This is a genomic window from Pseudomonas sp. Pseusp16, assembly GCF_047324915.1.
Taxonomy (GTDB): domain Bacteria; phylum Pseudomonadota; class Gammaproteobacteria; order Pseudomonadales; family Pseudomonadaceae; genus Aquipseudomonas; species Aquipseudomonas fluorescens_CD.
This window is the reverse complement of sequence record NZ_CP168522.1, coordinates 6,468,538-6,927,483: the sequence shown is the minus strand read 5'-3', so window position 1 is coordinate 6,927,483 and position 458,946 is coordinate 6,468,538. Positions and strand designations below refer to the sequence as shown.

413 protein-coding genes, 8 tRNA genes, 7 pseudogenes and 1 riboswitch (2 of these 429 cut by a window edge) are annotated in these 458,946 nt (G+C 58.8%); of the genes and pseudogenes, 143 read left to right on the top strand and 285 right to left on the bottom strand.

Annotated elements, in window-relative coordinates; genetic code table 11:
- Positions 1-412, top strand: partial view of an organic hydroperoxide resistance protein gene (locus ACEN8Q_RS31520; protein ID WP_413427928.1) — the 3' portion only. 8 nt of this gene lie to the left of the window's left edge; 412 of the gene's 420 nt are visible here — the last part of the coding sequence; the start codon falls outside the window, past its left edge; it ends in the stop codon at positions 410-412.
- A 34-nt stretch (positions 413-446) separates the two neighbouring features.
- The gene (locus ACEN8Q_RS31515) at positions 447-1,463 is read left to right on the top strand and encodes an alpha/beta hydrolase (protein ID WP_413427927.1); all 1,017 of its coding nucleotides are present in this window, start codon (positions 447-449) and stop codon (positions 1,461-1,463) included.
- 183 nt (positions 1,464-1,646) lie between these two features.
- Here the strand turns inward: ACEN8Q_RS31515 and ACEN8Q_RS31510 are convergent, their stop codons facing one another.
- Together ACEN8Q_RS31510 and earP are read right to left on the bottom strand one after the other, a co-directional pair.
- Entirely contained in the window at positions 1,647-2,216 is a 570-nt protein-coding gene (locus tag ACEN8Q_RS31510) for an elongation factor P (protein ID WP_007983530.1), read from the bottom strand.
- A gap of 48 nt (positions 2,217-2,264) precedes the next feature.
- Positions 2,265-3,407 (bottom strand): elongation factor P maturation arginine rhamnosyltransferase EarP, encoded by a 1,143-nt coding sequence (earP, locus tag ACEN8Q_RS31505; protein WP_413427926.1) that lies wholly within the window; start codon positions 3,405-3,407, stop codon positions 2,265-2,267.
- Positions 3,408-3,531: 124 nt separating this feature from the next.
- Between earP and ACEN8Q_RS31500 the strand changes: the two genes are divergently transcribed.
- On the top strand, positions 3,532-3,942 hold the full coding sequence (locus ACEN8Q_RS31500) for a hypothetical protein (RefSeq protein WP_413704226.1): 411 nt from the start codon (positions 3,532-3,534) through the stop codon (positions 3,940-3,942).
- Between the two features lie 2 nt (positions 3,943-3,944).
- Complete coding sequence (locus tag ACEN8Q_RS31495) at positions 3,945-4,427, top strand: transcription elongation factor GreAB (RefSeq protein ID WP_413704225.1); 483 nt, start codon at positions 3,945-3,947, stop codon at positions 4,425-4,427.
- 9 nt (positions 4,428-4,436) lie between these two features.
- On the opposite strand, the gene cysB is transcribed toward ACEN8Q_RS31495, so the two are convergent.
- The 5 genes from cysB to ACEN8Q_RS31470 all read right to left on the bottom strand — a co-directional run bounded on the left by cysB (position 4,437) and on the right by ACEN8Q_RS31470 (position 8,391).
- A complete protein-coding gene (cysB, locus tag ACEN8Q_RS31490; protein ID WP_008023282.1) occupies positions 4,437-5,411 on the bottom strand; it encodes an HTH-type transcriptional regulator CysB in 975 nt (324 codons plus the stop codon).
- Positions 5,412-5,524: 113 nt separating this feature from the next.
- A complete protein-coding gene (locus ACEN8Q_RS31485) occupies positions 5,525-6,028 on the bottom strand; it encodes a universal stress protein (protein WP_008023285.1) in 504 nt (167 codons plus the stop codon).
- Positions 6,029-6,123: 95 nt separating this feature from the next.
- Positions 6,124-7,029, bottom strand: coding sequence for a 5'-nucleotidase (locus ACEN8Q_RS31480; protein ID WP_008023286.1), 906 nt, complete (start codon positions 7,027-7,029; stop codon positions 6,124-6,126).
- A 25-nt stretch (positions 7,030-7,054) separates the two neighbouring features.
- Positions 7,055-8,008 carry a putative 2-dehydropantoate 2-reductase gene (locus tag ACEN8Q_RS31475; RefSeq protein WP_413704224.1) on the bottom strand — a complete coding sequence of 318 codons (954 nt, stop codon included), beginning with the start codon at positions 8,006-8,008 and terminating at the stop codon, positions 7,055-7,057.
- On the bottom strand, positions 8,005-8,391 hold the full coding sequence (locus ACEN8Q_RS31470; protein WP_413427922.1) for a thioredoxin family protein: 387 nt from the start codon (positions 8,389-8,391) through the stop codon (positions 8,005-8,007). Before ACEN8Q_RS31470 ends, ACEN8Q_RS31475 begins: the two co-directional genes overlap by 4 nt.
- On the opposite strand from ACEN8Q_RS31470, the gene ACEN8Q_RS31465 reads away from it, so the two are divergent.
- Together ACEN8Q_RS31465 and ACEN8Q_RS31460 are read left to right on the top strand one after the other, a co-directional pair.
- Positions 8,390-8,833, top strand: coding sequence for a PilZ domain-containing protein (locus ACEN8Q_RS31465; RefSeq protein ID WP_413427921.1), 444 nt, complete (start codon positions 8,390-8,392; stop codon positions 8,831-8,833). The two genes, ACEN8Q_RS31470 and ACEN8Q_RS31465, sit on opposite strands and share 2 nt — an antisense overlap.
- A gap of 186 nt (positions 8,834-9,019) precedes the next feature.
- Complete coding sequence (locus ACEN8Q_RS31460; protein ID WP_413427920.1) at positions 9,020-10,096, top strand: 3-deoxy-7-phosphoheptulonate synthase; 1,077 nt, start codon at positions 9,020-9,022, stop codon at positions 10,094-10,096.
- Positions 10,097-10,181: 85 nt separating this feature from the next.
- Here the strand turns inward: ACEN8Q_RS31460 and ACEN8Q_RS31455 are convergent, their stop codons facing one another.
- Positions 10,182-10,469, bottom strand: coding sequence for a GNAT family N-acetyltransferase (locus tag ACEN8Q_RS31455; protein ID WP_057397257.1), 288 nt, complete (start codon positions 10,467-10,469; stop codon positions 10,182-10,184).
- 639 nt (positions 10,470-11,108) lie between these two features.
- Here ACEN8Q_RS31455 and oprI point away from each other — a divergent pair.
- Complete coding sequence (gene oprI, locus ACEN8Q_RS31450) at positions 11,109-11,360, top strand: outer membrane lipoprotei OprI (protein ID WP_003199355.1); 252 nt, start codon at positions 11,109-11,111, stop codon at positions 11,358-11,360.
- A gap of 123 nt (positions 11,361-11,483) precedes the next feature.
- On the opposite strand, the gene ACEN8Q_RS31445 is transcribed toward oprI, so the two are convergent.
- The 3 genes from ACEN8Q_RS31445 to ACEN8Q_RS31435 form a co-directional block, all read right to left on the bottom strand.
- Positions 11,484-12,458: a L,D-transpeptidase family protein gene (locus tag ACEN8Q_RS31445; RefSeq protein ID WP_413427919.1), complete on the bottom strand. Its 975-nt coding sequence runs from the start codon at positions 12,456-12,458 to the stop codon at positions 11,484-11,486.
- 1,026 nt (positions 12,459-13,484) lie between these two features.
- On the bottom strand, positions 13,485-13,778 hold the full coding sequence (locus tag ACEN8Q_RS31440) for a hypothetical protein (protein ID WP_003226812.1): 294 nt from the start codon (positions 13,776-13,778) through the stop codon (positions 13,485-13,487).
- 56 nt (positions 13,779-13,834) lie between these two features.
- Positions 13,835-14,440 carry an arylesterase gene (locus ACEN8Q_RS31435; RefSeq protein ID WP_413428253.1) on the bottom strand — a complete coding sequence of 202 codons (606 nt, stop codon included), beginning with the start codon at positions 14,438-14,440 and terminating at the stop codon, positions 13,835-13,837.
- 10 nt (positions 14,441-14,450) lie between these two features.
- Here ACEN8Q_RS31435 and ACEN8Q_RS31430 point away from each other — a divergent pair, with 10 nt between their 5' ends.
- Genes ACEN8Q_RS31430 through greB form a run of 3 tightly spaced genes read left to right on the top strand, consistent with a single transcriptional unit; the run spans position 14,451 to position 18,170 of the window.
- Entirely contained in the window at positions 14,451-15,134 is a 684-nt protein-coding gene (locus ACEN8Q_RS31430; RefSeq protein ID WP_413428254.1) for an ABC transporter ATP-binding protein, read from the top strand.
- Positions 15,134-17,638, top strand: a complete 2,505-nt coding sequence (locus ACEN8Q_RS31425) for an ABC transporter permease (protein ID WP_413704223.1) — start codon at positions 15,134-15,136, stop codon at positions 17,636-17,638. The genes ACEN8Q_RS31430 and ACEN8Q_RS31425 overlap by 1 nt, the downstream gene beginning before the upstream one ends.
- A 34-nt stretch (positions 17,639-17,672) precedes the next feature.
- Positions 17,673-18,170, top strand: coding sequence for a transcription elongation factor GreB (gene greB / locus ACEN8Q_RS31420; protein ID WP_007973570.1), 498 nt, complete (start codon positions 17,673-17,675; stop codon positions 18,168-18,170).
- 3 nt (positions 18,171-18,173) lie between these two features.
- Here the strand turns inward: greB and ACEN8Q_RS31415 are convergent, their stop codons facing one another.
- The 3 genes from ACEN8Q_RS31415 to ACEN8Q_RS31405 all read right to left on the bottom strand — a co-directional run bounded on the left by ACEN8Q_RS31415 (position 18,174) and on the right by ACEN8Q_RS31405 (position 20,689).
- Positions 18,174-18,482, bottom strand: a complete 309-nt coding sequence (locus ACEN8Q_RS31415) for a hypothetical protein (protein ID WP_008001428.1) — start codon at positions 18,480-18,482, stop codon at positions 18,174-18,176.
- Between the two features lie 247 nt (positions 18,483-18,729).
- Entirely contained in the window at positions 18,730-19,164 is a 435-nt protein-coding gene (locus ACEN8Q_RS31410) for a DoxX family protein (RefSeq protein ID WP_413428256.1), read from the bottom strand.
- Positions 19,165-19,267: 103 nt separating this feature from the next.
- Complete coding sequence (locus ACEN8Q_RS31405) at positions 19,268-20,689, bottom strand: transglycosylase SLT domain-containing protein (RefSeq protein ID WP_413428257.1); 1,422 nt, start codon at positions 20,687-20,689, stop codon at positions 19,268-19,270.
- Positions 20,690-20,925: 236 nt separating this feature from the next.
- On the opposite strand from ACEN8Q_RS31405, the gene ACEN8Q_RS31400 reads away from it, so the two are divergent.
- From ACEN8Q_RS31400 to ACEN8Q_RS31390, 3 genes are all read left to right on the top strand, one after another.
- Positions 20,926-21,735, top strand: a complete 810-nt coding sequence (locus tag ACEN8Q_RS31400; RefSeq protein ID WP_413704222.1) for a TatD family hydrolase — start codon at positions 20,926-20,928, stop codon at positions 21,733-21,735.
- A 188-nt stretch (positions 21,736-21,923) separates the two neighbouring features.
- Positions 21,924-23,405, top strand: a complete 1,482-nt coding sequence (locus tag ACEN8Q_RS31395) for a methyl-accepting chemotaxis protein (RefSeq protein ID WP_413704221.1) — start codon at positions 21,924-21,926, stop codon at positions 23,403-23,405.
- Between the two features lie 221 nt (positions 23,406-23,626).
- On the top strand, positions 23,627-23,992 hold the full coding sequence (locus ACEN8Q_RS31390; RefSeq protein WP_413428260.1) for a terminase: 366 nt from the start codon (positions 23,627-23,629) through the stop codon (positions 23,990-23,992).
- Here the strand turns inward: ACEN8Q_RS31390 and ACEN8Q_RS31385 are convergent, their stop codons facing one another.
- From ACEN8Q_RS31385 to ACEN8Q_RS31375, 3 genes are all read right to left on the bottom strand, one after another.
- Positions 23,993-24,790 carry an acyl-CoA thioesterase gene (locus ACEN8Q_RS31385; RefSeq protein WP_413428261.1) on the bottom strand — a complete coding sequence of 266 codons (798 nt, stop codon included), beginning with the start codon at positions 24,788-24,790 and terminating at the stop codon, positions 23,993-23,995.
- Positions 24,791-24,923: 133 nt separating this feature from the next.
- Positions 24,924-25,682 (bottom strand): CHAD domain-containing protein, encoded by a 759-nt coding sequence (locus ACEN8Q_RS31380; RefSeq protein WP_413428262.1) that lies wholly within the window; start codon positions 25,680-25,682, stop codon positions 24,924-24,926.
- A 100-nt stretch (positions 25,683-25,782) separates the two neighbouring features.
- Positions 25,783-26,061 carry a hypothetical protein gene (locus ACEN8Q_RS31375; protein ID WP_008017838.1) on the bottom strand — a complete coding sequence of 93 codons (279 nt, stop codon included), beginning with the start codon at positions 26,059-26,061 and terminating at the stop codon, positions 25,783-25,785.
- A 221-nt stretch (positions 26,062-26,282) separates the two neighbouring features.
- Between ACEN8Q_RS31375 and ACEN8Q_RS31370 the strand changes: the two genes are divergently transcribed.
- Positions 26,283-27,320 carry a patatin-like phospholipase family protein gene (locus tag ACEN8Q_RS31370; RefSeq protein ID WP_413428263.1) on the top strand — a complete coding sequence of 346 codons (1,038 nt, stop codon included), beginning with the start codon at positions 26,283-26,285 and terminating at the stop codon, positions 27,318-27,320.
- A 169-nt stretch (positions 27,321-27,489) separates the two neighbouring features.
- Here the strand turns inward: ACEN8Q_RS31370 and ACEN8Q_RS31365 are convergent, their stop codons facing one another.
- The 6 genes from ACEN8Q_RS31365 to kdpF all read right to left on the bottom strand — a co-directional run bounded on the left by ACEN8Q_RS31365 (position 27,490) and on the right by kdpF (position 35,567).
- The gene (locus tag ACEN8Q_RS31365) at positions 27,490-28,185 is read right to left on the bottom strand and encodes a response regulator (RefSeq protein WP_413704220.1); all 696 of its coding nucleotides are present in this window, start codon (positions 28,183-28,185) and stop codon (positions 27,490-27,492) included.
- Between the two features lie 48 nt (positions 28,186-28,233).
- Positions 28,234-30,885 carry a DUF4118 domain-containing protein gene (locus tag ACEN8Q_RS31360; protein ID WP_413704219.1) on the bottom strand — a complete coding sequence of 884 codons (2,652 nt, stop codon included), beginning with the start codon at positions 30,883-30,885 and terminating at the stop codon, positions 28,234-28,236.
- Positions 30,886-31,015: 130 nt separating this feature from the next.
- Positions 31,016-31,561: a potassium-transporting ATPase subunit KdpC gene (gene kdpC, locus ACEN8Q_RS31355; RefSeq protein WP_159390292.1), complete on the bottom strand. Its 546-nt coding sequence runs from the start codon at positions 31,559-31,561 to the stop codon at positions 31,016-31,018.
- A gap of 142 nt (positions 31,562-31,703) precedes the next feature.
- Positions 31,704-33,764 carry a potassium-transporting ATPase subunit KdpB gene (kdpB, locus tag ACEN8Q_RS31350; protein ID WP_413425589.1) on the bottom strand — a complete coding sequence of 687 codons (2,061 nt, stop codon included), beginning with the start codon at positions 33,762-33,764 and terminating at the stop codon, positions 31,704-31,706.
- 10 nt (positions 33,765-33,774) lie between these two features.
- Positions 33,775-35,469 carry a potassium-transporting ATPase subunit KdpA gene (kdpA, locus tag ACEN8Q_RS31345; RefSeq protein ID WP_413425587.1) on the bottom strand — a complete coding sequence of 565 codons (1,695 nt, stop codon included), beginning with the start codon at positions 35,467-35,469 and terminating at the stop codon, positions 33,775-33,777.
- Between the two features lie 8 nt (positions 35,470-35,477).
- The gene (kdpF, locus tag ACEN8Q_RS31340; RefSeq protein ID WP_007899818.1) at positions 35,478-35,567 is read right to left on the bottom strand and encodes a K(+)-transporting ATPase subunit F; all 90 of its coding nucleotides are present in this window, start codon (positions 35,565-35,567) and stop codon (positions 35,478-35,480) included.
- 344 nt (positions 35,568-35,911) lie between these two features.
- Between kdpF and rfbB the strand changes: the two genes are divergently transcribed.
- The 6 genes from rfbB (at position 35,912) to ACEN8Q_RS31310 (ending at position 41,415) form a co-directional block, all read left to right on the top strand.
- Positions 35,912-36,994, top strand: coding sequence for a dTDP-glucose 4,6-dehydratase (gene rfbB / locus ACEN8Q_RS31335; RefSeq protein WP_413425585.1), 1,083 nt, complete (start codon positions 35,912-35,914; stop codon positions 36,992-36,994).
- Complete coding sequence (gene rfbA / locus ACEN8Q_RS31330) at positions 36,991-37,866, top strand: glucose-1-phosphate thymidylyltransferase RfbA (RefSeq protein ID WP_413425583.1); 876 nt, start codon at positions 36,991-36,993, stop codon at positions 37,864-37,866. Before rfbB ends, rfbA begins: the two co-directional genes overlap by 4 nt.
- A gap of 46 nt (positions 37,867-37,912) precedes the next feature.
- Positions 37,913-38,782 (top strand): dTDP-4-dehydrorhamnose reductase, encoded by an 870-nt coding sequence (gene rfbD, locus ACEN8Q_RS31325; protein WP_413704218.1) that lies wholly within the window; start codon positions 37,913-37,915, stop codon positions 38,780-38,782.
- A gap of 239 nt (positions 38,783-39,021) precedes the next feature.
- Positions 39,022-40,386 (top strand): ethanolamine permease, encoded by a 1,365-nt coding sequence (eat, locus tag ACEN8Q_RS31320; RefSeq protein WP_413704217.1) that lies wholly within the window; start codon positions 39,022-39,024, stop codon positions 40,384-40,386.
- Between the two features lie 136 nt (positions 40,387-40,522).
- Positions 40,523-40,690, top strand: coding sequence for a DUF2897 family protein (locus ACEN8Q_RS31315; protein WP_079246726.1), 168 nt, complete (start codon positions 40,523-40,525; stop codon positions 40,688-40,690).
- 167 nt (positions 40,691-40,857) lie between these two features.
- Positions 40,858-41,415, top strand: a complete 558-nt coding sequence (locus tag ACEN8Q_RS31310) for a TetR/AcrR family transcriptional regulator (RefSeq protein ID WP_111281854.1) — start codon at positions 40,858-40,860, stop codon at positions 41,413-41,415.
- Here the strand turns inward: ACEN8Q_RS31310 and fabF (ACEN8Q_RS31305) are convergent.
- Both fabF (ACEN8Q_RS31305) and ACEN8Q_RS31300 read right to left on the bottom strand, forming a co-directional pair.
- Positions 41,412-42,686: a beta-ketoacyl-ACP synthase II gene (fabF, locus tag ACEN8Q_RS31305; protein WP_413425576.1), complete on the bottom strand. Its 1,275-nt coding sequence runs from the start codon at positions 42,684-42,686 to the stop codon at positions 41,412-41,414. The two genes, ACEN8Q_RS31310 and fabF (ACEN8Q_RS31305), sit on opposite strands and share 4 nt — an antisense overlap.
- A 31-nt stretch (positions 42,687-42,717) precedes the next feature.
- The gene (locus ACEN8Q_RS31300; protein WP_057713784.1) at positions 42,718-43,512 is read right to left on the bottom strand and encodes an SDR family NAD(P)-dependent oxidoreductase; all 795 of its coding nucleotides are present in this window, start codon (positions 43,510-43,512) and stop codon (positions 42,718-42,720) included.
- Between the two features lie 395 nt (positions 43,513-43,907).
- Between ACEN8Q_RS31300 and ACEN8Q_RS31295 the strand changes: the two genes are divergently transcribed.
- Positions 43,908-45,188, top strand: a complete 1,281-nt coding sequence (locus tag ACEN8Q_RS31295) for a Wzz/FepE/Etk N-terminal domain-containing protein (RefSeq protein ID WP_413425574.1) — start codon at positions 43,908-43,910, stop codon at positions 45,186-45,188.
- Positions 45,189-45,258: 70 nt separating this feature from the next.
- On the opposite strand, the gene ACEN8Q_RS31290 is transcribed toward ACEN8Q_RS31295, so the two are convergent.
- From ACEN8Q_RS31290 to mtnA, 23 genes are all read right to left on the bottom strand, one after another.
- A complete protein-coding gene (locus tag ACEN8Q_RS31290; protein ID WP_413425572.1) occupies positions 45,259-45,588 on the bottom strand; it encodes a ComEA family DNA-binding protein in 330 nt (109 codons plus the stop codon).
- A 112-nt stretch (positions 45,589-45,700) separates the two neighbouring features.
- Complete coding sequence (locus ACEN8Q_RS31285; protein ID WP_413425569.1) at positions 45,701-47,695, bottom strand: polysaccharide biosynthesis protein; 1,995 nt, start codon at positions 47,693-47,695, stop codon at positions 45,701-45,703.
- 83 nt (positions 47,696-47,778) lie between these two features.
- Positions 47,779-48,810 carry an MraY family glycosyltransferase gene (locus ACEN8Q_RS31280; protein ID WP_413704216.1) on the bottom strand — a complete coding sequence of 344 codons (1,032 nt, stop codon included), beginning with the start codon at positions 48,808-48,810 and terminating at the stop codon, positions 47,779-47,781.
- On the bottom strand, positions 48,807-49,772 hold the full coding sequence (locus ACEN8Q_RS31275; RefSeq protein ID WP_407514871.1) for a UDP-glucose 4-epimerase family protein: 966 nt from the start codon (positions 49,770-49,772) through the stop codon (positions 48,807-48,809). The genes ACEN8Q_RS31280 and ACEN8Q_RS31275 overlap by 4 nt, the downstream gene beginning before the upstream one ends.
- Before the next feature lie 3 nt (positions 49,773-49,775).
- On the bottom strand, positions 49,776-51,029 hold the full coding sequence (locus tag ACEN8Q_RS31270) for a glycosyltransferase family 4 protein (protein WP_057713779.1): 1,254 nt from the start codon (positions 51,027-51,029) through the stop codon (positions 49,776-49,778).
- Positions 51,030-51,043: 14 nt separating this feature from the next.
- Entirely contained in the window at positions 51,044-52,174 is a 1,131-nt protein-coding gene (gene wecB, locus ACEN8Q_RS31265; protein ID WP_057713778.1) for a non-hydrolyzing UDP-N-acetylglucosamine 2-epimerase, read from the bottom strand.
- A 438-nt stretch (positions 52,175-52,612) separates the two neighbouring features.
- Complete coding sequence (wbjC, locus tag ACEN8Q_RS31260; RefSeq protein WP_413425562.1) at positions 52,613-53,731, bottom strand: UDP-2-acetamido-2,6-beta-L-arabino-hexul-4-ose reductase; 1,119 nt, start codon at positions 53,729-53,731, stop codon at positions 52,613-52,615.
- A 3-nt stretch (positions 53,732-53,734) separates the two neighbouring features.
- On the bottom strand, positions 53,735-54,772 hold the full coding sequence (locus tag ACEN8Q_RS31255; protein WP_057713776.1) for a polysaccharide biosynthesis protein: 1,038 nt from the start codon (positions 54,770-54,772) through the stop codon (positions 53,735-53,737).
- Between the two features lie 13 nt (positions 54,773-54,785).
- On the bottom strand, positions 54,786-55,988 hold the full coding sequence (locus ACEN8Q_RS31250) for a glycosyltransferase family 4 protein (RefSeq protein ID WP_413704215.1): 1,203 nt from the start codon (positions 55,986-55,988) through the stop codon (positions 54,786-54,788).
- Positions 55,988-57,160, bottom strand: a complete 1,173-nt coding sequence (locus ACEN8Q_RS31245) for an EpsG family protein (RefSeq protein ID WP_057713775.1) — start codon at positions 57,158-57,160, stop codon at positions 55,988-55,990. Before ACEN8Q_RS31245 ends, ACEN8Q_RS31250 begins: the two co-directional genes overlap by 1 nt.
- Positions 57,147-58,406 carry an oligosaccharide flippase family protein gene (locus ACEN8Q_RS31240; RefSeq protein ID WP_407514865.1) on the bottom strand — a complete coding sequence of 420 codons (1,260 nt, stop codon included), beginning with the start codon at positions 58,404-58,406 and terminating at the stop codon, positions 57,147-57,149. Before ACEN8Q_RS31240 ends, ACEN8Q_RS31245 begins: the two co-directional genes overlap by 14 nt.
- A 449-nt stretch (positions 58,407-58,855) precedes the next feature.
- Positions 58,856-59,926 carry an LPS O-antigen chain length determinant protein WzzB gene (locus tag ACEN8Q_RS31235; protein WP_057713773.1) on the bottom strand — a complete coding sequence of 357 codons (1,071 nt, stop codon included), beginning with the start codon at positions 59,924-59,926 and terminating at the stop codon, positions 58,856-58,858.
- Between the two features lie 121 nt (positions 59,927-60,047).
- Positions 60,048-60,236, bottom strand: coding sequence for a LapA family protein (locus ACEN8Q_RS31230; RefSeq protein ID WP_057716573.1), 189 nt, complete (start codon positions 60,234-60,236; stop codon positions 60,048-60,050).
- A gap of 50 nt (positions 60,237-60,286) precedes the next feature.
- A complete protein-coding gene (gene ihfB, locus ACEN8Q_RS31225; RefSeq protein WP_046042607.1) occupies positions 60,287-60,583 on the bottom strand; it encodes an integration host factor subunit beta in 297 nt (98 codons plus the stop codon).
- Positions 60,584-60,734: 151 nt separating this feature from the next.
- A complete protein-coding gene (locus ACEN8Q_RS31220) occupies positions 60,735-61,016 on the bottom strand; it encodes a hypothetical protein (RefSeq protein WP_413425557.1) in 282 nt (93 codons plus the stop codon).
- Between the two features lie 209 nt (positions 61,017-61,225).
- Positions 61,226-62,917 (bottom strand): 30S ribosomal protein S1, encoded by a 1,692-nt coding sequence (rpsA, locus tag ACEN8Q_RS31215; RefSeq protein ID WP_007973639.1) that lies wholly within the window; start codon positions 62,915-62,917, stop codon positions 61,226-61,228.
- A 120-nt stretch (positions 62,918-63,037) separates the two neighbouring features.
- Positions 63,038-63,727 carry a (d)CMP kinase gene (cmk, locus tag ACEN8Q_RS31210; protein ID WP_007973641.1) on the bottom strand — a complete coding sequence of 230 codons (690 nt, stop codon included), beginning with the start codon at positions 63,725-63,727 and terminating at the stop codon, positions 63,038-63,040.
- Positions 63,724-65,931 (bottom strand): bifunctional prephenate dehydrogenase/3-phosphoshikimate 1-carboxyvinyltransferase, encoded by a 2,208-nt coding sequence (locus ACEN8Q_RS31205; protein ID WP_413705528.1) that lies wholly within the window; start codon positions 65,929-65,931, stop codon positions 63,724-63,726. Before ACEN8Q_RS31205 ends, cmk begins: the two co-directional genes overlap by 4 nt.
- Positions 65,932-65,959: 28 nt before the next feature.
- Positions 65,960-67,072: a histidinol-phosphate transaminase gene (hisC, locus tag ACEN8Q_RS31200; RefSeq protein ID WP_413425555.1), complete on the bottom strand. Its 1,113-nt coding sequence runs from the start codon at positions 67,070-67,072 to the stop codon at positions 65,960-65,962.
- A 13-nt stretch (positions 67,073-67,085) separates the two neighbouring features.
- Complete coding sequence (pheA, locus tag ACEN8Q_RS31195; protein ID WP_007939916.1) at positions 67,086-68,180, bottom strand: prephenate dehydratase; 1,095 nt, start codon at positions 68,178-68,180, stop codon at positions 67,086-67,088.
- Positions 68,180-69,265, bottom strand: a complete 1,086-nt coding sequence (serC, locus tag ACEN8Q_RS31190; protein WP_413704214.1) for a 3-phosphoserine/phosphohydroxythreonine transaminase — start codon at positions 69,263-69,265, stop codon at positions 68,180-68,182. The genes pheA and serC overlap by 1 nt, the downstream gene beginning before the upstream one ends.
- A gap of 237 nt (positions 69,266-69,502) precedes the next feature.
- Entirely contained in the window at positions 69,503-72,157 is a 2,655-nt protein-coding gene (gene gyrA / locus ACEN8Q_RS31185; RefSeq protein ID WP_413425553.1) for a DNA gyrase subunit A, read from the bottom strand.
- A gap of 446 nt (positions 72,158-72,603) precedes the next feature.
- Positions 72,604-73,680, bottom strand: a complete 1,077-nt coding sequence (gene mtnA, locus ACEN8Q_RS31180) for an S-methyl-5-thioribose-1-phosphate isomerase (protein WP_413425551.1) — start codon at positions 73,678-73,680, stop codon at positions 72,604-72,606.
- A 108-nt stretch (positions 73,681-73,788) separates the two neighbouring features.
- Here mtnA and ACEN8Q_RS31175 point away from each other — a divergent pair, with 108 nt between their 5' ends.
- From ACEN8Q_RS31175 to ACEN8Q_RS31155, 5 genes are all read left to right on the top strand, one after another.
- Positions 73,789-75,123: a TRZ/ATZ family hydrolase gene (locus ACEN8Q_RS31175; RefSeq protein ID WP_413425549.1), complete on the top strand. Its 1,335-nt coding sequence runs from the start codon at positions 73,789-73,791 to the stop codon at positions 75,121-75,123.
- Positions 75,124-75,181: 58 nt separating this feature from the next.
- Positions 75,182-75,880, top strand: a complete 699-nt coding sequence (gene ubiG / locus ACEN8Q_RS31170) for a bifunctional 2-polyprenyl-6-hydroxyphenol methylase/3-demethylubiquinol 3-O-methyltransferase UbiG (RefSeq protein WP_008017781.1) — start codon at positions 75,182-75,184, stop codon at positions 75,878-75,880.
- A 4-nt stretch (positions 75,881-75,884) separates the two neighbouring features.
- A complete protein-coding gene (gene mupP, locus ACEN8Q_RS31165) occupies positions 75,885-76,556 on the top strand; it encodes an N-acetylmuramic acid 6-phosphate phosphatase MupP (RefSeq protein ID WP_413704213.1) in 672 nt (223 codons plus the stop codon).
- A gap of 153 nt (positions 76,557-76,709) precedes the next feature.
- Positions 76,710-77,450: a YciK family oxidoreductase gene (locus ACEN8Q_RS31160; protein WP_160385982.1), complete on the top strand. Its 741-nt coding sequence runs from the start codon at positions 76,710-76,712 to the stop codon at positions 77,448-77,450.
- Positions 77,451-77,830: 380 nt separating this feature from the next.
- On the top strand, positions 77,831-78,757 hold the full coding sequence (locus ACEN8Q_RS31155; protein ID WP_413704212.1) for a GGDEF domain-containing protein: 927 nt from the start codon (positions 77,831-77,833) through the stop codon (positions 78,755-78,757).
- 133 nt (positions 78,758-78,890) lie between these two features.
- On the opposite strand, the gene ACEN8Q_RS31150 is transcribed toward ACEN8Q_RS31155, so the two are convergent.
- The 7 genes from ACEN8Q_RS31150 to ACEN8Q_RS31120 all read right to left on the bottom strand — a co-directional run bounded on the left by ACEN8Q_RS31150 (position 78,891) and on the right by ACEN8Q_RS31120 (position 86,704).
- The gene (locus ACEN8Q_RS31150) at positions 78,891-79,652 is read right to left on the bottom strand and encodes a TenA family transcriptional regulator (RefSeq protein ID WP_413704211.1); all 762 of its coding nucleotides are present in this window, start codon (positions 79,650-79,652) and stop codon (positions 78,891-78,893) included.
- A gap of 76 nt (positions 79,653-79,728) precedes the next feature.
- A complete protein-coding gene (locus ACEN8Q_RS31145) occupies positions 79,729-82,188 on the bottom strand; it encodes an EAL domain-containing protein (protein ID WP_413425540.1) in 2,460 nt (819 codons plus the stop codon).
- Positions 82,189-82,374: 186 nt separating this feature from the next.
- A complete protein-coding gene (locus ACEN8Q_RS31140; RefSeq protein ID WP_413704210.1) occupies positions 82,375-84,192 on the bottom strand; it encodes an ABC transporter ATP-binding protein in 1,818 nt (605 codons plus the stop codon).
- Positions 84,185-84,787, bottom strand: a complete 603-nt coding sequence (locus ACEN8Q_RS31135) for a DsbA family protein (RefSeq protein WP_413425593.1) — start codon at positions 84,785-84,787, stop codon at positions 84,185-84,187. The genes ACEN8Q_RS31140 and ACEN8Q_RS31135 overlap by 8 nt, the downstream gene beginning before the upstream one ends.
- A 36-nt stretch (positions 84,788-84,823) precedes the next feature.
- A complete protein-coding gene (locus tag ACEN8Q_RS31130) occupies positions 84,824-85,765 on the bottom strand; it encodes a rhodanese-related sulfurtransferase (RefSeq protein ID WP_057400305.1) in 942 nt (313 codons plus the stop codon).
- A gap of 102 nt (positions 85,766-85,867) precedes the next feature.
- The gene (locus ACEN8Q_RS31125) at positions 85,868-86,167 is read right to left on the bottom strand and encodes a BolA family protein (RefSeq protein WP_413425535.1); all 300 of its coding nucleotides are present in this window, start codon (positions 86,165-86,167) and stop codon (positions 85,868-85,870) included.
- Between the two features lie 12 nt (positions 86,168-86,179).
- The gene (locus ACEN8Q_RS31120; RefSeq protein ID WP_057400307.1) at positions 86,180-86,704 is read right to left on the bottom strand and encodes a DUF2059 domain-containing protein; all 525 of its coding nucleotides are present in this window, start codon (positions 86,702-86,704) and stop codon (positions 86,180-86,182) included.
- A gap of 191 nt (positions 86,705-86,895) precedes the next feature.
- On the opposite strand from ACEN8Q_RS31120, the gene ACEN8Q_RS31115 reads away from it, so the two are divergent.
- Positions 86,896-88,290 (top strand): class II fumarate hydratase, encoded by a 1,395-nt coding sequence (locus tag ACEN8Q_RS31115; RefSeq protein ID WP_413425533.1) that lies wholly within the window; start codon positions 86,896-86,898, stop codon positions 88,288-88,290.
- Positions 88,291-88,407: 117 nt separating this feature from the next.
- Here the strand turns inward: ACEN8Q_RS31115 and ACEN8Q_RS31110 are convergent, their stop codons facing one another.
- From ACEN8Q_RS31110 to pap, 3 genes are all read right to left on the bottom strand, one after another.
- A complete protein-coding gene (locus ACEN8Q_RS31110) occupies positions 88,408-89,367 on the bottom strand; it encodes a DMT family transporter (protein ID WP_413425531.1) in 960 nt (319 codons plus the stop codon).
- Positions 89,368-89,618: 251 nt separating this feature from the next.
- A complete protein-coding gene (locus ACEN8Q_RS31105; protein ID WP_413704209.1) occupies positions 89,619-90,803 on the bottom strand; it encodes a thiolase family protein in 1,185 nt (394 codons plus the stop codon).
- 102 nt (positions 90,804-90,905) lie between these two features.
- On the bottom strand, positions 90,906-92,429 hold the full coding sequence (gene pap / locus ACEN8Q_RS31100; RefSeq protein WP_413422736.1) for a polyphosphate:AMP phosphotransferase: 1,524 nt from the start codon (positions 92,427-92,429) through the stop codon (positions 90,906-90,908).
- Between the two features lie 145 nt (positions 92,430-92,574).
- Here pap and mnmC point away from each other — a divergent pair, with 145 nt between their 5' ends.
- From mnmC to ACEN8Q_RS31075, 5 genes are all read left to right on the top strand, one after another.
- Positions 92,575-94,554 (top strand): bifunctional tRNA (5-methylaminomethyl-2-thiouridine)(34)-methyltransferase MnmD/FAD-dependent 5-carboxymethylaminomethyl-2-thiouridine(34) oxidoreductase MnmC, encoded by a 1,980-nt coding sequence (gene mnmC / locus ACEN8Q_RS31095; protein WP_413422734.1) that lies wholly within the window; start codon positions 92,575-92,577, stop codon positions 94,552-94,554.
- A gap of 170 nt (positions 94,555-94,724) precedes the next feature.
- Positions 94,725-96,497 carry an N-acetylglutaminylglutamine amidotransferase gene (locus ACEN8Q_RS31090; RefSeq protein ID WP_413422732.1) on the top strand — a complete coding sequence of 591 codons (1,773 nt, stop codon included), beginning with the start codon at positions 94,725-94,727 and terminating at the stop codon, positions 96,495-96,497.
- A 3-nt stretch (positions 96,498-96,500) separates the two neighbouring features.
- Positions 96,501-98,249 (top strand): N-acetylglutaminylglutamine synthetase, encoded by a 1,749-nt coding sequence (gene ngg / locus ACEN8Q_RS31085; protein WP_413422730.1) that lies wholly within the window; start codon positions 96,501-96,503, stop codon positions 98,247-98,249.
- Positions 98,250-98,407: 158 nt separating this feature from the next.
- A complete protein-coding gene (locus ACEN8Q_RS31080; protein WP_413422728.1) occupies positions 98,408-99,592 on the top strand; it encodes an osmoprotectant NAGGN system M42 family peptidase in 1,185 nt (394 codons plus the stop codon).
- 229 nt (positions 99,593-99,821) lie between these two features.
- Positions 99,822-100,049, top strand: coding sequence for a YheU family protein (locus ACEN8Q_RS31075; RefSeq protein WP_008017754.1), 228 nt, complete (start codon positions 99,822-99,824; stop codon positions 100,047-100,049).
- A 5-nt stretch (positions 100,050-100,054) separates the two neighbouring features.
- Here the strand turns inward: ACEN8Q_RS31075 and csrA (ACEN8Q_RS31070) are convergent, their stop codons facing one another.
- The 3 genes from csrA (ACEN8Q_RS31070) to ACEN8Q_RS31060 all read right to left on the bottom strand — a co-directional run bounded on the left by csrA (ACEN8Q_RS31070) (position 100,055) and on the right by ACEN8Q_RS31060 (position 101,606).
- Positions 100,055-100,240 carry a carbon storage regulator CsrA gene (gene csrA / locus ACEN8Q_RS31070; RefSeq protein ID WP_413422726.1) on the bottom strand — a complete coding sequence of 62 codons (186 nt, stop codon included), beginning with the start codon at positions 100,238-100,240 and terminating at the stop codon, positions 100,055-100,057.
- A gap of 153 nt (positions 100,241-100,393) precedes the next feature.
- Positions 100,394-100,726 carry a YnfA family protein gene (locus ACEN8Q_RS31065; RefSeq protein WP_413422724.1) on the bottom strand — a complete coding sequence of 111 codons (333 nt, stop codon included), beginning with the start codon at positions 100,724-100,726 and terminating at the stop codon, positions 100,394-100,396.
- A gap of 64 nt (positions 100,727-100,790) precedes the next feature.
- Positions 100,791-101,606 carry an SDR family oxidoreductase gene (locus ACEN8Q_RS31060; protein WP_413422722.1) on the bottom strand — a complete coding sequence of 272 codons (816 nt, stop codon included), beginning with the start codon at positions 101,604-101,606 and terminating at the stop codon, positions 100,791-100,793.
- 285 nt (positions 101,607-101,891) lie between these two features.
- Here ACEN8Q_RS31060 and ACEN8Q_RS31055 point away from each other — a divergent pair, with 285 nt between their 5' ends.
- Positions 101,892-102,044, top strand: a complete 153-nt coding sequence (locus tag ACEN8Q_RS31055; RefSeq protein ID WP_413422720.1) for a DUF3309 family protein — start codon at positions 101,892-101,894, stop codon at positions 102,042-102,044.
- 59 nt (positions 102,045-102,103) lie between these two features.
- Here ACEN8Q_RS31055 and ACEN8Q_RS31050 read toward each other — a convergent pair whose 3' ends face one another.
- The 10 genes from ACEN8Q_RS31050 to ACEN8Q_RS31005 all read right to left on the bottom strand — a co-directional run bounded on the left by ACEN8Q_RS31050 (position 102,104) and on the right by ACEN8Q_RS31005 (position 111,699).
- A complete protein-coding gene (locus ACEN8Q_RS31050; RefSeq protein WP_413422718.1) occupies positions 102,104-104,197 on the bottom strand; it encodes an LTA synthase family protein in 2,094 nt (697 codons plus the stop codon).
- Between the two features lie 340 nt (positions 104,198-104,537).
- On the bottom strand, positions 104,538-105,143 hold the full coding sequence (locus ACEN8Q_RS31045) for an START domain-containing protein (RefSeq protein WP_413704208.1): 606 nt from the start codon (positions 105,141-105,143) through the stop codon (positions 104,538-104,540).
- A 41-nt stretch (positions 105,144-105,184) separates the two neighbouring features.
- A complete protein-coding gene (locus ACEN8Q_RS31040) occupies positions 105,185-105,439 on the bottom strand; it encodes a YkgJ family cysteine cluster protein (protein WP_008017747.1) in 255 nt (84 codons plus the stop codon).
- A 165-nt stretch (positions 105,440-105,604) separates the two neighbouring features.
- Positions 105,605-106,084, bottom strand: a complete 480-nt coding sequence (locus tag ACEN8Q_RS31035) for a translation initiation factor 2 (protein ID WP_413422714.1) — start codon at positions 106,082-106,084, stop codon at positions 105,605-105,607.
- Between the two features lie 80 nt (positions 106,085-106,164).
- A complete protein-coding gene (locus tag ACEN8Q_RS31030; protein ID WP_007973699.1) occupies positions 106,165-107,604 on the bottom strand; it encodes a PLP-dependent aminotransferase family protein in 1,440 nt (479 codons plus the stop codon).
- A gap of 201 nt (positions 107,605-107,805) precedes the next feature.
- Positions 107,806-108,618, bottom strand: coding sequence for an OmpA family protein (locus ACEN8Q_RS31025; RefSeq protein ID WP_413422712.1), 813 nt, complete (start codon positions 108,616-108,618; stop codon positions 107,806-107,808).
- Positions 108,615-108,971, bottom strand: coding sequence for a DUF4398 domain-containing protein (locus ACEN8Q_RS31020; RefSeq protein WP_413704207.1), 357 nt, complete (start codon positions 108,969-108,971; stop codon positions 108,615-108,617). Before ACEN8Q_RS31020 ends, ACEN8Q_RS31025 begins: the two co-directional genes overlap by 4 nt.
- Positions 108,972-108,980: 9 nt before the next feature.
- On the bottom strand, positions 108,981-109,817 hold the full coding sequence (locus ACEN8Q_RS31015) for a substrate-binding periplasmic protein (protein ID WP_413704206.1): 837 nt from the start codon (positions 109,815-109,817) through the stop codon (positions 108,981-108,983).
- 202 nt (positions 109,818-110,019) lie between these two features.
- Entirely contained in the window at positions 110,020-110,949 is a 930-nt protein-coding gene (locus ACEN8Q_RS31010) for an electron transfer flavoprotein subunit alpha/FixB family protein (RefSeq protein WP_339555659.1), read from the bottom strand.
- Positions 110,950-111,699: an electron transfer flavoprotein subunit beta/FixA family protein gene (locus ACEN8Q_RS31005; protein ID WP_110749773.1), complete on the bottom strand. Its 750-nt coding sequence runs from the start codon at positions 111,697-111,699 to the stop codon at positions 110,950-110,952.
- A 548-nt stretch (positions 111,700-112,247) separates the two neighbouring features.
- Here ACEN8Q_RS31005 and ACEN8Q_RS31000 point away from each other — a divergent pair.
- Positions 112,248-113,912, top strand: a complete 1,665-nt coding sequence (locus ACEN8Q_RS31000; protein ID WP_413704205.1) for an electron transfer flavoprotein-ubiquinone oxidoreductase — start codon at positions 112,248-112,250, stop codon at positions 113,910-113,912.
- A 143-nt stretch (positions 113,913-114,055) separates the two neighbouring features.
- On the opposite strand, the gene ACEN8Q_RS30995 is transcribed toward ACEN8Q_RS31000, so the two are convergent.
- The 6 genes from ACEN8Q_RS30995 to ACEN8Q_RS30970 form a co-directional block, all read right to left on the bottom strand.
- Positions 114,056-114,880, bottom strand: coding sequence for an IclR family transcriptional regulator (locus tag ACEN8Q_RS30995; RefSeq protein ID WP_413422703.1), 825 nt, complete (start codon positions 114,878-114,880; stop codon positions 114,056-114,058).
- Positions 114,881-114,940: 60 nt separating this feature from the next.
- On the bottom strand, positions 114,941-116,251 hold the full coding sequence (locus ACEN8Q_RS30990; RefSeq protein WP_413422701.1) for an MFS transporter: 1,311 nt from the start codon (positions 116,249-116,251) through the stop codon (positions 114,941-114,943).
- Between the two features lie 166 nt (positions 116,252-116,417).
- Positions 116,418-117,566 carry a galactonate dehydratase gene (gene dgoD, locus ACEN8Q_RS30985; protein ID WP_085715455.1) on the bottom strand — a complete coding sequence of 383 codons (1,149 nt, stop codon included), beginning with the start codon at positions 117,564-117,566 and terminating at the stop codon, positions 116,418-116,420.
- A gap of 62 nt (positions 117,567-117,628) precedes the next feature.
- The gene (locus ACEN8Q_RS30980) at positions 117,629-118,249 is read right to left on the bottom strand and encodes a 2-dehydro-3-deoxy-6-phosphogalactonate aldolase (RefSeq protein WP_413704204.1); all 621 of its coding nucleotides are present in this window, start codon (positions 118,247-118,249) and stop codon (positions 117,629-117,631) included.
- Positions 118,250-118,268: 19 nt separating this feature from the next.
- On the bottom strand, positions 118,269-119,261 hold the full coding sequence (locus tag ACEN8Q_RS30975; protein ID WP_413422695.1) for a 2-dehydro-3-deoxygalactonokinase: 993 nt from the start codon (positions 119,259-119,261) through the stop codon (positions 118,269-118,271).
- Positions 119,262-119,431: 170 nt separating this feature from the next.
- On the bottom strand, positions 119,432-119,914 hold the full coding sequence (locus ACEN8Q_RS30970; RefSeq protein ID WP_413422693.1) for an N-acetyltransferase family protein: 483 nt from the start codon (positions 119,912-119,914) through the stop codon (positions 119,432-119,434).
- A gap of 293 nt (positions 119,915-120,207) precedes the next feature.
- Here ACEN8Q_RS30970 and ACEN8Q_RS30965 point away from each other — a divergent pair, with 293 nt between their 5' ends.
- Complete coding sequence (locus ACEN8Q_RS30965) at positions 120,208-121,413, top strand: MFS transporter (RefSeq protein ID WP_413704203.1); 1,206 nt, start codon at positions 120,208-120,210, stop codon at positions 121,411-121,413.
- 81 nt (positions 121,414-121,494) lie between these two features.
- Positions 121,495-121,824, top strand: coding sequence for a hypothetical protein (locus ACEN8Q_RS30960; protein WP_413422689.1), 330 nt, complete (start codon positions 121,495-121,497; stop codon positions 121,822-121,824).
- A gap of 142 nt (positions 121,825-121,966) precedes the next feature.
- Here ACEN8Q_RS30960 and araH read toward each other — a convergent pair whose 3' ends face one another.
- The 22 genes from araH to ACEN8Q_RS30850 all read right to left on the bottom strand — a co-directional run bounded on the left by araH (position 121,967) and on the right by ACEN8Q_RS30850 (position 142,028).
- The gene (gene araH, locus ACEN8Q_RS30955) at positions 121,967-122,935 is read right to left on the bottom strand and encodes an L-arabinose ABC transporter permease AraH (RefSeq protein WP_413704202.1); all 969 of its coding nucleotides are present in this window, start codon (positions 122,933-122,935) and stop codon (positions 121,967-121,969) included.
- A gap of 12 nt (positions 122,936-122,947) precedes the next feature.
- A complete protein-coding gene (gene araG / locus ACEN8Q_RS30950; protein ID WP_413422685.1) occupies positions 122,948-124,486 on the bottom strand; it encodes an L-arabinose ABC transporter ATP-binding protein AraG in 1,539 nt (512 codons plus the stop codon).
- 65 nt (positions 124,487-124,551) lie between these two features.
- Positions 124,552-125,556: a substrate-binding domain-containing protein gene (locus tag ACEN8Q_RS30945; RefSeq protein WP_413704201.1), complete on the bottom strand. Its 1,005-nt coding sequence runs from the start codon at positions 125,554-125,556 to the stop codon at positions 124,552-124,554.
- 129 nt (positions 125,557-125,685) lie between these two features.
- Positions 125,686-126,504, bottom strand: a complete 819-nt coding sequence (locus ACEN8Q_RS30940; protein ID WP_413704200.1) for an SDR family oxidoreductase — start codon at positions 126,502-126,504, stop codon at positions 125,686-125,688.
- Positions 126,505-126,777: 273 nt separating this feature from the next.
- Entirely contained in the window at positions 126,778-127,653 is an 876-nt protein-coding gene (locus ACEN8Q_RS30935) for an SMP-30/gluconolactonase/LRE family protein (protein WP_413422679.1), read from the bottom strand.
- 128 nt (positions 127,654-127,781) lie between these two features.
- Positions 127,782-128,498 carry a FadR/GntR family transcriptional regulator gene (locus ACEN8Q_RS30930; protein WP_413422677.1) on the bottom strand — a complete coding sequence of 239 codons (717 nt, stop codon included), beginning with the start codon at positions 128,496-128,498 and terminating at the stop codon, positions 127,782-127,784.
- Between the two features lie 222 nt (positions 128,499-128,720).
- Positions 128,721-129,281 carry a DUF1285 domain-containing protein gene (locus ACEN8Q_RS30925; RefSeq protein ID WP_413704199.1) on the bottom strand — a complete coding sequence of 187 codons (561 nt, stop codon included), beginning with the start codon at positions 129,279-129,281 and terminating at the stop codon, positions 128,721-128,723.
- A gap of 16 nt (positions 129,282-129,297) precedes the next feature.
- Complete coding sequence (locus ACEN8Q_RS30920) at positions 129,298-129,906, bottom strand: DUF4823 domain-containing protein (RefSeq protein ID WP_413422673.1); 609 nt, start codon at positions 129,904-129,906, stop codon at positions 129,298-129,300.
- Positions 129,907-130,056: 150 nt separating this feature from the next.
- On the bottom strand, positions 130,057-131,025 hold the full coding sequence (locus ACEN8Q_RS30915) for a GTP 3',8-cyclase MoaA (protein ID WP_413422671.1): 969 nt from the start codon (positions 131,023-131,025) through the stop codon (positions 130,057-130,059).
- Positions 131,026-131,162: 137 nt separating this feature from the next.
- Positions 131,163-131,801 (bottom strand): TetR/AcrR family transcriptional regulator, encoded by a 639-nt coding sequence (locus ACEN8Q_RS30910; RefSeq protein WP_034149949.1) that lies wholly within the window; start codon positions 131,799-131,801, stop codon positions 131,163-131,165.
- 341 nt (positions 131,802-132,142) lie between these two features.
- Positions 132,143-132,928, bottom strand: coding sequence for a TatD family hydrolase (locus ACEN8Q_RS30905; protein ID WP_413704198.1), 786 nt, complete (start codon positions 132,926-132,928; stop codon positions 132,143-132,145).
- A gap of 72 nt (positions 132,929-133,000) precedes the next feature.
- Positions 133,001-133,987 (bottom strand): DNA polymerase III subunit delta', encoded by a 987-nt coding sequence (locus tag ACEN8Q_RS30900; protein WP_413704197.1) that lies wholly within the window; start codon positions 133,985-133,987, stop codon positions 133,001-133,003.
- On the bottom strand, positions 133,980-134,612 hold the full coding sequence (gene tmk / locus ACEN8Q_RS30895) for a dTMP kinase (protein ID WP_413704196.1): 633 nt from the start codon (positions 134,610-134,612) through the stop codon (positions 133,980-133,982). The genes ACEN8Q_RS30900 and tmk overlap by 8 nt, the downstream gene beginning before the upstream one ends.
- 19 nt (positions 134,613-134,631) lie before the next feature.
- Positions 134,632-135,864, bottom strand: coding sequence for an endolytic transglycosylase MltG (mltG, locus tag ACEN8Q_RS30890; protein WP_413422662.1), 1,233 nt, complete (start codon positions 135,862-135,864; stop codon positions 134,632-134,634).
- A gap of 3 nt (positions 135,865-135,867) precedes the next feature.
- Positions 135,868-136,683 carry an aminodeoxychorismate lyase gene (gene pabC / locus ACEN8Q_RS30885; RefSeq protein ID WP_413422660.1) on the bottom strand — a complete coding sequence of 272 codons (816 nt, stop codon included), beginning with the start codon at positions 136,681-136,683 and terminating at the stop codon, positions 135,868-135,870.
- On the bottom strand, positions 136,683-137,927 hold the full coding sequence (gene fabF, locus ACEN8Q_RS30880; RefSeq protein WP_413422658.1) for a beta-ketoacyl-ACP synthase II: 1,245 nt from the start codon (positions 137,925-137,927) through the stop codon (positions 136,683-136,685). The genes pabC and fabF (ACEN8Q_RS30880) overlap by 1 nt, the downstream gene beginning before the upstream one ends.
- A 108-nt stretch (positions 137,928-138,035) precedes the next feature.
- Positions 138,036-138,272 (bottom strand): acyl carrier protein, encoded by a 237-nt coding sequence (gene acpP / locus ACEN8Q_RS30875; RefSeq protein WP_003175607.1) that lies wholly within the window; start codon positions 138,270-138,272, stop codon positions 138,036-138,038.
- A 197-nt stretch (positions 138,273-138,469) separates the two neighbouring features.
- Positions 138,470-139,210 carry a 3-oxoacyl-ACP reductase FabG gene (gene fabG / locus ACEN8Q_RS30870; protein ID WP_008016438.1) on the bottom strand — a complete coding sequence of 247 codons (741 nt, stop codon included), beginning with the start codon at positions 139,208-139,210 and terminating at the stop codon, positions 138,470-138,472.
- Between the two features lie 17 nt (positions 139,211-139,227).
- The gene (fabD, locus tag ACEN8Q_RS30865) at positions 139,228-140,166 is read right to left on the bottom strand and encodes an ACP S-malonyltransferase (protein ID WP_413422655.1); all 939 of its coding nucleotides are present in this window, start codon (positions 140,164-140,166) and stop codon (positions 139,228-139,230) included.
- Positions 140,167-140,289: 123 nt separating this feature from the next.
- Positions 140,290-141,300: a phosphate acyltransferase PlsX gene (plsX, locus tag ACEN8Q_RS30860; protein WP_413422653.1), complete on the bottom strand. Its 1,011-nt coding sequence runs from the start codon at positions 141,298-141,300 to the stop codon at positions 140,290-140,292.
- Positions 141,301-141,304: 4 nt separating this feature from the next.
- Positions 141,305-141,487: a 50S ribosomal protein L32 gene (rpmF, locus tag ACEN8Q_RS30855; protein ID WP_003179396.1), complete on the bottom strand. Its 183-nt coding sequence runs from the start codon at positions 141,485-141,487 to the stop codon at positions 141,305-141,307.
- A gap of 13 nt (positions 141,488-141,500) precedes the next feature.
- Complete coding sequence (locus ACEN8Q_RS30850; protein WP_007942001.1) at positions 141,501-142,028, bottom strand: YceD family protein; 528 nt, start codon at positions 142,026-142,028, stop codon at positions 141,501-141,503.
- Between the two features lie 105 nt (positions 142,029-142,133).
- Here ACEN8Q_RS30850 and ACEN8Q_RS30845 point away from each other — a divergent pair, with 105 nt between their 5' ends.
- Positions 142,134-142,712, top strand: coding sequence for a Maf family protein (locus tag ACEN8Q_RS30845; RefSeq protein ID WP_413704195.1), 579 nt, complete (start codon positions 142,134-142,136; stop codon positions 142,710-142,712).
- A gap of 54 nt (positions 142,713-142,766) precedes the next feature.
- On the opposite strand, the gene ACEN8Q_RS30840 is transcribed toward ACEN8Q_RS30845, so the two are convergent.
- The 3 genes from ACEN8Q_RS30840 to rluC are packed head-to-tail and all read right to left on the bottom strand — an operon-like array spanning position 142,767 to position 145,392.
- The gene (locus ACEN8Q_RS30840; RefSeq protein ID WP_413422649.1) at positions 142,767-143,756 is read right to left on the bottom strand and encodes a S49 family peptidase; all 990 of its coding nucleotides are present in this window, start codon (positions 143,754-143,756) and stop codon (positions 142,767-142,769) included.
- A 24-nt stretch (positions 143,757-143,780) separates the two neighbouring features.
- On the bottom strand, positions 143,781-144,443 hold the full coding sequence (locus tag ACEN8Q_RS30835) for an HAD-IA family hydrolase (RefSeq protein ID WP_413704194.1): 663 nt from the start codon (positions 144,441-144,443) through the stop codon (positions 143,781-143,783).
- The gene (rluC, locus tag ACEN8Q_RS30830; RefSeq protein WP_007977058.1) at positions 144,430-145,392 is read right to left on the bottom strand and encodes a 23S rRNA pseudouridine(955/2504/2580) synthase RluC; all 963 of its coding nucleotides are present in this window, start codon (positions 145,390-145,392) and stop codon (positions 144,430-144,432) included. The genes ACEN8Q_RS30835 and rluC overlap by 14 nt, the downstream gene beginning before the upstream one ends.
- Positions 145,393-146,094: 702 nt before the next feature.
- On the opposite strand from rluC, the gene rne reads away from it, so the two are divergent.
- Entirely contained in the window at positions 146,095-149,301 is a 3,207-nt protein-coding gene (rne, locus tag ACEN8Q_RS30825) for a ribonuclease E (protein WP_413704193.1), read from the top strand.
- 68 nt (positions 149,302-149,369) lie between these two features.
- Here the strand turns inward: rne and ACEN8Q_RS30820 are convergent, their stop codons facing one another.
- From ACEN8Q_RS30820 to ACEN8Q_RS30765, 12 genes are all read right to left on the bottom strand, one after another.
- On the bottom strand, positions 149,370-149,984 hold the full coding sequence (locus tag ACEN8Q_RS30820) for a nucleotidyltransferase family protein (protein WP_413422641.1): 615 nt from the start codon (positions 149,982-149,984) through the stop codon (positions 149,370-149,372).
- Positions 149,981-150,964 carry an XdhC family protein gene (locus tag ACEN8Q_RS30815; protein WP_413704192.1) on the bottom strand — a complete coding sequence of 328 codons (984 nt, stop codon included), beginning with the start codon at positions 150,962-150,964 and terminating at the stop codon, positions 149,981-149,983. The genes ACEN8Q_RS30820 and ACEN8Q_RS30815 overlap by 4 nt, the downstream gene beginning before the upstream one ends.
- The gene (locus ACEN8Q_RS30810) at positions 150,964-153,294 is read right to left on the bottom strand and encodes a molybdopterin cofactor-binding domain-containing protein (RefSeq protein ID WP_413704191.1); all 2,331 of its coding nucleotides are present in this window, start codon (positions 153,292-153,294) and stop codon (positions 150,964-150,966) included. The genes ACEN8Q_RS30815 and ACEN8Q_RS30810 overlap by 1 nt, the downstream gene beginning before the upstream one ends.
- Complete coding sequence (locus ACEN8Q_RS30805; protein ID WP_413422635.1) at positions 153,291-153,761, bottom strand: (2Fe-2S)-binding protein; 471 nt, start codon at positions 153,759-153,761, stop codon at positions 153,291-153,293. Before ACEN8Q_RS30805 ends, ACEN8Q_RS30810 begins: the two co-directional genes overlap by 4 nt.
- 244 nt (positions 153,762-154,005) lie before the next feature.
- Positions 154,006-155,025 (bottom strand): UDP-N-acetylmuramate dehydrogenase, encoded by a 1,020-nt coding sequence (gene murB, locus ACEN8Q_RS30800; protein ID WP_413704190.1) that lies wholly within the window; start codon positions 155,023-155,025, stop codon positions 154,006-154,008.
- On the bottom strand, positions 155,022-155,486 hold the full coding sequence (locus ACEN8Q_RS30795; protein ID WP_413422631.1) for a low molecular weight protein-tyrosine-phosphatase: 465 nt from the start codon (positions 155,484-155,486) through the stop codon (positions 155,022-155,024). Before ACEN8Q_RS30795 ends, murB begins: the two co-directional genes overlap by 4 nt.
- On the bottom strand, positions 155,486-156,250 hold the full coding sequence (gene kdsB, locus ACEN8Q_RS30790; RefSeq protein ID WP_413422629.1) for a 3-deoxy-manno-octulosonate cytidylyltransferase: 765 nt from the start codon (positions 156,248-156,250) through the stop codon (positions 155,486-155,488). Before kdsB ends, ACEN8Q_RS30795 begins: the two co-directional genes overlap by 1 nt.
- Positions 156,247-156,432: a Trm112 family protein gene (locus ACEN8Q_RS30785; RefSeq protein ID WP_003179363.1), complete on the bottom strand. Its 186-nt coding sequence runs from the start codon at positions 156,430-156,432 to the stop codon at positions 156,247-156,249. Before ACEN8Q_RS30785 ends, kdsB begins: the two co-directional genes overlap by 4 nt.
- A gap of 24 nt (positions 156,433-156,456) precedes the next feature.
- Positions 156,457-157,467, bottom strand: a complete 1,011-nt coding sequence (gene lpxK, locus ACEN8Q_RS30780; RefSeq protein WP_413704189.1) for a tetraacyldisaccharide 4'-kinase — start codon at positions 157,465-157,467, stop codon at positions 156,457-156,459.
- Positions 157,467-157,895 (bottom strand): ExbD/TolR family protein, encoded by a 429-nt coding sequence (locus ACEN8Q_RS30775; RefSeq protein ID WP_085715487.1) that lies wholly within the window; start codon positions 157,893-157,895, stop codon positions 157,467-157,469. Before ACEN8Q_RS30775 ends, lpxK begins: the two co-directional genes overlap by 1 nt.
- Positions 157,892-158,527, bottom strand: a complete 636-nt coding sequence (locus ACEN8Q_RS30770) for a MotA/TolQ/ExbB proton channel family protein (protein ID WP_057400367.1) — start codon at positions 158,525-158,527, stop codon at positions 157,892-157,894. The genes ACEN8Q_RS30775 and ACEN8Q_RS30770 overlap by 4 nt, the downstream gene beginning before the upstream one ends.
- A gap of 98 nt (positions 158,528-158,625) precedes the next feature.
- Positions 158,626-160,860, bottom strand: a complete 2,235-nt coding sequence (locus ACEN8Q_RS30765; protein WP_413704188.1) for a DNA internalization-related competence protein ComEC/Rec2 — start codon at positions 160,858-160,860, stop codon at positions 158,626-158,628.
- A gap of 135 nt (positions 160,861-160,995) precedes the next feature.
- On the opposite strand from ACEN8Q_RS30765, the gene ACEN8Q_RS30760 reads away from it, so the two are divergent.
- Positions 160,996-161,511 (top strand): DUF2062 domain-containing protein, encoded by a 516-nt coding sequence (locus ACEN8Q_RS30760; RefSeq protein WP_413422621.1) that lies wholly within the window; start codon positions 160,996-160,998, stop codon positions 161,509-161,511.
- A gap of 153 nt (positions 161,512-161,664) precedes the next feature.
- On the opposite strand, the gene ACEN8Q_RS30755 is transcribed toward ACEN8Q_RS30760, so the two are convergent.
- From ACEN8Q_RS30755 to ACEN8Q_RS30740, 4 genes are all read right to left on the bottom strand, one after another.
- On the bottom strand, positions 161,665-162,444 hold the full coding sequence (locus ACEN8Q_RS30755) for an ABC transporter permease (protein WP_007996641.1): 780 nt from the start codon (positions 162,442-162,444) through the stop codon (positions 161,665-161,667).
- Positions 162,441-163,373 (bottom strand): ABC transporter ATP-binding protein, encoded by a 933-nt coding sequence (locus tag ACEN8Q_RS30750; protein WP_007991636.1) that lies wholly within the window; start codon positions 163,371-163,373, stop codon positions 162,441-162,443. The genes ACEN8Q_RS30755 and ACEN8Q_RS30750 overlap by 4 nt, the downstream gene beginning before the upstream one ends.
- Positions 163,374-163,506: 133 nt before the next feature.
- Positions 163,507-164,130: a glutathione S-transferase family protein gene (locus ACEN8Q_RS30745; protein ID WP_413422618.1), complete on the bottom strand. Its 624-nt coding sequence runs from the start codon at positions 164,128-164,130 to the stop codon at positions 163,507-163,509.
- A 43-nt stretch (positions 164,131-164,173) separates the two neighbouring features.
- Positions 164,174-164,833 (bottom strand): transglutaminase-like domain-containing protein, encoded by a 660-nt coding sequence (locus ACEN8Q_RS30740; protein ID WP_413422616.1) that lies wholly within the window; start codon positions 164,831-164,833, stop codon positions 164,174-164,176.
- Positions 164,834-165,084: 251 nt separating this feature from the next.
- Between ACEN8Q_RS30740 and ACEN8Q_RS30735 the strand changes: the two genes are divergently transcribed.
- Positions 165,085-167,532, top strand: a complete 2,448-nt coding sequence (locus ACEN8Q_RS30735) for an acyl-CoA dehydrogenase (RefSeq protein ID WP_413422614.1) — start codon at positions 165,085-165,087, stop codon at positions 167,530-167,532.
- A gap of 74 nt (positions 167,533-167,606) precedes the next feature.
- A complete protein-coding gene (locus tag ACEN8Q_RS30730) occupies positions 167,607-168,014 on the top strand; it encodes a PA2817 family protein (RefSeq protein WP_007991629.1) in 408 nt (135 codons plus the stop codon).
- Between the two features lie 59 nt (positions 168,015-168,073).
- Here the strand turns inward: ACEN8Q_RS30730 and ACEN8Q_RS30725 are convergent, their stop codons facing one another.
- Positions 168,074-169,072 (bottom strand): LysR substrate-binding domain-containing protein, encoded by a 999-nt coding sequence (locus ACEN8Q_RS30725; protein WP_413422612.1) that lies wholly within the window; start codon positions 169,070-169,072, stop codon positions 168,074-168,076.
- A gap of 89 nt (positions 169,073-169,161) precedes the next feature.
- Between ACEN8Q_RS30725 and ACEN8Q_RS30720 the strand changes: the two genes are divergently transcribed.
- The 4 genes from ACEN8Q_RS30720 (at position 169,162) to ACEN8Q_RS30705 (ending at position 172,769) form a co-directional block, all read left to right on the top strand.
- Positions 169,162-169,788 carry an alanyl-tRNA editing protein gene (locus tag ACEN8Q_RS30720; RefSeq protein ID WP_413704187.1) on the top strand — a complete coding sequence of 209 codons (627 nt, stop codon included), beginning with the start codon at positions 169,162-169,164 and terminating at the stop codon, positions 169,786-169,788.
- Positions 169,789-170,424: 636 nt separating this feature from the next.
- Entirely contained in the window at positions 170,425-171,648 is a 1,224-nt protein-coding gene (locus ACEN8Q_RS30715; protein ID WP_413422608.1) for a type II and III secretion system protein family protein, read from the top strand.
- A gap of 119 nt (positions 171,649-171,767) precedes the next feature.
- Positions 171,768-172,481, top strand: a complete 714-nt coding sequence (locus ACEN8Q_RS30710; RefSeq protein WP_413422606.1) for a tetratricopeptide repeat protein — start codon at positions 171,768-171,770, stop codon at positions 172,479-172,481.
- A gap of 18 nt (positions 172,482-172,499) precedes the next feature.
- Positions 172,500-172,769: a DUF3613 domain-containing protein gene (locus tag ACEN8Q_RS30705; RefSeq protein ID WP_413422604.1), complete on the top strand. Its 270-nt coding sequence runs from the start codon at positions 172,500-172,502 to the stop codon at positions 172,767-172,769.
- Positions 172,770-172,968: 199 nt separating this feature from the next.
- Here ACEN8Q_RS30705 and ACEN8Q_RS30700 read toward each other — a convergent pair whose 3' ends face one another.
- The 11 genes from ACEN8Q_RS30700 to ACEN8Q_RS30650 all read right to left on the bottom strand — a co-directional run bounded on the left by ACEN8Q_RS30700 (position 172,969) and on the right by ACEN8Q_RS30650 (position 183,093).
- Complete coding sequence (locus tag ACEN8Q_RS30700) at positions 172,969-173,934, bottom strand: type II secretion system F family protein (RefSeq protein WP_413422602.1); 966 nt, start codon at positions 173,932-173,934, stop codon at positions 172,969-172,971.
- 29 nt (positions 173,935-173,963) lie between these two features.
- Positions 173,964-174,950 (bottom strand): type II secretion system F family protein, encoded by a 987-nt coding sequence (locus tag ACEN8Q_RS30695; protein ID WP_413422600.1) that lies wholly within the window; start codon positions 174,948-174,950, stop codon positions 173,964-173,966.
- The gene (locus tag ACEN8Q_RS30690) at positions 174,947-176,389 is read right to left on the bottom strand and encodes a CpaF family protein (RefSeq protein WP_413422598.1); all 1,443 of its coding nucleotides are present in this window, start codon (positions 176,387-176,389) and stop codon (positions 174,947-174,949) included. The genes ACEN8Q_RS30695 and ACEN8Q_RS30690 overlap by 4 nt, the downstream gene beginning before the upstream one ends.
- Positions 176,390-176,392: 3 nt before the next feature.
- Positions 176,393-177,613, bottom strand: coding sequence for an AAA family ATPase (locus ACEN8Q_RS30685; RefSeq protein ID WP_413422596.1), 1,221 nt, complete (start codon positions 177,611-177,613; stop codon positions 176,393-176,395).
- Complete coding sequence (locus tag ACEN8Q_RS30680) at positions 177,607-178,101, bottom strand: TadE/TadG family type IV pilus assembly protein (RefSeq protein WP_413422594.1); 495 nt, start codon at positions 178,099-178,101, stop codon at positions 177,607-177,609. Before ACEN8Q_RS30680 ends, ACEN8Q_RS30685 begins: the two co-directional genes overlap by 7 nt.
- On the bottom strand, positions 178,101-178,580 hold the full coding sequence (locus tag ACEN8Q_RS30675) for a TadE/TadG family type IV pilus assembly protein (RefSeq protein WP_413422592.1): 480 nt from the start codon (positions 178,578-178,580) through the stop codon (positions 178,101-178,103). The genes ACEN8Q_RS30680 and ACEN8Q_RS30675 overlap by 1 nt, the downstream gene beginning before the upstream one ends.
- 8 nt (positions 178,581-178,588) lie before the next feature.
- Positions 178,589-179,932: a TadE/TadG family type IV pilus assembly protein gene (locus tag ACEN8Q_RS30670; RefSeq protein ID WP_413422590.1), complete on the bottom strand. Its 1,344-nt coding sequence runs from the start codon at positions 179,930-179,932 to the stop codon at positions 178,589-178,591.
- A 75-nt stretch (positions 179,933-180,007) separates the two neighbouring features.
- Positions 180,008-180,826, bottom strand: coding sequence for a Flp pilus assembly protein CpaB (gene cpaB, locus ACEN8Q_RS30665; RefSeq protein WP_413422588.1), 819 nt, complete (start codon positions 180,824-180,826; stop codon positions 180,008-180,010).
- A gap of 15 nt (positions 180,827-180,841) precedes the next feature.
- Positions 180,842-182,170 carry an AAA family ATPase gene (locus ACEN8Q_RS30660; protein ID WP_413422586.1) on the bottom strand — a complete coding sequence of 443 codons (1,329 nt, stop codon included), beginning with the start codon at positions 182,168-182,170 and terminating at the stop codon, positions 180,842-180,844.
- A gap of 2 nt (positions 182,171-182,172) precedes the next feature.
- Entirely contained in the window at positions 182,173-182,697 is a 525-nt protein-coding gene (locus tag ACEN8Q_RS30655) for a prepilin peptidase (RefSeq protein WP_413422584.1), read from the bottom strand.
- A 192-nt stretch (positions 182,698-182,889) separates the two neighbouring features.
- On the bottom strand, positions 182,890-183,093 hold the full coding sequence (locus ACEN8Q_RS30650) for a Flp family type IVb pilin (RefSeq protein WP_008003669.1): 204 nt from the start codon (positions 183,091-183,093) through the stop codon (positions 182,890-182,892).
- Positions 183,094-183,500: 407 nt separating this feature from the next.
- Here ACEN8Q_RS30650 and ACEN8Q_RS30645 point away from each other — a divergent pair, with 407 nt between their 5' ends.
- Positions 183,501-184,370: a helix-turn-helix domain-containing protein gene (locus ACEN8Q_RS30645; RefSeq protein ID WP_413422582.1), complete on the top strand. Its 870-nt coding sequence runs from the start codon at positions 183,501-183,503 to the stop codon at positions 184,368-184,370.
- Between the two features lie 58 nt (positions 184,371-184,428).
- Here the strand turns inward: ACEN8Q_RS30645 and ACEN8Q_RS30640 are convergent.
- The 4 genes from ACEN8Q_RS30640 to ACEN8Q_RS30625 all read right to left on the bottom strand — a co-directional run bounded on the left by ACEN8Q_RS30640 (position 184,429) and on the right by ACEN8Q_RS30625 (position 184,841).
- Positions 184,429-184,504 (bottom strand) — tRNA-Gly (locus ACEN8Q_RS30640).
- A gap of 3 nt (positions 184,505-184,507) precedes the next feature.
- A tRNA-Glu gene (locus ACEN8Q_RS30635) sits at positions 184,508-184,583 on the bottom strand.
- A gap of 104 nt (positions 184,584-184,687) precedes the next feature.
- Positions 184,688-184,763: transfer RNA gene (locus ACEN8Q_RS30630), tRNA-Gly, on the bottom strand.
- Positions 184,764-184,765: 2 nt separating this feature from the next.
- Positions 184,766-184,841, bottom strand: a tRNA-Glu gene (locus tag ACEN8Q_RS30625).
- Positions 184,842-185,223: 382 nt separating this feature from the next.
- Here ACEN8Q_RS30625 and ACEN8Q_RS30620 point away from each other — a divergent pair.
- Positions 185,224-185,982, top strand: coding sequence for a hypothetical protein (locus ACEN8Q_RS30620; protein ID WP_413428237.1), 759 nt, complete (start codon positions 185,224-185,226; stop codon positions 185,980-185,982).
- Between the two features lie 176 nt (positions 185,983-186,158).
- Here the strand turns inward: ACEN8Q_RS30620 and ACEN8Q_RS30615 are convergent, their stop codons facing one another.
- The 4 genes and pseudogenes from ACEN8Q_RS30615 to ACEN8Q_RS30600 form a co-directional block, all read right to left on the bottom strand.
- Complete coding sequence (locus ACEN8Q_RS30615) at positions 186,159-187,022, bottom strand: methyl-accepting chemotaxis protein (protein WP_413428238.1); 864 nt, start codon at positions 187,020-187,022, stop codon at positions 186,159-186,161.
- A pseudogene (locus ACEN8Q_RS30610) lies at positions 187,020-187,244 on the bottom strand (HAMP domain-containing protein); the annotation flags it as partial. The pseudogene ACEN8Q_RS30610 and the gene ACEN8Q_RS30615, both read right to left, overlap by 3 nt.
- A gap of 987 nt (positions 187,245-188,231) precedes the next feature.
- On the bottom strand, positions 188,232-189,617 hold the full coding sequence (locus tag ACEN8Q_RS30605; RefSeq protein ID WP_413428236.1) for a PLP-dependent aminotransferase family protein: 1,386 nt from the start codon (positions 189,615-189,617) through the stop codon (positions 188,232-188,234).
- 263 nt (positions 189,618-189,880) lie between these two features.
- On the bottom strand, positions 189,881-190,642 hold the full coding sequence (locus ACEN8Q_RS30600) for an SDR family oxidoreductase (protein WP_413428235.1): 762 nt from the start codon (positions 190,640-190,642) through the stop codon (positions 189,881-189,883).
- A 236-nt stretch (positions 190,643-190,878) separates the two neighbouring features.
- Here ACEN8Q_RS30600 and ACEN8Q_RS30595 point away from each other — a divergent pair, with 236 nt between their 5' ends.
- Positions 190,879-191,883: an NADP-dependent oxidoreductase gene (locus tag ACEN8Q_RS30595; protein WP_413428234.1), complete on the top strand. Its 1,005-nt coding sequence runs from the start codon at positions 190,879-190,881 to the stop codon at positions 191,881-191,883.
- A 139-nt stretch (positions 191,884-192,022) separates the two neighbouring features.
- On the opposite strand, the gene pyrF is transcribed toward ACEN8Q_RS30595, so the two are convergent.
- On the bottom strand, positions 192,023-192,721 hold the full coding sequence (gene pyrF, locus ACEN8Q_RS30590) for an orotidine-5'-phosphate decarboxylase (RefSeq protein WP_173677935.1): 699 nt from the start codon (positions 192,719-192,721) through the stop codon (positions 192,023-192,025).
- A gap of 296 nt (positions 192,722-193,017) precedes the next feature.
- Here pyrF and ACEN8Q_RS30585 point away from each other — a divergent pair, with 296 nt between their 5' ends.
- Together ACEN8Q_RS30585 and ACEN8Q_RS30580 are read left to right on the top strand one after the other, a co-directional pair.
- Entirely contained in the window at positions 193,018-193,776 is a 759-nt protein-coding gene (locus ACEN8Q_RS30585; RefSeq protein WP_413428233.1) for a response regulator, read from the top strand.
- Positions 193,776-194,825 (top strand): sensor histidine kinase, encoded by a 1,050-nt coding sequence (locus tag ACEN8Q_RS30580; RefSeq protein WP_413428232.1) that lies wholly within the window; start codon positions 193,776-193,778, stop codon positions 194,823-194,825. The genes ACEN8Q_RS30585 and ACEN8Q_RS30580 overlap by 1 nt, the downstream gene beginning before the upstream one ends.
- A gap of 188 nt (positions 194,826-195,013) precedes the next feature.
- Here the strand turns inward: ACEN8Q_RS30580 and ACEN8Q_RS30575 are convergent, their stop codons facing one another.
- The 10 genes from ACEN8Q_RS30575 to ACEN8Q_RS30530 all read right to left on the bottom strand — a co-directional run bounded on the left by ACEN8Q_RS30575 (position 195,014) and on the right by ACEN8Q_RS30530 (position 203,631).
- A complete protein-coding gene (locus ACEN8Q_RS30575; RefSeq protein ID WP_413428231.1) occupies positions 195,014-196,069 on the bottom strand; it encodes an AI-2E family transporter in 1,056 nt (351 codons plus the stop codon).
- Between the two features lie 69 nt (positions 196,070-196,138).
- Complete coding sequence (locus ACEN8Q_RS30570; protein WP_413704186.1) at positions 196,139-196,945, bottom strand: DUF4892 domain-containing protein; 807 nt, start codon at positions 196,943-196,945, stop codon at positions 196,139-196,141.
- 8 nt (positions 196,946-196,953) lie between these two features.
- A complete protein-coding gene (locus tag ACEN8Q_RS30565; RefSeq protein WP_413428229.1) occupies positions 196,954-197,613 on the bottom strand; it encodes a glutathione S-transferase family protein in 660 nt (219 codons plus the stop codon).
- Positions 197,614-197,663: 50 nt separating this feature from the next.
- A complete protein-coding gene (locus tag ACEN8Q_RS30560) occupies positions 197,664-198,518 on the bottom strand; it encodes an alpha/beta hydrolase (RefSeq protein WP_413428228.1) in 855 nt (284 codons plus the stop codon).
- The gene (locus ACEN8Q_RS30555; RefSeq protein ID WP_413428227.1) at positions 198,515-199,321 is read right to left on the bottom strand and encodes an alpha/beta fold hydrolase; all 807 of its coding nucleotides are present in this window, start codon (positions 199,319-199,321) and stop codon (positions 198,515-198,517) included. Before ACEN8Q_RS30555 ends, ACEN8Q_RS30560 begins: the two co-directional genes overlap by 4 nt.
- A 113-nt stretch (positions 199,322-199,434) precedes the next feature.
- A complete protein-coding gene (locus ACEN8Q_RS30550) occupies positions 199,435-199,878 on the bottom strand; it encodes a hotdog fold thioesterase (RefSeq protein WP_413428226.1) in 444 nt (147 codons plus the stop codon).
- Between the two features lie 32 nt (positions 199,879-199,910).
- On the bottom strand, positions 199,911-201,578 hold the full coding sequence (locus ACEN8Q_RS30545; RefSeq protein ID WP_413428225.1) for an AMP-binding protein: 1,668 nt from the start codon (positions 201,576-201,578) through the stop codon (positions 199,911-199,913).
- Between the two features lie 196 nt (positions 201,579-201,774).
- A complete protein-coding gene (gene sixA, locus ACEN8Q_RS30540) occupies positions 201,775-202,230 on the bottom strand; it encodes a phosphohistidine phosphatase SixA (protein WP_111281595.1) in 456 nt (151 codons plus the stop codon).
- Positions 202,227-202,574 carry a DUF4389 domain-containing protein gene (locus ACEN8Q_RS30535; protein WP_413427754.1) on the bottom strand — a complete coding sequence of 116 codons (348 nt, stop codon included), beginning with the start codon at positions 202,572-202,574 and terminating at the stop codon, positions 202,227-202,229. The genes sixA and ACEN8Q_RS30535 overlap by 4 nt, the downstream gene beginning before the upstream one ends.
- 31 nt (positions 202,575-202,605) lie before the next feature.
- Positions 202,606-203,631: an NAD(P)H-dependent glycerol-3-phosphate dehydrogenase gene (locus ACEN8Q_RS30530; protein ID WP_413427753.1), complete on the bottom strand. Its 1,026-nt coding sequence runs from the start codon at positions 203,629-203,631 to the stop codon at positions 202,606-202,608.
- 195 nt (positions 203,632-203,826) lie between these two features.
- Here ACEN8Q_RS30530 and ACEN8Q_RS30525 point away from each other — a divergent pair, with 195 nt between their 5' ends.
- The 6 genes from ACEN8Q_RS30525 to ACEN8Q_RS30500 all read left to right on the top strand — a co-directional run bounded on the left by ACEN8Q_RS30525 (position 203,827) and on the right by ACEN8Q_RS30500 (position 211,370).
- Entirely contained in the window at positions 203,827-205,950 is a 2,124-nt protein-coding gene (locus ACEN8Q_RS30525; protein ID WP_413427752.1) for a TonB-dependent receptor plug domain-containing protein, read from the top strand.
- A 1-nt stretch (position 205,951) separates the two neighbouring features.
- Positions 205,952-206,884 (top strand): ABC transporter substrate-binding protein, encoded by a 933-nt coding sequence (locus ACEN8Q_RS30520; protein ID WP_413427751.1) that lies wholly within the window; start codon positions 205,952-205,954, stop codon positions 206,882-206,884.
- A complete protein-coding gene (locus ACEN8Q_RS30515) occupies positions 206,881-208,782 on the top strand; it encodes an ATP-binding protein (protein WP_413427750.1) in 1,902 nt (633 codons plus the stop codon). The genes ACEN8Q_RS30520 and ACEN8Q_RS30515 overlap by 4 nt, the downstream gene beginning before the upstream one ends.
- Positions 208,783-209,029: 247 nt before the next feature.
- Positions 209,030-209,545 carry a 3-hydroxyacyl-[acyl-carrier-protein] dehydratase FabA gene (gene fabA, locus ACEN8Q_RS30510; protein WP_003179264.1) on the top strand — a complete coding sequence of 172 codons (516 nt, stop codon included), beginning with the start codon at positions 209,030-209,032 and terminating at the stop codon, positions 209,543-209,545.
- Between the two features lie 11 nt (positions 209,546-209,556).
- On the top strand, positions 209,557-210,777 hold the full coding sequence (gene fabB / locus ACEN8Q_RS30505) for a beta-ketoacyl-ACP synthase I (protein WP_008016529.1): 1,221 nt from the start codon (positions 209,557-209,559) through the stop codon (positions 210,775-210,777).
- A 404-nt stretch (positions 210,778-211,181) separates the two neighbouring features.
- Positions 211,182-211,370: a hypothetical protein gene (locus tag ACEN8Q_RS30500; protein WP_413704185.1), complete on the top strand. Its 189-nt coding sequence runs from the start codon at positions 211,182-211,184 to the stop codon at positions 211,368-211,370.
- Between the two features lie 71 nt (positions 211,371-211,441).
- Here the strand turns inward: ACEN8Q_RS30500 and ACEN8Q_RS30495 are convergent, their stop codons facing one another.
- The 7 genes from ACEN8Q_RS30495 to ACEN8Q_RS30465 form a co-directional block, all read right to left on the bottom strand.
- On the bottom strand, positions 211,442-211,984 hold the full coding sequence (locus ACEN8Q_RS30495) for a DUF2058 domain-containing protein (RefSeq protein WP_137805339.1): 543 nt from the start codon (positions 211,982-211,984) through the stop codon (positions 211,442-211,444).
- 28 nt (positions 211,985-212,012) lie between these two features.
- A complete protein-coding gene (gene mazG / locus ACEN8Q_RS30490) occupies positions 212,013-212,846 on the bottom strand; it encodes a nucleoside triphosphate pyrophosphohydrolase (RefSeq protein ID WP_413427749.1) in 834 nt (277 codons plus the stop codon).
- 126 nt (positions 212,847-212,972) lie between these two features.
- On the bottom strand, positions 212,973-215,216 hold the full coding sequence (gene relA / locus ACEN8Q_RS30485) for a GTP diphosphokinase (RefSeq protein ID WP_008016525.1): 2,244 nt from the start codon (positions 215,214-215,216) through the stop codon (positions 212,973-212,975).
- A gap of 120 nt (positions 215,217-215,336) precedes the next feature.
- The gene (gene rlmD, locus ACEN8Q_RS30480) at positions 215,337-216,689 is read right to left on the bottom strand and encodes a 23S rRNA (uracil(1939)-C(5))-methyltransferase RlmD (protein ID WP_413704184.1); all 1,353 of its coding nucleotides are present in this window, start codon (positions 216,687-216,689) and stop codon (positions 215,337-215,339) included.
- Positions 216,689-217,591, bottom strand: a complete 903-nt coding sequence (cysM, locus tag ACEN8Q_RS30475) for a cysteine synthase CysM (RefSeq protein ID WP_413427747.1) — start codon at positions 217,589-217,591, stop codon at positions 216,689-216,691. The genes rlmD and cysM overlap by 1 nt, the downstream gene beginning before the upstream one ends.
- Before the next feature lie 223 nt (positions 217,592-217,814).
- Positions 217,815-219,236 carry a histidine kinase sensor domain-containing protein gene (locus ACEN8Q_RS30470; RefSeq protein ID WP_413427746.1) on the bottom strand — a complete coding sequence of 474 codons (1,422 nt, stop codon included), beginning with the start codon at positions 219,234-219,236 and terminating at the stop codon, positions 217,815-217,817.
- Positions 219,226-219,951 carry a response regulator transcription factor gene (locus tag ACEN8Q_RS30465; protein WP_413427745.1) on the bottom strand — a complete coding sequence of 242 codons (726 nt, stop codon included), beginning with the start codon at positions 219,949-219,951 and terminating at the stop codon, positions 219,226-219,228. Before ACEN8Q_RS30465 ends, ACEN8Q_RS30470 begins: the two co-directional genes overlap by 11 nt.
- Positions 219,952-220,167: 216 nt before the next feature.
- Between ACEN8Q_RS30465 and ACEN8Q_RS30460 the strand changes: the two genes are divergently transcribed.
- The 4 genes from ACEN8Q_RS30460 (at position 220,168) to ACEN8Q_RS30445 (ending at position 224,925) form a co-directional block, all read left to right on the top strand.
- Positions 220,168-222,921: a response regulator gene (locus tag ACEN8Q_RS30460; RefSeq protein ID WP_413427744.1), complete on the top strand. Its 2,754-nt coding sequence runs from the start codon at positions 220,168-220,170 to the stop codon at positions 222,919-222,921.
- 95 nt (positions 222,922-223,016) lie between these two features.
- Positions 223,017-224,009: a 2-hydroxyacid dehydrogenase gene (locus ACEN8Q_RS30455; protein WP_413427743.1), complete on the top strand. Its 993-nt coding sequence runs from the start codon at positions 223,017-223,019 to the stop codon at positions 224,007-224,009.
- 77 nt (positions 224,010-224,086) lie between these two features.
- A complete protein-coding gene (locus ACEN8Q_RS30450; RefSeq protein WP_007988765.1) occupies positions 224,087-224,521 on the top strand; it encodes a hypothetical protein in 435 nt (144 codons plus the stop codon).
- On the top strand, positions 224,521-224,925 hold the full coding sequence (locus ACEN8Q_RS30445; protein ID WP_413427742.1) for an META domain-containing protein: 405 nt from the start codon (positions 224,521-224,523) through the stop codon (positions 224,923-224,925). The genes ACEN8Q_RS30450 and ACEN8Q_RS30445 overlap by 1 nt, the downstream gene beginning before the upstream one ends.
- A 40-nt stretch (positions 224,926-224,965) precedes the next feature.
- On the opposite strand, the gene ACEN8Q_RS30440 is transcribed toward ACEN8Q_RS30445, so the two are convergent.
- Positions 224,966-225,433, bottom strand: a complete 468-nt coding sequence (locus ACEN8Q_RS30440) for a TlpA disulfide reductase family protein (protein WP_413427741.1) — start codon at positions 225,431-225,433, stop codon at positions 224,966-224,968.
- Positions 225,434-225,547: 114 nt separating this feature from the next.
- Between ACEN8Q_RS30440 and arsC the strand changes: the two genes are divergently transcribed.
- From arsC to ACEN8Q_RS30425, 3 genes are read left to right on the top strand one after another with little or no spacing between them, the layout of a single operon-like run.
- Positions 225,548-225,901, top strand: a complete 354-nt coding sequence (arsC, locus tag ACEN8Q_RS30435; RefSeq protein WP_413427740.1) for an arsenate reductase (glutaredoxin) — start codon at positions 225,548-225,550, stop codon at positions 225,899-225,901.
- Positions 225,898-226,494, top strand: coding sequence for an NAD(P)H:quinone oxidoreductase (gene wrbA, locus ACEN8Q_RS30430; protein WP_008016513.1), 597 nt, complete (start codon positions 225,898-225,900; stop codon positions 226,492-226,494). Before arsC ends, wrbA begins: the two co-directional genes overlap by 4 nt.
- A gap of 2 nt (positions 226,495-226,496) precedes the next feature.
- A complete protein-coding gene (locus tag ACEN8Q_RS30425) occupies positions 226,497-226,922 on the top strand; it encodes a DUF2069 domain-containing protein (RefSeq protein ID WP_413427739.1) in 426 nt (141 codons plus the stop codon).
- An 89-nt stretch (positions 226,923-227,011) separates the two neighbouring features.
- On the opposite strand, the gene ACEN8Q_RS30420 is transcribed toward ACEN8Q_RS30425, so the two are convergent.
- From ACEN8Q_RS30420 to ttcA (ACEN8Q_RS30410), 3 genes and pseudogenes are all read right to left on the bottom strand, one after another.
- Positions 227,012-227,686 carry a DNA-3-methyladenine glycosylase I gene (locus tag ACEN8Q_RS30420; protein ID WP_413704183.1) on the bottom strand — a complete coding sequence of 225 codons (675 nt, stop codon included), beginning with the start codon at positions 227,684-227,686 and terminating at the stop codon, positions 227,012-227,014.
- A 129-nt stretch (positions 227,687-227,815) separates the two neighbouring features.
- Positions 227,816-228,517: pseudogene (gene ttcA / locus ACEN8Q_RS30415) on the bottom strand (tRNA 2-thiocytidine(32) synthetase TtcA); the annotation flags it as partial.
- A 167-nt stretch (positions 228,518-228,684) separates the two neighbouring features.
- Positions 228,685-229,578, bottom strand: a complete 894-nt coding sequence (ttcA, locus tag ACEN8Q_RS30410) for a tRNA 2-thiocytidine(32) synthetase TtcA (RefSeq protein ID WP_413705527.1) — start codon at positions 229,576-229,578, stop codon at positions 228,685-228,687.
- Between the two features lie 652 nt (positions 229,579-230,230).
- Here ttcA (ACEN8Q_RS30410) and ACEN8Q_RS30405 point away from each other — a divergent pair.
- Positions 230,231-231,046: an inositol monophosphatase family protein gene (locus tag ACEN8Q_RS30405; RefSeq protein ID WP_236530453.1), complete on the top strand. Its 816-nt coding sequence runs from the start codon at positions 230,231-230,233 to the stop codon at positions 231,044-231,046.
- A 21-nt stretch (positions 231,047-231,067) separates the two neighbouring features.
- Here the strand turns inward: ACEN8Q_RS30405 and ACEN8Q_RS30400 are convergent, their stop codons facing one another.
- The 12 genes and pseudogenes from ACEN8Q_RS30400 to ACEN8Q_RS30345 all read right to left on the bottom strand — a co-directional run bounded on the left by ACEN8Q_RS30400 (position 231,068) and on the right by ACEN8Q_RS30345 (position 244,704).
- Positions 231,068-231,781, bottom strand: coding sequence for a methyl-accepting chemotaxis protein (locus ACEN8Q_RS30400; RefSeq protein WP_413705526.1), 714 nt, complete (start codon positions 231,779-231,781; stop codon positions 231,068-231,070).
- A gap of 144 nt (positions 231,782-231,925) precedes the next feature.
- Positions 231,926-232,948, bottom strand: a pseudogene (locus ACEN8Q_RS30395) (methyl-accepting chemotaxis protein); the annotation flags it as partial.
- 129 nt (positions 232,949-233,077) lie between these two features.
- Positions 233,078-234,151, bottom strand: a complete 1,074-nt coding sequence (locus ACEN8Q_RS30390) for an NAD/NADP octopine/nopaline dehydrogenase family protein (protein WP_413704182.1) — start codon at positions 234,149-234,151, stop codon at positions 233,078-233,080.
- A 247-nt stretch (positions 234,152-234,398) separates the two neighbouring features.
- Positions 234,399-235,385 carry an ABC transporter ATP-binding protein gene (locus ACEN8Q_RS30385; protein ID WP_413704181.1) on the bottom strand — a complete coding sequence of 329 codons (987 nt, stop codon included), beginning with the start codon at positions 235,383-235,385 and terminating at the stop codon, positions 234,399-234,401.
- Positions 235,382-236,377 carry an ABC transporter ATP-binding protein gene (locus ACEN8Q_RS30380; RefSeq protein WP_413704180.1) on the bottom strand — a complete coding sequence of 332 codons (996 nt, stop codon included), beginning with the start codon at positions 236,375-236,377 and terminating at the stop codon, positions 235,382-235,384. Before ACEN8Q_RS30380 ends, ACEN8Q_RS30385 begins: the two co-directional genes overlap by 4 nt.
- Positions 236,374-237,246 (bottom strand): ABC transporter permease, encoded by an 873-nt coding sequence (locus ACEN8Q_RS30375; RefSeq protein ID WP_236530459.1) that lies wholly within the window; start codon positions 237,244-237,246, stop codon positions 236,374-236,376. The genes ACEN8Q_RS30380 and ACEN8Q_RS30375 overlap by 4 nt, the downstream gene beginning before the upstream one ends.
- On the bottom strand, positions 237,243-238,184 hold the full coding sequence (locus ACEN8Q_RS30370; protein ID WP_413704179.1) for an ABC transporter permease: 942 nt from the start codon (positions 238,182-238,184) through the stop codon (positions 237,243-237,245). Before ACEN8Q_RS30370 ends, ACEN8Q_RS30375 begins: the two co-directional genes overlap by 4 nt.
- Before the next feature lie 88 nt (positions 238,185-238,272).
- The gene (locus ACEN8Q_RS30365) at positions 238,273-239,673 is read right to left on the bottom strand and encodes an FAD-dependent oxidoreductase (RefSeq protein ID WP_413704178.1); all 1,401 of its coding nucleotides are present in this window, start codon (positions 239,671-239,673) and stop codon (positions 238,273-238,275) included.
- Positions 239,670-239,966 carry a (2Fe-2S)-binding protein gene (locus ACEN8Q_RS30360; RefSeq protein ID WP_413704177.1) on the bottom strand — a complete coding sequence of 99 codons (297 nt, stop codon included), beginning with the start codon at positions 239,964-239,966 and terminating at the stop codon, positions 239,670-239,672. The genes ACEN8Q_RS30365 and ACEN8Q_RS30360 overlap by 4 nt, the downstream gene beginning before the upstream one ends.
- Complete coding sequence (locus ACEN8Q_RS30355) at positions 239,947-241,074, bottom strand: NAD(P)/FAD-dependent oxidoreductase (protein ID WP_413704176.1); 1,128 nt, start codon at positions 241,072-241,074, stop codon at positions 239,947-239,949. Before ACEN8Q_RS30355 ends, ACEN8Q_RS30360 begins: the two co-directional genes overlap by 20 nt.
- Positions 241,074-242,654, bottom strand: coding sequence for an ABC transporter substrate-binding protein (locus tag ACEN8Q_RS30350; RefSeq protein ID WP_413704175.1), 1,581 nt, complete (start codon positions 242,652-242,654; stop codon positions 241,074-241,076). Before ACEN8Q_RS30350 ends, ACEN8Q_RS30355 begins: the two co-directional genes overlap by 1 nt.
- A gap of 706 nt (positions 242,655-243,360) precedes the next feature.
- Positions 243,361-244,704, bottom strand: a complete 1,344-nt coding sequence (locus tag ACEN8Q_RS30345) for an OprD family outer membrane porin (RefSeq protein WP_413704174.1) — start codon at positions 244,702-244,704, stop codon at positions 243,361-243,363.
- 220 nt (positions 244,705-244,924) lie between these two features.
- Between ACEN8Q_RS30345 and ACEN8Q_RS30340 the strand changes: the two genes are divergently transcribed.
- A complete protein-coding gene (locus ACEN8Q_RS30340; RefSeq protein WP_413704173.1) occupies positions 244,925-245,851 on the top strand; it encodes a LysR substrate-binding domain-containing protein in 927 nt (308 codons plus the stop codon).
- A 516-nt stretch (positions 245,852-246,367) separates the two neighbouring features.
- Here ACEN8Q_RS30340 and ACEN8Q_RS30335 read toward each other — a convergent pair.
- From ACEN8Q_RS30335 to ACEN8Q_RS30275, 13 genes are all read right to left on the bottom strand, one after another.
- Complete coding sequence (locus tag ACEN8Q_RS30335; RefSeq protein WP_413704172.1) at positions 246,368-248,233, bottom strand: hypothetical protein; 1,866 nt, start codon at positions 248,231-248,233, stop codon at positions 246,368-246,370.
- Positions 248,230-248,745 (bottom strand): ABC-three component system middle component 2, encoded by a 516-nt coding sequence (locus ACEN8Q_RS30330; protein ID WP_413704171.1) that lies wholly within the window; start codon positions 248,743-248,745, stop codon positions 248,230-248,232. The genes ACEN8Q_RS30335 and ACEN8Q_RS30330 overlap by 4 nt, the downstream gene beginning before the upstream one ends.
- Positions 248,733-249,734, bottom strand: coding sequence for an ABC-three component system protein (locus ACEN8Q_RS30325; RefSeq protein WP_413704170.1), 1,002 nt, complete (start codon positions 249,732-249,734; stop codon positions 248,733-248,735). The genes ACEN8Q_RS30330 and ACEN8Q_RS30325 overlap by 13 nt, the downstream gene beginning before the upstream one ends.
- A gap of 497 nt (positions 249,735-250,231) precedes the next feature.
- Complete coding sequence (locus ACEN8Q_RS30320; RefSeq protein ID WP_413705525.1) at positions 250,232-251,011, bottom strand: transporter substrate-binding domain-containing protein; 780 nt, start codon at positions 251,009-251,011, stop codon at positions 250,232-250,234.
- A gap of 134 nt (positions 251,012-251,145) precedes the next feature.
- On the bottom strand, positions 251,146-251,424 hold the full coding sequence (locus ACEN8Q_RS30315; RefSeq protein ID WP_413704169.1) for a hypothetical protein: 279 nt from the start codon (positions 251,422-251,424) through the stop codon (positions 251,146-251,148).
- Between the two features lie 123 nt (positions 251,425-251,547).
- Complete coding sequence (locus ACEN8Q_RS30310) at positions 251,548-252,381, bottom strand: ABC transporter ATP-binding protein (RefSeq protein ID WP_413704168.1); 834 nt, start codon at positions 252,379-252,381, stop codon at positions 251,548-251,550.
- Positions 252,382-252,491: 110 nt separating this feature from the next.
- Positions 252,492-252,863 carry a RidA family protein gene (locus ACEN8Q_RS30305; protein ID WP_413704167.1) on the bottom strand — a complete coding sequence of 124 codons (372 nt, stop codon included), beginning with the start codon at positions 252,861-252,863 and terminating at the stop codon, positions 252,492-252,494.
- A gap of 2 nt (positions 252,864-252,865) precedes the next feature.
- A complete protein-coding gene (locus ACEN8Q_RS30300) occupies positions 252,866-254,242 on the bottom strand; it encodes an NAD(P)/FAD-dependent oxidoreductase (protein ID WP_413704166.1) in 1,377 nt (458 codons plus the stop codon).
- Entirely contained in the window at positions 254,235-254,549 is a 315-nt protein-coding gene (locus ACEN8Q_RS30295) for a (2Fe-2S)-binding protein (protein ID WP_413704165.1), read from the bottom strand. The genes ACEN8Q_RS30300 and ACEN8Q_RS30295 overlap by 8 nt, the downstream gene beginning before the upstream one ends.
- The gene (locus tag ACEN8Q_RS30290) at positions 254,539-255,666 is read right to left on the bottom strand and encodes an NAD(P)/FAD-dependent oxidoreductase (RefSeq protein ID WP_413704164.1); all 1,128 of its coding nucleotides are present in this window, start codon (positions 255,664-255,666) and stop codon (positions 254,539-254,541) included. Before ACEN8Q_RS30290 ends, ACEN8Q_RS30295 begins: the two co-directional genes overlap by 11 nt.
- A 35-nt stretch (positions 255,667-255,701) precedes the next feature.
- A complete protein-coding gene (locus ACEN8Q_RS30285) occupies positions 255,702-256,550 on the bottom strand; it encodes a lysine/arginine/ornithine ABC transporter substrate-binding protein (RefSeq protein WP_413704163.1) in 849 nt (282 codons plus the stop codon).
- Positions 256,551-256,598: 48 nt separating this feature from the next.
- On the bottom strand, positions 256,599-257,285 hold the full coding sequence (locus tag ACEN8Q_RS30280; RefSeq protein ID WP_413704162.1) for an ABC transporter permease: 687 nt from the start codon (positions 257,283-257,285) through the stop codon (positions 256,599-256,601).
- Entirely contained in the window at positions 257,282-257,992 is a 711-nt protein-coding gene (locus tag ACEN8Q_RS30275; RefSeq protein ID WP_413704161.1) for an ABC transporter permease, read from the bottom strand. The genes ACEN8Q_RS30280 and ACEN8Q_RS30275 overlap by 4 nt, the downstream gene beginning before the upstream one ends.
- A 189-nt stretch (positions 257,993-258,181) precedes the next feature.
- Here ACEN8Q_RS30275 and ACEN8Q_RS30270 point away from each other — a divergent pair, with 189 nt between their 5' ends.
- The gene (locus tag ACEN8Q_RS30270; RefSeq protein WP_413704160.1) at positions 258,182-259,084 is read left to right on the top strand and encodes a LysR substrate-binding domain-containing protein; all 903 of its coding nucleotides are present in this window, start codon (positions 258,182-258,184) and stop codon (positions 259,082-259,084) included.
- A 405-nt stretch (positions 259,085-259,489) separates the two neighbouring features.
- On the opposite strand, the gene ACEN8Q_RS30265 is transcribed toward ACEN8Q_RS30270, so the two are convergent.
- Positions 259,490-261,394 (bottom strand): UvrD-helicase domain-containing protein, encoded by a 1,905-nt coding sequence (locus ACEN8Q_RS30265; protein ID WP_413704159.1) that lies wholly within the window; start codon positions 261,392-261,394, stop codon positions 259,490-259,492.
- Between the two features lie 2 nt (positions 261,395-261,396).
- Positions 261,397-263,379, bottom strand: coding sequence for an ATP-dependent nuclease (locus ACEN8Q_RS30260; RefSeq protein ID WP_413704158.1), 1,983 nt, complete (start codon positions 263,377-263,379; stop codon positions 261,397-261,399).
- A 484-nt stretch (positions 263,380-263,863) separates the two neighbouring features.
- Between ACEN8Q_RS30260 and ACEN8Q_RS30255 the strand changes: the two genes are divergently transcribed.
- Positions 263,864-264,976, top strand: coding sequence for a hypothetical protein (locus ACEN8Q_RS30255; RefSeq protein WP_413704157.1), 1,113 nt, complete (start codon positions 263,864-263,866; stop codon positions 264,974-264,976).
- A gap of 1,121 nt (positions 264,977-266,097) precedes the next feature.
- Here ACEN8Q_RS30255 and ehuA read toward each other — a convergent pair.
- The 4 genes from ehuA to ehuB all read right to left on the bottom strand — a co-directional run bounded on the left by ehuA (position 266,098) and on the right by ehuB (position 269,212).
- Complete coding sequence (ehuA, locus tag ACEN8Q_RS30250; RefSeq protein WP_413705524.1) at positions 266,098-266,892, bottom strand: ectoine/hydroxyectoine ABC transporter ATP-binding protein EhuA; 795 nt, start codon at positions 266,890-266,892, stop codon at positions 266,098-266,100.
- Between the two features lie 80 nt (positions 266,893-266,972).
- On the bottom strand, positions 266,973-267,629 hold the full coding sequence (gene ehuD, locus ACEN8Q_RS30245; RefSeq protein WP_413704156.1) for an ectoine/hydroxyectoine ABC transporter permease subunit EhuD: 657 nt from the start codon (positions 267,627-267,629) through the stop codon (positions 266,973-266,975).
- Complete coding sequence (ehuC, locus tag ACEN8Q_RS30240) at positions 267,626-268,285, bottom strand: ectoine/hydroxyectoine ABC transporter permease subunit EhuC (RefSeq protein WP_413704155.1); 660 nt, start codon at positions 268,283-268,285, stop codon at positions 267,626-267,628. Before ehuC ends, ehuD begins: the two co-directional genes overlap by 4 nt.
- 69 nt (positions 268,286-268,354) lie before the next feature.
- Complete coding sequence (ehuB, locus tag ACEN8Q_RS30235) at positions 268,355-269,212, bottom strand: ectoine/hydroxyectoine ABC transporter substrate-binding protein EhuB (RefSeq protein WP_413704154.1); 858 nt, start codon at positions 269,210-269,212, stop codon at positions 268,355-268,357.
- A gap of 280 nt (positions 269,213-269,492) precedes the next feature.
- Between ehuB and ACEN8Q_RS30230 the strand changes: the two genes are divergently transcribed.
- The 8 genes from ACEN8Q_RS30230 to ACEN8Q_RS30195 all read left to right on the top strand — a co-directional run bounded on the left by ACEN8Q_RS30230 (position 269,493) and on the right by ACEN8Q_RS30195 (position 278,863).
- Positions 269,493-270,887: a PLP-dependent aminotransferase family protein gene (locus tag ACEN8Q_RS30230; protein ID WP_413704153.1), complete on the top strand. Its 1,395-nt coding sequence runs from the start codon at positions 269,493-269,495 to the stop codon at positions 270,885-270,887.
- A gap of 108 nt (positions 270,888-270,995) precedes the next feature.
- A complete protein-coding gene (gene eutB, locus ACEN8Q_RS30225) occupies positions 270,996-271,967 on the top strand; it encodes a hydroxyectoine utilization dehydratase EutB (protein WP_413704152.1) in 972 nt (323 codons plus the stop codon).
- 36 nt (positions 271,968-272,003) lie between these two features.
- Positions 272,004-272,996, top strand: a complete 993-nt coding sequence (eutC, locus tag ACEN8Q_RS30220; RefSeq protein WP_413704151.1) for an ectoine utilization protein EutC — start codon at positions 272,004-272,006, stop codon at positions 272,994-272,996.
- 43 nt (positions 272,997-273,039) lie between these two features.
- Positions 273,040-274,230 (top strand): ectoine hydrolase DoeA, encoded by a 1,191-nt coding sequence (gene doeA / locus ACEN8Q_RS30215; protein WP_060764070.1) that lies wholly within the window; start codon positions 273,040-273,042, stop codon positions 274,228-274,230.
- Positions 274,231-274,233: 3 nt separating this feature from the next.
- On the top strand, positions 274,234-275,235 hold the full coding sequence (gene doeB / locus ACEN8Q_RS30210; RefSeq protein ID WP_413704150.1) for a N(2)-acetyl-L-2,4-diaminobutanoate deacetylase DoeB: 1,002 nt from the start codon (positions 274,234-274,236) through the stop codon (positions 275,233-275,235).
- A gap of 133 nt (positions 275,236-275,368) precedes the next feature.
- Positions 275,369-275,848 carry an Lrp/AsnC family transcriptional regulator gene (locus ACEN8Q_RS30205; protein WP_413704149.1) on the top strand — a complete coding sequence of 160 codons (480 nt, stop codon included), beginning with the start codon at positions 275,369-275,371 and terminating at the stop codon, positions 275,846-275,848.
- Positions 275,849-275,993: 145 nt separating this feature from the next.
- On the top strand, positions 275,994-277,466 hold the full coding sequence (locus ACEN8Q_RS30200) for an NAD-dependent succinate-semialdehyde dehydrogenase (RefSeq protein ID WP_413704148.1): 1,473 nt from the start codon (positions 275,994-275,996) through the stop codon (positions 277,464-277,466).
- A gap of 11 nt (positions 277,467-277,477) precedes the next feature.
- The gene (locus tag ACEN8Q_RS30195) at positions 277,478-278,863 is read left to right on the top strand and encodes an aspartate aminotransferase family protein (protein ID WP_413704147.1); all 1,386 of its coding nucleotides are present in this window, start codon (positions 277,478-277,480) and stop codon (positions 278,861-278,863) included.
- 890 nt (positions 278,864-279,753) lie between these two features.
- Here ACEN8Q_RS30195 and ACEN8Q_RS30190 read toward each other — a convergent pair.
- From ACEN8Q_RS30190 to ACEN8Q_RS30180, 3 genes are all read right to left on the bottom strand, one after another.
- On the bottom strand, positions 279,754-281,958 hold the full coding sequence (locus ACEN8Q_RS30190; RefSeq protein ID WP_413704146.1) for a hypothetical protein: 2,205 nt from the start codon (positions 281,956-281,958) through the stop codon (positions 279,754-279,756).
- A 498-nt stretch (positions 281,959-282,456) separates the two neighbouring features.
- On the bottom strand, positions 282,457-283,857 hold the full coding sequence (locus tag ACEN8Q_RS30185; RefSeq protein ID WP_413704145.1) for a DEAD/DEAH box helicase: 1,401 nt from the start codon (positions 283,855-283,857) through the stop codon (positions 282,457-282,459).
- Positions 283,854-284,441, bottom strand: a complete 588-nt coding sequence (locus ACEN8Q_RS30180; protein ID WP_413704144.1) for a hypothetical protein — start codon at positions 284,439-284,441, stop codon at positions 283,854-283,856. Before ACEN8Q_RS30180 ends, ACEN8Q_RS30185 begins: the two co-directional genes overlap by 4 nt.
- A gap of 102 nt (positions 284,442-284,543) precedes the next feature.
- On the opposite strand from ACEN8Q_RS30180, the gene ACEN8Q_RS30175 reads away from it, so the two are divergent.
- Positions 284,544-284,759 carry a helix-turn-helix domain-containing protein gene (locus ACEN8Q_RS30175; RefSeq protein ID WP_413704143.1) on the top strand — a complete coding sequence of 72 codons (216 nt, stop codon included), beginning with the start codon at positions 284,544-284,546 and terminating at the stop codon, positions 284,757-284,759.
- Between the two features lie 111 nt (positions 284,760-284,870).
- Here the strand turns inward: ACEN8Q_RS30175 and ACEN8Q_RS30170 are convergent, their stop codons facing one another.
- The 5 genes and pseudogenes from ACEN8Q_RS30170 to ACEN8Q_RS30150 form a co-directional block, all read right to left on the bottom strand.
- Positions 284,871-285,281, bottom strand: a complete 411-nt coding sequence (locus tag ACEN8Q_RS30170) for a hypothetical protein (RefSeq protein WP_413704142.1) — start codon at positions 285,279-285,281, stop codon at positions 284,871-284,873.
- Position 285,282: 1 nt separating this feature from the next.
- Positions 285,283-287,604 carry a hypothetical protein gene (locus ACEN8Q_RS30165; RefSeq protein WP_413704141.1) on the bottom strand — a complete coding sequence of 774 codons (2,322 nt, stop codon included), beginning with the start codon at positions 287,602-287,604 and terminating at the stop codon, positions 285,283-285,285.
- On the bottom strand, positions 287,567-289,219 hold the full coding sequence (locus ACEN8Q_RS30160; protein WP_413704140.1) for a hypothetical protein: 1,653 nt from the start codon (positions 289,217-289,219) through the stop codon (positions 287,567-287,569). The genes ACEN8Q_RS30165 and ACEN8Q_RS30160 overlap by 38 nt, the downstream gene beginning before the upstream one ends.
- Positions 289,216-290,304: a site-specific integrase gene (locus tag ACEN8Q_RS30155; RefSeq protein WP_413704139.1), complete on the bottom strand. Its 1,089-nt coding sequence runs from the start codon at positions 290,302-290,304 to the stop codon at positions 289,216-289,218. The genes ACEN8Q_RS30160 and ACEN8Q_RS30155 overlap by 4 nt, the downstream gene beginning before the upstream one ends.
- A gap of 314 nt (positions 290,305-290,618) precedes the next feature.
- Positions 290,619-290,747 (bottom strand): annotated as a pseudogene (locus tag ACEN8Q_RS30150) (tRNA 2-thiocytidine(32) synthetase TtcA); the annotation flags it as partial.
- Between the two features lie 281 nt (positions 290,748-291,028).
- On the opposite strand from ACEN8Q_RS30150, the gene ACEN8Q_RS30145 reads away from it, so the two are divergent.
- Together ACEN8Q_RS30145 and ACEN8Q_RS30140 are read left to right on the top strand one after the other, a co-directional pair.
- Positions 291,029-291,631 carry a Yip1 family protein gene (locus ACEN8Q_RS30145; RefSeq protein WP_008016508.1) on the top strand — a complete coding sequence of 201 codons (603 nt, stop codon included), beginning with the start codon at positions 291,029-291,031 and terminating at the stop codon, positions 291,629-291,631.
- A gap of 158 nt (positions 291,632-291,789) precedes the next feature.
- Positions 291,790-292,284 (top strand): SprT family zinc-dependent metalloprotease, encoded by a 495-nt coding sequence (locus ACEN8Q_RS30140; protein ID WP_413704138.1) that lies wholly within the window; start codon positions 291,790-291,792, stop codon positions 292,282-292,284.
- 120 nt (positions 292,285-292,404) lie between these two features.
- On the opposite strand, the gene ACEN8Q_RS30135 is transcribed toward ACEN8Q_RS30140, so the two are convergent.
- The gene (locus tag ACEN8Q_RS30135) at positions 292,405-293,586 is read right to left on the bottom strand and encodes a CaiB/BaiF CoA transferase family protein (RefSeq protein ID WP_413428127.1); all 1,182 of its coding nucleotides are present in this window, start codon (positions 293,584-293,586) and stop codon (positions 292,405-292,407) included.
- A gap of 144 nt (positions 293,587-293,730) precedes the next feature.
- The gene (locus ACEN8Q_RS30130; protein WP_413704137.1) at positions 293,731-295,065 is read right to left on the bottom strand and encodes a dicarboxylate/amino acid:cation symporter; all 1,335 of its coding nucleotides are present in this window, start codon (positions 295,063-295,065) and stop codon (positions 293,731-293,733) included.
- A gap of 338 nt (positions 295,066-295,403) precedes the next feature.
- On the opposite strand from ACEN8Q_RS30130, the gene ACEN8Q_RS30125 reads away from it, so the two are divergent.
- Entirely contained in the window at positions 295,404-296,402 is a 999-nt protein-coding gene (locus ACEN8Q_RS30125; RefSeq protein ID WP_413428125.1) for an AraC family transcriptional regulator, read from the top strand.
- A 161-nt stretch (positions 296,403-296,563) separates the two neighbouring features.
- Here the strand turns inward: ACEN8Q_RS30125 and ACEN8Q_RS30120 are convergent, their stop codons facing one another.
- The 3 genes from ACEN8Q_RS30120 to ACEN8Q_RS30110 all read right to left on the bottom strand — a co-directional run bounded on the left by ACEN8Q_RS30120 (position 296,564) and on the right by ACEN8Q_RS30110 (position 299,307).
- On the bottom strand, positions 296,564-297,910 hold the full coding sequence (locus ACEN8Q_RS30120) for an ATP-binding protein (RefSeq protein WP_413428124.1): 1,347 nt from the start codon (positions 297,908-297,910) through the stop codon (positions 296,564-296,566).
- Positions 297,907-298,584 carry a response regulator transcription factor gene (locus tag ACEN8Q_RS30115; protein WP_111281548.1) on the bottom strand — a complete coding sequence of 226 codons (678 nt, stop codon included), beginning with the start codon at positions 298,582-298,584 and terminating at the stop codon, positions 297,907-297,909. The genes ACEN8Q_RS30120 and ACEN8Q_RS30115 overlap by 4 nt, the downstream gene beginning before the upstream one ends.
- Positions 298,585-298,704: 120 nt before the next feature.
- Positions 298,705-299,307 carry a hypothetical protein gene (locus ACEN8Q_RS30110; RefSeq protein WP_413428123.1) on the bottom strand — a complete coding sequence of 201 codons (603 nt, stop codon included), beginning with the start codon at positions 299,305-299,307 and terminating at the stop codon, positions 298,705-298,707.
- 145 nt (positions 299,308-299,452) lie between these two features.
- Between ACEN8Q_RS30110 and ACEN8Q_RS30105 the strand changes: the two genes are divergently transcribed.
- A complete protein-coding gene (locus tag ACEN8Q_RS30105; RefSeq protein ID WP_413428122.1) occupies positions 299,453-300,244 on the top strand; it encodes a dienelactone hydrolase family protein in 792 nt (263 codons plus the stop codon).
- A 91-nt stretch (positions 300,245-300,335) separates the two neighbouring features.
- The gene (locus tag ACEN8Q_RS30100) at positions 300,336-301,061 is read left to right on the top strand and encodes a 4'-phosphopantetheinyl transferase family protein (protein WP_413704136.1); all 726 of its coding nucleotides are present in this window, start codon (positions 300,336-300,338) and stop codon (positions 301,059-301,061) included.
- A 126-nt stretch (positions 301,062-301,187) separates the two neighbouring features.
- On the opposite strand, the gene ACEN8Q_RS30095 is transcribed toward ACEN8Q_RS30100, so the two are convergent.
- Positions 301,188-302,798: an ATP-binding protein gene (locus tag ACEN8Q_RS30095; RefSeq protein WP_413428120.1), complete on the bottom strand. Its 1,611-nt coding sequence runs from the start codon at positions 302,796-302,798 to the stop codon at positions 301,188-301,190.
- Complete coding sequence (locus tag ACEN8Q_RS30090; RefSeq protein ID WP_413428119.1) at positions 302,795-303,517, bottom strand: response regulator; 723 nt, start codon at positions 303,515-303,517, stop codon at positions 302,795-302,797. The genes ACEN8Q_RS30095 and ACEN8Q_RS30090 overlap by 4 nt, the downstream gene beginning before the upstream one ends.
- A gap of 740 nt (positions 303,518-304,257) precedes the next feature.
- Between ACEN8Q_RS30090 and ACEN8Q_RS30085 the strand changes: the two genes are divergently transcribed.
- The gene (locus ACEN8Q_RS30085; RefSeq protein ID WP_413428118.1) at positions 304,258-307,152 is read left to right on the top strand and encodes a ribonucleoside-diphosphate reductase subunit alpha; all 2,895 of its coding nucleotides are present in this window, start codon (positions 304,258-304,260) and stop codon (positions 307,150-307,152) included.
- 924 nt (positions 307,153-308,076) lie between these two features.
- Here ACEN8Q_RS30085 and flgE read toward each other — a convergent pair.
- The 6 genes from flgE to ACEN8Q_RS30055 form a co-directional block, all read right to left on the bottom strand.
- Positions 308,077-309,420 carry a flagellar hook protein FlgE gene (flgE, locus tag ACEN8Q_RS30080; protein WP_413427710.1) on the bottom strand — a complete coding sequence of 448 codons (1,344 nt, stop codon included), beginning with the start codon at positions 309,418-309,420 and terminating at the stop codon, positions 308,077-308,079.
- A gap of 30 nt (positions 309,421-309,450) precedes the next feature.
- Positions 309,451-310,173 carry a flagellar hook assembly protein FlgD gene (gene flgD, locus ACEN8Q_RS30075; RefSeq protein WP_413704135.1) on the bottom strand — a complete coding sequence of 241 codons (723 nt, stop codon included), beginning with the start codon at positions 310,171-310,173 and terminating at the stop codon, positions 309,451-309,453.
- Between the two features lie 15 nt (positions 310,174-310,188).
- Entirely contained in the window at positions 310,189-310,632 is a 444-nt protein-coding gene (gene flgC, locus ACEN8Q_RS30070; protein WP_007980123.1) for a flagellar basal body rod protein FlgC, read from the bottom strand.
- Positions 310,633-310,635: 3 nt separating this feature from the next.
- A complete protein-coding gene (gene flgB, locus ACEN8Q_RS30065; RefSeq protein ID WP_007988729.1) occupies positions 310,636-311,043 on the bottom strand; it encodes a flagellar basal body rod protein FlgB in 408 nt (135 codons plus the stop codon).
- A gap of 359 nt (positions 311,044-311,402) precedes the next feature.
- Positions 311,403-312,230 (bottom strand): protein-glutamate O-methyltransferase CheR, encoded by an 828-nt coding sequence (cheR, locus tag ACEN8Q_RS30060; RefSeq protein WP_057399089.1) that lies wholly within the window; start codon positions 312,228-312,230, stop codon positions 311,403-311,405.
- Positions 312,231-312,275: 45 nt separating this feature from the next.
- On the bottom strand, positions 312,276-313,208 hold the full coding sequence (locus ACEN8Q_RS30055; protein WP_015096472.1) for a chemotaxis protein CheV: 933 nt from the start codon (positions 313,206-313,208) through the stop codon (positions 312,276-312,278).
- Between the two features lie 83 nt (positions 313,209-313,291).
- Here ACEN8Q_RS30055 and flgA point away from each other — a divergent pair, with 83 nt between their 5' ends.
- From flgA to ACEN8Q_RS30035, 4 genes are all read left to right on the top strand, one after another.
- Positions 313,292-314,050, top strand: coding sequence for a flagellar basal body P-ring formation chaperone FlgA (gene flgA, locus ACEN8Q_RS30050; protein ID WP_413427708.1), 759 nt, complete (start codon positions 313,292-313,294; stop codon positions 314,048-314,050).
- Between the two features lie 167 nt (positions 314,051-314,217).
- Positions 314,218-314,544, top strand: coding sequence for a flagellar biosynthesis anti-sigma factor FlgM (gene flgM, locus ACEN8Q_RS30045; RefSeq protein ID WP_413427707.1), 327 nt, complete (start codon positions 314,218-314,220; stop codon positions 314,542-314,544).
- A gap of 48 nt (positions 314,545-314,592) precedes the next feature.
- Positions 314,593-315,060, top strand: coding sequence for a flagella synthesis protein FlgN (locus tag ACEN8Q_RS30040; protein WP_413704134.1), 468 nt, complete (start codon positions 314,593-314,595; stop codon positions 315,058-315,060).
- Positions 315,061-315,153: 93 nt separating this feature from the next.
- Entirely contained in the window at positions 315,154-315,900 is a 747-nt protein-coding gene (locus tag ACEN8Q_RS30035; protein ID WP_413427705.1) for a flagellar brake protein, read from the top strand.
- Positions 315,901-315,961: 61 nt separating this feature from the next.
- Here ACEN8Q_RS30035 and ACEN8Q_RS30030 read toward each other — a convergent pair whose 3' ends face one another.
- The 4 genes from ACEN8Q_RS30030 to ACEN8Q_RS30015 form a co-directional block, all read right to left on the bottom strand.
- The gene (locus ACEN8Q_RS30030; RefSeq protein WP_413427704.1) at positions 315,962-317,344 is read right to left on the bottom strand and encodes an MFS transporter; all 1,383 of its coding nucleotides are present in this window, start codon (positions 317,342-317,344) and stop codon (positions 315,962-315,964) included.
- A 70-nt stretch (positions 317,345-317,414) separates the two neighbouring features.
- A complete protein-coding gene (locus tag ACEN8Q_RS30025; protein WP_413705523.1) occupies positions 317,415-318,659 on the bottom strand; it encodes a glutamine synthetase family protein in 1,245 nt (414 codons plus the stop codon).
- Between the two features lie 201 nt (positions 318,660-318,860).
- Entirely contained in the window at positions 318,861-319,553 is a 693-nt protein-coding gene (locus ACEN8Q_RS30020) for a sensor histidine kinase (RefSeq protein WP_413704133.1), read from the bottom strand.
- On the bottom strand, positions 319,550-321,154 hold the full coding sequence (locus tag ACEN8Q_RS30015) for a tetratricopeptide repeat-containing response regulator (RefSeq protein ID WP_057399081.1): 1,605 nt from the start codon (positions 321,152-321,154) through the stop codon (positions 319,550-319,552). Before ACEN8Q_RS30015 ends, ACEN8Q_RS30020 begins: the two co-directional genes overlap by 4 nt.
- 692 nt (positions 321,155-321,846) lie before the next feature.
- Here ACEN8Q_RS30015 and ACEN8Q_RS30010 point away from each other — a divergent pair.
- Together ACEN8Q_RS30010 and ACEN8Q_RS30005 are read left to right on the top strand one after the other, a co-directional pair.
- Entirely contained in the window at positions 321,847-322,110 is a 264-nt protein-coding gene (locus tag ACEN8Q_RS30010) for a hypothetical protein (protein WP_413427702.1), read from the top strand.
- Complete coding sequence (locus ACEN8Q_RS30005) at positions 322,107-322,826, top strand: response regulator transcription factor (protein ID WP_413427701.1); 720 nt, start codon at positions 322,107-322,109, stop codon at positions 322,824-322,826. Before ACEN8Q_RS30010 ends, ACEN8Q_RS30005 begins: the two co-directional genes overlap by 4 nt.
- 286 nt (positions 322,827-323,112) lie before the next feature.
- Here the strand turns inward: ACEN8Q_RS30005 and ACEN8Q_RS30000 are convergent, their stop codons facing one another.
- On the bottom strand, positions 323,113-329,577 hold the full coding sequence (locus ACEN8Q_RS30000) for a DUF5801 repeats-in-toxin domain-containing protein (RefSeq protein WP_413704132.1): 6,465 nt from the start codon (positions 329,575-329,577) through the stop codon (positions 323,113-323,115).
- A 268-nt stretch (positions 329,578-329,845) separates the two neighbouring features.
- Positions 329,846-329,922: transfer RNA gene (locus tag ACEN8Q_RS29995), tRNA-Arg, on the bottom strand.
- Between the two features lie 292 nt (positions 329,923-330,214).
- Between ACEN8Q_RS29995 and ACEN8Q_RS29990 the strand changes: the two genes are divergently transcribed.
- Together ACEN8Q_RS29990 and ACEN8Q_RS29985 are read left to right on the top strand one after the other, a co-directional pair.
- On the top strand, positions 330,215-330,448 hold the full coding sequence (locus ACEN8Q_RS29990; protein ID WP_413704131.1) for a hypothetical protein: 234 nt from the start codon (positions 330,215-330,217) through the stop codon (positions 330,446-330,448).
- A 21-nt stretch (positions 330,449-330,469) separates the two neighbouring features.
- Positions 330,470-330,649, top strand: a complete 180-nt coding sequence (locus tag ACEN8Q_RS29985) for a PA3371 family protein (RefSeq protein ID WP_085717172.1) — start codon at positions 330,470-330,472, stop codon at positions 330,647-330,649.
- A gap of 70 nt (positions 330,650-330,719) precedes the next feature.
- Here ACEN8Q_RS29985 and ACEN8Q_RS29980 read toward each other — a convergent pair whose 3' ends face one another.
- Positions 330,720-330,950, bottom strand: a complete 231-nt coding sequence (locus ACEN8Q_RS29980) for a hypothetical protein (RefSeq protein WP_413705532.1) — start codon at positions 330,948-330,950, stop codon at positions 330,720-330,722.
- Positions 330,951-331,060: 110 nt separating this feature from the next.
- Between ACEN8Q_RS29980 and ACEN8Q_RS29975 the strand changes: the two genes are divergently transcribed.
- Positions 331,061-331,387 carry an Arc family DNA-binding protein gene (locus ACEN8Q_RS29975; protein WP_003178899.1) on the top strand — a complete coding sequence of 109 codons (327 nt, stop codon included), beginning with the start codon at positions 331,061-331,063 and terminating at the stop codon, positions 331,385-331,387.
- A 224-nt stretch (positions 331,388-331,611) separates the two neighbouring features.
- On the opposite strand, the gene mgtE is transcribed toward ACEN8Q_RS29975, so the two are convergent.
- The gene (mgtE, locus tag ACEN8Q_RS29970) at positions 331,612-333,054 is read right to left on the bottom strand and encodes a magnesium transporter (RefSeq protein ID WP_413704130.1); all 1,443 of its coding nucleotides are present in this window, start codon (positions 333,052-333,054) and stop codon (positions 331,612-331,614) included.
- A gap of 320 nt (positions 333,055-333,374) precedes the next feature.
- Here mgtE and ACEN8Q_RS29965 point away from each other — a divergent pair, with 320 nt between their 5' ends.
- On the top strand, positions 333,375-333,893 hold the full coding sequence (locus tag ACEN8Q_RS29965; RefSeq protein ID WP_413704129.1) for a cell envelope protein SmpA: 519 nt from the start codon (positions 333,375-333,377) through the stop codon (positions 333,891-333,893).
- A 20-nt stretch (positions 333,894-333,913) separates the two neighbouring features.
- Here the strand turns inward: ACEN8Q_RS29965 and ACEN8Q_RS29960 are convergent.
- The 7 genes from ACEN8Q_RS29960 to ltaE all read right to left on the bottom strand — a co-directional run bounded on the left by ACEN8Q_RS29960 (position 333,914) and on the right by ltaE (position 339,883).
- A tRNA-Arg gene (locus tag ACEN8Q_RS29960) sits at positions 333,914-333,990 on the bottom strand.
- Positions 333,991-334,062: 72 nt separating this feature from the next.
- Positions 334,063-334,139 (bottom strand) — tRNA-Arg (locus ACEN8Q_RS29955).
- A 107-nt stretch (positions 334,140-334,246) separates the two neighbouring features.
- A tRNA-Ser gene (locus ACEN8Q_RS29950) sits at positions 334,247-334,337 on the bottom strand.
- Between the two features lie 62 nt (positions 334,338-334,399).
- A complete protein-coding gene (csrA, locus tag ACEN8Q_RS29945) occupies positions 334,400-334,588 on the bottom strand; it encodes a carbon storage regulator CsrA (protein ID WP_002554426.1) in 189 nt (62 codons plus the stop codon).
- A gap of 189 nt (positions 334,589-334,777) precedes the next feature.
- Positions 334,778-336,019 carry an aspartate kinase gene (locus tag ACEN8Q_RS29940; RefSeq protein ID WP_057399075.1) on the bottom strand — a complete coding sequence of 414 codons (1,242 nt, stop codon included), beginning with the start codon at positions 336,017-336,019 and terminating at the stop codon, positions 334,778-334,780.
- 91 nt (positions 336,020-336,110) lie between these two features.
- Positions 336,111-338,732 (bottom strand): alanine--tRNA ligase, encoded by a 2,622-nt coding sequence (alaS, locus tag ACEN8Q_RS29935; protein ID WP_413704128.1) that lies wholly within the window; start codon positions 338,730-338,732, stop codon positions 336,111-336,113.
- 146 nt (positions 338,733-338,878) lie between these two features.
- Positions 338,879-339,883 (bottom strand): low-specificity L-threonine aldolase, encoded by a 1,005-nt coding sequence (gene ltaE / locus ACEN8Q_RS29930; protein WP_413428478.1) that lies wholly within the window; start codon positions 339,881-339,883, stop codon positions 338,879-338,881.
- A gap of 196 nt (positions 339,884-340,079) precedes the next feature.
- Positions 340,080-340,250, top strand: a riboswitch (FMN riboswitch).
- 103 nt (positions 340,251-340,353) lie between these two features.
- Here ltaE and ACEN8Q_RS29925 point away from each other — a divergent pair.
- Positions 340,354-340,863 (top strand): 6,7-dimethyl-8-ribityllumazine synthase, encoded by a 510-nt coding sequence (locus tag ACEN8Q_RS29925; protein WP_413428477.1) that lies wholly within the window; start codon positions 340,354-340,356, stop codon positions 340,861-340,863.
- Between the two features lie 134 nt (positions 340,864-340,997).
- Here the strand turns inward: ACEN8Q_RS29925 and astE are convergent, their stop codons facing one another.
- The 14 genes from astE to acs form a co-directional block, all read right to left on the bottom strand.
- On the bottom strand, positions 340,998-342,008 hold the full coding sequence (gene astE, locus ACEN8Q_RS29920; RefSeq protein WP_413428476.1) for a succinylglutamate desuccinylase: 1,011 nt from the start codon (positions 342,006-342,008) through the stop codon (positions 340,998-341,000).
- A 12-nt stretch (positions 342,009-342,020) separates the two neighbouring features.
- Positions 342,021-342,308, bottom strand: a complete 288-nt coding sequence (locus ACEN8Q_RS29915) for a hypothetical protein (protein ID WP_057399070.1) — start codon at positions 342,306-342,308, stop codon at positions 342,021-342,023.
- A 61-nt stretch (positions 342,309-342,369) separates the two neighbouring features.
- Entirely contained in the window at positions 342,370-343,716 is a 1,347-nt protein-coding gene (gene astB, locus ACEN8Q_RS29910; protein ID WP_413428475.1) for an N-succinylarginine dihydrolase, read from the bottom strand.
- A gap of 164 nt (positions 343,717-343,880) precedes the next feature.
- Positions 343,881-345,350, bottom strand: a complete 1,470-nt coding sequence (astD, locus tag ACEN8Q_RS29905) for a succinylglutamate-semialdehyde dehydrogenase (RefSeq protein WP_413428479.1) — start codon at positions 345,348-345,350, stop codon at positions 343,881-343,883.
- Positions 345,347-346,372 carry an arginine N-succinyltransferase gene (gene astA, locus ACEN8Q_RS29900; RefSeq protein WP_008004226.1) on the bottom strand — a complete coding sequence of 342 codons (1,026 nt, stop codon included), beginning with the start codon at positions 346,370-346,372 and terminating at the stop codon, positions 345,347-345,349. Before astA ends, astD begins: the two co-directional genes overlap by 4 nt.
- A gap of 84 nt (positions 346,373-346,456) precedes the next feature.
- Positions 346,457-347,476 (bottom strand): arginine/ornithine succinyltransferase subunit alpha, encoded by a 1,020-nt coding sequence (gene aruF, locus ACEN8Q_RS29895; RefSeq protein ID WP_008022780.1) that lies wholly within the window; start codon positions 347,474-347,476, stop codon positions 346,457-346,459.
- A gap of 225 nt (positions 347,477-347,701) precedes the next feature.
- Positions 347,702-348,922, bottom strand: a complete 1,221-nt coding sequence (locus tag ACEN8Q_RS29890; protein WP_413428736.1) for an aspartate aminotransferase family protein — start codon at positions 348,920-348,922, stop codon at positions 347,702-347,704.
- A gap of 387 nt (positions 348,923-349,309) precedes the next feature.
- Positions 349,310-350,290, bottom strand: coding sequence for a transcriptional regulator ArgR (gene argR, locus ACEN8Q_RS29885; RefSeq protein WP_413428735.1), 981 nt, complete (start codon positions 350,288-350,290; stop codon positions 349,310-349,312).
- 248 nt (positions 350,291-350,538) lie between these two features.
- Positions 350,539-351,303, bottom strand: a complete 765-nt coding sequence (locus tag ACEN8Q_RS29880; protein WP_007971015.1) for an ABC transporter ATP-binding protein — start codon at positions 351,301-351,303, stop codon at positions 350,539-350,541.
- 27 nt (positions 351,304-351,330) lie between these two features.
- Entirely contained in the window at positions 351,331-352,443 is a 1,113-nt protein-coding gene (locus ACEN8Q_RS29875; protein WP_413704127.1) for a M14 family metallopeptidase, read from the bottom strand.
- Between the two features lies 1 nt (position 352,444).
- Positions 352,445-353,143: an ABC transporter permease gene (locus ACEN8Q_RS29870; protein ID WP_413704126.1), complete on the bottom strand. Its 699-nt coding sequence runs from the start codon at positions 353,141-353,143 to the stop codon at positions 352,445-352,447.
- Positions 353,140-353,829, bottom strand: coding sequence for an ABC transporter permease (locus tag ACEN8Q_RS29865; protein WP_008022791.1), 690 nt, complete (start codon positions 353,827-353,829; stop codon positions 353,140-353,142). The genes ACEN8Q_RS29870 and ACEN8Q_RS29865 overlap by 4 nt, the downstream gene beginning before the upstream one ends.
- A 91-nt stretch (positions 353,830-353,920) precedes the next feature.
- Positions 353,921-354,697: an ABC transporter substrate-binding protein gene (locus ACEN8Q_RS29860; RefSeq protein ID WP_008022793.1), complete on the bottom strand. Its 777-nt coding sequence runs from the start codon at positions 354,695-354,697 to the stop codon at positions 353,921-353,923.
- Between the two features lie 670 nt (positions 354,698-355,367).
- Entirely contained in the window at positions 355,368-357,323 is a 1,956-nt protein-coding gene (acs, locus tag ACEN8Q_RS29855) for an acetate--CoA ligase (protein ID WP_111279962.1), read from the bottom strand.
- A 471-nt stretch (positions 357,324-357,794) separates the two neighbouring features.
- On the opposite strand from acs, the gene ACEN8Q_RS29850 reads away from it, so the two are divergent.
- The 4 genes from ACEN8Q_RS29850 (at position 357,795) to ACEN8Q_RS29835 (ending at position 361,222) form a co-directional block, all read left to right on the top strand.
- Positions 357,795-358,058 (top strand): DUF2790 domain-containing protein, encoded by a 264-nt coding sequence (locus ACEN8Q_RS29850; protein ID WP_413428873.1) that lies wholly within the window; start codon positions 357,795-357,797, stop codon positions 358,056-358,058.
- A gap of 189 nt (positions 358,059-358,247) precedes the next feature.
- The gene (locus ACEN8Q_RS29845; RefSeq protein WP_413704125.1) at positions 358,248-358,523 is read left to right on the top strand and encodes a hypothetical protein; all 276 of its coding nucleotides are present in this window, start codon (positions 358,248-358,250) and stop codon (positions 358,521-358,523) included.
- A 529-nt stretch (positions 358,524-359,052) separates the two neighbouring features.
- Positions 359,053-360,300, top strand: coding sequence for a ribonucleotide-diphosphate reductase subunit beta (locus tag ACEN8Q_RS29840; protein ID WP_008022799.1), 1,248 nt, complete (start codon positions 359,053-359,055; stop codon positions 360,298-360,300).
- A 358-nt stretch (positions 360,301-360,658) separates the two neighbouring features.
- A complete protein-coding gene (locus ACEN8Q_RS29835; protein ID WP_413427352.1) occupies positions 360,659-361,222 on the top strand; it encodes a Bro-N domain-containing protein in 564 nt (187 codons plus the stop codon).
- Between the two features lie 138 nt (positions 361,223-361,360).
- On the opposite strand, the gene ACEN8Q_RS29830 is transcribed toward ACEN8Q_RS29835, so the two are convergent.
- The 3 genes from ACEN8Q_RS29830 to ACEN8Q_RS29820 all read right to left on the bottom strand — a co-directional run bounded on the left by ACEN8Q_RS29830 (position 361,361) and on the right by ACEN8Q_RS29820 (position 367,993).
- A complete protein-coding gene (locus tag ACEN8Q_RS29830; RefSeq protein WP_413704124.1) occupies positions 361,361-362,458 on the bottom strand; it encodes an HNH endonuclease in 1,098 nt (365 codons plus the stop codon).
- Between the two features lie 196 nt (positions 362,459-362,654).
- Positions 362,655-366,158, bottom strand: a complete 3,504-nt coding sequence (locus ACEN8Q_RS29825) for an alkaline phosphatase family protein (RefSeq protein WP_413704123.1) — start codon at positions 366,156-366,158, stop codon at positions 362,655-362,657.
- 59 nt (positions 366,159-366,217) lie between these two features.
- Positions 366,218-367,993 carry a SulP family inorganic anion transporter gene (locus ACEN8Q_RS29820; protein WP_413427349.1) on the bottom strand — a complete coding sequence of 592 codons (1,776 nt, stop codon included), beginning with the start codon at positions 367,991-367,993 and terminating at the stop codon, positions 366,218-366,220.
- 119 nt (positions 367,994-368,112) lie between these two features.
- Here ACEN8Q_RS29820 and ACEN8Q_RS29815 point away from each other — a divergent pair, with 119 nt between their 5' ends.
- Together ACEN8Q_RS29815 and ACEN8Q_RS29810 are read left to right on the top strand one after the other, a co-directional pair.
- Entirely contained in the window at positions 368,113-369,078 is a 966-nt protein-coding gene (locus ACEN8Q_RS29815; RefSeq protein ID WP_413704122.1) for a hypothetical protein, read from the top strand.
- Between the two features lie 120 nt (positions 369,079-369,198).
- The gene (locus ACEN8Q_RS29810; RefSeq protein WP_413427347.1) at positions 369,199-369,516 is read left to right on the top strand and encodes an XRE family transcriptional regulator; all 318 of its coding nucleotides are present in this window, start codon (positions 369,199-369,201) and stop codon (positions 369,514-369,516) included.
- A 146-nt stretch (positions 369,517-369,662) separates the two neighbouring features.
- Here the strand turns inward: ACEN8Q_RS29810 and ACEN8Q_RS29805 are convergent, their stop codons facing one another.
- Complete coding sequence (locus ACEN8Q_RS29805; protein ID WP_413704121.1) at positions 369,663-370,721, bottom strand: MBL fold metallo-hydrolase; 1,059 nt, start codon at positions 370,719-370,721, stop codon at positions 369,663-369,665.
- A gap of 216 nt (positions 370,722-370,937) precedes the next feature.
- On the opposite strand from ACEN8Q_RS29805, the gene ACEN8Q_RS29800 reads away from it, so the two are divergent.
- Both ACEN8Q_RS29800 and ACEN8Q_RS29795 read left to right on the top strand, forming a co-directional pair.
- Positions 370,938-371,549: a TetR/AcrR family transcriptional regulator gene (locus ACEN8Q_RS29800; RefSeq protein WP_413427345.1), complete on the top strand. Its 612-nt coding sequence runs from the start codon at positions 370,938-370,940 to the stop codon at positions 371,547-371,549.
- Between the two features lie 124 nt (positions 371,550-371,673).
- Entirely contained in the window at positions 371,674-372,207 is a 534-nt protein-coding gene (locus tag ACEN8Q_RS29795; protein WP_413427344.1) for a DUF1003 domain-containing protein, read from the top strand.
- Between the two features lie 6 nt (positions 372,208-372,213).
- Here ACEN8Q_RS29795 and ACEN8Q_RS29790 read toward each other — a convergent pair whose 3' ends face one another.
- Positions 372,214-373,155 carry a LysR family transcriptional regulator gene (locus tag ACEN8Q_RS29790; RefSeq protein ID WP_413704120.1) on the bottom strand — a complete coding sequence of 314 codons (942 nt, stop codon included), beginning with the start codon at positions 373,153-373,155 and terminating at the stop codon, positions 372,214-372,216.
- Positions 373,156-373,170: 15 nt separating this feature from the next.
- On the opposite strand from ACEN8Q_RS29790, the gene ACEN8Q_RS29785 reads away from it, so the two are divergent.
- Complete coding sequence (locus ACEN8Q_RS29785) at positions 373,171-373,878, top strand: CTP synthase (protein ID WP_413705522.1); 708 nt, start codon at positions 373,171-373,173, stop codon at positions 373,876-373,878.
- Complete coding sequence (locus ACEN8Q_RS29780) at positions 373,875-374,198, top strand: antibiotic biosynthesis monooxygenase family protein (RefSeq protein ID WP_085717136.1); 324 nt, start codon at positions 373,875-373,877, stop codon at positions 374,196-374,198. The genes ACEN8Q_RS29785 and ACEN8Q_RS29780 overlap by 4 nt, the downstream gene beginning before the upstream one ends.
- 123 nt (positions 374,199-374,321) lie before the next feature.
- On the opposite strand, the gene ACEN8Q_RS29775 is transcribed toward ACEN8Q_RS29780, so the two are convergent.
- Complete coding sequence (locus tag ACEN8Q_RS29775) at positions 374,322-374,648, bottom strand: DUF2025 family protein (RefSeq protein WP_413704119.1); 327 nt, start codon at positions 374,646-374,648, stop codon at positions 374,322-374,324.
- A gap of 233 nt (positions 374,649-374,881) precedes the next feature.
- Between ACEN8Q_RS29775 and ACEN8Q_RS29770 the strand changes: the two genes are divergently transcribed.
- From ACEN8Q_RS29770 to ACEN8Q_RS29745, 6 genes are all read left to right on the top strand, one after another.
- On the top strand, positions 374,882-376,006 hold the full coding sequence (locus ACEN8Q_RS29770) for a glycerophosphodiester phosphodiesterase (protein WP_413427341.1): 1,125 nt from the start codon (positions 374,882-374,884) through the stop codon (positions 376,004-376,006).
- Between the two features lie 253 nt (positions 376,007-376,259).
- Positions 376,260-376,565, top strand: coding sequence for a PepSY domain-containing protein (locus ACEN8Q_RS29765; RefSeq protein ID WP_413704118.1), 306 nt, complete (start codon positions 376,260-376,262; stop codon positions 376,563-376,565).
- Between the two features lie 319 nt (positions 376,566-376,884).
- Entirely contained in the window at positions 376,885-377,907 is a 1,023-nt protein-coding gene (locus ACEN8Q_RS29760) for a transporter (protein WP_008022830.1), read from the top strand.
- 248 nt (positions 377,908-378,155) lie between these two features.
- Positions 378,156-379,769: an inorganic phosphate transporter gene (locus ACEN8Q_RS29755; RefSeq protein ID WP_413427339.1), complete on the top strand. Its 1,614-nt coding sequence runs from the start codon at positions 378,156-378,158 to the stop codon at positions 379,767-379,769.
- Positions 379,770-380,068: 299 nt separating this feature from the next.
- Positions 380,069-380,935, top strand: a complete 867-nt coding sequence (locus ACEN8Q_RS29750) for a hypothetical protein (protein WP_413427338.1) — start codon at positions 380,069-380,071, stop codon at positions 380,933-380,935.
- Entirely contained in the window at positions 380,932-381,654 is a 723-nt protein-coding gene (locus ACEN8Q_RS29745) for a TylF/MycF/NovP-related O-methyltransferase (protein ID WP_085717129.1), read from the top strand. Before ACEN8Q_RS29750 ends, ACEN8Q_RS29745 begins: the two co-directional genes overlap by 4 nt.
- 134 nt (positions 381,655-381,788) lie before the next feature.
- Here the strand turns inward: ACEN8Q_RS29745 and ACEN8Q_RS29740 are convergent, their stop codons facing one another.
- Positions 381,789-382,685, bottom strand: a complete 897-nt coding sequence (locus ACEN8Q_RS29740; RefSeq protein WP_413704117.1) for a LysR family transcriptional regulator — start codon at positions 382,683-382,685, stop codon at positions 381,789-381,791.
- Positions 382,686-382,806: 121 nt separating this feature from the next.
- On the opposite strand from ACEN8Q_RS29740, the gene ACEN8Q_RS29735 reads away from it, so the two are divergent.
- Positions 382,807-383,565: an SDR family NAD(P)-dependent oxidoreductase gene (locus tag ACEN8Q_RS29735; protein WP_413427336.1), complete on the top strand. Its 759-nt coding sequence runs from the start codon at positions 382,807-382,809 to the stop codon at positions 383,563-383,565.
- 58 nt (positions 383,566-383,623) lie between these two features.
- On the opposite strand, the gene ACEN8Q_RS29730 is transcribed toward ACEN8Q_RS29735, so the two are convergent.
- Complete coding sequence (locus ACEN8Q_RS29730) at positions 383,624-384,058, bottom strand: multidrug/biocide efflux PACE transporter (RefSeq protein WP_413427335.1); 435 nt, start codon at positions 384,056-384,058, stop codon at positions 383,624-383,626.
- A 90-nt stretch (positions 384,059-384,148) separates the two neighbouring features.
- Here ACEN8Q_RS29730 and ACEN8Q_RS29725 point away from each other — a divergent pair, with 90 nt between their 5' ends.
- A complete protein-coding gene (locus tag ACEN8Q_RS29725) occupies positions 384,149-385,003 on the top strand; it encodes a LysR family transcriptional regulator (RefSeq protein ID WP_413427334.1) in 855 nt (284 codons plus the stop codon).
- Between the two features lie 133 nt (positions 385,004-385,136).
- Here ACEN8Q_RS29725 and ACEN8Q_RS29720 read toward each other — a convergent pair whose 3' ends face one another.
- The 3 genes from ACEN8Q_RS29720 to ACEN8Q_RS29710 form a co-directional block, all read right to left on the bottom strand.
- Entirely contained in the window at positions 385,137-386,372 is a 1,236-nt protein-coding gene (locus tag ACEN8Q_RS29720) for an RNA polymerase sigma factor (protein WP_413704116.1), read from the bottom strand.
- The gene (locus tag ACEN8Q_RS29715; RefSeq protein WP_007985194.1) at positions 386,373-386,717 is read right to left on the bottom strand and encodes a YciI family protein; all 345 of its coding nucleotides are present in this window, start codon (positions 386,715-386,717) and stop codon (positions 386,373-386,375) included.
- A gap of 66 nt (positions 386,718-386,783) precedes the next feature.
- The gene (locus ACEN8Q_RS29710; RefSeq protein ID WP_085717123.1) at positions 386,784-387,209 is read right to left on the bottom strand and encodes a YybH family protein; all 426 of its coding nucleotides are present in this window, start codon (positions 387,207-387,209) and stop codon (positions 386,784-386,786) included.
- 141 nt (positions 387,210-387,350) lie between these two features.
- Here ACEN8Q_RS29710 and ACEN8Q_RS29705 point away from each other — a divergent pair, with 141 nt between their 5' ends.
- Positions 387,351-387,836 carry a GNAT family N-acetyltransferase gene (locus ACEN8Q_RS29705; protein WP_413427330.1) on the top strand — a complete coding sequence of 162 codons (486 nt, stop codon included), beginning with the start codon at positions 387,351-387,353 and terminating at the stop codon, positions 387,834-387,836.
- 146 nt (positions 387,837-387,982) lie between these two features.
- On the opposite strand, the gene ACEN8Q_RS29700 is transcribed toward ACEN8Q_RS29705, so the two are convergent.
- From ACEN8Q_RS29700 to ACEN8Q_RS29690, 3 genes are all read right to left on the bottom strand, one after another.
- Positions 387,983-388,471 carry a GNAT family N-acetyltransferase gene (locus tag ACEN8Q_RS29700; protein ID WP_413704115.1) on the bottom strand — a complete coding sequence of 163 codons (489 nt, stop codon included), beginning with the start codon at positions 388,469-388,471 and terminating at the stop codon, positions 387,983-387,985.
- Positions 388,472-388,569: 98 nt separating this feature from the next.
- Positions 388,570-389,055, bottom strand: coding sequence for a GyrI-like domain-containing protein (locus ACEN8Q_RS29695; RefSeq protein WP_413427328.1), 486 nt, complete (start codon positions 389,053-389,055; stop codon positions 388,570-388,572).
- A gap of 67 nt (positions 389,056-389,122) precedes the next feature.
- A complete protein-coding gene (locus ACEN8Q_RS29690; RefSeq protein WP_413427327.1) occupies positions 389,123-389,785 on the bottom strand; it encodes a LysE family translocator in 663 nt (220 codons plus the stop codon).
- A 137-nt stretch (positions 389,786-389,922) separates the two neighbouring features.
- On the opposite strand from ACEN8Q_RS29690, the gene alaC reads away from it, so the two are divergent.
- Positions 389,923-391,134: an alanine transaminase gene (alaC, locus tag ACEN8Q_RS29685; protein WP_413427326.1), complete on the top strand. Its 1,212-nt coding sequence runs from the start codon at positions 389,923-389,925 to the stop codon at positions 391,132-391,134.
- A gap of 126 nt (positions 391,135-391,260) precedes the next feature.
- On the opposite strand, the gene ACEN8Q_RS29680 is transcribed toward alaC, so the two are convergent.
- Positions 391,261-392,613, bottom strand: coding sequence for a GntP family permease (locus ACEN8Q_RS29680; RefSeq protein ID WP_413428853.1), 1,353 nt, complete (start codon positions 392,611-392,613; stop codon positions 391,261-391,263).
- Between the two features lie 81 nt (positions 392,614-392,694).
- A complete protein-coding gene (locus tag ACEN8Q_RS29675; RefSeq protein ID WP_413704114.1) occupies positions 392,695-393,228 on the bottom strand; it encodes a gluconokinase in 534 nt (177 codons plus the stop codon).
- Between the two features lie 215 nt (positions 393,229-393,443).
- On the opposite strand from ACEN8Q_RS29675, the gene ACEN8Q_RS29670 reads away from it, so the two are divergent.
- A complete protein-coding gene (locus ACEN8Q_RS29670) occupies positions 393,444-394,475 on the top strand; it encodes a LacI family DNA-binding transcriptional regulator (protein ID WP_413428852.1) in 1,032 nt (343 codons plus the stop codon).
- Between the two features lie 57 nt (positions 394,476-394,532).
- Here the strand turns inward: ACEN8Q_RS29670 and ACEN8Q_RS29665 are convergent, their stop codons facing one another.
- Entirely contained in the window at positions 394,533-394,781 is a 249-nt protein-coding gene (locus ACEN8Q_RS29665) for a DUF6124 family protein (protein ID WP_057713571.1), read from the bottom strand.
- A gap of 380 nt (positions 394,782-395,161) precedes the next feature.
- Here ACEN8Q_RS29665 and ACEN8Q_RS29660 point away from each other — a divergent pair, with 380 nt between their 5' ends.
- On the top strand, positions 395,162-395,800 hold the full coding sequence (locus ACEN8Q_RS29660; RefSeq protein WP_413704113.1) for a glutathione S-transferase family protein: 639 nt from the start codon (positions 395,162-395,164) through the stop codon (positions 395,798-395,800).
- Between the two features lie 604 nt (positions 395,801-396,404).
- On the opposite strand, the pseudogene ACEN8Q_RS29655 reads toward ACEN8Q_RS29660, so the two are convergent.
- The 6 genes and pseudogenes from ACEN8Q_RS29655 to ACEN8Q_RS29630 all read right to left on the bottom strand — a co-directional run.
- Positions 396,405-396,821, bottom strand: a pseudogene (locus ACEN8Q_RS29655) (methyl-accepting chemotaxis protein); the annotation flags it as partial.
- A 132-nt stretch (positions 396,822-396,953) separates the two neighbouring features.
- Positions 396,954-397,724: pseudogene (locus ACEN8Q_RS29650) on the bottom strand (PAS domain-containing protein); the annotation flags it as partial.
- Positions 397,725-398,354: 630 nt separating this feature from the next.
- On the bottom strand, positions 398,355-399,368 hold the full coding sequence (locus ACEN8Q_RS29645; RefSeq protein ID WP_413704112.1) for an ABC transporter substrate-binding protein: 1,014 nt from the start codon (positions 399,366-399,368) through the stop codon (positions 398,355-398,357).
- Complete coding sequence (locus ACEN8Q_RS29640; RefSeq protein ID WP_413704111.1) at positions 399,365-399,913, bottom strand: sigma-70 family RNA polymerase sigma factor; 549 nt, start codon at positions 399,911-399,913, stop codon at positions 399,365-399,367. The genes ACEN8Q_RS29645 and ACEN8Q_RS29640 overlap by 4 nt, the downstream gene beginning before the upstream one ends.
- A gap of 140 nt (positions 399,914-400,053) precedes the next feature.
- Positions 400,054-400,845, bottom strand: coding sequence for a phosphate/phosphite/phosphonate ABC transporter substrate-binding protein (locus ACEN8Q_RS29635; protein WP_413704110.1), 792 nt, complete (start codon positions 400,843-400,845; stop codon positions 400,054-400,056).
- Between the two features lie 157 nt (positions 400,846-401,002).
- Complete coding sequence (locus ACEN8Q_RS29630) at positions 401,003-401,944, bottom strand: fatty acid desaturase (protein WP_413704109.1); 942 nt, start codon at positions 401,942-401,944, stop codon at positions 401,003-401,005.
- A 328-nt stretch (positions 401,945-402,272) separates the two neighbouring features.
- Here ACEN8Q_RS29630 and ACEN8Q_RS29625 point away from each other — a divergent pair, with 328 nt between their 5' ends.
- On the top strand, positions 402,273-402,686 hold the full coding sequence (locus ACEN8Q_RS29625; protein ID WP_413704108.1) for a GNAT family N-acetyltransferase: 414 nt from the start codon (positions 402,273-402,275) through the stop codon (positions 402,684-402,686).
- A 117-nt stretch (positions 402,687-402,803) separates the two neighbouring features.
- On the opposite strand, the gene def is transcribed toward ACEN8Q_RS29625, so the two are convergent.
- Both def and ACEN8Q_RS29615 read right to left on the bottom strand, forming a co-directional pair.
- A complete protein-coding gene (gene def / locus ACEN8Q_RS29620) occupies positions 402,804-403,343 on the bottom strand; it encodes a peptide deformylase (RefSeq protein WP_413704107.1) in 540 nt (179 codons plus the stop codon).
- A gap of 2 nt (positions 403,344-403,345) precedes the next feature.
- Positions 403,346-404,302, bottom strand: coding sequence for a YihY/virulence factor BrkB family protein (locus ACEN8Q_RS29615; protein ID WP_008019270.1), 957 nt, complete (start codon positions 404,300-404,302; stop codon positions 403,346-403,348).
- A 356-nt stretch (positions 404,303-404,658) separates the two neighbouring features.
- Here ACEN8Q_RS29615 and ACEN8Q_RS29610 point away from each other — a divergent pair, with 356 nt between their 5' ends.
- Positions 404,659-405,036 carry a hypothetical protein gene (locus ACEN8Q_RS29610; protein ID WP_008019269.1) on the top strand — a complete coding sequence of 126 codons (378 nt, stop codon included), beginning with the start codon at positions 404,659-404,661 and terminating at the stop codon, positions 405,034-405,036.
- A 170-nt stretch (positions 405,037-405,206) separates the two neighbouring features.
- On the opposite strand, the gene fadD1 is transcribed toward ACEN8Q_RS29610, so the two are convergent.
- Both fadD1 and fadD2 read right to left on the bottom strand, forming a co-directional pair.
- Complete coding sequence (gene fadD1 / locus ACEN8Q_RS29605) at positions 405,207-406,907, bottom strand: long-chain-fatty-acid--CoA ligase FadD1 (protein ID WP_057399018.1); 1,701 nt, start codon at positions 406,905-406,907, stop codon at positions 405,207-405,209.
- A gap of 380 nt (positions 406,908-407,287) precedes the next feature.
- Entirely contained in the window at positions 407,288-408,976 is a 1,689-nt protein-coding gene (gene fadD2 / locus ACEN8Q_RS29600; protein ID WP_413428725.1) for a long-chain-fatty-acid--CoA ligase FadD2, read from the bottom strand.
- Between the two features lie 245 nt (positions 408,977-409,221).
- Here fadD2 and ACEN8Q_RS29595 point away from each other — a divergent pair, with 245 nt between their 5' ends.
- Together ACEN8Q_RS29595 and ACEN8Q_RS29590 are read left to right on the top strand one after the other, a co-directional pair.
- Entirely contained in the window at positions 409,222-410,166 is a 945-nt protein-coding gene (locus ACEN8Q_RS29595; RefSeq protein WP_413428726.1) for an alpha/beta hydrolase, read from the top strand.
- 42 nt (positions 410,167-410,208) lie between these two features.
- Positions 410,209-410,679 (top strand): MaoC family dehydratase, encoded by a 471-nt coding sequence (locus tag ACEN8Q_RS29590; RefSeq protein ID WP_096509380.1) that lies wholly within the window; start codon positions 410,209-410,211, stop codon positions 410,677-410,679.
- A 122-nt stretch (positions 410,680-410,801) separates the two neighbouring features.
- Here ACEN8Q_RS29590 and ACEN8Q_RS29585 read toward each other — a convergent pair whose 3' ends face one another.
- Positions 410,802-411,269, bottom strand: coding sequence for a ferritin-like domain-containing protein (locus ACEN8Q_RS29585; protein ID WP_413427434.1), 468 nt, complete (start codon positions 411,267-411,269; stop codon positions 410,802-410,804).
- A 203-nt stretch (positions 411,270-411,472) separates the two neighbouring features.
- Here ACEN8Q_RS29585 and ACEN8Q_RS29580 point away from each other — a divergent pair, with 203 nt between their 5' ends.
- On the top strand, positions 411,473-411,709 hold the full coding sequence (locus ACEN8Q_RS29580) for a DUF3820 family protein (RefSeq protein WP_003227425.1): 237 nt from the start codon (positions 411,473-411,475) through the stop codon (positions 411,707-411,709).
- Between the two features lie 19 nt (positions 411,710-411,728).
- Positions 411,729-412,910: an aminotransferase class V-fold PLP-dependent enzyme gene (locus tag ACEN8Q_RS29575; protein ID WP_413704106.1), complete on the top strand. Its 1,182-nt coding sequence runs from the start codon at positions 411,729-411,731 to the stop codon at positions 412,908-412,910.
- Positions 412,911-413,212: 302 nt separating this feature from the next.
- Here ACEN8Q_RS29575 and ACEN8Q_RS29570 read toward each other — a convergent pair whose 3' ends face one another.
- Genes ACEN8Q_RS29570 through zwf form a run of 3 tightly spaced genes read right to left on the bottom strand, consistent with a single transcriptional unit; the run spans position 413,213 to position 416,065 of the window.
- Positions 413,213-413,878, bottom strand: a complete 666-nt coding sequence (locus ACEN8Q_RS29570) for a bifunctional 4-hydroxy-2-oxoglutarate aldolase/2-dehydro-3-deoxy-phosphogluconate aldolase (RefSeq protein WP_008019264.1) — start codon at positions 413,876-413,878, stop codon at positions 413,213-413,215.
- Positions 413,879-413,895: 17 nt separating this feature from the next.
- Positions 413,896-414,609, bottom strand: a complete 714-nt coding sequence (gene pgl / locus ACEN8Q_RS29565; protein ID WP_413427432.1) for a 6-phosphogluconolactonase — start codon at positions 414,607-414,609, stop codon at positions 413,896-413,898.
- Positions 414,596-416,065 carry a glucose-6-phosphate dehydrogenase gene (zwf, locus tag ACEN8Q_RS29560; protein ID WP_413427431.1) on the bottom strand — a complete coding sequence of 490 codons (1,470 nt, stop codon included), beginning with the start codon at positions 416,063-416,065 and terminating at the stop codon, positions 414,596-414,598. Before zwf ends, pgl begins: the two co-directional genes overlap by 14 nt.
- Before the next feature lie 228 nt (positions 416,066-416,293).
- Between zwf and ACEN8Q_RS29555 the strand changes: the two genes are divergently transcribed.
- Positions 416,294-417,154, top strand: coding sequence for a MurR/RpiR family transcriptional regulator (locus ACEN8Q_RS29555; RefSeq protein ID WP_170948639.1), 861 nt, complete (start codon positions 416,294-416,296; stop codon positions 417,152-417,154).
- 141 nt (positions 417,155-417,295) lie between these two features.
- On the opposite strand, the gene ACEN8Q_RS29550 is transcribed toward ACEN8Q_RS29555, so the two are convergent.
- The 11 genes from ACEN8Q_RS29550 to edd form a co-directional block, all read right to left on the bottom strand.
- Entirely contained in the window at positions 417,296-418,150 is an 855-nt protein-coding gene (locus ACEN8Q_RS29550) for a D-hexose-6-phosphate mutarotase (RefSeq protein WP_413427430.1), read from the bottom strand.
- Positions 418,151-418,264: 114 nt separating this feature from the next.
- Positions 418,265-419,611, bottom strand: a complete 1,347-nt coding sequence (locus ACEN8Q_RS29545) for a carbohydrate porin (RefSeq protein WP_413427429.1) — start codon at positions 419,609-419,611, stop codon at positions 418,265-418,267.
- 188 nt (positions 419,612-419,799) lie between these two features.
- On the bottom strand, positions 419,800-420,960 hold the full coding sequence (locus ACEN8Q_RS29540; protein WP_413427428.1) for an ABC transporter ATP-binding protein: 1,161 nt from the start codon (positions 420,958-420,960) through the stop codon (positions 419,800-419,802).
- 4 nt (positions 420,961-420,964) lie between these two features.
- Positions 420,965-421,810, bottom strand: a complete 846-nt coding sequence (locus ACEN8Q_RS29535) for a carbohydrate ABC transporter permease (protein WP_413427427.1) — start codon at positions 421,808-421,810, stop codon at positions 420,965-420,967.
- Positions 421,803-422,711, bottom strand: a complete 909-nt coding sequence (locus ACEN8Q_RS29530) for a carbohydrate ABC transporter permease (RefSeq protein ID WP_110661155.1) — start codon at positions 422,709-422,711, stop codon at positions 421,803-421,805. The genes ACEN8Q_RS29535 and ACEN8Q_RS29530 overlap by 8 nt, the downstream gene beginning before the upstream one ends.
- A gap of 157 nt (positions 422,712-422,868) precedes the next feature.
- Positions 422,869-424,167, bottom strand: a complete 1,299-nt coding sequence (locus tag ACEN8Q_RS29525) for an ABC transporter substrate-binding protein (protein WP_413427425.1) — start codon at positions 424,165-424,167, stop codon at positions 422,869-422,871.
- 117 nt (positions 424,168-424,284) lie between these two features.
- On the bottom strand, positions 424,285-425,544 hold the full coding sequence (locus tag ACEN8Q_RS29520) for an AGE family epimerase/isomerase (protein WP_413427424.1): 1,260 nt from the start codon (positions 425,542-425,544) through the stop codon (positions 424,285-424,287).
- Positions 425,545-425,780: 236 nt separating this feature from the next.
- Positions 425,781-427,208 carry an ATP-binding protein gene (locus ACEN8Q_RS29515; protein ID WP_413427436.1) on the bottom strand — a complete coding sequence of 476 codons (1,428 nt, stop codon included), beginning with the start codon at positions 427,206-427,208 and terminating at the stop codon, positions 425,781-425,783.
- Positions 427,209-427,239: 31 nt separating this feature from the next.
- Positions 427,240-427,971, bottom strand: a complete 732-nt coding sequence (locus ACEN8Q_RS29510) for a response regulator (protein WP_007996002.1) — start codon at positions 427,969-427,971, stop codon at positions 427,240-427,242.
- A 186-nt stretch (positions 427,972-428,157) separates the two neighbouring features.
- Complete coding sequence (locus ACEN8Q_RS29505; protein ID WP_413427423.1) at positions 428,158-429,117, bottom strand: glucokinase; 960 nt, start codon at positions 429,115-429,117, stop codon at positions 428,158-428,160.
- Complete coding sequence (gene edd / locus ACEN8Q_RS29500) at positions 429,114-430,940, bottom strand: phosphogluconate dehydratase (RefSeq protein ID WP_413704105.1); 1,827 nt, start codon at positions 430,938-430,940, stop codon at positions 429,114-429,116. Before edd ends, ACEN8Q_RS29505 begins: the two co-directional genes overlap by 4 nt.
- Positions 430,941-431,160: 220 nt before the next feature.
- Between edd and gap the strand changes: the two genes are divergently transcribed.
- The 10 genes and pseudogenes from gap to ACEN8Q_RS29450 all read left to right on the top strand — a co-directional run bounded on the left by gap (position 431,161) and on the right by ACEN8Q_RS29450 (position 442,250).
- Positions 431,161-432,162: a type I glyceraldehyde-3-phosphate dehydrogenase gene (gene gap, locus ACEN8Q_RS29495; protein WP_413427421.1), complete on the top strand. Its 1,002-nt coding sequence runs from the start codon at positions 431,161-431,163 to the stop codon at positions 432,160-432,162.
- Between the two features lie 150 nt (positions 432,163-432,312).
- Complete coding sequence (locus ACEN8Q_RS29490) at positions 432,313-432,777, top strand: methylglyoxal synthase (protein ID WP_057398999.1); 465 nt, start codon at positions 432,313-432,315, stop codon at positions 432,775-432,777.
- A 77-nt stretch (positions 432,778-432,854) separates the two neighbouring features.
- A complete protein-coding gene (locus ACEN8Q_RS29485) occupies positions 432,855-433,382 on the top strand; it encodes an RNA polymerase sigma factor (RefSeq protein WP_413427420.1) in 528 nt (175 codons plus the stop codon).
- A gap of 86 nt (positions 433,383-433,468) precedes the next feature.
- Positions 433,469-434,434 carry a FecR family protein gene (locus ACEN8Q_RS29480; protein WP_413427419.1) on the top strand — a complete coding sequence of 322 codons (966 nt, stop codon included), beginning with the start codon at positions 433,469-433,471 and terminating at the stop codon, positions 434,432-434,434.
- Between the two features lie 122 nt (positions 434,435-434,556).
- Positions 434,557-437,124, top strand: a complete 2,568-nt coding sequence (locus tag ACEN8Q_RS29475) for a TonB-dependent receptor (protein ID WP_413427418.1) — start codon at positions 434,557-434,559, stop codon at positions 437,122-437,124.
- A 112-nt stretch (positions 437,125-437,236) separates the two neighbouring features.
- Positions 437,237-437,839 (top strand): biliverdin-producing heme oxygenase, encoded by a 603-nt coding sequence (locus tag ACEN8Q_RS29470; RefSeq protein ID WP_413704104.1) that lies wholly within the window; start codon positions 437,237-437,239, stop codon positions 437,837-437,839.
- A 161-nt stretch (positions 437,840-438,000) separates the two neighbouring features.
- Complete coding sequence (locus tag ACEN8Q_RS29465) at positions 438,001-438,390, top strand: YbaN family protein (RefSeq protein WP_413704103.1); 390 nt, start codon at positions 438,001-438,003, stop codon at positions 438,388-438,390.
- Between the two features lie 200 nt (positions 438,391-438,590).
- Positions 438,591-439,823: pseudogene (locus ACEN8Q_RS29460) on the top strand (chemotaxis protein); the annotation flags it as partial.
- A gap of 150 nt (positions 439,824-439,973) precedes the next feature.
- Positions 439,974-440,729, top strand: a complete 756-nt coding sequence (locus tag ACEN8Q_RS29455; protein WP_413705521.1) for a methyl-accepting chemotaxis protein — start codon at positions 439,974-439,976, stop codon at positions 440,727-440,729.
- Positions 440,730-440,900: 171 nt separating this feature from the next.
- Positions 440,901-442,250, top strand: a complete 1,350-nt coding sequence (locus ACEN8Q_RS29450; protein WP_413704102.1) for a CoA transferase — start codon at positions 440,901-440,903, stop codon at positions 442,248-442,250.
- A 129-nt stretch (positions 442,251-442,379) separates the two neighbouring features.
- Here ACEN8Q_RS29450 and ACEN8Q_RS29445 read toward each other — a convergent pair whose 3' ends face one another.
- Together ACEN8Q_RS29445 and arcD (ACEN8Q_RS29440) are read right to left on the bottom strand one after the other, a co-directional pair.
- A complete protein-coding gene (locus ACEN8Q_RS29445) occupies positions 442,380-443,246 on the bottom strand; it encodes a DNA-3-methyladenine glycosylase family protein (protein ID WP_413425998.1) in 867 nt (288 codons plus the stop codon).
- Positions 443,243-444,670 (bottom strand): arginine-ornithine antiporter, encoded by a 1,428-nt coding sequence (gene arcD, locus ACEN8Q_RS29440; protein ID WP_413426005.1) that lies wholly within the window; start codon positions 444,668-444,670, stop codon positions 443,243-443,245. The genes ACEN8Q_RS29445 and arcD (ACEN8Q_RS29440) overlap by 4 nt, the downstream gene beginning before the upstream one ends.
- Positions 444,671-445,110: 440 nt before the next feature.
- On the opposite strand from arcD (ACEN8Q_RS29440), the gene arcD (ACEN8Q_RS29435) reads away from it, so the two are divergent.
- The 11 genes from arcD (ACEN8Q_RS29435) to ACEN8Q_RS29385 form a co-directional block, all read left to right on the top strand.
- Positions 445,111-446,538 carry an arginine-ornithine antiporter gene (arcD, locus tag ACEN8Q_RS29435; protein ID WP_111279889.1) on the top strand — a complete coding sequence of 476 codons (1,428 nt, stop codon included), beginning with the start codon at positions 445,111-445,113 and terminating at the stop codon, positions 446,536-446,538.
- A gap of 33 nt (positions 446,539-446,571) precedes the next feature.
- Positions 446,572-447,828 carry an arginine deiminase gene (gene arcA, locus ACEN8Q_RS29430; protein ID WP_111279888.1) on the top strand — a complete coding sequence of 419 codons (1,257 nt, stop codon included), beginning with the start codon at positions 446,572-446,574 and terminating at the stop codon, positions 447,826-447,828.
- 24 nt (positions 447,829-447,852) lie between these two features.
- Complete coding sequence (locus ACEN8Q_RS29425) at positions 447,853-448,863, top strand: ornithine carbamoyltransferase (RefSeq protein WP_413425995.1); 1,011 nt, start codon at positions 447,853-447,855, stop codon at positions 448,861-448,863.
- A 147-nt stretch (positions 448,864-449,010) separates the two neighbouring features.
- The gene (gene arcC / locus ACEN8Q_RS29420) at positions 449,011-449,940 is read left to right on the top strand and encodes a carbamate kinase (RefSeq protein WP_413425993.1); all 930 of its coding nucleotides are present in this window, start codon (positions 449,011-449,013) and stop codon (positions 449,938-449,940) included.
- Between the two features lie 12 nt (positions 449,941-449,952).
- Entirely contained in the window at positions 449,953-450,315 is a 363-nt protein-coding gene (locus ACEN8Q_RS29415; RefSeq protein ID WP_008019233.1) for a DUF5064 family protein, read from the top strand.
- A 203-nt stretch (positions 450,316-450,518) separates the two neighbouring features.
- Positions 450,519-452,027, top strand: coding sequence for a sigma-54-dependent transcriptional regulator (locus ACEN8Q_RS29410; RefSeq protein ID WP_413704101.1), 1,509 nt, complete (start codon positions 450,519-450,521; stop codon positions 452,025-452,027).
- Between the two features lie 430 nt (positions 452,028-452,457).
- The gene (gene gcvH, locus ACEN8Q_RS29405; protein WP_007996035.1) at positions 452,458-452,841 is read left to right on the top strand and encodes a glycine cleavage system protein GcvH; all 384 of its coding nucleotides are present in this window, start codon (positions 452,458-452,460) and stop codon (positions 452,839-452,841) included.
- 11 nt (positions 452,842-452,852) lie between these two features.
- On the top strand, positions 452,853-455,705 hold the full coding sequence (gene gcvP, locus ACEN8Q_RS29400) for an aminomethyl-transferring glycine dehydrogenase (RefSeq protein WP_413704100.1): 2,853 nt from the start codon (positions 452,853-452,855) through the stop codon (positions 455,703-455,705).
- Between the two features lie 201 nt (positions 455,706-455,906).
- Positions 455,907-457,283, top strand: a complete 1,377-nt coding sequence (locus ACEN8Q_RS29395) for an L-serine ammonia-lyase (protein ID WP_413425986.1) — start codon at positions 455,907-455,909, stop codon at positions 457,281-457,283.
- A 36-nt stretch (positions 457,284-457,319) separates the two neighbouring features.
- Positions 457,320-458,444: a glycine cleavage system aminomethyltransferase GcvT gene (gene gcvT / locus ACEN8Q_RS29390; RefSeq protein WP_413425984.1), complete on the top strand. Its 1,125-nt coding sequence runs from the start codon at positions 457,320-457,322 to the stop codon at positions 458,442-458,444.
- Between the two features lie 402 nt (positions 458,445-458,846).
- Positions 458,847-458,946, top strand: the beginning of a protein-coding gene (locus tag ACEN8Q_RS29385; protein WP_007931076.1) for a cold-shock protein. 113 nt of this gene lie beyond the right edge of the window; 100 of the gene's 213 nt are visible here — the first part of the coding sequence; the start codon lies at positions 458,847-458,849; the stop codon falls past the right edge of the window.

Sequence of the window (458,946 nt, the reverse complement as noted above, 5' to 3'; positions counted from 1 at the left end):
TCTCTACACCGCAATCGCAACTTCCACCGGTGGCCGTGACGGTCGTGCGGTTTCCAGTGACAACATCCTCGACGTAAAACTCGCCACTCCGAAAGAACTCGGCGGTGCTGGCGGCCCAGCCACCAACCCCGAGCAACTGTTTGCTGCCGGCTACTCCGCCTGCTTTATCGGCGCCCTGAAATTCGTGGCCAGCCAGACCAAGCGCAGCATCCCGAACGACGCTTCGATCACTGCCCACGTCGGCATCGGCCAGATCCCTGGTGGCTTCGGCCTGGACATCGACCTGCACATCAGCCTGCCGGGTCTGGAACAAGCCGATGCCCAAGCACTGGTCGACGCGGCCCACCAGGTCTGCCCGTACTCCAACGCCACCCGCGGCAACGTCGATGTGCGCCTGCACGTGACCGTCTGACCGCCAACCACTCAGGCCCGAACAGGAAACGAACATGAACACTTTCAGCAAAGTCTTGACCGGTACCCTTCTCGCCCTGTCGATCAACGGCGCATTCGCGGGTGATGGCGTTGAACACAACACCCAGGCGTTCCTCGATGTGCTGAATGCCGGCACCGGCAAACCGCTTGAACAGCTCGGCCCGAAAGATGCCCGCGCCGTGCTGGTGGGTGCGCAGGCCGGGGTGAAACTGACACTGCCAAAGGCCGATGTCAGCCAGAAGACCATTCAAGTCGACGGCCAACCGCTAAGCCTGACCATCGTCCGGCCGGCCGGGGTCAAGGGTGAGCTGCCCGTGTTCATGTTCTTCCATGGCGGCGGCTGGGTACTGGGAGACTTCCCGACCCACGAGCGGCTGGTGCGTGACCTGGTAACGGGTTCGGGTGCGGCGGCCGTGTTCGTGAACTACACGCCGTCGCCGGAAGCGCATTATCCGGTGGCGATCAATCAGGCTTACGCGGCGACCCGATGGGTGGCCGAGCACGGTAAAGAGATCAACGTCGATGGCAAGCGCCTGGCGGTGGCCGGCAACAGTGTCGGCGGCAACATGGCGGCCGTGGTTGCGCTGATGGCCAAGGACAAGGGCACACCGGCGATCAAATTCCAGGTGCTGTTGTGGCCGGTGACTGATGCCAGCTTCGAAACCGCGTCCTACAACCAGTTTGCCGAAGGGCACTTCCTCACCAAAAATGCGATGAAGTGGTTCTGGGACAACTACACCACCGACGCCAATCAGCGTAACGAGATCTACGCCTCCCCTCTGCGCGCGACCACCGCCCAGTTGAAGGGATTGCCTCCAGCGCTGGTGCAGACCGCCGGTGCCGACGTGTTGCGCGACGAAGGCGAAGCCTACGCCCGCAAACTGGACGAGGCCGGTGTGCCGGTCACTGCGGTTCGCTACAACGGCATGATCCACGACTACGGTTTGCTCAACGTGGTGAGCCAGGTGCCAGCGGTGCGTTCGGCGATGCTGCAGGCGTCTGAAGAACTGAAACAACACCTGAAGAAGTAACACCGCCCCACCCTGTAGGAGCGAGCTTGCTCGCGATGGACGCCCAGACAACGCGGGCATTCAGATAGCCCGCGTTATCGTTAACGACCATCGCGAGCAAGCTCGCTCCTACAGAGGGTCGAGTGTTTCAGGCACAAAAAAGCCCGACTCAATGGTCGGGCTTTTTCATTCCTGAAGCTGTGCTTATTTGGCACGGCCTTTGTAGGAACCGCCTTCGCGGGTATCAATCTCGATCATGTCGTCGATATTGATGAAGTCAGCAACCGACAGCTCGGTACCGTTCTTCAGTTTGGCAGGCTTCATCACCTTGCCGGAAGTGTCGCCGCGAGCGGAACCTTCGGTGTAGGCAACCTGACGCACGATGGTGGTCGGCAGTTCTACGGAAACCAGACGGCCTTCGAAGAACACGGCTTCGCAAACGTCGGTCATGCCTTCTTCAACGAACGGCAGAACGGCTTCGATGTCTTCGGCGTTCAGCTCGTACATGGTGTAGTCGGTGGTGTCCATGAACGTGTAGGAGTCACCGCTGATGAAGGACAGGGTCGCTTCTTTGCGATCCAGGATCACGTCGTCCAGCTTGTCGTCCGCACCGTATACGGTTTCGGTCTTGTAGCCGGTCAGCAGGTTCTTCAGCTTGGTCTTCATGATCGCGCTGTTACGACCGGACTTGGTGAATTCAGCTTTCTGAACCAGCCAAGGATCGTTGTCGATACGGATCACGGTACCGGGTTTGAGTTCTTTACCAGTTTTCATTGCGAATATCCGAATTTGGATGGGATTTACAAAAATCTAGGCCGCGTATCATATCCAATTTCCATAAAACTGTACCAGCGCCGTGGCAAGATCCGCCTGCAAGGCCTGTTCCAGACACCATGCCTCAGCGTGTTTTTCCAGCTCTGGCCAGTGTTTACGGGTGAATTGCCAGTGGTCGGTCATTTTCTCACCGGCGTTCCACGCCCGCCAGAGACCGCTGATCGCCTCCCGCGCCGGGTCCGAAAGCCCCTTTATATAGAGTTCGAGGAAGGCGTCGAGTTTGTCCAGATGGATATCTTCTTCCTGCCGGTAAATGTGCCACAAAAATGGCCGGCCGGCCCATTGTGCGCGCACAAAGGAGTCTTCGCCGCGCACGGCGTTGAAATCGCAGCACCACAGCAACCCGTCGTATTGGTCCTGACGGACGAATGGCAGTACTTGCACGGTCAAGGCTTCACGCACATGCACGGCACCGGCCGCCAGCCCCTCCACACCGAGCCAACGCTCGACATCGCCGAGAATCCGCCCTTCCGGTACCAGCAGATGAGTGGACGTCGAATCGCCTGCCATCGCATCGAGCCAACTGGCCAGCCCGGTGTTTTCGTAGGCAAACAATGAGATCAACTGCGCACCGGGCGCACGATCAATTCCCATACTTTGCAGGAATTCTCTTTGAGCCTGCGGGTCTTGCTGAAACTGCCGACGACGTTCAAGCAACCCGCGCTCGCGTATCAACCCGCCCGTGCCCTTCTGGAACCCCGGAAAGAAAAAGAACTTCTGTACGCTTTTGTACTTCACCGACGGCAGACCGTGACAGCCGATCACCCAGTCTTCGGCACTCAGGTAATCGAGGTTCATCCACAGCGGCGCCTTTTCCCTTTCGGCCATGGCGTCCATATAGGCGCTCGGCAATTGGCAGGCGAATGCGGCGATCACCACATCGGCGGCTTCCGTCGGCAGCCACTCGGCTGGCCATTGCCGCACTTCGACGCCTTGCTGCCACTGCTGCGCAGCGTGGATGTCGATTTCCGGGCAAAGGCGCTCGAATGCTCGCAGATCATCGACCCATAGACGTACCGCCAGTCCATGTTCGGCCACCAGTTGCCGGGCCAGTCGCCAGGTCACGCCGATGTCGCCGAAGTTATCGACCACGGTGCAAAAAATATCCCAGCGGGTTTTCAATTCAGGCATTCCAGGCTCCCGTTGGCAAAGGCGCCGATTGTCCGCATAAATTACCCCGTGCAGAAGAGCCGACGGCGATTATTCTTCATGCGACAATCACCGCTCTCCAGTGACCTTTCGCCATGAGGCAACCATGCCCCACCGCCCCGCTCCGCGCCGATCCTTCCCATTTCGTCTGAGCGCCCTGCAGTTGACCGGCAGCATCGCCCTCGGCATGTGGCTGGGATTCATTGCCATTGTGCTGACCTGCTGGCTCGCTTCGCGCTTGCTTTTCAGTGAACAACTGGCGCCTGTAGCGGCGGCTGTGGAGCAACTGGCCAAACCACCGATGGTGGTTCAACCGGTGCCGGACATCCCGCCCCAGAGCCCGCTGTTCGGGCAATACGAAGAAAACCTGCGCAAGAACGAGCAGCAGCAACGGCTCGATCAGGCCCGTAGCAGCAGTCGCAACCTGTCCAATCCAAGCTGTCAGTTCTGGCTGCAACAGGACCGGACTGCTCCCAGCGAAAAAAGCCGCGCCAACGTCCTGCAATTCTGCGATTGATCATGAATAAACACAGCGTCCACCAACTGATTCTCGACCGGCTACGGATCGATCTCGACATCGCCGAACGGGCCGCGCAAACCGCTTACGAAACGGCGACCCATGAAGAAAACATCGCCGAGAACAAGTACGACACCCTGGGGCTGGAGGCTTCGTATCTCGCGGCCGGACAAACCAGAAGGGTCGAGGAGATTCGCCAGTCACTGACCCTCTGCCAGAACCTGGCCCTGCGCCCGTATGACGATCAGCGGGGCATCGAAGTGGGTGCGTTGCTCGGGCTCGAGGACGAAAAGGGCCGCGAACAATGGCTGTTTCTCGCCCCCGATGCGGCCGGGCTGAAGGTCGATCTGGTGGGGCAACTGATTACCGTCATCACCCCGCGCTCACCGCTGGGCAAAAGCCTGCTGGGCAAGTTCGCGGGCGATGGGGTGGAGATCATGGTGGCGGGTGCTCGGCAACAGTTCGCTGTCACCGAGGTGGTTTAGGGCACTCTATCAGTGAACGGGCAGTTCGACGCCGTCGAACAGCTCTTCCAGTTCCTGCTTGTTGTGGCACTGAATGGCCTTGGCCATGACTTCGCGAGTAAGGTGCGGCGCGAACTTCTCGATGAAGTCGCACATGAAACCACGCAGGAAGGTGCCACGACGGAAGCCGATCTTGGTGATGCTGGACTCGAACAACTCACTGGCATCGAGCACGACCAGGTCGCTGTCGAGTTTGGGGTCGACGGCCATTTTCGCCACGATGCCCACGCCCAGCCCGAGGCGAACATAGGTCTTGATCACGTCAGCGTCGGCGGCGGTGAACACGACTTTCGGCGTCAGGCCACGATGACTGAACGCTTCGTCGAGTTTCGAACGGCCGGTAAAACCGAACACGTAGGTCACGATCGGGTATTCGGCCAGCGCTTCGAGGGTCAGCTTCGACAACTTGGTCAACGGATGGCCCTGAGGCACGACCACACAACGGTTCCAGCGGTAGCACGGCATCATGACCAGATCGCCGAACAGTTCGAGCGCCTCGGTGGCGATGGCGAAATCCACGGTGCCATCAGCGGCCATTTCGGCGATTTGCATCGGCGATCCCTGGTGCATGTGCAAGGCGACGTCCGGGTATTGCTTGATGAAATTGCTGATCACCGGCGGCAACGCATAACGCGCCTGGGTGTGGGTGGTGGCAATCGACAGGGTGCCTTTCTTCTCGTTGGAGAATTCCTGGGCGATCTGCTTGATGCTTTCAACCTTGCGCAGAATCTCGCCGGCGGTGGTGATGATGCGTTCACCGGCCGGGGTGACCCGGGTCAGGTGCTTGCCACTGCGAGCAAAAACCTCGACGCCCAGTTCATCTTCCAGCAGACGGATCTGTTTACTGATGCCCGGTTGAGAGGTGTAAAGGCTTTGGGCTGTAGCGGAAACGTTGAGGTCGTGGTGCGCCACTTCCCAGATGTAGCGCAATTGTTGAAGCTTCATATGAATCCCTCAAAGCAGGTAGACGCCACGGGCATCAGCGACGGTATATAACTATATTAATGGCATGAAGAATAAATCTAGAACTTTTTTATCAGACTGCCACTATTCGTGTTCTAGAGATCCCCTTGGCGGCGACGTTGCACCAGCGGCACCAGATAGACCGGCACCTTGGACAGTTGCAACACGCGGGCGGCGGTTCGGCCCAAAGGCGTTTCCGCACCGGCACCGTGGCTGTGACTTCCTACGATCAACAAATCCACGGAGAGTTTCTGCGCCTGGTCCAAAATCACCTGCGATGGGTCGCCCTGCAACACCCGTACCGCCTGAATCCGCTCCAGGTCGTGCTCCCCTTCATCCCCCAGCTCCTCACGAAAACTGTCGAGCACCCGCTGTTCGATACTGGCAATCACCGTATTCAGGCCCTGGCTGTGAAACTCATTCAGCGCCTGCTCATCGAGATAGCTTTGCAGCACCGATTCGGCAAACAACCCCATGGGTTCAACCGCATGCACGACATACAAATTGGCATTGAAGGTCCGGGCCAGCTCCAGGGCATGCTGCATCACCACGGGCGCGTACAGGCCAAGGTCTGTGGCATACAGCATCGAACGAATCATATGACCTCCTCAACTGCCAACATGGCGGAGATTTGATTCAGCTTAGCAGTGCCTTGGCGACTGCGACGTCCGGCGCAACGCATTGAATGGCGGGCTTAAACCTTTTGCTCATTGCTTATGCCATGTGGCACGTGACCGGTGGCGACGACTTCACGGGCCAATTCACAGTGACCGGCCTGATCGTCGAAAAACACATCGGCCGCGAAGGCTTCGAGAAAGGCTGACTTGGTCAGGCCGCCAAGGAACAGCGACTCGTCGAGACGGATGTCCCATTCGCGCAACGTGCGAATGACCCGCTCATGGGCCGGCGCCGATCGCGCCGTGACCAGCGCGGTGCGGATCGGACAGGCGTCCTCCGGGAACTCACGCTGCAACAGATTGAGAGCCGCAAGAAAGCCCTTGAACGGCCCTCCGCGCAACGGCTCGCGGGCGGCCTCACGCTCGCTGGCCTGGAACGCTTCCAGACCACCGGCCTGATAAATGCGCTCCGACTCATCGGAAAACAGCACCGCGTCTCCGTCGAAGGCAATGCGCAGCTCGTCGCTGGCCGCACGGCTGGCACCACCCGACAGAATGGTCGCTGCCGCGAAACCGGCGTCCAGTGCATTGCGTACGTCTTCGGCGTGGGTCGAGAGAAACAGGTCGCAGCCAAAGGCCTTGAGGTAGGGATACGGACTGCGCCCGCCGACAAATGCCGCACGAGAAATCGCCAGTCCGTAGTGGTCAATCGAGTTGAACACCCGCAGCCCGGTGTCGGCGCTGTTGCGCGACACCAGAATCACCTCGACCCGGGCGCGGCCGAGGCTGTTGTTGAGGTTCAGGAGTTTCTGCACCAATGGAAAGGCATCGCCGGGCTGGAGGATCTCGTCTTCGTGTTCGATCTGATACTGCCGGTAGGCTTCGACGCCGCTCGACAGATAGACCTTGTGGCTTTCGCTCAGGTCGAACAGCGCCCGCGAAGAAATCGCCAGCACCAGCTTGTCGTCAATTGTCTTCGGCATGCCCTTCCCCCTCAGGTCGGTCGATTCAGGTGTTGCGTCGATCAATGAAACTCAAGCTGCGATATAAAGCCTCGATGCGCGGCATTTCATACCCCGCGGCCTTGGCTGCCGCCAGTGGCCGGGCGTAGATTGCGGCCAGCTCCAACGGCCGCTTGTGCAGGAAATCGTGATACATGCTCGGCCAGTAGTCGGGCATTTTTTCGGTGACCATGAACAAGTGCTCGGCATACCCCGCCGGTACATCGTGCCCGCACGCGACTGCGCCTTGCACCACTTCGGCCATCAGCGCCTTGATCAGTTCGCGACTGTCGGCATCCGCCATCAACGGTGTGGTGCTCGCTCCCAACAAAACCGATAGCCCGTTGTAAGGGATATTCCAGACCAGTTTTTGCCAACGCGCCTGATGCAGGTTCGCCATGGCCTGGGAATCGAGGCCGGCGCTGCGGAACAGACCGACGCCCTCCTCGACGATTGCGCTACGCGTCGGCCCATCGGCGGGACCGCTGTGATAACCGACATGCACCGCGCCCAGCGCCTGGTGGGTGATGACGCCCGGCGCCTCACGATGGACGCAGATGTAGCAGAGCCCGCCAAGCACATGCAGCGAATCGGGGAGCAACTCGCGCAGGCTGTCTTCAACGTCCAGGCCGTTTTGCAACAGCAGTACCTTGGCGTTCGGTGCCGCCGCCTGCAGGATGGCGGGTGCCAGGCCTGCATTGCTGGTGGTTTTCGCGCCCACCAGCAGCCAGTCGCAGGGCGGCATGTCCTCGGCGTTCGAATAAGCCTGCACCGGGTTCAACGTAAGTGCGCCGTGGGGCGCGCTATCGACTCGCAACCCATGCCCGGCCACCGCGGAGAATTCGCTGCGCAGCAGAAAATGCACATCAAAACCGGCACGCGCCAGCATCACCCCGTAGAAACCGCCGATTGCGCCGGTCCCTATAATGCCGATCGTCGGCCTGGCAACTGTCCCCATCATGGCAACTCCTCTGCTGTTCGACTCAGCGCCTGGCGCACGGCCCGATTGAGCTCGGTGTCGGTCAGACGCGATTTCAGTGCTCCGAAGAATTCGCCGTCGCGCACAACAAACAGCGCCGGCAAGTGAAAGACCTGATAACGCTCGACCACCCCGCCGTTATTGCCGGCATCGATCCAGCACAGTCGATCGACTGCCAGATCGAGTACCGGCAATTGCTCACGGGCAAAACGGCAACCGGCGCAGCCGACACTGGTGAAAATAACCAGCGAAACACCGCTCATCGCCAGCAGCCGTTGGTCGGCGTCAAAATCGGTCAGTTCCAATTCGACCACTATACTGGGGAGAACAATGTCAGATGGCCGACACATGGAGTCTGTGTTCATGGGACGTTTTATTCCTCACCCTGACGATGTGCCCGTCGAATTAACGTTGCTGAAACCTGAGTGTATTTCGCGACGACAGCTGCACACTATCAGTCTCGGGGGCATGGCTTGCAATTATCACCGCGCGTGGCGCTACGGCACCGCACTGGAAGTCCGCATGCCGACCGTGAACCCGGACATGCGCTATCTGGGCTATGTCGCCTGGTGCCTGCGGCGCAAACGCGGTTATCTGGTGGGTATCGCCTTCGTTGATGAACAAATGCTGTTCAGCGCCCGAATGGGCGAGCAGGTGTGCCAGATCGAGCGCTACTGCCGCCTGCATGACGCCCACGACGACTTGCAGGATATCCAGGCCCTGGCTCTGGAATGGGTCCAGGAGCATGCCGACGAGTTCTCTCACGAATCGGTACGCAAGGCTTTTGCCGAGCCTGTGCCGGATTAGGGGCATTGCCCAGGGTTTGCCGGTCACGTTGGGGAAACTGAGCGAGAATGGCCCCTAAACCGGTGTCTGCCCATTGTCGAGCCACGGTGTAACGCGCTAAGGTTCGGCTTCCCGACGCGCTTAATTTGCTGTGCTCCGCCGCGCGGGTTCGCTGGCGGCCGGCACCCGTGACCTGACGAGTAAACGATGGCTGATTTACCGATCAACGACCTAAACGTCGCCTCCAACGAGACACTGATCACTCCCGATCAGCTCAAGCGCGATATTCCCCTGAGCGACGCCGCACTGCGCACCGTCACCAAGGGCCGCGAAGTCATTCGCAACATTCTGGATGGCACCGACCACCGCCTGTTCGTCGTCATCGGGCCTTGCTCGATCCACGACATCAAGGCCGCCCACGAATATGCCGACCGCCTGAAGGTTCTCGCTGCCGAAGTGTCCGATACCCTGTATCTGGTCATGCGCGTGTATTTCGAGAAGCCACGTACCACCGTCGGCTGGAAAGGCTTGATCAACGACCCGTACCTGGATGACTCGTTCAAGATCCAGGACGGCTTGCACATCGGTCGCCAGTTGCTGCTGGACCTGGCCGAAAAAGGCCTGCCAACCGCTACCGAAGCCCTCGACCCGATCTCCCCGCAATACTTGCAGGACCTGATCAGCTGGTCGGCCATCGGCGCGCGTACCACCGAATCCCAGACTCACCGTGAAATGGCGTCCGGCCTGTCCTCGGCCGTCGGTTTCAAGAACGGCACCGATGGCGGCCTGACCGTAGCGATCAACGCCTTGCAGTCGGTTTCCAGCCCGCACCGCTTCCTGGGCATCAACCAGGAAGGCGGCGTGTCGATCGTGACCACCAAGGGCAACGCCTACGGTCACGTGGTGCTGCGCGGCGGCAACGGCAAGCCGAACTACGATTCGGTCAGCGTTGCGCTCTGCGAGCAGGCGCTGAACAAGGCGAAAATCAAGCCGAACATCATGGTCGATTGCAGTCACGCCAACTCCAACAAGGATCCGGCGTTGCAACCGCTGGTGATGGAAAACGTCGCCAACCAGATCCTCGAAGGCAACAAGTCGATCATCGGCCTGATGGTTGAAAGCCACCTGAACTGGGGCTGCCAGGCAATCCCGAAAGACCTCGCCGACCTGCAGTACGGCGTGTCGATCACCGACGCCTGCATCGACTGGACCGCGACCGAAAACACCTTGCGCAGCATGCATGCCAAGCTCAAGGATGTGCTGCCCAAACGCGATCGCAACTGATCGCCTGATTGGCCGCACAAAAAGCGCAGACAAAAAAACGCCGGGCAGAACCCGGCGTTTTTTCATGCATTCGTTTTATTGAAGGTCACTGGCTCAGCTTGGCCGCATGCCGCTGGTGACGCTCCATGTAGCGCTCGACGTAGGAGCACGATGGAATGACGGTGTAGCCCATTTCCTCAGCGTACTCCAGCGCCTTCTCGGTCAAGGCTGCTGCAATACCGCGACCACGCAATGCGTTGGGCACGAAGGTGCGATAGATATCCAGGGTCTGCTTCCCCAGATCCATATAGGTCAGATAGGCACGATGACCGTCCACAATGGTCTCGAACTGATGACCAGCCTGGTCATGGTGGATGGACAACGCCTCGCTCATCACTACTCCTCGCGGGTCTGGATTTCCGACCCCTACCTTACCGATGTTTTTCCGGCGAAGGAACATCTACGCCACCCCGTGCCAGAATGGACACCGAGAAGAGCTGCACCGATCTCGCGCTACCGGGCACGTACAAATAGTAGGCACCATTGACAGAAATGCTCAAGGTACGCTCGTCATCATGCAGGTTGGCGGGTGCTGCTCCGGATCACGCAGGAATGGCTTGACCGAAGGTCGCTCCGGGTCGATAGCCTGAACATTGCCGGATGTTGAGACTTAAGACGAGCGCCCGCTGTTAAAGTCACCTGAACATCGAGAAAGATATTGGGAGGCGCTACGCAAAAGCCGAACAAAAGTGTAGACGAATCCATATAGGCGACTTTAGCCAGACTGGGAAAAAGAGCGATGTGCCGAAGGAACTTTTTCTCGCCTGCTCGCTCAGCCACGGGCCTTGCAGCTGGATATTTTTTAAACAGTTCAGTTAAAAGTTGCTCGAAAAAGAATCAACGCCTACAATTTTTTTTGCTTCTTGCGTCACGTCAGTTTTACTTACTACAAGTAATGGGTAGTATGTACGCCGGCTATTTCCTCAATCGGAGGAGATAGCTACTTAATAGAAAGTCCTTGAAGGGGAACACGATGAACAACGTTCTGAAATTCTCTGCTCTGGCTCTGGCCGCAGTTCTGGCTACCGGTTGCAGCAGCGCATCGAAAGAAACCGAAGCACGTCTGACCGCTACTGAAGACGCAGCTGCTCGCTCCCAGGCTCGTGCAGACGAAGCTTACCGTAAAGCTGATGAAGCTCTGGCTGCTGCTCAAAAAGCACAACAGACTGCTGACGAAGCTAACGAGCGTGCTCTGCGCATGCTGGACAAAGCTAGCCGCAAGTAATAATCCTTCGGGATTGTTATCAAGCCGATCCATTTTTTGGGTCGGCTTTTTTATTGCCCGGGGTTTCTCCAGGCAATAAAAAACCCGTCGACACGGTCCGCGTCGACGGGTTCTTTGCAAGCGTTACTGCATCGGGTCGATCGGCGTGCTCGACACCATCGGTGCAATGCCGTTGCCCGGCACGGCGATCTCCACCGGCAGGCCGTCTTCAGCGGCAACCACATCACGCACCACATCCCAGTTCATGCGCAGGTTGTTGGTGATGTCTTCACGCTTGAGCATCGCATTGATGACCGCGGTGTGCTTGTCGACCACCGACGGGTTGCCCTTGTCGTCCAGCGGCGTATGCGCCTCCAGGTAGACCTTGCCGCCACTCATGCCAAACTTGTACGGGTCGTTGATGATCCGTACCGACGTACCGACCGGCACCATGCCCGCCATTTCCAGCACGTTGTTGTTGAACATGCGGAAGCAACCGTGGCTGGTCCGCATGCCAATACCGAACTTCTTGTTCGAGCCGTGGATCAGGTAGCCCGGAGTGCCCAGGGTGAACTTGAACGGCCCCAGCGGGTTGTCAGGGCCGGCCGGCACGACATTGGGCAGCGGATCACCGTCTGCCGCGTGCTCGGCCTTGATCGAAGCCGGAGGCGTCCAGGTCGGATTAGGTGTCTTGGCGGTGATGCTGGTGTGGGCAATTGGCGAGCCCCAGCCTTCACGACCAATCCCCAATGGGAACGTGTACACCACGTTCTTGCCTTTCGGGTAGTAGTAGAGGCGGTACTCGGCCAGGTTGATCACGATGCCTTCACGCGGGCCTGGTGGCAGGATGAAGCGGGTCGGCAGAATGATTTCCGTGCCGGCGCCAGGCAACCATGCATCGACACCCGGGTTGGCCGCGACCATTTCCGTGTAGCCCAGATCGTAGGCAGTACCAAGGTCGGCGAAGGTATCTTCGTACTTGGCCTTGATCACCTGCACCTGGCCGATGATGTCCTCACCGGGCGGTGGCAGGGGAAACTCCAATGCTGCAACGGGACCGGCCACAAAAAGGGCGGCGAGAGTCAGGCAGCGGGTGACGGCAGGAAAGCGCGACAACATCCGGAAAATCCTTCGCATGATCAACTGAGATATAAGAAAGCGATTGTACACCGCTGTCTGTTATTTCGGGGAGACCAGCCGATTGCAGGCGATGCAAGGCGATTTTGCGATTGTCCACGGTCCTGTGTGGGAGCGAGCCTGCTCACGAAGGCGGTGTGTTGGGCGACGTGTTTTTTACTGGTGTACATATCCGGTTCTACGGCAACGGCCACTTAAGGTTCCGCCTTTACGGCGGGTTACTTGGAAAAGCGGAGCGCCGCCCGGCCCCAAGTAACCAAGGGCTCTTGCCCCTGACGTTCGGTGCCTCGCCAAGGCTCGGCATTCCCTCGCTCCGGTCCTGCTCCGTGGGCCCGCCGCGATCGGCCATCCATGGCCGTACGCGGCTAACCCGGCATCCATGCCGGGTTGCCCACTGCGCAGAACCGGAACGAAGCCTCTCGAGGGGGCAAGAAGATCAAAAGCCAAAGCGAGGCGGCCTCCGGGCCGACCTGATCGCGATTGAACGCGTTCCCCCTGTAGGAGCGAGCCTGCTCGCGAAAAACGCCAGGACACCGTGGGGATTCAGACAGCCCGCGTTATCGTTGACGACCATCGCGAGCAAGCTCGCTCCTACAGAAGAGAGAAGAGCAGAGCAAAAGCAGGGCCGCGTACACCCACGCTCCTCACCACTCAACAGGCCGAGCGTTAGCTCGCCTGCCGCTCTTGATCTTGATCCACCCGCCCCCTCGGCAGGCTGAGCGGAGGTGTTCATCCGGGGATGGGCGCGCAGCGCCGTTCGACGCAGTCGAACTCATTGCATGCAGGTCGCGCGAAGCCGACCGGAGGGCAATGCCCCCGGATGGACACCGGAGCGAAGGAACCCCGAGCCCAAGCGAGGGGCCGGACGTTCGGGGCGAGCGTTTTTTTGCTTACTTTTTTTAGGCGCTTGTAAAAAAAGTGAGTCGCCGTAAGGGCGAAACCATCAGCCGCCATTGCCGAAGAAACGGATATGTACACAAAACAACAGGACCAGCCCGCAACAACAGATCAAAGCTCGAAACGCAATTCCGGCCAGATCGGCGAAGTCCCACGCTTCTGCGACTCAAGAATAGCCCTGCACAACGAACACAGCCGCTGATCCTGAAACACCCGACGATCAACACTCGACCAGCGAGGCTGCGCCGGCAACAGGCTGCCGCACAAGGTGCGGTCAGCCGAGCCGCCCAACTCCAGTTGACGGGTCACCAGATGTACCCGCACTTCCTGGCAGGCGAACAGATCCAGCTGTTCGTCAGGCTCGATCAGTTGGTAGGCAAAGAGTGACCAGGCGGGACGCGGCATCGGGGGCTCCAAATCGGGGGCGCCACCTTAGCCGAAAGCCTGCTTCTAGAAAAGTGTCATAACAGCGGTTTTAGGGTAGGCCAGACATTTTCCAGCAACTTGTCCTGGGCCCCGGCCGCCGGGTGTATGCCGTCAGCCTGCATCAAGTCCGGATGGCCGCCCACGCCGTCGAGGAAAAACGGCACCAGCGGGATCTTTTTCTCATCGGCCAGGTTGCTGTAGACCTCGGCAAACGCCTTTGTGTAACGCGCACCGTAATTGGGTGGCAATTGCATGCCGAGCAGCAACACCCTGGCACCGCTGGCCCGGGAGCTGTCGATCATTGACGCAAGATTTTGTTGCAATTGCGTTGGCAACAATCCGCGCAGCCCGTCATTGCCGCCCAGTTCGAGGATCACCAGCTCCGGCTTATGCTCTGCAAGCAGCGCGGGCAGCCGCGCCCGGCCTCCGGCACTGGTGTCGCCACTGATGGACGCATTGACCACTTTATCGTCGAAACCTTCGAGCCTGAGCCGTTGCTCAAGCAGCGACACCCACCCCTGCCGGGTATCCAGCCCGAAACCGGCGCTGATACTATCGCCAACGATCAGGACTGTACCCGCCGCTGCGTTTTGGGCCATGCACAACAAGGCCAGGCCAGCACTCAAAAACCAGACACGCATCGGACTCTCCATGGGCGCAAGCATTCTCATCGCGAAGGACCTTAGCAAAGTGGTTCCCAGCGCGGAAGGTGAACTGACCATCCTGCACGAACTCAGCCTGGAACTGAACAAGGGCGACAGCCTGGCCATCGTCGGCGCTTCGGGTTCCGGCAAATCCACCCTGCTGGGCCTGCTCGCCGGCCTCGACCTGCCGAGCAGCGGCGAAGTCACTCTCGCCGGGCAAGGCCTGAGCAGCCTCGATGAAGACCAGCGTGCGCGCATCCGCGCCGAGCACGTGGGTTTTGTGTTCCAGTCATTCCAGTTGCTCGACAGCCTCAATGCCCTGGAAAACGTCATGCTGCCGCTGGAACTCGATGGCCGCAAAGACGCCCGCGAACGCGCCACCCAATTGCTGCAACGCGTGGGGCTGGGCCAGCGCCTGACTCACTCGCCACGCCAGCTCTCGGGGGGCGAACAACAACGCGTGGCGATTGCCCGCGCATTCGCCGCCGAGCCCGATGTGCTGTTCGCCGACGAACCGACCGGCAACCTCGACAGCCACACCGGCGAGCGCATCAGCGACTTGCTGTTCGAACTCAACAAGGAACGCGGCACGACCCTGGTACTGGTGACTCACGATGAACGCCTGGCCCATCGCTGCCGGCGCCTGATCCGCCTTGAAGCCGGCCTGCTGGTCGCCCCTCTGGAGCCTTGATGGCACGTCTGCCGCTGTTGCGCCTGTTCAGCCTCGCCATCCGCCAATTGCTGCGCGACGCCCGCGCCGGTGAATTGCGCGTGTTGTTTTTCGCCTTGCTGGTGGCCGTGGCCGCCAGCACCGCCATCGGTTACTTTGGCGCGCGCCTGAATGGCGCCATGATGTTGCGCGCCACCGAATTCCTCGGTGCCGACCTGCTGCTCGAAGGCAGCTCGCCGGCGCGCCCCGAGCAAATAAGAAGCGGCACCGAACTGGGTCTGGAACACGCTCAAGTGGTGGAGTTCTCCAGCGTTATCGCCACCGACAAAGGCATCCAGCTGTCCAGCATCAAGGCGGCCGATGGCACCTACCCGCTGCGCGGCGAACTGAAAAGCGCGCCCGCGCCCTTTGCCGTGGAGGAACCCGGTGGAGGACCGAAACCCGGCGAAGCCTGGGTCGAGGCACGCCTGCTGACCGCCCTGGACCTGAAGATCGGCGACAGCATCGATGTCGGCATGAAAACCCTGAAACTGACGCGGGTGCTGACGTACGAACCCGACCGCGCCGGCAATTTCTACAGCCTGACGCCACGAGTGCTGATCAATCTCGGCGACCTTGTGGCCACCGGTGTAGTGCAGCCCGGCAGCCGGGTCAGCTATCGGGAGTTGTGGCGCGGCGATGCCAAGGCGCTGGAAACCTATCGGCAACTCATAAAACCGGGCCTCGCCGCCAATCAGCGCTTGCAGGACGCCCGTGACGGCAACCGGCAGATCGGTGGAGCCCTGGGCAAAGCCGAACGCTACCTGAACATGGCCAGCCTGGTCGCGGTGTTGCTGTCCGGCGTGGCGGTTGCGCTATCGGCAACCCGCTTCGCCACTCGCCGATTCGATGCCAGTGCCTTGCTACGCTGCCTCGGGCTGTCACGCTGGGAAACCCTGGTGTTGTTCAGCCTGCAACTGACCGTCCTCGGACTGCTGGCCAGCATCAGCGGCGCCCTCCTCGGCTGGTTCGCACAGCTGGGGTTGTTTGCCCTGCTGCATGACTTGCTGCCGACCGACGTGCCTGCGGGCGGGCTGTTTCCGGCCGTTGCCGGGATCGGCACCGGACTGGTGGCGCTGGCCGGTTTCGCCTTGCCGCCGCTGGCGGCTCTGGGCCGGGTTCCGCCATTGCGCGTATTGCGTCGGGACATGCTGCCTATCCCTTCCAGCACCTGGATGGTCTACGGTGCAGCACTGGGTGCCCTCGGCCTGATCATGTGGCGTCTGAGCCTGGACCTGCTGCTGACCTTTGCCCTGCTCGGCGGTGGCGTGATTGCAGCGCTGGTGCTGGGCGGTTTGTTGCTGCTGCTGTTGAAGAGCCTGCGGCGCATGCTCGCCCGTGCGTCCCTGCCCTGGCGCCTGGGACTCGGGCAATTGCTGCGTCACCCGCTCGCGGCCGCGGGCCAGTCCCTGGCGTTCGGCCTGATTCTGCTGTCGATGGCGCTGATTGCGCTACTGCGCGGTGAGTTGCTGAATACCTGGCAAAACCAGTTGCCGAAAAACGCCCCCAATTACTTCGCCCTGAACATCCTGCCCGCGGACAAACAGGCCTTCACCGATCACCTGATCGCCGTGTCGGCGCAATCGGCACCGTTGTATCCGGTGGTGCCGGGGCGCTTGATCAGCATCAACGGCGAACCGGTGCAGCAGATCGTCACCAAGGAATCGGCGGGGGATCGGGCAATCCAGCGCGACCTGAGCCTGACCTGGGCCGCGGACCTGCCGTCGGGCAACAAACTCACGACCGGTAATTGGTGGAACGAACAGACGCCGGACGATGTTCCCGGCGTGTCGGTGGAAGGCAAGGTCGCTGAAAGCCTGAAAATCAAGCTCGGCGACCATCTGGTTTTCAGCGTTGGCGGGGTCAATCGCGAGGCGAAAGTCACCAGCCTGCGGGAGATCAACTGGGACAACTTCCAGCCGAACTTCTTCATGATCTTCCAGCCCGGCACCCTGAAGGATCTGCCGGCAACTTACCTGACCAGTTTCTATCTGGCACCGGGCCATGACCAACAGATCGTCGACCTGTCCCGTGCCTTCCCGGCGGTGACGATCCTGCAGGTCGAAGCCTTGCTGGAACAACTGCGCAGCATTCTCGCCCAGGTCACCCTGGCGGTAGAGTATGTGTTGCTGTTCGTACTGGCAGCGGGGATGGCGGTGCTGTTTTCCGGCCTGCAGGCGACACTGGACGAACGCATTCGCCAGGGCGCATTACTGCGAGCGCTGGGCGCTGAACGGCAATTGCTGGTCAAGGCACGGCGCATCGAGTTCGGCTTGCTCGGTGCGGTCAGCGGTTTGCTGGCGGCACTGGGATCGGAACTGGTGAGCCTGGTGCTCTACCGCTATGCCTTCGACCTGCCATGGCATCCGCATCCATGGCTGTTGTTGCTGCCATTGGTGGGTGCCGTGCTGATTGGCGGTGCCGGGGTGTTCGGCACCCGTCGGGCATTGAACGCCAGCCCGCTGACAGTCCTGCGCGAGGGTTGATAGACTCCAGCCATCCTCACCACAAGAAGCTGTCATGAGCCGTTATCGCCCTCCCCGCACCGCCGGCACCGCGCTGATCACCCCCGAGGGTGAAGCGCGGATGCGTGCCGAGTTCCATGAACTGTGGCATGTACGCCGGCCCCAGGTTACCCAGGCTGTCAGCGAAGCCGCGGCCCAGGGGGATCGCTCGGAGAACGCCGAATACACCTACGGCAAAAAGATGCTGCGAGAGATCGACAGCCGCGTGCGTTTTCTCACCAAGCGCCTGGAGGCGCTCAAGGTCGTCAGCGAAAAACCCAGCGATCCGAACAAGGTCTATTTTGGCGCCTGGGTGACGATCGAGGACGAAGACGGCAAAGAGTCGCGCTACCGCATTGTCGGGCCGGATGAACTGGACCTCAAACAAGGCCTGATCAGCATTGATTCGCCATTGGCCCGCGCCCTGATCGGCAAGGCACTGGACGCCGAAGTTCGAGTCCAGACACCGACCGGTGAGCAGTGTGTTTATATCGTGGCGATCGACTACCCGTAGAACTCAACGGCGGGTGATCAGCCCTTGCCGGGCAACGCGAGTCAGTTGCCTGATCACTTCCGGCGCGTCTTCAAGGCTGGGGGATTGAATCACTGCCAGATCGAAACTGTCGTCGGCGAAACGAGCGAGCGACTCACCGTCTTCGACAAACTGGATCAGGAAGGCAGCGGGACCGCCGGTACGACGAGGCCAGCCATCGAGATAACGCAAGAGCGTCGGCTGATGTTTGCCGCCAAGCAGGATTTTTGGATTGCGCTGGGTGAGATGTGCCGTGATCGGCGCGGGACGTACAACAGGGTTTAGTGCATTCATTGTGTCGTGTCTCTGCCTCAAAAGTCTGCATGGCAGGTGAGAGGCAACACCGAACCAGCGCTTTAGCGGTATTTCGAAGCCTGTTCCGGCTTCTATCGGCAACTGAATGAGTCACCTGGCGCCCCGCAAGTAGCTGTTTAAATCGGCGCATGAGCAACATCCTAGAGAAGCTGACTGGACAGTGTCAAGAATGACGCACAACAAAAAAGGCCCGCACAATGCGGGCCTTTTCGTTGAGCCAGAGCGGTCAACCGGCGATGGCACGGTCCGCCGAGAGTTTGCCCGCACCTTCGATCAATACCGCGATACTGCCACCGAGCAACGCCAGGGCGAATTCATAACCGTTGTTGGCCATGAACAGACCGTTGCTGATGTGCACCGTGAAAATCGCGACCAGCGACAGTAATGCCAGGCCAAGTGCGGCCGGGCGAGCCAGCAAGCCGATGATCAGGGCCAGGCCGGCGAAGAATTCGATGCCACCCGCCATTGCCGCCATCAGGTAACCCGGCGTCAGCCCGACGCTTTCCATGTACTGCGCGGTTCCCGCCAGACCATAGCCACCGAATGCCCCGAAGAGTTTCTGCGAACCGTGTGCGGCGAAGACAATGCCGACAACGATGCGCAGAACTGTCAGGCCGTAGCCAGCGCGGGTGGACAGTACCTTGTTGATCAGAGTGCTCATGCTGTTTCATTCCTTGCTGATGTGTGTTGGTTGGCCGCTATATTAATCAGTAAATCATATGTTAAAAGCGCAAAAAGCCGGCAATAACAATCAGATTAGTAGATCAATTACGTGAGACAACCTTTTGTCCCTGGGGCTCCAACGACTCCCGCTCCCGGTCGAACGCCAAATAATACTTGTTCACGCTATTAACATAGCTGACGGGCCCCATGCCCACTTGCTCCATGGCAACGCGTTCGACCTGGAAGAACCACTGGTTGGGATTCAACCCTCGCCGCCGGGCTTCGGCGCGCATGCCCTGAACCCGCTCCGGCCCGATGTTGTAGGCTGCCAGCACAAAGGCCATGCGTTCGCGTTCATTGAGTTTCGGGCTGGCAAAAAACTTGCGCCGGATCATCGCCAGGTACTTGGCCCCGGCCTGCACATTGCCGTCTACGTCCTGGATATTGTTGACCCCCACCCGCTGCGCCGCAGAAGGCGTGATCTGCATCAGGCCGGTCGGGCCACCACCACTGCGGGCCGTGGGCTGCAACGCTGATTCCTTGAACGCCAACGCCGCCAGGTTCAGCCAGTCCATGCCTTGGGCATCGGCGTGCTTTTGCAGCACCGGGCGGAGTTTTTCCAGACGCTGCCGATCGGCCTTGGCCAGTGGGTAGTGCACTTGATAGAGACGCCGATAGATCCGCAGGAACGCGGCGTCCTGATCCGACGGTTTTTTGTAACCGGTGAGGAAGCGATCAATACTGGCCCGCAGCATCGAGGCATCACGGCGTACGAACCAGAACTCCTCTCCCGGATCGCTGATGAGTACCTGCTTGTCGAAACGCAACCTGGGCAGGATCTTGCCCCAGCGTTCGGCGATCGGCTGCTCGACAATGGTCAGGTGGAAGATCCCGCCCTGCACCATTTCCAGGACGTCCTCGACGGCAAGGGTCGGATCGACCCATTCGATTGTGACCGGTGGCAGTTTGTGCAGGGCGAGCTTTTGATTGATCTGGCTGACAGCATCCCCGGCGGCGCTGCCGGCAGGCAAGGCCAGGGTTTTGCCGGATAGCTGTTCAAGCCGGGTGTAGCGGCGTTCGCCCTTGATGCCCACCAGCACCAACGGGATGTTGCTGGCAATCGGCTCACTGGTGCTGACGGCGAAGCCCGCTTGCAGATCGAGCAACTCGCCTGGCGCCACCAGATCCCCCTCCCCGCGCTGCAATGCGCCGAGCAGTTGATCCTTGGCCTTGGGAATGATCTTGAGGGTAATTTCCTGACCGTCACGGGCGTGGCCGTTGAGGTATTGCTCGAACGCTCTGAGGCGATGATATTCGACCCCGATCGCCTGCCCCTGGACTTCGCCGGAACTGTTGCGGCTCTGGTTGACCAATACCCGCAGCACTCGGCTGCTGCGAATTTCCGCAAGATCGCGCACCTTGCTGGCCGGTACGGCTTGCAGCGGCCCGGGCAGACGCGCGACCGCCGACATCGGCAGTAGCAGCGAACAGCACAGCAGTAGCAAAACCGAGGGACGAATCATCCACTCTCCGGAAAGAATATGAGGCACGCTTCAATGACAAATGGCATCAAGCGCAGCGACAAAACAGAGCGCCTTGGGCGCTGGCAACGTGCGAAAGACTGGCACAATGATGGCAAAACTACCAACCCGGCCTGCCCCGCGGCTCAAGAGACAGCGTTAACTCGTTGTAGTTCTTGGCTTTTCTTATAAATCCACGGCTCTGATATGCTTTCCGGCCTTTGGCCCGAGGTAGCACCATGCAACTCATCGATATCGGCGTCAACCTGACCAACCCCAGCTTTGCCGACAAACACCAGGCCGTACTCGACCGTGCCTACGCGGCCGGTGTATGCCAACTGGTGCTGACCGGCACCAGCATCGAGGGCAGCGAGCAGGCCCTTGAACTGTGCCAGCAACTGGACGAAAGCACTCAGCGCCTGTTCGCCACCGCCGGTATTCACCCTCACTGCGCCAGTGACTGGAACGCCGACAGTGCCCGACGTTTGCGCAGCTTGCTCAAGGAGCCAAATGTGGTGGCCGTGGGTGAATGCGGGCTGGATTTCAACCGTGACTTCTCGCCGCGCCCGCAGCAGGAAAAGGTCCTCGAAGAACATCTGGCCATGGCCGTTGAATTGCAGCTGCCGGTCTTTCTGCACGAACGCGACGCCAGCCAGCGTTTGCTGGAAATCCTGCGCGACTTCCGCGACCGACTGCCGGCTGCCGTGGTTCATTGTTTCACTGGCGAACAGAAGGCACTGTTCAGCTATCTCGACCTGGACTTGCACATCGGCATTACCGGCTGGATCTGCGACGAACGCCGGGGCACGCATTTGCATCCGCTGGTCAAGGAGATCAAGCGCGGGCGCCTGATGCTCGAAAGCGATGCACCGTACCTGCTGCCGCGCAGCCTGCGCCCCAAGCCGAAAAACGGGCGAAACGAGCCTGCATACCTGACCGAAGTATTGCGCGAAGTGGCACTGCATCGCGGGGAAAGCCAGGAAGATCTGGCGGCGCATACTACGGCGTGTGCTCGGGCGTTTTACCGGCTACCCACCATCGCCTTGTAAACACGGCCCCTTGTGGGAGCGGGCTTGCTCGCGAAGGGGGACTATCAAACACCACTGATGTCGACTGATACCCTGCTTTCGCGAGCAAGCCCGCTCCCACATTGACTTGTATCAAGGTTCGAATTTCTGAGTAGCGGCACAATGATGGCACCTTGCCAAAACTGTTTCCGCTATCAGAGAAGACCTCCATGGGTGCCTGGCTTAGCAATATCTCGCTGAAATACAAATTCTGGGCGGTCAACGCTGTCGCCTTCATCACCACGCTTTTGCTAGTGCTGTACGCCGTGCAGCTCGAACAACAGGCCCGCAGTCATGCATCCCGGGCTTCGGCTCAGTCACAGGCGCGATTGCTTGGCGCCTGGCCTGCCGGGCAACCGCTGCCCGAGACCGATAACCTGCTGACGTTCAATCGCGGACAGGCGCCATCGCTGAATGGACAACCCATACCGCAACTCACCCATGCAAACGGCTGGGTCGAGATCAACTCAATGCCGTTGTTCGGTGACAATCCATTGATGGGTGCCGAAGTGTTCGCGCGCGCCGACGGCCAGCAGGTCGCTGTGATTGTCCACGGGCCAAGCCTGAGCCAGGTGTTCAGCGAGCGCTTCGCCAACTACGCGTTGGCGGTGTTCATCCTGATGCTGGCAATGCTCGGCGCATCGCAGTTATTGATCCGCTTCCTGCTCAGCCAGCTCAATACCTTGAAAGACGTCATGCTCCACGTGGAGAAAACCGGCGACCTGTCAGCCCGCGTACCATTGGCTTGCAGCGACGAAGTCGGGCAAATGGCCAACGCCTTCAACGCCATGCAGGCCGGTTATCAACGGGTGGTCAACACGGTCGCCAACACCGCCCGGCAACTGGACGTCGGTGCCGCACGGCTGGCGGCCAGCATGAATGAAGTGCGCCTCGGCATGCTGGGCCAGCAAAGCGAAACCGATCAAGCCGCCACGGCGATCAATGAAATGACCGCAACAGTCCATCACATCGCCCAACACGCAGGTGCCACCCGCGACCTTTCGCAATCGGCCGATACCCTGGCCGGCAGCGGCCAGGAGGTCGTGACACGGGTGCAGCAGTCGATTGCCGGACTGTCCACCGGCGTCCAGCAGACTGCCGAGATGATTCAATGCCTGGCCGAGGACAGTCAGAAGATAAACGGCGTGGTCAACGTGATTCACAGCATCGCCGAGCAGACCAATCTGTTGGCACTCAACGCCGCCATCGAAGCGGCCCGGGCCGGCGAAATGGGACGCGGGTTTGCCGTGGTCGCCGATGAAGTGCGCAACCTTGCCAAACGCGTCCAGGCCTCCACGGACGAAATCACGCGCATGGTGTCAGCGTTGCAGGCCGGTACGCGTGACGCCGTGGATTTCATGCAGGAGAGCTCGTTCAAGGCCGACGACTGCGTGCAACAGGCGCTAGAGGCCGGCGTGGCACTAGCCGAGATCACCGGTGCGGTGGCGCAGATGCGAGAAAGCAATACACAGATCGCGGTGGCGGCCGAGCAGCAGAGCCAGGTGGCGGAAGAGATGAACCGGGCGGTGGTGAGCATCCGTGACGTGACCGAGAACACGGTGCAGCAGACGGTGACGTCGGCGACGACCAGCAATGAGCTGGCGGCGTTGGCCGGGGAGTTGAGCAGGGCTATAGGTCAGCTCAAACTGTAAGGGCCTCTTCGCGGGCAAGCCCGCTCCCACAGGTGACCGCGTTCTTTCATTGGAATACCGTCAAAATGTGGGAGCGGGCTTGCTCGCGAAGGCGTCAGAACTGACAAGATCAATCCAGACCATGGCGCCTATCAAGCCAATAGCCAGCCTTGATTCGCCGCCAGCATTGACCGGGCCTATTCTTCATCTCATGTATTCAACATGGATCGAGGATCAGCATCATGGGCAAACGTCACCCCAACCTTCCCGCCTGGCAATGGCGAGCGTACCCGAACAATCATCAGCACCCGACAAACCTGGTGTTGCACCTGATCGCGGTGCCGCTGTTCATCGTGGCGTTTCTGTTGATCGTGTCCGGGGTGTTCAGCCTGACCCTTTCGAACATCGCCATCGGCGTGATCGGTGTGATTGCCGCGCTGGCCTTGCAACGTCACGGCCACAGCCTGGAGGCGCAAGCCGCCGAACCCTTCAGTGACCGCAAGGATGCGATATCGCGCCTGATGGTCGAGCAGTTCCTGACGTTTCCGCGGTTCTTCCTCAGCGGTGGCTGGTGGCGCGCCTGGCGCGAGCGCCACCGTCGTCACTGATCAGGCAAACACCGTCACCGTCTGCCGGCTCATGGCGATCAACCGACCATCCGCGCTCCACATTTTCGCGGCCGCATGCCCGTAGCCGTCGGCGGCGTGCTCGGTTTCGACGAGGTATTTGCACCAGTCCAGGGTGCTCAGTTCCAGCGGCGGTTGCACGAACTCAATGGTCCAGGTCAGTGTGCTTCCCATCGCCGGCTTCTTCAGAAATGGCATCAGGGCCGGCGGCCAAGCGTCCACCAGCGCGAGGATATGCGCCTCACTGACGGCCTCTTCTTTCACGTCGCCGCGCAGGCGCACCCAGCCGCCCATTTGCCGGGATGTACTACCGCTGAACGGCAGCCCGCCGACACTCCAGCGCATCGCCAGATGCCGCATGAACTCCGGGAGGACGCCTTCGACAAAAGGCAATTCCTGGCATTCGTCCCAGTGCTTCATTTCAGGTGCCGGTTCAGCAGCCACCGCCACTTCCGAAGGGCGTGAGGCGCCAAAACTGCCCTGGATCAACGTCACCACCTGCCCCTTCTGCATCACCCGACCCAACACCTGGCTGACCGCCTTGCCTTCGCGCAACACGTCGACTTCAAAACTGACCGGTACCTCGGGTTCAACCGGGCCGACAAAGGTGATTGCCAGCGAGCGCACCGGACGATCCGCCGGCACCCGGGCACGCATGGCCTCGTACTGCAAGGCGGCCACCAGGCCACCAAAAGTGGCGCGCCCCTGGGCCCAGGAGGCCGGAATAGACAGCTCCAGCGGCTGGCTACGGACAGCGTCGAGCAGTTCGGAAAAACGCATGAAAACCTCAGGGATCGAAAAAAGACGAAGGGATCTTAACCATCTGGCGAAGTCGACACATCGCCTATTCCGGCCAAATTGACTGACAGATGAGCCGCACAAGGCTCGCTCCTACAATGGATCTCCGGTGTTTTCAGGGTTTGAAACAAGCCTTGCTGAGCTTTTCCAGCACCTGGTCCGCACGGCTTTCGGCCTCGGCCATGGTGGCGGTCCAGACTGCAACACAGGGCTGCAAATCCGCTTCCAGTTCAGCCATGGCCAGCCATTGCACGCAATCGTGCCAGTCACCCAGCGCGCCTTGGGCCGATTTCAACCGCGGCATGGCCGCTTTCGGCAAACGGTCCAGTTCGGGGTAAGCGTCGATGCCATAGCGCACCCGCTTGATCAGCAGGCGCAAGCGATGACGGTCATGGGCCGGGTCATGCAGTGCCTCGTCGAGTATTTTCCACTGTTTGCCCAGGCGCTTTTCGATGCGCTTGCGCAGGCCCTTGAGCAATCCCTGGCGCTGGGCGGCACGCAGAAAACGCGGAAACGCATCGAGGACGATCAGCAATTGCGCGAGCTCCGGGCTAGCCGCAACGGCCGGATAGGCTTCGGTCATTTGCGCCATGCGCCGCTGTGCGGCCTGGGGTTGATGGTGCTGGTGCAGGTACGCCGCCAGCACTTCGCGATCACGCAATGGCGTGGTCAGCTCTCCCACCCGGGAGGCTGCCGCTTCCAGTTGCTCGACACCGGGCAACCCGCGCAAGGGTCGCAACAGGCTGCGTAACCGACGCATGGTTGTGCGCAGATCGTGTAACGCTTCAGGGTCAGTACGCTCTTTCAGGCGGGCCTGACAGGCCAGCAGACGAATTTCCAGGCCCAGAATTTGAGCCACCAACCGATCGATCATGGGGGTTTACTCCGTAAACAGCGCCAGGCTCCAGGCTACGAGCTGCAAGCCCGATGAGTCTTGCAATTGGTAGCTTAGAGCCTGGCGCTGCTTTTTGCCTTCAACGCCCCGCGCGCGACTCGCGAATATAGAAACGGGCCTTCTCGGCCTTGTGGGAGCAGCCCTCGAATCCCTCGAATTGCTGTTGGGTCTTGGCCGCGGTCAACAGCGACAAGGCTTTGGAGTAGCTGACGGTCCCGGCGAATCCTTCGGCCTTGGCCAGGTCCAGCTCATGCCAGGCGGCATCGAGCTGGCTGCCACAGCTGTCGCGGTAGGCGGTTTTGCCGGCACAACCGGCGAGCGCCAGGGCAATCAATGGCACGCAGATCCAGGCTTTCATCACTCACTCCTCAAAGATAGGTCAACAGTCATGCAGGTAAGACGGTGTGGCACCTGAAAAGTGCCGTTGGTCCCCTGTGCAAACTATAGCGCCGACAAGAATAATCATGTGCCGCCATGGAGTGTCGAAAATACGACGCTCCTGCCCCACCGAACGACCATGGCGATTGAAGCATGACCCTCGATGGGTGCATTGTTGAACCATTCAAACGAGGGCGATTCATGAAAAAGCGCGTCGCACTGGTGTTGGGCTCGGGTGGAGCCCGGGGTTATGCGCATATTGGGGTCATTGAAGAGATCGAGCGACGCGGCTATGACATCGCCTGTGTCGCCGGTTGCTCCATGGGCGCGGTGGTGGGCGGGATCTACGCCGCCGGCAAACTCAATGATTACCGCGACTGGATCGAGAGCCTGGACTATCTCGACGTGCTGCGTCTGGTGGACGTCAGTTTTCGTCTGGGGGCGATTCGTGGCGAGAAAGTCTTCGGGCAAATCCGCAAGATCGTCGGCGAGATCAACATCGAAGACTTGCGTATCCCCTACACGGCCGTTGCCACCGACCTGACCAACCAGCAGGAGATCTGGTTCCAGGAAGGTTGCCTGCATCAGGCCATGCGCGCCTCAGCGGCGATTCCCAGCCTGTTCACCCCGGTGATGCAGGGCAACCGCATGCTGGTGGATGGCGGCATTCTCAACCCGCTGCCGATCGTGCCGGTGGTGTCGAGCCATTGCGATCTGATCATCGCGGTCAACCTCAACTCCACCAACCAGCGCCACTATCAATTGCCGGTCATCCAGCGTCCTGCCGCCTTCAAGACCCGCTTCGACAGCCTGATCAACTCCGTCGGTTCGAAGTTGCCGTTCCGGCGCAAACAGGCTGAACAATTGTTGGTTCTGGAACAGGAAGCCTTGAAGGCCGAAGGTGCGGACCTCAACCCGTGGATCGAGTCCGCCGAGCCCGAGGCGCAGCAACCCGCGGCGGCTCCGGAAACCAGTGGCGCCCCCCGCTCCGCCACCGGCTCGTTCATCATCGACAACGTAGGACCGGCGTCCTTGCTGGACTTGATCAACCAGAGTTTCGAGGTGATGCAGACGTCGCTGGCACAGTACAAGATTGCCGGGTACCCACCGGACATCCTGATCAACGTGCCCAAGCGCGTGTGCCGGTTTTTCGAGTTCTACAAGGCGCCGGAGCTGATCGCGCTGGGACGGGAAATTGCGCGGGATACGCTGGATCGCTATGAGAATGAGCAGAACTGAAAGCCTGAAAGCTTTGTGGTGGCTATCAGGGCCTCTTCGCGAGCAAGCCCGCTCCCACAGTAAATCTTCGGTGTTCACAAAATTTGTGTCTGACCGGGATCCCGTGTGGGAGCGGCGGTGCGGCGATCCGACTTGCTCGCGAAGGCGTCAGGTCAGCCACCACAGAACGTCAAACCTCTTCACTCAATAACCGATACCCCACCCCCGCCTCGGTCACGATGAACCGTGGTCGGGTCGGGTCATCCGTCAGTTTCTGGCGCAAGTGCCCGACCACGATGCGCAGGTAATGAGTGTCTTCGGTGTGCGTCGGCCCCCAGATGTCCTTGAGCAATTGCTGCTGGGTGATCACCCGCCCGGGATGCCGCGCCAGTTGCGCCAGCACGGCGTATTCCTTGCGAGTCAGCGCAACTTCGATACCGTCGAGCAGCACCCGGCGATACGCCAGGTCGACCGTCAATGGACCGAAGGTCAGCGCCGCTTGCGGGACCTCGCCGGCGGGCGCCTGGCGCAACAGCGCACGAATCCGCGCCAGGAATTCCTGAATGCCGAACGGCTTGGTCACGTAGTCATTGGCGCCGCCATCCAGGGCCTCGACTTTCTGCCCTTCACCGGCGCGCACGGAGAGCACCAGCACGGGCACCGTCGACCACTCGCGAAAATCGCGCAATACCTGTTGGCCGTCCATGTCCGGCAAGCCCAGGTCGAGCACCAGCAAGTCCGGTTTGTTCAACGCAGCTTGAGCCAATCCTTCACTGCCGGTGCCGGCCTCCAGCACCTTGTAACCCTGGGAAGCGAGGCTGATGCGCAGGAATTTGCGGATCTGCGGTTCGTCATCGATGACCAAAATGGTCGCGGTCTGGCTCATGAATTCACATCAACACAAAGAAGTGGCAAGAGAGTAGCGCAAGCACGATCAGGCTTCACTTTCGTATCCCGGCTGAGCCTGTAGCGGCAGGTGCAATGTGATGCAGGTGCCACGCCCCTCGATGCCGTCGGCGACGCTGATGCGTCCGCCATGGGCACCGACCATGCCCTGACAGATCGCCAGCCCCAGCCCGGTCCCCTGCCCGCCACGATCACCCCGCGCCGCGGTGTAGAACATGTCGAAAATCTTCGCCCGCTCCTCCTCCGGAATCCCCGGGCCTTCGTCGCTGACCGAAAAGAACAGCTCACTGTCATCAGCTCCGGCGTGCAATTGCAAACGCCCGTGGGACGGCGAAAACCGCGCGGCGTTTTCCAGCACGTTGATCAGAGCCTGTTCGATCAGTGCGGCATGCACGAACAGCAACGGTAACTCGGCCGGCACGTCTGTGCTGACCTGCAACGGCGCAAGGACTGTCCGCAGACGGTTGAGCGCACTGCCGACGATGTCTGCCGGCGATACCCAGTCCCGCGCCAGCTTCAGGGCACCGTGGCCGAGCCGGGTCATGTCGAGCAGGTTTTGAATGTAGCGGTCGAGGCGCTCGGCTTCATCGCGGGTGCCTTCGAGCAGTTCACGTCGATCCTCCAGCGGGATCGCTTCACCCAGGGCCAGCAGGCTATCGATACTGCCGCGCATGGATGTCAACGGTGTGCGTAAATCGTGGGACACCGAAGCCAGCAAGGCACTGCGCAACTGTTCGGTTTCGCCGTGCAGCCGCGCCGCTTCCAGATCATCGGCCAGTTGCGCCCGGGCCAGTGCCTGGGCCAGCGGCTGGGTCAGCGCGGTCAACAAGCGTCGGCGCTGACCGCTCAGGGTCTGGCCTTCCCTGGCGCACACGCCGAGCAACGCCAGCGGGCCGTCTTCCACCGATAACGGCCACCACCACCAGCGGCCGAACGGCAAGGTGCCGGTGCCCGCACCCGCCGGTTGATCGTGCTGCCAAGCCCAATCGGCGGCGGCGCGTTCGGCTTCGGTGAACGTCAGCGGACCACCGGTTTCGACTTTCCAGCCGTTTTGCCCGTCGCGATTGAGCAGGCACAGTTGCACATCGCTCCAACCGTTGAGGTGCTGGGCGGCCGCGCTGACCACGGCCTGGCGGTCGGTGGCGGCGGTCAGTTTGCGTGACAGGTCGAGCAATTCAGTGGTCTCTTCCTGGGTGTCGCGCAGGGCTTGCAATTGCCGGCGCTGGCGCGCCGCGAGGTTGCCGGTGAGGGCCGCCATCAGCAGGAAGAACAATAATGTCAGTACGTCTTCTTCGCGCTGGATGCTCAGAGAGAAAGTCGGTGGAATGAACAGAAAGTCATAGGTCAGAAACGACAGCGCCGCACAGGCCAGAGCCGGTCCGAGACTGCTGCGCACCGCCACCAGCAACACGGCGGCGAGGAACACCAGTGAAATATTCGGCAGTGGCAGAACACTCGCCACGGCCCAGGCCAGGGCGCTGGCCAGAACCGTCGCGACCACGGCCAACACATAGTCGAACCAGACCAGTGAATGCATCGGCCGCCGATGGGGTTGATGCTGTGGGTGATCGCTGTCGAGAACGTTGATTTCCAGTCCGCGGGCATTGCGCAGCAGCCGCGCCGCCAGCCCGCCACCGAACAGACGTCGGCGCAAGCGCGGCCGGGACTGGCCGACCAGCACCAGGCTGGCACGACGTTCGGCGGCATGCTGAATCAAGGTTTTCGCCACCTCACCGGCCCGCAGCAACACCACTTCCCCCCCAAGCCGTTCGGCCAGTTGCTGGGCGCTTTGCAGGCGCAGGCGCGACTGTTCGTCCCGCACGCGGCCGTTGTCCACGTGCACCAGGCTCCAGGGCAGGTGCCGCCGTTGGGCCACGCGACTGGCATGCCGCACCAGACGCTCAGCCTGGGCATCGCCGTCGACCCCTACCAGCAAACGCCCACGCACCGCTGGCGCGGCTTGACCGAGTTGGCGATAGCCCTGGGCCAGATCGTTATCGACCTGAGCCGCCGCGGTTTGCATCGCCAGTTCGCGCAGGGCCGTCAGGTTGGTCTGGGAAAAGAACGCGTCGATGGCTGCCCGCGCCTGCTCCGGCACATAGACCTTGCCGTCACGCAGGCGCTCGAGCAGTTCCCGGGGCGGCAAGTCGATCAGCAGCAGTTCGTAGGCCTCCTGCAATACCCAGTCCGGCAGGGTTTCACGGACCTGCACGCCGGTAATGCCGCGCACCTGATCGTTGAGGCTTTCCAGATGCTGGACGTTGACCGTGGTGTACACGTCAATGCCGGCGGCGAGCAGCTCCTGAATGTCCTGCCAGCGTTTTTCGTGACGGCTGCCGGGGGCGTTGGTGTGCGCCAGTTCGTCGACCAGCACCAGTTTCGGTTTGGCTTTGATCAAACCGTCGAGGTCCATTTCTTCGAGCAACACGCCACGGTATTCCGAGCGCACCAACGGCTGCTGCGGCAAGCCGCCGAGCAGTGCTTCGGTTTCGGCCCGGCCGTGGGTTTCGACGACGCCGGCAATGACTTTCACCCCTTGGCGTAACTGGGTGTGGGCCGCTTGCAACATGGCGTAGGTCTTGCCCACCCCCGGCGCGGCGCCGAGAAATACCTTGAGCCGGCCACGACCATCACGGGGCAGGTCTGCTAACAGCGCGTCGGCGCGGCCGGAGTTGCTCATGCTTGGGGATCTCTTTTTACCGGGATTGATGTAGTGACTATTCTGCCGTCTTCGCGAGCAAGCCCGCTCCCACAGGAGTACGCATTCCAATGTGGGAGCGGGCTTGCTCGCGAATGGCAGCGCCGCCGGTTTACAGTTTTTCCAGCGCCAGATTCAACTCAAGCACATTCACCACCGGCGGGCCTACCAATGGCTGCTCTATGTGGGCGTCCAGCAGTTGTTGCAGTGTCGCTACCGGCAGATTGCGCGCCGCCGCAACACGCGCCAGTTGATAGGCAATCGCCGCTGGTGGCAAGTGCGGATCGAGACCGCTGCCGGACGTAGTGACCAGCGCCAATGGCACCGGCCCCTGGCCTGGCACCAGCAGTTTGTTGGCATCGTCGATCACGCGAGTGGCCAGGGCGGGGTTGCTCGGCGACAGGTTGCTGGCACTGCTCGACACGGTGGCAAAGGCACCGGCCGAAGGGCGCGGGTGAAACCAGGCGTCACCGACGAAATCCTGGGCGATCAGCGAGGAACCGCGGACCTTGCCCTCGGCATCACGCACCAGGCTGCCGTTGGCCTGATCCGGGAACGCGACCTGGGCCACGCCGGTGACCACCAATGGATAAGCGACGCCGGTGACCAGCGTCATCAGGACCAGCAGGCTCAGGGCCGGGCGTATCAATGTGGACATTTCAAAATCCTCGAATTCGCATGAAAACCTGTAGGAGCGAGCTTGCTCGCGATGGATCTGAAGGCGCCGCGCTGTGTCAGAAAGGGCGCGTTATCGTTTACCACCATCGCGAGCGAGCTCGCTCCTACAGGGGGGTGTTCAGTCAAACCAGATGCAACGCCGTCAACAGCATGTCGATCGCCTTGATGCCCACGAACGGCACCAGAATCCCGCCCAGTCCATAGATCAGCAGATTGCGCCGCAACAACGCCGCCGCACTCGCCGCCTGCACGCGCACACCGCGCAATGCCAGAGGAATCAGCACCACGATGATCAGGGCGTTGAATACGATCGCCGAGAGAATCGCGCTCTGCGGACTGCTCAGGTGCATCACGTTGAGCACGCCCAGTTGCGGGTAGATCGCGGCGAACAGCGCCGGCAGAATCGCGAAGTACTTGGCCACATCGTTGGCGATGGAAAAGGTCGTCAGCGCACCTCGGGTCACCAGCAACTCCTTGCCGATCTGCACCACGTCCAGCAGCTTGGTCGGGTCGCTGTCGAGGTCGACCATGTTGGCCGCTTCACGTGCCGCTTGCGTACCATCGTTCATCGCCATGCCGACATCCGCCTGGGCCAGTGCCGGGGCGTCGTTGGCGCCGTCGCCGCACATGGCGACCAGACGACCGTCGTTTTGCTCGTGACGGATGCGCGCCAGTTTTTTCTCCGGCGTGGCCTCCGCCAGCACGTCATCCACACCCGCTTCGGCGGCGATGGCGGCGGCGGTCAACGGGTTGTCGCCGGTGACCATGACGGTGCGAATGCCCAGTTTGCGCAGCTCGGCAAAACGCTCGCGAATGCCCGGCTTGACCACATCCTTGAGGTGGATCACACCGAGCAACTTGCCGTCTGCACACACCAGCAACGGCGTACCGCCGCTTTGGGCGATCCGGTCGATTTCACGGGACAATGGTGCAGCCAGATCCGCCCGCTTGAGGCCAACGAACGCCAGCAACGAATCCACCGCGCCTTTGCGAAACACGCGCCCCTGATAGTCGACACCGGACAAGCGGGTTTCGGCACTGAATGGCACGGCTGTCAGCACATCGGCGGACGGCTCCGGTTGCGGATGAGTGCCACGCAGGTATTCGACGATCGACTTGCCTTCAGCGGTGTCATCGGCCAGCGAAGCCAGCAATGCGCCTTCGGCCAGTTCCCTGGCTGTCACACCAGGGGCGGCATACACCGCCGAGCAACGACGGTTACCGAAGGTGATGGTGCCGGTCTTGTCCAGCAGCAGGACATGCACGTCTCCCGCCGCTTCCACTGCACGACCGGACTTGGCGATCACGTTCAGGCGTACCAGCCGATCCATGCCGGCGATACCGATGGCCGACAGCAAACCGCCGATGGTGGTCGGAATCAGCGTGACCAACAACGCCACCAGGAACACCAGCGGCAGGCTGCCGTTGGCGAAGTGGGCGAACGGTTGCAGGGTCACGACCACCATCAGGAAGATCAGGGTCAGGCCGATCAGCAGGATGTCGAGCGCCACTTCGTTCGGGGTTTTCTGGCGTTTGGCGCCTTCGACCAGAGCGATCATGCGGTCCAGGGTCGACTCGCCAGGGTTGGCGGTGATCTTCACCAGCAGCCAGTCGGACACCAGCCTTGTGTTGCCGGTGACGGCCGAGCGGTCGCCGCCGGACTCGCGAATCACCGGTGCCGATTCACCGGTAATCGCCGCTTCGTTGACCGCCGCGATGCCTTCGATCACCTCACCGTCACCGGGGATCATCTCCCCTGCTTCGACGCGCACCACATCACCCTTGCGCAGGCTGGTGGCCGGCACCACCTGGAAAGTGCCGTTGCTGGTTTTGCGCCGGGCGCTGAGGCCTTCGCTACCGGCCTTGAGACTGTCGGCGCGGGCCTTGCCGCGACCTTCGGCCAGGGCTTCGGCGAAGTTGGCGAACAATACGGTGAACCACAACCAGAGGGCAATTTGCGCAGCAACGAAGGTCGGCACCGCCGTGTCCGGCACGAAGCACAACACGGTGGTCAGGATCGCCGTCAGTTCGACCACCAACATCACTGGCGCACGATGCAATTGCCGTGGGTCGAGCTTGACGAAGGCTTGCAGCAACGCCGGGCGCCAGAGGGCCGAGATCGCGGTTTTTGGTTGTTCCGGCGCTTTGACGGTGGCGACCGGTTTAGTTACGGGCATATTCATCAAATAATCCTCAGAAGCCCATATTCAAGTGTTCAGCAATCGGACCCAACGCCAACGTCGGCAAAAAGGTCAAACCACCCACCAGCAAAATGGTCACGGTCAGCAGGGTGACGAACAGCGGGCCGTGGGTCGGAAAGCTGTTCTGGCCGATCGGTGCGGTTTTCTTCATCGCCAGGCTGCCGGCCAGGGCCAGGACCGGGAGGATGTAACCGAAACGACCGATCAACATGCCAAGCCCCAGCATCAGGTTGTGGAATGGGGTGTTGGCACCAAAGCCGCCGAACGCGGAGCCGTTGTTGGCACTGGCCGAGGTGTAGGCGTAGAGCAGCTGACTGAAACCGTGGGCGCCAGGGTTGCTCACGGCAGCCACCGGGCCTGGCAGGCTGGCGGCGATCGCGCCGAGCACCAGTACGCCGATTGGCATGACCATCAGGGTCACCACCAGCAATTGCACTTCTCTGGCCTGCAGTTTCTTGCCGAGGTATTCCGGAGTACGGCCAATCATCAGGCCGGCGAGGAACACCGCGATCAGCACGTTGAGCAACATGCCGTAGAGCCCGGCACCAACGCCGCCGAAGATCACTTCGCCGACCATCATGTTGACCAGCGCCACCATGCCGCTCAGTGGGTTGAGGCTATCGTGCATGCCGTTCACCGAACCGTTGGACGCGGCCGTGGTGGTCACCGACCACAGCACGGTGGCGGTGGTGCCAAAGCGTGCTTCCTTGCCTTCCAGCGGCGCGGTCTGTTCGACGGTGACGTTGTTCAACGCCGGGTTCGGTTGGTATTCAGCCCACAGCGAGGTCGCGCCGCCGATCAGGAACAGCGCCAGCATGCAGGCGATGATTGCGCGACTCTGGCGCAGGTCCTTCACGTAGTGGCCGAAGGTAAACACCAGCGCCACCGGGATCAGGATGATCGATGCCATCTCGAACAGGTTGGACCAGGCGGTCGGGTTCTCGAACGGGTGCGCCGAGTTCACGCCGAAGAAACCGCCCCCGTTGGTGCCCAATTGCTTGATCGCAATCTGGCTGGCGGCCGGCCCCAGAGGGATCACTTGATCAACGCCCTGCACGGTCACCGCATTCACGTATTGCGCGAAGGTTTGCGGCACGCCCTGCCAGACCAGATACAGCGCCAGCAGCAGGCACAGCGGCAACAGGCCGTAGAGGGTGGCGCGGGTCATGTCGACCCAGAAATTGCCAAGCGATGCCGTGGATTTGCGACCGATGCCGCGGCACAGCGCAACCAGAACTGCCAGGCCGGTGGCGGCGCTGACGAAGTTCTGCACGGTGAGGCCGACCATCTGGCTCAGATAGCTCAACGACGCTTCGCCGCTGTAGGCCTGCCAGTTGGTGTTGGTCATGAAACTGATGGCGGTGTTGAACGCCAGCGTCCACTCCTGGCCCGGCAGGTTTTGCGGGTTCAGTGGCAAGTGGTCCTGGAACAACAGAATCGCGAACAGCAGCAGGAAACCCGCGAGGTTGAACGCAAGCAGAGCCAGCGTGTACTTCTGCCAGCTCTGTTCGGCCTGCGGATCGACGCCGGCCAGTCGATAACAACCGCGTTCGACCGGGCCGAGAATCGGCGTCAGCCAGGTGCGCTGTCCTTCCATCACCTTGTAGTAGAAGCGCCCGAGAAACGGTGCCGGGACCAATACCACCGCGAAAAACGCGAGGATCAGCCAATAATCATGACTGTGCATAGCCGCTCCTAGTTCCGGTCCGCGCGCAACAGCGCAACCAACAGATAAATGAACAGCCCCACTGCCAACAGCAGTGACACTCCGTCCAGAACGCTCATGGAAGTTCTCCGTGTTACGGCGTATTGCCGCGTGTGGAGTCATTGTCGGAAAGGAGGCTGTAAAGGAACGAGACCGAGAGTGCGCGCGGCGCATAAAGAAAGCGTAAAGAGTGGGTTTACGCAGGGGTTACAGAGTGCGGGAAGGCGTTCCGCTTCGGGGAAAACCGGGCGTTTTGTGCCGGGTGCCCTGAATTTTGCACGAGAGTAGTGAGTGGTGGCCGCAAGTCATGGATAATCCAGCCTGATTGGCGCGACGCAACCCTATGGGGTCAAGAACTCTTGCACCTCCCCGCTCGCGCCTGCAAGCTACCGCCATTCGCATTACTGAAAAAGGCTGGCCCAACGTGCGTATCCTTATTACCGGCGGAGCCGGTTTCATAGGCTCGGCCCTTGTTCGCGAGCTGATTCAACACACCGAGCATGAAGTGCTCAACCTGGACAAACTGACATATGCTGGCAATCTCGAATCACTGACCAGCATTGCCAACGACACTCGCTACGAGTTCGTTCAGGCCGATATCGTGGATCAGGTGACTGTCGCAGCCGTGCTGGCTCGTTTCCAGCCTCACGCGATCATGCACCTGGCAGCGGAGTCCCACGTCGATCGTTCCATCGACGGGCCATCGGAATTCATCCAGACCAACATCGTCGGCACCTACAGCCTGCTCGAGGCCGCCCGCGCCTATTGGCAAGCCCTGCCGGAGCCTGAGAAAAGCGCCTTCCGTTTCCATCACATTTCCACTGACGAGGTTTACGGCGACCTGCACGGTGTCGACGATCTGTTTACGGAAACGACGCCCTACGCGCCGAGCTCGCCCTACTCCGCCAGCAAGGCCGCGTCCGACCACCTGGTCCGCGCCTGGCAGCGAACCTATGGCCTGCCGGTGCTGCTGACCAATTGCTCGAACAATTACGGGCCGTTCCACTTCCCCGAAAAACTGATTCCGCTGGTCATCCTCAATGCTTTGGCCGGCAAGCCGCTGCCGGTGTATGGCAATGGCCTGCAAGTACGCGACTGGCTGTTTGTCGAAGATCACGCCCGGGCACTGCTCAAAGTGGTCACCACCGGCACCGTCGGCGAGACCTACAACATCGGCGGGCACAACGAACAAAAGAACATCGACGTGGTACGGGGCATCTGCGCCCTGCTGGAAGAACTGGCACCGCACAAGCCTGAGGGCGTTGCGCATTACGCCGACCTGATCACGTTCGTCCAGGATCGTCCTGGTCATGACTTACGCTATGCCATCGATGCCAGCAAGATTGAACGCGAACTGGGCTGGGTGCCGGAAGAAACGTTCGAAACCGGCTTGCGCAAAACCGTTCAATGGTACCTGGACAACATGGAGTGGTGCCGCCGAGTTCAAGATGGCAGCTATCAGGGTGAACGCCTTGGCGCCATCAATCCCAAGGAGCTGCTCGCATGATGAAAGGCATCGTTTTGGCGGGTGGCTCGGGTACGCGCCTGCACCCGATTACGCTCGGAGTGTCGAAACAGCTGTTGCCGGTCTACGACAAGCCCATGATCTACTATCCGATCTCGGTGCTGATGCTGGCCGGCATCAAGGATATCCTGCTGATCTCCACCCCGCAGGATCTACCTCAGTATCGCAATCTGCTGGGTGACGGCAGCCAGTTCGGGGTGAACTTCACCTTTGCCGAGCAGCCATCACCGGACGGCCTGGCCCAGGCTTTTCTGATTGGCGAAGAGTTCATTGGCGATGACCCCGTGTGCCTGATCCTGGGTGACAACATCTTCCATGGTCAGCACTTTGGCGAACAATTGCAGAACGCGGCAAAGCGCTCCTCCGGTGCCACCGTGTTCGGTTACTGGGTCAAAGACCCCGAGCGCTTCGGTGTCATCGATTTCGACAGCGACGGACGTGCGCTTTCGATCGAAGAAAAACCGAAAAAGCCGAAATCCAGTTATGCCGTGACCGGCCTGTATTTCTACGACAATGATGTGATCGAGATCGCCAAGGCGGTGAAACCTTCGCCTCGCGGCGAACTGGAGATCACCGATGTCAACAATGCCTATCTGCAACGTGGCGATCTGCAGGTCGAGCGATTTGGTCGAGGTTTCGCCTGGCTCGACACCGGCACCCACGATAGCCTGCTCGAAGCCTCTCAATACGTGCAAACCATCGAACACCGCCAAGGCCTCAAAGTCGCCTGTCTCGAAGAGATAGCCTATGAAAACGGCTGGATCGACCGTGAGCAGCTGCTGGAGCGCGCCCGGTACTTCGGCAAGACCGGATATGGCCAGTACCTGGCCAAACTGGCAGGGGAAGAGCAATGAACCTGCGTGAGCCCGATTTGCCCGGCGACGAGACTGGACTGCGCCCATGAAAGTACTCATCAATGGCCGGCACGGCCAGGTTTCACATGAGTTGCAACGGCGACTGGGGGCTGTCGGCGAACTGATCGTATTGGGTCGCGATCAGCTCGATCTCGCGCAACCCGATCAGATTCGCCGTCAGGTGCAAAACATCCGGCCCGATCTGATCATCAACGCAGCGGCCCATACAGCGGTTGATCTGGCAGAAAGCGAGCCGCAATCAGCCTTTGCCATTAACGCGGTTGCTCCCGGCATCCTTGCTGAAGAAGCGCTGGCACTCGATATCCCGTTGATTCATTACTCCACGGACTATGTATTCGACGGGACGAAAGCCGGGCCTTACAACGAGGACGACATGCCCAATCCGCTCGGGGTATACGGCAAGAGCAAGCTGGCCGGTGAGCAGGCGATCAGGGACGTGCAAGGTAAACACCTGATCCTGCGTACCAGTTGGGTCTATTCGACTCATGGCCGTAACTTTCTGCTGACGATGCAACGTTTGCTGCAAGAAAAACCGGAGCTACGTGTGGTCGCCGATCAAATCGGCGCGCCTACATGGGCCGGTACAATCGCCAACAGCACCCTTGCCTTGATTGAACGCTGGCAGACGAAGACGGCTGCAAACTGGGGTACCTATCACCTGACCGCTCAAGGTGAAACTTCCTGGTTTGGCTTTGCACAGGCTATCGGCGAAGCATTGCGACAACAGGGCAAGCCCTGCGCCAAACTGATACCGATTCCGACCAGCGACTACCCGACCCCCGCCGCCCGACCGCTCAACTCGCGCCTGGATTGCAGTCGCTTGCAAACCGACTGGGGCGTCAGTCAACCTGACTGGCAAACGGCGCTACGCGAATGCCTTACCGAACAAACCTGAGCATCAACCGCTGCCCGTACCGGCATACCCGCGTTGCAGCGGTAGCGGGCATGCGGGCTTGCTCGCGAAAGCGGCATTTGAAGTAGCGGCGCCCCTGACTGACGCACAAATTTCGTGTATTCAGAGGCGAACATCCCCGATACGACAGCTTTCCAGCCATTACGACGTACCCTCGCAAAATGGCACGCCCACTGCACTGCCCTCCCCTGAGCTTTCCAAACCACTCAGGGAGCAAACGCATGAACACACAACTCAAACCCACGCTGGGCACGCTGCACCTGTGGGGTATTGCGGTCGGGCTGGTGATTTCCGGGGAGTATTTCGGCTGGAGCTATGGCTGGGGCGTGGCCGGGACTTTGGGCTTTCTCGTCACCTCGTTCATGGTCGCCACCATGTACACCTGCTTCATCTTCAGTTTCACCGAACTGACCACCGCCATTCCTCATGCTGGCGGTCCCTTTGCCTACAGCCGTCGCGCATTTGGCGAAAAAGGCGGGTTGATCGCCGGGCTGGCGACACTGATCGAATTCGTCTTCGCCCCACCGGCGATTGCCCTGGCCATCGGCGCCTACCTCAATGTCCAGTTTCCAGCCCTGGACCCGAAACACGCGGCAGTCGGCGCCTACATCGTATTCATGGGCCTCAATATCCTCGGGGTAAAACTGGCGGCGACCTTCGAACTGGTGGTCTGCGTGTTGGCGGTCGTTGAGTTACTGGTATTCATGGGCGTGGTCGCCCCGGCGTTCAGCTTCAGCAACTTCGCGCTCAATGGCTGGGCCGGCTCCGACGTGTTCGGTGCTCCGGCAATTGCCGGGATGTTCTCAGCGATTCCCTTTGCCATCTGGTTCTTCCTCGCCATCGAAGGCGCAGCCATGGCCGCCGAAGAAGCCAAGGACCCGAAGCGCACGATTCCCAAGGCTTACATCAGCGGTATCCTGACCTTGGTGCTGCTGGCGATGGGCGTGATGTTCTTCGCCGGAGGCGTCGGCGACTGGCGCACCCTGTCGAACATCAACGACCCGCTACCGCAGGCGATGAAAACCGTGGTCGGCGAAAGCTCGGGCTGGCTGCACATGCTGGTGTGGATCGGCCTGTTCGGCCTGGTGGCGAGCTTCCACGGGATCATTCTCGGCTACTCGCGGCAGTTTTTCGCCCTCGCCCGGGCCGGTTACCTGCCGGCGTCCCTGGCCAGGTTGTCGCGCTTTCAAACCCCGCACAGGGCGATCATCGCCGGCGGAGTAATCGGCATTGCAGCCATCTACAGCGACGGCCTGATCAACCTCGGCGGCATGACGCTGACCGCCGCGATGATCACCATGGCCGTGTTCGGCGCCATCGTGATGTACATCATGAGCATGCTCAGCCTGTTCAAACTGCGTAAAACCGAGCCGAATCTGGAGCGCACCTTCCGCGCCCCGTGCTACCCGCTGGTGCCGTTCATTGCTCTGATGCTGGCGGTGGTGTGCCTGGTGGCGATGGCCTGGTTCAACACATTGATAGGTCTGATCTTCCTGGCCTTCATGGCGGCAGGTTTCGTGTACTTCATGCTCACCGCGCAATTGCGCGCCGACGCACCGGCGGATGCGATGCTCACTGGACATTGAATGGGTTCGAGTGAACCTTGAACAACAGGCATAGAATGGAGTGATAGCGATGGAACTGCGATGAAACCCCATCACTCAAAGTGGTATGCACGATCGGTTGGCGAACCCTCGCCCGCCTGCTTTCAAGGAGAGTCCTATGCCCTGGTATGCCTGGTTGATTCTGGTCGTTGCCATCGGCTCGATCGTTGGTGGTCTGATGATGCTGCGCGACACCGCCAACAAGGTCGAACTGACCGAAGAGCAACGTAAGCGCGTCGCCGAACGCAATGCGGAAATGGACGCCAAGGAAGCGCAGGACCGCTGACTGAAAACCCCGCCTTGACCGGCGGGGTTTGTTTTTGCGTGAAAGTGCCTGCAATCATACCGCTTTGTACTGATATCGAAGCATCTGCATGCTTTTTAGAAGTAGAAGTACAGTCACCATGCAATTTTCATTGGTTAATATGGGCCGCATTGATGCGGAGATATCAGATGCGTTACTCGCAGGACCATAAAGCCCAGACTCACCAACGCATAATCAAGGAAGCTTCAGCGCGATTTCGACGCGATGGTATCGGCGCGACCGGGCTGCAACCCCTGATGAAAGCTCTGGGCTTGACCCACGGTGGCTTTTACTCGCACTTCAAGTCCAAAGACGAGCTGGTGGAGAAAGCCTTGCAGGAGGCTGGTGTACAGGTCGACGAGTTGTGCGCGCAAATCTTCGCAGAGGAGCATCCACTCGAAGCCTTCATCGATACCTACCTCTCCGAATGGCATCAAACCTCGCCTCACGAAGGTTGCCCGCTGCTGACCATTTCCTCGGAACTGGGGCTACGTGGTCAACCGAGTCCAACCAGCGACGTCGTGCTCCAGGCGCGACTCGATCAGATCCAGCACACCCTTGGCGGCGAACACACCGCAGACCGCAGTATCGTCATCATGTCCACGCTGGTCGGAGCCCTGCTGTTATCGCGCAGCGTGGCCGACGCCGAGTTTGCCCAACGGATTCTCGACGTCGCACGCGAACACCTCAAACACTCACAGGATTAACCCTGCCAACGCTTGAACAGCACACTGGCATTGACCCCGCCAAATCCGAAGCCGTTGGACAACGCATATTCGATGGCCATCGGCCGTGCTGCGCCATGAACGATGTCCACACCTTCAGTGGCAGGGTCCGGGCTCTCGAAATTGAGGGTCGCCGGCACAATCTGGTCACGGATCGCCAGCAGCGTAAAGATCGCTTCGAGTCCACCCGCGGCGCCGAGCAAATGCCCGGTCGCCGACTTGGTTGATGTCACAGCGATGCCATTTTGTGCACCGAACAATGCCTTGATCGCCGCCAGCTCACCCAGATCCCCCACCGGAGTCGAGGTTGCATGAGCATTCAGATGCTGAACCTGAGCCGGTGACACACCTGCCTGTGCCAATGCCAACGACATCGCTCGCCGCGCGCCGCTGCCGTCTTCGGGGCCGGCGGTCAGGTGATAGGCATCGGCGCTGGTGCCGTAACCGACCAGCTCCGCCAAGGGCTGGGCGCCCCGGGCCAGTGCATGGTCCAGAGACTCGATGACCAGCAGCCCGGCCCCTTCGCCCATGACAAAACCGTCGCGACCACTGTCGAAAGGTCGTGAAGCGCGTTCAGGCGTTTCGTTGTAAGCGCTGGACAAGGCGCGAGCAGCCGCAAACCCGGCAAGGCTGACCCGATCGATCGCCGCTTCCGCACCGCCGCACACCGCGATATCCGCCTCGCCCGCGCGAATCAGCCGCGCCGCGTCGCCAATTGCCTGAACCCCGGCGGCGCATGCCGTGACCGGCGCGCCCAATGGCCCCTTGAAGCCATGCTGGATCGACACATGACCTGCCGCCAGGTTGACCAGAAACGAAGGGATAGTGAATGGCGACAAACGTCTCGGACCACGGCTATCGGTGGTACGCACCGCGTCGGCAATCGCGCCGAAACCGCCCACACCTGAACCGATGATGGTGGCCGTGCGCTCCTGGGCGTTGGCGTCCAGCGCCTGCCAGCCGGCTTGCTCCAGTGCCTGACGCGCCGCTTCCATGGCGAACAGAATAAAGCGGTCCATCTTCTTCTGTTCCTTGGGTGGGGTTGCCCGGTCCGGATCGAACCCCGCTTCCGGATCGGAGGCCAGCGTAGGCACGGCACCACCGACCGTGGCCGGCAGATCGGCAACCACCTCCTGCGGCAGATTGCGCAGCCCGGAACGCCCGGCCAGCAGACGCTCCCATACCGCTTCGACACCGCTCCCCAGCGGCGACACCAGGCCCATACCTGTTACAACCACACGACAATTACTCATACCACACATACCTCAAGCCGGTTGATGGCGCTTACCGATAACGGGCAGCGGCCTTGCTTTTGGAAAGGTTCGGCGCCATCACAAGACGCGCCGCCACAAAGGCATCCCAATCGCCCGTATCCGGTAACGAAGGAATGGTGATCAATTCACCCTGGTCCAGACCCGACAACGCCGCATCGACCATCTCGCCCGCCTCCATCACCATGTCCGCAGGAATCTCTGACGCATCGATACCAGAACGCTCCCAGATCTCGGTGCGTGTCACACCGGGCAGGACCGCCTGGATCTTCACACCGGTGCCATCCAGCTCGGCGTTCAACGATTGAGTCAAGCTCAACACATAGGCCTTGCTGGCGCTGTACGTCGCATTGAAACGCTCGGGGAACAACGCCACCACCGATGCAATATTGATGATCGTGCCGCGCCCGGCCTTGGTAAAACTGGCTGCAGCCGCCGCGGCCAATCGCGTGACCGCCGTGATGTTCAACTGAATCATTCGCTCCAGTTGATCGGTATCGGCATTGGCCAATAGCCCGTCCGCCGCCACGCCGGCGTTATTGAGCAACAAACTGATACTTGAATCGCTGCGTAACCGCTGTTCGAGCTGCAGCACGTCTTGTTTTTGGGTCAGATCCGCCTTCAGCACTTCGACCTTGATCCCATGCGCCGTGCGCAGTGTGCTCGCCGCCGCCTCCAGTCGCTGCTCGTCGCGAGCCACCAGCAACAAATCAAAACCACGAGCTGCCAACCGCTCAGCGTAAACCGCCCCGATGCCGGAAGAAGCACCGGTGACGAGGGCCGTACCTTGGGACTGGGTAGAGTTCATGACTATGCTCCTGGGAACACTAGGATGAGAACAGAGATTTCATTATAAGCATAATTTAACTGTTTTATTACACACATAATTTTTCTGACGGGCAAGCGGCCACGCGGACAAGCCCAAAAATATGGCCCCTTCCTGTCCCCTCCTTCAGCACGACGGTAACTCGAACCCTTACAGCAACGCACCAAAGACCTGCCTGCTGCATACTGCGGAGTCTGCCGGCTCCGCTGAGTAGGAATAGATTGCATAAACAGCGGTTTAACTTGTCAACAGCTTGCCGTCAGAATGTAGATACGGGAGAATGCAAAACGTTACTAATTATTTTTCACCACCACTGTCAGCGAAGACCGATAGAGCATTTCTCAACGCCAGCTGACTTTTTGTAATTTGAGGGTTTCATGAACTTCCCTACAAAAATACGTCCTGACATTGAACATCATGAAATCGATATTACAGAGTTTCTTCGCGACTTATGGAAGCAAAGATCTATTATTCTGCTCTTCACCGGGCTTTCCACAGCGATCGCAGTAACTTATGCATTAACGGCGCAACCTCAATATAGAGTACAGAACGAAATCAGGCCTGTGGCAGCTACAGACCTGGACATGTTAAACGAGTCCGGCCTTTATAAGATTCAACCAGAGCAAGCCTTAAGACGCATTGGTTCGTCCATGGATTCTTATACCGAACGTTTAAGTTTCTTCCAGGCCAATCCGGGTTTACTCGCTCCCCTACAAGCCAACGGCAAGTCAATCGAGGAGACCCTCGAACGTTTCAATACCAGTGCGTTTACAGTCGAACAAATCGACCCTAAAAAAACTGCTAATCTTTCGGAAGCAATTCAACTTGGCGTAGAGTATCCATCTGGCGTGGATGGGGTGGCTATTGTTAACAACTTTACCGAGTTTGTAGTCAAACGCGAAAAAGAAAAAGTCGAAGCGGATTTTAAAACACTTATTGAGAACCGGATCGCGCAAACAGAAAAAAAGCTGTTATCCAAGAAAGCTGCCTATGAAGCCGAAAAAGACTCAGAAATCGCAGAACTCCTTGAAAAGGATCAGTTAAAAAAAGAAACTCTACAGGACGAACTCAAAGCCCTGCGACAACAACTGCAAACCCGTCGACAAAATCGTGTGAAACAGTTGGATGAGGCAATATCGATTGCCAAAAATCTGGGAATTGTTACCCCTACCACGCCATCTGCCCTTGGAGAGGCTGGGCAGACAAGGCAAGGCAACATGATTCGCACAGAAGTAAGCAACCAACAAATACCTCTGTATTTTATGGGGCAGTCGGCACTTGAAGCAGAGCGCGCAACACTCGTCGCCCGAAACTCCGATGATTTTACTGAACCTCGCGTTGATGAAATCCAGAAAGAGCTCAGTCTTCTCGCTAACAACCGAAAAGTTGCTCTGCTTAAACAGCGTAGTAACGAAGAGCTGTTCTTAAAAGGCCTGGGAGAGATCAGGGAAGAGCTGGCACACTTGAAAAATCTGCATGTCAATTTTGAACAGATTAATCTGGTTAATATCGACAGGCCGGCGTCTCCCCCGCAAGGCCCTATCAAGCCGAGGAAGGCGTTAATCGTTGGTTTAGGTTTGATATTCGGACTGATGCTCGGAACAATGCTCGCTGCTGTCCGGACAATCATGCTGCCTAAAAAAGCGATTGAAGACTAAAAGCTGCAAACTTATTTCCCGCTCCAATAAAAAGGCCGATCAATGATCGGCCTTTTTCTGACTCTCGCGATTAATTCACTTCAATCCTGTCTCGGTTACTTTCCAGAATTGCCTTACCAATCCCCTTGACCTCAAGGAGTTCATCCACTGACGCAAACGGCCCATTATTGTCACGATACGCAACAATTGCCTTGGCCTTCGCCTCCCCGACACCGATTAGTTCACGTTGAAGTGTTTGTGCATCTGCACCATTGAGATCAACTTTATAGGTGTTCGCTCTAGTAGCAGCTTCCGTGACCCTGGAAGACTCAACAGCTTTAGCTTCCGGAGCAGCAATAGCTGCAACAGAAGCGCCGCTCAAAAGGGCAAAAAACAAAGAGTAGAAGTAACCTTTACGCATGATGATGCTCCATGACATGAGTTGAAAGAAGCAGCTTTTCCTAAGCTGCTCCCCCAATTTAGGCCATGTTATGGAACTGTCAAAAACGTGTACGTTTCCGAATGTGAAGCAATCAAGGTTCCAAACGGCGCTGCTGGTAGATCCAGTCGACGATATCGCCGTCAGGAGCGTAACCACTGACGGTTTCGCGTAGAAGTTGGCGGACACGCACGTAATCGTCCTGTTCAATCGAGCAAAGTAATTCTGCCAGCTTGATTTTGAGTACATCCCAGGGAAGATGGTCCTCATTTGCAGTCATGATCATCGGATGCTGGGTGGCCGCCACGTTGTCACCAATCAGCAGCTCTTCGTAAAGCTTTTCGCCGGGTCGCAAACCAGTGAACTCGATAGAAATATCCCCATGCGGGTTCTTTTCCGAACGCACACTCAAGCCCGAAAGATGGATCATCTTTTCAGCAAGCTCTACGATTTTTACTGGCTCTCCCATATCTAATACAAAGACGTCGCCACCCTGCCCCATCGAACCTGCCTGGATTACAAGCTGGGCCGCCTCGGGAATAGTCATGAAATAACGAGTGATCTTGGGATGGGTGACCGTCAGTGGCCCGCCGGATTTAATCTGCTTGTGAAATAACGGGATGACCGAACCAGAGGACCCAAGAACATTGCCAAAACGTACCATAGTGAAGCGCGTCTTGTTTACCCGCGAAACGTTGGTGTCATCACCGAATAGTGCCGGGGCAAGTTCTCGACTGAGCGCCTGTAGCGTCAACTCAGCGAGACGTTTTGTGCTGCCCATTACGTTTGTCGGGCGCACCGCTTTATCTGTCGATATCAAAACAAAGTTGGCGACACCCGCCATTAACGCCGCCTGAGCGGTATTGAGTGTACCGATTACGTTATTTAGTACACCCTCGGCAATATTGTGCTCAACCATCGGTACGTGCTTGTAAGCTGCCGCGTGATAAACCGTATCTACGCGCCAGACCCTCATCACATCTAGTAATTTTTCCTTATTTCGTACCGATCCCAGGATAGGCAAAAGACGAACAGAGAGCGATTCTCTGCTTACGCGCTGCTCAAGTTCGGACAAGATGCTGTAGAGATTAAACTCGCTATGTTCAAACAACAGAAGCGTCGTCGGTCGCAAAGAAAGAATCTGACGACATAGTTCTGAGCCAATTGATCCGCCAGCGCCGGTGACCAGAACAGATTGTCCCGTTATGCAATGCTCCAGCAAATCACCTTGGGCCGGAACAGCGTCACGCCCCAACAGGTCGGCAATGTCTACTTCCTGAATGTCATCGACTTTGACCCGGCCACTAGCCAGGTCCATGAATCCGGGAACGCTTCGAACATGGAGCGGAAAACCTTCGAGGAAACCAAGAATTTCGCGACGCCGGCCACGACTAGCAGAAGGAATTGCTAACAGAATTTCCTGAGCCCCTGTCTCGTCGATCATCTGTTGAATATGCTTTGGCTTATAAACCTGAAGCCCGGAAATAACACGATCAGCGATGCTCTTGTCATCGTCTATAAAGGCCACCGGACGCATCATGCGCCCCATACGCAGTGCGGCTACCAGCTGATTTCCTGCCGCGCCAGCGCCAAAAATGGCGACTCTGGGTAAACCGTCGTCCCTATTGGTAAAAGGTACATGCTGCGCAGCAGCAAACCAATCACCCAGGAAGTATTGCCGCATCGCCAGACGCAATCCGCCAACCATAATCAGACTCAGCCACCAATAGTTGAAAATGATCGACCGCGGAACAAGATTTTGATGATTGCTGTACCAATAAACAAATACACCAAGAATTAGAGACGACAAACTGACCGCTTTGATAATCGCTATAAGAGCATCGTTGCCAAAATATCGCATCACAGCACGATACATGCCAAAGCGGATGAACAAAGGGATTGCGACCACCGGGGCACTCAAAAAAAGCCAAGTGTGGGCAATCAGCGGATTGACCATGTCGTCAATGCCGAGCCGTACCAAAAATGCCAGCCAAAGCGCTACCCATACCAGAATGACATCCGTCGAAACCTGAATGAGGCGCTTTTGCCGACGCGGCAACCCCAGCAACAGCGTGCGTAACTTATCCATAACGCCCTCGTACACCTCGAAACGCTTCCCAGTTGAACGCGTGTACGTCTCCTGACGCACTCGTCACTTCAAAAACCCATGAATCAGTTGCCGAACATCTGGCTTCTTTCGAGTTCGCCCGCATGGAACTTCACCGCCAAAATCACTAAGGGAATGTAGGCAAGAACCAGACCTAACGCGCCATCCAGCCCGAAGTAACTCACGCACAGTGCGATGGGCAGCAACCATCCAATGTTAATTGCCCCTACCGCTAGAGTCACTGGCAGGTGTTTGCCATATCTGCGCGATGCGAACTGATAAGCGTGGCTGCGATGAGCTTCGTAAACTTTATCACCACGAACAAGGCGTCGAATTAAAGTGAAGGTCGCATCAACAATGAAAACCCCCAATAAAATCAGCCAGGCCCAGAGTAATTGCGGCGCCGTCCAGGCAGCCTGTATAGAGATGACAGCAAGCACTACACCAAGGAACCCGCTACCGGCGTCCCCCATAAAAATTCGTGCTGGAGGGAAGTTCCAGAACAAGAATCCCACTACGGCCATGGCCAACATTCCCGCCACCCACATCAGGTTTTCAAATCCGCTCAACCAATAGAGCAGACAGGCTCCCAAACAGGAGCAAATCGCCTCAACACTGGCGATACCGTCGATTCCGTCCATGAAGTTATACAGATTCAGCATCCATACCAAATAGAAAGCAGCCAAAATATAACCAAACCAGCCAAGATCGACGCTCATTCCGAACAAGGTGAGGGGAGGTAAGCCCCCCAGCCAGATCAAAGCCCAAGCGGCAGCACAAAAATGTCCAAGCAAGCGCCAACGAGCAGCGATATGACCGTGGTCGTCCATAAAGCCGACCACAGCTACTAATGCCCCTGCCCCCCCGATAGCCACCAATACGGGCAACGAGACCAGTTGAGCCCAACCCAGAAAAGGCAGTACCAGCAAGAACGCGAGAACAATCGCAACTCCGCCACCGCGAGGAGTTGGTATCGAGTGAGAACTTCGAGCGTTGGGAATATCAACAATGCTGCGAGCCAAAGCATAACGACGCAGTAGCGCAGTTAATATCAATGAAACACCAGCCACCGCGGGAATCAACCACCAATAAATCATTTTATTTTACTTTCTCGAAAATATTGTGCGGTAGCTTTCAGAGCGTCATCCACCGAGACCGGTGGAGACCAACCAAGCAGGGCGCGCGTTTTACTGATGTCTACCCGCAGAGACCCACACAGTCGATTTGACAGGTCTTTTCTGCCCAACACTGTCGCACCGCCACCTAATACCCAGGACGGCACTGGTAATAGACGCGCCGACCGCCCAAGAGCAAATGCCATTTTTCGCAGCAACTGCGTTGTAGAAAGATCTTCGCCATCACTGACCAGGAATGTCTGGTTGGCCGCCGCGGGATGACTGATGCAGGTGAGAATCAAGTCCACCAGATTATCCAGGGCGACCAGACTGCGGCTGTTATGAATGGCGCCGAAAGGCAAGGGAACACCTTTATCAAGCCACTGCATCATATTCCGGAAATTAGCTTTTACCCCGGGGCCATAAACCAGCACTGGGCGGATAATGACAACCTCCATACCCGTTTTCGCCGCGAGCTCACGAAGCCCCTGCTCTGCCTCCATCTTGGAAATGCCATACGGGTCTGCCGGGGCAGGTGTATCCTCAGGCGAATAGGTGGTGTTTGGCAATGTGCCTTCTCCGTTTACCTTGATCGAACTGATAAAGATAAACCGTCGAACACCGGCCGCAGCCGCATGACGTGCCAAGTTGAGCGTGCCATCCACATTGACCTGCCTAAAGGCAGCCAAGGGGTTGGCTTCAGTGTCATTCATTACATGAACACGAGCTGCTGAATGTATGATGACGTCCACGCCGGCAAGACTACCCTGCCAGTCAGTGGTTCCGTCAATGTTGTCTACGTGAATCTTCGCAACATGATCTTCACGTAAGTCCGTCCCTTTACGTAAAGCGGCAATAACAGTGTAATTATCCGTGAGCAAACGGCTAAAAACTGCTCCGCCTACGAACCCGGTTGCACCGGTTAAAAATATTGACTTCGTCATTATTTATTTGACATCCCTTCGTAAAGTCCCTGCACGGAACAGTGCTTCCAAACGTCGTAAAAGAGTAACTTTCGAAAAGTGGCTCCAATAATACGAACGGCCGGCCTGCCCCATGAATTCACGCTGAACAGAATCCGTGGTTGCCATTTTCAGGGTGATTCGCGCAAGCCCCTGAGCATCTCCTGAAGGGCAGGTGTAACCGCAACCGGAGTCCTCAATAATTCTCGCAGCCTCACCATTGATCATCCCCAGGATTGGTTTGCTCGATGCCAAATAGGCTTGAACTTTCCCGGGAACTGTTTTTTCAAACACATCGTTGGTTTTCAGCGAAACCAGTAACGCATCCGCGCAGGCAAAGATTTCTGGCATGGCGCTCAGCGGGTGCCGGCCCAGCAGCAATACGTTCTGCAAGCCTCTTGATTCAACTTGCTCGCCCAGCCACTTACTCATGCGGCCGTCCCCGACGATTACCCAGCGTACTGAGGCGCTATGCTTCAAGGACTCAGCGGCATCCAGCACTGCTGGCAAATCCTGAGCGTCACCCAAATTACCGGCAAAAACGACCGTAAAGGTAGAGTCATCCCGCTCTAGCAAACTTGATGACTTTTCTGGACAGCCCGAAAATTCATCTTCCGCCCAACTTGGAAAATAAACCAAGCGCTCTGGAGAAATCTCTTTAGTGCAATATTGCTTTACACTGCTTGAGAAGCCTTCTGATTGTAAAAGCAAATAATCGGCGCGGTTATAGATCCACGAAACCACGCGCCCAACCATTGCCAGCAGGGTAGGATTGCGCAATACGCCAACAGCTCGAAGGGTTTCCGGCCATAGGTCAAGAACCCAAACATAAACCGGAGCTTTCTTCATACGTCCAATTACAACCGCCGGAATCGCAGCCATAATCGGAGAAACCGCATATACGAAAACCGCATCGAATTTTTCGTTACGGAGTTTCGCAGCACCTATTGTGGAAGCGCTGAAAAAAAAAGAAAGGTAATTTAGCATCAAGCGGATACTTCTCTTGCCGCGCGAGACCAATGGAACTCGGACTATACGTGCACCAAAGTAACTCTTGAAGCCCTCAGGATTGGTCTTATATTCAGAGAATACCGCGCCTTCAGGATAGTTGGGCCATCCTGTCAAAACAGTCACCTCATGACCATTATCCGAAAAATCGCGTACCAAATCATTGATACGCATATTCTCAGGCCAAAAATACTGAGTAACTACTAAAATCCTTAATTTATTCTCAGACATTCCCACAGCTCAACTCAATACTTTTTCCAAACCACGCGATTTACATAATCAAGGTAGCTGTGAACGATTCGAACCACCTTATCGGCCACATTCGGCATGCTGTAGTCTGCCACCAGGCGCAGACTGCGAACCTCGCCTCGGCTTTGACCGTCCAGCACCTGCAAGGCCTGCATCACTCGCTCGGACTCAAGGCCAACCATCATCACAGCGGCTTCTTCCATACCCTCTGGACGCTCGTGCGCCTCACGGATATTCAACGCCGGGAAATTGAGAATGGAGGATTCTTCATTGATCGTACCGCTATCGGAAAGTACTGCTTTGGACTCAAGCTGCAACTTGTTGTAGTCCTTGAAGCCGAGCGGCTTTAACAGACGAACATTCTCGTGAAACTTCACCCCCATGGCATCGACACGCTTCTGTGTCCGCGGGTGAGTGGAAACAATTACCGGATAGTCATAGTGCGCCGCGACTGCGTTGAGCACGTCAACAAGCTTGCCGAAGTTAGTATCGGAATCAATATTTTCTTCACGGTGTGCGCTCACTACAAAAAACTTGCCCTGCTCAAGCCCAAGCCGCTCCAGCACGTCCGAAGAATCGATACCTTCACGATAATAATTAAGTACCTCAAACATCGGGCTGCCAGTTTTGATGACCCTGTCTGGTGGCAAACCTTCACTTAGCAGATAGTCACGCGCAATGGTACTGTAAGTTAAATTGATATCTGCGGTGTGATCCACAATACGTCGGTTGATCTCTTCAGGTACACGCATGTCGAAGCAGCGGTTACCAGCTTCCATATGGAAGGTCGGAATTTTGCGACGTTTGGCGGGAATGACCGCCATGCAGCTGTTGGTGTCGCCGAGGACGAGAAGAGCCTCAGGCTGAACCTCGGCCAGCACGCGATCAACGGTAATAATGACGTTACCGATGGTTTCCGCACCTGTTGCACCAGCAGCATTCAGAAAGTGGTCGGGTTTACGGATACCGAGATCCTGAAAGAAAATCTCGTTCAATTCATAGTCATAATTCTGCCCGGTGTGCACTAGAACATGGTCGCAGTCCCTGTCCAGAGCGGCCATGACGCGCGACAGACGAATGATTTCCGGGCGAGTACCCACTACGGTAACGATTTTCAATTTTTTCATTTTTAAACGTCACATTTTAATAAGTGATAAAAACGATCAACAATTCTAATCTTCAACTGCCACTAACGCTATCCATTAGCATGGATGAAGCCCAATGGGGGCCATTAATGGACGAGTGGACGCTACACCACTTGGCTTCTGCATCCTGGGTGATTGAGTGCGAACGGGCGATAAAGGGCGGTTCACCATCGATCGCGCCTCATCTCCACCACGCTCGGTGGCCACATCCGATCACCCCGTGGTGATCCCTTCGAGGAATAACTCCAACGAAAAAGTCAATACCAACAGACTTTCCGGCCTGTTTTTGACCCAGCGAGTGGGTGACGAACTGTCAAAAACCGGATTTACAAGACTACCACTTCAAGCGATCGCAAGCCCCCATAAAAGCACAGCGCCGCCCCATTCCTTATTTAAGGAATAAAGCGGCGCATACGGTTATTACGCTTCAGTACCAACAGGAAAGGTAAACGTATCAGGTGCTTCGCGATCAAAAATCTCGTTAGCCCAAAGCATAACGATCATTTCCTCACTGCCAATATTGGTAATGTCGTGGCTCCAGCCTGGAACTGTTTCGACAATTTCCGGATTTTCTCCGGAAGTGAACAATTCGTAAAACTCGCCCGAAACAATATGACGAAAACGGAAACATGCCGTGCCTTTGATGACAAGAAACTTTTCCGTCTTTGTGTGATGGTAATGCCCGCCGCGTGTTATTCCTGGGTGCGCAGTAAAGTAAGAAAACTGTCCGGCCTCTTTGGTTTTAAGCATCTCCACAAAAACCCCGCGCGGATCACCGTGCTTGGGAACTTCGTAAGTAAAACGCTCGGGCGGCAGATAACTCAAGTAAGTGGAATAAAGAGCCCTTACAAGCCCAGTCCCTACCGACTCGGTAATCATCGACTTTCGACTATCACGGAAGGCCGCCAATTGCTCAGAAAGCTCACCCACCGTAATATTATATTGAGGCTCAACACTAACAAACGGCGAGCCCGACTTCTTCCCTTCCATTACAGCAATGAAGCATGCAATTACATCATCTATGTAAACCAGATTAATGCGCGCATGTGGATCATTGATTTGAATTGGCAGACCGCGAGCGATATTATTGCAAAAAGTTGCAACCGCTGAATTATAGTTAGGACGAGCCCACTTACCAAATACATTAGGCAAACGAAACAAGTGTACTTCCGAACCATTTTTCGAGTTCAGATCAAGCAGTACTTGCTCGGCACCAAGCTTACTGCTGCCGTATGGGTTATCCAACTCCGCTTGACTCGACGACGTATACAGTACTGGAACTTTCCGGCCACCGAGACGAATAGCATCACAGAGCGCACGAGTCAAATCGGTATTGCCGGTATGAAACTCCTGCGGGTCCAACGGACGATTGACACCGGCCAGATGGAAAATAAAGTCAACCTGGGCAACCAGACTCGGTAGGTTTTCCAGCGAATCTTCGCGGGTAAAGCGCACCACTTCGACATCTGACTTCTCGCTCAGATGCGAAATAAGATTCTGGCCGACAAAACCATTGGCACCTGTAATCAGAACCTTCATTACTTATTCCTCAGGTGTGGCGTGCTCACCACGCTGGATAGCGCGCATAAAGTTTAACTTGAGGAGCAGTTTCTGCATACCTTCTACATCAAGACGCTCGGTATTATGCGAGTTGTAGTCTTCTGTGCGAGAAATTTTAGTCTCACCCTGCTCCACAAACTTGGAGTAATTCAGATCCCGCAGATCTGGCGGTACGCGGAAGTAGTCACCGCGGTCTTCTGCGCAGGCCATTTCTTCGCGACTAAGCAACGCTTCGAAAAGTTTTTCACCATGACGGGTGCCAATAACCTGAACGGGATGATCTGGCACATTAAGCATATTGATCAATGCTTTCGCCAATACTTCCACAGTCGCTGCAGGAGCTTTCTGGACGAACATGTCACCATTTGTGCCATGCTCAAAAGCATACAAAACCAGATCGACCGCATCTGCCAAAGTCATCATGAATCGCGTCATGTTTGGATCAGTCAGGCTCAGAGGTATGCCCGAGCGGATCTGATCAACAAACAAAGGAATAACGGAACCGCGGGACGCCATCACGTTACCGTAGCGAGTACCGCAGATAACCGTATTATTATCGTTACGCGATTTGGCAACCATTACTTTTTCCATCATTGCTTTGGATATACCCATTGCATTGATTGGATAAACAGCTTTATCGGTACTCAGGCAAACTACGCGCTTGACGTTATTCTGTATTGCCGCTTCCAGTACGTTATCCGTACCAAGCACATTTGTTTTCACAGCCTCCATTGGATGGAATTCGCATGAAGGGACCTGCTTCAAGGCAGCGGCGTGAAAAATATAATCTACTCCACGAGTAGCGTTGAGCACACTTTGGAAATCTCTGACGTCGCCAATATAAAATTTCAGCTTGGTGTTTGCGTATTTTTTACGCATGTCATCTTGCTTTTTCTCGTCTCGGCTGAACACGCGGATTTCTTTGATATCGGTATCGAGAAACCGTTTCAGCACAGCATTACCAAACGACCCGGTGCCACCGGTGATCAAAAGCGTTGAGTTACTGAAAGAAATAGCCATGAGAAGACCCCACTTATTGTGATGAAATGATAATACTTCTTGCGTTCTCGACGCTCAAGTATTTTTCGTAATAGCGCCGACCACTGGCCCCTAGCGCCTTACAGAGCTCAGCATCCTTAATCAACAAGTCCAACTTGCCTTTTAGATTAGTTACATCTCCCGCCACTACGGCAAAACCAGCACATATTTTGTTTTCAAGGATATCTCCAAAATCCGTAACTGAATCCAAAGACGCAAGCACCGGAAGAGAAACTTTAAAATAATCTAATGACTTAGAGGGAAAGCTCGGCACAGTTAACTTCTTAGACAGCGAAATCAGACCCACATCACAGGCCTGAACTACATGCTGATACTCATCACGAGGCACGTAGTCGATAAACTTTACGTTCTTTAACCCTCGAGCAATTACCGACTTTTCCAACCTTTCCTTCTCAGTCCCCTTGCCAATAAAAAGGAAGGTCACATCACCGCCAGAGTAAAGCTCGGCCAAATCGAGAATATTGTCCAACTCCTGAACAATAGACATTGCACCACCATAAACAGCGATAAACCCCGCCGATGGCAAATCGTACTTCAACCTTATTTCAGACTTATCTATCGGATCAACCTGCTTGATCTTCGCCCAAAGAGGCAAAATTTCAACACGCTGCTTATCCACTGCCGGAAAATTATCAAACAGGAATTTCGCATTCCCTTCAGTCATGCATCCGATACGATCAAAACTTTTATACATTATCTGCTCAAGATAACGGAAAAAGCCAAAAAACAGCTTATTTCTAATAGCACCAAGGTCTTTCAAGTAATATGGGAAGAAATCCCAGAGCACCAGAAAAGACCGGGAGTCATATTTCTTCCTAAAATAACGCGACATCCCCAAAATAGTCACACAAGGCGTATTGGCAATTAACAAGTCGCATTTATCCACTTGCTTTCGCACTTCATGGCGAGCCAGGAAGGGAAACAGGAAAATCTTCAGGGCAGTACCGATGACCCCTGTATTGTAAAATATAGCCGGAAGCTTGACCCTGATAACCTTGATACCATCAATCACCTTAGTGAATGACACAGGTTCATTCTTGAGCCACGAGAAAACAACCACCGAGACATTATGCCCTTCCTCATTCAATGAGTAGGCCAACTCATTAGTCAACCAGGCATCTTTTTTGTCATCTGCGTATTTGGTAGTAAGCAGAACGATATGTTTACTTGTTTTCATTATTTGGACCACAGCACGTCTAATTGGTTGAGCAAATCATTGGTACGATCTTGCCCAGTCGAATTTTTATGATCATAAAAGAGCTGACTTTGATAGGGTATATAAACAATAGAAAGCGGACTTGAGAGAAATCTATAGAATGGCAAGTATGCAATTATCGCAACCACAAATATGACAATAATGCGACTTGCGTATGTCACATACTGCAAAGCCCCGAGTGCACACCCTACAAGAAATATGGCGAAGAAAAACTGATACCGGGTGGATAGAGTTGGAAATCCAAATATAATCAAAGGAATGAGCAGCCCCAACAAGGCTAGCCGACAGGTTTGTACCCCGCCCCCATCACCAAGGTTCTCAACACTAGAGGACTCATGTTTTACCCATGCCCCATATATACATACAAAAAACACTAGTGAAACGACAGCAAATGCAGCCCGATATGCAAAGGAGGCATTAAAAACATCACGATCCAAATAAATCATATATTTTGGATTGACGTAAACAATCAGAACCTCAACAACACCGCGAATGATATCAAAAGAGGATACATACAGCGCCACCGAAGCAGCAAAAACCAATGAAAACGCCCTTCGACTTAAGGGAAACATATAGAGCAATGCAAGTAGCAACAACCCACCTACAACCGAATAGTGCAACGAGCAAGCAATCGCAAAGAAGACGAAGCCTGAGATTTTTTTATCTGAAAAAAACTTATACACACCTATCAAAAATATACTAACTGCAAGACCTTGCCTAAGCAGAGAAAATGCAGGTATCAAATAAAAATCTGGAACCGAGTACATTATCGCCATAACGACCAGGCAATACCTGGGAAAAAATCGTCTTGCTGCGAAAGCTATAAAAGAAACCTCCAATATACTTATTACCGCAGAAAACTGCTCGAACGCCAACCCTATACTTGTTGAAAACTGGACAAGCCACTCGTACCCAAACTCAAAATCAAGATAAAAAGCCTCCCCACTTTGGACCGCAGCGTAATGCGCCTCATAGATTGGCCAATCATATCCGGTTTGAAACTTCAACCCCACAAACAAGGCAAGCAACGTCACCTGTAAAAAAAACAACCATGCCGAAGGAAGATTATCTTTTCTCAATGAGAGAATAGCCAGCAACCAAACCACAACATATACAATATTATACTGCGTCATACTTATTATTCTGTTCTAAAGGCGTTGAGTTGTATCGCGTTACCAAGAACCATATTAATACCACAGTCAGAGAAACAGCCCCCTGCAGTGGATATCCATAAGCCATATTATTGAAACCATAAAACCGATAACACAAAACACAGAAAAGGAGATACAACAACGCACTAAGCATTTCGTAGGCGAGATAGAATCGAACATGCTGTTTAGCTATCATCACATAAAGAAACACCCAACTCAGACACTTTAAAGCATCGCCAATTACATAAACCTTCATGATTCCGGTTGCAGCTGCAAAAGCATCACCATAAATCAACCAAATAGCGAAGCTCGCCAATACGTTTACAGAGACAGCCATCACAACAACAAAACCGAGTGCCATTACCCCTATACGAAACACTAAACTCGTCAGTCCCCTACCCTCTTGTGAACTGTACTTAGGTAACAACAACGTAGAAAAGAGAACACTACATATACCCATGTATATGTCGGACAGACGAGTTACTGCATACCACGTGCCTGCCTCAGCCATTGAGCCGTTAGTAGATATATAGTCTCGCAGGACAATCTGAACGCCGTAGACTATGACTACCGACCCCAAGGCCATAAGGGAGTAAGACAACAATATTTTTATGACTTCAACATCCAAACTAACCAGATTGAGGCGTGGAAGTCGAAATCTCGCAGGCAGAAGCAGCACGCACACACCCGCAATAGCAGGTGCCAGCGCTATTGAATAAACAGCTCCTGGCTTGCCAAAAACAATGGAACAAGCACACGTCAACAGCGCTGTAAAAAATGCTGTTATCACGGAATACCAAAAATACTCACTGTATTTTTGACCACCATTAAAATAAGAAATGAATAAATTATTCAAACCTATAAAAAATGCACCTAGAGGCAGAAGCATCAACACCTCTGCCCACCCACCTTGTAAGAAAAAATTTGAAATAAGTGTGCTTGAGAAAAGCAAAACCAAAGCGAAAGAAAAACTAAAAGCCAATAGCAGCATCAATGACGACTGCAGGACTCGCTCTTTTGGATATTTATCTTCAGCTATCAGCTTTACCACACCGGTGGTCGTTACCGAAGATACACCAGCACTTAAAATCTGAAGAAAGGCCTGTATCTGTCCAACTACAGCCATGCCGCTCGGCCCAACATAAAACGCCACTACTTTCAGAGATGCGATAGCGAACATTAGTTTAAAAACTGCCTGACAACCAATGTTGATGATTGGCCTAATCATTCTGTTCCGCATCCCTGTCCCGCAACCATAACCAACTCGCCTACCATAGACCAACGCCCAGCGCAATAATATTTAAGGCAATTCTAAAATCTATACACTTTTCCTGGCATCAGGCGAAGGCCTTCTAATTGCCCCGTTCGCTATTATCTCCTAGATGACACAATTGCGTTACCAGATTTTGATAGGTAGCCGCATTTCTACGTATCGGCATGCGCTTTATGGCTTGATATTGCCATCGAACCGCGAACGCTTGGCGCGCCATCCCCCTCCCCCCTCCGCGACCAAGCAAAAAAAAGTGGGGGGGGGGGGGGGGGGGGGGCGGGGGGTAAGGAAGGGCACGTATTTGAAAACGACTGCTCAGAGTGGCGAGCGCTGCGTTTCCGAACGCAACACAAGCATCCAAAAGAAAGCCCCGGACGCCCTTGCAGCCAATAGGCAATTTACCCACCTCAGGTATGCGAGGAGGGAACCAAAATTTTTGCGCGCAACAAAGGTTTGAAATACCTGAACAGAGCCAACGCCAGCCCCAGGAAGAGCCCAAAGCACGCCCCCTGTATCAGAATTGATAATTTATTCGGCTTGATCGGACTATCGGGATCGTCAACTGCTCCGTCCTGTCGATATACCGAAACACTGGAGGAATCGATTGTCAGATTTTTAAGAAATAAGTACTTAACTTGCAAAACTCGCAGACTCTGAATGAACGGATCATCAGACTCACGCCTTTCCAAGCCATCAATTTCGGCTTGGAGCGCATCACTTCCACGCATATACAAAGCCTGACTATCCACACCTAGAGACAACTCCGCAGAGGTTCTCCCACTGATAATGACCGGCTTGTTCAAACCAACGGCCCTAGCAATCACCAGAGCCTCACTTAGGACCTTTATTTTGTCCTCTCGCTCTCGGCGAGCACTTTCACGGAGACCATTAATCTGTTGTTCCAAGTTGCGCGCTCTAACCTGAGCCTCTCTAACCACGTTTTTGATCATTTCGTTTTTTGCTGCAACACCGGCATTTTGAACATAAGTGCGCACCCATTCACCAGCTTCCGAAGGGTTGTAGCCCTGCACAGTAACAGAATAACGGTCTGGGCCTTCCTTACCACCCACAGATATAACCAACTGTTTTGAGAAATTTTGATACAGACGGTCGCGCGAACCCTTGCGTGCATTTTCAGTCAACGACGGTAAATAAACCTCATCGAAAAAAGAACGCCGCAAGGATTCACTAAAGAGATTACGAACAAATACGTCATAAACATCTTTAACAGTGAAAGGCGGCAGGTCGGAATTCAATGTTCGACCATAGTTAAAATCCGCAATATCGTTTTGAGTGGGAGGCAATACGTAAATTCTGGCCTCATACAATGGCTTAGCTGTAAAGGCATATACCGCCGAGGCTATAGTCACCAGAATGATTACACTGATAACTACCCACTTCTGCACCCAAAGCGCTTTGATCAAGACAAAAATATCTATCTCATCACTGCTTGTTGAGGCGGTCGAGAGTTGGAGCATAATGATCAGTACCCTTAAACGCTAGAAAAGACTTATCTACGAAACAAAACAGCCCGCCACTTCTTGCGAACTTACTAAAATGCAACGGCCTTTCCTATCTTGACCTAAAGTTAACAGACTTCTAACCCCGATACTTTCTGAGGCTAGCACACCAACTGAACAGAGGCCCCACCGCCAAACCGATTAACAACGACAGCAACATATACAGTGACACTGGAAGTTTAGGCATCAACCAACCTAGAAATTGCACACCAACTAATTCTTGGTTTTCCAGCACAAACGCCACTATCAATACAACTATTAAGATCATCAGGATGAACCCGACATAACGAATTGGGGCGGCGCTACGAGCCTTTCCACTCACTGCTGCTCCTCCTCGTCCTCATTCACCCGATCCCTGAGTTCCTTGCCTGGCTTGAAGTGTGGAACGAATTTGCCATCCAGGCTAACGGACTGACCGGTCTTTGGATTACGACCGACCCGTGGTGCGCGGTAGTGCAGAGAGAAACTGCCAAAACCCCGGATCTCGATGCGATCTCCGGTAGCCAGACATTGGGACATTTGCTCAAGCATGGTCTTGATGGCCAACTCCACATCCTTCGATGAGAGCAGCCCTTGATGGGTGACAATTCGTTCGATCAACTCCGACTTCGTCATATTTTTCCCTTCTTTTTCAAGCAGCTAGGTCAGCGCTCCAAAGGTTTTAGCACGGCCGCATGATTTTGAACAGCCCGAGTTTTGCCATCTATTCCCCTACCCCAAAATGCTTGCCCCCTGAAAGAGGGAAGACCCTTGAGCCATCACAACCTCATCGGCAAATCACCAAAATAGTGCGCGTCAGGAAACCTGCGGGATTGAATCCGAAGGGGAAGACCTCCTCCTCTTCCTTGAGATCATCAGACCTTGCCACAACCTTGTATCCCACCCCCTTGCACTCCTTGGCCGCGCGCTTGTAACACCGGTCCCATTTCGAACCGAGCCCTGAACAATCAACCTCAATGCCACTTACCCCGCGTACCGCATGCGTTTTGGCATTGGTGGTACAACCCGCTAGAGCCAGCACTGCCACCGCGACAATCAGCTTGTTCATTCACGTCCTTATGCCAGAAAGCCCACCGGGCGATCATTAGTTTCAGGCTAAAGACTAGCTGCAAATAAGCGCTTGATCCGACTAAACAATCAGACATTTTTTCAGCATCTTTGGTTCCGACTGAAGCCACTGAAGCCGGGCGCAGTCCGCCAAATCCAAGGCACAAAAAAGGGCGACCGAAGTCGCCCTTTTTTACAGAAAATCAGAACTTAGTTCTGTTTTTCCATTTGTGCACGCAGCAGGTCACCCAGAGTGGTGGCCACAGGAGCATCAGTAGCTACTGGCTTGTCGCGCAGGCTCTGGATTGCTTCTTTCTCGTCTTCAACGTCTTTCGACTTGATCGAGAGCTGAATTACACGGCTCTTGCGGTCAACGCTGATGATCTTGGCTTCTACTTCTTCGCCTTCTTTCAGAACGTTGCGCGCGTCTTCAACGCGGTCACGGCTGATTTCGGAGGCTTTCAGAGTCGCTTCGATATCGTCGGCCAGAGTGATGATGGCGCCTTTAGCGTCAACTTCCTTCACGATGCCTTTAACGATGGCGCCTTTGTCGTTCTCTTGAACGTACTCGGAGAACGGATCGCTTTCCAGTTGCTTGATACCCAGGGAGATGCGCTCGCGCTCTGGGTCAACCGACAGGATAACGGTGTCCAGCTCGTCGCCCTTCTTGAAGCGGCGAACGGCTTCTTCGCCCACTTCGTTCCAGGAGATGTCGGACAGGTGAACCAGACCGTCGATGCCGCCGTCCAGACCAATGAAGATACCGAAATCGGTGATCGACTTGATGGTGCCGGAGATTTTATCGCCCTTGTTGAACTGGCCAGAGAAATCTTCCCATGGGTTGGATTTGCACTGTTTGATGCCCAGGGAGATACGACGACGCTCTTCGTCGATGTCCAGAACCATAACTTCCACTTCGTCGCCGACTTGTACGACTTTCGAAGGGTGGATGTTCTTGTTGGTCCAGTCCATTTCGGAAACGTGTACCAGACCTTCAACGCCTTCTTCCAGCTCAGCGAAGCAGCCGTAGTCGGTCAGGTTGGTTACACGAGCGGTAACGCGAGTGCTTTCCGGGTAACGGGCTTTGATAGCAACCCATGGATCTTCGCCCAGTTGCTTCAGGCCCAGGGAAACACGATTGCGCTCGCGATCGTACTTCAGAACCTTGACATCGATCTCGTCGCCAACGTTGACGATTTCGGAAGGATGCTTGATACGCTTCCAAGCCATGTCGGTAATGTGCAGCAGGCCATCGACGCCACCCAGATCGACGAATGCGCCGTAATCGGTGAGGTTCTTGACGATACCTTTGACTTGTTGGCCTTCCTGCAGGGATTCCAGCAGAGCTTCGCGCTCGGCGGAGTTCTCGGCTTCCAGGACGCTGCGACGGGAAACGACAACGTTGTTGCGCTTCTGATCCAGCTTGATGACCTTGAATTCCAGCTCTTTGCCTTCCAGGTGCGTGGTGTCGCGCACTGGACGGACGTCAACCAGAGAACCTGGCAGGAACGCACGGATGCCGTTAACGTCGACAGTGAAGCCGCCTTTAACCTTACCGTTGATAACGCCCTTGACCACTTCTTCGGCTGCGAAGGCTGCTTCCAGAACGATCCAGCATTCAGCGCGCTTGGCTTTTTCACGGGACAGCTTGGTTTCACCGAAACCGTCTTCAACCGAGTCCAGAGCAACGTGAACTTCGTCACCGACGTTGATGTTCAGTTCGCCAGCGTCGTTGTAGAACTGCTCCAGCGGGATCAGTGCTTCGGACTTCAGGCCAGCGTGAACGGTTACCCAGCGAGCCTGGTAATCGATATCAACGATAACACCGGTGATGATGGAGCCTGCCTGAAGGTTCAGGGTCTTTAGGCTTTCTTCAAAGAGTTCCGCAAAGCTTTCGCTCATTTTAATTCCTGTTGATGAGGGCGAAGAATACGCCCATCTCCACACCCCAGACGGTGTGGGTTAGTTTCATTTAAAAGAAGCCACCGCAGGACTATGACTGGTCCCCTGCGGCCTTCTTGGTCACCCGGCGATATCGCGAATGGCGATCTCGCTCATGATGCGTTCCAGCACCTGGTCGATGGACAATTCCGTGGAATCCAGCTGTATGGCGTCAGCCGCCGGTTTGAGCGGGGCTACCGCTCGCTGGGTGTCACGCTCATCGCGCGCACGTATCTCATCTAGCAGACTCGACAGACTAACACCCTCGACCTTGCCCTTCAACTGCAAATATCGACGGCGTGCCCGCTCCTCGGCGCTGGCGGTCAGAAAAATCTTCAGCGGCGCGTCAGGAAAAACTACCGTACCCATGTCGCGACCATCCGCCACAAGGCCCGGCGCTTCCTGAAAAGCTCGCTGGCGCTGCAGCAGCGCCTCGCGTACAGCGGGCAATGCAGCCACCTGGGAAGCGCCGGAACCGACGCTTTCGGTGCGAATGACATCGCTGACTTCATCACCTTCCAGGATGATGCGTTGCAACTGACCGTCCGTCGCCGCGATGAACTGCACATCCAGATGAGCGGCGAGCTTCTTCAGCAGCTCTTCATTGGTCAGGTCGACACCGTGGTTATGCGCGGCGAAGGCCAGCAATCGGTACAACGCACCGGAGTCCAGCAGGTTCCAGCCCAGGCGTTTGGCCAGGATCCCGGCTACCGTGCCCTTGCCCGAACCGCTTGGCCCATCGATGGTGATGACCGGTGCAATGTTGTTCACGACAGAGCCTCTTGTGCCACGCGAATACCGACCTGTGCGCACAGCGCCAGGAAATTCGGGAACGACGTCGCGACGTTGGCGCAATCATGGATGCGGATCGGGGCACTGGCGCGCAGGGAAGCGACGCTGAACGCCATGGCGATACGGTGATCACCATGACCGTGCACTTCACCGCCGCCGATCTGGCCGCCGTCGATGATGATGCCATCCGGGGTTGGCTCGCACTTGACGCCCAGCGCCAGCAAACCATCCGCCATGACCTGGATGCGATCCGACTCCTTGACCCGCAGCTCTTCGGCACCACGCAACACGGTGCGCCCTTCGGCACAGGCTGCGGCGACGAACAGCACCGGGAACTCGTCGATCGCCAGCGGAACCAGCGCCTCGGGAATCTCGATACCTTTGAGTTTAGCTGCACGTACGCGCAAATCCGCCACCGGCTCGCCACCCACTTCACGCTGGTTTTCCAGGGTGATGTCGGCGCCCATCAGGCGCAGGATGTCAATTACGCCGGTACGGGTCGGGTTGATGCCGACGTGCTCCAGCACCAGCTCGGAACCTTCGGCGATCGATGCCGCCACCAGGAAGAACGCCGAGGACGAAATGTCACCCGGGACTTCAATGTGGGTCGCGGTCAGTTTGCTGCCGGACTCGACCGACGCGGTCGCACCGTTGACCGTTACCGGGTAGCCGAAGCCACGGAGCATGCGCTCGGTATGGTCGCGGGTCGGAGCAGGCTCGGTAACCGTGGTCTTGCCTTCGGCATACAGTCCGGCCAACAGCAGGCAGGACTTAACCTGGGCACTGGCCATCGGCATGGTGTAGGTCAGCCCCTTGAGCTTGTTGCCACCACGAATTGTCATCGGCGGACGACCTTCAGCGGCGGTTTCGATCACTGCGCCCATTTCACGCAGCGGATTGGCCACGCGATTCATCGGGCGCTTGGACAGCGAGGCATCGCCGGTCAGGGTGCTGTCGAAGTTCTGCGCAGCCAAAAGGCCGGACAGCAGGCGCATCGAAGTACCGGAGTTGCCCAGATAGATCGGGCCCGGTGCCGGCTTCAGACCATGCAGGCCAACGCCGTGAATGGTCACGCGACCGTGGTGCGGGCCTTCGATGACCACGCCCATGTCACGGAAAGCCTGCAGGGTCGCCAGGGCATCTTCACCCTCAAGGAAACCTTCGACTTCGGTGACACCCTCAGCGAGGGAGCCGAGCATGATCGAACGGTGGGAAATCGATTTGTCACCTGGTACGCGAATCCGACCGGACAGGCGGCCACCAGGTTGAGCCAGGAAAATCAGATCGTTGGAATTCATAGCGTCCACATAGGCCCTGCGGGCCAGGATTTTACTGAAATGCTCGCGGGCAACCCGGGCGCGAGTGAAAACGCCCAACAATTGGTGCCCATCCCCTGCATCGACCGCGTCGCGCAAGGCGTCGAGATCGCTGCGAAATGTATCGAGTGTGCGCAGGACAGCTTCGCGGTTGGCGAGGAAGATGTCGTGCCACATGACCGGGTCGCTACCGGCGATTCTTGTGAAATCGCGGAAACCGCCCGCAGCGTAACGGAAGATCTCAAGATTTTCATTGCGCTTGGCCAACGAATCGACCAAACCGAACGCCAGCAAGTGCGGCAGATGACTGGTCGCAGCCAATACTTCGTCGTGACGCTCGACCTGCATGTGCTCGACATCGGCGCCCAATTCGCGCCACAGACGGTCGACCACCGCCAGGGCTGCCGGATCGGTTTGCTCCAGCGGCGTGAGGATCACTTTGTGGCGACGGAACAGCTCGGCGTTGGAGGCTTCTACCCCACTCTGCTCCGAACCGGCAATCGGATGCCCCGGCACGAAGCAGGACGGCATACTGCCAAATGCCTCGGTGGCAGCACGCACCACATTGCCCTTGGCGCTGCCGACATCGGTCAGGATCGCTTGCCCCAGATCCATGCCGGCCATACGCGCGAGCACTTTTTCCATGGCCAGAATCGGCACCGCCAACTGGATGACGTCGGCACCCTGACAAGCAACGCCCAGGTCTTCCTCGCAGCGATCCACCACACCCAACTCGACCGCGAGTTTGCGCGATTGCGGATCGAGATCGACCCCGACCACTTCGCGGCATATACCGCTTTCACGCAAACCCTTGGCAAACGAACCGCCGATCAACCCAAGACCGACCACCACCAGGCGACCGATCATAGGTTCAGCAGATTGCAGAGCAGTGACATCAACCACGAGCCAGAACCTTGCTCAGCGCTTCCAGGAAGCGGCTGTTTTCTGCCGGCAGACCAATGGTGATGCGCAGGTGATTCGGCATGCCGTAGTTGGCCACCGGACGCACGATCACGCCTTCACGCAACAAGCCCTGGAATACCGGGGCCGCGACCTGACCGAGATCGACGCAGATGAAATTGCCCCTGGACGGAATCCAGCTCAGCCCCAGTTCGCGGAAACCGGCTTCCAGTTGCTGCATGCCGGACTCGTTCAACTGACGGCTCTGCGCCAGATATTCTTCATCCTTCAACGCCGCACAGGAAGCAGCCAGGGCCAGGCTGTTGACGTTGAACGGCTGGCGTACGCGGTTCAGCACATCGGCAACTACCGGCGTCGACAAGCCATAACCCACACGCAGTGCTGCCAGGCCATAAGCCTTGGAGAATGTCCGGGAAACCAGCAGGTTCGGATAAGCCGCCAGGAAGTCCAGGCCATCCGGCATGTCGCTGCCTTCGGCGTACTCGATGTAGGCCTCGTCCAGCACCACCAGCACGTGCTCCGGAACATCCTGCAGAAACTCGTCCAGCGCCTCGGCGTCGAACCAGGTCCCGGTCGGGTTGTTCGGGTTGGCGATGAACACCACGCGGGTGTTGGCGTCGATGGCTGCCAGCATTGCAGGCAGGTCATGCCCCCAATCCTTGGCCGGGACCACCTTGGCCTCTGCGCCGACAGCCTGAGTGGCAATCGGGTAGACCGCAAACGCATGCTCGCTGAACACGGCATTCAGGCCCGGTGCCAGATAAGCACGGGCCACCAACTCAAGAATGTCGTTGGAGCCATTGCCCAGCGTCACTTGATTCAGCTCTACACGACACTGCTCAGCCAGCAGGGTCTTGAGCGCAAAACCGTTGCCGTCCGGATAGCGGGTCAGCTCGGCCAGCGCATCGCGTATGGCCGCCAGCGCCTTGGGGCCGGCGCCCAGCGGGTTTTCGTTGCTCGCCAGTTTGACGATGCTGGCCGGATCGAGATCCAGCTCACGTGCCAGTTCGTCCACGGGCTTGCCCGGAACGTAAGGCGAAAGTTGTTGCACGCCCGGCTGAGCCAGAGCGAGGAAATTGCCACTCATATGCTACCGCCCCTTAGAGAACTGCTTTCGGGTAGGAACCCAGCACCTTGAGTGCTACTGCTTCCTGACTGATCTTTTCCAGCACACCCTTGACCAGCGGGTCGCGATGATGACCGACGAAATCGATGAAGAACACGTAGGTCCATTTACCGCTGCGCGATGGTCGAGTCTCGATTCGTGTCAGGTCGATGCCGTTGTCGTGGAACGGCACCAGCAGCTCATGAAGCGCACCCGGTTTATTGCTCATCGAAACGATGATGGATGTCTTGTCGTCGCCGGTTGGCGGCACTTCCTGGTTGCCGATCATGAGGAAGCGCGTGGAGTTATCCGGGCGGTCCTCGATCTTCTCGGCCAAACGGGTCAGCCCGTACAGACCGGCCGCCATGTCGCCGGCAATCGCCGCCGAGTTCCACTCACCCTTGACCCGCTTGGCCGCTTCAGCGTTGCTGGACACCGCCACGCGTTCGACATTCGGGTAATGGGCGTCCAGCCACTTGCGGCACTGCGCCAGTGACTGGGCGTGGGAGTAAATGCGGCTGATGCTGTCGGTCTTGGTGTTTTCACCGACCAACAGGTGATGGTGGATACGCAGCTCGACTTCACCGCAGATCACCATGTCGTGTTCGAGGAAGCTGTCGAGGGTGTGGTTGACCGCGCCCTCGGTGGAGTTTTCCACCGGCACCACGCCAAAGTTCACCGCACCGGCCGCCACTTCACGGAACACCTCGTCGATCGCCGCCATCGGCTTGCTGATCACGGCGTGGCCGAAGTGCTTCATGGCCGCCGCCTGGGTGAAGGTGCCTTCAGGGCCGAGGTAAGCCACTTTAAGCGGCTGCTCGAGCGCCAGGCAGGAGGACATGATTTCACGGAACAACCGCGCCATCTCTTCGTTGCCCAGCGGCCCCTGGTTACGCTCCATGACACGCTTGAGCACCTGAGCTTCACGCTCGGGACGATAGAACACCGGCACTTCGCCTTCGGCCAGCGAGGCCATCTTTACTCGCGCGACTTCCTGGGCGCAGCGCGCACGCTCACTGATCAGCTCCAGGACCTTTTCGTCCAGGGCATCAATGCGCAGGCGCAGTGCCTTGAGTTCTTGCTCAGACATTAGCCGTGTTCCTTCTCGAACTCTGCCATGTACGAAACCAGCGCGCTGACGGCGTTGATGTCGACGGCGTTATAGATGGAGGCGCGCATGCCGCCCACCGAACGGTGGCCCTTGAGGTTCAACAGGCCACGCTCGTCGGCACCGGCCAGGAACGGCTTGTCCAGACGATCATCAGCCAGGCGGAACGGCACGTTCATCCACGAGCGGTCCGACTTGTTGATCGGGTTGCTGTACAGGCCGCTGGCATCGATGAAGCCATACAGCGTGCGCTGCTTGACTTCGTTGAGCTTGCCGATGGCCTCGACGCCGCCCTGCTCCTTCAGCCACTCGAACACCAGGCCGGACAAATACCACGCCAGGGTCGGCGGGGTGTTGTACATCGAACCGTTATCGGCCGCGATCTTATAGTTGAGCATAGTCGGGCACAGGGAACGAGCCTTGCCCAGCAGGTCTTCGCGAACGATGTTGACGACGATACCGCTCGGGCCGATGTTTTTCTGGGCGCCGGCGTAGATCATGCCGAAACGCGAAACATCGATCGGACGCGACAGGATGTCCGAAGACATGTCGGCGACCAGCGGAACATCACCGGTCTCCGGAATCCACTGGAACTCCAGACCGCCGATGGTTTCGTTCGGCGCGTAGTGGACGTAGGCCGCGTCTTTCGACAGCTTCCATTCGTTCTGGCCGGGAATGGCGAAATAGTCGTAAGGCTTGGCGGTGCCGGCTACGTTGACGTGGCCATAGCGCGAAGCTTCTTCGATGGCTTTCTGCGACCAGATACCGGTATCGATATAGTCGGCCGAGCCGTTTTCCGGCAACAGGTTCAGAGGAATCTGAGCAAATTGCTGGCTGGCGCCACCTTGCAGAAACAGCACTTTATAGTTCGAGGGGATATTCAGCAGATCACGCAGATCCTGCTCGGCCTTGGTGGCGATGGACACGAACTCATCACTGCGATGGCTCATTTCCATGACCGACAGACCCTTGCCGTGCCAGTCGAGGAGTTCACCCTGGGCGCGCTGCAGGACAGCTTCGGGAAGCGCCGCAGGACCGGCACAGAAGTTATAGGCTCTCTTGCTCACATCCAATCTCGCTCTGATTTGGGGGTATCACGCAATAAAAACGCCGTGATCACTCCCACGCAATAGCATGGGAGCGATCAACTGTAGGAGCGAGCTTGCTCGCGATGGACTTGAAGACACCGCGTTTAATCAGAAAACCCGCGTCATCGTTGACGACCATCGCGAGCGAGCTCGCTCCTACAGGGGGACCTCACAAACAACAAGGGGGCGAATTTTCATCCGCCCCCTCATATCCACTTACTCTTGTGGCTCTTCGTCAGCGGCGGCGTCGAGTTGCTGGTCTTCGGCAACGTCGTCAATCACGACTTCACCGACAAACCCTTCACCCTCTTCGCCTTCCAGCTCTTCACCCTCGACTTCCGACGGCTCCTGAACCCGCTCCAGCCCGACCAGCGTTTCGTCATTGGCCAGCTTGATCAGGGTCACGCCCTGGGTGTTACGACCCAGGCTGGACACTTCGTCGACACGGGTGCGCACCAGGGTGCCCTGGTCGGAAATCAGCATGATTTCCTCGCCGTCGAGCACCTGAACCGCACCGACCAGGCGGCCGTTACGCTCGTTGCTGACCATGGCGATAACGCCCTGACCGCCACGCTTGTACTCAGGGAACTCGGTGATTGCCGTGCGCTTGCCAAAACCACGCTCGGAAGCGGTGAGGATCTGGCTGCCTTCTTCCGGGATCAGCATGGAAATCAGCTTCTGGCCTTCCGGCAGACGCATGCCGCGCACACCGCGGGCGGTACGGCCCATGGCGCGAACGTCGGATTCCTTGAAGCGGGTGACCTTGCCGCCATCGGAGAACAGCATCACTTCGCGCTCGCCATCGGTGATGGCCGCGGAAATCAGCACGTCGCCTTCGTCCAGCTCCAGCGCGATCAGGCCGACGCTGCGTTGACGGCTGAAGGATTCCAGCGGGGTCTTCTTCACGGTGCCATTGGCGGTGGCCATGAAGATGTAGTGACCTTCGGTGTATTCCTCGACCGGCAGCATGGTGGTGATGTACTCACCGTCGTCCAGCGGCAGCAGGTTGACCAGCGGACGACCACGGGCAGCGCGGGATGCCTCGGGGATTTCGTAGGTTTTCAGCCAGTACACCTTGCCCTTGCTGGAGAACAGCAGCAGCGTGGTGTGGCTGTTGGCAACCAGCAGGTGAGCGATGTAGTCCTCATCCTTGACGCCGGTCGCCGACTTGCCTTTACCACCACGACGCTGGGCCTGGTACGCAGCCAGCGGCTGGGTCTTGGCGTAGCCACCGTGGGAAATGGTCACGACGCGCTCTTCTTCCGGGATCATGTCACCCAGGGTCAGGTCGAGTCGGGCATCGAGGATCTCGGTACGACGTACGTCGCCGTATTCGGCGCGAATCACTTCCAGCTCTTCGCGGATCACTTCCATCAGGCGCGTGGCGCTGTTGAGGATGCGGATCAGCTCGCCGATCTGGTTGAGGATCTCTTGATACTCGGCCAGCAGTTTTTCGTGTTCCAGACCGGTCAGGCGGTGCAGACGCAGTTCCAGAATGGCTTGCGCCTGTTCTGGCGACAGGAAGTACTTGCCGTCGCGCAGACCGTATTGCGGATCGAGGTTTTCCGGACGGCACGAATCGGCGCCGGCACGTTCAACCATCGCCACCACAGCCGAGGACTCCCAAGGCGTGCTGACCAGCGCTTCCTTGGCTTCCGACGGCGTTGGCGAGGCCTTGATCAGGGCGATGACCGGGTCGATGTTCGACAGGGCAACGGCTTGACCTTCAAGGATGTGACCACGCTCGCGCGCCTTGCGCAGTTCGAACACGGTACGACGGGTAACCACTTCGCGACGGTGACGGACGAAGGCTTCCAGCAAATCCTTGAGGTTCAGGATCCGCGGACGGCCATCGATCAGCGCGACGATGTTGATACCGAACACCGCTTGCAGCTGGGTCTGGGCGTAGAGGTTGTTGAGGATGACCTCTGGCACTTCGCCGCGACGCAGCTCGATCACGACGCGCATACCGTCCTTGTCGGACTCGTCGCGCAGCTCGGTGATGCCTTCAAGCTTCTTCTCCTTGACCAGCTCGGCGATCTTCTCGATCAGACGCGCCTTGTTCAGCTGGTATGGGAGTTCGGTGATGACGATCTGCTGACGGCCACCGACCTTGTCGATGTCTTCGATCATCGAGCGGGCACGCATGTAAATGCGCCCGCGACCGGTGCGGTAGGCTTCGATGATGCCGGCGCGACCGTTGATGATCGCGGCGGTCGGGAAGTCCGGACCGGGAATGTATTGCATCAGTTCATCGACGGTCAGCTCGGGATTGTCGATGAGCGCCAGGCAACCGTCGATGACTTCACCGAGGTTGTGCGGCGGAATGTTGGTCGCCATGCCCACGGCGATACCGCTGGAGCCGTTGACCAACAGGTTGGGAATACGGGTCGGCATGACCGCCGGGATCATCTCGGTGCCGTCGTAGTTCGGCACCCAGTCCACGGTTTCCTTGTGCAGGTCAGCCAGCAGCTCGTGCGCCAGCTTGGTCATGCGCACTTCGGTGTATCGCATGGCCGCGGCGTTGTCGCCGTCCACCGAACCGAAGTTGCCTTGGCCGTCTACCAGCAGGTAGCGCAGGGAGAATGGCTGCGCCATCCGAACGATGGTGTCGTACACCGCGGTATCACCGTGCGGGTGATACTTACCGATCACGTCACCGACAACACGGGCAGATTTCTTGTACGGCTTGTTGAAGTCGTTGCCCAGCTCGCTCATCGCGAACAGCACGCGCCGGTGCACGGGCTTCAAGCCATCGCGCGCATCCGGCAGTGCCCGCCCGACAATTACGCTCATCGCGTAGTCGAGGTAGGACTGCTTCAGCTCGTCTTCGATATTGACCGGGAGGATTTCTTTGGCCAGTTCGCCCATGAGAAGCCTGATTCCTTTTTCTGGTGAAACTTCGTCACATCCATATGGGACCAACGAAGCTCGCCGATACAGGCTGATTGCCATGCACCGACTTACGACAAATCAACGAGTTATGCCATGGATCTGCGCAGTACGGGTCGCCACTTGGGGCAACCCTGGAAACCGCCGGATGTTATCACAAGAGCCGCCACGCACCTATCCCCTAGATGCGCATGGAGAGTAGTTAGTTGACCGATGACAGGCTTGAAGAGGACGAGAGGGGCTTAGAGGCTTGATGAATGCAGATTTCAGGCTCGATTCTGGCTGATTTGTTGACTTTGCGGACCTCTTCGCGAGCAAGCCCGCTCCCACACCGGATCGGCGTCGCATACAAATTTTGCGACCGACTTGGTCCAATGTGGGAGCGGGCTTGCTCGCGAATACAATTTATCTGTCGCCAAAGAGCCTTAATGCAGGCGCTTGCGGCACATCAACTGAGCCATCTTCGCCGTATCCGGACGCTCGACGATGCCTTTTTCAGTGACGATCGCATCGATCAGGTCCGCCGGCGTCACATCGAACACCGGATTGAATGCTTCGACATCCGCGCCCACCCGCTTGCCACCGACCTCCAGCAACTCGCGACCATCACGCTCCTCAATCGGAATGTCATCGCCGCTGGCCAGGTTCATGTCGATGGTCGAACTCGGCGCCACCACCATGAAGCGCACGCCGTGGTGCATGGCGTTGACGGCCAGTTGATAGGTACCGATCTTGTTGGCCACGTCGCCATTGGCAGTGATCCGGTCAGCGCCGACGATGACCCAGGTAGGGCCCTTGGTCTTCATGATATGCGCCGCGGCGGAATCGACATTGAGGGTCACGGGAATGCCTTCATTGGCCAGTTCCCACGCGGTCAGCCGCGAACCCTGCAGCCATGGGCGGGTTTCGTCGACATAGACCTGCTCGACCATGCCCTCGATGAATGCACCACGAATCACCCCCAGCGCCGTGCCAAAGCCGCCCGTGGCCAGCGCACCCGTGTTGCAGTGGGTCAGGATCGCCTGCGCGTTGCCCTGATGCTTGCGGATCAGGTCGACACCCAGTTGCGCCATGGTCAGATTGGCTTCGCGATCACTTTCGTGAATGGCGATGGCCTCGGCCTCCAGCACCTCAAGCGGATCGGCATTGTCTTTCAGGCGATCGAGCCGATCATGCATGCGCCCCAGCGCCCAAAACAGATTGACCGCAGTGGGACGGGAATCGGCCAGCAGCGCAAAATCCTCTTCCAGCGCGGCGTACCAGTCGCCACCTTCGGCAATCCGGGCACGGGCCGCGAGCACGATGCCATAGGCGGCACTGATGCCGATGGCCGGTGCGCCACGCACCACCATCGAGCGAATGGCTTCGGCCACACCGGCTGCGCTGGTGTAGGCGATCCAGGTTTCCTCGAACGGCAAAATACGCTGATCCAGCAGATGGAGAGCGCCATCACGCCAATCGATGGCCTTTACCTTTTCCGCAGCCAACAGTCGATCGCGCATCCCTCACCCCGCACTCATGAACAAAAGCCGCCGATTATAGCGATCCCCCCGCGAAGACGCTCGGGTATACTTCGCCATCCTTTACAAAAGCACTGGAACCGACCCTCGATGCCGAACACTGCCGCTGCGCTCGACCTGTTATTGCTGCCGACCTGGCTGGTACCCGTCGAACCCGCTGGTGTTGTCCTCAAAGAACATGGCGTGGGCATCCGTGATGGACGCATCGTGTTTATCGGCCCACGTTCCGCCGCTCTGAAGCTTAACTCAAGCGAAACCCGCGAATTGCCCGACATGTTGCTCAGCCCCGGCCTGATCAATGCCCACGGGCACGCGGCGATGACGCTGTTCCGTGGCCTGGCCGATGACCTGCCATTGATGACCTGGCTGGAAAATCACATCTGGCCAGCCGAAGCCAAGTGGGTCGATGAATCATTCGTACGCGACGGCACCGACCTGGCCATCGCCGAACAGATCAAAGGCGGCATCACCTGTTTCTCTGACATGTATTTCTTCCCGAAGGTTGCCAGCGAGCGCGTGCACAACAGCGGCATTCGCGCGCAGATCGCGATTCCGATCCTCGACTTCCCCATTCCGGGCGCCGCTACCGCGGATGAAGCCATTCGTCAGGGCGTCGAACTGTTTGGCGATCTCAAGCACCACGAGCGCATCAAAATCACTTTCGGTCCCCATGCACCCTACACCGTAGGCGACGAAAACCTGGAAAAAATCCGGGTGATCGCCGAAGAACTGGACGCCTCGATCCACATGCACGTGCATGAAACCGCTTTCGAAGTGCAGCAATCGGTCGAGCAGCGCGGTGAACGCCCACTGGCCCGCCTGGCGCGCCTGGGCTTGTTGGGGCCGCGCTTCCAGGCGGTTCACATGACCCAGATCAGCGATGAAGACCTGGCGCTGCTGGTAGAAAGCAACAGCAATGTGATTCATTGCCCGGAGTCGAACCTGAAGCTGGCCAGCGGGTTCTGCCCGGTCGAGCGTTTGTGGCAGGCCGGGGTGAATGTCGCAGTCGGCACCGATGGCGCGGCGAGCAACAATGACCTGGACCTGCTCGGCGAAACCCGCACCGCGGCCTTGCTGGCCAAGGCTGTCGCCGGCTCGGCTACCGCGCTGGATGCCCATCGTGCCTTGCGCATGGCCACTCTCAACGGCGCCCGGGCACTGGGTATCGAGGCCGACGTCGGCTCACTGGAAATCGGCAAGGCGGCGGACATGGTGGCTTTCGACCTTTCCGGCCTGGCCCAGCAACCGGTCTACGACCCGGTTTCGCAGCTTATATACGCCACCGGCCGCGACTGCGTGAAACACCTTTGGGTTGCCGGCAAGCAGTTGCTCGATGACCGTCGCCTGACACGCCTCGATGAACAACAGCTAGGCGCTGCTGCGAAGAATTGGGGCAAGCGCATCAGCGGCCGTACCGAATCGTAAGCACCCTGGAGCACAATCCGGGGCAACAGGAATTTTCAAGTTTTAGAGGACTTAAACCATGAGCAACGTCGACTACGCCGAAATCGCCAAATTCGAAGCCCTGGCCCATCGCTGGTGGGACCGCGAAAGCGAATTCAAACCGCTGCACGACATCAACCCGCTGCGAGTCAACTGGATTGACGAGCGGGTCAATCTGGCCGGTAAAAAGGTCCTCGACGTCGGTTGCGGCGGCGGCATCCTCAGCGAAGCCATGGCCCAGCGCGGCGCGACCGTCATGGGTATCGATATGGGTGAAGCGCCGTTGGCGGTTGCCCAGTTGCATCAACTGGAGTCGGGCGTCAACGTCGAATACCGGCAGATCACCGCCGAAGCCCTGGCCGAGGAAATGCCCGAGCAGTTCGACGTGGTCACCTGCCTGGAAATGCTCGAGCACGTGCCGGATCCGTCGTCGGTCATCCGCGCCTGCTTCCGCATGGTCAAGCCCGGCGGCCAGGTGTTCTTCTCGACCATCAACCGCAACCCGAAGGCGTACCTGTTCGCCATCGTCGGCGCCGAATACATCATGAAGTTGCTGCCGCGCGGCACCCACGACTTCAAGAAATTCATCCGCCCTTCCGAGCTCGGTGCCTGGAGCCGCATGGCCGGCCTGACCGTCAAGGACATCATCGGCCTGACCTACAACCCGCTGACCAAGCACTACAAGCTGGCCTCAGACGTGGACGTCAATTACATGATCCAGACCCTGCGCGAGGAGTAAGCCGATGCCAATCAGAGCAGTTCTTTTCGACATGGACGGCACCCTGCTCGACACCGCGCCGGACTTCATTGCGATCTGCCAGGCGATGCGTGCCGACCGCGGATTGCCACCGATGAACGACAAGCACATCCGCGACGAGATTTCCGGCGGCGCCCGGGCAATGGTCGCCGTGACCTTCGCCATGGACCCGGAATCGCCGGGCTTCGAGGAATTGCGCCAGGAGTTCCTGGAGCGCTACCTCGTGGGTTGTGCCGTTCACAGCAAGCTGTTCGACGGCATGGCTGAATTGCTCGCCGATATCGAGAAAGCCAACCTGATCTGGGGCGTGGTCACCAACAAGCCACTGCGGTTTGCCGAGCCGATCATGCAGCAACTGGGGCTGGCCGAGCGTTCGGCGCTGCTGATCTGCCCGGATCACGTGAAGAACAGCAAACCCGATCCAGAGCCACTGATCCTCGCGTGCAAGATGCTCGACCTAGACCCGGCCAGCGTGCTGTTCGTAGGTGATGACTTGCGCGACATCGAGTCGGGCCGCGATGCCGGCACCAAGACGGCTGCGGTGACCTTTGGCTATATCCACCCGGATGACAACCCGCGGCATTGGGGGGCGGATGTGGTGGTCGATCATCCGTTGGAATTGCGCAAGGTGCTCGATAGCGCCCTGTGTAGCTGCTAAGCCGAACCGCTTTTTGCAGGAGCGGGCTTGCTCGCGAAAAACCCGAGAACGCCGCAGTTTGTCAGGCTTGTCGCGTAATCGTTGACGACCATCGCGAGCATGTTCGCTCCTACAAGGATCGCGTCGCTCCTATTCTGATTTGTCGAGGTTTTTATGTTTGATTATTCCGCCCGCCCCGAACTGCTCAAGGATCGGGTCATTCTGGTCACCGGCGCCGGTCGCGGCATCGGCGCCGCAGCGGCGAAAACCTACGCGGCCCACGGCGCAACCGTGCTGCTGCTGGGCAAGACAGAAGCCAACCTGTCCCAGGTCTACGACGAAATCGAAGCCGCCGGCCATCCACAACCGGCGGTAATCCCGTTCAACCTGGAAACCGCCCTGCCCCATCAATACGATGAGCTGGCTGCGATGATCGAAACCGAATTCGGTCATCTCGACGGCTTGTTGCACAACGCTTCGATCATTGGCCCGCGCACGCCGATCGAACAGTTGTCCGGCGAAAACTTCATGCGCGTCATGCAAGTCAATGTCAATGCCATGTTCATGCTCACCAGCACGCTGCTGCCGCTGCTCAAGCTGTCGCAGGATGCCTCGGTGGTGTTCACTTCCAGCAGCGTCGGCCGCAAGGGACGTGCGTATTGGGGCGCTTACGGCGTCTCCAAATTCGCCACCGAAGGCCTGATGCAAACCCTGGCTGACGAAGTCGACACCGTGGCCCCGGTACGTTCCAACAGCATCAACCCGGGCGCTACCCGCACCAGTATGCGCGCCCAGGCCTACCCGGGCGAAAACCCACTGAACAACCCGACGCCCGAGGAGATCATGCCGGTCTACCTTTACCTGATGGGCCCGGACAGCACCGGCATCAATGGCCAGGCGTTCGACGCCCAGTAACGACCGCACGTCGCTTTTTTGTTGCCGCGCCGGCTTCCCGCCGCGGCACTTGAAGCCCCTCCAATTCAGGCCAGGCACCTGTCAATCAAACGTCACACGTATCGCCTTACAGGCCAAAGTCAAACAACAACCGATTGATTTAATACGTATTTTATCCAGATGATCCGAATGGCACGACTTTCGCTCTAAGTTTGCTCAAACACGCAACGTGAAAGCAGACGAGGGGGTGAAGCTTGAGTGCAGACGTTACTCATCTTCCACAAAGCGGATTAAACTTGTACGAAATGTCCTACGGGACTGACGGACCAGTACGACGCGCAGCCCTAAGCCGCTCTCACCCTGCTTGTAAGACAGCCTTACTGCTTAGGGGCGCACGCCTTATGAAACCACCCTCCCAGACCAACGCAATTGACTTCGATAGCGCCAAATTGCAGCGCCTGGGCTTTGGTCAGCAGCCGCCTATTCTGGAAAGGCCTGTCAGCCTTGCGCAAATGCGCCAGCAACTGAGCCTGCAGCTGCAAACCAGTCTGGAGCCGCAACGCATTCTCGGAACGTTCTATCGCGAGATTCAACGATTGGTGCCGCTGGACGCCTTGATCTACCAACACAAGAACAGCGACCTGCGCCTGGAGTTTGGCCAGCGCGGCCACCATTCCATCAGTTACAGCCTCAGTCACGAAGGCGAGCACTTGGGCGAGCTGGTTTTTCGCCGCAATCAGCGTTTCAGCGAACAGGAACAGGGTCATCTCGAATCACTGCTGGCCGCGCTGCTTTTCCCGATGCGCAACGCGCTGCTTTACCGTACCGCCACCCAAAGCGCACTGCGCGACCCATTGACGGGCACCGGTAACCGCATCGCCATGGACCAGACGCTGCAAAGGGAAATCGAGCTGTCCCGGCGCCATCTGCAACCGTTGTCGGTGCTGATGCTGGACATCGATCATTTCAAGCAAGTCAATGACATCCATGGCCACAGCACTGGCGATCACGTGCTCAAGGCGGTCGCTGCCTCGATCAAACATCAGTTGCGCAACGTGGACATGGTGTTCCGCTATGGCGGTGAAGAGTTCCTGATCCTGCTGTCGAACACCAGCCGCGAGGCCGCGGCCATGGTCGGTGAACGGCTGCGGTTTGCAGTGCAGTCTGAAGAATACCTGGCCGATGCTCATACGATCTTGCTGACGGTCAGCCTCGGCTGTTCGACCCTGTTGCCCGGCGAGTCTGCCGAAAGCCTGTTGCGACGGGCAGACAGCGCGCTGTATGTGGCCAAGCGCGAAGGTCGTAACCGGCTGGAGATGGCGGGCTGAGCCATTCGCCACGACACAAGACAATGTGGGAGCGGGCTTGCTCGCGAAGGCGGTGTATCAGGTGGCATGGATGTCACTGATATTCCGCCTTCGCGAGCAAGCCCGCTCCCACAGTTTTCAAGCAGACGTTGAATCAGCTCTCAACCAGTGCCATCCGTTCACGAAAGACCGGCGCTCTCTCTGCGTGCTCCAACTGCATGCAACGCTCAAGAAACAGGTACATGTAGTCGTAGCTCTTGCAAACAGCCTGGCGTAACTCCATCTGCAGGGATTTGCTCGGGTTGGTGCCCGCCAATGTGCAAATGATTTCCAGGGCTTCCCATGGATGGGCATCGTCGTACTGGGCGTGCATCTTCAGCCACTTCATCGCCCGCTTGCGATCTTCCTCGGGGAACGAGGCGGCGTAGATACCGTTGGAACAAACGATCGCCGACCATTCCCCGGTCGCCCCTTCGATGGCGTAGTTGGTGGCGGCAATCGCCACGATCAGCGAGTCGGCTGAACTGGTGTGCCAACACCAATGGCTCAAGGCGTGAAGCTCCGGCGCAACCTGCTGTGCCTGCAGGTCTTCCAGGCTGACACCGTGCGCGCGACTCCAGTGCACCCAGTAATCGGCGTGGTTCAATTCGACGCGGATATTACGCATCAGCCAGCGGCGGGCCATATCTTCGCCGGGATGACGGGCAAAGCGGGTCTTGGTCAGGTTTTGTGCCATATACAACGCGAACTGTTCGACCACCGGCCAGCCACCGATCAGGTACTGGCGCATGGTCTTCGCACTGAGTCTGTTGTCTCGCATGCGTTGGTACAGTTCGTGTTCGACAACCCGGCGCTTGCTCTCGCTGCAATCCTGGATCAGGCGCTGGGCCCAGGCAGGATAACTTGCAGCTTCCATGAGCGGTCCGGTTCGGTTGAATGTGTCGATCACTGTCGAGCTCCTTTTGATTGTGATTGTAAGACCGGCAGGAGTTTCAACGGAACGTGCCAGGCGCCTTGAACAATATCGGTTGGGGCCTGGCGGGACGACTCAGCAAGCTATCGCTGGTAAACAGATGCGGGCGTTCAATCACATACCCTTGAGCGTAATCCACCCCGATCTCAAGCAATGCCTGCTCGATCTGGGGCGATTCGACAAACTCGGCAATCGTGCGCTTACCCATGACATGACCGATATGGTTGATCACTTCGACCATGGCTCGGTTAATCGGGTCGTCCAGCATATCCTTTACGAAACTCCCGTCGATCTTCAGGAAGTCTACAGGCAAATGTTTCAGATACGCGAATGAGGACATTCCGGCACAAAAATCATCCAGTGAAAAATGGCATCCTAAGCCTTTGAGTTCATTAATGAATCGGATGGCGCTGCCAAGATTTGAAATAGCACTGGTCTCGGTAATTTCAAAACAAATCATTTCAGGCGGAATCGAATACGTCACAAACTGTTGGCGCAGGAAATCCAGGAACGCCTCATCCCCGATCGTCGTGCCTGACAGATTGATCGCACACATGGCCAACGGTCCATGGTCTTGCCCGGTCCGGCATTGGGCAATGATCTTGAACACGTTCTGCACAACCCAACGATCAAGCGAGATCATCAAGCCATAACGCTCGGCAGCCGGTATGAAACTGTCGGGCAAGATCATCCGCCCGGCTTCATCGTGCAATCGCAGCAGAATTTCAATGTGCCCGCCGTCCTGACCGATATGGCCCAAGGGGGCAATTTCCTGGGCGTACAGGCAAAAGCGGTCCTCCTCCAGCGCCATGTGCAAACGCTGCACCCAGGCCATTTCGCCGAAGCGCAGGGACAACTCCGAGTCATCCGGATGATAGACCTGGACCCGGTTCCGGCCCTTTTCCTTGGCCATGTAGCACGCCATGTCGGCAGCACGCAGCGAGGCTTCGAGCGTCGTCGGATTCTGCGCGACATGGACCAGCCCGATACTGACAGTGGTGACGAAAGGCCGGCCCTTCCAGACAAAATGCAGATTCTGCACAGTCTGGCGCAGGCTCTCGGCAATTTTCTCCGCTGCTTCCGGTGCGCAGTTCTCCAGCAGGATGCCGAACTCGTCGCCGCCAAGGCGCGCCAGGGTATCGCCTTCGCGCAGCCCCGATTGCAACAAGGCACAGATATGCCGCAACAATTCATCGCCCGCCGCGTGACCGCAGGTATCGTTGACCAGTTTGAATTGATCCAGATCGAGGAACATCAGGGCATGTCGCCCCGGGTAGCGGGTCAGGTTGTGCAGCGCCTGCTCCAGGCGATATTCGAACTCGCGGCGGTTGGCGAGCCCGGTCAAGGCATCGTGGGTCGCCTGCCACGACAGATTGGCGATGTATTGCCGCTCCTGGGTCATGTCATGCAGCACCAGCACCGTCCCGCTGACTTTGCCAGCATTGCGGATTGGCGCACCCACCAATGTGACCGACACCGTGCTGCCGTCCAGGCGCTGAATCAGCCTTGAGTGCTCACTGCCGCCACTTAGCTGGCCGCTGAGAATATGCTCGATCAGGGTGAAACCATCGGTCTGCGCATTTTCATCCAGCAGGTTGAACAGCGCCGCCAGCGGCAATCCTGTCGCCTGCTCGGCCTTCCAGTGGGTCAACGCCTCGGCCGCCGGATTCATGTAGGCAATAGCACCGGAAACGTCCGTGGTGATCACGCCGTCGCCAATTGATTGCAGGGTGATCTGCGCCCGCTCCTTCTCCAGTTGCAGTGCATCGGCGAAGGCATGACGCTGCTTGAGCAGCTTACGAGTGCGCATCAAGGCCAATGCAATCAGGCCCAGGGCGGTGGCCAGATTCGTCACCAACAACAGACGCAGAATCATCCGCGAGCCTTCACCCAGGGCATCGCTGAATGCCTTCGCCGCCGGCGTCACGCCGTCGTTGATGGCGAAAATCTGCTCCTTCCAGCGCTGCACATCCGCACCGGAGGCCGGGCTGGAGGTGATGTGCTGATGCATGTCCCGCGCAACGCCATCGAGTTGGACCAGATAGGCATCACCCACGGTCCAGAGGTCGATGGCTTTTTCGAGGTAACTGAAGTGACGAAAGTTGAGGTACAGCCAAATCAGGCTGGCGACATCGTCAGGATGATTGCCGCCCTTGAGGATCGCCACACGTGCGGCCTCGATGTCCGGCGGCTGACTATCCAGCGCCACACGCAACTCATGCCCGCCCTGAGGCACGGAAATGGCGTTCTGGTATTTATGAAAAATCGCTTCGTCGCCACTGTCGGCGTAGAGATTGAGGTAATAGATGGCGTCTTTCTGGCCCTTGGACCAGAGGCTTTCGCCGGCAACATAGCCGCGAACCGCCGACAGCACATAAAGGCTAACGCCGCCCAACAAGGCTTGAAACAACACAACGGCGATAAATGGCCAGACGATGCCCAACAACCGTGGCGTTCCGAGAGTCCGCGTTTGATTCATGAGGTCCCTTGATTTAGCACCGCTAGCTCGTCTTCCGGACGAAATCGCTTTAGCTAGACTAGGTTGCGATTCCGGTCCCGGCAAGCGATAAGCTATGCCGGGAGGGAGTATCGCGGCCATCGAGTTCGGTCGCGATGATGTTTTTTTAGTTTTGAAGTGGCGCCCTGCAACCTTGATGTCGTCTCGCTACAACCGCTGCAAATGACCATAAAGCTTGGCGTACAGTCCACCGTCGGCAATCAGTTGCTGATGATCGCCATCCTCTGCGATCTGCCCGCCATCGAACACCAGCACCCGGTCGGCCTGTTTTACCGCCGAAAGACGGTGAGCAATGATCAACGTGGTGCGGTTGCTCAGGAACCGCGCCAGTGCCTGGTGCAGGTTGTACTCGGTGGCGGCATCCAGCGCCGAAGTCGCTTCGTCGAGGATCACCACTTTCGGTTCGGCCAGCACCATCCGTGCAATGGCCAAGCGCTGGCGCTGCCCGCCAGATAAACGCACGCCGGAGCGCCCGACGATGCTGTCCAGGCCATTGGGCAAATCCCGGACCGTGTTGTGCAGTTGGGCGATTTCCAGTGCCTGCCAGCAGGCCTCGTCACTGCGTTCACGACCCATGGTCAGGTTGGCCCGGATGGTGTCGTTGAACAGCGCCGGGTGTTGCAGGACCACAGCGACATTTTCCCGCACGGTTTCCAGGCCGATCTCTTGCTGGGTCGAACCACCAAAACGAATGGTCCCGGCCAAGGGCGTGTACAAGCCCAGCAGCAGTTGCACCAGAGTGCTCTTGCCGCCGCCGCTGGCGCCGACGATCGCGACTTTTTCGCCGGGAGCGATGGAAAGATTCATCTGGCTCAGCACCAGTTCGTCACCGTAGCCGAAGCTCAAGCCCTGAACCTCGATCCCGACGGTTTCGCGACCGATGAACGGGTCGACTCCGCCCGGGTACTCGGGTTCGTCGGCGCGGGACAGCAGTTCGTTGATCCGCGACAGTGCACCGCCGGCAGCGTAGTAGGCGTATTGCAGGTTCAGCAGTTGTTCCACCGGACCGATCATGAACCACAGGTAGCTGAACACCGCGAGCATCTGGCCGATGGACAGGTCGGAGAACAACACCGTGAGCATCGCCGCAGCCCGGAAAATATCGATGCCGAACTGGAACAGCAATCCGCTGGCCCGGTTCGATGCGTCGGTTTTCCACTGCGAATTCACCGCATAATCGCGCACATCCCGGGCACGCTGGCCCAGGCGCCCGAGGAAAAACCCCTGACGGTTGCCGGCGCGAACTTCCTGGATGGCATCCAGCGTTTCGGTCAGCGCCTGGGTAAAGCGCGAAGTGCTGTCGTTCTCGAGTTTCTTCAGGTGCTTGACCCGCTTGCCCAACTGCACCGTGGCGTAGATCACCAAAGGGTTGAACAACAGAATCAGCAGCGCCAGTTTCCAGTGCATCCACATCAGGATGCCGGCAGTGCCAACCAGGGTCAGCATGGCCACGAGGAAACGGCTGAGGGTTTCACCGACGAATTTGTCCAGCGTGTCGAGGTCGGTGACCAGATGCGTGGTCACCGTGCCGCTGCCCAGGCTTTCGTATTCACCCAGCGAGATACGCTTGAGCCGTTCGATCAGGCGTATGCGAATGCGGTAGACGATGTCCTTGGCCAACCCGGCGAACAATTTCGCCTGCACCACGTTGAACAGCAACGCCGTGCAACGCAGGGTCAAGGTCACCAGCAACATCAGGCCGATGTAGCCCGCGGCTTTCTGCCAGCCTTCGGGCAGCGCGTGGTTCATGATCTTCAGCGCGGCATCACCGTGCCCCAGCAATACCTCGTCCACCAGCAACGGCAGGAGCAAGGGAATCGGCACGCTGCACAAGGTCGCCAGCACGGCCACGCCGTTGGCGATCCACAGGGATTTCTTGTGATGCAGGGCCAGGCGGCGGATTTCCGCCCAGCTCAGGCGGTCGACACGTTTAGCGGTAGCGACATCGTCGGGCAGGTCATGCACAGGCAGCACGCTCCAGCCAGCGGCCGAGCAGCGGGGACAACTCGCTCAAAGGCTGATAGCCATTGGTCAACAGCGCCAGTTGGCCGTTACGCTCAGCCAGCAGGGTGGGGAAACCGGCAATGCCCAGGTCCTGGACCCAGGTGAAATCGGCAGCGGTGGCTGCGTGCATATCGGCCCGGTCGAACGCACCGGCGAACTCGATGCGTGGCAAACCGGCCTGCTCCGCCAGCTCAACCAACACGCTGGCCTGCGTGACGTCGCGACCCTGGGCATAAAACGCGTGCTGAATCAGCCCGAGCAGTTTCCACGCGCAATCCGGCGCCAGGCTGCGGGCCGTCACCAATGCCCGGCAGGCAGGTTCAGTGTCATAGACAAAGCCGTCGGGCAACGCGCCTTCGAGCTTGAACGGCTGCCCGGTGGCCTCGGTGACTGCCTGCCAATGTTCAAGGATATAGCGACGGGTAGACGGTTCCAGCGCTGAACCGCTGCCAGTGCGCAAACCTCCCACGATCAGGTGCACATCCACGCCTGCGGCTTGCGCCTGCTCGACCAGCGCCTTGGCCACCGGGGCGAACCCCCAGCACCAGGAACACATCGGGTCCATCACATAGAGCAGGCGCGCAGACATGGTTCAGGCCTCGGAGGATGCTTGCTTATAGTTGTAGCCGATCGGGTGAGGCTGGTTGCGAGCCTTGGCCAGTTCGATCTGTTTCTGCCGGTCGATGGCGCTGCGACGGGTCTTCTCGCTCAGCTTATCCCAGCAATGCGGGCAACTGATGCCGGCCACGTAGTGCTCGGACGCGCGGTCTTCCACGCTGACCGGCGTGCGGCAGGCATGACATTGATCGTAGTCGCCTTCGCTCAGGTCATGGCGCACCGTCACGCGGTTGTCGAACACAAAGCAGTCGCCTTGCCATTTGGTTTCTTCCTGCGGCACCTCTTCGAGGTACTTCAGGATGCCGCCCTTGAGGTGGTAGACCTCACCAAAACCCTCGCTGAGCATGTAGCTCGACGCTTTCTCGCAACGGATGCCACCGGTGCAGAACATCGCGACCTTCTTGTGCACGGCCGGGTCGAAGTTGGCTTTGATGTAGTCGGGAAATTCGCGAAAACTGGTGGTTTTCGGGTCGATGGCGCCTTCGAAGGTACCGATCGAGACTTCGTAATCGTTACGCGTGTCGATCAACAGTACTTCCGGGTCGCTGATCAGCGCGTTCCAGTCTTGCGGATCAACGTAGGTGCCGACCTTTTTGTTCGGGTCCACGCCTTCCACGCCGAGGGTGACGATTTCTTTCTTGAGTTTGACTTTGGTGCGGTAGAACGGCTGTTCGTCGCAGTACGACTCTTTGTGGTCGATGTCGTCCATGCGCGGGTCGTTCTTGAGCCAGGCCATCAGCCCGTCAATGCCTTCGCGGCTACCGGACACGGTGCCGTTGATGCCTTCTTCGGCAATCAGCAGCGTGCCTTTGATGCCGTTGTCGACCATCGCTTGCAGCAGTGGCTCGCGCAGGGCGACGTAATCTTCCAGGGTGACGAACTTATACAGTGCCGCCACGACAATCTGTTGTGTCATGGGTAAATCTCCAGGTGGCTACCCTCGTAAGGGGTGAACCGGATGCGAAAAAAAACGCGCCGGGTTAGCGGCGCGTTGGGCATTCTAACAAAAAACCGGTGCTTAGTGCTTGCTGCCGCCGGCACAGGTCGGCGAGGCCGGGGCCGCGTCGATCCGGGCCCATTCCTCCGGCGTGTAGGTATGCAGCGCCAACGCATGGAACTCGCCCATCAGCTCGCCGAGCGTGGCGTAGACTTTCTGGTGGCGCTTGACCCGGTTCAGGCCTTCGAACTGTGTGCTGACGACCACAGCCTTGAAGTGGGTCTGTAACCCGCGGCTGTGCATGTGGCTCTCATCCAGCACCTGCAGATGCTCCGGCTGAAGCAAGGCCAGCGTCGATTCGATGCGTTGTTGCATGGTCATACCGTACTCCGCTTAAGGCTTTTTCTTGGCTGGAGCGGCCGCATCTTTCGGCGTCAGCTCGGCGGTCATGTCAGCCAGCAGCTTGTTGACCACAGGCACCGCGCTTTCCAGCTTGGCCTGGGTCATCTGGGCCGATTGCTGGGTCAGCTGGGGCATTTTTTCCAGGACTTTCTTGCCCAGTGGCGACTGGTAGAACGCAACCAGGTCCTTGAGCTCGGACTCGGTGAAGTTGGTGGTGTAGAGGTTGATCATGTCCGGCTTCAGCTTGTTCCAGCCAATGGCTTGGTCCAGAGCGGCCTTGGCCTTGGCCTGGTAGGTTTCCAGCAAGGCTTTTTTCGACTCGGGAGCTTTGGTCTGTTCGAAACGCTGGGCAAACATCTGCTGTACTTGCATGTACACCGGGGTGCCCAGTTTGTCAGCGTGCGCCATGGTCAGGAAAGCCTCGGCACTGGCGTTATGGCTGGCGGTGTCGGCAAGAACCTGGCCGCTGGCGCAGACCAAAGCAACGGCGGTACAGATGGCACGAAGACGAGTCATCGAGTTTCCTATTCTAGCTGGCGAGGTAAGACCCCAAGGGCGTCCATTCTGCGCCTAAAAAAGTGTGTCGCTCAACCCCAAGCCTTGTCGCACTTGATTTAGAGGGGTTGAATGGTCAAATCCAGACTGATGGAACCACGGTCGTCGAGCACGGCCTAAACTGCGCAATCGGACCTACAGGAGTGAGCAAGATGAGCCGTATCGAAACCGACAGCCTCGGCGAGGTTGAAGTCCCGGATGAAGCCTATTGGGGCGCTCAGACGCAACGCTCGCTGGTCAACTTCGCCATTGGCAACGAACGCATGCCGCTGGCAGTGTTGCATGCCCTGGCGCTGATCAAGAAAGCCGCGGCACGGGTCAATGATCGTAACGGCGACGTACCCGCCGATATCGCCCGTCTGATCGAGCAGGCGGCCGACGAAGTGCTCGCCGGCGACCACGACGACCAGTTTCCGCTGGTGGTCTGGCAAACCGGCAGCGGCACCCAGAGCAACATGAACGTCAACGAAGTGATCGCCGGTCGCGCCAACGAGCTGGCCGGCAACCCGCGCGGCGGCAAGTCCCCGGTGCACCCCAACGATCACGTCAATCGCTCCCAGAGTTCCAACGACTGTTTCCCCACCGCCATGCACATCGCGGCCGCCCAGGCCGTGCAACAGCACTTGCTGCCGGCGATCAGCGAACTGTCCGGCGGGCTGGCCGAGCTGTCCGCCCGCCATATGAAACTGGTCAAGACCGGCCGCACCCACATGATGGATGCGACACCGATCAGCTTCGGCCAGGAAATCTCGGCCTTCGTCGCGCAACTCGATTACGCCGAGCGGGCGATCCGCAGCGCACTGCCCGCGGTCTGCGAGCTGGCCCAGGGCGGAACGGCGGTCGGCACGGGGCTGAATTCACCCCACGGCTTCGGTGAAGCCATCGCCGCGGAACTGGCCGCCCTCTCCGGTTTGCCGTTTATTACCGCGCCGAACAAGTTCGCCGCACTGGCCGGTCATGAGCCTTTGACCACGTTGTCCGGCGCGCTGAAAACCCTCGCCGTGACCCTGATGAAAATTGCCAATGACCTGCGCCTGCTGGGCTCCGGTCCGCGTGCCGGCTTCGCCGAAGTCAAGTTGCCGGCCAATGAACCGGGCAGTTCGATCATGCCGGGCAAGGTCAACCCGACCCAGTGCGAAGCCTTGTCGATGCTGGCCTGCCAGGTATTGGGCAACGACGTCGCCATCGGCTTTGCAGCCAGTCAGGGCCACTTGCAGCTGAACGTGTTCAAACCGGTGATCATCCATAACCTGCTGCAATCGATCCGTTTGCTGGGTGATGGCTGCAGCAACTTCCAGCAGCATTGCGTGGCCGGTCTGGAGCCGGATGCGGAAAAAATGGCTGAACACCTGGAGCGTGGCCTGATGCTGGTAACGGCGCTCAACCCGCACATTGGCTATGACAAATCGGCGGAGATCGCCAAGAAGGCCTACAGCGAAGGACTGACCCTGCGCGAGGCGGCGTTGCAGCTCGGGTATCTGACCGACGAAGAGTTCGATGCGTGGGTAAGGCCGGAGAACATGCTGGAGGCTGGGGCCAAGGGCTGAGTTTTGTAGCGTCTGACAGTCAGTCTTCGCGAGCAAGCCCGCTCCCACATTGGATCTATGTCACACATCAGATCCCTGTGGGAGCGGGCTTGCTCGCGAAGGGTTCGGCGAAAATACTCAGCCAATGACCATTTTGGCCTTTCGCGCCCGCAACCCGGCAATCAGCGACGGCCCCAACGCCACTAGCGCCGATCCCAGCACCACCAGCACCGCGCCGCCGTAACCCAAACCATTGATCGTCTCGGCATGCACATAGTCGGGCCACAGCCATGCAGCCATGGCAACCGCCGCAAAGGTCACCAACGGCGTGATGGCCAGCGTCGCGCTGACCCGGGAGGCTTCCCAATGGGCCAGGGCCTCGGCAAACGCGCCATAGGCAATCAGGGTGTTGAGGCAGCACGCCAGCAGCAGCCAACCCTGCAACGGGTTCAATTGCAAGGCTTCGAGCGGATGCACCCACGGCGTTAACAGCAGCGCGCAAAACAGGTAGATCACCATCATCACCTGCAGCGAATTCCACACCGTCAGCAATTGCTTTTGCCCCAGGGCATAGAAGGTCCAGACCGTGGACGCCAGCAACACCAGCAGCACCCCGGCGGTGTAATCGGTCAACGATGTGAGCAGTTCACTCAAGCGCTGGTTGAAAAACAGCGCAAAACCGATCAGCAGCACCAGCAGGCCAATCCCCTGTCCCAGGCTGAAGCGTTCCTTGAACACAAACACACTGGCAATCAGCAGCATGATCGGCCCCATCTGCACCACCAGTTGCGCCGTGCCGGCACTGAGCAGGTTGAGCCCCATCAGATACAACACGTAATTGCCCACCAGGCCGAGCACCGCCATCAGCACCAGCCAGCCCCCACGCGGGCCAAGCACCTTTCGGCTGGGCAGGCGTTTTGTCGCAGCCAGGTAAATGAACAGACAGCCGCCGGACACCATCAGGCGAAACCAGGTCACCGTCACCGGGTCCATCACCAGCAATACCTGCTTGAGCTTGATCGGCAGGATTCCCCACAACAACGCGGTCAACAAGGCCAGGAACAGACCGTAGACCCAGCGACCCGATGAAATGTGCATGCGAACCCCAATGCCAAAATACAGGAGCCGTCATTCTAGGCCCGCAGCGGTGGCGTACACAGGGACAGTTTCGGGCTGGCCGCGAATGAAACTGTGTGGGTCGTAATGTGAAAGACCGCGGCGTCTGCATTCGCGAGCAAGCCCGCTCCCACAGGTTTTGTGGCGTGCACAAGATTAGTGATCGCCGCTGAACACTGTGGGAGCGGGCTTGCTCGCGAAAGCTATCTGGCAGACAACGCAAAAACCGGGGTTTACCTCACCGCCTCAAACAACCCCGTAGCCCCCATCCCGCCACCCACGCACATGGTGACGATACCGTAACGCAGGTTGCGTCGCTGCAATTCGCGAACGAGATGCCCGACCTGGCGCGATCCGGTCATGCCGAACGGGTGACCGATGGAAATCGACCCACCGTTGACGTTGTACCGGGCGTTGTCGATTTCCAGCCGGTTACGGCTGTACAGGCACTGCGAGGCGAACGCTTCGTTGAGTTCCCACAAGTCGATGTCGTCAATCCGCAAGCCATTGGCCTTGAGCAGTTTCGGCACCGAAAACACCGGGCCGATGCCCATCTCGTCCGGCGCGCAACCGGCCACGGTAAAACCACGGAAGAAGGCCTTGGGCTTGAGCCCCAGTTCCAGGGCTTTTTCCAGGCTCATCACCAGGGTCATGGACGCGCCGTCCGACAGTTGCGAGGAGTTGCCGGCCGTCACCGAGCCATCGTCGGCGAACACCGGTTTCAACCCGGCCAGACTTTCCAGGGTGGTATCAGGGCGGTTGCAGTCGTCGCGATCGACAACGCCGTCGAGAATCTGCACTTGGCCCGTGGCCTTGTCCTCGACCTGGTATTTCACCGCCATCGGCACGATTTCGTCGCTGAACAGGCCGGCAGCCTGCGCCTGGGCGGTGCGTTGCTGGCTTTGCAGGGCGTACAGATCCTGTTCTTCGCGGCTGACGTTGTAGCGACGGGCAACGATCTCAGCGGTCTGGCCCATCGGGAAGTAGATGCCCGGCACCTGCTCCTTGAGCAGCGGGTTGATCAGGTTATCGGTGTTGACGCTTTTCATGGTCAGGCTGATGGACTCGACGCCACCGGCGACGATGATGTCGCTGCAACCCGAGGCGATCTGGTTCGCGGCAATGGCGATCGCCTGCAAGCCCGAGGAACAGAAACGATTGAGGGTCATGCCAGCCGTGCCGATGCCCAGGCGCGACAGCACTGCGACGTTGCGACCGATGTTGAAGCCCTGGGCACCTTCGTTGGAACCGGCGCCAACGATGCAGTCCTCGACGCTGGCAGGGTCGATACCGGTGCGCGCCAACAACGCGTTCACACAATGGGCCGCCATGTCGTCCGGGCGGGTCATATTGAATTTACCGCGAAAGGATTTGGCCAGGCCGGTCCGTACGCTGTCGACAATCACCACTTCACGCATGGCATACCTCATTGTTGTTATCGGTTGAGAGTGGACCGAGCATAAGCCCACCCAATTACCGGCTGCGACAATCATTCACCCCGCGTATGCGCAACCATCGCCTCAATCCTTGCCCTTGCCCTTCTTGCGTTCATGCCGGTCGGATTTTTCAAAAGCCTCCTCCAGTGCCCGGTTGATGGTGCGCAAGACTTTGACCCGCGCCCAACGCTTGTCGTTGGCTTCCACCAGAGTCCATGGCGCAATCTCGGTGCTGGTACGGTCGACCATGTCGCCGACGGCCGCACGATAGTCGTCCCATTTTTCACGGTTGCGCCAGTCGTCCTCGGTGATCTTGAAGCGCTTGAAGGAAATTTCCTCGCGTTCCTGGAAGCGCTCCAGTTGCGTCTGTTTGTCGATGGCCAGCCAGAACTTGACCACTATCACACCGGCGTCGGTAACCTGTTCCTCGAAGTCGTTGATCTCACTGTAGGCGCGCAACCAGTCTGCCGGACTGCAGAAACCTTCGATGCGCTCCACCAGCACCCGGCCATACCAGGAGCGGTCGAACACGGTGAACTTGCCCCGGGCCGGAAGGTGCCGCCAGAAACGCCACAGGTACGGTTGCGCCCGCTCTTCTTCGGTGGGCGCAGCAATCGGCACGATGCTGTACTGGCGCGGATCCAGCGCTGCCGCTACCCGGCGGATCGCCCCGCCCTTGCCGGCCGCGTCGTTGCCCTCGAACACCGCCACCAACGCATGGCGGCGCATGCGTTTGTCACGCATCAACCCGGAGAACCGCGCCTGTTCGGTGATCAGTTGTTCTTCGTAATCTTCCTTGTCCAGCTGCAGGGTCAGGTCCAGGCTGTCAAGCAGGTTCACTTGATCGACACTGGGGAACACTGGCGCGGCGCTGACCTTTTCCGGATGGATCGTCGGCCGCTGCAATGCACCGTGCAGCCCCTCCAGCAGAATGCGCCCCACGGCCAGGCTGCGATAATGTGCATCCGCCCCGGCGATCACATGCCATGGTGCATAGTCGCGACTGGTGCGGCGCAGGACGCGCTCGCCGTACTTCACGAATTTGTCGTAGGTTTGCGACTGTTGCCAGTCCAGCGGGCTGATGCGCCAACTGTGCAGCGGGTCGTCGGCCAGCGCCTTGAGGCGTGCCTTCATTTGCTTCCTGGAGAGGTGAAACCAGAACTTGAAGATCAGCGCACCTTCATCGCACAGCATCTTTTCCAGACGCTCGGCGGCATTGATCGCCTGGTCGAGTCGCGGATCCTTGAACTCGCCATGGACCCGTCCCTGCAGCATCTGGCTGTACCAGTTGCCGAAGAAAATCCCCATGCGGCCCTTGGCCGGGAGCATCCGCCAGTAACGCCAGGCCGGTGGCCGCGCCAGCTCTTCGTCGGTCTGCTGATCAAACGTGCGAACCTCGATCAGGCGCGGGTCCATCCACTCGTTGAGTAACTTGATCGTCTCGCCCTTGCCGGCGCCTTCGATGCCGTTGATCAAAACGATCACCGGAAACCGGCGTTGCTGCTGCAATTCGAATTGCGCTTCGAGCAACGCTTCGCGCAGGGCCGGTACTTCGGCGTCATAGATGTCTTTGTCGATGGCGTGATCGATTTCAGCAGATTCAAACATGAGCGGCTCCCTTGCAGATGTGAGCAAGCCTAGCGGATTGAACTGAAGGCCAGCAGAGATTTTCCTGAGGGTCCTCCTCGCCACAAAGAGCTTGGCCACTCCGCCGATCGGCTAGAATGGCGACCTTGCCGTTACCGAGCCTGCCATGAAACCTGTATTGCCCCACGCCCAGCTCGACTGGGACGACCAAGGTCGCCCGTATTCGCGAGTGTTCGACGATGTGTATTTCTCCGACCAGTCGGGGCTGGACGAAACCCGCTATGTCTTTATCGAGCAGAACCGCCTGGCCGAACGCTTTGCGGCCTTGCCCGAGGGCGGGCGACTGGTCATCGGTGAAACGGGGTTCGGCACCGGGCTGAATTTCCTGTGCGCCTGGCAGGTGTTCGAGCAACACGCGGCGGCCGGGGCTCGGTTGCATTTTGTCAGCGTCGAAAAATACCCGTTGAGCCCGGCCGACCTGCAACGTGCCCTGGCGCTGTGGCCGGAACTCAAGGTGTTTGCCGATCAGTTGCTGGCGCAGTACGTGGCGATCCATCAGGGTTTTCAGCGCCTGACGCTGGACAACGGCCGCGTCACCCTGACCCTGCTGATCGGCGATGCGCTGGAACAACTGCCCCAACTCGATGCCCGAATCGACGCCTGGTTCCTCGACGGTTTCGCTCCGGCGAAAAACCCCGACATGTGGACCGCCGAACTGTTTGCCGAACTGGCGCGCCTGGCCGCTCCCGGCGCGTCCATCAGCACCTTCACCAGCACTGGCTGGGTGCGGCGCCTGCTCAACGCCGCCGGTTTCAAGATGAAACGCACCCCCGGCATCGGCCACAAATGGGAAATCCTGCGCGGCGAGTTCCTCGGCTGGCCCCGGGAAACGCCGGCCCCGGCCCAGGACAAACCCTGGTTTGCCCACCCCGCTCCGCTGGCCGGCGAGCGTCAGGCACTGGTGATCGGTGCCGGGCTGGCCGGTTGTGCCAGCGCCGCCAGCCTTGCCGCACGGGGCTGGCAAGTGACATTGCTGGAACGCCACGACGCCATTGCCCAGGAAGCCTCGGGCAACCCACAGGGCGTGCTCTACCTGAAGTTATCGGCCCATGGCACGGCGCTGTCGCAAATGATCGTCAGCGGTTTTGGCTACACCCGCAGACTGCTCGAACACTTGCAACGGGGTCGCGACTGGGATGATTGCGGCGTGCTGCAACTGGCGTTCAATGCCAAGGAAGCCGAACGCCAGGTGCAATTGGCGGCAGCGTTTGCGCCGGACCTGCTGCACCTGCTGGGTCAACCTGAGGCACAGGCCGTGGCCGGAGTCGGCCTGGCACACGGCGGCCTGTTCTATCCCGAAGGCGGCTGGGTGCATCCACCGGCGTTGTGCCAGTGGCAGGCTGCGCATCCACAGATTCAATTGCTCACCCATCACGATGTACTGCAACTGCGCAAGGTTGAAAGCCAGTGGCAAGCCTGGGACGGCGAGCGTTTGCTTGCCAGTGCACCCGTGGTGGTGCTTGCCGGTGCTGCTGAAATCCAGCGTTTCCCCGAGAGCGCCGGGTTGCCGCTCAAACGCATTCGCGGGCAAATCACCCGTCTGACGCAAACCCCGCAGAGCCTCGCCCTGAACACCGTAGTGTGTGCCGAAGGCTATGTCGCCCCTGCCCGTTCGGGCGAACACACCCTGGGGGCCAGTTTCGATTTCAAGAGCGATGACCTGACGCCGACCACCGCAGAACACCTCGGCAACCTGGCCATGCTCGAAGAGATTTCCCGTGATCTGGTCTCCCGTCTGGCGATCGACCGCCTCGACCCCGAAAGCCTCCAGGGTCGCGCCGCCTTTCGCTGCACCAGCCCCGACTATCTGCCGATCGTCGGCCCGTTGGCCGACGCGCAGTCGTTTGCCCAAGCCTATGCCGCACTGAGCAAGGATGCCCGGCAGGTGCCCGACGTCGCATGCCCGTGGCTCGACGGCTTATACGTCAACAGCGGCCACGGTTCGCGTGGCCTGATCACTGCGCCATTGTCCGGGGAACTGCTGGCGGCGTGGCTGGACAATGAGCCCCTGCCGCTGCCCAGAAGCGTGGCCGAAGCCTGTCACCCCAATCGGTTTGCCCTGCGACGCCTGATCCGGGGCAAATAGTCGATACCGCCGTCGAGGGCGCCCGCACAGCGGCTCTCGGCTCGGGTCTCGCCAGCTTATAACTCATTAATCTAAAACTCCCCTTACCGAGGTGGGTCAGTTTCTGAGTGCCCGCCGTTTTGGCGCGGTATCGATTGACCCTCCCCAACGGAAAAACCGGTAAGGAATTTATGTGCGGATTAGCTGGCGAGTTACGTTTTGATCATCAACCTGCAGACCTTGCAGCCGTGGAGCGAATCACCCATCACCTGGCCCCTCGCGGCCCCGACGCCTGGGGCTTTCACAGCCAGGGACCGGTTGCCCTGGGCCATCGGCGCCTGAAAATCATGGACCTGTCGGACGGCTCGGCGCAGCCGATGATCGACCCGCAATTGGGCTTGTCCCTGGCCTTCAACGGCGCGATCTACAACTTTCCCGAACTGCGTGCCGAGCTTGAAAGCCTGGGTTACGCCTTCTATTCCGCTGGCGACACCGAAGTGTTGCTCAAGGGTTATCACGCTTGGGGCGAAGCCCTGCTGCCGAAGCTCAATGGCATGTTTGCCTTGGCTGTTTGGGAACGCGATGCCCAATGCCTGTTCATCGCCCGCGACCGTCTCGGCGTGAAACCGTTGTACCTGTCACGCACCGGCCAGCGCCTGCGCTTTGCTTCCGCACTACCGGCACTGCTCAAGGGCGGCGACATCAATCCGCTTCTCGATCCGGTAGCGCTCAATCATTATCTGAATTTCCACGCCGTGGTCCCGGCACCGCGCACCTTGCTGGCGGGCATCGAAAAACTGCCGCCGGCCACCTGGATGCGCATCGAAGCCGATGGTCGCACCGAGCAGAAAACCTGGTGGACCCTGCCCTACGGCCCGCATGCCGATGAGATGAACCTGACCCTCGAAGACTGGCGCGACCGTGTACTCGACAGCACTCGCGAAGCGGTGGCGATTCGTCAGCGTGCGGCGGTGGATGTCGGCGTGCTGCTGTCCGGTGGCGTCGATTCAAGCCTGTTGGTGGGCTTGTTACGGGAGGTCGGCGTGGACAACCTGTCGACCTTCTCCATCGGCTTCCAAGACGCCGGTGGCGAGCGCGGTGACGAGTTCCAGTATTCGGACCTGATCGCCAAACACTACGGCACCCGGCACCACCAATTGCGCATCGATGAAAAACAGATCATCGAGCAGCTGCCCGCCGCGTTCCGGGCCATGAGTGAACCGATGGTCAGCCATGACTGCATCGCCTTCTACCTGTTGTCACGGGAGGTGGCCAAACATTGCAAGGTGGTCCAGAGCGGCCAGGGCGCGGATGAACTGTTCGCCGGTTACCACTGGTATCCGCAAGTGGACGGAGCGAGTGATCCGTATGCCGCGTACCGCGAAGCGTTTTTCGATCGCAGCTACGACGACTACGCCGCCACCGTGCAACCGAAATGGCTGACCGCGAATGACGCCGCCGGTGACTTCGTCAAAGCCCATTTCGCCCAGCCCGGTGCCGATGCCGCGGTGGACAAGGCCTTGCGCCTGGACAGCACGGTGATGCTGGTGGACGACCCGGTCAAGCGCGTCGACAACATGACCATGGCCTGGGGTCTGGAAGCACGCACGCCGTTTCTCGACTACCGCCTGGTGGAGTTGTCGGCACGGATTCCGGGGCGCTTCAAACTGCCGGACGGCGGCAAGCAGGTCTTGAAAGAAGCTGCGCGACAAGTGATTCCCAGTGAAGTGATCGACCGCAAGAAAGGTTACTTCCCGGTGCCGGGCCTCAAGCATTTGCAGGGCGATACGCTGGAATGGGTGCGCGAGTTGCTGCTCGATCCCAGCCAGGATCGCGGGCTGTTCAACCCCGCGATGCTCGACCGTCTGCTGACTGATCCACAGGGACAATTGACGCCGTTGCGCGGTTCGAAGCTGTGGCAACTGGCGGCCCTCAACCTGTGGCTCAGCGAACAAGGAATATGACCGATGAAACCTCATGCCACGGCTTTCAGCCAACGCCTGTTGCGCGGCCAGTCACCTTCCTACGAACGCTTGCAGGCTCGTCTGGCCGAGGATCGCAGTGAACTCGGCGGAGCTCCGATTGCCGTGCATTGCGGCTGGGGGCGCTTGTTGATCGGCCACACCTTTGCCGATGCCGCAAGCCTCGCCGGGGAGTTGCTCAACGAACAGCCCGGCGAGCGGGATATTGCGCTGTACGTCGCCGCGCCCCAGCAAGTGCTGGGGCTGGAGCCGACACAGCTGTTTCTCGACCCGTCCGATACCTTGCGTCTGTGGTTCAGCGATTATCGCCAAGCGACCCGGGTGTTTCGCGGGTTCCGCATTCGACGCGTGCAAAGCGATGCCGACTGGCAGGCGATCAATCAGCTGTATCAGGCGCGCGGCATGCTGCCGGTCGATCCCACCCTGCTCACTGCGCGTCACCTGGGCGGCCCGGTGTACTGGCTGGCCGAAGACGAGGACAGCGGCGCGATCATCGGCAGCGTCATGGGCCTCAACCACCACAAGGCCTTCAACGATCCGGAAAACGGCAGCAGCCTGTGGTGCCTGGCGGTCGACCCGCATTGTGCGCGGCCGGGTGTCGGTGAAGTGCTGGTGCGGCATCTGATCGAGCATTTCATGAGTCGCGGGCTCGCTTGCCTCGACCTGTCCGTACTGCACGACAACCGCCAGGCGAAAAACCTTTACGCCAAGCTCGGTTTTCGCAACCTGACGACCTTCGCCATCAAGCGCAAGAACGGTATCAATCAACCGCTGTTTCTCGGGCCCGGCCCGGAGGCCGCGTTCAATCCGTATGCGCGGATCATTGTCGAGGAAGCACACCGTCGTGGCATCGATGTGCAAGTCGATGACGCCGACGCCGGGATGTTCACCCTCAGCCATGGCGGGCGCCGGGTACGCTGTCGTGAATCCCTGAGCGACCTGACCAGCGCCATCAGCATGAGCCTGTGCAAGGACAAAAGCCTGACCCACAAAGTGCTCAAGGCTGCCGGGTTGAACCTGCCGGCGCAGCAACTGGCCGGTACCGCCGATGACAATCTGGCGTTCCTCGATGAGCACCTCAGAGTGGTGGTCAAACCGCTGGACGGCGAACAGGGCCAAGGCGTGGCGGTGGATTTGCAGACCATCGAAGAAGTCCAGCAAGCCATCGAAGCCGCCCGCCGATTCGACAGCCGCGTACTGCTGGAAAGCTTCCACGAAGGCCTTGACCTGCGGATTCTGGTGATCGGTTATGAAGTGGTCGCGGCCGCCATTCGCCGGCCAGCCGAGGTGGTCGGCGACGGCCAACACTCCATCGGCGCCTTGATCGAAGCCCAGAGCCGGCGGCGACAAGCGGCCACGGGTGGTGAAAGCAAGATCCCGCTGGATCACGAGACCCGGCGCACCTTGAATGCAGCCGGTCATGACTACGACAGCATTCTGCCGGCCGGCGAGCGTCTGTTCGTAAGGCGCACGGCAAATCTACATACCGGCGGGACTCTCGAGGACGTCACTGCGATTTTGCATCCGACGCTGGCAGATGCTGCCATCCGCGCCGCGCGGGCGCTGGACATTCCCGTGGTCGGCCTGGATTTGATGGTGCCCGCCGCCGATCAGCCCGAATACGTGTTTATCGAAGCCAACGAGCGGGCCGGGCTGGCCAATCATGAACCGCAGCCCACGGCGGAGCGATTTGTGGACTTGTTGTTTCCGCACAGTCAGCCGGTGGTCTTTTAGTGATGCATTGCCTGGGCTGGCCCCTTCGCGAGCAAGCCCGCCCCCACAGGGGAATGCGATCCAAAGTGGGAGCGGGCTTGCTCGCGAAGGCGGCATGACTGGCAGCCAAAAATCTTCTCATCGAAACCATCGATGGCCTCAACTCATCAGGAGTTTCCATGACCAGCAAAATCCCTGAACCGGACCTCGGCTACCTGCAAAAAGTCCTGCTGGAAATGCTCGCCATTCCCAGCCCCACCGGGTTCACCGACACCATCGTGCGCTACGTCGCCGAGCGCCTTGAAGAACTGGGCATTCCCTTCGAAATGACCCGCCGCGGCACCATTCGCGCCACGCTCAAGGGCAAGAAGAACAGCCCTGACCGCGCCGTTTCCGCCCACCTGGACACCATCGGCGCGGCGGTGCGGGCGGTGAAGGACAACGGTCGCCTGACCCTCGCGCCGGTCGGCTGCTGGTCCAGCCGCTTTGCCGAAGGCAGTCGGGTCAGCCTGTTTACCGACAACGGCGTGATCCGCGGCAGCGTCTTGCCGCTGATGGCGTCCGGGCACGCGTTCAATACCGCCGTGGATGAGCTGCCGATCAGTTGGGATCACATCGAATTGCGTCTGGACGCCTACTGCGCCACCCGCGCCGACTGCGAGTCGCTGGGCATCAGCGTCGGCGACTTCGTCGCCTTCGACCCGCTGCCGGAGTTCACCGAAAGCGGCCACATCAGCGCCCGCCACCTCGACGACAAGGCCGGGGTGGCCGCGCTGCTGGCAGCGCTCAAAGCCATCGTCGACAGCGGCCAGGACCTGATGATCGACTGCCATCCGCTGTTCACCATCACCGAGGAAACCGGCAGTGGCGCCGCGGCGGCATTGCCCTGGGACGTCAGTGAATTCGTCGGCATCGACATTGCACCGGTCGCGACCGGCCAACACTCCAGCGAGCACGCGGTGAGCATCGCGATGCAGGACTCCGGCGGGCCCTATGACTATCACCTGTCGCGCCACCTCCTGCGCCTGGCCAGCGACAACGAGCTGCCGGCGCGCCGGGACCTGTTCCGTTACTACTTCAGCGATGCACATTCGGCGGTTACCGCCGGCCACGACATTCGCACCGCCCTGCTCGCCTTCGGCTGCGACGCCACCCATGGTTACGAACGTACCCATATCGACAGCCTCGCCGCCCTGAGTCGCCTGCTCGGTGCGTACATCCTCAGCCCGCCAGTGTTTGCCAGCGATGCGCAACCGGCCAAAGGGTCACTGGACCGCTTCAGCCATCAGCTCGAACACGATACCCAGATGGAAAGCGATACGCGGGTGCCTTCGGTGGACAGCCTGGTGGGGCAGCGGTCGTAGAGTTGAGTTGCAACGCTGAGATATTCGGTGTCTGACAGGTAGTCTTCGCGAGCAAGCCCGCTCCCACATTCGACCGCATTCCCATGAAAGAACTCGGTCAACTGTGGGAGCGGCGGTGCGACGATTCGACTTGCTCGCGAAGGCGGCAGATCAGACAACACAGGATCCCAGGCTAGCCGATACCGGACATTCGCCGTAGCATCGCGCCATTGATCCAACCGAGGTGCCTATGCTGATTCCCTACGACCAACTTCAAGTCGACACCCTCACCCGCCTGATCGAGGATTTCGTGACCCGCGACGGCACGGACAATGGTGACGACACGCCACTGGAAACCCGCGTACTGCGCGTGCGCCAGGCCTTGACCAAGGGGCAGGCACTGATTGTCTTCGACCCGGAAAGCGAGCAATGCCAACTGATGCTCAAGCACGACGTGCCCAAGCACCTGTTTGACTGAAGTGTTCAGCGTTCCTTGGTTTTCGCCAGTTTTTTCTGGATCCGTTCGTAGATTTCGCAGCGGTGCACGTTGACTTCCTGAGGCGCTTCGACGCCAAAGCGAATGTTGCTTCCGTTGATCGCGAGAACACGCACGGAAATATTTTCACCGATGGAAATGGTTTCGCCCACAACGCGGGTGAGTACGAGCATGAGGAGTGTCCTTCAGGGGTTACTGGCCCTTGAAGATGCCCAGCTCGCTGCAGGCCTACAATGCTCCGACAGCAATCCAGACCGGACTGACAGCCATCACGCACAAGGCTTACAGAAAGGTCTGACAGGCCGCTTGATTGTAAGGCCGATCCGTCAGGACGCGGAGAATCGCGGCCCGAACAGGATGACACTTGCGCCGACCACACACAGCGCCACGCCGAGCCAGTCCGACCCCAGCGGACGAATCCGCTCGACCACGGCCAACCAGCCGATGGACGCAATGATGTAGATGCCGCCGTAAGCGGCGTACGCGCGGCCGGCGTAGGTGGCTTCAATACGGGTCAGCAGCAGGGCGAACAGGGTCAGGCTCAATAGCGCCGGTACTACCCACCACATGCTTTTACCCTGTCGCAGCCACATCCAGAAGGCGAAACAACCGGCAATCTCGAACAGCGCGGCGAGGAAAAACCACAGGTAATTGAGCATGCACGTGTCTCGCTAGGATGGCCGATGGCGGCCACCCTAACCACAGCGTTGCCTGCGAGCAAGATCAGCTTGCGGATTGCCTGGCCTTGGCGCGCATTTTGTCGGCCATGGCGGTCATTTCGTTGTAGAGCAGTTGCGGGTTCTTCTGCTTCATCGCCCAGGCCATGCGGCCCTGTTCGTGGGGCAGGATCATGAACTCGCCGGCAGCGACCTGCCGGTAGATGTAGTCGGCGATGTCGGCGGCGCTGATCGGCGAGCTCTCCAGCAATTTGCCGACCTGGGCTTTCATGGCCGGTGTCGGGCCGCGAAACGAGTCCAGCAGGTTGGTCTGGAAGAACGACGGACACACCACATGCACGCCGACTTCCTGATGCGCCAGTTCGATCAGCAGGCTTTCGGACAACGCCACCACGCCCGCCTTGGCCACGTTGTAGTTGCTCATCGCCGGACCTTGCATCAGCGCGGCCATGGACGCGATGTTGATGATCTTGCCTTTGCTTTTCTCCAGCAGCGGCAGGAAAGCCTTGCAGCCCTTGACCACGCCCATCAGGTTGATCGCGATCTGCCAGTCCCAGTCCTCCAGGGACAACTCACTGAAGAAGCCGCCAGACGCTACGCCCGCGTTGTTGACGATGACATCGATGCCACCGAGCTTGACTTCGCAGGCCTGGGCGAACGCCGTCAGCTGGCTGTAGTCGCGCACGTCGCAGCGCTGGATAAAACCATCACCACCGGCTTCGCGGACCAGCTTGAGGGTTTCCTGCAAGCCGGGCTCGCTGACGTCCGACAAGGCCAGTTGCCAGCCTTCACGCGCCCAGCGCAGCGCGATTTCGCGACCCAGGCCAGAGCCTGCACCAGTGATCATCATGCGATTTTGCATAGCAAACAGCCTTGTTGTTCTCGGAAGATGCATCGAGTGTAGCGAAGGAAATTGCCCGACCCATGCTCCATCAGATTGCTGAATGGCCCGAGCAAACCGCGGGAGTGCCTGAAGCAACTGATGCAACAACAAGAAAGTTAAAGGCCTGTTCAAATTACTTGAAAATAACCTGGAATTATCCTGCAAGCGCGAGAGTCGGACTTTTTAAGCAGCTCGAATTCAATTCAATCCCACTGACCTTGATTGGCATGGTCAATCCGCTGCATTTTCAACAAGGAAACAGACATGAGCACAATACTGATCATCCTTCTGATCCTGTTACTGATCGGTGGTTTACCGGTCTTCCCGCACTCCAGAAGTTGGGGTTATGGCCCATCCGGAATCCTCGGTGTGGTGTTGGTGGTACTGTTGATCCTGCTCTTGCTCGGGCGAATATAAAAATTCGCCAGACAAAAAAAAGAGGCCCTTGAAGGGCCTCTTTTCCATTGCGTCACAACTTACTGCGGCGTGCCGTGAACGACACCGGCGGTGTTGTCCAGCAGGCTCTTGGTCGCGGTTTGCAGGAACGCTTCGAGCTTGAGTTTCAACTCGGCGGTACGCGGTGCATCGTCAATGATCTCGGCGTGCGGCGTAGCGCCCATTTCATACTGGTACAACTTTGGCGCCATGTCCTTTTCCTTCGGCAACACCAGGATCTGGTCGTCGCTGAGGATGGCCGTGGTCTGCTCGTTACCCGAAGGTTTGATCACACCAAAACCCTTGTCGCCCTCAGGCAGGTTGAGCAGGTCGCGGCCCCAGCATTGCTGGCGGGTTTCGCCGCCCAGGCGGCCCATGATGGTCGGTACGATGTCGATCTGGGTGCCCACGGTGTGGTCACGCTGGCCGAACTTCTCCTGGATGCCCGGTGCGATCATCAGCATCGGGATGTTGAAGCGGCCCAGGTCCATTTCGGTGATCTGCTGTTCGTTGCCAAAACCGTGGTCACCGACAATGATGAACAGGGTTTCCTTGAAGTACGGCTCCTTGCGGGCCTTTTCAAAGAACTGGCCCAGCGCCCAGTCCGCATAACGCATGGCGGTCAAGTGCTCGTTCAGGGTGCCGCGATTGGTCACGCGCTCGACCGGCAATGGCGTCGGCAAAGCGTATGGCGTGTGGTTGGACAGGGTTTGCAGCAACGCATAGAACGGCTTGCCGTTTTCCCGCGCCTTGAGCTCTTGCAGGCTGCGATCGAACATATCCTGGTCGGACACGCCCCAGGTCGGGTCGGAGAACACCGGGTTAACGAAGTCGTTACGGCCGATGAAGTTGGTCATGCCCTGGTTGCTGAAGAACCCCGACTGGTTGTCCCAGGCAAAATCGCCGTTGTAGACGTACACGTCGTCATAGTGACGGGCGCTGAGCAATTGCGGCAGGCCAGACAGCTTGTGGCTGCCTTCCGGGGTCTGCATCAGGTATTCGAAACCCGGCAGGTTCGGGAAGCAACCCATGGTGGCAAACATACCCTGGTGGGTATGGGTACCGTTGGAGAAGAAGCGGTCGAACATCAGGCCTTCCTTCGACAGTTTGTCGAGGTACGGCGTGATGTTGTCCGGGCCACCCAACGCTCCGACCGAGTGACCGGCCATGCTTTCCATCAGGATCACCACGACGTTCTTGATCGGCAGCGTCTTGTCGGCCGGTGGCGTGTAGTCACGACGTACGGCGGCCATGTCGGCCTCGACCAGTTTTTCGTCCGGCAGCACCAACATGTCACGCACGATTTGCTGGGCTTGCTCCTGCGGCAAGGTGGCCTTCCAGATGTTGTCGCGTTCCTCGGACATCCGGCTCTTGGCAGCCGCCACCAATTGCAGGGTACCGTTGAGGCCCAACTGGTTGGCGAAAATCGAGTTGGTGGTGTAGACGTCACCCCAACGCAATGGCGGGCCTTGGCGCAGGGTGCCACGTGCGGCAACCACGCAGATCAGCAGGCACACCACGAATACCGCAATGCGCGCATACCATGGGGCAACCTGGCGGGTGCCGATGCTGCCGCCACTGAATGGGCCACGGGGACGGGTTGCACGGTCGGCGCCCTTGAATGCCAGGCTCAGGATCCAGGTACCCACGGCCCATGCCAGCAGGTAGCGAACCACCGGAAAACCGTACCAGAGCATGCTCATCACGGTTTTCGGATCTTCCTTGACGTACTGGAAGACCAGGCCGTTGAGGCGCTGGTGGAACTCACGGTAGAAGTCCATTTCCATCAGGCCCAGGAACAGCGCGATGCTGGAGACGATCGTCAGCCAGAGACGGAACAGCCCGCGTGCCGCCATGGCCCGGGCGCTGAACAATGCCAGCAGCAACGGAATGCTCAGATAGACCACCAGACGCACGTCGAAGCGCAGACCGTTGGCGAATGCCTCGAGGAAGGTCGAGGCCGGTGTGTCGAGGATCATCGAGCGGTTGTAAACCAGCAGCGCGACGCGCAGCAGGCTGAACATGACCATCATGACCAAGGCACACAACAGCGTGTAGGCCAGATGCGATTTGACGGTCGGTTGCAGCAGGCGACTAGAGGCTCGCTGCTGATTCAGGGCGTCCGGGATTGCCATGTCGTTTTAGGACCCATTGGAAGTTTAAGTTTCGAAAATACAGCTGCGCCTTGCCCTCTTTTCGGCCCGTAACAAGGCCCGGGGTTTGCGCGGTGCGCAAATGTTGCACGATCAACGGCTGCATTGCCATTGATTACTACCCTCATCCCGACTCTTTCATCCTGCATTCAGGACTATGCAGCGTGTGGCGGGAGAGCCGGCGAATTGTCTTGGAGACTTGGTGAAAATTTCGTGCAACGCATATTCGGAAACAAATTAAAGCGCCCACCTCCCCCGTCAAAAATGCAAACGCCCCGAACCGGTCGGGGCGCTACGAAATCATCTTGAAAGAACGAAACCGTTACTTCTCGGCGCGTTCCTTGAGGGCTTTCAAGGTATTGAACGGGGCATCCACCACAAACTTGTTGGCCACCATCGACGGCACGCTGCCGCCCGGTTCGGTGTGCACCTGATAGGTCACTTCGATCTGGTCGCCCTTGGGTACGAACTTCCAGAAACCATTGACTTTGGCGACCCGGACGAAGCCTTTTTCTTCAGGAATGTATTTCGGTACACCTTCGAGCTTGCGGGTCAGGCTGCCATCGGCACCTTCGATGGTGGTGACGTGCAGCACCGAATCACGCGGAGTAACCGGCCACGGGGTGTTGAACTGAGTGTAGGTCCAGCTCTGGTCACCTTCGTGCTTGAGCAGCTTCTGGGTTTTGCATTCGTGAATCCAGGCACAGGCTCCGGGCACATCCTCCTGCAACGCACGCAGCTTGGCCACGGTGGTCTTCATCAGCGTGACGCCCTGGTAGGCCTTGTAGTCGGACCCGGCCACTTCACTCAGGGAGATCTTGATGCCGTCTTCGTTTTTCGCGACTTTCCAGTCTTCGGCCCGGGCCGCCGAGGTGGCCAGCACGACCGTCAAACCACACAGCACAGCAATACGATGCAGCGAACCCATAGTCTTATTCCTTATTGTTGAAGTTCCGTTCGTAAAACACATCACGCCGCCGTCATTTGCTCCCACCAGCCGATCAGCCGAATGGCTTCCTCGCTGCTGCTTCCGCACACCTCGGGGTCGGCCTCGAAGGCCGAACACACCGCCGGCCGTTCCGGCTGGCCGAAAATGCTGCACAGGTTATCCGGGGAAAGTTGCAGGCAACGCTGCCCCGCGGCTTTGCCGTTGGGCATACCGGGAATCGGTGAACTGATGGATGGGGCAATGCAACACGCGCCACAGCCCTCACGGCATTTCATGACGACAAGCTCCTCGCGACGAGCAATGTGTTAAAGGACGGGGCACAGAGTACCCGCTAAAACAGTTGTTTTAAATTACCTGCGAGCGGGTTTTTCAACGCAAACGAACGTGACCATGCAGTCTCCGACAAAGCGTCTGTCCTGCGGCACGTGGATCTTGACGACTTACTGTTTGAACTCGAAATCCAGTGCTGCGCCTTCGACCTCGCGGCGCTCTTCATTGCGCAGTTGCAGCTGCATTTCATTGCTGAGCAGGCGTCCGTTGAGCTGGAACGGGCTGCTACCGCTTTTGTCACCGAACATCTGGGGCAACAGCGATTCACGCTTGGTCAACGGTACCGTTCCGACAGGCTTCAGTTCTTGAACCATATCCTTGGGCAAGCTCAGGTCCAGATTGGCGGATGGAAGCTCAGTCTTTACCACTTCGCTGGCCGGTTTCGACTTGGAGGCAATGGGTGGATGCTTTTTCGCGGGCGTCGCCGGTTTTTTGGCCGACGAGGCTTTTTTTGCGGGTTCGGCTTTTATCGGTGCTACGTGGAAACTGCCGGTGGCCTGTTCCTGCTCGGAAGCGGCAACGACGGATGCCGGCTGAATACTCGCAAACAGACAGAGCAATAGCCAGGCGGCAGGAAGAATAGGTTTCATGTATCCCACGGTGGGTGCAAACGGCAGAGGTGCATATGCTCGCCTGTTGCAGCCCACAAGACAAGCACAGTAGCAGCCTGTTACAAACCGCCGGCCATCTCCTGGCAGAGTTGGGTGGCCAGCATGCCCAGGGTCATCAACGCACGCTCGGCTTCACGGTTCCATGGCGTGCCGCAATTGAGGCGAATGCAGTGATTGAATTGCTCGGTATTACTGAAAATCAGTCCCGGCGCAATACTGATGCCCTGCTGCAAGGCCCGCACGTGCAACTCCTGGGTGTTGACTCGGCCCGGCAGACTCACCCACAGAATGAAGCCACCGGTAGGCCGGGTCATCTGCGTGCCTTCCGGGAAATACTGCTGCACCGCCAGCTGGAAGGCACTGAGGTTCTTGCGGTATTCCTGGCGGATGAAGCGCAAATGCCGATCGTACCCGCCATTTTCCAGGTAAGCGGCGATACCCATCTGGGTGACGCTGCACGCAGAATGCGTACTGAACGTCTGCAAGCGCTGAATTTCCTGCTGATACTTACCGGCAATCATCCAGCCGATCCGCACTCCCGGCGACAGGGTTTTAGAGAAGCTTGAGCAATAGATCACCCGGTCCAGCCGATCGTAGGCCTTGAGGGACTTGGTGCGCCCCTGCTCGAACATCAGCTCACCGTAGATATCATCTTCGACAATCTGGATATCGAAATCCGACGCCAGGCGCAGCAGTTGTTTCTGCCGCTCTTCAGGCATGGTGCCGCCCAATGGATTACTCAGCCGGGTGGTCAGCACCAACGCCTTGATCGACCACTGGTTGGCTGCCAGTTGCAGGGCTTCCAGGCTCATGCCCGTGGCTGGATCACTGGGGATCTCGATGACCTTGAGGCCCAACAGGTCGGCCAGTTGCAGCAACCCGTAATAGGTCGGCGACTCGGCCGCAATCAGATCGCCCGGACGGGTCAACACGCGTAAAGACATCTGGAGCGCATCGACACAGCCGTGCGTGATCACCACTTCCGACGGATCGACCACCACGCCGGCATCGCGCATGCGGATCGCCACTTGTCGGCGCAACGGCTCGAAACCGGGGCTGAACATGTAACTGAAGGCCCGCGGGCTATGGAAACGGGTGACTTTGGCCAATTGCTGATGCAGTGCCCGCACCGGCAGATAGTCGACACTCGGTACTGCTGCGCCCAGCGGGAACACGCCTTCGCGACGGGATTCCACCAAAACCTGTTGAATGATGCTGCTGCGGGTGACCAGGCCGGGGCGCTCGACCCGGGCGATGTCCGGCGTAGGTGCGGTGAGTGCCGGCGTCTGGTGCACGTAGTAACCCGACTGCGGCCGGGCGCGGATCAGCCCCTGATCTTCGAGATTGGCATACGCCTGCAACACCGTCGCATGGCTGACATTGAGCTGCGAGCTCATCTTGCGCACCGAAGGCACGCGCTCTCCCGGCTGATAGACCCCACGGCGGATGTCTTCGGCCAGTTGTTGAGCAATACGTTGATAGAGCAAAAGATTGGTCATGACGCAGCACTCGATTTCACGGGCATTTTATTCTTGTGTGAAACAATACCGGAACAGTTTAGAAGTGTACGGGGACAGTTGCCACAATAGTCGACCGTACAGTGCAGTGTCAGCAAAATCTGTACTGTTTTGTGCGGTAATCGGCAGGCATAAAAAAACCCGGCGCTGCGTGGCAGGCCGGGCTTTCCAGCGACGCAACCCCTAGCGGGCAGCGCCGAGCTGGCCTTTTTCGTCGGAAAACACAATTTCCACCCGACGGTTCTGCGCTCGCCCCCGTTCCGACGCATTCGCGTCCACCGGATACTCGTCACCATAACCCTCGACCTGGATGCGCCTGTCGTCGATGCCCAGGTCCATCAGCACGTCAGCCACCGATTGTGCGCGGTCACGGGACAGCTTGAGGTTTTCCTGTTTGCCCCCGGTACTGTCCGTATAACCTTCGATCCGCACCACGCGCTTGGGGTTGAGTTGCAGGAACTGCACAATCTTCAGCACCACGCGGTTGGCCGAAGGTTTCAATTCCGCTTCGCCCGTGTCGAACAACATGTCGCCCAGTGTCATCACCAGACCACGGTCGGTCTGGGCGGTCGTCAATGCCAGGATCTGTTCTTCAAGCCATTTGCCCTGCTGCTGCACACTGAACAGTTTGGATTCACGCAGTGCCAGTTGCAGGCGCTGCCGCTCCAGTTCGAGCTTCGCCGCTTGCTCTTCGTTAAGCGCCTGATTGGTGTGCTCCCGGGCAATGGCGCTATAGCGCTGGCTCAGGTAGGCGTAATGCACCACGTCCGAACCGCTGCCCCAATAGCTGGACAAACGATCGGCGCGGGCCAGGGACTCACCAGCGCGAATCACGTCCTTGGGGGCGATTCGCAGCACATTGGAATCTTCCTTGACCTTCTGAAAGTCGGCTCCAGCCTGCTGCAACGCGCTCTCGCTGTGCTGGCTGGCGCAACCGGACAGCACGGCGCAGCCGGCCAGGATCAAACCGCCGACGGCTTTGCTCTTGAGGCTCATTCGGCATCTCCCAGTTGCTTGCGCAGGCGGGCGATACGGGCGTCAAGCACGTTCAACTGTTCCTCGCTCTTGGCCGTCAACACCTTGGCCTCAGCCAGACGCGCATCGAGCTCGGCCTGTTCGGCCCGCATGCGTGCGTTTTTGAAAGATTGGTCAGTCATGTTGCCCTTGGCGCGGTTGAACTTGTCTTCGGCCAGTTTCATTTCCGGCACATCGTCAGCGGTGGCGCCCACAGCCTTGGCCTGTTCGAGTGCCTGTTCGGTCAGGCGAATCTGTTCATTCGGCGCAGGATCGGCTGCACAACCGGCCAGGAGCACAAAGGCCACGGCAGCGAAAAGAGGTCGAATACTCACTAAATATCCCTACTGTTTTGGGGTACTGACGGGTTGTTGCGAGGATTGCTGCGATTGTGAGCGCTGTGCCTTCCAACGCTCGATGTTGCGCATCAGCACGGTCTCCGTCAGTCCGGACGCGGGCAATTCTGTCATCTTTTTGGCCAACTGTCCGCGCAACCACGGATCGTTGCAGGCCGAGTCATGGGAAATCGCCAGGTACAGGCCAGGCTTGTCGACCGGTTGCGAGCGTGCGACCAAATCACCGGCCATGCCCAGTGTCTGTGCGGTTGCCATGCCCGAGTAACGTCCTGCCAGTACGAACTCGACCTCACCCAACAGCAGTTTCTGAAAGGCCTGGGTCAGGCTGGACGTACGTGCGAGGGTTAATTGCTGTCCGGCAAACGTGCTGAATTGCGGAGTCAATCGGGCCTTTTCCGACACGGCTCCGGGGTGGCCGTGCAGGTCCTGTGCCTGGTTGTAGACCAGCGTCGAGTCCTTGCGCGTCCAGACCAGATAGTCGTTTTCCAGTAAGCGTGGATGGATGTAATCCAGGGTTTCCAGCTCGCTGACCGTCAAGGCTGCGTCCGCCAGCATATCCATTCGCCCGCTGCGCACTTCGTCAAGGGCCTGGGCCCGTTTGCCGGCATAAAGCAGTTCGACCTTGAGCCCCAACTCACCCGCCACTTGCTGCAGCAAATCGGCGCTTGCACCGATCAGGTGTTTGGGATTCTGCGGGTCTTGCCACAGGTACGGTGGCGCGTCCGGGCTGCCGGTTACCACCAGGCGTTCGCATTTGCCTGCGGCAAAAGACAGCGCCGGCAATAGCGTCAATCCCAGCATGCTCCACACAAGGCGCAGATCCATGACGACACACTCCACTCAAACCTGGTGATGCCCCCCTTGTAGGAGCGAGCTCGCTCGCGATGTACGTTAACGATGACGCGTTCATTCTGGAAAAACGCGGCGCATTTGAGTCCATCGCGAGCAAGCTCGCTCCTACAGGTAAATGAAGGGCAAAAAAAAGCCCGGCCAAAAGGCCGGGCTCTTTATAAGTGAAGCAGCCGGATTAGACCAGCTTCTCCAGCTCAGGGATGGCTTCGAACAGGTCCGCCACCAGGCCGTAATCGGCCACCTGGAAGATCGGCGCTTCTTCGTCCTTGTTGATCGCCACGATCACTTTGGAGTCTTTCATGCCGGCCAGGTGCTGGATCGCGCCGGAGATACCGACGGCGATGTACAGCTGTGGAGCAACGATCTTGCCGGTCTGACCGACCTGCATGTCGTTCGGTACGAAACCTGCGTCGACCGCGGCGCGGGAAGCGCCCACGGCTGCGCCCAGCTTGTCGGCCAGGGCATACAGGTGTTTGAAGTTGTCGCCGTTCTGCATGCCGCGGCCGCCGGAAACGACGATCTTGGCAGCGGTCAGTTCCGGACGATCGGACTTGGCCAGCTCTTCGCCAACGAAGCTGGAGATACCAGCGTCGTGAGCAGCGCCAACGGCTTCAACGGCAGCCGAACCACCTTCAGCTGCAACCGGGTCGAAACCGGTGGCACGCACGGTGATCACTTTGACCACAGCGTTCGATTGAACGGTAGCGATGGCGTTACCGGCATAGATCGGACGCTTGAAGGTGTCAGCGCTTTCTACCGAGATGATCTCGGAGATCTGGTCAACGTCCAGTGCAGCGGCAACGCGCGGCAGGATGTTTTTGCCGTTGGAAGTGGCGGCAGCCAGGATGTGGCTGTAACCCTTGCCCAGCTCTGCAACCAGCGGAGCAACGTTTTCCGGCAACTGGTGAGCGTAGGCGGCGTTGTCGGCCACCAGCACTTTAGCCACGCCAGCCACTTTCGCAGCGGCTTCAGCCACGGCGCCAGCGCCCTGGCCGGCAACCAGAACGTGGATGTCGCCACCGATTTTGGCGGCAGCAGCAACGGTGTTCAGCGTGGCCGGGGCCAGCACTTTGTTGTCGTGTTCAGCAATAACCAAGATAGTCATTTAGATTACCTTCGCTTCGTTTTTCAGTTTCTCGACCAGTTCAGCCACCGACTTGACCTTGATACCCGCGCTGCGTGCAGCCGGCGCTTCGACTTTCAAGGTTGTGTTGGTGGAGGCGGTGGAAACGCCCAAAGCGTCCGGAGTCAGCGTCTCGAGAGGCTTCTTCTTGGCTTTCATGATGTTTGGCAGAGACGCGTAGCGCGGCTCGTTCAAACGCAGGTCGGTGGTGACGATGGCCGGCAGTTTCAGGGAAACTGTCTGCGCGCCGCCGTCGATTTCGCGAGTCACGGCAACACTGTCGCCACTGATTTCGACTTTCGAAGCGAACGTGCCCTGACCGTAGCCGCTCAATGCAGCGAGCATCTGGCCGGTCTGGTTGTTGTCGCTGTCGATGGCTTGTTTGCCAAGGATCACCAGCTGAGGCTGTTCCTTGTCGACAACGGCCTTCAGCAGCTTGGCAACGGCCAGGGAAGTCAGGTCTTCGGCGGACTCGACGAGGATGGCGCGGTCGGCACCCAGAGCCAGCGCGGTGCGCAGTTGCTCTTGAGCGGTGGACGGGCCTACGGAGACGACGACGATTTCAGTCGCAACACCCTTCTCTTTCAGGCGTACGGCTTCTTCCACGGCGATCTCGCAGAACGGGTTCATCGACATCTTGACGTTGGCAAGATCGACGCCGGAATTGTCCGCCTTGACGCGAACCTTGACGTTGTAATCCACAACGCGTTTGACAGCTACAAGAACCTTCATGGATTCCTCGTTACTCTCCGGTGAAAAGAAAGTCGCCTAGGCGAACCTGGCGGTTGATGCTCATCGGGCGCAAGGGCACCTCCAAAAACGCCGGCAAATGTGTCAAGTGACCAACGCTCATGCTGTGGATGACCGTTCGTCAGTGGTGACTGACAAGTCATTCAACATCGCGGCGTGTAAACTGCACAGCAAACCCGCGCGGCGCATCACTCTCTACTGCCATCGCCCTGTCTTTAGAGGTGCTCTTGAAACCAACAGTCAGCCTACGGCGAGCGCAAAACCGCCCGTATCTTGACCGGAACGCCTATTCCGGTCAATACGCCAAAACAGCCGTTCATAAGGCGCGTGACTTTGATTTCTCTGGCTTTGAGCCAATTCAAACAAACGTTTGTATTGGACGCTGAGAGTGGTGTAGATATAATGCGCCACCCAAAGAGAAAGGTGGTCAATCGATTGTCCGCTTCCGGCGCTGCGCCGGGATTCATGGATGCGACACCCAACCTCCAAATTAGAAAAAAAACTGTTGAGCCTTGAGTAGGAGATAACCTGTGGAACGCGAATACATGGAATTCGACGTGGTCATCGTCGGTGCCGGCCCCGCTGGTCTTTCCGCCGCCTGCCGCTTGAAGCAGAAGGCCGCCGAAGCCGGTAAGGAAATCAGCGTCTGCGTGGTCGAAAAAGGCTCCGAAGTCGGTGCTCACATTCTGTCCGGTGCCGTGTTCGAACCACGCGCCCTGAACGAACTGTTCCCGGACTGGAAGGAACTCGGCGCGCCGCTGAACACCCCCGTCACCCGCGACGACATCTTCGTTCTGAAGAACGCTGAAAGCGCGCAGAAAGTTCCAGACTTCTTTGTGCCCAAGACCATGCACAACGAAGGCAACTACATCATCTCCCTGGGCAACCTGTGCCGCTGGCTGGCCCAGCAGGCCGAGAACCTGGGCGTGGAGATCTACCCGGGCTTCGCCGCTCAGGAAGCGCTGTTCGACGAGAATGGCGTGGTGCGCGGGATCATCACCGGTGACCTCGGTGTCGACCGCGAAGGCAATCCGAAGGAAGGCCTGTACACCCCGGGCATGGAACTGCGTGGCAAATACACGCTGTTCGCCGAAGGCTGCCGTGGCCATATCGGCAAGCAACTGATCAAGCGTTTCAACCTCGACAGCGATGCCGACGCCCAGCACTACGGCATCGGCCTGAAGGAAATCTGGGAAGTCGACCCGGCCAAACACCAGCCAGGCCTGGTGGTGCACACCGCCGGTTGGCCGATGGACATCATGGGCGCCGAGAACACCGGCGGCTCGTTCCTCTATCACCTGGAAAACAACCAGGTGGTCGTCGGCCTGATCGTCGACCTGTCCTACAGCAACACCTACCTGTCGCCGTTCGACGAGTTCCAGCGCCTCAAGCATCACCCGGTGCTCAAGCAGTACCTGGAAGGCGGCAAGCGCATCAGCTACGGCGCCCGCGCCATCTGCAAGGGCGGCCTGAACTCGCTGCCGAAAATGGTCTTCAAGGGCGGCGCGCTGATCGGTTGCGACCTCGGCACCCTGAACTTCGCCAAGATCAAGGGCAGCCACACCGCGATGAAGTCCGGCATGCTCGCCGCAGAATCGGTGGCTGACGCACTGTTCGCAGAGAAGGACGGCACCGAAGAACTGACCACCTACGTTGACGCGTTCAAGAAGAGCTGGCTCTACGACGAACTGTTCGCCAGCCGCAACTTCGGCCCGGCGATCCACAAGTTCGGCGCCATCGTCGGTGGCGGTTTCAACTGGCTGGACCAGAACATCTTCGGCGGCAAACTGCCGTTCACCCTGCACGACACCAAGCCGGATTACGCGTGCCTGAAACTGGCGGCCGACTGCAAGAAGATCGACTACCCGAAACCGGACGGCAAGATCAGCTTCGACAAACTCAGCTCGGTGTTCATCTCGGGTACCAACCATGAAGAAGAGCAGCCGTGTCACCTGAAGCTGGCTGATGCGAGCATCCCGATCACCAAGAACCTGCCGCTGTACGACGAACCGGCCCAACGCTACTGCCCGGCCGGCGTGTACGAAGTAATCACCAAGGAAGACGGCGAGAAGCGCTTCCAGATCAACGCCCAGAACTGCGTTCACTGCAAGACCTGCGACATCAAGGACCCTGCACAGAACATCACCTGGGTGGCGCCGGAAGGCGCCGGCGGCCCGACTTACCCGAACATGTAAGCCGAACCGCGAACATCAAGGCTCCCGAAACGGGGGCCTTTTTGTTGCCCGCAATTCCGGGCATTACATCATTGCCTGCAGGAGCGAGCTTGCTCGCGAAAAACGCCAATACACCGCGTGCATTCAGACAATACGCGTTAGCGTTATCGACCTTCGCGAGCAAGCTCGCTCCTACAACCGAGCTCCGCCGACAGCCGCGCCGTGACCCCTTTGATCAGGGGAATCAGCTCGGCCATTTTTTCCAGTGGCATGTAAGGCACGGTGCTGGCAATGCTGATCGCCGCCACAATGCGCTTGCTCGCATCACGAATTGGCGCCGCCACGCAGCGGATCGACGGTTCATTGTCTTCCAGATCGAACGCGTAGCCACCGGCCACGTACTCGGTCATGCGCTGCTCAAGCTGTTCCCAAGACTGCTGGGGATGCTGCGGCCAGAACTGACTTTTCCCACCCGCTGGCAGGCTGATGTCGTACAGCCGCTGCCAATCCTGCGGCGAATCATCGAGCATCAACGCCTTGCCAATCCCGGTGCGTGCCAACGGCATGCGATGGCCGACCCGCGAACGCATTTCCGGACCATTGCGCCCCGGATTCTTCAGCAGGTACAAAACCTCGTCGCCTTCGCGAATGCCCAGGTGCACGGTGTCGCCGGTCAACGCCGACAGCTCATCCAGATACGGCCCGGCCAGGGTCACCAAGGGCAATTCTTCACGGGCCTGAAAGCCCAGCTCGATCAGTTTCGGCCCCAGCAGATAACCGACTTGCGGCACCACCCGCAGATAACGCTCGTCGACCAGGCAACTGGCCAGGCGATGGGTGGTACTGCGCGTAGTGCCGATCAGCCGGGCGATTTCCTTGAGATCGCGGGCGCCGCTGGCCACGGCCTGGACCACACCCAACCCGCGAAGCAGGGTCTGGGTACCGGTCGGCGCGGCGTCCTTGGCGATTTTTGGGGCGTCTTCCTGCATATCCAGCCTTTACCGTTGAGCGAGTGAACGGGCGGCATTATGGTCGCCCGGATGCCACGACTACAACTTGATACGCTCGACCTTGCCCACCAGCAGGATGTAGGACAGCGCGCCGATCAATGCCAGCACCGAGATGTAGGTGATCGCCGGAGCAAAGGAATCACCCGTGGCGAGAAAGCCGATCACGATAGGCGTGGCAATCGCCGACAGGTTGCCAATGAAGTTGAACACCCCGCCGGTCAGCCCGAGCAAGCGCGCCGGAGCAAGCGTCGACACCAGCGACCAGGTAATCGAAGCCAGGCCGTTGCCGAAGAATGCGAGCGCGAGGAAGGCAATCACCAGCGGCGTCGACTCGACAAAGTTGGCGCCGATGATCGAGGTGGAAATCAGCAAGCCGCTGATGATCGGCAACTTGCGGGCGAAACCTACCGTGCAGCCGCGACGGATCAAAAAGTCCGAGAAGAAACCGGAACACAGCACACCGACAAACGCGGCGAGAAACGGCAGCGACGCCAACAGGCCGGACTTGATGAAGTCCATGCCACGATATTTCACCAGGTAGGTCGGGAACCAGGTGAGGAAGAACCACAGCGTCGAGTTGAGGCAGAACTGCCCGAGGTAGATGCCCCAGAGCTTGCGCTTGGTGAGGACAATCCCCAGGTCCGTCCAGCTGAATCTGGCTTTGACCCTGGCCTGCTCGGCCTGGATGTCCACCAACCCGCCGCCCTCGCGGATCAAGTCAATTTCCGCGTCATTGGCGCCTTTGAAATCCCGTGGCTCGCGATACACCGCGTACCAGATCACCGCCCACACAATGCCCACCGCACCGGTGGAAACGAACACCATGTGCCAGCCGAATTCGTGCTGGAGCCAGGCCAGCACCGGCGTCAGGAAGGCCAGGCCGACGAACTGCCCGGATGTATAGAAACCGATGGCCGTGGCGCGTTCGCGCTCGGGGAACCAGGTGGTGACCACGCGACTGTTGATCGGATAGGCCGGCGCTTCCAGGGCACCGACCGCCATGCGCAACACGAACAGCGCGATAAAGCTCGCAGCGAAGCCGAGCATCACCGTGGCCACCGACCACAGCAGCAATGCGACGCTGTACAGAATCCGTGGCGGCACGCGGTCCACCAGCCAGCCGCCGGGGATCTGCATGGCGGCGTAGGTCCAGCCGAAGGCGGAGAAAATCAGGCCGACGTGGATCGGATCGATGCCCAGGTCACTGGTCAGCGCCGGGGCGGCAATCGACAGGTTGCTGCGGTCCAGGTAGTTGATCACCACGGTGATGAACAACAGCACCATGATGAAAAAACGCTTGCGGCTGGGCGTCACCAACGACGCCTGCCCGGTGAGAGTTTGCGATTGCATGGCGGGGTGCCTCTTCTTATGTTTATTGAGGTCGATTCGAAACTTCGCGCAGCCCCTTGTAGGAGCGAGCTTGCTCGCGATGGTGTGTCATTCAGCCTGATGTCGACTGACACACCATCGCGAGCAGGCTCGCTCCTACAGGGTTCAGTGGTAGGTCAGGGAGTGATCACCACTCGGCAAAACTGCCGTCGGCATGGCGCCAGATCGGGTTGCGCCAGCGGTGACCGATGGCCGCACGTTCGATCACGTATTCTTCATTGATCTCGATACCCAGGCCCGGGCCGTTCGGGATCTTCACGAAGCCCTGGTCGTAGTCGAACACCCGTGGATCTTTCACGTAGTCGAGCAGGTCGTTGCTCTCGTTGTAATGGATGCCCAGGCTCTGTTCCTGGATGAATGCGTTGTAGCAAGCCGCGTCCAGTTGCAGGCAGGCGGCCAGGGCAATCGGGCCCAGCGGGCAATGCAGCGCCAGCGCCACGTCGTAGGCTTCGGCCATGTTGGCGATCTTGCGCGTCTCGGTGATGCCGCCAGCGTGGGACGCATCCGGCTGGATGATGTCGACATAGCCTTCGCTGAGCACGCGCTTGAAATCCCAGCGCGAGAACAACCGCTCACCGAGGGCAATCGGTGTGCTGGTCAGCGGCGCCAGTTCCTTCAGCGCTTCGTAGTTTTCGCTGAGTACTGGCTCTTCGATGAACATCAGCTTGTACGGATCGAGTTCTTTCATCAGTACCTTGGCCATGGGCTTGTGCACCCGGCCATGGAAGTCCACGCCGATACCCACGTTCGGACCGACCGCATCGCGCACGGCAGCGACATTGGCCAGGGCCTGGTCGACTTTGTCGAACGTATCGAGGAACTGCAGTTCTTCGGTGCCGTTCATTTTCACCGCGGTGAAACCACGCTCGACCGCTTCTTTCGCCGCACGCGCAGTGTCTGCCGGACGGTCGCCGCCGATCCACGAATACACACGAATCCTGTCCCGCACCTGCCCCCCCAGCAGATCGCTGACCGACACGCCCAGCGCCTTGCCCTTGATGTCCCACAAGGCCTGGTCGATACCGGCCAGGGCGCTCATGTGGATAGCGCCACCACGGTAGAAGCCGCCGCGATAGAGCACGGTCCAGATGTCTTCGATGTTGCGGGGGTCTTTGCCGATCAGGTAGTCGGACAATTCTTCAACGGCAGCGGCAACAGTGTGGGCACGGCCTTCGACTACGGGCTCGCCCCAGCCGGTGACGCCTTCGTCGGTTTCTACCTTGAGGAAGCACCAGCGCGGCGGAACGATGAAGGTAGTCAGTTTGGTGATTTTCATCTGTGCTCTCTTTTTATCAATGCAGCTCTTGATAGATGCAGCGCTCGCAGCGCCAAAAAGTCTTAGCGGAGGGCTTTCCAGGCAGCGACGTAAGCCTTGGCATTGGCCGCCACTTGCGCAGGCGTCATGCCCGGTTTGAACAGGCCGGAACCCAGGCCGAAGCCTTTGACGCCTGCGTCGATAAACACCTGCATGTTGTCCGGGGTGATCCCGCCGACCGGCACAAGAAGGGTTCCGGCCGGCAACACCGCCAGCCAGGCTTTGACGACTGCCGGCCCCATCTGCTCGGCCGGAAACATCTTCAGTACATCCGCACCTTCGGCCAACGCCGCGAAGGCTTCGGTCGGCGTGGCGACACCCGGAGACAGGTACAAACCGGCCGCCTTCGCCGCGCGCAGCACCTTGGGATCACTGTGGGGCATGACGATCACCTGGCCGCCCGCCGCTTTCACTTGCTCGACCTGCTCCGGCGTCAACACCGTGCCGGCGCCGATCAGGCAATCGGCAGGCAAGGTACTGCGCAGGATGCGGATACTGTCGTACGGTTCAGGGGAGTTGAGCGGCACTTCGATGACGCGAAATCCGGCGGCGTACAGGACTTCGCCAATGGCGGCAGCTTCCTGTGGACGCAGGCCGCGCAGGATCGCGATCAGGCCGTTTTGCGCCAGCGCTTGTTTGAGCATGTCAGACCTCCAGGCAGGATTAACGGGATGCGGTGGACGTGACCAGGCCGGCGGCGAGCGCCAGTTGCCACAATCCGCGTTCGGTGGCCTGTTCGGCCAGGGTCACCCGGGCAAAACCGCAGGCGTCGAGCGCCCGCCTGTAGCGGGCACAGAGTTGGGTATTGCCGATGAGGATGATCGACGGCAGGTGCACGCTGTTGCGCCGACGCCGCTGGACATTGGCCAGGGCCGCCAACTCGTGGCCGATCAGCAGGCCGGACAGGTAATCCGCCTGGGCGGTGGCGCTCAATTCGCCCGTCAGGCCCAGGCTACGGGCGCTGAACATCGTCGACAGCGGACCGGTTTCACCGTCCGTCGACAACGCGACCAGCACGCCGCGATCAAACGCCTCGCCATCGAAGGACCCGCCACGCTGCTGGGTGCGTCCGAGAATGCTGTGCTCGCTGAGCACGGCGAAGACTTCGCCGGTCATGAACGTATCGAAATGCACGATGCAGCCATCGGCCACTTCCACCCATTTCGAATGACTGCCCGGGAGGCCGATCAACAGGTCGGCGCCCGCCTCGTTCGTCAGGTTTTGCAGCACACCGAGCACCTGGGTTTCTTCGCCGCGCATCACGTTCGGCAAACGCGAACGCTGGATGACGCCAGGCACAATGTGCACATCGACGCCGCGCAGGCTACGCACGGTTTGCAAGGAAGTACCAAGGTTGGCGACGTTCGCCGGCGTATCGCGGTAGGCCGCTTCGCGCCATCCCTGGGCGCTGCCGACCATGCCGCAGGCAATCACCGGTAATTGCGGCTGCGCATCGAGCCAGTCGCCGCAAGCTTCGTCGAAGGCCAGTTCGAAACCATCGGTGGATTCGCGGCCGCCAATGATTCGCGGCGCCTTCGGCAACTGCATGATCCCCGACGACAGCGAACGCTGTTCGAGCACCTGCCCGCCTTCAGCCAGTTTGTAAGCACGTAATGAGGTCGTCCCCCAGTCGAGCGCGATCAATTGCGCCTGCATCGCTTCACCTGTTTTGGTTTTTGGCAGTGAGTGAGCGGGACTATAAACCTGCGCAGGGCAAAATCTCAATATATAAATATCAATCCCATATTATGAGACAAGACAAAAAATATCGCAGCCTTCGACAGCACCCGCAGGCGCTGCCCAAGACTGCGATCTTTTAAAAGCGATCAGTTACCCGCTGCGAATTCCCGCAGCACTGCCCCGTCCATCCGATACCGAACCCACTCCTCCTGCGGCTGCGCCCCCAGGGATTTGTAGAATTCGATGGCCGGGGTATTCCACTCCAGCACGCTCCACTCGAAACGGCCGCAGTCGTTGGCGCAGGCGATTTTCGCCAGATGCCGCAGCAGGGTCTTGCCCGCACCGCCGCCGCGCTGTTGCGGGGTGATGTAGAGGTCTTCGAGGTACAGGCAATTGCTGCCAAGCCAGGTGGAATAGCTGAAGAAGAACACCGCGAAACCGATGGGCGCACCGTCGCGCAGGCAGATCAGGCCATGGGCGGTGGCACCTTCGCTGAACAGACTGCGCTCGATGTCGGCAACGCTGGCGATGACTTCATGGCGGGCACGTTCGTAGTCGGCCAGTTCAGTGATGAACGCGAGGATTTGCGGTGCGTCACTGGGGGTCGCCGGGCGGATTTCGATCGTCATGGACGTGCCTTGTCAAAAATGGAAAACGCCATACTAAGTCGGCGCGGTATTTGTGGCGAGGGAACTGTCCCAACACCTGTAGGAGCGAGTTCGTTCGCGATAGTCGTCAACGATTACGTGTGCGGCCTGAATAAATGCGGTGTCCTTGTGTTTTTCGCGAGCAAGCTCGCTCCTACAAAGGGGGTTTACTCCGGCCGGCACTAACCCTGGAATCGATAAACTCGGACCTGACATTCGGGCACTGCGTGGTTAGATAGACGCGCCGCTCATTTATCCGGCCAAGGAACCGCGTCATGTCTACCGCAACACCTCCTGTCTCAAGCAAGTTGTTCGGCCTGTTTTGCCTCGCCAGCTACCTGTTGTCGTTGTCCTACGGCTCGACGTTCTTGCTGTCGTTGCTGATTGGTTCTCGTGGCGGCAACGAACACGACGCCGGAAGTGTAATTTCGGCGGCGATGCTCAGCACCTTTGCGGCGGTGATTGTTTCCGGTCATTTGTCCGACTTGCTCGGTGCCGCCCGATCGGTGGCACTGTTCGGTGTATTGCTGGTAGCGGCCAGCCTGGGCTTCGCCCTGACTCCGGGCTTTGGCCATCTGCTGTTGTTTTTCGGATTGCTGCTGGGCCTGGGCTGGGGTGTGTTCTACACCCTCGGCCCGATCATCGTGGCGGGCCTTGTGACACCCGCACAGCGCGCCAGGTACTTCGCTTTGCTGTCGGGCAGCATGATGACCGGGATTGGCAGCGGCCCGTTGCTCGGCCGCGCGGCGACTGTGCTGGGCTATCCGGTGACCGCGGCGTTTTATCTGGCGGCGCTGGCCAGCCTGATCGGAGTCCTGCTGTTCTGGCACCTGGGCCGACAACTGCAACCGGCGCCCGCGCAATCGAGCAGCGTGTCGCGGATTTCCTGGCGTGCAGCGGGTCAAGTGCTGTCGTCAAGGGCCGTTTTCCCGATCATCATGGTCGGTCTCGGCGGCTGTGTGTTCGGCGGTCTGTCGAGCTTTCAAACCAGTTATGCCGCAGCGCGCTCGCTTGACTATTCGCTGTTCTTCCTCGGCTTCATGAGTGCGGCGATCAGTAGTCGCATGCTGGTTGCCGGGTTCGTGGTCAAGCGCGATCCATTGCGTGCATCGTGCCTGCTGTCGGGGCTGATGCTGGCATCGATCGTGATGTTCGGTTTTGTCGTCGACAGCAGCTTCAGCTACGTGCTCGCGGCGGTGATGCTCGGGATCGGCTACGGCCTGACCTACTCGGTGATCAACGGCCTGGCCGCCAATGAAGCGCCGAACGGCACCACCGCGCAATCCTTGCTGCTGTTCAGCCTGTCGTACTTCATCGGCGTGTTCGGCTTTCCCTTGCTGGCCGGGAAGATCATCGTCGAGCAAGGCATGGCCACGCTGTTGCTCACGGTGTTGGCAGTCGCTTCGCTCAACTGGATGATCACCGTGGGCCGATTGATCTGGCGAAGAGCCACGGCGGTCAGGGCACTGGAGCAAGCCTGAGCCGTTCGTCGCTGATAATGCACCCATTCAGATCGAGTGTGGACTAATCAGGTAAGGACTCTAATCGTTGGAGACAACACCATGATCCTGTCCAGGTTGATCGCCCTCGTTCTCGTGGCCCTTTTGTCTACTGCCACTTTCGCCGCGGCCCTCGGTTCCAGCACCGGCCCGACCAATCCGGTGGAAAAACCCAGGGCGCCCGCCATCCAGAGTGCCCCCGGCATGAACACCGATGGCACCACGATCGACCACAAACTGCCACCGTCCACCGGCACAGATCCACGGGTTCAAGGCAATGATGCAGGACGTCAGGGTGGTACGAGTTTGCCAGGCAGCAAAACACCCAGCAGTGGCGGACTTGGCTCGACCACTAGCGGTGACTCGGTTGATGACGACAGCGACAGCCAATAACATCCGGTTTGGAACCACAGAACCCTGTGGGAGCGGGCTTGCTCGCGAAAGCGGTGGTTCTGACACATTGATGCCGGATGTGCCAACGCCTTCGCGAGCAAGTCGGATCGCCGCACCGCCGCTCCCACAGGTGTAATGAGTGTCAGCGCTGTTTCAAACGGTCGATCACGACGGCCAGCAGCAAGATCGAACCCCGAATCACATACTGATAAAACGTATCGATGTTCTTCAGGTTCATCGCATTCTCGATGATCGCCAGGATCAACACCCCGGCAATCACGTGCCGGATCATCCCGATCCCGCCACTCAACGACACCCCGCCCAGCACGCAGGCCGAGATTACGGTCAGTTCGAAACCCTGGCCGATCATCGGCTGCCCCGAGGTCATGCGCGACGCCAGGATGACCCCGGCCAACGCGCCGATCACGCCATGCACGGCGAAGATGATGATCTTGGTCCGGTCGACATTCACCCCGGCCAGCAGCGCCGCTTCCTGGTTGCCGCCAATCGCCATGGTGTTGCGCCCGTAGGTGGTGTAGTTCAGCAGCCAGCCGAAAAACAGGAAGCAGACAATGGTGATCAGGATCGGCACCGGCACGCCGAACAACTGGCCGTTACCGAAGACGAAAAACGATTCCTGGGACACACCCACCGCTTTGCCATTGGCAAAGATGTAGGCCAGGCCACGCACGATCTGCATGGTCGCCAACGTGGTGATCAACGCGTTGACCCGTAGTTTGGCGATGACGATGCCGTTGATCAGCCCGACGATCAGCCCCATCACCAGCGCCGCACAGACTCCGAGAAACACGCTGTTGGTGTCGCGCATCACCACCGCTGCGACCACCCCGGCACAGGCGATCACCGAGCCCACCGACAAGTCGAAATGCCCGGACGCCAGGCAATACAACATGGTGCAGGCAGCAATGCCGGTGGTGGAAATCGCCAGGCCCAGGCCGCGCATGTTCAGCGGTGAAAGGAAGTTGTCGATCAGCAAGGTGCAGGCGACAAAGATGCCGACGGCTGCCAGCAGCATCACCCAGTCATCGAGGAAGCGCCGCAGGTCCAGAGGTCTGCGCGTGGTTGACAGCGTATTGTTTTGGGTTGTCATCATAGTCACCTCTCAGTTCGCCACGCCGTCGGCGCGTTGGCGCGGCAAAGCCAGTTGCAGCAGGTTGGATTCGTTGGCCTGGTCGCGGCTCAGTTCGCCACGCAGCGCGCCTTCACAGAGCACCAGGATGCGGTCGGAAATGCCCATGACTTCCATCAAGTCACTGGACACCACGATCACCGCGATCCCCTCTTTCGCCAGGTTATGGATGATCTGGTAGATCTCGGCCTTGGCACCGATGTCGATGCCGCGGGTGGGTTCGTCAAGCAGCAGCACCTTCATCGGCATCGACAGCCAGCGGCCGAGAATGGCCTTCTGCTGATTACCGCCGGAAAGAAACTTGATCTGCTGCCCGGCGTGTGGCGTTTTCACCTTGAGCGCCTTGATCTGCCGGTCGGCGTTGTCCTTTTCCCACAAGCCGCGCAACAGGCAGCCGAAGGTGGAATGGGCGCCGCGTGCGCTGATGTTGATGTTCTCGGCGACGCTGGCCAGCGGCAGGATGCCCTCCTTCTTGCGGTCCTCGGGGCACAACAGGATTCCGGCGGCAATGGCGTCCCGGGGTGAATGCAGTTGCAGTTCATGGCCTCGCAGCTCCAGGCGTCCGGCGCTGTTGCGCGCCAGGCCGCTGAGCAGGCGCAGCAGCTCGGTGCGACCGGCGCCAACCAGGCCGAACAGGCCGAGGATTTCGCCTTTGTGCACCTCGAAACTCACCGGCTCGCGTAACCCGGGCCCGAGCAAACCGTCGACCTTGAGCGCCACGGCGCCGCGTTGGCGGGGGCGGTAATCGTAGATGTCCTGGATGTCGCGCCCGACCATGCAGGTGACCAATTGATCGTGGGTCAACTGGCTCATGTCGTCGAACGTGCGCACGTACCGCCCGTCCTTGAACACCGTCACTGCATCACAGATGCGGAACACCTCTTCCATGCGATGAGAGACATAGAGCACCACTTTGCCCTCATCCCGCAGCCGGCCGATGATCGCCATCAAGCGCTCGATCTCCCGTGCCGAAAGGCTGCTGGTGGGTTCGTCGAAGGCAATCACATGGGCGCCACGGGACAACGCCTTGGCAATTTCCACCAGCTGTCGCTGGCCGAGGGACAGGCGCCCGACTTTCTCCTGCGGGTCGATTTCATCGGCCAGGCCTTTGAGACAGGCCAGTGCCTTTTGGCGCAGGGTAGCGCGATTGATCAGGCCGAAACTGGCTGGCAGATGCCCGAGAAACAGGTTCTCCGCCACGCTCATTTCCGGCACCAGATGCAGCTCCTGATGGATCACCGCGACGCCACTGCCGATGCTGTCGGCGGTGGACTTGAAGTCCATCGTCCGCTCGCCGATCTGCAAGGCACCGCTGCTGGGAATGTAGGCCCCGCCGAGGATTTTCAGCAGCGTCGACTTGCCGGCGCCGTTCTCGCCCATCAAGGCATGAACCTGCCCCGGATGGGCGACGAAGCTGATGTTGTCCAGCGCCTTGACCCCGGGAAAGGTCTTGCCGATCCCGTTGAAGCGCAAGCTGCCGCTGTTTTGTCGTGTATTTGTTTGCGCGTGCATAACCCACCTCTTCACACCGATCAGGCAGCCCCGTCGCCGAGGCCGCCACTGAAATCAAACAGCCGTCAGTTCCACAGGCCGATCTTTTCCAGTTCCTGCTTGAAGTTGTCGCGGGTGATCAGTGTCACGTCGTCCATGGCGGTGAATTTCGCCGGTTCAGTGCCGGTGGTGACCCACTCGTACATCATGCTTGCGGTGTTGTAGCCCTCGATGTGCGGGCTCGGCAGCATCGAGCCATAGAAGCCGCTGTGGGGTTTCTTCAGCTCGCCGATGGCGTCGGTACCGTTGATGCCAATGCCGATCACGTTGGCCGCAGCGAAGCCTGCGCTCTCGGTGGCACGCACGCCGCCGAGCACGGTGTTGTCGTTCATGCCGCCGATGATCAGGTTCTTCGCCGCACCCGGCAGTTTCACCAGGGCCGAGTTGGTGGCGTCCATGCTACCCGGCACATCGAGGGTTTTCAGGGCCGCGAACAGGATGTGGTCTTTCGGCATGCCGGCGTCCTCCAGTGCCTTGACCGAGCCGTCGGTGCGCTTCTTGCCGGTGTCGAGTTCGTTGTAGGTGTTGATCACCGCATAGGTGCCTTTCCAGTCCCAGCCGCGCTTCTTCGCCTCAGTGGCCATGGCACTGCCCTGCTTCTGGCCGACTTCGAACGCAGCCATACCGAGGTACGGCACGTCTTCCATGAACTTGCCGCTGGCATCGACGAAACGGTCATCGACGGCGATCACTTTCAACCCGTTGAGCTTGGCCTTGGCCATGATCGCCGGGCCGAGGGACACGTCTGGCGGACAGATCACGAACCCCTTGGCGCCATTGGCCGCAAGACTGTCGATTGCAGACAAGGTTTTCTCACCGTCCGGCACGGCGATCTTGATCAGGGTGAAACCCTTCTCTTTCCCGGCCTTTTCGGCAAATGCCCATTCGGTCTGGAACCAGGGCTCCTCCGCTTGCTTGACCAGGAAACCGATTTTCACTTCCTCGGCCGCCAGCAGCGTGCTGCTCAGGCTGACCGCCGAGACCGCCAAAGCGGCACAGCACAGGGTACGGATAGCATGACGACGATTCATAAGCAGACTCCTTGTTATTGTTCTTGAGCGTTCTTTGTAAGCCAATGGGCGGTAAAACCGCACCACCAATAGTCATATCATATGATGATTGCATTTTGGACGCAGTAAGGCGCCCACGTAACCGATCACTCAGTCGTGGTACATCACCGAGCGCCCACCATCGATGGTGATGCATGAGGCGTTGATGAACGGCGCTTCATCACTGGCCAGGAACACGGCAGTCATTGCCACTTCAATCGGCTGCCCGATCCGGCGTGGCGGATGCAGGTCAAACGCGCGCTGGCGTTCGGCGTGGGGGTCGGCGAAACCGTTCCAGTAATCGATGTTGATCTGGGTTTCGATGTAGCCCGGTGCGATGGCATTCACGCGGATGCCCTTGGACGCATATTCGATACCCAGCGCGCGGGTCAGGCCGAGCAGGCCATGCTTGGCCACCGGGTACGGGAAGCAGCCCGGAATGATGTGGCTGGAATGGGTGGAGGCAATGTTGATGATGCTGCCGATACCCTGCTCGATCATCTGCGGCAACACCGCCTTGCAACCGTACCACGCACCGTCCAGGTCAATGGCAAAGCAGCGGCGCCAGTCTTCCTCGGTCATTTCCAGCGGATCACGGAACACGTTGACCCCGGCGCAGTTGACCAGCACATCGATCCGGCCGTGCAGGTCGATTGCCAGCCTGGCCATGGCCTGCAGATCCTGCTGGCGCGACACATCGGCCTTGATCGCCACCACATCGGCGCCTTGACCGCGCCAGTATGCCGCGACCTTCTCGACTTTCTCGGCCTGAATGTCGCTGATGATCAGCCTGGCTTGCTGGGATGCAAAGGTCGCCACAATCGCTTCGCCAATGCCCTGGGCGGCACCGGTCAGCAATACGACCTTGTTTTTCAGGCGTTCGCCCTTCGGTGGTTCGGGTACCGGTGGCAATGACAACGGTTCAGCCATGGATCAGGACTCCTGTTCGAAAACACGACGAAAACCGGGCATCTGTCGATGTCCGGTAAAAAGGCGCTGAGTAAGAAACAGGTGGGTGCGAAACCGTTTCAGCTTGAAAACGGTCCGAGGCCTTGTCTCCACAAGGGAGTGCGAGGGAACTTCGCTGCATCACTTCACCTGTTTTGTTTTTTTAAGTGTGAGTGCATGTCACTGGTGAGGCCGACTATAAACCCGGCCCGCTTAAAATCTCAATATATATATTTACATCCCATATTATGGGATTTATCCAGCAAAACGCGTGCAATGCTTTCCAGGCACATCCACTGGTATCGACAATACGGCCCCATCCAACGGATGGCCCAGCGGACTTGCCGCGCTGGTGATGTACAGGGTTTTCAGGTCCGCACCGCCGAACACGCAACTGGTGGGACGACTGATCGGCAGCTCGATGATCCGATCGACTTTGCCGTCAGGACTCAACCTGAGCAGGCAGCTACCGTCCCAACGGGCATTCCAGATAAAACCTTCGGCATCCATCGCCGAACCGTCCGGGCCGCCGCGCCCATGTGGGCCAAACCAGGCCTGCGGCGCATCGAGGGCTCCGTCGGTACGGATGAAATGTCGATACAAGGTGCCATCGAGGCTGTCGCCGAAATAAACGCTGGTGCCGTCATCGCTCCACAACAGCGTATTGGGGATGCCCAGCCCTCGGAGCAGCGGCATGACCCAAGCGTCCCGATCAATGCGGAACAGCCCGCCGGAGCGCCGTTCGATGGGCAAGTCTGCGCCCCGCTCGTCGATGTTGTTTTGCATGGTGCCGAGCCAGAGCCGGCCCTGGGCATCGCAGCGGGCTTCGTTGGGGCGGTTGCCCGGTTGCGGATCGGCCACACAGAACAATGTCAGGCGCGGGTCCAGCCCGGGTGAGTCCAGGTCCAGCCGATACACGCCACTGTTCAGTGTCACCAGGGCGTCGCCGCTGACGCAGGGGATGAACGCCGATACATGCTCCGGCATCTGCCAGATCTGCACATTGGCGCCGATCAGCCGCAACGCCTGTTTACCGGCAATATCCACCCAATACAGGGCCTGGGTCGGCGCATCCCAGAACGGGCCCTCGCCCAGTTTTGCCCGATGCCCGGTAACCGCCGTGAACGTCATGAAACCTCCTGCAGTGTTCTTGTTTTTATGATGTAGGAGCCAGCTTGCTGGCGATGGTGTGTCAGTCGACCTCGTGCTAGCTGATACACCTTCGCGAGCAAGCTCGCTCCTACAGCAGCTCTTCGTTCTCAGCTGGCTTTTCTATCAGCCATGACTTGCGGGTAGTAACGCTTGATCGCCAGGGCGGCGTTATCGATCAGGGTCATGCAGGCCCAGACACCCCGGGCGGTGTCACGGGCCGCGATTGCCTCGGCCAGGTCCCGGTGAATCGGCAAGGTACGACGCAGTTCATCCGGGTCGGCGGCGGACACTTCAAAGGCCACTGCCAGTAAGGCGCCGAGGGCGGGAACCATCTGTTCTATGAATTGATTGTGGCTGGCAGCGAGGATGCACTCGTGAAAGAACTGGTCGGCGCGGTTGTAGTCAATGCCGCTGTCCACCGCCCGTTCCAGCGCGTTGCAGGCCATCAGGATAGCGTCCACTTGCTCGCCCGTTGCGCGCTCGCAAGCCCAGCGCACGGCCATCGGTTCGATGGTGCGACGCAGGTCGAGCAGATCGTCGACGAAGTTTTCCGGCAAGCCGCTGCGCGACAACCAGCCGACGACCTGTGGATCGAAGAGGTTCCAGCGCCGCACCGGCAACACCCGCGTGCCTACTTTCGGACCGACCTCGAGCATGCCTTTGGCAACCAGGGTCTTGATCGCTTCGCGGATCACCGTGCGGCTCACGCCAAGTTGTTCGCCGAGGTCGGCTTCGACCTTGAGCGACTCACCCGGCTTGACCTGCCCCGTGGCGAGCCAGCATCCCAACCAGTCAACCGTCGATGCATGAAAACTGCTGGACATGGACACCTCAAAGCCGTTCGCAATGGAAGCCCACGCTAATCATCATACGATTGGATGTCAATTTGATTCTTTGGAGAAACTCATAAGCCTAATGTGGGAGCGGCGGTGCGACGATTCGACTTGCTCGCGAAGACGGAGTCACATCCGACAAAGATGTCGGCTGACCCGGCGCTTTCGCGAGCAAGTCGAATCGTCGCACCGCCGCTCCCACAGGGTTATGCGTCAGGGCTCGAGACCAATGGGGAAAAACTCGCCGCCACTCCAGACACCGAGCCAGCGCTGGCCGTCGATTTCGCGACTCACCGCCAGCTCCACGAGTTGATAGAACACATTGCGGTGAATCAATGCTTCAAGATTGCTGCGCACATGTACGTAAGGAGCTGGCTCCTGCGTTACCGGGTCGATGACCACCCGCATCGGGTGCTCGCTACCTGCCTCGGTGGTTTCATCGACGTTGGTGGTAAAGCGCAACACCTGAGCCTCGCCTTCGCCTTCCACATCCACCGCAATCGCCACGAACGGCGCATCGTCGACCTTGATGCCGACCTTTTCCACCGGAGTGATCAGGAAATAATCATCGCCATCGCGGCGGATGATGGTGGAGAACAGCTTGACCATCGGCTTGCGCCCGATCGGCGTGCCCAGGTAATACCAGGTGCCGTCGCGGGCAATGCGCATATCGATGTCGCCGCAGAAATCGGGATTCCACAGGTGCACCGGCGGCAAGCCTTGGGTCTTGGGGATTTGCCCCAGCAGGTCGTTGGCTTTTTGCGGGCCACTCATGGCGTTCTCCTTGGCATTACTGGTCGCTGATCCCCAGCAGGCTGCGCGCATATTGTTCCAGCGGCGGGCCCATCAGGTCTTCGGGTTTTTTATCGTGGAACGTCAGTAAACCGCCACGACTCTTGATGGTTGCAGTATCAATCAAATACTGGGTGCTGGTCTCGATCAACATGATCTGAATCATACCGCTGTCGATGCCGAGGCGGTCCAGGGCTTCCTGATCCAGCCACTCGTCAGAGTTGCCGATACGGTCGTCAGACTTGGCAAATCGGGTGTAGAGCAGGTAGTGCGCACCGGCGGCACGGGCTTCGCCCATGGCTTGGTCGAGGCCCTCCGGTGTACGGGCACGGCGGACCATCGGGAAGTATTCGACGAAGCCATCGAACGCGACTTCGGCAATCACGTTGGGCCGTGGGTAAAGGGCGCTGCCCGGCGGCATGAAAGCGCCTTGGGCGATATAGACGAACGAGTCCGGCTGAATGCGCAGGTTGTTTACGCGACGGCTGTCGCTGTGATCGAGCAACCCCGCATCGCTCATATGGTAACGAGTCCCTTCGGCCATATCGCTGACGTTCATGCAGCCACCAAGTGCCAAAACGGCCAGCAGCAAAACCAGGCTACGCATCCTATCCTCCAGAGGCCAGTGTCGGAAAACCGGCGAATGGCCGTAGGATGCAGCTTTTGCGCCAGCTCATGAGCATTGTTGGCTTATCTATAGCCATCGCGAGCAAGCTCGCTCCTACACGGAGCGTGGCTTGCCCGCGATGAGGCCGGTTCAACCGCCGATGATTTTCATGACAGTCGCGCCACCAGAGAACGCCACTTCCTGCTTGTCGCCCAAGGCTTTCACCAGAAGGCGTTGCAAGGCCGGCAGCGCCTGGTGACGGGGCTTGTCCAGCAGGTCGCCGATGTAATGGCGATTGCTCGACGACAGGCAGCCATGCAGCCACCCGGTGGAGGACAGACGAAGTCGCGAGCAGGTGCGGCAGAAAGGCACGCTTTCGTTGGCGATCACGCCGAAATGACCCTGGCCGGGAATTTCATAGCGAACGGCCGTCGCATCGATCGGGGCATCGGCCTGCAGATATTCGTAGCGCTCGCCGATCAGGCTCAGCAGTTGCTGGAGGCTGACGAACTGTTGCAGAAAAGCATTGGAATCGTTGGCCAGGTGGCCCATGCGCATCAGTTCGATGAAGCGCAATTCATAACCGCGCTCCAGACAGTAGTCGAGCAACGGCATCACTTGATCGAGGTTCTGCCCGCGCAGCGGTACCATGTTGACCTTGATCTTCATGCCGGCCGCACTGGCCTCGCTCATGCCGTTGAGCACGGTGGCCAAGTCGCCGCCCCTGGCAATGCCGCGGAACGCACTGGCGTCGAGGGTATCGAGGGAGACGTTGAGGCGCCGAATGCCGGCGTCCACCAGCAGCGGCAGTTTCTTCGCCAGCAACTGACCATTGGTGGTCAGGCTGATGTCTTCCAGGCCCATCTTCCCGACCGCCGTCATGAACGCCTCGAGTTTCGGGCTGACCAGCGGCTCGCCGCCGGTAATGCGCAGACGCTCGATCCCCGCCGCTTCAATCAGGTAAGCCACACCGCGCGCCATGGCTTCGGCCGACAATTCATCCTGCGCAGCCACCAGCCGCTTGCCGTTGGGCACGCAGTAGGTGCAGGCGTAATTGCAGGCAGAGGTCAGACTGATTCGCAAGTTGCGAAAACGCCTGCCTTGACGGTCAACGATCATGGTCACTCCGGCGGAAGAATATCGGGCCGCTAAAACTTGACTCAGAAATCAAGTTTTAGCAAGTCCTCTACCTGAGTATATTCCTGCGGTACCGCGCCAAGTAGCGAAATCATGGCGCAATAAGGCAACTGAATGGCTCAGCTGCTCGGAGTGTCGGTGTCGCGCTTGCGCTTGTTGCCCATGCGCACGCCGATGTCCATGAGGAACTGGAAGAAACCTTCCTGGTCTTCCAGCACGTTGCTCCAGAACGGCGAGTGATACAGCGCGACGGCACCGTGCACCAGCGCCCAGGACGCGCAGTAATGGAAGTACGGTGGCACGTCTTCAAGCTTGCCTTCGCTGATCCGGCCCTTGATCAGCAAGGTCAGGCGTTCGAAGTTCGAGGCACGGATCTTGTGCAGCTCCTCGATCATCTCCGGTACCTGGTTGCCCTTGACCACTTTCTCTTCGAGGCGGTCGAACAGGCGATAGCGTTGAGGATCGCGCATGCGGAATTCGAAGTACGCACGGGACAGGGCTTCCTTGTCCTTGTCGACATCGGCCGAATGCAGCAATTCGTTCAAATCGCGCTCGTAGTCGAGCATCAGGCGCAGATAGATTTCCGCCTTGGATTTGAAGTGCTTGTAGATCGTGCCTTTGCCGATACCGACGGCATCAGCAATCATCTCGACGGTGACACTGTCTTCACCTTGTTCGAGGAACAGCTTGAGCGCGGTATCGAGAATTTCCTGCTCGCGGCGACGAAACTCACGGACCTTACGAGGTTCTTTATGCATAAGAAAAGGTCTGTCGGGTCAAAATTCGAAGCCGCGTATTATGCCTAACTTGCGCAAAAATGCACGGATCATCCGACCATATCTGTGCTTTCTGGTCATTCCGCGCACGTTTGCAGCCTGATGAGAACGCTTCCGAAGCGCACGTATTCCAAATTTGTTTAAAAACCCGTGCCACCAAACTGGACTAGGCGCAATCCTGATCAATACTTGAAATGTCGGCGGGGCATCTCCCCCAAGTGTCACGCTGATATTGGTACCAACGGACCGCGTGCCATTGTTTTACTCCTAATGGTCTTAACCCGGATTCACCCCCCAGAACCCGGGTTTTTTTTGCCTGCGATTTAACCTTTTACGTGTGCCAGCGGGAACAGCCGCTTGAAATTGGCCGTGGTCTGCTCGGCAAACCGCTCGTAGGATTCACCGCGCAACATTGCCAGGAATTCCGCTACTTCACGCACGTACTGCGGCAGGTTTGGCTTGCCGCGATAGGGAATCGGCGCCAGGTATGGCGAGTCGGTTTCCACCAGCAATCGGTCGGCCGGCACCTTGCTGGCCACATCGCGCAACGCATCGGCATTGCGGAAAGTGACAATTCCGGACAGGGAAATGTAATAGCCCATGTCCAGCGCGGCCTTCGCCATTTCCCAGTCTTCGGTAAAGCAGTGCAATACGCCAGCCTGGGGCAGCGCCGCCTCACGCAGCAAGTCCAGGGTATCGGTGCGGGCCCCACGGGTGTGGATGATCACCGGCTTGCCGGTCTGCTGCGCCGCCTGCAGGTGCAGGCGAAAGGATTCCTGCTGCAACTGCGCCGCTTCCGGCTCGTAATGGTAATCGAGGCCGGTTTCGCCGATGGCGACCACACGCGGGTGATTGAGCTCCTGCAACAGCCAGTCCAGCGCTGGCGCGGCACCCGGCTGCACATCCAGAGGGTGCACGCCCACCGAGCAGTCGACGTCTTCATAACGTTCGGCCAGGGCCTTGACGTCGGCCGCGTTGTCCGCGCTGACACCGATACACAGAAAGTGCCCTACCCCGCGCTGCCGGGCTGCATCAAGGGCGGCATCCAGGGAGCCGTCGTGGGCGGCCAGGTCGAGGCGATCAAGGTGACAATGGGAATCTACGAGCATAAAGGGCTGCAACTTACATCGAATGGGTGGGACGGTCGGGTGTTCTGATAATCAGAGTCTAGGCGCAGGCAGTCATCTTTGGGCAGGCAACGACGCCCATTGCACCAGCAATGCCTCCAGCAGCAGGGCCGGATTGAGGTTGGCCTTGCTCAAGACTTTCTGGCGCTGAGCGAGGATCCAGTCCTGAATATCGAGGACTTTGCCCTGGGCGCTTTTCTGCGCCAGGTATTGCACGACTTTGCGCATGTCGGCCAGGCCGAGGCCGGCTTCGTCCTGGGTCAACTGATAGCGCAGGATCAGGTTCGACCAATCGCAGAACCAGTCGAACAGGCGCAGCATCGGAATGTTTTTCCATTCCTCTGCCAGTTGCGTTGGCGACTGCTGTTGCTTGAGGAGTTTCTTCACCCCTTCGACCACTTGCGTGCGCTGTTCACGCACGCCCTGGGCCTGAAGGTTGACCGCCGCCAGTGGCGAACCGGCGGCCAGCGTCAGCAGTTCGACGCGCTCTTCTTCGGAACACTCCGGCAACGCCTGAGCCAGCCACTTCAAGCTCATGGCCTCGCCCGGCAGCGGACAGGCCTGCTGAACGCAACGACTCTTGATGGTTGGCAACAAACGGCTCGGCTGATGACTGACCAGCAACAGAACCGTATCGCCGGACGGTTCTTCAAGGCTCTTGAGCAAGGCGTTGGAGGCGTTGATGTTCATCGACTCGACCGGCTCGATCAGCACCACTTTGCGACCGCCCAACTGCGCAGTCTGCACCACGAAACTGACCAGATCGCGAACCTGATCGACCTTGATCGCCTTGTCGGCTTCTTCCGGCTCCAGGATGTAGTTATCCGGGTGGCTGCCAGCCTTGAGCAACAGGCAGGATTTACATTCGCCGCAGGCGTCCAGCGCGATCGGGCGCTGGCACAGCAGGCTGGCCATCAGGCGCTCGGCCAGTGCCCGCTTGCCGATCCCGGCCGGGCCATGCAGCAGGTAGGCGTGCGCATGCTGGGCGCGACCCGCCAGGTGCTGCCAAAGGGTTTCCTGCCACGGATAGGCCTCAGCCACGGCTCAACTCCAGCAGGCGCGGCAACAAGGCATCCAGCGATTGCTGAACCTGTGCCAACGGTTGGGCAGCATCGACCAGCACATAACGCGCCGGATCCGCCTCGGCCCGCTTGAGGAAGGCATTGCGCACGGCATCGAAAAAGGCCCGGCCTTCGAGCTCGAAGCGATCCAGGCGACCGCGAGCACTGGCGCGGGCCAATCCCACCTCGACTGGCAGATCGAAAATCAGCGTGAGGTCCGGGCGCAGATCGCCTTGAACGAAGGTTTCCAGGGTCGCAATGCGCTCCAGCGACAAGCCGCGACCACCGCCCTGGTAGGCGTATGTCGAATCGGTAAAACGATCACACAAGACCACGGCACCGCGGGCCAGCGCCGGGCGAATCACTTCAGCCAGGTGCTGGGCACGCGCGGCGAACACCAACAGCAGTTCCGTATCCGGGTTCATGACTTCGGCGACGGGGGCCAACAGAACATCACGGATGCGCTCGGCCAATGGCGTGCCGCCCGGCTCGCGGGTCAGCACCACCTCGACGCCGGCAGCGCGCAAGCGCTCGGCCAGGTATTCGCGATTGGTGCTCTTGCCGGCGCCTTCCGGGCCTTCCAGAGTAATAAACAAGCCAGTCACAGGCAGTCCTTAGTCAGAGTCATTGCGGGCTTTTCGGTGCGCTGGCATCGAGGACCGGCGTTTCAGGGGCCGGCGCAGGATCTTGCGACGGCACCTGCGGCAGCGCCTCGGGGGCCGTGTTCGGTGAAGCCGCCGGGATCGGCACCTGCTCTTGCGAAGCCTGCGCCTCCTGCGTTCCGGCTTGTTCAGCCTGGTTTGGCGGTGTCTCTGACACGGAAACGGGCGCCGGGCTGGAGCGGTAATCGGCGCGACGCTTGAGCTGGAACTCCTTCACTGCATTGTTGTGGGCATCCAGGTCATCGGAGAACACGTGAGTGCCGTCACCGCGCGCCACAAAGTAAAGGCTGTTGCCCTCCACCGGATTCAGTGCCGCATGGATGGCTTCGCGACCGACCATCGAAATCGGCGTCGGTGGCAGGCCCGCATTCATATAGGTGTTATAGGGCGTCGCTTCCTTGAGGTGAGCCCGGGTCAGCTTGCCGCTGTAGCGGTCGCCGAGGCCGTAGATCACCGTCGGGTCGGTCTGCAGCAGCATGCCTATCGCCATGCGCCGGACAAACACACCGGCAATCTGCCCACGCTCCTGCGGTACGCCGGTTTCCTTCTCGACCAGCGAGGCCATGATCAGCGCTTGATAGGGTTCGGTGTACGGCGCATCCGCGGCGCGCTGCTCCCATTCCTTGGCGAGCACTTCGTCGAGGCGGTCGTAAGCGGTTTTCAGCAGCTCGATGTCGGACATGCCGCGCACGTAACGATAGGTGTCAGGGAAGAAGCGCCCTTCCGGAAAAATCCCGGTGTGACCGAGCTTGTCCATGACCTGGCTATCGCTCAAACCATTGAGGCTGTGATCGAGCTTCTCTTCCTTGGCCAGCGCTGCGCGGACCTGACGGAAATTCCAGCCTTCGACCAGGGTCAGGCTGTACTGAACCATTTCCCCGCGTTTCCACAGGTCGATCAGGCCTTCGACGGTCATGCCCGGTTGCATGCGATATTCGCCGCTGTGCAGGGGTTGTTTGGCGAGATTGAAGCGCCAATACACGCGTAGCCAGAATGCGTCCTTGATGACGCCATTGGCTTCGAGGCGGTAGAAGGTGCGAGTCGGTGTGGTGCCCTTGGGCACATTCAGCAATTGTTCCTGGGCAATGTTCAGCGGCTGTACCAGCGCCGAATGAATTTTCCAGGCTGAAGCACCCAACAGCAGCCCTGCCAGAACCAGTCCGGTTTCCAGCAGCAGCAAGAATTTACGTCTCACGTATCAAGCATCCAGTAGTGCATGGGCAATGGATTGAAGTTTACGGGTGAGCGGCCCAACCGGCCAGCTCAGTGCTGCATAGGCACGCACCGGCCAAACGCCATATACGCTGTTGCAAACAAAGACTTCGTCAGCCCATTGCAGCTGCTCAAGAGGAATATCGGTGATTTGCGTGGGGATTCCCAGCGACTTGGCCTGAAACAATACTTCGGCACGCATTACGCCGGCCACGCCGCAGCGCTTGAGGTCAGCGGTGACGAGTACACCGTCACGCACCAGGAACAAATTGCTGAACACGCCTTCAATCACGCGCCCGGCCTGATCGAGCATCAAGCCTTCGGCATGCTCGGCGTCCTGCCATTCGGCACGGGCGAGGACTTGTTCAAGGCGATTGAGGTGCTTGAGGCCGGCAAGTAACGGCTGTCTGGACAATCGCGTGGCGCAAGGGAACAAACGAACACCCTGCTCACCATGCGCGGCAGGGTAAGCCGCAGGTGGATTGCCTTGCAGAATGCGTCGGGCCTGAGCCGAAGGATCGGGGGCATAACCGCGCAGACCGTCACCACGGGTGAGGATCAGCTTGAGCACACCATCACCCAGTGCTGCGGCGTAGGCCAGCAGTTCGCTGCGGATCAGCTCATGCCCGGCTGTTATTGCCAGGCGCGAACAGCCTTCCGCCAGACGCGCCAGATGCCGGTCCAGCAACACTGGCTGCCCGTTGCGCACGGCGATGGTCTCAAACAGACCATCGCCGTAAGCCAGGCCGCGATCCTTCAGCGACAAAGCGTCAGCCGGCTGACCGTCGACCCAGCTGTCCATCAGCCTGCGAACCGGCGGAACACCAGCGAGCCGTTGGTGCCGCCAAAACCGAATGAGTTGGAAACGACCACATCGATATCCATGTTGCGCGCCGTGTGCGGCACGAAATCGAGGTCGCAGCCTTCGTCCGGCTCATCAAGGTTGATGGTCGGCGGCGCTACCTGACTGTTGATTGCCAGCACGCTGAAGATCGCCTCGACTGCGCCCGCCGCACCCAGCAGGTGACCGGTCATGGACTTGGTGGAGCTGATCGCCAGCTTGTAGGCGTGATCGCCGAACACCGACTTGATCGCATTGACTTCGGCCAGGTCGCCAGCGGGAGTCGAGGTGCCATGGGCGTTGATGTACTGCACTTGATCGCCATTGATTTTGGCGTCGCGCAGCGCATTGGTGATGCAGCGCGCAGCACCCGCGCCATCTGCAGGCGGCGAGGTCATGTGGTAGGCATCGCCACTGGTGCCGAAACCGATCAGCTCGGCGTAGATGGTCGCACCGCGGGCCTTGGCGTGCTCGAGTTCTTCGAGCACCAGCGCACCGGCGCCATTGGACAATACGAAGCCATCGCGGCCCTTGTCCCATGGACGGCTGGCGCGGGTCGGCTCGTCGTTGCGGGTCGACAGTGCGCGCGAGGCACCGAAGCCGCCCATACCCAGGCCGCAGGCCGCCATCTCGGCGCCACCGGCAATCATCACGTCGGCTTCGTCGTACATGATGTTGCGGGCTGCCATGCCAATGCAGTGGGTACCGGTGGTACAGGCCGTGGCGATGGCGTAGTTAGGTCCCTGTGCCCCCAGGTGGATCGACAGGAAACCGGAAATCATATTGATGATCGAGCCCGGCACGAAAAACGGGGAAATCCGCCGTGGGCCGGTCTCATGCAGGGTGCGGCTGGTCTCTTCGATATTGGTCAGTCCGCCAATACCCGACCCCATGGCCACGCCGATGCGCTCACGGTTGGCGTCGGTGACTTCCAGGCCGGCGTTGCGTACCGCCTGAAAACCTGCGGCCAGACCGTATTGAATGAACAGGTCGAGCTTGCGGGCTTCCTTGAGCGACAGGTACTCCTCGACATTGAAGCCCTTTACCGAGCCGCCAAAACGGGTGGAATAGGCAGAAAGGTCGGTGTGTTCGATCAGACCAATGCCACTGCGGCCAGCCAGAATGCCCTGCCAGCTGCTCGGCACATCCGTGCCCAGTGGCGACAACATACCCATACCGGTGACTACGACGCGTCTACGCGACACAGCACTCTCCTTTTTCAAATGACGACTTTGCATCAGGCCTAAAGAAAAAACCGCACGCCATGATGGCAGTGCGGTTTTTCCATGACAGCGAGCAACGATTACAAACTATTACGCCTGGTGGCTAGTAACGTAGTCGATTGCAGCTTGTACAGTAGTGATCTTCTCGGCTTCTTCGTCAGGGATTTCGGTCTCGAATTCCTCTTCCAGAGCCATCACCAGCTCAACGGTGTCAAGGGAGTCGGCACCCAGGTCTTCTACGAAGGAAGCAGTGTTGACCACTTCTTCTTCTTTAACGCCCAGTTGCTCAGCAACGATTTTCTTGACGCGCTCTTCGATGGTGCTCATACCTTGTTTTCACTCCTAATGGACAAATTCAGGCAGCTGGCCAGTGGGTAAGTGTATAGAAAGGCTTTTCAGCTTTTCAACTGAAAGCTTCACTCCTCAAACCCGGTGACCCTATGCCTATAAAATAGATTGCAGCTTTATAACGGATTTTAGACAGCTCGTATGACATTTTTTTGAAGCAATCCGTCACATTTGAATTACATGTACATCCCGCCGTTCACCGGGATTGTAGCTCCGGTAACGTAAGCCGCACCGTCCGACGCAAGAAAAGCGACCACGGACGCGATCTCTTGAGCCTGCCCCAGACGACCCAGCGGAATCTGCGTCTGCAAGGCTTCACGCTGCGCCTCGGGCAATTCACGAGTCATATCGGTATCGATGAACCCTGGGGCCACCGAGTTTACCGTAATCGAACGCGAACCGACTTCACGCGCCAGTGCACGGCTGAAACCTTCCAGGCCGGCCTTGGCGGCAGCGTAGTTTACTTGGCCTGCGTTGCCCATGGCACCCACAACCGAACCAATACTGATAATTCGGCCCCAACGGGCTTTGGTCATGCCACGCAAAACGCCCTTGGACAGGCGGAACAGACTGTTCAGATTGGTATCGACAACGTCGTGCCACTCGTCGTCTTTCATGCGCATCATCAGGTTATCGCGGGTGATACCGGCATTATTGACCAGGATCGCCGGCGCACCGAACTGCTCCTGAATGCTCGCCAGGACTGCCGCCACGGACTCGTCGCTGGTGACATTGAGTTCCAGGCCGGTGCCCTGAATACCATTTTCCTTCAGGGTGGCGGCAATGCGTTCAGCACCCGACGCGGAGGTCGCAGTACCGATAACGATGGCGCCTTGACGACCCAGTTCCAGGGCGATGGCCTGGCCGATGCCACGGCTCGCACCAGTGACCAGTGCAACTTTACCTTGCAGACTCATGCAAGCTTCTCCTGAGTTCAGGCCAACGCTGCGCGGGCGGCAGCGAAAGCGTCTGGGGTATTGAGGTTGGATGTCGACACGCCTTCGGCGCAACGCTTGTTCAGACCGGCGAGCACTTTACCCGGGCCGCACTCGACCAGATTGGTCGCGCCCCTGGCTGCCAGCGCCTGCACGGATTCGACCCAGCGTACCGGCTTGTACAGCTGCTCGAGCAGATCGCGCTTGAGGGTTTCCAGATCGGCCGGCACTTCGGCACTGACGTTCTGGACCACAGGAATCTGCGGTGCCTGCCAGTCGATTGCCGCGATCGATTCGGCGAAACGCTCGGCAGCCGGACGCATCAGTTCACAGTGCGATGGCACGCTCACCGGCAGCGGCATGGCGCGCTTGGCGCCACGGGCCTTGCAGCCTTCGATGGCGCGATCAACCGCAGCCTTGGCGCCGGCAATCACTACCTGGCCCGGGGAGTTGAAGTTGACGGCGCTGACCACTTCGCCCTGCGCCGCTTCGGCACAGGCAGCCAGCACATCGGCATCTTCCAGACCGAGGATGGCAGCCATGCCACCCTGTCCGGCCGGCACCGCTTCCTGCATCAATTGGCCGCGGCGCTCAACGAGCTTCACCGCGTCTGCCAGCGTCAGGCTACCGGCAGCAACCAGCGCGCTGTATTCGCCCAGGCTGTGCCCGGCAACGTAAGCCGGACGCGCACCGCCTTCCGCCAGCCACAAACGCCACAAGGCGATCGAAGCGGTCAGAATGGCCGGCTGGGTTTTATCGGTTTGATTGAGTTGCTCTTCCGGCCCTTGCTGGGTCAGTGCCCACAGGTCGTAACCCAGTGCTTCGGAAGCTTCTTTGAAGGTTTCGAGGATCAGCGGATGTTGCGCGCCCAGCTCGGCCAGCATGCCGAGGGACTGCGAACCCTGTCCTGGAAAGACGAATGCGAGGGAAGCAGACATGTAACAAGCCCCTAATGATCTTGTCGTCGGAGAATGACGCCCCGCTTGGGGACGCAAGAAACTGACAGTTGGATGGCCCTTTGAACCGGGCAGTCACATTTAAGCATTGTCCGACGAAAACGCCTAAGACAACAAATCCTCCAGACGGCCATGGAGGCGCTCAGGCAAGTTCTCCTGAATCTCTATCAACGCGCGTTGAATTGCACTCTGGAAGCCCTGAACCCCGGCCGAACCGTGACTTTTCACCACGATGCCCTGCAAGCCGAGGAAGCTTGCGCCATTATGTCGCGCCGGCGCCAGATCGGCCTGCAAGCGTTTCATCAAAGGCAGCGCCAAGGCACCGACAGCGCGGGAAGCGAGGCTTTTCCTGAACAAGGCTTCGATGCGCGCGGCAATCATGGTCGCGAGACCTTCGCTGGACTTGAGCAGGATATTACCGACAAAGCCATCGCAGACCACCACGTCCGCCTCACCGCGATACAAACCATCACCTTCGATGAAGCCGATGTAGTTGATACCTCGGGCGGCTTGCAGCAACGTCGCAGCCAGCTTGACCTGCTGATTCCCCTTGATGTCTTCGGTACCGATGTTCAGCAGCGCTACCCGTGGACGGGTGATACCCAGGGTCTCGGCCGCAACCGAGCCCATGACCGCAAACTGCAACAGGTGCTCGGCACTGCAATCGACGTTGGCACCCAAGTCAAGCAGTTGGCAGTAACCCTTTTGTGTCGGAATCGCCGCCACCATGGCCGGGCGGTCAATACCCGGCAGGGTTTTGAGTACGAACCGCGACAACGCCATCAGCGCACCGGTATTGCCGGCACTGACGCAGGCCTGGACCTTGCCGTCGCGCAGCAGCTCAAGGGCCACGCGCATCGACGAGTCCGGCTTGCCACGCAAGGCCTGGGCAGGTTTTTCGTCCATGGTGATGACTTCACTCGCCGGAGCAATCGACAGGCGCGCGCGATCCACAGCCGAATGGCCAGCGATCAATTCTTCAAGAAGGGAGGGTTGACCGACGAGGGTCAGGTACAGCGAGGGCGTGGCAGACAGGCAAGCAAGGCTGGCCTGGACAATGCTGCGGGGACCGAAGTCCCCGCCCATTGCGTCAATCGCGATGACTTGAGCGGACAAGTGATTACTCGTCAGCGCCCTTGTCGATCACTTTACGGCCACGGTATACGCCTTCTGGCGATACGTGGTGACGCAGGTGAACTTCACCGGTGGTTTTTTCTACAGACAGGGTGCTAGCCTCGAGAGCGTCGTGCGAACGGCGCATGTCACGGGCAGAGCGGGATTTTTTGTTCTGCTGAACAGCCATAATTGATTAACTCCTAAACGTTTGGGTCACGCTTTAACTGCGCCAATACACTGAACGGGTTGGACCGCGTTACCTCGTCCTCGCTCGGTTCGGGCTCATCTGCTCCCGCCGGCTGCTGGCATTCTTCCGGATGATGAGCAGGCACAATGGGCAAGGCGAGCAGAAGCTCCTCCTCGATCAGTGACTGCAGATCCAAAGGATCTTCGCCCAGTTCCAGCACGTCATAACCTTTCGGCAACGACTGGGTATTCGCACCCTCCTTCACCACAGCGTAACTGCATTCGCTATGGATCGGCAGGGTGACCAGCTCAAGACAACGCTGGCAAACCATTTTGACTTCAGTGTCGATAAAGCTGTGGATGACCACAGATTTACGTTCATCTCGTTCAAAAACGAATTTAGCCTGCACCGTACCGACATTGTCGGAAAGCGGGTCGCAGAGTCTCTCCAAATCGGCCAGCAGCATTTCACCTTGAAGGGTGGTGCCACGATCAGCCAATTTGCGCGGGTCAACGTGAGGTGGAATCGGGTCATTCAACATAGGCGCAGCATTATAGGGATGCACCCGCCCATGTCAAAGGAAATTCAGCCCTGTCCGTCACTTGGAAGCCTCGCTAGAATTCGCACCTGCCTTCTGGAGATGCGCATGCTGCCTTTATTACTCGCTTCCGGCTCGGTCTATCGCCGGGAATTATTGACTCGCCTGCAGCTGCCTTTCACGTGCAGCTCGCCGGATATCGACGAAAGCCATCGTCCCGGCGAATCGGCCATGGAACTGGTCAAGCGCCTCGCCGAAGAGAAAGCGCGCGCCCTGGCCGACAGCCATACCGCTCATCTGATAATCGGCTCCGACCAGGTCGCAGTGTTGGCAGACCGGATAATCGGCAAGCCCCACACGTTCGAAAGAGCCCGCGAACAATTGCTGGCCTCCAGCGGTGCCAGCGTGACGTTTCTGACCGGTCTGGCCCTGCTCAACAGCCAGACCGGGCACTGTCAGGTCGACTGCGTGCCGTTCACCGTACACATGCGCACACTCGACACGCCCCGCATCGAACGCTACCTGCGCACCGAGCAACCCTATGACTGCGCAGGCAGCTTCAAGGCCGAAGGCCTGGGGGTCAGCCTGTTTCGCAGCACCGAGGGACCCGACGCCACCAGCCTGATCGGCCTGCCGCTGATTCGCCTGATCGACATGTTGCTGGCCGAAGGCGTACAAATCCCCTGAGTCCAAATATTAAAAAACCGGCCTCGCAGGCCGGTTTTTCATGTCACTCCACAATCAGCGCAACGACGGACCGTTGAACCCCATCCACATCGCCAAATGCTCAGCCACGCTGGCACCGAGCTTTTTCGAGAAGCGATCGAATGCCGACTCCTGAACGGTAAAGTCCACCAGTTCTTTCTCGCCGATCACATCCCGCGCAACCGAACTGGCATTACCCAGCCCATCGATCAATCCCAGTGGCAGCGCCTGCTCGCCGGACCAGACCAGGCCAGAGAAAAGCTCCGGATGCTCTTTGTCCTTCAGGCGATCGCCCCGCCCCTGCTTGACGCTATTGATGAACTGCTTGTGGGTCGTATCGAGCACACCCTGCCAGAAGGCGGTTTCTTCCGGCTTTTGTGGCTGGAACGGATCGAGGAACGACTTGTGCTCGCCAGAGGTATAAGTGCGACGCTCGACACCCAGCTTCTCCATGGTGCCGACAAAGCCATAACCGGCTGCCGTCACACCGATGGAACCGACCAGGCTGGCCTTGTCGGCATAGATCTGATCCGCCGCACTGGCGATGTAGTAGGCACCGGAAGCCCCCAGGTCGGAAATGACCGCATACAGCCTGGTATCCGGATGCAGGCCGCGTAGACGCTTGATCTCGTCATAGACATAACCCGACTGCACCGGACTGCCGCCAGGACTATTGATCCGCAGGATGACACCCTTGACCTTCTCGTCCTCGAAAGCCGCGCGCAGGCTGCCAACGATATTGTCTGCACTGGCCGGCTCCTTGTCGGCAATCATACCCGTCACATCGATCAGCGCCGTGTAATGGGCACTGCGGGTGGCGGCTTTTTCCACATCCATCAGCGGCGAAAACAGAACAATAGCGCCGAACAGATACACAAAAGTCAGAAGCTTGAAGAATATGCCCCAGCGACGGGACCGACGCTGCTCCTGCACGCCAGCCAGCAGCGTCTTCTCCAGCAGCGCCCAGCTTTTGTCGTCACCGCTCTCTGCGCTCGCCTTGGCGGGCGCTTTCCATTCGTCGGTCATGCCATCCACCCCAAAAACAACCGGTTAAGCCTGCTGACTCAGCCAGGCATGCAATTCTGAAAAGCGGTCGATGGCCAGTCGCGGCTCATATAACTTCAACGCATCGATCGTTTGAGCACCATAGCTGACTGCCACCGAGTCCATACCGGCGTTGCGCGCCATCTGCAAATCAAAGGACGAATCACCGACCATCAACGCCTGTTCCGGGCGAACCTCGCAATGCGCGAGAATCTGCTCGAGCATCAACGGATGAGGCTTGCTGGCGGTCTCGTCAGCGGCACGGGTGATATCGAAGTAATTCTCCCAGCCATGGGACTTCAACACCCGGTCCAGCCCGCGACGGGCCTTGCCGGTCGCCACAGCCAGATGATAACCCTCGGCACGGAATGCCTCGAGCGACTCGACCACACCCTCGAACAACGGTGAAGGCACAGCCTCCGACGCAATGTAATGTTCGGCATAATGCTCGCGGAACGCGATCAGTTCGCTGTCGCCAATCTCGGGGTACAGGGTGCGGATCGCTTCCGGCAAGCCCAGCCCGATAATACCTTTGACGGCAAAATCATCGCGCTGTTCAAACCCGGAACGCTGCGAGGCAACGTGCATTGCCTCGACAATCCGACCGATGGAATCGGCCAGCGTCCCGTCCCAATCGAAGATCAGCAGTTTGTAATCAGATGGGCGCACTCAATCGCTCCACGGTTTTGGCCCACATCTCGTCGACCGGTGCCTGCAACTTCAGCTCGCCACCGTCAGGCAGCGGCACAGTCAGCATGTAGGCGTGCAGGAACAGGCGCTTGCCGCCCAGATCGCGGATTTCCTTGCTGAAACCTTCGTCGCCATACTTGGTGTCGCCAGCGATGCAATGCCCGGCGTGCAAGGTATGGACGCGGATCTGGTGAGTCCGACCGGTAATCGGCTTGGCTTCGATCAGGGTGGCAAAGTCGCCGAAGCGGCGCAGGACCTTGAACACGGTCACGGACTCCTTCCCCTCCTCCTCGTCGACCTCGACCATGCGTTCGCCGGAGCGCAGATTGCTCTTGCCCAGCGACGCACGGACTTGCTTGATCGAGCTCGCCCAGTTACCGCGGACCAGCGCCATGTAGCGTTTGTCGACGCCATCACCGCGCAACGCGGTATGCAAGTGGCGCAACATGCTGCGCTTCTTGGCGATCATCAACAGGCCGGACGTATCACGGTCGAGACGGTGAACCAGCTCGAGCTCCTTGCAATCGGGGCGCAACTGACGAAAGGCTTCGATCACACCGAAAGTCAGCCCGCTGCCGCCGTGCACCGCAATGCCCGCAGGCTTGTTGATCACGATCAGCGCCTTGTCTTCGAAGACAATCGAGGCTTCGAGTCGCTGCAGCAGGCCTTGTGCCAGTGGCACCGGCTCGTCGCGTTCAGGCACGCGCACCGGCGGCACGCGCACGATATCGCCCGCCTGCAGCTTGTACTCGGGCTTGATCCGACCTTTGTTCACGCGCACTTCGCCCTTGCGCAAAATGCGGTAAATCAAGGTCTTGGGCACGCCTTTGAGTCGGGCGAGAAGGAAATTATCAATGCGTTGGCCGGCATATTCCGGCGAGACCTCAAGCAGTTGTACGCCTGGAGTCGGGGGGGTAGTCGTCGTCATGGCGCGGATGATAACAATTTTTTATGGAATTGAAGCACTTAATCATTGCTGCTATAGTCGCGAACGTCGCCAAAAGCGGCCTGGACAGCGGACCAACGGTCAAAAACCGGCCCTGACCAACGCAATTCACCAGGACGCGAGGCCGTCCTACGGGGCTTTCGCTACGTAACGGTGGAGTTTGCAGGTGTAACGAGCGCAGGTGACATGAGGCCTGAATCACGCCACAAAGCAGAGTTTTCCACTCGTTTTGCGAGCCATATTCACGGCCAGTTCACAAAGTGCAGTCAGCTGCGAATGACCCCGAGCGAAGGCATCGGAAACAACGCCTAAATTAGCCATGATGCGTGACCTCCCCTTTCGGAGCTCACGGTAAATGCCAACCCGCTGCGGATTCTGCGCGCGGCAGCACCCGAATTATCAGGGATACGTGTAGGGTGGAGATGCACAACCGCCGGACTGTGTAGCAACAGGATTTCTCAAGACGCTTCATCTCGTCCACAGCCGCTGGTTGATTCCTCCTCCTGACTGAGTGCTTAAGTAGCCACAGCAAGCAGGACGCGTACGTCGCGATGAAGGCCCACATTGGCCGGACTTCGCTGGACACGGGAAATGGCCAACCACTCCCGACGCACCTGACACCGACCGTGAGAAGTCGTGTGTGCCGAACGCCGTTTCCGGCAGCCCGGAAACCGACGGTACTACATGAAAAGAATGCTGATTAACGCAACTCAACCCGAAGAGTTGCGTGTTGCACTGGTAGATGGCCAGCGCCTCTACGACCTGGACATCGAATCCGGTGCACGCGAGCAGAAGAAGGCCAACATCTATAAAGGCCGGATTACTCGCATCGAACCAAGCCTTGAGGCTGCCTTTGTCGATTTCGGCTCTGAGCGCCATGGCTTCCTGCCCCTCAAAGAAATCTCCCGCGAATACTTCAAGAAAGCCCCGGAAGGTCGCGTCAACATCAAGGACGTCCTGAGCGAAGGCCAGGAAGTCATCGTTCAGGTCGAGAAAGAAGAACGTGGCAACAAGGGCGCCGCCCTGACCACCTTCATCAGCCTGGCCGGTCGTTACCTGGTGCTGATGCCGAACAACCCGCGTGCCGGCGGTATCTCCCGTCGCATTGAAGGCGAAGAGCGCAACGAACTGCGTGAAGCCCTGAACGGCCTGGTTGCCCCGGCCGACATGGGCCTGATCGTGCGCACTGCCGGCCTGGGCCGCAGCAGCGAAGAAATGCAGTGGGACCTCGACTACCTGCTGCAACTGTGGACCGCCATCAAGGAAGCCTCGCTGGACCGCGCCGCGCCATTCCTGATCTACCAGGAAAGCAACGTGATCATCCGCGCGATCCGCGACTACCTGCGCCAGGACATCGGCGAAGTGCTGATCGACAGCGTTGAAGCCCAGGACGAAGCCCTGACCTTCATCCGCCAGGTGATGCCGCAGTACGCCAGCAAGATCAAGCTGTACGAAGACAGCGTTCCGCTGTTCAACCGTTTCCAGATCGAAAGCCAGATCGAAACCGCTTTCCAGCGCGTTGTCGAACTGCCTTCCGGCGGCTCCATCGTGATCGATCCGACCGAAGCCCTGGTGTCCATCGACATCAACTCGGCGCGCGCCACCAAAGGCAGCGACATCGAAGAAACCGCGCTGCAAACCAACCTTGAAGCGGCCGAAGAAATCGCCCGTCAGTTGCGCCTGCGTGACATCGGCGGCCTGATCGTCATCGACTTCATCGACATGACCCCTGCCAAGAACCAGCGCGCCGTGGAAGAGAAAGTCCGCGAATGCCTGGAAGCCGACCGCGCTCGCGTGCAAGTCGGTCGCATCTCGCGCTTCGGCCTGCTGGAAATGTCCCGTCAGCGCCTGCGTCCATCCCTGGGCGAAAGCAGCGGCATCGTCTGCCCGCGTTGCAACGGCACCGGCATCATCCGTGACGTTGAATCGCTGTCCCTGGCGATCCTGCGCCTGATCGAAGAAGAAGCCCTGAAAGACCGTACCGCCGAAGTTCGTGCACAAGTGCCGATCCCGGTGGCTGCGTTCCTGCTCAACGAAAAACGCAACTCGATCACCAAGATCGAACTGCGCACCCGCGCCCGCATCGTCATCCTGCCGAACGATCACCTCGAAACGCCGCACTTCGAAGTGCAGCGCCTGCGTGATGACAGCCCGGAAGCCGCGACCAACCAGTCCAGCTACGAAATCGCCGCTGCCGCTGCCGAAGTCGAAGAAGTCCAGCCAGCTGCTGCAACCCGCACCCTGGTTCGCCAGGAAGCGGCGGTCAAGACGGCCCCGGCCCGCGCCAACGCTCCGGTTCCGACCGAAGTCGCCGCTCCGGCCCCTGCTCCGGTCGCCGTGCCAGAGCCAAGCCTGTTCAAAGGCCTGGTGAAGTCGCTGGTGAGCCTGTTCGCCACCAAGGAAGAGCCTGTCGCGCCGGTTGTCGTTGAAAAACCTGCCGTCGAGCGTCCGGCCCGCAACGAAGAGCGTCGCAACGGTCGCCAGCAAAGCCGCAACCGTACTGGTCGCCGCGATGAAGAGCGCAAACCTCGCGAAGAACGTGCCCCGCGTGAAGAACGCGCACCGCGCGAAGAGCGTCAGCCTCGCGAAGTTCGCGAGCCTCGTGAGTCCCGCGAAGAAACGCCGGCAGTCGCCCGCGAAGAACGCGCACCGCGCGCTCCTCGTGAAGAACGTGCACCGCGCGCTCCGCGCGAAGACCGCAAGCCTCGTGGCGAGCGCGAAGAACGCGTTCGTGAACTGCGCGAGCCTCTGGATGCCGCTCCGGCCGCTCCGGCCGCTGCTGCTACCGCTGAAGAGCGTCCAGCTCGCCAGCCACGCGAAGAACGCGCTCCACGCCCGCCGCGTGAAGAACGTCAACCACGTGCCGAACAAGCTGCCGCAGCCGCAGCCGAAGAAGAACTGACCACCAACGAAGAGCAACTGCAGGAAGAGGGTCAGGAAGCCGCCGAAGGCGATCGTCCGCGCCGTCGTTCCCGTGGCCAGCGTCGTCGCAGCAACCGTCGCGAGCGTCAGCGTGACGCCAACGGCAACGTGATCGAAGGTTCGGAAGAGTCCGAGTCCGGTGAAAACGCTGAAGCACCAAGCGTTGCCGACCTGGCCGCCGGCCTGGCTGTCACCGCAGCCGTCGCCAGCAGCGTGATCAGTGCTCCGGCTGAAGCAGAAGCCAACGTGCAAGCCGAACGCGCCACTGCCGCGACCCTGGAGTCTGCTCCAGTTGAAGCGCCAGTCGTTGAAGCGACCACGCCGGTTGAAGTCACCGCATCGCCGGAAATCGAACTGGCGCCAGCGCCTGAGGCACAGCCTGCCGTTGAAGCGGCCGCCGAGCCGGCTCCCGTGGTTGAAGCACCTGCCGTGGTTGCAGAGGCCGTCGTCGAGACCGTGACTGAAACCGTTCGCGAAGTACGTGAAGAGCAAACCGCGTTCAACTGGGTGGCCGAGCCAGCCGTCACTGAAGCAGCTGCACCAGCCGCTGAAACCCAAGTGGCTGAAGCCATGGTTTCCGAGCCGGTAGTTGCCGCAGCGGAGCCGACTCCAGCGCCGGTGGTTGAAGCACCGGTCGTTGAAGCACCGGTCGTTGCCGAAGCGCCTGCACCGGTAGTCGAGGCCGCGCCTGTCAGCGCCCTGACCCCAAGTGGTCGTGCGCCTAACGACCCGCGTGAAGTGCGTCGTCGCAAGCGTGAAGCCGAGCGTCTGCAGAAGGAAGCCGAACTGGCCGCCGCTGCTGCTCCGGCTGAAGCGGTTGTCGCTGCCGAACCCGCACCGGTTGCCGCTGAAGTGGCTGCCGAGCCGGTTGAGTCAGTGATCCACGAAGCACCACGCTCCGTTCAGGAAGCGGTCGAGCAACACGAACAGGCCCAGGAAAAAGAGCACGAGCCTAAACCTCTCGTCTGATTCCAACGGCTACTAAAAAGCCCCGCCTGGTGATCCAGGCGGGGCTTTTTCATGTCTCGAATTCACAGTTATCCCTTGTCGGAGATCCAGGCGGGTTTGAAGATCAATGCCTGCGGCACATCCACATCCCACAACACACCGGGATCATCCAGCACAACTTCAACCACCCGCCCCTGCGCAAACAGTGCCTTGGCCCCACGATCACCCGATAGAGCCATCAACCCTGGGCCGAAGCTGCGTCCAAATCCTACCGGGTGCGCGTATTCGCCGCCCTGAAGCGGCACACTGATGCAATCATCTGCCATCTGCTCCACCACTTGCTCAATGCTCGAGGGAAGGATGAACGGCATATCCCCCAGCACCATCAACCAGCCATTGAGTTGCGCACACGACGCCACCCCGGCCGCAATGCTGTCACCCATTCCCGTCGATTCGATCAGGACGATCTCGCAGCCATACGCCTTGGCCATACGGATGACTTGCGGGCGATCCGCGGTTGTTACCAGGACACGCTTGTCCAGAGCGACAGGCAGATTGACCAATGTGTGCTCAATGACGGATCGAACCGCACCGTCACGACCGGTGCAATCGGCCAGCAATTTATCCTTTTCGACGCCCGCCACCTGACGAAACCGACTGCCCCGCCCCGCCGCCAATACGATGACGCCGATCGACTCGCTCATACCCTCTCCTGCAGGATCTTCTTCTGCTTCAGTTCGACGCCATTTTTGACCGCGACGATTTCCGCCATGAGCGACAGGGCAATCTCCGCCGGATTATGACTGCCGATGTGTAAACCGATCGGACCATGCAAGCGGTCAATCGCCGATTGCGACAAACCCAGTTGAGCCAGGTTCTCCCGGCGCTTCTGACTGTTGACCCGCGAACCCAGCGCCCCGACGTAGAAAGCCCTGGAATCCAGGGCCGTGAGCAGTGCCATGTCGTCCAGACGCGGATCATGGGTCAAGGCCACGATGGCCGTGCGTTCGTCGGTCTGGATATTCAATACCGCCTCATCCGGCATGCCCGAAACGAATCTTCCGTGCTGATCCTCCCAGCCGTAGACGAACTCGGTACGCGGATCGCAAATCAACACCTCGAAATCCAGCAGGCGGGCCATTTCAGCGACGTAGCGCGACAGCTGCCCCGCGCCGATCAGCAGCAGGCGCCAGCGTGGACCGTAGATTGAGCGCAAGGTCTGGCCGTCGAACGTCAACACGTCAGTTTTATTGGCCGACTGCAACAGCACTTCGCCAGTGGCCAGGTTCAGTTCACGCGCAACGATTTCATGGGCCTCGCAACGAGCAAGCAATTGCTCGACCCAATCCCCATCGTCGATACGTTCCTCGGTCAAGCGCAAGGTGCCACCGCAGGGCAAGCCGAAACGTGCGGCTTCCTCGCGGGTCACGCCGTACGTGATCAATTGCACCGGCGGCCCGTCTAACGCCAGGCGCCCGTCGTGCAGCCGGGCGATCAAGTCATCCTCGACGCACCCGCCCGAGACCGAACCAATCACCATCCCGTCTTCACGCAAGGCCAGCATGGCACCGGGTGCCCGGGGCGCAGTGCCCCAGGTTTCGACCACGCTGTACAACACCACCCGCTGACCAGCGCGATGCCACTGCAACACGCTGCGCAGGACATTCAGATCGGCGCTGTCCATCAGGCTCTGGCCTGCTGCCAGCCCGACAGCTGATAACGAACCGGCAAGTTGCGGATGCGTTTGCCGGTGGCAGCAAAGATCGCATTGCACAATGCCGGCGCAATCGGTGGCACGCCCGGTTCACCGACACCGCCCAACGGGACATTGCCCGGCGGCATCACCAGATGCACGGCCACCTCTTTCGGTGCCAGGGACATGCGTGCCACTTCGTACATGTGGAAGTTATCCTGCTGGACCTTGCCGTCCTTGAAGCTGATTTCCCCCAGCACCGCATTGCCCAGGCCCATGACGCAGGCGCCCTCGAACTGCGCGCGAATCCGCTCGGGGTTGATCTGCGGTCCGCAATCGACGGCGATGTCGGCCTTGTGCACCACCAGCGTGCCGTCGTCCTTCACCTCCACCTCGATTACCGCCGCCACATACGTCACGAAGCTGTAATGCACCGCCAGGCCCAGACCGCGCCCCTTGGGCAACTCGCGCCCCCAACCGGCGGCTTTGGCGGCGGTCTCCAGTACCGTGCGCAGTCGCGCGGTATCGATCGGATAACGCTCGGGGGATTCGCCGTAGTTCCACTCTTCACTCAAGGTGCGCGGGTCAATCTGACGATCGGGGCCGAGCAATCTGATCTGGTATTTCAGCGGGTCTTCCCCGGCCTTGTGCGCCAGTTCATCGATAAAACTCTGGATCGCGAAGCCATGGGGAATGTTCGACACCGAGCGATACCAGCCGACCCGGGTATGCACCGTTGCCTCGGGGTTTTCCAGGCGAATGTTGGGGATTGCGTACGCCATGTTGGTGAATCCCATGCCCAGTTCGAACGCCGCCTCATGCTTCATGCCCGGCGCAAACAACGCAGTGATGCTCGGCGCCACCGTACGGTGCAACCAGCCGGACGGCAGGCCATCCTTGTTCAGGCCGGCCTTGAGGTATTCGACCGATACCGTGTGGAAGTACGAACAGTGGATATCGTCTTCGCGGGTCCATTGCACCCGCACCGCTTTGCCGGGGAATTCCTTGGCGAGGATAGCGGCTTCGATGATGAAGTCGGGCTTGGACTTGCGCCCGAATCCGCCACCGAGCAGGGTCACGTTGAACATGACGTTGTCGAACGGCAGGCCCAGGCGTTCAGCGATCCGCTCCCGGGTGACCTGCGGTGCCTGGCTTGGCCCCCAGGCTTCGCACGCACCGTCCTTGAACCGGGCAATGGCGACCATCGGCTCCATCGGCGACTGTGACAAATGCGGCAAGTAGTAGGACGCTTCCAGCGTGCTATCGGCGCTGGTCATGGCCTCATCGAGGTTGCCGGTATTGCGTACCACCTTGCCGGGCTTGAGCGAGGCGGTTTCAAGCTCCTTGCGATAGGCGATCGAGTCGTAGCTGGCGTTAAGCCCGTCGTCCCACTCGATTTTCAATGCCTCGCGGCCCTTCATCGCCGCCCAGGTATTGCTCGCCACCACGGCGATACCGCCGAGTGGTTGAAACTCCGAAGGCAAAGGCCGGCTTTCGATCTGCAGCACTTTGACCACGCCCGGGACTTTCATCGCCGCGCTGCCATCGTAGCTTTTGACTTTGCCGCCATACACCGCGGGCCGCGCAATGGTCGCGTACAGCATGCCGTCGAGATGCACATCGGCGCCGTACACCGCACGGCCGTTGACAATGTCTTCACCATCGATGGCCTTGGTGCCTTCCTTGCCAATGTAGCGAAATTCCGAAGGCTGCTTGAGTTTCAGGCTGTCCCGCGCAGGAACGGGCAACGCAGCTGCAGCGGCAGCGAGCGCCCCATAGCCCAACTCGCGACCGGAAGGTTCATGGATGACTTTATGCAGTTGCGCGTGACACTCGCCTGCCGGCACTTTCCACTGGTTGGCAGCGGCTTGTTCGAGCATGGTCCGCGCGGCGGCACCGCAGCGGCGCATCGGCTCGTACCAGTGACGCATGCTGCGCGAGCCGTCGGTGTCCTGGTTGCCGAAGCGCACTTCATCGCCTGGGGCCTGCCGCACCCTGACCATCGCCCAGTCGGCTTCCAGTTCATCGGCCACCACCATGGTCAAACTGGTACGCACGCCCTGGCCCATCTCCGAGCGGTTGCAGATCACGGTCACCGTGCCATCCGCAGCAATGCTCACATAGACTTTCGGATCGTCGACCCAGCCGTGGGGCATGCCGTCGGCGCCGAACTTCTTGTCTTTTTCTTCGGCAAAAGCGTCTTGCCAGCCCCAGCTCGCCGCCAATACCAACGCACTGGTGGCGCCTACGCCTTTCAGAAAACCACGGCGACTGAGCTGGCTCAGATTGCTCAGGGCGAAATCATTCGGTAACCGGCTCATGCCTTGGCCTCCTTCAGGTGAGTGGAGGCCTGGCGGATCGCCGTCTTGATACGGTTGTAGGTGCCGCAGCGGCAGATGTTGCCGACCATGGCCTCTTCGATCTGCTCGTCGCTCGGGTTCGGGTTGGTCTTGAGCAGCGCGGTGGCAGACATGATTTGCCCGCCCTGGCAGAAACCGCATTGGGCGACCGCCGTGTCGAGCCAGGCCTGCTGCACGACTTTGCCGACCGGGTCGGCGTGCAGGTTGTCGATGGTGCTGACGTTCTGCCCGACGACTGAACCGATGGGCGTGATGCAACTGCGCGCCGGAGCCCCTTCGATATGAATGGTGCAGGCCCCGCACAGGCCCATGCCGCAGCCGAATTTGGTGCCGTTGTAACCGGCCACGTCGCGGATGGCCCAGAGCAGCGGCATGTCCTCGCTGACGTCGAGTTGATGGTCTTGACCGTTGAGCTTCAGGGTAATCATGGGCACGCCCGCATAGTATTGGGTTATGGGGTCGAGCAATCTGCCGCCCGAACATCGGCGGTTGGCATTACGCAGATCGGCTCAGGCTAATGGGCTCTCTTGTGCAGACGCAAACGGTCTGCACCGGGCCTTTGATGGAACAAGTGTGTGCATCGTTAGCTGACTAAGTTAACCGAGCATTAACAAAAAAGCCCTGCACAATAAACACTGTGCAGGGCTTTTTGATCCGTCCGGAAAGCTTAGCTCAATACCGGTTCGGCTCCATTTCCAGGTCAACATGGAAACGTTCTGAAATGTCTTTCTGGATACGCTGCGCCAGGTCGAGCAACTGCAAACCGGTCGCTCTGCCGTAGTTGACCAGCACCAGCGCCTGCAATTTATGCACGCCCGCATCGGCTTCGCGGAAACCTTTCCACCCTGCCCGCTCGATCAACCAACCCGCGGCCAGCTTCATCTGCCCGTCGGGTTGCGCATAGGCCACCAGGTCCGGGTATTCGCCCTTGAGCCGTGCAGCCAGCGCCGCCGATACCAAAGGGTTCTTGAAAAAGCTGCCGGCGTTACCGAGCACGGCCGGATCTGGCAGTTTTTCGTTGCGGATGCTGCAAATGGCCTGGCTGACATCACTGGCGGTCGGATGCTCGATGCCTTGTTCGGTCAGGCGCTGACGCACCGGGCCGTACTCCAGATGCAAATGCGCGGCGCGGTCGAGGGCGAAACGCACACGCAGGATCAGCCAACGCCCCGGTTCCTGCTTGAACAGGCTGTCGCGGTAAGCGAAGTTGCATTGCGCCAGGCTGAAGTCGCGCAGTTCGCCGGTCTGGCGATCGAGTGCGGTCAGGCCGGCGAACACGTCCTTGATCTCGACTCCATAGGCGCCGATGTTCTGCATTGGTGCCGCACCGACGGTACCGGGAATCAGGCTGAGGTTTTCCAGGCCGGACAACCCCAGGGCCAGTGTGTGTTGCACAAATGGATGCCAGGGCTCGCCCGCCTCGGCCTCGATCACCACTTTGCCGGCGTCATCGCTCAACACGCGAATCCCGCGAGTGGCCATGCGCAGCACCAGTGAATCGATATCCGCCGTCAGCAACAGGTTGCTGCCACCGCCGATCACCAGAACCGGGACCTTGTGTTCCAGGCCATAGGCCAGGGCTTCACGCACATCGTCGTCGCTACGGGCCTCGGCAAACAGCCGGGCCTGGACATCCACGCCAAAGCTGTTGAACGGCTTGAGCGAAACCTGCGATTGAACCTGCAAACTCATAACCGTCCCTTCAGTTCGATGACCAGCAGATCGCTGGCGCGCTCGATCAGGTCCAGCACCTGCTCGAAGCCTTGTTCGCCGTCGTAGTAAGGGTCCGGCACTTCATCGATTGGCGACTGGTAGCGACGCAGGAACAGGTCGAGTTCGGCCTTGCCCTGGGCCGGCTGCAAAGCCTTGAGATGGCGCAGGTTGCTGTTATCCATCGCCAGGATCAGATCGTAGGTGGCGAAATCGGCGCGGGTGACTTGCTGGGCGCGCTGGGCGGACAAGTCGTAACCGCGCAGCTTCGCCGCGGCCTGACTACGCTTGTCCGGTGCCTTGCCGACATGCCAGTCACCGGTGCCGGCGGAAGCGACTTCGACCAGTTCAGCCAGCCCCGCTTCACGCAACTTGTGCCGCAGCACGCCTTCGGCCGTGGGAGAGCGGCAGATGTTGCCCAGGCAGACAAACAGAACCCGCATCACGCCTCCAGAAGGCGACGAACGCGCTCAAGATCTTCAACAGTGTCGACGCCGGCTGGCGGCGCGATCAGTGCATCGGCTACGTGGATCCGCACGCCGTGCCACAGGGCACGCAACTGCTCCAGGCTCTCGGTGTTTTCCAGCCAGCACGGGCCCCAGCTGACAAAATCCTGCAGGAAACCGGCACGATAGGCATAGATGCCGATATGGCGACGATACGGCACACCTTGCGGCAACTGCTCACGGCTCACCGCGAACGCATCCCGCGCCCAGGGCAAGGTGGAACGACTGAACGTCAACGCCAGGCCGTTGAGGTCGCTGACGACCTTGACCACGTTGGGATTGAACAGGGTGTCCACGTCTTCGATCGGCTCGGCCAGGGTGGCCATGCGCGCTTCGGCGTGGGCAGCCAGGTTGGCGGCGACCTGATCGATCACGCTCGGCGGGATCAGCGGCTCGTCGCCCTGGACGTTGACCACGATGGCGTCAGGCGCCAGGCCCAGCTTCATCGCGACTTCGGCCAGCCGATCGGTGCCGGAGTTGTGATCTTCACGGGTCAACACCACTTCGGCACCAAAGCCTTTACAGGCCTCGACGATGCGCGCGTCGTCGGTGGCCACCACCACCCGCTCGGCGCTGCTTTTGCTCGCCTGTTCCCAGACGTGCTGAATCATCGGCTTGCCGGCGATCAGCAGCAGCGGTTTGCCCGGCAGGCGGGTGGAGGCATAACGCGATGGAATGACGACGGTAAAGGCTGTGGTCATTTATCCAGGCGCTCGTCGGTGGTCAGGGTGCGCGCTTCCGATTCGAGCATCACCGGGATGCCATCGCGAATCGGGTAGGCCAGGCCTGCGCCCTTGCTGATCAGCTCGGTTTTGTCGGCGCTGAGCTTGAGCGGGCCTTTGCAGACCGGGCAAGCGAGGATGTCGAGCAATTTGGTGTCCATGAGCATTCCCTGGAAAAAACGGAGTTAAGGCAACAAACGAGCCGGTAACAGGCGCATCAGCTGTGTGTCGAACCAGGCCACGAAGGCCGGCGATGGCACAGCATCGACCGCCAGGTACCACCAATCGGTGGCGGCAAAGGCACGGCATTTCACCGCGTCTTTTTCCGTCATCACCAACGGCAACGACGGCGCGAAATTCAAAGTCTCCACGCTGTATTCGGCGTGGTCGGCAAACGCATGTGGAACCGGCTTCCAGTGTAGCGTTTCGAGGGTCTTGAAGAAACGTTGCGGATTGCCGATGCCGGCCACCGCGTGCAGGGCCTGGCCGCTTTGGAAGTGGTCGAGGGGACGCCGTTCGCCGCTGCGCAGATTGACCAGCGCGGTGGGCTGCAATTGAAAGGCAAACCCGTCAGTGCGGTCAGCCGCGGCGCCGTTGTAGAGGACCGCGTCGACGCTTTGCAGGCGCTCGACCGGCTCACGCAATGGCCCGGCAGGCAGGCAACGGCGATTGCCCAGGCCGCGGGCGGCGTCGATCAGCACCAGTTCCAGGTCACGGGCCAGGCGGTAGTGCTGCATGCCGTCGTCGGACAGGATCAGGTCCAGCGGCTCACTGGCCAGCAACGCTTGGACAGCGTTGCTGCGATTGGGGTCGATCATCAGCGGCACGCCCGTGCGCTGGACGATCAGCAACGGCTCGTCACCGGCGACGTCAGCGCTCTGCTCGGCCTCGACCCGCCACGGCAACTGCGGCGGTCTGGCGCCGTAGCCGCGGCTGACCACACCGACCCGCAGGCCGCTGCGCTGGCAGTGCTCGATCATCCATAGAATCAGCGGCGTCTTGCCAGTGCCACCCACGGTGATATTGCCGACCACGATCAACGGCACCGGCGGCTGGTAGATCTCGCCCTCACCCGCCAGAAAGCGCTTGCGCTTGTTCATGACCACGCGCCGGTACAGCCACTCCAGTGGCTGCAACAGTTTCAGGGCCGGATGACCTGCGTACCACGCCGCCAGCAATCGTTCGGACATGGCCATCAGGATGCGGGGGGTGCCGCTTCGACAGTGGTCATGCGCAAATGGCTGAAACCGAGCTTGCCGGCCGCATCCATGGCGGTGATGACGGACTGATGCTGCGTCTTGCCATCAGCGCTGATCGACAGTGGCCGGTTGGTGTCGCCATTGGCTTCCTTTTGCAGCGCGTCCATCAGAGAGGCCAGGTCGCTTTTCGGCAGGATCTGGTTGTTCACCGAGAACACACCGTCGGCGCTGATGGCGATGTCCAGCGGCTTGTTCTGGTCTTCGGCCGGGGAGCCGCTGACCGCTTCCGGCAGATCGACGCGCAGCTGGGTCTCACGGGTAAAGGTGGTGGTCACGACGAAAAACAGCAGCAGGACAAACACCACGTCGATCAGCGACACGAGGTTGATGTCCACGTTCTCCCGTTGCTTGCGGCGGAATTTCACGCTTTGCCCTCAGCCAGATCAACGTCACGGTCGCCCTGCACCACTTCAACCAGCTTGATGGCTTCCTGCTCCATGCCCACGACGAGCTCATCGATGCGCCGTTGCAGAAACCTGTGGAAGAACACCGCCGGGATACCGACGATCAGGCCCGAGGCCGTGGTAATCAAGGCTTTGGAAATACCGCCGGCCAACACTGCGGCGTTGGTCATCATGCCCGTGCCCATGAACGAACTGAAGATATCGATCATGCCCAACACGGTACCCAGCAGCCCCAGCAAAGGCGCCATGGCGGCAATGGTGCCCAGCGCGTTGATGTAGCGCTCCAGCTCGTGAATCACCCGGGCAGCGGCCTCTTCGATGCACTCTTTCATGATCTCGCGACCATGTCTGGAATTGGCCAGGCCGGCCGCCAGGATCTCGCCCAACGGGGAGTTGGCGCGCAGTTCCTTGAGTTTTTCCTTATTGAGCTGTTTGTCCTTGATCCAGACCCAGACCTGCCCGAGCAAGTGCTCCGGGGTCACGCGGCTGGCGCGCAGCGTCCAGAGACGCTCGGCGACGATGGCCATGGCCACGATGGAACTCAGAATGATCGGCAGCATCATCCAGCCGCCGGATTTGACCAATTCCCACACAGTGACAGTCCCCTCGAAAAAGTGCGCCACTCTAACATAGGGGGTGGAAGCACCGAAGACCGTGATGTCGCATCCGGTCGGGCATTAATAGCGCTCGCTTATTGGTTCGAGGGCGGCGGATCGCGCCAGAAACGCCGTTCCTGGCGCATTGACCACGGCGGCTCGAAGCGTCCCAGTTGCAGACGAATGGCACCGTGTTCTGCACTGTCGTAGATCGCCATTCCACGTTTTTGATAACGCGCGATCACCGTGGGATGCGGATGGCCAAACGAATTGCCCTGGCCACGGGAGATCAGCGCACCTTTAGGTTGCAGGACATCCAGAAGGGCCCCGGACGACGAGCTGCGACTGCCGTGGTGTGGCGCCTGCAGCCAGTCGGTGGGCAGGGCCAACGGGCTGTCCAGCAGGGCCCTCTCGGCGGCGGCATCAATGTCGCCACTCAACAGCAACCGTTCGCCATTGGCCTCGATCAGCAGGACACAGGAGTTCTGATTGCTGTCGCCGGCCAATGGCCAGTGCCAAAGCTGGAAATCGACTTCATCCCAGGTCCATTGCCGTCCACTCTCACAACGCTCGGCCTGCAACTCCACGGGCAAGTCTGACGGTTCACCACTGACCACCTGTTTCACCGGCAAGCCCTTGGCAATCGCCCGGGCACCGCCTGCATGATCGGCATGGGCGTGACTGATCAGCATCAGGTCGATGTCCTTCACCCCCAGTTTGCGCAACGCCGGCAGCACCACCCGCTCCCCCTGGTCGAGTTCACCGAAACGCGGTCCGGCGTCATACAGCAACGTGTGATGCCGGGTGCGCACCACGATCGCCAGACCCTGGCCGACATCCAGTTGCCAGACTTCGGCCCTGCCTTCCTGCACCATCGGCCTGGGCGAAAAAACCAGGATCAACAGCATGGGCCACCCTAACGGACGCATCGGTACGCCTCGCGGCAGCAATAGCAAAAAAGCGCCAATGGCACCGATTGCCCAGGCCCATGGCGGGACCGCCATGGGCACCCACGCGGGAACCTGACCGGAGACGAGCCCCAATCCCCTGAACCACCAGTCGATCAAGCCGCCCGCCAGCCACAGCAAGTTCTCACCCACGTAAGGCACCGACAGCAACAGCGTCCCGAGCAACGATGGTGGCAGTACCACCAGACTGATCCAGGGCACGGCGAACAAATTGGCCAGCGGCCCGCTGAGACTGATGGGCAACCCCAGTGCCAGTAATAACGGACACAGTCCGATTGCAATCAGCCACTGGGCGCGGGTCCAGGATTGCCACCACCGCCAGGGCCCCAACCGGCCGCCGAAGGTAAATATCAAGATTGCCACAGCCGCGAAAGACAGCCAGAAACCAGGCTGAAGACTCGCCAGCGGCTCCAGCAGCAAAATGCCGTTGAGTGCCAACAACAGGGGCCACCATGCACCGAGATGGCGGAACTGCAGACGCCACAACAACACCAGACCAAGCATCAGGCAGGCTCGTCGCACCGGCACCTCGAAACCGGCCAGCATCCCGTAACCCAGCGCAGCGGCGAATGCCAGGCCACACGCCCAAGGCAACCATGGCAGACGGTTCGGCCATAACCCAAAGCGGGCCAGGCCGGCGATCAGCAGATACACAGCTCCCGCCAGCAATCCGATGTGCTGCCCGGAAATCACCAACAGATGCACCGTGCCGGTGTCCTGCAATACCTGCCAGTCTTCACGACTCAGCCCGGCGCCGTCCCCGAGTACCAGCGCCGTCAACGCGCCGCTTCGCCCCTGGGCATCCACCGCCAGCAAGCGCTGACGGATTCCGTCGCGCCAGGCCCATTGGGCTGGCGCAAGGCGTTCGCCCGCCTTGATCGTCCCGGTCGCCCCGATGCGCTGTGCCAGCAACCAGGCCTGGTAGTCGAAGGCCTGCGGATTGAGGAGCCCGACCGGGCGCTTCAGCTTGACTGCCAGGCGCCAACGTTCGCCACTGTTCACCGGCGGCCCGCCATACCAGGCCAGACGCATTTGCCGCGGCAGCCGGGTACGTCGAGACTGGATGTCGGTCAATTCGAAACGCACGACACCGTCGTCATGCCGGGGCAAACCTGTGACCCGCCCTTCGACCCAACGGGTTTCTCCGTCCAGCGTCGGCGGCAACCGGTCATCCAGCGCCCACTGCGCATTCGCGCAGGCCCAACTCAAACCGAACAAATAAAACGCCAGCGGATACGTTCTGAACGGCAACAACATCAAGCCCGCCACCGGCATCGCCAGCCACAACCAGACCGGCGGTAATGCCGGTAAAAAACGCAAGGTCAGCAGACCCAACGCCAGCGCCATCATCCCTGTGCGCATAAGCCCGTCCTTGAGAGTCCCCTCCAAGGCTTAGCCCGCCCGTCGTGCAGGCGCCGTTATCAATTGTCACAAAGTCTGAATGGGGCGTTCATAGAATCCAGACATACTTGCCACCCTGACCGACCGAGAAGCCTTATGCCCCGGCGCTTATTCAAACGTTACATGCCAGACCCGATGAGTATCAGGGAACACAAGTCCTTACGCTTTCTCGGCACACTGTTGCATGACCCCAACCTGTGGCACCTCAACCGCCACTCCGTTGCCCGCGCCATGGCGGTGGGCCTGTTTGCGGCGTTCCTGCCAATCCCGCTGCAGATGTTGCTGGCGGCAATCCTCGCCATCATCGTGCGCGGCAACATGCCGATTGCCGTGAGCCTGGTCTGGCTGACCAACCCGATCACCATGCCCGCCGTATTCTTCTGCACCTACCAGACCGGCGCCTGGCTGATGGACGTTCCCGCCCGGCAGTTGCCGGACTCACTGACCTGGGAATGGATCAGGGGGGAAATCTCGACCTTGTGGCAACCGTTTCTGTTGGGCTCGGTAGTGACGGGGCTGGCACTCGGTGCGCTGGCCTACTTCCTGGTGATGATGTATTGGCGCTGGTGGGTGGCCAGGCAGTGGAAGCGGCGCAAGAAGAGCCGGATGTGAGAATGCAAGACGGCCTCCACTTGGGAGGCCGTTTTATTTTGGTGTCTGGGCTGGCGCCATCGCGAGCAAGCTCGCTCCCACAGGGGATCTACTTTGCGACATAGATCGAGTGTGGGAGCGGGCTTGCTCGCGAAACAGACGACTCGGTATTTCTCAGGTACGCATGCCGCGCCCGCTGACCAGCAACCGCGCACAACCGAGATACAGCACCACGGTCGCGACCAGCATGAAGGCGATGGCCACGCTGATCCGGATATCCGATACGCCGAGGATGCCGTAACGGAATGCGTTGACCATGTGCAGCACCGGGTTGGCCAGGGACACGGTCTGCCAGAACGGCGGCAGCAAGGTGATCGAGTAGAAAACCCCGCCCAGGTAGGTCAGTGGCGTCAGCACGAAAGTCGGAATGATCGAAATGTCATCGAAGTTGCGCGCAAACACGGCGTTGATGAAGCCCAGCAGCGAGAAGATCGTCGCGGTCAGCACCACCACCAGAATGGTCACGCCCAGGTGATGCACCTGCAAATGCGTAAAGAACAGTGACAGCAGGGTCACGATGATCCCCACCATCAAGCCGCGCAGCACGCCGCCCAGGGTGTAGCCGATCAGGATGGTGTGCGGCGACAACGGCGAGACCATCAATTCTTCAATGGACCGCTGGAACTTGCTGCCGAAGAAACTCGACACCACGTTGCCGTAGGAGTTGGTGATCACCGACATCATGATCAGCCCCGGCACGATGTACTCCATGTAAGTGAAGCCACCCATGTCGCCGATCTGCCGACCGATCAGATTACCGAAGATCACGAAGTACAGGACCATGGTGATGGCCGGCGGCAGCAAGGTCTGCGGCCAGATCCGGGTGAATCGCCGGACTTCACGGTAAACGATGGTGTTGAGGGCAACGAGGTTGGGGCGCAGCTCTGAACTCATACCGCCACCTTCGACAGATTTTTCTCCACCAGGGACACGAACAACTCCTCGAGGCGATTGGTTTTGTTACGCAGGCTCAGCACTTCGATGTTCTGCTGTGCCAACTGGGTGAACAGCGCGGTGATGCCCATGGACTTGTCCACCTGGACTTCCAGGGTGTGGCTGTCGATCAGCCGGGACGGGTAGCCGAGCAACTGAGGCGCGGCTGGCAGAACGCCCTTGAGGTCCAGCAGAAAGGTTTCGACATGCAGTTGGCTGAGCAGCTGACGCATGCTGGTGTTCTCGACGATGGTGCCGTGGTCGATGATGCCGATGTTGCGGCACAACTGCTCAGCCTCTTCCAGATAGTGGGTGGTGAGGATGATGGTGATGCCTTTCTGGTTCAGCTCGGTGAGGAAGCTCCACATCGAGCGACGCAGCTCGATATCCACCCCGGCAGTCGGTTCGTCGAGGATCAGCAGGCGCGGTTCATGGACCAGCGCGCGGGCGATCATCAGGCGACGCTTCATGCCACCGGACAGTGAACGCGAAGGCACATCCTTCTTGTCCCACAGGCCGAGCTGGGTCAGGTACTGTTCGGCGCGTTCCTTGGCGATTTTCGCCGGAATGCCGTAGTACCCGGCCTGGGTCACGACGATGTCGAAGGTCTTTTCGAACTGGTTGAAGTTGAATTCCTGAGGCACCACGCCGATGGAGCGTTTGAGCTGCGCAGGATTTTTGTCCAGGTCGTGGCCGAAGATATTCACTGTGCCGCTGGTCTTGTTCACCAGGGTCGAGAGAATGCCGATGGTCGTGGACTTGCCGGCGCCGTTAGGGCCGAGCAAGGCGAAAAAGTCACCTTCGGCGACATCCAGATCGATACCATTCAGGGCCTGGAAACCGTTGCCGTAGGTTTTGGTTAGCTGCCGGATGGACAGAGCGGAACTCATATCGGATTTACGCACCAAGAAGGGAAGAAAGGGTCAGGTAAGGGCGGGCGGCGCGCATTGCAACCACGTCGCATGAGCGCAATGGTGCTTGTCGCCGCCACACAAGTACAGTCAAGTGTGTCGATAGTGAGTATTAAGTCAACGCGGTCATGACGGCTTTGCGATACGCCGGACGCTGTTGCAATCGTGCATACCAGGCTTCCAGATGAGGCTGCGGCGCACGCTCGATCGGCATCTCGAACCAGGCATAAATGAAACTGCCCAGGGGAATATCGCCCATGCCGATCTCGTCTCCGGACAGGTAGGGTTTGTTCGCCAACGCCTGATCGGCCATCGCCAGCAGCGTGTCGCATTCCTTGATCGCGGCCTTGATGGCGGGCCAGTCCTGCTGGTCTGCCGGGGTACGCAGCACACCCCAGAACACGGTACGGAACGGGCCGGCAAAGCTCGAGGTGGTCCAGTCCATCCATTTGTCGGCGCTGGCACGGGCTTGCAGATCCGCCGGATACCAAGTCGTGCCATCGGCGTGAAGGGCCATCAGGTAACGCACGATGGCGTTGGACTCCCACAACACAAAACCATCGTCTTCCATCACCGGAACCCGACCGTTGGGGTTCATCGCGCGGTACTCGGGCGTATCGACGACACCGAAGGCGCCACCGGCATCGATAGCCTCGTAGGACAGCCTCAGTTCTTCGGCGGCCCACAATGGTTTTCTGACATTCGATGAGTTTTTCCGACCCCAGATCTTCAGCATGACCGCCTCTTTTTCGGTAAGTGGGCAGGCAGCATACGCCGGATCAGGCACGACTCAAATCGCTCTGCATGTCGCCCAACAGCGGTTGCTGTTGCTCACCGAACAGGTGCGGATAGCATTTTTCCAGGTGCTCGAAAAAGAACGCCTCAGGTACGTCGGCGAACTGGCCGTGATCGACCAGGTACTCCATCAGCTTCGCGCCATCGCGGTTGAAGGGATGAAAAACACTGTCGTTGATCCCGTCGAATTCCAGCGGCGCCACATTGAACAGGTCGCAGAGTTTCCGGTTGAACGCGGGTGTCGCCTTGATCCAGCGATCCTGCAAATAAAACTCGGTGTAGCCGTGCATGGCGAACATGTCGCTCTTGAGCAATTCAAGCAGCCTTGGCGTCGACAAATGATTGCGCACATCCGCCAGGCCGATCCGCGCGGGAATCCCGCAATGCCGCGCCGCGCCTGCCAGCAACGTGGCCTTGGGCACGCAGTAACTCTCCCCGGTCGCCAATGCATGACTGCCGCGCAGGGTCTGCGGATCGCGACTGAATGTGTACGGGTTGTAACGCACCGCTTCACGCACGGCGTAATAGAGGCTGATCGCCTGCTCAATCGGATCGCGACTGGCGCCACGATGTATTTCGGCGAACTCCACCACCGACGGATGGTCACTATCGATGAAGCGGCCGGGACTCAGGTACTCGTGCATGAGAATAATCTCCTGGGGAAGCCCCGAGTCTAGCGAGAGCTTCAGCACAGAGATAACGACGTTTCGGCCAAACATGGGCGCTTTGCCGTTCACTCGATAAACGCTTTTCCCACGTGTGTGGCGGCCCGCCTGCCGCACGAAAATCATCCGGGGTTTTCAAGATTCCAATCACATCGCTCAGGCCTGCCTGTTTTGCGGATGCCGTCTAAGCTCTGAGGGCTGGTTCGCCCTGGTTTCACGGAGGAATGAATATGCTGCTGTTGTGGATACTGGTTTTGCTGGTCGGTATTGCCTGTTTGGCCCACCGCCGCATCGCCCCGCTCCCCACCCTGGTCGTCGTGGCCGTCTATGTCGTGGCAATGGGCGCTTTCAGTCGCGCGCCGGGCTGGTTGCTGCTGGTCCTCTGGGTCTTGATCGCCGCCGTCGCCGCGCCCTTGCTGCTGCCCGACCTGCGCCGCAAATTGTTCAGCACACCGATATTCAACTGGTTCCAGAAAACCCTGCCGCCCATGTCGCAAACCGAACGCGATGCCATCGAGGCCGGCACGGTCTGGTGGGACGGCGAACTGTTCAGTGGCCGTCCGGACTGGAGCAAACTGCTGTCCTATCCCAAAGCGCAATTGAACGAAGAGGAACAGGCTTTCATCGACGGGCCGACCGAAACACTCTGCGCCATGGTCAATGAATGGCAGCTCGGTCAAACCATGGACCTGCCGCCCGAAGCCTGGACATTCATCAAGGACAACGGCTTTTTCGCCCTGATCATCCCCAAGGAGTTTGGCGGCAAGGGCTTTTCCGCCTATGCCCACTCGCAAGTGGCGATGAAACTGGCGAGCCACAGCGGCGACCTCGCCTCCACCGTGATGGTCCCCAACTCCCTCGGCCCGGCCGAACTGTTGCTGCATTACGGCACCGACGAACAACGCAATCATTACCTGCCACGCCTGGCACGCGGCGACGACATCCCGTGCTTTGCCCTGACCGGTCCGCTGGCCGGCTCCGACGCTGGCGGCATGCCGGACTCCGGAGTGATTTGCAAAGGGCAATGGGAGGGCCAGGAAGTCCTCGGCCTGCGCCTGAACTGGGAAAAGCGCTACATCACCCTCGGCCCGGTGGCCACCCTTCTCGGCCTGGCCTTCAAGGCCTATGACCCGGATCACCTGCTGGGCGAACAGGAAGACCTGGGTATCAGCCTGGCATTGATACCGACTGACACCGCCGGTGTCGAGATCGGCCGCCGGCATCTGCCGCTGGGCGCCGCCTTCATGAATGGCCCGAACTCAGGCAAAGACGTGTTCGTCCCGCTGGAGTTCCTCATCGGCGGCCAGGAAATGCTCGGCAAAGGCTGGATGATGCTGATGAATTGCCTGTCGGTCGGGCGTTCGATTTCCCTGCCGGCGGTGGGCACCGGCATGGCCAAGTTCACCAGCCTGGTGACGGGCCAGTACGCTCAGGTTCGCGAGCAGTTCAATGTACCGATTGCCGCTTTCGAAGGCATTCAGGAAGCCATGGCCCGCATCGGCGGCAACGCCTGGATGATGGACGCCGCGCGGATGCTCACCGCCAACGCGGTGGACCTCGGCGAGAAACCGTCGGTGCTGTCGGCGATTCTCAAGTACCACCTGACCGAACGCGGCCGCGAGTGCATCAGCCACGCCATGGATGTGCACGGCGGCAAGGCGATCATCTTGGGGCCGAACAATTATCTCGGACGCATGTGGCAGGGCGCGCCGATCTGCATCACTGTGGAAGGCGCGAACATTCTCTCGCGTAACCTGATGATTTTCGGCCAGGGCGCGATTCGTTGCCATCCCTTCGTCCTCAAGGAAATGGCGCTTGCTGGCCGTGAAGACAAGGATCAGGCGCTCACAGAGTTCGATGGCCTGCTGCTCAAGCACATCGGCTTTGCCGTGAGCAACGCCGCCAGTACTCTGGTGTTGAATCTTGGTTTCGGGCACCTGGAACACACCCCGGGCGACAAACTCAGCCAGGGCTACTTCCGCGCACTCAATCGTCAGGCCGCTGCTTTCGCCATGCTCGCCGACCTCAGCATGATGCTACTGGGAGGTGAACTGAAACGCCGGGAGCGTCTGTCCGCGCGGTTGGGTGACGTGCTGAGCAACCTTTACCTGGCCAGCGCCGCCCTCAAGCGCTACCACGATCTCGACTCACCGCAGTACATGACGCCGCTGCTGGCCTGGGCCATGGAGGAAAGCCTGGGGCAGGCCGAACGCGCCATGGATGAACTGCTGAGCAACTTCCCGAACAAGGTCGTGGGCTGCCTGCTGCGGGTGATCGTGTTCCCGTTCGGTCGCCGGCACAAAGGGCCATCGGACAAACTCGCGGCCGAAGTCGCTGCGTTGATTGGCCGCGCCAAGGGCGACCCGGCCCTGGAGGAATTGCTCCTGGGTTGCTATCGCCCGCAAGCGAGCGACGATCCGGTGGCTGCATTGCAACACGCCTGCAATCTGTTGAGCGCCGCACAGCCGCTGTACAAAAAGCTGCATGTGGCACTCAAGAGTGGCCAGGTCAAACCGCTTCCCGGCGAGTCGCTGATCGATGCCGCGTTCGAGGCTGGCGTGTTGCAGCCGGTGGAGGCCCAAACCCTGCGTGAAGCCGAGGCGGCCCGGCGCAAGGTGATCGATGTCGATGACTTTGACCAAAAGGCTTTGGCACTGGCCAAGGGAAAAGTCCGCTGATCCCTTCAAACATGTAAAAACGGGCGCGGGCGCTTTATACTCCCGCGCCCGTTTTGCTCTTGAGGACTTATCTCGTGTCCAACATCGTTGCCGATCATCTCGTTTTACTCGACCACCTGCGCAGCATCCTGGTCGCCGTAGGTGAGGCCGAGCAGGTTCCCGAAGAAAGCCATGCCTTGTTCCTTGAGCGCTTCGACGAACTGCTGGCGTCACTGCCGATCGATCCGATCGAAAGCCAATACCTGGGCCAGGACATCCTGACTCAAGTCATTTCCCGTTATCCGCAAATCGCCCACCTGATTCCACGGGATCTGCTGTGGTATTTCGCCGGTGACTGCCTGCACTACTTGTCCGATGAAGAAATCGACCTGTATCAGGCACTGGAAGAGCGTCGCTTCGAAGCCGAACAGAACGACGAACCGTTCGACTGGAACCAGGAAAAGCAGCTGCTGGCGCTGTCGAACCAGGACAGTAAGCACTGATCCCCCGACTGATTCACGCAAAAGGCCCGCATGGTTGAACATGCGGGCCTTTTTTGCGTTCAGAACAAGCCCTCACTCTCCGGCAGTTCATACTCCGATGGCGACCAACCCGGACCATTCGACCTGCCCGGCTTGCCCAACGTCGGCTCCTTCTCCAGACACTCCACCAGGTAATCAATCAACACCCGAAGCTTGGGAGGCAGGTACCGGGTTGGCGAGTGCAACAACCAGGCGCCGCCGTGATAGGACGCCAGAAAGGTCCAGTCCGGCAGCACTTGCACCATCAACCCCTTCTCCAGGGCATACCGCGCCGTGAAATACGGCAGGCTGCCAATCCCGATGTGCTGCAACACCGCGCCATAACGCACGCCGGTGTGATTGGCGGCATACCGCCCACGCACACCGACGGTTACGGTTTTGCTGCCCTTCTTGAATTTCCAGCGTGCATCGCTCGGGGTTTCGCCCAGGTAAATGCAACTGTGGTTGAGCAAATCATGGGGATGAGTCGGCGTGCCGTGCTCGGCCAGATACTGCGGTGTGGCGCAGAGCAAATGATCGATCGTCAGCAACTGCCGCCCCACCAGCCCCGCAGGCGGCCGGTCGGTGATGCGAATCGCCAGGTCGACGTGATCGTCGATCAGATCGACCTGACGGTCCTCAAGCAACATCTCCACATCCACTTTGGGATAACGGCGCAAAAACTCCGGCATGTGCGGGTGAATCACGATCCGGCCCACCGCTTTCGGCACGCTGATACGCACCAGCCCTTCGGGTTCATCGGTGAACTGACCACTGATTTCCATCACTGACCGGGCGGCATTGACCATATCCTGGCAGCGCTTGAACACCTCCTCGCCACCGTCACTCAGGCGCAGCTTGCGCGTGGTTCGTTGCAGCAACCGGGTCGCGAGCGCCTTCTCCAGACGCGAAATGCTACGACTGACCGCCGAGGGCGAAGTACCCAACTGGCGAGCCGCCTCGGAGAAACTGCCCGTCTCGACAACCTTGACGAAAATCGCCATTTCACCCAGCAGCGGCAGCGGAAGATTTATGCTCACAGCGCAACAGTCCTTTGATGTTTGCCCGGATTATCACGCATTTACCGGCTTTCTATAATAAAAACAGATATTCAATACGAGCCTGGAATATGACGCTGCGCCTTTTTTTCCATAGTGATGAGCTCAAGGCCAACGTGGAAGTCCTGGAATGCATCCCCCACGAAAACGAGTTTGCCGTGGTCTTGCGAGCAACCCTGTTCCACCCTCAAGGCGGCGGACAGCCTTGCGACACCGGCTGGATCGGCGAAAGCCAGGTGCTGCGCGTGGTCCAGGATCCCGAGCGGATCATTCACTTTGTCGACCGCCCCGTAAAAACCGGCATGACTCAAATCCGCGTCGACGAACAACAGCGGTTGTTCAACACGCGCATGCATTCGGCCGGGCATTTGATCGGGCACTTTGTACAAGCCATGGGCTGGATGCCGATCAAGGCGCATCACTGGCCTGGTGAAGGTCGTGTGCAATTCAAACCGGGTAACTCGGCGCAGGACGTTGAGGCCCGGACAATTGAGCAGGGCATCGGGCAGTGGATCGACCACGATCTGCCGCGCCTGACCTCACTGCGCGAAGGCGTCCGGGAGATCGGTTTCGGTGAACTGCCCGCCTACGGTTGCGGCGGCACCCATGTACGTAGCCTGAAGGATTTGGGCGCGATCACGATCAGCACCCTTTCGCAAAAGAAAGGCACGCTGTCGGTCCACTACCACGTGGACTGAACACAGGGCGTTTGTGAGACGCCTGACTTTTTCGATGCAAGCATTGCCTGGAACGCAAAAGGCCCGCTCAGTCAGACTGGCGGGCCTTTTTTTGCTTCAGCGCAACGGGTCGACATCAGGCGAGCGCATTGCGCTGCGACCCCGCCCACCCGCCTGGCTCCAGTCTTTGCACCAATGGTTTTCTTAAAAATCATGGCACTTTGGATTGATTGAACTACCTTCAAACAATAAGAAGTCATGACGGACCGAATTTCCACGTCAGCTTCAGTGATCAGATAGCGGACTGGCAAAAGGAGTTACCTCACCATGATCCTGGCAGGCGTTTTCCGGCTCTGTACCTTCAGTGCCGATTACTTTGCGGGGGAACCAGGTTGGCGGACCGTACCGTCCACAGGCGCGAGTATCGCTCCGACAGGCAGTCCAGGTAACCGGATCACTAAAAACCGTTTCAGCAAAGGTCGCTCGCTGTCCAGCCGGATCAGCGAATTGCACCCGCTCGTGTGTAGTACGCAAGGAATAACGCCAGGGCCGTGGATAAGAGGTCTGGCGCATTGGGGGGGATAGCCCGATCCCCGTGAAGTGATCCGAGACAACCAAGTCTGCCTAAAGACGGCCTATCCAGTGAGGATGTACCAAATGAGCCTTCATCCCGTGCCCGCTTTCAAGCGAATTATCCATGGCCTGTTCTGGGTGGGCCTCAGCGTGGATGCGGCTCAGGCCGCGCCGGCCAACTGTCCGCAACTGGAAAATTGGCCGACAACGTACGAGGTCGGCCAGGGACTGCAGAGTGAACTGCGCAGCCCCGTTCCGGTAACGCAACTGGCGGTGGGTGACCCGAAAATTGCCGACGTGCAACCCAGCGGCAGCAACGCTTTCATACTCACGGGCATTGCGCCGGGGACCACCAGCCTGATGGTCTGGACCGCCTGTTCGAAAACGCCGCGCCAAAGCATGGTGTTCGTCAAGGGTAAAGCCACGTCGGCGCTGACCAGCGTACCGTCGGTGCCTTCCGACGACCCGCTGCTGCCGAGCCAGGTGCAGACCGATATCCGCTTCGTTGAAGTCAGCCGGACCAAGCTCAAGGAAGCCTCGGCCTCGATTTTCGGCATCCGGGGTAACTTCCTGTTCGGCTCGCCGAGGACCTTGCCCACCATCGGCGGCATTGTCACGCCGTCGATACCGGTGAACAACAATAACTTCAACCTCACATTTGCTACCGGCAATACCCTGGTGGCGCTCAACGCGCTGGAAGGCAGCGGTTTCGCCTACACCCTGGCGCGACCAAGCCTGGTCGCGCTCAGCGGGCAGAGCGCGAGCTTCCTGGCCGGCGGTGAAATACCGATTCCGGTGCCCAGCTCAGGCAGCGATAACGTGTCCATCGAGTACAAGGAATTCGGTATCCGCCTGACCCTGACGCCGACCATCGTCGGGAAAAGCCGTATCGCGCTGAAGGTGGCGCCGGAAGTCAGTGAACTGGACTTCACCAACGCCGTGAGCATCGCCGGCACGGTAGTCCCGGCCCTGACCGTGCGCCGTACCGATACCAGCATCTCCCTGGCCGACGGCGAAAGCTTCGTCATCAGCGGCCTGATCAGCTCCCGCAACAATTCCCAGGTGAACAAGTTTCCAGGGCTGGGCGATATCCCGGTTCTGGGCGCGTTTTTCCGCGACAACACCATCAACCGTGAAGAGCGCGAACTGCTGATGATCGTCACCCCGCATCTGGTCCAGCCACTGGCGGCCAATGCACAACTGCCGTCACTGCCTGGCGAGCAGCTGCGTAATTACGACCCGAATTTCTACCGCATGTTCTTCCTGGAAAATGGCGACTTCGACAGTCTCAGCGGGCTCTCGCAATGAACCGAAGCCTGAACCGGACTTGCCTCGCCCTCACTCGTAATGGTGACGTTGAACGCTTGCCGGGCCAGCTGTATTGCCATTGGCCAGGCGTTCAACGTGTTGTAGCCAGAGGACATTCGATGAAAGCAGTCATTGCAATAACGGCGACATTGATGCTCGCAGGTTGTGCCAGCAATGGCCTGGCTTCGCGCCCGGCCAGCTGTGCCAAGCCCGGTTCGGAGCAAGAACTGGCCCTGAACCTGGCCGACAGCATGGCCGACGAAGGCCGCTTGTATGCCAGCCTGGCGAATCTGGAAGGTTTGTCCGATAACCTGGTCCAGGTTCGCCTGCGCAAGGCTCGGGTGCTGCGCATGATGGGGCACAGCAGCGAAGCGCAGCCGTTGTACGAAAGCTTGCTCGGCACCTGCCTGGCGGCTGAAGGGGAACATGGCCTGGGCCAGTTGGCCGCTGCCAGAAACGATAACACCGTCGCTGCCACTCACCTTGAGCGTGCGGTGAAGATGGCGCCCACCGACGAAAGAATGCGCAATGACCTGGGGGTCGTCTACCTCAATCAGCGACGGATCCCAGAAGCGCGCTTTGAGTTCATGACCGCCCTGGAACTCAAGCAGGGAAACACACTGGCGGCACTCAATATGGTGACGCTGCTGATCTACCAGGATAACTGGAAGGGGGCTGCCGAACTCGTGACCCGCGCCGACTTGAGTCCCAAGCAAGTCGCAGAGGCTCAGACCCGAGCGGAAAAACTCAAGGTCTCCGCCAAAAAAGTGGTGGCTTCCGATGGCAATCGCGGGGCTGAGGTAGCCGATGCCTCTGCCAGTGCGAACAAGTAGAACGTACGAGGAGTCGAGATGAATACCAAAAGGCTGTTGATCCTGTGCATGGCTAGCCTGTCCACCACTGCCTGGGCTATCGAGCCGGGCCCCTCTTCGCCCTATCAACAAGGCACCGAACAGTGGTTGCAGCTGCAGATTCGCGGCGTGGTTGCCTCCCCTATACTGCAAACCGCTTCGGCCACCGAACGTGACCTTGCCATGCAGCGCTGGCTGAATAGCTTCAACTACCCGATTCCGCAATATTTTGACCAGGATACAGCGGGACAAATGACCATCGGCAACTGAGGCCTTTCGATAGGTGATCAGCCTCTGGCGTAGTCCAGAGTGGCCTGGCTAAAAAGCCAGGCTTAATCACGTGTGCAGGAAAATACAGCCCAGGTATCAAAAAGTGGAGCAGGCGATTGGAGTGAATACACTCCGTTCGCCTGCTCCACCGCGTTCTTATGCAACACAGCCACCTTGTTCTACAGCAAACCACTCCCGCTCACTTACCGAATGCTCTGAGTGCCCCGATCATGGCCGGGCCGATAGCGACCAGGAAGAAGCTCGGCCATAGACAGAAAATCAGCGGAAATACCAGCTTGGTACCGACTTTCGCCCCCATCTCTTCGGCAGCTTGCGTACGCCGGTCACGGAACTCATCGGCATAGATGCGCAAGGTGTCGGCCACGCTGGTACCAAAGCGGATACTCTGCGCCAACAGGCTGACCAGCCCTTGTACGTCATCCAGGCCAGTGCGCAGGGCCAGTTGCTTGAGCGCCTCGGTACTGGAAATGCCCGCGCGAATTTGCGCATTGACCAGGGCCAGTTCTTCAGCCAGTTCGACCTGACTGACCGACATCTCCTCAGCCACCCGTTCGATGGTCGTGGGCAAGGCCAGGCCCGACTCCACGCACACCACCATCAGATCCAGCGCATCCGGAAACGCAGCACGCAGCCGACGTTGTCGCAACTGCTTGCGCTTGTCGACATACAGCGATGGCACCAACCATCCGATACCGGCCACCAAGACCACCAACAGCAGCCCCATGGTCAGGGACAGCTTGGGAATCATCGGCAACAGCAGCAACGCAATACCGATCAATAACAGCGGCAACATCAAGCGCACCGCCCAGTACATCTGCACCGCCGACGAAGAACGGTACCCCGCATGCGTCAACAGGGTCTGGGTGGCAGACGTCTGAGCCGAGTCGGCCGAAGCAAAGCGCTGGCCGACCCGCTCCAGCAACAGTTGCAGGTTACCCGGAGCTTCCTGCCCGGTCGTGTTGCCTAAATGACCACGCTTGATCAGCGCCAGACGACGCTGCACCGGGTCCTGAAGTCCCATCATCAGCAAGATCACGGCGAGGACCGCAAGCACCGTACTCAAACCGATCGCGCCAAGGAACAACAGGCGCGCCACCTCCTCATTCCCCGTGAACCGACTGAACAACCCGAGCAAAAAGTCCATGACCTGTACCTCCCGGTAGCGAATACCGCTCAAACCTGAATCCGGATGATTTTGCGTATCCAGAAAATCCCGATCAACATGGCGCCGAACGCCCCGATGATCATCTTGCGGCCTGTGGGATCATTGATCAGCACAGGCATGTAACTGGGGGTGGTAACTATGATCGCGATCGCCAGCACGAAGGGAATCGCCACCAGCACCCAGGCCGACATGCGCCCTTCCGCCGACAAAGTTTTGACTTTGCGCTGAAAGCGGAAGCGCCCGCGAATCAGCCGACTCAGTCGCTCCAGAACTTCAGTCAGATTACCGCCAGTCTCGCGATGGATGAGGATCGAGGTCACCAGCATCATCACCGTCATGCTCGGCATGCGTTCCAGCAGGCCGAGCATGGCCCGGCGCACATCGTTGCCAAAGTTGATATCGGCGAAGGTCAGGCCGAACTCATGAGCCACCGGCCCCCTGTGCTCCTCGGCCACCAGGCGCAGGGTTTCGTTGAACGGGTGCCCGGCACGCAGAGCGCGGCACATGGCATCCAGCGCATCCGGCAGGCCTTCCTCGAACTCAGCGAAACGCTTGCCACGGTCGCGAGAGATTTTCAGTATGGGTAACCAGAAGACCGCGAAGCCCGTGATCAGCGCCATCCACCAGACTGACGAGACCATCCAGATCGAGATACCCGCCGCCCCCCCCAGTACCAGCCCCAGCAGCAATACCCGGTAGGCCCGGTATTCGTGTCCGGACTGCTCAATCATTTGCGTCAATGTCTCCATAAAGGGCAGCTGTTCAAGCCTGGCCTCCAGAGGCGACAAGCGCGTCAGGTATTTTTGTCGCAATACCGTCTGCATGTTGGGCTGATTGTTGGCTTTCTCCAGTACATGCAAACGGCCGCGGATGCGCTTGCGCATCTTGCCGGCCTCGCCAAACACCGGCACTGCAACGCTCTGGGACAGGAGAAAGACGGCGATAAACACCATGCCGAGGAACATCAGAATGAATTCACCAGGAATATTGTTCATGACTGCCGTGCCTCCATCCACTCAGGCCTGAACATCTCAAGCGGCAACTCGATGCCACGCTTGGCCAGCACATCACGGAAAGCGGGGATCATGCCGCTGGGCCGATAGTCACCGAGCACTTCGCCGTTTTCACCCATGCCATGGCGCGCAAAGGAGAAGATTTCGGTCATGGTGATGATCTCGCCTTCCATGCCGTTGATCTCCTGCACACTGACCAGGCGGCGCTTGCCGTCTTCCTGGCGCTCCAGCTGGATCACCACATCGATGGCCGATGCGATCTGCTGACGCATGGCCTTGATCGGGAAGGTCGCCCCGGTCATCGACACCATGTTCTCGATCCGCCCCAATGCATCGCGTGCGGTGTTGGCGTGGATCGTGGTCAACGAGCCGTCGTGGCCGGTGTTCATCGCTGTCAGCATGTCCAGCGCCTCGGCACCGCGCACTTCGCCGATCACGATACGGTCCGGTCGCATCCGCAGGCTGTTGCGCACCAACTCCCGCTGGCTCACCTCGCCACGCCCCTCGATATTCGAAGGCCGGGTTTCCAGTCGTACCACATGGGGCTGCTGCAGTTGCAGCTCGGCCGAGTCTTCGATGGTGACGATCCGCTCGTTGTGCGGGATGAAACTGGACAGCACATTGAGCATGGTGGTCTTGCCGCTGCCGGTACCGCCGGAAATCAGCACGTTCAAACGCCCACGGACAATCGCCTTGAGCAGCAGGGCAATGGCCGGGGTCAAGGTCCCTACCTGGATCAGGCTGTCGGTATTGAGCAGGTCCACCGCAAAGCGCCGGATCGACACGCTCGGGCCGTCGATCGCCAGTGGCGGGATAATCGCGTTGACCCGCGAACCGTCCTTGAGCCGGGCGTCCACCAATGGCGAGGACTCGTCGATACGCCGCCCCAGGCTGGAGACGATACGGTCAATGATGTTCAGCAAATGCTGATCATCGCGAAAGCGCACATCGGTGCGTTGCAGTTTGCCGAAGCGCTCGACATAGACCGAGGCATAACCGTTGACCAGAATGTCGGACACGCTGTGGTCAGCCAGCAATGGCTCCAGAGGGCCAAGGCCGAGTACCTCGTCGGTGATCTGCTTGATGATCAACTGACGGCTGGAAGTACTCACCGGTGCCGAATGCTCATCGAGCAGGCGCTGGCAAATATCGCGAATCTGCCGAGCGGCTTCTGCCTGTTCAAGGGAGTCCAGCAAGGACAGGTCCATGACCTTGAGCAACTGCTGGTAGATCTTTTCTCGCCACTCGGCTTCCACCGGGGTGACCTGACTTTTGGTTTCGTAAAGAACATCTGGCGTTGCGCGCTCCCACGCCATTATTTCCTCTGCCGGATCCGGCAGGTCGTCACCTGGCTGGTTAACCGGCGATGAGGCAGGTTTACCGGACTGTTTGCGCAAGCGGTTACGAAAGTCGCTGATCATGGGTCACCCCCCGAAAAAACGGTTGAAGGCGCGTTTGAACACGCCTTTTTTTCCAGCCATCTGGTTGCCGAGCAGGTCATCGGCCACGTTGCGCAGGGCAACGGTGATCGCCGCCTTCGGCGCATGCAGCCCCAACGGCACACCCGTGTTCTGACTCTGGCTGACCAGGTTGAAGTCGTTGGGTAATTTCGACAGGTTCGTGCAGCGCAGCGCCTCGCCGATATCCTTGAGGCTGACCGCTGCCCCCTTGTCATAACGGTTGACCACTATCTGCAATTGATCCCCACGCACGCCCAGGTCTTCGCGAAGAATCCGTACCAGGGAGCTGGCATCGCGCAGATGGCTGACGCTCTGCTGCACCACCACGTACACCCTGTCCACCTGTTCCAGCACGGAGCCGGTGAGGTGGTCGATTTGCCGCGGCAGATCGACCACTACCCAGTCATAGCTGGCGCGGGCCAACTGCATCAGGGTGTCAAGTTGCTCGGGTTGAGCATCCTGCGGCAGACACAGCTCACCGGCCCGGCCACCCAGCACGTGCAAGGTCGGGCTGAAGTGGCTGCAAAATCCGCGTAATGCGACGCTGTCCATGCCGTCGATCTGATGCAACACCTCCAGATGGCTGTGTGTCTGCGCCACATCCAGGTAATGCGTCACGCTGCCAAATTGCAGGTCCATGTCCAGCAACAGGGCACTGCCACCCTTCATGCTGAGCTGCTGAGCCAGGTTGCAGGCAAGCATGGTGCCGCCGGATCCGCCCTTGGCGCTGATCACGGCGAGCAATTTCCCTTCTGTCCCGCTGCCGCTCCGAACCTCCATGACCAGGCGATTCAAGGCGGCGACCAGTTCTGTCTCGGCGACGGGCTCCGGCAGGACGTCACGGGCGCCGGCCTGCATCGCCAGGCGCATGCCCTCCTGTTCGCTCAACAGTCCGCACACCAACATCGGCGGACGCTCATGGGCCGGGCGCTGCAACAGTGCCGACAGCTCCTCGCGCCACAGGTGGCTGACGCGCAACAGCAGCAGATCGGGCATCCGGTCCAGACCGTAGAGCGGGTCGACGTGCCCATTGCTCACCAGGCGAGTGCTCACCTCCAGGCTGGGCATGCGTTGGCAGACGCTCTGCAGGTCGCGCAATGACGTGGCATCACGGCTGCTGATCAGCAACCTGAGCCCGGCTTTGCCTGTCGCACTGGAAAGTGGAGTGTCCTTGGTATTCAGCATGGCGTGATCTCCCCGGAATCGGAATGACGCCCAAGGCTTTCGCGTGGCAAGGTGGCCCTGAATGCAGGCAGGGTTATGGGCACGCCGAACCCGGGAATAAACAGGTTGAAAACGAAGTTTTGCAGACTCAACTGGACATAACGGACGGCACGAAAACCGTTGACGCTGACCAGGTCGCCGGGGTTTGCCACCACTGCACCGTTGACGTCCAGATAGGTCAGGGTCAGGTTGGTGGTAGCCAGATTGCTGATCAGCTGGCTCGTACCTGCGTCGGTCGCGGCATTGAAGATCGCCCGTCGCAAAACCACCGGATCGCTGATATTGCACACCGCCGCCAGGCGCGCACCCCGCCGCACGGCTTCATCCAGCGCATTGACCGTGAAGTACGCGCGGCCCATTTCCAATACGCCGAACAACAGCGTGAACACCAGCAGACCAATGACGGCGAACTCCACCGTATAGGCACCGCGCATATGTTTTCTATTCATCACAGGGCCCTCATCACAGTAGTGGCGACCAGCGGAATGCCCAGTGCAATCGAATTACCAAAAAAACCGGGAAGCGATCCTGTGCAATTGCCAGCGCCAATTACCGGGCAGAACGTGTAAGTGATGGTGACCCGCACATGGTCGGTGCCCACTGCGGCAACGTCCACGTTGCCAGTCGTCAGGCCTGACACCACAGCGGTCCCGGTGTTGGCAGGCACGCCATACACCGCAACGTTTTTCGTTTGGGTCAGTAGCGTATTGCTCAGAGCGACCGCACCCAGCGTCGAGTTCCAGGCATTGCTGGCGACGAAACGGTCGGCATCGCGGCTGGCCTGCAGCAGCACGTTGTACTGATAGAGCATGCGGCCGAACTCACCGAAGGCCAGCATCAGCAACAGCAACACCGGCAGGACCAGGGTGAATTCCACCATGGCCAGACCTTGTTGGTGCTGCCGACGTTTAAATCCGTGAATTCGCATGACGCCTCCTACGAGTCAGTGCTCGGAGTGCCGCTGCCGGTGAGGTAGGTTTTGTAGAGCTGAATGATCTGCGGGCCGGAATCGGTTGACGGCGAGGGGCCGGCCACGTTGTCGCCTTCGCACTCCTTCACGAACTGGCCGAAGATCTGCGCGTCCCCGCCACCGCCATCCATGGGCTGCACAACGAAATAGCAGCCAAAACCGAGAACGGGGATCGAGGTTGCACCATTATTTTTTCCGGAGCAGTCGCCCACCACGATTTTCATCATCCGGCGCTCGAACACCCCATTGTTCTGACAGCCACTGGCCCCTGCCACACACGCAGCAACGCTCGCACGCCAGTCGTTGTAGTCCAGTATCGCATTGCCGCCCGCGGTGAGATTGCCATTGCTCGAGGTGACGGTTTGCCCCTGGTACTTCGCTTGTGGGGGATTGACTGAGTCGTCGTAAGTGATGGCGGGGTTGCTGGACGTGGTCACGAGGTCCGGCGGATAGTCCGAGGCACTGACCGGGCCGTCGTAGATGCCGAAGCGCGTATTCAGGCCTTGAGACGCAGGGCCGACCTTGTTGCCAGGGGCGGTCGGGACCTCTTGCCCCACATTGCGGCAGACGGAGCCACCTCCGGCCATATCCTCCCTGACTGAACTGCCGCCCGAACCAAAGTCGAGCAACTGAAAGTTGCCAGGACCAATGGGCGACGAATTGCCGGCAGCCGTCTTCAATACCTGCAGATCCCCATACTGGAAGCCCCAGAACATGCCGGCGCCAGGGTTGTACTTAGTCGGGTCGCCACAGACCATCAAAGGCGCGAGATCGCAGGGGCTGGTGGGGCTGGGGCCAGCGGTGGCAATCGCCGCCACCGCTTTGGTTCCCAGGCCGCCAGCGCCGAATGCCTGGGCGAAACTCCAGAAAAATCCCGTCAGGTTATAGCTCGGTACCGATACCCGAACGTACTTGGCATTCGCCGGCCCGGGGTAGGAGAACGGGCCATAGACGCTGCTTGCCAGTTCCACCACTGCAAATGCACCTGCATTGCCGCCGACTGCCGTGGCCAATTCGTTGTTGCCCGTGGCATTGGCATTCTGTACCAGCGTATTGAGCGCGGCGGTCTTCGTCGTGCTGGCACTGTTGATGGCCCCCCCCACCTGACTCAGGGTCTTGGCACCACTCAGGGCGGCGGCGTCCACCGCATTCTGCAGGCGCGTTTTGTTCAGCAGCATATGCCCGCCGTCCAAAGCCAACGCCGCCACCATGGTCATCGCCGCCAACGCGATCACCATCAATACGCTCACCGATCCTTCCTGGCGCCTTGGCGTCGAAGTGAACGGCCGCTGAATACGAAGATTCATCATCAAGCCCTCGATTGCCGATACTGATCCGGATCGGCTCCGCCAATACCGTGGTGCCCATGTACCTGTTGCGCCCTGTCAGCGAACTCTGACTTCTATGGCTTCGGTTCCGCGGATAATGGTGATTGCCCCGCCACCCTCGCCACGGCTGCGCGGTACCACGCGTTTTGGCTCCGCGACGGCGGCTACAGTCATGGCCGGCGCAACAGGTGCAACAGGCGCAGCGGCCGCGGTTTTCTTCTCGAGATTCAGTGGGTTACGCAGCGCCAATTGCAACTTGCCTTCCGTCTGCGCCGTGACCAGGGCTTCCGCTTCAGCGGTCGACATTTCCAGCGTCACCGCGCGCACCACGACCGGCTGGGTCTTGTCGGTACCCGCTGTCTGATCCACCGCCAACACCCGCAAGTTCTCGAGGATGGTCCTGGACGTGGCGCTGTTACTGCCGGAATTGGTGGTTTTGGTCGCCAGTACATCGACCCGGTTACCCGGCAACAGGAATCCGCCCACGCCGACCACATCGTCCACCCGTACCGATATGGCGCGTTTATCAGGCGCAATCAAAGAGGCCAGGGTACTGCCACCCAGGTGCTCGCTCAGACGCGCACCGCGCACGATGTCGCCGCGCAGAATGTCGAACGTTGCGATCTTGCCCACGGTTTTTTCGCTGGCATCGAAGGCATCGTCCGGGATCGTATCCATAGGCATGCGTACGGTCGTGACCTGCTGGGCCTCGACCATCTGCCCGAATGGAATCTCTACCGTGGCGACCACCACGTTTCGGAGGTGGTCATCCGGGCTGGCATTGAGCCGCGCGCTCAGCCAGGAGTCGGCCATCCACGCAGCCCCAAGGCCCATCGCCAGAGAAACGCCTATCAAGGTAAGAGTACGAGAGCTCATGTCAGTATCTCCGTATCAAAGAAAGTCGAGCTGGACGAAATAGTTGTGCCAGGCCCATTCCAACTCTTTCGGTGACAGTGGTCCGGAACCGCCCATGTAACGCTGGCGATCGAGTGCCATGTTCAGGAGATCGCGGGGATGGCAAGGCACCAGGGGCATGCCTTCACTTGCATAAAGCCTTTGCAGCGCATAACGCACCAGCAGCGGGTCATAAGCAATACCCAGACGCTCGCTTTCCATACGCCAGATTTTTTCGTACTGCTCCGGCTTCAGGTAACCGAACTGCAGCTTGTAGCCAATCCGGCGAAGGAAAGCCTCATCGGCCAGCTCCAGGGGATTGAGGTTGGTGGAAAACACCAGGATCAGATCGAACGGCAGCTCGCAATGCCGACCGCCGCCCAGGTTGAGGAAATCGCGTTTTTCTTCCATCGGGACGATCCAGCGATTCAACAGCTCGGCGGGTGCCATGCGCTGACGTCCCATGTCGTCGATGATGAACAGGCCATTGCTGGCCTTGAGTTGCAAGGCAGCCTGGTATTGACGGGTGAAGGGGTCATAGCGAACGTCCAGCTGTTCCATGCTCAACTCACCGCCAGTGATGACGATCGGGCGTTTGCAGCGCAGCAGTCGACGGTCGATCCCTTCGTTGAGCATCAGATTGTTCTGTTGAACGTTATCATCGAGCCGCTGATGCACCTGCGGGTCATAGATCTCGATCACCGACTCGTTGATAACGATGGCATGAGGGACCCAGATGGCCTCGGCGAACAGACGGATCAGCCGGGTACTGACATAGGTCTTGCCGGTACCCGCGGGGCCATAAATCATGATCGCGCGCCCGGAGTTCATCGCCACACCCAACTGATCGAGCATCCCCTCCGTGAGCACTACGCCAGCAAGGGCATTGTGCATATCGTTGGCAGTGATGCGACCATGGTGAATGGTCTGTAGCTTGATCAGGGATCGGTAGGTACTCACCGGGAAGGGGGCCGCTCCGATATAGCCACTGCGCGACAGGGCATCGCGGGCGACACTGCGACCCCGTTCGGTCAGGCCATAACGCAGCATCTGCCCGCCCGTTTGATTTACCTGGCCAAGTACTTCGACACGACCATCCTTACGCAGAAACGCCAGGACCTCTTCAAGTACCGCGCCGGTCAGCGCCAGGCGCTCCACCAGCCGCGACATGTCCAGCACACCGGCATCAAACAAATGCTTGCACACCAACTCGCCGAGAAAACTGTCGGTCAGGCCGGTTTCGCGGATAGTGCACGGCTGAGGAGCCAGTCGTTGCACCGCGTCCCGATCGCTGGGGTAGGCATCACTATCGACGATGACGTGCATGTCTAACCTCCGAATCCAACGGTAACTTGCCAGTAGATGCTGTTCAAAGTGCCGATCAATATTGCAATCGAATATGGGAAAGGCTTGCCGGCTACTTCATCTGAAGCTGGCGCCAGATAAGCCTGCGCCCTTAGAATCAGCAAATAGCGTCCCAGGGTCTGACGCAATTGACCGCGAACCAGCACGATCAATAAACCGCATACACCACCGGCTATCAGGCTGAACATTGCAGCCCACAACGCGAGCTGGAACGGTAGAAAACTGCCGACCATGGCCATCAACTTGACGTCACCGGCAGCCATGCCACCGAAGGCGTACATCGGCAGAAACAGCGCAAAACAGATCAGGATCCCCAGCAGGCTGCCACCCAATCCGCTGACACCGCCTGAATGCATTTGACCGATCAATCCCAAGGCAAGACCCACCAGGACGAGCATGTTGGGAATACGGTGGCGAAGCAGATCGCTCACCACCGCCACGCCCAAAAGTCCCATCAATAAAACCATCGAGAGCAGTTCCGTGGACATGGCATGTCTCCCTGCGGGTATTAATCGTTAGCACGCACGCTTCTATTGGCGGCCTTGAGCAGCGCAGTGATTTGCGCTCCCTACGCTAAATTGACAGAGACAACGCGAAGTCCATTGAGAAAGTTGCCGGCGCCCTATCAGAAAGCGGCAACCGGCTGCCCCATGGACTTCGACGGTCCTCCCCGGCGGGAATTAAGCTGCCGGGACGCAGGCGGCCCCCTTGAGCGCATCGCACAGGGCCTGAATTTTGGTCTTAACCTCAGTACCAAGAACCGTGAACAATCCGACCACAAGCGCCGTAACCAACCCGCCGGCTACCGCGTATTCCACAACGGTCAGACCATCTTCGTCCTGGATGAACTTCACTACCGAAGCCTTGATTGTTTGCATGATCATTTTGCCCACCTCACTCGAATGTTGTTTTTTTCTGAGGCAGTACGTTCTGTGCTGCCTGAGTGCAACACTAGTCAGGGGCAAGGCATGGGCGTTAGGAAGATTTTGCACATCGCTAGGACTTTTTTGCGGGGCGGCCAAATACGAGGTCATTGGCCTTTGCAGAAGTAACGGGAGGGATAAACAAGGCATTGAAAAGCAAAGGCAATTGTCATTGATTCACAAGCGACAAGCGGTTTATCCGGAATCGACGAAAACACACCAACAAACACTCGCCCGGGCTGCCTTCCAGGCAATCCATATAGCGAATAGAACTAAAAATTGTCATTCCTATCAGGATTAAATCTGCAAAGTGATAGCACCTTGGCAATACTGGCGAAGAGAGTCACCAAGAACCTCAGAGTAAAGACATGACGTCGAATGTAACCAGAAGGCCATCACTCCTGTGGTTCGATCTGACTCATGATCGGTCCACGAAAGAACTCGTCGCGCAGTTCGAGGACATCTGCGACTGCAATCTGGCGAAAAACTCCGTGCTGCCCGTCAGGGAACAGGCAGACATGATCTGCATCCACTTTGATCGCCCCGACACGCAAGGCTTGAGGCTATTGCTGGAGATCAAACGCACCACACCCAGCATCCCGATCACCATGTTCACCGTGCAGCACTCGGAGGAACTGGCGGTATGGGCCATGCGCTCCAGCGTCTGGGAATACATGGTGCTCCCGCTCTCGACCAGCGAGAGGAAGCGTTACCTGACGGCGTTGCTGCAGCTCTGCGAGCTGCGCCGAAATGCCAACAGCCGCGGCAAGTCATCGCAGATCGACCACTCCCCGGCCCTGCCGGACAGCATCCGGCTGACCTCGGGACACCAGAAACACCAGGCGCTGAGCAATATCATGCTGTACATCGAACAGCACTTTCGAGACAGCATCGATCAGAGGGAACTGGCACAGCGCTGCGGCATGACGACATTTCGCTTCAGCCGCCTGTTCAAGGAAGCCAATGGACTTGGCTTCACGGATTACATCCTGGACAAGCGCATGAACTTCGCAAAAGATTTGCTCGACAACAGCCAGATGCCGATTACCAGCATCGGCTATGAGGCCGGCTTCAAGGATCCTTCCTATTTCGCTCGTGCCTTCAAGCAGTTCGCCAACTGCACGCCCAGCGAATACCGCCTGGCACGCCAAATCAAAGCGGCGGCAGCTACGCAACCGGTGCAGGATGAAGAAACCACTGACGCGCTCGAAAGCCTGGTACAAAGCCTCGGCGGTTGATCCGGTTTTTTACGCGCAAACAAAAACGCCGCTCAATGAGCGGCGTTTTCGTTAAATATGGAGCGGGAAACGAGACTCGAACTCGCGACCCCGACCTTGGCAAGGTCGTGCTCTACCAACTGAGCTATTCCCGCAAATGGCGTCCCCTAGGGGACTCGAACCCCTGTTACCGCCGTGAAAGGGCGGTGTCCTAGGCCACTAGACGAAGGGGACACGCTGCCCGGAACACATGGTGTGTGTTTCGGTGCCCAGATCCGCGTCCGAAGACTTGGTTCTGGTTTCACTCAGCCCTGCCCGAAAGCAACGCTGTTTAAAATTGGAGCGGGAAACGAGACTCGAACTCGCGACCCCGACCTTGGCAAGGTCGTGCTCTACCAACTGAGCTATTCCCGCATTGGCGTCCCCTAGGGGACTCGAACCCCTGTTACCGCCGTGAAAGGGCGGTGTCCTAGGCCACTAGACGAAGGGGACACGCTACAACATTCACTCCCTGCTTCGTTTCGCTGTGTGCTTTACGCTGCAAGTGGCGCGCATTCTATGGATGGATTGAGAGGTCGTCAACCCCCTGATATAAATTTATTTAAATCAATGACTTCGCCCTGCTTTTGGGCGCCATTGGGGTTTTTCCGCTGCCCGGCGTTTGACGCCTATATTCTGGCACCCGCCAAGACGTTATAGTCCACCCGTGATGGCAATCTGTATATCACGTGCCACCATTCATAGAAGCAGGGCTGCGGCCGATATAAGCGCAGGCATGTCCGATCCAGCCCGTCATGCGGGCCTGGGCGCTCAAACGCCAAGCCACTAAACTCGCATGCGTACCTAATAAGAGGTCTTACCGGTGACGCCACTCATGATCGCCCTGCTAGTTGGAGCCGGGATCGCACTGTTGATCGCCATTGGTTACATCAACCATGTGGCGGAAAACAACAAGCTGGAAAAGGCCCGTACCAAGATTGAGCTCAACGATCGGCTGCGACGCTGCGGCGAGATCACCGAGACGTTCCCCGGCCAGTTGATGACCCCGACACTCAAGCTGTTGCTGGCCCGCCTGGAACTGAACGTCTGCAAGCGCCTGCTCAATCTGGAAAAATCCAGCGCCAACCTCAAGGCTCGGATCGCCGAACTGGAGACCCTTGTCGGCCAGGGTGAATCCATCCCGGTCAACAACCCACCGGCACCGATCCAGACCGAAGCCAAGGCCAAGGATGTGCGCTTCCTGCTCGAAGCCCTGCACGGCCAAATCACCCGCGCGGCACAGGACGGCTTCCTGGCCCCCAACGAGGCCAAACGCTGGATCCGTGAAGTGCGCCACATCCTCGTGCTGCTGCACATCGAGTTCTTCAACAACCTCGGCCAGCACTCCCTGCAACAGAACCAGCCCGGGCAGGCTCGCCTGGCATTCGAGCGCGGCGTGCAGTACCTGCGCAAACAACAGGAACCACAGGTCTACGCCGAGCAACTGGAATACCTGGAAAAACTCCTGGCCCGCGCCAATGACCAGGTCATGGATCGCATTGCGCCGGTCGAAGGCGAGGTCAATCAGTTGACCGAAGGACTCAAAGACGTCGAGGCTGACGCGGACTGGAAAAAGAAAGTGATCTACGACTGATCAGCGAAAACAACTGTAGGAGCAGCCGGTCGACGCTCGAATGCTCGCGATGGACTCCAGAGCGCCGCGTTCAGCCAGTAAACGCACGTTATCTTTTGCGACCATCGCGAGCATGCTCGCTCCTACAGGAAGCTTTAATCGAGAGGTGGCTTTTTTTGGTCTGGCCGAAGATCATTTCAAAGCCTGAAATGCCCCACCATCCCCTTCAGTTCAACCCCCAGTTGCGCCAACTCGATACTGGAGGCGGCATTGCCCTGCATCGCCAGCGATGACTGATCGGCACTGGCGCGAATACTGGTGACACTGCGGTTGATCTCTTCGGCCACCGAGCTCTGCTCCTCGGCTGCTGCGGCAATCTGCTGGTTCATCTGCTGGATCAACGATACCGCCGCCGCAATACTTCCCAGCGCACTCTCGGTCTGCAAGGCATCGCTGACCGCCAGCTTCACCAACTCGCCACTGCTCTGGATCTGCTGCACCGACGACTGCGCCGCCGAGCGTAAAGCGCTGACCAGACGTTCGATTTCCTCGGTCGATTGCTGGGTTCGCCTGGCCAGTGCACGCACTTCATCGGCCACCACGGCAAAGCCCCTGCCCTGCTCGCCGGCCCGAGCCGCCTCGATCGCCGCGTTCAACGCCAGCAGGTTGGTCTGCTCAGCCACGCTTTTGATCACACTCAAGACCGTGCCGATATTCTGGATTTCCGCACTCAGGCTTTCGATGCTCGAACTGGCCGAAGAAGCCGAATCCGCCAACTGTTCGATCCGCGCCATGCTCTGGCGCACCACCTGCTGACCGCTTTCAACCTTGCCGTCAGCCGTTTGCGCGGCTAACGCAGCTTCTTCGGCATTGCGTGCGACATCATGCACCGTGGCCGTCATCTGATTCATCGCGGTGGCGACCTGTTCGGTTTCCTCTTTCTGCGAGCTGACTTCGAGGTTGGTCTGTTCAGTCACCGCCGACAGCGATTGAGCAGAAATCGCCAACTGCTCGATACCCGACTGCAAGCCGCTGACGATATGACTGAGCCCCGCGCCCATTTGCTGCATTGCCTGCATCAACTGACCGATTTCGTCACGGCGGGTCACGTCAATGGTCGCACTCAAATCCCCTGAGGCAATCTGCTGCGCCACATGAATCACACTGCGCAGTGGTGCCACGATCAACCGGGTGATGAACCATGCGGCAACCAGCCCAACCAGCAAGGCCAACGCGGAAGAGCCGATGATCAGCAGCGAGTTCTTTTTCAGTTCAGCCTGCATCGCCAGGTCTTCAGCGACATAAGCCTGATCCACCCGCTCGACCACTTGGGCTGCGCGCTGGTGCAATTGTTGATAGACGGTTTTTTCCTGCTCCAGCAGGCCGGTGTACTCGGCAAGCTTGTCACTGAAACTGGTGATATGACCCATGACCTCATTGAGGACGGTCTGGTAACCCTCGTCCTTGACCGTGGTCTTGAGCTGCTCGGCCTGGGTCAATGCCTGGCTGGCCTGTTCGATCTTGCCCTGCCCGGCGCTGTCGTCGCCTTTGCGGCTTTGATCCAGACGCACGCGCGCTTCATTCATGGCTTGCAGCATCAAGCGTGAAACCTGGCTGACCTGACTGGCCTGCTCGATGAATTGCGCACCGTCCTTGCCTTCGGAATCTTTCAGCGTATAGGCACCGTCATCGGCGAGCCCGGATTGCAATACATCAAGATTATTGGCCACGCTGGACACCGACCAACTGGCCATTTCCAGCGCCAGGTCCTTGGCCTGGGTGAGCGAGACAAACTCGTCGAAGGCCTTGCGATAGGCCCCCAAAGACTGTTCGACATCATTCATCACCGGCACGTTGGCTGCTGACGCGGCCTTGAGCTGGCCGGCCAGGGCGATCAGGCCATCGACGCCCTCGTGCAGGGCATCGACGGTTTTCGGATTGCCGTGCAAGGCGTACTCTTGCTCCAGCAGCCGCACCTTGAGCAAACCGCTGTTGAGCGATGACATCTGCTTGAGCCCGTCGAAGCGCTGGCTGATGGTTTGCAGGGACCAAACGCCAATGCCCGCCACCAGCGCAGTCAACAACAGCACCAGGACAAACCCGACTCCCAGTTTTTTCGCCATACCGAGGTTGGCAAAACGTCCTTGCACGGCCGAAATCATTGCACTTAGTCCCCTGCCATAGTCTGTAGACGCAGATTCGCAACGGGCCAGAAGCAACACAAGGCTCTGGCGCCTGAATAATGGCAAAAAGCTACGCCAACGTCGTTTTCAGAACGCTTGAGGTCGATCCCGGGCAGTGGCCTGAAGGAGGGCACGGGCACGTGGGTCGCAGGCATATGCCACATTGATCCGCTGCCAGTCACCGGCCTCACCCGAGGGGTTGAAGGCGCTCTTCGATGACAGCAGTACACCCAGACGCCGCGCCAGGGTCCGCACCTGATCGCAGTCGGACGTTCGTGATCGCGCCCAGATGAACAGGCCTCCCGCCGGCTTGCCGAAAACCTCCCATTCGGCATCTTCAAGCAACTGCAAAGCCGCCAGCCGGTCGCAACTCAGGCGTTGGCGCTGACGCTGCACCAGTTTGCCGTAGGCACCGTTAGCCAACAGGCACGCCAGCACCGACTCGCAAAATCGTGAGGCGCCCATTCCCGTGGTCATCTTGACCTCGGCCAGACGCGTAATGACCTCGGAACCGGCCACTACGAAACCAACCCGCAAGGAACTACTGAGGGTCTTGGAATAGCTGCCCACGTAGATCACGTTGCCGTCCAGCGCAGCCAGTCGCATACCGGAACCGCTGTGCAAATCCGCATAAACGTCGTCTTCGATCACCTGCACGCCAAAGGTCCTGGCCAACTGCAACACGCGGCGCGCCACCAATGGTGCAAGGCTGCTGCCGGTCGGGTTGTGATAAAAGCTATTGATGAGCAGCCCTTGAGGCCGGTGTTTGACCAGCACCGATTCGAGCACGTCCACGTCCGGCCCGCGCGGTGTTCGCGGCACATCGACCATGTGGATGCCGTGCAGCCTGAGCAGATCGAACAGCACCGGATAACCGGGACTCTCCACGACCACACAGTCACCGGCCTTGAACAGTGTTCGCACAATCAGGTCAAGCCCTTGGCTGGCACCCGCCGTGGTCATGATCCGGTCGTCCTGGACCCGGATGTCCAGATGCCTGAGGCGCTTGAGTATCTGCTGTCGCAAGGCTGGCAAACCCAGCGGCGAACTGTAGTTGAACAGGCTGGCCGTATCGGCACGACTGACTTGCCGAATCGCGTAAATCAGATCGTCGGTCTCGCGCCAGCTTTCAGGCAGCCCGCCACAACCCAGCCGCAACTCACCCGGACAAGGCCCGTATTCGGGCTCAGCCCCCTCGAACCACGCAGGCTCGCGCTTTGCACCTGCGGCCAGTGCCGGGTCGGCAACCGTATAGCCGCCCCCATGGCCTGACACCAGCATCCCCTGTGTCACCAGGCGTTCGCAGGCCTGAATGACGCTTACCTGACTGAGCAAATTGATTCGCGCAATCTGTCGCACCGAAGGCAGGCGCGTACCGGGTGTCACCCCGCTGGAATTCAGCCAGCAGGTCAGCGCGTCAACAATTTGCTGTACGACAGGCACCAGTGCCTGCCGGTCGATTCTCAATTCCATGAGCAAACAGACTCCTGTTGGTTTTGCCAGAAGCAGTTAATCACAGGAGTGTTCGAAGGCCTGTGCGACAACGCCGCCAAATTCATTGGGTCCAATGGTTTGAAACACATTGCCAGGCCCTTTTACGAAACCAGAAAAACTGTGGGAGCGGGCTTGCTCGCGAAAGCTGTTTGCCAGGCCACATTGATGTCGACTGACACTCCCCTTTCGCGAGCAAGCCCGCTCCCACAGATTCCCGGTGTACCTGGTATAGGTGCATCGTTTTAAAATGCGGTTACGCCACCATCTACCGCCAATGAATGCCCCGTGGTGAACGCAGCGCCATCGCTGCACAGGTACAGCACAGCGCTGGCGATCTCTTCGACCTTGCCGATGCGACCGACCGGATGCATGGCGTTGGCGAACTCGCCTTTTTTCGGGTCGGCTTCATAAGCTCGACGGAACATATCCGTGTCGATCACCGCCGGACACACTGCGTTGACCCGGATCTTTTTCTTGGCGTATTCAATGGCCGCCGATTTGGTCAGGCCGATCACCGCATGTTTAGACGCTGCGTAGATGCTCATTTTCGGCGCTGCCCCAAGGCCGGCCACCGATGCCGTATTGACGATTGCGCCGCCCCCTTGCGCCAGCAGCAGCGGCAATTGGTGTTTCATGCACAGCCAGACGCCTTTGACGTTGACGCCCATGATCGCGTCGAACTCGTCGAGCGTACCCTCGGCCAGCTTGCCTTTCTCGATTTCGATGCCGGCATTGTTGAAGGCATAGTCAAGGCGACCGTAAGTATTGATCACCTCATCCATAAGATTTTTTACATCGCTTTCCAGGGTAACGTTGCAGCGCATGAAGGTTGCTTCGCCACCGGCCGTACGAATCAGCGCCACCGTGCCCTCGCCACCCGCCGTGTCCATATCGGCCACCACTACTTTCAGGCCCTCGGCGGCAAATGCCTGGGCGGTCGCGCGGCCAATACCGGCCGCCCCACCCGTCACCACGACCACCTGGCCGGAAAACGTCATGCTCATTGTTATGTCCTCGAAGAGAAGAAAGCGGGGAATCGCGCATGACCAGTCTAGCCATGGAGGTCTTGAACACGGCAGCACTATCAAGGCTCCGGTTGGGCGCCCATGAGTTGCAGTGATGGAACTGCCGTACCAACTATCACTGCACTGGATCAACGTGCATTCGCCGCATCAGCCGAACTTGCGGCATCGTCGCTGACCGGCTATCAACAAAGCTTCATTCATCCTGAGTGCCTGCCATGACCTCCCAGACCAATCGCCAATTCCTGCTCGCCAAACGTCCGGTTGGCGCGGCGACCCGCGAGACATTCACTTACCAGGAGGTGTCGGTCGGCGAACCGGCGGCGGGTCAGATCCTGGTCAAAAACGAATACCTGTCCCTGGACCCGGCCATGCGTGGCTGGATGAATGAGGGCAAGTCCTACATCCCGCCGGTCGGACTCGGCGAAGTCATGCGCGCATTGGGTGTAGGCAAGGTCATTGCCTCGAACAACCCGGGGTTTGCAGTCGGGGATTACGTTAATGGCGCCATCGGCGTGCAGGATTACTATCTCGGCGAGCCACGTGGCTTCTACAAGGTCGATCCGAAGGTGGCACCCCTGCCACGTTACCTGTCCGCACTGGGCATGACCGGGATGACGGCGTACTTCGCCCTGCTCGACGTCGGCGCGCCGAAGGCCGGTGACACCGTGGTGCTGTCGGGCGCGGCCGGCGCCGTGGGCAGCATTGCCGGGCAGATCGCCAAGATCAAAGGGTGCCGCGTGGTCGGCATCGCCGGCGGCGCGGACAAGTGCAAGTTCCTGGTCGATGAACTGGGTTTCGATGGTGCTATCGACTACAAGAATGAGGACGTCCTCGCCGGCCTCAAGCGCGAGTGCCCGAAAGGCGTCGACGTGTATTTCGATAACGTGGGTGGCGACATCCTCGACGCGGTATTGAGCCGCCTGAACATGAAGGCGCGAGTAGTGATTTGTGGTGCCATCAGCCAGTACAACAACAAGGAGGCGGTCAAGGGGCCGGCCAATTACCTGTCGCTGCTGGTCAACCGCGCGCGCATGGAAGGTTTTGTGGTGATGGACTACGCCGCCCAATACGCCAGTGCCGCACAGGAAATGGCCGGTTGGATGGCCAAGGGGCAACTCAAGAGCAAGGAAGACATCGTCGAAGGACTGGAGACTTTCCCGGAGACGCTGATGAAATTGTTCAGCGGGGAGAATTTCGGCAAGCTGGTGTTGAAGGTCTGACCCGATCGTTGAACGCACCCAAAAACCACTGTGGGAGCGGGCTTGCTCGCGAATGCGGTGTGTCAGACAACATCTTCGTTGACTGACACGCCCTCTTCGCGAGCAAGCCCGCTCCCACATTTGGATCCTGGGTGTCTGATCAGGCCAGTTCAGCCACGACAGAAGCCAACGCCTTGGCCGGATCCGCTGCCTGGCTGATTGGACGACCGATCACCAGATAGTCGGAACCGGCATCCAGCGCCTGACGCGGAGTCAGAATGCGGCGCTGATCGTCCTGGGCGCTGCCCGCCGGACGAATCCCCGGGGTTACCAGTTGCAGTGACGGATGTGCCGTTTTCAGGGCCTGGGCTTCCAGGGCCGAGCACACCAGGCCGTCCATCCCGGCTTTTTCCGCCAGGGCGGCCAGGCGCAGAACCTGCTCCTGAGGCTCGATGTCCAGACCGATACCCGCCAGATCTTCACGCTCCATGCTGGTCAGCACGGTCACGCCGATCAGCAGTGGTTTCGGACCGGTGCGCTGATCCAGCACTTCACGGCACGCGGCCATCATGCGCAGGCCGCCGGAGCAATGCACGTTGACCATCCACACGCCCATTTCCGCAGCCGCCTTGACGGCCATTGCGGTGGTGTTCGGGATGTCGTGGAACTTGAGGTCCAGGAACACTTCGAAACCCTTGTCGCGCAGGGTCCCGACGATTTCCGAAGCGCAGCTGGTGAACAGTTCCTTACCGACTTTGACCCGGCACAGCTTCGGGTCCAACTGATCGGCCAGCTTCAGTGCGGCGTCACGGGTAGGGAAATCCAGGGCGACGATGATAGGAGTCTGGCAGGCGGACATGAGTGGGCTCTCAGGCAAGTCGAAATCGGCGCGCATTGTAGCGGAACCAGCGCCGCTGCGGGACCCGATGATCGGTAAATCGTCGCGACGGCTCAGGCAAGACTAGCCCTCGAGGCCATTGTGTCGAGTTCGATACACACACGACACGCCCATAACACCCAGGCCCGCTACCCTCGGCAACCGCAACAGGTCCTTACAACGGCACTTCCCGCCTCAGAGCCGGACGCCTATGCTGGAACCACAACCTCGCAGCCTATCTTTGTGGTTGGCAGCCTACCAGGCAGATGAACGCACGCATGCAAAACACCCAAGCACCCGTGAACGACGAGCAGAAAACGCCCGGTGACGACAAGCGCTGGAGCATTCGCGCCCTGATCGTCGACGATGACGTCCCGATCCGCGAACTGATGATCGACTACCTGGCCCGGTTCAATATCCACGCCAGCGGCGTCACCGATGGCGCCGCGATGCGCCAGGTGATGCAGGCGGAGCATTTCGATGTGGTGGTGCTCGACCTGATGCTACCCGGTGAAGACGGTCTGTCGCTGTGCCGCTGGCTGCGCGCCGAATCGGACATCCCGATCCTGATGCTCACCGCCCGCTGCGAACCGACCGACCGGATCATCGGCCTCGAGCTCGGTGCCGACGACTACATGGCCAAGCCATTCGAGCCCCGCGAGCTGGTGGCGCGGATCCAGACCATCCTGCGTCGGGTGCGCGATGACCGCAGCGAACAACGCGCGAACATTCGTTTCGACAATTGGCGCCTGAACAGCGTACTGCGCCAACTGATTGCCGATGATGGCCTGGTCGTGCCGCTGTCCAATGCCGAATTTCGCCTGCTCTGGGTATTTATCGAACGTCCGCGCCGCGTGCTCAGCCGTGAACAACTGCTGGACGCCGCTCGCGGTCGCTCGATTGAAGCCTTTGACCGCAGCATCGACCTGCTGGTGTCACGCCTGCGCCAGAAACTCGGCGACGACCCCAAGGCTCCGCAGTTGATCAAGACCGTTCGTGGCGAGGGTTACCTGTTCGATGCCCGAGACATCGGCTGATGCGCGGGCGCTTCGATACGCTGTTCGGCCGCCTGTTTGGCGTGTTGCTGCTGGCGATCATCCTCGCGCACCTGCTGGCCTTTGCCTGGTTTCACCATTACGGCCCGCCGCCACCGCCGCCTCCACCGGAATTTTCCGAAGGCCTGGACGGGCAACGCCCACCGCTGGATCCACACTTCGAGAAACGATCACCACGGCCGTGGTTCGGCGGCCCCCTGGTACCCCTGACGTTTCAACTGATCTCGCTGATCATTGCCGCCTGGTACGGCGCCAAACTGCTGAGCCGACCGATCCAGCGCCTGAGCGACGCGGCCGAGCGCTTGAGCGAAAACCTCGACAGCCCGCCACTGGATGAATCGGGACCGCGGGAAGCGCGGCAAGCGGCGCACACGTTCAATAAAATGCAGCGCCGCATCCTTGAACAGGTCAAGCAGCGTTCACGCATGCTCGGCGCGGTGTCCCACGACCTGCGCACACCGCTGTCGCGGCTCAAGCTGCGGCTGGAAAAAATCGACGACGACAAGCTGCAAGGCCAGATGCGTCAGGACCTCGACGACATGATCAGCATGCTCGACGCCACCCTCACCTACCTGCATGAACAGCGCACCAGCGAAGCCCCGCAGTGGATGGACGTTCAGGCGCTGGTGGAGTCCCTGAGCGAAAACGCCCAGGACCAGGGCGCGAACGTCCAGGCCAGCGGCCACTGTGTCCCCCTGCAAGTCCAGCCGATGGCCTTGCGCTCTTGCCTCAACAACCTGATGGATAATGCCCTGCGCTACGCCGGGCAAGCGCTGATCAGCCTGGAGGACCATCGTGAACAGCTGGTGATTCGGGTCATCGACCATGGACCGGGTATCGCCGCGGAACAACGTGAGGCCGTGTTCGAACCCTTCTTTCGCCTGGAAGGCTCGCGTAATCGCAACTCCGGCGGCGTGGGCCTGGGCATGACCATTGCCCGCGAAGCCGCGCAACGAATGGGCGGGCAACTGACTCTGGAAGAAACCCCGGGTGGCGGCCTGACGGCGGTGATTCGCCTGCCACGCGCCTGATACACACACTTGTGGGAGCGGGCTTGCTCCGGGCGGCGTTCCGACGAAAGCGGTGTATCAGTCAACTGATGTATCAACTGACAGATTGTCTTCGCGAGCAAGCCCGCTCCCACATTGATCTGCGTCAATCACAAAACCAGTGTGGGAGCGGGCTTGCTCGCGAAGAGGCCCTGAGCAGAATGCAATTCTCAGGGCCGGCGATCTTCAACCCGTGCCTGGGTCTTGCTCCAGTCGATCAACAGGCTGTAGGCCACCGCCAGCAATGTCGGGCCGATGAACAGGCCGATAAAGCCAAAGGCAATCAACCCGCCAAACACCCCAAGCAGCACAATGACCAGCGGCAGGTTACCGCCACGGCTGATCAGGTACGGCTTGAGCACGTTGTCGACACCGCTGATGATGAATGTGCCCCAGATCCCGAGGAACACGGCCAGCCCGTACTCGCCTTTCCAGGCCAGCCACGCGGTCGCCGGAATCCATACCAACGGCGGCCCCATCGGAATCAGGCTGAGCATGAACGTCACGATACCAAGCACCAACGCTCCTGGCACGCCGGCAATCAGGAACCCGATCAGCGCCAGGATCGCCTGGGCCGCTGCCGTGCCGATCACACCGTTCACCACCCGCTGTACCGTGCCTGCCACCAGTTCAATGTAGTAGCCGGCCCGCTGACCGATCAGCCGCTCCAGCAAAGTGTGTACAAACGCAGCCAGGCGCGGCCCGTCACGATAGAAAAAGAACACGAAGACGATGCTCAGGGTCAGTTCGAGAATACCGCCGCCGATCTGTGCGCTGCGCGCCAGCAACCAGTTACCCACCTGCCCCAGATAAGGCTTGAGCGACACCATCATCGCCGCGCCCTGCTCATCGATGCTGTTCCAGATCCCGACCAGGCGCTCGCCCACCAGGGGAATCGACCCCAGCCAGGCTGGTGCTTCGGGTAACCCCTCGACCTGCGCATCCTTGATGAACGCCGTGGCATCGCGCACATGATCGGCAAGGTTGAAACCCAGCCACACCAGCGGTGCCGCCACCAGCACCATCCAGCCCAGCGTCAACAATGCCGCTGCCAGGGACTCGCGGCCATTGAGCCAACGGGTCAGCAAGCGCATCAGCGGCCAACTGGCAAACGCCAGGACCGCGCCCCAGAACATCGCCGACCAGAACGGCGCCATCACCCAGAAACTCGCGCCGAACAGCACCACGAGCAGGATCTGCACCAACAGGCGATCGTTATTGATCATCAAAAGTCTCGAAAAAGTCAGTCAGCAATAGAGTAGGCGAACGTAGCGTGCACGTTCGCCCTATGCAGCCTACCGCAATAGCTCGATGTGCAGGCCAGAGCCTTCGACACTGCCGGTTTCCATCCGCGCGGCACGCACGCCCTGGTCAATCAGGGCCTGACGCCAGGCCTCGGCGTTCGCTCCGGAAATACTGACCCGCAAGGTGGTGTCCAGATTCAGTCCGCGAGAAATCAGGCGCAGCCAGGTCTCGTCAGGTGCGCTGTTCAATGTGGCAAAATCGAGCTCGCCGGTACTCTTGAGTTCACGCAGCAAGGTCGCGGAGGTCGGCAACAGCTCGCCCAGCGGCGCCGAAGCGTCGAACTGCTCGACATGCAGGTAGGCTTTGCGATTACCGCGGGTGATGCTGTACAGCGCGACGAGCGTGTTGTCCCGTGGAGCAGCAAGTCGCAGCAACAAATAGGCTTGTTGATCGTCGGCGCCATACAGCTTGGCGTTGCCAAAGACCTGGTTGGCCCAGAGGCTGCTTTCACCGCAATCGCGCGCCTGGCACCAGAAAAGCAACCCGGCGTCCTGTTTTTGCAAAGCCTCGCGGGCAGCGGTGAACGCATCGTTCGATGAATGCTCGGCAGGTAACTCGTAGGTCACCGAAGTGACCTTGCCGCGGGCACTGACCTGACCGTCGAAACGTAACTGGCCACTGATTTTGCGGATCGAACCCAATGGGTAGATCCGCTCCAGTTCGGCGGCGGGACGATAGTCGACAATATGGGCGTCGACCATGCGCGGCACTATCGGGAGGTCCTGACTGCCCGGTACATCGGCGGCGAACAACAAGGGACTGAAACTGCACAGCACCAGCAAACTGAATGAACGCATGGATAGACTCATCGGATCAGCATGGCCTGGGCACCCTTGATGATGCTGGCTTCATCGGCGCGTTGCGGTACCTGCAGACCACGCTGCACCGCCGGCCGGGCCTCCATGGTTGCCATCCAGCGTTGCAACGCAGTCAAGCCCTCCACCGAGACACCCGACCATTCGTAACCGCGCACCCACGGAAAGGTGGCGATGTCGGCAATGCTGTACTCGCCGGCAAGGAACTCCACGCTTTGCAAACGCGTGTCGAGCACTTCGTAGAGGCGACGGGTTTCATGCTGATAGCGGTCGATGGCGCCCTGGAGTCTTTCCGGAAAGTAGCGGAAGAACACGTTGGCCTGGCCCTGCATCGGGCCGATGCCACCCATCTGGAACATCAGCCACTGCAATACCAGCGAACGTCCCTTCGGATCGCTCGGCATCAGTTTGCCGGTCTGTTCAGCGAGGTAAATCAGGATGGCGCCGGATTCGAACACGGCAAAATCACCGTTGGCACGGTCGACAATCGCCGGAATCCGCCCATTGGGGTTGATCTTGAGGAAGTCCGCGGACTTCTGCTCCTTTTTGTCGAAACTCAAGGCATGCACCGTGTAGGGCAGGCCGAGTTCCTCGAGCACGATAGAGACCTTGTGGCCATTCGGGGTCGCAGCGGTGTAGAGATCTATCATGGTTGTCTCCCATTTCAACCCGCCCAGCCTCGACAGTTGCCCGACGCAAGTCAAGGAATGGCGAAGAACCGATTGAAACAGTCTGCGACAAGATCGGCGCCGGACTCGTCATTGAGGTGCAAATGATGGCCGCCTGGCAGCTGTTCACGGCTAAAGGGTAGACGCTCCAGCAATTCTGGGTGTTTGGCGAGCATGCCGTCGGCAGCGACCACTAGTGTTGCAGGACATTTGACCCGCTGGACGAAGGCCATGGCCTGCTCGGTGGTAAGACGCAGTGGCGATGGCAGCGTGAGGCGACTGTCGGTGCGCCAGGTATAACCGCCCGGTACCGGCATCAGACCACGCTGCGCCAGCAGTTCGGCGGCCTCGCGGCTGACCGCCACCAGGCCCTTCATGCGCGCTTCGACGGCACGTTCGAGGGTGCCATAGACCGGTTTGCGCTTTTCCCGCAGATCCAGCTGCGCTTGCAGGGCCATGCCCATGCGCTCGGCCGCGTTTTCACCTTTATCTGTAGGAGGAATGATGCCGTCGATCAATGCCAGGTGGGTAACCCGCTCGGGCAGCGACCCGGCGATGATCAGCGAAGCAATGGCCCCCATCGAATGCCCCATCAACGCAAATTTCTTCAGCCCAAGCTGTTCGGCGACTTGCAGCACATCGTGGGCATAGTCCCACATGGCGTACCCGGCTCCCGGCGGACGATGCCCGGAATGACCGTGACCGGCCATGTCCAGGGCGATGATGCGCAGGCCTTTGAGCTTCGGCGCCAGGCGGGCAAAGCTGTTGGCGTTGTCCAGCCAGCCATGCAGGGCAATGACCGGCAAACCGTCCTCAGGACCGAACAGGTGCGCTGCCAGTTCGATGTGCGGCAGGCTCAGGCGGACCTCTTCGACGATTTGGTTCATGCGCAATCCTGTTGTCGACGGCCGTCCCAGCGGTAGAACAGGCCTTTGAGCATTTCAGCGGTATCAAGGGGACGTTCCAGCGGAAACATGTGGCCGCCGGGCATGGTCAGCGACTCGCCCAACGGCAGGCGGTCCACCGAACTGGCGTGATGACGCATCACCACGCGGCTGTTGTGTCCGCGAACCACCGCCAGCGGCACTTGCAACTGTCGGGTGCTGCCCGGGCTGGTGTGCGGCACGCCGCGATAGATGCTGATTTCCGTGGCCGGGTCGAAGCGCAGGCGCAGCTTGTCACCGGCCTGTTGCAAGCCATGTTGCAGGTAGGCATCGAAGCACTCCGGGTCGAAGCCGCGAAACAGGGTTTTACCGGCGAAATATTTCCGGGCGCTTTCCAGGTCGGTGAATTCTTCACGGCGACCCAGGGTACGGCCGGCCGGGGTCAAGCGGTCGATGAAACCGAAGCGCTTGGCCGCCCGGATCACCCATCGATCGGCTCGGGTCAGCACTGGCGAGTCGAGCATCACCACGCCGCGATACAGCTCCGGGCAGCGCAAGGCTGCATGCAGATGCAGCACGCCCCCGAAGGAATGACCGACGCCCCACACGGGCCCGGCCTGCTGTTGCAGGTGATGGATCAGCTCATCCACCAGGTTGTACCAGTTGTCGTCCGCCGGGAAACGCGGGTCGTGGGCGTGCTGCTCCAGATGCGTCACCTGAAATTCGGGTGCCAGCGCCGCAAACAACTTGCCGTAGGTTCCCGACGGAAAACCGTTGGCGTGGGCGAAAAAGATCTGTTGCGACATACCTGCAAATCCATGAGCGAGAACAGGCGTTGATTGTCCGCAAGACCGCGTCCTGCGGCAATGACCGTAACTGCCAGGAATGATGACAGTCCGGTCAAGGCCATGGCTTGAGTTCAACGCGTCGGCGGATTCTCACCCAATGGCACCACCGCCATGGTCAGCCGCGACACGCAACTGGCCTTGCCCTCATCGCTGGTCAGCCGAATGTCCCAGACATGGGTGGTGCGGCCGATGTGGATCGGCTTGGCCACCGCCGTCACCCGCCCGCTGCGCAGGCCGCGCAAATGGTTGGCGTTGATCTCCAGGCCCACGCAATAGTACTTGCTGGCATCGATGCACAGGTAGCTGGCCATCGAACCGACCGACTCGGCCAACACCACCGAGGCGCCGCCATGCAGCAAGCCGTAAGGCTGGTGAGTGCGATGGTCAATGACCATGCTTGCCGTCAGGGACTCATCGTCGAAGGCCTCGAAACGGATGTCCAGCACTTCGCCGATGGTGTTTTTCTGGATTGCGTTCAACTGCTCGATGTTGGGGGTGGTGCGCCACAGGCTCATCGCAGAGTTTCCTTGTTGGTCTTGTTCGTGAATCAATCCTGCCACAGCACCGCTTCGCTGCGCTCGCTCCATTCTTCAAAGCGCTCACCGTAAGCCGCTTCGATCACGTTGCGCTTGATCTTCAGGGTCGGGGTGAGAAAGCCGTTTTCCACGGCCCAACTGCCCTTGACCACCACCAGGCGTCGCAGTTGCTCATGCTTGTCGAGGGCACCGTTGACCTCTTCCAGCAGTTTTTCCAGGCTGGAATGCAAGCCGGCGCGCGCGGCCCCGCCGGCATCCTGCTGGCCAACCGCCGACAACACGCACAAGCCCAGCGGTGCGCTCAAGCCATCGCCCACCACGCAGACCTGTTCGATGCGCGAATGCACGGCCAGACGATTTTCAATCGGTGCCGGCGCCACGTATTTGCCTTTGCTGGTCTTGAAGATTTCCTTCAGACGACCGGTCAGGCGCAGATTGCCTTCGGCATCCTCCTCGCCCTTGTCGCCGGTGCGCAGGAAGCCGTCCTCGGTAATGGTGTCGGCGGTTTTTTCCGGTTCCTTGAAATAGCCGAGCATGGTCGCGCCACTGCGCACCATGACCTCCCCTGTCTCGGCGATCCGCACCTCGACTTCCGGGCACGGCTTGCCGATCCAGCCCGGTTTGTTCTGGCCCGGCACACCAATGTGGGAATAGCCGCAGCTTTCAGTCATGCCGTAGACCTCCAGCACATCCAGCCCCAGTTTGCGGTACCACAGCAACAGGGTCTGCGGTACCGGCGCAGCACCGGACAGCGCAATGCGCAACGCATCGAGCCCCAACCCGGCGAGGACCTTATGCCCGACCCGCTTGCCGATGATCGGCAGGCCGAGCAGGAAATCGAGGCGTTTTGCCGGGATCTTGCTGTACACCCCCATCTGGAACTTGGTCCAGATGCGCGGCACGCCAAACAGCGCGGTCGGGCGTGCACGTTGCAGGTCGGTGAGAAAGGTATCCAGGCTCTCGGCGAAAAACACCGTTTGGCCGGTATAGATCGACGCCAGTTCGACGAACATCCGCTCGGCAACGTGGCACAACGGCAGGTAGGACAACAGTCGGTCCGACTCGTTGAGGCCGAACAACGAAGTGCCGCGTGTGGTGGCGAACCCCAGGGTGGCGAAGCTGTGCATCACGCCTTTGGGCATGCCCGTGGTGCCGGAGGTGTAAATGATGGTTGCCAGTTGATCGGCGGCAGGTTTGGGATCGTCCTGGATCGGCGAACTGAGTTGCAGGTCGGCCCAGCTGAAATCGAACGTACCCGGCGGATGCAGGGGCAGACTGATGGTCGGCAGGTTGGGGCTGACGCCATGGGACATGCCTGGCCAGTCGTCGAGCTTGCCGATGAACGCCAGCACCGCTTCCGAGTGTTCAAGTACCTGGGAAACCGATTCGGCGGTGAGGTTGGGGTACAACGGCACCGACACATGCCCGGCCATCCAGATCGCCAGGTCGGCAATGATCCAGTGCGCACAGTTCTTCGAAATCAGGGCGATATGGCTGCCCTGCGGCAGTTCTCGCGCTCGCAACCAATGGGCTGCGCAACGGGCCTGGTGAGCGACGTCCGCCCAGGTCAACGTCTCGACCTGGCCACCGCCAACAGGCTGGACCAGAAAGCGCTGGCGAGGATGACGGGCCTCACGCTCGTAGAAAACGTCCAGTGGCAAACGAAACGCAGCAGACATGACTCGCTCCTGTTTTTTTGGTCTGGAGCAAGCGTAGTCAACCAAGCAAGTGCTTGGTTGACTATTTCATTCAAAAATTTTCGGGTTTGACGTCCCTGTGGGAGCGTGGCTTGCCCGCGATGCAGGCTCCGCGATTTATCAGGCAAACCAAGTCGATGTTTTCGCGGGCAAGCCACGCTCCCACAGAAAAGCGACGTTACGGGTGCTTGATGCTGTCGAGCGTCATCGAACCGACCAGCAGTTCATCGCCCTTGAGTTCGGCCAGCCCGGCGGTGCTGACTCTCTCCGGGGGATATCCTGCGCCATGTTGCAGGTAGCTCAGCAAGTTACCCACCAGCGGGTTGTGACTGACCAGCAGGGCTTCACTGACAGAAACCAGTTGCTCGGCGACCTTGTCCGGGTCGGTGTCCGGAGTCAGCCATTCGACGATGCGGATTTCCGGTTCGAATCCCAGTGTTTCGCGCACCAGTTGCGCCGTCTGCTGCGCTCGCATGTAAGGGCTGGCATAGATCGCTGTCAGCGGCTGGCCCACCAGGTTGGCGGCGGCGCGCAGCACTTCTTCACGACCGTTGGCAGTCAGTTCCCGTTCCGAATCGTGGGGTTTGGAACCGTGTGGTTCGGCTTCACCATGACGCAATACCCAGAGTTTCATAGCTTGGGTTCCTCATCTCGAGCCGGATGCGGTGCCGGTGCCACGACATGCGGCGCTTCACCTTCCGGCGCACGCGGCGCCGGCCAATCGGCGAACGGCCAAGGCTTCTGGTCGCTGTGAAAGCTGCCGAAACGACCGATCTGCGCCAGAAACTGGCTCAGGCTGTCGCCGAAATTCATCAGGCTGGCGCTCGGGGCGCCATAAAACAAACGATAGATCAACTGCACCAGCACGACGGCGCCGAGGATGAACTGCGCCACTTGCCACACCAGCACGAAGACGATCATCCACAACACGCGCAGCAGGATGGATTCGTACCTGGCTTCTACTTTTGGATCGTTCATGTGCAACTCCCTGCTTTTCTGGCAAGCGTGATTAGTTGAAACCACTGGTGGAAATGAAGTCGACGTCGGTTTTCGGCTCGCCACGCATCAACAGACCGATGACCTGCTCCAGCGTGCGGCCTTCGAACAGGATCGCGTGCAACCCGGCGACCAGCGGCATGTACACGCCAACCTCCTGGGCCTTGGCCTTGAGCACTTTGAGGGTGTTGACCCCTTCGGCGACTTCGCCCAGGCGCGTGACGGCCTCGTCCAGGCTCAGGCCCTGGCCGAGGGCGAAGCCGACCTGATAGTTGCGGCTCTTGGGCGACGAACAGGTCACGATCAGATCGCCCACGCCTGCCAGCCCCAGGAAGGTCATCGGGTTGGCGCCCTGATTCACCGCGAAACGGGTCATTTCCGCCAGAGCCCGGGTGATCAGCATGCTCTTGGTATTTTCCCCCATGCCCATTGCCACCGCCATGCCGGCGATGATCGCGTAGACGTTTTTCAATGCTCCGCCCAGCTCTACACCGAAACGGTCGGCGCTGGCATAGACACGAAAGGTGCGCCCGTGCAGCGCGGCCTGAACCTGCTGGCACAGTTCTTCGTCTTCACTGGCGACCACCGTGGCGGTCAGTGCATGTTCGGCGATTTCACGGGCCAGGTTCGGCCCGGACAATACGCCGATGCGCGCTTGCGGGGCGATCTCTTCGAGGATCTCGCTCATCAACTTGAACGTGTGGGCTTCGATGCCCTTGGTCAGGCTCACCAGCAATTTGCCGGTCAGGCGTTCAGCGTACGGCACCAGCACCGAGCGCAGCGCGCTGGAGGGCAGTGCGACAAAACACAGGTCACAGGCGTCCAGGGTGGCTTGCAGGTCGGTGACTGCAGTCACACCCGGCAAAATCCTGATGCCTTTGAGGTAACGCGGGTTTTCGCGATTGACCCGAATGGCCTCGGCCTGTTCGGGGTCTCGCATCCACTGAAGGACCTGATGCCCATTTTCGGCCAGCAGATTAGCCACGGCGGTTCCAAAACTTCCGCCTCCCAGGACCGCAATCGGGCGCTGTTCAGTCATATGCAATCCGTTAATCCATACCAGTGGCGATGTCGGCATTATACGGGGCAGCCCATCGGCGGCCAGCCCCGACATCAAATACCGGCACCCGTAGGAAGAAGACCATTAAAACCGAGGAAAATGCAGACATCGTGAATGGAAAAGTCATTCGGCTCGGTTAACATGCGCGCCTTCAATCACTGACAGGGATGTGTTGTGTCTCCGGGTACTCCTTCACCGCGTTCGCCTCTGGTACTGGCGCTGATTTTCAGCTCGCCATTGCTGGCCGACGACTTGTTCCTGGACAACGAACCGCTACCGCAAGTGCTCACGGCCACGCGCCTGAAGCAGTCGCCGGCGGCCGTTCCGGGAAGCATGACGGTCATCGACAGTGCCCTGATCCACGCCAGTGGCGCCCGCGACATCAGCGAACTGCTGCGTCTGGTACCGGGGATGATGGTCGGCAACATCAACGGCAATCAGGCGGCGGTGAATTACCACGGCACCAATGCGACGCAAGCGCGACGCATGCAAGTGCTGATCGACGGGCGTTCGGTGTATCGCGCCGGCCTCGCCACCGTGGATTGGAGTGACATACCGGTGGCCATGGAAGACATCGAGCGCATCGAAGTCTTCCGCGGGCCGAATACCGTCAGCTACGGTGCCAATGCCCTGATGGCAGTGGTCAACATCATTACCCGGCGGCCCGCCGACAGTCACGGTACGCGCATGAAGGTCACCCAGGGCCAGCGCGGCATCAACGACTTTTATGCCAGCCAGGGCATGAGCTGGGAGGACGGTGACTTGCGCCTGTCCCTGTCCGGCCAGCAAGACGACGGTTTCGACACCGACCGAACCGGCGCCGCCTACCATGACAGTCGCCGCCTCAATCGCTTCAACCTCGCCGTCAGCCAGAGCCTCGACGAACGGCAAAGCCTCGATTGGCAATTGAATGGCAAGGACGGCACCAACCAGCGGCCCTATACCTACCGGCCGGTGTTTCCGGGGATTACCCGCGCGGGCAACGACTCCGACGTCACCGCCAAGGACTACGCCGGGTCATTGCGCTGGAATCTGGACGTCAATCCCGACCACAGCCTTTATATCCAGGGTTCGGCCCAACACTGGGACCGTCAGCAAACCTGGCGCGCCTGCGACGCAGAAGTTTCGTTCAGCCCGCAACTGACCGAGCTCTGGCAATTGAACCCGAACTACACCGAACGCCTGGCCCGCAACATCACGCGCTTCATCGGTCCTGGTGCACCGGCCGGCACACCCGCCGAGCAGGCATTGGCCAACCAGGTACTCGATCAATGGCGCAACGGCGCGAGCCAGACCGTTTGCGGCGACATCGACCAGAGCACCCGGGAATCGCGCTACGACCTCGAGCTGCAGGACACTCTGAGCCTTGCCGATAACCTGCGGCTGGTCAGCGGGATGAACTATCGCTACGACCGGGCGGACTCCGAAACCTACTTCAATGGCACGCTCGATGACAGGATCTGGCGGGCGTTCGGCCAGTTCGAGTGGAGTCCCAGCGAACACTGGCTGCTGCAGGGCGGAGCCATGTTCGAGGACACCCGCTTGATCGGCAGCTCGCTGACACCTCGCATGGCGGTCAACTACCTGATCAACCCGCGCCACGGCTTGCGTGCGGTGTACTCAGAGGCCGTCCGTTCTCCGGACATGTTCGAGAACAACGTCAACTGGAGTTATCAGGTCACCAACCTCAGGCCCGGTGCCTTTGGCCAGTCCAGCGCCCGCTATTTCGTCAAGACCCGTGGCCCCGGCGACCTCGATCAAGAGCACATGCGGTCCCGGGAACTGGGCTACAACGGCTACTTTCCCGCACCGGGGCTGGCGGTCGACGTGAAGTTGTTCCACGACGAAATCACCGGCATGATCAGTGAACCGCTGCGCAACAATCAGTACATCGCCAGCAATGCCAACGAGGCGCGATTTACCGGCGCCGAAACCCAGCTCGACTGGCGTGTCGGCAGCCTCGATCGCCTGCGACTGACCTATGCCTACGTCGATGCCGACACCAGCAACCCGCTGGATGCCAGACAGACTGCAAGCAACAGTGGTTCAGCCGGATGGCTGCGCGATTGGGGCCGGGGCTGGAACAGTGCGCTTTTCTACTATGGCGATGACGCCCTCAATGGCTACCGCTTTGAACGGGTCGATGCGCGCATCGCCAAACGTATTGCCTTGGGCAAGGCCAGCCTGGAGCTGGCCGGAGTGCTCCAGCAACGGCTGGACAATCAGCCGACCACTTTCATCGACAACAATTATGAGCAGCGCCACGTGATGTATTTCAGCGCGGAGCTGGAGCTTTAAGATGCCGTGTCGTCCGGCGTGGAGAGCGCCGACCCTGGGTCGGCTGCTGGCCATGCTTTGCCTGCTGACAAGCGGTCTGCTGGGCAGCCTGGCGAGTAACGCGGCCGACATCTTGCTCACGGGGGCCGAAGACAGCCCCGGTGTGCGGGCGTTTACTCAGGCCCTGAGCGAATTACGGCCGAGCGATAACGTACGATTCCAGACACTGGCCAGTTTGCCGGTTCCTGACAAGCTGCCGGAAAACACCCGCTTGATACTGCTCGACCTGCCCAGCCTCGACTGGCGCCTGCAGGGCGCCCGGGGCCCGGCAACACTGGTGTTGCGTATCAGCCGCCTGCAAGCCCGGCAACGTTTGAACAACATGCTGCCTGCGCGCCTTTCCCTGCTATGGAGCGATCCACCGCTGGACCGCCAGTTGCGCTTGACACGCACCCTGTTGCCGCAAGCCAAACGCATCGGCGTGCTCTACGACAACCACAGTGAATTCCTGTTGAATGAGTTGCGTCAGGCCGCCCTCCCCTTGGGCCTTGAGGTGGTCACCCAGCGCTGGGACAACATTCACGACAGTCGCCCGCTACAGGCCTTGCTGAAAAACAGCGACGTGTTGCTGGGCCTGGACGACGCCGACCTGTACAACCCGCAAACCGCCAAGAACCTGCTGCTGAGCAGCTACTCGCAGCAAGTGGCGCTGATCGGACCCAACGCCGGATTCGTCAAGGCCGGGAGTCTGGCCAGCACTTACAGCGATCAGAGCGATTGGCTGGCGATCATCAACGAATTGCTCGACCGGCCACCGGCCACCTGGCCGCGCACGCACTACCCCGATCGATTCAAGGTCGCGAGTAATCCGCAGGTGGCGCGTTCGCTGGGTATCGAACAGATAAACGAAGCGTCTGTCGCCACGTTGCTGGCTGAAGGAGAACGCCGTCCATGAGCTTGCGCCGCCGCTGGGACATCAACACTCGCACCCAACTCATCAGCCTTGGCCCTGCCCTGCTGCTGACCTTGTTGCTGATCAGTTTTTTCACGTTCGTACGCATTCAGGATCTGCGTCAGGAAATCACCCACACCGGCCAGTTGATCGCCAATCAACTGGCCCCGGCCACCGAGTACGGCGTGATTTCGGGCAACATCGAAGTGCTCGAAACCTTGCTCAAGGCGACGCTGGCCACACCCAACGTGAGCTTTCTGGAAATCCAGGACAGTACAAACCGGGTTCTGGTGTACGTCGAACAACCGAGTGAACACCACAATCGCGCGCAGCAGCTCGAAGTGTTCCAGGCACCGATACGGCTGCAGCGAATCGCCTTGCACAATGATTTTTTTCAGAGCAGCAAAACCGCCAGTGCGGCCCCCGCCGAAGACTATCTTGGCCGGGTGATCGTCGGGCTGTCCAACGATGCCTTCAGCCGGCGTCAGCAGGAAATCGTGCTCAAGGCCGCCATCCTGGCGCTGTTTGCCCTGCTCTTTACCTTCCTCGTGGCCCGGCGTCTGGCGGGCAGCCTGTCGCGACCGATCCGTGACATCGGCAATGCGGTCAAGGCAATCCAGGACGGCGACTACAAAAAACCGCTGCCGATTGTCGATGACACCGAGCTGGGGGCGCTGTCGCAACACATCAACAACCTCGCCAGCGGTCTCGAGCAGGCCAGCCGCGAACAACACCAGGCCATGGCGCAGTTGATCCAGACCCGCGAAGAGGCGGAAAAGGCCAACAACGCCAAATCCGACTTCCTCGCCATGATGAGCCATGAACTGCGCACGCCAATGAATGGCGTACTGGGCATGCTGCAGTTGCTGGAAACCACCGACATGACCGAGGAACAGGTGGAGTACGCGGCGCTGGCCTCGGAATCTACCGAGCACTTGCTCAAGGTCATCAACGACATCCTGGATTTTTCGCGGATCGAACGTTCGGAACTGGAACTGGAGCATATTCCGTTCAACCTCGTCGACCTGATCGGCAGTTGCGCCCAGTCGTTCCAGCACAGCGCCGCGCAGCGCGGTCTCGACTTGCAACTGATGATCCCCGACGACATGCGCGGCTTGCAGGTCAAGGGCGACCCGACGCGTATCCGGCAGATATTGGTCAACCTGGTCGGCAATGCGCTGAAGTTCACCGAGCAGGGCCGTGTCACCATCGCGGCTCAGTGGCAGTCGCTGGATCACGAGTTGCTATGGTTCACCTGCACAGTGCGCGACAGCGGCATCGGCATCCCGGCGCAAAGCCTGGAGTTGATGTTCAACGCTTTCCAGCAGGCCGACAGCTCCATTTCAAGGCGCTACGGTGGCACCGGGCTGGGCCTGCCGATCGCCCGCACGCTCGCCGAGCGCATGGGCGGTACCTTGCGCGCGCAGAGTGAGGAAGGCCGCGGCTCGGTGTTCACCCTGGAAATCCCCCTGGCACTGCACAAGCAGACACAGCCGCCGTTGGCCCCACGCGCGCAAACCGGCAACAGCGACGGCGAAGGGCGCAATGTGCTGCTGGTCGAAGACAACCCGGTCAACCAGACGGTCATCGAAGCCATGTTGCGCAGCCTGGGCTTCAAGGTCAGTGTCGCGACCGACGGCGCGCAGGCGGTACGCAGTGCCGAGAGCCTGATTTTCGAAGCGATCCTGATGGATTGCCGCTTGCCGGTCATCGATGGCTATGAAGCCACCCGGCAGATCCGCCAGTTGCCCGGTTGCACCGACCTGCCGATCATTGCCCTGACCGCCAATGCCTTGCAGGGCGATCGCGAAGCGTGCCTGTCGGCGGGAATGAACGATTACCTGGCCAAACCCTTCAAACGGAATGATCTGCAGCAAATTCTGCAACGTTGGGTGCAGTAGTACAGGCCTTTCGACCATCTGCGACTGGCGTGAAAGGCGAAAGTGCGGCAGTCTTAGGCACCTCGACAGGCCCGAAAAGGGGCTTGAATAATAATTTCAGTGCACAAGTGTACATTCATGTCCTTGTTGCTGTGACTTTCACCACAACGCAATAGTCTATGAGTAGGCTGCCGGTTCGAGGCATGAACGCTTCGATCGGCCGGGAAGATTTGCCCCACCTGCCGCATGGGACTATTGAGGAGCTCGCATGACCAAACAAAACGCCTTTACCCGGGAAGACCTGCTGCGCTGCAGTCGCGGTGAGCTGTTCGGCCCAGGTAACGCGCAACTGCCCGCCCCGAACATGCTGATGGTTGACCGCATCACCCTGATCAGCGAAGAAGGTGGCAAGTACGGCAAAGGTGAATTGGTCGCCGAGCTGGATATCACTCCGGACCTGTGGTTCTTCGCCTGCCACTTCGAAGGCGATCCGGTGATGCCGGGCTGCCTGGGCCTCGACGCCATGTGGCAACTGGTCGGCTTCTTCCTGGGCTGGCAAGGCCTGCCGGGCCGTGGCCGTGCGCTGGGTTCGGGCGAAGTGAAATTCTTCGGCCAGGTCCTGCCGACCGCCAAGAAAGTCACCTATAACATTCATATCAAGCGCGTCCTCAAGGGCAAGCTGAACCTGGCCATCGCCGACGGTTCGGTCACTGTCGACGGGCGCGAAATCTACACCGCCGAAGGCCTCCGGGTCGGCGTGTTCACCTCCACTGACAACTTCTAAGGGTTATCCGCATGCGCCGCGTCGTTATCACTGGTCTGGGCATCGTTTCTTGCCTGGGCAATGACAAAGAGACCGTCTCCGCTAACCTGCGTGCAAGCCGCCCTGGCATCCGGTTCAACCCGGAATATGCCGAAATGGGTCTGCGTAGCCAGGTTTCCGGCTCCATTGACCTCAACCTTGAAGAGCTGATCGATCGCAAGATCTATCGCTTCGTCGGCCACGCGGCAGCTTATGCCTACCTGGCCATGAAAGACGCCATCGCCGACTCGGGCCTGACCGAAGAGCAGGTGTCCAACCCGCGTACCGGCCTGATCGCCGGCTCCGGTGGCGCATCGACCCTGAACCAGATGGAAGCGCTGGACATCCTGCGCGAGAAAGGCGTCAAGCGCGTCGGCCCATACCGCGTAACGCGGACCATGAGCAGCACCGTTTCCGCTTGCCTGGCCACTCCGTTCAAGATCAAGGGCCTGAACTACTCCATCGCTTCTGCCTGCGCCACCAGTGCTCACTGCATCGGTACTGCCATGGAACAGATCCAGATGGGCAAGCAGGACATCGTCTTCGCCGGTGGCGGTGAAGAAGAGCACTGGAGCCAGTCGTTCCTGTTCGACGCCATGGGCGCCCTGTCCAGCAAGCGCAACGACACTCCGGAAAAGGCCTCCCGTGCCTATGACGCCGACCGTGACGGTTTCGTCATCGCCGGCGGTGGCGGCATGGTCGTGGTTGAAGAGCTGGAACACGCCCTGGCCCGTGGTGCGAAGATCTACGCGGAAATCGTTGGCTACGGCGCGACTTCCGACGGCTACGACATGGTTGCCCCGAGCGGCGAAGGCGCGATCCGCTGCATGCAGCAGGCGCTGTCCACCGTCGACACCCCGATCGACTACCTGAACACCCACGGCACTTCGACCCCGGTCGGCGACGTCGCGGAAATGAAAGGTGTGCGTGAAGTGTTTGGCGACAAGGCTCCGGCCATCAGCTCCACCAAGAGCCTGTCGGGTCACTCCCTGGGCGCCGCCGGCGTTCACGAAGCGATCTACTGCATGCTGATGATGGAAGGCAACTTCATTGCCGGTTCCGCCAACATCGACGAGCTGGACCCTGAAGTGGCCGACCTGCCGGTGCTGACCAAGACCCGCGAAAACGCCACCATCAACACCGTGATGAGCAACAGCTTCGGTTTCGGTGGCACCAACGCCACGCTGGTACTGAAGCGCTGGGAAGGCAAGTAATTTCCCGCTGCTGAGCCGCACAAAAAACGCCCCGACTGGTTCGGGGCGTTTTTTTGCACTCTGAAAATGGGACAGCACATGCGATACATGTGGGAGCGGGCTTGCTCGCGAATGCGGTGTTTCAGTCGACACAGGTGGTGAATGCCGGACCGAATTCGCGAGCAAGCCCGCTCCCACAGGTTTTGCGTTCAGCCCGCAGTTTTCATCGTCGCGAACATGAAGCTTTTGTCATGAAACTCAACAGCCCGCGACCGAATGTCGCGGATTACGCGGGCTGCAGGACTGTTTCCATTTTTGTAAAAAACCCTTTCCAATCTCGACCATTTACTTAGCAGGCTAACAAAATCTATAACAGAGTCCTGCACACGCCTTGCTGCAGATAACTTGAGATTTGGAGCTAGCAGATGACTGTTAAAGTAACTGAACGCGACGATTCACACATGTCCCATGAAGGCGTAGCCGCCGGTGTACGGATCTGGGACGTGCATCAACAAGACTTGCTGGTCGGCATGTTCCACAACGAAATCGACGCCCACAACTACAAGGCCGAACTGGAACTGCAAGAACAGCATCGGGATTTACGATCCGCCTGAACCTGTCACAGCATTGAAAACGACAAACCCCGCCATGAGCGGGGTTTGTCGTTGTTGCAGCGGCTAACGGCTTACCACATCAGGTCATCAGGAATCTGATAGGCCGCGTACGGATCGTCCTCGGTGCTGACCTCTTCGGTCTTCACGTTCATCTGCACGATGCGCTGCGGATCGCGCTCCTGGATCTTCAGTGCCGCTTCACGCGGAATCACTTCGTAGCCACCAGCGTGATGCACGATAGCCAGCGAACCGTTGCTGAGCTTGTTGCGCATCAGGGTGTTGACCGAGAGGCGCTTGACCTTCTTGTCGTCGACGAAGTTGTAGTAGTCCTCGGTCGTCAACTTCGGCAGACGCGTGGCTTCGATCAATTGCTTGACCTGCGCGGCACGGGCCTTGGCTTCGGCTTTTTCCTGCTGCTGGCGGTTGAGTTCCTGGTCGCGCTTGACCTTCTCGGCCATGGCTTCCTGTGCCGCGCGCTGCTGGGAATCATCCAGCTCGATTTGCCCCTTGTGGGCCAGGCGCTGTTGCTTCTGCTTGTCTTTGCTGACCTGCTTGGCCTGCTTCTGGTTGACCAGCCCTGCTTTGAGCAACTGGTCGCGAAGGGAAATGCTCATGGTGCTTATTACTCACTTAGGCCACTGCTCAACCGCAGTTGGGCAAATTCTTTTCCTGACGTTTGGCTTCGCCCCACAAGGCGTCCAACTCTTCGAGGGTGCAATCTTCCATGGGACGACGGGTATCGCGCAATGCCTGTTCGATAAAACGGAAGCGTCGTTCAAACTTGCCGTTGGCGCCACGCAGCGCAGTTTCCGGATCGACCTTGAGATGCCGCGCCAGATTGACCACTGAAAACAGCAGGTCGCCGATCTCGTCGGCCACGGCTTCGGGATCGTTTTCCGACATGGCTTCGAGGACTTCATCGAGCTCCTCACGCACTTTATCGAGCACCGGCAAGGCGTCCGGCCAGTCGAAGCCGACCTGCCCTGCGCGCTTCTGCAATTTGGCCGAGCGGGACAGCGCCGGTAATGCAGCGGGGACATCATCGAGCAACGACAACTGTTCGGGTGCCGAAGATTTCTCCGCGCGCTCTTCGGCCTTTATCTCTTCCCAGCGCTGCTTGACCTGTTCCTCGCTCAGACGCGGGACATCCAGCGGTGCATACAGGTCACCAGTGGGGAACACGTGGGGATGACGGCGGATCAGCTTGCGGGTGATGCTGTCGATCACGCCGGCGAACTCGAAGCGCCCCTCCTCCCGGGCCAACTGGCTGTAATACACCACCTGGAACAACAGATCACCCAGCTCACCCTGCACGTGATCGAAGTCGCCGCGTTCGATGGCGTCGGCGACTTCGTAGGCTTCTTCAAGGGTATGCGGGACGATGGTGGCCCAGGTTTGCTTGATGTCCCATGGGCAACCGTACTGCGGGTCGCGCAGGCGGCTCATCAGGTGTAACAAATCTTCAAGGCTATACATCGATCAATCTCTGCCCGCTCTCTGTAGGAGCGAGCTTGCTCGCGAAGAACCTGAGGACGGCGCGTTTAACCTGATTGCACGCGTCATCGTTGACGTCCATCGCGAGCGAGCTCGCTCCTACATGTCTTATGGTGTCCGGTTGCGCCGGGTTTCGATGATGTTCGGCAACTGCGAAATCCGCCCCAGCAACCGCCCCAATGCATCCAGCCCCGGAATCTCGATGGTCAGGGACATCAACGCGGTGTTGTCCTCCTTGTTCGAGCGGGTGTTGACCGCCAGCACGTTGATCCGCTCGTTGAGCAGCACCTGCGAGACGTCACGCAGCAGACCGGAACGGTCGTAGGCGCGGATGATGATGTCCACCGGATAGGTGAGCACCGGTACCGGCCCCCAGCTGACCTGGATGATTCGCTCCGGCTCGCGCCCGGCCAGTTGCAGCACCGAGGCGCAGTCCTGGCGGTGAATGCTCACGCCGCGGCCCTGGGTGATGTAGCCGACGATTGCATCGCCCGGCAATGGCTGGCAGCAACCGGCCATCTGGGTCATCAGGTTGCCAACGCCCTGAATCTGGATATCGCCGCGCTTGCCCGGCTTGTAACCGGTGGCCTTGCGCGGAATCAGTTCCAGCTGTTCGTTGCCGCGCTCCGGCTCGACCAGTTGCTGCGCCAGGTTGACCAGTTGCGCCAGGCGCAAATCGCCGGCACCGAGGGCAGCGAACAGGTCCTCGGCGGTTTTCATGTTGGCCTTGTCGGCCAACTTGTCGAAATCCACCGCGGGCAGACCGAGGCGATTGAGTTCGCGCTCAAGCAGCGTTTTACCGGCCGCGACGTTCTGGTCACGAGCCTGCAACTTGAACCAGTGAACGATCTTCGCCCGTGCCCGCGACGTGGTGACGTAGCCCAGGTTCGGGTTCAGCCAGTCGCGGCTCGGGGTGCCGTGCTTGCTGGTGATGATCTCGACCTGTTCACCGGTTTGCAGGCTGTAGTTGAGCGGTACGATACGCCCGTTGATCTTGGCGCCGCGGCAGTTATGACCGATTTCGGTGTGTACGCGGTAGGCGAAGTCCAGGGGCGTCGCGCCCTTCGGCAAGTCGATGGCGTGACCGTCCGGGGTGAAGATGTAGACCCGGTCAGGCTCGATATCGACCCGCAGCTGTTCCGCCAGGCCACCGATGTCGCCCAGCTCCTCATGCCACTCGAGCACCTGACGCAGCCAGGAGATTTTCTCCTCGTAGTGATTGGAACCGGACTTGACGTCGGTGCCCTTGTAGCGCCAGTGCGCGCACACGCCGAGTTCGGCTTCCTCATGCATCGAGTGAGTGCGGATCTGCACTTCCAGCACCTTGCCCTCGGGCCCGATCACCGCCGTGTGCAGCGAGCGATAGCCGTTTTCCTTGGGGTTGGCGATGTAGTCGTCGAACTCTTTCGGGATGTGTCGCCACAGGGTGTGGACGATGCCGAGCGCGGTGTAGCAATCGCGCATTTCCGGCACCAGCACACGAACGGCACGCACGTCGTAGATCTGGCTGAACTCCAGACCCTTGCGCTGCATTTTGCGCCAGATCGAATAGATGTGTTTGGCCCGGCCGCTGATGTCGGCATCGACGCCGGTAGCCTGCAATTCGTTTTTCAGCTGGCTCATCACGTCGCTGATGAAGCGCTCGCGATCCAGTCGCCGCTCATGCAGCAACTTGGCGATCTGCTTGTACTGGTCCGGCTCCAGGTAACGGAAGGACAAGTCCTCCAGCTCCCACTTGATATGACCAATACCCAGGCGATGGGCCAGTGGCGCGTAGATGTCGAAGACTTCGCGGGCCACGCGGTTGCGCTTTTCGTCGTCGGCGGTTTTCACCGCACGGATTGCGCAAGTGCGTTCGGCCAGCTTGATCAGGGCGACGCGAACGTCGTCGACCATGGCCACCAGCATCTTGCGCAGGTTTTCAACCTGGCCCTGGGTGCCCAGCACCAGGGATTTGCGCGGGCTCAGGCTGTCGCTGATCGCGGCCATGCGCTGCACGCCGTCGATGAGTTTGGCCACCACCGGACCAAAGCGCTGGCTGACCGCCGGCAACTTGATCTGGCCTTCGCGCACGCCTCGATACAGGATCGCGGCGACCAGTGAATCCTGATCGAGTTTGAGATCGGCGAGGATCTCGGCGATCTCGAGGCCGGTACGGAAAGTCGAGTTACCTTCCGACCACAGATTCTGTGCCGCATTGGCTTGTTGTTCGGCCTCGCGAGCGTACTCGCAGGCCTCCTTCAAGGCTTCGCGATCCAGTGCCAGATCGACACTCACCGCGTGATCGAGCCAAGCCTCGAGATTGATACTGCCGTCGGTGTTGATCGGCTGGTGTGCTCTCACCTGTACCATCTTGCTTACCTTCCCTACGACGCAGATTCAATGCGTCAAATCGCTGACCTTCGTTGCCCGTGCGCCCACATCGGGCTGGGTGCGGCTGCACGGGCGGGCCAGTCGGACCAGACGAGCATCCTAGCTCGCTTCAAATAACGCCATGGCCTCGACATGTGCCGTTTGAGGAAACATATCGAGAATCCCGGCACGTTTTAACCGGTAGCCCTGCCTGATCAATTCGACCGTGTCGCGCGCCAGGGTCGCCGGGTTGCACGACACGTACACCAACCGTTCGGCGCCCAGGCTCTTGAGCTTGCGCACAACCTCGAAAGCACCGTCACGCGGTGGGTCCAAGAGTACCGCACAAAAGCCTTCAGCGGCCCATTCAGCGTCCGTCAAAGGCTGGGATAAATCGGCCTGAAAAAACTTCGCGTTATGCAGATTATTGCTAGCGGCATTCGCCGCTGCCCGATCGACCATCACCTGCACGCCTTCCACCGCCACCACTTCGCGAGCGGCTTTGGCCAGCGGCAAGGCAAAGTTGCCCAGGCCGCAGAACAGGTCGAGTACACGCTCATCCGCTGTCGGCTTCAACCAGTCCAGCGCCTGGGCGACCATCGCTTCGTTGACTCCGGCGTTGACCTGGATGAAATCCCCGGGACGATACGCCAGCTCCAGATCCCACTGTTCAAGGCGATAGCCCAACGACTGACCGGCCTCGACCGGCTGCGGTTCACCGTCGCCATGCAGCCACAACTGGGCTTCGTGGAACGCGCAGAACTCCTTGAGGATCGTCAGATCGGCGTCGGACAACGGCGCCATGTGCCGCAGCAAAACCGCCAATGTCGAACCGCTGAACAACTCCACATGCCCGAGAGCCTGAGGTTTGCTCAGGCGCCGCAGCATCTCCGGCAGACGGCTCATGATCGGTTGCAAGGGCTGTACCAGCACCGGGCAATCAGCGATGGCCACGATGTCCTGGCTGCCGGCGGCGCGGAACCCGACTTCGAGTTTCTTCGCCTTCATGTCCCAGCGCACCGCCACACGGGCGCGACGTCGGTATGCGAATTCCGCACCGCTCAATGGCGCCGCCCACTCTTCGGGTTCGACGCCCGCGACCTTCGCCAACTGCTCGGCGAGCATGCGCTGTTTCAGGGCAAGTTGTTCGTTGTGAGGCAAATGCTGCACGCTGCAACCGCCGCAACGACCGGCATGGGCGCACGGCGCCGGGCGGCGCAATTCGCTGGCCGTGAACACCCGCTCGGTCCGCGCCTCGACCACTTTGCCGTGGGCACCGAGCACGCGAGCCTCGATTTCTTCGCCGGCCAATGCGCCGATGACGAACCAGGTGCGGCCTTCGAAAAACGCGATACCGCGACCGTCATTGGCCAGGCGCTCGATGGTCAGGCGCTGCTTTTTGCCGGTCGGGATTTGCGGGGCCTTGCTGCCGCCGGTGGGCTGGAAGCGCAGGCCTCTTTCATGTTTGGCCATCAGTTGGGCGCGTCGAAAATGCCGGTCGACAGGTAACGGTCGCCGCGGTCGCAGATGATCGCGACGATCACCGCGTTTTCAACTTCTTTAGACAGGCGCAGCATCGCTGCAACGGCACCGCCCGATGACACGCCGCAGAAGATGCCTTCTTCGCGAGCCAGACGACGGGTCACGTCTTCGGCTTCGCTTTGGGCCATGTCGACAATGCGGTCCACGCGATCGGCCTGGTAGATCTTCGGCAGGTATTCCTGGGGCCAGCGACGGATACCCGGGATCGCCGAACCTTCCATGGGTTGCAGACCGATGATCTGCACGTTCTCGTTCTGCTCTTTCAAGTAGCGCGAAACGCCCATGATGGTACCGGTGGTGCCCATGGAGCTGACGAAATGGGTGATGGTGCCTTCGGTCTGGCGCCAGATTTCCGGGCCGGTGCCGGTGTAGTGCGCCTCGGGGTTGTCCCCGTTGGCGAACTGGTCCAGGACCTTGCCGCGACCCTCGGCTTCCATTTTCTGCGCGAGGTCACGGGCGCCTTCCATGCCCTGCTCCTGGCTGACCAGAATCAGCTCGGCGCCATAGGCCGTCATGGCCGCCTTGCGTTCGGCGCTGGAGTTGTCCGGCATGATCAGGATCATCTTGTAACCCTTGATCGCGGCGGCCATGGCCAGGGCGATCCCGGTGTTGCCCGAGGTCGCCTCGATCAGCGTATCGCCGGCGTGGATCTGCCCGCGCAGTTCGGCGCGGGTGATCATCGACAGCGCCGGACGGTCCTTGACCGAACCCGCCGGGTTGTTCCCTTCGAGCTTGAGCAATAGGGTATTGCTGGTGGCGCCGGGCAGGCGCTGCAAACGGACCAGCGGAGTGTTGCCGACGCAATCGGCGATGGTTGGGTACTGCAAGGTCATGGCGTATTCGCAATCCAGACTGCGGGGGCGACTATCATACCGGCAAACGTTCGCAGGCCATATCACGCAAAGTGTGGTGCTTATGGTTTATGGAAATAAGCGGCAGGCTTCGAGCTGCAAGCGACAAGTCGCTGTGCCACTCGGAGTGTGAAAAACAGGGTTGTTGTGGTGGGAGTGAGGGCATCTTCGCGAGCAAGCCCGCTCCCACAGGGTACCGGGGTGATCATGCGTTTTGCGGTTGGAACACGGTCAATGTGGGAGCGGGCTCGCTCGCGAAGGCGTTGTCACTGGCATCGCCATCCTCCGCCACCAACCGCAAATTCATCCGCAACCCATTCCCGGTGTTCTGCGCCCAAAGCTTCCCGCCCTGACGCTGCACCGCGTTCCTGGCGATACTCAACCCCAAGCCAAACCCGCCATCCCCCGGCCGCGAACCATCAAGTCGGGTGAACGGCAGGAAGATCCGTTCCAGGTCAGCTTGCGCCACACCACCGCCGTGATCCTCCAGCCACAGGTGCCAGAAATCGCCATCACGCCGCCCGCCCAATTTGACTATGCCTCCGGCCGGCGAATGCCGAATCGCATTACGCAGAATGTTTTCCAGTGCCTGGGCCAGGGTGTTGAGATGACCGCGCACCCAGCAGGATGCATCCACCGTGCATTGCAGCCGGGTATCGGGCCAGCCACTTTCATAGCAGGCATTCTCCGTGAGCATTTCCCACAGGGCCTGGATCTGGATCGCCTCGTCGGGCAACCGGGTGCGCTCGGTGTCCAGCCATGCCAGCTGTAGCGTGTCTTCCACCAGGCGCTGCATGCCATCGACCTCACGGCCGATACGTTCGCGCAATAGCTCCAGTCCCTGTTCACTTTCACTGGCCACCCGCAGGCGACTCAAGGGCGTACGCAATTCGTGCGACAGGTCGCGCAGCAGTTGCTGCTGCAAGGCCACGGTGCTTTGCAGGCGTTCAGACATGTGATCGAAGGCCCTGCCCAGCTCGCCCAGTTCATCCGAGCGATTGGTGGTCCGCGTCGACAGCCGTACGCTCAGTTGATCGGCACGCCAGGCATTGGCCTGCTCACGCAGGCTGTTGAGCGGCACCACCAGCAAGCGGTACAGGCCGACGCACAGCAGCAAGGTGAACAACCCCGGAATCACGCCGTTGGTGATCACGCGCCAGAACACCCGGTAATGACCCGGCACAAAGCGCTCGGGCAGTTCGATCACCAGGCTGCCGGCGGACGGGTCTCCGGGAAACGGTATGCGCATCCACGGCCGGCCTTTCTTGTGGACCGGCCAATCGAGGCCGCGCAAAAAAGTCAGGCGTTCGATTTCCTTGTCCGTCAGCGATCGGTTGCTCAAGGACTGCAAATCACCGCCGATGACACCGACCCAGCCTTTTTCCCGCTGATACATGCCTTGCAGCCAGTCATCGACACCGGCGCTCTGGCGCTGCTGCCACGCCTGTTCGGCTTCGGCGGCATAGCCTGTCAGGGTGCCGCGGGCTTCATCCGAGAGGAACTGGTTGCGTTGCTCCATATAACGTCCCCAGGACCAACTGAGCCAGATCATCAACAAGCAGAACGCAACCAATAGGCAAGCAAGCTTCCAGAACAGCGAATGCCTGCCCGGCAAGTTACATTTCATCGGCGGCACTCAGGATGTAACCCTTGCCCCATACCGTGCGCACTTCGCGTTCGGTGTAGCCAATGGCCTTGAGCTTGCGGCGGATCTGGCTGATGTGCATGTCCAGGCTGCGATCATGGGCCGCGTAACCGCGCTGCAGCACCTGTTGATAAAGGAAGGCTTTGCTCAGTACTTCGTCGGCGCTGCGGTGCAGCGTCTCCAGCAACCGATATTCACTGCGGGTCAGGCCGCCGGCCTGTTCGCCATAAAAGACCTCGAAGCTTTCTTCGTCGAAACGCAGGCTGTCCATCGAAGGGCCCGGCACTGCGGGTGCGGGGGCGGGCCGGCGGTCGAGGGCCACCCGCCGCAGAATGGCTTCGATGCGTACCCGCAACTCCACCATGCTGAAAGGCTTTGGCAGGTAATCATCGGCCCCCAGGCGAAAGCCGCTGATGCGATCGGCCTCGGCACCGAGGGCCGACATCAGCAGCACCGGGGTGGAATGGCTCTGGCGCAATTGGGTCAGTACCGCCAGACCGTCCATGCCCGGCAGCAGAATATCCATCAGCACCACGTCGAACGGTTGCCGCCGGGCAATCTCCAGGCCTTCCTGGCCGTTCTGGCACCAGGTCACCTGGAAGCCACTGCGGTCCAGGTGTTCATGGACGTAGGCGCCGAGCACAAGGTCGTCTTCGATGGACAGGATTCGGGGGAGACCAGCAGTGATGGGAGTCATGACTATCTGCAAACAATTCTCAGTTGAGCTGATTATTCAAGATTGCCACGCCAGGGGCAACCCACGGTTTGTCCGCATCACCAATGAGTCGCGCGGGCCGACGAATGACCGCACCATTTTTACGAGGATTGACCGCGAGCAAATCGCTACACTGCGCAAGTGGTGCATGGCGGATGCATGTGCCGGTCCATAAATAGCGGGATGCAGGAGAGATGCGTGCTCAAGAAACTGGGAATCAAAGGCCGCGTGCTGTTGCTGACCCTGTTGCCAACCAGCCTCATGGCGTTGGTGCTGGGGGGGTATTTTACCTGGATGCAACAGGCTGACCTGCAAACCCAACTCATGCAGCGCGGCGAAATGATCGCCGAGCAGTTGGCGCCACTGGCCGCACCCGCGATGGGCCATCAGGACAACGAACTGCTCGAACGCATCGCCACCCAGGCCCTGGAACAAACCGACGTACGGGCCGTGACCTTCCTGGCGCCCGATCGCACGCTGCTGGCCCACGCCGGCCCGTCCATGCTCAATCAGTTGCCCTCCGGCACTGGCACGCAGATGCTGCGCCGCAGTGGCAACGATGCGACCCGCTATCTGCTGCCGGTCTTCGGCAAACACCGCAACCTGGCCGGGGACCTGATTCCCGAAGAAGCCGACCGCCTGCTGGGCTGGGTCGAACTTGAACTGTCCCATAACGGTATGCTGTTGCGCGGTTACCGCAGCCTGTTCGCCAGCCTGATGTTGATCAGTGCGGGACTGATAGGTGCGGCACTGCTGGCCGTGCGCATGGGCCGCACGATCAATCGGCCACTGAGTCAGATCAAGCAGGCCGTGGCCCAACTCAAGGACGGTCATCTGGAAACCCGCTTGCCGCCCCTCGGCAGTCAGGAGCTGGACGAGCTGGCTTCCGGTATCAACCGCATGGCAGGCACCCTGCAGAACGCCCAGGAAGAATTGCAGCACAGCATCGACCAGGCCACCGAAGATGTGCGCCAGAACCTGGAAACCATCGAGATCCAGAACATCGAGCTGGACCTGGCGCGCAAGGAAGCCCTGGAAGCGAGCCGGATCAAGTCCGAATTCCTGGCCAACATGAGTCATGAAATCCGCACCCCGCTCAACGGCATCCTCGGCTTCACCCACCTGTTGCAAAAAAGCGAGCTTACCCCGCGTCAGCTCGACTACCTGGGCACCATCGAAAAATCCGCCGACAGCCTGCTGGGCATCATCAACGAGATTCTCGACTTCTCGAAAATCGAGGCCGGCAAGCTGGTGCTCGACCATATTCCGTTCAACCTGCGCGACCTGCTGCAGGACACCCTGACCATCCTCGCTCCGGCCGCCCACGCCAAGCAGCTGGAACTGGTGAGCCTGGTGTACCGGGACACGCCGCTGTCACTGGTGGGCGACCCGTTGCGGCTCAAGCAGATCCTGACGAACCTGGTGAGCAACGCGATCAAGTTCACCCGCGAAGGCACCATCGTCGCCCGTGCCATGCTTGAAGAAGAGCACGAAGACACCGTGCAGTTGCGCATCAGCATTCAGGATACCGGCATCGGTCTGTCGAACCAGGACGTGCGCGCCCTGTTCCAGGCCTTTAGCCAGGCCGACAACTCGCTGTCGCGACAACCTGGTGGCACTGGCCTGGGCCTGGTGATTTCCAAGCGCCTGATCGAACAGATGGGCGGCGAGATCGGCGTCGACAGCACGCCGGGGGAAGGGTCGGAATTCTGGATCAGCCTGAGCCTGCCAAAAACCCGCGACGATGCCGAAGACCTGCCCGCCGCGCCCTTGCTCGGGCGTCGGGTGGCGGTGCTGGAAAACCACGAGCTGGCGCGGCAGGCGTTGCAGCATCAACTGGAAGACTGCGGCCTCAGCACCACGTCGTTCAATACCCTGGAAAGCCTGACCAATGGCGTCACCGCCGCCCACCAGACCGATCAGGCGATCGACCTCGCCGTGCTCGGCATCACCAGCAACGACATGCCGCCGGAGCGCCTCAACCAGCACATCTGGGACCTCGAACATCTTGGCTGCAAAGTGCTGGTGCTGTGCCCGACCACGGAACAGACGCTGTTCCATCTTTCCGTACCCAACCCCCACAGCCAGCTCCAGGCGAAACCGGCCTGCACCCGCAAGCTGCGACGCTCCCTGTCTGACCTGGTCAGCCCGCGCCCGATGCGCAGTGAACCGGGCGAACCGGTATCCAGCCGTGCCCCGAAGGTGCTATGCGTCGACGACAACCCGGCCAACCTGATGCTGGTGCAGACCCTGCTCGAAGACATGGGCGCCAAGGTACTCGCGGTGGAAAGTGGTTATGCCGCCGTCAAGGCTGTACAGAACGAGACATTCGACCTGGTGTTGATGGACGTGCAGATGCCTGGCATGGACGGCCGCCAGAGCACCGAGGCGATCCGTCAGTGGGAAAGCCAACGGCATTGCACGCCGCTGCCGATCGTGGCCCTCACCGCCCACGCCATGGCCAACGAAAAACGCGCGCTGCTGCAAAGCGGCATGGACGACTACCTGACCAAACCGATCAGCGAGCGGCAATTGGCACAGGTGGTGCTGAAGTGGAGCGGCCTGGCGCTGCGCAATCACAGCCCGGAGCGCTCCGGCGATGGGCATGGCGGCGCCCACGACCTGTTGGTGCTCGACCACGAGGAAGGATTGCGCCTGGCCGCCGGCAAGGCTGATCTGGCTGCAGACATGCTGGCGATGCTGCTGGCATCCCTGGAGGCTGACCGCGAAGCCATCCGTTTTGCTCAGCAAAGCAATGACCACAACGCCCTGATCGAACGAGTCCATCGCCTGCATGGCGCGACGCGTTACTGCGGCGTACCGCAATTGCGTGCGGCCTGCCAACGCAGCGAAACCCTGCTCAAGCAACAGGACCCGAAAGCCAGCATTGCACTGGATGAGCTCGACCGGGCGATCAATCGCCTGGCAGCCCAGGCGCGCATGAATGCTTGATGCAGCGCAATCGCGCGGGTCTGCCGGCGAGCTAATCTGACGACTGCCGAATGCCGGCTTGCTCAATCGTGCAGGCCACCCTCAAGGAGCACCGCATGCGTACGATTCTTTTCAGCAGCCAGAACTACGACCGCGACAGTTTTCTCGCGGCCGGGCAACCGGCCGGCATCGAGCTGCACTTTCAGCCTGCACGCCTGAGCCTCGACACAGTGGCGCTCGCTCAGGGGTATGAAGCGGTCTGCGCGTTCATCAATGATGACCTCGGCGCGGCGGTGCTCGAACGCCTGGCGGCGGGAGGCACACGCCTGATCGCCTTGCGCTCGGCCGGGTACAACCACGTCGACCTGCCGACGGCAAAGCGTCTGGGGCTGGCCATCGTGCGCGTCCCGGCCTATTCGCCCCACGCCGTAGCCGAACACGCGGTGGCGCTGATCCTCGCGCTCAACCGGCGTCTGCACCGCGCCTACAACCGCACCCGCGAAGGGGATTTCAGACTGCAGGGGCTGACCGGTTTCGACCTGGTGGGCAAGACTGTCGGCGTGGTCGGCACCGGGCAGATTGGTGCCACCTTCGCAAAGATCATGAACGGGTTTGGCTGCCAGATACTGGCCTGTGACCCCTACCCCAACCCGCAGGTCGAAGCCCTCGGCGCGCGCTACCTGAGCCTGCCGCAACTGTTGGCCGAATCGCAGATCATCAGCCTGCACTGCCCGCTCAACGAGCAGAGCAAGCACTTGATCAACCGCGAATCACTGGCGCACATGCAACCGGGCGCGATGCTGATCAATACCGGGCGTGGTGGCCTGGTGGACACCCCCGCGCTGATCGACGCGCTGAAAGACGGTCGCCTGGGTTACCTGGGACTGGACGTGTATGAGGAAGAGGCGCAACTGTTCTTCGAGGACCGCTCCGACCTGCCGCTGCAAGACGATGTGCTGGCACGGCTGCTGACCTTCCCCAACGTGATCGTCACCGCGCACCAGGCCTTTCTGACCCGCGAAGCGCTGGACGCGATTGCCGCCACCACGTTGCGCAATATTGCAGCCTGGACGGCGGGCACAGCGGAAAATCAGGTGACGGGAGACTGAAACGGATCGAAGGTCATTTGCCTGCGCGATGCGGCGTGCAAGCCCGTGCTAGCATATCGCGCATATTTGGAGGACCCATGGTCGAACACGATTTCCGCTACAGCCTGATGAACCCGCAACACACCCTCACCGAATGCCGCGCCCTGGTGCCGGGGCGTTATCAGGTCACCGGCAACGGTGGCTCGATTCGCAACAACGACGTGCTGGTCGTGACCCTCAAGGGCGCCAAGGATTTGTCCATGCGCCTGACCGTCGAAACGGTTCGCCATCTGATCAATCCGCCCGGCCAATGGGTCGCGGTGGCCAGTGGCCCGGTGTTCGGCGAACTGGCGATCCACACCTGGCAGGTGAACTGTGACAGCTGTGCCAAAGAGCTGAGCTTCGAGTTCGCCGTCGATGCCAAACTGGGCAACAAGGCTGAAAAGCCTGCCGCCACCGCGCGGATTGCCGAGCTGGGCTGGACCACCGTTGGCGAGAAACACCTGTGCCCGAAATGCCAGGAGCCTGCGTGATGAAACGCCTTGCTCTGACCGCTACGGTCGGCGCCAGCCTGCTGGGCTGCGCCGCCGAGCCGGTGCAATTGCAACAGAACCACAGCTACATCCTGGAGTGGATCGGCGAGCGGCCGTTGATGGACTACAGCCACCTGACCATCACCCTCGGCGAAGACGGCCGGGCCTACGGCAATGGCGGCTGCAACCACTGGTTTGCGCCGTACACCCTTGATGGCGACAAACTGACCTTCGGCAAAATCGGCAGCACCCGCAAACTGTGCGCGCCGGCGCTGATGGAGCAGGAAAAACGCTTCCTCTCGGCCCTGGAAAACGTCCAGCGCTGGGACGTCTCCCCGATCGAGCAGATCCGCTTCTGGCCAGCCGAAGGCAAGCCGCTGCGTTGGTGGCTCGAGGAGGGTTGATCGTAAACCTGCAGGAGCCGGCTTGCCGGCTCCTGCAGGGTCAATTCTTCGCCTGCAACGCCTCAAGCTTCGCCATCACCCCCGCCGCCGTCTGTTCACCCATCAACTGCTCGCGCACCTTGCCCTTGTTATCGATGATGTACGTCACTGGCAACGCCTCGCTGCGTGGCAGCTCGAACAGTTCGGAAGGGTCCTGGGCCAGCACCGTGAACCTGATCCCCAGTTTCTCGCTCGCGCCCTTCAATTCCTGCCCCTGGACGTTGTCGAAGTTGACCCCGAACACACCGATTTTCCTGTCCTTGAGCTGCTCGGCCAGGGTGTTCAATTCCGGGATCTCGGTACGGCAAGGCCCGCACCATTCTGCCCAGTAGTTAAGTACCAGCCATTTGCCGTCCAACCGGTTGGCGGCGATCTTGTGGCCGTCCTGGTCGATGCCATAGTCATTACCGCAGCCCCCCAGCATCAACGCTCCGATGATCGCCAATGCTGCTGCCAGTCGCCTTGTCATGTCGTGTTCCTTGTCAAAAATTGAATGCGCCTGCGACCCATCGCCTCTCACGGTTCTGGATTGCGCGCCGCACAGTTAGAATAGCCGCCACCTTACGCAAGATGCGACCCGCTCATGACCGATCTGACGCTTTATCACAACCCGCGCTGCTCGAAATCCCGCGGTGCGCTCGAACTGCTTGAAGCCCGTGGCCTGACTCCGACCGTGGTCCGTTACCTGGACACTCCGCTGGACGCAGCGCAAATCCAGCGCCTGCTGGGCAAACTCGGGATCAGCGCCCGGCAATTGCTGCGCACCGGCGAGGACGAGTACAAAACCCTCGACCTGGCCAACAGCAACCTGAGCGAAGCGCAATTGATCGCCGCCATCGCCGCCCACCCGAAACTGATGGAGCGACCGATTCTCGAAGTCGGTGACAAGGCCATCATCGGCCGCCCGCCGGAGCAGATCCTGGAACTGTTGCCATGAGTGCGCCCTACATTCTGGTTCTGTACTACAGCCGCAGCGGCTCGACCAACGAGATGGCCCGGCAGATTGCCCGTGGCGTCGAACAGGCCGGGCTTGAAGCCCGCCTGCGCACGGTGCCGGCGATTTCCACCGAGTGCGAAGCCGTTTCGCCGGAGATTCCCGACGAAGGTGCGCTTTATGCCAGCCTCGACGACCTGAAGAACTGCGCCGGCCTGGCACTCGGCAGCCCGACCCGCTTCGGCAACATGGCAGCACCGCTCAAATACTTCCTCGACGGCACCAGTAACCTGTGGCTGACCGGCGCGCTGGTGGGCAAACCAGCGGGTGTGTTCACCTCCACGGCGAGCCTGCACGGCGGACAGGAGACGACCCTGCTGTCGATGATGCTGCCGTTGTTACACCACGGCATGCTGATCACCGGCCTGCCGTACAGCGAATCGGCACTGCTGGAAACCCAGGGCGGGGGCACGCCGTACGGCGCCAGCCACCACGCCGGTGCCGATGGCAAAAGCGGTCTGGATGCCCATGAAGTGGCGCTGTGCCGCGCGCTGGGCATGCGCCTGGCGAAGACCGCACAGAAACTGGAGGGCTGAGGGTGGCCAAGAAGCCGAAGATCCTGCCCGCCATTGAATGGCTTGAACCCCGTGTCCGGGCCATGCGCGTGATCAGTCTGTTGTGTTTTTTCGGTCTGGTGGGCCTGCTGTGCATCTACTACCTGCTTGTAGCCGATCTGCACGGCGCCCGGCCTTGGGTGATTCTGTTGATCGAACTGGTGCCGCTGCTGATCCTGGCGCCAGGGATGATCCTCGGCAACCCACGCGGGCATTCGTGGATGTGCTTTGTGGTGAACCTGTATTTCATCAAGGGCGCATTGGCTGCCTATGACCCGAACCGGCAGATCTTCGGTTTGCTGGAGATGGGCGCGAGCCTGGCGGTGTTTTGCTCGGCGCTGCTGTATGTGCGCTGGCGGTATCAGTTGAATCGCAAGCTGGCTGGCGAGGGCGAAATCTCCATCGCCTGACCTGACGCCTTCGCGAGCAAGCCCGCTCCCACATTTGATCGCATTTCAAATGTGGGAGCGGGCTTGCTCGCGAATGAGGCGACTCGGTTTCAATGATTGACGGTGTAAGCCAGCATCATCGAAATCTGGCTCATCGGCCGTCCGCCACTTTCCTCATGCCACTGGTTGAACACGTCCTGCACCAAAGCCAGGTCGCGCAGACTGCTCGGCACCTTGTCGATGATGTCTTGCGCATTCAATGCCGCCACTACGTCATAGCTCGGTACAAAGGTGTCCTTGCCGATCATCCGCAAGAAGCGCGGGGCCGACAGCCCGCCCAATTGATGTCCGCGTTTTTTCAGGAAGCTCCAGAGCCCGACGATATCGGTCACCGGCCAGTCGGCGATCAGCGTGCCGAAGCTGCCCTTTTCATGGGCCACGTCCAGAATGAACTGCGCATTGCGCGGCACACTCTTGAGCTTGCCCAGGTGACGGATGATCCGCGTGTCCTGCATCAGTCGCTCCAGGTGCTCGGCACTCATCAGCACGACTTTTTCCGGATCGAACCTGAAGAACACTTCTTCGAAGGCCGGCCACTTGGCATCCACCAGGCTGTGCTTGAGCCCGGCGCGGAATACCCGTAGCGCCATCATCGAGAGGTAGCGATCGTCGCTGATCTTGCGCAGTTGCTCGGGAGTCTTGGGAACGGGCAGATGGGCTTCCAGTTCAGCCGCCGAACCGAAGCGGTTCAGGCAGTATTCGTTCAGCCACTTGTAGTCGCGCATGCCCTCTCCTGAGGAGTAAAACGAAAAACCAATGTGGGAGCGGGCTTGCTCGCGAAAGCGGTGTGTCATTCAACCAATGTATCGACTGACGTTACGCTTTCGCGAGCAAGCCCGCTCCCACAGTTTCAATCAGAGGTTGACCACGTTGACGAAGCGCGAAGCCGCGGACTCGTCGATCTTGAGGCTGGTGAAGTCGAACAGGTTGCGATCCGCCAGTTGCGACGGGATCACGTTCTGCAGGCTGCGGAAAATGCTCTCGGTGCGGCCCGGGGTCTTGCGCTCCCAGTCCTGCAGCATTTCCTTGACCACCTGACGCTGCAGGTTTTCCTGGGAGCCGCAGAGGTTGCACGGAATGATCGGGAATTGCTTGAAGTCCGAGTAGGCCTGGATGTCTTTTTCGTTGCAGTAGGCCAGCGGGCGGATCACCACGTTACGGCCATCGTCGGCGCGCAGCTTCGGTGGCATGGCCTTGAGCGAACCGTTGAAGAACATGTTCAGGAAGAACGTTTCGACGATGTCGTCACGATGGTGACCGAGGGCCATCTTGGTCGCGCCGATTTCATCGGCAAAGGTGTAGAGCGTGCCGCGACGCAGGCGCGAGCACAGCGAGCAAGTGGTCTTGCCTTCCGGAATCAGTTCCTTGACCACCGAGTAAGTGTCCTTCTCGACGATGTGGTACTCGATCCCCAGTTCTTTCAGGTAGGCCGGCAGCACGTGCTCCGGGAAGCCCGGCTGCTTCTGGTCCATGTTCACGGCCACGATCTCGAACTTGATCGGCGCAACCTTCTGCAAGTGCATCAGCACATCGAGCATGGTGTAGCTGTCCTTCCCTTATAGCTCAAGGATTTCCTAGTAAACAGTACACTCATGCTCGTAACCCTATAATTTTACTACGCTTTTACGAATAACATTCTTTACAAAAAAAGTCGATAATGTAAATTTCATGGTTTCGCGAGCTCCAGAACCTCCCTTTCCTCACAAAAAAAGACGTTGAACCTTTACAAAACCTGGACGACATCTATCCAGTTTTCAACGCGGGAAGAAGAAACCGTTGCGTCTTCAAACTTGTAGGGCGGCCGGTCTTCCGATCTGTCAATAGACAGATTTACGAAGTCGAACAGACTGCGATCGGCCATCTGGGAAGGGTTTACGCTTTGTAAGCTGTGAAAAATATTTTCCACGCACCCGGGATTTACCGAGTCCCACTCCGCAATCATCGATTTAATTTTTTTCCTTTGGAGATTCTCTTGTGAGCCGCAGAGATTACATGGAATGATCGGATACGCACTATCAGCAGCGACTTTCGCTACATCTTTTTCTCGGCAATAGGCGAGCGGCCGAATAACGATATTCCTCTTATCATCACTGAGAAGTTTAGGCGGCATCCCTTTCATCTGCGCTTGGAAAAACATGTTGAGAAATAAGGTCTCAACCATATCATCCATATGATGTCCAAGCGCCAATTTAGTAGCCCCTATTTCCTCGGCAAAACTATAAAGCGTACCCCTTCTGAGTCTTGAACAAAGAGAGCAGGTTGTTTTACCTTCAGGAATTTTTTGCTTGACGACTGAATAAGTATCTTTGTCAATTATATAATAATCAATCCCTTTACTCTCAAAAAACTCAGGCAAAATATGCTCAGGAAACCCAGGTTGCTTCTGATCAAGATTTACAGCTACAACGCTAAATTTTATTTGCGCAACGCGCTGGAGGTGTAGCAGCGCATCCAGCATTACAAATGAATCTTTGCCACCACTTACGCACACCATAACTTTATCGCCGTCGTCGATCATCGCGTAATCTACAACAGCCTTTCCGACATTACCACGCAGCTTTTTACGACGAAGCTCTGCCGCCTTATTTAATTGAGCTGTACTTTCATCTATCATCATGGCTTCAAGTTCCGACCAATAATTTAGAAATTTATAAATATTCCCAATGAAAAAATAGCCCACCTAAAACATCCACATTCTTGCAATGAATTAAGACAGCTAGTTAACGCAAAAACAAAAAACAAAAAACCCATGACAAACAACATGCATTAGCCCAGACACTTCACATCTTATCTAGACGCTTAAAACTCGAAAAAGAGATAAGGCGAACTATATCTGACTTGGCTGTATCATAACAAGATTGTGTCTACGTTTTAAGTGCGCCCTGACCAACGATCGCTTTCAGCTTCGCTAGGGCGCCTCAGTGATTGACTACACCACGGAGTACTGCTGGTGACCAGGGTTGATTGGCCTCAAAGACACTCATGGCGACAGATCATCCTCTACCATTTGGGACGGCAGCCGCCGCCATCAGTGCAGCCGGGATCATCAAGCGCCCGTAACGTCGTTGGTGGTGGTTGCAGCGTGATCGGGCCTGTGATTGGCCCACTGCAGAGGAATAGTCGAATCGAGTGTAAACGCCTAGTCAAATGCCATGCGCGGCCCTAATTTATGTGGTGAACTGTCTCGTCTAAGGTCGCGCGTCGCTACTTACAATAGATCGCTGCTAGCTTGGAGGCATTCCTTAAACGATCATTTTTTATAGAGCGTCATGACCAGTCCAGATCTAATAGCGCTTCTCACCAGAGCATCCGAAATTGTTCAACGAGCAGGCGTTTTGCTATCCGAAGAGTGGGGGCGTCCGGATGGACCTCGAGGCCAGGGAGATAAGGCTGCGATTGACGTAGAAATTGAAAATATTTTGAGGCCTGAACTCCTTAGCCTGCTTTGCTGCGATTTTTGGGGTGAAGAGACGGGACACATCCTCACGGGGAATGCTTGGTGTTGGGTTGTGGACCCTAACGACGGAACGAGTGACTTTCTGAACGGCTTGAAGGGATCTGCAATATCAGTGGGGCTACTGCATAGAACCATCCCAGTACTCGGGATTGTTTTTGCCCCCGTAACTCCTGAGGGGCCACCAGACTGCATCGGGTGGGCGGAAGGCATGCCCCATCTGATTCGCAATGGTCAACCAGTAAGCTACTGCCTTGCTGATAAAAAGCTGTCGAGCGATAGCACTATAATGGTCAGCGCTGCGGCTCTAAATAAACCGGACCTCAATCGAGAGATGTGTGCTCCAGGGAGTTTTCATGCAATGCCATCCATCGCATACAGACTGGCTAGAGTAGCCGCTGGCGACGGTGTGTGCGGCGTTTCGCTTTACGCTGTTTCAGCACATGATGTTGTTGCTGGGCATGCACTGTTGAGAGGCGCCGGTGGTGTGCTGCTAAACGAAAATGGAATTGCCATCAGCTACGCCACGGAGGTCAATATGGAGACAGTATCGCAGCGCTGCTTCGGTGGATCACCAACCGTATGCCACGAACTGACAACTCGTGAATGGGGGCAGGTGTTCGGTTGCTAGCCCCACGGACTGCAAGCAGAACTAAACGGAAAATTTACTTACCATGTCTTGCAGTTGACCACCTAAGCGAGCGAGCTCAATGCTAGATGATGCAGTTTCCTCGCTAGCCGAAGCGGTTTGCTCTGAAATATCCCGAACATTCAGAATGCTCCGATTGATTTCTTCTGTCACTGCACTCTGCTGTTCTGCGGCCGATGCAATTTGGTGATTCATCAACTCGATGGTTGAGATCGAACGGCTGATTCTGATAATTGCAGAGCCAGCATCCCGGGTTAGCTCCACACTATTGTCACTCAATGCACGGCTGTTCTCGAGGACTGCTGCTACCTGTGCTGTTCGACTGTGCAAACCGCTTATCAGTGTTGCGATTTCCTCCGTCGATATTTGGGTACGTTGCGCGAGACTCCTTACCTCGTCAGCCACTACAGCAAAACCGCGTCCTGCTTCGCCAGCTCGCGCGGCTTCAATCGCAGCATTGAGTGCTAATAAGTTGGTTTGCTCTGCCACTGCCTTGATCACGTCCAGCACGCCACCAATTTTGTTACTCTGGGTCTTCAGATCATCCATGGCAATTTTAGAGTGACCAACCTCGGTCGCCAGCATTTCGATTTGTACTATCGCTTTTGAAATAACGCCATCGCCATCCCGAGCCTCTTGCGAAGCACTTATCGCCGCCTGGGAGGCTTGTTCAGCGTTTTTTGCAACTTCTTGTACCGTCGCAGCCATTTCGTGCATGGCGGTAGCCACCTGGTCTGTTTCGATTTTTTGACTATTCACTCCAGCTCTTGTTTCCTCAGTAACAGCTGAAAGCTGTTCAGCAGCGCTCGCTATCTGAATCACACCATCACGCAAACCAACTACAAGCCCCCGCAAGTTAACCGTCATCTGATACATGCTGGTTTGTAGCAGACCAAGCTCATCTTGGCGTATCGTTGTTTGATCGTACGTTAAGTCACCTTTGGCTACCTGCTCCGCCAGCCTCAAAGTTTCAATGAGTGGTGCAACTATTAAGCGTGTAATAATCCCTGCAGTTAAAGCACTGACAATAAGAGCGGCAACTAGCCATATGATAAGCCATTTTTTCGCCTGTTCAACGTCATTAATGCGCAGTGCTACTTGGTTATCTATTAGCTGATCAGTGGACGAAAGCACGCTAGTGATGTTCGTTGCGATACCTGCTTGCGCCTCCTCAACTGCAACTTGTGCCATGCCAAACTTTACAATTGCATCTTGGTATGCAGTTAATGCGTCTTTAAGACGCTTAACCGTATTTGCCTGTGCCCCAAACCCCTCCAAATCGCTCAAGTAGTTGATAGCTGTAGAGATTGAAGAGCTTGCCTTTTTTTTTGCCTCAGTTTTAAGAGTATAGGTATATCCACGCACATCGAATCGCATCTTCTGAAACAGGCTTAGCGCCTGTGCAGTTGCTGCGCGCTGAGCGATATTTCCCTCTGTTGAGTTTGCAAAGTCATCTAGCTCATTCAACTCGTCTGCCGCTATGTCAGCCTGCTGACCGGCTGCTGAGCGACTTGCAACCATCACGTCAGTGGAGCGGACAATATTATTGTAGTAGCCTCGAGATTGCTGCAAGGCTGATGCAACCGCTTCTAAATGCGGAGTGTCCAAGTCGGAATGAAGGACTGAACGTACTTGTTCCAAGTGATTTTCGAGATCTCCTATGGTCCTTAGCCAGCTCGCCGCATGTTCAGAATCATAATTAACAGTATAGGATAAACGACCTATCAGCATGTCTCGTGTCAGGGTACCAAGCTTTCCAATATCTGCAATTCTTTCACTCCTTTGACTTAAGTTTTTAATTCCAGTCCAGCCTGTAAGTGCGATAAGCACCGTCAGCGCTATGACAAATGTGAAGCCGATAACGAGTTTTGACTTAACATTCATATTGGTCAGAATATTGGCTTGCATGTAGCACCCTAATTCGATACGGAATTTTAACTGTGCGAAACACCTCTTGGCTTACCTTGTGAACTCACCTCTCCCATGGCGAGGTGAATTCACAAAAAACAACCATCAGTCGATATTCACACGCCTTAATAACCCTTCTGTCGTTTCCGAAGGGAGGCGTAACGAATCAATCAGGTCGTTGGTTTCAATAAAGTTTTCACCCACAATAAAACCCGCCATCGCAATCGTAGCTTCTGTTGCAGGCATTGAAACATCCACCATACGACCAAGAGCAAGGGTGAATACCAGTCCGAACGGAACATCCTCCGATAGAAAGCGTGTTTTTACATCCACCGGACCAGGTGGTCCGCCACGCTTTTTATGCAGCTCCGCTGCCATATCAGCTAGGCGATCACCTTCGACGTTGAATGATTTAGAATACTTTTGCTTGATGTTTCGCAAGTTCCACCCAAAAGCTGAGGCCACTGCCAATCTCTCAGCGTCCAGCTTTTCAATAACTGCTGCTACATGAGGCGTCATGAAGTGATATTGAGGCCAATCCTCGCCCCGTTCAATTCTTGTCCAATTAAATATCGCGAGCGGTGAATGTGAAACGGCATTCGTATTTGTGAGCGTGGAGTACAGCGGGTTTTCGTCTACGGTGAACTCGCTCCCAAAAAGTGTCTCGCAGACAACAAGCGCAATTTGCGAATTAGAACGGGGGAGGCAAGAAACCCCCAAAGAGGGTCGTTTAGTCATGATATGAACATGGTTCGGACTCTTACGACGCGCTGTGAGCGCGGTGGTGCCAAAACTGGCAACAGATATATTAATACCTCGTAAACATGCCCGTTCATACAGATATAGTGATGAAAGTGAGGCCATCGAGCTAACAATGATCTGTTGACCTGACATAAGGTGCGGCAGCAATGCGTCCATTACCGTGCGATGACCGTTAACCGGAACAGCAATAAAAATAATATCTGCATCCTCTACAAGTGCTTGCGCGTTGTTGGCGCAGCTTATGGAGAGTGTCTCTTCCAAGATCCCAGTAGATTTCAAGATCCCATTCTGCAACTCATTAGTATTGCTCCCACGGGGTGACCATATGGCGACCTCGTGCCCCTGGTGCGAAATCCACGCAGCATAAGCAAGGCCAATCCCACCAGAACCAACGATACCAACCTTCAATTTACGCATTGTCATATCCTTGAATTATTCTTTAATTAGCTTCACCTTGTTTTAGGTGAATTGATGGGTGCTCCGCATAAGCGCGCCACTATGAAAAGTGTGCAAGCAATCACCATACTCAAGCTTAAATATAAATAAAGTCGTATAAAATTTGTAAAGGTGCTCAGACGCCCTAATAGGGCGCCTGCCTTTTAACCAGTTTCGTTATTAATATCGTGTTTTTTACCCGTGAGCCTTAAGCTATTAATTAACTAGCTCAAGTCGTCGTCACGCTCTCAAGTATTGGATAAAAGCATGCCACTGCACGCCCTGAACGCTTGAACTCTAGAGGGGGTAGTTTTTCTGAGCAGCTAAGCTTTGCTCTGGCACACCGTGGGTGGAAGGTGCAGCCAGATGGCAAGTTAGTCGGCGAGGGGATTTCTCCACTGATTTTCGAGAGCCGTATACGTGCTTTGGGATCCGGTACTGGCGAAGAGTCGCGCAGGACTCGGCTATATGGATGCATTGGCGCGTCCAGCACCTGGTGCGTAGGCCCCTGCTCAATGATCCGACCAAGATACATCACACAGACGGTGTCGCAAAAATGCCTAATTACGCCCAAGTCATGAGAAACAAAGACAAAGGACAATCCTCGCTCGCGCTTCAATCTGTCCAACAATTGCAGTATTTGAGCCTGCACCGATACATCCAATGCTGATACTGGTTCATCCGCCACAATTAATTCGGGATCAAGAACCAGCGCCCGCGCAATACCGATGCGCTGCCTCTGGCCACCGGAGAACTCATGCGGATAACGATCCAAAGCCGAGACAGGAAGTCCGACCTCCTGGATTGTGCTTTGGATTTTGGCCTCAATCTCGCTGGCGGAACCCAATCGATGCACGTAAAGAGGTTCTGCTAGCGCTTGTCGAATGGTCCGCCGCGGGTTCAATGAGGAGAACGGGTCCTGAAATACGATCTGTATGCGCTGGCGGAGTGAACGCATTTGCGAGGCGCTTGCCTGACGAAGGTCACTGCCGTCGAAAATGATGCTGCCTTCGTCGGGCTCAACCAGCCGTAATAGCGTTCTTGCCACAGTGGACTTACCGCATCCGGATTCACCAACCAAGCCCAACGACTGTCCACGAGCAACGCTAAACGAAACATCATTGACAGCGCGGACAATGGTCTTCTTCCCGCCGAGGAAACCACCACCACTCTCGAACCGTTTAACCAGGTTCTTTACTTGCAGAATATCGCTCATGATTGCCCCCTGTAGGGTTCGGCACGCACCAGGCAACGCACCTGATGGTCGTGACTGACGGATTCCAACGTTGGCGCGGTGATTTCGCAACGAGCCTCCCGCAATGGGCAACGCGATGCGAAAGCACAGCCACGAGGCATAGCAGTGATCGCCGGGACACTGCCTGGGATGGGCTCCAGAACTGCTGTATCTAGATCCACACGTGGCATCGCACGTAACAAGGCTTCGGTGTAGGGGTGCATAGGTCGTGCAAACAAGGTTTCCACGTCGGCGGTCTCGACCACCTCACCTGCATACATCACTGCCACTCGATCCGCGATTTGTGCCACCACCCCCAGGTTGTGAGTGATGAAAATCACGGCCATTCCGTGTACTTGCTTCAGCTCGGACAATAGACTCAGGATTTGCGCCTGTATCGTGACGTCCAGCGCAGTCGTGGGCTCATCAGCAAGCAAAACCTTTGGCTTGCAAGCTAGTGCCATGGCAATCATCACGCGTTGGCGCATTCCACCGGAAAACTGATGCGGATACTGGTCGAATCGTTGCGCCGCCGCCGGGATTTTCACCTCCTGCAACGCTTCCAATGCCAACGCACGCGCTTCGCTCCAAGACATAGGACGATGTTGGCGAATGGCTTCCGCGATCTGGTCGCCTACTGTCATGGTCGGGTTAAGCGATGTCATTGGCTCCTGGAAAATCATCGCTATGGCATCACCTCGCAAAGCAGCCATTTGCTTTTCCGTAATTGGAGCCAGATCTCGACCTTCGAGCAGGATCTGGCCACCGCCGTGGCGCGCGGCACCTTCGGGTAACAAGCGCAGAATGGACAAAGCTGTCACGCTTTTGCCACTGCCGGATTCGCCCACCACCGCTAACGTTTCATTTTTGCCGACTGTCAAAGAGACGTCGCGCACTGCCGCATGCCATGCACCGCCGATGCGGAATTCGGTGCGCAGATTACGCAGCTCCAATGCAGCTTCTTGTGTGCTCATGAGCGCTCCGATCTCATTTTAGGATCAATGGCGTCGCGCAGCGCGTCGCCCAACAAGTTCAGTGCCAGGACTGTCAGTAAAATCGCGACGCTAGGGAACACCGTCAGCCACCAGGCATCCAGAATGTTTTCAAAGCCTTCGCGGATCATCCCGCCCCAAGTTGCCGCTGGAGGCGGAACACCGAGGCCAATAAAACTCAACGACGCTTCCGTACGTATCGCAGAAGCCATCCATAGTGAACCCAGCACCACTACATCAGAGACCATGTTGGGAAGGATATGTACGCCCATCAGCCGCATCGGCCCATATCCCAGCGCACGCCCGGCCTCCACAAAGTCACGTTGTTTCAACGCAATAGTGGGTGCACGGGCTACTCGTACGAACGGCGCAATCTCAGTAATGGCGATCGCGATGATCAAGTTTTGCAAGCTGGCCCCTAACGTGGCGGCCACCATCAACCCCAGCAACAAAGTAGGGAACGACAGCAAGACATCAACAAGTCCCATGATGAATCGGTCGACCTTGCCCCCGACATAACCTGCCAAGATACCCAGCGACGAACCAATTAACATGGCGATCAGGACTGCTACGAAACCCACAAGCAATGACACCCGTGTGCCATAAATGAGGCGAGACAACACATCCCGGCCATATGTGTCAGTCCCAAGCCAGAATTCAGCGGAAGGCGGTTCCAGCCGGTACGCGATGTTCTGCTGCAGGGGATCGTGAGGTGCCAGCCATGGGGCAAGGATTGCTGTCAGCAAAATCAACAACAGCAGTGCAATGCCTATCCAGGACAAGCGGTTTTTGCGCAACGCCTGCCATATGGCATTCGGCCTTGCGGCTACAGGTACGGCTATAGCGCTCATTGGTATTTCACCCTTGGATCCACCCACCCATACACCAGGTCGGTTAATAGATTGACCACGATCACACAAGACGCAAATACCACCATCAGCCCTTGAAGCAGGGTGTAGTCGCGTGTATTCAGTGCGCCCAGAATCAGTTTGCCCAGACCAGGACGGTTGAATACGATTTCGGTCAGAACGGAATTGCCTATCAACGTGCCGAAGTAAAGACCTACAACCGTTACGATCGGGATCAACGCGTTGCGTAAGCCATGACGCAGCACTAGCCTCAGAGGGCGAACACCCTTCGCTTTCGCAGTTCGCACATAGTCCTCACCCATGACGCCCAGCATGGAAGACCGTGTAACTCGCATAACGTAGGCGGTCATGATCAGGCCTAGATTGAATGCTGGCAGTGCCAGTCCGCGCAGCTGGGCCACCCAGTCCCCGTCTACCGCGCTTCCTATTACAGGGAACCAGCGCAGCTGGATTGAGAACACCAACAACATCAAGATTCCCGAAACGAAAGCCGGAAATGAAAGCCCGATAAGAGACAGCAGACGGCCTAGATAATCGGGCCATGCGTTGCGGCGCAGCGCCGCCCAGACACCCAGTGGTAATCCAAACACGATACCGATCAACACAGATGCCAACGTCAGCTGTATGGTCCATGGCAGCACCAATGCCACCTCCTGCAGCACCGTTCTGCCGGTGGCCATCGATATCCCGAAATTGCCCGACAACATGTCAGTCAAAAAATGCAGGTATTGGATGTACGTTGGCTGGTCCAGCCCCAGTTGCGTGCGCAACGCATTCAGAGCTTCTTCGCTGGCCTGATCGCCCAGTATCACGGCGGCAGGATCTCCAGGTACCAGGCGCACTAGAATGAATACCACTGTCAGCATTGCCAGAAGCGTCGGAATTGCTAGCAGCAAACGCTTAATCGCATATCGCATCATGACGAAAGCTCCTGCATAACAACTCGACATTCAGCCGACGGACAGCGTATGAGTTCGCCGATGCTGAGTGGCTCTCGACTTAACAAAATCATGGCTTTTCCTCATCAATATTCAGTGTCGCCAACTCGCCCAGCGTCAGCGGCTTTAATGGCGGACGGATGCGGAAAAAGCCCACATCCGCAACTGGCCGTTGCTGTTTCTCCGCAATAATGTGTGCGACGGTGTACCCGCATTGCCGACCTTGGCACGGCCCCATGCCGGCGCGTGTGAATGCTTTGAGCTGATTTGGGCCCGGTAAGGCAATCTGCGTTGCCTTACGGATATCGCCGGCGGTCAGTTCCTCGCAACGACAGATAATGGTGTCGTCAGAAGGAGAAAAGATGTCGGCTCTTGGTGGATACAGCGAATCCAGCATTGGGCGTAAGCGCATTAACCCTCGCAACTTGTCTCGAATAGGCAGCGCTTGCATGGTGGCGGCTTCGGATGTGAGACGACCAATACGCAGACTTACACCTAAGGCAACGAGTTCGCCTCTTACACAAGCCACCTTGGCACCGCCGATCCCGGCACCGTCACCCGCCACGTACAGCCCTGGTTTGCTGGTCTGCCCCCATTGATCTAGGTCAGGCGTGAGGCACGATTGCTGCTCATTCCAACTGTGTGAGCAACCCAATGCCTGCGTCATATGTATGGATGGCACGACACCTTCGTGGGAGAGAAGCAGGCTGGCTGCTACCCGAGTGGTCTTACCGTTTGCTTGTGTAAACTCCAGCTCTTTCAGGCGATCTTTACCGAGCGCCCGTAGGGACGTCACGCCGCGGAATCGGCGCGTACCTGCCCGTCTGATTTCATGCAGCCAAGCAATCCCCTTGCCGATCTCGGTGAGCTCTGAAAGTGCTGTACCAGCCCACGGTAAAGCCCGGCGCCATCCGCCTGGCGGCGACGTATCCAGCCAGCCCGCAATTTTTCCGCCTGTGCGTATCAACTGCGCCATATATAGAAGTGGCAGCGGACCGCTGCCGGCTATCCATACTGGCTCCGAGGGCACTTGGCGCGAGGTCTTCAACAGGATCTGGGCCGCGCCGACAGTCATAACACCAGGCAGTGTCCAGCCAGGGAACGGTGCTGGCCTTTCTTGTGCGCCCATGGCTAGCACGACCTGATTAGCACGCACTGCTTCAGCCTGTCCGTCACGCTTAATAAAAACTCGCCATCCTGTCTCGATCTGCCAGACCTGAGTCTGTGCTTCGTAAACCGCACCGCAAGCTCGGAAACGGGCAACCAGATCAGCACCTGAGCGATACTCATCGCCCAAAATTACACCGGTTGGCTTCGAGGCAACTGCCTCTACTGCACGCCAGATCTGACCGCCCGGCGCGGGTTGTTCGTCCACCACTAGCACTGACAGACCCTGACCTCGCATGCCAATAGCTGCACTCATTCCGGCGGGTCCAGCACCAATCACTATCGCATCGAATTCGCGCGTCATGGCATCACACTCCGGCGACCGTATTGACGCTCGACGCGCATGCCTTCTTGCACCACAACTAAACAAGACTGCGTCGAAGCCACGCCATCAACAACGGCTAGGCAATCGAAGCAAACCCCCATCATGCAAAATGGAGCGCGAGGACTTTCACGTACGGGAGTCGTGCGGCTAGCAGGTACTTGCTGACGCAGCAGCACGGCTGCGACGGTCTCGCCGCTTTCGGCCTCGACGGCCACACCGTCTATGTAGAGGGTCAAACTAACCGTCCCCGGCTCATGCAGTTTTTTGAACATTGAAACGCTCATGATGAAAAATACCCATTGCAGACGGAAACACACCACTTGCTAGCGCTTGTGCATAAGCGCCTGCGTGGAAAGAGGCCAATGTCAGGCCGGAATGGCAGAGCGCGATGTCCGCGCCGCGATGACGTGTTGAGCTCGCGTAAACAGGTATGCCGTCAGGCGTCATGACTCGTAGGCAGGACCATTGGCGGACCAACTTGGCTTTAGCGATATCGGGCAATATGCGCATAGCCTTGCGAGCCATGCGTACTGCGCCCTCGCAAGTAGTGCTTAGGTCGTATCCCACTTCTTCTTGGGTCACACCGATCATGACGGTGCCTTCCGCTGTTTGGCGTAGCCCGCTTGCCGGAATGGGCAGTAAAGGTGCCAAACGCTCAGTCACCAGAATTTGTCCACGCTGCGGTCGTAAAGGCACATCGAGTCCAACCATCTGTCCTAGAACCGACGAACCTAAACCTGCGGCAATAACTACGCGCTCGGCACGTGCCCGATATTCACCTGCCACAACTTCGAAGCCACCGCCGGGAAGCGGATTGATAGCGGTAATCGCATGATTACTTCTTAGCTCCCCCCCTCTGCGCTGAAAGGAAATTTGCATTGCGGCTAGCAAACGCAAAGGGTTGACCTGACCATCCAGCTCTCCAAAGCTCGCGCCAACCACTGCCTCGCCTAGGTGCATGGAAGGGAACCGTCGCTGCAGCTCGTCACGGTCCAGCATATGAGTCGAAGGAGCAAATTCCGGTGCTTGGGCGTGCCATTTGTCGAGTCTGTTCGCGCGCGCCGTCCACTCGTCGTCACTGAGACAGAAGTTCAAGCCACCATTTCTCTCGTATGCGAACGGCATGTTGCTTTCCGCCTCCAGCTGTTCGGCAAACTTGGGCCAACTCTGAACAGCTTCGATCGAAAGGCGTTGATAGGCAGGATGGCCAAAACCTTTGCTTTGTACCCAGACCAAACCGAAATTGGCCTTGGCAGCTCGGAAATCCGTATCAGCTCCATCCAGCATCAGTACGCGGCGGTTCATCCCGGCAAGCCCATAACCGATCGCTGCGCCAACCATGCCGGCACCCGCCACGATCACGTCATAGTCGCGTGCCATTACTGCGCACCTCGTGTGACTGTCGTATTTTCGGTAATGGGCGGCTGCAGGTTCAGCGCACCTTTTAAGGTGTGGCCGTAGTTCACAGCATTGCTGTGCACCCAAACTTGCTTGAGACCAAACAGAGGGACGCCACACACATCCTCGTGGATCTTTGTCTGCGCCTGCTTCCACAGCGCAAGCTGCTTTTGCGCATCAGGTTCGATGCTGGCCTTGCGGATGTCATCGTCAGCCACGGAACAGTGCGCGAAGTTGGACATTGCTCCGGGCGCGCCAATTGCAGCGGACGAGTCGTAAAACTCAGCAAGCCAGTAATCGGCATTGGGGAATCTGGCGGCCCCGTAGAAGACCAGCGCGCTTTGGTCCTGCCGACTTTTGGACTGGTAGGTCGCATGGTCTACGACTTCCATATTGAGCTTGATGCCGGCCTTCGCCAACTGCGCCTGTACGATTTCCATGATCGGTAATTGAGCGGCGACACTCGACACCACGGAATTGATGGTGATGCCATTCGGGAAACCGGCCTCGGCCAGCAGCTTTTTAGCGCGCTCAACGTCATAGGCGTAAGTACCCGCGCTGCAATCCTGCCCCAGGTACCCGTTAGGCACGACCGAACATCCTTTATCTGCCACGTCTTTTCCGGCATAGCGGATGATCTCATCCACGTTGACAGCCGCTGCGATAGCCTGACGTACTTTTAAGTTGTCCAGAGGCTTGATGTTGCGGTTGATGAACAGCGTACGAAATTCAGCAGGCTCGAAAATGTCGACCTTCACACCACGTTTTGCGGAGCGCTCCACCCAACGTTGCTCACGTTTGCCAGCAGCAATGTCAAGTTCACCGGATGTGAAGGCCAGCTCTCTTGCGCTATCGGATGGAATCATGCGGTAGGTAATACCAGCCAACTTGGGCTTGCCGCGATAATAAGCATCATTGGCCACAAGCTTCACGTATTGCTGAGTGACATGTTCACCGAAGGCAAATGGCCCCGTACCGATAGGCGATTGGCCAAACTTGTCGCCAAGCTTTTCCGCAGCAGCTTTGCTGACGATATTGCCGCCATGGTAGTTGGACACACGACCGAGGAACGCCGCGTCCGAATTTTTCAAGGTGATACGCACCGTGTAGTCGTCCAGGGCTTCAACTTTATCGATGATCGTAAAGTTCGCTGCAAAGCTGGAGCGCTTAGGATCGGCTGCGCGCTCGATCGAGTACACCACGTCCGCCGCTTTCAATTCGCCGTAGCCGCCGTGAAACTGCACACCCTTGCGCAGAGTAAAAGTCCAAATTTTGTTGTCGGGTGATGCCTGCCATTGTTCTGCTAAGTCAGGCTGTAATGTTTTTGGATCAGCACTGCCCGGCGGAAAGCTCACCAAGGCATTGAACATTTCAGATACCACGCCTTTATCCCCAACTGCAGTCGTACGGTGCGGATCCAGCGTCGAGCTATCCGCAACGCCCGCACTAACGATGAGCTGAGTGCGATCGTCAGCATGGACAAATGAGGCAGTACTGAAGCTACTACTAGCCAGGAGTGCTGCAAGCGCGCTCGCCGGTACAGCTAGAACAGGAAGTTTCATTGGAATGGTCCTGTGAAAAAGGTAAGAAATTCGCGCCAAGGTTTCCTGATGCATGCACACATAGCCCCGATGACAAGAGGTACTACGGTGCTGCCTGCATCATAGAAATCTCATGCCATGTTATTTAGCAATAGATGCGCCATGCTTTAGCAACTATATGATTTATAACGTTTTATTTTTTCTAGTTGTGTTTTTCTAAAGCATATAAATATGATGTCATGCCTTATTGCTATGGATATGAAGACTCAGTTGTTCCACCTTGATGCGTTCTTTCCCATCTCGGTGCAGATGTGCGTTACGAATGAGCCGGTGATACCAGAGGTAACATCAATCGGAGAGCATCCTTAGCCAAGAAGGGGGGAGGTGAGCTTCAGCTTTATCCGAAAGAATCTGACCTCGCAGTGAAGTCCTGAGAGAGTTGCTCAGTGGGAGGGGTAAGGACGCACCTACAGGCTTACGACAGGCTTCGCGGCGGCGTCAGCTTAGAGTGCAAGGAGGAAGAGGAAGAGTCGACGATTAATCGAGGAGTTTAGCGAGTTGCCGCGCTGCACATAAAACGTGCGCAGCGCGGTCAACTTCACGCGGCCATAACGGGGGAAGGCACAGACTTACTGAGGATCTAGAAAATGAAACCTCGAGCAGAACTATCCATTTTTCAAAGAGGATTTAAGAGGTATCTATCAAACCGGCTGAGTAAACTCTGCTCCTACCAGAGGGCATAAGTGTAGTTCACGTAGAAACGGGTCTGATCCTGATCCTGTAAAGTTGCGGTGGGCAACTCAGTGCGGAAGTTCGCGCGACGAAGAGAGAAACCCAATCCTTTAAGAGCGCCAGACTGAAGGACGTAGTCCAGACGAACATCGCGCTCCCACTCGTTATAACGGTCAGTTGTCACGCCACCAGACCCGCGAATATCGCGACCGCTGATGTAGGTTAATCCCGCTTTCAGGCCAGGCACGCCCAGCCCGGCAAAGTCGTAACTGTAAATACCGAACGTCGAATTTTCGCCCGCGCGAGTGAAACTATTGATCATGATATCGGTATTGAGATAAACGCTCGCACCGCCTTCACCTTCAGCGTGCCCTCGCCCATCGACAACATTAGCGTTGTTAATAAAGACCATCCCACCGCTGTCACTGACACGTTGATGCCCCATGGTCAGCGCATGACCACCAAGGGTGTAAGTGAATGCAGCGGACCAGGTGTTGTTGTCGACTTCACCAGTATTGCCTTCGTTAAATCCATTCCTGTAAGCATAATTTGAGTCACTTCCATTTTTGCCATCAGACTTGTTATTGAAATATCGCAGGTCTGTCTTGAACGACTGATCAGGCGCAATTTGGTAGACGTGCACCAATCCTAGGAAATTCTGACGGTAGTAATCTTCAAGATTGGCGTAGTAATACTGAAGAGTTAGGTCTTTGTTGACCTTCCAGTCAACACCGCCGAACCGAAAGCCATCAGAGCCCTTGCGACCGCCTGCGGCGATACCTGCCCAGTTGCTGGAGGCACGACCTATTTCACGGTTTAAGTTACCGGCCGTAAAGGTGAAGTCTTCTAGTTCCTTCGAAGTAACAATACCGCCCTGGTAGCTAGCCGGGAGCAAGCGACTGTCATTTGAGACCAGAATAGGCAGGCTCGGAGCCAAAGCGTTACCCGCTTTCAGTTCGGTTTTAGAAAGCCTGATCTTGCCATTTGCCCCCAGGCGACTCCAGTCATCTACCGGCGATCCATCGGTTTCCGTCGGCGAAATTGTATTGCTTGTCGTAGCGCTGTGCGGGGAGATACCGCCCCCCAGATTTAGACCCAGCAACCCCTGAACATCCGCCCCGAAACCGACGACACCTTGCGTATACCCCGACAGGAAGTCGAACCTCAGACCTGTCACGGTTTGGCGCTGATCAACACCTTTGAGGCCGCGCTGATCATTTTCATAGTACAAAGTACGAGAGCTGATGGACGCTTTACTGTCTTCAATCAACCCGGCGGCATTAGCCTGCTGAGCTGTAATGCCCAAGGCAACCGCGAGTGCCAGCGTAGACTTGATCACTGAAAATGCTCCTATTTTTTTGTGGTGTTGAGTTGCATCGCATGGTGAAAGTGGATTGATGCGCAATCCAGAATCTCACCAATGCAATGCTATTTAGCAATAGGAGTGCCATTGATATTTAAAGCGTTGTTTTTAAACAGTATTTTTTATTAATTAATTTTTATTAATAGTGTTACAATATTGTCCCATGCTCAAATACTATTGATATGGAGAAGGTGTTGTGGAGAATCGGATCACTTTGCGCCACCTCGAAGCTTTTCGAGCCATCATGGTGCGCAAGACCGTTACTGGCGCCGCGGAAATGCTCGAGATCACGCAGCCCGTGGTAACACGACTTATCTCCGATCTTGAAGAGCGCATTGCGATACCTCTCTTCACGCGCACCAAAGGTCGGCTTCTACCCACTGCGGAAGCAGCCTTGCTATTCAAAGATGTAGAGCAGTCATTGATCAGCATCGAGCGCATTGCGAATGCGGCTTCAAACATCAAGGCCTTGAAGATGGGCTATCTGGAAATTGCCGCAGCCCCCAGCATGGCGCTGTCTTTTCTGCCTCGGGCGATAGCGAGCTTTACGCGCGAACACCCCGATGCAGTGGTTTCCATGCACATGCATAGCTCGTCGACAGTGCTCGATATGGTTCAACGCGACCGCTGCGATTTAGGGTTCGCCATGTTTCCCATGCGCGCGACTCGCCACGGCAATAGCGAGACATTGGTATCGGCCAAGATGGTGGGAGTCATACCAGTCAATCACCGCTTGGCGAGCCGTGACGTCTTGCACCCAGAAGATTTTGAAGGCGAGAGTTTTATTTCATTGATGCCGTTAATGGAGGCACGAACGAAGATCGACTCAGTGATGCTGTCGTATGGCGTCAAACGACGTATCAATGCCGAAACCCAGGTTGCGTCCGTCATCCTTAAAATGGCTGAGGCAGGCTCGGGCGTATCCATCATCGATCCATTGACTGCCAGTGGCTACACGGGAACCATGCTCAAGTTCATTCCCTTTGAACCGGCCATCATCAATGATTTTTCCATCGTCATTTCGCAGCGCAACTCCTCGACACTCATTCTCAAGCCATTTATTGACCATGCTCGACGAGAGATACGGAAGATGGTACCCGCCAATCTGATTGTCCGAAGTTAGTGCTCGCGCAAGCCGCTGAGCAATCGCTTGGGAGTCACGATGAGCTAAGGACGGGGGGGCGGAGTTGGCCCCGTGTCTGCTTACGGCAGCACTGGCTGCGCCACTTTAGAACGCGTGGTTATGCTGAACTTGGGCTTCAAGCAGCTGACTTGGCACGAAAGCTCCGTATCCATTCAGGTATCCCGCCCGAGGAAACTCATTTGGGTCGAGACCAGAATATGAAGGATGTGATGGAAGAAGTTGATGTCAAACGACAGGCTTACGAGCTTCGTCGGTCTTTGACTCCGACTGTGTAGAGATTCTACAAAGGAAAGACTCAAGTCTGTCTTCAAAAAGCAGATCTGGAGGCATCAAGATAACCACCCACTCTATTATTGGAGCTAGCGAGCAGCCGCTATCAACTCACAGCGGCAGGTGCCTGGATCATCGCCTTCATATATCTGATGACAACGCCGTTCCACGCTTCGTTTTCCGCGAAGCGGCGATAAATTACCGGATGATCTCAACACCGGCAGATCAAGTCTCTCTTGCTAACAGGCCAAAACGTCCGTTCCCCTCGAGGCCGGTAAACGTCTCAATCCGAGCTAGATGACGAATAGCCGCCGGAGGGTCAGAGTTCTCGATTACTATAATTTGCACCTCATTTTTTAAGCTCGCGAGATGCTTGTAGAAGTGTTGAGCGACATTAGTTGCCTTGAGAATGGCCTCGTCCTCGGACAAATCACCGTGCCGAGATGTCATAGGCTCGCGATAGGTCAGTAATGGTGTGTCGAGAACTAAAAAGCCCGGGTGCGGTAACTTGTTCTCTATGCAGTGGACGATAACCGCCACGTTGAAGGCCGCATGCAAGATCGCCCGGACTCCTTTACCGTTAGCAGAACGACGCTTCCCTGCGACGGTGATGTCGTTAGTCTTGCCGTCGAACTGAACTTTGTCTGCGTTGGGAAATTGCCAAGCGGCAAGTACAGCTTTTACGGTCTCTCCGAACTTGTAGATCGTTGTTGAGTCCGGCCCCACCGGAGGCGTCTCGCCCTCACGCTTGGTTGGCTCCGCTACGATTTCAGCCCGTCTTACGGCTAGTTTTGCGCGGCGCTGATAGAGGTCGAGGATTTTCGTCACTTCGATGCGCTTCGCGGCGAATGCTTCATAGCTTTCCCGTAAAACAGCTTCAGTCGGGCCAGACTCTCGGATTTGCTGATCGAACTCTACGATATCTGTCTTAAGCCCAGCGATGGTTCTACGAAGTCCACCCGACTCAGCTTCAAGTGAAGTAACGGTCTGAGTCAGCTCGAACTGCTCGCGCTCAATCTTGCGAGCCTCAGCAGCCGCAGCTCTGTGAGCCATTGAGATTTCTTCAGCTGCGTGATTATGTGTCTGACTCTCTGGCGGTGCTCCGCAGACTGGACAGTCCATTCCGGTCATCGACACGAGGACATAGCCGCCTTCCTCAATTGACTGTAGGCGCTGCAGGTCCGAGCTGTAGACCGCCTGTAGCTTTGCGAAACGCTGCAGCGTGAGTTCCAGCTCACCCTCCCGCTCTGTCAGCTCTCGGCAGTAATTAGTGGCCTCCCGCCGATTGATAGCCAGACTGTCTAGCTCTCTCTGCGCATTCTGTAGCCGAGTGAACAGATCGTTCGCACTTGCATCGAGTCGTATAAGCTGCTCTTCGCTTTCCTTCTCTGCAGGGGCATCTTCGCCTAGTTCGGCATCGAGCTGCGCGATCAGTTCATCCACCAACTCGATCTTGGCGGCTTTAGCCACCTTTCGCTCCGATGACTTTGGGACGGTTACGACAGCCGAATCATCGATTCCCGTGAGGAGAAGTTTGAAGAGGTTTTGCTCGAAGGTGCGTTCGGAGGGAGTCCCCGAGGAAAAAACAGGGCTTTTCTCGGCAATTATATCCTGCTCGGAAACCACCGCGTATGGCGACAGTAGATAAATGGACAGTGCATCCTTTGTCCCATTGCCATCACGCACAATACGCTTGCTGGCAAATCCCATCACATCGAGCAGCATTTGTGAGACGGAGTCAGTACGCTTGGAGTCGTGCTGTTGGCGCAGCAGCTTGCCTTCATCTGGACTCGCGGTTCTGACGAGACCGTCATAGAGTTTAAAATGGCCGCCCCGCGTAGCGCGATAGAGTGTAACAGTGCGTCCGTCAGGCAGCGTTAAACCGAGCCAAGCTGCATCGTAAGCAACAATCTCTTCTGTTTCTGGCAGACTCTTGGAAACCCCAAGCATGAAGAGAATGGCCTTTGAGGTGAAGGATTTACCAGTGTTCGAGGCGCCATAAATGATAGTGAGCCCGTCCTCGAACTCAAGCAATGCAGGCTCTACGTTCGGACCCGTGAAGGTGAGGTGACGAATGCGGATACCGGTCATCCCAAGATCCCTTTTGGCGCTTCATCAGTCCCGAATTCAGCGGTCCAGCGACCGATTCGGCTGTCTATCAATGCTCGCATCTGATTGGTCTCCATTCCGGCGAAGCGATCTGCCATCCACTTGGCTCGTTGTTTTAATGCTATTGAGTAAGGGGCTTGCAGGAGGTCGAGATAACTCGGTGCGCCCTCGCTGGCGCAAAACTCAATACCCGCCTCGGTCTCGAACACCTCAACAAGGTGCACTTGCTGCATCAGTCGTAGGCTCCGTTCGATCAATTGCCTGCGAACCAGTAGTTCGCCTGCACGGTTTGGCAAATCAGGATGCAGACTTACGGGCACGTCCTGCCCCTCGAGGTCGCCAGTATGTACGACGAGATGATCCAGCCATGTCATTTCCAAAAGGTCGCACCGGCGCGGATAGAAGGCTTCTAATACCACTAACGCCCGAATCCCTGTCTCTAGCGAACTGTTGAAGGGGGGCAGGCCCGAAATAGAGTGCACTATGGATTCCACGGCAGTCTCCCCTCGTTCGCGAACTGGTGGCAGGTTCCCTGTTTAACTTTCGGGCCCGCATGCTTACCAAGAATGCCCGAAGCCTGGAGGATAGCCGCTTGCTGCATCACCCTATTCAGTCTCATCAAGCCATTCGCATGATCGTCGCCATGAATTTCCACGACTCCGTGGTAGATATCGTCTTTGAAAGCAGCCAGGTAGTCTTCAGGCGTCGAGTCGCGATAGAAGCGATCAAAAGCCACCGAGTCAAAGAAGCGGGTCCGTTGATCTCGCAGATGCATACCAAACTCGGGACTTGCCAGTGCGGCCGCTGCGTCGGGGAAAACTCCAGGTCCCTTTAATTCATAGAGCTTGAGGAGTTGAGCAACGTACGCGGACTCATCGGCTTGGATTTCGGCTGGAACGACACCTCTTGGAGAGGGGCCAGGATCGTCACCAAACCACTTGACCAGTGCAGCTTTGCACGCAGGATCCTCCGCAAGTCGCGCCGCGTCGATCCAGAATATTTGGGTGAAATCGAATGCCTTGATTTTGGCTTCGATCTCGGAGGTAAGTGAAATAGTTTGGTTGTCGACGAGTCGTCCGGCGATATCGGCGTCCCACCGGTCGAGGAAAGCCTTTCTGAATCGTTCAGGATGAGCGATAAACTGCTGCACGGCCCTCGCAACGCCTTGTGGGGCGACAAAGATATAAGCGCGCGGCAACGAGTAGGCACCGTTCGCCGAATGCATGAAGATCTTTCCGAGTTCTAGGAAGCTGGAGCTTTCAGATAGCGATTTGCTGAGCTGCTTGCATTGGAAGTTGTCCCACGGACCTTCCATCCGATTGTCTGTCACGTAACCAGTGACGTCGCGCCCCATGTCACCTGTGCCTCGCCATAGTTCGTGACTGTGATAGTCCTTATAGCGCTGTGCCAGCCAGTCGTTGACGAAGTCTTCGAGACGGTCCGCGGGAAGTGCGCGGATCAGTATGCCGTGATTGATACGCACAAATTTCACCTAAATCGCAGACGCACAATACTGCCGCTTTGGAGGTGAGCTTGCAATGATGGGGAAGCTCAGTGTTTTGCCAATTTCATAGGCAAAACGTCCGAGTCCGAGATTTAAATTTGGAATCGTCGCAGAAGCACCAGGAATCAGAATTCACATTTCTGCGTGTTGGTGAGGTGCTTTCACCGAACAGTCCTGGAGTTTGAGAAAGCCGACTTTTTAAAAGGTTTGGCCGACTTCTGCCCTTGACCAAGGGGCTGCTTCGGGTCGACCGGGTTGAAAAAGTCAGTTCTTCCAGACTGTACGTATACTGACCACTGAAAACGCCTTTTTTGCGCGTAGCTACGCGAAATTTGAGCCCGGCATCCTCTGCTCAAAGTAAAGATTTCAATCTCAAATGCGTACTTTTCTGCCGTGGAAACCATTGCCGACTTTTTCAACAGAATCGGCCGATAGCTGTCTGTCGCTCATGCTTTAATTCGTTGGCAACGGAAAAATTATTTATCTCCTGAAATATCGTATTGAAAATATTTTTTTTGAATTTTGTCATAAGTGCCGTCCTGTTTGATGGCTGCTAATGCATTATTCAGCTTGCCTACCAATGGATCATTTTTTCGAATCGCGATACCGGCCCCAGTGCCAAAGTAAGCCTCATCCGTAAAGTTTTGATCGAGCACGTGATAATCGGCGCCCTGAGGCGTTTTCAAAAAGCCGTCCTCAATAACAAGGGAACCGGCGAGCGACGCGTCCAAGCGCCCAGCTGCCAAGTCGAGAAAAACCTCGTTTTGCGTGCCGTATTTGACGATTTCAGCGCCTTCCTTTTCGAAAACTTCAGTTGCATAGCGGTCGAAGTTAGAGGCCCGCTGGACGCCGATACGTTTTCCCTTCAAGTCAACGGGGGTAACGTTGATCCCGCTATCCTTTCGTGTGACCAGCTTGGCGGGCAACCGATAGTAGCTGTTTGTGAAGTCAACGGATTTGGCTCGTGCAGCAGTGATAGAGACCGACGAGATCGCTGCATCAATTTTTCTCACCTTGAGCGCAGGGATCAACCCATCAAATTCCATTTCAAACCATTCGCACTTCGCCGTTATCCTAGCGCAGAGCTCTTGACCCAGATCGTAGTCAAATCCTGCCAGCTTATTGTCTGGTGTCTTGTAGGCGAATGGAGGGTAGGCCGCCTCAATGCCGATCCGCAGATCTTTTTCACTGCCCATAGACATGCTGCTGCTAACACAGACTACCGCGGTGAGTACTGTACGTACGAACTTTTTCAGGATCATGATCATGCACTCGTATCAGAATGTTAGGAGAACTTTGCAGAGCTCATTGGGTGATAACCTTTTACCCAACATGTCTCTGCCGAGGTGCAGGCCCGCATCGAGGCCTTCGCGATAAATAGTTATTATTGTTAATGCCTAAGGTTGATCGCCATGCGCTTGGTTTGATTGCCCTGGGAAAGTCTCCGACCATTTTGGTAAACCGCTACCTGGCCACTGCTGCTCGCGTACACCACCATGCCACCGGGAAGAAACTCAATTTCTAGCGGCTGCTCATTTGATTGATGCACTACTAGTACGCGGACGGTGGCACCCCTCTCTATCCAAAACTCACTGGAACTAGGCTCGATCACCAACAGCAATCGAGAGCGTGCTCCATTGATGAATTTTAATTCCTGGTAATTGCTCATTTAGTAGCTCTGTTAAACGCAGTGCCTTGAAAATAAAAGCTGCACGATAGACATAAGAGTGCTCCTGTCTTATAGACAGGCGACAAATGTCTATCGGACAAGTTACGACGCTCTCGCTGAGAGTTATTTCAAGCTATTAGCCAGAAATTTTTGCAGTCTTTCGCTTTGCGGCGCGTCGAGAATTGATGCATCTCCTTCTTCCTCAATTAATCCTTGATGAAGAAATACAATCTTGCTTGAAACCTGACGAGCAAAGGCCATTTCATGCGTAACCATCAACATGGTTCTACCTTCTTCGGCGAGCGACTTTATGACCTTAAGCACCTCTCCGACCAACTCTGGATCAAGCGCTGAAGTCGGCTCATCAAAAAGCAGCACCTCGGGCTCCATCGCCAGCGCTCTAGCAATGGCAACGCGTTGCTGCTGACCACCAGAAAGAGTTGATGGATACTGCTGGGTCGTACGGGATGGAAGACCTACTCTTTCGAGATACCTCTCAGCGCGCTCAACCGCTTCCTGTCGAGATACACCTAATACCTTTTGAGGGCCAAGGCACACATTGTCCAGGACCGTCATATGACTCCACAGATTGAAGTTCTGAAATACCATCGCCAGCCTTGAACGAAGCTTTTGGAGTTCTCTAGCCTTAGGCAGGCTGTGTTTACCAGCAGCACCTCCAATCTCCAAGCAATAATCACCCAACTGGATTTTTCCAGCGTCCGGCTGTTCAAGGAAATTCACACAACGCAGAAGCGTGCTTTTTCCCGAACCGCTAGCACCGATAAGACTGATCACATCACCTTTATCAGCATGTAGTGATACACCACGAAGAACTTGATGTTCTCCATAGTGCTTGCAGAGGCCTGAAATGCTGAGCTTTGGCTCAGCTCCGCGGTTATTGAAAGACTGAGAATTACTTTCTACTTTCCGGGATGCCGCTTCTGAAGAGATGGACATAAGACACCTTGTTCTCTATCTCTGCGCACATCACGTTCTGCTAGGCGCTGGATAGTGCTGGTTGACGATGAAATGAATTACTCTGATCCCTGCAGAGCAACTTTCAGTTTTTACCGAGTGGCAGCAGTGATGATCACTTCGATCAATAATGACGGCTCGTCGAAAGCGACCTCACATGTTGCACGAGCGGGACGGCCAGCCGATCCAAGCCATTTGCTCCATTCATCATTCATCGGATCGAAGTCCTGAACAATATTGGCGAGCCAGATCTGCGCCGACAAAATATGATCCTTATCGCTACCAGCTTGGCTCAGGCGCTCGTCGATTTTGGCTAGAACTTCGCGTGTTTGGCCTCGAATGTCCTGAGTGCAATCGGCGGCAGTAATACCTGCGAGGTATACGACGCCATTGTGAACGACCGCTCGGCTCAAGCGGGCATTGCTTTCTATACGATTGATTGAAGTCATATAGGTGTGCTCCATGATTATTTTTCGTTGGCCAGCTCGGCGAGTGTGATCGGCTTGAGTGGAGGACGGATTCGGTAATAGCCGACCTCGGAAGGCGAAACGTGCCGGGCATCCGCCAGAATCTGTGTCACGGACAGTCCGCACTGCCTGCCTTGGCAGGGACCCATACCGCACCTGCCAAACGCTTTCGCTTGGTTCGGGCCCAGGCATCCCAACGCTGCGTATTGGCGAACCGCGCCTGCAGTGACCTCCTCGCATCGGCAAATGATGGTGTCATCGGCCGGGAGCTGGAGACTCTGGATAGGTCTATACAGTCGTTCCAGCATCGGGCGAATACAGCGGATTTTTTCCCAGGAGCGACGGATTGTTTGCGCTTCTGATTCGGCGGCTTTGGAGGTCAATTTTTCTAACGAAATTGCAATGCCTAGCCCCGTGAGCCGCCCCTGTAAAGCAGCGGCTTCGGCGCCATTCACACCAGCTCCATCCCCTGCGACGAAAAAACCGGGAACGCTCAACGCTCCCCACTGATCTTGTTTGGCGACCCAACAGACTTGGCCCTCATCCCACTGATGTTCCGCTCCGATGGACAGCGTCGGATGAGTATTAGGAACTACACCCTGATGCAGGAGTACAAGGTCGCAATCCACCCGGCACTGTGCTCCTTTATGGGTAAAACTGATGGCCTGCGCTTTGACCTTGCCCTCGATCTGGATGTCGGTCGCACCCTGGTACCAATCGATGCCTGCCCGTCGAATTTGAGCCATCAAAGAGATGCCCTTGAAGAGCTGCTTCCAGGCAGGCAGGGCAGCAGGCAAATAGCGAGCTGCTGCCATCAAGTCGCTGCGAGCGCTCGTATCTACGAGTGCTTTGATTTTCACACCGGCTTTCAAATATTGAACAGTCAGCAGGTAGAGCAACGGACCTGTACCCGCGAGCACTACAGCTCCATTGGGTACACGCGCTCCGGTTTTCAGAAGAATTTGGCCTGCACCCGCCGTCATGACACCAGGGAGGGTCCAACCGGGAACCGGCATGGGGCGTTCATAAGCGCCACTGCAGAACAAGATGCGGTCTGCAGAGATGACACGAGTCACTCCCGCAACACGGAAGTGCACTTCGCGTTCAGCCGTTACAAGCCACACCGAGGCATTCGGAACGTAGTCGATCCCGCTTTTTATGAAGGAGGCTACCGCTACGCTTCCCGTCGCATAGTCCTTGCCTAGCAATTCTTTACGTTTAGGTGAGGCGAGGCTTACTTCTCTATAGATCTGGCCACCTGGTGTCGCCTGTTCATCCAGAACCAATACCTTCACGCCTTCAGCGTGAAGACGCATTGCGGCCGCGATGCCAGCAGGCCCAGCGCCCAAAACTATAACCTGCACATGGTCAGTCATGGGTGCCACCTTTGGTCGCTGCTGGAGAATGGGTTGTGACCTTCAAACCTGCATGAGTCCGGACCTGACAGGCCTGTCTCGAAACTCCGTCGATCTCAACCAAGCATTCAAAACAGACACCCATCATGCAGTAGGCCGTACGAGAGGCCCCGCTCACAGCGGTCTTTCGGGTGACATCTACGCCAGCTTCGAGAAGAGCCGCCGCCAAATTCGTGTCGTCAGCGACGCTGATCTGCTTTCCATCGAACTCAATGAGAACCTCGGATGTGCTGGCATCCAGAGACCGAAACAACGGGCTAGTGGCCATTGCTGTTCACCTTATAGTCAGGGTTCTTGAACCGCTGATCGCTGAATACTTGGAGCTCGTCCGGTGGCGGCCCGCCCGCAATCCATGGCGCCACTTCATAGGCATGTATCGCTGCCAGCGTCACACCGCTGTGGCAGGTAAGCGCAAAGACCCCTGGAAAGCTTGGAGACTCTTGGTAAATGGGGAAACCGTCAGGCGTGAGCACCCTGAGCGCACCCCACGCGCGGACTAATTGAACGTTGGCGAGCCTCGGAAAACAGGCAACTGCACGTCGGGCAATGTCTGACATCACGTTGGCACTAACGCCATCATTCAAGCCTGTGGACTCGTTGGAATACCCAAGCTGCACGGTTCCTTCGCCGGTCTGACGAACGTAGTTGGTGGGGTAATCCAGAAAATGAGGCAGACGCTCGGTTATCAGGATTTGTCCACGATTTGGAGACAAGCCAAGGGATATGCCGACCTGCTGTGCCAAGGATTGATTACCTAGTCCAGCGGCCAACACAACGCGGTCTCCCTCCCATGTCCGGCCGTTACCCGTCAACCGGTAACCCGACCCAGTGCTCTCGATCTTTTGGACCTCACAACCGGTTTCCAGGCTCACCCCGAGTCGTTGAACCGCTGAGGTGAGCGCCCTTAGGAGCAAGAGTGGGTTGGTGTGACCATCGTCAGGGCTGTAGCAAGCCCCCACAACATCTGGCCCCACGCCAGGCAACCGCCGTCGCAGCTCTTCAGGGCCCAGCTCTTCAAATCGATACTTGCCCTCCAGCGCCTCGCGCAACCAGCGCAATTGACCCGCCTCTTCAGCCATGTCCTCTTGGGTTAAACAAAGGCTGAACCCTCCAGGCTGGCGCAGGTGCACGTCGATTCCTGTCTCGGCCAACAGATCGTTGGCAAGGCGGGGCCACATTGCTGCAGAACGGAGCGTCAATCGTGCATAGGCGGGCATCCCATAGCCTTTACCCTGCACCCAAACGAGGCCGAAATTCCCTCGTGCCGCTCGAAGGGCAGTATCCCCTTGATCCAACAGCCGAACTTTCTGTCCCCTGCCGGCAAGGCCGTAGGCAGTCGCCAAACCGACCAATCCACCGCCCACAACGATCGTTACACCACTCATAGGTTGCCGCTCCGCTCAGCCTGGAATATCCGCTCTTATTCCAATGGAGTTACGTCGAATTTCAGCCATTTTTCAGAAAGCTTCTTCACCGTGCCGTCTTTGACTGCCGCTGTGATGGCTTCATCAAACTTCGCCTTTAAGGCCGTATCAGACTTTCGCAGCCCAATGCCGATACCAGGACCAAAAACCCCGCCGGAAAATATCGGGCCAGCCATATTCGTGCCTTTCAGCGACGGATCCTGAGTTGCGAGTTTGAGAACGACGGCGTTAGCCAATACCGCATCGATGCGACCACTCATCAAATCCATGTTGTGAGCATCAACGGTCTTGTACTCGCGAACTTCGACGACCTTCGAAAGATATTTTTCAGCGAAGGCAGAAGCGGTAGTTGAGCCTTGTACGCCGATTACTTTGCCTTTGAGGAGGGGCGCCATCTGGTTGATGAGAGCTTCAGCCCCTGCCTCGTCTTTGTCGAGATTGATGCTTTTAGCATCGCCAGGCAGCTTGGCGACGCTGCTGTTATCAAGCACTAGAAAGCCGTTAAGTGGAGCTGCGTACGTGCGACTGAAACCGATTACCTCTTGGCGCTTAGGCGTAATACTCATGCCTGCCATGATTGCGTCGATTTGCCCTCCGTTCAGTGATGGAATCAACCCGTCCCAATCATGCGCAGAGATTTCACACTTAGCCTTCATGCGATCACACAGGTCGCGGGCCAGCTCGATCTCAAAGCCGTCGAGTTGCCCACCTGGTTTAACAAAGTTCCAAGGTGCATACGCGCCTTCTGTGGCAATTCTAATGACTTGGGAATCTTCGGCGTTGGCGAACGATGCGCATACGCTGGAAAATAATACTGCACTCAACATCAAGTTCTTAAATTGCATAGCAAGCTTCCTCAATTCAAATTGGGCAGATTTATGCTGCTAACTTCTTCAACGCCGCATACCCCGTGTAAGCCGGGATTCCATCAGTGTTACTGCACGAGTTACTACAAAATTGAACAGCAGGTACAACGCACCGGCACATACGAAGACTTCGATAGGCCGATAACTTTGCGACACCAACTTCGCTGCAATACCTGTCACCTCCATTAACGTGACAATCGAAGCAAGTGAGGTAGATTTGATTTGTAGGATTATTTCGTTTCCGTAAGCAGGCAACATTTGGCGCCACGCCTGCGGGAGAATTACACACCGCCAGATTTGATCCTTACGCAAGCCAACGGACAGTGCCGACTCAATTTGGCCGTGCTGGACGGAATTGATGCCTCCCCGAAGGATCTCGCTGGTATAGGCGGCAGTGTTCAAGGCCAGTGCCGCGAGAACGCACCAGTAAGCCTCTCTGAGGTATGCCCAAGCGAAACTCTCACGTAGCCAAGTGAACTGGCCCAGACCGTAGTAAATAACAAACAACTGAACCAGCAGTGGAGTGCCGCGGAATATGGAAACGAAACCCCGGGCTGGATAATCCAGCCACACTTTTTTTGACAGGCGCATGGCGCAGATAACTGAAGCCAGGACCAAGCCGATAGCGCAGGAAAACAGCGATAAGCCCAGTGTAAGGGGGACGCCAGCCAGTAGTCGTTTGAAGCACTCAAGCAGAAATGCGAAGTCCATCATGCTCTCCTCATCGGCTTATCAAGCTTGTGCTCAAGCCGCGCAATCAAATGGCTGCTGAATGCGCTGATGACGAAATACAGGGCAGCGGCAGTGCAGTAAAAAAGGAAGGGTTGGTGGGTTGCACCTGCGCCTATCTGCGATTGGCGCATCAGCTCTACGAGCCCAACAACGCTGATGAGGGCAGAGTCTTTCAGGACCAGTAGCCAAACGTTGCCAAGGCCTGGTAGAGCAAGCCTCAACGCCTGGGGGGCAATAATCAGTGAGAACAGCTTGAATTTGCTGAGGCCTATTGATCGGCCCGCCTCAATGCTACCGATTGCAACGCTGTTCACTGCACCGCGAAGTACCTCCAGCTGGTAAGCGCCGCTGATTACAGAGATAGCCACTACACCCACGAAAAATCCGGGCAGCCCCACGAATCCTTTGAGTCCTAGGGATTGAGCCAACTGGGTCAGCACCATGCTGCTGCCAAAGTAAAAGAGGTAGATGACTAAGAGGTCAGGTACCCCACGTAGCACAGTGGTGTACACGTCGGCCAGCCATCTCAAGAGGTAAGACCGTGACAGCTTTGCCCAGCAGCCAAGGCAGCCGATGACCGATCCACATAGGAATCCGCAGACCGATATCGCGCACGTCATCAAGGCGGCGAGCAACATATCGGTTGCCCATCCCTGGTCACCGAAGCTCATTATTTCTAAGAAATTCACGGTATTACTCCACAGGCGACAGCGCGCTTATCAGGGTGGCGTTACGGCAGGATGCTTGGTGCTACTGGCGCCAGCTGGGCGCGATTTTTTTCTTGTTCTGTTTAATGTTTTGCAATTTCGCATGCTCCGAGCATAATTCAAAATCAAAAATACCCCATTCAAGTATGCGCAAATGTTATGAGGTGAATCATGCGTATCAACCACCGCCAAGTTGAGGCATTCCACGCCGTGATGCGAACAGGCAGCATGACTGGGGCGGCCAACCTGATGTCAGTGACACAGCCAGCGGTTACGCGTCTGATCAGGGACTTTGAGGAAGCTGTTGGTTTACCGCTATTCCAAAGGCGGGGCAGTCAATTAATCCCTACACCTCAAGCGCATGCCCTCATTCCCGAGGTAGAGCGATCGTTTATCGGTCTAGATCGGATCGGTCGCCTGGCATCTGGGATCAGAGAACACACGGCGGGCTCGTTAAGGATCGCGGCAATGCCGGCAGTGGCAAACACGCTATTGCCGAGATTTTTGGCGTACTTTCTTCCGGAGCGACCGAACCTCCAGATCAGCATTCTTGGGGTTCCATCGCATCAAGTAGCGGAAATGGTGTCAGCTGGCCAAGTCGATATCGGTTACGCCGAAGGACCGATCAATCCGCACGGCGTCGAAATGCTGTCTGTGGACATGGATGCGGTTGCGGTGATGCCCAGCAACCACCCCATGGCCAAACTGGAGATCGTGGCACCGAGCGATTTTGAAGGGCAGCGATTTGTCGCGCCTCGGCCAGGGTCAATTTTTTCTTCTGGGGTGCAGATTGCCCTGGCTCAAGTCCCCCGAGTCACTCAGCTGGAAACGAGTTTGTCTTATACCGCTTGTGCACTCGTTGCCCAGGGGCTCGGCGTGAGTATCGTTGATCCACCCACAGCATTTGATTTTGTGGGGAAGGGACTCGAAATACGCCCCCTCTCGGTGAAAGTGGATACTGGATTCCTTGTCATCCGCTCCAGCAAAAGCTCTCAGCAGGCGTTAACAGAGGAGTTTTCTCATCAGTTCCTGACATTCTACAAAAATGGTTGGATGGACCTGCCTGAGCTCTAAAACTCTGCAGGTCTAAACCGCCCAAAAGCCAGTTTTGAAGCCGCCAACTCTTGTCAGTGGCTGGAGGGGATTGTGTGCGGCTTCGGTTAGATTTACGCCGCTCGTCTTACTTTGACCTTTCCTGAAGAGCCGCCTGCAAACGGGAAGAGATCCTTCGGATCCTGAGCCCTAGGAACGAGTTCAATGGTGATGCCGAGATTTCGTCGCTCGGCTTAAGTATTGATGTACCGGAGGGTCGAATAGTCCTCCAACGCAAATCCTACAGAATCGAAAAACGTTACTTGATCACGTGATTACCGACCCTCTTCCGAACCAGCGAGCACACGCCAAAGGTCGACTACCGGGAAGTCAGACGGCATCTGCTGTAGATCGCCTTCAATCCATGTTTGCGGCTCATAGAAACAGTCAATTCGATCCGGACGTAATTTGGACTCCGGCTCTAGTGAGCAACTCGTATAGGGTCGCAATTTTTGTTCTTGTGCCACGCGAAGCACAGTAGGTAAATATGACCCGCTGCTTGGCTCGAGTGAAAGCCACAAAAAATCCTGCTGTCGCCTCGATTTCATCCTGGGAAAAACTCCACCACGCGCCGTCATCCAGTCCGACAAAAATGACGGTGTGATACTCAAGGCCCTTGCTCTTGTGGATCGTCATCAACGGAACTGCGTGTACGCCTTCGTACATGTCGAGGGCGTGGGACCAGTCCGTACAGTGGAACGAGGTGGACAGAAGATGTTCCGCCGTCGCGTCTAGCACTTTTTCTAGCCAGGTTCCCTGGTCATAGGCAGGGTTGGAGCGGATCACATGCTCTGGACCCACGAAATTTAGGATGTCATCAACAAGTGCGCGTGAGGCCGCCTTGCTTTTTGGGGGATGGGAATAACGTTCAGCCAGTTCGGTTGTATAGGTATCCAACTCACGAGCGAGCCTACTCTGCCTGATTGCGTCATCGGCATCGATCCCTCTCATTGATGCGAGCCAATTCTGGCAAGTCGACCAATAACCGCCAGCTCGCGAAGTCATCGCGAGGCGGAGAACGGTGACCAGCAACTTTGAAATTTCCTCTGCCATCAGCTCTTGCAGCATTACTTTGCCGACCATTCCAGCTTCGTTACGCAGAGCCAGATTTTCGCTCGCGAAAGCAGGTTCTAAAAGTTCTGCATACTCTCCTGCCTTTTGTCGAACCAAGATGACGAAATCTCGAGGAGCCAGTTTCAGATCGGCAATGTATGACGCTACTGATCGTGCCAACTGACGCGCTTCAATTTTCGGACTTGCGAAATCGAGAATTGAGCAACTTTCTCCGTCAATTGTGCCATCAGTCTGAGATACCGGCTGTACGGCTCGTGCATCTAACGCCTGGGCCAGCACGTGCTGGATACGTACCAACTCCGGCGAAGATCGATAATTGTTGAAGAGCGAAGTCCGGGCGCCTTCGAAATCGGCATCGAAGGCAGAGAAAGGATCATCCATCGCCATTGCCCAACGCATGATCTGCTGCTTGTTATCTCCGACAGCAGTCACGATGGTTTCTGTGCCTCGGAAAATCGTGCTTACCAGATCGTACTGGACCCTGGTGGTGTCCTGGAATTCGTCCATGAACAAATGCGAATAAGTGAGACGCAGGGCATCCCGTGCCATCGGGTTGACTCGCAACAACAGTTCAGCGAGACGGCCAATCATTGCGAAAGACAGCACACTTTTGCCGCCCTTGTGGAGTGACTGTTGCCAGAACGCATCTGCCGCCCATTGTGCGACAGTTGGGGCTGCCCATCCGTCTACAGGTAGGGGTAAGCCGAGTAGGTGCCGGCGCTCGAATGTTTTTGGCCCTATTTCACGCACGTCATTTTTCGTTCCGATTAACGCTGGCGGCGTTGGAAGGTCATGGAGGAACTCACGAAAATCTCGTTCATTGTGAGTCGCGATTTCGTAATCGGGTCTTGGTCGCCAGCGATCGGGCAATGCCTGACCGAATCGGTCGACCAGTCCTTTTGCAAATGCATCAAACGTCATGGAGTCGAAGCGGCTCGCATGGGTGTGGTGGCAGCGCTGACGTACGCGCGCTGCCAGATTGGACGCAGCATCGCGTTTGAAACTGATAGCCAGAATGCGCCGAGGGGACGGGGCCGCATCCGTCTGAAGGAGAAAGGCGGCGCGCTGAGCGAGCAGCTCTGTCTTGCCAGCGCCTGGCCCTGCAATAACGGACCGATTTTTTTTGGAGCGGACCACCTTCAGCGCATTCGCCTCAAGAGCTTTGACCCCTACGGGCTTCCAATCCTCGGGACCTATTCGGCGTGACGAAACGGCCATGATCAGTCTCGCCTCAAGGAGCTGGAAATATGCCGAACGACTTCGGCTAAAACTGCTGGCATTCCTGCGATCAGACTCGCCTTACTAACCCGGGCCAATGCCGCCAGGTGCGTAGCTGGCTTGCTGTGGGTGAGAAAGTGGTACCGATATTGCGGAAACGATTCCGGGTAGTCCTCGTAGGGCCCCGTGTATACCGCAAGTCCCGGACCTGATGTGCCCAGCACAACCTCCGCCGCCTTGTCGGCGGCCATGCGGGGGCCACCTCCTTTCGGAATCACAGCGGCATAGTCATCGGGGAAGGCATTTAGCATCTCCAGATCAAGGTCCAGCGGCGCAGAGAAGAAGACGTTGTATTTCTTCAGCCTATTCATCCAACCCAACAGGTTGGAGTGGTCAGCTGGATTGCTCCATTTGTGCATTCCGGCCAACTTTGCGTCAGTCATAATGCCGGATGTGATTTTGAGGATTTTGTCCTTAGGTTCGCCGAACTCAATAAGCTTCTCCAGAGCTGTTTTTACTCGCCCCCAACCTCCACCATCACGGCCGAGATCCAAGTCCAAGAGAGTTGCGTAAGGAATACCTAGCCCCTTAAGTAAGCGCCAGAAATATTGGACGTGTCTTCCACCGAGAGGGACGATCGCGACGAAAGCTGGGTCGATGAGAAGATCAAGCGCCTCGGCGAGTTGAGGGAGGACGATCCTTTCCGAATCACCCTCAACGAGCAGGACAAACCGCGCGAAGTACAGCTCGGGATAGGCCAATATGGCACCACGCACAAACTTGCTGGCCTCCACATCATCAGCCGGCAGCTCAATTCGCTTCACATTAGATATGCGCGTCTTGGCGTTACAGCGGCAGTAACGAACCTCGCTAGGCTCGACGCGACTAAGAACTGCCGGCGAATGGCTCGTAATTATGGCCTGCGCCCCACTGGCCTGAGTCAAAGATCGAACTTGGCGGATGATTCGAGCAAGGAAGTAGGGTGAAAGATGGTTTTCAGGTTCCTCAAGGGCAAACAGTGTGAGCGCAGGAATATGCAGTGAATCCTTTCGAAATCCGTCTACAGAACCTTCGACGACCTCCCGCTCTAGGTCAAAAACGGCGGCGGCCAATGCAAAATAAAATAGCGACTGTTGTCCGTCGCTAAGGGCATCGATACCTCTTTCTCGACCGTCAGGCCCCTGTTCAAATATGACTGCGATCTTGTTTATCACCTCCTCAAACCGTCGGCTCACCAAGCTGAGCCTAGGCTTGGTATTGGAAGCGTCGTCATGCAGATCTGCCCAGCGCGTTTGCAGGGCCTCGGTGATTGCGGTGATCGCAGACTCGCCTTCAAACGCGGCTGTCAGGCTCTCAGTCGCCTCCTGCACTTTGTCTTCAGTGTCGGAGGACCATTCAATAGCCCTCAGGAGTCGGGCGGCCAGGGTACCGGCAGTTGCTCGGATTTGGCCGGCGGCATCCCGGCTAGCTGGGGTGTAATAAAGTTGTATAAGGCCCCGATCGGTTACAGCTACTGGCTGGTATTTGTCCTCTGCGGGCTCCTTCTCCAGGCTATCGACCCAAAAGAGATTCTGTGAAACCTCTCCCTCAAGCGTGCCGTCGTCGTCCCATTGTGCTTCAAGCCGCATTCGGCAAACGGGCGCTTTAGCCGCTCTCGTAATCAGCATGTGCCGAAATGAAGGGGCGATGGTTTCTGGGGTTGCAGACCCGTCCAGCAACTCTGGGAAGGCGATAAACGCCTCGATGTAGAGTTCTTTGGAATCGCGGCTCTCAGGATCCTCTCCGGGGGCGAGGTGGAAATCCGAAAGTGATACGGTGCGCTGCGCCCGCGTGACCCCGAACATCTTCGACATAGCCTGAAGAAGCGCAGTTTTACCCGCAGCGTTAGGACCAACGATTGTGGTGACTTCATCTGAGATTGGGATGGCAATCTCATTCGGGCCGAAACAGCGAAAGCCAGATACCGTGATCGACTCGATGCGCACAGGTTCCTTCCTCAATGCGGTAACAGGCACACATGCTCGTTACTATTCGGCGAGGTTAGCGCAGTATCCCTTCGCGCACAGCCCTGTAACCTCGATTTTTTGGGCCGCCCGGGCCAATTAGTTACCCTGACCACGGGGATCAGCTACGAAATAACTGCAAGCCGATTTCAGTATCATAAACACCGTTGCAAGTTTCCCCAGGATCCATCGGCGAAGGGTCGCTTTAGAGCCCGGATCTAGCGGCTGATGTATGGCGACAGAGTGTGAGGCTGGCAATTCAGTTGATATGCGATGCAGTAGTTGGCGTCATCTCGTATGCCTGGATACTGTAGCCGAGCTCCGAAACACTGGGCTGTTATATGAGCCAAGATCAGCGCTGACCAGAATGGCACTGGCCGACAAGACCAGGTTGTTGATCGCCGAAGCGCTTCGAAACCCCACGCAGCCAGCTACACCTACCCAAATCAGCGACGCAGAGTACGCTATGAAACTGTATGAAATGCCCGACCTTATAGACCTCGCATTCATGATTGCCGATGAGGTTAAAGATAGGCTGTGCCGTCAGTGGTATACCGCCGCTGGGGTCGAATTAAACATCAGATGGATACCGACAAACGACATACGTGCGATAGCTGCGGTCGAACCATCGCCAGAGGATGTTCAGCGCCACGTCATCACATTGAGCTATGGGCTACTAGGTCAGATCTACTCAAATGCTTTTGAGTTTGCGCGTTTCGCTCAACCCGGTCCGGATGGCGGAACTTTACACGGAACGCAGCCACTTCCCGGGCGATTCGACATGCTGCACGCAGCTGAATTGATGTTCATCTCGGGCGTAAGTTTTGTCATTTACCACGAGTTAGGTCATCTCAATCAAAATCATGGTGCTATACGCACACGGTACGGATCAGATTCGACCAATAGCATCAGCGAATTCCAAGTCGCTGGGGAGGCGGAGCTTACGGGGGATCAGGCTGCCATCTCGCACGCGACTGAACTTGCGGCGGACTTCGAAGCGTTGGACTGGCTGGCGATGATGCTTGGACCATACAAAGGCGACGAGTTACTGGATCACGCCTATCTACAGTGCGCGATCGTGAGCTGCATTATGCTCATGTTCAACGGAGGACGGCCTGCTCGAATGGATGCGATGCCTTCAGGTACCCATCCACCAAGTCTCCTACGAATGGATTTTTGGGTTCGCTTGTATGCAGAGCGTATTGCCATGCTCTCGCAACAGCTCGGTGTATCGACTGGTCCTCAGGCGATACTGAAATTCTTGGACGACTCTTCGTTTCTAGCGCTCCTGAGCTGCTTGACCCGCCTGGGGTGCACTGATGATCCTGAATATCGGGATTTCTGCAAAGGGTCGACGACTCACCCAAATTACAAAAGCTATATGAGTAGGGTAATCAATATCTGGAGCCAGCACGACGACGAGGCACGATCCTCACGCCGTCTTGGTGGCGTACTTTCAGTGTTGTATTTCTCTGATGAACATAGGGAGATGGTAGGCGCCGTTCCCAATAGGGATGCCTGGAGTGATCATCTCAGACTGACTCAAGAGGTTCTTGCTAGAGGCCGGGCTAGCGCATGATCTGGAAGTGCGGCTCACCGCAAGCCTCTACAGCCATTATGCGCCAGTTCAGCCTCGTTGAGCCTGATCATCCATCTTGGGGGAATCCGCCCGTCTCCTCGCGAGTACTAGCGGCCCAAACATGCTAGAGCTGTGGCGATGGGAGCTTTACCCCGGCGAAAAGTTCGCTTCCCCAGGACACCCTCAAGGCACCACCGAGCTGTTCCATGTTGAGTCAGGGACGCTTCATCTTGAGGTAGGCGAAAGGGGGCATCGTTTACAGATAGATCCCAACCGCTTGAGCAGATCGTCCGCATGAAAAAGCTGCCACATTCGAAACTCAGTTTTCATGGCACTTCTATCAACAGAGCCAGTGGAACGGTCTTGAGTGCGTCCTCATGTCCGTAGGTTAGGACCTGGCGTTGCACAGCGGCATAGGCAAATCCTTCATTAGGAATCGTAACTCTGAGTCTTCGTGTAAAAATAGCCGGACAATCCCTTGCCCAAAAATCCTGAGCGACCAGAGAGGCAATACCTGTGTCATTTGCAAGCTGCTCAACTTGGTGGGTATTTGCATAGACTTGCCCACCCATTTGCATTCAACCTGACCAGTCATTTGCATCGGAAGCTGACCTGGCCTCGATCAAAGGGGCGCTCGCGACTGGCAATCGTCGTTTCATCGACGATGACTACAATCCGTGAAGGATGCAGACCCACTAGCCGAGCAGGTTACACGGTACCGAGTAGCGATTTATCACCACGCGGATAAAATTAGGTTGAAAAAAGGCGTTTATCACTGCGAGCCTTCTTTGACGAGGAGATAATGGCGAAGGTTTCGTTACCCACCTGAGACCCTGCTAGCCCATTTGAGATCTCACGATCTATGCTTTTCATTCTAACTTCCACCTTTTAGAGGGTGGTATTAACGAGACGCAAATAGACTGATTAAACAACCAAACTAACTCATCATGTCCTAAACCATCTTAATTCAGTGCAGTCAATGCAAAAGGCAATGGCACAGTGGTTCTGGTAGCCGATGGATCTAGCGTGTGTACCAATCTCGTTGGAAATTCGCGTGGACACCCACAATTAGGACTCTTAGGGCGCTGTGCATGGCACAGCACCTTCGAGCTGGGTTTCGGTTAGTTGGCTTCTTTCACTGCGCTGAGAAACGCGCAAGTTCGTTCCTGTTGTGGGTGTTCAAAGATCTGCGTGGGAGTGCCCTGTTCGTGAATCTGCCCCTTATAAAAGAAACATACGCGATCGGCGAACTCCCGGGCGAAGCCCATCTGGTGCGTGACCATCAGCATCGTCAGGTTGTGCTCGGCGCCGAGTTTGCGGATCACGTTAAGTACTTCGCCGCACAGTTCCGGGTCGAGTGCGGAGGTCACTTCGTCGAACAGCATGACTTTGGGCCGCATGGCCAGTGCCCGGGCGATCGCCACCCGCTGTTGCTGGCCGCCGGACAGCTGTGAAGGGTAATGGCCAAGCTTGTTGCCCAGCCCCACCAGTTCCAGCAAGTCTGCCGCCCGTTCGCGCGCTTCGGCGGGTTTCATGCCAAGGACTTGCACCGGCGCTTCGATGACATTTTGCAACGCAGTCATGTGCGGGAACAGGTTGAAACTCTGGAATACCATGCCGATCTTGCCGCGCACCCGGCGGATATGCCGATCATTGGCCGGCACCAGCACGCCGTTGCGATTGGGCATGTGGGTCAGCAAGTCATCCTCGATGCGGATCAACCCGTCATCGATGCCTTCGAGCGTCATCAGCACCCGTAATAGTGTGGATTTGCCTGAGCCGCTGGGGCCGATGATCGCGACTTTTTCACCCGGCGTGACGTCCAAGTTCAAGTGATCGAGCACGGTAAAGTTGCCGTAGCTTTTGGTGACGTCCTGGAAGCTGACGATCGGCTTGGCCGGTTTGGTTTCCTGCATGGCCGTGGCCTCCTGCGGATGCAGCGGGGTCGGGTTGCTGTGCCGGGAAAGGTCGTTGGGTGTCGAGAGTGGAGAAGTCATTAGCGTAGCTCCAAGCGCACTTCAAGGCGCCGTACCAGATAAGCCAAAGCGATGCTCAGGGCGAGGAAAAACAGACCGACCATGGTGATCGGCTCCAAGTAACGGAAGTTTTCGGAACCGATGTTCTTGGCCTGTTGCATGATTTCCACCACGGTAATGGCCGACAGCACTGGTGTGTCCTTAAGCATTGCCACCAAATAGTTGCCCAGCGGCGGCAGGATCGGGCGCAGCGCCTGGGGCAGGATGATGTTGCGGTAAGCACTGTACGGCGCGATGTTCAGCGCAGTCACCGCTTCCCACTGTGCTCGTGGCACCGCATCCAGCCCACCGCGATAGACTTCAGCGATGTAGCAGGCGTAATGCACTCCAATGCCGATGATCCCCACTTGCATGGCCGTTAGGCTGACTCCGTAGTTGGGCAGCACGTAGTAAAAAAAATACACTTGGATCAGCAGCGGCGTACTGCGTATGAACTCGATGACCCCGGCGATCGGCCATGAAAGCCAGTTAAGGTGGCTGCGTCGGCCGATGGCGAGGAACAGCCCCAGCACAATGGCGATCAGGAAGCCGATCAGGGTAATCCCTACGGTGTTGAGTGAAGCGCGCAACAAATCGGGGAGGATTTGCCAAGCATAGGTCCAGTCGAACAGTGTCATGACAGAGCTCCACGCATCCGCCCGCGAGCCAAATGTCGCTCAATCCGACGCATGCTAATGTTGATTGCCTGCGCCAGGACGAAATACATCACCAGTGCCAGGCTGAAAATTTCCAGGGTCTGAAACGTGGCCTGATCCAGTTGACGAGCCCGGAAGCTCAGGTCGGACAAGGTGATCAGTGATACCAGCGAGGTGTTTTTCAGCAATTCGATCAGCAGATTGGTGCCCGGCGGGATAGCTGCCAGTAACGCCTGAGGCAAGATGATTCGCCGAAAGCGTTTATATCCGCTGAAGTTCAGCGCAGTGCAGGCTTCGTACTGACCCTTGGCCACGGAACTGATCGCACCGCGCATGACCTCTGCACCGTAAGCGCCGATGTGTAGTCCGAGGCCGACAATGGCCACGCTGTAAGGACTCAGTTCAAGATTGAACGGCGGCAGAGGCAACACGAAAAACAGCCAGAACAATTGCACCAGCAACGACGTGCCACGGAATACTTCAATGTAGACGATGGAAAACCAGCGCAATGACCGCCATGGCGACATGCGCCCGAGTGCTGCCAAAATGGCTGCGACAATCGCCAGTAGTGAGCCGAAGAATGTCACCTGGAGCGTCACCCAGGTGCCTTGTATCAATAGCGGAAGTAATTCACCCATGGTTTAAACCTGGCCATCCGGATTAAGCAGGGAAATAGGCATCGCGCCGTGACGCCATGCCTGTTTAGACTATTGAGCGCAGAGCTCGGCAGCCGTTTTGCTTGTCACGTTGGATTTGTCAAATCCGAAAGGAGCGACCGCCTTGAGATGCTCTTCGGAGCCCAGCCACTTTTTCAACTCGGCGTTGACCGCGTCGCGCAGGTCTTTGTCTTCCGGACGGAAGGCGAGAGCACCGTATCCTATATGCGACGGGTCGTCCTTGAACTCGGTGACTGCTTCGACTTTTTCGCCACCCTTGGCGGCCAGACCTTTCATGGTCAATTGAGTACCCACGGCGGCATCGGCACGACCGGCGCGCACGGCTTGCAACTGAGCTGTGGTGTCCGGCACCTGGAGGATCTGCGCGTCTTTCACGCCCGAATCCCGCGCATACGCCAAGTTCACCGTACCGGCCATGATCGCCAGTTTCACCTCCGGATTCTTGGCGATGTCTTCGTAGCTGTGCAAAGCCTTCGGGTTGCCTTTAGCTGTAAGCAGTGCGTCCGGCAGTTGATACTGCGGATCGGTAAACAGCACCTGCTTGCAGCGGGCCGGCGTGATGTACATGCCGGCGGCAATCACGTCGAAGCGCCCGGCGCGCAGGCCCGGGATCAACGAACCCCATTCGGTCAACACGCCGTCGACCTGTTTGATTCCCATTTTGGCAAAGATAGCTTTGGCGATTTCCGGTGATTCACCGGTGACCCTGCCGTCGGTTTCGGTAAAGGCGAACGGGGTTTCGTTGGCATAACCGATACGGATGTTGCTGTTCTGTTTGACGGTTTCCAGTGTTGTAGCGGCCTGGGTGCTAGCGGCCAGGCCGAGCATCGCGCAAGCCACGAACAGGCGACGCAAAGCATCAGTGCTGCGGGGGGGGAAATTGCTCATCGATAAAATCTCCTGTTTCTTGTTGACCCGTCGGTGACGGCTCTGTGGTAGGAGGCAGTGTTACAAGAGCAAAGCGTACAAGAACTGATCCCATGGATCGGGACACAGTCCGGTACAGGTCGACTGATTTTGTTGTGGGGGCTTCAAATGTGCCCGGCTATCGACCTTGAGCCGAGCATACAAAAGCTCTGAGCATCATTGTATTGCACTAGGACAATTGCTTTGCATGGATTCTAGCGAGATGCTGTCCCGACGAGCACAGACCCGGGTTTTAGCGCTGATGGACAAGTGGAAAGCAGCACTGGAAAACGCCCGTAGCGGCGAGTCCAAATACAAGATTCTGGTGCAGGCAATTGCCGACGATATCGAGCAGGGTGTCCTGGCCAATGATCAGCGCCTGCCACCGCAGCGGCACGTTGCCGATGCCATGGGCATCAGTGTGCAGACGGTCACCAACGCATATAAAGAGCTGGAGCGCCAGGGGCTGGTGCGTTGCGAAGTCGGGCGCGGCAGCTTCGTGTCGCGGCGCATGAGCGATCGAGTGGCCACCTATATTCTCGATAGCCCCGAACGGGCCCTCGTGGATTTTTCCATCACGCGGATCCTGCACACCCGCGAGCACGACCAGTGCTGGCGTGACACCTGCCGCGAGCTCAGCACGGAAGAGGATCAGCCGTGGATTCACGCGTTTCGTCCGATTGCCGGTTTCGAGTCGCACCGCGAAGAGGCCATGCACTGGATCGGACGGCAAGGACTGCGGGTCGAGCGCGATGACATCCTGATTACCAATGGCGCGGCCCACGGCATCTTCCTTGCGCTGGCATCTCTGGCGGGCCCCGATGATGTAGTACTTTGCGAAGGGGTCACCGATCACGGAGTGATTGGCAACTCCCAAGTATTGGGGTTCACCATCAAAGGCCTGGAGATGGACCGTTATGGCATTGACCCGGAACATTTCGAAGACATGTGCAGCAACGAGCGCATCACCGCGCTGGTGTGCACGCCGAACCTGAACAACCCGACCACCAGCCTGATGCCGGACAGTCGTCGTCGGGAGATTGCCGACATCGCCCGGCGTTTCGGTGTGCACATTATTGAGGACGATGTATACGGCCCGTTGCTGGACGAACATCGCGCGCCGCCGATCAGCCATTACCTGCCAGAACTGTCGTTTTATTGCACCAGCATGACCAAGTCGGTGCTGACCGGTTTGCGCATCGGCTATCTGGTGGTGCCCAAGCGTCTGGCGTTGCGCACCGAGAGCATCTTGCGGGTCAACAGCTGGATGGCCACGCCCATGGTCTCCGAAATCGCCGCGCGCTGGATTCGTGACGGTCGCGCCGACGCGCTCGTGCGTTTGCAGCGCAAACTGTTGGCCGGCCGTCAGGCGATGGTCAGCGAATACCTGGGTGAGCACCTGCTCGGCCAGCATCCTCATGCATTGAATGCGTGGGTCGGTATTCCCCCGCATTGGGAGGTCGACAGCCTGGTGCGGGCCCTGCGTCACCGGCATATTGCCGTCACGTCGCCTGATCCGTTCACCGTGCGTGGAACGCCTCGGGCTCGAGCGGTGAGGATCTGTGTCGGCGCCGAATGCAGCGACGAAGAAATGCGCGATGCGCTGATTGGCATGCGCGAGATATTCGGGCAGTACCCGCAAATCCACGATTTTTGACCGGGAAAAAGTCCCCCAAAAAGTTTGTCGGCTAAATTGCCCTAGTACATTCATTGCGACAATCCAGTCCTCTTAGACTGCGCCTAACACCACAGTCGGGACGCGATCATGTCATCGTTGCAGCTACATGATGTTTACCTCGCTCGCCAGCGCATCGAACTGCTTGTCCGGCGTACCCCCATGGAATATTCGCCCAGCCTCTCGCAGCGATTGGGCGTGGCGGTGTACCTCAAACTCGAATCTCAGCAAATCACCGGCAGTTTCAAATTGCGCGGCGCGAGCAATGCCGTGGCGCAGCTGAGCACCGAGGAGAAAACGCGTGGCGTGGTGGCGGCGTCGACCGGCAATCACGGTCGTGCTCTGGCGTATGCCGCTTCCCGACAAGGCGTGAAGGCGACGATTTGCCTGTCGCATCTGGTGCCGGCGAACAAGGTTCAAGCCATTCGCGATCTGGGCGCCGAGGTATGCATCGTCGGCCAGTCCCAGGACGACGCCCAGCGTGAAGCCGAACGGATCGCCAACGAGCAAGGCGCGACATTGCTGCCGCCGTTTGATCACCCGGCCATCATCGCCGGGCAGGGCACGCTGGGGCTGGAAATCCTCGAACAGCAACCGGACGTGGCGCAAATCCTCGTGCCATTGTCCGGCGGCGGTTTGTTTGCCGGTGTGGCGCTGGCGATCAAAAGCGTCAGCGCGAACATCATCACCCACGGCATCAGCATGCAACGCGGTGCGGCCATGCACGGCAGCCTCGCAGCCGGGCATCCGGTGGAAGTCGAAGAGCTGCCGACCCTGGCCGACTCGCTCGGCGGTGGTATCGGCCTGAACAACCGTTACACCTTCAACATGACGCGCGATCTGTGTGACCACCTGCATTTGCTCAGCGAGACCTCCATCGCGAATGCCCTACGCCATGCCTATCGCGAAGAGCGTCTGGTGCTGGAAGGCGCGGCCGTGGTTGGGATTGCCGCGTTGCTTGATGGATTGATTGAGCCGCACGGGCCGATCGTGGTGGTGGTCAGTGGCCGTAACGTCGACGTCGATCAGCACCTGCGCGTCCTCGCAGGCGCGGATGCGTGAACCCCAACAATAACGACTGAATGGAGTGCCGCATTGATGAGTGATATCACCTTATTGAGCGAAGCGGATCTGCGTGCCTGCGTGGCACTAGACCTGCCGAGCATCGAAGCCATCGAACAAGCCTTCGTCCTGCTGGCCACGGCAGCAGTGGCAATGCCGCCGATCCTGCGTCTGGACATCCCCGAGCACAACGGTGAAGTGGACGTGAAGACTGCGTACCTGCCAGGCCTGGAACGCTTTGCGATCAAGGTCAGTCCGGGTTTTTTCGACAATCCGACACTTGGGCTACCGAGCCTCAACGGCATGATGATGCTGTTGTCGGCACGCACCGGTTTGCTCGATGCCTTGTTGCTGGATAACGGTTATCTGACCGCCGTACGCACAGCAGCGGCGGGCGCGGTCGCTGCTCGTGCGCTGTCGCGGGTCGACAGTCGCAGCGTGGCGCTGATCGGTGCCGGCGAACAGGCGGCGTTGCAGCTTCAGGCATTGCGCCTGGTCCGGCCGATTGAATCCGTTCGAGTCTGGGCACGTGACCGCGCCAAGGCTGAAGCCTTCAGCGCCGAATTGGCGCGTGACAGCGGTCTGGTGGTCACGCCTTGCGCGAGCATCGACGAGGCCATGGCCGGCGCGGACATCGCGATCACCTGCACCCCGAGCCGCGAACCTTTGATCGAAGCGCGCCATCTGCACCCCGGCCTGCACATCACTGCCATGGGCTCCGACGCCGAACACAAAAACGAAATTTCCCCCCAGGCGCTGGCGCAGGTCGACCGCTACGTGGCGGATCGCTTGAGCCAGACGCGAATCCTCGGCGAGTTGCATCACGCTCTGGCGGCCGGCGTTATTGCCAACGAATCGGGCTTGGCCGAATTAGGGCAAGTGCTCGCGGGCCAGCGCCCGGGTCGGACCAGCGATGCGCAAGTCACCTTGTGCGACCTCACAGGCACCGGCGCCCAGGACACCGCCATGGCCAATCTGGCCTTCGAGCGCGCGCGTTCGGCCGGCAAGGGCTTTCAGTTCGGCAGCTAATCCACTTTTTTCATCCGTGCGTCATTTATCAGAGGGCATGTGCATGTCTCAGATAGTCGTCAATCTCCCGTTCGAACGGGAGGAATACGCCCAGCGTCTGGCCAAGGTTCGAGCGGCCATGCAGGTTCAGGGCATCGAGCTGTTGCTGGTCACCGATCCGTCGAACATGGCCTGGCTGACCGGCTATGACGGTTGGTCGTTTTACGTTCACCAATGCGTGTTGTTGGCGCTCGACGGCGAGCCGGTCTGGTTCGGTCGCGGACAAGACGCCAACGGCGCCAAGCGCACGGTGTTCATGCAGCACGAGAACATCGTCGGTTACCCGGACATCTATGTGCAGTCCCGGGAACGCCATCCGATGGATTACCTGTCGCAGGAAGTCATCAGTGCCCGGGGTTGGGACGCGCTGACCATCGGCGTGGAAATGGATAACTATTACTTCAGCGCCGCCGCGTATTTGTCGCTGCAGAAAAACCTGCCGCAGGCCAAGCTGATCGACGCGGTCGGGTTGGTGAACTGGCAGCGAGCGATCAAGTCGCCCCAGGAAATCGCTTACATGCGCATCGCTGCGCGCATCGTCGAAAACATGCACGGGCGGATCCTCGAACGGATCGAGCCGGGCATGCGCAAAAATGAACTGGTGGCTGACATCTACAGCAGCGGGATCCTCGGCGCTGATGGCCATGGCGGCGATTACCCGGCCATCGTGCCGCTATTGCCGACCGGTGCCGATGCCAGCGCGCCGCACCTGACCTGGGACGATTCGCCGTTCGAAAAGGGGGCCGGGACGTTTTTCGAGATTGCCGGTTGCTACAAGCGTTATCACTGCCCGTTGTCGCGCACGATCTACCTGGGCAAACCTCCACAGCATTTCCTCGACGGCGAAAAAGCCGTGGTCGAAGGCATCGCCGCTGGACTGGAAGCGGCGAAACCGGGCAACACCACCGGCGACATCGCTGTGGCGTTTTTCAAAGTGTTGCAGAAGTTCGGCATCCACAAGGACAGCCGTTGCGGCTACCCGATCGGGATCAGTTATCCGCCAGACTGGGGCGAACGCACCATGAGCCTGCGTCCCGGCGACACCAGCGTGTTGCAGCCAGGCATGACTTTCCACTTCATGCCGGGACTGTGGATGGACGATTGGGGACTGGAAATCACCGAAAGCATTCTGATCACCGAGACCGGCGTCGAGACGCTGTGCAACGTGCCACGCCAACTGTTCGTGAAGGATTGAGCCATGAGCGAATTGCCCGATAATCCGATCAGCGCCACGGTGGATTTTGCCCGCGAAGGCGTGCAGCACGGGTTCCTCAAATTGCCGCACTCCCGGGACGACTCGGCCTGGGGCGCGGTGATGATTCCGGTCACTGTGATTCAGCGCGGTGAGGGTCCGACCGCGCTGCTTACCGGCGGTAACCACGGTGATGAATACGAAGGCCCGGTGGCGCTGAGCAAACTAGCCCAGGGTCTGATGGCTGCCGAGGTCACGGGGCGGGTGATTATCGTCCCGTTCATGAACACCCCGGCGTTCCATGCTGGTCGGCGCACGTCGCCGATCGACAAGGGTAATCTCAATCGCAGTTTCCCCGGTAAGCCGGACGGCACCGTGACCGAGAAAATCGCCGACTACTTCAACCGGACCTTATTGCCCTTGGCGGACTTCGTGCTGGACATCCATTCCGGTGGCCGCACCTTGGATTTCCTGCCTTTCGCAGCTTGTCATGTGCTGCCCGACAAAAATCAGCAGGCGCAATGCGAAGCCGGAATGCGCGCTTTCAATGCACCTTACAGCATGCGCATGCTGGAACTCGATGCCGGGGCGATGTACGACACCGCCGCCGAGCGTCAGGGCAAAGTCTTTGTCACGACCGAACTGGGTGGCGGTGGTTCGTCCACAGCACGCAGTGTGGCGATTGCCGAGCGCGGGGTGCGCAATCTGCTGGTGCATGCGGGGATTCTCGAAGGTGAGATCCAGACCACGGGGTCAATCATGCTCGACATGCCCGATGCCAATTGCTTCATCGCCAGCGAACACGACGGCTTGCTGGAAATGTGCCGCGATCTGGGCGACAAAGTGAGCAAGGGCGAAGTGATCGCCCGCGTTTACGACGCTACCCGCAGCGGCGTCGCCCCGGTGGAATATCGCGCGGCCCGCAGCGGCCTGCTGGCGGCGCGCCACTTTCCCGGCCTAGTGCAGTGCGGCGATACCATTGCAGTCATCGCCGATGTATTGACCTGACCCCAAACCCTGTGGAAGCGAGCCTGCTCGCGATTGCGGCGTTACATCCATTATTGATGTGACTGAAATACCGCCATCGCAAGCAGGCTCGCTCCCACAGGTTTCTCCCACACATTTAGGAGATTATCGGACCATGTACAAGCTCGATCGCTATGACCTGAAAATCCTGCGAATCCTCGCCGAAGACGGTCGGATCACCAAGTCGAGCCTGGCCGAGGCGATCAATCTTTCGGTGACCCCGGCGTGGGAGCGGGTTCGCAAGCTGGAGGCGCTTGGGCTGATCAAAGGGTACCGAGCGCAGATCGATTGGAACGCGGTGTTCAAAAGCCAGCAGGTGCTGGTGGAAATCACCCTGGCCCGACACACCGCTCAGGACATGCGGCGTTTCGAGCAACGCATGAACGAAGCCGCTGAAGTGGCGTTCTGTTACGCCACTGGTGGCGGTGTTGATTACATGGCAATGATCCAGGCGCCGGACATCGACCATTACCAGCGGTTTATCGACCAGTTATTGCTCGATGACCTGGGCATCGAGCGCTACTTCACTTACATCGTCACCAAAACCATAAAGACCGGGGGTGCCTTGCCAGCCGAGCTGGTGCAGGAGCCATAAGCCGGCGCAAAACCTTCACCGCAAAAAGCCCCTGTTTGCCGGTGTTCAATCAGAAAAAATCTGTGGTTACGCCCCGCCAAACGCCAAATCACCCGGGCTGCACTGCCCTAGCATGGACTCACGCACACAGTTTGGAGTGAACGCCATGACATACAAACATCCGCTGTTGTTCAAAGCACTTTGCTACGTAGACGGGCATTGGGTCCACAGTGAGAGCGGCCACAGCGTCGCCGTGCACAATCCGGCCGATCAGAAGTTGATTGGTCATGTGCCGATGCTCGATCAGCCTCAGATCATCGCCGCCGTTGATGCTGCACACCGGGCGTTTGCGGCCTGGCGTGAACAAAGCCTCGATGCCCGCGGGACGACTCTGCGGCGCTGGGCGGCGTTGATCCTTGAGCATCAGGAAGACCTGGCGCGCATCCTCAGTCAGGAACAAGGTAAACCCCTGGCCGAGTCACGCGGCGAAATCGCCTACGCCGCCAGCTTCATTCCCTGGTTTGCCGAAGAGGCGCGGCGTCTTTACGGGCAGAACATTCCCAGCCATATCCCTGGCGCGCACTTGGGCACCGTCAAGGAACCGGTCGGCGTCTGTGCGCTGCTGACCCCGTGGAATTTTCCTTCGGCGATGATCACCCGCAAAGCCGCCGCAGCACTGGCTGCCGGTTGCACTGTGGTGATCAAGCCGGCCCATGAAACACCGTTTTCCGCATTGGCTCTGGCGCAACTGGCAGAGGAAGCGGGCTTCCCGGCAGGCGTGTTCAACGTGGTGCTGGGCGAACCGCAAATGACCATGCAAACCCTGGTGCAGGACACTCGCGTGCGTTCGGTCAGCTTCACCGGCTCAACCCGCGTCGGTAAATTGGTCCTGCAAGCGGCGGCCCAGGATGTGAAGAAGGTGTCGCTGGAGCTGGGCGGTAACGCGCCGTTCATAGTCTGCGCCGATGCCGATCTGGAACTGGCGGTGAAAGTCGCGGTGGAGGCCAAGTTCCAGACCTCCGGCCAGGATTGCTGTGCGGCCAACCGGATCATGGTGCAGCGTTCGATTTACCCGGCGTTTCTCAACCGCTTTGCCTCTGCGGTGCGCGAGCTGCGGGTAGGCCCGGCGCTGGTCGGTGATCAGGAGCAAAGCGTCGACATCGGCCCGTTGATGCATCAGGCGGCGTTCGAGGTTACGGCCGAGCGCGTCGAAGACGCCCTGCAACTTGGTGCTCAACGGCTGGTCGGCGGTGAAGCGCACGCCCTCGGCGGGTTGTTCTACCAGCCGACGGTGTTGGCCGACGTTACGCCGCGGATGCGTATCTACCGAGAAGAGAATTTCGCGCCGATCGCCGGCGTCATGCCTTTCGACACCCTCGAGCAAGCCATCGAAATGGCCAACGACACCGAATACGGTCTGGCGGCCTACATTTGTTCCAACCGTCTGGACCTGATCTACCCCCTGATTCGCCGCCTCGACCACGCCATGATCGCGGTCAATGGCGTCAAGTTTACCGGCCATCCGATCCCGTTCGGTGGCATGAAAGCCTCGGGGCTGGGCCGCGAAGGCGGCACCGAGGGCTTCGAAGCCTTTGTCGAAACCAAATACTTTTGCCTGCACCATCAAGGCCAGTTCTGAGGAGATCCGCCATGAGCCAAGAACTCGATTCGTTGTTCGAACAAGACCGTGCGCACTTCATGCACCCGTCCACCCATGCCCATGACCACGCCAGCGGCGCGCTCAAGGGGCGCATCATCAAGAGTGCGTCGGGTATTCGTATTCGCGATCATGAGGGCCGCGAATTCATCGACGCCTTTGCCGGCCTGTACTGCGTGAACATCGGCTACGGTCGCACCGAAGTCGCCGATGCAATCTACAAGCAAGCCAAGGAATTGGCCTACTACCACACCTACGTCGGCCATTCGACCGAAGCGATCATCGAGCTGTCGAGCCGCATCATCGACTGGGCGCCCGAGGGCATGAAAAAGGTCTACTACGGCCTGTCCGGTTCCGACGCCAACGAAACCCAGATCAAATTGGTGCGGTACTACAACAACGTACTGGGCCGCCCGCAGAAGAAGAAAATTATCTCCCGTGATCGCGGTTACCACGGTTCGGGCATCATGACCGGAAGCCTGACCGGCCTACCGAGCTTTCATCAGCATTTCGACCTGCCGGCTGAAGGCATCAAGCATACCGTGTGCCCGCATTGGTACCGTAAGGCGCCGACCGGTATGGATGAAGCGGCGTTCGTGCGCTACTGTGCCGAGGAGCTGGAAAAAATGATCCTGGCCGAAGGGCCAGACACCGTGGCCGCGTTTATCGGCGAACCGTTGATGGGTACCGGCGGCATCATTGTTCCACCAGCCGGCTACTGGGCCGCGATTCAAGCGGTGCTGAACAAATACGACGTGTTGCTGATCGCCGACGAAGTGGTCTGCGCTTTCGGGCGGTTGGGTTCGAAGATGGGCAGCCAGCGTTACGGCATGCGCCCGGATCTGATCACCACCGCCAAAGGTCTGACCAGCGCCTACGCGCCGTTGTCGGCGGTGATTGTTGGTGAAAAAGTGTGGAACGTGATCGAAAAGGCGTCCGAATCCCAAGGTGCCATGGGCCACGGCTGGACGTACTCGGGGCATCCGATTTGTGCCGCCGCCGCCTTGGCCAACCTCGATATTATCGAACGGGAAAACCTGACGGCCAACGCCGAGAAGGTCGGCAGCTACCTCAACCGTCGGTTGCGTGAAACCCTGGAAGGTCATCCGTTGGTGGGTGAAGTGCGCGGCGACGGTATGCTGGCTGCCGTTGAGTTCATGGCGGATCGTGAGCAGCGTACCCCGTTCGACGCGGCCTTGAAGGTCGGCCCGAAAGTATCGGCGGCCTGTCTTGAGCGCGGCATGATTGCCCGGGCGATGCCCCATGGCGACATTCTAGGCTTCGCACCACCGTTGATCCTGTCCGAGGAAGAAGCAGACCTGATCGTCGACATCACCAAAAGTGCGGTCGACCAAGTAGCCAATGAGGTATTAGGCTAACGCCTTCGGATCTGAGCATTCGCCCCCCCCAACAAAAATGCCGTCCGATCAATGATCGGGCGGCATTTTTAAGCTCATGTTGAAACCAAGGACGGTAACTAGCGCGTACTCCGCAGGTCACTACTATGTCTGGCAGACATGCAAGAAGGTAGTCAGTAATGCAAATACGTACATCGCTCCAGATTAAAACAAAAATTGCTTTGGTAGCGCTTAAATTTATTCTCTATTTCCTTCGCGCGCTCAACTAACTATAAATTCTGTGTAAGCACTTGGTGAGGCTACCCACGGGTTTTACTCCAGCTCAGCCACGTCGTAATCGAGTAAATAATTATGGGAGGAAATCAATGCCTCAGCACCATTTGCATCGACCATCTCTGCTAATACGATGTCCGATCTCTTGAAAAGAGCACGATAATGCTCGATACATCCATGATGTCTTCTCTTGCCGTGAATTGCGTATGGCGCTACTCCAAATTGTCAACGTAGGCAGTTGTCGAATACCTGCTTGGCGCATTACTAAAGCGAACGAACAGACATCATCAGTCGAGAATGCCCGGTATTCTACACCCTAGACATCAGATGTTCGGGCTCCTGGCGTCAGTATCCCCGACGAATCGCGCTAAATTTGAGTCGGTGGCGCATTCAACTTGCCCTGCGGTATCTGGTGCTTGAATGCGTAGTACTGCCACCGGTCGAACTGCTCGAAAAACCTGTCGCTCTCCTCTCACAGGCGGTGCTTTTCTCCCTCCAGCCGGTCAATCTTCTGCACTGCATTGCGGAAACTTGCCGCTTTCTGCCCATTATGGCCACGAAGCATGCTGGTCAAATCCAGTGCAATCGGTGGTCATAATGAATGCAAATGACTGGTCAGGTCGAATGCAACCGGGTGGTCAAGTGGAGTGCAATTTCGCAACTTGGCTTGCAATCTCGCCCTCAGGCGCGATAAGCAACTTTGATACAGATCTAAAAACCGCTCGGAAATTGGCTAAATTTACAGATGCCCGCAGTCGATAGATTTCGTGCGGTACCTCCGCCAGGGTGAAGAGCAACTGGTCGGTCAAATTTGTAAACGGCAGCCAGTATGCAGCTGTAGGTTGAGCTTGCGTTGCGGCATGCAACTGTCGCCAGAAAATCGGAAGGTCCGTAAATATTGCAGCGCCAGTCACTTGCGCCATAAACATCGAAAGTTCAAGCGGTGCACAGCGAAACGCCATGAGCTGGCTGTGCTCCTTTCCAGGCTGAGTCGGCTGTAGCAGCGCTAAGGGGTCATCATCCCTCAGCTTCTTGAACTTTCGAGCCATTTCATCGACATCGGCAATATTAAGATGAGGCGACGATTTGCGGATGATGCTGCTGATAGATTCAAGGGGTAGTCGTGAGAACAGTCGCTCAGTGTCGTCCTCGGCAAGCCACTTAAACATACCGGTGTCGTCGTGAAACTCCTCTGCATCACTGACGCGGGATTCCGCCATCTCCCGCATCGCGTTGCCAAAAGCAAATTCCAACTCCCCAGGGTCAGGAACAAAATGAACTATACCGGCCCGAATGAAAGGCTCTAGCTCCAGTAGGAGCATTACATTTTTGAGGGTCTGCACCCGGTGTTGAGACGGATTTTCGACAGGGCTGAACTCGGGGCGTACACACGCCGGATTCATAAACGGGTTGAGTAAAACTACCTCGTCGAAATAGCTGGACCAACTGAGCACACTGGTAACCACAGTGCGAGGATCGATACAGCCCATGTAAACCGCCCGGAAAATCCGAGGGTCCGGCCGCGGCCAAAGCTCTCTGAAGTTTGTATCAACTGGCCACAGTGCTTGAAGGCACCGATAAATTTGCGTGACGTGCTCATCGTTGAGTTCTGCTCGCACGTCGCCCCAGCTTTTGCCGCTGTCCAGTCCAAGGATGTTTTTCACCTTGCCGACGAACATCAGGTTCCGCTCTCGAATGCTTGCAACAGACCAGGTAGGCCGATGCGCTTCAGGAATATCCTTGCAACACGCTGTAAACGAATACCCGCTACCGCAACCGCATTCAGCTTCATCATCGATGGGATATGAGGGTGGCGATTTCTTCAGGTACTCATGGCTGCCTGAAGTACGCCCGTACGGGTCCTGGTAGAGGGTCGAGCCATCGTCGTAACCAACGTACATTTCCCCGCCGAAATGCCAAAGCTCGTCAGCTGGTGGGCGAAGCACTTCCCCGATCTTGCCCCAATCGCCGGCGTATTCCCGTTCCGGGTAGAGCCAATCCTCCACAGGCGCCGCCACATGTTTGCAGGCGCGAGATTTTAGAAGGTAATTGATTGCCAGCACTTGGTCTCGGGACAGCGCCCTGGAACGGATCCATGCATCCGTTCGAGCCAGGCTTTTTCCGAAGTTGCGGGCATTCTGTCTCTCGGCTAACAGGTCGACACCCTCTGTCTGTTTCGCGTAGTCGAGGTGGCTAAGGATTAGGCAATGCTCGGCATCTAGAGGGAAAATCGTTTGCGTCCCGTTCCATTGCACGGACGGCTCATTTGGGTAGCGACATGTCGGCGCATCTGGAGGGCAGGCCGCATTGTAGAGGGTGACAGGATGGTCGGTGATTATGAATTTAACGTCCGACTTTTTCGCGGAGACGATCTCGCGAACCCCTTCACTCCAGATGGTCAAGTTCAGTGCCAACAAGTGCTGCATTTCTCTCATTAGCCCGGACTGATCAAGCTGCGAGTAGTGTGCATTGATCCAATCTAGACCTTTCGGTGTGCGTAACTTCTGTGCGCCGAGATACTCGAAAAAAGGCGTAAACGCGTCATGAACTTCCTCTGGCTGACCACCGGCCAGTTGACGAATCGCAACGGCCCCAGAGTTGTCGATCTCTCCAAAAAGCAAACGCTCGATTTCATCATTGGGCTGTCCACCAGGCCAGGTGGTGTAGAGATCTGTTTTTTTGAAGCTACTCTTCGGGACGCGTTTGGAGACTGATTTTCCTAGGCCATTCCGATAGATGGAGGGGGACAGATCAAGATAGAAAAATTGCGCTCCAGGCGCGGGCAAAAAACGCTTCTGGTACCAGATTGGTACGTAGTGGTTTTCGTGGGTCTGTTGGTCCATTGATAGAGATTTCCGGAGGTTGGGATTGATACATGACCAGCTTCACATCGTCAGGTGGACGCCAAAGATCACGGAGCCAAAGCGGGCAGCCTCCTTTAAAATGGATGATGACTATCGACGATAGTTAGCCCCCGTACTCTCGTCCACGGTTGAACAGTCACGCATGTATTTTCCCTGTGCCTCGCAGCTATCGGACTCTGAGTTATCTCCGACGATCGATATCCCATCCAGAAATCGACTCGCGCGAGCTGAACGCCTTTCAAGCAATTGACGTGCTTCTCGAGTGATTTTGATGGCCATCAACGCCTTGATGAACCGCGCTTTCTTACGTCTGTTTTTCTGTTTCCGCACAAGAGGTTTCTCGCATTGGCACCAACGCAGTGCTGCCACTACCAAAATTAACTTTGGGGAGCCGGCATTTTGTGTCCGCTGGGTCGGTGAACTGTGAAGCCGAAGCTGAACCTTTCCAACCACAGCCACGCTAATGGGCTCATGCTCTCAATACACGCTCAGAAGCTGAGTTCGGTAGTGCTGAGAAAAATTGAGTTCATACAATGCGGGCTCGGATGAGCCGATAATCGAAATAGCGTGGTCGCTACCCATTCGGGAATAGGCTCCGCCCATTGAACCTCCCAAGATAGCGATCTCAATGCCACTGGGATCTTCTGGATGGTCGTCAATCTGGTCGTCGCACTCTAACTGCGAAGCTCGTACGACACTCAATACGGCATGATCATCGGGCAAATCATCGGCCAAACGCTCCGAGTACTGCTGGAGCGCAGGTTCCGCAAGAACATACAGCCAAGCTTTTTCATCCGCATCATTTGAGCGCCTGAGGATTCTGCCCAACACCTGGCGATAGTGCAGTTCGGTACGTATACGACTTAGATGACAGCAAACCTGAAGCCTAGGTATGTCCGTCCCCTCGCTGATCATGCCAACCGCAATAATCCAGGTGCAGCCACCATGTCGAAAATCATTGATGACCTGCTGCGCGTTTGGCGTCTTATTGGTCACGACCTGACACACCTCCCCCTGTGCACGCATAAGGTCAGCTATGCGGTGAGCGTGCTCAATGTTTGTCGAAACTACCAGGCCGCCGGCTTCCGGATGGCGCTCACGGATTTCGCGAAGCTTTGTACACCCTAACAACAGAATCTGCCGCAAAATATCGTCATGGAACAGCAGATCTTCATAAGACACGGGTGACTCAGAAAGTAGCCTGGCAATACTCGGATACGTTGTGACGGTGCCTTCTGTGGATAGCGTTTCAGTTAACCTCACCATGTTGTTATCCAAAACGACGATGCGCGGCGACCGACATACGCCGTCAGCGATTGCCTCCTGCAGGCCATATCGGTAATCACAGATCAGCACCCCGTCTGGCTGAGAATATCGAGCAAGCGCTATTGCCTTCTGGTCAGACCTCCAAGGTGTTCCCGAGAGAGCAAGAGTGAAGGTGGCGCGATCTTGAATCCTTTGCAAAATCTGCTGACCCCATGCATTGCTTAACAGCAAGTCATGGCCGGCGCAGTGATGGATTTCATCGAAAACTGCGAACACCCTATAGTCGTCGAAAAGTTTCCAGAACGCTGCGTCTCGATATTCCATTCCTTGATACGTGCAAGCAGCACCGACGGCACCTATCAATCCATCTAGGCGCCTCCCTAGAACGTCAGAGAACGTTCTCTGAAATCCATCCGATGTTTGCCGTGACGGAGCAAAGCAAAGAATCAAATCTATCTTGTCTTGCTGCAGCAACAGCCTGGCCAGCTCCGCTGCCATTTTAGTCTTGCCAGCACCGGGAGTTGCTTGGCAAAAAAAATGAGGTTGTTCGGTGAAGTGCTGAATAGCCAACGTAATGCATTCGTGCTGCCATATCCTGAGAGTGGCGTTCATGTGGCAGAAATCGCCTTAAGCGTATTTTCGATCGCACGAACGTGACCAAGGAGCTTTGAGCTCCTGTCACGGACTTCCAGATAAACCCCTTCAAAACGCCCCTTCAGATGAGGAATCTCCTCAAACAACTGCTTGTACCGCTCGGTCTCGCCCAAGGATGAGAGCAGATCAAGCCGGGTCTCCTTAAGCATCACTTGAAGGCGGGCCTGATCGTCTTGCCCTTCCTTTGAGCTAGGCACAGAGCATGGTATTTCTCTTCCCTCATCTGCTGGAGCTTCCACAGAATCTACGGTCATGGAGAAGTTCCCATCTACCAGTACGAGCTGCAGCCGTTGCGGCATCTCCAGCATACGAAACACCTGTCCCCGCTTTTGACGCTGCACTGCCATCTCCACCCAGCCAGCACGAATTAATCTTCGGATCTGTTCATAAACATAAACGCGCACATCTGCGAGCCGAAAGCTTGAGGGAGGAAGGAGTGCCGCATACGCATCTCTCAACTGATGGGTCGTGAACTCCCCAGAAAAATGATCGCAAAGCAGAGAATGGAGCTGCCTGTCGAATTCGAATAAATCTTGTTTCATGCAGGCGCCTCAATGATCTTTAAACAAAAATGCGGATTATAGTCCGTGGCCGATTGGTCCGCAAACACTCGATAGTCTTTCCTCATGTGTGTCGAGGCGGCTATGGGGAATCTGGCGAAAGAATTGGGGAAAAAGATCAGGCAAGCGAGAAAAGCAAAAGGACTATCGCAGGACGTCTTCGCTCTGATTTGCCAAGTTGACCGAAGCTACATGGGCCGAATTGAGCGAGGCGAAGTCAACATCACGGTCGAAAAGCTGTACCAGATTGCCCAAAGCCTTGAATGTGCTCCAGCAGAACTATTACCAAAGAAAATTTAGGAAAATTTCTGTGTTAGTCACCACAATACTCATTTTTTGCGTACCAACTGAATCACCCGAGCTGTCTAAAAACTACACCATGCTCTGAAAAAATGAGACAAGCTTTGCATATTAGTTTTTTTGTACTTCCTCAGGTCTTCGCTTAACTAAAGCATAGAGATCTAGATTGGGAATTGTATTTGCATTCAAAAGCATCCTTTCAATCATTCGAAGTTGTTCAACATTATTTTTTTTCAGTACTTCAACCTCAGCCTTCAGGTTCTCTATCTGTTCGACCAACTTAACATCAGAAGCTGTAATTTTTGTGTAGAGCGAGGGTGATGCGCCTCGAAGTTGCGCTTTCTTGTTTTTGTATGATGTAGCTATACCCACATAAGTGCAGAGAGTTTGTCTTGTCGTTTTTATCGCAACTTCAAGCTCAACCTTTGTCACCAGCGCATCCCAGGTAAGCTTACCCGTCCATTTGGTCAGCATAATCTCTATCTTGCGTTGTGCTTGGGCAGATATTTTTGGTTCGACCACGTTATGCCTCCTTATTGTTAAGGCCGAAAGACGACAAAAGAGAACGTAACTGAGGATTGGTATCAGCCGAAGCGCTCGTAGCTTTATCTTCAATCAAATCTTTTAAGCGCGCCTCAAAATTTGGAAGCGCACACGCAACTTTTGTTATGACCATCGTACTTAAATCGATCAGATTGAATTCAGAGTTTTTGTTCGAGTAACGAATTGTGGTACCTGCGGAACTACCTCTCATCAGATCAATCAGCATCGAAAGAACATGAACATTTCGAGAATGAATAACATACCATTGTCTCATTGCCTGGGACGTTGGTAGGCGAAGGTCCATTGCTACAGAATCTAATCTCATGACTTGAAATGATAAATCTTTCAATAACAGTTTTATAGCATCCTCATCCCCGGCGATGTGACAACTTTCTGGACACAAGAAGCACTGGGAGACGAAATCATTCAAATAATCACATGGAGTCACGTTTAGATTTTGGGTGCAAAGGCCCGTTGAAGTGAGCGAGGCCGGTAGGTTAGTTGCTTTTGCAAGCTGTTCTTGAGAGAAAATCCTAATTGTACGTTTGTCAATATCGGGAGAATTCATTATCGCACTCACTCGACCCGATTTTTCCTCTTCACTCGTATGGATATAAGTATGAGTTTGCTCAGAGCTTTTCCTCCCCGACCACGCAGTTATTATTTCTATAGGGATATTACTTAAGTCCGCGAGGGTGTTGGAGAAGTGACGCAAACTATGCGGTGACAGGCTTAACTCTGATGAAAATCCGTAACTTTGAAAAATCGACGTGATGTCTCGATTCAAGCCGATTCGAGATAGTACAGATTTCCCTAGAGATGCTAGTGGCACCACAGAAAAATTTGATTTTTGGAAAAGTTTCCCACCGCTCCCTCGATTATTAGAGCCCCCATAAATCCAGCTTCCCAAGAAGCAAAACATCGCATTTTTTAGCGGAAGACTTGACTCACCACTAGAAAACGAAAGCGGAAATTCGGGAAGAATATTTTCTTTATAAAACGAAATCCACCAATCTTGTACCTCTCCAATTGTGACAGTTACTTTATCGGAGAATATATTCGGAATGTTGGAGTATCCGAATAAAATTGGTAGCGCAGACAAAGACTGAGCCCCAGTATAAGATACCGACAACCGGTCCTCAGACCGCAAAGACCAAATTGGTTTTTGTTCAAAGCACTTACCTCTTTGAGTGCGGTGAATGGAAATCAGATCAGCACCTTCCTTCAGTACCGGAACGCACTGATTAACTCCATAGAACCCTAACGCATAACCCAAAGTAAAAAGGTTGGGTCGCTGATCTAAAAATAAATTACGCTTTAGGTCAGGTGCTATCTCGAGGTCTCCGAGCAAAGCATTAAAGCTCCGACACGGCGTCTCGTAAAATCTACATAACACTCTTGCCGGTTCGCATGCTTTAAAAAAAAAGTTCATAGCTTTCGTAACTGGTTCAGCCAGAGCCGAAAGCACATGGTTTTTATAGTTCCCATACCCTTTACTTCCAATCCAATCGAGGTAATAAACTGGCGCCCCGTCTCCTTCGGAATGAGAATGAAGCTTTTGCTTGGGTAGGAGTGGTATTTCGGCGGAGGTACGATTTGGTGACGCTAGAGATAGTGCAGTAAAGGTAACAATTAGGGCATCCCGCATTATTATCCTCCCACCTGGAAGAAGCACCCCATCTTCATCCACATGCTCAAACACATTAGAAAAAATAGTACCTAGAGCAAGGACAGTCGTGATATCAGGAAGCTTTTCCAAAGCGCTATCAAGATAAGCGTGCCCCGTTCTATCTCTATTATCACTCCTATTTAAGTTAATCTTTCTCATCACCCCTTTCTTGACACAAAAATCAAAAAAATAGCGCAAGCGAGCAACAGTACGCTCCCCAAAGTCAAGGTTGTTTACTGTTGACTCTGTTTGGGTATAGAGGTCTCCGTCCATATGAGACAACAGCTTTCTGGCCGCTGATGTCTGAGCTTGCTTTTCGGTGGCAGATAAATTTTTATTTACCACTTCGATAATCCATACTTTTATCAGATGGTTATAGGGATAAGGGAGGGAATCAGTAGGCAGGCTACCTGCATTGCCTTTTCCTTTACGGCCATGTATTCCGCAAAGATACCTAGTTCTGCGTCCGGTATTAGGATCAATGTGGTACCAAATCAGATCATCAAAATCCGCCTTGCTGCCCGCCCCCTCGAATTGCTTTAGTTCGGCGTCACGATATGTGTCGATGAGTGACTCTAACCGATCGAAGTATTTATTAATCCTCAATTGCGCTCTGCCTTGAAAGGTGTTCATCGCAAACGGCTATTGTTAGTTTAATCCAAACAATCTGTCGTTCCAATTTTTCAATGCTCCGGGCGTGAAGAGGATTGATCAGGGAACTGCGATTGACCGCAAGCTTATCCTCCGCGAGTTCCAACACCGATTTGTGATCGCCTTCAAGCAAGGGACGAAAATTTGGGCATCCATAGCACCCCAACGGTCTCCCCATTACCGTTGAACAGGTAGTACATGAACGCTTGTTTTTAGGGCTTCCAACAGGATTGAACTTGCTATCAAATATAGCCTCATCACTTTCCGAACCTGGCGTTAAGGCACTACTAAATGCCTTCTTCAGAAACTCATTACCGATATATTTGCAGTCAATCTCCTGCCTCGATTTGTAATCCAAGTCTATATAGTATCTTGCCGCCGGCACAGTAACTCCGGTTATCCTTGCCAACTGAGCAGCAGGAAGTCCATCTTGAGCACCGCGAGTTAATACGGTATGACGAATCCTATTGGAAGTGACTACGCAATCAGCTGCTCGATCAGATGTAACCGAAACCCATCTAATGGCGCTTGTCACAGCCGCCTCCGAAACGTGGTAGGCAGTAGAACGCGATGTAAACAGCCTCTTAAAAGAATCTATAGAGTTAAAATGCATTTTAAATAGACTAATATCTGGAAACATAGGCATATCAGTCATTAAATTCAACATTTCGGACTTATCCACGCTGACTCCCGACGATTGCATTAACATCGTAAGTCCTTCCAGCATTACCCTTTTATAATCTATGAGTACCTTTGAAAGGTTATCAGAAATATAGAGAGGGTAGCGCTCGGGGCATCCCCTAGAAAAGCTCAACCCTGTAGACTTTGCTATGAACACTCGTAGCTGCAGTGCTTGCCCAAAAGTAGCACTAATTTCATCCGCTGCACGGACCCTTGCATCGTTAAAGCTTGCACCTATGGGGATCAGATCGGACCATTTCAAAAGAGAAATTTGAATCGGCCGACGGACGATTGAAAGCAATAGCTTGTTAGTAACTAAGTTCCTGAGGCGACCGTAAAAACTTGATGCTTGATAAAAGGAAAGCTCTCTATCGCCGGTCCATTCAAACTCTTGAAGGCAATAATTAATCTGCTTCGCCAATGAGTCGAACTCACTATCATTTAACGCACCACTGGAAGAATCAAGTGCATTTACACGCACTTTATCCAAGTGCGTGGAGGTAAACAAATGAAAATCCTTAAACTTCTTATGGCCTTGTTTAGATAGAGTTCCAAAAAATTGATTAAGCCCTTTCTTTTGGTTTGTTTTAAGCCCACTCCAAATCGCCTTTAATCTGTCTAACGAGGGAATTCCACCTAACACAAATGGTTTCACATTAGTATTTAAGCCGGATGCTGTGCTGGCAGCCTTGGTTCGGACGTAATATATAAGAACATCCAAAATCAAATTTTTCTCATCATCTGGCATACCTGATGAGTGTATCCACCCTACGTACAAACTACCTCCTTTTCCTTTATTTGGGAGTATGACCCATACGTCATCGTCAGTATTGACTACCAGGCCAGATTTAGCCGTAACCAAAAAAGCTTTTTTCTGGCTAGCTTTTGCTCCTTCCTGCTTTTTGTATTGAATCATTTTTTTTGATCTACTTTATGCTGGTGCGCTAGGGATAACTCCCTCGCTTTCAATGCAAGTCGCTTGTCATTATAAATATTATTCATGGTTGTATTTTGCGACCAACCCATAGCATATTTTCTAATATCCTCAAGACGAGCAGCATCGACACCACACCGTTCACCCTTTTCATCGAATATTTCATTCCATTTGTGACGCAACATATGAGGGTGCACATGAACGCCCAGTGCTTTTGAAATTTTCTGGAAGAGCGAATTGATTGATTTCAAGGATAGCGGTTGACCCGCTGTACCTTTTGAATCATTTTCACTTACAAACACGAAGTCATGATATTGCGCACGTGTAAATGCTGCACGCACGTGATCAATATAGAACTCAACTTGATGCATAATATTTTTATCAACCGTAGCCAAATGCGCCTTTGTCTTTTGGTTGGGTTTTTCAGCGCGTGGATCTGTCGGGTCGTTTCCTGATCGATATATAGATATCTGATCGAAAGTACCGTAGAAGTGAAAATCTGAAACTTTCAACTTTCCAAGGGCACCTCTCCTGATGCCGCTTTGTGTTAGCAGATTGACAATCAGATAATTTCTGACTCTTGAAGCCTTGAATGGGTTATTAGGAGAAGAAGGCATAATCAATTCTAGTAACTCCAAGAAAATATCATCCGAAAGGACTGACTCCTCAGCGCCGCTTACTTGTTGACTTCCATTTCTTCCAAGCGCGACTTCATCTAATTTAATCTTAGCGACCAGTTCATTGAATCGCTTCCCAATCTTCTCATCAAGCTCATGCACTTCGTGAAACAGCTCAAATAGCCAATCAAGAAAACACCTAAGACGCCTGACGCGTCCTAGCAAAGTCTCGTTAGATACCTTCGCCATGCCTTTCTGATTGGCGACGATGACATTCCTCAGGTGCTTATCAGTTACCCTAAAATTTTTTACATTTGACGCTGCATCAAAAGCTCCTTTGTTCAAGCAGCACCTGTCATAAAACTGCATATATTCCTTTTGCGAAATAAACTTTCCCGATGCAACCCGTGCTGGTAGGTGGATGTTTTTTTCAGAAAAGTACTGCAACACGAACAGCAACTCATTCGCGTATCTAAATCTCGTATTAGGCGCATTAGCAGACAACGGGCCATTGAGATAGCACGAAACATAAGGATCGATAGGGCAATCCGCGTCATCCACTATGGTCACGAATGGCAAGGAATTGAATTGGTATCGTTTAAGCTTCATGATTGACAAAATAGTTCGTCCAATAACTAGCTTACAAACAGGCTAGTCGGGAAACGAGCTTTGTCAAATGTGAAGGGGACGTGGGTGCTTCAAAGCGGGGCTTAAAGAGAAGTTCTATAGAATTTTCTGCATTACAAAATATTTGTTGCTTATATCTTGCCACCGGACAGGCAGACCATGACCTTGTCGCCGTCTTCAATCATGTTGAAATCGGCAACCGCCTCACCGGCCAGTCGGCGAAGGCGCTTTTGCAGTTTGTTCTGGTTAACCGTGAGAGTGCCCATGACGCGAAATCCGTGAGGTGTGACGAAAGGCGGGCATTTTACGCAAATTTTTTGCACTTGTGGCGAGCGGGCAACATCTCCAGCTCACCTACAGACCCGACGGCGATTAACAATTGTGTTTACAGCGCGATTTGCTCTAAAGCCCCTACTTCTTCTAGGGAAACTCATCCCTATACTGCGACATAAGGTCTCATGAAAATTTCAGACCTGTGACTTGCTAGGCCGCATTGGCCCGTAGGCGCTCCACTGGGGGGCGACGGAAAAAAAGAGGAGTGACTGGCATGATCCATCACGTAGTGGGGCTCTTCACCCACCCTGACCAAGAATGGAAAGAGATCCGTGGCGACCAGGAGGAAAGCATCAGCCACATGTACCTGACCCATACGCTGATCCTGGCGGCGATCCCCGCCGTGTCTGCCTTCATAGGCACCACACAGGTCGGCTGGGTCATCGGCAACCGGGCTCCCGTGATGCTGACCGTAGAAAGCGCGATATGGATGACGATCATGTCGTACGTGGCGATGCTCGGTGGCGTTGCGGTAATGGGCGCATTCATTCACTGGATGGCCCGCACCTATGACGCCAACCCAAGCCTCGCCCGCTGCATTGCGTTTGCGACCTACACCGCTACACCGCTGTTCATCGGTGGCCTCGCCGCTTTGTACCCGCACTTGTGGCTGGGGATGATCGTCGGCACCGCAGCCATCTGCTACACGGTGTACTTGCTGTACGTGGGCTTGCCGACATTCATGAACATTCCATCTGACGAGGGCTTTCTGTTTTCAAGTTCGGTGCTCGCCGTAGGCCTGGTGGTGCTGGTCGCCATCATGGCGTTCACTGTGATTGTCTGGGGACTCGGCGTAGGGCCGGTCTACACCAATTAGCCACCCGTCACTGATAATCAGAAACCAACGATACAGGCCGCCGCAAGGCGGCCTTTTGATTCTTCAGCAACGAGGAGGCACACGACCATTCGGCACCTTGGCGATTCGCAAGGCCCCAGGGTTGCGGCATACTCGACCGCTCTGGAGATCCATCAAGCATGCCCGAGCAACTCAATTCCCGCGTCGAAGACTGTTTCCAACTAGCCGAATCCTTTTTCAAACGAACTTTCAAACGCCCCGTGGTGAGCCTCAAGCTGCGCGGGCAAAAAGCCGGTGTCGCGCATTTGCACGAGAACCTGCTGCGCTTCAATCCGCAGCTGTATCGGGAAAACACCGAAGACTTCCTCAAGCAGACCGTAGCCCATGAAGTCGCCCACCTGATCGCCCATCAACTGTTCGGCGACCGTATCCAGCCCCATGGTGAAGAGTGGCAATTGATCATGCGCGGCGTGTACGAATTGCCGCCCAACCGCTGCCACACCTATGACGTCAAACGCCGCAGCGTGACCCGCTACATCTACAAGTGCCCGTGCGCCGACAGCGACTTCCCGTTCTCGGCCCAGCGCCACAGCCTGGTGCACCAGGGGCGCAGGTACTTGTGTCGACGGTGTCGCCATACGCTGGTGTTCAGTGGGGAGATGCGGGTCGAATAGCGGGACTCTCGGTGTTTGTATCGGCCTCTTCGCGAGCAGGCTCGCTCCTACACCGGATTTATGCGGCACCAAAGTCCCCCTGTGGGAGCGGGCTTGCTCGCGAAGAGGCCGGAGCAGACGCTAGAGAATGACCTTGGCTGACCGCAATTCAGCAATCCGCTGCGCACTGAACCCCAGTTCCCCCAACACCTGATCCGTATGCTGCCCCAGCACCGAGCCAATATGCCGGGGCTCAGGCAAACCTTGCGAAAACTTCAGCGGACACGCCATCTGCGCCTGGCTTGATCCGTCGCCCCGCGGCACTTGCGCCACCAACTCCCGTGCCTGCAACTGCGGATGACGCAGCGCTTCTCCCAGGCTCAACACTGGCTCGACACAAGCATCCAGCTCCGCGAACAGCGCGCACAACTCGGCAAAGTCATGTTTTTCGAATTCGACCGTCAGCGCGTCCTTAAGCTGTTGCCGATGCACCAGTTGCGGCGACAGGCCGAGGCCGGCCAATTCTTCCAGCCCCAACGCCGTGCACAACTGCTTCATGAATGCCGGCTCCAGGCTGCCCACCGATAGCCAGCGCCCATCCCTGGAGCGGTAGTAGTCGTAGAAGCTGCCGCCATTGAGCACCTGGTTTTCCGGCCCCGGCTCGACGCCACAGGCCAGATACCCGGCACCGGCCATCGCATTCAGGCTGAACGCGCAGTCGGTCATGCTGACATCCAGGTGCTGGCCCTGACCGGTTTGCTGTCGGGCAATGACCGCCGCCAGCAAGCCAACCACCCCGTGCAACGAGCCACCGGCGACATCCGCCACCTGCATGCCCAACGGCAGCGGCCCACTGTCGGCCCGTCCGGTGTAACTCGCCAGCCCGGACAAGGCCAGGTAGTTGATGTCATGGCCGGCGCGGTCCTTGTAGGGGCCGGTCTGACCGTAGCCGGTGATCGACACATAAATCAATTCGGGCTTGATCGCCTTCAGGGCTTCGTAACCCAGGCCCAGACGCTCCATGACACCCGGGCGGAACTGCTCGAGCACAATGTCGTAGTCCTGCAGCAACGACTTGATCACCTCCAGCGCCTCGGGTTGCTTGAGGTCCAGGGCGAGGCTGCGCTTGTTGCGGTTGAGGTAGGCGTGGCTGGCTGACACGCCTTGATCGTGGGGCGGCAACACCCGCAGCAGATCCATGCGGGTCGGTGATTCGATGCGCAGCACTTCGGCGCCCATGTCCGCCAGCAGCAACGAGGCGAACGGCCCCGGCAGCAATGTCGAGAAATCCAGAACCTTGAGTGATGCCAGTGGACCGGGCATGAGCGTTCTCCCTTGACGATGCACCCAGCCTAGGCAGCCGTTGGCATTGCAGCAATCACCTTATGCGCCATGTGCAGTGACCGTTGTGCTCAAACGCCGGGCATGAAAAAACCCGCCGAAGCGGGTTTTTCATCAGGACAAGGCTTACTTGGCGTTAACCGGGGCTACCTCTTCGACGTGGCCCAGAACATCGTCTTTAGGCTCTTCGGCAATACCGCGACCGCCCGAGGCCAGCTCCGCTTGCAGCACGTCGGTATCCAGTTCCTTGACCCACTTGGCCACGACGACAGTGGCAACGGCGTTGCCGATCAGGTTGGTCAGGGCACGGGCTTCGGACATGAAACGGTCGATGCCGAGGATCAGCGCCAGACCGGCAACCGGCAGGTGGCCCACGGCGGACAGAGTGGCAGCGAGTACGATGAAACCGCTACCGGTCACGCCCGCAGCGCCCTTGGACGACAGCAGCAACACCACCAGCAGGGTGATCTGGTGCGTGATGTCCATGTGGGTGTCGGTGGCCTGGGCAATGAATACCGCGGCCATGGTCAGGTAGATGGCGGTACCGTCGAGGTTGAACGAGTAGCCGGTCGGGATCACCAGGCCTACTACGGATTTCTTCGCACCCAGACGTTCCATCTTGATCAGCATGCGTGGCAGCACCGACTCCGAAGAGGAAGTGCCCAGCACGATCAGCAGTTCCTCACGGATGTAGCGGATCATTTTCAGAACGCTGAAGCCGTGGGCGCGAGCGATACCACCCAGTACGATCAGGATGAACAGCAGGCAAGTGATATAGAAGCACGCCATCAGTTGACCCAACTGCACCAGCGAGCCGACACCGTAGGCACCGATGGTGAACGCCATGGCACCGAAGGCACCGATTGGCGCGAGCTTCATGATCATGTTGATGATGTTGAACATCACGTGGGCGAAACGATCGATGAAGTCCAGCAGCGGCTTGCCGTAGGCACCCAGGCGATGCAGGGCGAAACCGAAGATCACCGAGAACATCAACACTTGCAGGATGTCGCCGGTGGCGAAGGCGCCGACGATGGTCGTCGGGATCACGTTCAGCAGGAAGCCTACGACGCTTTGGTCAGCACCGGCCGCAACATAAGCGGCAACCTTGGAGGCATCCAGGGTAGCGACGTCAATGTGCATGCCATTGCCTGGCTGCACGATGTTGACCACGGCCAGACCGACCAACAAGGCAATGGTCGAAACGATCTCGAAGTACAGCAGCGCATAACCACCGGTCTTGCCGACCGACTTCATGCTCTGCATGCCGGCGATACCGCTGACAACGGTACAGAAGATGATCGGGGCGATGATCATTTTGATCAGCTTGATGAACCCGTCACCCAACGGTTTAACGGCCACACCGAGCTGTGGGTAGTAGTGACCGAGTGCGATACCGATGACAATTGCAACGATCACCTGGAAATACAGGGATTTGTACAGTGGCTGACGAGTCGTCATTGCAAAGTTCCTCAAGGGTGCCCGGTGGCAACATCCAGCTGTTGCCCGCAACACCGCAATTGCGAACCCTCCTGCACTGGAGGGATTTGTTTTTTCGAGCTGCGCAACGGCAAGCATCTGCATGTTGTATCGCAAGGCCCGTGCCACCTTGCGCAAAATCCCTGCAAGCCTTTTGATATCAGGGGTCGCAGCGATTTCCCTGTCACCGGACGGTTACAATCATGTGGCGGATTTCCGCCCTTCCATTAAAAGACGTCCTGCAATTTGGCGGATATCCGCCCTGTTCACGCCCGCAGTGCGCAGCTACCATCCGTCGTTCAACGGTCAGAACTGCTGTCATGCGCGAACGCACCATTGCCAGTCATTTCGCCCGCGCCGCCCTTGGTGGTGCGCGTCGGCACGGCTACGACTTTTCGGGCCTGCTACAACAACTGGGGATCAGCCCCGAGTTGCTGGACGAACCCCGGGCGCGCATCGCTCCAGAGCAATTCACCCAACTGATTCAGGCCTTATGGCTGGCACTGGACGACGAGTACCTGGGGTTCGGGCAAGCCCCCAGCAGGCCGGGCAGCTTCGCGATGATGTGCCATGCCGTGATTCACTGCCGCAGCCTGGATAAGGCACTCAATCGCGGCTTATTGTTTTATAGCCTATTCCCCGGGGCTCCGCGCTTGACCCTGAGCCGCGAAGATGAATGGGTCCGCCTCAGCCTCGACGACTCGCAACTTTGGGATCCGGATCATTTTCTCAGCGAAAGCCTGCTGGTGATCTGGCACCGTTTCGGCAGCTGGCTGATCGGCCAGCGCATTCGCCTGGAACAGGCCGCGTTCAGCTACCCCCGGCCGGAACACGGCGCCGAGTACGACCTGCTGTTTTCCTGCCCGCTCGAGTTTTCCAGCCCCCAGAGCAGCCTGTTGTTTCACAGCCGCTACCTGGCCATGCCGCTGTTGCAGGATGAACGCACCCTCAAGCATTTCCTCGAGCGCTCCCCCGCCGACCTGCTCTCGCGCCCGGACGATGGCGACAGCTTGAGCAGCCGCTTGCGCCGTTTGCTCAGTCGCGACAGTTCACGCTGGCCCGATCTGGAAGCCGTGGCCGCGCAGCTGCACATCAGCCCGCAGACCTTGCGCCGGCATTTGCGGGAAGAGGGATCGAGCTTTCAGGAGTTGAAGGACCAGTTGCGCCGGGACATCGCGATTTATCACCTGAGCCGCGCCGACCTGTCGTTGCAACAGATCGCCGAGCTTCTGGGGTTTTCCGAGCCGTCGGCATTTCACCGGGCGTTCAAGAAGTGGACGGGGCTGACGCCGGGGGCTTATCGGGCGCAGGAGAACTGAGTTTCAGGAGCAATTTTTTCTGGTGTGTTCACTGGCCTCTTCGCGGGCAAGCCCGCTCCCACAGGGTATTGAGTTAGTCAGATGATTTTTGAACAACTTCGGCCGATGTGGGAGCGGGCTTGCCCGCGAAGAGGCCCGAAAGAGCACAATCAAACTCCAGGTCATACCACCGGAAAATGAATCCGGAACGCCGCCCCGCCCATCGGTGAATCGCCCAAGGTCAGCTTGGCGCTGTAGCTCTCGATGATGTCCTTGACCACCGCCAGGCCGATGCCCTGCCCCGGGTGCTGACGGTCCAGGCGCTCGCCGCGCTCGAGAATCCGTGCGCGTTGATCCTGTGGTACGCCGGGGCCGTCGTCCTCGACACACAACTCGATGCCGCCAAGGGTTTCGCGCACGCTGATGCGTATTTCGCCCAGGCACAGGCGATAGGCGTTTTCCAGCAGGTTGCCCATCATCTCCAATAGAGCGCCCTGCTCGATCGGTACGTAGCACGGGTCGGGCAGGTCGAACGCGACGTGCACGCGCTTGTCGCGATAAACCTTGTCCAGCGTGTCGCACAGGCTTTTCAGCACCGGGTGCAAACGCACCTGATGACGTACCAGACCGCTTTTGCGCAGGCTGGCGCGCTGCAACTGGTAGCTGATCTGCTGGCTCATGCGTTCGATCTGGGTTTGCAGAACCCAGGCCTGATCGCGATCCTCCGGACGCAGGGCCAGGTCTTCGCTGACGCCTTGCAACACCGCCAGCGGCGTTTTCAGGCTATGGGCCAGGTCATCGAGGGAATCACGGTAGCGACTGCGCTGCTCACGCTCACTGTGCAGCAACCGGTTGAGAGAACCGGTGAGGCGCAGCAATTCCCGGGGATGTTCCTCACTGAGGCTTTCGCGGGTGCCACCTTCGATCTGATCCAGTTCCTGGCTCAAGCGCCGCAATGCCTGCAGGCCCCAGGTCAGTCCGATCCACAACAACGCCAGCAGCACCAGCAGTGCCGCGCCAAAACCCAGATAGAGATTTTCTCGCAGGCCTTCCAGGGTCAGTTCGTACTCACGAACCGGCTGCAGCGCCACGATGCTGAAGGCTGCGCTTTTGCCACCGAGCAACTTGACCTCGACGTCGTAGACGAAGAACTCCTGGCCATTGGCTTCACGGATCCGCGCAAACTCGTTGCCACGTCCGTCGTAGCGCGGCTTGTAATTGATGTGTTCTTCCCGGGTCGCCTTCGAACGCCAGACCAGATGCCCCTCACGGTCATAGATGTAGCCGAGCAATCGGCTGTCGGTGAGGTTGAAGCGTTCGTCGGGCAGCTGCTCCGGCATCTGCAGGCTGTTGTTCTCCACCCGGGCGGCAGAGATCAACGTAGTCACGTCCGATGCCAGACGCTGCTCGATGGAGTCTTGCAACGCCAGGCTGAAGGCCCCCTGCATCGCCGGCAGCAACGCCAGCATGAACAACACCGCCAACAGCGTGGCGGCGAGCATCAAGCGGATGCGCAGCGAACGGATCAAGTGCAACGCTCATTGAACAGGTAGCCCAGGCCGCGCACGGTATCGATCGGTTTGAACCCACCCGGCCCCTCCAGTTTGCGGCGCAGACGACCGACCAGCACCTCGATCACATTCGGATCACGCTCGTCATCATCCGGATAGAGCTGCTCCATCAAGCGGTCCTTCGGCACCACTTGCTGATGGTGACGCATCAGGTATTCGAGAATGCGGTACTCATACGCGGTCAGTGCCAACGGCTGATCGTCGAGGGATGCCTGCTTGCGGTTCAGGTCCAGCAGCAACGGACCAGCAACGATGGTCGACTGGGTGAAGCCGCTGGAGCGGCGCAGCAAGGCATTCAGGCGAGCCTCCAGTTCTTCGAACTGAAACGGCTTGACCACGTAATCGTCGGCACCGGCGGCCAGGCCTTCGACCTTGTCCTGCCAGTTGCCTCGCGCGGTGAGGATCAGGATCGGGAAAGTTTTGCCACCTGAGCGCAACTGCCGGATCAGGTCGAGACCGCTCATGCCCGGCAGACCGAGGTCGATCACCGCCAGGTCAAAGTTGAACTGCGCGGTCTGATACAGCGCCTCCTCGCCGTTGGCCACGGACTCGACCACATGGCCGCTCTCCGTCAGGCGGGTTTTCAGGTGATGACGAAGCAGCGCTTCATCTTCGACGACCAGCAGTTTCATAACGCTCTCCCGGGCAAATCAACATCTCCAGAGGCACAACGTCGCACCTCGATAGCTAACATGGCAATGCCGGACCAGCCACTCGGGTTGATCCGGCACAGGCCGCTCGCGAAACGCTTGTCAGAAAGCGTAGTTGGCGGACAGGTAAGTCTGGGCGCTGCTGGTCAGGTCCAGCGAACCCCGCTTGCTGCCACCACGCTCACTCATCTCGGTGCTGGCGTTGCTGCGCAGGTAACGGTAACCCAGTTCAACCGAGGTGTTCTGCGAAACCTGTTGCAGCACACCCGCCTGGGCGCCGATGGCGTAACCGATATCGCTGTCGCGGCTGAAGCCTGGCGACTCCTGAGTCATTTTGGTCAGGCCGGCCGTGGCACCACCGAACAGCCTGGTGCTACCGCCCACCGGGTAAAACAGATCGTAGCTGCCCAGGAGGTTTTCCTGACGCAGTTTAATGCCGTTGTGCGAGCCCGACACATTGTCGTAAGTGGCGTAGTACCGGCCCTTGGTGTTTTGCTGGCCCAGACGGACACCCCAGGTGGTGTCCTTGCCGATCACGCCATCGGCGTTCGGATGGTTCAGGTTGTCGTTCAGGGCGTGGGACTTTTTGACCTTGTCGCTGGTCTGTCCAAGAGTAATGCTGGCAAAGTTATCGTCGGATGCGAAGGCTGCGGTGCTTGCGCCCAGTACAGTGAATGCCAGAAGCAGTTTTTTGAATCCAGTCATTGGGAGTGTCCTCATGTGCCGTTTGTTTATTGGGTACGGGGCAAGGTTACGCACCGAGCCCTGAACTCCCCCTGAACGCACTCTGAACCCGGGCTGAACCGCCCCCTCCCGAATGTTTCGACACTTTTCAAGAGGAGTTCCGATCATGCGCATGTTCTTCGCCGTCCTCCTGTTGGCCTTGAGCGGGCTCAGCCAGGCTGCCATCCAGACCCGGGAAATCCCCTACCAGAGTGCCGATGGCACGAAAATGATCGGCTATTACGCCTACGACGATGCCCTCAAGGGTCCGCGCCCCGGCGTCGTGGTGGTGCATGAATGGTGGGGACTCAACGACTACGCCAAGCGCCGCGCCCGTGACCTTGCCGGCCTGGGCTACAGCGCCCTGGCCATTGACATGTACGGTGACGGCAAAAACACCGAGCACCCCAAAGACGCCATGGCCTTCATGCAAGCCGTGGCAAAAGACAGTGCCGTGTCGAGCGCGAGGTTTCAGGCCGGGCTCGACCTGCTCAAGCAACAACCGCAAACCGATCCGCATAAAATCGCCGCCATCGGCTACTGCTTCGGTGGTGGCGTGGTGCTCAATGCCGCAAGACAGGGCGTGCCATTGGCAGGCGTGGTGAGTTTCCATGGCGCGCTGACGACCAATACACCGGCAACGCCAGGCAGCGTCAAGGCGAAGATCCTTGTGGAGCACGGAGCACTGGACAGCATCGTCACCCAGGAAAACATCACGGCTTTCAAGAGCGAGATGGACAAGGCCGGCGCCGACTACAGATTCGTCAGCCTCGACGGCGCCAGGCATGGCTTCACCAACCCGGATGCCGATCGACTTGGCCATGGCGATCATGGCGGGCCGGACATTGGCTACAACAAGACTGCGGATGAAAAATCCTGGGCGGACATGCAGGCGTTCTTCAAAAGGATCTTTGGTTAACCCTGATATTTGTGGCGGGGGGGGCAGCCCCCCCGCCACAAAAGCCGTCTGCTACTACCCAGCCCCAGGGCAACCCGGCAAAATGCCCCGCATGAACTCCACTCATGCCCTGCCCGTCTGCTGCACCCCCCTCGATGACCATTGGCCGCTGCCGTTTGTGCTGCCCGATACGGTCCTGCTGAGCACTCATTTCGATAGCTCCCGACTGGCCAGCGATGACTTTCAGCGCAGTGCTGTGGAGGCACCGGCGAGCATTCAGCGCTCTGTCGCCAAACGGCAGGCGGAGTTTCTCGCCGGGCGGGTGTGCGCGCGGGCCGCGTTACAGCGGCTCGAAGGCCTGGGCTACATTCCGGCCATCGGTGAAGACCGGGCACCGGTCTGGCCTGCCCATATCACTGGCTCGATCACCCATAGCACTGGCCGGGCCGCGGCGATTGTCGCGAACAAAAGCCATTGGCGCGGCCTGGGCATGGATCTGGAAGTCCTGCTCAATGCCGATCGGGCCGAACGCCTGGCCGGGGAAATCCTCAATCCGCCGGAGCTACAGCGCATGGCGGCCGGTGATCACGATCTACGGGCGTTGTTGGTCACCCTGACTTTCTCGGTCAAGGAAAGCCTGTTCAAGGCGCTCTATCCGATCGTTCAGCAACGGTTTTATTTCGAACACGCCGAAGTGCTGGAGTGGTCTGAGTCGGGAGAGGTGCGGTTGCGGCTGCTCACCGATCTGTCCCGCGAATGGCGCAACGGCACCGAGCTGGATGCGCAGTTCGGGGTCAAGGATGGGCAGTTGTTGAGTCTGGTCAGCATCAGGGCCTGAGTTTTTTTGCGCATGGCAGGGCCCCTTCGCGAGCAAGCCCGCTCCCACACTGGATCTGTAGTGTTCACAAAGCCCAATGTGGGAGCGGGCTTGCTCGCGAAAGCGGTTGAACATTCACCGAAAATCTCAGCGTTTCTCCTGATTCCGCGGCCAACTCAAACTGAAACACGCACCACCCAGGCTTTTGCTCTTGCCGATCAACGCCCGCCCGCCATGCCAATGGATGATGCGTCGCACAATGGACAGGCCTAACCCATGGCCTCCAGAAGCACGGGTACGGCTGTCGTCGAGACGCAGGAACGGTGTAAAGATCTTCTCCCATGCCGACTCCGGCACCCCCGGCCCGTCATCCTCGATATCCACCCGGCATCGCTGCTGCCCCACCTGATAGCTGATGGTCACCCGTGATTGCGCATGGCGCATGGCATTGCTCACCAGATTCTGGATCGCCCGGTGCAGATAACGCGGTTCGGCCTCGACCCAGGCATCGTCGTTATCGGCCGCCGACAGGCACAACCCGCGCTGTACCGTGACGTCGGCGCGCAACGGCGCCAGCTCTTCAATCACTTGATTGACCAAGGCATCCAGATCGATCCGCTGAAAGTTCAGCGCCGGAGAACCCTGTTCGAGCCGCGCGTAGGTCAGCATCTCGTCGACCAGCCGGTCGAGGTCCTCGATGTCGTGATCCATGCCCTGGCAGTATTTTTCCAGGGCTTGTGGCGTGGTGGCCGAGCCGATCATCTCCAGGCCAAAGCGCAGGCGCGCCACCGGCGTGCGCAATTCGTGGGACACCGCGCGCACCAGTTCACGCTGGATCGCCAGCAACTGTTGCAGGTGTTCAGCCATGCCGTTGAAGGCCGAGGCCAGGCGCCCTACGGAATCCGCGCCGCGCGCCGGCACGCGGGTTTCCAGGCTGCCCTTGGCGATGCGCGTGGCCGCGGCCTCCAGGCCACGCAAGCGGCGCTCGAGCTGACGCACCAACAGATAAACGATCAGGCCGATCAGCGTCAGGCCCAGCGCGGCGATCAGCACCAGCCATTCCGGGGGATAAGGATTCATCTGGTACAACGGGCCGATTTCCAGGACCCACGGCGTGCCGACCATGCCGGCAAACACCCTAATCGAATCGCCCCCCTTGCCCAGCGCCATCACCGTATCGCCCTCGGACACCCGGCGGCTCTGGTCTTCGTCCATGTCCGCCTCGTCAACCGTGACCAGGCGCAGCTCGAAGCCGAAGCCCTTGCTCTCCTTCAATTGCGCCAGGCGCAAGGGCTGGTCGGCTACCGGAGTCCGCACCAGTTCATCGGTCAACAGGTAGATGGTCGCCCGGGCCAGTTGTTCGCTGATCTGCTGCACTTCCCCGGTGAGCATCAACTGCTCCTTGTCGCTGACCAGCTTGTACACCTTCGCCGCGTGCGGCCCGGTCTGTTCCACCAATGCCTGGCCGCGCAACACACGAGTGCGCTGGGTCAGGTCGAGGTCAGTCTCGGTAAAGGTTTTCAGCGCCAGCGGAATGCCCAGCAGCCGCTCCCACACCAGCAAGGCCCGGTGACGCTCGGTCTGGTTCATCGGTTGCAGGTTGTCGGCCATCAGCGAAAACGTGCCGTGGGCCAGGCGCTCGCGGTATTGCTCGCTGCGCACCTGATTGAGCAGGTGCAACGCCAGCACACCGAGCACCGCCACCAGAATCAGCGCGGCACACATGCCGCCATAGATGCGCAGGAAGATCGAATTCACAGGGTCTGGTCTACGCAAGCCTCGGGAACGAACAGATAGCCTTTGCTGCGCACGGTCTTGATCAGCCGTGGATGCTCCGGATCATCGCCGATCTTCGGGCGGATGCGCGAGATGCGCACATCGATGGAGCGGTCCTGGCCGTCATAGCCGATGCCCCGCAGTGCGGTAAAGATTTCCTCCCGGGAGAGGATGCGACCGGCATTGGCCACCAATAGCCAGAGCAAGTCGAATTCGGCGCTGGTCAGCTCGATGCCGTTGCCCTGCAACCAGGCTTCGCGCAAGGCGTTGTCGACGATCAGCGGGCCGAACTGCAGGCGCCGCTGTTTTTCCGGGGCGACTTCGGGCGCTTCACTGCGACGCAGCAAGGCCTGGATGCGCGCCAGCAGCAGACGCGGGCGTACCGGTTTGCACACGTAGTCGTCAGCCCCCAGGTCCAGGCCGAGAATCTGGTCAGCGTCATCGGTGCGGGCGGTGAGCATCAGGATCGGGCCGTCATATCGGGCGCGGACCTTGCGGCAAATGCTCAGGCCATCTTCACCGGGGAGCATCAGGTCGAGGATCACCAGGTCCGGTTGCTCCTTGATGATGCGGTTCGCAGCAAGCGCTCCATCGCCTTCGATCGATACACGCAGGCCATTGGCTTCCAGGTAATCGCGGGTCAGTTCGGCCAGTCGCTGGTCGTCCTCCACAATCAATACCTGCCAGGCTTCTTGCTCCACGGGTGACCTCTGCTTGCCAAAAACACTAATAAGGAAGGATCCGCCCGTCTTTTTGTAATGATTCGGGAAGATAAATATGTATACACGCTGGGCCGATTGTATAAACGCCGCCCGTCGAGAACACAAGCGGGTAAATGCGTTCGGACAACAGGGTTTTTTGTGATAGGGTTCGCGCCCTTAAAAATCCGAACGAGCATTTTCGATCGTAGAAAATTGCTGAAAAAAGGTCCGGTCCAGCAGTGTCGCGGCCTACACGCCGGTTCCCTCTTTCACACACAATTTACGCACAGGTTTATCCACAGGTAGTACGTTGCAATCCCCCCCTAAAACGCATTATCTTGTAGCCCGGCGCTAAAAAAACCCTAGATATGGGGTTTTGCGCAAAAAACCAAACACAAACCAGACACCAATTTCAAGCGCTATTATTGCCTCTGTCCGGTTGAACCAAACGTATTTTCGAAAGACCAAAACGCGCGTGCGGATGGCTACTGTATTTCGGCCCCGAGTGGCGAAAACGGTACGGGTGTTGCAGTCCCGACTGTCACCTGCAATGGATCCCGGTTTCAGGCCCAAGGCGTGAGACCAAAGACTTCGGCATGGAAGCGGCGCCCGATAAAGCCCCCTTCCTACTGTCCCGAAGTTGTTATGCCCGGCGCTCGCCGGTTGTAGTGCTTCAGGACGGAACGGTGGGCACCGTGATGGTGCCCAAACAAACATAGAGAATGTGGAGACACTCCCCCATGCAAACCGACACAACTCGCGAGAACCCGCAGGGCACCTTGCCGCCGGCCGCTGATTCGAATTCGGATCTGTCCGCCACCGCGCCTGGCCAACTGCGCGTGATCAAGCGTAACGGCACTGTCGTTCCCTACACCGATGACAAAATCACCGTCGCCATCACCAAAGCGTTTCTCGCAGTTGAGGGCGGCACCGCTGCCGCCTCGTCGCGAATCCACGACACCGTTGCCCGCCTGACCGAACAGGTCACCGCGACCTTCAAGCGTCGCATGCCATCGGGCGGCACCATCCACATCGAAGAAATCCAGGACCAGGTCGAACTGGCCCTGATGCGTGCCGGCGAGCAGAAAGTGGCTCGCGACTACGTGATCTACCGTGATGCCCGCTCCAAGGAACGTGCCGTGCGTGCGCCGGCCGAAGAAGCGGTCAACGCTCACCCGTCGATCCGCATCACCCGTGCCGACGGCAGCCTGGCGCCGCTGGACATGGGCCGCCTGAACACCATCGTCACCGAAGCGTGCGAAGGCCTGGAAGAAGTCGACGGCGACCTGATCCAGCGCGAAACCCTGAAGAACCTGTACGACGGCGTGGCCCTGAACGACGTCAACACCGCCCTGGTGATGACTGCCCGTACCCTGGTTGAACGCGAGCCGAACTACTCGTTCGTGACCGCGCGCCTGCTGATGGACACCCTGCGCGCCGAAGGCCTGGGCTTCCTCGGCGTGGCCGAAAGCGCCACCCACCACGAAATGGCCGACCTGTACGCCAAGGCACTGCCGGCCTACGTCGCCAAAGGCATCGAGTTCGAACTGCTGAACCCTGTGCTGGCCGAATTCGACCTGGAAAAACTGGGCAAGGCAATCAACCACGAGCGCGACCAGCAATTCACCTACCTGGGCCTGCAAACCCTGTACGACCGCTACTTCATCCACAAGGATGGCGTGCGTTTCGAACTGCCGCAGATCTTCTTCATGCGTGTGGCCATGGGCTTGGCGATCGAAGAGAAAGCCCGTGAAGACCGCGCGATCGAGTTCTACAACCTGCTGTCGTCCTTCGACTACATGGCGTCGACTCCAACCCTGTTCAACGCCGGTACCCTGCGTCCACAGCTGTCGAGCTGCTACCTGACCACCGTGCCGGATGACCTGTCGGGCATCTACCACGCGATCCACGACAACGCCATGCTGTCGAAATTCGCTGGCGGCCTGGGCAACGACTGGACGCCGGTTCGTGCGCTGGGTTCGTACATCAAGGGCACCAACGGCAAATCCCAGGGCGTCGTGCCGTTCTTGAAAGTCGTCAACGACACCGCCGTTGCCGTTAACCAGGGTGGCAAGCGCAAAGGCGCTGTGTGTGCCTACCTGGAAACCTGGCACATGGACATCGAAGAGTTCATCGAGCTGCGCAAGAACACCGGTGATGACCGCCGTCGTACCCACGACATGAACACCGCCAACTGGATCCCTGACCTGTTCATGAAGCGCGTCTTCGATGACGGCAAGTGGACCCTGTTCTCGCCGTCCGAAGTGCCGGACCTGCACGACCTGACCGGCAAGGCCTTCGAAGAGCGCTACGAGTACTACGAAGCCCTCACCGAGTACCCGGGCAAGGTCAAGCTGTTCAAGACCATCCAGGCCAAGGACCTGTGGCGCAAGATGCTGTCCATGCTGTTCGAAACCGGCCACCCATGGCTGACTTTCAAAGACCCGTGCAACCTGCGTAGCCCGCAGCAGCACGTCGGCGTGGTCCACAGCTCGAACCTGTGCACCGAGATCACCTTGAACACCAACAAGGACGAGATCGCCGTTTGCAACCTGGGCTCGATCAACCTGCCGAACCACATCGTCGACGGCAAGCTGGACACCGCCAAGCTGCAACGTACCGTGAACACTGCCGTGCGCATGCTCGACAACGTGATCGACATCAACTACTACTCGGTGCCGCAAGCGAAGAACTCCAACTTCAAGCACCGTCCGGTCGGCCTGGGCATCATGGGCTTCCAGGACGCGCTGTACCTGCAGCACATTCCTTACGGTTCCGACGCTGCCGTAGAGTTCGCCGACAAGTCGATGGAAGCGGTCAGCTACTACGCGATCCAGGCTTCCTGCGACCTGGCCGACGAGCGTGGCGCGTACGAGACCTTCAACGGTTCGCTGTGGTCCAAAGGCATCCTGCCGCTGGATTCGCAACAGATCCTGATCGAGGCTCGCGGCCAGAAGTACATCGATGTCGACCTGAACGAAACCCTGGACTGGGCACCGGTTCGCGCCCGTGTACAGAAAGGCATTCGTAACTCGAACATCATGGCCATCGCACCGACCGCGACCATCGCCAACATCACCGGCGTGTCGCAGTCGATCGAACCGACCTACCAGAACCTGTATGTGAAATCGAACCTGTCGGGCGAATTCACCGTGATCAACCCGTACCTGGTTCGCGACCTGAAGGCTCGCGACCTGTGGGACTCGGTCATGATCAACGACCTGAAGTACTACGACGGTTCGGTGCAGCAGATCGAGCGCATCCCGCAAGAACTCAAAGAGCTCTACGCGACTGCATTCGAAGTGGACACCAAGTGGATCGTCGACGCCGCCAGCCGTCGTCAGAAGTGGATCGACCAGGCTCAATCGCTGAACCTGTACATCGCCGGCGCTTCGGGCAAGAAGCTGGACGTGACCTACCGCATGGCCTGGTACCGTGGTCTGAAGACCACTTACTACCTCCGTGCCCTGGCCGCGACCAGCACCGAGAAGTCGACCATCAACACCGGCAAGCTGAACGCTGTTTCCAGCGGTGGCAACCACGGTGAAGATTCGGTCCTGGCAGCGCCAGCCGGCCCTGCTCCAGTGCCGAAGGCTTGCGCCATCGACGAGCCGGATTGCGAAGCTTGCCAATAAGCTGAGCCGGTAACACAAAAACCCCCGACAGGCCTTCGGCTTGTCGGGGGTTTTCTTTTACCTGCCTGTAGGAGCGAGCTCGCTCGCGATGGGCGCTAACGATAACGCGCGCTGACTGGTTAAACGCGGCGCCTTTTAGTCCATCGCGAGCAAGCTCGCTCCTACAAAGGGCCAGGTTTTTCCTGGATAAACACCATCGACTGTAGGAGCGAGCTTGCTCGCGATGGGCGCTAACGATAACGCGTGCTGACTGGTTAAACGCGGCGCCTTTTAGTCCATCGCGAGCAAGCTCGCTCCTACAAAGGGCCGGTTTTTTCCTGGATAAACACCATCGACTGTAGGAGCGAGCTTGCTCGCGATGGGCGCTAACGATAATGCGTGCTGACTGGTTAAACGCGGCGCCTTTTAGTCCATCGCGAGCAAGCTCGCTCCTACAAAGGGCCGGTTTTTTCCTGGATAAACACCATCGACTGTAGGAGCGAGCTTGCTCGCGATGGGCGCTAACGATAACGCGTGCTGACTGGTTAAACGTGGCGTTCTTAAGTCCATCGCGAGCAAGCTCGCTCCTACAAAGGGCCGGTTTTTTCCTGGATAAACACCATCGACTGTAGGAGCGAGCTCGCTCGCGATGGGCGCTAACGATAACGCGTGCTGACTGGTTAAACGTGGCGCTCTTAAGTCCATCGCGAGCAGGCTCGCTCCTACAGGGGGCCAGGTTTTTCCTGGATAAACACCATCGACTGTAGGAGCGAGCTCGCTCGCGATGGGCGCTAACGATAACGCGTGCTGACTGGTTAAACACGGCGTTCTTAAGTCCATCGCGAGCAGGCTCGCTCCTACAGGAGCGCATCACATCCAACACCAAACCTCAGGCCACAAAAAAGCCCCTCTATCGAGGGGCTTTTCATACAGCGCGACCCAGCATCAAGTCATCTGAATGATGGTCTGCATGATGGTGCTCTGGGTGGAGATGGTCTTGGCGTTCGCCTGATAGTTGCTCTGCGCCTTGATCAGGTCGACCAGTTCGTTGGTCAGGTTGACGTTGGACTCTTCCAGAGAGTTGGAAACGATCGACCCCAGGGTGCCGGTTTCCGGCGCATCGTAGCCCGGGATGCCCGACGCATAGGTTTCTTTCCAGCTGGTGCCACCTACCGGCTGCAGGCCTTGCTCGTTGGTGAAGCTGGCCAGGGAAATCTGGCCGATCGGCTTGGTCTGGTTGTTGCTGAAGTTGGCCAGCAGCACGCCGCTGCCGTCGATGGTCAGGTTGGTGATCTGGCCAGTGGCGTAACCGTTCTGCGAAGGAATCGAACGTGCGGTATCGGCGTTGAACTGGGTGGTGTTGGCCATGGAAATGGTCACACCGGCCGGGTCGGCGGCAGCACCGTTGGCTGTCCATACGCCATTGGTCACGGTACCCGGCGTCCAGTTACTGATTTTCAGGTCGCTGCTGATGATCGGCGCGGGTGTCGGGACGGTTGGCGGCACGGTCGGTGGCACCGGCGTGCTGACCGAGACCAGTTTGCCGGAAGAGTCGAACGTCATGGTCGAAGGAATCGGCGCGGTCACCTTGGGATCGCTGCCGTCAGGATTGCGACCATCGATCAGGGTGTAGGTATCCCAGGTGTTCGGCCCGGTCTTGACCATGTATTGATCCATAGGGTGCTGGTTACCCTGAGTATCGAAAACCGGGGTACTGAACGACTTGGTGAACGTCGCAGTCTTGGACGGATCGAACTTGTTGGCAGCCACTGTCTGGTCGATCACCGGCGACGTGGAGTTCAGGTTGATGGTCGACGAAACCAGGTTGGTGGACTTCGGCGCCAGGTTGGAGGTATCGATCCGCAGGTCGGTCAGCACGCCGTTGACGATCTTGCCGTTGGAGTCCACACCATAACCTTGCAGGCGGGCAGTGCCGTCGCTGTTGGTGACGTAGCCGTCCTTGTCAGTCTTGAACGTACCGGCACGGGTGTAGGTCAGCGAGCCGTTGTTGCTCAGGACAAAAAAGCCATTGCCCTGGATACCCATGTCGAGCACGTTGCCGGTGTTGTTCACGTCACCCTGGCCGAACTGCTGGGAAACGTTGGACAGGCGCACGCCGTTGCCGACGGTCTTGCTGCCAGTGCCCAGGCGGGTCGCCGAGTACACGTCTTCGAATTCTGCACGGGACGATTTGAAACCGGTGGTCGCGACGTTGGCGATGTTGTTGCCGGTCACGTCCAGTTGTTTGTTGGCTGCATAGAGACCGCTAAGGCCGATATTGAAAGACATCATCACTCCTTTGTGCCGTGTTAGTCGGCTCTACATACCAATGGTTTGAACTTTGGACAGGGCAACGCTGCCCAGCCCGGCCAGATTGAGCATCAACTCACCGCCGGTCTGGCTGATGGTCACGCTGTTGACGGTCGCGGGCAGGTTGGTGATCAACGCGACGGACTTGCCATCGATCGTGGTGGTGGCACCGAACGTGTAGGTGCCCGCCGGTACCGTCTCACCCGCATCGTTCTTGCCGTCCCAGATGAAGCTGGCATTGCCGGCCTTCTGCGAACCGAGGTCGATGGTGCGCACGGTCTTGCCGCTGACGTCGGTGATCTTCAGGGTGGCGGATGCCACCGAAGAGGGAACCACCACCGTGCCGCTGAGGCTCTTGGTGGTATCGACCACGGCCTTGTCGCCCGGTGCGATGACCGAACGACCCACCAGCGACGACGCCTGCAGTGCCTGGGACGAGTTGTAGTTGCTGGCCAGGCCGCTCACGGTATCGTTGAGCGTGGTAATGCCTTCCAGGCTACTGAACTGCGCCAGCTGGGCCACGAACGCGCCGTTGTCCTGAGGCTCCAGCGGGTTCTGGTTTTTCAGCTGGGTCACCAGCAACTGCAGGAACGCATCCTTGCCCAGGGCCTTGTTGCCCGTGGCGCTGCCGGCTGCCGACGCGAGGCCGTCAGTCGTGGTGTTGGTCTTGATCGAGGAGTTGGCCAGGATGTCGTTGAGGCTCAAACCACTGGTGGAATCGGTAACACTCATCTGAGTCGCCCCTTATCACTGACCGAGGGTCAGGACCTTCTGCATCATGGTTTTGGCGGTGTTCATCATTTCGGCGTTGGTCTGAAACGAACGGCTCGCGGAAATCATGTCGGCCATTTCTTCAACCACGTTGACGTTCGGGTAGTAGACGTAGCCCTTGGCATCGGCCGCCGGATGGTTCGGCTCGTAGCGCGCCTCGAGGTTGCTCTGGTCTTCGACCACACCCAGTACCTGCACGCCCTGCCCGGCAGCGTCCTGGCTCTGGAACAGCGAGTCGCTGCCGCCGCTCTGGCCGCCCTGGAACATGGTGGCGAACACCGGGTGGCGCGCGCGGTAGGTCTGATCGATGCTCGACGAGACGGTCTCGGCGTTGGCGATGTTCGAAGCGACGGTGTTCAAACGCGTGGTCTGCGCACTCATGCCGCTACCGGCAATGTTGAAAACACTGGATAGAGACATGGCTTACTCTCCGCGCAGGGCTGATACCAGCCCTTTGAATTTGCTGTTGAGCAGGGTGAAGCTGGCCTGGAAGCCGATCGCGTTTTCCGCGTAGTTCGACTGCTCCAGCTGAGCATCCACGGTGTTCTGGTCGATCGACGGTTGCATCGGCGTGCGATACAGCAACGACTCATCGCCATTGCCCAGACCTTCAGCTTCGATATGACGGCTGTTGGTCATGTTCAAGGCGAACGTGCCGTTTTTGGTTTTCTCGTTCTGCTCGGCGAGCACTTTCGAGAAGTCCAGATCCCGAGCCTTGTAGTTCGGGGTATCGGCGTTGGCGATGTTGTTGGCCAGGACTTCGGCACGCTGGGCGCGGAAGCCCAGGGCTTGTTCGTGGATACCGAGCGCTTTATCGAAGCTGATGCTCATGTCGGGAAACCTTCGGGTGACCTGATTTTTCGTAGGATCAACTTAGCAAGCCCCATGCCAATTCAAAAAAGCCCGGAAACCGGGGCTTTGCCGGTCATGGCAACGCGGCAATGCCAGAAAAGCGGCAACGGTTTTCCGCCGTATGCCGCTTTTCTGCCGCTTCCTCCAATCCAAAGGACACCGCCATCCCTGTAGGAGCGAGCTTGCTCGCGATGCAAGATTGATCAATACCCGTGTCCGCTGACACACCATCGCGAGCAAGCTCGCTCCTACAGGTGTATGCGCTGTTAGCGGGATATCGGCAGGCATAAAAAAAGGGAGTCCATGAGGACTCCCTTTTTCGATGACACCCGCAAAAATCACTTCGCTTGGTAAATGATCCCCGGGCTGCACTGGACCATCTGGTAATGATCCGGCAAACCGTTCAGCGCTTCGGAAGCACCGAGGAACAGGTACCCCCCCGGCTTCAACGTACTGTGGATGCGCAACAGGATGTCCTTCTTCACCTCGGCGGAGAAGTAGATCAGCACGTTGCGGCAGAACACGATATCGAACTTGCCCAGGCTCGCGTAGCTGTCCAGCAGGTTGAAGGAACGGAACTCCACCCGGCTCTTGATCGGCGCCTTGATCGCCCAGCGCCCCGGCCCTTTCGGGTCGAAATAACGCTGCAGGCGCTCTGGCGACAGACCACGGCCGATGGCCAGGCTGTCGTACTCGCCAGTCTTGCAGTTGGTCAGCATGGTGCCGGACAGGTCGGTGGCAACAATCTGCACGCCCATCCGCAACTGGCCCATATTGACCCGCTCGAACTCGTCGATGGACATCGACAGCGAATACGGTTCCTGGCCTGAGGAGCACGCCGCCGACCAGATGCGCAGGCGCTGGCCGGGACTGGCCTTGATCGCTTCGGGCAGTACCTTGTTCTTCAAGACTTCAAACGGGTAGGTGTCACGAAACCACAGGGTTTCGTTGGTGGTCATGGCGTCTACCACCTGCTCGCGCAAACCGCTGCGCGGCTGGGTCTGCATGCGCTGAACCAGCTCCCCCAGAGACTTGATGCCTTGCTGTTCCATCAGTTTGTTGAGACGGCTGGAGACCAGGTACTGCTTGTTTTCACCGAGCAAAATGCCACAGGCTTTTTCCAGGAACACCCGGAACTGTTCGAAATCCAAATTACCCGTAGACAATGATGCCGCCTCTTAAATCGTGTTGACTGCCAGGGGTGCAGGCCCCTAGCTGATATCTGCAGCCTTGATCCGGTCGACTACCCGGGATGCCAGGTCATCAGGACGGAATTTGGCCAGGAAGTCATCGGCACCGACCTTCTTGACCATCGCCTGGTTGAAAACCCCCGACAACGAAGTATGCAGGATGATATGAAGCTTTTGCATGCGCGGGTCGTTGCGGATTTCCGCCGTCAGTGTGTACCCGTCCATCTCCGGCATCTCGATGTCGGAAATCATCATCAGGAACTCTTCTTCCGGTTTCTTGCCCTCATCGACCAGTTTGCGCAGGTAATCCAGCGCTTGCCGACCGTCGTTCAACGCCACCACTTCGACGCCGACCGTTTGCAAACAACGCGTGACCTGCTTGCGCGCCACCGACGAGTCATCGACCGTCAGCACACGCAACGAAAGCGCCTTGTGCTGGGTTTCGACATCCACCACGCCCACGGAAATCGCTTCCGGCGTCGGCGCCACTTCCGCCAGCACCTTCTCGACGTCGATGATTTCGACCAACTGATTGTCGACCCGCGTCACCGCCGTCAGGTAGTGATCGCGCCCAGTGCCCTTGGGTGGCGGATGGATCTCCTCCCAGTTCATGTTGACGATGCGTTCCACCGAGCGGACCAGGAAACCCTGGGTCTTGGTGTTGTACTCCGTGATGATCACGAAGGGATTGTTCTTGTCCTTCAAAGCACCGGAGCCGGTCGCCATCGCCAGATCAAGGATCGGTATGGTCGCCCCCCGGATGTTCGCCACACCGCACACGACAGGACTGGATTTGGGCATCAGCGTCAGTTGGGGGCATTGCAGCACCTCCCGAACCTTGAACACGTTGATCCCGTACAGCTGCTGGCCGTCGAGACGGAACAACAACAGCTCCAGGCGATTCTGCCCCACCAGTTGCGTGCGCTGGTTTACCGAATCCATTACACCAGCCATGCCCAGACTCCTACACCAACGCCAAGTGTTGTTGCGACGCGCCTTCATCACTAAACGGCACGGCGCTTGCTTTTTTAATCGTTATGAACACAGAACCGACATTTTTTCGACGCCTGACCACACCCTGCCGCAAATTGCTCGGCGTGCTGGCGGCTGTTTGCCTGTTCAACGCTGGCAGCCCTGCCCTTGCTGACGCGGTTACCTTGCCTGACATGCTTATCGGCGTCACTCAGGGCTTTCTTGAATTCACCGTAGAAGACTATCTGGCTACCAGTCAAACGGAAGGTCGCTACGAGATTCAGGTCAACCCGCTCGATCCGCGCATGCACATGCCCATGTGCGACAAGGAATTGACAGCAACCCTTGAGAGCCCCAAGCCGCTGGGACGGGTCACGGTCAAGGTCCGCTGCGAGGGCGCCGCCCCCTGGACCGTCTTCGTGCCCGCTCAAGTCCGCCTGTTTCGCGATGTCGTGACCACCGCCCGGCCACTGCGTCGCGCCGCCATTGTCGAACCCGGGGACGTGGTCCTGCGCGAGCGCGATATCAGCCTGATCAGCCAGGGCTACCTGACCTCCCTTGATCAGGCGATCGGGCAGCGACTGACCCGACCAACGGTCGCCGACCAGGTGATTACCCTGGTGCACATCGAACAGGCCGAGGTCATCCGCAAGGGTGATCAGGTGGTGATTACCGCCCGCAGCGGTACGCTCAGCGTGCGCATGCCGGGCGAAGCCCTGTCAAACGGCGGCCTGAGCGAACAGATCCGGGTGAAAAACCTCAACTCCCAGCGAGTCATCAAGGCGCAGGTCATGGCGCCGGGGCAGGTAGAAGTGTCCATGTAAGGTTCTCGGTTCACCGGAATGTGGCGCTTGCCGCGGCTGTTCCCTAGACTGTGCTCCATGCAGGGCAAGCGCTGACGCGCGCGAGGTTCATTGATAAATGGACCTAAAGTTTTCCAGGGAATGGCCGAAACCATGGCAAGCGTCCAAATTCCCAGAGGTTTTTTATCATGGTCATCGATTTCAGTCGTTTGAACAGCTCCTCGTCCCTTACGGGCAGTACACGTACCAGCGCCAGCAAGGAAAGCGCCGAAGCCGGCAAATCCGCGGCGCTGGAGTCCGCGGCCGAACAGGCCGGTACCGTCAAAAGCGGGGAATCGGTACACCTCAGCGATGAGGCTCAACAGTTGCAGAAGGTCACTGACAAGCTGCGCGATCAGCCTGCCGTCGACAAAGCCCGCGTGGCCGAGTTGAAAGCAGCGATTGCCGATGGCAGCTATAAGGTCGACAGCAACCGTGTAGCCAGCAAACTGCTCAACTTCGAAGCCCAGCGCTAGGCCAACGCCGGCGCCAGGCTTTTGGACGCTTAAAACCCAAGGCCAGCCATGCACGACACTAATTTACTGCAACTGATCACCGACGACTTTGCTCCAGCGCAACACTTGCTGGAATTGCTGCAGACCGAGTCCCTCGCATTGCATGGCCGCGACATGCCATTGCTCGAGGACATCCTGGCGCAGAAACAGGCATTGGTCGTCCTGCTCGAACAGCATGGCCGCAAGCGCAGTGAAGTTCTCGCCAGCCTCAACCTGCCGACCAACCGTGGCGGTCTTGAGCAATTGGCCAGCCAGTCGAACATTGGCGACCAGTTGCTGGCGCAAAGTGACGTGCTGACCGATCTCCTGGCCCAGTGCCAGGCCATCAACGCCAACAACGGTCAGTCGATCCTCACTCAGCAGGCCGCTACGGCCACCCAGCTGAAAATCCTCACCGGCGGTGAAACCCCGGCGCTGTACGATGCCAGCGGAACATTCTCCAAGCTTGTCAAGCCACGCCAGCTCAGTCAGGCTTAGCCCGCTCGATGAGCCCGCTCTATCCAAGACGCAAAAAATGCTGGCAAAATGCTGGCCAGCCGTAGTCAAATTTTGTCTGGAGATTGATTAACCGTGTCCAATGCCTTAACCGTGGATGATGCTCCGCAGCCACCCAAGGTGCTCTCCACGCCCTTGGAAATCTCCGGCAACCTGCGCCAGCTGCTCGAAAGCCATGACCCGCTGATCATCACGTTCCACGAGCGCAGCCAGCGCTTCCAGAGCTATCTGGTGGATCTGGACCGTGACAGCAACATGATTGCCCTGGACGAAATGATCCCACGCGATGGCGAGCGCTACCTGCTGGCGGGCGAACCGTTCAAGGTCGAAGGCTTCCACGAAGGCGTGCGCATTGCCTGGGAAAGCAACGGTAAATTGAACATCGACGAAACCGGTGGCAGCCGCTGCTATCGCGGCGCCCTGCCCGATCAAGTGGTGTACCACCAGCGCCGCAATGCGTTCCGTGCGGCACTGAAGCTGGCACAACTGGTCAACGTCAACCTCGACGGCGAAAAGCTCAAGGCCTCCATCTGCGGCAAACTGCTGGATATTTCCGCGACCGGCTGCAAACTGCGTTTCGAAGGCGACATCACTGGCAGCCTGCAACTGGGTCAGGTTTACGACCGCTTCAGCGCCGACCTGCCCTTTGGCAAAATGACCGCTCCGGTCGAATTGCGTTATCTGCACTTCGAAGAAAAGATTTCCACCACCTTCGCCGGCGTTCGCTTCCACAACATGAGCGGACTGGTGCAGCGTCAGGTCGAACGCTTCGTCTACCAGTTGCAACGCGAAGCCCGCCGCTTCGACAAAGACGACCTCTGACAGAGCGCCAAAAAAACGGGCAGCCCCTTACGGTGGCTGCCCGTTTTTTTGTGCCCGGAATTTAAGGCCTGACTTCGCTGAGGTTTGGGTCCCGCCCTGTATCAGGATCTTCCGGCGGCTGATCGGTTTCAGTTTCGGTGACAGTTTCAGGTTCTGATTCAGGCTCTGGCCCGGTACTCACCGGACTGTGCATCTGATCCTGCACCACCTGCTCGTCAACACGCGGGTCGAGGCAGGCCACCAGCGGTGAACTCGTCATGTTGTCCGGCATGGCCACGTGATGCAGCGGCGCATCTTCCACCTGATGCAGGTTGGTCACCGCTTTCGGGCGAATCCGCCACACCAGGACCAACGCGAAGAAACTGAAAAACGCATAAAGCATCTGGCTGCCGAACAACTTCATCAGCACGCCCGCCACCAGTGGCCCGATGCTCGCGCCAACGCCGTAGGTCACCAGTAGCATTGCCGTCAGGGACACCCTGCGATCGCCTTCGACATGGTCATTGGAGAACGCGACCGCCAACGGATACAGGCAGAACTGCACCAGCGAACAGACGAAACCGGCGACAAACAGAATCTCCAGCGGCACCTGCGGCATGATCGCCAACGGCAATGCCGCCAGAGCCAGGCTGAAAGCGAAACTGCGGATCAACACAGCCCGATCGTAGCGGTCGGACAGCCAGCCCAACGGCCACTGCACCAGCAACCCGGCAAAGATGCAGCACCCCATGAACAGGCCGACCTGCTCCGTCGACAACCCTTGCTGCGAGGCATACAGCGGCGCCAGACCGTAGAACGAACCGACGATCAGGCCTGCCCCGAGCACGGTGCTCAATGACTGTGGCACGCGCTTGATAAAGAACCGTGGTTCCATGGGCGCCGGATGCAACGGTGCAGGGTGAATCCGACGGGTCAGGGCCACGGGCACCAGGCACAGGGCGAAACACAGGGCGACCAGCATCAGCAGCTCCAGCCCCAGCGCCGGGTGCATGACCAGAATCAGTTGCCCCATCACCAGCCCCAGGTAAGAGGCGATCATGTAGCCGCTGAACACCAACCCGCGCTGCCTGGCTTCGGCCTGCTCGTTCAGCCAGCTCTCGATCACCATGTACTGGCACATCATGCCGAGGCCGACGATCACCCGCAGGAACAACCAGGCCGGCAGCCAATCGATCAGGCCATGGCCCAGCACCGCCGCGCCGACAATCCCGGCACAGGCCGAGTAGGCCCGGATATGCCCGACCCGGGCAATCAACCGGTGACCGATCTTGCCCCCCAGCACCAGGCCGAAGTAGTTGGCGGCCATCAAGGCACCGACCCACAGGCTGTCGACATGATCGGCAGCCAGGCGCAAGCCCAGGTAAGTACTCAACAGGCCAGAGCCGATCAACATCATCAGCGAGGCGAAATACAGCGCTCGAAAGGATTTCCAGATTTGGCGCATCGGCGTTCCGAGCGGCTCCTTGCAGTGAGAATCGGCTATCGCTAAACGATAGCCGGATGTCGACGGATCGTCAGGCCTGGGCTGCTAAAACACGCCGTTCCCAGGGAGTAATTTCATCCTGGAAACTGCTCAGCTCCAGAGTCTTCGAAGCAATGTAGCCTTCGATGAATTCCGCACCGAACAGTTCCTTGGCCAGCTGGCTACGTTTCAGACGCTCAATGGCCGCATGCAAGGTACACGGCAACGAAAGATTGTCCGGCACTTGGAATTCACCCTGGATCGGCGCACTCGGTTCCAACCCGTTCTCGATGCCATGCAACCCCGCCGCCAGGCTTGCGGCAATCGCCAGATACGGATTGGCATCGGCGCCCGGCAAGCGGTTCTCGACCCGACGGGCCACCGGCAGACTGGACGGAATGCGCAGGCCGGCCGCCCGGTTGTCGTGGGACCAGCAAGCATTGTTCGGTGAGGCGTAAGGGTGGCACAAGCGCTGATAGGAGTTCACGTTCGGCGCAAACAGCGCGGTGAAGTCAGCCATGCAAGCTTGCTGGCCGGCAATGAAATGGCGGAAGGTGGCCGTCTCCTGCCCCGCCTCATCGCTGAACACGTTGCGCCCCGAATCGATCTCGACGACGCTCTGGTGGATATGCATCGAACTGCCCGGCGTATGCGCCAATGGCTTGGCCATGCACACCACACTCAGACCGTGCTTGAGGGCAACTTCCTTGAGCAAGTGCTTGAACAGGAACGTCTGGTCGGCCAGCAACAGCGGATCACCATGCAGCAGATTGATCTCGAACTGGCTGACGCCCATTTCGTGCATGAAGGTATCGCGCGGCAAGCCCAACGCAGCCATGCACTCGTAGACTTCCTTGAAGAAGGGGCGCAGCCCATTGTTGGAGCTGACGCTGAACGCCGACTGACCGTCCTCGCGACGCCCGTCCAGCCCCAGCGGCGGTTGAAAAGCCTGGGTCGGATCCGTGTTGGGGGCGAAGACAAAAAACTCGAGCTCGGTCGCCACCACTGGCGCCAGGCCGCGGGCTGCGTAACGGGCAATCACCGACTTGAGCTGACCACGGGTCGACAGATTGCAGTTGGCGGTGGTGCCCAGTTCAACCGCGTCACAAATGGCGAAGGCACGCGGCGGATGGCTCCAGGGCAGACGGTGGATTTGTGCCGGGTCCGGAATCAGCGCCAGGTCGCCATCATCGCTGCCGTAAAATCGCGCCGGCGGGTATCCGCCCATGATGCATTGCAGCAGCACGCCCCGCGCCATCTGCAAACGTCGACCGTCGAGAAACCCCTCGCAGGTCATCACTTTGCCCCGCGGTACGCCATTCAAATCCGGCGTGACACATTCAACTTCATCAATGCCCGTCAATCGCTGCGCGAGTGAACTCAGGCCAACGGTGGTCATGACACTATCCTTGTTTTTGTGCGGGCCGCGAACGGCGACCGTACAAAATAGGCTCCGCGTGTTCGGAATTTCAAGCAGCGTCGATAAATATGCTGCCTGTCAGGGCAGGTAAAGACGGAACACCCCGCCGCCCAACGGACCGCCATTGCTGATTTCGGTGCGTCCGCAGACGCCGTTGCGTTGATGCAACGCAGCAATTCGACCGGCAAAGTACAGGCCCAACCCGGTGCTGCCGCTGCTTTGATTTATGCCCTGCACGTAATCGGCCTGACGCTCGATCATCTGCGCCGGATACCCCTCGCCATCGTCATTGATGGTCAACATCAGTTGCCCGGCTTCGTCGCTGACGCTGATCAACACGGCATGCCGTGCAAAGCGAATGGCGTTGTTGATGCAGTTGGCCAATACCGATGCGATCAACTCGCGGTCGAAGAAACCCAGCGGGCTCAGCGGGTCCACTTCATAGGTGGCCATGATGCCGCGGCTGGCGAACACTTCCTGATGACAAGCCAACTGCGCTTCGATGAAATCGTCCAGTTCATGGTAGGCCGGTTGCAACGGCATCTGGTTGACGCCGAGCTTGTACAGCCCCAGCAACTGCACCAGCATGCCGTTGAGGTGGGCGAACTCGAAGTCGATCACACCCTGCTCCGGCGTCTGCTGCGCCGACTCCGGCAATCGCGCCAGCCACTGGCTCTGGGCCTGCATCAACATGGCCAGCGAGTTCTTCATGTCGTGCACGGTAGAGGCGATCACCGTGGAGAAATCCAGTGCCTGCCGGTTGTCGTTCATTGACCAAACGCCTTGCTATTGAGCTTCTGGTAACGCGGATAGCGCGCGTCGGTGTCGGGCATCAGGCCAACCATTTTCAGGCAGGTCCGGCACTCTTCCAGCTCCGCTGAAGGAGCGCCGGTATCGGTGCCGTGCAACAACGACTGCGCCAGGTTCAGGGCGATGCTGATGTTCTTCGGCTGCATCGCCAGGGCCTTGCGAAAGACCTGCCGGGCCTCCACCAGATTGCCGGTCTTGTACACGCGCACGCCCTGACGGTTGAGTTCCGCAGCGGCGTTACCGGAATTGAGGATGCTCGGGTCGTCGGTCTGCTTGGCGATGTCCTTCATGACCGCCGGATCGTCGCCGTAGATTTCCACACAGTTTTTCAGCATCGCGGTGCCGGCCTCGCTCTGCCCGAGCATTTTCAGTTGCTTGGCCACCAGCAACGCAGCTTCAGCACTCATGAATTGCTCCATGCCATCCAGGCGCAACAGGGCTTGTTCGGTGAGCTTGTCTGCCGTCTCGGCATCGTTGAGTAAAAGACTGGTGGCCTTCATCAGGCGCGCGCGGATTTGCAGGCCCGGGTCGGAGGGATTTTCCTTGGCCACGGCGCTCAATGTGGTGTTGATTTCCAGTCGGGTCCGCGTGTCCAACCCCCTTTCGCTGCCCTTGCTGATCAATGCGTGGGCCAGGCCGAGGTTGCTCTCGGCATCCTTGAACCGCGACTGCGCACCCTGGCTTACGGCCTGACGATAGGCCTTGGCCGCCGTGTCGAAGTCCTCGTTGGTCATCGCCAGCTTGCCCAGCAACGCTTGCCGGCGCACCGCCAGCGGCGACAGGCGGATCGCCTCTTCCAGAACGCGCTGTGCACCTTTGGTGTCCCCTTCGGCGACCAGCACGTCAGCCATGCCGTCATACAGCGACGGCATCATCGGGAAGACCTTCAGGGCTTTTTCGTAAATGCCCTTGGCCTGCCCGACCTGGCCGCGCTTGAACAGCAACTTGCCCAACCCGGCAAACGCCCATGGCAACGGGCGGTCGGCAATGATGCCGTCGTACAGCCGCTCCAGCGCTTCGTTCTGATTGAGGTCGCGCAGAGCATCGGCGCGGTAGCGCAGGCACAGCGGCGAATAGCGGATGTCTTGCTTGCACAAGGCGATGCAGGCGTTAAGCACTTCCATCGGCTTGCCGCGGTCAAGGGCCTGCAGGATTGGCTTGAGCAGGGTCTTGCGCTGCTCCAGGCGCTCCAGGCGCTGGGCCAGGCTGGAACGGTTGAAGGGCTTGGTCAGATAGGCATCGGGCTCGTGCTCCAGCGCACTGAGCACCATGGCCTGGCTGGTTTCCGCGGTGACCATGACGAACACCGCTTCATGGCTGATCAGCTTTTCCTCCATCAGGTCTTCGAGCACCTGCTGGCCGTTTTTCTTGCCGTCACCCAGGTGAAAGTCCTGCAGGATGAAGTCGTACTGCTTCTGCGAACACATTTTCAACGCCTGTTCGCCGGTATCGGCAGTGTCCACTTCCTTGACACCCAGTTCGCGCAGCATCGACCGAACCGAACTGCGAAAGTCGGAGAAATCATCGACGATCAGAAAACGCTTTTGGTGATACGACAGCATCGAAGATTTCCAGGCAATTTAAGAAGAACAACCCAAAGGCAAATACACGGACGGACTCAGCTTCGCAGCCCTGTTTTGGCGCGCAGATGATAACGGGTGGCACTAGGCTATCAAACACCTTCTCACAGAGATGAGGCCCCCCAAGCCAACCGCAAAAGGCAAATTGGCCCCTGACTGTCCGTGTTATCGGCCAACAGTGGTATTCCCTTGAGAAGCTTCCCCAACCCTCACTCCGAACAGGTGAAGGCGTTACTGAAAACGAGACATCGTGCACAAGAAAGTGCTGATAAATGAATGCCCGCAATTGCCGGACGCATACGTGGTGGCGCGGGCATCGATTGTTATTTCGAACCCGCAGGACGGGAGCGACCAGTGCCTGCACTGATTTCGCCAAGCTCCAGCTTGCAGATGGCTCGACCCGGCAAGATACGCCGATAAATTGACCAACCAAAAATAGCACTCGCAAGTTAACGCCATTCGTCGATTAATTGACGATTTTGATCAACATCAGACTTTGGTCGCATGTCACCTGTGACGAGCCTAATGCCTTGATTTTCGAGGGTTCCTTCCCCCCTCGAGAGCATCGATCAGGCCAGCCTGCACTGGTCTTGCATTGACGACTGACGGATGGTCAGGCTGGCAGCCCCCTGGGCTGACCTAGACTCCGTTGAGGGGTGAGGGAGTCCATCGTCATGTGCAATCCATTGATCATTATTCGTATTTATTTTCTCTCTCGGGCTTTGCCTGCCTTCTGGAAATGTTCGCCCTCCCTGCCGGCGCTGTTGATGGAGATAGCCTCATGGCCGGTGGTTGCCAATGCCCGGGCGGGCATCATCGCGGCCTGCTGGCGATCAAATCTGTCCTTCAATCGCGGCGACCAGACAAGCAAGTTGCTGACCCGCAAAGGCCAGCAGGCGGAGGCCATCGTTGGTTTTTCAAGGGGGTCAGGAAAATGATCACTGACCCAAAAGCGCCAATAAGCGTGATGCTGATCGATTGCCGCCCCCTCGTGCTCAAGGGCCTTCACGACTTGATTGATGCCAGAAAGCCCCGAATGGAAGTGGCAGGCCAGGCCACCACCTATTCCCATGCGCTGGATCTTGCCGATCAGTTGCGGCCCAATGTCATTTTTTTCAGTTTCTTTCCGGATGCACTGAATCCTCTGGAGGTCGTCGCGGGACTCGCCCGCAACGCTGAAATGAAAGTGCTGCTGTTCAAGGGCCTGTACGAAGCCGTTCCCGCTGCCCAGGCGATAGAGGCTGGCGCTCGCGGCATCGTGCTGGCGGAAGACCCGACGGAATCGATTACCCAGGCCATCCTCAAGGTCCACCATAGCGACATCGCAATGGATAGAGCCTGGGCAGGCGGCCTTTCCGGCTATGCCGCGACCGGGCATGCACCCTTGAAATGCAATCTGGAGAAGGCGAAACAGGCGCGGTTGACGCTGCGCGAGAGAGAACTGATTTGCGCCATCGTGGGCGAACCGTCGGCCAAATATGTGAGCATCGCCGGGCGCCTGGGGATCAGCGAGCACACCGTGCACAACCATCTCAGCAACATCTATCAAAAGCTGAATCTCATCAACCGCATCGACTTGCTGATGTATGCGCTGAAACACGGGCTCACCAACAACCAAGCACCGCCCAAGTCCTCCTGGGTGGAGATGGATTGAATTTCAAGCCAATACAAGACGGTCTGTCCCTCACTTTCAGGTGGGGGTGGCCGTCAGCATGTCGCCGTCCTTGTCGGAGGCCTGGAACAGAGTGCCCGGAATGTTCAAGTCGCTCTCGGCCTATCCTGCCGCGTCATCCTGTATCTACCCGCCGCGTTCTTTAAGCCCTGTGCTGCTCGCCAGTTCACAGCGGATGCGATCATGGGGATCTCGTATCAGAACTGCAAAAAAGAATGCGAGGGTGGTTTCCTGGGCCACCCTCGCATCCGTTCACGCGCGCAATGCCTCAGGCGCTGCCAAAAAAGATGTCGGTACTCTGGATATGGGTCCCGACCAAGGTGATGGTCGTTGTTTGTCCGCCAGTCTCGGCAACCGTCACGACGCCATCTGCGCCGGTGTTGTTGATCGATTGGACAACGGCGTTCGGGTCGCCGTTGAGCACCAGCTTGTCCCGCAAGCCCGAGCCCACATCGAAGCCGCTGACCTGGTACAGGTTCTGATTGACTGACAGATCGATGTTGAATGCATCCTGCTCACCGGCTGTGCCAACCAGCGTGAAGTCGAAGGATGCGTTGGCCGGGTCGTTGGCGAACAGGTTGGCGTCGAATGTACTCGTCGCCGAGTCCCCATCCTTGTCCGTCAGCGTCGCGCTGAACGCCAGCTGGACATCGCTGGCCAGGCTCTCGCTCTGCTGAATGAACTGGATCACCGGAATCTTGACATCACCCCGGCCCATCGTCAGCTGAACAGCGTCGATCAATGTCGTACCCTCCTTCTGGATGAGGAAGGACACCTGTCCGCCCGCCTCCGGAGTCAGGGTGTTCACCTCTACGCGGTTCGAAAACGTGCCATCGGCATAGTAGATCCGGTAGTACAGGTCTTCGGTCGCGGTGTTGTAACCCGCCACGGAGTTGTCGATGAAGACCTTCATTCCCGTCAGCAGGCTCTCAGGATTGATCACGAAACTTTCATCGGCGGCGCTGATTGCCGCAAGGTTATCTCCCTGGAAAACGTTATTGCCGACACCGATGCCGGACGTGCTGACGTTCATGGCCGCCGGGTCTATGTACGATGGCAGCGGGTTGGTCTGTAGCGCGGCTTCGGTGGGGTCGGGTGCTCCGAGCCCGATGCCGGTCAGGATGTCCGCGGTCGTCGCCAGCGCCTTCGCGGAAAAGAACACAATCTCCTCGGAGGCCGAAGGAATAGCCGGGTTACTCGTCTGCGGAATCAACAATGTGCGCACCGAATCCGGGCCGCCGGCATCGAGCGAGCCGTCGGCACTGCTGAGCACAATCGTCGAACTGAAGCCTTGCACCAGATCCAGTGCATAGCGACCATCGGCATAGGCGGTCAACGTGTAGTCGACGGTGGTATTCGCCGTTGCGGCGTTGTTGTCGAAATCACCGGTCAAGGTTCCCGCGAACTGGTACGCGCCATTGACATCCGGTGATGGCGACAGCTCGTGGAGCGTGCCGGTCCCGGTCGTGGTCGTGTTGTCCGGCCTGACGAGGGTAAACTGGTTATTGACCAGCGAGATATCCAGACCGGCCGCGCCCAGCCCGTCGGCTCCCGTCGCCATATTCCAGAACCCGGATTGTGCAAGGACGCTACCGGTCCCGATCAGGTTGCCGAAAGCGAGTGCTGGCCCATCGTCCTTGAACACCAGGTTCTGCCCGATGTTCAGCGTCGCCTGGGCGCTGTCGCCGTCCCTGTCGGTCTTGATCGCCGTCAGCGTCACCAGGTTGTCCGAGGTCAACGTCTTCGAATCATCAGGATTGCTGGCGTCGGAATGCACTACGGCGCGGATCTGGTCGAGGGAGACGCTGCCATTGGCGGCTACGCCGACCGTGAACACCAGCAGGTTGCCCGTGGCCGTGCGGCCTTCGACCACGGCGCCATTGAGCGACAGGTTCACCGCCTGGCCCGAGGCCGTGTCGATCAGCCCGGAAGCACCCGCCACCACACCCAGCGCATAGGTCAGGGTGCCGGCGCCATCGGCGCCAAACGCCGAGGTGAAGTTGGCGGCGAAGCTCTGGGTATCGTTGGTCGCCAGCACCGTTTCGTCCACCGTCAGCGTTGGCTCCACGCCGGTGGTGTTGATACTTGGTCCGTCGTCCTTGAACACCAGGTTCTGCCCAATGTTCAGCGTCGCCTGGGCACTGTCGCCCTCCTTGTCGGTAATGGTCGCCGTCAGTGTCACCAGGTTGTCCGAGGTCAACGTCTTCGAATCATCAGGATTGGTTGTGTTGGAATGCACCACGGCGCGGAGCTGGTCAAGGGTGACGCTGCCGTTGGCGGCCACACTGACCGTGAACACCAGCAGGTTGCCCGTGGCTGTACGGCCTTCGACCACGGTGCCGTTGAGCGACAGGTTCACCGCCTCGCCCGAGGCCGTGTCGGTCAGCCCGGAGGCCCCCGCCACCATGCCCAGCGCATAGGTCAGGGTGCCGGCACCATCAGCGCCAAACGCCGAATTGAAGTTGGCGGCGAAGCTCTGGGTATCGTTGGTCGCCAGCACCGTTTCGTCCACCGTCAGTGTCGGCTCTACACCGGTGGTACTGATGCTTGGTCCGTCATCCTTGAACACCAGGTTCTGCCCGATGTTCAGCGTCGCCATGGCACTGTCGCCGTCCTTGTCGGTCTTGGTTGCCGTCAGCGTCACCAGATTGTCCGAGGTCAGGCTCGTCGAGTCATCCGGATTGGTGGCGTCGGGATGCACCACTGCGCGAATCTGGTCGAGGGTGACATCACCGTTGGCGGCCACGCTGGCCGTAAACACCAGCAGGCTGGTCGTGGCCGTGCGGCCTTCGACCACGGTGCCGTTGAGTGACAGGTTCACCGCCTCGCCCGTGGCCGTGTCGGTCAGCCCGGAAGCACCCGCCACCACGCCCAGCGCATAGGTCAGGGTGCCGGCACCATCGGCGCCAAACGCCGAGGTGAAATTGGCGGCGAAGCTCTGGGTGGCGTTGGTTGCCAGCACCGTTTCGTCCACCGTCAGCGTCAGCTCCACACCGGTGGTACTGATGCTTGGTCCGTCATCCTTGAACACCAGGTTCTGCCCGATGTTGAGGGTTGCCTGGGCGCTGTCGCCGTCCTTGTCGGTCTTGGTTGCCGTCAGCGTCACCAGGTTGTCCGAGGTCAGGCTCGTCGAGTCATCCGGATTGCTGGCGTTGGAATGCACCACGGCGCGGAGCTGATCGAGGGTGACATCACCGTTGGCAGCCACGCTAGCCGTGAACACCAGCAGGTTGGTGGTGGCCGTGCGGCCTTCGACCACGGTGCCGTTGAGTGACAGGTTCACCGCCTCGCCCGTGGCCGTGTCGGTCAGCCCGGAGGCCCCGGCCACCACGCCCAGCGCATAGGTCAGGGTGCCGGCACCATCGGCGCCAAACGCCGAGGTGAAGTTGGCGGCGAAGTTCTGGGTATCGTTGGTCGCCAGCACCGTTTCGTCCACCGTCAGCGTTGGTTCCACGCCGGTGGTGTTGATACTTGGTCCGTCGTCCTTGAACACCAGGTTCTGCCCGATGTTCAGCGTCGCCTGGGCGCTGTCGCCGTCCTTGTCAGTCTTGGTCGCGGTCAGCGTCACCAGGTTGTCCGAGGTCAGGCTCGTCGAGTCATCCGGATTGCTGGCGTTGGAATGCACCACGGCGCGGAGCTGATCGAGGGTGACGCTGCCATTGGCGGCCACACTGACCGTGAACACCAGCAGGTTGCCCGTGGCTGTACGGCCTTCGACCACGGTGCCGTTGAGCGACAGGTTCACCGCCTCGCCCGAGGCCGTGTCGGTCAGCCCGGAGGCCCCCGCCACCATGCCCAGCGCATAGGTCAGGGTGCCGGCACCATCGGCGCCAAACGCCGAGCTGAAGTTGGCGGCAAAGCTCTGGGTATCGTCGGTCGCCAGTACCGTCTCATCCACCGTCAACGTTGGCTCCACGCCGGTGGTATTGATGCTTGGTCCGTCGTCCTTGAACACCAGGTTCTGCCCGATGTTCAGCGTCGCCTGGACGCTGTCGCCGTCCTTGTCGGTCTTGGTTGCCGTCAGCGTCACCAGGTTGTCCGAGGTGAGGCTCGTCGAGTCATCGGGATTGGTGGTATTGGAATGCACCACGGCGCGAATCTGGTCGAGAGTGACATCACCGTTGGCGGCCACGCTGGCCGTGAACACCAGCAGGCTGGTGGTGACCGTGCGGCCTTCGACCACGGTGCCGTTGAGTGACAGGTTCACCGCCTCGCCCGTGGCCGTGTCGGTCAGCCCGGAGGCCCCGGCCACCACGCCCAACGCATAGGTCAGGGTGCCGGCGCCATCGGCGCCAAACGCCGAGCTGAAGTTGGCGGCAAAGTTCTGGGTGGCGTTGGTCGCCAGCACCGTTTCGTCCACCGTCAGCGTTGGCTCCACGCCGGTGGTGCTGATACTCGGTCCGTCGTCCTTGAACACCAGGTTCTGCCCGATGTTCAGCGTCGCCATGGCGCTGTCGCCGTCCCTGTCGGTCTTGGTCGCCGTCAGCGTCACCAGGTTGTCCGCGGTCAGGCTCGTCGAATCATCGGGATTGGTGGTATTGGAATGCACCACGGCGCGGATCTGGTCGAGGGTGACGCTGCCATTGGCGGCCACGCTAACCGTGAACACCAGCAGGCTGGTGCTGGCCGTGCGGCCTTCGACTACGGTGCCGTTGAGCGACAGGTTCACCGCCTCGCCGGTGGCCGTGTCGGTCAGCCCGGAGGCTCCGGCCACCACGCCCAGCGCATAGGTCAGGGTGCCGGCGCCATCGGCGCCAAACGCCGAAGTGAAGTTGGCGGCGAAGCTCTGAGTGGCGTTGGTCGCCAATACCGTCTCGTCCACCGTCAGCGTCGGCTCCGTGCCGGTGGTGCTGATGCTCGGCCCGTCGTCGTCGAAGATGATTTTGGAGCCGATTTCGGTTTTCGAAATAGAGGCCTGGACCAGCTTGAAGCCACCGATATCAAAGTCGGCGTGGTTATTGCCCTTGGCGTCGACAGCCGCCCCGTTTTCGACGAGCACGCGGTTGTGATCCAGCGTTGTGGTGTATTGAATCTGGTAGCCGGCCAAAACGCCGGTGATGGTTGCAACCCCGCCAACAACGCTGATGACAATGCTCGGGCTATTCACCGATCCGTCTGAGTTCTCGATCACCTGCCCGGTGCTTTTATTGATGACGCGAACATTGGTGATTGCAATCGACGAATCGCCCGCATATCCGTTGATGAAATTCACGCCGGGTTCATACGCGGTGCTGAATGCGCTGATTTTTACGATTGCGCTCTTGCCGCTTTGCAACTGCACGACGTCGAAGCTTGCCGATTTGGCGTTGAAGACGCTGGTAAAGTCGATGTTGGATTCAACATCTGCTTCGTTCTGATCCAGATTGGGAATGGTCACATTCTGCCTGGCACCTGTGACGAACGAAAAGCGGATGCCCTCCTGCTCCACAATCATTTGATTATTGGTGCCGAAGGTGGTCGGGCCGCCCGCCTGGCTGGTATTGATCGTGTCGCCAGTGGTTATATTGGCGCCGCTTGACTGGTCCGCGGGGTCCTTGCCGGTAGCGATGATGGTGGGGTCCGTAATCCGCAGGACACCAGCGTCGTTGACAACGGTCGGGGTCGCCGTCGTAAACATCAGGAACAGGTTCTGGCCGGAGGGGGCATTGGCCAGACTGAACTCCAGGTCCTGGCTGGCTCCGATGAAAACCTTGTTCAGCAGATTGAGTGAATCATCGGCGTTCGTCATATCCGGATGCTTGAGCGGTTGGTACTCCACGGTCCAGAGCTTGCCGCCCGTGACCGGCGATCCGGTTTCTTCAATGTAGGCAGCGAACACGATCGCACCGCTTGCGCTTCCGGCTCGACCCACGACGATGTTGTTGTTCGTATCGGTATAGAGAAGGATGCTGATGCCATCGAGGGTCAACAGCCCGCTGTCCACGCCATTGAGTGGTGCGCCAGTGCTGCCGACGAAGCTGACATCGGTAATGCTTGCTCCAGGCGTGGAGGTAATGGTGAACGCATTGCTGCCCGTGTTGCCCACGGCACCGGAATAGCCACTCAAGGCCGCACCCGTGGCGGTACCTGCCCCCAGTGCGGTCAAACGGGTGGCGAAGGTCGAGGGCAGCGACGCCACCAGAATGTCGTTGTCGTCAGCGTCTCCAGCAGAGCCTGGCGTGGCAGTTCCGTTCTGCAACCCGGCCGTCTCGTCCAGCGTAACGTCCTCGCCAGTCGCCACGACGCTCAAAACGCTGTCCGTAAACGACGCAGTCGCCACGACGTCGTCAGCGGTGCCGACTACTCCATCGGCGCCCGCAGAGGCCGCCGTAAGCAGAAACGTCGCGCCTGCCGAGTCGTCGGGATTCACGTACCACGAGGTGGTGACGCTGCCGTTGACCTGGCCGTCGAGATCGCCGGCGCCGCCGTCGGTCACGGACCAGGGCTCGTGCCCCGCGCCGGTGTTGGTATTGAGCACATCGTCGGACGTGCCCCATACGCCATCCGCGCCAGCACCGATGGCGTGGTCCACTTCGAGCGTCACTGTACTGCCGGCGGCGAAACCGCTGGCCGTGATGATGGCGGTGCTGCCGGGGGCGTAGTCTTTCAGGTCGGTGGTGACGAGCGGAGTGTAAAGGCGGGATCGATCGCTCACGTAGGTAAAAGTCCAGTCGTGGCTGACGGGTGAAGGATGGTCACCGGCGATATTGGCCAGGTCACTCGTTGACGATGAGGTTTTCTTGCGCATAGTCATGACTTTCTCCTGAGCGGGTCCAGTCATCGGGGGCCGACCGTGGACCATTTTCGGTTCTATTGGTCACAACTATGAACAGGCACCGGAGGTTGCACATCGGCCGATACTCCCAGGCGGGATGGGAGATTCAGACTACTTGGGAGAGGAGATGGAAAGTCGCGAAGGTAGAGTTGATGGATTCGATCAATCCAGGTACCTGAATTTGTCGAACTTTATCTACACGTCGTGAAAATGAAGCGTTGAAGCAGGCGGGGGGAGCTGCGAAATATGGTGTCCCAGGGCAGGTTCGAACTGCCAACCTTCCCCTTAGGAGGGGGATGCTCTATCCAATTGAGCTACTGAGACACAAGTCGGGCGCAACGAAACGCGGCGCGATGGACGGCGTGCATGTTAACGGCCGGGCCGGCTTTTGTCATGTCGTCCGTAGGGCTTTTTAAGTGTAGGCAGACGCCTCAGCCGGGGGCGGACTTGTTTACCGTGCAAATTGCATCACTGCAAAAAGCCACCCTTGCAAAATGCAATATGGCGCCTTACCAAAAAATAACTTAATTCATTGTTTTTAAAGATTTTATTTGCCGATAGACTCTGGCATGCGCGCTGCTTCCACTGGTCTCACAGAGCAACCGAGGCCCGCGCCATGAACAGCGTTCTTTTACTCTCGAATGCAATCGTACTGGCAGTCTTACCGGGATTTCATTTTATTCCCGAGTGCAGCGTTACGCAGGTTGCCCAACGTATGCCGCATTGCCTTCAGCTGCAGAAGGCACCGCAACTGGCGCAATTGAGTGATCGGCACGGATTTGTCAGCCAGCAAGCGAGCCAGGAAAACATCCTGCTACCGGCGCCATCATCCGAACGCTTGGTATTTTGAATCCCCCACCAGGAGCACAGCATGTCCAGATCAGCCGCGAGTTTTTTCATCCTCGCCTTGTCGAGCGGCATTTTTCATCTGTCATTGACCCAGGACATGGTCGTCACCCTCCCCCTGATCGCCTGTGGTGTCTTCACCAGTCTGTTCGTGCTCGCGCTGATTGCCGGACGCAAGATCAAGTTTGATCCGGTACTGCGTTAATCCCGGCCTGGAAAATCCGCTGCAACAGCCTGCCATCCATCCCGAATTCGCCCCCTCCATACGACTTCCCCTAGTAAATCGGCCATTTGCCACTATCCTGTAAAGGCAAGGAACGGGGATCGAGTCCGCTTATTCCTCCCGTCAGAAATCTTTCGTCGGGCGGGGATGCATCAAGCAATACGGCCCGGTCGAACTTTTCAAACCAATCCGCATTTCTGATAATTGGTGCTGGCAGAACGCCTTTATACCGTTCAATATTTGTCATAGAATTGACGCCAAGGATCTGGCTGGTTTGAGGCATGATGTGCGCCTCTATCAATTCAGGTTGAACATTTGGTCAGAGTGCTTGTCCTATCAGACATCCTGCGGCCAATCCCGAAAACCGCTCCCCTGAACTAACCGGTTAAATATATGCGCCCATTGAAACAGGCAATTTATTCCAGCCGTACGGCTGACAAATTCGTCGTACGTCTGCCAGACGGAATGCGTGAACGCATTGCCGAGGTGGCTCGCAATCATCATCGCAGCATGAACTCCGAAATCATTGCGCGCCTTGAGCAGAGTCTTATTCAGGAAGGCGCACTGGGAGAAGAGTTGAGCATGCGCCTGGACAGCCCGGAGCTTTCCTTGCACGAACGGGAGCTGCTGCAGCGCTTCCGCCAACTCTCCCACCGACAGCAGAACGCCCTGGTTTCGCTGATCGCGCATGATGCTGAAATGGCCGCCGACGCGTCCTGATTCAAGCAGAGAGCTCAAGCCAGCTTGATCGCTGGCTTTTTTTTGCCTGAAATTCAGACCCAAAAAAACCCGCCAAAAACGTGATGGTGTAGGAGCGAGCTTGCTCGCGATGGACTCAAGAGCGCCGCGTTTAGTCAGTACACACGCGGCATCGTTAACGACCATCGCGAGCAAGCTCGCTCCTACAGCATTACGCCAAAGGCGGGTTTTCTATGAACGGGACCTCAGAGCAGGAAGATGGTCGCCAGCCCGAGGAAGATGAAAAAGCCTCCGCTGTCGGTCATGGCAGTAATCATCACACTGGCGCCCATTGCCGGATCGCGCCCCATCTTCGCCAGGGTCATGGGGATCAAAACCCCCATCAACGCCGCCAGCAGCAAGTTGAGCGTCATCGCGGCGGTCATCACCACGCCCAATGACCAACTGCCATAGAGCAGGTAGGCAACCGCACCAATCACCCCGCCCCAGATCACGCCGTTGATCAATGCGACGGCCAATTCCTTGCGCATCAGGCGCGAGGTATTACCGGTACTCACCTGGTCCAGCGCCATGGCCCGAACAATCATGGTGATGGTCTGGTTGCCCGAGTTACCACCGATCCCCGCCACGATCGGCATCAACGCCGCAAGCGCCACGAGCTTCTCGATCGAACCTTCAAACAAACCGATGACCCGGGAAGCCACGAACGCGGTAATCAGGTTGATCGCCAGCCAGGCCCAACGGTTACGCAGGGATTTCCAGACCGACGCAAAAATATCTTCTTCTTCACGCAGACCCGCCATGTTGAGAACTTCGCTTTCGCTCTCTTCACGGATCAGGTCGACCATTTCATCGATGGTCAGACGACCGATCAGCTTGCCGTTCTTGTCGACCACGGGCGCGGAGATCAAGTCATAACGTTCGAACGCCTGGGCAGCATCGTAAGCGTCTTCGTCCGGGTGAAAACTCACCGGATCGCTGGCCATCACCTCGGCAACCTGTTTGTCCGGATCGTTGACCAGCAAACGCTTGATCGGCAACACACCCTTGAGGACGCCGTCGTAATCGACCACGAACAGCTTATCGGTATGGCCCGGCAACTCCTTGAGACGGCGCAGATAACGCAAGACCACTTCAAGGCTGACATCCTCGCGGATGGTCACCATCTCGAAGTCCATCAACGCACCGACCTGTTCCTCGTCGTAGGACAGTGCCGAACGCACGCGTTCGCGTTGTTGCTGGTCGAGGGTCTCCATGAGCTCATGGACGACGTCTCGCGGCAGCTCGGAGGCCAGGTCAGCGAGTTCGTCGGCATCCATGTCCTTGGCCGCAGCCAGGAGCTCGTGATCGTCCATGTCGGCGATCAGCGATTCACGAACCGAATCGGATACTTCGAGAAGGATGTCGCCGTCGCGATCGGCCTTGACCAATTGCCAGAGCGTCAGACGATCGTCCAGCGGCAAGGCTTCAAGGATGTAGGCGACGTCGGCGGAGTGCAGGTCATCGAGCTTGCGTTGCAACTCGACAAGGTTCTGCCGGTGGACCAGGTTCTCGACCCGGTCATGATGCGGGCCTTCCTGGCGGTGAGTCAGGTCTTCTACCACACGCTGGCGCTGCAGCAACTCAACCACCTGAGCCAGGCGATCCTGCAAGCTTTCCTGCGTTTTCTTTACTTCAACTTCAGACATAGGCGAACTCCACTCCCAGCAGCGGGGCACGCCGGAAGGATCAATCAGTCAATTCATGATTGGTGAAACGGGGTACTGAGTAACTACTGGGTAAGTCCATGGAGGTATTCCACAAGCCCCGGCGGGGCTGACGGGCGCAATGATACACCGCCTGACGGTTTTAAACGTTAAAAAATCGTGGCTGAAACAAGCGCTTGCACAACAATCTTGAGCATCGCCCTGATCCATGAAAATGCGACGACGTATTCTGAAAAGAAAACACACCCCCTTCGAAAATTGTAGCCACTACTCTTGAAAAGGAACGTCATGGAGGACGCCCGATGCCATTGATTGCACAACCCCTTTTACTGCTCAGCATGCTCGGCCCCCTGCCCCTGGCGCTCGCCACCACCGTTCAACGCTGCGAAGCGGCCGATGGACGCATCACCTTCACCACGCTGAGCTGTGCCGCGGGAGAACGCGCTTCACTTCAGGACGTGCGAGCCTTTACACCTGGCAGCACGGTGGCGCTTATGCCGCCGGCCGAACCCCGCGAATCATCAGCGATGAACATCAAAAGCAGAGAGCCAACCGTCGTCGGCCAAACGCAGGACAAGTGTGGAAACCTGATCAACGCCAGGGAGCGCCGAGAGGCGATCATCAATCGGCGAGTAGTCGCGGGCATGACCCAGCAAGACGTCGAAAGCGCGCTCGGCAAGCCAGACAAGATCAGTATTCGCAATTCAGCCACGACCTACCGTTACGACACCCGGAGAGGTCGCAGCGCACAGGTGGAGTTCGACGAGAGGGGATGCACGAAGGGAAAAGCCAAATCCCGGACGGCAAAAAGCCCGCTTTAAAGGCGGGCTTTTTGTTTGTATGGTGCACTCGACAGGATTCGAACCTGTGACCGCTCGGTTCGTAGCCGAGTACTCTATCCAGCTGAGCTACGAGTGCAATTTGTGTTTTTAGACCAGATCACAACTGGTTGAAGCCAAGTTATTCACATCACTGCAAACAACTCTTAAATGGTGCACTCGACAGGATTCGAACCTGTGACCGCTCGGTTCGTAGCCGAGTACTCTATCCAGCTGAGCTACGAGTGCATTTGTTGCCGCGCATTATAGGCCGTCTAATCTCTATGTCAACCACTTTTTCTAGTAATTTCAACAACTTACCGAAGAAGCCAGATTACAACGTACTACGCAAATAATGGCGGAGAACGGGGGATTCGAACCCCCGACACCCTTTTGAGGTGTACTCCCTTAGCAGGGGAGCGCCTTCGGCCACTCGGCCAGCTCTCCGCAACACGGGGCGTATATTAACCAGCTTCTTCCCCGTTTGCAAACATAAAAAACGATAAAAATTAATGGCTTGGTTCTTCGTCCTTCTCTTTCTTGATACGCAGGTAAATTTCCTCCCGGTGAACAGCCACCTCTTTCGGGGCATTAACACCGATGCGCACTTGATTTCCTTTGACGCCGAGCACGGTCACGGTGATTTCGCCATCACCGATAATCAGGCTTTCTGCGCACCGACGAGTCAGAATCAGCATACCTTTCTCCTCACGCATTTCATTTCAGGGACAACAGTCTGCAAAAAAAAGGCACTCGACCCACAACCGGAGCGGTCGCAGCCCTACATGCCTGAGTATTGACTAGCGCGAGCAAAAGAACAGGCTCGGGGGGGCACGCCATTCAAAAAAACAAAAGGCGCGGTCAGACCGCGCCTTTTGGCAAACGCATCACTCGCCCTGGCGGGCCGGTGCGTCCAGTTCGAAAGCCGTGTGCAGAGCGCGCACAGCCAGTTCCAGATACTTCTCTTCGATCACTACGGAGACTTTGATTTCCGAAGTCGAGATCATCTGGATGTTGATGCTTTCCTTGGCCAGGGCCTCGAACATGCGGCTGGCGACGCCTGCGTGAGAACGCATGCCAACGCCGACGATCGACACCTTGGCGATCTTGGTGTCGCCCACGACTTCACGGGCACCCAGCTCGCCAGCGGTTTTTTCCAGCACGGCTTGCGCCGCCTGGTAGTCGTTGCGGTGCACGGTGAAGGTGAAGTCGGTGGTGTTATCGTGCGCGACGTTCTGCACGATCATGTCGACTTCAATGTTCGCGGCACTGATCGGGCCGAGAATCTTGAATGCAACACCCGGAATGTCTGGCACGCCACGGATGGTCAGCTTGGCTTCATCGCGGTTGAAAGCGATACCGGAAATGATCGGCTGTTCCATGGTTTCCTCTTCATCGATAGTAATGAGGGTGCCCGGACCCTCCTTGAAGCTGTGCAGTACGCGCAGCGGAACGTTGTACTTGCCGGCGAACTCGACCGCACGGATCTGCAACACCTTGGAACCGAGGCTGGCCATTTCCAGCATCTCTTCGAAGGTGATCTTGTCCAGGCGCTGAGCCACGGACACCACACGCGGGTCGGTGGTGTAGACACCGTCGACGTCGGTATAGATCTGGCATTCGTCAGCCTTCAGGGCTGCTGCCAGCGCAACGCCGGTGGTGTCGGAACCGCCACGACCGAGGGTGGTGATATTGCCGTGCTCGTCGACGCCCTGGAAACCGGCGACCACTACCACACGACCCGCTTTCAGATCACCGCGAATCTTCTGGTCATCAATCTGCAGGATACGCGCTTTATTGTGAGCGCTATCCGTCAGAATCCGCACCTGGTTGCCGGTGTAGGACACCGCCGGCACGCCACGCTTGATCAGTGCCATGGCCAACAGGGCAATCGTCACCTGCTCACCGGTGGAGACGATCACGTCCAGTTCGCGCGGAACCGGTTGACCGTCGCCACTGATTTGCTTGGCCAGATCGATCAGACGGTTGGTTTCGCCGCTCATTGCAGACAGCACAACCACCAGGTCATCGCCGGCATCGCGGAATTTCTTAACCTTGTCGGCGACCTGCTCGATTCTCTCGACAGTGCCGACCGAGGTGCCTCCAAATTTCTGTACGATCAAAGCCATTTCAAAGCCGCCTCTGCCCATGAAGGGCGCCCAAATAATCACTCAAACAGCATTGCGGCCCGCCACTAGACTGCGAGCCGCAAGTACTGCCTTATAGACCCTGCTCTACAAACGGAACGGTCAGGGCCAGTGCCGCATCCAGTGCGCCGGCGTCGGTACCGCCGCCTTGCGCCATGTCTGGACGACCACCGCCCTTCCCGCCCACTGCCGCAGCGGCTTGCTTCATCAAATCACCGGCTTTGAGTTGGCCAGTCAGGTCTTTGGTTACGCCTGCAACCAGAACGACCTTATCCTCATGGACACTGCCGAGCAGGATCACTGCGCGGCCGAGTTTGTTTTTCAGTTGATCGACCAGCGCCAGCAGCGCCTTGCCATCCTGACCGTCCAGACGCACGGCCAGCACTTTCACGTCCTTGACGTCCAGCGCCTGGGCCGACAGATCGTCGCCCGCGGCACTGGCAGCCTTGGCTTGCAACTGCTCGAGTTGCTTTTCCAGCAGACGGTTGCGCTCCAGCACAGCCGACAGCTTGTCGATCAGGTTATCGCGACTGCCCTTGACCAGGCTGGCCGCTTCCTTGAGTTGTTCTTCCGCCGCATTCAAGTAGGCCAGCGCTTGCGCACCGGTGACAGCTTCGATACGACGCACACCCGATGCCACACCGCCTTCGCTGATGATTTTCAGCAGGCCGATGTCGCCGGTACGGTTGGCGTGGATGCCACCGCACAGCTCGACGGAGAAATCGCCCATGCTCAGCACGCGCACGTTGTCGCCGTACTTCTCGCCGAACAGCGCCATGGCGCCTTTCTGCTTGGCGGTTTCGATATCGGTTTCTTCGGTTTCAACTTCGGAGTTCTTGCGAATCTCGGCGTTGACGATGTCTTCCAGCGCTTTGAGCTGTTCAGGCTTGATGGCTTCGAAATGGCTGAAGTCGAAGCGCAGGCGCTGACTGTCGACCAGAGAGCCTTTCTGCTGAACGTGATCGCCCAGCACCTGACGCAATGCGGCGTGCAGCAAGTGAGTCGCCGAGTGGTTCAGCGACGTCGCGTGACGCACTTCGGCATCGACATGAGTCTCGACCGGAGCACCCACAATCAGGCTACCCGAATCCAGCACACCGTGATGCAGGAACGCACCGCCGGTCTTGGTGGTGTCGCGCACGTCGAAACGCGCAGCGCCAGCCTGGAGGAAGCCGCAATCACCGATCTGACCACCGGATTCGGCATAGAACGGCGTCTGGTTCAGAACGACCACGCCCTCTTCGCCTTCATTCAACACGTCGACCGATTGCCCGTCCTTATAGAGAGCAACGATCTTTGCCGAACCGCTGTGAGCGGTATAGCCCGTGAACTCGGTGTCCACATCGACCTTGACCAGGCTGTTGTAGTCCATGCCGAAGGAGCTGGCGGAACGGGCACGGACGCGCTGGGCTTCCATCTCACGTTCAAAACCTGCTTCGTCGATGGTCAGGCTGCGCTCGCGAGCGATGTCGCCGGTCAGGTCCATCGGAAAACCGTAGGTGTCATAGAGCTTGAACACCACGTCGCCCGGCACCACGTCGCCCTTGAGCTCGGCCAGATCCTGCTCGAGGATCTTCAGGCCCTGCTCCAGGGTCTTGGCGAACTGCTCTTCTTCGGCCTTCAGTACGCGCTCGATGTGCGCCTGCTGGGATTTCAGTTCCGGGAAGGCTTCGCCCATCTCGGCGACCAGGGCCGCGACGATCTGGTAGAAGAAGCTGCCCTTGGCGCCCAGCTTGTTACCGTGACGGCAGGCGCGACGGATGATCCGGCGCAGCACGTAGCCTCGGCCTTCGTTGGACGGCAGCACGCCGTCGGCGATCAGGAAACCGCAGGAACGGATGTGGTCAGCCACGACTTTCAGGGAAGCCTGAGCGTCGTTGGTGCAACCGATGGCCTTGGCCGATGCGCTCAGCAGGCTCTGGAACAGGTCGATTTCATAGTTCGAGTGAACGTGCTGCAGCACCGCACTGATCCGCTCCAGGCCCATGCCGGTGTCGACCGACGGCGCTGGCAGCGGGTGCAGCACGCCATCGGCGGTGCGGTTGAACTGCATGAACACGTTGTTCCAGATCTCGATGTAACGGTCGCCGTCTTCTTCCGGCGAACCCGGTGGGCCACCCCAGATGTCGGCGCCGTGATCGTAGAAAATCTCGGTGCAAGGACCGCACGGGCCGGTATCGCCCATGGTCCAGAAGTTGTCGGAGGCGTACGGCGCGCCCTTGTTGTCGCCGATGCGCACCATACGCTCGGCCGGAACCCCGATTTCCTTGGTCCAGATGTCATACGCCTCGTCATCGCTGGCGTAGACGGTGACCCAGAGCTTTTCCTTCGGCAGGTTCAGCCACTTGTCGGAAGTCAGGAAGTTCCAGGCGTAGCTGATGGCGTCACGCTTGAAATAATCGCCAAAGCTGAAGTTACCCAGCATTTCAAAGAAGGTGTGGTGACGGGCGGTATAACCGACGTTTTCCAGGTCGTTGTGCTTGCCGCCGGCGCGCACGCATTTCTGGCTGCTGACCGCGCGGGTATACGCGCGCTTTTCCTGGCCCAGGAAGCAGTCCTTGAACTGGTTCATCCCCGCGTTAGTGAACAGCAGGGTTGGGTCGTTGCCCGGAATCAAAGAGCTGGAGGCTACACGGGTGTGGCCTTGCTCTTCGAAGAAGCGAAGGAAGGCTTCACGGATTTCTGCGCTTTTCATTAGGTTCTTCCACGGAGGCTGCGGCCAAAGGCCTGTTCGAAACGTCAACAGACGAAGCGACGGCAAAGGGCCGCATTATATCGGCCCTGCGCGCGGGGTACAGCGTGTTTATACGATAGAAACGGTCAATTGGAGCGCTAACGCTATCACTTGCGCGAAAAGTCGACGAATGTCGCGACGACTTGCCCGATTTGCGCACGGCTGACGTCCATGTGCGTGACCATGCGCAGACGCGCGGCGGCACTGAGCTTGATCCCGCGCTCGGCGGCAAACGCCTTGAGCGCCTCGGCCTTGTCGCCCATCTGCACGTAAACCATGTTGGTCTGCACCGGTTCGACCTCGAAGCCCGCCCCGCGCAGGCCTTCGGCCAGCAATTGCGCGTTGGCGTGGTCGTCTGCCAGGCGCTCTACGTTGTGATCCAGCGCATACAGGCCTGCCGCCGCCAGAATCCCGGCCTGGCGCATGCCGCCACCGACCATTTTACGCAGGCGCCGAGCCTTGCCAATCAACTCGGCCGAGCCGCACAGCACCGAACCGACCGGTGCGCCCAACCCTTTGGACAGGCACACCGAGACAGAATCGAAATGTTGGGTGATTTCCCGGGCATCCACCCCCAGCTTCACTGCCGCGTTATACAAACGTGCGCCGTCCAGGTGCAACTGCAAGCCATGCTCGCGGGTAAAACTGCGTGCCCGCGCCAGGTATTCCAGCGGCAGGACCTTGCCCTGCATGGTGTTTTCCAGCGCCAGCAACCGGGTGCGGGCGAAGTGGAAGTCATCCGGCTTGATCGCCGCCGCGACGTGGGCCAAGTCCAGCGAACCATCGGCCTGCACTTCCAGCGGTTGCGGCTGGATCGAACCGAGTACCGCTGCACCACCCCCTTCGTACTTATAGGTGTGGGCCTGTTGACCGACGATATACTCGTCACCGCGCTCGCAATGAGCCATCAACCCCAGCAGGTTGCTCATGGTGCCGGTCGGCACGAACAGCGCCGCGGCAAACCCCAGGCGCCTGGCCAGCTCGGCTTCCAGGTGATTGACCGTCGGGTCTTCGCCATACACGTCATCGCCAGTGGTGGCGTTGGCCATCGCGTCGAGCATGCCGGCGGAAGGTTGAGTGACGGTGTCGCTGCGAAGATCGATAACGCTCATGAATCTGGCCTCGGTAAGCAGGGGAAATCCCTTTCAGGAAAGAATTACTGCGGGCATGGCGACGATTAATCAACCCTTGCGCAGGAAAAGGCCGATTAAACCAACGGGAAAGTCGATGACAATCATCCAAAAGGGGCCATGCGCGTACCGCAAATATGTGATAAAAACGCTGCGCCGCCAAACATTCCGGCGGCAAAAACGTTCTCAGGGCGGGGTGCAACTCCCCACCGGCGGTAATTGCGCGCAATGCGCATAGCCCGCGAGCGCTTGGTGACAGCACGGCTTCGGCGGTGCCTGGCAACAAGGTCAGCAGACCCGGTGTGATCCCGGGGCCGACGGTCATAGTCCGGATGAAGAGAGAACGGGATTGCCAGCAAAGGGCCGTCCGCCGGCATTCGTGCGAGCGTGCGTACCCTTGAATCCCCTTCGATTCATAACGCCCTGTTTTTCACACAAACAGGAGTCAGAACATGCAACCCACCGCAATCGACAGCAAAAGCAAACACCACCACGGCGAGCGCGTTGCGTTCATCCAGGCCTGCTGGCACAAGGATATTGTCGACCAGAGCCGTAAAGGCTTCGTCGCCGAAATGATTGCCCAGGGTTATCAGGAGTCCGACATCGATTTCTTCGAAGTCGGCGGTGCCTTTGAAATGCCCCTGCACGCCAAGCTGCTGGCCAAGACCGGTCGTTATGCCGGCATCGTCGCCGCGGCCCTGGTGGTGGACGGCGGGATCTACCGTCACGAGTTCGTCGCCCAGTCGGTCGTCAGCGGCCTGATGCAGGTTCAGCTGGAAACCGAAGTGCCGGTGTTCTCGGTGTCCCTGACCCCGCACCACTTCCATGCCGGCGAAGAGCACCAGAAGTTCTTCTTCGAGCATTTCGTGCATAAAGGCCAGGAAGCGGCGAAGACGTGTGCGGATACGTTGTCGAAAATCCGTGCGCTGCGCCGCACTGAACCGCGTGCCGTAGCCGTCTAAACACCGCCTCTCCCTGTAGGAGCGAGCTTGCTCGCGATGGTCGTCAACGATAACGCGGGAAGCCTGGCACCCCGCGGCGTTTTCAGATTCATCGCGAGCAAGCTCGCTCCTACAGAAGAGGTTAAATGCCGTAATCAGACCAGGTTTTCGTCGGTGGTCGGCACGATCAGGATGCCGGCACGCAGGCCATTCTTCACCTTGGGGTTCGGGAAAATGATCCGGGCGCCCTCTTCCTCGATGATCCAGCGGGTATTGGCGATGTCTTCCGCCAACAGATAACCCACATCCAGTTCGGAAAAATTCTCGATGTCCGCCGGCAGGTTCAAGCGGAAGCTGTCGCTGTGCTTGATGATTTCCCGTGCCACGCTGTACAGCTGCAAACCGTCCAGTGCCGCTTCCGTCAGTTCCGGCTCGGCACCTTCGATGATCTGCTTGAGGCGTTCCTCCAGCAGCGAGACATTGACCCCGGCGTTTTGTCCGAACGGCCGTGCCTTGCCGAGCTCCAGGGTGAAAGCCTCTGCACCGAGCTTGTCGTAGGTGTAGGCGCTGAACACGATGGACGGCTTGTTCTGCAGCAACACCGCTTCCATGCCGGCGGCGCGCAAGCGAGCCAGTTCTAGGCGCGAATGCTGGCGCCCTTCCTTCCAGGGGTACAACGCGAACTGCTCGACTTTCGAGCCACGGATCGCGGTATGCAGGTCGTAGTGCAGACGCTGGCGATCCGGCACGCTGAAGAAACTCGCGGCCAGGCGCTCCAGTTCACAGGCGCGCAGGGCTTCGGAACCGCTGCTTTGTTCGTGACGGCCATTGAATAGCCGATTGACGTCCTGTTCGATGAAACGCTCGCCTTTGCGAATGGCTTCGGGGTTGCCGAACAGGAACAGAATACGTGCGCGCGGCTTCAAGTCGCCGCGGGCGATGTCATGCAACAGGCGATCGAGCAACTCGATCGGCGCTGTTTCGTTGCCGTGGATCCCCGCTGACAGCAGCAGGTCCAGGCCATTGTCACGCGCTTCGGGCGGCCGGACTTCCAGCGCACCTTCGCTCAACCAGCGCATGCGCACGCCTTCGACAGTCAGTTGAGTCTTCTCCGCCGGTTCACGACCGGCGAGGGTCAGTTCAAGCAGTTTGCCGAGGGCGAGCATAGAGCGGTTTCCTTAATGATCGTGGTTGCAATCCGGGCCGTGAACGTGTTCCTCGTCGGTGAGGTCGGCAGGTTCCATCTCCAGTTGCAGACTTACCAGATTAGTCGCCAATGGGCGCAGCAACAGGTTTGCGTATTCGGCATCGCCTTCTTCGACGTCCACGCCGATCAGCAGTTGGCCGCGGCCATCGTGCTGGATCCACAGCTCTTTGCCTTGCCACATGACCGCAACGCGGGTGCAGGAAGTTTCCAGTTGCGTGCCGTCAGTGTCTTCAAGGATCAGCTGCAGTTTGTCGCTCATGTAATTACGCTCTCGTTTGAGATGAAGCGACGCGCCGCCATGCGGGGCAGCGCGCCGTCGATCAATTGATCTGGAATGGATAAACCGCGCCCAGTTTAAGGATTTGCGTCAGTTCATCCAGTGCCGTCCGGCACTCAAGCAGCAATTGCGGGTCCGCCAGATCGTTTTCGGTCATGCGGTCGCGGTAATGCTTCTCGACCCATTCGGTCAGAGTGCCGTACAACGGTGCCGTCATGATAACCCCTGGATTGACGGCCGCCAGTTCGGTTTCGTTGAGTGCGACACGCAACCGCAGGCAAGCCGGGCCACCGCCGTTCTGCATGCTCTGCTTGAGATCGAAGACTTTCACTTCGCGGATCAGGCCGCCGGAGCTGGTCAACCCCTGCAAGTACTGCCAGACACGCTCGTTGCCACGGCATTCTTCCGGCACGATCAACAGCATGGAACCGTCAGGACGTGACAGCAGCTGGCTATTGAACAGGTAGGAACGAACCGCGTCCTCCACGCTTACCGCGGAACGCGGTACGCAGACAGACTGAAATTTCCCACCGACCTTGGCGAGTTTGCTCTGCAATTCGGCCAGCATCTGCTCGGTCTCGAGGAAAGCGTCCTCGTGATAGAACAGCACTTCCCCGTTGCCGACGGCGATCACGTCGTTGTGGAACACACCCTGATCGATCACCGACGGGTTCTGCTGCGCGTAGACCACGCCGTCATCGCTCAAGCCATGCAAACGGGCAACGGCCTGTGACGCTTCGAGGGTCTGGCGCGCCGGGTACTTCTGCGGAGCCGGGTAGCGCGTATCGAACGCGCTGCGGCCGAACACGAAGAACTCAACGCCGGCTTCGCCGTACTCACGGCAGAAACGCGTGTGGTTGGCCGCGCCTTCGTCGCCGAACTGCGCCACGGCCGGCAAGGCGGCGTGGTGGGCGAAGTGTTTCTGGTCAGCGAACATCGCCCCCAGCACGCGGCTGGTAGTCGGGTGTTCGATGCTGCGGTGATATTTGCAGTTGAGGTTGGCGGCGGTGAAATGCACCCGGCCATCAGCCGTGTCAGCGCTCGGGCTGACGGTGGCGGCATTGGCCACCCACATGCTCGAGGCCGAGCAACTGGCCACCAGCAGCGGCATCGCGTCTTTGGCAGCGCGTTCGATCACTTCAGCGTCGGTGCCGCCGAAGCCCAGGCGACGCAGTGCGGCCACATCCGGGCGCTCTTGCGGTGCCAGTACGCCCTGCTGGAACCCCATTTCCATCAGCGCTTTCATTTTTGCCAGGCCTTGCAGCGCCGCTTCCTTGGGGTTGGAGGACTGCTGGCTGTTGCTCTGGGACGCGACGTTGCCGTAGGACAGGCCGCCGTAGTTATGGGTCGGCCCCACTAGACCGTCAAAATTGACTTCATAGGATTTCATCAGCGAGGCTCCACGAGAATCTGTTGTTATAGGCTTCAGGTAACAATTGAGTAAGACCGGGTCGCGGCCTTCGCGAGCAAGCCCGCTCCCACAGGTTCAGCAGTGTTCACAAATTTTGTGTTCGACGCAGTCCTTGTGGGAGCGGGCTTGCTCGCGAACGGGCGCTACGCCATCTTCACGCCAGGCGTGAGGGCCGCTGGCAAGACCAGGCTCGGCGTTTCCAGCGAGGCCACCGGGTACGCGCAGTAATCTGCCGCGTAATAGGCACTGGCGCGATGGTTGCCCGAGGCGCCGACGCCGCCGAATGGCGCACTGCTTGCCGCACCGGTCAGTTGTTTGTTCCAGTTGACGATACCGGCGCGGCTTTCCAGCCAGAACTGCTGGTAACGCGCTTCGGAGTCCGACAGCAGACCGGCGGCCAAACCGTAGGCGGTGTCGTTGGCTTCAGCGATCGCCCCTTCAAAATCAGCGTAGCGGATCACTTGCAGCAACGGGCCGAACAGCTCTTCGTCAGGACGATCGGCGACGGCGGTCACGTCCAGAATACCCGGGGTCAGCAGGGCCGACCGGGCCTGTGGCTGGGTCATTTCCAGCAGTGCCACGGCACCATTGGCCAGCAGATGTTCCTGGGCATCCATCAGTGCTTTCGCTGCACCGAGAGACACCACCGAGCCCATGAACGGCGCCGGTTGCTGATCGAAGGCACCGACTTCAATAGTCGCGCTGACCGCCACCAGGCGCGCCAGCAGCGAGTCGCCCCAGGCGCCCTGCGGTACCAGCAAGCGGCGGGCACAGGTGCAGCGCTGGCCGGCGGAGATGAACGCCGACTGAATAATGGTGTACACCGCGGCATCGAGGTCGGCGACCTGATCGACCACCAGCGGGTTGTTGCCGCCCATTTCCAGCGCCAGGATCTTGTCCGGACGACCGGCAAACTGCTGGTGCAGGTGATTGCCGGTACGGCTGGAACCGGTGAAGAACAGACCGTCGATGCCCGGGTTCGCCGCCAGGGCGATGCCGGTTTCGCGAGCGCCTTGCAGCAGGTTCAATACGCCAGCCGGCAGACCGGCTTCGATCCAGCACTTGACCGTCAGTTCGGCCACTTTCGGCGTCAGCTCGCTCGGTTTGAACAGCACGCTGTTACCCGCCAGCAATGCCGGCACGATGTGGCCGTTCGGCAAGTGACCCGGGAAGTTGTAAGGACCAAACACCGCCACCACACCGTGGGGTTTGTGGCGCAGTACGGCGGTGGCATCGCCCAGCGGGCCGCTCTTCTCGCCGGTACGCTCGCGGTAGCTCTGCACCGAGATGGCGATCTTGTTGACCATGCTGGTCACTTCGGTCGCCGCTTCCCACAAAGGCTTGCCGGTTTCTTCACCGATGGTGCGGGCCAATTCGTCAGCATGAGTCTTCAGCGCGGCCGCAAAGGCTTCCAGCACCGAGATACGTTCTTCCAGGGTGCGCCGCGCCCAGCCCGGGAACGCCTGACGCGCCGCCTGCACAGCCGACTCGACCTGAGCGGCGGTGGCACCGACGCCGGACCACAGCACCTGCTGGCTCACCGGGTTCAGCGACTCGAAGGCTTCGCCCTGACCGGCCAGCCATTCACCTGCGATGTAAAGCGACTTCATTATTTCGACTCCCGAGCTGCGGACAACGCCACGGCGCGCACTTGATCGCCAGCGTTGAGTTGAAGACGTTTGGCGGTCAGCGGGTCGACCACCAAAGTACCGGCGGCCAGACGTGCCGGAGCGGCAGTGATGCGGCAGTCTTCGCGCTTGCGGTTGTGAATGATGAATGGCGTGGCGTCGTCGCCCGGCGTGCCAACGGCCAGCACCAGCGCCTGGCTGTCACGCACGGCGCGGATCTTGCCGGTTTCGCATTCAATGGCCGGGCCGGCGTCGAAAATGTCGACGTAGCCCTGGTAGCTGAAACCTTCGCTCTTGAGCATGGCCAGCGCCGGCTCGGTGTCCGGGTGAACCTGGCCGATGACGTTACGCGCATCCGGCGACAGGAAGCAGGTGTACAGCGGGAATTTCGGCATCAGCTCGGCGATGAACGCCTTGTTGCCCACGCCGGTCAGGTAGTCGGCCTGGCTGAATTCCATCTTGAAGAAGTGCCGGCCCAGGCTTTCCCAGAACGGCGAACGCCCGGCTTCGTCGGAAACACCGCGCATTTCGGCAATGATCTTGTTGCCGAACAGCTGCGGGAACTCGGCGATGAACAGCATCCGCGCCTTGGACAGCATGCGCCCGTTGAGGCCGCTGCGGTAATCGGCGTGCAGGAACAGCGAGCACAGCTCGGAGTTGCCGGTCAGGTCGTTGGCCAGGAACAGCGTCGGGATTTCACGATAGATGTTCAGCTCTTGCGAAGCGCTGACCGTCAGACCGACCCGGAAGTTGTACCAGGGCTCACGCAGGCCGACGGCGCCGGCGATGGCGGAAATGCCCACCACACGAGCGTTGTCGTCTTCGAGGACGAACAGGTAGTCCGCATCGCCCCGCCCGGCTTCGCCGCGAAAGGTCTTCTCGGCCCAGCCGACCCGATGGGCCAGCCGCTCTTCGTTGGCCGGCAAGGTAGTCAGGCCGGTGCCGGTGCTGCGGGCCAGGTCGATCAGAGCGGGTAAATCGCTGCTGCGTACGGGACGAACGATCATGCTATCTCCTCAAACGGGCCGCTTGCGCCACCCGTGAAACTTCGCTGCTTTCTAGGCAAAACTCTCTGGCGATCAGAGCAGGCGTCAAACCGCTACCAGGCGCACGCTGGCACCTTCACCGACGCCCAGGGCTTCCGCCGCTTCCAGATCCAGGGTCACCGGTTTACCCGGCGCGTAGTCAAGCTCGAGCATGACGGCGCGGTAGTCCTGCAACTGGGCATTGGCAACCAGATACTGGCGACCGACGCCTTTGACCGGCTCGCCAATCTTCACCGGCACCACACGGCTCTGGGCGATCGAACGGATCCCCGAGACACGGGCATGCAGGGTCGGGCCGCCATCGAAGATGTCGATGTAGTGATCGGTCTCGAAGCCTTCGCGCATCAGGATGTCGAAGGTGATCTGCGCCCGCGGGTGCACCTGGCCCATCGCTTCTTGCGCGGAGTCCGGCAGCAGGGGCACGTAGATCGGGTAATGCGGCATCAGTTCGGCGAGGAACGTACGGCTCTTCAGGCCGCACAGACGCTCGGCTTCAGCGTAGTTGAGGTCGAAAAAGTTGCGGCCGATGGCGTCCCAGAATGGCGAGTCGCCGTTTTCGTCGCTGTAACCGACGATCTCGGTCACCACGGAATCGGCAAAACGCTCCGGATGGCTGGCCACGAACAGCAGGCGGCCACGGGAGTTGAGCTCCGACCACGGCGAACCCACCAGATCGCGCTGCACGTAGAAACTGGTCAGCAAGCTGTTGCCGGTCAGGTCATGGCACTGCGAGAGCACGTGGATCTTGTTGTGAATCTTCAGCTCGCGGGAAGCGTGCACGAACGTTTCGTTGCGGAAGCTGTAGAACGGCTCGGAGTAACCGGCCGACGCCACGATGGCCGAGCAACCGACCAGTTTGCCGGTGGCAGTGTCTTCGAGGACGAAGAAATAGCTTTCCTCTCCATTGAAGCTCACTTCGGCGGCAAACGAGGCCTCGCTTGCCGCGATCTTGTCGCTCAGGCGCTCAACGTCATCCGGCAAGGAAGTGACACCAATCGGACTGTCCGCAGCCAGACGCTGTACCTCGCCCAGATCAGCCATTTGCGCGGGGCGCATCACCAGCATGGTGTCACTCCTTTTTCTAAAACTCTTTGAGGAAAAATAACCGGGTAGTCATTGAAAACACTCGGACTGATGTGGGAGCGGGCTTGCTCGCGAAGGCGGTGCGTCAGACAGCAACGATGTTGACTGATACACCGCCTTCGCGAGCAAGCCCGCTCCCACATTGTGTTCCGGGCCCGGCATAAAAATTCGGTTCGACGCCTGAAAGGTCAGGCGTCGAAGGGTCTATCAGGCTTGCGTCAGTTTTGCCGCGGCGCGCTCGAAGCGGTCCAGGCCTTCGTCGATGTCCGCGTCTTCAACCACCAGGCTCGGCGCGAAGCGCACTACGTCCGGGCCGGCTTGCAGCACCATCAGGCCTTCTTTTTCAGCGGCGTTGAAGATGTCCTTGGCCTTGCCTTTCCAGGCATCGCTCAAGACACAACCGATCAACAGGCCCATGCCACGGACCTTGGTGAACAGGCCGTATTTTTCGCCGATCTGCTCAAGACGCACCTTGAACTTGTCGTGCTTGGCGCTCACGCCAGCCAGCACTTCAGGGGTGTTGATCACGTCGATTACAGCTTCCGCGACAGCGCACGCCAACGGGTTGCCGCCGTAGGTGGTGCCGTGGGTGCCAACGACCAGGTGCTTGGCCAGGTCTTCGGTGGTCAGCATGGCTGCGATCGGGAAACCGCCGCCCAGGCTCTTGGCGCTGGTCAGGATGTCCGGGATCACGCCGTAATGCTGGTAGGCAAACAGATGGCCAGTACGGCCCATACCGGTTTGCACTTCGTCGAATATCAGCAGTGCGTTGTGCGCGGTGCACAGCTCGCGGGCACCTTGCAGGTATTCGAGTTCGGCCGGGATGACACCGCTTTCGCCCTGGATCGGCTCCAGTACGACAGCGCAGGTCTTGTCGGAAATGGCGGCTTTCAGGGCAGCCAGATCGTTGTACGGCACGTGGCTGATGCCAGTGATTTTCGGACCGAAACCGTCGGAGTACTTCGACTGGCCACCGACGTTCACGGTGAACAGGGTACGGCCGTGAAAGCTGTTGAGCGCGGCGATGATTTCGTACTTCTCGCTGCCGAAACGGTCGTGACCGACACGGCGGGCCAGCTTGAAAGCGGCCTCGTTGGCTTCGGCGCCGGAGTTGCAGAAGAAAGCGCGGTCGGCAAAGGTGGCATCGACCAGCTTATGGGCCAGGCGCAAGGCCGGCTCGTTGGTGAACACGTTGGACACGTGCCACAGCTTGTTCGCCTGCTCGGTCAAGGCACCGACCAGCGCCGGATGCGCGTGGCCCAATACGTTAACGGCAATCCCGCCGGCAAAGTCGATCAGCTCGCGACCGGACTGGTCCCAAACGCGGGAACCGGCGCCACGCACTGGAATGAAAGCGGCAGGCGCGTAGTTGGGAACCATTACCTGGTCGAAATCGGCGCGTTCTACCGCAGCGTGATCAACGGACATCGGAGTCTCCTGAAGAGGAACACCCGCCTGAAACTGGCGAGCGATGGGGGGATTGTAAGGACAGTTTTCAGCCCGGCCTTGCCGCCAAGCGACAACTTCTTATAGCGCAAACCCCGGATTTTCCCGGGTTTACGGCAATGCGACATATAGGGTCGCAAAGGCGCAGTTTAACTGGCTGACAACGTTAACGGCAGGGTTGCCAGGATTAGATTTGCCGAACCGGCTCGCGCTCTGACCCTGCGCCACAGCTTTATCATCGCGCACGGATTTGCCTGGGCATTGTTCAGCGCCCAAGGATTGGCACGATGCCAATGTATATAGATAGAAATTGACTAAACCCTCGAGCAGGTCATGGATGCTAAACCCATGACCCTTGTCAGCCGAGGGTTAACCGCGCTCCGGCGGCACCGACGACAATTCGAACGGGCTGCTGCTGCGCCGCTGGTTGCGATCTTCCCGCGGCGTGGCACCGAAGAAATTGCGATAGGCGCTGGAGAAATGCGGCCCCGAGGAGAAGCCACAGGACAGGCCGATCTGGATGATCGACTTGCTGGTTTGCATCAACATCTGCCGGGCCTTGTTCAGGCGCAGCTCCAGGTAGTACTGGCTCGGCACACGGTTGAGGTATTGCTTGAAGATCCGCTCCAGTTGCCGACGGGACACACACACGTGCTGGGCGATTTCGTCGGTGGTCAGCGGCTCTTCGATGTTGGCTTCCATCAGCAGCACGGCTTGCGTGAGCTTCGGATGGCTGGAACCGAGGCGGTTCTGCAACGGAATGCGCTGGCGCTCGCCGCCCTCGCGGATGCGCTCGACTACCAGTTCTTCCGACACCGCACCGGCCAGTTCCGCACCGTGATCACGGGCCAGCACCGCCAGTAGCAAATCGAGCACCGACATGCCGCCGCACGCGGTCAGACGATCGCGATCCCAGTCGAACAGGTGACTGGTGGCAATGACTTTCGGGAAACGCTCGGCGAAATCGTCCTGCCAGCGCCAGTGCACGGCCGCACGATAACCGTCGAGCAAACCAAGCTGCGCCAACGGATACACACCGGCCGACAGACCACCGATCACGCAACCGGAACGCACCAGTTGCTTGAGCGCACTGCTGAGTGCCGGCGCCAATGCGGTCGGGGGTTCGTCGGCGAGCAGGAACAGCTTCTGCAAGTTCTCCAGCTTGCCGGCCCACGGTTCACCCGGCAATTGCCAGGCACCTTCGGTTGGCAGTTCGGCCTGCAGGAACGACAGTTCGTAGACAACGTCCGGATGCACACGCTGGGCAACACGCAAGGCCTCCTCAGCCAGCGCAAGCGTCAGTGCTTTAGTGCTGGGCCAAATCAGGAAACCAATTCGATGGGCAGTCATGGGCGAGCGATCCGAAGCGAAGAACAGTGATGAAGGCATGGGCCAATGCTAGCCCGTAAATGTACACAAATCGCAAAACCGGCAAAGATCAAATGTGGGAGCGGGCTTGCTCGCGAAGGCGGTGTGTCAGCCAACATTAGTTGTGACTGACACTACGCTTTCGCGAGCAAGCCCGCTCCCACAGGGGAACGGGGCCAGCCTTTGGACTGCGAAGCATGCACTATCGCGGTGCACAACGGCAGTTCTGATTACTTCAGGCTACCCGAGAGGAATTGCTGCAGACGCTCGGATTGCGGGTTCACCAGCACTTCACGCGGGTTGCCGCTTTCTTCGACCACACCTTTGTGCAGGAACACCAACTGGTTCGACACTTCACGGGCGAAGCCCATTTCGTGGGTCACCACCACCATGGTCCGGCCTTCCTGGGCCAGGGCCTGCATGACTTTCAGCACGTCGCCAACCAACTCCGGGTCCAGCGCCGAGGTCGGTTCGTCGAACAGCATCACTTCCGGTTCCATCGCCAGCGCACGGGCAATCGCCACGCGCTGCTGCTCGCCGCCGGACATGTGGCCTGGGTAAGCATCCTTGCGATGCGCCACGCCCACCTTGTTCAGGTAGTGTTCGGCTTTCTCGCGAGCTTCAGCCTTGGACACGCCCAGCACGTGCACCGGCGCTTCCATGATGTTTTCCAGCGCGGTCATGTGCGACCACAGGTTGAAATGCTGGAACACCATCGACAGGCGCGAACGCATGCGTTGCAGCTGTTTCGGGTCGGCAGCCTTCAGTGCGCCGTCCTTGTTCGCCACCAGCTTCAACTCTTCGTTGTTGAGCAGGATCTTGCCCGCGTGCGGCTGCTCCAGCAGGTTGATGCAACGCAGGAAGGTACTTTTGCCGGAGCCACTGGAGCCGATGATGCTGATCACATCGCCGGCTGCCGCTTTCAGGGACACGCCCTTGAGCACTTCGTGACTGCCATAGCGTTTATGCAGGTCTTGGACTTCAAGTTTGTACATGCGGTCGGTTCTCACAAAAACAGTCAGTCAGTCGTTGAGCAAGCGCCCGTGACGCAGCGCTTCGCGCCCCGCCACCTTGGCCAGCCAGAAACCGGGTTGGGCATAACGCAGCCGTTCAATGGCAAACAGCACCCCGGACGTACCAGCACACACCGTGCTGACCCGATCCGCCAACGGATCGATCACTTCAAAAATCTCGTCGCCCGCTTCAACCCACTCGCCGGGTTTGCGCAGGAAACTCACCACACCAGGGTGTGGTGCCAACAACAACTCGGTGCCTTCGAACGGCATGCCTTCGCAAGGCTCTTGCGCAGGTTTCGGCCATTCACCGCCGATCAGGCCTTGCTCGGCGAGGAACGCCAGAATGCCTTCGGCGTGGGCGCAGGCTTCGGCACGACCGGTGTCGGCCTGCCCCCCTAATTCAATGGTAGTCGCCAGACAGGCCAGCGGAATCTTTGCTTCCGGGAACAGACGCGACAGACGCAACCACGGCAACGAACAGGCTTCGTCGAACGAACTGCCGCCGGAATCCTCCGCCAGCAATCCGACCCGCACATTCAGGTGCGCAGCCAGCGAACGCCACTGCGGCCAGTGCTGCGGCAAGGCATACATGTGCAGCGCCGCTTCGGCATCGCAATGCAGATCCAGCACGACATCGGCGGTGCAGGCGTGGCTGAGCAGCACACGCTGCATGCCTTGCAACTGGCTGCTCGCCTCAGGCAACGCGGCCAGATGATCGGCCATCGCCTGACGGATCAGGCGAATGTTGGCGTGCGGATCATCACCGAGGCTCTCTGCCAACGCAGCCGCAACCGGCGCGCTCAACTCGACGAAATCGCGGTTGAAATTCTTGCCGCTGCCCGCTTCGAAACGCCCCTGGTGATTGCCCTGAAGCAGTTGACCGAGGCCCAGCGGATTGGCCACCGGCACCAGTTCGATCACACCGTTGAGCAAGCCCTGGGCTTCGAGTTCGGCCAGACGCTTTTTCAGCTCGAACGCTGTGCGCATGCCCGGCAATTCATCGGCATGGAGGCTGGCCTGGATGTAGGCCTTGCGCTCGCCGCTACCGAAGCGGAACACCGAAATTTGGCGTTCGCTGCCCAGATGGCTCCACGGCAAAGCATGATCGATGCGTTCCATATCAGTGCTTCCGCGGGGCCAGGTAGCCCAGCCAACGGCGCTCGGCCATCTTGAACAGCTTCACCAGGATGAAGGTCAGGCACAGGTAGAACACGCCGGCGGTGATGTACGCCTCGAACGGCAGGTAGAACTGGGCGTTGACCGTGCGCGCGGCACCGGTGATGTCGATCAGGGTCACGATGGACGCCAGACTGGTGGTCTGCAGCATCATGATCACTTCGTTGCTGTACTGCGGCAGCGCGCGGCGCAGGGCCGACGGCAACAGAATGCGCTTGTACATCTTGACCCGCGACATGCCCATGGCCTTGGCCGCTTCGATCTCACCGTTCGGCGTGGCCCGCAGGCTGCCGGCGATGATTTCGGCGGTGTAGGCACTGGTGTTGATCGCGAACGCCAGGCACGCACAGAAGGTTGCGCTGGACAGCCATGGCCAGAAGAAGCTTTCACGCACCGCCTCGAACTGCGCCAGACCGTAGTAGATCAAGAACAGCTGCACCAGCATCGGTGTGCCGCGGATCACGTAGGTGTAGAGCCAGGCCGACATGTTGACGACCGGGTTCTTCGAGACGCGCATCAGGCCCAGCGGCAATGCGCACAGCAGGCCGAAGAACAGCGACAGCGCGAGCAGTTTGAGGGTGGTCACCAGGCCGCCGAGGTACAGCGGCAAGGCCTCCCAAATGACGTTGTAGTCGAAGATCATAGCTCAGCCGCCCTTACGCCTACCGAGTAGCGCTTCTCAAGGTGACGCAATGCCAGCAACGAGACACTGGTGATCACCAGGTACAACGCCGCCACTGCGAGGAAGAAGGTGAAAGGCTCGCGGGTGGCATCGGCCGCCTGCTTGGCCTTGAACATCATGTCTTGCAGCCCCACCACCGAAATCAGCGCGGTAGCCTTGGTCAATACCAGCCAGTTGTTGGTGAAACCCGGAATCGCCAGGCGAATCATCTGTGGCACCAACACCCGGAAGAACACCTGGAAACTGCTCATGCCGTAGGCCATGCCGGCTTCGGCCTGCCCCTTGGGGATCGCCATGAAGGCGCCACGGAAGGTTTCCGACAGGTACGCACCGAAGATGAAGCCCAGGGTGCCGATACCGGCCGCCAACGGGTTCAGGTCGATGTACTCGTCATAGCCAAGCATCGGCGCGACACGGTTGAGCAGGTCCTGGCCGCCGTAGAAAATCAGCAGGATCAGCACCAGGTCGGGAATACCGCGGATCACCGTGGAATACAGGTCGCCCAGCCAGGCCAGCCAGCGCACTGGCGAAAGACGCAGTGCCACGCCGATCAGACCCAGGACAATGGCCAGAGCCATGGACGACAAGGCGAGCTGAAGCGTCAGCCAAACGCCATCGAGGATGACAGCCCCGTAGCCTTTCAACATGATTCAGGTCCTCGAAAGTTGGGATGAAAAAATGGCGCAAACCTCAGAGATCCTGTTGCTTGCGCCATTTCGGACTTGTCGCTGGGACGTATTACTTGCCGTAGATATCGAAGGCGAAGTACTTGTCCTGGATTTGCTTGTATTTACCGTTCTCGCGAATCGACGCGATGGCGGCGTTGAGCTTGTCCAGCTCAGCCTTGTCGCCCTTGCGAACCGCGATACCTACGCCGTCGCCGAAGTATTTGACGTCGGTGAACGCAGGGCCGACGAACGCGAAGCCTTTACCGGCGTCGGTTTTCAGGAAACCGTCATCCAGCAGCGTAGCGTCTGCCACGGTGCCGTCGAGGCGGCCGGCGGCCACGTCGAGGTAAATTTCGTTCTGCGAACCGTATGGCTTGATCTCGGCACCCAGCGGTGCCAGGACTTCGCGGGCGAAACGCTCGTGGATCGAACCACGTTGCACGCCGATGTTCTTGCCCTTGAGCTCGGTCAGGCCTTCGCTGACCTGAGTGCCGGCCTTCATGACCAGGCGAGCCGGGGTGTTGTAGTACTTGTTGGTGAAGTCCACGGACTTCTTGCGATCTTCAGTGATCGACATGGACGACAGGATCGCGTCGATCTTGCGCACTTTCAGCGCCGGGATCAGGCCGTCGAACTCTTGCTCGACCCACACGCACTTGACCTTCATCTCTTCGCACAGGGCGTTGCCGATGTCGTAGTCGAAACCCACGATGCTGCCGTCCGGCGCTTTCGACGCGAACGGAGGGTAAGCCGCTTCAATACCGATTTTCAGAGGCTTTTCATCGGCGAAGGTTGGCAGGGACAGCACGGACAGTGCCAGGGCGCCAAGCAGCACGAGTTTCTTCATCTTGGGACTCCATCGGTAAAGGGCTAAAACGGCAGAGTGAGCGACAGCCCAATATGCGAATGAGTGGAACCGGAAAGCGTTGCTGCGTCCTGGGAAGCGGGTGTTGAAATTCAACACGGGCAACGACGAGCGAGTGATCGGCATTCTAACGACAGGCCCGAAGCCGATATTTCTTCAATGCGACAACTAATTACAGAAGCACTGAGAATGCCGTTTTGGCACGTTGACAGCCCTGCAAAATCATGCGAAGGCAAAAGACATTGAACCGATCTATATTGCAAATTGCGGGCCTATTATTGGCAAACCCTTCTAATCCGGCAAGCACAGCGTAGGGTCTTATTTTTTATCGGTGGTTTTGAGGCCCTGATACAGGGCCTGGCGTTTCCCAATGCCCCGTACTGGCGCGATGCGGTTACACATTCAGTAACCTGAAAGATCGCGGGTAACAGTAGGAAAATGCCGACAGAGGAACCCGATAATTATTGGTAGATGTTGCTGTAGTGCCTGCCAAACCGCCTTCGCGAGCAAGCCCGCTCCCACACTTGACCGTGTTCTGGCAAACGACTCGGTCAAATGTGGGAGCGGGCTTGCTCGCGAAGAGGCCAGACCAAACAACAAAAAACCCCACCAGACTCGCATCTGGTGGGGTTTCGATGACGCCAAACGCTACTTACGCAACATTCATCGTCTTGTGCGTATCAATCAAATGCTGCACCACACCCGGATCCGCCAGGGTCGAAATATCCCCCAACCCCTCATACTCAGCCGTGGCAATCTTGCGCAGAATCCGGCGCATGATCTTGCCCGAGCGGGTCTTCGGCAGCCCCGGCGCCCACTGGATCACATCCGGTGAAGCAATCGGACCGATCTCTTTACGCACCCAGTTTTTCAGCTCCAGGCGCAGTTGCTCGCTCGGCTCTTCGCCATTTTTCAGGGTGACATACACATAAATGCCCTGCCCCTTGATGTCGTGCGGCACACCGACCACAGCGGCTTCGGCGACTTTCGGGTGAGCGACCATCGCGCTTTCGATCTCGGCGGTGCCCATGCGGTGGCCGGACACGTTGAGCACGTCGTCCACGCGACCGGTGATCCAGTAGTAACCATCGGCATCGCGACGGGCGCCGTCACCGGTGAAGTACATGCCGCGGAACGTCTTGAAGTAAGTGTCGACGAAGCGGTCATGGTCGCCGTACAGCGTACGCGCCTGGCCTGGCCACGAATCGAGAATCACCAGGTTGCCCTCGGCCTCGCCCTCGACGATGTTGCCCAGGTTGTCCACCAGCGCCGGCACCACGCCGAAGAACGGACGCGCCGCAGAGCCAGGCTTGAGGGCGTGAGCCCCCGGCAGCGGGCTCATCATGTTGCCGCCGGTTTCGGTCTGCCACCAGGTATCGACGATCGGGCAACGGGATTGGCCGACGTTCTTGTAGTACCAGTCCCAGGCTTCCGGGTTGATCGGCTCGCCGACCGAGCCCAACAGGCGCAGGCTGCTGCCGTCAGCGCCTTCGACAGCCGCCGTGCCCGAGGCCATCATGGCGCGGATCGCGGTCGGTGCGGTGTAGAGGATGTTGACCTTGTGCTTGTCGACGATCTTCGCCACCCGGGTGATGTCCGGGTAGTTCGGCACGCCTTCGAACAGCAGCGTGGTCGCACCGTTGGCCAGCGGGCCGTAGACGATATAACTGTGGCCGGTGACCCAACCGACGTCGGCGGTGCACCAGTAGATTTCACCCGGACGATAGTCGAACACGCGCTCGTGGGTCATGGCCGCGTACAGCAAGTAGCCGCCGGTGGTGTGCTGCACGCCCTTCGGCTTGCCGGTGGAGCCGGAGGTGTAAAGGATGAACAGCGCCTCTTCGGCGCCCATCTCTTTCGGTGCGCAAACGGTGCCGGCCACTTTCATCAGGTCCTCGAACCAGATGTCGCGATGCTGGTTCCACTTGATGTCGCCACCGGTGCGCTTGCACACGATGACTTTCTGGATGCTGCTGGTTTCCGGGTTGGTCAGTGCGTCGTCGACGTTGGCCTTGAGCGGGATCTTCTTGCCGGCACGAATGCCTTCGTCGGCCGTGATCACCACTTTCGAGCGGCAGTCGATAATGCGACCGGCCAGGGCTTCCGGCGAGAACCCGCCGAACACCACCGAGTGAATCGCGCCGATCCGGGTACAGGCCAGCATGGCGACCACGGCTTCGGGGATCATCGGCATATAGATAGTCACCACGTCGCCGCGGTGCACGTCCTGGCCACGCAGGGCGTTGGCGAACTTGCAGACCTGCTCGTGCAGTTCGCGGTAGGTGATGTTGCGGCTTTCGGCAGGGTCATCGCCCTCCCAGATGATCGCGACCTGATCGCCGCGCTCGGCCAGGTGACGGTCCAGGCAGTTGTAGGAAACGTTCAGGGTACCGTCGGCGAACCATTTGATGTCGACATGGTGATCGTCGAAGGAAGTCTGCTTCACCGTGGTGAAAGGCTTGATCCAGTCGAGGCGCTTGGCTTGCTCGCGCCAGAAGCCGTCCGGGTTGACGACCGACTGCTGGTACATGGCCTTGTAGGTCGCCTCGTCGGTCAGCGTATTGGCCAGAACCTCGGGACGAACGGGATACAGGGAAGCCGCACTCATCTTTCTTACCTCGGTGGAATAGTTGTTTTTGTATGACCCTGTTGTAGCCCGGGCCGGGCCTATAGAACCATTCGACGATGGTAGTAACAAGCCCCTACAAAATGTCGTGAATAGCTCTACTCCGCCCACAGCTCCCTGTAGGAGCGAGCCCTGCTCGCGATGGTCGTCAACGATAACGCGCCCAACCTGACACCCCGCGGAGCCCTCAGGTTCATCGCGAGCAAGCCCGCTCCTACAAAAGAGAAGAGGTTATTCGGGGATTGTTACAGGATCTGTCAAAGGTGTTTATCAAAACCACGTCTATATGAACGTATCCGCCCCCCCTAAAATCTGCCACGCCAACCCGGCAACCTGAGTTAACCAAGTTACAGCCCCCACGAAGGCAGTTAACCCAAATCCAGTAGTTCAGCTCCACACGCAACCCCAAAAAGGTTGCGTGAACCCACTCGACCTTAGAAAGGTAAAACTCAAATGAAAGCTTTATTGGTTCTGGCCCTCAGCAGCGTGTGCGTAAGTGCCATGGCAAGCGAGGTCCCGGCTGATGTCGCGCAGCAACAACCACCCATTGAGGAATACACTTACTCGATGAACCTGGACATCGCCAAAGTGATCTCCATGAGCGAAGCCCCGAATGTTTGTGAAGTTGTGCCAATGAAAATGGAATACGAAGATTCCAGTGGTCAACGGCATATCCTGCGTTACAGCGCGATGGGCAACGGCTGTTCTAACGGCTGATCCCTGCTTCACCCCTCCCCGGAATAGGTTCGACCCACCCACCGCAATCAGGTAGATGAAGCGCCGAACCTTAATAATCGAATAAATCGATTATTTTAAGCATTTATTTGCGCTTTTTAATCGAAATAGTCGGCGTAGTATCAATCTCAACCCAAGACAAACAACGCCTTCGAAACTGGAGCAACGACCATGAAAACCCAACTGATCCTCGCCCTGACCCTCTCCGTGCTGGCTGCCAACACCTTCGCTGCCGATGGTTACGACCGCACCGGCTCGGCCGTGTACACCAGCGAAGCCTCTGTCGCTTCCGACGGTTACGACCACACCGGCTCAGCGTCCTTCGCAGCCGATGGCGCAGACCACATTGGCGCAGGCAAACTCGCTGCCGACGGCGCTGATCACACCGGCGCCGCCCGCCTCGCCGCCGATGGTGCCGATCACATCGGTGCCGCTCGCCTGAGCTGAGCCGCCAGCGTGACTTCATGGCCCGACTTCGGTCGGGCTTAGTTGTGTCTGGAGCCTGAGAAAACCCCACAGAAACACAAGATGTAGTGAAAAAAGCCTTTTTTGGTTATTTCTTGAGCAAAAATAATCCAGGGCAAAAAATCACGAAAAAAAATCTCCCCCCCGCCAACATCGTTCAAAGCCCTGTAAACCCTCGCTCTGACCGAAAAACGGTCGCCGTCGACCGATCCGTGAGCCATTTCGTCGCACCACAGCACGCAAAACTTCCCTATAATGCGGGGGTTAAACGGGCCTGCAATATTCCCTTACAGGGATGAAAAGCCAGTCTGAAGCCTCGCACAAGCGATCAACGCTTGCTGCGCCCATCAGTGGCTCTCGGAACCCCGTACAAAATTCTGTTTGATGCCTGCGTATAGCTGCTGCAAAAAACGATTCCTTTAGATCCAACGCGGCCAGTAAGGCCGTGTGAAAAACCGACCTATCCAATTTCACACGGGCACACTGGCCCTCACGCAGGAGACGACACGTCATGCTGAGCTGGGACGAATTCGACAAAGAAGACACGGAAGTAGCAGTCAAGAGCGCCAACGCCGGCCACGCCGCCGAAGCCAACATGGACCGTCTCGACAGCGCTGGCGGTGCCGCCGCCCTGGAAGCCCGTGCCGTGACCGCCGCTGACTCCGCCGCCGTTGCCCGCGCCAAGGCCGCCCTGGACTCGCTCGACGTCGCCGAAGGCCTCGCCGAACTCGAAGGCGCCTCCGCCCGTGTCGCCGTTGACGAAAAGCGCATGATCAACTGCCGCGCCGACCTCAACCAACTCGTACCCTTCAAGTACGACTGGGCCTGGCAGAAGTACCTGGACGGCTGCGCAAACCACTGGATGCCGCAAGAAGTCAACATGACCGCCGACATCGCCCTCTGGAAAAACCCGGAAGGCCTGACCGACGACGAGCGCCGCATCGTGATGCGCAACCTCGGCTTCTTCTCCACCGCCGACTCCCTGGTTGCCAACAACCTGGTCCTGGCCGTGTACCGCCTGATCACCAACCCGGAATGCCGCCAGTACATCCTGCGCCAGGCCTTCGAAGAGGCGATCCACACCCACGCCTACCAGTACTGCATCGAATCGCTGGCCATGGATGAAGGCGAAATCTTCAACATGTACCACGAGATCCCGTCGGTCGCTAAAAAAGCCACCTGGGGCCTGAAATACACCCGCTCGATCTCCGATCCGAAGTTCGAAACCGGCACCGTCGAAACCGACAAAGAACTGCTGCGCAACCTGATCGCCTACTACTGCGTTCTGGAAGGCATCTTCTTCTACTGCGGCTTCACCCAGATTCTCTCCATGGGCCGCCGCAACAAAATGACCGGCGTCGCCGAGCAGTTCCAATACATCCTGCGCGACGAATCCATGCACCTGAACTTCGGCATCGACGTGATCAACCAGATCAAAATCGAAAACCCACACCTGTGGGATGCCGAAATGAAGGAAGAAGCTTCGCAGATGATTCTGCAAGGTACTCAGCTGGAGATCGAATACGCACGTGACACCATGCCTCGCGGCGTGCTGGGCATGAACGCGGCGATGATGGAGGACTACCTGAAGTTCATCGCTAACCGTCGTCTGTCGCAGATTGGTTTGAAGGAAGAGTACCCAGGGACGACTAACCCGTTCCCTTGGATGAGCGAGATCATGGACTTGAAGAAAGAGAAGAATTTCTTTGAGACTCGGGTTATTGAGTATCAGACTGGTGGGGCTTTGAGCTGGGATTGATTCCTGAGCTAGCCGCGATTTGACGACTTGAATCGACAAATCGAACATCTGAAAGCCCCGATCTGATCGGGGCTTTTTTGTAGGGTAGGAAAACACCTACGAGCAATCTCAGTAGTAGCTAAACCGCCTACAGAAGATCCAGCACATTCTGTATTGAGGGCCACTCCAAGCAGCTCTAAACTTTATTGCAAGCGCCTAAGAAACGCCCAACGTAGAAGCAACTTCATCACACAGAATGCATGCTGGCATCCGCCATGCCTGCGCAATCCTGTGTGTAGGAGAATCGCTTGTTGGGATTTCTTAGATCCTCTACGTCGGGCTCTGGCCCTTTTCAACTTTATACGTAGAGGTAATGGGTATGCCTGCAGATACTTCACACCGATCAGTAATCTCTGATCCTTTCCATCCAATGATCTTTACCCTCCATAACCTACCGCTCCATGCCCTCCTGCTGGAAAATCAACCGTGGTTCTGCGCCCGTGACATTGGCCGCTTGATGGGTGTCCATCTCAGTGATCGCATGGTCAGCAAACTGGATAAGGATCAGCGCTGTATCTTGTGGATTGAATACTTCCGACAGCCACGGAAACAGCTAATGCTCAGCGAGTCCGGTGTATATGCACTATTGGTGTATCACTATGTCCCTGCAAATCGATTGTTACGCGAATGGCTGACCAATCAGGTTGTGCAGGCCTTACGCGATGCCGCGCAGCCTTATGCTGCGGATCGACCGATGTTGAGCTCGTTGGACTGGCCGGAAATGTCGTTAAATCTGCTGCACTGGCGCGGTGAAAGTTGGATTCGGCTACGGGACATGCCTTACCTGTCAGACGATCAAACGCAGCGACGGGTGTTGATAGCTAAGCCTTGGTGGCGGAAGGTAGCCCAAGTGCTTCAGTCGTCGAAGCGCACGAGGGACTAAGGACAGTCTGTAGGAACGAGAACGCATGGGTTTCCTACAATAAGCACTTCACTAACTGTCCTCATTTCCATAACCAGCAATTCGCAGCCTCTCAATATTTGCAGGCAACAGACCTCACTGCCTCGGCACACATTTCAATCAGCCTTCAATTGCTTCCAACCGCTGCTTCAGCTTCTTATTCACCAACGCTCCATGTACTCCAGAATGAATTTCCCGATGGCAACTTGGGCACACGGCTCCCACATAGCGCGGGTGATCTAACCCACCATCTGAGAGCCGGTTTACGTGATGCGGCTCTAAGTAGGGGGTGCCATCCTTTTTCATAAAAGGAGCCGGCCTCTCACAGCTCTCGCATTCGCCCTTGGCGCGCATCAGCACATAGTGCGCAACCTTCCGGCTGCGCTGATAGATCTTACGCGGAGCGGATAGCCCCAAATCATCGCTGCTAGGCTTACATGCAGCCAGCGCAGCCAACCGCGCCGCAGCCAGAGACTCGGAAAGGTCAGCCTCATCTTCATCCTGTTCTTCAGCTTCAATTAATTCACCAGGAATACCCACAGGGACTAACCGAAAAACAATCGCCGTCCGATCTTGGCCACTCACATCCGGCTGGGTCCGCTCAAACATGTCGGCGCAAGAAAACTCGCCCATGTATTCGTTGCCTTTACCTTTGCCGAGAGACTTAAACAAGTGCAGCGCTCGGCCATCCTCGGCATGCTCAGCGATGGCCCGGTTGCCTCGGATCAAAGTCATCGACCCACGTTGTCCTTCACCGGTATAAAGATAGGCACCGTTGTCCCAATCGTCGGCATACCCGTATTGTTCACCACTATCGCCTGTGAACAAAAATATCGCAGGGTAAGTTGCGGATGCTGCAATGCCGCTTTGCAGGCTCCCACCGAACGGTCCATTGATCTCGGTTTTTCGGTCGTAAACAGCCTCCTTCGTGAACTGCAAAACAGGCTCGCCTTCTCCACGCGGTAACTCCACAACAGTGAAGCCTCGCTTTTCTAGGTAACTGTTGGTTGGGCGCCCACCGGAGAATTTTCCTACAGCAATGCCAGTTGCCAGAGAGACGATTTTCTTCGCCGGATACAGTTCACCGCCCGAGTGAACGGCGTAACGGTGAGCTAGGTTTTTTTCCCAGCCCTGCCACTCGTGCTTACTCCGAAATTTACGATCAAACTCCAGCAACGCTTTGTCTATTCGTTCCTTCGAAACCGCTTTGATCACCACGAGTGCTGTCCTTATCGACAATGGCTGTAGGAAAATTCCTACACTCACCAAAGTATCAAAGGGTTTCAATTTGTTATAGGGCGAAAAGCCACTATTTCTAAGCGCTATTGCTCAATAGCGGGCAGCGGTGGAATAGACCAGCCGCTGTTCGCCTGCTACATCAATCTCATTTCTCCCACGACAATACTCTGCGCCCTCACCTCCCCAACCCACTAATCCGCCACGGACACACCGCCGCCCTAACCCCACTAGGCCCAACAATCTCCGGCGTCTGCCCCAACGACCTCGCGCTCAACACACTCCCCACCCGTTCAATCAACTGATCAAACCCCAACGTCGCATCCTCCTGATGCAACTTGCGCAGTTGTTCGACCAAGAAATAAGTGAAGGCGCCGTAGTGGTTGGAGCCCACCACATATTCGCTGGCCTTTTCGTTCTCCCGCGCAGCATAGAGCATCAGCGGCATGTAGGGCCCGTGGTGGCCGTAGAGTTTGCCTTGGCGCAGCAACTGGGCTTTTTTCTCGGGGCGCAGGCCGGTGGCGGCGCCTTGGGTGGTGCGGGTGCGGGTGAGGCCGCGGGTTTTGTTGTCTTGTTCGCTGAAGTCGCGGCGGTCGGCGTCGGTGGCGTAGACGCGGCGGTCCCAGTCACCGGCGTAGGGGTCCCAGCGCAGCATGCGGTGGCGGATGTCGCTGGGTGGGGTGATGCCGCGCACGCGGCCGTTGCCGCGGGTCATGCCGCCGGCGTAGCAGCAGTCGAACATGACGGTGAGTTTGGCGCCGTGGCCGTCCGGGTCGAAGGGCAGGTGGCTGTAGAACTGGCGGAACAGTTTGTCGGTGAAGTGGGTGCTTTCGTCGTCCCAGTCGAAGTCGTGGAGCACCAGGGTTTCGTCCATGCAGTCGGCTTCGCCGCTGCTGCTGTAGACCGGCAGCTGGGTGCCGTGGCCGGAGTAGAACAATACGCGCTCGTCGCCAGCACGGGCGCCTTCCACCAGCCATTCGAGGCGTTCGACGAAGTTGGCCCGGGTCGCTCGGGCGTCGTGGAGCAATCGGATGTCGCCGGCGTCGTAGCCGCTTTCCTGGAGCATACGGCTGATCAGGTAGGTGTCGTTGATGCAGCCGTCGAGGCGTGCGCTCGGGTCGAGGTAGTCGTTGATGCCTACCACCAGGGCGCGGCGTTTGCGTTGTCCGCTGCGGGACAGGAACGCCGGCACTTCCAGCGCTCGCGCCGCCACCACATCGCGGGCCAGTTGCGGCCACAGGCCGGTCTGGCTGGTGGGTGAGGACAAGTAGGCCTGGGCGGCGTGATTGAGGTCGAGCAGGTCATCACGCAGCGGCACGCTGAATTCGGTTTGCAGGTCGACCCGCGCTGAATCCGGCGAGGTGATCGGCCGGGTCAGCAAGCCGTCGTTGGGGTTGTGGAGGTGGAACCAGCGGCGGATGCCTCGGCCGTTTTCGCTCAGGCGCAGCACCCGCCCGCCCCACACTTCGCGCATCACCAGCGGCAGTGCGATCGGCGAGCCGAAGCTGACGAACACTCGGCCATCGATGCGCTTGAGGGCCGGACCTTTTTTTGCCACCGAGCGGCGCAGGGCGTCGTAGCCGATCAGGCTGCCCAGCCCTTGGGCGAAGATGATCTGCGGATTGAATGCCTCGACCTTCGCCAACAGATATTGCGTCAGTTCAGTGCGCAACTCGGCGTCTTCAATCCACTGCACGATAGCGCCGACGGTGGTGCGCAACATCTGGTTGACCGGCAGGCCCCAACTGCCGAAATTCTCGTCAGCCTTGCCCCTGGCGTCGGCGCTCAGCATCGCCAGGCCGCGGGTGATCTGGGCGAAGTCAGGCCCCTCCTTGAGTTGCTCGTCGAAGGACAGGAAGTCGATGTCCTGGTCATCGATGGGGCGACCGTTTTGCGCCAGTTGAGTGCGGATCAATGTGCGCCATTGGTCCTGCCAGTTCGCATCGATGCCGCCCTGCCCCTGGCCGGCTGGCGTGTAGCCGACACCCGGCAGGCACAGGACGCGCAGCCGCGTTGGCGCAACTTCCGCTCCCGGTTCGGCCAAGGCTTTGCTGGCAGGCACTGCAACGGGGCGAACCGTTTGCCCCTGGGCGGTGACCATCAAATCCTGCAAGCGCCGCAGTTTCGCCTCCAGGCTGTCGGCACTGGGCGCGGCAGGCGTGAGCGCGGCCTGAGCCGGATCAGCCAGGGCGCGGCTGCGGTTGCCGAGAAAACCGCTGACCCATTGGGCGCTGCTCTTCCAGATCTGCTCTGGGTCGAGGCCATCGAGGTAACCGGTGGCGCTGTCCACTACCTGCCGACTCTGGGTCGCCAGTTCGGACTCGATCAATGGCAACCCGACGCGACTGGGCACTACGGTGGCCGCCAACTTTGGCGCAGCCGTTACGCCCGGTGCAGCACGCCAGATTGGCGCGTTACCGAAGTGCTGCGCGGCGATCACCCGTGGACCGAGGGCGCTACGTGGCAATTTGAAGTGATCGCAAAGAAACGCCAGCAAACTGGTGTGATCGTAATGCTGCGCCTGGACGCTGCCCGTCCAGGGAATCAAGCCTGGCTTGAGCCACGGTGAAGCCAGGATCGCCGGCACCCGAACGCCGAGGCGGGTGAATGGATTTTTCCATGGGACATCGACCGTTGAACCAGTCGCCACGCAAGTCGGCGGCACCACGTGGTCATGGAAACCGCCATGTTCGTCGTACAGCAGCACGAACAGGGTTTTGTTCCAGACAGCGGTATTGGCTGACAAGGCGTTGAACACCTCACCGACAAACTGATCGCCAAAGCGCAAATCTTCGGGTGGATGATGCGACACATTGGGCCCGAGTTTGCCGTTGAGCAGGCCATAGCTCGGCTCGATCCAGGACAGTTCGGGGAGCTTGTCACCGGCGACGTCCGACTTGAAGTCGTCGATGCTCAGGTGCTGCAAACCACCCTTGACCAGCGCCGCCAGCGGGATCGCGCCATCGGAATAAATCCGCGCGTCGTGGCCGTTGTTGCGCAGCAGCGAAAAAATACTCTCGCCGCCGAACTGTGCAATCAGGCTTTTGACGCCAGCCAGCACCGTGCCCGTGGAGGGCATCAGCAAGTGACCATTGCAACTGCCGAGCATGGCAAAAAAACGGTTCGGCCAGGTGGGGCCTGGCACCGAGGAAAACCAGCGGTCGCACACGGTGAAGTTACGCGCAAGTCCGTGGATGGCCGGCAGCGTATCCTTCGCTGGCGTGGCGCCGAACGGGATGTAGTTCATCGCCCGTTGGGCCATGGACTGCGACCAGGTCTTGTACACCTTCAGGTCGCTGCGGGCCTTGTCGTAGGCGTCCTGGGCAAAACCGGCGAGCGTGGGGTTGGCCGGGCTGGTCTTGAAGGAGACGCCCAGTTGTTTCTCTACATTGACGAATTCGTGGCCAAGGTCAAAACCCTCGCTGTTGCCCGGCGGCAGCGCCGGAGGCAGAGGGGGCGGCGGCGCCCACAGACTGTAGTTCTCCGGGAACTCCGATGCCTGGGTGATCACCGTCGAATTGCCATTGGCCAGCTTCAGCAGGTTGGTGCTGGGCGCCTTGCGGTTGATACCGTCACACGCGGCATTGATGCTTGTGTAGTCCCCCAGCAAATGGTCGAACGAACGGTTTTCCATCATCAGCACGACGACGTGCTCAATCCCGGCGGGCCAGTTGTTCGGCATGGTTCGCTCCTTGATGTGAAGTCTCTATTTCGATCTCGCGGGTTTCACGACAATCCCTTTCATTCATCTTCCCGCTCCCTGTAATCCATCTGGTAATTCGCCACATAGCTGTCCACAGCCGTCCCGATCGTTGGAAAAAATGCTGTCTCCCCCAGCCGCGCAAACAACCCGAAGCGCTTGAGCTTGTCCTTGACCGGATCCTTCATCTCGGCAATGCACAACTCGATACCTGCCGCGTGCAGCGTGTCGTCCAGTTCGGCCAACATGTCGGCGGAGGTCACGTCGACGCTGGTGACCGGCTCTGCGGCGACCACCAGCCAGCGCACGGGGGTGGGCGATGCTGCCACGGCGTCCAGCACTCGGTCGCTGAACAGTTCGGCGTTGGCGAAAAACAACGGCGCATCCCAGCGAAACAGGACCAGGCCGGGTATCAGGCGCGCGTCGGGATAACGCTTGATGTCGTGGTAACCCTTGACCCCATCGGCGCGCCCCAATACCGCTGAATACGGGCGCCAGCCATCCCAGAGGAATTCAATGACTGCAATCACGATGGCCAGGCCGATGCCCTCGATCGCGCCGAACGCGGCCACGCCGACCGTGCAGACAATCGATAGCCAGCATTCCCAACGCTGGATGCGATAGATCCGGCGCAGGTCGCTGATCTCGATCAGGCCAATGGCCGAGGCGATCACGACCGCCGCCAGTGCGCTGGATGGCAGGTGTTGCAGCAGGTCCGGTGCCACCACCAGCAGCAAGGCCACCGCCAGTGCGCCGACGACGCCGGTCATTTGGGTCTTGGCACCGGCGGCCTCGGCCACGGGCGTACGTGACGAGCTGCTGCTGATCGGGAAACCCTGAAAAAATCCGGCAGCCAGGTTGGCGATACCGAGGCCCACCATTTCCTGGTTCGGGTTGACGTAAGTACGGGTCCGCGCCGCGTAGACACGGGACAGCACGCTGGTGTCGGCGAACGAGACGAGTGCGACGGCGCAGCCACCGATCAAGACCGGGACGATATCGGCGCTGGTGATCCAGGGGATGGCGAAGCCGGGCAAGCCTTGCGGGAGCGAACCGAGGACCGACACACCGGCGCGTGTCGCAAGGTCGAGTACACCGACGGCGACCGTCGCGCCTGCCACGGCGATCAGGATGCCCGGCAATTGCGGTCTTCTTTTGAGCAGCAGGATCACTGCCAGGGTGAGCCCGCCGACCGTGAAGGTGGTCCAGTTGACCTTTCCCTCCATCACCGCCGAGGCGATGGCCCACAGGCTACTCAACGGACCGCCAGACTCGATCGAAAAACCGAACAGTTTGGGCAGTTGGCTGATCAATACGGTCAGTGCGATGCCGTTCATGTAGCCGTAGCGGATCGGCTTGGACAGCAGCTCGGTGATAAACCCCAGGCGCGCGATACCGGCCAGGATACACACCGCTCCCGAGACGATCGCCATCATCCCCGCCAGGGCGACGGCTCGCTGCGGGTCGCCGCCGGAGAGTGGAATGATGACCGCAAGGATGACGGCCACAAGGGAGGAATCCGGCCCCATCACCAGAATCCGGCTGGGGCCGAACAAGGCATAGAACAGCAGCGGAACGATAGTCGCGTACAGGCCATAAATGCCGGGCACGCCCGAAGCCACCGCATAGGCGATACCGACCGGCACCAGCATCGTGGTCAGCACCAGGCCGGCCACGATGTCGTAACGCAACCATGCCGATTGATATTCGCGCAGCATGCCCAGGCCCGGTAGCCAGCGGCGCCAGCCGGTCTGTTCATCCCGGCGTGCTATCCGGCCCGGCTCCGGGAGGGGCGGCGAAGCATCTGATTGGCTCATGAAACCGCTCTCTTTGATGGACTGTGCAGACCCGGCGATACCGAAGTGATCTCAGTGTAGCTATTGCTTCGAATGCGCCATCACTGGAAGCTGCTCGCATAAAGGACCTGGAACCCGACATGAAATTCGACCTCGCCTACTGCCTCAGACTCAACGACAAGTTGTCGATCTATGACGTTCGGGATCTGAATTTCGACGAGACGATGGCGTTCGATTCGGCCAGGGAGCATTTCCAGTGCCCCAACGATGTCTGTCGTTTGGCGTTCGATGCGAGCAATGAGCTGGGCACCTTCAACGCGAAGAATGTGAATTACGTGCGCACGCCACACTTCAAGAACCTGCCGAGCACGCGGCATGTCGAGGGGTGTCCTTATGCGAGCCTGAAGACACCGGCGTCGGGTGTGGAGGATGCAGAAACGGATGACAGTCGCGAGGAACATTTCCCATCGGAACTGTTGCTGACTCGACGCGAGTATGTGCGCAAGCCGTTCAGCCCGAAGGTCGCGGCGGATGGGGGGCGGGATGAGTCGTTGACGTCTTCGGCGGCAAGCAATGTCGAGCAACCGGTCAGGGAATCGGCACCGGACAAGACCAGCATCTTCGCCCACCCGGTGGAGTGTTTTGTGTCGAACTTCGACGACAAGGATTTGCTCAAGCGCGTGCCGCTGAAGATTGGCGAGCACACCGCGCCCTACGGGTCGTTTTTCAAGAAGATCGAATACCTGCAGGACAACAAGGGGCTGATTTACTGGGGCAAGGTCAAGGAGATCAAGGACTACACCCAGAGCTTTCGTATCGACTTCGAGAAGAAGGTCTGGCTCGAGAAGAAGCCTTACTCGGTCAATGTTTACCTGAGCAAAAAGCTGATCGACAGCTACCGCAAACGCAAGGCGTTCCTGGAGGAGATCAAGCACGCCATCGAGAGCGGGCGGGAGTTGTACTGCTTCTTTTATGGGGTGACGCCAGAATTGAAACAGGTGCCGAGCAAGAAAAACCCCGAGCAGACGTTCGGCGTGTTCAGCGCCAACATCGAGAATCTGGATCACTTTATCGTGCGGGAAGCGCCGGGGTTGGCGGGCAAGTAAGCGCAGCGCCGTTCGTCTGCCTGAAAAGACAAATCAAAAAATGCGTTTGATCCGGACTCAAAACAACTGTACAAAAACACAGTATATTTTGAACCAACACTCTCGAGCCCGGAGAACACCATGGCCTCTCAAGCGATGAAAATCACCCTGGAACGTATCGCCCTCTTCCAATTCACCCCGACCCACTGCGCCCAGGCCCGAGCGATGCTGGGCTGGAGTGTGGAAGAGCTGTCGCGGGAGTCCCGGGTTTCGGTGGAGGCCATTCAACGTTTCGAGGCACGCCAGGAAGTGCTGGATGTCACGCGCCTGGCGCTGGCCTATCGGCTTGAAGCCGAAGGGTTGGTGTTCTTCCCGGGGTTTGCGCCGGGCCGAGGGATGAATGTGAAAGGGTCTACGCCGAATCCGGTTGGGCGCGCGGATTTTGCGATGGTGGAGTGAGCCAACTCATCGACTGACGATAAATGCCCCCCCTGTAGGAGCGAGCTGGCTCGCGATGGACGTTAACGATAACGCGTGCTGTCTGAATGATCGCGTTGTCCAGATTTTTTTCGCGAGCAAGCTCGCTCCTACAGGGGCCCATCACTCTACGCGTTCTGCGCCACCACCCGATCACTCTCCCCTTCCACCGCCAGCCACCACGCACTACCGCGCTGCGGATGCATCAGATTGAACGCTTCTCCCATCTGCGGAGTGGTGATCGATACGTTGCGCTCCCAGGCCAGGGCCAGGATGCGGTCGAAGGGTTCGTACCAGGCGTGCATCGACAGGTCGAACGTGCCGTTGTGGATCGGCAGTAGCCAGCGGCCCTTGAGGTCCAGGTGGGCTTGCAGGGTCTGTTCGGGTTGCATGTGCACGTGCGGCCAGTCGACGTTGTAGGCGCCGGTTTCCATCAGGGTCAGGTCAAACGGGCCGTACTGTTCGCCGATGCGTTTGAAGCCGTCGAAGTAGCCGCTGTCACCGCTGAAGAAGATGCGCGTGTTGCCATCGATCATCACCCACGAGGCCCAGAGGGTGCTGTTGCTGTCGAACAGGCCACGGCCGGAGAAGTGCTGCGATGGGGTAGCGATGAACTGGATGCCATCGACTTCCGTGCCTTGCCACCAATCCAGTTGGCGGACTTTGCTGGCGTCGATGCCCCATTTGATCAGGGTGTCGCCTACGCCCAGCGGGGTAAGGAAGTGTTTGGTCTTGTCCGCGAGCTTCAACACCGCCTGATGATCCAGGTGGTCGTAGTGGTCGTGGGACAGGATCACCGCTTCAATCGGTGGCAATTGTTCCAGGCTGATCGGTGGCTGGTGAAAACGCTTGGGGCCGGCCCATTGCACGGGCGAGGCCCGCTCGGCGAAGACCGGGTCGGTGATCCAGAACTTGTCGCGCAGCTTGAGCAACACGGTGGAGTGGCCCAGGCGATAGACGCTGTGGTTGGGCGCTGCGATCAGTGCGGCTTGAGTCAGGGCTTGCACCGGGACGGGCGCGCTCGGGCGGGTGTTTTGCGGCTTGTGGAACAGCGCGTTCCACAGGATGCCCATGGTTTTGCCAAAGCTTAAACGCTGAATCGGCGTGAAGTTCTGATACTGCCCTTGAGCCTGTCGGGACGCTTCGGGTGTGGAGGCGTTGTCCGCCGGAGAGATTGAATTGGCCATGTCTGAATGACTCCAGAAAAACCGCGCATGACGCGATTCTCCGCTTTGGGACGATAAATGGCCAAGGCACGCACGCATCAGCCGGGCTTTCTATTTTTTACTGGGCAGGATTAACAAAACATTACACTGCACAGTGTAGTTTCTAGGTTGCATCAAAGTCGATGACAAGTAAACTACCGAGTGTAATTCTCCCCTTTTTCCTGCCGAAGCGTACTTATGACAGCTCCACAGCGCCTCACCGACCGAAAACGCCAAGCGATCATTCAAGCCGCGATCAACGAATTCCGTGACAACGGTTTCGAGATCACCAGCATGGACAAGATTGCTGCCACTGCCGGCGTGTCGAAGCGCACCGTGTACAACCACTTCCCCAGCAAGGAAGAGTTGTTCGCCGAGATCCTCAATCAGTTATGGACCCGGGTAACGGCAGAACAGGAAACGGCCTACCGTCCCGACCTGCCGCTGCGCGACCAATTGCGCAGATTGCTGATGGCCAAACTGCAAATGTTGGGCGATGACAATTTTCTCGACCTGGCTCGGGTGGCGATAGCGGCGACGATTCATTCCCCGGAACGGGCGCAGGACATGGTGGCGCGAATGGGCGAACGCGAAGAAGGGCTGACGGTATGGATTCGCGCCGCTCAGGCCGATGGCCGGTTGAAAGCCATTGCCCCTGATTTTGCCGCGCAACAGGTGCAGGGGCTGCTCAAGTCTTTTGCATTCTGGCCGCAGATTTCCATGGGCAAGCCGGGCTTGCCACCCGAAGAACAACACCGGGTGGCCGAATCCGCGCTGGACATGTTTCTGGCCTGCTATCAGGTGTCATAAATGACAACGTCGACGGCGGTGTCGAACGATTGATGGCGCTGATTTGAACGGTACATGTGTTTCAGAATGAAACTGGCGCTGAGGCTATAGTGAGCCTCAGTCCCGGAGACAAACAGAGAGCATCATGACCACCACGAGCCAAGCAACCGCAGCCCCCGTCGATCACCTGCGTTTCCATCGCCCCCATGCCCACCTGGCGCCGACCTTTGGCAATGACAAGTTTGCCCTGCGCGCAGAAGCCTTTGCCCGATTCTTTGGCACCCCGACCTTTCTTGGCGCACAAACACTGATCGTGGTGGCCTGGGTGTGCCTCAACCTGTCCGGTTTCACCCACTTCGACGCGTACCCGTTCATCCTGCTCAACCTGGCTTTCAGCCTGCAATCGGCCTATGCCGCACCATTGATTCTGTTAGCCCAGACTCGTCAGGCCGCGCGGGACAAAGCCCAGACCGATGCCGATGCGCAGCACCGCGAAGCGCTGGCGATCGCCAACAGCGAACGACAGGCAGAAGCCGCGAAAAACACCGCGCAACTGTTGGAGCTGCTTGAGCAGAACACCCGCCTCACGGAGATGACCAAGGCCCTCACCGAGCGCATCGAAAACCTGACCACGGAAATGCATCAACACTTCGTGCACAAGGATGAGCCAAAAGCCTGAACGGCTTCACGGCAGTTTCAGCGCCCGCCCCAACTCGTCGAACAAGGTGACCACCGAGCGCAACGCGCGGCAGTCGGGACGGGTCAGCAGCCACAGTGCGGTGTCGTATCCGTGCAACGGCTCGCCCAGCGGCTGCAGTCCGTCGCCGATCAAAAAGTCCGGCAATGCCGCGACGCCCAGCCCCGCCCTGACCAGCTCGGTAACCGAAAGCATGCTGTTACAGCGATAGCCCGGCGTTACACCCGGCAAGGCCTGGCGACGCCAGGTAACGGTCGGGTGATCGGGCAGGAAGTCGTCCGGAGCGATCCAGGTCAATGAGACCAGGTCTGTGGTGTTGACCGATTGCAGGTATCGCTCGCTGGCGCACACGCGGTAGGAAATATCCGCCAGTCGCCGTCCCACCAGGTGCTCCGGTGGCGATCGGGTCAGGCGCAGGGCGATATCGGCATCCCGACGGCTGAGGTTGGCAAAATCATTGGACGTGCTGAGTTCGAGCGTCAGCGCCGGATAATTCGGCATGAACTGCGCCAGCGCCGGCAACAGCAAACCTTGCAGGACCGAATCGGTACAGGTCAGGCGCACGATGCCGCTGATCACTTCACCGCCCTGCTCCACACCGATGCGCGCCGCCTCCAGCGCCTGCTCGGCGCGCTCGGCCTGTTCAGCCAGGGACTGCGCCAGGGTGGAGGGCAAGTAACCGGCGCGGCTCTTTTCGAACAGTTGCTGACCCAGTGCAGCCTCCAGCCGGCGAACCGCTCTAAACACCGTCGAGACATCCACCTTCAACAGCTGTGCGGCCCGGGCCAGAGAGCCGCCGCGTACCAGCGCAAGGATCAGGGCCAGGTCCGGGTAGTCCAGTCGATAGTGCGTGGCTGCATTGATCACTTGGGAAAACGCCAATATTGAGTGCGTGAACGCCAATCTATAGTGGGCACCAGGAATCAACAAGTGCAGAGGCCATCCATGGAAACCCGCCCGATTCGCATCGCCCTGATCGGCGACTACGACCCACAGGTCACCGCCCACCAAGCCATCCCCATTGCCCTCGAAAGGGTCGCCGCGTACACCGGCCTGAACCTGCAATGGCAATGGCTGGCCACCGATGAAATCCACACCGAAACACCACTGCACACATTCGACGGCTTCTGGTGCGTACCGGCCAGCCCGTATCGCAACATGAACGGCGCATTGCAAGCGATCCGTTTTGCCCGCGAACAACGGCGACCTTTCCTCGGCACCTGCGGTGGTTTTCAACACGCGGTGCTGGAATATGCGCGCAATGTACTGGGCTGGTCGGATGCCGAACACGGCGAGACGGCGCCCGATGCAACACGGGCGCTGCTGACACCGCTGACGTGCGCGCTGGTGGAAGCGGTCGATACCATTCATTTGCGTGAAGGCTCGTTGATCGCCCAGGCGTACGAAAACACCGAGATTCGTGAAGGCTATCGCTGTCGTTATGGGGTGAATCCGCAGTTCGAAGGGGAGCTGCTCAAGCGTGAACTTCACGCCGTCGGCCACGATTCGCAACAAGGCCTGCGCGCGGTCGAACTCAGCGGCCATCCGTTCTTTGTCGCGACCTTGTTCCAGCCCGAGCGGGCGGCGCTCAAAGGCATCACGCCGCCGCTGGTTGGCGCCTTTGTCGCAGCCTGTGCGGGGCAGCCAGCATGATCGCCGATACGCCAGCGACGCCTTATTACGCGGTGATCTTCACCTCGGTGCGCACCGAGGGCGACCTGGGTTACGCCGAAGCGGCCGCACGCATGCTCGAACTGGCCCGTGAACAGCCGGGGTTTCTCGGAGTGGAATCGGCTCGGGGTGAGGATGGGTTGGGAATAACCGTGTCGTACTGGGCCAGTGAAGCGGCCATTCTGGCGTGGAAGCATCATCCGCAGCACAGTGCGATTCGCGAACGTGGGCGCTCGACCTGGTATGCGCGGTGTCATACGCGGGTGTGCAGGGTTGAGCGGGCCTACGAATTCAGCCTGTAAATGATGTGGTGTGCTTGAGGCCGTCTTCGCGAGCAAGCCCGCTCCCACAGGTTTCGTGTGCTGCCATCAGACTTGTGGGAGCGGGCTTGCTCGCGAAGGGGCCCGTCAAATCACCGCAAAAACTCAGCCCTGAACAAGGCTGCGAACCGCCGAAATCTCCGGCACGTCCCGCCGGTTCATGTACACCCGCAAGGGCTCGGTGATGTTGATCCGCTCATCGATGTTCTGCTCCAGCAGCAACTGAATCAATTCGCGCTTGAGCGTCATGGCCTGCCCGGGCCCCGCACCCCAGACAAACTCGCTGGTCGGGATGATGCCGTCGTCCGCCACGTCCATGCCGAACGAGTCTTCGCTGAAGCGCACGATGTAGTGCCCGGTCTTGCGATTGAGGCCGACGAAGCCTTTGAGTTGGTCGGCAGCCTGGCAGATGAGCTGGGAAGTGATGCGCATGGTAAACCTCACATAAGGTCACAACGGACCGCTGATCGATGGTTTACACGCAAGGCAGGTGCATGGGTTTCCCTCTGCCGGGGAAATGGCCGAGGCCAAGATTACTGCAAGGAACCGCACAAAAGCGCTGAAAAAATTCTGCATTGAACAGGTTTGTGTCGCTCTCGCGATAGCGTGTGCAATGATCAGTTGTTAAAAGGAACCGCCCCCCTCATTGCGAAAGGATCTCGACCATGCCTGTACCCTTTACTAAAAGCGCCCTGTTACTGAGCCTGTTGCTCGGCTTCGGCCAGGCACAGGCCACCAGCGAACCCGGCCCGACGGCGCTGGCAACCCGTTCGGGTATTCCGCATCCGGCTGTGATCGCTCACCGTGGCGCGTCTTTCGATGCACCGGAATCCACTGCCGCCGCCTACAAGGCTGCCCGCGACCTGGGCGCCGACTACCTGGAAATGGACCTGCAACGCAGCAAGGATGGCGTGCTGTTTGCCCTGCACGACAACAACCTGCAACGCACCACTGACGTCGCCAGCAAATTCCCCGAGCGCAAGGACAGCCCGGCCACTGCGTTCACCATGGCCGAGCTGAAAACCCTGGATGCGGGCAGCTGGTTCAACGCCGCGTACCCGGATCGCGCGCGCCCGGCCTTCGCCGGCCTGAAGATTCTGACCCTTGATGAAGTCATCGACATCGCCGAGGGCAACGCCTTGCACAAGCCAGGCCTGTATATCGAGACCAAGGAGCCGAAGCAGTTTCCCGGCATCGAACGCGACCTCAAGGAAAAACTTCAGGACCGTGGCTGGCTGAGCCCTACCGGTTCGAAACTGGCGAAAAGCGAACTGGCGGTCGGCCAGGGCAAAGGCAAGGTGGTCCTGCAGACCTTTGAGAAGAGCAGCCTCGAACTGCTGCAAAAAGAAATGCCGGCGGTGCCGAAGATCCTGCTGTTGTGGGTCGGTGAAGGCAGTATCGAGCCCAAGTCCAAGGTGACATTTGCCGAGTCCGGCGCAAAGGACAAGGCCGCTTACTACGCCAGTCAGGAACCGAAGGACAAGGCCGAATTCCAGCAGTGGATCGACTACGCCAAGGCCCAGGGCGCCATTGGCACAGGACCGTCCGCCGCACTGACCCAGGGTGGCGACCAGAGCTATTCGGACCTGGTGCAACCGTGGATGAACCAGTACACCCACAGTCAGGGCCTGTTGGTACACGTCTATACCGTCGACGAGGCGGTGGACTACCAGAAAGTCATGGACGCCGGAGTCGACGGTATTTTCACCAACCGCGCCAGAGAGTTGTTGAAGTTTTATAAACGTCCGGCGGCGAATGTGGCGCAGGTGCTAAAAAACAACGGGTATTGATTCAGAATTGCACAAAACCTGTGGGAGCGGGCTTGCTCGCGAAAGCGGAGTGTCAGTCGATGTTGATGTTGAAGCTGATGGCCTCTTCGCGAGCAAGCCCGCTCCCACAGGTTATGCGTGTGCCAGCAAAATTTGCGGCGAACACACATTCCCACAGGGATTGATGCAGGACATGCCGGGGGATTTAAGGGTGGATTAAGTTACCCACGCTAACCTGATCTCACTTGAACGGATCGCCCAAGGAAAGCATCCCATGAAGACCCTGACTGCTTTGTTTACCGCTGCAACCCTGACCCTCGGCGCGGGCCTGGCCCAGGCCGATGTGCGGGTCGATACGATCCCGCAACTGGTCAAGGACGGCAAGATCAAGCCGCTGGAAGACCTGAACAAGATCGCGCTGGATCTGCACCCGGGTGCAACGATCACCAAAACCGAACTGGACAACCACTTCAACGGTTACGAGTACGAAATCGAACTGCGTGACGCCAGGAACGTCGAGTGGGATGTGGACATCGATGCCTCCAACGGCAAACTCCTGAAAAACAAACAGGACACCTGATCCCGAAACACACAAAAGCCGCACGATTGAGAAGTCGTGCGGCTTTTGCGCATTCGGGATTCAAGCGCTCAGGCGTGCCGTCACCTCGTTCAACTGCCCCGACAAACCGTGCAGGTTATTGCTGGCCGATCGCCGACTGCGCGCAACAGCCCCCCCGCGTGATCGGCGTGCCAGAGCGGTTCTTAAGACAATCCAGTCCGCCGACAGAGCAATCGTATGCGTTTATTTTCCTGTCACAAAAACGTCATCCCGGCTTGCGATGATGCCGCTCAAGTGAACCTGTAAAACACGTGACAGGCGCCTCCCCTTGCGAGTCCTCATGAACCACAGCATCGATCAAAGCCATCGCGACACGGATCTGTTCGGCCTGCTCTACGGTTTCAGTTTTCGCCCCGGTGAGGCCGGTCGGGAAATCAATTCCGCCGAGGCCTTGCAGTACCTGCAACAACCGGAAAGCGACGAGCAATTTCTGTGGCTGCACCTGAACCTCGCGCACGCCGCGTGCGAACGCTGGATGAAGAGTCATCTGGAATTGCCCGAGGAGTTTTTCGAAGCGCTGCACGAAGGCTCACGCTCGACGCGCATCGAGCATGTCGACTCTGCGTTGCTGGCGGTGGTCAACGACGTGGTGTTCAACCTCAGCAACATGGTGTCGTCGGATGTCTCGACCCTGTGGGTGTGCGCCCGCAGTCGACTGATCATCAGCGCCCGCCTGCAACCGCTGCACTCGGTGGACAAATTGCGCTCGTCGGTGAAGGCCCGGGAATGCTTTCGCTCGCCGCTGGAACTGCTGGTGCATCTGCTGCGCGATCAGGGGGAAGTGCTGACCCAGATCGTGCGCAAGACTAGCCAGAGCGTGGATCAGATCGAAGACGAATTGCTGTCCTCGCGGTTGTCGACCAACCGCGCCGAGCTGGGCGCCAATCGCCGGGTGCTGGTGCGATTGCAACGGCTGCTGGCGCTGGAGCCAGGCTCGTTGCTGCGCCTGCTCAACCGGCCGCCGCAATGGCTGCAAAAGGAAGACGTGAAGGAATTGCGCAAATCCACCGAGGAGTTTGCGTTGATCATCAACGACCTCACGGCGCTGGGTGAGCGGATCAAGCTGTTGCAGGAAGAGATCGCCGCCAACATCAACGAACAGACCAACCGCACGCTGTTCACCCTGACGGTGGTGACGGTGCTGGCGCTGCCGATCAACATCATCGCCGGCTTCTTCGGCATGAACGTCGGTGGTATTCCGCTGGCCGGTGATCCGGAAGGTTTCTGGATCCTTGTGGCGCTGGTCGCGACGTTTACCGTGATCGCCGGACGCTGGGCGTTTCGCAAGCAGCAGGATTATTGAGCGCACCTGCAGTCCCTGTGGGAGCGGGCTTGCTCGCGAAGGCGTCGGGTCAGTCAATATCAAAGTTGAATGACACATCGCCTTCGCGAGCAAGCCCGCTCCCACAGGTTCCAGGGTTCACTTCCACAGGCAGGTGACTTCAAATCAGCGGCCCTGCAAAAAGCCTGAACACTGACCCAGAGCAGTCTCCCTGTAACAATTGGCAACGATTATCACCGGTACTCCTTCCCTCCTCAGGAATGTCCGTGATGGCTACACCCTCCTTCTCCGCCGCCCCGGCACCCGCCAGTAGCGCCAAACCGCATTTCGACAAAAAACCCGGCCTGATCACCATCGTGGTGTTTGTTGCCGTGCTGGCCATCGGCTTGTTGTTTACCGCCTACAGCCTGATGCACGACATGAACGAACTCGGCACGGTGGTGACCACCTGGACGCCGTTCCTGCTGCTCGGCGTGGCGCTGCTGATCGCCCTGGGCTTTGAGTTCGTCAACGGCTTCCACGACACCGCCAACGCGGTGGCCACGGTGATCTACACCCACTCGCTGCCGCCGAACGTGGCGGTGGTCTGGTCCGGTTTCTTCAATTTCCTCGGGGTGCTGCTGTCCAGCGGCGCGGTGGCGTTCGGCATCATCGCCCTGCTGCCGGTGGAGCTGATCCTGCAAGTCGGCTCGTCCGCCGGCTTCGCGATGATCTTCGCCCTGCTGATCGCCGCGATCCTGTGGAACCTCGGCACCTGGTGGCTGGGGCTGCCAGCGTCGTCATCGCACACCCTGATCGGTTCGATCATCGGGGTCGGCGTGGCCAATGCTCTGATGCACGGCCGCGACGGCACCAGCGGTGTGGACTGGGCCCAGGCAACCAAGATCGGTTACGCGCTGCTGCTCTCGCCTCTGGTCGGCTTCGGCTGCGCCGCGCTGCTGTTGCTGGCCCTGCGCGCGTTCGTCAAGAACCGTGCGCTGTACAAGGAGCCAAAGGGCCAGACCCCGCCGCCATGGTGGATTCGCGGCCTGCTGATCATGACCTGCACCGGCGTGTCGTTTGCCCACGGTTCGAACGACGGCCAGAAAGGCATGGGCCTGATCATGCTGATTCTGGTGGGCACGCTGCCTATGGCGTACGCGTTGAACCGCACCATGCCGGCGGATCAAGCGTTGCAGTTCGCCGCGGTCGCCGAAGTCACCCAGCAAGCGTTGGTGAAAGCTGCGCCGCTGCCAGCACCCGCCGACCCGCGTCCGGTGTTGTCCGAATACGTCCGTTCCAAGGAAGCGACCCCGCAATTGGTGCCGGCGCTGGCGGCGCTGACCGGCAGCATCGGCGCCCAGGTGAAAAGCTATGGCTCGCTGTCGAAAGTCCCGGCCGAAGCCGTGGGCAACGTGCGTAACGACATGTATTTGAGCAGCGAAACCATTCGCCTGATGGACAAGAACAAGGTCGGCAATTTCGACGCCGACACCAGCGGCAAGCTGCAACTGTTCAAGCAACAGATCGACAACGCCACGCGGTTCATTCCGTTGTGGGTGAAAATCGCCGTGGCCATCGCCCTGGGCCTGGGCACCATGGTCGGCTGGAAGCGCATCGTGGTGACCGTCGGCGAGAAAATCGGCAAGACCCACCTGACCTACGCCCAGGGCGCCTCGGCAGAAACCGTGGCGATGCTGACCATCGGCGCCGCCGACATGTTCGGCCTGCCGGTGTCGACCACTCACGTGCTGTCCTCGGGCGTGGCCGGGACCATGGTCGCCAACGGTGGCGGCTTGCAGATGAAGACCATCCGCAACCTGCTGATGGCCTGGGTGCTGACCTTGCCAGCGGCGATCCTGCTGTCGGGCAGCCTGTACTGGTTGTTCACGCAGTTGTTCTGAATCGCTGCAAAACATGTCTGTGTGTGGGAGCGGGCTTGCTCGCGAAGGCGGCGTGTCAGACAGCACTGCAGTCGACTGACACACCGCCTTCGCGAGCAAGCCCGCTCCCACAGGGTACAGGTTCCAAGCACATCATCCCGGCGGGTTTTCCCGCCGGGATTTTTTTCGTCCAGCGGCACGGCATTTGCTCACAAACTCTAGGGCTTGCGCTTTATTGACGCACCTCGCCTCCGGCAGCCCTTCAGTTTGTTAGCGCGATGCCGACTCATAAGACACTCGATGTATTCAGGAGAGGAACCGTGAATCTGTACATCAATCAGCTGCAACAGAAAGCTGACTTTAAAGAAGCCATTTACGCGGGCGATATTTTCCTGAACACGCAGTTACGCGCCGCCAAAGAACTCTGTGCGTTCGCGCAGGAAAGCATCACGGCCGCCTTCGATGGCGAAACCAACCACCAGGCCCTGCACACGCTGATGCCGGTGGAAGAATTCGTGGTGCTGGTGACTCGCCTCAAGGGCCAGTTCACCAACAGCCTGCGTGCCAAGGAGTTGATCTGCAGCTTCACCGAGGAAATCGGTGCCGCTCCCGAGGAATTCATTTTCGATGTGCCGCGCATCCGTGTCGTGCCCAACTACGACTACCTGCACGCCGGCGTCAGCTATGCCTACAAGCCCCATCGCGATACCTGGTACGGCGGTGTCGACTGCCAGATCAATACCTGGATGCCGGTCTACACGATCCAGCCTGACCAGACCATGATGATCAACCCGGCCTACTTCGACGTCCCGGTGCAAAACACCTCGGCGCAGTGGAGCCTGTCTGACTGGATCGACGTGCAACGCCAGCGCGCCAAGGACAACGTCAAAGAAGAGGCGCGCCAACACCCGGTGCCCACCGAAGCGATCAACGATGCCAGCGAACTGCGCATCGCCGGCAACACGGCCGAGATGCTGGTGTTCTCCGGTTCGCACCTGCACGGCACCGTACCCAATTACACGCAACAAACCCGCTTCAGTGTGGACTTTCGCCTGATGCATCTCGACGACCTCAAGCACCAGCGCGGCGCGATTAACGTCGACAGCGCCTGCCCGGATGTCGGCGCCGGCTTCAAAGACTACTTCCACGTCCACGACTTTTCGAATTTCCGAGGAATCCAGCAATGACCAAGCGTCGCATCACGCCCGCCGAGGCCCAGTACAACGAAACCCGTTCCGGCGTTCTGAAACGAGTCGATGCCGAATACGTGGCCGACGCCCCATTCGTCTTCGCCAACCGCATCGGCGTGACCGCCGCGTTGTCGCGCATGGAACTGTTCAAGAAGGTCGCTGAAGTACCGGGCGCGATCATCGAGTGCGGCGTGTACAAGGGCAACTCGTTGATGCTCTACATGCACCTGTCGATGATTCTCGAGCCGTATGCGATCAACCGCTCGATCGTGGGTTTCGACACCTTCGAAGGCTTCCAGAGCATCGACAAGAAAGAAGACCCGGCCGACGTCAACGAGACCATGTTCGCCGACACCGACCAGTCGCTGATCCAGGACATGATCGACGCCAACGACCTGTTGCGCCCGGTCAACCGCATTCCGCGCTGCGAGCTGGTCAAGGGCGACATCGTCAAGACCGTACCGGAGTGGGTCAAGACCCGTCCGGACCTGGTCGTGGCCATGCTGATCCTCGACACCGACCTGTACGAGTCGACCAAAGTCGCGCTGGAAACCTTCCTGCCGTACATGCCCAAAGGCGCGATCGTGGTGCTCGATGAAGTCGCCTACCGCAACTTCCCTGGCGAAACCAAAGCCCTGCGTGAAGTGCTCGACCTGAACAAGATCGAACTCAAGCGCCTGCCGTTCGATTCGTGCGTGGGTTACTTCCACGTCTGACCCAAAGACCTGGAGCCGACCCAAAACCCTGTGGGAGCGGGCTTGCTCGCGAAGACGGAGTGTCAGTCACCATCATTGCTGAATGACATACCGCTTTCGCGAGCAAGCCCGCTCCCACAAAAAAAAAACCGATCTCAGGCTTCCGAGCGGATCACCTCCCCCAGCCAGTCCATGAACACCCTCACCCGCAACGGCAAATGCCGCTGCCGGGCATAGAGCAGCGATGCCTCCATGGACGGCGCGTTGAACTGCGGCAACACCTCCACCAAATCACCGTTTTGCAGGTATTGCCGCATGCCCATCCTCGGCGCCTGGATCAGGCCGAAACCACCCAGGCAGGCGGCCTCGTAGGCATCGGTGCTGTTGACCGTGACACTGCCGGCCATCGGCATTCGCTGCACCTGCCCCTTGTCGACGTACACAAACCCTTCCGAACGCCCGCCCAATACACCGACGTAGTGCACCAGCCGATGCTGCGCCAGATCTTCCAGCCGCTCGGGCACGCCATAGCGCTGCAAATACGCGGGGCTGGCGCAGTTGACCATGGTGAAGTCACACAGGTGTCGCGCCACCACCGATTGATCCGGTTGGGCGCCGATGCGCAGTACGCAATCGAAGCCTTCGGCGAGCAGATCGACCCGGCGGTCGGTGCTGCTGATTTCCAGTTCGAGCAGCGGGTGCTGCGCCATGAACTGCGGCAAGCGCGGCATCACCACCCGACGCGCGAGAATGTTCGGCAGGTCGATGCGAATGCGCCCGACCAGCGACTCCTCGTCCTGGCGAAACAGTCCCTCGATTTCGTCCATGTGCGACAACAGGTCCTTGCTGCGCTCGTACAACACCAGGCCATCCTGGGTCGCCTGAACCTTGCGCGTGGTGCGTTGCAACAGGCGGGTGCCGAGCAATGCCTCCAGTGCCTGCACATGCTCGGACACCGTTGAGCGAGGCAAGCCCAGGCTTTCGCCGGCCAGGGTGAAACTCGACATCTCGCTGACACGGACAAAGGTGCGCAACAGTTCCAGTTTGTTCATCAGCCTGCTCTTTTATTGTTCGGATTATCCGACCAGTGATTCCGCTTTCACTCTGTTTATCACCCATAAGCGGATAAATAAACTTCCTCACATCAACCGCCACTGCACCTGAGGAAGTCCCATGAACCGTAAAATCGCACTGATCACCGGCGCCAGCCGCGGCCTCGGCAAAAACGCAGCCCTGCATCTGGTCGCCCAAGGCATCGACATCATCGGCACCTACAACAGCCGCGCCGACGAAGCGCAGGCACTGGTGGCCGAGATTGAAAGCCTTGGCGGTCGCGCCGTCATGCTGCAACTGGACGTTGCCCGGAGTGAGCAGTTCGACGCCTTCGGCAGCGAAGTGGCGAAGGTCTTGCGCAGCCACTTCGAACGCGAGCGCTTCGACTTTCTGGTCAACAACGCCGGGATCGGCCTGCACGCCAACTTCGTCGACACCACCGTCGAACAGTTCGACCTGTTGGTGAACATCCACTTCAAGGGGCCGTTTTTCCTCACGCAGACGCTGTTGCCATTGCTCAATGACGGTGGTCGCATCGTCAACATTTCCAGTGGCCTGGCCCGCTTCAGTCTGCCGGGGCACAGCGCCTACGCGGCGATGAAAGGCGCGATGGAAGTGCTGACCCGCTACCAGGCCAAGGAACTCGGCGCGCGCAACATCGCGGTAAACATCCTGGCACCGGGGGCGATAGAAACGGATTTCAGCGGCGGCGCCGTGCGCGACAACCCCGGGTTGAACACGCTGGTGGCGAACAACACCGCCCTGGGTCGCGCCGGTTTGCCGGATGACATCGGCGCCGCGATTGCGCTGCTGTTGGCGCCGGGTAGCCAGTGGATCAATGGCCAGCGCATCGAGGCGTCGGGGGGGATGTTTTTGTAAAACGCCCTGTTGCGAGGGAGTTTGCTCCCTCGCCACAAAAGCCTGGTTCAAACGCTACTCAGCAAACCTCGCGAGTCATCACCATCCGCTCGCGAACCACGTCATACACCCAGTGATAGACGTAGGTGTACGGCAGGAAGAACAGCAACACGCCGATATCCAGCAGGAATGCCTGCCACAGGCTGACCTTCAGCCACCAGGCAATCAGCGGCACGCCGAGGGCGACCAGTCCGCCTTCGAACAACAGCGCATGCACCACCCGGACCCAGGCGTTGTGCACGATGGCGAAGCGCTTGAGCACACGGTCGAACATGCCGTTGAAGACCACGTTCCAGGCGAGGGCCAGCGCGGCGATGAGGAGGGTGACCACACCCATTTCCAGCATCGGCTTCTTCATGATCCAGGCCAGCAACGGGGTACAGATCAGGATGGCCAGCAGTTCGAAACCGATGGCCTGGAAAATACGTTCAGTAATGGACTTGTTGGCGCTCATGGCCGAACTCCCTTGAGTGACTGTGGTTGCCATGATCTGTCATCACACCGATACTTCATAACCAATAACCATCGATCAAGGCGATAGTTCATGGCTTCTCACGAAGTGTTGCTGGCGTTTGTCGAAGCCGCGACCCAAGGCTCGTTTTCCGCCGCGGCGCGCAAGCTGGGCCGCAGTCAGTCGACTATCAGCGCGGCGGTGGCCAGCCTGGAAATCGACTTGAACCTGACGCTGTTCGACCGCAGCAGCCGCAAGCCCGGGCTGACCCCGGCCGGGCACGTCATGCTGCAACGGGCCGAGGACATCCTGGCCGCCACCAGTCGCCTGGAAATGACCGCCAGCCAACTGTCCCAAGGGGTGGAAGCGAAGCTGACGGTGGCGCTGTCCGATACCTATCAGTCGGACCGTTTCGAAGCCTCACTCAGTGCCTTCGAACAGCGTTATCCCGACCTGGAACTCGAATGCCTGATCGCCGAATGCGATGACCTGGTGTCCCTGGTGCAAAGCGGCCGGGCGCAGATTGCCTTCGCCGAAATGCAGGACAGCTACCCGCCGGACCTGGTCAGTTCGACGGTGGACGAACGCACGGAAATCGCCCTGTTCGTGTCCCCTGCCCACCCGTTGGCAAGGCTGGCCTACGTCGATCAGGACGCACTGCAACAGCACCGCGAGCTGCGCCTGGCCACCATCATCAATCCCTATGAAAGTCGGGCGAAGGGTCGCGTCTGGTCGGCACCGAGCTATCTGATGCTGCTGGAAATGGCCCAGGGCGGATTCGGCTGGGCGCCGCTGCCCCGCTGGCTGGTCGAGCGATTCGGGCCAGGCACGTTGCAGGAACTGGTGGTGCGCGGCTGGCCGAAAACGGTGTCGGTGGATGCGTTGTGGTCACGGCTGAATCCACCGGGGCCGGCGGGGAGCTGGTTGCTGGGCAAGATGCTGGAATAGTGGTGCGTCCTTCGCGAGCAAGCCCGCTCCCACAGGTCATTGTGTCGATCACAAAATCTGTGTGCACCACCGTCACTGTGGGAGCGGCGGTGCGGCGATCCGACTTGCTCGCGAAGAGGCCAGTAAGATCACACTACTCCAACGCCTTGAGCCGCCCTTCGATAAACCGCCGTTCCGGCTCTTGCCGGGTTAACGCCAGCGCCCGCTCCCACGCCGCCCGCGCCTCTTGCTTGCGGCCCAGTTGCCGACAAAATTCCGCCCGTGCCGAATGCGCCAGGTGGTAATCGAGCAGTTCTCCGCGCTCCAGAATGGCGTCCACCAACGTCAGCCCCGCCAGCGGCCCATCCCGTTTCGAAATCGCCGCCGCCCGATTCAACTCGATCACCGGCGACAGCACCGCCCGCAGCAGCACGTCATACAGACCGACAATCTGCGGCCAATCGGTTTCCCCTGCGGTCGGGGCTTCGGCATGCACCGCCGCGATGGCCGCCTGCAGGCAATAGGGTCCGAATCGCCCCATGCTCAACGCCTGTTCGATCAGCGCGCAGCCTTCACTGATCAAACCGGCGTCCCACCGCGAACGGTCCTGTTCATCCAGCACGATCAGCTCGCCGCTTGCCGAGGTCCTGGCCGGGCGGCGCGACTCGTGCAACAGCATCAACGCCAGCAAGCCCATCACCTCCGGCTCCGGCAACAACTCCACCAGTAACCGGCCGAGACGGATCGCCTCGCGGGTCAACTCCTCGCGGATCAGTTCGGCCCCGACGGACGCCGAGTAGCCCTCGTTGAACACCAGGTAAATCACCCGCAATACGCTGTCCAGACGCTCGGGCAACTCGGCCAGTGTCGGCACTTGATAAGGGATTTTCGCGTCGCGGATCTTCGCCTTGGCGCGCACGATGCGCTGGGCGATGGTGGCCGGGGCCGAGAGAAAGGCCCGGGCGATTTCTTCCGTGGTCAGGTCGCAGACTTCCCGCAGCGTCAGCGGCACTTGCGCGTCCGCCGCCAGGGCGGGGTGGCAGCAAGTGAAGATCAGCCGCAGGCGATCGTCTTCCACGTCTTCAACACTCCAGTCAGCCTGTTCCAGCTCCTCCAGTTGCGCGATCAACAAGGGCTGCGACGCGGCGAAACGCGCACGCCGGCGCAAGGCATCGATGGCCTTGAAGCGCCCGGTGGACACCAGCCAGGCCCGCGGATTGTCCGGCACGCCATCACGCTGCCAGCGTTCGACCGCGATGAAAAACGCCTCGTGCAAGGCTTCTTCGGCGAGGTCGAAATCCCCCAGCAAGCGAATCAGGGTCGCGAGAATCCGCCGCGAGTCTTCGCGATAGACCCGCTCGACCTGCGCCTGAACCGGCAGCCCCGGCATCTAAGGATTCAACTGCCGAACGGGACGCACCTCGACGCTGCCGACCCGGGCCGCCGGAATGTTGCCGGCGACCTGAATGGCTTCGTTGAGGTCCCTGGCATCGATCAGGTAGAAGCCAGCCAGTTGCTCCTTGGTTTCAGCGAACGGGCCGTCGGTGATCGACATCTTGCCGTTGCGCATGCGCACGGTGGTCGCGGTCTGCACCGATTCCAGCGCCTCGGCGGCGACCATCCGGCCACTGCCCTGGATCGACTCGGCGTAGGCCATGCACTCTTCGTCCTTCGGGCTTTCCGGCAGCGAATGCAGCAGACGCTCATCGCTGTAGACCAGACATAAGTACTTCATCACGCTCTCCTTATCGAACGATCAACTATGGTCGCTGATTGGCATTGCGGCTCGGCTTCCCGACGATCAGGGCTTGAGGTCGAACAGCGTCGCGCCGCTGGTCATGTCGAACGGTGCCGACCAATGTTCGTGGACAATCTGCCACAGCCCGGCTTCCTGCCGATAGCAAGCGGTGACGCGCATCCAGCAGGACTGGGTTTCGCCCTTGTCGTTGGTGCCACCGCAATTGGCCAGCCAGTGAGCGAAGGCAATTTCCTGGGACGGCTCGATGGTGATTTCGTGGAATTCGAAGATGTGCGGGCCGGGGCACATTTCCATGCAGGCCTGCCAATGCGCGCGATACGCCGGCTTGCCTTTGAATTGCAGGGCCTTGACCGCGTCGAAGGAGACGATGTCATCGGCATACAGGGCCATGACTTTTTCAATGTCCTTGGCCTTGACCGCCTGACGATAGTTCTCGATGAGGTTCTGGATCTGGGTTTGCGAGTTCATGGTGGTTCTCCGTGGTTTTTATAGTGAAGACACCCTTAGTCGTCCGGCGATCCGGCAAATCGACAGGTGAAATAAAAATAATCCAAACGACCAGACTCGTTAGAATCCGAGATTCATTCATGTAGGAAAAAGGACAATCCCGTGACAGCCCGACTCGTGACTTATGAAAGCCTGAACACGCTGCAGCGCCAACAGGTCGAGGCCATCGAAGTGCACCCGGAGCAAATCAGATTCTCCGGCGATATCCACGGCGCCCTGCACACCCTGCTGTCCCGGCCCGGCCCCGGCGTCAAGGGCTTCGCCCTGCTGGCCGAAGGTGTGCCCGTCGCGTTCCTGCTGCTCAAGCGCCCTCCGGTGCTGCCGGCCTGGGCCGATGAACACAGCGCCACCCTGCATGCACTGCAAGTCGATCAACGCGCTCAGGGCAAAGGCTACGGCAAGGCCTGCCTGCAGGCGCTGCCCGAGGCGGCGCGCCGGGCCTGGCCGGAAATCAAGGCGCTGGAGCTGTCGGTGGATGCCGACAACGAGGCGGCCATCGCCCTGTATGCCAGGTTTGGCTTTGTCGACAGCGGCGAGGCGTACAAGGGCCGGATCGGCTATGAGCGGCGGATGGGGTTGGTGTTTTGACTGCGCGTTAGTTCTTTACAGACATTACTGACACAACACTGCCCCTCTGTAGGAGCGAGCTTGCTCGCGAAGGTGTGTCAGCATAAGTGGTGTCGACTGACACTCCATCGCGAGCAAGCTCGCTCCTACAGGGGATCTACGTCGGATTAGAGTTCCAGCACCATCTCATGCCACGCCATGCCGCCATGGTCGGAAGCCGAGGGTTTGACGTAGGCAAAACCGAACCCGGCGTACAACGGAATGTGCCGTTCCTTGCACATCAGGTTGATGCTGACCTTGCCCAGCGCACGCATGCGCTCGATGAACTCGCCCATCAGGCGCTTGGCCAGGCCTTGCCCCTGATAATCCGGATGCACCACCACCGACATGATCACCACGTGCGGCCCGGCCGGGTCGTGGCCGATCAGTTCCTTGAACGCCTCGTCCGACATTTCCACCTGAAACGCCGCGCCGGAATTGATGAAACCGGCCACGGCTCCGTCCACTTCAGCGACGATAAAACCCTCGGGCCAAGTGGCGATGCGGGTGGCGATCTTCTCGCGGGTCGCGGCTTCGTCACCTTCATAGGCGAGGGTTTCGATGGCAAAGCAGCGGTCAAGATCGGCAGGGGTGACGTTGCGGATGACGGTGTTCATGGCAGCTCGGGATCAGCGTGGGAAAGGCTGGCGATCATAAATCAGCCGTCGTGGGACATCGAGAGACGAATCGGCTGATCCGCCCCTCGTTTCAAGCGTCATGGCTTGATCGGCAACCAGATTTCCAGCTTGCCGGTGTTGAGCTTGGGGTTGAAGTCTTCGCTGTAGCGCTCGAACTCCGGGGCGTTGAGCAGTTCACGCCCGGACTGCGGAAGCCATGTGCCATGGATGTACTGAAAGGTCTGCGGCAAGGTGTCCAGCGGCCCTTTGTGTTCAAACACCACGTACTGCTGCGGCTGAATTTCCACCCAGCGATAGGTTTCCGGCAAGTCGTCGAGTTTGCTGATCTCGACCCCTGCGATGTAATCGAAGCCGCCCTTGCCATCGAAATTGCAGCAGACGCCGTAGGTGACTTCGCCCTTCTGTCCCGGAACATTGCCGATGTGAGGAATGAATTTATCCCAGAGTGCTGGAATGTCCTGGGTGGTTTGCTGGGTAAATTGTCCGCCCAGCCCTGCAATCAGCAGGAAGTGTCCGTGTTCGAAGCGTGGTTCCGTCACTTCAACGCGTATTTGCTCATCCATGGCTCGACTCCTGACGCATAAAAATGGGTTCGGCTGGGAGTATAGAAGCCAAACCCGATTCGCCCAATTACAGCGCGTGCAGCTGCTCCACGGCGGCGGCACCGACGAACTCGTTATAGCCAGATAGAATCACGTAGACTGCGAAATAACAGAAGATCGCCGCCGATGCCATATAAGAATACCGCAGCAGCTTGTCACCCAGCAACTTGCCGCCATGGCTCGCGGCGAAGCACAAGCCTGCCGACCAGAGCAGCCCGGCACAGAGGAACCCGCCGAGAAACAGTGCCGAACTGAGCGGGCCACCGCCACCGGAACGGGCGATCAGCGTGCCGCCAACGGCCGCGAACCAGAGAATGGCGCTGGGCGAGGACATGGCGAGAAAAATCCCGCGCAAGAATTCCTTGCGGTGGGAGTTGTTCCCGACCTCCGCCGTCTCGGCCAGCAACGCCTCGTGGTGAATCGCCGAATAGATCATCTTCGCCGCGAAGTACACCAACAGCGCCGAGCCACCAATCCACAACACCCAGCGCACGCTTTCGTACTGCAGCAACACGGTCATGCCGGCCAGTGCCAGTACCGCGTAGATCAGGTCGCCGACGCAAGTGCCGAGGCCCAGCGCAAAGCCCTGGAAATAACCGCGTTGCATGGCCAGGGTGATCATTGCGATGTTGGCCACGCCGATATCCAGACACAGCGAGAGGCTCAGCAAGAAGCCACTGGAAAATTCCATCGACCCATTTCCTTCGGAAAAATTTGTTTACATGGAGGCTGGACAGTCTGCCACAGCTGCCCGTACATTCCGTCACAGGTCACCGCTGACCTGCGTCGCTCGGACGGTTCCGGGCGCTTACGTTATCCGAGGCAACAATGGCCGAACAAGGTTCGCCGCGCCGCTTTGCGCGCATCGATCGACTCCCCCCTTACGTTTTCAACATCACTGCCGAGCTGAAGATGGCCGCCCGTCGTCGTGGCGAAGACATCATCGACTTGAGCATGGGCAACCCCGACGGCGCCACCCCGCCGCACATCGTCGAAAAACTGGTGACGGTGGCCCAACGCGAAGACACCCACGGTTACTCCACCTCCAAGGGCATTCCGCGTCTGCGCCGGGCGATTTCCAATTGGTACAAGGATCGCTACGAGGTCGACATCGACCCGGAAAACGAAGCCATCGTCACCATCGGTTCCAAGGAAGGCCTGGCGCATCTGATGCTGGCGACCCTGGACCAGGGCGACACCGTACTGGTACCGAACCCGAGCTACCCGATCCACATCTACGGTGCCGTGATTGCCGGCGCCCAGGTGCGGTCGGTGCCGCTGATTCCTGGCGTGGATTTCTTCGCTGAACTGGAGCGGGCGATTCGCGGCTCGATCCCGAAACCGAAGATGATGATCCTCGGCTTCCCGTCCAACCCTACCGCCCAGTGCGTGGAGCTGGATTTCTTCGAGCGGGTGATCGCCCTCGCCAAGCAGTACGACGTACTGGTGGTGCACGACCTGGCCTACGCCGACATCGTCTACGACGGCTGGAAAGCCCCGTCGATCATGCAGGTGCCCGGCGCCAAGGACATTGCGGTGGAGTTTTTCACCCTGTCCAAGAGCTACAACATGGCCGGCTGGCGCATCGGTTTCATGGTCGGCAACCCGGAACTGGTCAACGCCCTGGCGCGGATCAAGAGTTACCACGACTACGGCACCTTCACCCCGCTGCAAGTGGCGGCGATTGCCGCGCTGGAAGGCGATCAGCAATGCGTGCGCGACATCGCCGAGCAGTATCGGCAGCGACGCAACGTGCTGGTCAAAGGCCTGCATGAGCTGGGCTGGATGGTCGAAAACCCGAAAGCGTCGATGTACGTCTGGGCGAAGATTCCCGAGGCTTATGCGCACCTGGGCTCGCTGGAGTTCGCCAAGAAACTGCTGGCCGAAGCCAAGGTGTGTGTCTCGCCGGGCGTCGGGTTTGGCGAATACGGCGATGATCACGTGCGCTTTGCGCTGATCGAAAACCAGGACCGGATCCGTCAGGCCGTGCGCGGGATTCGCGGGATGTTCCGGGCGGATGGGCTAGTAACCAAATCCTGACACCCGGTACAAAACACTGTGGGAGCGGGCTTGCTCGCGAATGCGGTGCGTCAAACAACATCTTCGTTGACTGACACACCGCTTTCGCGAGCAAGCCCGCTCCCACATTGGGTTTTGCGGTGTTGCTTAAACGAACAACGACAACAGCAGGATAAAGCCCAGGCCCACCACCGACAGGATGGTTTCCATCGCGGTCCAGGTCTTGAAGGTTTCCGCCACGGTCATGTTGAAGTACTGCTTGACCAGCCAGAAACCGGCGTCGTTGACGTGAGACAGGATCAACGAACCGGCACCGGTGGCCAGCACCAGCAGCTCACGGTTCACACCCGGCATCATCCCCACCACCGGCACCACGATGCCGGCGCCGGTAATGGTCGCCACGGTTGCCGAACCGGTGGCGATACGAATCACCGCCGCCACCAGCCAGGCCAGCAGGATCGGCGAGATCTGCGCGGCCACCGCCATGTGGCCGATCACGTCACCCACACCGCTGGTCACCAGCATCTGCTTGAAGCCACCACCGGCACCGATGATCAGGATGATCGCGGCGGTCGGCGCCAGGCTCGCATCCAGCCATTTCAGGATCTGCTGGGAACCGATTCCCTGCTTGTGGCCGAAGGTGTACAGCGACAGCAGCAACGCCAGCAGCAGCGCCGAGATCGGGTGACCGATCAGGTCCATGAAGGTGCGGAAGAAGTTGCCATCCGGCAGCACCACATCGGCGAAGGTCTTGAGCAGCATCAGGAACACCGGCGACAGCACGGTGACCAGGGTGATGCCGAAACTTGGCAGATCGGCGGAATCCGACTCGCGCGCCAGTTGATCCACCAGCTCCTGATTCGGATGACCGGGGATGTGCTTGGCAATGAACGTACCGAAGATCGGACCGGCAATGATGGCGGTCGGCAGTGCAACGATCAGACCGTAGAGAATGGTCTTGCCGATGTCGGCACCGAACACGCCGATGGCCAGCAACGGACCCGGGTGCGGAGGCACCAGGCCGTGTACCGCGGACAGGCCCGCCAGCAGTGGAATACCAATCTTGATGATCGACACGCCGGTGCGGCGGGCCACGATGAACACCAACGGAATCAGCAACACGAAGCCGATTTCGAAGAACAGCGGGATACCCACCAGGAACGCGGCGAACATCATCGCCCACTGCACCTTGTCCTTGCCGAAGGCGCGGATCAACGTCTGTGCAATCTGATCCGCACCGCCCGATTCGGCCATCATTTTGCCGAGCATCGTGCCCAGCGCGAGGATGATGCCGACAAAACCGAGTACGCCACCGAAGCCGTCCTGGAACGCCTTGATGATGGTACCGATCGGCATGCCGGAGGTGAGCCCGAGGAAAGCGGCGGCAATGGTCAGGGCAATGAACGGGTGGAACTTGAACTTGGTGATCAGGACGATAAGCCCGATCACCGTGACCACTGCATCGAGCAGCAGGAACGTCTCGTGGGACATGCCAAACATTGGGGGTGTCTCCTGGTTGTTGTTGTTATTAAAGCGGGTTGATCAGAAGCCGTGAGGACAGCGCTGTCTTTACAAGCACACTCATACCGCCTGCTTCAGGCCGTTCGCCTGCCACCAGACATGAGCCTGGGCAGCCAGTTGCTCGACGCTATGGGTCGAAGCATCCAGCGCCAGGGTCAACGGCTCGCCCTTGGGCGATTCGAGGGTGGCGAACTGGCTGGCGATCAGGGTCGACGGCATGAAGTGGCCCGGCCGATGGGACACACGGTCGGCGGCCACTTCGGGGGTCAGCTCAAGGAACACGAAGCCCAGGCCCGGCAAGGCACTACGCAAGCGTTCGCGATAGATGAGCTTGAGCGCCGAACAGGTCAGCACCGGGCGCTGGCCCATGGCGTCGACACGACGCAGTTCATCGCACAGGCTGTCGAGCCAGCCGGCGCGGTCTTCGTCGTTCAGGGGGATCCCCGCGCTCATCTTTTCGATATTGGCGGCAGGGTGGAAAGAGTCGCCTTCAATGGCAGTGGCGCCGCTCAGTTGGCACAGGGCCTCGCTGACGCACGTCTTGCCGCAACCGGCAACGCCCATGATGACCAGGGCGGTGATGGGATGATTCATGTAACACCTCAGCGCGCAGACAGCGCTACCTTTGCCAGTTATGACACTAGACCAAAAGCAGGAGTTGCCGACGCCTTTCTTGTCATTTTGTGGGTTGCAGCAGGTTAAGTCCCGACACCAAAAAGCGAGGATCAGGCGAACCCCCGCTCACGCATTTGCAGCTGCATCGAGACAGCGCTACCTTAGTGCCTTGAATTTTGTTTGGCAAGCCATCGATGAACACAACCAAGAACGATAAAAATACCCGCACCACTGGCCGCCCTACCCTCAACGAAGTTGCCCGACTGGCCGGCGTCAGCCCGATTACCGCTTCCCGCGCCCTGCGTGGCGTCAGCACCGTGGCCACCGAACTGGTGGAAAAAGTGCAGAAAGCGGCGCTGGAACTCAACTATGTCGTCAACCCTGCCGCCCGTGCCCTGGCCTCGGCCCAGAGTCAATCAGTGGTAGTTTTGGTGCCGTCGCTGTCCAACCTGCTGTTCATCGACACCCTGGAAGCCATTCATCAGGTCCTGCGGCCCAAGGGCTTCGAAGTGCTGATCGGCAACTTCCACTATTCGCGCGACGAAGAAGAAAACCTGCTGCGCAATTACATGGCCTATCAGCCGCGTGGCTTGTTGCTGACGGGTTTCGACCGCACCGAAAGTTCACGGCGGATGATCGAAGCCAGCAACATTCCTTGCGTGTACATGATGGAACTGGACAGTGCGGCCGGGCTCAATTGCGTTGGCTTTTCGCAACTGGCGGCCGGCGAAACGGCGGCCGAACACTTGCTGTCTCGCGGCCGCAAGCGTCTGGCCTACATCGGCGCGCAACTGGATCAACGCACCTTGCTGCGTGGCGAAGGGTTCCGCAAAGCCCTGCAAAAGGCCGGCCTGTATGACCCGGACCTGGAAGTGCTGACGCCGCGCTCGTCTTCGGTCGGCCTGGGCGGAGAACTGTTCCTGCAACTGCTCGCCAGTCATCCCGATGTCGATGCGATCTTCTTCGGCAACGATGACCTGGCCCAGGGTGCCTTGCTCGAAGCCATGCGCAATGGCATCAAGATTCCCGAGCAGGTGGCGATCCTCGGCTTCAACGATTTGCCCATGTCCGAACACATGGTCCCGCGCCTGAGCAGCATCAACACCCCGCGCGAGGCCATCGGCCGACGTGCGGCGGAGCAGATGCTCACGCTGATGGCCGGCAATACCGTGGCCAGGCCGGTGCAGGACATGGGGTTTGAGTTGAAGGTGCGGGAGAGTACTTGAGCCTGTCCTTGATCATTCCCGTGCAGCGCGTGGGAATGATCGGCTGCAAGTCAGCATTCAATCTTGCGGATCAAGGTTATCCAGCACCCGATTCACCGCCAGCTCGGCCAGCATGATGATCTGTGCAATCGCCAGCGCCGTGTTGCGATGGCTACCTTCCAGAAAAGCGGCAAAGTCATTGGTCATGACGCTCGCCGAGGCCAGTGATTCGCAGGCATGCGCCAACAGCGTTTCGTTGTTGATGCCTGGCGAGATGGAGAACATGGGGCTGGGATTGCGTGGGGGGTTGGGCGTGGGTTTGAACATGGCAATGCTCCTAGAGTGATGGAGCTGCCACGATTCGCTGCTAGACGAAAATCAAGGTGGCAGCCGTGCGTGGGCTAGCAGACCAGGACTCTAGAACCCGGTAGACCCGAAGGTCTTCCCACACACAGCCGCCATAACGTGAATCGATCACGAACGGAGGACGCCATGCGTCTAAAGTATCCAGGCTGCTAGACCCGGTCGCTGAATTTGCAGCGACACGGAACGATAGAGTCCGGATACCAGGCGCACAAGCCGGCGGATTCTGGCGCAGTTGTAGGCAATGGAGCAAGAAACCGTAGCCTGCGGAAACCTGGTGAAACCCCTTTCCTTCAGACCACTCCTACAATTACAGACACGCCATTCGCGATGGAGCTGCTCAAATGGAACACACCCTGAAGATTCTCGGCAAAGCCTCGTCCATCAATGTCAGAAAAGTGCTGTGGACTTGCGAAGAACTGGGTATTGCCTACGAACGTGAGGACTGGGGCAGCGGCTTCGCGTCCACCCACAGCCCGGAGTTCCTCCGGTTCAACCCCAACGCCAAGGTGCCGGTGATCATCGACGACGCCGGTGTGCTGTGGGAGTCCAATACCATCTGCCGTTACCTGGCCGGCAAACACCACCACCATCACAGCGAGTTGCTGCCCACTGAACCTGCGGCACGCGCCCGAGTGGAACAGTGGATGGACTGGCAAGCCACCGAGCTCAATCCATCGTGGAGTTATGCATTCATGGCACTGGTGCGCAAGGACCCGGAGTTCCAGGACCCGCATAGCCTTGAAGTCGGCATCCGTGGTTGGAACCAGAAAATGGGCATCCTCGAACATCAACTCGCGACCACCAAGGCGTATGTCGCCGGACCGCAGTTTACCCTGGCCGACATCGTCATCGGCCTGTCGGTCAACCGCTGGCTGATGACCTCGATCGAGCGTCCGGACTACCCCGCCGTCGATGAGTATTTCAAACGCCTGGCGCAACACCGTGGCTTCCTCAAGCATTGCTGCAACGGTTTGCCCTGAATGGCCGAAGGTTGCTCGCCCCTACAGTGGGTCAGCGTTTTTTTGTAGGAGCGAGCTCGCTCGCGATGAACCCCAGAGCACCGCGTTTAGCCAGGAAACACGCGTAATCGTTAACGACCATCGCGAGCAAGCTCGCTCCTACAGTGGGTCAGCGTTTTTTTGTAGGAGCGAGCTCGCTCGCGATGGACCCAAGAGCGCCGCGTTCAGCCAGAAAACACGCGTTATCGTTATCGACCATCGCGAGCAAGCTCGCTCCTACAGTGGGTCAGCGTTTTTTTGTAGGAGCGAGCTCGCTCGCGATGGACCCAAGAGCGCCGCGTTCAACCAGAAAACACGCGTTATCGTTATCGACCATCGCGAGCAAGCTCGCTCCTACAGTGGGTCAACGTTTTTTTGTAGGAGCGAGCTCGCTCGCGATGAACCCCAGAGCACCGCGTTTAGCCAGGAAACACGCGTAATCGTTAACGACCATCGCGAGCAAGCTCGCTCCTACAGTGGGTCAGCGTTTTTTTTGTAGGAGCGAGCTCGCTCGCGATGGACCCAAGAGCGCCGCGTTCAGCCAGAAAACACGCGTTATCGTTATCGACCATCGCAGTTGCCGCTATCAGTTCAGCTGCAACGTCGAGTTGAACTGACTGATCGCATCCACCACATGCCGCGAGCCCTGCTGGATTTCCAGGATCACCTCCCCCGCCTCGTTCGCCAATTCCACGCCCAGGCCGGTTCGGCTCAAACTCGATTGCATGCTCGATACCGCGCTGAGCGACAAATCGTGGTTCTTGCGCACTACCTCGACAATCTCCAGCGTCGCCTGACTGGTGCGCGCCGCGAGGCTGCGCACTTCATCGGCCACCACCGCAAACCCGCGCCCGTGTTCACCGGCCCGTGCCGCTTCAATCGCCGCGTTGAGCGCCAGCAGGTTGGTCTGATCGGCAATGCCGCGGATGGTCTGCACGATGGTGCCGATGATGTCGGACTGTTTGCTCACGGCATCGATACTCAGTGCCGCTTCGTTCAGGTCCCGGGAAATGTGCTGGATGATCTGCACCGTCTGCTGCACCACCTCTGACCCTTTGCGGGCACAGGCGTCGTTTTGCACCGAGGTGCTGTGGGCCGATTCTGCGGCGGTTTGCAGGGTGGTCATCTGGTTGGTGATGTCGCTGGCAAACTTGACCACTTTGTACAACCGCCCCTTGGCGTCGAACAACGGGTTGTAGGACGCTTCGAGGAATATGGTCTGCCCCTGTTTGTTTCGGCGCTCGAAACGATGGGAGTGGTATTCGCCGCGGTTGAGTGACGCCCAGAAATTCCGGTAATTCTGCGACTCGGCTTCGGCACGGTGGCAGAACAGGCTGTGATGCTGCCCCACCACTTCGTTGAGCGAGTACTGCATGGTTTTCAGGAAGTTTTCGTTGGCGCTGATGACCTTGCCTTCTGGCGTGAATTCGATCACAGCCATGGAGCGGCTGATCGCGGAGAGCCGGCTTTCGTTTTCGTGCTCCTTGTTGACCCGGGCGGTGATGTCGGTGGCGACCTTGATCACGCTCTTGACTTGCCGGTCGGGGCCCAGCACCGGCATGTAGCTGGCTTCGAGCCAGATCTCCCGGCCGCTTTTGTGCAAGCGCAAAAAGGTCCCGCTCAGCGGCTCGCCCCGCGCCAGGTCGCGCCATAACCTGGTGTAGTCATCGCTGCGGTAATACTGCTCTTCACAAAAGATCCGGTGATGTTTGCCGCGCACTTCTTCGGCGCTGTAACCCATGGCACTGCAAAAGTTTTCATTGGCATCGATGACGATGCCGTCCGGGGTGAATTCAATCATCGCCATCGAACGACTGATCGCCGCCAACTTGGCGTTGGCCTCAGTCAGCGCACAGCTGAATCGTTCGATTTCCAGCAGGTCAGCCTTGTGATGTAGGTTGAACATTGTGGTATCACCTTCCGCGCGATTTCTTGATTGATGAAAGTTGCAGGTCTTTCAAATCCACCACTGCGTTCAGCAGAACAGGCACACGCATCCCTCCAAAAAGAAGGACTGGTCAGGTGATAAATGATGTTCGATCGGAAGGGTCCCTATTGCGACACTCTCATCAAGACATCCTTCTCTTGATAGCCCGCATGCGGGCCAGCCCTAACAGTTTCAAACAAATTCCATTTAGCGGACAGCTCCCTGTCATCAAGTCTCGGTGCCTTCGATTGCGCACTCTTGCGGCCAGACATCGACCGCCTCACGGCGGTCGACATAGTTGGTTACAACTGATCATAGACAGCAACCTTGGGCTTGCAAGGCCACTAGTCGGCCACTATTGAGGACAAAATCGGTTCAGCGGCTTGTCGAGGGGGGAAATGCTCGTCGAGCAAGACAGATCAGCGGCCGGCAGTGAAAGCGGCGCTGGCTGCCGAATTGGCTTAAGGCTGCAGACCATTCGCGAGCAAGCCCGCTCCCACAGGGGGTGGGCGGTGAACACAGGGCTTGTGGACATCACAGATCCAATGTGGGAGCGGGCTTGCTCGCGAATGGTTTGCAGCTCAAATACTGCAGAACTTTCAGAACACACTACAAGCTGGCACTCACCCTCGTAGCCACTTCCCCCGGCACCCAGCCCTTCCACACCTGCGGCTGCTCACGTAAAAACGCTTCGGCGACTTCACGGGGCTTCTGCCGTTTTTCACTCATCTGGCCCAAGGTCTGGTTCAGCAGATCAATCGGCAGGTCGACCTTTTCAAAGAACGTCACCAGATCCGGGTATTGCGCCTTGAACGGTGCCGATACGCCGATGGCCAGGCTGGCTGGCATCGAGCGTGTGCCTTTGGGGTTCGGGTTGTTGGCGTCGGCCAGGGTTTTCCAGGCTTCGGCGTCAAACGGCGGTTCGTCGAGTTTCACCAGTTTGAAGCGCCCCAGCAGCGGTGTCGGCGACCAGTAGTAGAACAGCACCGGTTTGCCACGGCGGATTGACGACGCCACCTCGGCATCCAGTGCGGCACCGGACCCTGTGCGGAAGTTGACGTAGCTGGCGGTCAGGTCATAAGCCTTGAGTTTCTGGCTGTTGACGATTTCCGAGGTCCAGCCGGTCGGGCTGTTGAGGAAGCGTCCGCGACTCGGGTCTTCGGGGTCGCGGAACACGTCCTTGTACTTCGCCAGATCAGCAACGGATTTCAGCTCCGGGGCCAATGGCTTGATGCCGCGCTCGGGATCGCCCTTGATCACGTACTCCGGCACCCACCAACCTTCGGTGGCGCCCTTGACCGTATCGCCGAGGCCGAACACCTTGCCCTCCCCGGCAGCCTTGACCCAGGCCGGGCTGCGTCCGGCCCACTCTTCACCGATGACCTGGATATCGTTTTTGGCCAGCGCCGCTTCAAGGCTGACGGTGCTGCCCGGCAGCGTGTCGGTCGGGTAGCCGTAACCTTTTTCAACGATCAGGCGCAGGATTTCGGTGATCAGGCTGCCGCTTTCCCAGGTGATGTCACCGAAGTGAATGGGTGCGGCTTTTTCCGTGGCCGATGCCGGGTGGGACAACAGGCTCAGGGCCAGCAACGAACTGCCGAGCAGGGTTTTGATCGATCTCATGCGGACCTCTTGTTCTGGAGTGGACGGTTCAGGGATTGATTGGCGCTGTGCCGGTCGCACAGGGCCTGGGAACGGGTCATGTAGTCGCTGACCGAACGCAGCGAGATGCCCAGCGCAGCGGCAATTTGCGGATAGGTCAGGCCGTCGATCCGCGATAGCAGGAAGGTCGAGCGCACTTTGCCTGGCAGCCGCTGAAGACTGCGATCGACACGGGCCAGGGTCTGGGACAACTGAGCCAGCTCTTCCGGCGATTCGGCGTGGATCGACCCGGCCTGTTGCAGTTGCTGCAGATACTGGCGCTCCAGATCACCTCGGCGCCAACGCTGATAGAGCAGGCGCCGGGCGATAGTGGTGAGCAAGGCACGGGGTTCACGGATTGCCGTCAGGCCAGGGGCTTCGAGCAGTTGCACGAAGGTTTCGCAGGCAATGTCTTCGACACCGGCGGCATCGTTCAGAGACTGGCGCAGGCGTGTGCAGAGCCAGTGGTAGTGAGCGCGGAACAGTCCGTCCACGTGTTTGCGGTGAAGTATATCGGCGCCGGACATAGGGGCTCCTGGGTTAGGGGTCGCTGAATGTCCGGTGGTCCGGTGAGGCGAATCCTAGCAAGGAGCCTTATTCTTTAATAATACTTAAAACTTATTTTTATATTCGTTAATAGAATTAAAAATAAATAGCCGATGGACCGCTAGCGCAAAACCCCATACCCCAACGCCTCGGCTTCTCGCTGATAGTCGAGCACCACCTGATAGTCGCTTTCGCTAGCCGGCAACACTTCAGGCAACCCGAGGATTTCGGCGACGTCAGGCAATTCGCGCAAGGCTTGATTCATCGCCTGCAATAGCGCTTCAGCCTGCTGATCGCTGACGGTGGCTGATGTGATGTAGGGTAACGTCGGGCTGAAAGCACTGCGAGCGATCACGCGCAAACCGGCCACTTCTTCTGCAGCGTGGCGCGCCAGATAGGCAAAGGTCACGCTGTCGATGGCCGCCAGATCGGCAAGGTCCTCGCGCAACCAGCGCAGACTTTCGCGATGGCTGCCGCTGATGCCGACCTGCGCAAAAAACCGTCCGTCACGTTGCAACGGCGCCAATCGGTGGCGCAGCAGATTCATGCCGCTGTTGGAGTCCTGGCCATTGATCACGCCTCGGCTGTCACGAAACTCCGGCAGGGTTCGCCGTGCGTCTTCGATTCGTCCCAGAATCAGGCTGCAATGATTGCCGCCACTGCTGTCCGGCAGTTCATAACGAGGGCGCCCCAGCACCCGGACCTTGCCGCGCAATGCCGTCATCAGCGGATAGCCGCAGGTTTGTGTGAGCAGCAGGTGTGGCGACAGCCACAGGTCCGCCAGTGACAGGCCTTCGGCATCACGGCGGGTTTCGCCCAAGTGTTCGAAGATTCGCGCCAGCCAGCGCTCGTTGGCCTGGTGGATGGGGTCGGGGGCGACGTACATCTGTAGTTCGGCGAGGTGTTGGGTCATCGAAATAGTCCCATGCGGCAAATTTCCAATGTGGGAGCGGCGGTGCGACGATTCGACTTGCTCGCGAAAGCGGTCAGACATCCAACATCTGAGTTGACTGGCACACCGCATTCGCGAGCAAGCCCGCTCCCACAGTAGATCTGTGGCGATTCAAAAATCAGTGAAACGGATGCCTCGGGCTGTCGATAGCCTTGACGCCATGTTCACGCCACAACTGCCCATAACCCTGCACCAGAAACCCGCCGCTGCGCGCCAGCCATTGCTCGCGGCGGGCCCTGTAGGCGCGGGGCAAGTCGTACCAGGGCAACCCCGGCAATTCGTGATGCACCAGATGAAAATTGAGGTTCAGAAACAACCAGCGCCATGGCCAGGCGGCCTCATTGAGCACGGTGCGTTGCTCCGGCGCTGCCTGAGGTCGATGTTCATAGTAGGAGCGAATCATGGCGATCGACAGCGCCGGCACACTGATCAAAAACAGGTAATGCCAAACCGGCAATACGCTGAAGTTTGTAATAAACAGCAGCATCATTCCGGTCATCGCGCCGTGACTCAGCCACATCAGCCAGGCCTGGCGCTCACCTGCCCTCAGGCGCTGCAGTTCTTCGCGGGCCAGTGTCAGCAAGGCCAGCGGTGCACCAAAGGCAAAGCGGCCGAGCACGGTTTTGTTCAGCCAGTGCAGGCTGCGCACCAGCAGTGAACTGCCCTGCCACTGCGCGGCGCTCAGGTAACGGCTTTCCGGATCGCGACCGGGGATCGTCAGGTCCTCGTCGCGGTGATGCAGCAAATGGCTATCGCGATACAAGGTGTACGGATACCAAACGGCAAACGGCGCGTAGCCAAGGACTTTGTTCAGGGTTACCCAGCGCGTGGGATGACCGTGCAGCAGTTCGTGTTGCACGGATAACCACAGCACCAGCAATGGGATCAGCAACAGCGTGCTCCACCACAAACCCAGCCGATGGCTGTTCAGCACGATGCCAAACCAGCCGCCATACACGCCGGTCAACAGCAACCAGGTCGGCCATTCGGTGCGTGCGGTGAAGCGTCGACGCAGGGTTTCGATTTCTTGTTGGTGGGCGCTATCGAAGTAATGGGGCATGGCGTTGCTCAGATCGGGACCAGTCCCTTTCTGTGCAATGGCCTTGGGAAATCTTGCAGATTATTTTCAGGTGGATCGCTCCCATGTTGCATGGGAGCGATCAATCAACGCCGGATCAGTGACCGAACACGCCGACCTTTTTGGCTTTCTTGTCCGCACGCTTTTCAATGGCGGTTTTCGCTGGTTTCTTTTTCGCCGCTTTCTTTGAATCCATACCTTTGGACATGATGCGTACTCCACTCATGGGGATGTGAAATCAGGTATACACCTATCCCGGCGCGTGTGTTCTTTTATAATCGCCCGCTTTGCCTACCGATAGTCCAAAACCATGCCCGACACCCAATACACCCTGCTCGACGAGCCGTTATGGCCATTGATGAACAAGTTCTACCGCGCTCACCAATCGTCGATGAAGGCCGTGCGCGACGCGCAGTTGTGGGTGGCGCGGCGTGACGGGATCGTTGCCGCGCTGTGTTTGCGTCCGGTGTCCGGCGGGCATTGGCTGACCGGGTTGTTTGTCGATCCGGGGTGTCGCGAACAAGGGATTGCCGCCGGGTTGATTGCGGCCGCAGTGAAGGATTGCGAACTGCCGGTGTGGCTGTTCTGTCATCCGGATTTGCGGGGTTTTTACGAGCGCCGCGGCTTTACTTTCGATCCGCCGATGCCTTACGCGATGGTTGAACGCTTGAGCCGATACGCGCGCAGCAAGCCGATGATTGCGATGGGACTGGAGCTGAAATAACGGGATCAAAAATGTGGGAGCGGGCTTGCTCGCGAAAGCGGTCTGTCAGTCACCATCAATGCCGACTGTCAGACCGCTTTCGCGAGCAAGCCCGCTCCCACAGGGTTCTGTGTTGCATCAGTCGTCCGCCTTGGGGTCCAGGTCCGGGAACATCACCTCGGTGAAGCCAAACTTGCTGAAGTCGGTAATGCGCGACGGGTACAGGCGGCCGATCAGGTGATCGCATTCATGCTGCACCACCCGTGCGTGGAAGCCCGAAGCAATGCGCACGATGGGCTCGCCCTTGGGATCGACGCCTTCGTAGCGAATCTGCTGGTAACGTTGCACCGCGCCGCGCAGGCCCGGTACGGACAAACAGCCTTCGATACCCTCTTCCAGGGTCGGGCTGAGCGGTGTGATCAACGGGTTGATCAGGATCGTCTGCGGCACCGCCTCGGCATCCGGATAACGCTCGCTGTGCTCGAAACCGAAGATCACCAGCTGCAGGTCGACACCGATCTGCGGAGCAGCCAGGCCAACGCCTCCCACACTTTCCATGGTCTGGAACATGTCATCGATCAGTTGCCACAGCTCGGGGCTGTCGAACATCTCGGCCGGCACTGGCGGGGCAACGCGCAGCAGGCGCTCATCGCCCATTTTCAGAATTTCACGAATCATGATCAGGTTTCATCAATGGTCGGTTTGTGTGAGTGATCGCGCCCCAGTCCCGACACGTGGTGTTTTTCCTCATGAACGGGACCATGCTCGCCAGCCACTTTTTCGCCAGGGTCCTTGCCCCCTCGCGACATGTGTTCGATCACCGCGTTCATCTCCGCGCCCAGCAGCAGCACCGCGGCGGAAATGTAGAAGTACAGCAATAGCACAATGATCGCACCGATACTGCCATACATGGCGTTGTAGTTGGCGAACTCCTTGACGTACAAGCCGAAGCCCAGGGAGGCGATGATCCACACGACCACCGCGAGCACCGAGCCTGGGGTGATGAAGCGAAACTCCTGTTTGACGTCGGGCATGACGTAGTAGATCAACGCCACCGCGACCATCAGCAAAATCACGATCACCGGCCAGCGCGCGATCGTCCAGAGCGTGACGATAAAGTACTCAAGGCCGACTTGCTTGGCGATCCACTCCATCACCTGCGGCCCGAGCACCATGAGCGCTGCGGCGATCAGCAGCATGCCGGCAATGCCGACGGTGTAGATGATCGACAACGGAAAGCGTTTCCACAGCGGGCGTCCTTCGACCACGTCGTAGGCGGCGTTCATCGCGCTCATCATCAGCCGCACCCCGGCGGAGGCGGTATACAGCGCAATCACGATCCCCACCGAGAGCAAGCCACCCTTGGATTGCTGCAGCTGGTCGATCACCGGGTTGACCTGTTCCAGTGCCTGGGGCGGCAATACCAGTTCCGATTGCAGGCGCAGCCAGGAGAAGAAATCCGGCAGGTGCAGGAAGCCGATCAGGGCAATCAGGAAAAGGATGAACGGAAACAGCGAAAACAGCATTTGATAGGCCAGCGCCGAGGCATAGGTCGACATCTCGTCGGCGATGAACTCGGTGACCGTGCGCATCATCACACGGTGCAGGGGCAAGCCTCTCATGTCCGGAAAAATCATTAGCGTCTCCATTCGCCGCATTCGCATTTGGGTTGAAGTCGTGGCGACTCTGGGGGCCGTTTCCTTCACCAAGGTAGCCCAGTTGGCGACTTTGAAACAAATTCAGTGTGCAAGTTCAGGCTGACACAAAAATGGCCATCCGGGGATGACCGCTTCTTCTTTTATTAAAGGCATTTCAATGGGAGGAAAGGTCGTTACATAAGGTTGACCGGGGGCTTTTGCAGGGAGTTTCATTTATTTGCACCACGACATTTCATCGTTCAGTGCAGGTTGCGCTTTATGTTTGCCGGCCAACCCCTGAGAATGCGCAACACATTCAGGCCATGGCGCTGAAGATCCAATCCCGTAGGAATGTTATGAAACTCGATAAAAAGCAGGCCATTGCCCGCAGAAACCAGGAACTCGGCGGTGCTGTGCTTGGCGTCAACAACTGCCACTTCACCGAATTGAACCGCAACCGCAATATCTGGTGGTTCGACATCCCGGTATCGCGCCTGGCCGTGGGTCAGTACGAGTGGATTCACCTGCTGATGCACACGCCGGACACCGACGAGCTGCTGCACCTGAAAGTGCCGACCGTGTTCCTGCGCGAGAAGCTCGAAGGCCTGGTGGTACGCAATGAAGGCAAGCGCAAGGCTGCATTGAGCCTGGAACTGAGCGCCGACAAGGACTCCTTCCTGCAGGACATGCGCCCGGCGGGCACCAACGTCAACTTCGCGCCGTTCCGTCAATAACCGTCATTCCTGTAGGAGCGAGCTGGCTCGCGATGGACGTCAACGATGACGCGGGCTGTCTGAATGAACGCGTTGTCTGTACCTTTTTCGCGAGCATGCTCGCTCCTACAGAGGATCGGTGTTGCCAGCCGACCAACAAAAAGCCCCGCATCGGCGGGGCTTTTTGTTGATTACGCGGTGGCTTTCTTCGCGTTGATCTTCTTCAGTTCTTCATCGCGCAATTCACGGCGCAGGATCTTGCCGACGTTGGTGGTCGGCAGTGCGTCACGGAACTCCACGGAGCGCGGGACCTTGTAGCCGGTGACGTTGGCGCGCATGTGCTCCATCACCTGTTCCTTGGTCAGGGTCACGCCCGGCTTGGCAACGATGAAAATCTTGATCGCCTCGCCCGACTTTTCGTCCGGCACGCCGATGGCCGCGCATTGCAGCACGCCCGGCAGGGTAGCCAACACGTCTTCGAGCTCGTTCGGGTACACGTTGAAACCGGAAACCAGGATCATGTCTTTCTTGCGATCGACAATGCGCATGAAGCCATCGGGCTGGATCAGCGCAATGTCACCGGTCTTCAACCAGCCTTCGCTGTCGAGGATCTCGTCGGTGGCTTCCTGGCGCTGCCAGTAACCCTTCATGACTTGCGGGCCCTTCACGCACAGTTCGCCGATTTCACCCAGCGGCTGCTCGACACCGGCATCGTTGATGACTTTGCACAGGGTCGACGGCACCGGAATGCCAATGGTGCCGACCTGGATGTGCTGGATCGGGTTCACCGTCGCCACCGGGCTGGTTTCGGTCATGCCGTAACCTTCGCAGATGGCGCAACCGGTCACCGCTTTCCAGCGTTCGGCCGCCGCCAGTTGCAGGGCCATGCCGCCCGACAAGGTAACTTTCAGCGCGGAGAAATCCAGCTTGCGGAAACCTTCGTTGTTGCACAGGGCTACGAACAGTGTGTTCAAACCGACAAAGCCGCTGAACTTCCACTTCGACAGTTCCTTGACCATCGCCGGCAAGTCGCGCGGGTTGCTGATCAGGATGTTGTGGTTGCCCGCCAGCATCATCGCCATGCAGTGAAAGGTGAACGCATAGATGTGGTACAGCGGCAGCGGTGTGATCAGGATCTCGCAACCTTCATTGAGGTTGGACCCCATCAGCGCCTTGCACTGCAGCATGTTCGCCACCAGGTTGCGGTGGGTCAGCATCGCGCCCTTGGCCACGCCGGTGGTACCGCCGGTGTATTGCAGCACCGCGACATCGCCACTGGCCGGGTTGGCTTCCGCCACTGGCTGGCCCAGGCCTTTGCTCAGCACGTCATTGAACTTGACGGCTTTTGGCAAGTGATAGGCCGGCACCATCTTCTTCACGTACTTGATGACGCTGTTGACCAGCAAGCGCTTGAGCGGCGGCAGCAGGTCGGCGACTTCGGTGACGATCACGTGCTTGACGCCGGTTTTCGGCACCACGGTTTCAGCCAGGTGCGCCATGTTGGCCAGGCAGACCAGGGCCTTGGCACCGGAGTCGTTGAATTGGTGTTCCATTTCCCGCGCGGTGTACAGCGGGTTGGTGTTGACTACGATCAGCCCGGCGCGGATCGCGCCGAAGACGGCAACCGGGTACTGCAACACGTTGGGCAGTTGCACGGCGATTCGATCGCCAGGCTGCAAGTCGGTATGCTGTTGCAGGTAAGCGGCAAACGCACCGGACAATTCGTACAGTTCACCGTAGGTGAGTGTCTTGCCCAGGTTGCTGAATGCCGGCTTGTTGGCGAAGCGTTGGCAGGATTGCTTCAACACTGCCTGAATATTCGGGTACTCGTCGGGATTGATGTCGGCAGCAATCCCGGCTGGGTACTTATCCTTCCAAAAGTCTTCGATCATGGAAGCCCACTCCTCAGCAACGCGAATTCAGCACCGCATTTGATGCGATTATTATTGGTGTTTGGCCATTGGTAAATCTGGCTGATAGAAGGCCGAGAAGTCACAAAGCGCGCCGAGAGTAGCAGCTTTGCAAAGGGTCGACTAGAGCCAAAAGCGGCCTCTACGGTCACTTTTATGACTCAAGACTTACAAGCGGTCATTTTAGAGCAAAAAACCTATATGTCGCTGAAAGCCCCGAAATTCGGGGCTTTCGCTTAAACCTGTAGGAGCGAGCTTGCTCGCGAAAAACGTCCGGGCAACGCGATCATTCAGACAGGGCGCGTTATCGTTGACGTCCATCGCGAGCGTGCTCGCTCCTACAGGGGTCAGCTATTCACCGATCAGGCGATATCTCGCAACTCCCGCCGCAGGATCTTGCCCACCGGGGTCATCGGCAGCGATTCGCGCAGCACGATGTGCTTGGGTACCTTGTACGCCGTGAAGTTCTCCTTGCAGTAAGCCTTCAGCTCTTCAAGGCTGACGCCCGCTTCACGGGCCACCACGAACAGCTTCACCGCCTCCCCCGACCGCTCGTCGGGTACACCGATGACCGCACAGTTGGCGACTTTCGGGTGTGCCATCACCACGTCTTCGATCTCGTTCGGGTACACGTTGAAACCCGAGACAATGATCATGTCCTTCTTGCGGTCAACGATACGCACGAAACCGTCCGGGTCGATCACCGCGATATCACCGGACTTGAACCAGCCCTCGGCATCCAGCACTTCGGCCGTGGCCTCGGGTTTCTGCCAGTAGCCCTTCATGATCTGCGGGCCCTTGATGCACAGCTCGCCACGTTCGCCCAAAGGTTGTTCGACACCGTCATCGCTGATGACTTTCAGCGCAGTGCCCGGCACCGGCAGGCCGACCGTGCCGATCCGCGACTGGTCGCCATACGGGTTGGTACAGGCCACCGGCGAAGTTTCGGTCAGGCCGTAACCTTCGGTGATGCGGCAACCGGTCAGTTGTTCCCAACGTTCGGCTGTCGCCTTGACCAGCGCAGTGCCGCCGGAGTTGGTGAGCTTGAGGCTGGAGAAGTCCAGGGTCTTGAAGTCCGGATGATCCATCAGCGCGACGAACAGCGTGTTGAGCCCCAGCAGCGCCGAGAACCGCCAGTTCTTCAGTTCCTTGATGAAGCCGCCAATGTCGCGCGGGTTGGTGATCAGCACGTTGTGGTTGCCCGTCACCATCATGCACATGCAGTTCGCCGTGAAGGCATAGATGTGGTACAGCGGCAGCGGCGCGATCATCACCTCCTGCCCTTCGCGCAACAGCGGTTGCCCGTCGCGGCCGAACTGTCCCAGACAGGCCCGTGCCTGTTGCATGTTCGCCACCAGGTTGCCGTGGCTCAGCATCGCGCCCTTGGCCAGGCCCGTGGTGCCGCCGGTGTATTGCAGCACGGCGATGTCGTCGAGGCCGACGTTCAGCGGCTTGATACCCAGGCCACGGCCCATGCGCAATGCGCTCTTGAAAGAAACGGCCTGGGGCAAGGAATAGTCCGGGACCATCTTCTTGACCTTGCTCACCATCGTGTTGACCAGCCAACCCTTGGCGGTGGGCATCAGGTCGCCCATCTTCGCTTCGATCAGGTACTGGATATCGGTGTCGGGGAGCACTTCCTGGACTTTCTGGCCGAACACGTTCAGGTACACCAGCGCCCGGGCACCGGAATCCTTGAACTGATGACGCATTTCCCGCGCGGTGTACAACGGGTTGGTGTTGACCACGATCAACCCGGCGCGCAAGGCCCCGAACACGGCAATCGGGTAATGCAGGACGTTGGGCATCTGCACCGCGATGCGGTCCCCCGCCACCAGGTCGGTGTGGGCTTGCAGATAACCGGCGAAGGCCGCGCTTTGGCGTTCCAGCTCCGCGTAGGTCAGGGTCACGCCCATGTTGCTGAACGCCGGGCGGTCAGCAAACTTCTTGCAGGAACGCTCGAACACCTCGATCACCGACTTGTAGGCTCCCAGATCGATATCCAGGGGTACACCGGCCGGGCGTTTGTCATTCCAGAAATCAGGTTGCATTGTTGTTGTCCTCTTTACCTGAATCTATCCGGGGCCACTTTTCTGTCATTTTTCAAAAAAAATGCAAAAAGCGGAGCTTCACGGACACTAGCAGTTATGACGTAGCAGGCAAATATGCCCACCGCTGTCATTGATCCCATGAATCTTCTTGCCGTGGCGCAAGCTGATCAGACGCCCGGCCAAGGATGCGCTATAAACTGCAACGAGCTAATTGCGACCAGGCAGCCTCATGCAAAGGAACCGCCATGATCCATGACACTTTCTGGCTGACCACGAGCGACCACAGCCGCCTCTTCGTCAACCAGTGGCTACCCGAGGGCAGCCTCAAGGCAATGATTCTGCTGGCCCACGGCATGGCCGAGCACAGCGGTCGCTATGGCCCCCTTGCGCAAAAACTCTGTGACCAGGGCTATGGCGTGTGCGCGCCGGACCTGCGTGGACATGGCAAAACTGCCGAAAACGGGACACTCGGGCATTTCGCCGATGACCATGGCTGGTCCAAGGTCGTGAGCGACCTGGCCTGCCTCAACCAGCACATCGGCCAACAGCACCCTGGCATACCGATCGTACTGCTCGGTCACAGCATGGGCAGTTACGTTGCCCAGGCTTATCTGCTGCACCACAGCGCCAGCCTGCACGGGGCGATCCTCAGCGGCTCGAACTTCCAGCCTGTGGCGCTTTATCGTGCGGCACGGCAAATCGCCCGTTTCGAACGCCTGCGCCAAGGCCGCCAAGGGCGCAGCGCATTGATCGAATGGCTGTCGTTCGGCTCGTTCAACAACAAGTTCAAACCGGCACGTACGCCGTTCGACTGGCTCAGCCGTGATCCGGCGCAGGTCGATCTGTACGTCAACGACCCGCTCTGCGGTTTCCGTTGCACCAATCAACTGTGGATCGACTTGCTCGGTGGCTTGCAGCAAATCAGCAAAGCGTCCAATCTCGCGCAGATCGACCCGGGCCTGCCGTTGCTGGTGATTGGCGGTGAATGTGATCCGGTGAGCGAAGGCAAGCGTCTCAAGGATCTGGCCGACGCGCTGCGCGCGGCCGGCAGCCAGCACCTGCAACTGACCGTTTACCCGCAGGCACGGCACGAACTGTTCAACGAGAGCAACCGCGATGAAATCATCGCCGATGTGCTGAACTGGATCGCACAGGCCTTGAGTACGCCTCGGCCGCACCGATCCGAATAGTTTTTTTGTGAATTTTTTAATTCGTCACAGGAATTGAGACAGATGACCCAGGTTACCAACACCCCTTACGAAGCCCTCGAAATCGGCCAGACCGCCAGCTTCAGCAAGACCGTCGAAGAGCGCGACATCCAGTTGTTCGCCGCGATGTCCGGAGATCACAACCCGGTGCACCTGGATGCCGAATACGCCGCCAGCACCATGTTCAAGGAGCGCATCGCCCACGGCATGTTCAGCGGTGCGTTGATCAGCGCGGCGGTAGCCTGCGAGTTGCCTGGACCGGGGACTATCTACATCGGCCAGCAGATGAGCTTTCAGAAACCGGTGAAGATCGGCGACACCCTGACCGTACGCCTGGAAATTCTCGAAAAACTGCCGAAGTTTCGCGTGCGCATTGCCACTCGCGTGTTCAACCAGCGCGATGAACTGGTGGTGGATGGCGAGGCGGAAATCCTCGCACCACGCAAGCAACAGAGCGTGACGCTGACGGAACTGCCGGCCATCAGCATCGGTTGATTCACCGCATATACCTGTGGGAGCGGGCTTGCTCGCGAAGGCGGCGTATCAGTCACTATCAATGGTGACTGATACGCCGCCTTCGCGAGCAAGCCCGCTCCCACAGTTGTTTCAACCAGACATTACGAACGCGCACGCGCCTGGTTACGCAGGGCCTTGACCTGATCGTGATTGCGTTGCACGCCGTGGTACTGGCGCTCAACCAGGTCACGAATGCCCACCAGGTTGTGCTTGTTGATTTTCTCCATGGCGTCCCGGTAAGCCTTCAACGCATGGTCTTCACCACGCTCGGCTTCATTGAGTACGGCCTCCTCGCCCTTGCCGGTGAACATCGACTTCACGTCGACCCAGCGACGGTGCAAGTCACCGCGGACACTGGTGGAGGTTTGCGGATCGCCGCCCATCGAACGCACGGCGGACTGCAGTTCCGTAGCGGCCGTAGCACAATCGGCGGAACGCGCGATGAACAGGTTTTTGAGTTCAGGGTGCTTGATGTCTTCAGCGCAAGTCTTGAACCCGGCCTGACCGTCCTTGCTGGTTTCGATCAGGTCGTTGAGTACGGAAATCGCTTCTTTATTCATGTCGGTCATTTTTCAGTTCCTCACGATTGATGAAAGATGCAATGAGTGGTGCACCCTGCATGCCAGCCTGGAACTGCTTACTTATCCGTTATTTTTCAAACGCTTATCCATTATCAAAAAATCTGTATCCGTTTTATTTGCATGATCTGTCAATTGGCCTGCATGCAGAATGCCTGTATTTTCCAGACTGACTGAATCAAGACGACCGACCGATGAATCCTGAAAAGCTCGAACTGCTGATCACCCGCGAAATGCCTTTCGGCAAGTACAAGGGCCGAATCATTGCCGACCTGCCCGGCCCTTACCTGAACTGGTTCGCCCGGGAAGGTTTCCCTCACGGCGAGTTGGGCGGCCTGTTGGCCCTGATGCAGGAAATCGATCACAACGGCTTGTCGGACCTGCTCGAACCGCTACGCGCCAAACACGGCAAACCTGCCCCGCGCCACTGAATCACCTACCGAGTAGCCCATGCCCGACAACACCCGCCGTGCCCGTGATGAAGCCTTCTGGCAAACCTTTGCCGACCGCTACGATGTCGAACCCGGCCCGCTCAACCTGGAGAACGGTTACTTCGGTCGCATGTCGCGCACGGTGGTCGAGGAATACCAGCGCAACATCGAGCTCATCAATCGCAGCAATTCGGTCTACGTGCGCCAGCGCTTCGAACAGGGCGACAGCCTGAAGATCCGCGCGCAATTGGCGAGGTTGACAGGCGCACCCGCCGACAGCATCGCCCTGACCCGTAACGCGTCGGAAGGTTTGCAGTCGCTGATCCGCAACTACAACCGGCTGCAGCCCGGCGATCAGGTACTGGTCTGCGATCTGGAATACGACACGGTCAAAGGCGCCATGCGCTGGCTGGCACGCAATCGTGGTGTCGAAGTGATCGAGATCGAACACACCCACCCGGCAACCTTCGACAGCCTGCTCAACACCTATCGGGAAGCCTTCGCGCGGCATCCGCGGCTGAAGCTGATGGCCCTGACCCACGTCACCCATCGCACGGGCCTGGTGATGCCGGTGCAGGCGATTGCAGCCGCTGCGAAGGAACATGGCATCGACGTCATCCTCGATGGAGCCCATGCCCTCGGCCAACTCGAATTTGACCTGGCCGGGCTCGGTATCGCCTTTGCCGGCTACAACCTGCACAAGTGGATCGGCGCCCCGCTGACGCTCGGCTTCATCTACATCGCCCCCGAACGCCTGGCCGACATCGACCCGGACATGGGCGAGATGCACTTCCCGGTTACAGACATTCGTGCCCGTACGCCGTACAGCACACCGAACATCCCGGCGCTGCTGACCTTGCCGCTGGTCCTCGAGGAGCATCACGCCATGGGCGGCGCGGCGGCCAAAGGTTCGCGGCTCAACTACCTGCGCAACCTGTGGGTCCGCCCCGTGCGCGAACTGCCGGGCATCGAAGTCCTGACCCCGGACGACCCGCGACTGTACTGCGGCATCACGGCCCTGCGTTTCATCGCACAGACCGATCAGCAGGCGATGGTCGAGCGGCTGCTCAAGGACTACAACCTGTTCACCGTGGTACGCACCGGCGCGGCGTGCGGCCCGTGCATCCGCATCACTCCGGGGCTGACCACCACCGCCGGGCACATGACGCGGCTGACCACAGCGCTGGCGGAGTTGTGCTGACCTGCTCGCGATGGGCGTGAACGATAACGCGGGAACCCGATGACCAACGGTACCTGTAGGAGCGAGCTTGCTCGCGATGGTCGTGAATGATGACCCGGGAACCCGGAAGCCAGCGGTGCCTGTAGGAGCGAGCTTGCTCGCGATGGTCGTGAACGATGACGCGGGAACCCGGTAGCCAGCGGTGCCTGGAGGTTTTTCGCGAGCGAGCTCGCTCCTACAGGTATTAAGGGCAAAAAAAAACGGTGCACCGACCAAGCGCACCGTAAAGCCGTAGAACACACAACGAGTGTCGGGTGAAGCGATCAGTCCAGCAGCGCCAAGGCCTCGGCGGTGCATTCCTGAATGCGGGCCCAGTCGCCGTTCTTGATCCACTCCGGATCAAGCATCCAGCTACCGCCCACGCACATGACGTTTTTCAACGCCATGTAGCTCTTGATATTGGCCGGGCCGACGCCGCCGGTCGGGCAGAATTTCACTTCGCCGAACGGGCCGCCCAAAGCCTTTATGGCCGCGACGCCGCCGCTGACTTCGGCCGGGAACAACTTGAATCGGCGGTAACCCAGAGCGTAGCCTTCCATGATGCCCGAGGCATTGCTGATGCCTGGCAACAGTGGAATCGGGCTGGCGACGCTGGCTTCCAGCAAGTCGCGGGTGATGCCCGGCGTGACGATGAATTGCGAGCCCGCCGCTTCGGCGGCAGCCAGCATCTGGCGATCGAGCACGGTGCCGGCACCGGTCACCAGCTCAGGACGCTGCTCGCGCAGAATCTGGATGGCCTTGAGGCCGAATTGCGAACGCAGGGTCACTTCCAGGGCCGTCAGGCCGCCGGCCGCGAGCGCGTCGGCCAACGGCAGAACGTCCTGCTCGCGGGCGATGGTGATCACCGGCAGAATCCGCGCCTTCGCGCAGAGGCTGTCGATCAGGGCAACTTTGTCCGCCATGGAAACGGTCGGGGATGGGTTTGTCATAGCGGCTGTTCCTTGGCTCATGGGCACCAGTAAATCTCTAACGTGGGTTGCAGAAATGCGCGCACCGGCATTTCGGCGACATCGTCACCGGCCAGCGCGAAACTCAAGGTGGTCAGCTTGGACTGACCGGAAATCGACAGAATCTTGTGTTTGGCCGAAGCCAGCAGCGCGCGACTCATGGTCAGGCGCTGACGCGGCACGGTCGGCGCCAGCATCGGCCAGCAACGACGTGTACCGTCGACTTTCAAGGCCTCGTCAAGGTTCGGGCTGTTGGGGAACAGCGACGCGGTGTGGCCGTCATCGCCCATGCCGAGGATCAGCACGTCGATCACCGGCAACTCGGACAACAAACGGTCGGCCTGCTCGGCTGCCTGCTCGAGGTTGGCACTGGCGCTGTACAGGCTCAGGAACTGCGCCTTGGCCGCCGGGCCTTGCAAGAGATATTTCTTGAGCAGGCCAGCGTTACTGTCGGCGTGCTCCACCGGCACCCAACGCTCGTCAGCCAGGCTGACCACCACGTTGGACCAGTCCAGCGCCTGCCTGGCCAGGTGCTGGAAAAACGCCACCGGGCTGCGGCCACCGGACACCACCAGCGTCGCTGTACCCTGGGCGTCGATTGCATCGCTCAGTTGCTTGGCCACATTCAGCGCCAGGCTTTCGGCCAGCAGCACCGGGCTCTTGAACGCATGGGCGCTGACGCCCTGCGGCAGTTTCAAATCAGATATCGCCATACCATGACCTCCCGTCCCGCGTGATCAGTGCAATGGAGCTCATCGGCCCCCAGGACCCTGCCGCGTACGGCTTGGGCGCATCGCCGGACTTTTTCCACCCGGCGATCAACTGGTCACACCACTTCCACGCGGCTTCGATTTCATCTTTACGGACAAACAGGTTCTGATTGCCGCGCATCACTTCCAGCAACAACCGCTCGTAGGCATCGGGAATCCGTGCGCTGCTCCAGGTGTCGGAAAAATTCAGCTGCAACGGACCGCTGCGCAGCTGCATGCCTTTATCCAGGCCTTGATCCTTGGTCATCACGCGCAAGGAAATGCCTTCGTCCGGTTGCAGGCGGATAATCAGCTTGTTGCTGATTTGCAGGCGCTGCTCGGGAGCGAAGATGTAGTGCGACGGTTCCTTGAAGTGGATGACGATCTGCGACAGCTTCTGCGGCATGCGCTTGCCGGTACGCAGGTAAAACGGCACGCCGGCCCAGCGCCAGTTACGGATGTCGGCACGCAGGGCGACGAAGGTTTCGGTGTCGCTCTGGGTGTTGGAATTGGGTTCTTCCAGGTACCCCGGTACCGCCTTGCCTTCGCTGTAGCCGGCGATGTACTGGCCGCGCACCACTTGAGTGGTCAGGCCTTCCGGGCTGATCGGCGCCAGGGCCTTGAGCACCTTGACCTTCTCGTCACGGATGCTGTCGGCGGACAGGTCGGCCGGTGGGTCCATGGCGATCAGGCAGAGCAGTTGCAGCAGGTGGTTCTGGATCATGTCGCGCAGCTGGCCGGCCTTGTCGAAGTAACCCCAGCGGCCTTCGATACCGACCTTCTCGGCCACGGTGATTTCCACGTGGGAAATGTAGTTCTGGTTCCACTGGGTTTCGAACAGGCTGTTGGCGAAACGCAGGGCGATCAGGTTCTGGACGGTCTCTTTGCCCAGGTAGTGGTCGATGCGGTAGGTGCGGTTCTCCGGGAAGAATTGCGCCACGGCGTCGTTGACCTTGCGCGAGGATTCCAGGTCCGAACCGATGGGTTTTTCCAGCACCACACGGGTGTTTTGCGCCAGGCCGACCTTGGCCAGGTTTTCGCAAATCGCGCCGTATACGGCGGCCGGGGTCGCAAAATAAGCGATGACTCGCTGCGCGGTGCCGGCGACTTCGGCCAGGGCCACATAATCTTCGGTTTTGAGGAAGTCGACGTGCAAGTAGCTCAGGCGCGCCAGAAAACGCTCGACCACGGCGTCGTCCAGCTCTTTGGCACCGACATAGCGGCGCAGCTCGGAAGCAATGAACGCCAGGTGTTCCTGTTCGCTGCCTGGCTCACGGGCCAGCGCGATAATACGCGTGTCCTCGTGCAGCAGGCCGGCGCCGTCGAGTTGATAGAGGGCAGGAAACAGCTTGCGCAAGGCCAGATCGCCCAAGGCGCCGAACAAGGCAAAGGTGCACGGTTCAACCGTAATCGAGAGCATGATGTTTGTTCTTTTATCAAGTTAAGCTACAAATACCTTTTTTCAAGGCATCACTCAAGGGAAAATGTAGTAATAACCACAACATTTTCGCAAAATACAGATTCCGAGTGGTGGTCGGTCGGAGCCATCAGTAGGATAGGCCACCGTTACGGGCCTCACCAAAGGCCCTTTTTGCATTAGCCGCGCGCTTATCGGTGCCGGTGAATCAAGGAATCCCATATGGACCGCGTGCGAAATTTACTGGAACAAATCCAGAATCGCCTTGAAGAGCTGAACAAGGCCGAGCGCAAAGTCGCCGAGGTGATCCTGCTCAACCCGCAGCAGGCCACCCGGTTCAGCATCGCTGCCCTCGCCCAGGCGGCTTCGGTCAGCGAACCGACGGTCAACCGTTTCTGCCGTTCGTTCGGCGTCAGCGGCTACCCCGAGCTCAAACTGCAACTGGCCCAGAGCCTGGCCAGTGGCGCCGCGTACGTCAGCCGTGCAGTGGAAGCCGACGACAATCCTGAAGCCTATACCCAGAAGATCTTCGGCAGCGCCATTGCCTCGCTGGACAGCGCTTGCCAGGCACTGGACCCGAACCTGATCAGCCGCGCCGTCGACCTGTTGATCCAGGCCCGGCAAATCCACTTCTTCGGCCTCGGCGCCTCGGCTCCGGTGGCCCTGGATGCACAGCACAAGTTCTTCCGCTTCAATCTCGCCGTCACGGCCCACGCCGACGTGCTGATGCAGCGCATGATTGCCTCGGTGGCCCACACCGGCGAGTTGTTCGTGATCATTTCCTACACCGGTCGCACCCGCGAACTGGTGGAAGTCGCGCGCATCGCCCGGGAAAACGGCGCTTCAGTGCTGGGCCTGACCGCCGAGAACTCGCCGCTGGCCAAGGCCAGCACCCTGAGCCTGAACATTCCGCTGCCGGAGGACACCGACATCTACATGCCGATGACGTCGCGGATCATCCAGCTCACCGTGCTGGACGTGCTCGCCACCGGCATGACCTTGCGCCGGGGCGTGGACTTCCAGCCGCACTTGCGCAAGATCAAGGAGAGCCTGAATGCCAGCCGGTATCCGGTGGGTGATGAGTTCAACTGACCGATCCTGAATCTTTACTGCTTGAAAGGGCGCCTTCGCGAGCAAGCCCGCTCCCACAGGTGACCAGGTTCCTTCAGTTGGAATGTGGTCGAATGTGGGAGCGGGCTTGCTCGCGAAGGGGCCAGCAGCAACACCGCAGAATCAAGCCCCCACCCACGCCTGTAAACTCAAATGCGCCCGCTCCCCAGGTTTCAGGCACAAGCTGTCGGTACCGCCGCTTGCGGCCTCTACGCAAACGAATTCGGATATCTCGTTCCAGGTCACGCCGAGCAACGGCCGTGAACCGGGATGCCAAACCACTGTGTCGGCCGTTTCGCCAGTGTCGATGCACAGCGCCCGCTGCCAGGCATGGTCGTTGAGCTGCAATTCGCCATCATGCTGGAACACTCGCTGACAACCGCCGTCCACGCGCAACTCGCCTTCCTGCTGACAGACCTGTCGGCTCAACTGGTCATAACCCTGAGCACCCTCCAGCCCAGACAGCGCTATCTCACTGACATCGCCAATACGCCAGTAAGCGTGCAAAGCCTGGCTCAACTGGCACGGCATGTCGTCCTGATGCTCGGTACTCAGGCGCAATTCCATGCGTTCGCCCAGATGCGCGTGCAGATCCACCTGCCAGTCGCACAACTTCAGTTGCCAGTGCAACCGCACGCCATCGTCGTCACTGTTGCTGTCGAGCAGCTTCCAGTCGAGCAACCGCGCCCAGCCATGGGACGGCCAGGCGTTTTCGCTCGGATGCCGGCCATACCACGGCCAACACACCGGCACGCCGCCGCGAATGGCACCGACCTGCGGCCACTTCGCCGCGCACCACAGCCAGGGTTTCTGGCCCTGTGGCTGGAAGTGCAGCAACTGCGCGCCCTGACGGCTGAACACCGCCTGACACAGCGGATGATCGATCACCAGCACGTCGCGCATCTGATAGCGCTCCCACGCGAACACCGGACGCTCGCGCAAGGATTTGAAGAAGCGTTGTAGCGGATGCTCAAGCATGTGCCACGGTCCTGAAAATCATCTGTCACCGGGGTGCGCGGCCCGCAAAAAAAAGCGGACAGCCAGGGCTGTCCGCAAAAATGCGCACATTGAGGAGAGCTTATCGCAACAGCGTTAGAACACCGACTGAATTTTCAGGCCGGCCACCAGCGCGTTGTCGACTTCATCCACACCACCCGGGTGCGTGACGTATTGCAGGTTGGGACGTACGGTCAGCCAGTTGGTCACGTGGAAGCCGTAGTTGATCTCGTAGTTGTATTCGGTTTCACGAATAGGCGAGAACAGCGGATTGTCGAAGTCCGAAACACCGTTGGCCGCGTTGGTCAGTTCGGCGTTTTTCTTCACGTCATCGTTGACATGGATACGGGCGAAACCGATGCCCACGTCATCCTTCGGGCGCGCATCGAACGGGCCCTTGTACACAAACATCAGCGACTGGTAGTTGTCGATGAAGTTGGTGTCCTTGTCGTGGAAAGTGGCGTTGGCCGCGATGTTCAGACCGCGAGAAGCGTCGCCGTTGTGGCTGGTGAGTTGCTGCTGCGCGACGAACCAGTAGCCGTGCTTGCTATCGTGGACGCGCAAAGGGTTGCCGGTGGTCGCTGCGTCCTGACCGTTGTCGTCTTCGCGAACGTCGGCGGCATCGGAGGTACTTTTGTAGTAACCGACACGGTATTCGCCAGGCAGGTTGTTGACCTTCGGCGACCAGACCAGCTCGACCGGCAGGACGGTGCCATTGGTACCACTGCCGCTGAGCTTGAAGCCGTTACCGTGCTCCAGTTGCGAGGTGTTCTGGTTGTACGCGCCGATCTGGGCGTAGAGCTCGTCATTGATGTTGTACTTCACGCGGATCGCCGCCTGCATCACCGGCCAGTTGTACCAGATGTTGGTGGCCCAGTTACCCACCTGGGATCCGCAGAACGCCAGGTTCTGGAATTCGCACGGGAAGGTGTTGAAGTCTTCACCTTCGCCGAAGTAACCGGCCTTGACGTCCAGTTTGTTGTCGAAGAACTGATGCTGGATCCACAACTGGGTCAGACGCACCATATGGCCACGCCCGAAGACTTCCTGGGAGGAACTCAGGGTGCCGGCACGCGGGTCGCCGATACGGTCGTTGGAGATGTTCTCACCGTTACGGTTGGTGAGCTGGATCTTGGCCTGGGTGTTGTCCCAGCCCAGCAGTTTTTCCAGGTCCAGCGCTGCCCCCAGGCCGAACTGGTCGGCGTAGCGCGCGGTCTTGTCATCGTTGAAACCGCCATGCAGGTTGGCGCCGACTTCACCGACGTAATCCATCTTGATGTCGATGCCCTGCTCGATCAGTTTGGTTCGCTCGCCACCCCAATCGCCCGTCATCCATTTGGAGTCGGAGCTGAACGCTTCAGCGGCCATCGCATTGCCGGCCAGAACCAGTGCTGCCGCTGCTGACACTTGGCAGATCAACCGGGCCTTGTTCTTCATTTTCATCCCTACATCCTCGTTTTATTGTTATTAACTTTTCTTCTATAACGCGGTTACATCAGTTGCGACGGATGTCTCCACCCGCCACATATCCCCCCCCCTGTAGGAGCGAGCTCGCTCGCGATGGTGTATCAGCTACATCGGTGTCAACTGACACTCCATCGCGAGCAAGCTCGCTCCTACAGCCGTGATCTTCAGCGGCCTTTGAATTGCGCTACGTTGTCAGCGTGAGTCTCGGCTTTCGGCACGCCGGCAACCCCCAGCCGCTCCCCGCTCTTGGCATCGAACAGCAGCACTTTCGCCGGGTCGAACTGCAGGTTCAGCGTCTCGCCAACCGCCGGCGCCACGTCTGGCGCCATGCGGCAGCAGACCTTGGTGTCGTTGAGGTTGACGAAGACCAAGGTGTCGGGACCGGTCGGTTCGGTGACCTGGACTTCGGCACGAATGGTCGGCAATCCGTTCGCTTCGCCGTTGGCCAGAACGATCTGCTCAGGGCGCATGCCGAGGATCACTTCGCGATCTTCAAGACCGGCGTCCTGCATGCCCAGCGGCAACTCGCAACGGGCCTGGCCGCTGTCGAGCAGCGCCAGCAGACGACCATCCTTGCGCTGCAAGCGCAGCGGGATGAAGTTCATCGGCGGCGAACCGATGAAGCTCGCCACGAACAGGTTGGCCGGATTGTTGTAGATGTCCTTCGGCGTGCCGAACTGCTGGATGATGCCGTCCTTCATCACCGCAACCTTGTCACCCAGGGTCATGGCCTCGATCTGGTCGTGGGTCACGTAGACCGTGGTGGTCTTCAAGCGCTGGTGCATCAGCTTCATTTCGGTACGCATCTCGACCCGCAGCTTGGCGTCGAGGTTGGACAGCGGTTCGTCGAACAGGTAAATCTTCGGCCGCCGCGCCAGGGCACGGCCCATCGCCACACGCTGTTGCTGACCACCGGAGAGTTGGCCGGGTTTGCGGTTGAGCAGGTGTTCGATTTGCAGCAGCTTGGAAACCCGAGCGACTTCTTCGTCGATTTCCGCAGTCGGCATTTTGCGGATCTTCAGGCCGAAGGCGATGTTGTCGCGCACGCTCATGGTCGGGTACAGCGCGTAGGACTGGAACACCATGGCGATGTCGCGATCCTTGGGGCTCATGCCGCTGATGTCGGCGTCGTCCACCAGGATCGCGCCGCCGCTGATGGTTTCCAGGCCGGCGATGCAGTTCATCAAGGTCGATTTGCCGCAGCCCGAGGGGCCGACCAGGATCAGGAATTCCCCGTCATCGATCTTCAGTTCGATGTTTTTCAGGGTGTCCGGCAAACCGGCGCCGTAGGTCTTGTTGACGTTGCGTAATTCGAGAGTTGCCATGTTTCTACCCCTTGACCGCGCCGGACGTCAGCCCACGCAGGAAATACTTGCCAGCGAATATGTAGACCAGCAGTGTCGGCAGCCCGGCGATCATCGCGGCGGCCATATCAACGTTGTATTCCTTGACCCCGGTGCTGGTGTTGACCAGGTTGTTCAGGGCCACGGTAATTGGCTGGGCATCGCCACTGGCGAAAACCACGCCGAACAGGAAGTCGTTCCAGATCTGGGTGAACTGCCAGATCAGGCAGACCATCACGATCGGGATCGACATCGGCAGCAGGATCTTCCAGAAGATCGTGAAGAAGCCTGCGCCATCGAGCCGCGCGGCCTTGACCAGCGCATCCGGAATGCTCACGTAGTAGTTGCGGAAGAACAGCGTGGTGAACGCCAGGCCGTAGACCACGTGGACCAGCACCAGGCCCGAGGTGGTGTTGGCCAGGCCGAACTTGCCGAGGGTGAACGAAGCCGGCAGCAGCACGGTCTGGAACGGCAGGAAGCAGCCGAACAGCAACAGGCCGAAGAACAACTGCGAGCCACGGAAGCGCCACATCGACAGCACGTAGCCGTTCATGGCCCCGACGAAGGTGGAGATCAGCACCGCAGGCACGGTGATCTTCACCGAGTTCCAGAAGTAGCCGCCGACCACGTCCCAGGCCTTGATCCAGCCGATGCCGTCAATCACGGCCGGCCAGCTCAGCAGGTTGCCGGTGCGGATGTCTTCAGGGGACTTGAAGCTGGTCAGCAGCATCACCACCAGCGGGATCAGGTACACCGCCGCCGCCAGCAACAAGGTGGCGTAGATCGCAATGCGGCTGAAGCTGATGCCTGGTTTTCCGATTTGATTAGTCATGGCGTTTGCCTCGCAGCTCGGAGTACAGGTACGGCACGAGGATGGTCAGCACGGCGCCGAGCATCAGCATGGCGCTGGCCGAACCGATGCCCATCTGGCCACGGCTGAAGGTGAAGGAATACATGAACATTGCCGGCAGGTCGGACGAGTAGCCCGGACCGCCCGCGGTCATCGCCGCGACCAGGTCGAAGCTCTTGATCGCGATGTGCGCGAGGATCATGAAGGCACTGAAGAACACCGGACGCAGGCTCGGCAAAACGATCTTCAGGTAGATGGTCGGCAGGCTCGCACCATCAACTTGCGCAGCACGGATGATCGACTGATCGACACCGCGCAGGCCGGCGAGGAACATCGCCATGACAAACCCGGAGGCTTGCCACACGGCGGCGATCACCAGGCAGTAGACCACGCGATCCTGATCCACCAGCCAGTCGAGGCGGAAGCCTTCCCAGCCCCAGTCACGCAGCATTTTGTCCAGGCCCAGGCCCGGGTTGAGCAGCCATTTCCACGCCGTACCGGTGACGATCATCGACAGCGCCATCGGGTACAGATAGATGGTGCGGATGAAGCCTTCCTTGCGAATGCGCTGGTCCAGCAGCACGGCGAGGAACACGCCCAGCACCAGGCTGATGCCGATGAACATGCCGCCGAACACCGCGAGGTTCTTGCTCGCGACCCACCAGCGGTCGTTGTCCATCAGACGCATGTATTGCTGCAGGCCGACCCACTTGTAGCTCGGCATGAAGCTGGAGTTGGTGAAGGACAGAATGAACGTCCAGATGATGTAACCGTAGAAGCCAACCAACACGATCAGCATGCTCGGCGCGAGTACCAACTTGGGTAGCCAGCGTTGCAGCGCATCGAACGGTGAGGCTTTGCTGAAAACCGCCACAGAGCTCATCGGGATAATCCAGGTTTAGAGAAATGAATCGACACGCTGATCCCCTGTGGGAGCGGGCTTGCTCGCGAATGCGGTGTGTCAATCGACATCCATGTTGAATGTCAGTCCGTATTCGCGAGCAAGCCCGCTCCCACATTGGGATGGGCTGTGTCCGGAGTTACTGGGCCGCTTTGACAGCCGAGGCCAGTTGGGCGCTGGCCTTGGCCGGGTCAGCGTTCTTGTCGTTCATGAAGTTGGTGACCACGTCGAAGATCGCACCCTGCACGGCCAGGGAGGTGGCCATGTTGTGCGCCATGCTCGGTTGCAGGCCGCCGGTCTTGTCGTCCGCGATGAAGTCCTTCGCCGACTTCTGGGCACACTCGTCGAAGCCGAGCTTGTCCATTTCATTCAGCATGTCGTTACGCACCGGGATCGAACCCTTGTTCATGCTGAAGACTTTCTGGAAGTCGGTACCCAATGCGACCTTGGCCAGGTCTTGCTGGGCAGCGATGTCACCCTTGCGATCAGCCTTGAGCTTGAACACCGCCATCGAGTCGATGTTGTAGGTGAAGGCTTTTTCGGTGCCAGGGAACGCTACGCACTGGTAGTCCTTGCCGGCGATTTTCTTCGCGGCGGTCCACTCGCTTTTCGCCCAGTCGCCCATCATCTGCATGCCGGCCTTGCCATTGATGACGTCGGCGGCGGCGATGTTCCAGTCACGACCGGCGCGGTTCGGGTCCATGTAGCCGGTGATCTTTTTCAGCTCGGCGAACGACTTGGTCATCTCCGGGCCGGACAGGGTTTTCTGGTCCAGGTCGACCAGGGCTTTCTTGTAACCGTCGGCGCCCATGACCGAGAGCACCACGTCTTCAAACACGGTGCTGTCCTGCCAAGGCTGACCGCCGTGGGCAAGCGCGATGAAACCTGCGGCCTTGAGCTTGTCGCCGGCGGCATAGAATTCTTCGAGGGTAGTCGGGGCTTTTTCGATCCCGGCTTTCTTGAACACTTCCGGGTTGATCCACAGCCAGTTGACGCGGTGGATGTTCACCGGCACGGCGACGTAGTCACCTTCGTACTTCACGGTGTCGGAGACTTTCTTCGACAGCAGGCCATCCCAGTTTTCCGACTTGGAAACGTCTTTCAGCGCGTCGGTGCTGAGCAGGCCGGTGCTGCCCCACTCCTGGATGTCCGGGCCTTTGATCTGGGCAACGCCCGGCGGGTTGCCGGCTACGGCGCGACTTTTGAGTACGGTCATGGCCGTGGAGCCGCCACCACCGGCGACTGCGCCGTCCTTCCAGGTGAAGCCGTCTTTTTCGACTTGAGCCTTCAGGACATCGACCGCTGCCTTTTCACCACCGGAAGTCCACCAGTGAACGACTTCAACGGAACCTTTGGATTCGGCAGCGAGGACACTGAGGGGGAGCGCAGACAGGGAAGCGAGAGAAATGACAGTAGCGAGGCGAGAAATCGCATTCATCTAGGAGCACCTTTCTTGTTGTTATGCATGCAAGTCTGTTGCTTGCGCTGCATAAGATTCTAAACAGGGGATATCCCCTCGCAGGTAACGAAGGGATGCGCGAATGTCACCGCATGGTTACATAGAACCGCTCTGGGACAACTGCGCCAGCGCCGTGGCCATGCTTGGCGCCAGCGCCAGGCGCGGAATCAGCACGGCCTGCCAGGCGTGGTAAAGGTCCGGCTTGCCGGGCCAGATATCGGCACTCGGGCGGTTCAGCGGGTCGAGCTCGTGATGCCAGCTGCCGCCTTCGCGGTCGATGAAATGACTGTCACAGAATTCCCAGAACAGTCGGTACCAGTGTTCGTACTGCTCATCACCGGTGCGTTTGAGCAGTGCACTGGCGGCAGCACTGGCTTCGCAATGGGTCCAGTGCAGGCGATGGCGGACCACCGCTTTGTTGTCCCAGTCCAGGGTGTAGACAATCCCCGGCGCACCATCGACGTCCCAGCCATGACGGCAGTTGTGCTCGAAGAGTTTTTGCGCGTCGGTGAGCAGCCAGCCCGGCGTGAGCATCCCCGCTCTCACCCGCGAAGCTTCGAGGTGCAGCAACAGCCGCGCCCACTCGAAACCATGACCCGGGGTGGTGCCGTAGGGGCGGAAGCCGTCGGCTGGATTGTCGCGGTTGTAATCGCGCAGTGGTTGCCAGGCACGGTCGAAATGCTCGATCACCAGGTAATCGTTGGCGGCGGCGTGGCCATGGATCACTCGCTCGACGATACGCTGGGCACGGCTCAGCCAGCGATTGTCATCAGTGACATCGGCCAGGGCGAGGAAGGCCTCGGTGGCGTGCATGTTGCTGTTGGCGCCTCGGTAGGTCTCCTCCTCGCTCCAGTCGCGATTGAAGGATTCGCGCATGGCGCCCTCTTCTTCGCTCCAGAAGTACGTGTCGATGATGTCGACGGCATCATCGAGCAAGGCTTGCGCACCGGGGCGCTGTGCGACTACAGCGGAACTCGCGGCCAGCGCGACGAAGGCATGCAGGTAGGCGTTCTTGCCGGTGTTGCCGTCGCGGTGTTCGGCGGTCGCGAACCAGCCGCCGTGAAGCGCATCACGCAGTGGCCCGCGCAGTGCGGCGACACCGTGATCCACCAGCTCGGCGAACCCCGGCAAACCCTGTATGTGGGCCATGGCAAAGCTGTGGGTCATGCGCGCGGTGTTCATGGTTTGCGCTTTTGCGTCGGCCGCGAGGCAGCCCTTTTCATCGAGATTGCCAAAGCCTTCAGGGAGCCTCGAAGCCTTGGCAAACGCCAGCAGGCGCAAGCCTTCGGCAGCGAGCCATTGCTGATGGGCAGGTGCATTCAGCCAACTGCTGAAGGCAGGTTGGAAGGTGTCCATGACGTACCTTTTTTGTTGTTATGACTGCTGGGCAGCATAAACAACGGACGAAGGCGGGCTTGTAACGAAGGGGGTGGGTTATGTCACCGAGCTGTGACATTTACCTTGAGGGATGTGTTGAATCTTCTAACGCCTTCGCGAGCAAGCCCGCTCCCACACTTGATCGCATTCCATCTGGATGAACTCGGTCAAATGTGGGAGCGGGCTTGCTCGCGAAGAACGATAACGCGGTATCGCTAATCAACGCTCCGGGGTAACTGCAAAGTCACCCTTAACCCACCCTCACGCAAGTTCTGCAAACTCACCTCACCACCATGGCTATGGGCAATGTTGCGGGCAATCCCCAGCCCCAATCCATAGCCCTGCTGCTGCCCGGCCAGGCGGAAGTGCGGTTCGAACACCTGCTCCAGCCGCTGCTCCGGCACGCCCGGCCCTTCATCATCGACATGCAGGATGAACGCGCTGTCATCGTCATCGATGTACAGATGCGCGTTCTGCCCGTACTTCAACGCGTTGTCGATCAGGTTGCCGATGCAACGCTTGAGCGCCAGCGGTTTCCCCGGATACGCCGCCAGCGCCCGCCCCTGCTGGGTCACGCGGCCGTTACCGTTCGGTGCCAGATACGGTTCCACCAGGCAGTCGAGCACATGGTTGAGATCCACCGGCTCGATGTTCTCGTGGATGTCGGTGTCTTTCACGCATTGCAGTGCGCCCTTGACCAGCAGCTCCAGCTCGTCCAGGTCGCGACCGAACTTGGTTTGCAGTGTTTCGTCTTCGAGCAATTCGACCCGCAGTCGCAAGCGGGTAATCGGTGTGCGCAGGTCGTGGGAAATCGCGCTGAACAACTGACTGCGCTCGGTCAGGTAACGGCTGATGCGCTCGCGCATGGTGTTGAAGGCACGGCCGACTTCCACCACTTCGCTGCCACCACCTTCGGCCACCGGCTCGACATCGGCACCCAGCGACAAGTCCCGCGCCGCCCGCGCCAGACGCTTGAGCGGACGACTCTGCCAGTGCACCAGCAGGCCGATGAACAACAGCAAAAAGCCGCTGGTCAGGACGATGAACCACACCTGCTGTGCCGGCAGGCCCTGTTCTTCAAGACTGGTGTAGGGCTCGGGCAACAGCGAGGCGATGTACAGCCATTCGCCCGGTGCCATCTGGATCTGCGTGACCAGCACCGGCGGGTTCACCGGTTCCAGGGTCAGCGCATAGTGCGCCCAGGAACGTGGCAACTCATCGAGCTTCAGGCCGCCATTGAAGATGCGCAGGTCTTCCGGGCTGACGAAGGTCACCGAGATGTCCGCGTCCTGGCCGAGGGACTGGCGCAGCACCTCGTCCACCGCTTTGAGCACCGCCTCTTTGCGCGGGGTGATGGGCAGCACTTCCATGCCCAGTGGCTTGTCGTTGAGCGTCACCACGAACCGGGTGCCACCCATGCTGCGCAACTGATCGAGCACCAGGGGCCGAAACGCCACCGGTAACGAACGGAAATAACTGACACTGGCCGTCATCGAATGAGCCAGGCTGCGGGCACTGGTGACCAGGCCCTCGAGCTGCGTGGCGCGCAGTTGCGACACCCAGATCACGCTCGACAATGTCTGGGCGAACAACACGGCCAGCAAGGTCAACAGCAGCATCCGCCCGAGCAACGAACGCGGCATCGGTACCTTGGCCGCGAGCTTGCGAAACAGCTTAGTGGCCATTGCTGGCAACCACATTGGCTGCCAATTGGTAGCCACTGCCGCGCACGGTGCGGATCAGCCGTGGTGGTTTTTCGGTGTCGCGCAGACGCTGGCGCAAGCGACTGACCGCCATGTCGACGATGCGATCGAGGGGCATCAGGTCGCGGCCACGGGTGGCGTTGCCGATGGTGTCGCGATCGAGGATTTCCTGCGGGTGATCGAGGAACAGTTTCAGCAGTGCGAAGTCGGCGCCCGAAAGGATCACCTCTTCGCCATCGATGTGAAACAACCGATGGCTGACCATGTCCAGACGCCAGTCATCGAAGGCCAGCACCTCGCCACCGTTACGTTCCTGACCGAACTGCGCGCGGCGCAGCAAGGCCTTGATCCGTGCCTGCAATTCCCGTGGGCTGAACGGCTTGCCCAGATAATCGTCGGCGCCCAGCTCCAGGCCGATGACGCGGTCGGCCTCGTCGGAACTGGCGGTGAGCATGATGATCGGCACCTGCGCCTGGCGTGGATGCTGGCGAATCCAGCGGCACAGGCTGAAGCCGTCTTCGTCGGGCAGCATCACATCAAGGATCACCAGATCACTCGGCGCCTCGTTCAACGCCTGGCGAAAACCGGCGCCGTCGGGCGTGGTACGCACCTGGAAACCGGCGCGGGTCAGGTAGGTGTCCAGCAACTCGCGTATCTCTTGATCGTCATCGACCAACAAAATCGACTTGTTGACTGAGCTCACGGGAAGGCGTCCTTGTTGTTGGAATTGGGCGGATTATGCCTTAAGCACTCAACTTACAAACACCACAGAAAAAATGTAGGAGCGAGCCTGCTCGCGATGGACTTGAAGGCACCGCGTGCATTCAGAAAGCACGCGTTATCGTTGACGTCCATCGCGAGCAAGCTCGCTCCTACAGGTAATCGGGTTTCAAGCCGGGATGGATTGCTCCAGTGCCACTCCGGCACCCATCAAACCGGAATACGGCGCCGTCACCAGCCACACCGGAATCCCTTTGAAGTAGTCGCTCATGCAACCCTTGTCGGCGAAGCACCGGGCGAAACCGCTCTGGAGGAAGAAATCGGCAAAGCGTGGAATCACCCCGCCAACGATGTACACACCAGCGCGTCCACCAGTGGTCAGCACGTTGTTGCCGGCCACGCGACCAAGCCAGCAGCAGAACTGTTCAAGCACTTCCACGGCAATCGGGTCGCCCGCCAGTCCGGCAGCGGTGATGGCTTCCGGCGTGTCGAGCACCGGCGTATGCCCGTCCACCGCGCAGATCGCCCGGTAGACGCGCGGCAAGCCGCCGCCGCTCAATGCGGTTTCAGCGCTGACGTGGCCGATCTCGTTGAAGATGTGCTGCCAGAGTCGGGTTTCACGCGGGCTGCTCAATGGCAGGTCGACGTGACCGCCCTCCCCCGGCAACGCGGCGAACCGGCCCTCGCCCAAATCGAGCAAGGTGCCGACGCCCAGGCCGGTGCCCGGGCCAATCACCACCGCCGGGCGCAGCGGCTCCGGCGTGCCCTCGCAGACCACGCGGAATTCACCGGGCTGCAAACGGGTCATGCCCAGGGCCATGGCCGAGAAGTCGTTGACCAGCAACAGTTGCTCGACCTGCAAGGTCTGGCAAAAGCCCTTGCGGCTCAGGCGCCAGTGATTGTTGGTGAATTTGAATTCGTCGCCGCTGACGGGACCGGCCACCGACAGACACACTGAACCGATCGCCCCCGGTGCCAGCCCCAGGCCATCCAGGTAGAGGCTGATGGCCTCTTCAGGGCTGGGGAAATCTGCCGTTGCCAGCACCTGGACCGATTCCAGTTGCTGGTTTTTCCACAACGCGAAACGTGCGTTGGTCCCACCGATGTCACCGACCAAAGCCAGTTTCAATTAAGCGTCTCCAGGGCAGAAGTGAAGGCGCTGGCGCCCTGCTCCGCCGAGCTGAAGGCCATGCGCATGAAACCAAACAGTTCGCGACCGGTGCCGATGTTGTTGCCCAACAGGCCCTTGGCCGGCGTGCGCGCTGCGAATTCTTCGGCGTCCACCTTAAGCTCCAGGGTGCCTTTGACGCCATCGACGCGGATGATATCGCCCTCTTGCACCCGCGCCAAAGCGCCACCTACATAGGCTTCGGGGCTGACATGAATGGCCGCCGGAATTTTCCCCGACGCGCCGGACATGCGTCCGTCGGTCACCAGCGCCACCTTGAAACCGCGGTCCTGCAATACACCGAGGAACGGCGTCATCTTGTGCAGCTCCGGCATGCCGTTGGAGCGAGGGCCCTGGAAGCGCATCACCGCGACAAAATCCTTTTCCAGCAAACCGGCCTTGAATGCATCGGCCAGGTCCTGCTGATCCTGGAACACCATGGCTGGCGCTTCGACGATCTGGTTTTCCACGGCGACGGCGGAGACTTTCATCACACCGCGACCCAGGTTGCCTTCCATCACCCGCAGGCCACCTTCCGGCGAAAATGCGCGGGCAACCGGACGCAGGATGCTTTCATCGAGGCTGTCGGTCACGCCTTCGCGCCACACCAGCTTGCCGTTGTCGAGGAACGGCTCCTGGGTGTAGCGGCTCAGGCCGTGGCCCATCACGGTGTTGACGTTTTCGTGGAGCAACCCGGCTTCCAGCAGTTCACGGATCAGGAACGACATGCCGCCCGCGGCCTGGAAGTGGTTGATGTCGGCTTTGCCGTTCGGGTAGACGTGGCTCAGGGTCGGCACGACTTCGGAGAGGTCGGCCATGTCCTGCCAGGTCAATTGAATGCCCGCCGCCATGGCGATGGCCGGCATGTGCAAGGTGTGGTTGGTCGAGCCGCCCGTGGCGTGCAGCGCCACGATGGAGTTGACCAGCGAACGCTCGTCGACGATTTCGCCGATCGGCATGAAGTCGCCGTTCTGTTTGGTCAGACGCGTGACCTGGTGCGCGGCTTCGCGGGTCAAGGCATCGCGCAACGGCGTGTTCGGGTTGACGAAGGATGCGCCCGGCAGGTGCAGACCCATGACTTCCATCAGCAACTGGTTGGTGTTGGCGGTGCCGTAGAAGGTGCAGGTGCCAGGGCTGTGGTAGGACTTCATCTCCGATTCCAGCAGCTCTTCGCGGGTGGCCTTGCCTTCGGCGTATTTCTGGCGCACATCGGCTTTCTGCTTGTTGGAAATACCCGACACCATCGGCCCGCCCGGCACGAAGATCATCGGCAGATGGCCGAAGCGCAGCGCGCCCATCATCAGGCCCGGCACGATCTTGTCGCAGATGCCGAGCAGCAGCGCGCCGTCGAACATGTTGTGGGACAGCGCCACGGCAGTGGACAACGCGATCACTTCGCGACTCGGCAGGCTCAGTTCCATGCCCGGCTCGCCCTGGGTCACGCCATCGCACATGGCCGGCGTGCCACCGGCGAACTGACCGACGGAGCCGATCTCGCGCAGGGCCTTTTTGATCATCTCCGGAAAGACTTCGTACGGCTGGTGCGCCGAGAGCATGTCGTTATATGACGAAACTATCGCGATGTTCGCGGAGTTCATCATCCGCAGGCTGTTCTTGTCTTCGCTGCCGCAACCGGCCACGCCATGGGCGAAGTTGGCGCATTGCAGCTTGCCGCGCATCGGACCGTCGCTGGCCGCACCGCGGATCAATGCAAGGTAAGCCTCACGCGTGGCGCGGCTGCGGGCGATAAGCCGTTCGGTGACCTCAAGGACGCGGGGATGCATGTGTAGAACTCCAGGCTAACGGATGTGGCGACCTGATTGTCTATGCTGATCAAAGGCCGGTGTCGATGGGATGACGGACGGTTTAATTGACCATTCGGACCAGTTGATTCAGGTCACTCGTTGTAGATTGAACAAAATATTGCCATTAAAAAGGCTTGTTTTCTATTTTTTTGCGAATAATCTTGTAATTCCAACAACAAAACGACGGTAGCGCCGCAATATGACTCTTCGAATCGCAATCAATGGTTTTGGCCGCATCGGCCGTAACGTCCTGCGTGCACTCTATACCCAGGGCTATCGTCAGGATCTGCAGATTGTCGCCATCAACGATTTGGGCGACAGCGCGATCAATGCTCATCTACTCAAGTACGACACCGTTCACGGCACATTCGATGCCGATGTCCAGCACGACCAGGAGAGCCTGACGGTCAACGGCGACCGCATCTCGGTCAGCGCCATCCGCAACCCGGCCGACCTGCCCTGGGCCGCGGAAAAGATTGATGTGGTATTCGAATGCACCGGTCTGTTCACCGACCGGGCCAAAGCCGCCGCGCATATTACGGCGGGTGCGCGCAAAGTCATTATCTCTGCACCGGCCAAAGGCGCCGACGCCACCGTCGTCTACGGGGTGAACCACGATATTCTGCGCCAGTCGCACCAGATCATTTCCAACGCGTCGTGTACCACCAACTGCCTGGCCCCAGTGGCCCAGGTGCTGCATCGCGAACTGGGCATCGAAAATGGCTTGATGACCACCATTCACGCCTACACCAACGACCAGCACCTGACCGACGTCTATCACGTCGATCCGTACCGCGCCCGTTCGGCCACCCAGAACATGATCCCGAGCAAGACCGGTGCCGCCGAAGCCGTCGGCCTGGTGCTGCCGGAACTGGCGGGCAAATTGACCGGCATGTCGGTGCGCGTACCGGTGATCAACGTGTCGCTGGTGGACCTGACGGTGCAGCTCAAGCGCGAAGCGTCGGCCGATGAGGTCAATGCGCTGATGAAAGAAGCCAGCCAGCACTCGAAGATCCTTGGCTACAACACCCTGCCGCTGGTCTCCAGCGACTTCAACCACAACCCGCTGTCGTCGATCTTCGACGCCAACCACACCAAATCCAGCGGCAAGTTGCTCAAGGTATTGGCGTGGTATGACAACGAGTGGGGCTTCTCCAACCGCATGCTCGATAACTGCCTGGCGCTGTGCAACGCCGAGTAAGCAGCACGCCCCTCCCTTCTTGTAGGAGCGAGCTTGCTCGCGATGGATGTAAGGGCCCCGCGTTCATTCAGGCAACCCTTGTCATCGTTAACGACCATCGCGAGCAAGCTCGCTCCTACAGGGTACGTGTCATTACTGGAGCAACCACCGATGATCGGCATCAGCTTTACGCAAAAGACCCTGGCGGCGCGCAAGCGTATCGCCCTGGTCGCCCATGACCATTGCAAGGTGTTCTTGCTGGACTGGGCCGAACGGCAAAAGGACAAGCTGGCCCAACATGATCTGGTCGCCACCGGCACCACGGGGTTGCTGTTGCAACAACGCCTCGACCTGCCGGTGCAAAGCATGATCAGCGGACCACTGGGTGGCGACCAACAGCTCGGTGCGCAAATCGCCGAGCAGCGGGTCGATATGCTGGTGTTTTTCTGGGACCCGTTCGAACCCCAGCCCCACGACCCGGATATCAAGGCGTTGCTGCGGGTCGCGGCAGTCTGGAACATCCCGGTGGCCTGCAACGAATGCAGCGCCGACTACCTGCTCAGCAGCCCGCTGATGGATCAGGCGCACACTCATCGAATACCCGATTACGCGAGCTATTTGCAGGGTCGTGCCTAAACCTTGATAAATCAGTACTTGACCATTCGAGCGGATGATAAGCATTATCATTAACTCGAAATGGATCAGGTTCTCCCGTGAGTCAGTCGCGCTTCAACCACGTTTTCCTCACCCAGCGCACCTCCCTGCTGCGCACGCTGGAGCGGATGGTCAACAATCACAGCACCGCTGAAGACCTCCTGCAGGAAACCTACCTGCGGGTGACCCGCGCCTTGAGCGAACGGGCCATCGATCATCTTGAGCCCTTTGTCTTCCAGACGGCGCGCAACCTGGCGCTGGACCATTTGCGCGCGCGGCGCATCCATTCGCGCACCATGGTCGACGACGTGCCGCAGGAGGTGATGCACAGCGTCGCCGCCCCCGCCAGCAGCGCCGAAGACGCCGCCCATGCCGAACAATTGCTGGAGCGCCTGAACGTGAGCCTCAGTGAACTCAGCGACCGCCAACAGCGGATTTTCATCCTCAGCCGCCTGCACGGGCACAGCTACCAGGAAATCGCCGACGAGCTGAACGTGTCCCTCAGTACCGTGCAGAAAGAACTCAAGTTGATCATGTCGATCTGCATCGGTGTTGCAGAACGCAATGACAGCAGCGGCAAGCCATAAGCGGTAAGACAAACTCCGAACCGAGCTTGCAGCTTGTCGCTTGTAGCTTGAAACTGCTCTTCACAAGCCCCTGCCGAGGACACACCGTGACGGACAACCACCGCTCCCCTGAGCCTTCGCCGGCGCAGGATCCCGCAAGCGCGATGGACCAGGCCCTGGACTGGTTGATCGTGCTCGGCAGTCCCGACGAGGAGCAGACCCGCCAATTCCAGGCATGGCTTGAGGCCGATCCGTTGAATGCCCAGGCGTTCACCAAGGCACAGGCGATCTGGGACGGTCCGCAAGTGGCGCAATGCGCGCAAAGCCTGGCCGCGCGGCCCGCGAAAGTCACCGTTCTCGCCCGCTTGCGTCCGCACTGGAGACCACTGGCCACTGCTGCGGTGCTGCTACTCGGCCTGTGCAATTTCAGCAACTTGCCGATGCGCCTGCAGGCCGATCACCTGACCGTGGTCGGCGAGCGCCAGCGCCTGCAACTGGAGGATGGCTCCAGGGTCTTGCTCAATACCAATTCGGCCTTCTCAAGCACCATCAACGACCAGCAACGTGTTGCCCGCCTGTATCAGGGCGAAGCGTTTTTCGAAGTGCAGGCCAGTCGCGGCCAACCACTGGAAATCGACGCCGGCCCGGTCACGGCCAGCGTTCGCGATACCGCGTTTGCCGTGCGCTACCTCGACGGTGTGGCGCAAGTGCGGGTGCAACGCGGGGATGTCGACTTGCGAGCCACCCGTGACGATGCGCGGGTGCGCCTGTCCGCCGGGGAAAGCATTCGCATCGGCCCCAACGGCTTCGACCGCCCTGCCAGGCTGGATGCCGCCACCGACCTGGCGTGGGTCCAGGGGCGACTGGTGTTTGAAAACTGCCCGTTGAACCAGGTGCTGGCAGAACTTCGCCGCTACTACCCGGGCTGGATCATCAACAACAACGAACAACTGGCCGATGTCGCCGTGACCGGCAACTATCGCCTCGATCAGCCCCTGGACGTGGTTCGCTCCCTGGCCCACATCACCTCGGCCCGCCTCCAGGAATTCCCGGCGCTGGTCATATTGAACTGAATGAGAATTATTTTTACTCGATAGCCGAATCCCGTACGTCTCGTTATAGCCAATGCAATTGATTCGCATCTCACCATGCCGATCAGCACCTATAAAGATTCGTGCGACACGGAGCGCTATCGATGTCCCTTCGCCTTACCCGCCCTGCCTCTTCACCCTCCCGCGTGCTGTCGCTGCTGACCGCTGCCATCCTGATGGCCGGTGCCGCACCGCTCATGGCAGCCACCGCCACCGAGCAGCCGGCTCGCAAAATGGGCGACTACCCGTTCGCCATTCCCCAGCAATCCCTGGTGTCGGCACTCAATGCCTTTACCGCCGTGACGGGCTGGCAGGTCGGCGTGTCGTCGGAGCTGGCGCAAGGTGTGGCCTCGCCTGGCGTCCGTGGTTCGCTGTCGCCGGAGAAAGCCCTGGATCGGCTGTTGGTGGGGACCAACCTGAGCTATCGCAAACTGGGCAGCAACAGCATCGTCCTGGAAAAGCGCAGCGCCAGCAGTACGCTCAACCTGCAACAGGTGACCATCAGCGCCACCCGAAACGAACAGGATGTGAACAGCGTGCCGAGCACGGTCTCTGTCTACACCCGCGAAGACCTGGACCGTAACAACGTCAATACCATCAAGGAACTGGTGCGTTACGAACCCGGTGTTTCGGTCGGCGGCGCAGGCCAACGCGCAGGCATCACGGGCTACAACATTCGCGGCATCGATGGCGACCGCGTGCTGACCCAGATCGATGGCGTGCAGGTGCCCGACGGTTTCTTCAACGGCCCGTATGCCCAGACCAACCGCAACTATGTCGACCCGGAAATCGTCAAGCGAGTGGAAATCCTCCGGGGCCCGGCCTCTGTCTTGTACGGCAGCAATGCCATTGGCGGTGCGGTCAGCTATTACACGCTGGACCCGGACGACATCATCAAACCGGGCAAGGATGTCGGCGCACGCCTGAAAACCGGCTACAACTCCGCCGACGACAGCTGGCTGACTTCCGGCACCGTCGCCGGCCGAACCGGTGAGTTCGATGGCCTGTTGCATCTCAGTCAGCGCAACGGTCATGAAACCGACTCCTTTGGAGAAACCGGCGGCACTGGCCTGAATCGCACTGAAGCCAACCCCGAGGATGCGCGCACCACCAACGTGCTGGCCAAACTGGGCTGGGATTACGCCGACGACGCACGTTTGGGCCTGACCTACGAGCATTACAAGAACGACCGCGATACCAACCAATTGAGCGCCGTGGGCGGTCCGTTCAATGCCGGACGCGGTTTCGGCTACTACAAGTCCCGTACCGGCAACGACACGATCACCCGCGAACGCTTTGGCCTGGAACACAGCTTCGGTCTGGACAGCGCCCTGGCCGACAACATCAAGTGGACACTGAACTACCAGATTGCCAAGACCGACCAGAGCACCGAGGAAATCTACGCGCCACCGTCAAGGACCGTGCTGCGTAACCGCGATACCACCTACAAGGACCGCCAATGGGTATTCGATGCCCAGGCTGACAAGTCGTTTGCCATCGCCGACACCGACCACCTCGTCACCTATGGCACCACCATCAAGCAGGACAAAATCACCGGCCTGCGTACCGGTACCGGCACCTGCCTGACCGTGGCCGGATCCTGCCGGGTCATCGGCGCCCCTAGCGCCACCGACACACTGACACCCGCCAGTGATTTCCCGGACCCGACCGTCAACAGCTACAGCCTGTTCGCCCAGGATCTGATCAGCTGGGGCAACTGGACCTTTGTGCCAGGTGCTCGCTACGACTACACCGAGCTCAAGCCGCACATCACCGAAGAGTTCCTGGCCACCGCTGACCAAAGCGGCAACGGCGTGGTGAGCGACGAGACCAAGACCTGGCATCGTCTGTCGCCAAAATTCGGTACCACCTACAGCTTCAACGACCACTACACCTGGTACGGCCAATATGCCGAAGGCTTCCGTACCCCGACCGCCAAGGCCTTGTATGGTCGTTTCGAAAACCTCGCCGGCGGCTATCGGGTCGCGCCTAACCCGGACCTCGAACCGGAAAAGAGCAAAAGCTACGAGACAGGTTTGCGCGGCAACTTCGAGCAGGGCTCGTTTGACGTGGCCGTGTTCTACAACAAATACCGCGACTTCATTGACGAGAACGCCATCACTCCGGGCTACACCGAGACCACCTTCCAAAGCAACAACATCAAACACGCCACCATCAAGGGCGCCGAGGTCAAGGGACGCCTGAACCTCGACGCTTTCGGCGCGCCGCAAGGCCTCTACACCCGGGGCTCGGTGGCTTATGCCTACGGTCGCAACGACGACTCGGGCGAACCGCTCAACAGCGTCAACCCGCTGACCGGCGTATTCGGCCTCGGTTACGACCAGGACACCTACGGTGGCTTGCTCAGCTGGACGCTGGTGAAGAAGAAGGACCGCGTCGACAGCACCACCTTCAAGACCCCGGACGGCACCAGCACCCAGTTCAAGACCCCGGGTTTCGGCATTCTGGACCTGAGCGCGTTCTACAAGGTGACCGACGACGTGACCGTCAGTGGCGGCGTCTACAACCTGACCGACAAGAAATACTGGCTGTGGGATGACGTGCGCGGCTTTGACAGCGTCGGCGAAGCGTCGGTGACCCAGCCGGCCAACCTCGACCGCCTGACCCAGCCGGGTCGCAACTTTGCGGTCAACCTGATCTGGGATATCTGATCCGGCATCCCGTCGGGCGGTTGATTGAAACCGTCCGGCGAGGATTTTTTACTGTCAGGCGCCTGCTTGTTCGTCTCGTTACCAAGCGCCTCTTTTTCCCCAAGGAATTGCCATGACTACCCAAGACACCGAGCAACGCGCCAGCCTGCGTTCCCAGCGCTTGAACCAGATCACCAACGAGCCGCACAGCAAGCTCGATGCCCTGGTCAAGGCCCACTCCCCGTTTGAAACCCAGGCCAGTTTCGCCCACTTCGTGGTGGCGCAGTACCTGTTCCAGTCGGAACTGGTGTCGCTGTACAACGATGCCGAACTGACCGCCATCGTCCCGGACCTGCCAGCCCGCTGCCGCGCCGATGCGGCCAGGGCTGACCTGGCGGACCTGGGCACCGACGTGCCGGCGCCCGTCGCCGGTGCCCTGAAGAACCCGACCAGAGCCGAAGCCCTGGGCTGGATCTTCGTCTCCGAAGGCTCGAAGCTCGGCGCGGCCTTCCTGATCAAACGTGCCGTGGGCCTTGGCCTGAGCGAATCCTTCGGCGCCCGCCACCTCGGCGAACCGGCCGGTGGCCGCGCGGAAGGCTGGAAAAGCTTCATCAAGACTCTGGACGGCCTGGCGTTCAGCGCCCGGGAAGAAGCCGAAGTGGAAAAAGGCGCCATCAACGCCTTCAACCGTTTTACCGTGTTGCTGGAGCAGGCTTACGCTACCGAAGCCGCCTGACCCAACGCGTTCCCCTTGTGGGAGCGGGCTTGCTCGCGAAAGCGGTGTGTCGGTCTACGTTGATGTCGAGGCTGATGACCTCTTCGCGAGCAAGCCCGCTCCCACAAGGGATGAAGCAAATCCGTAAGATTTCGATCAGCCCCACATGTTGCCTTGAGCCCATGCCTGCCTCCTCCAGACTCTCCCGCTTCCTCTTCGGCCTGCTGGCCTATGTCAGCCTGGGTATCGGCCTGATCGCCATCGTCATTCCCGGTCTGCCCACCACCGAGTTCATCCTGCTGGCCGCCTGGGCCGCGACCCGCAGTTCGCCGCGCCTGAGTGCCTGGCTGGAAAACCACCGGCTGTTCGGCCCCATCCTCCATAACTGGCGCAACGGCAAGATCATCGCGCGCCGGGCAAAGGTCAGCGCCACGGTCAGCATGCTGGTATGTGCCGGCCTGATGTTGGCGATGCTCGATCACGGCTGGCCGGTCTACCTGGCGATTGCCGGGATGGGGCTGGGCAATCTGTGGATCTGGTCCCGGCCGGAATCGGTGCCAGAACCCTCTTGAGCAATTCCGCGATTTTTCCTCGTTTTAAAGCGATTTTCGGCACATTTTTCTGCGCAAACGTTCAACCACTACCGCTCGTCGGGTTGCCCCTCATGTAACCTCTTCGCCACGCCGATGTGCATTGATCGGCGCTAAACGGACTTAGCGAGTGAGCCGCAACGGCCCACAGCCAACACTTCATCCATTCGCGAGTTCGCCTTATGTTCGACTCAGTGTCCATCCGCCTGAAAATCGTCCTGCTGTCCGGTCTGTGCCTGCTGGGTGTAGTCGCATTGATAGTGGGCATGAACATTTACCAGACCAATCAGAACGATGACCTGGTCAATGATTCCAGCAGCAGAATGCTCACCGCCAGTGTGCAGGACCTGCTACAGGCCAAGGCCGCCGAGCAAGCGGTGCGGGTGCAGAAGACATTCGGTGAAACCCTGACGGTGGTCACGGCCCTCGCGGACCAGATCAAGGACATGCGCAACCTGGCCGCCAAGCGCTCGCTGGAGCCCGGCGCCTTGCGTGAAGAGTTGAACCAGAGCCTGAAAACCGCCTTCGAGCGCAACAGCAAAGTGCTGGGCATCTGGCTGGCGTTCGAACCCGACGGCCTGGACGGCAAGGACAGCGAGTTCGTCGGCGACGCCGCCCGGCAATCCAACGAGGCCGGGCGTTTCGCCACGTACTGGAGCCGCGCCGGGGGTGAGTCGCTGAACACGATCATGGTCGAAGAGGACATGACCAAGACCACCCTGAACCTCAGCGGCACGCCGTACAACGTCTGGTACACCTGCCCACGGGACAGCAAGCGCACCTGCCTGCTCGACCCGTACGCCGATACTGTCGGCGGCAAGGAAGTGTTGATGACCACCATTTCCGTACCGTTGCTGGTGGATGGCAAGTCCATCGGCGTGGTCGGTATCGACATCGCCCTCGACGCCCTGCAAGCGGCGGCGATCGATTCCCAGCGCGAACTGTTCAACAACGCCGGGCACATGCTGATTGTCTCCGGCACCGGCGTGATGGCGGCCTACAGCGTCGATGCAACGAAAGTCGGCAAAAGCATCGGTGACACCCTGGGTGCAGATGGCAAGGACATCCTGCAATTGCTCGGTAGCGGTGCACCGAAGATTCTCCAGCAAGGTGACCTGATCCGTGCGGTGTACCCGGTCAGCCCGATTGCCGATGCCAAGGCCTGGGCCGTGGTGATCGACCTGCCCAGGCAAGTGCTGCTGGCCGACTCGGTGAAACTCCAGGCAGTGCTTGACGATGCCCAGCAAAGCGGCACGATCAAGGCCTTGTCGGTGGCGGTGATCGCAGGTGTGCTCGGTCTGCTGCTGATGTGGCTCACCGCTTCCGGCGTCACTCGGCCGATCAACAGCGTGGCGCAGATGCTCAAGGCGATTGCCAGCGGCGACGGCGACCTGACTCAGCGCCTGCACTACAGCAAGCAGGACGAACTGGGCGAGCTGGTGAGCTGGTTCAACCGCTTCCTCGACAAGCTGCAACCGACCATCGCGCAGATCAAGCAAAGCATCACCGACGCCCGTGGCACGGCCGATCAGTCGTCGGAGATTGCCCGCCAGACCAGCGAAGGCATGCAGGTGCAGTTCCGCGAAATCGACCAGGTCGCCACGGCGTCCAACGAAATGAGCGCCACCGCCCACGATGTCGCCAACAGTGCCTCGAGCGCGGCCAACGCCGCCAAGGGCGCCGACCAGTCGGCCCGCGACGGCATGTCGATCATCGAGCGCAGCACCCGCGATATCAATCAGCTGGCCGAAGAAGTCAGCAAGGCCGTGACCGAAGTCGAAGCCCTCGCGGTCAACAGCGAACAGATCGGTTCCGTGCTGGAGGTGATTCGCAGCATCGCCGAACAAACCAACCTGCTGGCCCTCAATGCGGCAATCGAAGCCGCCCGCGCCGGCGAGAGCGGTCGCGGCTTTGCGGTAGTGGCCGATGAAGTGCGCAACCTGGCCAAACGCACCCAGGATTCGGTGGAAGAAATTCGCCTGGTGATCGAACGCATCCAGTCCGGCACCCGCGGCGTGGTCGCCACCATGCATTCAAGCCAGACACAGGCCCACAGCAATGCCGGGCAGATCCAGCAGGCAGTCCAGGCCTTGGGCAAGATCAGCGACGCGGTCACCGTGATCAGCGACATGAACCTGCAAATCGCCAGCGCCGCCGAGCAGCAAAGCGCCGTGGCCGAAGAGGTCAACCGCAACGTCTCGGCGATCCGCACCGTCACCGAAACCCTGACCGGCCAGGCCACCGAATCGGCGCAGATCAGCAGCCAGCTCAACACCCTGACCACCCACCAGATGAAGTTGATGGATCAGTTCCGGGTGTAAGCAGCAATGCAGTCAAATGTGGGAGCGGGCTTGCTCGCGAAAGCGGTGTATCAGTCACCATCATCGTTGAATGATGGATCGTATTCGCGAGCAAGCCCGCTCCCACAGGTTTCATCTGGCTTGTCACCTGTTTTGGACTAAGATCGGGCTCTCGCTCCGGAGGGCTCTTCAATGACTGATCTGCTCACGTCCATTCAATCCGCACTCGGTTTGCCTCACACCAGGATTCCATTCACGTCCAGCGGCGCCCTGCCCTCGGCGTTTGCCGTCACTGACCTGGCCTGCTCCAGCATTGCTGCCGCCGGCCAGGCCGCCAGCGAACTGCTGCACCAGCAAACCGGACGCCTGCCCGACCTTGAAGTTGACCGACGCCTGGCGTCCTTCTGGTTCGCCACCTCGATTCGCCCGATCGGCTGGAACGTTCCACCGCTGTGGGACCCGGTGGCCGGTGACTACGCCGCCCGCGATGGCTGGATTCGCCTGCACACCAACGCGCCCCATCACCGCGCCGCTGCTGAAAGCGTGCTCGGTGCCTGTACCGATCGTGCAACGATGGCCGGCAAAGTGGCGCAATGGACGAAGAACGAGCTGGAACAGGCGGTGGTCGATGCCGGTGGTTGTGCCGCACAAATGCGTACCTGGGATCAATGGCAGGCCCATCCTCAGGGACAGGCGGTCAATGCCGAGCCCTTGATTCTATTTGCCAACGACCCAGGCCAGAACCGCAAACCGTGGACTGGTTCAGTTACTCAACCACTGGCGGGCATCAAGGTGCTGGACTTGACCCGAGTACTCGCCGGCCCCATCGCCAGTCGCTTCATGGCTGGCCTCGGCGCCGATGTCTTGCGCATCGATCCGCCGACCTGGAACGAGCCGGGAGTGGTGCCGGAAGTCACGTTGGGAAAACGTTGCGCGCGTCTTGATCTGAACGACAAGTCCGACCGCGCCGTATTCGAATGCCTGCTCAAGGACGCCGACATTCTGCTCCATGGCTATCGTGCCGATGCGCTGCAGCGACTTGGCTTCGGCACGGATGAGCGCCGACAACTGAATCCGGACCTGATTGATGTTTGCCTGAACGCCTATGGCTGGAGTGGCCCTTGGCAAAACCGCCGGGGCTTCGACAGCCTGGTGCAGATGAGCAGTGGCATTGCCGAAGCGGGCATGCGCTGGAAGCAGGTGGACAAGCCGACGCCGTTGCCGGTGCAGGCCCTCGATCACGCCACCGGGTATTTGATGGCGGCCAGTGCGATCAGGTTGTTGGCGCAGCGGTTGAGCGACGGTACGGGGGGCTCGGCGCGGTTGTCGTTGGCGCGTACGGCGAAGTTGTTGATCGAGCAGGGACCAGGGACGAATGAAGCGTTACGTGCGGAAGATGAGCAGGATCAGGGGTTGATGGTGGAGCAGACACCGTGGGGGCCGGCACATCGGTTACACGCACCTTTGAAGATAACCGGGACGCCGTTGCAGTGGGCGCTACCGGCAACGGAACTGGGTTCGCATCGCGCACATTGGTGGTGACGGCCAGATCGCCTTCGCGGGCAAGCCCGCTCCCACATTTGATCGCGATAGTCAGGAAAAACGCAGTCCCTGTGGGAGCGGGCTTGCTCGCGAAGACGTCAGGACTGCCAGTACAAATTCCGGATCAGCTCAGTCCACCCGACTCAACGAAGTCCACAGCAATTGCGCCGCATACCCTCGATAGGGCCGCCAGCCTTCACCCCGCAACTGCAACTGTTTCGCTGTCACCGGCCCCCCCTCCAATACCGCCAACGCATTGATCAACCCCACGTCGCCATTGGGAAACCCATCCATCTCCCGCAACTGTCGCAACGCAATGTATTGCGCCGTCCAGTCACCAATCCCGTGCAACGCCAGCAACCGCGCTACGCCCCCCTCGCGACCGGGCTCGAATAATCGCGGATCATCGAGTAATGCCTGAGCCACACCCGACAACGTCCGGCCCCGGCTTTTCGGCATGCCCAACGCAGCCAGATCGGCCCCCGCCAACACGTCAGCCGTGGGGAACACATGGCTCAATCCCGGCAACGGTCTACCCAGCGGTGCGCCATATTGCGCCACCAGTTTCCCTGCCAGGCGAATCGCCGCCACCACCGTAATCTGCTGCCCCAGCACCGCGCGGATCGCCAGCTCCAAACCGTCCCACGCCCCCGGTACACGCAGCCCGGGGCGCTGGGCAATCAACCGGGCCATCAGCGGATCAACGGATATTAAATGCCGATGGATCGTGGCGAGATCAGCGTCGAGGTCGAACATCCGCCGCACTTTTGCGACGATTTCGGGCACACCGTTCGGGTCGGGAAAATCCAGCGTCAGCTCAAGGGCATCAGACGTAGCAGGCCGAATGGAAAGGGTACCGTGCATACCCTTCAGTTCGATGCCGCGCGAGTAAACGCCATCGGCCACCGTTTCCAGTCCCGCAATCGCCCGTGCCGATAAAAAGCCCAGCATCGCCGGCCAGTCATAGGGTGGCTGATACGCAAGCAACACCTTCACAGACTCAGCACCCCGCTATACAGCCCATAAGCCGCCAGCCCGGCGCCCCCAATGACAGCGGTGAAAATGCCTTTCTCGATGACCGTGAACAATGGCATGCCCTGCTCACGGCGTGCCTTGGCAAACAGGATCACGCCCGGCGCATACAGAAGCGCCGACAGCAGCAAATATTTCAGGCCACCGGCGTACAGCAACCACACCGCGTAACTCAAGGCGATGGCGCCAATGAGCAGATCCTTGCTTCGCTCGGCCGGCGCCTGCTGGTAGGTTTCACCGCGTACGCACAACAACACCGCATAGGCCGCCGACCACAGGTACGGCACCAGAATCATGGAAGACGCCAGATAAATCAGGCTGGTGTAAGTACCGGCGGAAAACAGCGTAATCAGCAGGAATAGCTGGATCATCGCGTTGGTCAGCCACATCGCATTGACTGGCACACGGTTGGCGTTTTCCCTGGTCAGGAATGCCGGCATGGTCTTGTCTTTCGCCGTGGCGAACAGGATTTCGGCGCACAACAGCGCCCAGGACAACAAGGCACCCAACAACGAGATCGCCAGGCCGACGCTGATCAGCAACGCCCCCCAGGGGCCGACGATGTGTTCAAGCACCGCCGCCAACGAGGGGTTCTGCAGTTTCGCCAGCTCCGGCTGGGTCATGATCCCCAGCGACAGCACGTTCACCAGCACCAGTAGCGCCAACACGCCAATGAACCCGATCACCGTTGCGCGACCTACATCGGAACGTTTCTGCGCCCGGGCCGAATAGACGCTGGCCCCCTCGATCCCGATGAACACGAACACGGTGACCAGCATCATGTGCCGGACCTGATCCATCACGCTGCCAAACTCCGGGTTGTTGCGGCCCCAGATATCGAGGGTAAAGACGTCCGCCTTGAACGCCACGGCGGCGATCACGATGAACATGATCAGCGGCACGATCTTGGCCACGGTGGTCACTTGATTGATGAACGCAGCCTCCCTGATCCCGCGCATCACCACAAAATGCACGGTCCACAGCAGCAGCGAAGCGCAGGCGATCGCTATCGGTGTGTTGCCTTCGCCAAAGACCGGAAAGAAATACCCGAGGGTGCTGAACAGCAGCACGAAGTAGCCGACGTTGCCCAGCCAGGCGCTGATCCAGTACCCCCAGGCCGAAGAAAAGCCCATGTAGTCGCCAAAACCGGCCTTGGCGTAGGCATACACCCCGGAGTCCAGCTCCGGCTTGCGATTGGCCAGGGTCTGGAACACGAACGCCAGGGTGAGCATGCCGACGGCAGTGATTGCCCAACCGATCAGGATCGCTCCCGCATCGGCCCTGGCCGCCATGTTTTGCGGCAGGGAAAAAATCCCGCCGCCGATCATCGACCCCACCACCAACGCGATCAACGCGCTCAGGCGAAGCTTGCTCGGTGATTGCGACATCATTGCATCTCCATTTCTTTGGGGGCGACACCTGCCGCGGGATCGTCACATGGCGGGCTTCAACTAAACTGCTGAAGAGTAATAACGTTTATTGGATAACGCCAATAAACGTCTTTTAACTTGCACAAAACGGCTATAGGGACGTCGATATAATCATTTGTTTTATACGTTTTTTTAATACATCAATTCTGTACAAAAAATGCATGAAGAAAATTTGCAGATTCTGAAAAACAAACTAGCGTCATAATTCGAAACAAACTCAAAAAACACTTAAATAATCTTGAAAAGGCTCTAAAACAAGCATTACAAGCAAAAGCATTGTAAATGATGGCACTCCGCCAACAACCTGGGAACGCTCTCATTTAGTGATCTAAATCAGTTGAATGAACAGTCAACAGAATTAGTCTGTTGCCTCTCTTCTCCTGCATTGGAGTCATGCAATGTCTGAAGCACCCGGAAAACTGAAACTCGGCGCACTGGTTGCGTTAGTCGTGGGTTCAATGATTGGTGGCGGTATATTTTCCTTGCCACAAAACATGGCCGCGAGTGCGGACGTCGGCGCCATTCTGATCGGTTGGGCGATCACCGCCGTCGGCATGCTCACCCTGGCGTTCGTGTTCCAGACCCTGGCCAACCGCAAACCCGACCTGGATGGTGGGGTCTACGCCTACGCCAAGGCCGGTTTCGGCGACTACATGGGCTTCTCGTCCGCCTGGGGGTACTGGATCAGCGCCTGGCTGGGCAACGTGGGGTACTTCGTACTTTTGTTCAGCACCCTGGGCTATTTCTTTCCGCTATTTGGGGAGGGGAATACCCCTGCTGCCGTGATCGGCGCCTCGGTGCTGCTCTGGGCCGTACACTTCCTGGTCCTGCGAGGCATCAAGGAAGCGGCGTTCATCAACCTGGTGACCACCGTCGCCAAGATTGTGCCGCTGCTGCTGTTCATGTTGATCGCGTTGTTCGCCTTCAAGCTGGACATCTTCACCGCCGACATCTGGGGCCTGAAGAACCCGGACCTGGGCAGCGTGATGGACCAGGTGCGCAAAATGATGCTGGTCACCGTATGGGTGTTCATCGGCATCGAAGGCGCGAGCATCTTTTCGGCCCGGGCGGAAAAACGCAGCGATGTGGGTAAAGCCACCGTGATCGGTTTCGTCACCGTGCTGCTGTTCCTGGTCCTGGTCAACGTGCTGTCGCTGGGGATCATGACCCAGCCGGAACTGGCCAAACTGCAGAACCCGTCAATGGCCGCCGTGCTGGAGCATGTGGTCGGTCACTGGGGCGCGGTGCTGATCAGCGTCGGTTTGATCATCTCGTTGCTGGGGGCATTGCTGTCGTGGGTGCTGCTGTGCGCGGAGATCATGTTCGCCGCCGCCAGGGACCACACCATGCCGGAGTTCCTGCGCAAGGAAAACGCCAACCATGTACCGGTCAACGCCCTGTGGCTGACCAACGCCATGGTGCAGATTTTCCTGATCATCACACTGTTCTCGGCCAGCACCTACCTGTCGCTGATCTACCTCGCCACCTCGATGATTCTGGTGCCCTACCTGTGGTCGGCAGCCTATGCCTTGCTGTTGGCGGTGCGTGGCGAAAGCTACGAAGGCGCGGCGGGCGAACGGCAGAAGGATCTGATCATCGGCGCGGTGGCCCTGATCTACGCGATCTGGCTGCTGTACGCCGGCGGCATCAAATACCTGCTGCTGTCCGCCCTGCTCTACGCCCCCGGCGTGATCCTGTTCGCCAAGGCCAAGCTGGAAATCAACAAACCGGTTTTCACCAACGTCGAGAAGCTGATTTTCGCTGCGGTGGTCGTGGGCGCCGTGGTGGCGGCCTACGGACTCTACGACGGCTTCCTGACTCTGTAACTACCCTGTTTTGACATCTGGAGGATCACTGTAATGACCAAGGAAAAAGTTAAGTACGGCGTCCATTCCGAAGCCGGCAAACTGCGCAAAGTCATGGTTTGCTCCCCGGGACTTGCCCATCAGCGGCTGACCCCGAACAACTGCGATGAACTGCTGTTCGATGACGTGCTGTGGGTGGCCCAGGCCAAGCGCGACCACTTCGACTTCGTCACCAAGATGCGCGAACGCAACATCGATGTGCTGGAAATGCACAACCTGCTGACCGACATCGTCGCCATTCCCGAAGCGCTGGACTGGATCCTGGAACGCAAGATCACCGCCAATTCGGTGGGCCTGGGCCTGATCAACGAAACCACCTCGTGGCTGCGTAGCCTGGAGCCGCGCAAGATCGCCGAGTTCCTGATCGGCGGCGTTTCGGGCGATGACTTGCCCACCAGTTTCGGTGGCAAGGCCATCGAGATGTTCCGCGACTTCCTCGGCAACTCCAGCTTCATCCTGCCGCCGCTGCCCAACACCCAGTTCACCCGCGATACCACCTGCTGGATCTACGGTGGCGTCACCCTCAACCCGATGTATTGGCCGGCACGCCGCCAGGAAACCCTGCTGACCACCGCCATCTACAAATTCCACCCCGAGTTCACCAACGCCGACTTCCAGATCTGGTACGGCGACCCGGACAAGGACCACGGCAACTCCACCCTCGAGGGCGGTGACGTGATGCCGATCGGCAACGGCGTGGTGTTGATCGGCATGGGCGAACGCTCGTCGCGGCAGGCCATTGCCCAACTGGCGGTGAACCTGTTCAAAAACAAGGCCGTCGAGAAAGTGATCGTCGCCGGCCTGCCTAAATCCCGCGCGGCGATGCACCTGGACACGGTGTTCAGCTTCTGTGATCGCGACCTCGTCACGATCTTCCCGGAAGTGGTGAACCAGATCGTCGCCTTCACCCTGCGTCCCGATGAAAGCAAAGCGGGCGGCATCGACATCCGCCGTGAAGAAACCAACTTCCTCGACACCGTGGCCCAGGCCCTCAACCTCAAGGCCCTGCGTGTGGTGGAAACCGGCGGCAACAGCTTTGCCGCCGAACGCGAGCAATGGGACGACGGCAACAACGTGGTGGCCGTGGAGCCAGGCGTGGTCATCGGCTACGACCGCAATACCTACACCAATACCCTGCTGCGCAAGGCAGGCGTGGAAGTGATCACCATCAGCGCCGGCGAACTCGGCCGGGGACGGGGCGGCGGCCATTGCATGACCTGCCCGATCATCCGCGATCCGATTGACTACTAACCTGCTCACCTTAGGAGATCCAAAATGGCGTTCAATATCCATAACCGCAATCTGCTGAGCCTGGAACACCACACCCCTCGCGAATTGCGCTACCTGCTCGACCTGTCCCGCGACCTCAAGCGTGCCAAGTACACCGGCACCGAACAGCAGCATCTCAAGGGCAACAATATCGCGCTGATCTTTGAAAAGACCTCGACCCGCACCCGCTGCGCGTTCGAAGTCGCAGCCTATGACCAGGGCGCCAATGTCACCTACATCGACCCGAACTCCTCGCAGATCGGTCACAAGGAAAGCATGAAGGACACCGCCCGTGTGCTCGGGCGCATGTACGACGCCATCGAGTACCGTGGCTTCAAGCAGGAAATCGTCGAGGAGCTGGCAAAGTACGCCGGCGTACCGGTGTTCAACGGCCTCACCGACGAGTATCACCCGACGCAAATGATCGCCGACGTGCTGACCATGCGTGAGCACGCCGACAAGCCCATCCACGAGATCAGCTATGCCTATCTCGGCGATGCGCGAAACAACATGGGCAACTCGCTGCTGCTGATCGGCGCCAAGCTCGGCATGGACGTGCGCATCTGCGCGCCCAAAGCCCTGTGGCCGGCAGACGACCTGGTGGCTCGCTGCAAACAATACGGGGAAGAAAGCGGCGCGCGCATCACCCTCACCGAAGACCCGAAAGCCGCTGTCAAGGGCGTGGATTTCATCCACACCGACGTCTGGGTGTCGATGGGCGAGCCGGTCGAAGCCTGGGCCGAACGCATCCAGCAACTGCTGCCGTACCAGGTCAACGCCGAACTGATGAAAGCCACCGGCAACCCGCGCACCAAGTTCATGCACTGCCTGCCGGCGTTCCACAACAGCGACACCAAGATCGGCAAGCAGATTGCCGAGCAGTACCCGCACCTGAAGAACGGCATCGAAGTGACCGATGACGTATTCGAGTCGCCGGCCTGCATCGCCTTCGAGCAAGCGGAAAACCGCATGCACACCATCAAGGCGATTCTGGTGTCGACGCTGGCTGACTTGTAAATCCACGCCCCCTCCTTGTAGGAGCGAGCTTGCTCGCGATGAGCCCGAGAGCGCCGCGCAATTCCAAAAAATTCCGCGTCACCGTTGACGACCATCGCGAGCAAGCTCGCTCCTACAGGGGATCACCGAACTCAGAAGGACTGCACCATGCGTATCGTCGTTGCTCTGGGCGGTAATGCCCTGCTCCGCCGGGGCGAACCCATGACCGCTGACAACCAGCGCGCCAACATCCGGATCGCCACCGAACAGATCGCCAAGATTCATCCCGGCAACCAACTGGTCATCGCCCACGGCAATGGCCCCCAGGTCGGCCTGCTGTCTTTGCAGGCGGCGGCCTACACCTCCGTCACCCCTTACCCGCTGGACGTGCTCGGCGCCGAAACCGAAGGCATGATCGGCTACATCATCGAACAGGAACTGGGTAACCTGCTGGACTTCGAGGTGCCCTTCGCGACCCTGCTGACCCAGGTCGAAGTCGACGCCAATGACCCGGCCTTCAAAAACCCGACCAAACCCATCGGCCCGGTCTACAGCAAGGCCGATGCGGAAAAACTCGCCGCCGAAAAAGGCTGGGCCATTGCCCCGGACGGCGACAAATACCGCCGTGTGGTCGCCAGCCCGAAACCGAAACGCATCTTCGAAATCCGTCCGATCAAATGGCTGCTGGAAAAAAGCAGCATCGTGATCTGTGCCGGTGGCGGCGGCATTCCGACCATGTATACGTCCCCCGGCAAACTCGAAGGCGTCGAAGCGGTCATCGACAAGGACCTGTGCTCGGCGCTGCTGGCCGAACAGCTTGAAGCCGACCTGCTGGTGATCGCCACTGACGTCAACGCCGCTTTCATCGACTTTGGCAAGCCCACGCAGAAAGCCATCGCCCAGGCGCATCCCGACGAAATGGAAAAACTCGGCTTCGCCGCCGGCTCCATGGGACCGAAGGTGCAGGCAGCCTGCGAATTCGCACGCCATACTGGAAAGGTCGCGGTGATCGGCTCACTCGCGGATATCGAAGCGATCGTCCAGGGCACGGCCGGCACGCGCATCAGCACGGCAACACCTGGCATTACCTACTTGTAAGGAGAGACGCCCATGGCACAGTTTGAGCCAGGTCACTTGCACATCGAGCGTCATGCGCTGACACCGGACGATGTCAGCTACAACGTGCACCTCGACTATGAAGTCAGCAAGAATGCCAAAGGCGAAAAAGGCATCCAGTTCACCATGCACGGCAGCATTCAGGGCAAGGTCATGTCAGAGCCCTTCTTCCTGCCCAAGGAGGAGGCCTACAACTTCGCCAGCAACGTGACGAAAATCGCCGAGAAGTACGGTATTCCAAAGACCCATAGTCAGATCGGTTCGACACACAAGCACTACGACCTGATGTTTGAAGACATACGCAAACAGCTGAATATGAAATCCGGCGACCCGATAGATCTCGAGAAATTCGAGTAACCCACATTTCCCCTGTGGGAGCGGGCTTGCTCGCGAAGGCGTCGTGTCAGACACCATCCTTGGCGACTGATACACCGCTTTCGCGAGCAAGCCCGCTCCCACAGGAGGATCATCGCCCCATTGAAATCCGCGCAGGATTTCACCATTAGCCCGCCCCAAGGCATACTTGCCACCCTCCGCACTGCAGAACCCGAAACCGCCCCATGCGTATCCACGTCAGCTTCATCGACCGCGTCGGTATCACCCAGGAAGTCCTGGCCCTGCTCGGCGGGCGCAATCTGAACCTGGATGCGGTGGAAATGGTCCCGCCCAATGTTTACATCGACGCTCCGACCCTGAGCCCGCAAGTCCTCGAGGAACTGCGTGATGCCCTGTTCAGCGTGCGTGGCGTGCAAGCGGTGACGGTGGTCGACATCCTGCCCGGCCAGCGCCGGCACCTGCAGCTCGACGCGTTGCTGGCTGCCATGACCGACCCGGTGCTGGCGCTGGACAGCGACGGCAAGGTGCTGCTGGCCAACCCGGCCCTGATCGCCCTGTACGGCCGCGAACCCGACGGCGAAAGCGTGGCCGACCTGTTTGCCGACCCGGCCTTGCTCGACACCCTGCTCGAACACGGCTTTCGCCTGCCGCTGCGGGAAATCACCGTCAACGGCCAGACCTTGTTGCTCGACGCCACACCGATCACCGACGCCGGCGCCTTACTGACCCTGTACCAACCGAACCGCTTGGGCGAACGCCTGTCCGCGCTGCACCATGACCATGCCGAAGGTTTCGATGCACTGCTCGGCGAATCCCCGGTGATCCGCACCCTCAAGGCGCGCGCCCAGCGGGTGGCGGCCCTCGACGCACCGCTGTTGATCCAGGGCGAAACCGGCACCGGCAAGGAGCTGGTGGCCCGCGCCTGCCACGCCATCAGCGCCCGGCACAGCGCGCCGTTTCTGGCATTGAACTGCGCGGCATTACCGGAGAACCTCGCCGAAAGTGAACTGTTCGGCTACGCCCCCGGCGCTTTTACCGGCGCGCAACGAGGTGGCAAGCCAGGGCTGATGGAACTGGCCAACCAGGGCACGGTGTTTCTCGATGAGATCGGCGAGATGTCGCCGTATCTGCAGGCCAAATTGCTGCGTTTCCTCAACGACGGCAGTTTTCGCCGGGTCGGCGGTGACCGTGAGGTCAAGGTCAACGTACGGATTCTCAGTGCGACCCACCGCGACCTGGAAAAAATGGTCAGCGAAGGCCTGTTCCGCGAAGACCTGTTCTATCGCCTCAACGTCCTCAACGTTGAAGTGCCGCCGTTGCGTGAGCGCGGCCAGGATATTCTGCTGCTGGCCCGCTACTTCATGCAGCAGGCTTGCGCGCAGATCCAGCGCCCGGTCTGTCGCCTGGCGCCGGGCACTTACCCGGCGCTGCTGGGCAACCGCTGGCCGGGCAACGTGCGGCAATTGCAGAACGTGATCTTCCGCGCCGCGGCGATCTGCGAAAGCAGCCTGGTGGACATTGGCGACCTCGACATCGCCGGCACCTCGGTGGCCCGCCAGAGCGACCATGACGTCGACAGCCTCGAGCAGGCCATGGACGAATTCGAGAAAACCCTGCTGGAAAAACTCTACGTCAGCTATCCCTCGACCCGGCAACTCGCGACCCGCCTGCAAACCTCCCATACCGCGATTGCCCATCGGTTGCGCAAGTACGGGATTCCGGGCAAGGCTTGAGGCCTCACCGCAGATCCCTGTGGGAGCGGGCTTGCTCGCGAAGGCGGTACATCAGTCAATACATCGTCGCCTGCCACTACGCTTTCGCGAGCAAGCCCGCTCCCACATGAGCTTCGTCAAATTCAAAACCGGGTTCAAAAACGACCTCCACCTGTACTGAAAGCGCTACAGCGGAACGATATCGCTACACCCCTCTCCGATCACGGCTGTGCAAGGCTTTGATCCACCTCGGCTTTTATCCTTGTCATACGCCGTATCGAATTCGCTACAGCGAATGAATTTCAGCGTTTGTCACAACCCGCTAAATCATTGATTAATAACGATAAAAACAACGTTGGCCGCGTTCTTGCTATGTAGTCTTCCATAACCAGGGCATCGCCCAAGCATTCAATCGCGTCCACCAGACGAGTCTGGCCCCTTAGGAGTTTCCATGAGCGAGTTGCGTTTTACTGAAGATCACGAATGGCTGCGCACCGAAGCTGACGGCAGCGTCACCGTCGGCATCACCGCTTTCGCACAGAACGCCTTGGGCGACGTGGTTTTCGTTCAACTGCCTGAGCTGCAGTCTTACGACAAAGGCGCCGAAGCCGCCACCGTGGAATCGGTAAAGGCCGCCAGCGGCGTGTACATGCCGCTGGATGGCGAAGTACTGGAAGTGAACCCGGCGCTGGACAGCAGCCCGGAACTGGTCAACGAAGATCCGCTGGGTGAAGGCTGGTTCTTCCGTTTCAAACCAAGCGACGCCGCCGCCGTCGGCCAACTGCTGGATCAGGACGCCTACGACCGCCTGATCAAAGCCCAAGCCGAAGCCTGAGGAGCACCGACATGACTCAAATCAATCTGACCACCGCCAACGAATTCATCGCCCGTCACATCGGCCCGCGCGCCGGTGACGAGCAAGCGATGCTCAACAGCCTCGGTTTCGACTCCCTGGAAGCCCTGAGCGCCAGCGTGATTCCCGACAGCATCAAGGGCACCAGCGTCCTCGGCCTGGAAGACGGCCTGAGCGAAGCCGATGCCCTGGCCTTGATCAAGTCCATCGCAACTAAAAACCAGCTGTTCAAGACCTACATCGGCCAAGGCTACTACGGCACCCACACGCCGTCGCCGATCCTGCGCAACCTGCTGGAAAACCCGGCCTGGTACACCGCCTACACCCCGTACCAGCCAGAAATCTCCCAGGGCCGTCTCGAAGCGCTGCTGAACTTCCAGACCCTGATCAGCGACCTCACCGGCCTGCCGATCGCCAACGCTTCCTTGCTCGACGAAGCCACCGCCGCTGCCGAAGCCATGACCTTCTGCAAACGCCTGAGCAAGAACAAAAGCAGCCACGCTTTCTTCGCCTCCGTGCATTGCCACCCGCAGACCCTCGACGTACTGCGCACCCGTGCCGAGCCTCTGGGCATCGACGTGGTGGTGGGTGACGAGCGTGAACTGAGCGACGTGACGCCATTCTTCGGCGCCCTGCTGCAATACCCGGCGAGCAACGGTGACGTGTTCGATTACCGCGAGCTGACCGAACGCTTCCACGCTGCCAACGCCCTCGTCGCCGTGGCTGCGGACCTGCTGGCCCTGACCGTGCTGACCGCCCCTGGCGAATTCGGCGCCGACGTGGCCATCGGCAGCGCACAACGCTTCGGCGTGCCGCTGGGCTTCGGTGGCCCACACGCAGCGTACTTCTCCACTAAAGACGCATTCAAACGTGACATGCCGGGCCGCCTGGTCGGTGTTTCGGTAGACCGCTTCGGCAACCCGGCCCTGCGCCTGGCCATGCAGACCCGCGAGCAACACATCCGTCGCGAGAAAGCCACCAGCAACATCTGCACCGCGCAAGTACTGCTGGCCAACATCGCCAGCATGTATGCCGTGTACCACGGTCCAAAAGGCCTGACGCAGATCGCCAATCGCGTGCATCACCTGACTGCAATCCTGGCCAAAGGCTTGAGCGCACTGGGTCTGAACGTCGAGCAAGCGAGCTTCTTCGACACCCTGACCGTGAAGACCGGCGCTCAAACCGCCGCCCTGCACGACAAGGCGCATGCCCAGCGCATCAACCTGCGCGTGGTCGATGGCGAGCGCCTGGGCCTGTCCCTGGACGAAACCACCACTCAGGCCGACGTTGAAACCCTGTGGAGCCTGCTGTCCGACGGCAAGGCCCTGCCGGACTTCGCCGCCCTCGCCGCCGCGGTACAGAGCTCCATCCCGGCCGCGCTGGTGCGTCAGTCGCCGATCCTCAGCCACCCGGTGTTCAACCGCTATCACTCGGAAACCGAGCTGATGCGTTACCTGCGCAAACTGGCGGACAAGGACCTGGCGCTGGACCGCACCATGATCCCGCTGGGTTCGTGCACCATGAAACTCAACGCCGCCAGTGAAATGATCCCGGTGACCTGGGCCGAGTTCGGCGCCCTGCACCCGTTCGCCCCGGCCGAGCAAAGCGCCGGCTACCAGCAACTGACCGACGAACTGGAAGCCATGCTTTGCGCTGCGACCGGCTATGACTCGGTGTCCTTGCAACCAAACGCCGGTTCCCAGGGTGAATACGCCGGTCTCTTGGCGATTCGTGCCTACCACCAGAGCCGTGGCGAAGACCGTCGCGACATCTGCCTGATCCCGTCGTCGGCCCACGGCACCAACCCGGCCACTGCACAAATGGCCGGCATGCGTGTCGTCGTCACCGCGTGCGATGCCCGTGGCAACGTCGACATCGAAGACCTGCGCGCCAAGGCCATCGAGCACCGCGAACACCTCGCTGCGCTGATGATCACCTACCCGTCGACCCACGGTGTGTTCGAAGAAGGCATCCGCGAAATCTGCGGCATCATTCATGACAACGGCGGCCAGGTGTACATCGACGGCGCCAACATGAACGCCATGGTCGGCCTCTGCGCACCGGGCAAGTTCGGCGGCGACGTTTCGCACCTGAACCTGCACAAGACCTTCTGCATTCCGCACGGCGGTGGCGGCCCGGGTGTCGGCCCGATCGGCGTGAAATCGCACCTGGCGCCATTCCTGCCGGGCCACGCACAGATGGAGCGCAAGGAAGGCGCCGTTTGCGCGGCACCGTTCGGCAGCGCAAGCATTCTGCCGATCACCTGGATGTACATTCGCATGATGGGCGGCGCGGGTCTCAAGCGTGCATCGCAGTTGGCGATCCTCAATGCCAACTACATCTCCCGTCGCCTCGAAGAGCACTACCCAGTGCTGTACACCGGCAGCAACGGCCTGGTGGCGCACGAGTGCATCCTCGACCTGCGTCCGCTCAAAGACAGCAGCGGCATCAGCGTCGATGACGTGGCCAAGCGCCTGATCGACTTCGGCTTCCACGCACCGACCATGTCGTTCCCGGTAGCCGGCACGCTGATGATCGAGCCGACCGAAAGCGAATCCAAGGAAGAACTGGACCGCTTCTGCGATGCCATGATCCGCATCCGCGAAGAAATCCGCGCGGTGGAAAACGGCACCCTGGACAAGGACGACAACCCGCTGAAAAACGCTCCGCACACTGCCAAGGAACTGGTCGGCGAGTGGTCGCACCCGTACAGCCGTGAGCAAGCGGTTTACCCGGTTGCGTCGCTGATCGAAGGCAAGTACTGGCCACCGGTCGGTCGCGTCGACAACGTGTTTGGCGACCGCAACCTGGTCTGCGCCTGCCCGTCGATCGAAAGCTACGCTTAAACCAATGAGGGGCGGCTTGCCCGCCCCTCTCAAGAACACCGCATATCCCCTTGTGGGAGCGGGCTTGCTCGCGAAAGCGGTGGGTCAGACAACATTGATGGTGACTGATCCACCGCTTTCGCGAGCAAGCCCGCTCCCACGGGGATCTGCGATACCCCCCTGTTTCCGCCAATTCCTATAACAAGAAACCGGAGAACCACCATGTCGTTAAGCGTGTTCGACCTGTTCAAGATTGGCATCGGCCCCTCCAGTTCCCACACCGTCGGCCCGATGCGCGCCGCTGCGCGTTTCGTCGAAGGTTTGCGTCGTGAAGGGCTGCTGACGGCCACCACCTGCGTCAAAGTCGAGCTCTACGGCTCGCTCGGCGCCACCGGCAAGGGCCACGGCAGCGACAAGGCGGTATTGCTCGGCCTGGAAGGCGAGCATCCGGACACCGTGGACACTGAAACCGTCGCCGCCCGTCTGCAAGACATTCGCGGTAGCGGTCGCTTGAACCTGCTCGGTGAACACAGCATTGCGTTCAACGAGAAAGAACACCTGGCGATGATTCGCAAACCCTTGCCCTATCACCCCAACGGCATGATCTTCCGCGCCTTCGACGCCGCCGGCCTGCAAGTCCGCAGCCGCGAGTACTACTCGGTCGGCGGCGGTTTTGTGGTTGACGAGGACGCCGCCGGCGCCGACCGCATCGTCGAAGATGCCACGCCCCTGACATTCCCGTTCAAAAGCGCCAAGGATCTTCTCGGTCATTGCGTCAAGTACGGGCTGTCCATCAGCCAGGTGATGCTGACCAACGAAAGTGCCTGGCGACCGGAAGCGGAAACCCGCGCCGGCTTGCTGAACATCTGGCAAGTGATGCAGGACTGTGTAGCCGCCGGTTGCCGCAATGAAGGCATCCTGCCCGGCGGGCTGAAGGTCAAGCGCCGGGCCGCCGCGCTGCATCGGCAATTGTGCAAGAACCCGGAATCGTCTTTGCGCGACCCGCTGTCGGTGCTCGACTGGGTCAACCTCTACGCCCTGGCGGTCAACGAAGAGAACGCCAACGGCGGGCGCGTCGTAACGGCGCCCACCAACGGCGCGGCCGGGATCATTCCGGCGGTGCTGCATTACTACATGCGCTTCATCCCCGGTGCGACTGACGACGGCGTGGTGCGTTTTCTGCTCACTGCCGCAGCCATCGGCATTCTGTACAAGGAAAACGCCTCGATTTCCGGCGCCGAGGTCGGCTGCCAGGGTGAAGTCGGCGTTGCCTGCTCGATGGCCGCCGGTGCGTTGTGCGAAGTGCTGGGCGGCAGCGTGCAACAAGTGGAGAACGCCGCGGAAATCGGCATGGAACACAACCTCGGGCTGACCTGCGACCCGATTGGCGGGCTGGTGCAAGTGCCTTGCATCGAGCGCAACGCCATGGGCTCGGTCAAAGCCATCAATGCCGTGCGCATGGCCATGCGCGGCGACGGGCAACACTTCGTCTCCCTCGACAAGGTCATCCGCACCATGCGCCAGACCGGCGCCGACATGAAAAGCAAATACAAGGAAACCGCCCGTGGCGGTTTGGCGGTCAACATTATCGAGTGCTGATGTGCGCTCATCTGCACCCTTCTTCAGGAGCTGAATATGTCCACCGAACAACTGTTGAAAACCCCGCTGCACGCACTGCACATCGAACTCGGCGCGCGCATGGTGCCGTTCGCCGGCTACGACATGCCCGTGCAATACCCGCTGGGCGTGATGAAAGAACACCAGCACACCCGTGACCAGGCCGGGCTGTTCGATGTCTCGCACATGGGCCAGATCCGCCTGACCGGTGCCAATGCCGCCAAGGCTCTGGAAACCCTGGTGCCAGTGGACATCATCGACCTGCCAGTGGGCATGCAGCGTTACGCGATGTTCACCAACGCCACCGGCGGCATCCTCGACGACCTGATGGTCGCCAACCTGGGCAACGACGAACTGTTCCTGGTGGTCAACGCCGCCTGCAAGGACCAGGACCTGGCGCATCTGCGCAAGCACATTGGCGACCAGTGCACGATCGAGCCGCTGTTCGAAGAGCGCGCCCTGCTCGCCCTGCAAGGCCCGGCGGCGGTTACCGTACTGGCGCGTCTGGCCCCGGAAGTGGCGAAGATGACCTTCATGCAGTTCGCCCGCGTGAAACTGCTGGGCGTGGACTGCTTTGTCAGCCGCTCGGGTTACACCGGTGAAGACGGTTTCGAAATTTCCGTACCCGCTGCCAACGCCGAAACCCTGGCTCGTGCGCTGCTGGCTGAAGCGGAAGTGGCTGCCATCGGCCTTGGCGCCCGCGACTCCCTGCGCCTGGAAGCCGGTCTGTGCCTGTACGGCCATGACATGAACACCGAGACCAGCCCGATCGAAGCAAGCCTGCTGTGGGCCATCTCCAAGCCACGTCGTGCCGATGGTGCTCGTGCCGGCGGCTTCCCGGGCGCCGAAAGCGTATTCGCCCAGCAACAGGCAGGTGTCAGCCGCAAACGCGTCGGCCTGTTACCGCAAGAACGCACGCCGGTGCGTGAGGGTGCCGAGATCGTCAACGAAGCCGGCGACATCATCGGTAGCGTCTGCAGCGGCGGTTTCGGGCCGACCCTGGGCGGGCCGCTGGCCATGGGTTATGTCGACAGCGCATACATCGCACTGGACACCCCCGTGTGGGCGATTGTTCGTGGGAAAAAGGTGCCTTTGCTTGTAAGCAAAATGCCATTTGTTCCACAACGCTACTATCGCGGCTGATTGAATGTTCCTATAAGTAACGCGGTTGCGTTAACAGCGCACTAATGTGTAACGCAACCGCCATAAAATAGTGCATTGTTTGGCTCTAAGCTTCGATTATGAACTTTGCTTATAACGTTCGAAAGCATTTGAACAACGTTAGCGTATAAGGCCTCGCTAGTGGACTGACTTTGCCATCAACCTGAGGAAATACGGGGCCTTCACAGGGCTTGTTTTTTCTCCCGTAGTTGGCGTAGAGTTTGTTCACTGTGTTTGCATGGGTCGCTTGGAATCGTGACCTGGGCAGTAGCCTACAAGTTAGCTACATCCCGTTCGACGTCTTCTTACTCTCCTGCAACCAGCCCCAGTACTCTTTCATGAGAAAGAGACTGTCATTAATTTTTGCGTCAAAGGAAATAAGAAATGTCCCAACGTCAGAGCGGTACCGTCAAGTGGTTTAACGACGAGAAAGGTTTTGGTTTTATCACTCCAGAAAGCGGTCCGGATCTGTTCGTGCATTTCC

Excerpts from the sequence above, each read along its gene's own strand:
- ACEN8Q_RS31515 (WP_413427927.1), top strand. The coding sequence starts at position 447 with ATGAACACTTTCAGCAAAGTCTTGACCGGTACCCTTCTCGCCCTGTCG.
- ACEN8Q_RS31510 (WP_007983530.1), bottom strand. The coding sequence starts at position 2,216 with ATGAAAACTGGTAAAGAACTCAAACCCGGTACCGTGATCCGTATCGAC.
- earP (WP_413427926.1), bottom strand. The coding sequence starts at position 3,407 with ATGCCTGAATTGAAAACCCGCTGGGATATTTTTTGCACCGTGGTCGAT.
- ACEN8Q_RS31500 (WP_413704226.1), top strand. The coding sequence starts at position 3,532 with ATGCCCCACCGCCCCGCTCCGCGCCGATCCTTCCCATTTCGTCTGAGC.
- ACEN8Q_RS31495 (WP_413704225.1), top strand. The coding sequence starts at position 3,945 with ATGAATAAACACAGCGTCCACCAACTGATTCTCGACCGGCTACGGATC.
- cysB (WP_008023282.1), bottom strand. The coding sequence starts at position 5,411 with ATGAAGCTTCAACAATTGCGCTACATCTGGGAAGTGGCGCACCACGAC.
- ACEN8Q_RS31485 (WP_008023285.1), bottom strand. The coding sequence starts at position 6,028 with ATGATTCGTTCGATGCTGTATGCCACAGACCTTGGCCTGTACGCGCCC.
- ACEN8Q_RS31480 (WP_008023286.1), bottom strand. The coding sequence starts at position 7,029 with ATGCCGAAGACAATTGACGACAAGCTGGTGCTGGCGATTTCTTCGCGG.
- ACEN8Q_RS31475 (WP_413704224.1), bottom strand. The coding sequence starts at position 8,008 with ATGATGGGGACAGTTGCCAGGCCGACGATCGGCATTATAGGGACCGGC.
- ACEN8Q_RS31465 (WP_413427921.1), top strand. The coding sequence starts at position 8,390 with ATGGGACGTTTTATTCCTCACCCTGACGATGTGCCCGTCGAATTAACG.
- ACEN8Q_RS31470 (WP_413427922.1), bottom strand. The coding sequence starts at position 8,391 with ATGAACACAGACTCCATGTGTCGGCCATCTGACATTGTTCTCCCCAGT.
- ACEN8Q_RS31460 (WP_413427920.1), top strand. The coding sequence starts at position 9,020 with ATGGCTGATTTACCGATCAACGACCTAAACGTCGCCTCCAACGAGACA.
- ACEN8Q_RS31455 (WP_057397257.1), bottom strand. The coding sequence starts at position 10,469 with ATGAGCGAGGCGTTGTCCATCCACCATGACCAGGCTGGTCATCAGTTC.
- oprI (WP_003199355.1), top strand. The coding sequence starts at position 11,109 with ATGAACAACGTTCTGAAATTCTCTGCTCTGGCTCTGGCCGCAGTTCTG.
- ACEN8Q_RS31445 (WP_413427919.1), bottom strand. The coding sequence starts at position 12,458 with ATGTTGTCGCGCTTTCCTGCCGTCACCCGCTGCCTGACTCTCGCCGCC.
- ACEN8Q_RS31440 (WP_003226812.1), bottom strand. The coding sequence starts at position 13,778 with ATGCCGCGTCCCGCCTGGTCACTCTTTGCCTACCAACTGATCGAGCCT.
- ACEN8Q_RS31435 (WP_413428253.1), bottom strand. The coding sequence starts at position 14,440 with ATGCGTGTCTGGTTTTTGAGTGCTGGCCTGGCCTTGTTGTGCATGGCC.
- ACEN8Q_RS31430 (WP_413428254.1), top strand. The coding sequence starts at position 14,451 with ATGGGCGCAAGCATTCTCATCGCGAAGGACCTTAGCAAAGTGGTTCCC.
- ACEN8Q_RS31425 (WP_413704223.1), top strand. The coding sequence starts at position 15,134 with ATGGCACGTCTGCCGCTGTTGCGCCTGTTCAGCCTCGCCATCCGCCAA.
- greB (WP_007973570.1), top strand. The coding sequence starts at position 17,673 with ATGAGCCGTTATCGCCCTCCCCGCACCGCCGGCACCGCGCTGATCACC.
- ACEN8Q_RS31415 (WP_008001428.1), bottom strand. The coding sequence starts at position 18,482 with ATGAATGCACTAAACCCTGTTGTACGTCCCGCGCCGATCACGGCACAT.
- ACEN8Q_RS31410 (WP_413428256.1), bottom strand. The coding sequence starts at position 19,164 with ATGAGCACTCTGATCAACAAGGTACTGTCCACCCGCGCTGGCTACGGC.
- ACEN8Q_RS31405 (WP_413428257.1), bottom strand. The coding sequence starts at position 20,689 with ATGATTCGTCCCTCGGTTTTGCTACTGCTGTGCTGTTCGCTGCTACTG.
- ACEN8Q_RS31400 (WP_413704222.1), top strand. The coding sequence starts at position 20,926 with ATGCAACTCATCGATATCGGCGTCAACCTGACCAACCCCAGCTTTGCC.
- ACEN8Q_RS31395 (WP_413704221.1), top strand. The coding sequence starts at position 21,924 with ATGGGTGCCTGGCTTAGCAATATCTCGCTGAAATACAAATTCTGGGCG.
- ACEN8Q_RS31390 (WP_413428260.1), top strand. The coding sequence starts at position 23,627 with ATGGGCAAACGTCACCCCAACCTTCCCGCCTGGCAATGGCGAGCGTAC.
- ACEN8Q_RS31385 (WP_413428261.1), bottom strand. The coding sequence starts at position 24,790 with ATGCGTTTTTCCGAACTGCTCGACGCTGTCCGTAGCCAGCCGCTGGAG.
- ACEN8Q_RS31380 (WP_413428262.1), bottom strand. The coding sequence starts at position 25,682 with ATGATCGATCGGTTGGTGGCTCAAATTCTGGGCCTGGAAATTCGTCTG.
- ACEN8Q_RS31375 (WP_008017838.1), bottom strand. The coding sequence starts at position 26,061 with ATGAAAGCCTGGATCTGCGTGCCATTGATTGCCCTGGCGCTCGCCGGT.
- ACEN8Q_RS31370 (WP_413428263.1), top strand. The coding sequence starts at position 26,283 with ATGAAAAAGCGCGTCGCACTGGTGTTGGGCTCGGGTGGAGCCCGGGGT.
- ACEN8Q_RS31365 (WP_413704220.1), bottom strand. The coding sequence starts at position 28,185 with ATGAGCCAGACCGCGACCATTTTGGTCATCGATGACGAACCGCAGATC.
- ACEN8Q_RS31360 (WP_413704219.1), bottom strand. The coding sequence starts at position 30,885 with ATGAGCAACTCCGGCCGCGCCGACGCGCTGTTAGCAGACCTGCCCCGT.
- kdpC (WP_159390292.1), bottom strand. The coding sequence starts at position 31,561 with ATGTCCACATTGATACGCCCGGCCCTGAGCCTGCTGGTCCTGATGACG.
- kdpB (WP_413425589.1), bottom strand. The coding sequence starts at position 33,764 with ATGAATATGCCCGTAACTAAACCGGTCGCCACCGTCAAAGCGCCGGAA.
- kdpA (WP_413425587.1), bottom strand. The coding sequence starts at position 35,469 with ATGCACAGTCATGATTATTGGCTGATCCTCGCGTTTTTCGCGGTGGTA.
- kdpF (WP_007899818.1), bottom strand. The coding sequence starts at position 35,567 with ATGAGCGTTCTGGACGGAGTGTCACTGCTGTTGGCAGTGGGGCTGTTC.
- rfbA (WP_413425583.1), top strand. The coding sequence starts at position 36,991 with ATGATGAAAGGCATCGTTTTGGCGGGTGGCTCGGGTACGCGCCTGCAC.
- rfbD (WP_413704218.1), top strand. The coding sequence starts at position 37,913 with ATGAAAGTACTCATCAATGGCCGGCACGGCCAGGTTTCACATGAGTTG.
- eat (WP_413704217.1), top strand. The coding sequence starts at position 39,022 with ATGAACACACAACTCAAACCCACGCTGGGCACGCTGCACCTGTGGGGT.
- ACEN8Q_RS31315 (WP_079246726.1), top strand. The coding sequence starts at position 40,523 with ATGCCCTGGTATGCCTGGTTGATTCTGGTCGTTGCCATCGGCTCGATC.
- ACEN8Q_RS31310 (WP_111281854.1), top strand. The coding sequence starts at position 40,858 with ATGCGTTACTCGCAGGACCATAAAGCCCAGACTCACCAACGCATAATC.
- fabF (WP_413425576.1), bottom strand. The coding sequence starts at position 42,686 with ATGAGTAATTGTCGTGTGGTTGTAACAGGTATGGGCCTGGTGTCGCCG.
- ACEN8Q_RS31300 (WP_057713784.1), bottom strand. The coding sequence starts at position 43,512 with ATGAACTCTACCCAGTCCCAAGGTACGGCCCTCGTCACCGGTGCTTCT.
- ACEN8Q_RS31295 (WP_413425574.1), top strand. The coding sequence starts at position 43,908 with ATGAACTTCCCTACAAAAATACGTCCTGACATTGAACATCATGAAATC.
- ACEN8Q_RS31290 (WP_413425572.1), bottom strand. The coding sequence starts at position 45,588 with ATGCGTAAAGGTTACTTCTACTCTTTGTTTTTTGCCCTTTTGAGCGGC.
- ACEN8Q_RS31285 (WP_413425569.1), bottom strand. The coding sequence starts at position 47,695 with ATGGATAAGTTACGCACGCTGTTGCTGGGGTTGCCGCGTCGGCAAAAG.
- ACEN8Q_RS31280 (WP_413704216.1), bottom strand. The coding sequence starts at position 48,810 with ATGATTTATTGGTGGTTGATTCCCGCGGTGGCTGGTGTTTCATTGATA.
- ACEN8Q_RS31275 (WP_407514871.1), bottom strand. The coding sequence starts at position 49,772 with ATGACGAAGTCAATATTTTTAACCGGTGCAACCGGGTTCGTAGGCGGA.
- ACEN8Q_RS31270 (WP_057713779.1), bottom strand. The coding sequence starts at position 51,029 with ATGTCTGAGAATAAATTAAGGATTTTAGTAGTTACTCAGTATTTTTGG.
- wecB (WP_057713778.1), bottom strand. The coding sequence starts at position 52,174 with ATGAAAAAATTGAAAATCGTTACCGTAGTGGGTACTCGCCCGGAAATC.
- wbjC (WP_413425562.1), bottom strand. The coding sequence starts at position 53,731 with ATGAAGGTTCTGATTACAGGTGCCAATGGTTTTGTCGGCCAGAATCTT.
- ACEN8Q_RS31255 (WP_057713776.1), bottom strand. The coding sequence starts at position 54,772 with ATGGCTATTTCTTTCAGTAACTCAACGCTTTTGATCACCGGTGGCACC.
- ACEN8Q_RS31250 (WP_413704215.1), bottom strand. The coding sequence starts at position 55,988 with ATGAAAACAAGTAAACATATCGTTCTGCTTACTACCAAATACGCAGAT.
- ACEN8Q_RS31245 (WP_057713775.1), bottom strand. The coding sequence starts at position 57,160 with ATGACGCAGTATAATATTGTATATGTTGTGGTTTGGTTGCTGGCTATT.
- ACEN8Q_RS31240 (WP_407514865.1), bottom strand. The coding sequence starts at position 58,406 with ATGATTAGGCCAATCATCAACATTGGTTGTCAGGCAGTTTTTAAACTA.
- ACEN8Q_RS31235 (WP_057713773.1), bottom strand. The coding sequence starts at position 59,926 with ATGCTCCAACTCTCGACCGCCTCAACAAGCAGTGATGAGATAGATATT.
- ACEN8Q_RS31230 (WP_057716573.1), bottom strand. The coding sequence starts at position 60,236 with ATGATCTTAATAGTTGTATTGATAGTGGCGTTTGTGCTGGAAAACCAA.
- ihfB (WP_046042607.1), bottom strand. The coding sequence starts at position 60,583 with ATGACGAAGTCGGAGTTGATCGAACGAATTGTCACCCATCAAGGGCTG.
- ACEN8Q_RS31220 (WP_413425557.1), bottom strand. The coding sequence starts at position 61,016 with ATGAACAAGCTGATTGTCGCGGTGGCAGTGCTGGCTCTAGCGGGTTGT.
- rpsA (WP_007973639.1), bottom strand. The coding sequence starts at position 62,917 with ATGAGCGAAAGCTTTGCGGAACTCTTTGAAGAAAGCCTAAAGACCCTG.
- ACEN8Q_RS31205 (WP_413705528.1), bottom strand. The coding sequence starts at position 65,931 with ATGATCGGTCGCCTGGTGGTGGTCGGTCTTGGGTTGATCGGCGGTTCG.
- hisC (WP_413425555.1), bottom strand. The coding sequence starts at position 67,072 with ATGAGTGGCAATTTCCTCGCTCTGGCTCAGCCGGGCGTGCAACAACTT.
- pheA (WP_007939916.1), bottom strand. The coding sequence starts at position 68,180 with ATGTCTGAGCAAGAACTCAAGGCACTGCGCCTGCGCATTGATGCCCTG.
- gyrA (WP_413425553.1), bottom strand. The coding sequence starts at position 72,157 with ATGGGCGAACTGGCCAAAGAAATCCTCCCGGTCAATATCGAAGACGAG.
- mtnA (WP_413425551.1), bottom strand. The coding sequence starts at position 73,680 with ATGCGCGATCGACTGTTGGCTGCGGAAAAGGTAAAGGCCATCGATTGG.
- ACEN8Q_RS31175 (WP_413425549.1), top strand. The coding sequence starts at position 73,789 with ATGCCGAACACTGCCGCTGCGCTCGACCTGTTATTGCTGCCGACCTGG.
- ubiG (WP_008017781.1), top strand. The coding sequence starts at position 75,182 with ATGAGCAACGTCGACTACGCCGAAATCGCCAAATTCGAAGCCCTGGCC.
- mupP (WP_413704213.1), top strand. The coding sequence starts at position 75,885 with ATGCCAATCAGAGCAGTTCTTTTCGACATGGACGGCACCCTGCTCGAC.
- ACEN8Q_RS31160 (WP_160385982.1), top strand. The coding sequence starts at position 76,710 with ATGTTTGATTATTCCGCCCGCCCCGAACTGCTCAAGGATCGGGTCATT.
- ACEN8Q_RS31155 (WP_413704212.1), top strand. The coding sequence starts at position 77,831 with ATGAAACCACCCTCCCAGACCAACGCAATTGACTTCGATAGCGCCAAA.
- ACEN8Q_RS31150 (WP_413704211.1), bottom strand. The coding sequence starts at position 79,652 with ATGGAAGCTGCAAGTTATCCTGCCTGGGCCCAGCGCCTGATCCAGGAT.
- ACEN8Q_RS31145 (WP_413425540.1), bottom strand. The coding sequence starts at position 82,188 with ATGAATCAAACGCGGACTCTCGGAACGCCACGGTTGTTGGGCATCGTC.
- ACEN8Q_RS31135 (WP_413425593.1), bottom strand. The coding sequence starts at position 84,787 with ATGTGTTCCTGGTGCTGGGGGTTCGCCCCGGTGGCCAAGGCGCTGGTC.
- ACEN8Q_RS31130 (WP_057400305.1), bottom strand. The coding sequence starts at position 85,765 with ATGACACAACAGATTGTCGTGGCGGCACTGTATAAGTTCGTCACCCTG.
- ACEN8Q_RS31125 (WP_413425535.1), bottom strand. The coding sequence starts at position 86,167 with ATGACCATGCAACAACGCATCGAATCGACGCTGGCCTTGCTTCAGCCG.
- ACEN8Q_RS31120 (WP_057400307.1), bottom strand. The coding sequence starts at position 86,704 with ATGACTCGTCTTCGTGCCATCTGTACCGCCGTTGCTTTGGTCTGCGCC.
- ACEN8Q_RS31115 (WP_413425533.1), top strand. The coding sequence starts at position 86,896 with ATGAGCCGTATCGAAACCGACAGCCTCGGCGAGGTTGAAGTCCCGGAT.
- ACEN8Q_RS31110 (WP_413425531.1), bottom strand. The coding sequence starts at position 89,367 with ATGCACATTTCATCGGGTCGCTGGGTCTACGGTCTGTTCCTGGCCTTG.
- ACEN8Q_RS31105 (WP_413704209.1), bottom strand. The coding sequence starts at position 90,803 with ATGCGTGAAGTGGTGATTGTCGACAGCGTACGGACCGGCCTGGCCAAA.
- pap (WP_413422736.1), bottom strand. The coding sequence starts at position 92,429 with ATGTTTGAATCTGCTGAAATCGATCACGCCATCGACAAAGACATCTAT.
- mnmC (WP_413422734.1), top strand. The coding sequence starts at position 92,575 with ATGAAACCTGTATTGCCCCACGCCCAGCTCGACTGGGACGACCAAGGT.
- ACEN8Q_RS31090 (WP_413422732.1), top strand. The coding sequence starts at position 94,725 with ATGTGCGGATTAGCTGGCGAGTTACGTTTTGATCATCAACCTGCAGAC.
- ngg (WP_413422730.1), top strand. The coding sequence starts at position 96,501 with ATGAAACCTCATGCCACGGCTTTCAGCCAACGCCTGTTGCGCGGCCAG.
- ACEN8Q_RS31080 (WP_413422728.1), top strand. The coding sequence starts at position 98,408 with ATGACCAGCAAAATCCCTGAACCGGACCTCGGCTACCTGCAAAAAGTC.
- ACEN8Q_RS31075 (WP_008017754.1), top strand. The coding sequence starts at position 99,822 with ATGCTGATTCCCTACGACCAACTTCAAGTCGACACCCTCACCCGCCTG.
- csrA (WP_413422726.1), bottom strand. The coding sequence starts at position 100,240 with ATGCTCGTACTCACCCGCGTTGTGGGCGAAACCATTTCCATCGGTGAA.
- ACEN8Q_RS31065 (WP_413422724.1), bottom strand. The coding sequence starts at position 100,726 with ATGCTCAATTACCTGTGGTTTTTCCTCGCCGCGCTGTTCGAGATTGCC.
- ACEN8Q_RS31060 (WP_413422722.1), bottom strand. The coding sequence starts at position 101,606 with ATGCAAAATCGCATGATGATCACTGGTGCAGGCTCTGGCCTGGGTCGC.
- ACEN8Q_RS31055 (WP_413422720.1), top strand. The coding sequence starts at position 101,892 with ATGAGCACAATACTGATCATCCTTCTGATCCTGTTACTGATCGGTGGT.
- ACEN8Q_RS31050 (WP_413422718.1), bottom strand. The coding sequence starts at position 104,197 with ATGGCAATCCCGGACGCCCTGAATCAGCAGCGAGCCTCTAGTCGCCTG.
- ACEN8Q_RS31045 (WP_413704208.1), bottom strand. The coding sequence starts at position 105,143 with ATGGGTTCGCTGCATCGTATTGCTGTGCTGTGTGGTTTGACGGTCGTG.
- ACEN8Q_RS31040 (WP_008017747.1), bottom strand. The coding sequence starts at position 105,439 with ATGAAATGCCGTGAGGGCTGTGGCGCGTGTTGCATTGCCCCATCCATC.
- ACEN8Q_RS31035 (WP_413422714.1), bottom strand. The coding sequence starts at position 106,084 with ATGAAACCTATTCTTCCTGCCGCCTGGCTATTGCTCTGTCTGTTTGCG.
- ACEN8Q_RS31030 (WP_007973699.1), bottom strand. The coding sequence starts at position 107,604 with ATGACCAATCTTTTGCTCTATCAACGTATTGCTCAACAACTGGCCGAA.
- ACEN8Q_RS31025 (WP_413422712.1), bottom strand. The coding sequence starts at position 108,618 with ATGAGCCTCAAGAGCAAAGCCGTCGGCGGTTTGATCCTGGCCGGCTGC.
- ACEN8Q_RS31015 (WP_413704206.1), bottom strand. The coding sequence starts at position 109,817 with ATGGATCTGCGCCTTGTGTGGAGCATGCTGGGATTGACGCTATTGCCG.
- ACEN8Q_RS31010 (WP_339555659.1), bottom strand. The coding sequence starts at position 110,949 with ATGACTATCTTGGTTATTGCTGAACACGACAACAAAGTGCTGGCCCCG.
- ACEN8Q_RS31005 (WP_110749773.1), bottom strand. The coding sequence starts at position 111,699 with ATGAAGGTTCTTGTAGCTGTCAAACGCGTTGTGGATTACAACGTCAAG.
- ACEN8Q_RS30995 (WP_413422703.1), bottom strand. The coding sequence starts at position 114,880 with ATGCAGGAAGACGCCCCAAAAATCGCCAAGGACGCCGCGCCGACCGGT.
- ACEN8Q_RS30990 (WP_413422701.1), bottom strand. The coding sequence starts at position 116,251 with ATGCAATCGCAAACTCTCACCGGGCAGGCGTCGTTGGTGACGCCCAGC.
- dgoD (WP_085715455.1), bottom strand. The coding sequence starts at position 117,566 with ATGAAAATCACCAAACTGACTACCTTCATCGTTCCGCCGCGCTGGTGC.
- ACEN8Q_RS30980 (WP_413704204.1), bottom strand. The coding sequence starts at position 118,249 with ATGCTCAAACAAGCGCTGGCGCAAAACGGCCTGATCGCGATCCTGCGC.
- ACEN8Q_RS30975 (WP_413422695.1), bottom strand. The coding sequence starts at position 119,261 with ATGCAGGCGCAATTGATCGCGCTCGACTGGGGGACGACCTCATTACGT.
- ACEN8Q_RS30970 (WP_413422693.1), bottom strand. The coding sequence starts at position 119,914 with ATGACGATCGAAATCCGCCCGGCGACCCCCAGTGACGCACCGCAAATC.
- ACEN8Q_RS30965 (WP_413704203.1), top strand. The coding sequence starts at position 120,208 with ATGTCTACCGCAACACCTCCTGTCTCAAGCAAGTTGTTCGGCCTGTTT.
- ACEN8Q_RS30960 (WP_413422689.1), top strand. The coding sequence starts at position 121,495 with ATGATCCTGTCCAGGTTGATCGCCCTCGTTCTCGTGGCCCTTTTGTCT.
- araH (WP_413704202.1), bottom strand. The coding sequence starts at position 122,935 with ATGACAACCCAAAACAATACGCTGTCAACCACGCGCAGACCTCTGGAC.
- araG (WP_413422685.1), bottom strand. The coding sequence starts at position 124,486 with ATGCACGCGCAAACAAATACACGACAAAACAGCGGCAGCTTGCGCTTC.
- ACEN8Q_RS30945 (WP_413704201.1), bottom strand. The coding sequence starts at position 125,556 with ATGAATCGTCGTCATGCTATCCGTACCCTGTGCTGTGCCGCTTTGGCG.
- ACEN8Q_RS30940 (WP_413704200.1), bottom strand. The coding sequence starts at position 126,504 with ATGGCTGAACCGTTGTCATTGCCACCGGTACCCGAACCACCGAAGGGC.
- ACEN8Q_RS30935 (WP_413422679.1), bottom strand. The coding sequence starts at position 127,653 with ATGACGTTCACGGCGGTTACCGGGCATCGGGCAAAACTGGGCGAGGGC.
- ACEN8Q_RS30930 (WP_413422677.1), bottom strand. The coding sequence starts at position 128,498 with ATGTCCAGCAGTTTTCATGCATCGACGGTTGACTGGTTGGGATGCTGG.
- ACEN8Q_RS30925 (WP_413704199.1), bottom strand. The coding sequence starts at position 129,281 with ATGAGTGGCCCGCAAAAAGCCAACGACCTGCTGGGGCAAATCCCCAAG.
- ACEN8Q_RS30920 (WP_413422673.1), bottom strand. The coding sequence starts at position 129,906 with ATGCGTAGCCTGGTTTTGCTGCTGGCCGTTTTGGCACTTGGTGGCTGC.
- ACEN8Q_RS30915 (WP_413422671.1), bottom strand. The coding sequence starts at position 131,025 with ATGATCGTTGACCGTCAAGGCAGGCGTTTTCGCAACTTGCGAATCAGT.
- ACEN8Q_RS30910 (WP_034149949.1), bottom strand. The coding sequence starts at position 131,801 with ATGCATAAAGAACCTCGTAAGGTCCGTGAGTTTCGTCGCCGCGAGCAG.
- ACEN8Q_RS30905 (WP_413704198.1), bottom strand. The coding sequence starts at position 132,928 with ATGCTCGTAGATTCCCATTGTCACCTTGATCGCCTCGACCTGGCCGCC.
- pabC (WP_413422660.1), bottom strand. The coding sequence starts at position 136,683 with ATGGACAGCTGGGTCGACGGTCAGCCGGCTGACGCTTTGTCGCTGAAG.
- acpP (WP_003175607.1), bottom strand. The coding sequence starts at position 138,272 with ATGAGCACCATCGAAGAGCGCGTCAAGAAAATCGTTGCTGAGCAACTG.
- fabG (WP_008016438.1), bottom strand. The coding sequence starts at position 139,210 with ATGAGTCTGCAAGGTAAAGTTGCACTGGTCACTGGTGCGAGCCGTGGC.
- fabD (WP_413422655.1), bottom strand. The coding sequence starts at position 140,166 with ATGTCTGCTTCCCTCGCATTCGTCTTTCCAGGACAGGGTTCGCAGTCC.
- rpmF (WP_003179396.1), bottom strand. The coding sequence starts at position 141,487 with ATGGCTGTTCAGCAGAACAAAAAATCCCGCTCTGCCCGTGACATGCGC.
- ACEN8Q_RS30850 (WP_007942001.1), bottom strand. The coding sequence starts at position 142,028 with ATGTTGAATGACCCGATTCCACCTCACGTTGACCCGCGCAAATTGGCT.
- ACEN8Q_RS30845 (WP_413704195.1), top strand. The coding sequence starts at position 142,134 with ATGCTGCCTTTATTACTCGCTTCCGGCTCGGTCTATCGCCGGGAATTA.
- ACEN8Q_RS30840 (WP_413422649.1), bottom strand. The coding sequence starts at position 143,756 with ATGACCGACGAATGGAAAGCGCCCGCCAAGGCGAGCGCAGAGAGCGGT.
- rluC (WP_007977058.1), bottom strand. The coding sequence starts at position 145,392 with ATGACGACGACTACCCCCCCGACTCCAGGCGTACAACTGCTTGAGGTC.
- rne (WP_413704193.1), top strand. The coding sequence starts at position 146,095 with ATGAAAAGAATGCTGATTAACGCAACTCAACCCGAAGAGTTGCGTGTT.
- ACEN8Q_RS30820 (WP_413422641.1), bottom strand. The coding sequence starts at position 149,984 with ATGAGCGAGTCGATCGGCGTCATCGTATTGGCGGCGGGGCGGGGCAGT.
- ACEN8Q_RS30815 (WP_413704192.1), bottom strand. The coding sequence starts at position 150,964 with ATGGACAGCGCCGATCTGAATGTCCTGCGCAGCGTGTTGCAGTGGCAT.
- ACEN8Q_RS30810 (WP_413704191.1), bottom strand. The coding sequence starts at position 153,294 with ATGAGCCGGTTACCGAATGATTTCGCCCTGAGCAATCTGAGCCAGCTC.
- ACEN8Q_RS30805 (WP_413422635.1), bottom strand. The coding sequence starts at position 153,761 with ATGATTACCCTGAAGCTCAACGGTCAAGACCATCAACTCGACGTCAGC.
- murB (WP_413704190.1), bottom strand. The coding sequence starts at position 155,025 with ATGAGTTTGCAGGTTCAATCGCAGGTTTCGCTCAAGCCGTTCAACAGC.
- ACEN8Q_RS30795 (WP_413422631.1), bottom strand. The coding sequence starts at position 155,486 with ATGCGGGTTCTGTTTGTCTGCCTGGGCAACATCTGCCGCTCTCCCACG.
- kdsB (WP_413422629.1), bottom strand. The coding sequence starts at position 156,250 with ATGACCACAGCCTTTACCGTCGTCATTCCATCGCGTTATGCCTCCACC.
- ACEN8Q_RS30785 (WP_003179363.1), bottom strand. The coding sequence starts at position 156,432 with ATGGACACCAAATTGCTCGACATCCTCGCTTGCCCGGTCTGCAAAGGC.
- lpxK (WP_413704189.1), bottom strand. The coding sequence starts at position 157,467 with ATGGCCATGTCCGAACGATTGCTGGCGGCGTGGTACGCAGGTCATCCG.
- ACEN8Q_RS30765 (WP_413704188.1), bottom strand. The coding sequence starts at position 160,860 with ATGCGCACAGGGATGATGGCGCTGGCGTTGGGTCTGCTGACCTTGCGT.
- ACEN8Q_RS30760 (WP_413422621.1), top strand. The coding sequence starts at position 160,996 with ATGCCCCGGCGCTTATTCAAACGTTACATGCCAGACCCGATGAGTATC.
- ACEN8Q_RS30755 (WP_007996641.1), bottom strand. The coding sequence starts at position 162,444 with ATGAGTTCAGAGCTGCGCCCCAACCTCGTTGCCCTCAACACCATCGTT.
- ACEN8Q_RS30750 (WP_007991636.1), bottom strand. The coding sequence starts at position 163,373 with ATGAGTTCCGCTCTGTCCATCCGGCAGCTAACCAAAACCTACGGCAAC.
- ACEN8Q_RS30745 (WP_413422618.1), bottom strand. The coding sequence starts at position 164,130 with ATGCTGAAGATCTGGGGTCGGAAAAACTCATCGAATGTCAGAAAACCA.
- ACEN8Q_RS30740 (WP_413422616.1), bottom strand. The coding sequence starts at position 164,833 with ATGCACGAGTACCTGAGTCCCGGCCGCTTCATCGATAGTGACCATCCG.
- ACEN8Q_RS30735 (WP_413422614.1), top strand. The coding sequence starts at position 165,085 with ATGCTGCTGTTGTGGATACTGGTTTTGCTGGTCGGTATTGCCTGTTTG.
- ACEN8Q_RS30720 (WP_413704187.1), top strand. The coding sequence starts at position 169,162 with ATGACGCTGCGCCTTTTTTTCCATAGTGATGAGCTCAAGGCCAACGTG.
- ACEN8Q_RS30715 (WP_413422608.1), top strand. The coding sequence starts at position 170,425 with ATGAGCCTTCATCCCGTGCCCGCTTTCAAGCGAATTATCCATGGCCTG.
- ACEN8Q_RS30710 (WP_413422606.1), top strand. The coding sequence starts at position 171,768 with ATGAAAGCAGTCATTGCAATAACGGCGACATTGATGCTCGCAGGTTGT.
- ACEN8Q_RS30705 (WP_413422604.1), top strand. The coding sequence starts at position 172,500 with ATGAATACCAAAAGGCTGTTGATCCTGTGCATGGCTAGCCTGTCCACC.
- ACEN8Q_RS30700 (WP_413422602.1), bottom strand. The coding sequence starts at position 173,934 with ATGGACTTTTTGCTCGGGTTGTTCAGTCGGTTCACGGGGAATGAGGAG.
- ACEN8Q_RS30695 (WP_413422600.1), bottom strand. The coding sequence starts at position 174,950 with ATGAACAATATTCCTGGTGAATTCATTCTGATGTTCCTCGGCATGGTG.
- ACEN8Q_RS30690 (WP_413422598.1), bottom strand. The coding sequence starts at position 176,389 with ATGATCAGCGACTTTCGTAACCGCTTGCGCAAACAGTCCGGTAAACCT.
- ACEN8Q_RS30685 (WP_413422596.1), bottom strand. The coding sequence starts at position 177,613 with ATGCTGAATACCAAGGACACTCCACTTTCCAGTGCGACAGGCAAAGCC.
- ACEN8Q_RS30680 (WP_413422594.1), bottom strand. The coding sequence starts at position 178,101 with ATGAATAGAAAACATATGCGCGGTGCCTATACGGTGGAGTTCGCCGTC.
- ACEN8Q_RS30675 (WP_413422592.1), bottom strand. The coding sequence starts at position 178,580 with ATGCGAATTCACGGATTTAAACGTCGGCAGCACCAACAAGGTCTGGCC.
- ACEN8Q_RS30670 (WP_413422590.1), bottom strand. The coding sequence starts at position 179,932 with ATGATGAATCTTCGTATTCAGCGGCCGTTCACTTCGACGCCAAGGCGC.
- cpaB (WP_413422588.1), bottom strand. The coding sequence starts at position 180,826 with ATGAGCTCTCGTACTCTTACCTTGATAGGCGTTTCTCTGGCGATGGGC.
- ACEN8Q_RS30660 (WP_413422586.1), bottom strand. The coding sequence starts at position 182,170 with ATGCACGTCATCGTCGATAGTGATGCCTACCCCAGCGATCGGGACGCG.
- ACEN8Q_RS30655 (WP_413422584.1), bottom strand. The coding sequence starts at position 182,697 with ATGTCCACGGAACTGCTCTCGATGGTTTTATTGATGGGACTTTTGGGC.
- ACEN8Q_RS30650 (WP_008003669.1), bottom strand. The coding sequence starts at position 183,093 with ATGATCATGCAAACAATCAAGGCTTCGGTAGTGAAGTTCATCCAGGAC.
- ACEN8Q_RS30645 (WP_413422582.1), top strand. The coding sequence starts at position 183,501 with ATGACGTCGAATGTAACCAGAAGGCCATCACTCCTGTGGTTCGATCTG.
- ACEN8Q_RS30620 (WP_413428237.1), top strand. The coding sequence starts at position 185,224 with ATGATCGCCCTGCTAGTTGGAGCCGGGATCGCACTGTTGATCGCCATT.
- ACEN8Q_RS30615 (WP_413428238.1), bottom strand. The coding sequence starts at position 187,022 with ATGGGCGCGGGGCTCAGTCATATCGTCAGCGGCTTGCAGTCGGGTATC.
- ACEN8Q_RS30605 (WP_413428236.1), bottom strand. The coding sequence starts at position 189,617 with ATGGAATTGAGAATCGACCGGCAGGCACTGGTGCCTGTCGTACAGCAA.
- ACEN8Q_RS30600 (WP_413428235.1), bottom strand. The coding sequence starts at position 190,642 with ATGAGCATGACGTTTTCCGGCCAGGTGGTCGTGGTGACGGGTGGGGCG.
- ACEN8Q_RS30595 (WP_413428234.1), top strand. The coding sequence starts at position 190,879 with ATGACCTCCCAGACCAATCGCCAATTCCTGCTCGCCAAACGTCCGGTT.
- pyrF (WP_173677935.1), bottom strand. The coding sequence starts at position 192,721 with ATGTCCGCCTGCCAGACTCCTATCATCGTCGCCCTGGATTTCCCTACC.
- ACEN8Q_RS30585 (WP_413428233.1), top strand. The coding sequence starts at position 193,018 with ATGCAAAACACCCAAGCACCCGTGAACGACGAGCAGAAAACGCCCGGT.
- ACEN8Q_RS30580 (WP_413428232.1), top strand. The coding sequence starts at position 193,776 with ATGCGCGGGCGCTTCGATACGCTGTTCGGCCGCCTGTTTGGCGTGTTG.
- ACEN8Q_RS30575 (WP_413428231.1), bottom strand. The coding sequence starts at position 196,069 with ATGATCAATAACGATCGCCTGTTGGTGCAGATCCTGCTCGTGGTGCTG.
- ACEN8Q_RS30570 (WP_413704186.1), bottom strand. The coding sequence starts at position 196,945 with ATGCGTTCATTCAGTTTGCTGGTGCTGTGCAGTTTCAGTCCCTTGTTG.
- ACEN8Q_RS30565 (WP_413428229.1), bottom strand. The coding sequence starts at position 197,613 with ATGATAGATCTCTACACCGCTGCGACCCCGAATGGCCACAAGGTCTCT.
- ACEN8Q_RS30560 (WP_413428228.1), bottom strand. The coding sequence starts at position 198,518 with ATGAACCAAATCGTCGAAGAGGTCCGCCTGAGCCTGCCGCACATCGAA.
- ACEN8Q_RS30555 (WP_413428227.1), bottom strand. The coding sequence starts at position 199,321 with ATGTCGCAACAGATCTTTTTCGCCCACGCCAACGGTTTTCCGTCGGGA.
- ACEN8Q_RS30550 (WP_413428226.1), bottom strand. The coding sequence starts at position 199,878 with ATGAGCCTGTGGCGCACCACCCCCAACATCGAGCAGTTGAACGCAATC.
- ACEN8Q_RS30545 (WP_413428225.1), bottom strand. The coding sequence starts at position 201,578 with ATGTCTGCTGCGTTTCGTTTGCCACTGGACGTTTTCTACGAGCGTGAG.
- sixA (WP_111281595.1), bottom strand. The coding sequence starts at position 202,230 with ATGAAACTCTGGGTATTGCGTCATGGTGAAGCCGAACCACACGGTTCC.
- ACEN8Q_RS30535 (WP_413427754.1), bottom strand. The coding sequence starts at position 202,574 with ATGAACGATCCAAAAGTAGAAGCCAGGTACGAATCCATCCTGCTGCGC.
- ACEN8Q_RS30530 (WP_413427753.1), bottom strand. The coding sequence starts at position 203,631 with ATGACTGAACAGCGCCCGATTGCGGTCCTGGGAGGCGGAAGTTTTGGA.
- ACEN8Q_RS30520 (WP_413427751.1), top strand. The coding sequence starts at position 205,952 with ATGCCGTGTCGTCCGGCGTGGAGAGCGCCGACCCTGGGTCGGCTGCTG.
- ACEN8Q_RS30515 (WP_413427750.1), top strand. The coding sequence starts at position 206,881 with ATGAGCTTGCGCCGCCGCTGGGACATCAACACTCGCACCCAACTCATC.
- fabA (WP_003179264.1), top strand. The coding sequence starts at position 209,030 with ATGACCAAACAAAACGCCTTTACCCGGGAAGACCTGCTGCGCTGCAGT.
- fabB (WP_008016529.1), top strand. The coding sequence starts at position 209,557 with ATGCGCCGCGTCGTTATCACTGGTCTGGGCATCGTTTCTTGCCTGGGC.
- ACEN8Q_RS30500 (WP_413704185.1), top strand. The coding sequence starts at position 211,182 with ATGACTGTTAAAGTAACTGAACGCGACGATTCACACATGTCCCATGAA.
- ACEN8Q_RS30495 (WP_137805339.1), bottom strand. The coding sequence starts at position 211,984 with ATGAGCATTTCCCTTCGCGACCAGTTGCTCAAAGCAGGGCTGGTCAAC.
- mazG (WP_413427749.1), bottom strand. The coding sequence starts at position 212,846 with ATGTATAGCCTTGAAGATTTGTTACACCTGATGAGCCGCCTGCGCGAC.
- relA (WP_008016525.1), bottom strand. The coding sequence starts at position 215,216 with ATGGTACAGGTGAGAGCACACCAGCCGATCAACACCGACGGCAGTATC.
- rlmD (WP_413704184.1), bottom strand. The coding sequence starts at position 216,689 with ATGGCCAAACATGAAAGAGGCCTGCGCTTCCAGCCCACCGGCGGCAGC.
- cysM (WP_413427747.1), bottom strand. The coding sequence starts at position 217,591 with ATGACCTTGCAGTACCCAACCATCGCCGATTGCGTCGGCAACACTCCG.
- ACEN8Q_RS30470 (WP_413427746.1), bottom strand. The coding sequence starts at position 219,236 with ATGAAATGTAACTTGCCGGGCAGGCATTCGCTGTTCTGGAAGCTTGCT.
- ACEN8Q_RS30465 (WP_413427745.1), bottom strand. The coding sequence starts at position 219,951 with ATGACTCCCATCACTGCTGGTCTCCCCCGAATCCTGTCCATCGAAGAC.
- ACEN8Q_RS30455 (WP_413427743.1), top strand. The coding sequence starts at position 223,017 with ATGCGTACGATTCTTTTCAGCAGCCAGAACTACGACCGCGACAGTTTT.
- ACEN8Q_RS30450 (WP_007988765.1), top strand. The coding sequence starts at position 224,087 with ATGGTCGAACACGATTTCCGCTACAGCCTGATGAACCCGCAACACACC.
- ACEN8Q_RS30445 (WP_413427742.1), top strand. The coding sequence starts at position 224,521 with ATGAAACGCCTTGCTCTGACCGCTACGGTCGGCGCCAGCCTGCTGGGC.
- ACEN8Q_RS30440 (WP_413427741.1), bottom strand. The coding sequence starts at position 225,433 with ATGACAAGGCGACTGGCAGCAGCATTGGCGATCATCGGAGCGTTGATG.
- arsC (WP_413427740.1), top strand. The coding sequence starts at position 225,548 with ATGACCGATCTGACGCTTTATCACAACCCGCGCTGCTCGAAATCCCGC.
- wrbA (WP_008016513.1), top strand. The coding sequence starts at position 225,898 with ATGAGTGCGCCCTACATTCTGGTTCTGTACTACAGCCGCAGCGGCTCG.
- ACEN8Q_RS30420 (WP_413704183.1), bottom strand. The coding sequence starts at position 227,686 with ATGCGCGACTACAAGTGGCTGAACGAATACTGCCTGAACCGCTTCGGT.
- ttcA (WP_413705527.1), bottom strand. The coding sequence starts at position 229,578 with ATGATGATAGATGAAAGTACAGCTCAATTAAATAAGGCGGCAGAGCTT.
- ACEN8Q_RS30405 (WP_236530453.1), top strand. The coding sequence starts at position 230,231 with ATGACCAGTCCAGATCTAATAGCGCTTCTCACCAGAGCATCCGAAATT.
- ACEN8Q_RS30400 (WP_413705526.1), bottom strand. The coding sequence starts at position 231,781 with ATGCACGAAATGGCTGCGACGGTACAAGAAGTTGCAAAAAACGCTGAA.
- ACEN8Q_RS30390 (WP_413704182.1), bottom strand. The coding sequence starts at position 234,151 with ATGCGTAAATTGAAGGTTGGTATCGTTGGTTCTGGTGGGATTGGCCTT.
- ACEN8Q_RS30385 (WP_413704181.1), bottom strand. The coding sequence starts at position 235,385 with ATGAGCGATATTCTGCAAGTAAAGAACCTGGTTAAACGGTTCGAGAGT.
- ACEN8Q_RS30380 (WP_413704180.1), bottom strand. The coding sequence starts at position 236,377 with ATGAGCACACAAGAAGCTGCATTGGAGCTGCGTAATCTGCGCACCGAA.
- ACEN8Q_RS30375 (WP_236530459.1), bottom strand. The coding sequence starts at position 237,246 with ATGAGCGCTATAGCCGTACCTGTAGCCGCAAGGCCGAATGCCATATGG.
- ACEN8Q_RS30370 (WP_413704179.1), bottom strand. The coding sequence starts at position 238,184 with ATGATGCGATATGCGATTAAGCGTTTGCTGCTAGCAATTCCGACGCTT.
- ACEN8Q_RS30365 (WP_413704178.1), bottom strand. The coding sequence starts at position 239,673 with ATGACGCGCGAATTCGATGCGATAGTGATTGGTGCTGGACCCGCCGGA.
- ACEN8Q_RS30360 (WP_413704177.1), bottom strand. The coding sequence starts at position 239,966 with ATGTTCAAAAAACTGCATGAGCCGGGGACGGTTAGTTTGACCCTCTAC.
- ACEN8Q_RS30355 (WP_413704176.1), bottom strand. The coding sequence starts at position 241,074 with ATGGCACGCGACTATGACGTGATCGTGGCGGGTGCCGGCATGGTTGGC.
- ACEN8Q_RS30350 (WP_413704175.1), bottom strand. The coding sequence starts at position 242,654 with ATGAAACTTCCTGTTCTAGCTGTACCGGCGAGCGCGCTTGCAGCACTC.
- ACEN8Q_RS30335 (WP_413704172.1), bottom strand. The coding sequence starts at position 248,233 with ATGACCGGTATCCGCATTCGTCACCTCACCTTCACGGGTCCGAACGTA.
- ACEN8Q_RS30315 (WP_413704169.1), bottom strand. The coding sequence starts at position 251,424 with ATGAGCAATTACCAGGAATTAAAATTCATCAATGGAGCACGCTCTCGA.
- ACEN8Q_RS30310 (WP_413704168.1), bottom strand. The coding sequence starts at position 252,381 with ATGTCCATCTCTTCAGAAGCGGCATCCCGGAAAGTAGAAAGTAATTCT.
- ACEN8Q_RS30305 (WP_413704167.1), bottom strand. The coding sequence starts at position 252,863 with ATGGAGCACACCTATATGACTTCAATCAATCGTATAGAAAGCAATGCC.
- ACEN8Q_RS30300 (WP_413704166.1), bottom strand. The coding sequence starts at position 254,242 with ATGACTGACCATGTGCAGGTTATAGTTTTGGGCGCTGGGCCTGCTGGC.
- ACEN8Q_RS30295 (WP_413704165.1), bottom strand. The coding sequence starts at position 254,549 with ATGGCCACTAGCCCGTTGTTTCGGTCTCTGGATGCCAGCACATCCGAG.
- ACEN8Q_RS30290 (WP_413704164.1), bottom strand. The coding sequence starts at position 255,666 with ATGAGTGGTGTAACGATCGTTGTGGGCGGTGGATTGGTCGGTTTGGCG.
- ACEN8Q_RS30285 (WP_413704163.1), bottom strand. The coding sequence starts at position 256,550 with ATGCAATTTAAGAACTTGATGTTGAGTGCAGTATTATTTTCCAGCGTA.
- ACEN8Q_RS30280 (WP_413704162.1), bottom strand. The coding sequence starts at position 257,285 with ATGATGGACTTCGCATTTCTGCTTGAGTGCTTCAAACGACTACTGGCT.
- ACEN8Q_RS30270 (WP_413704160.1), top strand. The coding sequence starts at position 258,182 with ATGCGTATCAACCACCGCCAAGTTGAGGCATTCCACGCCGTGATGCGA.
- ACEN8Q_RS30265 (WP_413704159.1), bottom strand. The coding sequence starts at position 261,394 with ATGGCCGTTTCGTCACGCCGAATAGGTCCCGAGGATTGGAAGCCCGTA.
- ACEN8Q_RS30255 (WP_413704157.1), top strand. The coding sequence starts at position 263,864 with ATGAAACTGTATGAAATGCCCGACCTTATAGACCTCGCATTCATGATT.
- ehuA (WP_413705524.1), bottom strand. The coding sequence starts at position 266,892 with ATGCAGGAAACCAAACCGGCCAAGCCGATCGTCAGCTTCCAGGACGTC.
- ehuD (WP_413704156.1), bottom strand. The coding sequence starts at position 267,629 with ATGACACTGTTCGACTGGACCTATGCTTGGCAAATCCTCCCCGATTTG.
- ehuC (WP_413704155.1), bottom strand. The coding sequence starts at position 268,285 with ATGGGTGAATTACTTCCGCTATTGATACAAGGCACCTGGGTGACGCTC.
- ehuB (WP_413704154.1), bottom strand. The coding sequence starts at position 269,212 with ATGAGCAATTTCCCCCCCCGCAGCACTGATGCTTTGCGTCGCCTGTTC.
- ACEN8Q_RS30230 (WP_413704153.1), top strand. The coding sequence starts at position 269,493 with ATGGACAAGTGGAAAGCAGCACTGGAAAACGCCCGTAGCGGCGAGTCC.
- eutB (WP_413704152.1), top strand. The coding sequence starts at position 270,996 with ATGTCATCGTTGCAGCTACATGATGTTTACCTCGCTCGCCAGCGCATC.
- eutC (WP_413704151.1), top strand. The coding sequence starts at position 272,004 with ATGAGTGATATCACCTTATTGAGCGAAGCGGATCTGCGTGCCTGCGTG.
- doeA (WP_060764070.1), top strand. The coding sequence starts at position 273,040 with ATGTCTCAGATAGTCGTCAATCTCCCGTTCGAACGGGAGGAATACGCC.
- doeB (WP_413704150.1), top strand. The coding sequence starts at position 274,234 with ATGAGCGAATTGCCCGATAATCCGATCAGCGCCACGGTGGATTTTGCC.
- ACEN8Q_RS30205 (WP_413704149.1), top strand. The coding sequence starts at position 275,369 with ATGTACAAGCTCGATCGCTATGACCTGAAAATCCTGCGAATCCTCGCC.
- ACEN8Q_RS30200 (WP_413704148.1), top strand. The coding sequence starts at position 275,994 with ATGACATACAAACATCCGCTGTTGTTCAAAGCACTTTGCTACGTAGAC.
- ACEN8Q_RS30195 (WP_413704147.1), top strand. The coding sequence starts at position 277,478 with ATGAGCCAAGAACTCGATTCGTTGTTCGAACAAGACCGTGCGCACTTC.
- ACEN8Q_RS30190 (WP_413704146.1), bottom strand. The coding sequence starts at position 281,958 with ATGGACCAACAGACCCACGAAAACCACTACGTACCAATCTGGTACCAG.
- ACEN8Q_RS30185 (WP_413704145.1), bottom strand. The coding sequence starts at position 283,857 with ATGAACGCCACTCTCAGGATATGGCAGCACGAATGCATTACGTTGGCT.
- ACEN8Q_RS30180 (WP_413704144.1), bottom strand. The coding sequence starts at position 284,441 with ATGAAACAAGATTTATTCGAATTCGACAGGCAGCTCCATTCTCTGCTT.
- ACEN8Q_RS30175 (WP_413704143.1), top strand. The coding sequence starts at position 284,544 with ATGGGGAATCTGGCGAAAGAATTGGGGAAAAAGATCAGGCAAGCGAGA.
- ACEN8Q_RS30165 (WP_413704141.1), bottom strand. The coding sequence starts at position 287,604 with ATGAACACCTTTCAAGGCAGAGCGCAATTGAGGATTAATAAATACTTC.
- ACEN8Q_RS30160 (WP_413704140.1), bottom strand. The coding sequence starts at position 289,219 with ATGATTCAATACAAAAAGCAGGAAGGAGCAAAAGCTAGCCAGAAAAAA.
- ACEN8Q_RS30145 (WP_008016508.1), top strand. The coding sequence starts at position 291,029 with ATGATCCATCACGTAGTGGGGCTCTTCACCCACCCTGACCAAGAATGG.
- ACEN8Q_RS30140 (WP_413704138.1), top strand. The coding sequence starts at position 291,790 with ATGCCCGAGCAACTCAATTCCCGCGTCGAAGACTGTTTCCAACTAGCC.
- ACEN8Q_RS30135 (WP_413428127.1), bottom strand. The coding sequence starts at position 293,586 with ATGCCCGGTCCACTGGCATCACTCAAGGTTCTGGATTTCTCGACATTG.
- ACEN8Q_RS30130 (WP_413704137.1), bottom strand. The coding sequence starts at position 295,065 with ATGACGACTCGTCAGCCACTGTACAAATCCCTGTATTTCCAGGTGATC.
- ACEN8Q_RS30125 (WP_413428125.1), top strand. The coding sequence starts at position 295,404 with ATGCGCGAACGCACCATTGCCAGTCATTTCGCCCGCGCCGCCCTTGGT.
- ACEN8Q_RS30115 (WP_111281548.1), bottom strand. The coding sequence starts at position 298,584 with ATGAAACTGCTGGTCGTCGAAGATGAAGCGCTGCTTCGTCATCACCTG.
- ACEN8Q_RS30110 (WP_413428123.1), bottom strand. The coding sequence starts at position 299,307 with ATGACTGGATTCAAAAAACTGCTTCTGGCATTCACTGTACTGGGCGCA.
- ACEN8Q_RS30105 (WP_413428122.1), top strand. The coding sequence starts at position 299,453 with ATGCGCATGTTCTTCGCCGTCCTCCTGTTGGCCTTGAGCGGGCTCAGC.
- ACEN8Q_RS30100 (WP_413704136.1), top strand. The coding sequence starts at position 300,336 with ATGAACTCCACTCATGCCCTGCCCGTCTGCTGCACCCCCCTCGATGAC.
- ACEN8Q_RS30085 (WP_413428118.1), top strand. The coding sequence starts at position 304,258 with ATGCAAACCGACACAACTCGCGAGAACCCGCAGGGCACCTTGCCGCCG.
- flgE (WP_413427710.1), bottom strand. The coding sequence starts at position 309,420 with ATGTCTTTCAATATCGGCCTTAGCGGTCTCTATGCAGCCAACAAACAA.
- flgD (WP_413704135.1), bottom strand. The coding sequence starts at position 310,173 with ATGAGTGTTACCGATTCCACCAGTGGTTTGAGCCTCAACGACATCCTG.
- flgC (WP_007980123.1), bottom strand. The coding sequence starts at position 310,632 with ATGTCTCTATCCAGTGTTTTCAACATTGCCGGTAGCGGCATGAGTGCG.
- flgB (WP_007988729.1), bottom strand. The coding sequence starts at position 311,043 with ATGAGCATCAGCTTCGATAAAGCGCTCGGTATCCACGAACAAGCCCTG.
- ACEN8Q_RS30055 (WP_015096472.1), bottom strand. The coding sequence starts at position 313,208 with ATGGCTGGTGTAATGGATTCGGTAAACCAGCGCACGCAACTGGTGGGG.
- flgA (WP_413427708.1), top strand. The coding sequence starts at position 313,292 with ATGAACACAGAACCGACATTTTTTCGACGCCTGACCACACCCTGCCGC.
- flgM (WP_413427707.1), top strand. The coding sequence starts at position 314,218 with ATGGTCATCGATTTCAGTCGTTTGAACAGCTCCTCGTCCCTTACGGGC.
- ACEN8Q_RS30040 (WP_413704134.1), top strand. The coding sequence starts at position 314,593 with ATGCACGACACTAATTTACTGCAACTGATCACCGACGACTTTGCTCCA.
- ACEN8Q_RS30030 (WP_413427704.1), bottom strand. The coding sequence starts at position 317,344 with ATGCGCCAAATCTGGAAATCCTTTCGAGCGCTGTATTTCGCCTCGCTG.
- ACEN8Q_RS30025 (WP_413705523.1), bottom strand. The coding sequence starts at position 318,659 with ATGACCTGCGAGGGGTTTCTCGACGGTCGACGTTTGCAGATGGCGCGG.
- ACEN8Q_RS30020 (WP_413704133.1), bottom strand. The coding sequence starts at position 319,553 with ATGAACGACAACCGGCAGGCACTGGATTTCTCCACGGTGATCGCCTCT.
- ACEN8Q_RS30015 (WP_057399081.1), bottom strand. The coding sequence starts at position 321,154 with ATGCTGTCGTATCACCAAAAGCGTTTTCTGATCGTCGATGATTTCTCC.
- ACEN8Q_RS30010 (WP_413427702.1), top strand. The coding sequence starts at position 321,847 with ATGTGCAATCCATTGATCATTATTCGTATTTATTTTCTCTCTCGGGCT.
- ACEN8Q_RS30005 (WP_413427701.1), top strand. The coding sequence starts at position 322,107 with ATGATCACTGACCCAAAAGCGCCAATAAGCGTGATGCTGATCGATTGC.
- ACEN8Q_RS30000 (WP_413704132.1), bottom strand. The coding sequence starts at position 329,577 with ATGACTATGCGCAAGAAAACCTCATCGTCAACGAGTGACCTGGCCAAT.
- ACEN8Q_RS29990 (WP_413704131.1), top strand. The coding sequence starts at position 330,215 with ATGAACAGCGTTCTTTTACTCTCGAATGCAATCGTACTGGCAGTCTTA.
- ACEN8Q_RS29985 (WP_085717172.1), top strand. The coding sequence starts at position 330,470 with ATGTCCAGATCAGCCGCGAGTTTTTTCATCCTCGCCTTGTCGAGCGGC.
- ACEN8Q_RS29980 (WP_413705532.1), bottom strand. The coding sequence starts at position 330,950 with ATGCCTCAAACCAGCCAGATCCTTGGCGTCAATTCTATGACAAATATT.
- ACEN8Q_RS29975 (WP_003178899.1), top strand. The coding sequence starts at position 331,061 with ATGCGCCCATTGAAACAGGCAATTTATTCCAGCCGTACGGCTGACAAA.
- mgtE (WP_413704130.1), bottom strand. The coding sequence starts at position 333,054 with ATGTCTGAAGTTGAAGTAAAGAAAACGCAGGAAAGCTTGCAGGATCGC.
- ACEN8Q_RS29965 (WP_413704129.1), top strand. The coding sequence starts at position 333,375 with ATGCCATTGATTGCACAACCCCTTTTACTGCTCAGCATGCTCGGCCCC.
- csrA (WP_002554426.1), bottom strand. The coding sequence starts at position 334,588 with ATGCTGATTCTGACTCGTCGGTGCGCAGAAAGCCTGATTATCGGTGAT.
- ACEN8Q_RS29940 (WP_057399075.1), bottom strand. The coding sequence starts at position 336,019 with ATGGCTTTGATCGTACAGAAATTTGGAGGCACCTCGGTCGGCACTGTC.
- alaS (WP_413704128.1), bottom strand. The coding sequence starts at position 338,732 with ATGAAAAGCGCAGAAATCCGTGAAGCCTTCCTTCGCTTCTTCGAAGAG.
- ltaE (WP_413428478.1), bottom strand. The coding sequence starts at position 339,883 with ATGAGCGTTATCGATCTTCGCAGCGACACCGTCACTCAACCTTCCGCC.
- ACEN8Q_RS29925 (WP_413428477.1), top strand. The coding sequence starts at position 340,354 with ATGCAACCCACCGCAATCGACAGCAAAAGCAAACACCACCACGGCGAG.
- astE (WP_413428476.1), bottom strand. The coding sequence starts at position 342,008 with ATGCTCGCCCTCGGCAAACTGCTTGAACTGACCCTCGCCGGTCGTGAA.
- ACEN8Q_RS29915 (WP_057399070.1), bottom strand. The coding sequence starts at position 342,308 with ATGAGCGACAAACTGCAGCTGATCCTTGAAGACACTGACGGCACGCAA.
- astB (WP_413428475.1), bottom strand. The coding sequence starts at position 343,716 with ATGAAATCCTATGAAGTCAATTTTGACGGTCTAGTGGGGCCGACCCAT.
- astA (WP_008004226.1), bottom strand. The coding sequence starts at position 346,372 with ATGATCGTTCGTCCCGTACGCAGCAGCGATTTACCCGCTCTGATCGAC.
- aruF (WP_008022780.1), bottom strand. The coding sequence starts at position 347,476 with ATGCTGGTGATGCGCCCCGCGCAAATGGCTGATCTGGGCGAGGTACAG.
- ACEN8Q_RS29890 (WP_413428736.1), bottom strand. The coding sequence starts at position 348,922 with ATGTCCGTTGATCACGCTGCGGTAGAACGCGCCGATTTCGACCAGGTA.
- argR (WP_413428735.1), bottom strand. The coding sequence starts at position 350,290 with ATGACTGCCCATCGAATTGGTTTCCTGATTTGGCCCAGCACTAAAGCA.
- ACEN8Q_RS29880 (WP_007971015.1), bottom strand. The coding sequence starts at position 351,303 with ATGTACAAACTTGAAGTCCAAGACCTGCATAAACGCTATGGCAGTCAC.
- ACEN8Q_RS29875 (WP_413704127.1), bottom strand. The coding sequence starts at position 352,443 with ATGGAACGCATCGATCATGCTTTGCCGTGGAGCCATCTGGGCAGCGAA.
- ACEN8Q_RS29870 (WP_413704126.1), bottom strand. The coding sequence starts at position 353,143 with ATGATCTTCGACTACAACGTCATTTGGGAGGCCTTGCCGCTGTACCTC.
- ACEN8Q_RS29865 (WP_008022791.1), bottom strand. The coding sequence starts at position 353,829 with ATGTTGAAAGGCTACGGGGCTGTCATCCTCGATGGCGTTTGGCTGACG.
- ACEN8Q_RS29860 (WP_008022793.1), bottom strand. The coding sequence starts at position 354,697 with ATGAAGAAACTCGTGCTGCTTGGCGCCCTGGCACTGTCCGTGCTGTCC.
- acs (WP_111279962.1), bottom strand. The coding sequence starts at position 357,323 with ATGAGTGCGGCTTCCCTGTATCCCGTTCGTCCCGAGGTTCTGGCCAAT.
- ACEN8Q_RS29850 (WP_413428873.1), top strand. The coding sequence starts at position 357,795 with ATGAAAGCTTTATTGGTTCTGGCCCTCAGCAGCGTGTGCGTAAGTGCC.
- ACEN8Q_RS29845 (WP_413704125.1), top strand. The coding sequence starts at position 358,248 with ATGAAAACCCAACTGATCCTCGCCCTGACCCTCTCCGTGCTGGCTGCC.
- ACEN8Q_RS29840 (WP_008022799.1), top strand. The coding sequence starts at position 359,053 with ATGCTGAGCTGGGACGAATTCGACAAAGAAGACACGGAAGTAGCAGTC.
- ACEN8Q_RS29835 (WP_413427352.1), top strand. The coding sequence starts at position 360,659 with ATGCCTGCAGATACTTCACACCGATCAGTAATCTCTGATCCTTTCCAT.
- ACEN8Q_RS29825 (WP_413704123.1), bottom strand. The coding sequence starts at position 366,158 with ATGCCGAACAACTGGCCCGCCGGGATTGAGCACGTCGTCGTGCTGATG.
- ACEN8Q_RS29820 (WP_413427349.1), bottom strand. The coding sequence starts at position 367,993 with ATGAGCCAATCAGATGCTTCGCCGCCCCTCCCGGAGCCGGGCCGGATA.
- ACEN8Q_RS29815 (WP_413704122.1), top strand. The coding sequence starts at position 368,113 with ATGAAATTCGACCTCGCCTACTGCCTCAGACTCAACGACAAGTTGTCG.
- ACEN8Q_RS29810 (WP_413427347.1), top strand. The coding sequence starts at position 369,199 with ATGGCCTCTCAAGCGATGAAAATCACCCTGGAACGTATCGCCCTCTTC.
- ACEN8Q_RS29805 (WP_413704121.1), bottom strand. The coding sequence starts at position 370,721 with ATGGCCAATTCAATCTCTCCGGCGGACAACGCCTCCACACCCGAAGCG.
- ACEN8Q_RS29800 (WP_413427345.1), top strand. The coding sequence starts at position 370,938 with ATGACAGCTCCACAGCGCCTCACCGACCGAAAACGCCAAGCGATCATT.
- ACEN8Q_RS29795 (WP_413427344.1), top strand. The coding sequence starts at position 371,674 with ATGACCACCACGAGCCAAGCAACCGCAGCCCCCGTCGATCACCTGCGT.
- ACEN8Q_RS29785 (WP_413705522.1), top strand. The coding sequence starts at position 373,171 with ATGGAAACCCGCCCGATTCGCATCGCCCTGATCGGCGACTACGACCCA.
- ACEN8Q_RS29780 (WP_085717136.1), top strand. The coding sequence starts at position 373,875 with ATGATCGCCGATACGCCAGCGACGCCTTATTACGCGGTGATCTTCACC.
- ACEN8Q_RS29775 (WP_413704119.1), bottom strand. The coding sequence starts at position 374,648 with ATGCGCATCACTTCCCAGCTCATCTGCCAGGCTGCCGACCAACTCAAA.
- ACEN8Q_RS29770 (WP_413427341.1), top strand. The coding sequence starts at position 374,882 with ATGCCTGTACCCTTTACTAAAAGCGCCCTGTTACTGAGCCTGTTGCTC.
- ACEN8Q_RS29765 (WP_413704118.1), top strand. The coding sequence starts at position 376,260 with ATGAAGACCCTGACTGCTTTGTTTACCGCTGCAACCCTGACCCTCGGC.
- ACEN8Q_RS29760 (WP_008022830.1), top strand. The coding sequence starts at position 376,885 with ATGAACCACAGCATCGATCAAAGCCATCGCGACACGGATCTGTTCGGC.
- ACEN8Q_RS29755 (WP_413427339.1), top strand. The coding sequence starts at position 378,156 with ATGGCTACACCCTCCTTCTCCGCCGCCCCGGCACCCGCCAGTAGCGCC.
- ACEN8Q_RS29745 (WP_085717129.1), top strand. The coding sequence starts at position 380,932 with ATGACCAAGCGTCGCATCACGCCCGCCGAGGCCCAGTACAACGAAACC.
- ACEN8Q_RS29740 (WP_413704117.1), bottom strand. The coding sequence starts at position 382,685 with ATGAACAAACTGGAACTGTTGCGCACCTTTGTCCGTGTCAGCGAGATG.
- ACEN8Q_RS29735 (WP_413427336.1), top strand. The coding sequence starts at position 382,807 with ATGAACCGTAAAATCGCACTGATCACCGGCGCCAGCCGCGGCCTCGGC.
- ACEN8Q_RS29730 (WP_413427335.1), bottom strand. The coding sequence starts at position 384,058 with ATGAGCGCCAACAAGTCCATTACTGAACGTATTTTCCAGGCCATCGGT.
- ACEN8Q_RS29725 (WP_413427334.1), top strand. The coding sequence starts at position 384,149 with ATGGCTTCTCACGAAGTGTTGCTGGCGTTTGTCGAAGCCGCGACCCAA.
- ACEN8Q_RS29720 (WP_413704116.1), bottom strand. The coding sequence starts at position 386,372 with ATGCCGGGGCTGCCGGTTCAGGCGCAGGTCGAGCGGGTCTATCGCGAA.
- ACEN8Q_RS29715 (WP_007985194.1), bottom strand. The coding sequence starts at position 386,717 with ATGAAGTACTTATGTCTGGTCTACAGCGATGAGCGTCTGCTGCATTCG.
- ACEN8Q_RS29710 (WP_085717123.1), bottom strand. The coding sequence starts at position 387,209 with ATGAACTCGCAAACCCAGATCCAGAACCTCATCGAGAACTATCGTCAG.
- ACEN8Q_RS29700 (WP_413704115.1), bottom strand. The coding sequence starts at position 388,471 with ATGAACACCGTCATCCGCAACGTCACCCCTGCCGATCTTGACCGCTGC.
- ACEN8Q_RS29695 (WP_413427328.1), bottom strand. The coding sequence starts at position 389,055 with ATGGATGAGCAAATACGCGTTGAAGTGACGGAACCACGCTTCGAACAC.
- ACEN8Q_RS29690 (WP_413427327.1), bottom strand. The coding sequence starts at position 389,785 with ATGGAATTTTCCAGTGGCTTCTTGCTGAGCCTCTCGCTGTGTCTGGAT.
- alaC (WP_413427326.1), top strand. The coding sequence starts at position 389,923 with ATGGCCGAACAAGGTTCGCCGCGCCGCTTTGCGCGCATCGATCGACTC.
- ACEN8Q_RS29680 (WP_413428853.1), bottom strand. The coding sequence starts at position 392,613 with ATGTTTGGCATGTCCCACGAGACGTTCCTGCTGCTCGATGCAGTGGTC.
- ACEN8Q_RS29675 (WP_413704114.1), bottom strand. The coding sequence starts at position 393,228 with ATGAATCATCCCATCACCGCCCTGGTCATCATGGGCGTTGCCGGTTGC.
- ACEN8Q_RS29670 (WP_413428852.1), top strand. The coding sequence starts at position 393,444 with ATGAACACAACCAAGAACGATAAAAATACCCGCACCACTGGCCGCCCT.
- ACEN8Q_RS29665 (WP_057713571.1), bottom strand. The coding sequence starts at position 394,781 with ATGTTCAAACCCACGCCCAACCCCCCACGCAATCCCAGCCCCATGTTC.
- ACEN8Q_RS29660 (WP_413704113.1), top strand. The coding sequence starts at position 395,162 with ATGGAACACACCCTGAAGATTCTCGGCAAAGCCTCGTCCATCAATGTC.
- ACEN8Q_RS29645 (WP_413704112.1), bottom strand. The coding sequence starts at position 399,368 with ATGAGATCGATCAAAACCCTGCTCGGCAGTTCGTTGCTGGCCCTGAGC.
- ACEN8Q_RS29640 (WP_413704111.1), bottom strand. The coding sequence starts at position 399,913 with ATGTCCGGCGCCGATATACTTCACCGCAAACACGTGGACGGACTGTTC.
- ACEN8Q_RS29635 (WP_413704110.1), bottom strand. The coding sequence starts at position 400,845 with ATGACCCAACACCTCGCCGAACTACAGATGTACGTCGCCCCCGACCCC.
- ACEN8Q_RS29630 (WP_413704109.1), bottom strand. The coding sequence starts at position 401,944 with ATGCCCCATTACTTCGATAGCGCCCACCAACAAGAAATCGAAACCCTG.
- ACEN8Q_RS29625 (WP_413704108.1), top strand. The coding sequence starts at position 402,273 with ATGCCCGACACCCAATACACCCTGCTCGACGAGCCGTTATGGCCATTG.
- def (WP_413704107.1), bottom strand. The coding sequence starts at position 403,343 with ATGATTCGTGAAATTCTGAAAATGGGCGATGAGCGCCTGCTGCGCGTT.
- ACEN8Q_RS29615 (WP_008019270.1), bottom strand. The coding sequence starts at position 404,302 with ATGATTTTTCCGGACATGAGAGGCTTGCCCCTGCACCGTGTGATGATG.
- ACEN8Q_RS29610 (WP_008019269.1), top strand. The coding sequence starts at position 404,659 with ATGAAACTCGATAAAAAGCAGGCCATTGCCCGCAGAAACCAGGAACTC.
- fadD1 (WP_057399018.1), bottom strand. The coding sequence starts at position 406,907 with ATGATCGAAGACTTTTGGAAGGATAAGTACCCAGCCGGGATTGCTGCC.
- fadD2 (WP_413428725.1), bottom strand. The coding sequence starts at position 408,976 with ATGCAACCTGATTTCTGGAATGACAAACGCCCGGCCGGTGTACCCCTG.
- ACEN8Q_RS29595 (WP_413428726.1), top strand. The coding sequence starts at position 409,222 with ATGATCCATGACACTTTCTGGCTGACCACGAGCGACCACAGCCGCCTC.
- ACEN8Q_RS29590 (WP_096509380.1), top strand. The coding sequence starts at position 410,209 with ATGACCCAGGTTACCAACACCCCTTACGAAGCCCTCGAAATCGGCCAG.
- ACEN8Q_RS29585 (WP_413427434.1), bottom strand. The coding sequence starts at position 411,269 with ATGACCGACATGAATAAAGAAGCGATTTCCGTACTCAACGACCTGATC.
- ACEN8Q_RS29580 (WP_003227425.1), top strand. The coding sequence starts at position 411,473 with ATGAATCCTGAAAAGCTCGAACTGCTGATCACCCGCGAAATGCCTTTC.
- ACEN8Q_RS29575 (WP_413704106.1), top strand. The coding sequence starts at position 411,729 with ATGCCCGACAACACCCGCCGTGCCCGTGATGAAGCCTTCTGGCAAACC.
- ACEN8Q_RS29570 (WP_008019264.1), bottom strand. The coding sequence starts at position 413,878 with ATGACAAACCCATCCCCGACCGTTTCCATGGCGGACAAAGTTGCCCTG.
- pgl (WP_413427432.1), bottom strand. The coding sequence starts at position 414,609 with ATGGCGATATCTGATTTGAAACTGCCGCAGGGCGTCAGCGCCCATGCG.
- zwf (WP_413427431.1), bottom strand. The coding sequence starts at position 416,065 with ATGCTCTCGATTACGGTTGAACCGTGCACCTTTGCCTTGTTCGGCGCC.
- ACEN8Q_RS29550 (WP_413427430.1), bottom strand. The coding sequence starts at position 418,150 with ATGCTTGAGCATCCGCTACAACGCTTCTTCAAATCCTTGCGCGAGCGT.
- ACEN8Q_RS29545 (WP_413427429.1), bottom strand. The coding sequence starts at position 419,611 with ATGAAAATGAAGAACAAGGCCCGGTTGATCTGCCAAGTGTCAGCAGCG.
- ACEN8Q_RS29540 (WP_413427428.1), bottom strand. The coding sequence starts at position 420,960 with ATGGCAACTCTCGAATTACGCAACGTCAACAAGACCTACGGCGCCGGT.
- ACEN8Q_RS29535 (WP_413427427.1), bottom strand. The coding sequence starts at position 421,810 with ATGACTAATCAAATCGGAAAACCAGGCATCAGCTTCAGCCGCATTGCG.
- ACEN8Q_RS29530 (WP_110661155.1), bottom strand. The coding sequence starts at position 422,711 with ATGAGCTCTGTGGCGGTTTTCAGCAAAGCCTCACCGTTCGATGCGCTG.
- ACEN8Q_RS29525 (WP_413427425.1), bottom strand. The coding sequence starts at position 424,167 with ATGAATGCGATTTCTCGCCTCGCTACTGTCATTTCTCTCGCTTCCCTG.
- ACEN8Q_RS29520 (WP_413427424.1), bottom strand. The coding sequence starts at position 425,544 with ATGGACACCTTCCAACCTGCCTTCAGCAGTTGGCTGAATGCACCTGCC.
- ACEN8Q_RS29515 (WP_413427436.1), bottom strand. The coding sequence starts at position 427,208 with ATGCCGCGTTCGTTGCTCGGGCGGATGCTGCTGTTGACCTTGCTGGCC.
- edd (WP_413704105.1), bottom strand. The coding sequence starts at position 430,940 with ATGCATCCCCGCGTCCTTGAGGTCACCGAACGGCTTATCGCCCGCAGC.
- gap (WP_413427421.1), top strand. The coding sequence starts at position 431,161 with ATGACTCTTCGAATCGCAATCAATGGTTTTGGCCGCATCGGCCGTAAC.
- ACEN8Q_RS29490 (WP_057398999.1), top strand. The coding sequence starts at position 432,313 with ATGATCGGCATCAGCTTTACGCAAAAGACCCTGGCGGCGCGCAAGCGT.
- ACEN8Q_RS29475 (WP_413427418.1), top strand. The coding sequence starts at position 434,557 with ATGTCCCTTCGCCTTACCCGCCCTGCCTCTTCACCCTCCCGCGTGCTG.
- ACEN8Q_RS29470 (WP_413704104.1), top strand. The coding sequence starts at position 437,237 with ATGACTACCCAAGACACCGAGCAACGCGCCAGCCTGCGTTCCCAGCGC.
- ACEN8Q_RS29465 (WP_413704103.1), top strand. The coding sequence starts at position 438,001 with ATGCCTGCCTCCTCCAGACTCTCCCGCTTCCTCTTCGGCCTGCTGGCC.
- ACEN8Q_RS29455 (WP_413705521.1), top strand. The coding sequence starts at position 439,974 with ATGCAGGTGCAGTTCCGCGAAATCGACCAGGTCGCCACGGCGTCCAAC.
- ACEN8Q_RS29450 (WP_413704102.1), top strand. The coding sequence starts at position 440,901 with ATGACTGATCTGCTCACGTCCATTCAATCCGCACTCGGTTTGCCTCAC.
- arcD (WP_413426005.1), bottom strand. The coding sequence starts at position 444,670 with ATGTCGCAATCACCGAGCAAGCTTCGCCTGAGCGCGTTGATCGCGTTG.
- arcD (WP_111279889.1), top strand. The coding sequence starts at position 445,111 with ATGTCTGAAGCACCCGGAAAACTGAAACTCGGCGCACTGGTTGCGTTA.
- arcA (WP_111279888.1), top strand. The coding sequence starts at position 446,572 with ATGACCAAGGAAAAAGTTAAGTACGGCGTCCATTCCGAAGCCGGCAAA.
- ACEN8Q_RS29425 (WP_413425995.1), top strand. The coding sequence starts at position 447,853 with ATGGCGTTCAATATCCATAACCGCAATCTGCTGAGCCTGGAACACCAC.
- arcC (WP_413425993.1), top strand. The coding sequence starts at position 449,011 with ATGCGTATCGTCGTTGCTCTGGGCGGTAATGCCCTGCTCCGCCGGGGC.
- ACEN8Q_RS29415 (WP_008019233.1), top strand. The coding sequence starts at position 449,953 with ATGGCACAGTTTGAGCCAGGTCACTTGCACATCGAGCGTCATGCGCTG.
- ACEN8Q_RS29410 (WP_413704101.1), top strand. The coding sequence starts at position 450,519 with ATGCGTATCCACGTCAGCTTCATCGACCGCGTCGGTATCACCCAGGAA.
- gcvH (WP_007996035.1), top strand. The coding sequence starts at position 452,458 with ATGAGCGAGTTGCGTTTTACTGAAGATCACGAATGGCTGCGCACCGAA.
- gcvP (WP_413704100.1), top strand. The coding sequence starts at position 452,853 with ATGACTCAAATCAATCTGACCACCGCCAACGAATTCATCGCCCGTCAC.
- ACEN8Q_RS29395 (WP_413425986.1), top strand. The coding sequence starts at position 455,907 with ATGTCGTTAAGCGTGTTCGACCTGTTCAAGATTGGCATCGGCCCCTCC.
- gcvT (WP_413425984.1), top strand. The coding sequence starts at position 457,320 with ATGTCCACCGAACAACTGTTGAAAACCCCGCTGCACGCACTGCACATC.